We start from the raw sequence: 461,373 nt of genomic DNA, 5'->3' as shown, positions 1-461,373 counted from the left end.
GATTTTTCCGGGGAACTTTCTGAAATTAAGGAAGTCCATTCCCACAGTCATGCAATCGCGCAATGCCATCAATATATACATCAGCATCTATCAAGTGCGAACATAGGTTTCGCTGCCTCCACAGGGAAGGCTGCTGAAATGGTTAGTGAAGGGAATACTTCTATAGCAGCTATTGGGAATAAATTGGCTGCTCGTGAATATGGATTGAGAATAATACAGGAAAATGTGCATGATTATCCAAATAATCATACACGGTTTGTGGTGTTGACAAAAGATAAGGATAATTTAACCATCAATCATCCAGTTCAATCGGAAAAAACCACGCTTCTTATAACATTGCCAAGTGATCGTGCAGGTGCTCTTCATCAGGTGCTTTCAGCTTTCGCTTGGAGGAAAATGAATTTATCAAAAATTGAATCCAGACCAATGAAAACTGGACTTGGCAATTACTTTTTTATTGTTGATGTCGAACAACCATTTGATGATGTGCTTTTTCCTGGAGTGAAAGCTGAATTGGAAGCACTCGGATGTCAAGTGAATATATTGGGAACATATCCTGTTTTCCAGATGAATATTTAATTTTAAACCGTCGTTCTTCTTATGAAGTTCGGCGGTTTTCTAAAATTAAGGTTCAACATTTCTCAATTTCCTGCATATGTTGATATTAGTAATTAGCCCAGTTTGAGAAATGAGAGGAGTTTGGTTTGTTTTGAAAATACACATTGTCCAAAAAGGAGATACATTGTGGGAAATATCCAAGAGTTATGGCGTAGACTTTGAACAGGTTAAAGAACTCAATTCACAATTATCCAGTCCGGATATGATCATGCCAGGCATGAAAATAAAAATACCTAGTTCATCAAAGATGGTGAAAAAGGAGGATATGTCAGTTAAAGAGACGCATAAAGCGGAGCAACCATATAAAGATATTTCACCAAAGCCAATGCCGGTTATAAAAGAAGACGATAAAGAAAAACCAAAAGCAGTGAAACCACAAATGCCAGTGCAACCATTGCCAAAAATGCCGATACAGAAAGAGAAAGAAATGCCGATAGAGCCATTGCCAAAAATGCCAATACACAAAGAAAAACAAACGCCGATTAAGAAAGATAAAACAATGCCGATGTTAGAGCAGGACCATTATACAACTGTAAATTTTCCCAAAATACAACAACAATACACGGAAAAGAAAGAAAAAAAGCCCGAAAAAGATTATAAGCATATAAAACCACAGCCGCTACCTGAGCCACAAATGCAGCAGGTGCCGATGGTTCCAATGTGCTGTCATGTTGTGCATCCTTGTTATCCACCGGTACCATTTCCTGCAATGGGTGCCATGCCTGAAGGTTTCGGACCACCACAACCAATGCTACAACCTGATTTCCATCCGCAAATGGCTGGTGACATGATGCAACCAAATCAGGATTGCGGTTGCAGGCAAAACGCTCCATTTATGCAACCACAGCCGATGCCGCAATTTGGGAATGAATATCAGTCACAACCGATGCCGGAATATTATCAACATTTGAAACCACAATACGGAACCGAATTTAAGCATGAGCCTGAATTTAAAACCCACCAAATGCCGTCAAGTAATATGTACCCACCGTATTTTGGTAATGCTGGTTCAATGAAAAATCATCCGTACCCTGACCCACCTGCTTACCCGGATTTTTCATCATCCCATAGAGATAAAGAGGACGAAGATAAAGATGAATAGTTTTAAACAAGGAGACGAATTTAAATATCGTCTCTCTTCTTTTTTATCCCAAGAAGGTAAATTATTACCCCTTGATAGAATTTCTTTCATTAATTCTTCTGTTATTTTGATTCAAACTGTTGAGAAAGAAAAATTCGTATTAAAAAGGCATCAAAAGAAAGAAAATGTTAATCTGCAATGGGATTTCTTTGATGAACTTGATGAATCGAATGCGGTTCCTTTTAAAAGATATCCAAATGGGCGTAAAATAATAAGCAGGAATAATTATTACTGGACAATAACACCTTTTATTCAAGGGGAAAAATTAAATTATAATCTGGAAGCAGACAGACTGAATGCTGTCAAAGTATTAAAGGAATTTCACCATAAAGCGAAAAATATTCATATTTCTAGTGCTACACCAGAAGATTATTTATTCAGCCGGTGGTATCAACGACTTTTATTATTTAAAAAAACTGCCTCTATTTTTAAAGAATGTGGTTTTGAAAATTTATATAAGGATATAGTACAAACAACAGTAATTCAATTACGTCTGATAACAGAGTTTCCTTGGGAAAGTTATGAATTGGCTGCTAAAAAGAAAGGTGAGTGGATACATGGGGATGTTGCTTCACATAATTTTCTGCGAAGTAACCAAACTCATGTTATTGATTTTGATTTATTGAAGTGTACGACACAGCTGTATGATTATATTCAATTAGGTCAACGGTTTCTGCCTTATATAAACTGGAATCTTGATAAGCTGCTTGCATATCAAATGGTACAAGAAAAGGACGTTAAAGCTTGGGTTTATGCAATATGTATTCCAAGTGATGTCATGAGGGAATGGCTCCATTATTTGTATCGGAAACCAACATCAGGTAGACATCGCTATTTATCAGTTATGGAAGAAAAATGGATCAAACGAAGTAATTTTGTAAAGAATAGTAAATTAATGCTAAAATCGATATAAGGTTGTTAGAGGAGTGAAGAAAAATGGAAAAATATGTAGATGATATCGTGCAATGGTTACAACAGCAAGTGAAAAATGCAGGTGTGAAAGGATTACTGGTAGGCGTAAGTGGAGGTCTTGATTCTGCAGTAGTTGCTCATTTAATTAAAAGGGCGTTTCCTGATGATTCATTAGGTGTAATGTTGCCAATTCAAACAAAACCATCCGACATGAAGGACGCCCAAAACGTTATTAAAAGCTGCGGTATAGAAGCTATTACTGTCGATTTGTCCCAAACCCATGAGGATATGTACGGACAAATAACAGAACGATTAAATGAAAAGGACGAATTTAATGTAGATAATGATCAGCTAGCAGGCGCTAATCTTCGTGCAAGATTACGTATGAGTACATTATACGCATTAGCCACAAATTATAATTATTTAGTCGTAGGGACAGATAATGCTTCTGAACACTATACAGGCTATTTCACAAAATATGGAGACGGGGCGGCTGATATTATGCCACTTGTTGAATTTACGAAACAAGAGGTACGCGAATTGGCAGCATATCTTGGTGTCGCGGGAAAATTAGTTAGTAAGGAACCAAGTGCTGATTTATGGGAAGGCCAGACAGATGAAGACGAGATGGGAACAACCTATGACAAAATTGATGCCTATTTAAAAGGGGAGGAAATTCCTGAAAAAGATAAAGAAATCATCGAACGTATGCATGCGAATACAGCACATAAACGAGACCCATTACCTCAATTTAAAAAGTTAGCTAATTAATCTTCCTTATATTGACTCGTGTAAAAAAACCTCCCTTAACCAAACTAATCGTAAGGGAGGTTTTAAAATGTATAAAAAAATCTTATTTCCTTTACTGGCACTTACTATGTTATTGGTTGCTTGTACCAATACAGACACGAATGACGATACTCAAAATTCAAATGAAAATTCCACCTCACAGCCCATTCATTATGAAACAGAAGAGGAACAAAAAAACAGGTTAAATACAAGGGATCAAACAATTGGGGAACAAGGCGGATATCCGCAAAGTGATCAGGATGGGGTTAACTCCTCCAATTATAGTGGCGGCTATTCTGATGAATATACAAACGAAGAAACAGAAAAGCTTTCCAGGCAACTAAAAGACAGAAAAGATATTGTACAAGCCCAAGTTGCATCTACAGATGACCGGGTAATAGCAGCAGTTATCTTAAAAGAAAAGTATATTGATCATGATATAAAGGGTTCGATTGAATCAGAGGTAAGTGAAGCAATGCCCGATAAAGAAGTAATTGTATATACGGATGAAGCTTACTTTGATCAAATGAAAGATATGGATGCCAGGAGGGGTTCAGACAATAAAAATTATAATATAGAGGATTATATTAAAGATTTTTTCGAAAGGAATGATTAAGACCTTTACGCCGCTGTAAAGGTTTTTCTTTTATATACCTCTTTTTTTTGGTATAGTTAAAAAGGAAACAATCGGGAGAGGAGAATATCCGATGGCTGGTCATTCGAAGTGGAAGAATATACAGAGAAGAAAGAATGCACAAGATGCTAAAAAAGGAAAAGTTTTCATGCGTCATGCTAAAGAAATCTATGTAGCGGCTAAACAGGGCGGTGGGGATCCGGATACTAATCCCACGCTGAGAACTGCAATAGATAAAGCCAAATCAGACAACATGCCAAATGACAACATTAACCATAATATAAAGAAAGCAACTGGTGCCCTTGACGGTGCAAACTATGAAGAAATCACTTATGAAGGTTATGGGCCCGGCGGAGTTGCTGTTATTATAAATGTACTGACAGATAATAAAAACCGTACTGCATCTGAGGTCAGACATGCATTCAAAAAAAATAATGGTAACTTAGGCGAAAATGGTAGTGTATCATTTATGTTTGATCGAAGAGGGTACATCGTTATTTTAAATGAAGACGGCAAGATTGACGAGGATGAAATTACATTGGAAGCACTCGAAGCAGGTGCAGAAGATGTTGTTACAGATGATGGAGTGTATGAAATATACACAACTCCTGAGAACTTTCAGGAAGCTCTAGATCATCTATTGGACAGTGGCTATACGATTGAAGACAGTGAAGTCACACTCTTTCCTCAGACTTACAGCCGCTTAACTGAAGATGATGAAGAAAAAATGTTAAATCTGATTGAAGTACTGGAAGAAAACGAAGACGTGCAGGATATCCATCATAATTTAGAGGAATCAAGCTAAGTGAAAAAACTTCTATTCATTAAAAAGGAATAGAAGTTTTTTAAATGCTGGATAGGTATGGTAAAATGGAGGATGGAATGTAAAGGAGAAGGTTGAATGATTGCATACATAAAGGGAAATCTTACATATATACAAGAAGATTCAGTTGTTGTGGATGTCCATGGTATTGGTTATGAAATAGTTTGTGCCAATCCCTTTGTCTTCCAGTCATCATTAAATAAAGAAGTGCAGATTAATACATTTCATTACGTCAGGGAGGATATACAAGTACTATACGGCTTTAAAAGTGAAGATGAAAAACAGCTGTTTATAAAACTTATATCCGTATCCGGAATTGGTCCTAAAGGTGCGTTAGCCATATTAGGATCAGTTGATGTTGCTGGATTTATATCAGCAATTGAACGTGAAGACGATAAATTTTTAACAAGCTTTCCAGGTATCGGAAAAAAGACAGCAAGGCAGATTATACTTGATTTAAAAGGTAAATTGACGACGATGCTAGCAATTTCAGGTCATATGGACGCTGACGCAGGTGTTGATGAATCAAATGGGGCAGAAGGGTTAGTAGAAGCAGAGGAAGCATTAAAAGCGCTGGGCTATACAGAACGGGAAATAAAAACCGTTATTCCTGAGCTACGAAAAGAAAGTACAACTAATACGGATGAAATAATTCGAAAGGCACTGGCATTATTAATGAAACATTAATGAGGGGGGATAATGATGGAAGAGCGTATGGTTACAGGTGAGCTGCAAAACGATGAATCTACAGATGAGCTTAGTCTCCGGCCCACAACATTGAATCAATATATTGGCCAGCATAAAATAAAAGAAAATTTAACTGTCTTTATACAAGCGGCAAAAATGCGCGAAGAACCACTTGATCATGTTTTACTATACGGCCCTCCAGGTCTCGGGAAAACAACATTAGCAGCGATCATTGCGAATGAAATGGATGTGCATTTTCGTACTACATCTGGACCTGCCATCGAACGTGCTGGTGATTTAGCTGCGATCCTTTCTTCACTTGAACCTGGTGATGTGCTGTTCATCGACGAAGTTCATCGACTTCCACGGGCAGTGGAAGAAGTCTTGTATCCGGCAATGGAGGATTTTTTTCTTGATATTGTGATTGGTACCGGGCCTAGTGCCAGATCGGTTCGAATTGATTTGCCTCCATTTACGCTTGTTGGTGCTACAACGCGAGCAGGTCTCCTATCTGCTCCCCTACGTGATCGTTTCGGTGTCCTGAGCAGACTGGAATTTTACGAGCCTGATGATTTGCAGTTGATCGTGGAGCGAACCTCAACTATTTTTGAGACAACAATTACGAATGATGCAGCTGCTGAAGTAGCTCGCAGGTCCCGAGGGACGCCGCGTATTGCCAATAGGTTATTAAAAAGGATTCGTGACATATCACAGGTAAAAGGAGAAAGTGAAATTAGCTTAGACACGACTAATATTGCATTAGAGATGCTTCAGGTCGATGACGTTGGTTTGGATCATATGGACCATAAGCTTTTAAAAGGACTTATTGAAGGCTTTAAGGGTCGTCCGGTAGGATTAGATACGCTTGCAGCCACAATCGGCGAAGAATCGCAAACGATTGAAGATGTATATGAGCCATATTTGCTGCAAATTGGCTTTATGCAGCGCACACCTAGAGGCAGAATTGCAACACCTAAGGCTTATGAACACTTTGGAATAAAAATGGATGGTGGGCAATGAATATCGGCAAGCTGTTTATAATATTAGGTATTGCTCTTGTAATTATCGGTGTTATATGGACATTTATTGGAAGGTTGCCAGGTGATATTAGCTTCAGAAAAGGGGATTTCTCTTTTCATTTTCCGATTATGACCTCTATTGTTGTAAGTATTATTTTGACACTTACCTTTTTCATCATTGGAAGGTTTCGTTAAGTTGTAAAGGAGTTTCATCATCATGAATATAGAAGAATTTGATTTTGATTTACCAGAAGAATTAATTGCACAGACTCCCTTAAAGGACCGAGCAGCCTCACGTTTACTCGTTTTAAACAGGGATACAAATCAAATAAACCATGCGCATTTTACAGATATCAAAGGATATTTCAAACATGGGGATTGCCTTGTTCTAAATGATACCCGTGTCCTTCCTGCAAGGTTGTATGGCGTAAAAAATGATACGGGAGCGAATGTAGAGATATTGCTCCTACACCAAAATGAAAAAGACAGCTGGGAAGTCTTGGCTAAACCGGCAAAAAAAATAAAAATTGGCACCGAAATCACTTTCGGGGAAGGTAAACTAAAAGCACTCTGTACCGGGTTTAAAGAACACGGCGGCCGCATACTAGAATTTTCCTATGATGGAATTTTTTATGAAGTACTAGATGAGCTTGGTGAAATGCCACTGCCGCCATATATAAAAGAGAAGTTACCTGAACAAGAACGGTATCAGACCGTTTATGCAAAAGAAGAAGGTTCAGCAGCCGCTCCAACAGCTGGCTTGCATTTTACGGAAAAACTACTGGATGAAATAAAAGCCATGGGAGTAGAAATTGTCTTTATCACACTGCATGTGGGCCTGGGCACATTTCGACCGGTGAGTGCAGAGAATATTGATGATCATAAAATGCATGCTGAATTTTATCATATGTCGAAAGAAACCGCAGAAACCCTTAACAATGTGAAGGCAAACAATGGAAGAGTCATTTCTGTTGGGACGACATCAACGAGAACACTTGAAACCATTGCGCGTGACAATCAAGGCGTATTTGTGGAGTCAAGCGGCTGGACAGATATATTCATTTATCCACCATATGAATTTCAAGGAATTGATGGGTTAATTACAAATTTCCATCTGCCAAAGTCTTCACTAATTATGCTTGTCAGTGCTCTGTCCGATAAAGAAACGATACTCGCCGCATATAGACAAGCTGTTAAAGAACGATACCGATTTTTCAGCTTTGGAGATGCGATGTTAATTTTATAGCAGAGGAAATGAATAATATGACACCTATAACATATGAATTTATTAAGACATGTAAACAAACAGGAGCGAGGCTTGGACGCGTTCACACACCACATGGATCGTTTGATACACCTACATTTATGCCTGTTGGGACATTAGCGACTGTTAAAACGATGAGCCCGGAAGAATTGGAGGAAATGAACGCGAACATTATTCTTTCCAACACATATCATTTATGGCTGCGTCCTGGTGAGGATATCATACAGGAAGCAGGTGGTTTGCATCGGTTTATGAATTGGGATGGGGCGATTCTAACGGATTCAGGTGGCTTTCAGGTTTTTAGTTTAAGTGATATGCGCGAAATTAAGGAAGAAGGGGTTCATTTCCGTAACCATATAAACGGGGAGAAGCTGTTTTTATCACCCGAAAAAGCAATGCAAATACAAAACGCACTTGGATCTGATATTATGATGGCGTTTGATGAATGTCCTCCGTACCCGGCGACATATGATTATATGAAGGCCTCTGTAGAAAGAACATCCCGCTGGGCAGAAAGATCCCTTGAAGCCCACGGTCGCAAGCAAGATCAAGGTCTATTTGGCATTATTCAAGGTGGTGAGTATGAAGAACTAAGAAAGCAAAGCGCACGCGACCTATCTTCGTTGGACCTGCCGGGATATGCCATTGGAGGACTTTCCGTTGGTGAACCAAAAGATGTGATGAATCGAATGCTGGAGTTTACCACACCATTATTGCCTACAAATAAACCACGATACTTAATGGGAGTAGGCTCACCAGATTCATTGATAGACGGAGCTATCCGTGGTATTGATATGTTTGATTGTGTGCTGCCAACCAGAATTGCCCGGAATGGGACATGCATGACATCAAACGGAAGATTGGTCGTAAGGAATGCAAAATATGCACGAGATTTTGGTCCCATTGACGCAAATTGTGACTGTTATGCATGTAAAAATTATTCCCGTGCTTATATCCGTCATTTAATAAAATGTAATGAAACATTCGGATTCAGACTTACTACTTATCATAACTTGTATTTTCTGTTAAAATTAATGGAGCAAGTACGAATTGCGATAAGCGAGGATCGACTTGGTGACTTTAAAGAGGAATTCTTTGAACAATATGGTTTTAACCAGCCCGGTGCAAAGAATTTTTAGGAAGCAATGATTTGGAAGGGAGGGAAACGAAATGGAAATGCTAATATCATTATCACCGATTATTTTAATGTTCGTCATTTTTTACTTCCTGCTAATCCGTCCACAGCAAAAGAGGCAAAAGCAGGTTAGGCAAATGCAATCAGATCTTCAAAAAGGGGATTCTGTCATTACAATTGGTGGCTTTCATGGTGTAATTCATGCGATTGATGAGCAAACTGTAATTATCGCATCCAGTGACGGGATTAAACTTACATATGACCGTTCAGCAATTCGGGAAGTTAAATCATAAATAGGAAAAGAGGACAGCGCAATCAGCACTGTCCTCTTGTCATTTGCAGTTTTCTAAAAGATTCTTGCCGATATAAAAGACGACGCAATTACTATTTGCTATAATCGCCATTTGATATTTTGAATATTGATTACTAATGCAATTTAGCGTGAGTAATTGGAACACCAGCAGAATGTGTTTCCAGAGCGAATCCGTGCTCTCATCAAAAGTTTGAAAAAGAATTGTCACTGCGTCTTCTACTATATCAACGACGAAGATTTAAAAGTAACAATACTTACGAAAAGAGTTTCTCATTTATTCTTCTGCTGGTCCAGCGATATTTACGCCAATTACACCACCGAAAAGCGCTGCTATAATATAACCAATGTGATACATCAATTGTTCCAATGAAAACATTTGCTGATAACCTAAGTACTGTACTAAAAAGATGAAAAGTGTGAAGCCCAGACCGGTAACTCCTCCAATAATCCAACCTCTCACCTTTCCTTTAATACCCGCAACAATTCCACCAAGGAACAATGCTAGTAATCCGATTACCAATGTTACCCATGTTAAAGTTGGTTCATTAAACGTTGTGAAACTGAGAAAGAATGCCAGAATAACGCTTGCGATAAGAATGAAGCCCAATACGACAATCCAACCATACAATAATGCAATGAATTGATTTTTTCGCATGAAAATTCCCCCTACGTTTGTCCATTTACAACATTTTATTCATCAATTTATAAAATAGACGAAAAATATTTTGTTTTTTCTTGCATAGACATGATTATAGGATACTTTTAAATGAAGGTTGTTTTCTAAAAGATTGGGACTGCACCAAAGGTTCGTCCTACCGAAAACATTTGTTGCTTTTGACATAAAAGAAATAAACTACAACGTTATGTGCAATACTTGCCTTTAATTCACCCGTACTAGTGGCAGCAACAAAATTGTTTCGTTTTTATTATACAAATAATATATGGCGAGCCAATGCTAATGGGGGAAATACACCAACCATCCATTTCCTGCTAGTTGCAGTTTACATCAACTGTGAAGATTTAAAAGCAATAATATTTATGAAAAGAGCTTATATGAAAGAGGGTGTGTGATGGATATAATTCTTGCAACGACTATTTTCCTGGTCAGTTATTTTTTCATTATGACTGATAGGATAAATAGGGCCGTTGTGGCACTTTCAGGTGGAACGTTGCTATTACTTACAGGGATTTATACCGTAGATGATGTTTTTTTGAATTATATTGATTGGAATACAATTGCATTATTATTTTCTATGATGGTGTTGATTTCTATTACCGAGAAAACCGGGCTCTTCAGTTTTATTGCCATTCGTTTTGCGCAAAAGGTTCGAGGATCTCCCATACCATTACTGATTGGAGCGAGTGTGTTAACAGCGATTGGATCAGCATTATTAGATAATGTGACAACAGTTTTAATATTTGTTCCGATTATGTTAAAAATAACAAAAATGCTTCAATTACCATCATTCCCCTTTTTATTAGCCATTATTTTTAGTTCGAATATTGGCGGGACAGCTACATTAATTGGCGATCCACCAAATATTATGATTGGTCAAGCTGTGGAGCATCTGACATTTTCATCATTTTTAATTCATCTGGCGCCACTTGCACTGATTATGTTTACGGTGATGCTGGTAGTCATTTACTTTCTTTTCCGTAACTCATTACGTCATCTGGAAATAAATAGTGATGAATTAATGGCGATTAATGCCGAGGAACATCTGATCAAATCACCAATGCTTTACAAGTCGATAACTGTTTTAATCATGACGATAACTGGATTTCTCATGCACGCCTTTCTACATATCGAATTAACGGTAATTGCGTTGTCAGGTGCAATTTTGCTCTTATTATTAACAGAGCGTGAACTTTCGACGGAACATATCTTTGAAAAGGTAGAGTGGGTGACATTATTTTTCTTTATTGGTCTCTTTGTATTGGTAGGGGGACTGCAGGAAGTAGGAATTATTGATGAAATGGCAAGAGCGATTGTCCTCACCACAGATGGTGACTATTCGAATACGGCATTATTGATTTTATGGGTTTCGGGCCTATTTTCAGGTGTTGTCGATAATATACCATTTGTAGCTGCGATGATCCCGGTAGTTCAAGAGTTTGAAAGTTATGGAATGATGTATTTGGATCCGATTTGGTGGTCTTTGGCATTAGGCGCATGTCTTGGGGGGAATGCGACATTGGTAGGAGCATCCGCTAATGTTGTGGTGGCAGGACTTGCAGAAGGCGCAAAGCAGAAGATCTCCTTCATTCGGTTTATGCTGTATGGCGTACCTTTCGTTTTATTATCGCTTGTTATAGCTTCTATTTATGTTTATTTGCGTTATCTATTGCCATATATGGGACAAGCCTAAAAACGCGACACTTATTAAAAATATAAGTGTCGCGTTTTTTAAGTATCCTCTTTAAATTAATTTTTGAATAACAGGAATCTGTTTTAATTCTTCCTTTGTAATGAATTTTAATATAAAGAGAAATACAATATATATACATGTTAATATAATTAATAGGAAAAGAAAAATAACAATATGAGGTTCCAATTGTTCATATATGTTTTTAAGTAACGTTCCTGCCCCCCATGTCAGTAGAATTAGAGCAATCATTTTGCTGATATCTTTAAAAGGGATGGAGAATCCGATTGCTTTTTGCAGTGCGGCTAAATGTAATAATGTTACTAGTACCACACCTACTGACATTGCGATTGCTACACCCATAATGCCAAAGTTCGGGTTAGAGGCCAAGAAAACCAGCACAATAAATTTACATGCTGCACCAATTAAACTATTCCACATCGCAGGTCTAGCTAAATCAAGTGCTTGTAAGGCAGCTTGTAGTGGAGCTTGAATATATAATAATATAAAAAAGGGAGCCATTAATATCAAGAAATGACTTGCATTACCATTACCATACATATATGTTAAAATTGGCACAGAGAAAAGGGAAAGCACGATTGTAGCAATTGCTCCCGATGCAAACGAGATTCGAATTGATTGATGAATCCGGTAATGAATTAACTTTCTATCTGTATTTGCTGCCGCCTCGGAGATCGAAGGTACTAGCGCAATGGACAGGGATTGGGTTATGAATGTAGGTAAGAATAATAATGGAAGTACATAACCGGTCAGTTCCCCGTATTGTTTGGTTGCCATCGATGTCGAAATACCTGCAATGGCCAGACTTTGAGCAACCAATATCGGTTCCAGAAAATTGGAAATGGAGCTTATCAAACGACTCCCGGTACTGGGAAGTGCAATCGAGAATAATTCTTTTAATGTATGTTTACTCTTTTTTAAATACGCAAAGAAATGAGTGCGTATCTTGACTGTTTTCTTTCGCTTGAATCTGTGAATCATATATAGTAGAGAAGCGAATTCACCGAGTATAACGCTAAACATGGCACCAGCAGCAGCAAATTCAACTCCGTAAGGCAACAGTACTTTGATAAAAATCGCTACACATGTGATTCGAACAATTTGTTCAATCACTTGAGCATAACTTTGTGGTTTCATATTTTGTTTACCTTGAAAATAACCTCTCAGGACAGATGATATTGCTATAATTGGAACGATTGGACTTATAGCTAATAACGGGTATAATGTACGTTCATCCGTAAGCAATGTTGTGGCAATAAATGGTGCTGCAAAAATCATTGCTATTGTAAAAATCACACTAGATATCCCGGTTATAATTAAGGATACAATTAATATTTTTTTAATTTTTGCTTGATCATTTTTTGCTTCGGCTTCTGCGACACGTTTTGCTATAGCAACAGGCAATCCAAGTTGTGTGAGTGTCATGACCAAAATCAATGTTGGCAGTGCCATCATATACAGGCCAACACCTTCTTCACCCATCAGCCTGGCTACAACTAAACGGTTTATAAAGCCTAAGAACCTGGTAATCATACCAGCTAGTATTAGTATTAATGCACCTTGCAGGAAAGTTTGTTTGGCCATTATCTAGGACCTGCCTTCTCAAAAAATAAAATTTAATATACAATGATATATATGCAAGTGTTTGGGCCAAGCATGACAAGTTGGAAATATATACTCCGGATATAGGAGGGAAAAAAGTGGAAATCGTACAAACCGTAAATGAATGGAAAGACACAATAAAGCCTGCCTTGGACAGCAAAGTAGACGAATTTCGCTTAATGGGATATTCGAAGGCAAAGCCTGAAGATATTTGGAATTGTCTTGTCCAAAAAGTTTGGAAAGGTAATCCTGATAAACGATTACATGAAATCGTTCAGGATGTATTTCACTTAGGATCTAATGTTTATTTGAGCTATTTAACCGTAAATGCATACCAGGATGATGATTTAATGGCTTCAATTACTGCTTTAACAAGTGAAAGGTAAAAAATTACTACATAGTGTTTTACCCGTGTGATAAGGGAGGAATGGTTGATGAAAAATCGAGGCAGAATTGTTGCCTTTTTTCTAATCGTACTTGTTTTTGCTGGAACGATTGGATCAACGGTTACTGGAATAACAAAGAATATAAATTTAGGATTAGACTTGCAGGGTGGATTTGAAGTATTATACGAAGTCGAACCTGTAGATGAAGAACAAGATGTGTCTAGAGATTTATTAGAAGGTACGGTACAAACATTAAATGATCGTGTGAATCGTCTGGGCATTAGTGAAGCCAACATAGATATTGAAGGGGAGGACAGGATACGTGTCCAGCTGGCAGGAGTTGAAAATCAAGCCGAAGCCAGAGATATATTGTCAACCTCAGCAAGACTTTCCTTTCGTGATGTAAATGATAATGAACTGCTGGATGGGTCAGATGTAAGAGAGGGAAGTGCCGCGCAGGATTTTAGTCAACAAACAAATGCGCCAATCGTAACATTGCAATTAAAAGATGCTGAGAAATTTGGGGAAGTAACAACAGAAATAAGTCAAATGACACCACCGGACAATCGCCTGGTCATTTGGATGGACTACCAGGAGGGGGATTCTTTTCAGGAAGAGATGACGAAGGAAGACCCTAAATACGTCTCTGCACCAGCTGTGTCAGAACCATTAAACACAACGAATGTGCAAATTACCGGAAACTTTTCTGTGGAATCTGCACAACAGCTGGCGGATATCATTAACTCCGGCTCCTTACCAGTTAATATGACTGAATTATACTCTACTTCTGTAGGTGCACAATTCGGCGAACAAGCGTTAAATCAGACCGTTTTTGCCGCATTTGTAGGAATCGGTTTAATCTTTTTATTTATGATAGTTGTATATCGTTTCCCAGGTTTAATCGCAACTATTAATTTAAGTATTTACACTTATTTGGTTTTATTAGTATTTAATTTAATGAACGGTGTGCTGACATTGCCTGGACTAGCTGCCTTAATATTAGGTGTTGGTATGGCGGTTGATGCGAACGTTATTACGTTCGAGAGAATTAAAGAAGAATTACGATCAGGTAAATCGGTTATGTCTTCATTTAAAGCGGGAACAAAAAATTCATTATCAACTATTTTTGATGCTAATATTACAACCTTAATAGCTGCATCGGTATTATTTATATTTGGTACAAGCTCTGTACAAGGCTTTGCAACGATGTTAATCATCAGTATATTAATCAGTTTCCTTACAGCGGTATTTGGAACTAGACTTCTACTAGGGTTATGGATGAAGAATCGCTTTTTGGCTAGTCACAAAGGCTGGTTTGGGGTTAAAAAAGATGATATTAAAGATATCGCTGATAACAGTCAGGAAGAACCAAAAATCTTTAATCGTGAAGTTAATGTAGTAAAGCACCAGAAGAAGTTTTTTACGGTGTCAATTGCTATTGTCGTACTCGGAACAATATCTTTTGCATTGTTCCAGCTAAATCCGGGAGTTGACTTTACTAGTGGTTCGCGGGTTGAAGTGGTATCAGACAGTAGTTTAACAACAGAAGAAGTTGAAGAGGGATTGGATGCACTTGATCTAGAGGCAGAGTCAATCGTTCTTTCAGGTGATAATAATGATATCGCAGTAACAAGGTTTGGTACAGTGCTTTCAGAGGAAAAAGTAGCTGAAGTGCAACAGTTTTTCGGTGAAAGATATGGGACAGAGCCGAGCGTAAGTGTTGTATCGCCTATTGTAGGTCAAGAACTTGTTAAAAATGCGATATATGCTGTTGCAATTGCTTCAGTGGCGATGATTATCTACGTGGCGATTCGGTTTGAGTTGTTTTTTGCGATAACAGCGATTATTACCTTATTGCATAATGTATTTATCATGCTAGCAGTATTCAGCTTTACCCGAATCGAGTTTGATGTAACGATTGTCGCGGCTGTGCTGACGATTGTAGGTTATTCAATCAATGATACCATCGTAATATTTGATCGTATTAGAGAGAATCTGCGCAATAAGAAAAAGCAGGTTAAATCTACGAAAGAACTGGCAGCTATTGTAAACAGAAGTTTGGTACAATCATTTGCTAGAAGTATTAACACAACCATCACAACACTGACTGCTGTCTTAGCATTTTTATTCCTGGGAGCTCAATCGATTACAGGATTTGCTATTGCATTAGCAGTGGGATTGTTAGCGGGAGCCTATTCGTCATTATTCCTCGCATCACAACTATGGTTAGTATGGCGTGGAAAAATAATTAAGAAAAGACCTGTGGATTTTACAAAGAAAAAAAAGGTGGAAGGACCACAAGTTTAATAATAATAACCCTTGTTACGTATAGTGACAAGGGTTTACTTATGCTTAAGACATAAGTAAAAGGGGTAAGATAAATATAAAGCTTAGAGGGAGGGTTTTGATATTGTGAGAGGACAGTCATATGTTATTTTAGCTATTATTTTTGTGATAATTATCGCGGTGTTTGCGGTAACAAATGTGGATCCGGTGGAAGTGAATTATTTATTCTGGAGTGGTGAGTCCCCGCTTATATTAATTATATTATTTTCCGTACTGATGGGCGGTATAATTACGGCCGCAGTTGGTATGTTAAAAATGTTTAAGTTGCAACGGGAAGTAAAAAAATTACAAATGCAAAATAAAAATATGCGTCAAACACTTCAAGACAATGGTATCGCCGAAAAAGATGCTGAAGGACTATTAGAGGAAGATCATACAAATAAATAAACGAATTCTAATTGCTACCCCTGACGCAAGTATGTATAATAGATTAGTCAGGGGTGAAATTATGTTAAGTAGTAAGGCGAATTGGAAACTGAATACAATTCAGGACGATATAGAAGAATGGATGGATGATTCCATTGACTCATCTCCTGTTCTAAAAGAACTTTTACTGCAAAGAGGAATTACTACTCAAGCGCAAGTTTCTAAGTTTTTATCGCCTGATATAGGAGATTTACAAAGCCCAGTAGGACTGGATTCGATTGATAAAGCAACCCAGCGTGTACATACAGCAATAACAAATCAGGAAAAAATTCTTATATATGGTGATTATGATGCAGATGGCGTAAGCTCTACTACAATTCTTTTAAAAGCATTAATGGAGATGGGTGCAGATTGTGACTACTATATACCAAACCGGTTTACAGAAGGATACGGTCCAAATGAAGAAGCATTTACACAAGCATATAAAAATGGATTTCGCTTAATCATAACGGTTGATACCGGAATTGCTGCTGTCCATGAGGCTGATCTTGCTAAGCAATTGGGTCTTGATTTAATCATCACAGACCATCATGAAATGCATTCAGAGCTACCGGATGCCTATGCTATTATTCATCCGAAAACTTCACCGGATTATCGCTTCAACGACCTTGCCGGTGCCGGGGTAGCTTTTAAATTTGCAGAAAGCTTGCTTGGCTATTTTCCAAAACACCTTTTAGCATTTGTGGCAATTGGTACTATTGCTGATTTGGTTCCATTAGTAAATGAGAATAGAATTCTAGCATATTATGGTTTACGTTCGCTCACATCAACAACGAATCATGGTATAATAGCATTGAAACGTGTATGTAACATTGAAGGGAATGTTACCGAAGAGGATGTAGGATTTTCAATAGGCCCACGGATCAATGCTGTTGGCAGGCTCCAGGACGCTGATTTAGCAGTTCAGTTATTAATGACGGAAGACCAGGGTGAAGCGGAATATATTGCCCAAGAAGTGCAACAATTAAATCAGGAAAGACAGCAAATTGTTAAGGATATTGTTCAAGAAGCAGAACAAATGCTGGAAACCAGAGAGAAAAAAGATGTCATAGTGGTTGCAAAAGAAGGCTGGAATGAGGGTGTCCTCGGAATTGTTGCATCAAAACTGGTGCAGAAGTTTGATAGACCGGCCATTGTGCTTGCGATAAAACCTGACATCTCTCAAGTTAAAGGCTCTGCAAGAAGTATACCTGCCTTTGATCTCTTTCAAAACTGTATGGAAATTAGGGAATATTTCACAAGCTTTGGTGGGCATTCCCAGGCAGCAGGCATGACGTTTCCATTGGAAAATTTAACAACCATTCAAAATGCGTTACATTTACGAATTAACGAGCAACTTAACGCGGCGGATTTTAAGCAAATCATTGAAGTGAGTAAATCAATTACGATTCCGGAAATTAACGAAAAATTAATCCATGAAATTAATCAGCTTGCACCATTTGGAATGCACAATCCAAAGCCTGTTTTTCAATTGAAGGATATACCTGTTCGGGTCCGTCAAATTGGAAGCATGAAAAACCATCTTAAACTCCAATTTAAAAAAGAGGATGTGGCCGTTGAAGGTATTGGATTTGGCATGGGAGAGCTATATTCTCACATCTCGCCACATACACCAATTACCATTGCAGGGGAGCTTGGGATCAATGAATGGAATGGCAATAAAAAAGCACAGATCGTAATGCGGGACATGATGATCGAGGATTGGCAGTTATTCGATCATAGAGGCAGAAAGAATATGGATATCTCCCAGTATATAAAGAATAAGAATATTGCTATAAGTTATAATGCTGATCAACTTCCATCAATGGTAGATCCAATTACATATGAGACAGATGTAGGGACCTTGAGTGAAACAGATGTATTATATATATTTGATTTACCAACAGATTTGAGCCATTTAAAAGAAATTATCCAAGCAACTAAACCTGTCAACATACATGCATGCTACTTTGTAGAAGATAGTATCTATTTAAAGCCTTTTCCAACAAGAGAGGAATTTGTATGGTTTTATGCATTTATTCACAAAAGAAGGACACTGGATTTAAAGCAGGAATTGACGCGCATCATGGATGCTAAAGGTTGGAATAAAGATCATATACTATTTATAGCAAACGTGTTTTTTGAATTAGGATTTGTTAAAATAGATAATGAAGTTATTGAAATAAACGCTAATCCCATGAAAAAAGATTTGCAGGATTCTAAGCTATTTCAGGAGCGATTAATCCAAGCAGATATAGAAAAAACATTGTACTATTCAAATTACCAGGAGTTAAAACAGTGGTTCTCGAAGTCCATGGGTCATTTGGAGAATCATGAGGAGGAACGAACCGATGGATTATAAACAATATGTTAAAATAGTGGAAGACTGGCCAAAAGAAGGAGTTCGGTTTAAAGATATTACCCCACTAATGGATAATGGGAAAGCATTTAAATCTGCAGTGGATGAAATTGTTGCATTCGCTCGTGAGAAAGAAACGGATATTATTGTTGGTCCGGAGGCACGCGGTTTTATTATAGGGTGCCCGGTTTCTTACGCATTGGAAGTTGGTTTTGCACCAGTAAGAAAAGAAGGGAAATTACCTCGAGAAGTAATTAAAGTAGACTATGGATTAGAATATGGCAATAATGTTTTAACCATTCACAAGGATGCTATCAAACCAGGTCAGCGTGTATTAATTACAGATGACTTGCTTGCAACAGGTGGTACAATAGAAGCAACGATTCAGCTAGTAGAACAACTTGGCGGAATTGTAGTTGGTTGTGCGTTTATAATCGAACTTAGTTATCTTGATGGAATGGAAAAACTAAATGGATATGATGTTCTAAAATTAATGACCTATTAACCAGCAGGTCTGACGAAGTAGTGTGACTCGTCAGACCTATTCTTATACTTCATCAGGTGAAAAAGTAATAAATGGACACAGGAAGAAATAAGGCATATAATTAAAATATTTACCCCGTTAATGAACGTGAAATTTTCATTTTTACGGAGATTTACTTCCAGACGAATAAAGGTGATTAAATGGCAAAAGATGATATTTTAACAATAGAAGATATTTTAACGGAAGTTAGTCGGTTTCTACCAGAAGATGATACTACTTTTATTCGGCGTGCATATGAATTTGCAGCATATGCACATAGAGATCAATACCGGAAATCAGGAGAGCCATATATTAATCATCCTGTTCAAATTGCGGGTATCTTAGTTGAATTAGGAATGGATGCAGAAACAATAGCTGGCGGTCTGCTGCATGATGTCGTCGAAGATACGGATGTAACGCTTGAAGAACTGGAGGATGCGTTTAACAAGGAAGTAGCCATGCTTGTTGATGGGGTAACGAAACTTGGCAAAATTAAATATAAATCAAAAGAAGCCTTGCAGGCAGAAAACCACCGGAAAATGTTTGTTGCGATGGCAAAAGATATTCGCGTAATCCTGATTAAGCTTGCAGATCGCCTGCACAATATGCGTACATTGAAACATTTACGTCCGGACAAACAACGACGTATTTCCAATGAGACACTGGAAATTTTCTCGCCACTAGCACACCGTTTAGGTATTTCAACCATAAAATGGGAACTTGAAGATACAGCCTTACGATATTTAAACCCACAGCAATATTACCGCATTGTGCAATTAATGAGGCAGAAAAGGGAGCAGCGTGAATCGTATATCCAAGAAGTAATGGGGGAGGTCTCTAATCAGCTGAAGGATGTCAATATTGAAGCAGATATGTCCGGTAGACCAAAGCATTTATATAGTATTTATCGAAAAATGGTAAACCAAAATAAGCAGTTTAATGAAATTTATGATCTGCTGGCAGTGCGAATTATTGTAGGTAGTATAAAAGATTGTTATGCAGTATTAGGTATTATCCATACATGCTGGAAACCAATGCCGGGTAGATTTAAGGATTATATTGCGATGCCAAAACCCAACCTTTATCAATCCTTGCATACGACGGTAATTGGTCCTAAAGGTGATCCATTAGAAGTACAAATTCGAACAAAAGAAATGCACGAGATCGCAGAATACGGTATCGCAGCACATTGGGCTTATAAAGAAGGTCTTCAAGTCAACAAAAATGATAAGTCTTTTGAAGAGAAATTAACCTGGTTCAGGGAAATTTTGGAATGGCAAAATGAAGCACATGACGCAGAAGAATTTATCGAATCACTTAAAGTTGATCTATTTTCTGATACGGTCTATGTGTTCACACCAAAAGGCGATGTGATCGAGTTGCCTTCTGGATCGGTACCACTAGATTTTGCGTATAAAATCCATACAGAAGTAGGGAATAAAACAGTCGGTGCTAAAGTAAATGGGAAGATGGAGCCACTTGATTATGAATTGAAGAACGGGGACATTGTCGAAGTAATGACATCCAAGCATTCATATGGGCCTTCTCAAGATTGGCTAAATATCACCCAAACGTCTCAAGCGAAAAATAAGATTAGACAATTTTTCAAAAAGCAACGGCGCGATGAAAATGTTATTAAGGGAAAAGAAGCAGTTGAAAAGGAAATACGTGCGCTTTCCATTCAGCCAAAGGAAGTTTTGACACCTGATAATATGCAACGTGTTTATGAAAGGTTTAATTTTACGAATGAGGAAGATATGTATGCAGCGGTGGGGTATCAAGGTATAACAGCTGCATTAGTGGCAACACGCCTCACTGACAGAATTCGTCAGACGAAGCAAAAAGAAAAAAACCTGGAAGAAACACTTGAAGAAGTAAAAACAGAGGATAAGGATAAAAAAAGGTCAGATAAACGCGATTCCGGTGTTAAAGTTGAAGGTGTGGATAATTTACTTGTCCGTTTATCAAAATGCTGTAACCCGGTACCTGGAGATAAAATTGTTGGATATATAACAAAAGGCAGAGGTGTTTCCGTTCATCGAGCTGATTGTCCAAATGCCCAAACAGAAGAAGCGAAAGAACGCTATTTACCGGTGGAATGGGAAGAAAATCAGACAGCACGAAAACAATACCATGTCGATTTGGAAATTTCCGGATTTGATCGTAGAGGCTTGTTAAATGAAGTCTTGCAGGCAGTGAATGAAACAAAAACAAATATAACACAAGTAAATGGTCGTTCCGATAAAAACAAAATGGCTATTATTCAGATAACCATACTTATCCATAACACAAACCATTTACGGAAAATTGTGGAGCGTATCAAACAAATCAAAGAAGTCTATACAGTTACCCGCACAGTACATTAGTAAAGGGTGAGAATCAATGAAGGCAGTTGTACAACGTGCAAATAATGCGAGTGTTACTGTGAATGAAAAAACAGTTGGGGAAATAGAGTATGGGTTTGTTGTCCTTCTTGGTGTAACCCATGAGGATAGTGTAGAAGACGTGCAATTCCTTGTAAATAAAATTATCCATCTGCGCGTTTTTGAAGACGAAAACGGGAAAATGAATCTTTCGTTGAAGGATGTGGAAGGCAGTATATTGTCCATATCACAATTCACATTATACGGGGATACTCGTAAAGGAAGAAGACCCAATTTCCTCCAGGCAGCAAAACCGGACCAGGCAAGTGTACTATATCACCATTTTAATCAAATGCTTAGAGCTCAGGAAGTACATGTTGCGACTGGTGAATTCGGAGAAATGATGGATGTTCACTTGACGAACGCAGGGCCCATGACTTTTATTTTGGATAGTAAAGAAAAGTAGAAATGGGATAACACGGGCCATCCCATTTCTACTTATTCGTTTGCAAAATATTTTCCTAATCCGTTTACAATACCTGTTACTAATTTCTTCTGATATGCATTTGTTTCAAGGAGTGATTCTTTTTCTGCATTAGATATAAATCCTAACTCCAGCAGTAAAGATGGCTTCAAGCTTTGGCGGATGACAAATAAATTCTCATTTGTTGTACCGCGATTATCAGCTTCTGTTTCTTTAATAATTTCCTTTTGGACATATGAGGCTAATTCTTTATTTTGTTCATGATAATAATAGGTTTCCGCACCTGTGACCTCAGGTAATTCTGGTACACTATTGTAATGGAGGCTTAAAAAAACGTCGGTATCCATTGTATTTGCAAAGCTAACTCTACTTCCCAAGGAGATAAATTCATCTTCAGGTCTGGTTAGAAGCACTTCTGCTCCCAAGATGGTAAGTTCATGTGCTAATTCATGTGCTGTTAAGTACGCAATGTCCTTTTCGAATGCGCCAGATGCGCCGATTGCCCCTACATCACGTCCGCCATGTCCGGCGTCAATGACAATCGTTTTATTTTCAAAACCGGAGGATGAGGAGGGGGTTCCCTGGTTTTCATCAACAAGCTTTTTCAGAATAAAACCGGTAAAATTTTCGATTGCAACCTCATACCAATCACCCTCGTCAGCGATGACATTATAAGTATCGTCCTTATCCGCAAAATGAATGATGTCATAATCTGTAGAAGGACCATTGCGCAGTTGTGTATTGTCCTGTTGAATGGTTATCGTTTTTTCAGTGAAATCTTGCTGGTCGTTATTAATCGTTATGTATTCTGTTATAATCCAGCCTGTTCCTTCATCAAGCTCGATTTCTACCCAATCGTTCTGTCTGTCAATAACGGTGTATACTTCGTCCATATTAGCTTGTCCTATTTGTTCAAATTCTGTTCCCGGGCCATTTCGAATATTTAGATTATCTTCATTAATCACAGCTTGGTCTGCATGAACAGGAATTGATAGCAGAAGACTCGAGCAAAGCATGATGCACAAACCAATAATCATTTTCTTCAATTGTAAAAGCCCCCTCTTATACTGCTTCATTCTATTAGTATAATAAAAAACTTACATATAGGCAAAGCTAATACAATTAGGAGGGCTTTATATGCGATTACATGAAAAACAATGGAATATAAATAGTAATAAAGATATGCTGGGTGTTAACTTCCACCGCTTTATGGAATTGGAAGGACATGCTAATCATATGGAAATAGCTGAGGAATTAGGGGTATCATTAGGTGAAGTGAAAATGTTAAAGAAAAAGGTGAATCGTGCTTGACATTCGCACATGTAAAGATTAATATAATAGACATTCAAGTCAGTCCATAATTCAACATAATATAACATGAAAACCAAAGAAGGAAAAAGTAATTGAAACCCATATGAAAAGAGAGAAAATGCCATAGGCTGAGAGCATTTTTACATAATGATTCGATGAAAGACATTCCCAAGGCTTTATATCGAATAAAAAGTAGGTATAGACGTTTTGCAGGCGTTATCTGTGTAGAGCGGATGCATTAGCATCAATCAGGGTGGCAACGCGGGTAAACTCTCGTCCCTTATTTTTATAGGGGATGGGGGTTTTTTCTGTATAAAAAAGTAACCTAAGGAGGTAATTAGATGGATATGAAAGCGCCAAGAGGCACGGTAGATATTTTACCAGAAGATGCTTTGAAATGGCAGTATGTTGAAGATCACATTAAAAAGGTGAGTCACAGATTCCATTTTAATGAAATACGTACACCATTATTTGAACATACGGAAGTTTTTCAGCGTGGTGTAGGGGATTCAACGGATATCGTTCAAAAAGAGATGTATACATTTGAAGATCGGGGTGGAAGAAGTTTAACACTTAGACCAGAGGGGACGGCTTCGGTTGCGCGAGCTTTTGTACAAAATAAATTATTTGGTGATCCTAATCAGCCGGTGAAATTGTATTACTTTATGAATATGTTCCGTTATGAACGCCCGCAAAAAGGGAGAATGCGTCAGTTAAATCAATTCGGTGTGGAAGTATTAGGGAGTGCTGATCCGGCGATAGATGCTGAGGTCATTGACTTGGCAATGACAATTTATCAGGAGTTGGGGTTAGAAAACTTAAAATTAGTTATCAATTCATTGGGTGATAAAGAAAGCAGAAATAGTCACCGCAAGGCACTGGTAGATCACTTCACACCACATAAGCATGAACTTTGTAATGATTGTCAGATTCGATTGACGCAGAATCCATTGCGGATTTTAGATTGTAAAACCGATCAGGATCATCCTGCCATGAAAACCGCTCCTTCCGTTCTGGATTATTTGAATGAAGAGTCCAGTCGTTATTTTGAAGTGTTAAAGGATTATTTGACATTGATGGGGATTAGCTACGTTGTTGATCCAAATCTTGTTCGGGGATTAGACTATTATAATCACACAGCTTTTGAAATCATGAGTGAAGCAAAAGGATTTGGGGCGATTACTACCTTAGCAGGGGGCGGCAGATATGATGGACTTATTGAAGAATTTGACGGTCCTAGAACTCCCGGGATTGGCTTTGGCATGGGTCTTGAACGTCTGCTAATGGCCCTGGAAGCAGAGGGAAGGGAAATTCCTACTGATAAGCAATTGGATTGTTTCCTTGTAGCTGTAGGAGAACAACCTGAAAAGGAAGCCGTTCGACTTGTTCATGAATTACGAAAAAGTAACATTCAAGTAGATAAAGATTATCAGGGTCGTAAAATGAAGTCGCAATTTAAAGCTGCCGACCGATGGAAGGCAAAATATGTTTTGATTTTAGGTGAGGATGAGTTGGAGAAACAAATCGTCAATGTAAGATCAATGGACACTGGGGAACAAGAAGAGATCCCTATGTCACAGTTAGTTGAACGTATGCAGGAAAAGCTTCTAGGAGGAAAAATCAATGAGTGAACGTATATTAGCTGGAACATTACATGAGATGAATGTTGATCAAACGGTGCTATTAAAAGGATGGGTACAAACTCGTCGTGATTTAGGCGACCTTATTTTTATTGATCTGCGCGATAAATCCGGAACTGTTCAAACTGTCTTTAAGCCAGATGCATCAGCACAAGCTTTGGAAATAGCTGAATCGGTTCGCACGGAATACGTTGTTGAAATAAAAGGGGCGGTTCTAAAGCGTGATGAAACTACCATTAATCCAGCAATGAAAACCGGAACGATCGAAGTGATTGCAACAGATATTACGATTTTAAATAAATCAAAAACACCGCCATTTCTTATCGAGGATGATACAGATGTTTCTGAAGATTTACGCCTGAAATATCGCTACATTGATTTACGTAGAGATGCTCTGCAAGAAACGTTTAAGCTTCGTCATAAAACAACACAAGCAGTGCGCAACTTTCTAAATAATGACGGTTTTTTGGAAATGGAAACACCGATTTTAACAAAAAGTACACCAGAGGGAGCACGTGATTATCTCGTTCCCAGTCGTGTTCATCCTGGAGAGTTCTATGCATTACCGCAATCACCACAGCTTTTCAAACAGTTGATCATGATGGGTGGTTTTGAGAAATATTATCAAATTGCAAGATGTTTTCGAGATGAGGATTTACGTGCGGATCGCCAACCGGAATTTACGCAAATTGATATTGAAACATCTTTCCAAACAAGTGATGAAATAATGACAATGACCGAAGAAATGATGAAACATGCGCTAAGAGAAGCAAAGGGTATTGATATATCATTACCGTTGAAAAGAATGCCATATGATGAGGCGATGGAACGCTTTGGTTCAGACAAACCTGATACAAGATTCGGCCTGGAATTGATCCATGTAACCGATGTTCTCGCTAATTCTACCTTTAAGGTGTTTCAAGGTGCCATCGAATCGGGCGGGAAAGTTTGTTTGTTGAATATAAAAGGACAAGCAGAAAATTTTTCCCGCAAAGACATTGATAAGCTAACCGAATTTGTAAAAATATATGGTGCCAAGGGTCTCGCTTGGATAAAAGTGGAAGGGCAGGACTTGAAAGGGCCTATAGCTAAATTTCTGTCTGATGAGGAAAAGGCAGGTTTAATTTCTGCTTCTGATGCAAGTGATGGCGATTTATTACTCTTTGGCTCAGGTAAAACACAGGTTGTATATGACAGCCTCGGGGCCTTGCGTTTGAAGCTTGGAAAAGAGCTGAATCTAATTGATGAGTCGAAATTCAATTTCCTATGGGTAACAGATTGGCCTTTGCTGGAGTATGACGAGTCACTTGAGCGGTATTTCGCTGCCCACCATCCGTTTACATCACCAGTGGAAGAGGATATTGATAAATTAACTACAGATCCAGGAAACGTCCGTGCGAATGCTTACGACCTTGTATTAAATGGCTATGAATTGGGCGGAGGTTCTATTAGAATTCATAAAAAAGAACTGCAGAATCAACTATTTAAAGTCCTTGGATTTACGGAAGAAGAAGCAAGTGAGCAATTCGGTTTTTTACTTGAAGCATTGGAATACGGTGCGCCACCACATGGAGGGGTAGCACTGGGATTAGATCGAATAGTTATGCTACTGGCTGGCAGATCGAATTTACGTGATACCATTTTATTCCCGAAAACAGCCTCAGCATCTGACTTATTAACAGATGCACCAGGTGAGGTGGCAAATACACAGTTGGATGAATTGGGTATTAAGTTGAAACCGAAAAAATAACTGTATCTTATTGATAAAAAATCGGGTCTATGTTAAGATAAATTTACAAACTAATTGAAGATACTATTAATCCTGATGTGTTCGTTTATGATAAGTGTTTTGACCGAACACCTATATACTTGGGAGCTTGTTTAGTTTCTATGTTGCGTGCATGCCTTGTTTTACTTAATCCGAGGAAGCATAACAAACATAGAACAAAGCACCCACCTGCCTAAAGCGGGATCAAAACTTACAACTGGACGGCACGATCGGGATTAATAGTATACATAAATAAAAACGGACTACGTTGTTCTCCGCTATTTGAGCGTAACAACATAGTCCGTTTTTTAAAGTTAATTGGAACCTTGCGCCAATTGCTGCAAGTTCCCATTTTTGTCCATACGGAATGCCGGTGTTGGCATTGTTCCCTGATCATCAAGAACAGTCATTTTTCTGGCTCTTTCCATGATTTGAATAAATACTTGATAATCTTCCTGAATTGTAGACAGCTGTTTTTCCGTCTGTGCCAATTGTTTCTCCAGTGATTGTACTTGCTCTTTCAATTCCATATTCTCTTTTTGTGTGTGCTCAAGCGATGCTTTTGATTGATTGGAAGCATGATAGTCTTTTTTGACTTCCCGTAAAAATTTAATAACCATGTCCATGGTAATAGAAGGCTCTTCTATTACAGGAATTGTATGCGTATCTGCTTCTTCATCAATTGTGTCTTCCTCGTTATTTTGAGGAAGTGATACTCTTTTTCTTGATTGTTGTGTTGTTCCTAGCATAGCCCGTTTCTTCTCTTTACGCTGCCTTTTTGCAAGATCAATAGCATTATCGTATTTCATACGAACTTCTGCGTTCCAGCGAAATCCGCAAGCTGCTGATGTACGATTTAATTTGTCACCGACTTCTTCAAATGCATTTAACTGTGTGCTGCCTTCTCTAATGTGGCGCAGAACTGTTTCTGCCAATAATAGATCATCTTCATGTGACCAGGCATCCTGTCTGACTTTCACCAATATGTTCAACTCCTTTTTCTGATAACATAATTACATAGATTTGATATTTACTACGTATTATTACCATATGAAAAAGGAATTATACCTACTTGTTTTTATCATGCTGAATTTTTTCATAAACTTGTTTGATAGCTTTTTCAAATTTACTTGAATTTTTTGGGTGGTAATAGTGTTTATTTTTTATAGAATCAGGTAGATACTGTTGATTCACCCAGTTGTTCTCATAGTTATGCGGATATTGGTAGGTATTGCCCCTGCCGAGTACTTTGGCCCCTTGGTAATGTGAATCTTTTAAATGTGCTGGGACCTCCCCGCTTTTTCCACTATGAATATCAGCTAATGCCGCGTCAAGGGCTTTATAAGCTGTGTTTGATTTTGGTGATAGACATAATTCCACAATGGCTACAGCTAACGGAATTCTCGCCTCTGGAAAGCCTAATCGCTCTGCTGCCTGAACGGCCGCAACCGCGCGAGGACCGGCTTGTGGACTGGCAATACCGATATCTTCATATGCTGTTACGATCATACGGCGTGCAATAGACTCCAGATCTCCTGCTTCAATTAATCTGCCTAAGTAGTGGAGAGCTGCATCAACATCACTGCCGCGAATCGACTTTTGAAAAGCTGACAGAACATCATAGTGCGCATCTCCTCCTTTATCATGTGAAAAGCTTTTCTTTTGCATACATTCCTCGGCTGTGTCCAAATTAATCACAATTTGACCTTCCTGGTTTTTAGGTGTGGAAGAAACGGCTAATTCAAGTCCATTTAAGGCTGCACGTATATCCCCATTTGCACTACCGGCAAAATGATCCATTGCTTCATCTGTGATCATCAGGTTTTTATTTCCGTAACCGTCTGTTGTATCTTCCATCGCACGATTTACTGCAGTATGTATATGAGAAGCTTTTAATGGATGTAATTCAAAGAGATGACATCTGCTTCTGATTGCAGGATTAATTGAGTGATATGGATTACTTGTTGTACAGCCGATCAATGTAACTATATTACTTTCCAGGTGGGGGAGCAGGAAATCCTGTTTTGCCTTATCCAGTCGATGAACCTCATCTAAAACCAGAACAACCTGTCCCATCATTTTTGCTTCTTCAACAACAATCTCCATATCTTTCTTTTTATCAGCAACAGCATTAAGCATCTTTACTGGCATGTCCAGACTTTTTGCTAATGCTACTGCCATAGATGTCTTTCCAGTCCCGGGTGGGCCGAATAATATCATGGAGGCTAGGCGTTCTGCTTGTACCATACGATTTAAAATTTTACCTTCACCAACAAGATGTTCCTGACCGATAATATCTTCTATATGTGCAGGCCTCATAGCTAAGGCAAGTGGTGTTTGTTTCATTCATAACTTCCTTTATAAAAATAATAGTTTGTTCATTTAATACTGATAAAATGCAAGAAGTAGTGATTTCATGCTATAATATCATGTATTAAATGTCTACTGATAATGAAATGAATTGAATGAATAATAGAGGTGTATGTATTGAAAATTTCAACCAAAGGAAAATACGGTTTAACGATAATGATTGCTTTAGCAAAAAAACATGGAAATAGCCCGACATCACTTAAGTCGATTGCACATGAGAATAACCTGTCAGAACATTATTTAGAACAGCTTGCATCACCACTCCGTAACGCAGGCCTTGTCAAAAGTGTTCGCGGTGCATACGGGGGCTACGTATTAGCAAATGATCCAAAGGAAATTACGGCCGGAGATATTATTCGTGTGCTAGAAGGTCCTATCACACCAGTAGAAGGAATCGAAAATGAAGAGCCGGCAAAACAGGCACTGTGGATGCGAATCCGTGATGCAGTAAAAGACGTGCTTGATACGACAACCTTGGATGATTTAAGTCATCATAATGATGATAGACCACAGGAAGCATATATGTTTTATATTTAATATGCTGTTTTTAAAAGTTTTGTTGTGACACAAAAGATATAAACTGAGACATAACCCTTCGCTGACCCCGAACTGGTGGGGAGGTTATGTTTTGAATATTGATTACTAATGCAGTTTAAAGGCAGTAAACACAACATTAGCGGAGGAAATACATGGAGACTCCGGCGGGAGGAAAGGCCTCGGTGAGACTCCGCAGTGCGCCAGCACAAGGAGGCTCACCAGCCGCCCGCGGAAAGCGGAATGTATTTCTGTAGCGGGGTAAAAAGCATTAATCTTAATTTCAAGATACGTCACAGTTTATAAATTTTAAGCAACATTGCGTACGAAAAGAGCCATTTAATAAGAAAGTTAAAATCCCGGAAGAAATTGAGATTAGTGAAATCGGCTATTTCGCTGATTTCACTAATCTGACTTCCGGCATCTGACCTCTAGAAATAGGAAGGAAATGTAGTTATGGAACAAATCTATATGGATCATGCGGCAACAACCCCAATGGATAAAGCAGTGATTGATGCCATGTATCCGGTATACGCGGAAGTATTTGGTAACCCGTCCAGTGTTCATGCCTTTGGTCGAAAAGCAAGACAGCAATTGGATGTGGCAAGGCGTGTAATGGCTAGTAGCATCCATGCGAATGAAAAAGAAATCATTTTTACAAGTGGAGGAACAGAGGCTGATAACTTGGCACTTATTGGCACTGCAATGGGTAATAGGCATAAAGGGAACCACATTATTACAACCAGAATAGAACACCATGCAACACTGCACACAGTAGAAAACTTGGAAAAACAGGGTTTTGAAGTAACGTATTTACCTGTTTATGAAGATGGAAAAATAGCGTTAGCTGATCTAAAAGAAGCATTAACAGATAAGACGATACTTGTTTCAATCATGTTCGTAAATAATGAGACAGGGGTTGTTCAACCAATTGAAGAAATTGGCGAATTGCTGAATAGTCATCAAGCCTATTTTCACACAGATGGGGTACAAGCTTTTGGTCTGATGGATATAGATGTGAAGGCTATTGGAATAGATATGTTAACCGTGTCAGCTCATAAAATTAATGGCCCCAAGGGGATTGGTTTTCTATATGTAGCTGAAGATGTTAAATTAAATGCGCTGCAATTTGGTGGAGAACAGGAGAGAAAACGTCGGCCGGGGACCGAAAATGTAGTAGGAGCAACTGGTTTTAAAAAAGCGGTTGAACTGGCAATGGAGAACAAGGAAGAAAGAAGAGAAAATTATCAACGTTATAAGGATGCGTTTTTGGAAGAATTAAGAATAAATAACATTGACTTTGAAGTGAATGGTGACTATGATTCAACGATAGCTTCCATTGTGAATGTAAGTTTCCTGGGTATGAATGTGGAAACCCTATTAACTAATCTAGATCTGGAAGGAATTGCTGCATCTAGTGGAAGTGCATGCACTGCCGGTTCTGTAGAGCCATCTCATGTTCTGTCCGCGATGTTTGGTGAAAATAATGCATGTACAACGAATTCAATTCGTTTTAGCTTTGGTATATATAATACAACGGAAAATGTAAAAGAAGCAGCAAGAAGAGTTTCAAAAATTATAAAACGATTAAGTTCATAAAGGAAAGTGATTTAAATGAAAAGCAATAAAGATACAAGAGTTGTAGTTGGGATGAGCGGTGGCGTCGACTCATCCGTAGCTGCATTACTATTGAAAGAACAAGGGTATGATGTTGTTGGTATTTTCATGAAAAACTGGGATGATACCGATGAATTTGGCGTGTGTACAGCGACAGAGGATTTTGATGATGTTGTTCGGGTATGTAATCAACTGGATATTCCGTACTACGCAGTTAACTTTGAAAAACAGTATTGGGATAAAGTGTTTACGTACTTCTTAGATGAGTATAAAGCAGGCAGGACTCCAAATCCCGATGTAATTTGTAATAAGGAAATTAAATTTAAAGCGTTTCTCGATCATGCACTTTCCTTGGGAGCAGATTATTTAGCAACAGGACATTATGCACGTGTCCGAAATAATAACGGTCGCTATGAAATGCTACGCGGTGTTGACGATAATAAAGACCAAACATATTTCCTGAACCAACTCTCAGCAGATGTGTTGGAAAAAGTAATGTTTCCACTAGGGGAAATACCGAAATCAAGGGTTAGAGAAATTGCACTTGAATATGAACTCGTCACAGCTACCAAAAAAGATAGTACAGGAATCTGTTTTATCGGTGAACGTAATTTCAAAGATTTCTTAAAAGAATATATACCTGCTCAACCAGGCGAAATGAGAACAATGGATGGTGTTGTAAAGGGAAATCATGATGGTTTGATGTATTATACGTTAGGTCAGCGGCAAGGGCTTGGAATTGGCGGTTCTGGTGATCCATGGTTTGTTGTTGGAAAAAATCTCAAGGAAAATGTACTATATGTGGAACAAGGATTTGCTAATGATAAGTTATATTCAGATGGACTAATCGCTACAGATGTGAATTGGATCAACTCGGATATAATAAAAGACAACTTCACGTGTACGGCAAAATTCCGTTATCGTCAACAAGACAGTGATGTAAAAGTTACCTTGCTCGAAGATGGGAAGGTATATGTTGATTTTGCTGAGAGAGAACGTGCTGTTACACCAGGACAAGCAGTTGTATTTTATGATGGTGATATTTGTCTTGGCGGAGGAACAATAGATGAAATCTTGAAAGATAATAAATCACTTGATTATGTTGGGTAAATAAGGGGTTCTTTTCATGGATAAAAACGAACAGGCTATTAATTATATGAAGGAAAATAAATATGAAGAGGCTGCCGGTATCTTTTCAGAGATAATCGAAGAACATCCTGACGATCCGGTTGGCTATATTAATTTTGGTAATTTACTATTGCATGCGGGTGACCTGACTCGTGCACAGCGTTTTTTTGAAAAAGCGATCAGCTTAGATTCACATGCAGCTACAGCCTATTATGGACTTGGAAATCTTTATTTCGAAGAATCAATCTACCCAAAAGCACAGGAAAATTTCCAAAAGGCGATTGAATTAGGGCTTGAAGAAAGTGATGTGTATTACCTGCTGGGAATGACACTTCAACATCAAGAACACTATAAACTCGCTTTGCCATATCTTCTAAGAGCAACAGAACTGGATCCGGAAGATGAAGAAGTGAAATTTCAATATGGACTTGCACTTGCACAAAGTGATCACATTAAAGAGGCTGAACCCATTTTTAAGCAAGTGTTGAAAAAGAATCCGGAGCATAGTGACGCACATTATAATCTGGGGGTTATTGCTTTATTTAATGAAAACGTAAGTGAAGCATTAAGGCATTTTGATGAGGCGTTACGTATACAACCAGATCATTTGCTGGCAGCGAACGGAAAGAAAAATGTGGAAGAAGCAATGAAATAAGAAACGCGAGATTTGGGGTTGTTTTGATGGGATTAGACAGGCAATCTAATGAAGAAAAAGGATATATAAAAGGCGAGCTCCTCTATATGATTTTTCATAATGAAAAAGAGCATTTTTCTATTGCAAAAATCAATGTTCAGGATACGAATGAGGAGTATAAGGAAAAAGAAATTGTTGCCAAAGGGTACTTTTCTAATCTTCAAACACAAACAGCCTATTACTTCTATGGTGATTTCGAGCGACATCCCAAGTTCGGCCTGCAATATAAAGTCTTGTCCTATCAAACGTATATTCCGGATACGAAGGACGGGCTGATTGCCTATCTTTCCAGTGATTTATTTTATGGCGTTGGGAAAAAGACAGCTAGTCGAATTGTAAAACATTTGGGTGAGGGCGCGGTGTCCAAAATCCTAAACAATTCTGACGTACTAGCAGATGTCCCCGGTTTAAAACAGGAAACAGCAGACATATTGGCTAAGAGTCTCCAGGAAAATCAAGGCTTTGAGCAAATTGTTGTCTATTTATCCAAGTACGGTATAGGTTTAAAAATGGCCCAGAAAATATTTCAAGAATATAAAGAAGATGCAATCTCTATTTTGGAAGAGGATCCGTATCAGTATGTTTTCGATATTGAAGGGTTTGGGTTTCAAACTGCAGACGAGATAGCGAGACAAAACGGTCTTTCTCTGTCACATCCAAACCGCATTGGTGCCGGGTGTATTTATGTCCTGCAGAAAAGCATTCAGGATGGACATGTTTATTTACCACTAAAGCATTGTGTTAGACAAATGCTTGATTTGCTTTCGAATAATTCCTTATCCGAGGAATTAATCATTGATAGATTGAATGATTTAAATACAACGAAACGCATTATTATCCAGGATGAAAATATTTATCTGCCATCACTCTACTATGCTGAGGACGGATTTGCATCCCATTTAAATAGGGTTATCGATAAACCGATGGAAGAGAATGTTCCTTTAGCTGAATTAATGAAAATAATCGGTGATATAGAGGATAGCGAAGTATTAAGTTATGGGAAAGAACAGTTTGCGGCTATTAATCAAGCACTGCACTCTAAAGTTATGATTCTGACAGGAGGACCGGGGACAGGCAAAACAACGGTTATTAAAGGTATTCTTAATGCGTATGCGACCATTAATAGTCTCACGCTGGACCCTAGTGATTATGACAGTGAAACACCGTTCCCTTTTGTCTTAACAGCACCAACAGGACGTGCTGCAAAGCGTTTAACTGAATCCACAGGTCTTCCTGCTGTCACCATCCATCGTCTGCTAGGCTGGGATGGGAAGAATGGATTTGAAAAAAATCAAAATGAGCCGCTGTCAGGAAAGTTTTTAATTATTGATGAATTCTCCATGGTAGATATTTGGTTAGCCAATAATCTTTTCAAAGCAATACCGGATGACATGCAAGTCCTAATCGTTGGTGATGAAGACCAGCTTCCCTCGGTGGGGCCAGGTCAGGTTTTATCTGATTTATTAAAGAGTGAACGCATACCATTTGTTAGCCTTCATGAGGTATACCGTCAAAAAGAAGGTTCCAAAATCATTCATCTTGCGCATGAAATTAAAAATGATGCTGAAATAACATTGCAAAATGATAAAGATTTCAGCTTTATTCCATGTAATGAACAACAGATGCTTGACGTGATTATGACCATTTTTTCAAGAGCAATGGAAAAAGGAATTGACGTCAAAGATATTCAAGTGCTAGCACCAATGTATCGAACAAAAGCAGGGATTACAATGATCAATAAAGAGCTTCAGCAGTTGATTAATCCTAAGACATCCAGAAGAAGGGAAGTAAAATTTAACGAGGTCATCTACCGGGTTGGTGACAAAGTCTTGCAACTTGTTAATCAACCGGAACATGGGGTTTATAATGGAGATATCGGAGAAGTAGCTGCTATATTTGAGGAAGATGAAAATAAGGAAAACGTTGAACAAATAGTCATATTATTTGAAGATAAAGAAGTGGTTTATGAGCGTAAAGACTATGTGAATATCATGCATGCGTATTGTGTGTCGATTCATAAATCACAGGGCAGCGAATTCCCAATTGTTATTCTGCCGGTTGCTTCCACTTACAATCGCATGCTTCGTAAAAATCTACTCTATACAGCAATTACAAGAAGCAAAGAGTCACTGATTATTTGCGGACAAGAGCAAGCATTCCTGCGAGGCGTACGGACAATGGATACTAATAAGCGATATACAAATTTAAAAGAACAATTAACAGAAAGGATCGCGGGTCTTCCGCAAGCGTTGGTGGAGGAGTCAGAAACCGAAAAAGAAATTACGCCATACGATTTTATGTGATTTTCTATGATTAAATGTATATTTTATAAAAAAACGGGTTAGCATAACATAATAAATTTATTTAATAGAGGAGTTTATATGTATGATGCGTTGCCCGAATTGTAATGGGAAGGATATAGGCAAAATTGGTACACAAGACTATTATTGCTGGACGTGTTTTATTGAGATGTCTGTGATCAATAATGAATTAACAATCCATCAAGTAGAAGCGGATGGTTCCTTGAGTTCTCTTAATGATCTGTTTTCTGAAGAAGAAAGAAAAATGCAATGGTAACCTTTAGCTGCAAAAGCAAAATCACTTTTGTACTAAGGGGAGATTTATATGATCCAAAATAAAAAAGCAATACGTTTTCTTTACTGGCTTATCACCGGTATTTTTGTTTTTTTATTTATCTATTTACTTGTTAATCTGTTCCCATTATATGGAGCCTTTTTTTCATTTATATTGCGGTTGTTATCTCCATTTCTTGTTTCGCTGTTAATCGCCTATCTTCTTTACCCCGTCATAAAAAAATTGCATAACTACAATATACCAAGAGGATTAGCTATACTTTCCATTTATATATTATTTCTTGGTGGTTCAGCTTATTTAATTTACCGTGTTTATCCTGCTGTAATCCATCAGCTACAGGATTTAAATGAGCAATTGCCCGTTTTAATTGATATGTACGAAAATCTCATTTATCAGTTATATGAATACACATCATTTTTACCGGAGGCAGTTCATGATAAGATAGACGCATTGATCACAAGGGTTGAGACTGGGCTGGAAAATATATTGGATAAACTAGTCGGTGGCGTTACAAGGATTTTTGATGCGATTATATTTCTTACTGTCATCCCTGTACTCGTATTTTATTTCCTGAAGGATTATCATAAACTAAAGGATTACTTTAAGAAATTTATCCCGAGGAAATATCGGCCGCAGACAGGAGAACTAGTTTATGCTATTGATAAGAGCTTGGGAAATTATATACGTGGGCAATTACTTGTTTCGTTATTTGTTAGTCTAGCAACATGGATTGTTTTCCAGTTTTTAAACATAAATTATGCGCTGTTGTTAGCAATTATTATGGGGATTACTAATCTTATTCCTTATTTCGGACCAATTATAGGAGCCGTTCCAGTGGTGGCTATTGCGCTTACAACGTCCTGGGAATTAGTTATATTTGTGAGTATTGCGATATTAGTTATCCAGATTATTGAAGGGAATTTGTTATCACCATATATTGTCGGGAAAAGTATTAATATCCATCCAATCGCGATTATATTTGCTTTATTATTAGGTGGGGATTTGTTTGGGGTCATTGGGTTGATTGTCGCCGTACCTCTATTAACAATAGGTAAGGTGGTCACAGAACATATCCTAGCAATGAGACGCAGTATTGATTGACATTCGTCTAAAAGTTTCTTATACTATCGCTAAGATTATATAAGTTAATGCGCCCTGAAGGTTATGAGTACGTGGCGTTCGGTTTAAAGAGAGGGATTTTCATTTGGCTGGAAAAAATCCTAAATGCAGAGTCATGGAAAGCTAAACTGGAGTACGGTTAATACCCGTCGGTTTCATACCGTTAACATGACTGAGTGATGAATAATTTTTTATTGTTCATAATTAGGGTGGTACCGCGCTTGTCTCGTCCCTGTAGTGATACAGGGAGGGGATTTTTTATTTTGGCTCTTTTCGTAAGTATTGTTGCTTTTAATCTTCGCAGTTGCTAGAAACTGTAGCGTAAGTGTTGTTTGCTATAATCGCCGTTCGGGTGAGCGAAGTGTATTTCCGTAGCAGTGGATTACAGGCATATCAAGATACAAGGCAGTTTATATCCTTTGTGCAATAGCAACAAATGTTTTTGGTGGGCCGAACCTTTGGTGCAGTCCCAATCTTTTAGACAACATCTTTTATTTTCAATGTTTTATAAGGAGGGTAATAAATGAAACAGTTAACATCGGCTGAAGTAAGGCAAATGTTTATTGATTTTTTTAAAGAAAAAGGACATCGTGTTGAACCAAGTGCTTCATTGGTCCCTAAGGAAGATCCAACATTATTGTGGATAAACAGTGGGGTAGCAACTTTAAAGAAATACTTTGATGGTCGCATTATTCCGGATAATCCGCGTATTGTCAATGCACAAAAGGCAATTCGTACAAATGACATTGAAAATGTAGGGTATACGGCAAGACATCATACGTTTTTCGAAATGCTTGGGAATTTCTCCATCGGTGAGTATTTTAAAAAAGAGGCGATTGAATGGGCTTGGGAGTTTTTAACCAGTGAGAAATGGATAGGCTTTGATGATAAATTATTATCCGTGACAGTACATCCTGAGGACGATGAGGCCTATGATATTTGGTTAAATGATATCCAAATTCCAAAGGAACGTATTATACGCTTGGAAGAGAATTTTTGGGATATTGGTGAGGGGCCTAGTGGACCAAATACGGAAATATTCTATGACCGCGGAGAAAAATATGGGGATGATCCAAGTGATCCAGAGCTTTACCCTGGCGGAGAAAATGAACGCTATTTGGAAATATGGAACTTAGTGTTTTCCCAGTTTAATCATAATCCGGATCACACGTATACCCCACTTCCTAAGAAGAACATTGATACCGGTCTTGGTCTGGAACGAATGGTTTCCGTAATTCAGGACAAACCAACAAATTTTGAAACAGATTTATTCATGCCTATTATTCGCAAAACTCAAGTTTTAGCAGCAACTACGTATGGAAAGGGAGTAGAAAGTGATACGGCATTCAAGGTAATTGCAGATCATATTCGTACCGTAAGTTTTGCTATAGCTGATGGGGCAGTTCCATCAAATGAGGGACGAGGTTATGTGTTACGGCGATTGCTTCGAAGAGCTGTTCGTTTTGCAAAAGAAATCGGTATAGAGAAACCATTCATGCATGAGTTAGTCCAAACGGTTGGAGAAATTATGAAAGATTTCTATCCAGAGGTTTTAAAACAAAAAGAATTTGTTGAAAATATTGTAAGAGTGGAAGAAGAACGTTTTCATGAAACCCTAAATGATGGACTCGAAATATTAACATCTATTATAGAAAAAGAAAAAAGTAAAGGAAGTACTGTCTTTCCTGGTGTAGAAGTTTTTCGCTTGTATGATACGTATGGATTTCCTAAGGAATTAACCGAAGAATATGTCGAGCAGCAAGGCTTTACCATTGATGAAGAAGGTTTCAATACTGAAATGGAAAAGCAGCGTGAGCGGGCCAGAAATGCACGCCAGAAGGTTGATTCCATGCAAGTACAGGAAGGTATTTTAAGTGAAGTAGATGTAGATAGTACGTTTATCGGCTATGATTACCTAGAGATAGAAACCAGAATCGAAGCCATTATAAATGGAAAAGAAGAAGTAGAATCAGCTAATGCGGGCGATGATGTATTTATTTTTCTTAAGGAAACGCCGTTTTATGCTGAAAGCGGTGGTCAGATAGCCGATAAAGGCTGGATTTATGCAGATCATGCGTCTGCTTATATTGAAGATGTACAGAAATCTCCTAAGGGACAACATGTTCACCGTATGACTGTAAAGGACGGAGTGCCTTCTACGGGAGATCAGGTAAAGGCAATAGTTGATAGCAGATTCCGCACGTCTATTATTAAGCATCATACGGCAACACATCTCTTGCATCAAGCACTGAAGGATGTGCTCGGCGACCATGTTAATCAAGCGGGCTCACTCGTAACACCTGACAGATTACGCTTTGATTTCTCCCATTTCACTGCTGTGTCAAAAGAGGCTTTACAAGAAATTGAGCAAATTGTAAATGAAAAAATATGGAGCTCCCTATCACTTTTTATTGATAATAAAAAAATAGAAGAAGCAAAAGAGATGGGGGCAATGGCATTATTCGGAGAAAAATATGGAGATATCGTACGGGTTGTACAAATTGGGGATTACAGTATAGAATTATGTGGAGGCACACATGTTCAAAACACATCCGAAATCGGTTTGTTTAAAATTGTCTCTGAAGGTGGTATAGGTGCTGGGATAAGAAGAATTGAAGCTGTTACCAGTAAGCATGCCTATGAATTTTTAACAGATAAAGTAAACTTACTGCAGGACTCAGCACAATTAGTTAAAACGAATGAAGAAAATCTGCCGGAACGTATTGAAGGCCTGTTCCAGGAAATAAAGACCCTTCAAAAGGGAAATGAGTCATTGAGTGCCAAGCTCGCTAACGTAGAAGCTTCAGCTATATTGAATCAAGTGAAAAAAGCAGGTGATGTAAACTTACTCGCTACTCAGGTAAATGTAAAAGATATGAACCAGCTGAGGAACATGGTGGATGATTTAAAACAAAAGCTTGATTCAGGCATCATATTATTGGCTGCGGAAAATAATCAAAAGGTACAATTGGCTGCGGGTGTATCAAAGGATTTAATAGATCGTGGTTTCCATGCAGGTAACCTGATCAAACAGGCGGCCAGTATTTGCGGTGGCGGTGGTGGCGGACGCCCGGACATGGCCCAAGCTGGCGGAAAAGATCCAGAAAAAATAGACGCAGCACTCCGTTTTGTGGAGCAATATATAAGTGAAAATGTAAAATAAAAACAGTCTCTGTCATAATCAATAGAAAAAGATATAATAAATCCTGAAAACATGTTAAACTAGCTAGTGAAGGTAAAATTTGGTCGTTAAAAGATAAATTTTTAAGGGTTAAAAAGCTTTTGCCACTCACTATAAAAAGCTATTACTTAAGTTATTCTAAGAATGAGGTGTCACGATGAGCTCTATTGATAAAACGATGAAATTTAATTTTTCGGAAGAACCATTTGATCACGACATTAGAGAAATCGTCTTTACAGTGCATGAAGCACTTCAAGAAAAAGGGTATAACCCGATTAATCAAATTGTGGGTTATCTATTATCAGGTGACCCTGCATACATCCCAAGATATAAGGATGCTCGGAACTTAATTCGCAAAGTCGAACGTGATGAAGTTATTGAGGAACTGGTAAAATTTTATTTAGAACAACAAAAGGAAGAATAGATGAAAATCATCGGTTTAGATGTTGGTTCCAAAACCATTGGTATTGCTGTAAGTGATGCACTTGGGTGGACCGCTCAGGGCTTAACAACCCTTAAATGGGATGAAGCAGACATTAGTTCTGCAGACGCAGCATTGAAGGAAATAATAGCAGAGCATGAAATTGGAAAGGCTATAGTTGGCTTACCTAAAAACATGAATGGTACAATTGGTGAACGTGGACAGGCATCAGAGAGATACGCAAAGCATATAGAAGAAACCCACGGGATTCCTGCTGTACTATGGGATGAACGATTAACAACCGTTGCAGCTGAACGTGTGTTACTAAAAGCAGATGTAAGTAGAAAAAAGAGGAAAAAAGTTATAGACAAAGTGGCTGCAGTAATGATTCTGCAAGGATACCTCGATCAAAAGTAAAGGAGTGAAATAATGGCACTTGAAGAAAAGGAACGGATCATTATACCGGATGAAAACGGGGAAGAACATTTATTTGAGGTTCTTTTTACGTTTGATGTAGACCAAACAGAACATTCCTATATTGCTTTAATTCCGGTTGAAAGATCAGAAGATGAAGAAGTTGAGGTTTATGCTTTTCGTTATGAAGAAAAGACCAAAGATGATGATGATCTATCCTTATTTCCTATTGAATCAGATGAAGAATGGGAAATGGTTGAAGAAACATTGCATGCATTAACAGACGAAGAAAACGAAGGGTAATAACAGGGTTAATGGCTTTTTGAATAACCTAATTAGCTGATGTCTGGATTCGGACATCAGCTACTCTTTTATACTTAGATGATGATGGAATATCCCATTGATTTTTAGTATAATATAGCGGATGAAAGGGGGATATGTATGTCTAAGAAGAAAAAAATAGGCAGTTATAAAGACAATTTAATTTTGCGATTCGATGAAGCTACAACGGTTCGTAAAGTAGTTGCAATTATAATTATAGCACTCATTCTTATCCTTATTGCTGGCGGTATTTCGGGGTATTTGTACATTAACTCTGCACTTGCGCCAGTTGAGCCTGAGAGTGAGGAAGAAGTAGAAGTTGCTATTCCTATTGGATCCTCTTCATCTGCAATAGCAGAGATACTGGAGGAAAATGGTTTAATTAAAGACAGTCGCATCTTTCGTTTTTACGTACAATTTAATAACGAGTCTAACTTTCAGGCTGGGGAGTATACATTTTCCCCATCTATGACAATGGACGAGATTATTGACTCATTGAAAAATGGACGAATTATGGAAGAACCTATTCATACTATTACGATTCCAGAAGGACTAAATATTGACGAAATAGCAGAAATTTATGCAGAAAACCTGCATTTTAGTAAGGAAGATTTTCTCGATCAGGTAAATGATCCTGAATATATAGATGAGTTAATCGAAGCATATCCAACTATTCTAACAAGTGACATCATGGACCCATCTATCCGGACACCTTTGGAAGGGTATCTGTATGCTGCGACATATAACTTTTATACGGATGAACCAAGTGTGACTTCTATAGTAGAGAAAATGCTCGCACAAACAGAATCTGTGGTTGAGCCCTATATGGATGAAATCGCAGAACAGGATCTTAGTGTCCATGAAGCAATAACATTTGCGTCTATCATAGAAAAAGAGACAGGTATGGAAGATCAGCGTAATAAAATTTCCGGCGTATTTTATAATCGATTGGAAGAGGGAATGCCCCTGCAGACGGATCCAACTGTCTTATACGCATTAGGAGAGCATAAGGATACCGTTTTGCATGAGGATCTAGAAGTTGATTCTCCGTATAATACGTATCAGGTAGAGGCTTTGCCAATAGGTCCGATATCAAATTTTGCAGAGAGTGCATTGGAAGCAGTTGTTAATCCTGAGGAATCCGATTATTTATATTTCCTGCATGACGGTGAAGGAAGTATATATTACGCTGAAACCTATGAAGAACATTTAGAATACAGTGAAGAGCATATTGAATAAAGCTCGTTAATATAAGATCAAAAAGAGGTATAGCATGGAAGGACAGCTAGCAACTTATTTAACTAAATTATTGCCAATACAAGAAGACTGGGTAATGGAAATGGAAAAAGAAGCAAAAAAAGAAAATGTGCCAATAATGGATCCAGTTAGTATGGATTTTATCATGCTATTGATTAAATTAACTAAACCAAAGCGGATACTCGAAATTGGTACAGCAATCGGTTATTCTGCATTACGAATGGTTGAAGCATACCCGAAAGTATCCATTGTAACGATTGAAAGAGACAATGCGCGGTATGAAAAAGCAGTTCAACATATAAAACAGCAGAATAAAACAGGTAATATTACTGTTGTTCATGGAGATGCATTAGAAAAGATAGAAGCTATGGCAGCGAAAAAGGAATCATTTGATCTTATTTTCATTGATGCAGCAAAAGGGCAATACAAACGTTTTTTTGAGCTTGCCAGCCCGATGTTAGAAAATGGTGGCTTAATACTTTCCGATAATGTATTATTTAAGGGGTATGTAGTTCATCCTGAAGAAGCCCATTCCCGACATAAAAAAATGGTTGAGCGTATTCAAAACTACAATGATTGGCTCACGAAACATCCAGATTATACAACATCTATCGTTCCTATTGGTGATGGAGTTGCGATAAGTCTTAAAAATTGGTGAAGGGGATGAAATTAATAATGCAGGATAAACCTGTTGTTATCGGCGTAGCAGGCGGGAGTGGAAGTGGGAAAACTTCCGTAACAAATTCCATATGCGAACGATTTTCTGATAAAACAATCCTTGTTATTGAACAGGATTATTATTATAAAGATCAAAGTCATTTACCTTTAGAGGAAAGACTTAACACAAATTATGATCATCCACTTGCATTCGATAATGATTTATTAATTGATCATCTTCATAAGTTAATGAATCGAGAAGCAATTGAAAAACCAGTCTATGATTATAAAATTCATACGCGCTCTAACGAAGTGATTCCGGTCGAGCCTAAGGATGTCATAATATTGGAAGGCATCCTTATATTAGATGATCCACGATTGGTTGATTTAATGGATATTAAAGTGTTTGTTGATACAGATGCAGATCTAAGAATTATCAGGCGCCTTCTAAGAGATATAAAAGAACGTGGGAGAACATTGGATTCGGTCATTGAACAATATATAGACAATGTTCGACCATCACATCTACAATTCATAGAACCGACGAAGCGTTATGCAGATATCATTATCCCGGAAGGTGGGCAAAATCATGTGGCAATTGATATTATGGCCACAAAAATAGAAACAATTTTGTCGAAAAGTAGTTAAAAATACTTTTATAAAAGTATTGATAAATAAATTAAAATCTGCCATAGTAATATTTAATAAATTATATGTGTAACCCTTGAGCAACTGTGAAACATTGCTCATTTTGAATGTACCAGTGAATAGTAGAAGGAGTGTTTTTAATGGCAATAGAGAAAAGTTATTATATGACTCAAGAGGGTAAAGAGAAAATAGAAGAAGAGTTGCACGAGTTAAAAACAACGAAAAGACAAGAAGTAGTTGAACGTATAAAAGTTGCTCGGGACTTCGGTGACCTATCGGAGAACTCTGAATATGATGCGGCAAAAGATGAACAAGCATTTGTTGAATCACGCATTGCCCAAGTTGAAAAAATGATTCGTAATGCAGTTATTATTGAAAATGATAATGATAATCCGGATATCGTCTCATTAGGTAAATCGGTAACATTTAAAGAATTACCGGATGGAGAAGAAGAGACATACAGGATTGTAGGTAGTGCGGAAGCGGATCCATTCGAAGGGAAAATTTCAAATGATTCTCCAATGGCTAAAAGTCTTATTGGCCATGAAATCGGTACAGAGGTTGCTGTAGCAACACCTGGAGGAGATATTCAAGTGAAGATTGTAAAGGTAGAATAAAAACACGGATAAAAAGGGCAATAAAAGCGGAGCTTATATTTCCGCTTTTATTGCTGTTTGGTTTACATATAAGGTTTCTTTCAAAATATGATACTATGGTATAAATAGGGAGGGAAGATAAAATGGGGGACTCTGATAACCATTCACGTCTCAATAAATATGACAAACGGAGAAAAAACACAAAATTAATTTCCATTCTTCTTATACTTGGTGCGATTCTTGTGCTCATATTGATTGGCATGTGGATTTTTGGAGGCAATGGTGAGGAAGAATCGGACGAGCAAAATGAACAATCCGCTGAGACTACGGAGCAGGAAGAAAATACGGAAGCGGAAGATACAGAAGATGATGTCGTAATCGACGAGGGTAATGACTCCCAAAATGATGCTTCAGACGAAGGTGCAGAAGGAGAAAATGAAGACCAGGAAACAAATGAAGAAGCTAGTGAAGATGAAGATAATGATGAAGTAGAGACAGAACAAGTTGAGCCATCAGATGATAATGTTTCAGAAGCATATACAGGTAATTGGGATCCGGTGGGTACAGAACAAGAAGGCCCTCATACTACTGATTACAGCGATGGTTCCCAGGACCGTATTGAAATAGATCAAGCCGCTTCTGTAGCTACAGGCTTAGATCAAAGTAATATGGCAACATACTGGGTTGGTAACGATGGAGACCAACAAGTTATTGCGACAGTTGGAAATGCAGATCAAGAAGCGTATTACCGTGTTTTTCTATCCTGGGTAGATAATGAAGGGTGGCAGCCTACGAAAGTTGAAGTGTTAAACGAACTGGAGTATTAAGTTGTTTTTATTCGGCAACTTTTAAAACATGCACTTTTACAAAACTGGAGGACTTGTATATGACAATCGGGGTTATTGGCGCAATGGATGAAGAAGTTGCTTTATTAATGGACAATATGATTGATAAGGAAGAAAAAACGGTTGCAAATTGTTTATTTGTAAGTGGGATGCTTCTTGGCAGGGAAGTCGTTTTATTAAAATCCGGGATTGGAAAAGTAAATGCAGCGATGGCTACAACCATTATGCATGAACGTTTTTCCCCATCTTATATAATTAATACGGGATCTGCAGGTGGGTTCACTAAGAATCTTGAGGTAGGGGATGTTGTCATTTCAACAAGTGTTGTCCATCATGATGTGGACGCTACTGCCTTTGAATACGCATATGGCCAAGTTCCAGGCATGCCAGCAATGTATGCTGCAGATACCGGATTAATTACGAAGGCAATAACTGCTGTAAAAGAATTAGAAATTCAATATGAAGAAGGCATTATTGCTACAGGTGATTCATTCATGGATGATCCGAATAGGGTAGATTTTGCTCATGAAAAATTCCCTACCATGGTTGCAGCAGAAATGGAGGCTGCTGCTGTTGCACAAGTTTGTTATCAATATAATAAACCGTTTGTCATTGTTCGTGCCTTATCAGATATTGCCGGGAAACACTCGTCCATTACATTCGAAGCTTTTTTGGAAAAGGCAGCTAAGAATGCGGCAAATTTAATCATGTCAATGCTTAAAGAAATGGATTAAGAAAATGAACGCTATTTAAGCAATAGCGTTCATTTTCTTAGCCTCTTCGCTCATTTCGATAATATTCATGAAATACTTTCATTAGAGCTCTTTTTTCAATTCGTGATACATAGCTTCGTGATATATTTAACTTCTTGGCTATCTCACGCTGTGTCATTTCTTTGTAGTCATTTAATCCATAACGATAAACAATTACTTCCCTTTCTCGATTATCAAGAATGGTAAAATAATCCTGCATTTTTTCTATTTCCATATTTAATTGAATATATTCAATAACATCTTCATTCTCTGCCTCTAGAATATCAATTAAACTAATTTCATTCCCTTCTTTATCTTGCCCAATTGGGTCTTGAAGGGAAACATCTTTCTTTACTTTTTTCAGTGCCCGTAAATGCATAAGTATTTCGTTTTCAATGCATCGTGCAGCATATGTTGCGAGCTTTGTACCTTTATCGACGGAGAAGCTTTCGACTCCCTTAATTAAACCAATTGTTCCTATAGAAATTAAATCTTCCATATCCTCTCCGGTATTCTCAAATTTTTTGACGATGTGTGCTACTAAACGCAAATTATGTTCAATTAGCTTATTTCTAGCGTCTTCATCACCGTTTTGCATTGCTTTAATGTATTTCGCTTCTTCATCCGGTGGCAGGGGTTGAGGGAAGGCGTGGTTTTTTACATATGAAACGAAGAAAACAGCTTCTTTGATAAGTAGGGCAAGAACGCTTAAAATTCCGGACAAACGCGTGCACCTCCTAATGTTTATGGGTATTTGCCTATATAACATCTTTATGTAGGGTTTAGAGGATTCGTGTCTGTCCTTCTCATATAAACAAAAAAGGTGCCTGAGTTTTGCTCTAGACACCAATAATAATTATTTATATTTTAACAGCGACTCTGCTTCGGCAATTTTCACATCACTATGAGGATGCTTTTTGTCTTTGATAATTTGGGATTGTTCCTGTCCTTTACCGGCAAAAACAAGAATGTCTCCAGGCTCACTCATGGTAATGGCATGAGAAATAGCTTCTTTGCGATCTGAAATTAATGTATAATTATCGTGCAACATTCCCTTTTCCATGTCCGTTAAAATGCGTTGAGAATCTTCATACCTGGGATCATTTACGGTTAATATAACATAATCAGCAGCCGATGCTTTTTCAGCCATGAGGGGGCGTTTAGATTTATCTCTATCTCCCCCTGTTCCTATAACGAAAATAAGTCTGTTCTGCTTAAAAGGTAAGACAGATGCAATAGATTTTTCAATGGCGTCTGGTGTATGTGCGTAGTCCAGATACATTGAAACCGGTGCATGGAGGTCCAGTTTTTCCATTCTGCCATTGATTGGATTTAAATCCTTAATAAGGTTTACCAAATAGGCTACAGACATTCCTTTTGCAAATAAGGAAGCTATGGCTGCAAGTGCGTTATAAACATTGAATTCACCTACTAACTTTAGCTCTACAGCAAAAGTTCCTTCAGGTGAATGTAATGTAAATTGAGTTCTGTCCTGATAATATTTAATCGCTTCTGCTTTGAAGTGTGCTTCCTTTACAATACTGTAGGTAATGACTTCGACTGGTGTATGGGAATTATATACATCTGACCAAGGATCGTCTGAGTTGAGTACAACATACTTTTCTTTTGTTAAATCATTTCCCAACTGGGCAAACAGCAACCCTTTTACATAACCGTATTCTTCCATTGTCTTGTGATAATCCAGGTGGTCCTGCGTCAGATTCGTAAATGTGACAATATCAAAATCCACACCCCAAAGACGTCCTTGAGATAAGCCATGGGAAGACACCTCCATAACCATGTTACTCGCGTCGTGATCCAGCGCTTTTCGAATCGTTTGTTGATTTGTTAAACAATCAGAGGTGGTATTGTTACTGGGTACTAATTCATTTTCTAATTCTAATCCGATTGTACTTGAAAGGGCAGTCTTTTGATTATCTCTTTGTAACATTGCTTTTATCAAATTGGTTACAGTCGTTTTTCCATTTGTTCCCGTGACCCCAAACATTGACATTTTTAGTGAGGGATAGTTGTAAAATTTGTTCGCAAGTAAAGCCATTGCTTTATAAGTATCGTGTACAACTACTAAAGCGGCTTTGTCAAATTCAATATCTAGTTTCTCTTCAGCCAGAATCACTGTTGCACCATTTTTAATCGCATCTGAATAGTAATCATGTCCGTCTACTGTATAGCCGCGTAGACATATGAATAACGTATCATTCTCAACTTTTCTTGAATCATGATGGATAGATGCTATTTCACTTGGCAATGTTCCATATATATTTTTTAAACGTAAGCTGGATAGTAATTCAGTAGTAATCATCGTTGTATACCCCTCATATTTCATATTACTTATATATTTCCATTTAAAAATAATGCTATGTATGGCAGTTTTAAGGAAGAAAAAAAGCGACGTTGTAATTAGTCACTTTTTTCTTAGATCTTTTGATTTATTGTTGCTGTTGATTTTTTTCCTCTTCTTTTGCTTTTTGTAAATCATCATGAATACTGGTTTTGTCGAGAGGGACACCCGTATAGTGGGCCGAACGAGTAACCATTAAGGAAGACAATGGTGCCGTTAAGAAGACAAAAAGAATTGCCAGCAGTAACTTCGCATTAAATTCTCCAGTGGAAAGGAAGAACAAAAATGTTCCCAGTATAAGAAAGATAACTCCAAAAGTAGAACTTTTTCCTGCAGCATGCGCACGATTATATACATCCGGAAGGCGAATCAATCCGAAAGCACCCAAAAAACTAAAAAAAGCTCCAATAAGCAGGCAAATACTGATGATGATTTCAGTCACGCTCAATGATAGTCCCCCTTTCAATGAATTTAGATACTGTCACAGTACTTATAAATGCAAGTATACTAAGGACCAAGACGACATCAGAATAGGCAATGGTCTCTTGCAGAATCATAACTACACCGATAAATCCAATCAAATTAATACCAAATGAGTCTAGAGCCAATACACGATCAGGAGTGGTAGGACCGATGATTGTCCGGATAAAGCAAATAATTAGTGATATTGCCATAATAACCAAAGCAGTGTATTGAATGAAAAGAAACATTACTTCGTCACCTCCATAATTGCACGTACAAATGTCTCCTGAATTTGCTCGATTTCATCTTCCTTATTTTGAGCGTCAACGGCATGAATATAGATGGTTTTATTGTCATCAGAAAAATCCATTGAAATTGTCCCGGGTGTTAAGGAAATGAGACAAGCAAGTAAAGTGATTTCCCATTCAGTTTCAAGCTTTGTCGGTACGGCAATAATACCTGGTTTATTCTTAAGTTTAGGTGCCAGAACAATTTTCACCATATCAATATTGGCTAATATTAGTTGTTTTATAAAGAGAATAATTAGCTTGATAATGGCCCAGACACGCGTCATGTAAAAATCAAAGGTTAAAAAACGACGCAGGATAAGGAGAATTAATATACCTACAACATAACCGACTACAAAGCTGACAGCCGTATAGTTGTTTTGCAGGAACATCCATATAATCGCTATGAAAATATTGATTAAAATTTGAAAAGCCATCATTCACTACTCCTTAAGAACAGATTCTATATATATCGACGGATCCATGATTTGTTCAGCTGCTTGCATAGAATACTGGAAAATCGGTTCTGCTGCCAGTCCTAAAATAATGGTTAATGCAACTAACGGTATAGTAGGCAGAAGCATTTTTCCGGCAGGAATTTTTGCCTGTGCTTCTGTATGTTTTTGTTTTCCCCAGAAAGCATATTGAAAAATCTTAATCATGGAGAACAGTGTCAGAAAACCGACAAGAAGAGCAACTCCTGCAATCACATGTTGTCCTTCCCCAAAACCGGAAACAATGATTGGAAACTTACTGAAAAATCCACTTAGTGGAGGAATTCCAGCTAGAGATAGGGCAGTAATAAAGAACATCCATGCCAGATAGGGATGTGTTTTAAGTAAGCCACCCATTTGTTTTAAATCTGTCGTACCTGTAATCCGCTGCGTTGCCCCGGCAAATAGGAACAACGCAGATTTTACGATTATGTGATGGACGATGTAATAGATAGCACCAGCAACTGCGATAGGCGTATAAATTCCAAGCCCCATAACCATATATCCAACCTGACTGATAATATGATAAGAAAGGATACGCTTAAAGTCGAATTGCGAAACAGCTCCAAGAACACCCAATAACATCGTAAAGCCTGCTAAAACAGTAATGATTCCTTTATGCGTAAACGCAATGTCATGATTGAATATCAGTGTAAATGTCCGAATAATTGCATAAATACCAACCTTTGTCAATAACCCACCAAATAGTGCTGCGATGGCGGCAGGCGGACCGTAATAGGAACGTGGCAGCCAGAAATACAAAGGAAACAATGCACCTTTCACAGAGAAAACAATCAGTAGTAGAACTGCTATAACATTTAATACGCCGCTTTGTTCCAGCTCTGCAACTCTCTCTCCCAAATGGGCCATGTTAACCGTTCCTGTAACCGAGTAGAGATAGGCAATAGCTACTAAAAAAAGCGCTGATGAGAACATATTGATAATCACATATTTAAATGACTCGCGCAGTTGATATTTCGTTCCACCCATTACAATAAGGACATAAGAAGCAATCAGCATTACTTCGAAAAACACAAATAAGTTAAACAAATCACCTGTTAAAAATGCCCCGTTTACCCCTGTAAGTAAAAAGAAATAGAAAGGGTAGAAAAACGTTTTTTCTCGTTCTTTGGTAATGGTTTGGAAAGCAAAAAATAAACAAACAACGCCTACAATACTTGATAAAATCAGCATGATGGTTGCAAAAATATCAGCGACCATGACAATACCAAATGGTGCAGGCCAATTCCCTAGCTCCAGAACGACAATACCTTGCTGGTAGACATGATAGGCTAAATAAATGGCTAGAACCAGCATACCAACAGCACTAACACTACTAAGGAAGCGCTGTACACCAATCCTTTTGTAAAATAAGATTAAAATAGCTCCGGTAATGAATGGTAGCAACACCGGGAGTATAACTAGATTATTCATCTGCAGATCCCCTTAACTCGTCTAAATCATCTGTCTTATGTACCTTATAAATTCTGTAGGCTAACACAAGAATAAATGAGGTAACACCAAAACTAATAACTATTGCTGTTAAAACCATTGCTTGTGGCAGAGGGTCTGTATACCCACTGGCTTCAAGATTTAGCAGCGGCGGTGCGCCCCTTTGAAGACCTGCCATGGTTATGAGCAGCAGGTGCGCCCCATGAGACATCAGTAATGTGCCAAATATAACGCGGAGCAGACTTCTGGATAATAACAAATAGGTAGCAACAGTAAACAATACACCAATCATAATAGATATTACAATTTCCATTAAATATCATCCTCCGCAATCGTTAAAATAATCGTTAAAGCTGCTCCGACTACTACCAGATAGACCCCAACATCAAAAGGGATTGCAGTAGTCAATTCTGCTTCCCCTAGAAGAGGGATATGGAAATAGTCAAAAAACTGTGTTAGAAATGGATATCCGAATAGCATGCTTGCAATACCGGTTGCAACTGCAAGTAAAAGCCCAATTCCAATAACAGTAATGAAATTAATTGGTAATGATTTTTTTATTGACTTTATATCAAAAGAAAGATATAGAAGTACAATAGCGCTTGCCGTCATTAATCCTCCAATAAATCCTCCGCCGGGATGGTTATGACCGGCGAAGAGTAAATAGATGGAAAAGGATAAAATGATAAACACTAAGATTCTTGTTAGCGTCTGTAACATAACGTCGTTGCTTTTTATCGGCTTCATACGTCCTCACTCCCTTTAAGACGGAGTTTTATTAAGGTATATACACCTAGTGCTGCTATAGCCAGAACCAGAATTTCAAGCATTGTATCAAGTCCCCGGAAATCAACAAGTATGACATTAACCATATTGTATCCGCCCCCTAACACCTTAGAATTCTCGATAAAGTATTCGGCAATGGAAGGGAAATTAACATCATTTCTGAATGCAAACGCACTTAATGCGATAGTGGTGAAAACTCCACCAACCCCTAGAGATATGATAAGGTTAATAAGTTTAAACCGGGGGCGTGATTTTTCTTTTTTTAGCTTTGGCAAACGCTGGAACACCAACATAAATAATACAATTGTAACGGTCTCGACAAGGAGCTGCGTCAGAGCCAGATCCGGTGCTCTAAATTGTACAAAGAACAGTGCCAGTAAGAAACCAATAACCCCGATTACAATAACTGCTGTAATACGATTATTGATAAAAGGGACAGCAATTGTGGCTGCAGTAAAGACAATAACGAGGAGCCACATATATGGTGTTATTTCTGACACATTTGTCATATCAATGGCAAATGCATTATATCGAATCATCGTATAGCCAAGTATCATTACAATGAATATAGCCATGTATGCCATATAATCCCTTAACAATCCAGTCATCTGAATTCGCGTTACAGCCTGTGATCCCTTAATTAGACCATCATACCAATGATCATACAGCTGATTAAATGGATCACGCTCCCTTTGATAGAAGGCTGTTTGTGACCATTTTCTCATCATCATATAAAGCAAGACACCGAATACTACAACACCGATAGTCATGAACAATTCGGTGTTAAATCCATGCCAGTGTGATATATTCACATCAAATCCTTGTGCTTCAGGCAGAATGGCTGCCATTGCTGGTTCAATGATGGAAGATGAAAGCAGGTTTGGAAATAAACCGAAGATAATTACCAATGATCCAAGAATCATCGGGCTAATCAGCATTCCCCATGGTGCTTCGTGAACATGACCATCATAATTTTCCGGTTTAAATTTACCTGTAAAAGTTTTCATAAACAAAATAATACAATATAAAAAGGTAAATACACTGGCTATCCATGCAACAAGAGGGAACAAGATGCCCCATGTCTCCAGATTGAAAAAGTCAAATGAAGTTACATTCACAGTTCCCGTAAAGAACAGTTCTTTACTTAGGAATCCATTAAATGGGGGCAATCCGGCCATAGACGCGAGTCCGATAAGAGAAACCGTTGCAGTGATTGGCATAATGGTCATCAAGCCACCAAGTTTTCGGATATCCCTTGTACCGGTTTCGTGATCCACAATACCTGCTGTCATAAATAAGCTGCCTTTAAATGTAGCATGATTTATTAAATGGAATACTGCAGCCAGAATAGCTGTTGTATATAATGTGTCTTCCACTCCATTACCATAATAATAGGCGGCCGAACCCAGCCCTAATAGGGTCATAATGAGTCCAAGCTGACTTATCGTGGAAAAGGCCAGAATGGATTTTAAATCCTTTTGCCTTACTGCAGAGATCGAACCCCAGAATAAGGTAACAGTACCAACGATCGAGATAATCCAAAACCACTCTGCTGCACCTCCAAAAACAGGGGTAAATCTTGCAACTAAGTAAATTCCCGCTTTAACCATGGTTGCCGAATGAAGGTAAGCACTGACGGGAGTCGGCGCTTCCATCGCATCAGGGAGCCAGATATGGAACGGAAACTGGGCGGATTTCGTAAATGCTCCGAGCAGTACCAGCAGCATTGCAGGCAGAAACAGGCTACTCGTGGCAATCATGTCAGCATTTGCAATGAGTTCGCGAATACTGAATGTACCGCTGATAACATAAAGCAGAGAAAATCCACCAAGCATAGAGAGACCGCCAAAGACAGTGATCAGCATGGATTTAACTGCTCCATCTGTTGATTTTTTGCGGTAGAACCAATAACTGATTAATAGAGAAGAAGCAATGCTTGTGATTTCCCAGAATACATAGATAACGATAATGTTGTCAGATAAAACAATACCTAACATTGCACCCATAAACAACATCAAGTAGACATAGAAATTATTCAGTTTTTCGGTCTTTTTCGACAAATAAAAGATAGAATAAAGTACTACCAATGCGCCTATACCTGTTATCAGTAAAGCAAATAATAGACTTAAACCGTCTACATAGAGGTTGAAATTAATCCCTAGTGATGGGACCCAATTTAGTGTCTGACTAATGGCGTCTCCCGCAGAGGTTACAGGTAAATATGACAGAAAATAAATAAAAAGTACGAACGGAGCGATGAGTACAAACCATCCTGTATGTATGCGTTTTGTATATTTGTATAAAATCGGAATCAAAATGGCAAACAAAAAAGGGATATTGTTGCCCAATGCAATATCGTCAAGTAAAATACCTCCTTCAATTAATACATAAAATAATTCTTTTTTAATCACAATGTCCTATATGGTATCTACTACATCAGGTCGTACTTAAAAGTATAACACTAATTTTAAAATGCATGCACGTCTAACATCTTTAGGTCACAATCAATAATTAAATAGGTAGAAAAAAGTTTAAAAAGAGGAATAAAAGATTCATCATAACCATCAAAAATAGGGAGGAAAGGCCTTTCTAAAGGTAATGTGAACATTTAATGAAATTTTTAAGAGACTATTCTTATCCATATCTCAGCTTATACCAAAAAAGCTGACTGCCAAACGTGGTTATTATTAGTCGTTTGGAGTCAACTCTATTCATGATTTTTGGTGATTGATTTGGCTAGGCTTCATTTTCTATTATTTTATTGATGTGTACTGACCTGATCTTGTATTTCCTAATTTGTGAGTTAAATGTCTTCTATGAATTTCTTCTTCAATTAAGGCAAGAAAATCAGGGCTTAGATTTAATTCATTTGCTTTGTGATAGGATTCCAACAGTAGCGCGTCTGACAAATGCTCCATAAATACAGCCCTCCTAAAAAGGATCAATTCCAGTTATAAGCTAATAATAATTTACCATGATTCTATGATCTGGACAAGGTAAAAGTTATCTACAGAAGCCTGTAGATAACCTGTGCACAAGAAGTTATTATTCTTCATAAATACCTTGATGTCAACTTACTATTTGTGAACAAAGTTATCCACATTGCGAAGAATGAAGGAATTTGTCGAACGGTTTTTTAAAAAAGATGGCAGTTAAAACGCATTTTTTAAACTAGGATGATCATAAGTTATAAGTTTTCCTTTATTAATTGGTAAAGTTATTATAGGATTGGTATATAATGTATCTATTGCTTTGAAAGGAAATAATGAGGTGTAAGCAGTGTTTAAAAACTTTTTGCCTAATGAACATGTTAAACGTATATTTGATATTCAACCAGCGTTTTTAAAAGAAAAAGGGATAAAAGGGATTATTACAGATCTCGATAATACGCTCGTAGCTTGGGACGTTAAAGATGCTACCCCAGAAGTGATACAATGGTTTAAGCTTATGAAAGAGCATGATATTAAAGTCACAATCATTTCAAATAATAAGCAGGAAAGGGTAAAAATCTTCTCCGAACCATTAGGAACACCATTTGTGTATAGTGCCCGAAAACCATTAAGCCGGGCCTTTAAGACAGTAGCTAAACAAATGGAGTTAGAAAAGGAAGAAGTTTTAGTTATAGGAGATCAGGTATTAACAGATGTTCTTGGTGGGAACATTGCTGGTTTTTATACTATTTTAGTCATTCCGATTGTACAGTCAGATGGAAAATTAACAAGGGTGAACCGACAGATCGAGCGACGAATTCTAAATTATATGCGTAAAAAAGGTAAGATAAGCTGGGAGGAATAATTGTTGGAAACTATCTATTGTCAGGGATGCGGTGCTCAGATTCAAACTTCAAACCCGGATATGGGCGGCTACATACCGAACTCTTCACTTGCAAAGGAAAATGTATTATGTCAAAGATGCTTTCGACTGAAACATTATAATGAAGTGCAGGAGGTTTCGATCACAGACGATGATTTCCTGCAGATGGTTAGCAGTATCAGAAATACTGATGGTTTAGTTGTACATGTTATTGATATATTTGATGTGGATGGAAGTTTGGTTAAGAGCCTCCCCAGAATTATTGGTGATAATCCAATTGTATTAGTAGGAAATAAAGTTGATCTATTACCGAAATCCACCAATAAACGAAAACTTGCGCAATGGCTTAGATCTCAAGCAAAAGAAGCTGGCGTTACTGTGAGTGATGTTTTTTTGATATCCTCAACGCAAGGTCACGGGATAAAAGAATTAACGCATCAGCTTGAGGATTACCGTGAGAACAGGGATATCTATATTGTAGGTACGACCAATGTAGGAAAATCTACATTTATTAATCGATTAATTAAACAAACAAGTGGGGAAAATGACGTTATTACAACATCCTACTTCCCTGGAACAACACTTGGGTTTATCGAGATCCCATTGGATGATAAAACTTCCATAATCGATACTCCTGGTATCGTTAATAAACAACAGATGGCACATTATGTTTCAGACAAGGATTTAAAATTGATTACACCGAACAAAGAAATTAAGCCGAGGGTCTATCAATTAAATAGTTCCCAGACTTTATTCTTCGGCGGGTTGGCCAGGCTGGACTTTATCAAAGGGGACAGGGCGTCTTTTGTATGTTACTTTTCGAATCAGCTGCCAATACACCGGACGAAATTGGAGAATGCGGATGAGCTTTATGAGAATCATATTGGTGGTCTTTTGTCACCACCTAATGCGAAAACGCTCGAAAGCCTGCCACGTATGACTGAAAGCACCTTTCGTATTACAGGAGATAAAACAGATATTGTATTCCCGGGACTTGGCTGGGTAAGTATAGAGGGAAAAGACGTATCTGTTATTGCACATAGTCCAAAAGATGCTGCTATATCGGTTCGAAAATCATTGCTTTAGGAGGGGAGCTTATGGTATATCAGTTTGCACTTATTGGATATCCAATAAAACATTCACTTTCACCATGGATACATCAAAGCTTTCTGAACAAGGCTAACTTGGAAGGCATGTATTCGATTTATGAGATAACACCGGATGATTCTTTTTCTAGGAAGCTCAAGCGATTAATGGATGATCAGGTAGATGGGTTTAATGTTACGGTTCCCTATAAGGAAAAGATCATCTCGTTTTTGGATGACATTGACGAAGACGCTGCGAAAATTGGAGCAGTAAATACGGTTGTTAACCGTAATGGCAAGTGGATAGGCTATAATACAGACGGGGCAGGGTATTTACGATCATTAGAGAGTAAATTTCCGGACTTCCACTTGGATAAATCAAAACGAATTCTTCTAATTGGATCCGGTGGCGCAACACGAGGAATATATTATGCCCTAGTTCAAGCGGGATTTTTGCATATCGATATAACAAATCGAACCACAGAAAAGGCCGCCGAAATAGCAAAATTAAAAGGAAATTTTACAACAACTGCCGTTTTATCATTGGAACAGGCTGAGGAGATACTACAGGAGTATGATGTCATCATTCAAACAACATCGGTTGGAATGAAGCCAAATCATGAGAAGGTTATATTTCGACTAAACCAGCTTAAATCTCCAAGTATTGTCAGTGATATTATTTATCAGCCACTGGAGACCAAACTTTTAAAACAGGCGCGAGATGCAGGTGCTGGCTTGCACTTTGGGCATACAATGCTCCTGTATCAAGCACAATATGCTTTTGAAATATGGACAGGCAGGAAAGTGCCAATAGGAAATATGGATGAGCATCTACAACGACATTTGGAAGGAAGATAATATGTTAACAGGAAAGCAAAAGCGATTTTTGCGAGCAGAAGCTAATCAATTAAAGCCCATTTTTCAAGTTGGAAAATCGGGGGTAAATGAGAATATGGTAGAACAGATCAATGATGCCTTGGAAAAAAGAGAATTGATGAAGGTAAGTGTTCTGCAAAACAGCATGGATGATAAAGATATAGTTGCTGAACAATTGGCTGAAGGAACAGGAGCAGAAATTGTTCAAATTATCGGCAATAATATTGTATTGTATAAGGAATCAGCAGAGAACAAGCAAATTAAGCTCCCATAAAGATGATCCAAGTAAGGAGACCTAAGATGAAACGTGTCGGTATTTTAGGAGGAACATTTGATCCGCCTCACCTGGGGCATTTGATAATAGCGGAAGAAACACGGCTCGCACTTGATTTAGAGGAAGTCTGGTTTATCCCATCTTATACGCCTCCACATAAGACATCAGCAAAGTCGAGCGTGGAAGATCGAATTAATATGGTGAAAAGTGCTATAGAAGCAAATCCTTCTTTTACATGGAATGCAATTGAAGTGGAACGTTTAGGCAAATCCTATACGATTGATACAATGAAAGCATTAAGAGATGCGTATCCGTCGATTGATTTTTACTTTATAATTGGTGCAGATATGGTTGAATACCTGCCACAATGGGACCGGATTGATAAACTTATGAACCTGGTAACGTTCGTTGGTGTGAAAAGGCCAGGCTATCATCTAAAGACCCCCTATCCAATTGTGGAAGTGGATATACCAATGATTGATTTATCATCAACGTTTATAAGAAATCGGCTATGCAATAGAAAGTCGGTTCATTATTTACTACCAGAAACCGTTTATTCCTACATTAAGGAGAAGCAATTATATGAAAATAGATGAAGCAGTTACTCTCGTAAAACCTCATTTAACGAAGGAAAGATTTGACCATACCTTACGGGTAGCTGAGACTGCGGTCATTCTTGCAGATTTATACCATGAACCTGAGGAAGAAATAGAAATCGCAGCCATATTTCATGATTATGCGAAACAGCGCCCATTGGATGAATTAAAAAGGTGGATAGAAAGTACCCACTTGCAGAAGGATTTACTTCATTATCATCATGAATTATGGCATGGCCCTGTTGGTGCAATCCTTGTGGAGAAGGAATTTGGAATAAAAAATGCAGGAATACAGCGTGCTATTCATTATCATACGACCGGAAGAGCATACATGAGCAAAATAGAAATGATTATTTATTTAGCAGATTATATTGAACCAGGTAGAAGTTTCCCGGGAATTAATGAGGTAAGGGAATTGGCAAGAGAAGACTTAAGACATGCATGCTGGATGGCAATACGGAACTCGATTCATTATTTAATGCAAAAAAAGGCAACGATTTATCCAGACACATTTCATGCATATAATGATTTAACTAGACGTTTAGATGGAGGTAATTCGTAAATGGAAAATAAAGAAATTATTCAAGTTGCTGCAGAAGCTTGTGATGATGTGAGGGCAGAGGATATCATTGCCCTAGATATGAATCAGGTTTCACTTGTGGCAGATTATTTCCTGATTTGTCATGGTAATACAGAACGACAAGTACAGGCTATTGCCAGATCGATTAAAAATGCGATGGATGAAAGGAATTATACAATTAAGCGTATGGAAGGAATGGAGCATGGTAGATGGGTACTTGTCGATACCGGTGATGTAGTGTGTCATATTTTTCATAAGGACGAGCGAAGTTATTATAATTTGGAACGCCTATGGGGCGATGCCGCTAGAGTAGAATTAAACATTGGGCAAGAAGGCTAAATAATGGCATATAACCAAATGGCTTATGTGTATGACAAACTAATGGCACATGCCCCATACGATAAATGGGCTGAGTTCACAAGGGCAGCAGTAACACAATCCAGGAAACAAATTGAACACATCGCTGATTTAGGTTGTGGAACAGGAGAAATTACAACAAAACTGGCGGAGTTGGGATTCCGGATGACCGGACTGGATTACTCCACAGAGATGCTTACCTACGCTGAACATAAAGCAAGCGAAGAAGACTTAAGGATTCAATGGATGCGCCAGGATTTAAGGGAGATGCAGGGGCTCAATAATCTTGACGCAGCTATTAGTTATTGTGATGTCATTAATTATATTACGACGGAACAAGAATTGAGAAATGTTTTCAACAGGGTAGTGGATGCGTTGAAAGATGGGGGTTTATTTATTTTTGATGTTCATTCAATGTACCATGTAGAACATCATTTGATAAATCAAACATTTGCAGATGTCACCGAAGATGCTTCCTATATCTGGTTTTGCTCGGAAGGAGACATGCCTGGAGAAATGCATCATGATTTAACATTTTTTGCCTTAAATGGTGAAAAATATGAGAGATTTGACGAATATCATCATCAGCGTACGTATTCTATTTCATTTTTTCAGGAAATATTGTTGGATGCAGGGTTTGAAAATATAAAAATATATGCTGATTTCACCTTGAAAAATGAATTTATCGATGAAAAAGCAGAGAGAATTTTCTTTTTAGCTGAAAAAAGATCGGGATAATACAAAATTCCCGATCTTTATTTTTTTTAAAGGATTTATACAAAATCATGTCGAATTTAGTATATAATCGGATTAACCTCGCATTTGCTTCACGCCCCCGGTCGTGCTTTCCCATTCAATTTATCAAGAAGGATGTGACATGAATTGGTTGACTTACTTAAAAAAGGAGCATTTTTTATTGCGATTGCTGGAATAGTTGGCATTTTTCTTTTTCTCACTAGAGATGATAGTGTCGAAGAAAGCGAGACAGAATTTGATACTATTACTTCATCTCTGGACGTCGCAGCTGAACAAGATAATGCAGACGTCCAAAATGAAACGATAGCTATTGTTGATGTGAAAGGGGCTGTAACGACCCCGGGCGTTTATGAAATGGATAGCCAGTCGCGTGTCAATGATGTTATTCAAACAGCTGGAGGTTTTACGGAAGATGCAGACCAAACGCAAGTAAATCTTGCGCAAAAGGTTCAGGATGAAATGATTATTATCATTCCGAAAGAGGGAGAAGAGGCAAATGGCGGGGGTAGTGGAAGTTCTGAATCCGGGAAGGTAAAAATCAATCAAGCTACACAAGCGGAAATGGAAAGCCTAAATGGAATTGGCCCCTCTAAAGCACAGGCTATTATACAATATAGGGATGAACATGGATTATTCCAAACAGAAGAAGATTTACTTGAAATTTCCGGTATTGGGGAGAAAACGCTTGACAATTTTCGTGATGATATTCAAATTCCGTAGTATATTGACGGAAAATAACTCTGAATTTAAACTAGGATAAAATCGTTTGTTATGGACAAGTGTCCACGACACTAGTATGTAGAATGCTAAGTAGAACGTAAAGGAGGTTTTCGAAATGGAAAGAATAGCTTGGAATCAATATTTTATGGCACAAAGCCATCTGTTAGCACTACGGAGCACATGTCCAAGACTGATGGTAGGTGCCACCATTGTAAGAGAAAAACGAATAATAGCTGGAGGGTACAATGGAAGTGTTTCCGGCAGTGTTCACTGTATGGACGAGGGTTGTTATGTCATTGACGGCCACTGTGTTCGTACCGTACATGCCGAAGCTAACGCATTGCTGCAATGTGCAAAATTTGGTGTACCAACAGAAAACGCCGATCTATATGTAACCCACTTTCCTTGCCTGCAGTGCTGTAAACAGCTTATTCAAAGTGGGATAAACACCGTATATTATGCTGAAGATTATAAAAATCATTCCTATGCGATTGAACTGTTTCAAGAAGCAGGTGTTGAAACCAAAAAAGTGGAGTTGGATTATTTGGCAGTAGATACAACCTATCAGGAGAAAGCTGAACTTGTTAAAAAGCTGCTTGAGAAAATGGAAAGAGCAGCCGGTAGCAGTGATCAAGAGTTAGCTATGTTAAAGCATAGAGCAGAGGAGTTATTTAAAATTTAATATAAAGGTGACGAGATAAGTGAAAGGATATTGGCACTTTACCGCGATTTCAGTAGCAATAGGTATACTTACAATTGTATTCAATAATTATTGGTTTATAGCCGGTTTTCTCTTATGGTTATTTTATTTATATTACTATGAACGGTTAGGGAAAGTGCCAATCTTCATTTCCTTAACCTTTTTCCTCTTTTTTATCCTGTACATTCCCTCCATTGATGGGGTGAATGTAAAGCCACCCCCAGAATCAACTCAACATACAGGACAGATAATAGGTCCGGTAAACACCACAACGGAGAAAATTGATTTTCTATTTCAGGATTACGAATCTGAAAGTAAGACAATCATCGTTTATTTTCCAGAAAACAAGGATCAACCCCCCTCATTAGAAGAAAATTCAACGATAAAATATGGTGCAACATGTATCCTGCAAGGTAGTATGGAGATCCCTGAAGAGAGTAGGAATCCGGGGCAATTTGATTATCGTAATTATCTATTAACTAATGATATTTACTATCAGCTGATTGTTAACACATTAGATGATATACAATGTGAAGGATCGACATTTCTTCATCGGATATATACGCTCCGTGATAAATTGCTAAACCAAATAGATTCTAATTTAAGTATAGAAACCGCTGCTTGGCTAAGTGCATTGGTTTTAGGGGATGACAGTCGTATAAGTGAAGACACTGTTGAACTATTTCAAAGATGGAGCTTATCCCATATACTAGCAATTTCAGGTCTGCATGTAGGATTAGTTGTTGGTTTAATATATTTTATGCTCATTAAGCTGAATATTGTCACGAAAGAAAAGGCGCAGTGGATTATGATATTCTTCCTGCCGGTATACGCTTTAATTGCTGGAGGAGAACCATCTGTCTGGCGGGCAAGTACAATGGTTTTGATTTTCATTATTTTAAGTAAAACGAAATTAAAGTTTAGTGTTACAGATGTATTGAGTGTTGTATTCCTACTACTCATTTTATTTGATCCATATGTGGTGTATCATGTTGGATTTCAATTATCTTTTATCGTTACGTTTGGGTTGATTTTATCCAGGAAATGGATTTCTGATACGAGTACGCGCTATATGCAGATTTTTCAAATCGGATTTATTTCGCAAATGATGATTTTACCACTTTTGTTAGCCTACTTCTCAACTTTTCAACCATTATCCGTTCTTTTAAATTGGATTGTTGTTCCATATTTTTCTCTATTTGTAATACCTTTGATGTTTATATTATTACTGTTAACACCGTTGCCACCGGTTTTTACCGTGATTTTTGATGCTTTGTTTGTTTCTATTAACAAAATAGTGATCGGGTTTATTGAATTTGTGGACGCACACATGAGTTTCCCTTGGATTATTGGTGGATTGCCAATTGGTATTACTGTAATATATTACATTTTATTCTTTATCTTCATGAGAAATCTTCAACACAAAAAGTTAAAGCAAGCATTTATATATGGCTCCTGTATAACGATTTTAATTATGTGTGCTGCTATTCGACCATATGTTTCCCCAGTGGGAACGGTTACGATGCTCGATATTGGTCAAGGTGATGCCTTTGTTATTGAGTTGCCATATCGGCAAGGCGTTATTTTTATTGATGCAGGTGCCAGCTTCTCATTTGGAGATATGGAACCAACAGATAGTGTTTATAAACAAATCATTAAGCCGTATTTGCATTCAAGAGGAATCAATAAAATAGATGCTGTTTTTTTATCCCATGAGGACACAGACCATATTGGTAGTATTCCATTTATGATCGAGGAAATGGATGTTGAGAAAATAATAATTAGTAATTTTTATGAACTTAGTCAGGAAACAGCCGAAAGTTGGTATAATCATGGAGTTCAAATACAACAAGCCGGTCGTAATGAAATAATGGAGGTAAATGGAAAGGAATTCTATGTACTTGCACCATATAAAGATCATTTTTCAGCAAATGAAAATTCCCTTGTTTTATATACGGCATTTGGTGGTAAATACTGGCTCTTTGCTGGTGATATTGGAAAAAGTGAAGAAAAAGAAATCATACGAACGTATCAAAACTTGCCTGTCGATGTATTGAAGGTTGCTCATCATGGAAGCGACACATCTACAGATGAGGCATTTTTATCGCATATTAATGCTGATTATGCACTAATTTCTGTAGGAGAAAATAATTCCTATGGCCATCCGTCATTGGATGTATTGGAAACACTAAAAGAGGAAGGAGTAGATCTATTACGCACAGACATGGACGGAGCAGTCCAGTATCGATTCAAGGATAAGGAAGGAACATTTTTCAAGTATCTGCCATAGGTTATCATACGCAATACAAAAAGAGACTGTATGTATAAATTTATCCAGTCTCTTTGTTAGCATTAACATCTTCTGTTGTGGTGTTCATATCTTATTGCCCAACGACGCTTACAACAACACCTATAACAAAAATCAACATAAAGAAAATAAATGAGAAGGCAAATCCTTTAATCGAATCAGATACATCATGATTTTTGGACTGCGGATTTTGTTCAAATTCGTTCACATCGATCCCTCCTATATATAACACTAGTATAAATTAAATGCTAAGAAAAATCCACTTTTGGATGAAATTTGTTTTACGTTTTTCTTCTGGCATTTCTAGAAAGACTTAACATCTATACTTTTACTTAGACAGGATAATATAAATAACACAAACATCGTTTAACGTGTAGTTCCTAGGGCTATATTTTAAACGTTTATATAGATTTTAGAGGGAAATTGGGTCAAAATTTCCCTCTAAATATCCTTGCTATTCTTCAGGTTCCGTTTTAATATTGGTTATATACACAAATGGAGGGGATAATGTGACATATTTGGAAGTATTGCAACAAGTGAAAAAGAAGAATATATCCCCGGTTTTTTTACTATACGGATCTGAATCCTATTTCATACAGAATCTAAAAAAGCAACTTACTAAGGAAGTATTAGCCGGTGACCTGGATAATCAATCCACCTACGATCTGGAGGAAACACCCATACAGGAAGTTATTGCAGATGTAGAGACATATCCCTTATTCGGGGAGAGAAAATTGATTATTGCAAATAACCCGGGATTTTTAAAGTCGAAGCCGGATAAAGTTCCCTTCGAACATGATCTGGATACATTAAAGCATTACCTGGAATCGCCAGTTGATTATTCTATTCTGATAATAATTGCCCAATATGAAAAAATAGATGAGCGGAAAAAAATAAGTAAAGTCCTTAAAAAAAATGCAACTGTTGCGATATGTGAGCCTATTAAAGAATATGAAGTGGTAAAGTGGCTTAAAAATCTTGCCGGCCAGCTACATGTAACAATTGCAGATGATGCATATGAAATATTTGATACAGAATTATCAGCAAATCTGCATCTACTCGAAAGCGAATTAACAAAAATGGCTACCTTTGTTGGTGAAAATGGAACGATAACGAGAGAAATTGCTGAGGATTTAATTTCCCATACAACAAATGGATCTTCACTAAGACTTGCGGATGCTGTTATTGAACGCAATTTACATAAAGCGATGGCTGTTTACAAGGATCTTGAGAAAATGAAAGAAGAACCGATTGCATTGATTGGCCTGTTGGCGTTTCAGTTTCGAATAATGTTGCGTGTAAAGCTTTTGAAAGCAAAAGGCTATAGCCAACCGCAAATGGAAAAACAGCTTGGTGTACATCCATATGTTGTTAAAATTGCACTAAAAAGGGAAAAATATTTCACTGTTAGAAGATTGCAGGATATTATGGATAAGCTAGCGAATACGGATGCCGTGATGAAAAAAGGAGGAATGGAGAAAGAATTAGCATTTGAGTTATTATTATATGAATTGGTACAAGCATCTAAGCAATAAAAAAACGATCCAAATAACTGAGGTCACTGAAGAACTGTCTAATTTTATAAATTAGACTGATTCCACATTCAAAAAAGCAGCTGTTCCGGATTTATTTTTTCCGGAACAGCTGCTTTTTTGAAGCGAGGGGGCGTATTCAGTCTTCATTTTATTCGATCAGCTTCAGGATTCTTTTTAAGTTGACGGTGAAGATTGCCATCGCACCTTGTAAATACATGCCATCAAGACCCGAAGATGAGGAAACCTCATATCCGTGTCTATGTTTCAATTCGCTATTCTTTGCTTCAATCTTATAACGTTCTTTTGCTTTTTCCTTAAATTTCTCACTCTCTTGAAATTCCCTTTGTTTCTGATGCTCTTCTGATTTAATACTTACCGAATAGGTTTTTGATTTAGCACCAGGTTTATAGCATCCTTCTTGGAGAGGACAACGTTTACATTTCTCTACGTCAAAATAGTACGTTTGTGTTTGATTTTTGTTCTGTCCCTTTTTTCCAACACGCGCTTTTCTTGTAGCCATATGCCCTGCTGGACAAACATACATCCCCGCATCTTTATTGAATTCAAACGCATCATCTTTATCACGACTACCGTGCGATACATTTGGATTTAACTTGGCAACCAAGTCCAGCTCGTTTTTTATCGCGTATCTGATATTATCCTTATCTGAATAAGCTGCATCCCCAATAATCGTATCGATGGACATTCCCGTTTCCTCACTCTTTTCGATCAAGGTTTGAAGTTGCTTCCCATCGTTTTTCTCGCCAGTTGTCACTGTAGCTGCCGTAATAATACGCTCTTCACTCATGGCCAGGTGCGTTTTATATCCGAAAAAACTGGAATCCGCGGATTTGTGTGCTACACGTGCATCTGGGTCTTCAGAGTGCTGAAGAAAATTGACATCATCATCCATTGTTTCTTTGAGAAGGTTCAACGGTTCTTTCACTTTGGGATATTCTTGAAGCACCGGTTCCGCCTCAATGACATCGACTAGTTCTTGTGTGTAGGCAAGTTCATCCTCAATCGTATCGGATTGGGGTTTCTTGGGGAATTTTTCTTTCATGGACTCATCAATCGAGTAGATTTCTTTGCGTACCTTTTTCGAACGATTGCGAAGTATTTCCTGTGGTGTCAGTTGATTGTATTTTGACTTCGTATGTGTTGCATCTACAATGATTGCTTTTGATTGAATGATATCTTTTTCCACAGCGATTTCAACTGTTTTGCCAAGTAAGAGTTCAAGGAGGTTTTCGTCTCCCAAACGTTTACGGCGAAAATGCGTCAATAGGCTTGAATCAATAACCTCTTCTTCAGGAGCCATCTCCAGGAAATACTTAAAGGACATGTCCACGCGTGCGCGTTCTACTAAGTCAGTATCAGAAAGATTATAAATGGTTTTTAAAAGAAGATATTTAAACATACCAATCGGATGAACGGCATTCCGGCCGTTATCATGGCAATACTTGTCTTTTAACTCATCATAGATAAAGGTAAAGTCAACAAGTTCGTTGATTTCTCTTAGTAAATGATCCTTTGGAATAATGGCATCATATAATCCTGCATAGTTACTCAGATTCATCGACAGTTGACGTTCAATCATCCAATCCCTCATTTTTTATGTATTACTATTATTGTACAATAAATCAGCCCATCTTTCTTCAAAAATCGGAAGAAAGATGGGCTAATATTTAATACAATTGGACTTTTTCAGTGACCTCAAATAACTGGATCGTTTTTTTATTATGCGCTAACGCTATTCACCAAATTTGCTAGGCGGGATTTTTGACGATCTCCGTTATTTTGATGGATAACCCCTTTTTGAATAGCTTTATCAATGTGTTTTGTTGTTTCTTGTAATGCGAGTTTAGCGTTTTCTATATCATTCGCTGCAACTAATTTTTCTACATGTTTGATCTGTGTACGCATTTCTGATTTTTGTGCTTGGTTATTTTCGCGCTTTTTATTATTCGTATCAACACGCTTAATTGCTGATTTTATATTAGCCATGATTTCACCTCCTGATGAAAATAAATTCTTTCATAAGTTTATCATCCTTATTTATAATAATAACTTCTGAACAAGAGATATTTTACCAAAGGAAGGCCATGTTTTCAAGTAGCTTATGTTTCATATGATTTGTATGTTTTTGAACAAGATGTGAATTCTATTACTAAGGATTGGAAGAAAGGATGTTTAGTTATGATGGAAGATGAGAAAAAAATCCCTCAAGTTAGAACGGATTTAGCAATAGAAGCACGGGATATGTATGCAGAAACCGATAAAAAGGAAGAACAGGAAAAACAAATTAAAGGTGTAACAGTAAAAGAACGTAAGGAAGATAATATAAAAGTGTCTTATGTTGAAATTGACGAGGAGGGCGGCGAATTAATAAATAAGAAAGCCGGATCTTATATTACGATTTATGCAGATGGTGTTAAACGACAGGATACAGACAGACAGGAATCAGCAGCAAAAATCCTGGCGAAAGAGTTAGAACAATTAATGGAAAAAAATAATATACCTAAAGACAGCACAGGATTAATCGTCGGTCTTGGCAATTGGAATGTAACACCGGATGCATTAGGTCCGATGTCTGCAGAAAAGATACTTGTAACAAGTCATTTATTTCAAATGGAGCATGAAACGGTTTCTGAAGGATATCGTTCCGTGGCAGCTGTAACACCTGGTGTTATGGGGGTAACAGGGCTTGAAACAAGTGATATTATTTTCGGTATTGTGGAGAAATTCAACCCGGATTTTATTATTGCGATTGATGCACTTGCATCAAGATCCATTGAGCGCATTAATGAAACAATTCAGCTGTCTGATTCAGGTATACATCCAGGCTCAGGGGTCGGGAATAAGCGGAAAGAATTAAGTCAGGATACATTAGGAATACCAGTTATGGCAATAGGCGTCCCAACTGTTGTTGATGCTGTAACGATTACAAGTGATACGATAGACTTTCTGTTAAAACATTTTGGTAGGGAAATGAACGAAAAGGATAAACCTTCCAAATCATTAGCCCCAGCTAGTTTATCATTTGGACATAAGGAATTCAGTGAAGACGATCTGCCCGACGCGGAAAAACGAAAAACCTTCCTTGGGGTGCTAGGTGGTCTATCAGAGGAAGAAAAAAGGAAATTAATAGACGAAGTATTGACACCCATTGGGCATAATTTAATGGTCACACCAAAAGAAGTGGATGGTTTTATGAAGGACATGGCGGATGTAATTGCAAACGGAATTAATGCGGCATTACACGAGAAGGTGGATGTTGATAATTTTGCGAACTATACAAGATAAATGGTTGTAGTTCTCTATTGATTCTATAGAAATGCATATTTGGTTCTAGTTCCTGAAATTATATCATAGAGTTTATTGAAGAGTGATTAATCTTTTGATTTCAGGAAGGGTGGAACCATGCTTTTAGGAAGCAATAATCATCACGCTCGAAATCGAGTCAATCCTATTTATAAAAAAAGTGCGATGTATCTGATTAGTATTGTTGTTTTATTTATATTCATTGGTATATTGACAACGATTCAGCCTGCTTATCGCTTCTCGTCGAATACGATTACTGAGTGGACGAGTGATATAGATGGATCCATATTTTTATCTTTACTAGGAATGGAAAATAGGGCGTTTAATCAAGCTTATCCCAATAATGAGACGTTACCTGACATATCCACCACCCTTTTTCAAATAGCTACAAGCATCAAACCAAATGATCCGAGGAGTTTACTTGGAAATGAATTACCCGGATATTCGATTTTTGATAGCCAGATATTAATCGCCGGTGAAGGAACAAATTATACAAACCTCCCTGTAGAGTCCTCACCACCGTTAGAAGAAGTTTTAAGGGACAGGGAAGCGGTTATAGCAGAAGAATCAAATGATCCAGAGGATTCCGGTTCCGAAGAAGAGGATGAGACCACACCAAGCACTGGCGAACGAGATGTTGTTTTTCTTTATAATACACATAACCGTGAATCTTTTCTGCCCCATTTACCTGATGTAACAGAGCCTGACCAGGCATTTCACGATGAGGTGAACATAACGCAAGTGAGCGACCGATTAGCTGAGTCTTTAGAAGCGAAGGGTATTGGAACCAACGTTGATGATACGGATATCAGCAATGAACTTAGTGAAAAAGGAATGAGTTTTTCTCAGTCATATGAGGCTTCACGGGATGTAGTAGAAGAAGCATTTGCCACTAATGAAGAGATACAATATGTTTTCGATTTGCATCGTGATGCTGTATCCAGAGACATAACAACAAAAGAAATAAATGGAAAGTCATATGCCAGGATTATGATCGTTGTCGGTGCTGAACATGCTGAACATGAGAAGAACCTGGAATTTGCTACTGAACTGCATTATCTGTTGGAAGAAAAATACCCCGGTCTAAGCAGAGGGGTTTATCCGAAAGAAGGCTCTGCAACGAACGGTGTATTTAATCAGGATCTATCGGAAAATTCATTGGTACTGGAGTTCGGTGGAGTTGAAAACAATATGGAAGAATTAAACCGATCAGCTGATGCATTGGCAGAGGTATTTAGTGAGTTATATTGGGATGCAGAAGAAGTAGATACAGACTCATAGGAGGTATGATGTATGGCTCGCTCATTTATAGTTATTTTGTTACTTGCCGTTTTTTTTCTAACAGGTATGTTGTATGGGATGGATAACGATGATACCGCTATAAACGATGAATCAGAAGGATCCGATCAAGCGGTTGTGATTGAAGAAGAAGAGATAGAGACAATTGAATCCTCTTCTATAGATGTAATGGATAGGCAGGAACCAGTCCATTTCGTACAAAAGGCGGCTTCTTTTTTGGAGACATTCGTGAAAGGTTTTTATGAACTGGTTGTACAGGGTTTATATCAGGTCTCACAATTGTTTTTTTGATCCATGTTAAAGCCCTTATCAAAGAATGTTGATAAGGGCCTTTTTTTGTTTTTTTATTGAATCTAAGTGATTGCATTGCTATAATCAAAGCTAGTATTGCCGTGTGATAAATTTGAAGCTTTTATCTATAATGTGGTAAAAGGCATGTAGGAGTGAGGATCATTAATGGTGAAACAAGACAGAAATGTACGGAACTTTTCGATTATAGCACACATTGATCATGGTAAATCAACGCTGGCTGATCGGATTTTAGAAAATACGAAAGCATTAACACAACGTGAAATGAAAGAGCAATTCCTTGATGGAATGGATTTGGAACGTGAACGAGGAATTACGATAAAATTAAATGCAGTACAGCTGGAATATACAAGTAATAGCGGCGAGGAATTTATTTTTCATTTAATTGATACACCTGGACATGTCGATTTCACATATGAAGTTTCCAGAAGCCTTGCTGCGTGTGAAGGAGTCATATTAGTAGTAGATGCGGCACAGGGTATCGAAGCACAAACATTGGCAAACGTGTATCTTGCACTTGAAAATGAACTGGAAATAATTCCAGTTATTAATAAAATAGATCTTCCAAGCGCAGAACCGGAGCGTGTAAAAAAAGAATTGGAGGATATTGTCGGTATTGATGGAGATGATGTCATATTAGCTTCAGCAAAATCGAACATCGGGATTGAAGACATACTTGAGAGGGTAACGGAGGTTATTCCTGCGCCTAGTGGAAATGAAAATAATCCATTAAAAGCACTTATTTTTGATTCATTATACGATTCCTATCGCGGGGTCATCGCATATATTTCTATAAAAGATGGTTCTGTGAAAGTCGGCGATAAGATTAAAATGATGGCTACAGGAAAAGAATTTGAAGTTAACGAAGTTGGTGTGTTTTCACCACAACCAATTAAAAAGGAAGAGTTACTCGTTGGTGATGTTGGGTATTTAACAGCATCTATTAAAGACGTCGGTGATTCGCGTGTCGGCGATACGATTACCCATGTAAATAGAGAAGCAGAAGAAGCTCTACCGGGATATCGCAGGTTAAATCCAATGGTTTTCTGTGGTTTATATCCGGTTGATGCAAACAATTATAATGCTTTGCGAGAGGCTTTGGAAAGGCTGGAGTTAAACGATTCGTCACTCCAATATGAACCGGAATCCTCACAAGCATTAGGATTTGGGTATCGTTGTGGATTTTTAGGATTATTGCATATGGAAATCATTCAGGAGCGAATTGAACGCGAATTTAATATAAATTTAATCACTACTGCTCCTAGTGTTATCTATGAGGTTGAACTGACAGACGGAGAGTCCCTAGTAGTGGATAATCCATCAATGATGCCAGATCCGCAACAAGTACAGGAAATAAGTGAACCGTTTGTTAAAGCAACAATTACGGTACCAAGTGAATATGTAGGTCCTGTTATGGAAATAGCGCAGAAAAAGCGGGGACAATTTATCGATATGCAATACTTGGATGATATTCGGGTGAATGTTATTTATGATATTCCTTTATCCGAAATTGTTTACGACTTTTTTGATCAATTGAAGTCCCATACAAAAGGATATGCTTCGTTTGATTATGAATTAACCGGTTATCGAGATTCAAATCTTGTAAAAATGGATATTTTATTGAATGGAGATACAATCGATGCATTATCCTTTATCGTGCATCGGGATTTTGCACATGAACGTGGAAAACAAATTGTTGAAAAGCTAAAAAAACTTATTCCAAGACAACAATTTGAGGTCCCGGTTCAAGCAGCTATAGGAAATAAAATTGAAGCACGTTCCACCATTAAGGCTGTGAGGAAAGATGTAACTGCAAAATTATATGGTGGTGATGTTACACGTAAGCGTAAACTGCTGGAAAAACAAAAAGAGGGTAAGAAACGCATGAAAATGGTTGGATCTGTAGAAGTTCCACAAGAAGCGTTTATGGCTGTATTAAAAATGGATGATGATTAATAATAATGGAGGGGAAACTTAGAAGGCATCTTTTTGCTGAGGAGTTTCCCCTCTGTTTTTAGTAAACCTTTCACAAATATGAGCAATACATGTTTATTGACAAAGAAATAATGATTTGATAATTTATTAATAGCATTAGCACTCACTAACTAAGAGTGCTAACAGGGGTGATTATCATGTTGACAGAAAGGCAGTTATTGATTTTGCAAGTAATTATTGATGATTTCATTGAGTCGGCGTATCCGGTTGGCTCTCGTGCTATTTCTAAAAAAGATAATATACCTTATAGTGCTGCAACGATAAGAAATGAAATGGCAGATTTGGAAGAGATGGGTTTCCTGGAGAAAACACATTCCTCTTCAGGAAGGGTGCCTTCTGAACAGGGTTATCGTTATTATGTTGATAATTTGATAGCACCAATTTCCAATCAAACCAATACAAACGTAATTAAGGATTTTATTGCAGATGGTTTCTTTGAATTTGAGCAAATGGTTCAAATGTCGGCAGAAGTGTTATCCGAATTAACCAATTATACTTCAATAATCCTGGGTCCTGAATTATATGAAGCAAAATTAAAGCAACTGCAAATCGTCACACTCTCAAGGAACACGGCTGTTGCTATCCTAGTAACAAATACAGGCCATGTCGAGCATCGATCATTTTCGATACCAGTTGAAATTAACCCGCTGGATTTGGAAAAAATGGTGAATATCTTGAATGATCGACTGTTAGGAGTGCCAGTCGTACGCCTGCGGGAAATGTTTAATACGGAAATTACCTCTCTTATGAAGTTGTATGTGAATGACTTTGATAAATCATACGATTATTTAAAAGCAGCGTTCTTTAATGAATCTCCAGTTAAACTATATATTGGTGGGAAATCCAATATTTTGATGCAGCCTGAATTTGATGATGTAGATAAGATACGCTCTTTTTATTCCATGATTGAAAAGGAAGATGAAATAGCAAATCTTTTGAAGCGAACAAATGAGGGAATAAGGGTGACAATTGGAAATGAAAATAAGGTAGATGCTATTAAAGACTTCAGCTTAATTACGACGGCATATCAATCAGGTGATGGTCAAATGGGCACTATTGCTTTACTTGGACCAACAAGAATGGAGTACAGGAAGGTAATTTCATTGTTAAATATATTATCAAATGAGATGACAGACGCATTATACATGTGGTATAAAAACAATGAATAATAGATAATCTTTTTCAGGAGCGAGTGACCAGAGGACTTCCAGGTTTAATTCATATGTTATTCATGATATAGTCTTATTTGGTTATTTTTAAATAGGAGGTGTTACGGTGGAAAAGCATGATAAAGATACAATTACAAAAGATGACGTCAACCAAAAAGATGAATCAGAACAAATAGAAGTCATTGATTCAGAAGAAACAGAAGCAGGAACCTCCGAAGAAACGTCGGATTCCGAACAGAAAGAAATGGAAGCATTAAAACAGGAAAAAGAGGAACTACAAGATCGATTGCTTCGTTTGCAGGCGGAATTTGATAATTTCAAAAAGCGCTCGCAAAAGGAAAAAGAGGTAGATCGCAAGTATAAAGCCCAAGACCTGGTAAATGAGTTATTACCTGCAATAGATAATTTTGAAAGAGCTTTGCAAGTAGAAGTAACAGATGCGACTTCCAGCCTTATTGATGGCATCACAATGGTATATCAGCAATTGAAAGATGCACTCAAGTCTCAGGGTGTAGAAGAGATTGAAGCAGAAGGGAATGTATTTGATCCAAACCTGCACCATGCAGTGATGCAAGTAGAGGAAGAAGAAGTAGAATCAAATACAGTTGTAGAAGAATTACAAAAAGGGTATATTTTGAATGATCGTGTTATTAGACCTGCAATGGTAAAAGTAAATAAATAACTTTGTATGGAGCAGTTAAGGAGGAAAATAGGTATGAGTAAAATAATTGGTATTGATTTAGGAACAACAAACTCAGTTGTAGCAGTAATGGAAGGTGGTGAATCCGTCGTAATTCCTACTCCTGAAGGGAATCGCACAACACCATCTGTAGTTGCTTTTAAAAATGGTGAAAGACAGGTTGGAGAAGTAGCAAAGCGTCAAGCAATTACAAATCCGAATACTATTCAATCTGTTAAACGTCATATGGGCACAGATTATAAAATAACAATAGAAGATAAAGAATATACACCACAAGAGGTATCCGCAATTATCCTGCAGCATATTAAATCATACGCTGAAGAATACCTTGGGGAAACAGTTGAGAAAGCTGTCATTACTGTACCAGCTTATTTCAATGATGCAGAGCGTCAGGCTACAAAAGACGCAGGTAAAATCGCAGGACTAGAAGTAGAACGTATTATTAATGAGCCTACAGCTGCAGCACTTGCTTACGGTATAGACAAAGAAGATCAGGATCAAACGATTCTTGTATATGACCTTGGTGGAGGAACATTTGACGTATCTATCCTAGATATTGGTGACGGTACATTTGAGGTTATTTCCACAGCGGGAGACAACCGTTTGGGCGGTGACGACTTTGATGAACTTGTCATTGATTATATGGTACAGGAATTTAAAAAAGAAAACGGCATCGACTTATCCAAAGATAAAATGGCTACACAGCGTTTGAAAGATGCTGCTGAAAAAGCGAAAAAAGAGCTATCAGGCGTATCTCAAACACAAATATCACTGCCATTTATCACAGCAGGAGAAGCTGGACCGTTGCATATGGAAATGAATTTAACTCGTGCTAAGTTTGAAGAACTTACTTCAGAATTGGTAGAACGTACAATGGTTCCTGCACGAAAAGCATTATCTGATGCTAACTTAAGTGCAAATGAAATTGATAAAGTGATATTAGTTGGTGGTTCAACACGTATTCCTGCTGTTCAGGAGGCAATTAAGCGTGAAACAGGAAAAGATCCTTCCAAAGGAGTTAACCCTGATGAAGTTGTAGCATTAGGTGCAGCTATTCAAGGTGGTGTGCTTCAAGGTGATGTTAAAGATGTAGTCTTATTGGACGTTACACCACTTTCTTTAGGTATTGAAACAATGGGATCTGTTTCCACAAAATTGATTGAGCGTAATACAACAATTCCAACAAGTGAATCGCAAGTGTTCTCAACAGCTGCGGATAATCAGACTGCTGTAGATATTCATGTACTTCAGGGTGAACGTGAAATGGCGGCAGATAATAAAACATTGGGTCGTTTCCAATTAACAGATATCCCACCAGCGCCAAGAGGCGTTCCTCAAATCGAAGTGAAATTTGACATCGACTCAAATGGTATTGTGAATGTTAGCGCGAAAGATATGGGCACAAACAAAGAGCAATCCATTACGATCAAATCGTCATCAGGTCTTTCGGATGAGGAAGTTGAAAAAATGGTAAATGAAGCTGAAGAAAACGCAGAAGAAGATAAGAAACGCCGTGAAGAAGTAGATTTACGCAATGAGGCTGATCAACTTATTTTCACAACAGATAAAACAATCAAAGACCTCGGTGATAAAGTAACAGATGACGAAAAACAAAAAGCTGAAGATGCAAAAGAAGCATTGAAAACAGCGATCGAATCTGACGACATTGAACAGATTAGAGAGAAGAAAGATGCACTCCAGGAAGAAGTACAACAGCTTACTGTTAAACTTTATGAACAAGCCCAGCAAGACGCTCAAGCTGCGCAAGGATCAGAAGGACAAGGCAGCGAAGACGTAACAGAGGCGGATTATAAAGAAGTAGACGAAGAAGAAGATAAAAAAGAATAGAAATCAAATAAAAAAGGTCAAAGTCAGGATCCTCTTGGCTTTGACCTTTTTATCTAAAATGGATACTCTCTAAGCAGATTTGCTACGAGGGATCGAGTAATGATAAGATAATATTTATGCTAGTGTCGGGAGAGTGATCAACAAGTGAGTAAACGCGATTATTATGATGTACTAGGAGTCGGAAAGGATTCCTCAAAAGACGAAATTAAAAAAGCGTACCGGAAGTTAGCAAGAAAATATCATCCGGACGTGAATAAAGAAGAGGATGCAGCGGACAAATTTAAAGAAGCCAAAGAAGCATATGAAGTGCTAAGTGATGAACAAAAGCGCACGCAATACGATCAATTTGGGCATGCAGGCGCGCAAAACCAAGGCTTTGGCGGTTTTGGCGGTGGAGCACAGGACTTTGGCGGTTTTGGTGATATCTTTGACATGTTCTTTGGTGGCGGAGGCCGCAGAAGAGATCCAAATGCACCACAGCAAGGGGCAGATCTGCAATATACAATGACACTGGAATTTGAAGAGGCTATTTTTGGAAAAGAAACAGATATCCGTATTCCAAAAGAGGAAAATTGTGAAACATGTAATGGGTCTGGCGCAAAACCTGGAACAAAAGTCAATACATGTTCTCATTGTAATGGATCCGGTCAGTTAAATACGGAACAGAATACACCGTTTGGCAGGGTTGTTAATCGCCGTGTATGCCATCACTGTAATGGATCCGGAAAAATTATACCGGAAAAATGTACGACATGTGGCGGAGCTGGAAAAGTGAAAAAGCATAATAAAATTCATATCACCATCCCTGCAGGTATCGATGAAGGTCAACAAGTTCGTGTATCCGGAAAAGGAGAAGCTGGTGTAAACGGGGGACCTCCTGGTGATTTATATGTGCTTATTCAAATAAAACCGCATGATTTCTTTGAGCGTGAAGGAGATCATATTTATTGTGAAATACCATTAAACTATGCCCAGGGAGCATTAGGTGATGAAGTAGAAGTCCCTACTGTTCATGGTAAAGTTATGTTAAAAATACCTGCTGGGACTCAATCAGGAAAAACATTCCGCATGAAAGGAAAGGGTGCACCAAACGTTCGTGGATATGGTCATGGAGACCAACATATTATTGTGAAGATTGTTACACCTACGAAATTAACAGAGCGTCAAAAAGAACTATTACGTGAATTTAATGAAATTGGTGGTAACGAATCAACAAATGAGCAGGACAGCTCCCTTTTTCAACGTTTTAAAAATGCTTTTAAAAGTGAATAACGATGTGAGCTTCACATCGTTACATATAAGCGCTTTTCTATAGATGAAATGAGTGGATTGAAATGAAATGGTCAGAAATATGTATTCATACAACGAACGAAGCAATAGAACCAATTTCCAACATATTAGACGAAATTGGTGCAAGCGGGCTTGTAATTGAAGACCCACTGGATTTAGTCAAAGAACGGGATACATTTTTCGGTGAAGTTTATGAGTTGAACCCGAATGAATACCCACAGGAAGGTGTGTATATTAAAGCATACCTTCCTGCAGGCGATCGTTTAGATGAAGTTGTTGAGCGTATAAAACAAGACGTTACGAATTTGAAAAACTATGCCATCGATATTGGGAAAAACCATGTAACATCTAGAGAAATAAATGAGGAAGATTGGGCAAATGCCTGGAAAAAATATTATAAGCCAATTCATATTTCGGATAAAGTCACAATAATACCTACATGGGAAGAATATACACCAATTTCTAGTGACGAAATTATTATTGAACTTGATCCGGGAATGGCTTTTGGGACAGGAACACATCCAACTACAATTCTCAGTATACGAGCGCTAGAAAAGTATATAAAGAAAGCGGATGTCGTTATCGACGTTGGTTCTGGTTCCGGTGTATTAAGTATCGCTTCATCTCTGCTGGGCGCCGGCAATGTATATGCATATGACTTGGATGATGTGGCAGTAAAAAGCACGAAAGTAAATGCAGAACTTAATAAACTGGATAAACAAATCGAAGCGAAACAGAATAATTTACTTAATCAAGTCAATATGAAAGCAGATGTTATCGTATCAAATATTTTAGCTGAAATTATTATTCAGTTTGTTGATGATGCTTGGCAAACCCTAGAATTTGGTGGTTTATTCATTATGTCCGGTATTATTCAAACGAAAGAACAGATAGTAAAAGATAAATTGGAGCAGCAAGGGTTTGAAATTCTGGAAGTAAATATGTTGGAAGATTGGATTTCTATTACAGCCAGGAAAGTTTAAATAAAAAGTAGGTGCCTAATTTGCAACGATATTTTATTCCTTCTACAGATTGGCATGTGTCTGAGGTTATTATAAAGGGTGATGATGCCCACCATATAAGCCGTGTGATGCGCTATAAAGAGGGAGACAAAATCATTTGTAATCATACGGATGGGATTGCTGCAATTTGTGAAATTACTGCTATAGACCAAAGTATTCATGCAACAGTCCGGGAATGGCTGGATGAAGCAGTTGAACTTCCCATAACTGTAACTGTTGCTCAAGGTTTACCTAAAGGCGATAAGTTTGATTTAATTTTACAAAAGGGAACAGAGCTTGGTGCGCATTCATTCATCCCATTCCAGGCCGAACGTTCTATAGTTGTATGGGATGAAAAAAAGAAAGCCAAAAAAATGAATCGTTTTAGAAAAATTGTTAAGGAAGCAAGTGAGCAAAGTCATCGAAAACAAATCCCTGTAATTCATTCACCTATGACGCTGTCGGATTTAATTGAGGAAAGCACTACTTATGATATGAAAATTTTTCCATATGAAGAAGAAGCGAAAACCGAAAAACACCAATCATTTGGAAGCATCATGAAAAGGTTAGAACGTGATCACCGTTTATTTATCTGTATTGGACCTGAGGGCGGTTTTTCTGTAAAAGAAGCAGAAAAATTAAAGGAAAGCGGGTTTCATCCTGTTCGCCTGGGCCCCCGAATACTACGTACTGAAACGGCAGCTATATATGTGTTGTCAAGCATTTCTTATCAATTTGAAGAGTTATAAGTGTACTTATATTCAGAGAGGAAGTTAATGATGAATAAAGAACTAGCTAAGTATATTGATCACACTGCATTGAAACCAGATACTACAAAAGAAACAATCAAACAAATCGTCGATGAAGCGAGAGAGTATGAATTTGCTTCTGTTTGTGTGAACCCTTACTGGGTGCCATTTTGTTATGAAAATTTAAAAGATACATCCATAAAAATATGTACTGTTATTGGGTTTCCATTAGGCGCAACTTCTACAGCGTCAAAAGTGTTTGAAACAGAACAAGCAATTAAAGATGGTGCTACAGAAGTGGATATGGTTATTAATGTTGGCGAATTAAAATCTAAAAATGATGAAGCTGTACAAGCCGATATAAAATCAGTTGTTTCTGCGGCTAAGGATAGAGCACTCACAAAGGTTATTATTGAAACATCACTACTAAGCAATGATGAAAAAATTCGAGCATGTAAATTGGCAAAAGAAGCTGGAGCAGACTTTGTGAAAACATCAACCGGATTTTCCGGTGGAGGTGCAACAGTAGAAGATATTAAGTTAATGCGTCAAACAGTTGGTAGTGAAATGGGTATAAAAGCATCCGGAGGCGTCCGTGATAATAAATCAACAATAGAAATGATTGATGCAGGTGCAACCCGAATCGGAGCAAGTTCCGGAATTGAGATCGTTAAAGAAAATTAATGTGACAGGAAAAAATCCAAATCATCTAATAAAAATCTAGTTTTTTTGATCAGAGTGAATAATAACTAGTTGACCTATAAGCCTGAATATATTATACTTAATGAAGACATGTGGAGATTATACATATGTCTTTACAAACCTGTTTTTGCTTTGGAGGGAGGGAAATTAGCATGTCAAATACAACTCGCGTCCGTAAAAACGAGTCTCTTGAGGATGCTCTTCGTCGCTTCAAGCGCAGCGTGTCAAAAAGTGGTACACTACAAGAATATCGTAAACGTGAACATTATGAAAAACCTAGTGTAAAGCGTAAAAAGAAATCTGAAGCTGCTAGGAAGCGCAAATATTAAAGAGGGTTGGAGAGCATGACACTACTTGAACAGCTGAATCAAGATATGAAGCAAGCAATGAAGGAAAAAGATAAAGAAAAACTAAGCGTCATTCGCATGATAAAAGCTTCATTACAAAATGAATTGATAAATCTTGGTAAAGATAATCTGTCGGAAGATGAAGAGTTAACTATTCTTTCCAGAGAGTTGAAACAAAGAAAAGATTCCCTCCAAGAATTTAAAACAGCTGGACGTGATGACCTTGTTGAAAAACTTGACACTGAAGTCAATATTTTGCAGGAATATATGCCAAAACAGCTAACGGATGAAGAGCTGGAGGCAGTTGTACAGCAGGCAATTCAAGAAGTTAATGCAACATCCAAAAAAGATATGGGTAAAGTGATGAGTGCAATAATGCCTAAAGTTAAAGGAAAGGCAGACGGCACACAAATAAATAAACTTGTACAAAAACAATTAAGCTGATTAAATAAGGATCCTTGTCATATATATTGACAGGGATCTTTTTAGCAGTATCACTTACCGGGTTATTTATGATATTATTTAATCAGACGGTATATAAAATGAAACCAATTGCCTTAAAATTCGTATATGAGGTAGGCACCAAAAGGGGAGGTGAATATATTGCCAGGCAAAAAACGTTCCATATACATAATTTTATTATTCTCTATCTTTTTGGCAGTAGTAACGGATGCAGGTCAATCTGTTAAAGCGAATGAGAATGGTGCTGGAAAATTGGTTCATATTATACCGATTGAAAACGAGGTAGAACGCGGCCTGGAAGCTTTTTTATCCCGTGCAACACAAGAAGCTGTTGATGAGGGTGCAGATCATATCGTTTTCGAAATTAACACACCGGGTGGACGGGTGGATGCTGCAAGTGAAATTGCTGGAATGCTTCAGAATTTAGAGATACCAACAACTTCCTTTATTGTTAATCAAGCATTATCAGCAGGATCGTATATTGCACTCAACACGGATAATATTTATATGGAGCCACAAGCAACAATGGGAGCAAGTGGGATTATTACGCAAGACGGAAATGCTGCTGATCAAAAAGCGCAATCAGCTTGGCTCGCTTCCATGAGGAGTGCTGCTGAATCCAAAGGAAGGGATCCACTCTATGCTCAAGCAATGGCAGATCCCAGTATAGATCTTCCGGAATATGGTGCTCCTGAGGGAGAATACTTAACACTTGATCCGAATTCAGCAGTAGAGGTTGAATATGCACAAGGTATTGTTGATGACCGAGCCGAATTGTTGAATGAACTAGGTTTATCGAATGCAACTATTTTTGAAGCAGAAACTGCACTTGCTGAAGATGTTGCCAGGTTTTTAACAAACCCTGTTGTAATTCCAATTTTGCTGTCAATAGCAAGTCTAGGATTAATAGTGGAAATATTTTCACCAGGTTTCGGTATCCCGGGAATAATGGGAATTGTGGCATTATTATTATTCTTCTATGGTCACTTTATCGCTGGATTAGCAGGTACGGAGGCTATTGTGCTCCTTATCATAGGAATTGCTTTAATCATTGCTGAATTCTTTGTACCTGGTGGAATTGTTGGTGTACTCGGCGCTTTAGCAGTGGTTGGATCACTGTTAATGTCCGGCTATGATTTAGGGCATATGTCGATGAGTATTGGAATTGCCTTTTTAGTAGCAGTCATAGCTGCAGTCATACTATTTAGAAGAATTGGCATGGATAAAGGTGTCTTTCGTCATATTATCTTAAAGGATCAAACAACGACAGAACAAGGTTATGTGTCCTCCCAAAATCGTTTGGAATTAATCGGTATGGAGGGTATTGCAGTAACCCCCTTAAGGCCTTCCGGAGCGGGAGAGTTTGGTGACGAGCGTTTGGATGTCATATCAGAGGGGTCGTTTATCGACAAAGATAAGCAAATAAAAATTGTAAAAGTAGAAGGAGTTCGGATTGTCGTTATAGAATTATAATATAATGAAGAGAAAATACAAAAACAGGAGGAATTAGCATGGAAATATCAGAACTTATGCCGATTATTATAATCGCGTTAATCTTGATTGCTGTAGCTATATTATTCACATTTATTCCGGTTATGCTATGGATTAGTGCTCTAGCAGCTGGAGTTAAAGTGGGAATCTTTACATTAATAGGGATGCGCTTACGTCGAGTTGTGCCAAATAGAGTAATTAATCCTTTAATTAAGGCACATAAAGCAGGATTAAGCGTGCAAACCAACCAGCTTGAGAGTCATTACCTGGCTGGTGGTAATGTAGACAGAGTGGTAAATGCGCTTATCGCAGCACATAGAGCGAATATCGAGTTACCTTTTGAGCGTGGCGCAGCTATTGACCTAGCAGGTCGTGATGTACTTGAAGCGGTACAAATGAGTGTTAACCCTGAAGTTATTGAAACACCATTTATTGCTGGGATTGCGATGGATGGGATCGAAGTAAAAGCAAAAGCAAGAATTACGGTTCGTGCTAACATTGATCGTCTAGTCGGTGGTGCAGGGGAAGAAACAATTATTGCACGTGTCGGTGAAGGTGTTGTAAGTACAATTGGTAGTTCAGAAGCACATACAAAAGTATTAGAAAATCCCGACATGATTTCACAGACTGTGTTAAGTAAGGGACTTGACTCAGGAACTGCCTTTGAAATTCTATCGATCGATATTGCTGATGTTGACATCGGTAAAAACATTGGTGCTATTCTGCAAACAGATCAAGCTGAGGCAGATAAAAACATCGCACAAGCGAAAGCCGAAGAAAGACGCGCGATGGCTGTTGCGCAAGAACAAGAAATGCTCGCACGTGTACAAGAAATGCGCGCAAAAGTTGTGGAAGCTGAAGCTGATGTACCACTCGCACTTGCAGAAGCCCTTCGTTCAGGTAATTTAGGAGTAATGGATTATATGAGCTATAAAAATATCGATGCAGATACAGATATGCGTGATTCCATCGGTAAACTGACAGAAGAAGATAATGATGATAATAACCCGAAATAAGCTAATCGACACCGGTAAAGGAGGGTTATTGTGGAATCTCTTATACAATTGATTATGGATAACCTGTTTATAGTCATCATTATTATAGCTGGGATTATAGGGTTCGTGAGGAACAGTTCAGCGGAACAAGAACAGGAAAAAAGGCAAACGAATAGACCTAGACCTAGGCCAAATCCTTCTGGTGGAGGTAATCAACCACAACAACAGAGAAGGAATCATGAGAGTCAATCCAATCAGCCAGTTCCTACATCCATTGAAGAACAGCAAAGTGAACAGCTGGGACGTTTGGCGAACCAATTGCGAACCGAGACAAAAGACGCGATGGAAAAACTCCCTCATGATGGAATTATTGGAAATACGTTACGTGAGCCTAATAAGGAAAATTCCGGGAACCAAGAGAATTTAAAAAGGCAAATTAAACGTAACTTAGGAAAAACAGGATTAGTAAACGGTATTATTATGTCAGAGGTTTTAGGGTCACCAAGAGCAAAAAAACCTTACGAAATTAATCATGCAAAACGAAGAAAATAGTAATTAATCAAGAGTCATTAACAAGGTAGCTTCAGTAGCTCCATTGTTGATGGCTCTTTTTTCTTTATTGTTCTTATCTTTTCATCTCCGTCATAAACATGGTTATGAGAGGGGGATGCCCTAGTGAAAAAATGGCAACAGCATATCCGTCCTTGGTTAGTAAAATATCTTGCACTTCCTTCTGATGTGATGCTTGAATTACCACGAATAACGATAATCGGACAAATTCATGTCTATATTGAAAACCACCAAGGATTAGCAACCTATTCTGATACGGAACTTCGATTAAAAACAAATAAAGGTTTTATCCAAATTACGGGATCTTCCTTTGTATTAAAAATGATGTTACCAGAGGAAATTTTATTGGAAGGTACAATTACAGAAGTGAAATTTATTCCTGATTAATATTCGCTGATTTAAGGAGGACGAAATGAAGCATAAACAAGGTGCATTTATTACAGGATATGTAACAATTTTAATTAAAGGAGACAGGCCAGAGTTATTTTTCCAAAGATGTATGCAACAAGGTATTCCAGTATGGGATGTAAAAAAAACAGATGATGATACGTGTTCTGGCAATGTTAGACTGCGTGATGTAAAAGAAATAAAAGCAATAAAAAGAAAAACAGATTATAAATTAGCATTCACGGATAAGAAAGGATATCCATTTTTTATAAAACGTTTTATAAAGAAAAAACCACTGATGATTGGACTGATTATGAGTATTATGCTCGTCATATTTTTATCGAATATTATCTGGGAGGTTCAAATCACCGGGGTGCCAACGGAGATTGAAGAAAAAATCAGTGAACAGCTTGATGATTACGGTGTTCATTCCGGTGCATGGATTTTTACATTGGAGCAGCCAACTGCTATTCAAGATCAATTAATAAAAGATGTTCCTGAATTGTTATGGGTTGGTGTAGAACAAAAAGGGACAACCTTTTACCTTGAGGGTGTTGAAAAGTCAATTGTCGAAGAAGAAGAGCCTACGGGGCCGCAGCATTTGGTGGCAACGAAAAAGGGTGTTATTAAAAATATGTATGTCTCACAAGGACTACCTAAAGCGAGCGTTAATGATTATGTTGAGCCAGGAGATGTGCTGGTCTCAGGTATAATTAATGAAGAAGAAAACGAAGAGAATGAAGAGGATGAGGAGGATAGCGAGAGACAATTAGACCTCGTAGCTGCTGAAGGTGATATAACAGCAACTACATGGTATGAAGTATCCGTAAATGTTCCATTAGAAGGGAACTATGAAATGCTAAGCGGTGAACAGGAGAAAAAGTATTATTTAGGCATAGGAAACCTGCAATTACCAATATGGGGATTCAGAGATCCGGATTACGAAGACATCCATAGAGAAACGAATGAAAATTCAATCCGTTTCTTTAACTGGGAGTTACCCGTAAAATTTATTGATACTACTTTAAGTGAAAAGGTGTATAATACTGTTGAAAGAACAAAAGAAGAAGCAATAAATACAGGTATTCAGCAAGCGAAAAATGAATTGAAATTACAGCTGGGTCCAGAGTCGCAAATTATCTCTGAGAATGTTTTGCATGAAACAATAGAGAGTGGTAAAGTTAAATTAAACTTATATATCAGTGTAGAAGAAAATATCGCCAAAGCTGAACCAATTGAACCTATAAGTCAAGGAGATTGATTATGTCGGAAAACCTTACTGTTATAGACTTACAATTAACAAGTTCAAGCGAAGCATTAGCTTTGTTTGGAAACAATGATAAATATTTAAAACAACTGGAAGAACAATTAAATGTCTCTATTGTAACGCGAGGGGAAAAGATTAGTGTTTCAGGATCAGATGAAGATATATCACTTGTTCAGAGCGTTCTTTTAGCATTATTATCTGTTATCAGAAAAGGTCTATCGATCTCTGAACGTGATGTCATTTATGCTGTTGATTTAGCTAAAGCTGGAAAGATCAAACAGTTTGAAACCCTCTTTGAAGATGAGATAACGAAGAATGTAAAAGGAAAACCGATCCGGATTAAAACATTAGGCCAAAAGGAATACGTCGCTAATATCAGAGCATATGACTTATGTTTCGGAATTGGGCCTGCGGGTACTGGTAAAACATATTTAGCTGTTGTAATGGCAGTTCATGCGTTGAAAAACGGCCTGGTCAAAAAAATTATACTAACCCGGCCCGCTGTTGAAGCAGGAGAAAGTTTGGGATTTTTACCTGGTGATCTAAAGGAAAAGGTTGATCCTTACCTAAGGCCTTTATATGACGCATTACATGATGTGCTCGGTGCGGAACATACCTTGCGTTTACTTGAGAGAGAAACCATAGAAATTGCACCACTTGCATATATGCGTGGACGTACACTTGATGATGCATTTGTCATATTGGATGAAGCGCAGAATACAACACCTGAGCAGATCAAGATGTTCTTAACCCGTTTAGGATTTGGGTCGAAAATGATCGTCACTGGTGATGTAACACAAATAGATTTACCAAAAGGAGCGACGTCAGGCCTTAAAGTAGCAAGTAAACTCTTGTCTTCTGTCAAAGGGATAGCCTTTATACACCTTGACCAGACAGATGTAGTTAGACATCCATTAGTACAGCGAATTATTGATGCTTATGAAAAGGATAGTTAGTATTTTTATGTAGGCGTATAAGATAGAATTAGCTTATTTCTATACTATCAATTCGTAATACCGGATGAACAGATGAAAAAGAAAATGAAGGTTCATGTAAAGGCATTGTTCAAAACGAAGAACCAATGGATTTTTATAGTACTACCTGTATTTGCTATTTACCCACTAGCGCGCGGGAAGAAGGAAGAAAGCTGTTTATTTCCGCTTTAAGGGATGCCATGGAAAATGGGGTCCGGACAGAAAATAGTGAAACCGCAATTTCAAATGTGAAGCAACGTATTTGTTTTATTAGTTAAATAATTAATTAATGAACGACTTCCGATTATTCTTAGTACACTTTATGCTATTCTAGGCAGTATCATTTTTAGTGAAATACCAGTTTTGTTTAATGTTGAGGCAGGTGTCTAATTCTTTTTTTCCAACTAGCCGGAATTATGTTTTTAGTACATGTAAAAGATCGTTTAACAATTCTCAAAGCGGGTATTAGAATAATTGTGGTGCATGTTACAGTTGTATTATTATTTATATTTCTTTCATTTGAAAAATATGCTATCAGTGATCTATTTATACAATCCGGTTTCGGGGCAGCCTCTGCATTTCTTTCAGCAGTGTTGACACTTGGATTACTTCCTTTTTTTGAAACAGGATAAGGAATCCTGTCTGATTCAAAATTATTGCAGCTCTCGAATCCGAACTAGCCATTGCTTAAAAAGATATTAACAGAAGCATAAGGAAAGAGACAGCAACAAACAGCTGAACGAAAAAAATATCGGTATCCAGGGCCAAAGCCACAAACAAAAGAAGCAGCCATTATCTGTGTATGTGATCCGGTGGAAGCGACTGTTCGTTCATTAAAAGAACCCACAGAAAAAAATTGAAGAAATTGTCGCATCCATTGTGAATGATCCTATGCTGGATTGCCAACCCCCAATTACGCTAAGGTATTTTTCATTCGATAATTCAGTAACCTATGAAGGAGGCAAAATAATGTATATTGACTTTCATGATTCAACAAACTCTGTCCCTACCGATTATATTGATTTATTGCATCGATTACTCCTATTTTCAGCTGAGAAGGAAGGCATTTCCAATGAAGCTGAAATATCAGTGAATTTTGTGGATGATAAGGAAATCCAAGAGTTGAATCGTAATTACAGGCAACAGGACCGGCCTACAGATGTTATCTCCTTCGCATTGGAGGAAACGGTCGAAGGTGAACTGGATATTATCGGTGATGACATTCCATTAGTTTTGGGAGACATTGTTATCTCGGTTGATAAAGCGAAGGAACAGGCAGAGGAATATAACCACTCCTTGGAGAGGGAAATAGGGTTTTTAACCGTACATGGATTTCTTCATTTGCTGGGATATGATCATCAAGAAAAGCAAGAGGAAACGCTTATGTTTCAAAAACAGGAAGATATATTGAGGAAGTTTGGCATTGAGCGATAAAAAAACCCCGATCGGATTTGCCTTCGCCTGGAACGGGATACGTGAAGTCGCCAGGACAGAACGGAATTTTCGAATTCATCTTGCTGCTGCGCTACTGGTTGTAATATCAGGGTTTTTCTTTCCATTAACAAATGTAGAATGGGGTATTCTAATCCTGGTTATCGGTTTGGTATTGGTTACCGAAATAACAAATAGTGCTATTGAAAAAATGATGGATTACGTTAAACCGGATATGCATCCAGCCGCACAAGTGATTAAAGATGTTGCTGCAGGAGCTGTTTTAATGTCAGCGATTATTGCAGTCATTATAGGATTACTGATATTTCTTCCAAAGTTAGATATGCTGTTTTAGTTATACCCTGCCAGTCAGGGTTTTTTGTTTTTACATATTCTAAAAGATTGTAGCTTTTGATACAAAGGATATAGATTGCGACGTATCTTGATGTGATCGTTAATCCACCGCTCCGGTAATACACTTCGCTTTCCGCGGGCGGCTGATGAGCCTCCGCTCGCCCGAACGGCGATTATAGCAAATTGTAGTTACGTCGCATTTTATATCAACTCCGAAGATTTACAACTGACGAAAAGGGTATTATATAAAAATACGTAAATTATCAAGGATTGTGTCTAATTTTATAGAAGAAGAGAAACTTTTTAAAGGTTTTGTCGAATGGATGAAACCTGGCTACATTTGTAGTATTATAAAATATAAGAAACACGCATGGAGGATACAACATGACAACAAATTTTAAATCAGGATTTATTGCAATTATTGGCAGACCAAATGTCGGGAAATCAACATTTATGAATAAAGTTATTGGACAAAAGATCGCTATCATGAGTGACAAGCCACAGACGACAAGAAATAAAATCCAAGGTGTGTTGACTCAGAAAGATGCACAAATGGTTTTCATTGATACACCAGGTATTCATAAACCAAAGCATCGATTGGGTGATTTTATGGTGCGGATTGCAGAAAACACATTAAATGAAGTTGATGCTATTTTATTTATGATTGATGCAAAAGAAGGATATGGCAAAGGTGATCAATATATTCTGGATCGTCTGAATCAGGTTAAACGTCCCGTATATCTAATTATAAATAAAATAGATTTGATACATCCTGATGACCTATTTCCTTTAATAGAGCAGTACAGGGTAAAGTATAATTTTGAGGAAATCATTCCTATTTCTGCACTAAAAGGAAATAATGTAGAACCTTTACTTGATGTGCTAAAGGGACATTTGCCTGAAGGCCCCAGGTATTATCCGGAAGACCAAGTGACCGATCATCCAGAGCGTTTTATTATTAGTGAATTAATAAGGGAGAAGGTCCTGCAATTAACAAAAGAAGAAATACCACATTCCGTAACAGTACTCATTGAAAACATTGAAACAAGGGAATCAAATGCTATATTTATCCAAGCTACAATAATAACCGAGAGAAAAACACAAAAGGGAATATTAATCGGCAGGCAGGGAAGCATGCTGAAAAATATTGGAAAAAGCGCCCGTAAAGATATTGAAGCACTACTTGGTACAAAAGTGTATTTAGAACTATGGGTAAAGGTAAAGAAGGACTGGAGAAACAGACAAAGTCAGCTTAAAGAATACGGTTATCGTGATGACGATTATTAAACATGGTAAAATTTAATACTAATTGTTTCTGCAGGTGTGGAAATTCTAAGTAGTGAGTTACATTTTCAAACATGTTAAAAGAAAGGGTGGGGTTTCTTGTGATCGATATTACTTGGAAGCTGTTCAGTCAAACGGGAAACATTGAAACCTATTTATTAATGAAAGAGTTAGAAAATGATTCAAAGCCACATGAGGTCACACAGTCTGCAAATGTTGAAAATCGACCACTGGATACAAAAATATAAGTAAACAGCACTTTCGCTTTATTTACGGGGACACGCGCTCAGATTAACATGAAGCAAGATTGTTGCTTAATCTGAGAAGATAAGAGGTGAGATAAGTGCTCGAAAAAATGGATGGAATTATTATTAAGACACAAGATTATGGTGAGACACATAAAATCGTAACTATTTTTAGTAAAAAGCTGGGAAAGTTCTCTGCTATTGCCAGAGAAGCAAAAAAGCCTAAAAGCAGAATGGCTGCTGTAACGCAGCCATTCATATATGGTCAGTTTTTTGTTTATGTCAACAGCGGACTAAGTACAATCCAACAAGGAGAAGTGATATATTCATTTAGAGCAATTCGAGAAGATATTATCAAAACAGCCTACACAGCCTATATTACGGAATTAACAGATAAACTTACCGATTTCCAAACACCGGATATTTATATATATGAACAGTTATATCAAACGATGAATTGGATTGCTGAAAATGAGGATGTGGATATTCCAATCATGATGTACGAGTTAAAATTGTTTAAGAAGGGTGGGTTTGCACCAACTGTTGATAGATGCGTTAATTGTGGTAACAAGCAGGCGACCTCCGCCTTTTCGATTGCAGAAGGAGGGTTATTATGTAATCGCTGCAGGCACTTGGATCATGAAGCTATAGCCTTACCAGAATCTGTTGCTAAACTCCTCTATGTATTTGCAAGTATTGAACTTGAAAGAGTCGGCTCCGTTTCTATAAAAGTAAAAAACAGAAATTTATTAAGGAAAATTTTGGATGCTTATTATGATCAGTATGGAGGTTACTTTTTAAAATCACGTAAGGTTTTAAATCAATTGGATGCTTTAAGGTAATAGTAATAGCTTTTATTGACATATACGGATAGATACAGTATTATTTATACATATTTCAATAAAATGATACGTATTGCTGGGATGGAGAATAGTACTTACTTGACTATTTGTAGCGAGTCCAGATTAGTGTAAGCTGGATAATAGAACAGTAAGGAATGGCGCTCTGGAGCATACATAACAAGTGGCTCTTATTTTAATGAGCAAATAGGGTGGAACCACGGCTTAAAAACCCGTCCCTATGTCGATATTTAGACATAGGGACGGGTTTATTATGTGTATGAAGACTTGGAGGATAGTGATGATGAATATTCAGGAAATGATTTTAACACTTCAGAAACACTGGTCAGAACAGAATTGTATTATTATGCAGGCTTATGATGTAGAAAAAGGTGCGGGGACAATGTCACCAATGACATTGCTAAGAAGTTTGGGACCGGAACCTTGGAATGCGGCTTATGTGGAACCATCACGAAGACCTGCAGATGGGCGTTATGGAGACAACCCAAATCGGTTGTATCAGCATCATCAATTTCAAGTTGTTATGAAGCCATCTCCGGATAATATTCAGGAATTATATTTGGAGTCACTGAAACAGCTTGGTATTGATCCACTTCAACATGATATTCGTTTTGTGGAGGACAATTGGGAGAACCCAACCTTAGGTGCTGCTGGATTAGGATGGGAAGTGTGGCTTGATGGTATGGAAATTACACAATTTACCTATTTTCAACAAATAGGCGGACTGGAAGCAAGCCCCGTAACAGTAGAATTAACCTATGGTATTGAGCGTCTGGCTTCCTATATTCAAGACAAAGGAAATGTATTTGATCTGGAATGGACAGATGGGGTTACCGTTAGAGATATATTTTTCCAGCCTGAATACGAACATTCAACTTATACATTTGAAGAATCAAATACAGATATGCTGTTTCAGTTATTTTCCATGTATGAACAGGAAGCAAAAGTAACCATGGAAAAAGGGTTGGTTTTTCCATCTTATGATTATGTACTAAAATGTTCCCACACGTTTAACTTGCTTGACGCAAAAGGGGTTATCTCTGTAACAGAGAGGACCGGGTACATTACAAGAATTAGAAAACTAGCAAGACAAATTGCAAAGGCTTATGTTGCCGAAAGAGAACGGCTCGGATTCCCCATGCTAAAAAAGGAGGCGAAATAAATGGCGAAAGATGCTTTATTTGAAATAGGCCTTGAAGAATTGCCTGCACGATTTATAGATCATGCTGAGAATCAACTTGCTGAGAAGACAAAAATCTGGTTAAACGAAGAACGCGTTGGATATGGGAGTATAACGACGTTTTCCACACCTAGAAGACTTGCAGTACTAATCAAGGGCATGGAAGAGGAACAGACAACTATTGAAGAAGAAGCGAAAGGTCCGGCGGAAAAAATAGCAAAAGATGCAGAAGGTAATTGGTCAAAAGCAGCATTAGGCTTTACAAAAGGACAAGGTAAAACAGTAGAGGATATCTATACAAAGGAAATAAATGGAACGTCCTATATTTTCGTAAAAAAACATATTGAGGGAAAGAAAACGGCGGATATATTACCGGAATTTAAAGCAATCATCGAGTCCATCCAATTTGGGAAAAATATGCGTTGGGCTGAGGAAACCCTGAGGTATGCCCGCCCGATCCGTTGGCTTGTAGCGTTGTTCGATGAAGCTGTTATCCCTTTTGAAATTGCTCAGGTAAAAACAGGTAATGAAACATTTGGCCACCGATTTTTAGGAGATAAAATCGCGCTGGATAAACCTTCAGAATACCAATCTGCCTTACGCAAAAATTTTGTTTTAGTTGATGCTAGTGAACGTGAACAGTTAATTTTAGATGGGATTAGAAAACTGGAAACAAAAGGGGGTTTCCAGATTCCTGTTGATCAAGAATTACTGGATGAAGTTCGCAATTTAGTTGAGTATCCAACTGTATTTATTGGTTCATATGATCAAAAGTTCCTGCAGTTACCTTCAGAAGTACTAATCACATCCATGAAAGAGCATCAACGTTATTTTTCTGTGAAATCTAATGACGGTGTACTCCTACCTTATTTTGTTGGTGTGAGAAATGGGAATGACTATGAGCTTGATACTGTCAAAAAGGGTAATGAAAAAGTACTTCATGCACGATTATCGGATGCTCAGTTTTTCTATGAGGAAGACCAAAAGCATTCCATTGATTACTATTTAGAAAAATTAGAACGTGTCGTTTTCCAGGAGAAATTAGGAACAATCAGTGATAAGGTATCTCGTGTTGTTCACCTTACAACCAAACTGGGAAACTTATTAAATCTTGATGAAGATACAGCAGATATAGCTGTAAGGACTGCAGAGATCAGCAAATTTGATTTAATGACAAATATGGTCAGTGAATTTACCGAGCTGCAGGGCGTAATCGGAGAAAAATATGCATTAAATTATGGAGAAGATAAAGATGTAGCCAAAGCAATAAGGGAGCATTATTTACCAAAGCAAGCAAATGGTGAACTACCTGAATCGCTTGCAGGGTCGATTGTAAGTGTTGCTGATAAAATGGATACCATCGTTGGCTCTATTGCTGTCGGATTAACACCAACAGGCTCAGCAGATCCCTATGGTCTGCGCAGACAGGCTACAGGTGTACTTCGAATCATGAAGGACAATAAGTGGAATGTTTCACTGGAGACCCTTATAGAAGTCACACAAAATCTATATCAAACAATGGATATCGATCAAGAGGGTATCGAAAAAGTAAAACATAATCTGCATGGATTTTTCCAGCTTCGTGCTGCATATTTACTAAGGGAAATGAACATTGAACAAGACGTTGCTCGGGCAGTCTTGAACAGAGAAATTGGTATTGTACATTATACATTTGGAAAAGCGAATGTACTAACGGAAAAACGTAATGACGATCAGTTTAAATATATTCAAGAAGCTTTGGTGCGAGTCTTGAAGTTATCAACCAAAACAAATCACTCAGAAGTGGATCCGGCATATTTTGAAACAGATACAGAGCGGGCTTTATTTGAAGCCTATCAATCCGTATATAATAAATATAGGGAAGCTAAAAAGCAAATGGAAGCAGGTCGCACCCTAGCTGTACTTGGGGAACTAGCCGAACCTATTCATCATTTCTTTGAACATAACATGGTGATGGCAGAAGATGAGCAGCTTCAAGATAACCGACTTTCACTGGTAAATAGCATTGCTTATTTAATAAAAGACTATGCTGATTTGTCAGCTGTTGAGTGGAAACAACACTTTTAAACAATATAACGTATATTTCCTTTTCTCTCAAATTAGTATATAATACTTATGGATATAGTATGTCACAGTGTTTTTTAGGTGGTGAAAAGGTGGAATTATCAAATAGGCAAGAACAAATCATTGAAATTGTTAAAGAAAATGGGCCTATTACCGGTGAGAAAATTGCAGATCGTCTGCACCTGACAAGAGCTACATTGCGACCGGATTTAGCTATATTAACAATGGCTGGTTTTTTGGAAGCAAGACCACGTGTTGGCTATTTTTACACAGGTAAAACAGGTTCTGAATTACTTACTGAAAAAATCAAAGAATATAAAGTGCATGAATTCCAACATGTACCAATCGTAGTGAAAGAAAACACCTCGGTATATGATGCCATTTCCACAATGTTTTTGGAGGATGTCGGCACATTGTTTGTTGTGGATGATCATTCATGTATAACCGGTGTACTTTCAAGAAAGGACTTACTCAGGGCAAGTATCGGCAATCAGGATTTAAACGCTATTCCTGTTCATATTATTATGACCAGAATGCCTAATATAACCGTTTGCAGAAAAGAGGATCTATTAATCGATGTCGCACAGAAATTAATTAATAATCAAATCGATGGCGTCCCGGTTGTGAAAGATACTCAAGCCGGCCTGGAAGTGGTAGGACGTATTACAAAAACAACGATAACCAAAGTGTTTGTTGAGCTGATTAGACAAGACGATATATAAAGGTGGGAGTGAGCTTAATGGGTGCTAAACCAATTGTTTATGTGTTATCTGATTCTGTTGGGGAAACAGCTGAACTTGTTATTAAGGCTGGTTTAAGCCAATTTAATGACGGAGAGTTTAAAATACAACGGATACCATATGTTGAAGATATAGGAACAATTAATGAAGCTATCCAGTTAGCGAAGGAAAAAAATGGGATTATCGGATTCACATTGGTAGATCCCATATTAAGAGATTATTTAAATGATCAAGCCAAGCAAATGAACATAGAAGCTATTGATATTATGGGGCCAATGTTATCGGCTATGGAGCGCGTTTTTGACAGCCCCCCCAGATTGGAGTCGGGATTAGTTCATAAACTTGATGAGGACTATTTTAAACGTGTAGAAGCTATTGAATTTGCTGTAAAATATGATGATGGACGGGATTCAAGAGGAATTGCGAGAGCTGATATTATTTTAATTGGTGTATCACGTACCTCCAAAACACCCTTATCTCAATACTTGGCTCACAAACGATTAAAAGTCGCAAATGTACCGATTGTTCCGGAAGTGGATCCGCCAGAAGAGCTATTTGATGTAGATCCCAGAAAATGTGTCGGTTTAGCTATTAGTCCGGAAAAATTGAATGAAATAAGGAAAGAGCGCCTCAAAGCTTTGGGGTTAGGTGATCAAGCGACTTATGCCAATATAAAAAGAATCCACGAGGAGATCGATTATTTTAATAAAATTGTTGAAAGAATTGGATGTGAGGTTATTGACGTTTCCCATAAAGCTGTTGAAGAGACAGCAAACATGATTCGTCACACAATAAGAAAATAATGGTAGTTCAGTTAAATGCTAGAATATAAATAAGTCGAAAAAGCATTCCATAGACATCATGGCAATGTTTTTTCCTCTTTTTTTCTACTAAATTTAATAATTCATAGACTTTTTTATAGCAATTTTGTCTATACTGTATTATAATTAATTTTTGTGCAAAGATATATGTTAATAACCTATTGGTATTCTGAAAAGTAAAACATTCAAAATAAGGAAGGATAATCATACCCTCGAGTAGAATTATATAGGTAAGCCAGTATAAAAGAAAAGTATAAGAAGAAATATCCTTCAAAGTGCATAATATATATAGAAGGAAATTTTTTTCAAGTTAGAGAAAAAAATTGTCGAACGGTGAAGGATTTTCTCATATGCATCTCGAATATTAGATATAGAATGGTGATTTAAATGGCCAATCAGATACCTGATGAAGTGATAGAAGACATTCGTAAGGCTAATGACATTGTTGATGTAATTGGTGAATATGTACAATTAAAGAAACAAGGGAGAAGCTTTGTTGGCTTATGTCCATTTCATAGCGAAAAGACCCCTTCATTTTCAGTCACGCAGGAAAAACAAATTTTTCATTGCTTTGGTTGTGGAAAAGGTGGAAATGTAGTGACATTTTTAATGGAGATGGAGAACTACGCTTTTTATGAAGCATTACAATTTCTTTCCAATCGGAGTGGTATCGACCTTCCGGAAACAGGGATTAAGAAAGAATCGTCATTATCCAGTGAAAACCAAGGAATTCTATCCGCCAATGAATGGCTTATGAAACTTTATCATCATTTATTAAGATATACGAAAGATGGGAAAGAAGGATACAACTATTTTAAGGACAGAGGTCTTGATGACGAAACAATTGAGGTGTTTCAATTAGGATTTGCACCAAATGCAGGAGATTTCACCAGAGACTTCCTTGAAAAAAAGGGATTTCATCAACAACTACTAGTTAAAGCAGGTTTATTATCATTAAATGATGATAATAGTGTAACTGACCGTTTTAAAGGAAGAGTCATTTTTCCGATCCGTAATCATCTGGGAAAAACGATCGGATTTGGCGGCCGGACGATTACAGGGCAGGAACCAAAATATCTAAACAGCTCTGAAAGTGATTTGTTTCAAAAAGGCAAGCTTTTATTCAATTTTGATTTAGCCAAAAAGCATATTCGCAAGGAAAATGAAGTAATCTTATTTGAAGGGTATATGGACGTGATAGCAGCATACCAAGGCGGCGTTAAAAATAGTGTTGCCACACTGGGAACTGCATTATCACAAAATCAGGCAAAGCTCTTAAAACGCTATGTTGATACAGTTATTTTGTGCTATGATGCTGATGATGCTGGTCTTGCAGCGACGTATAAAGCAGCCAATTTATTGCGTCAGGTCGGCTGCCATGTTAAAGTTGCGAATTTGAAAGATAATATGGATCCGGATAATTTTATTAGCGAGTATGGTGCCCAGGCTTTTGAAAATGAAGTGATAAAAGCAAGTGATACGTTCATGAGTTTTTATATGCGGTATTTGAAAAAGGACTATAATTTAAGCCTTGAAGGAGATCGCATAAACTATATAGAAGATATTCTAAAACAGCTTGCAATGATTGAGAGTCCCGTTGAACGGGAATATTATATAAGAGAGTTGAGTAATAAATATAATATTTCTGTAGATACGTTAACGGATGAAATCCATACACATCGTCAAAAGATGGGAATTCCTAAGGATAAGAGAAAGAAGAACAGATATACTAATAGGAAAGCAAATGCTAATACTAAAAAATTATTGCCGGCTTTTCATAATGCTGAAAGACAGCTTATTTCATATATGTTGCAAGATATGCATATTACTGATAAAGTGCAAAAGGAATTAGGGGTAGCCTTTAACATAGATGAGCATAAAATTATCGCAACATATCTATATGCTTATTATGAAGAAGGTCATCCAGCTGACGTTAGCTTATTTATTGAAAAGCTAACAGACGAAAACATAAAACACTTAGTTATTGAAATAGCGATGACTCCAGTTCTTGAGGATATCAGTGATAAAGAAATCAATGACTATATTCACATCATTCGTTCCCAAACGAACGATATTGTCAGTATTAAATCACTTCAAGAACATCAGAAATTAGCTGAACAACAAAATGATCCACTGAAAGCTGCTGAAATTCTTCAGCAAATCATTGATATACAGAAGCAATTGAAGCATACAAATTGAATTACAATGTAGTCTGGAAGGAGGGGGACTCATGGCCGAAAATAAGCCTTCACAAACAAAGCAAAATGAAACAGAACAAACACTGGAACAAGCCAAAGAACAATTGGTAGAGGCTGGTAAAAAGCGCGGTGTTTTAGCTTATGAAGAAGTTGCAGATCGCTTGTCTAATTTCGCTATTGAATCAGACCAAATGGACGAATTTTATGAGCATCTTTCAGAACAAGGTGTAGAAGTAATCGGCGAGTCGGAAGATGATCCCAATATGCAACAAATAGCGAAAGAAGAAGAGTTTAACGTAAATGATTTAAGTGTCCCATTAGGCATAAAAATTAACGATCCTGTTCGTATGTATTTAAAAGAAATAGGTCGTGTTGATTTATTGTCAGCTGCTGAGGAAATTGATCTTGCCACCCGTATTGAAAAAGGTGATGAAGAAGCGAAGCGGCGCCTATCCGAAGCAAATTTACGCCTGGTTGTCAGTATTGCAAAGCGTTATGTTGGGCGAGGTATGCTATTTCTTGACCTTATTCAAGAAGGAAATATGGGTTTAATCAAAGCAGTGGAAAAATTTGATTACCGAAAAGGCTTTAAATTCAGCACATATGCAACGTGGTGGATCCGTCAGGCAATAACACGTGCTATCGCCGATCAGGCAAGAACGATCCGTATACCGGTTCACATGGTAGAAACCATTAACAAACTTATCCGCGTGCAACGGCAATTATTGCAAGATTTAGGACGTGAGCCGACACCGGAAGAAATCGGTGAAGAAATGGAGCTAACACCTGATAAGGTTCGTGATATTCTTAAAATAGCACAAGAACCTGTATCACTGGAAACTCCAATCGGTGAAGAAGATGATTCCCATTTAGGCGATTTCATCGAGGATCATGAAGCAGTCTCACCATCTGATCATGCTGCATACGAACTTCTAAAAGAGCAACTTGAAGATGTTCTTGATACACTTACTGATCGCGAAGAAAATGTCTTACGCCTACGTTTCGGTCTTGATGATGGCAGAACCAGAACCTTAGAAGAAGTTGGGAAAGTATTTGGTGTAACTAGAGAAAGAATTCGCCAAATAGAGGCAAAAGCACTTCGTAAACTAAGGCATCCAAGCAGAAGTAAACGACTAAAAGACTTTTTAGATTAATATGTTTAAGTCATTGGTCACCGATTATGTGAACAATGACTTAGCTATTATTCTTTTTTTCTGATTGTGTTATCGTTTTCAATTCTTTATAGTTATTTTACTCTAATTCTTTATGGATTGCAAATTCATATTAAAAATTATTTTCTTCGTGAATAATATGAACCATTTGGGAATTCTTTTATGTTTTTTATATCTTTTTAACAAATTTTCACATCGTATCTCTTTAAACTAATTGAAATATGGAGTAAAATATATATAGTCTTTTTCAATGTAGAAAAATATGGATTATACATAAGGAGGAAAATACAATGAAAAGAAATCCAGTCATCCCTTATGCTGTTATTGCTGTTTTAGGGATACTCACGGTCCTGGTTATTTCTATTATTGGTGTAGGACAACGTGAAGATATTCAACAAGCTGAAGAAGGCAATGGAGAAGAGCAGCAGGAAGAGTCACAAGGAGAAGAAGGATCCGGTGGAGAATCCCAAGGTGGAGAAACAACGGAAGATCCGTCCGAAGTTTTTGAAGCGAATTGTGCAAGCTGTCACGGTTCTGACTTATCCGGTGGAGCTGGTCCTGAATTAGCAGAGGTTGGCAACAGATTATCAGAAGAAGAAATTCAAGAAATTATTATTAATGGTACAGATGGCGGCATGCCTGGTGGCCTTGTTGGCGATGATCAAGCAGCAGCGATTGCAACATGGTTGGCAGAAGGTCAATAATAATGTAGTACGAAATATATATCAGGGAAGCTTTCTGCTATTATCAGAAAGCTTTTCTTTTTAGCTGGAAAGTGGAGATTTAATGAGGAATAGGATTAAGTTATCAAAACGGTTGAACAAAGTTGCATCTTATCTGCCTAAGGGTGCTTTTTTTGCCGATATTGGCTCAGATCATGCTTATCTACCCTGTTTTGTTTGTATGCATGATAGGACGGCAAGGGCTATCGCTGGTGAAATAAATAAGGGTCCAGCCCGTAGCGCAGCCGATAACGTGAGTTTATATGGGCTGTCAGATGTCGTTGAGGTTAGATTAGGTGACGGATTGCAAGTTTTAAAAACAGATGAAATTAGCCAGCTTGTTATTGCAGGTATGGGTGGAACACTGATTAGATCCATATTGGGAGAAGGTGCAGGAAAGCTGCATTCGGTGCAACGAATTATCGCCCAGCCCAATATAGATGCAAGAAGTATCCGCAGATGGTTTTTAGAGAACGCGTTTACGATTACAAATGAAGAAATAGTCGAAGATAGCGGGCATATTTACGAAATTATTGTTGCTGATAGGGGAGAAGTAAAGAGTCCATACGCAGACGATAGGAAAGAACAGCAATTACTCTTTGGTCCTTTATTATTAAAAAACAAAACAAAAGCATTTTACAAAAAATGGAAAATTGAATATGAGAAGTTGTACTTTGTCATTAACCAAATGAAGAAAGGGAAAGTACAGGATATAGAGAAAATAGAGCGATTTGAAACTGAATTAAGATGGATGAAGGAGGTTTTATGCGATGACTAAAATAAATTCGGATATTTTTAATTTAATTGAGCAGTGGGCGCCTAGCAGTCTTTCCTATGACTGGGATAATCCCGGCTTACAAATTGGGTCTTATAATAATACCGTAAAAAAAGTAATGGTCACGTTAGACGTACTCGAATCTGTTGTTGATGAAGCCATTGAAAATAAAGTTGATCTTATTATTGCACATCATCCACTTTTATTTAAACCTATGAAAAAAATTAATATTGATACGCCACAAGGTCGTATTGTTCAAAAGCTAATGCAACATAATATTTCCGTATATGCATCACATACTAGTTTAGATATAGCCACTGGTGGTGTAAATGATATGTTATGTGACGCTTTAGACATAAAATCGCGTGAAATACTTGCAGAAACAGACAGGCAAAAATTGTATAAAATTGCTGTCTATGTTCCCGGTTCACATATAAATGATGTGCGAGAGGCTTTTGATATTGGTGGAGCAGGACACATTGGAAATTATAGTCATTGCACATTTCAATCAGCAGGTCAAGGCACATTTAAACCACTCGAAGGAACAAACCCATATATCGGAAAGCAAAATGAATTGGAAAAGGTTGATGAGTTTAAAATAGAATCAATTGTACAAGTTGAAAAACTCACGCAGGTTATACGTGCTATAATAGACGCACATCCATATGAAGAGCCTGCCTATGATATTTTTCCACTAGATAACAAAGGGAAAGCTTTAGGAATTGGAAGGATTGGAACCCTTGATCAGCAAATGACGCTGGAAGCTTTTTGTGGACAAGTTAAAACCGCTTTTGGTATCACGCATCTTCGAGTTATTGGAGATTTATCGAAAGAAGTGAAACAGGTAGCGGTTTTGGGGGGCAGTGGGGAAAAATATATTGATATCGCTAAGGAAAAGGGAGCAGATGTATATATAACTGGTGATATGTCTTTCCATACAGCACAAGACGCCTGGCAACGTGGATTATCTGTAATCGACCCAGGACATTATATTGAAACAGTAATGAAAAAAGGTACAAAAGATTATTTAGATAACAAGCTTCAAAATGACAATGTAGAAGTTATCGTGTCACGAGTAAATACAGAACCATTTCAATTTATGTAAGAAATGATGAACACCATTCATCAAGAAGGAGTACTATTTATGGAAAACGAAAACAATAATTTCAATAGCTTTTCTTTTCATCCAGTGTTGTATAATGTTATCGAACGGTTGGAATTTTCACGTCCTACCGAAATACAGCAACAGGTTATTCCAGCAGTTTTAAAAGGAAAAAGTGTTATTGGTAAGTCTCGTACTGGTTCAGGAAAGACACATGCCTATTTGCTGCCATTGTTTAATCAGATCAATGTAAGTAAACGACAGGTGCAGTTTGTTATAACAGCACCTACAAGAGAGCTTGCAACCCAAATTTATAATGAAGTCAAAAAAATGATTCATTATGCGGATAAAGACGGCAGATGGATCGCAAAGCTTTTAGTAGGTGGAACAGATAAACAAAAGACGATAGAAAAGCTAAAAGAACCGCCGCATATTATTGTCGGAACACCTGGAAGGATTTTGGACTTAGTGAAAGAAGATGCTGTTTCCATTTTTTCTGCTACTTCATTTGTTATTGATGAAGCAGATTTAATGCTTGATCTAGGTTTTATTAAGGAAGTGGATCAATTATTAGTTCGCTCACGTGAAGATATTCAAATACTGGCCTTTTCAGCGACAATTCCACAACGATTACAGCACTTTTTTAACAAATATCTAGAAAATCCATTACATGTTAAGGTGGATGATCACTTTTCACCGGAGACGATGGAACATTATTTAATTGATGTAAAGCATCGGGACGAGGCTGACATCCTTATGGAGATATCCAATACAATTCAACCTTATTTGGCGATTATTTTCACAAATGGGAAAGACATTGCAGATAAACTAGCTGCTTCTCTACAGCAAAGAGGATTGGAAGCTGGCATTATCCATGGAGGACTCACCCCACGTGAACGTAAAAGGGTTCTTAAAGAAATTCAAAATCTAAAGTATCAATATATTGTTGCGACCGATTTAGCTGCAAGAGGAATCGATATTAAGGGTGTTAGTCACATTATCAATGCACAGCTTCCGAAAGAGGAGGACTTCTATATTCACCGTGTAGGCAGAACAGCAAGAGCCGGAATGGAAGGAACAGCGATAAGCCTTTACCGGGAAACCGATATTAAACTTATCGAAAAACTGGAGCAAAATGGGCTGACGTTTAATTATACTGATGTTAAAGGTGGCGAGTGGCAAAAGGTGAAGCCATGGAATGAGCGTAATTTACGAAATGAAAAAACAACAAATATAGATAAAGAAGCATGGAAACAGGTGCGTAAAACAAAGAAAGTAAAACCAGGCTATAAGAAAAAAATGAAACAGCAACAGTCCTCTATTAAAAAGCAATTAGCGAAGAATAAATACAAGAAATAGAAATAAAGGGAGAGGTGGACTAATTTGCTAAAAATTGGATCACATGTATCGATGAATGGAAAGAAAATGCTTTTGGGATCAAGTGAACAAGCGGCTTCATATGGAGCTAATACGTTTATGATCTATACAGGAGCGCCACAAAATACAAGACGGAAGCCGGTAGAAGAGTTAAATATTATGAACGGCAGAGAGCATATGGTAGAAAATGGTATTTCTGATATTGTCGTCCATGCCCCGTACATCATTAATATTGGTAATACGGTAAAGCCGGAAACATTTGATTTGGGTGTTAATTTTTTGCGTAATGAAGTTGATCGAACAGCAGCCATAGGTGCAAAACAAATCGTGCTTCATCCTGGTTCACATGTAGGAGCAGGTGCTGATGAAGGGATCAAGAAAGTCGTCGAGGGCTTAAACGAAGTCCTAGAGAAAGATAAAGACGTTCAAATAGCACTTGAAACGATGGCAGGTAAAGGTTCAGAAATAGGACGAACATTTGATGAACTGGCAAAAATTATTGATGGAGTAACAGAGAATGAGAAATTATCTGTATGTATGGATACATGTCATATACATGATGCAGGGTATAATGTTGTTCAAGATTTTGATGGGGTATTAAATCATTTCGATAAAATTATCGGTGTGGATCGTCTGAAAGTTGTACATGTGAACGACAGTAAGAATGATCGAGGAGCTCATAAAGATCGTCATGAGAATATTGGATTTGGGTATATTGGTTTCGATGCATTGGAATATGTCATTAAACATCCACAATTACAAGATCTTCCGAAAATATTGGAAACACCATTTGTTGGTGAGGATAAAAAGAATAAAAAAGCGCCATATAAATTTGAAATCGATATGATTAAAGAAGGAACCTTTGATAGTGAATTAAAAGATAAAATTGTTAATACTTGATAAAAGTGCGTGTTCAAAAAGGAGGATAAAAAGGACGAGAAGTTCGAGGCGGCGTAGTTTCAAGCAGACGATCTTGCACGCAGGCAAAGCGGTTTTCTTTTCCAAGGAGCGGAGAAACAAGCCAACGAGCTTCTCGCGTGTTGTGGTAACTTCTGCGTTGCCCACAGGACGTGGGCGGTTTTAGCAAAAGATCCCCTACGAAGTGTCATTTTTACCGGACTTTTTGGACACCTCTAAAAGAGGAATAACACTGCTCCTAATGGTGTTATTCCTTTTATTCTACTCTGTAAACAAATAGTCCACACCATACGATTTAATCAATTCATTAAATAAAAGACGTGCTTTTTTAGCGGTGTCTACATTCGTTATGCGGGCAAGCTCTTTAAACATCTTCTCTCGATCCTCTGCACGAAATGGATCAAACGACCCCGCTTTTAAATATGTTGTTATTTCCCGGGCTTCGGATTGACTTAGTGAAAAACCATATTGTTTCCCGTAATGAAATAATTCTTCAGGTGAAAGCTGTTTTAATTTTTTTCTTACTAATTCTTTAATAAAAATTGACATAATCATACTCCCTTAACAGATTCTATTCACTATATGCGGCATTCGTAAAAAGTTGCTAAGTTCTTGGCAAAATATAACATAGTTAAATGACGATAAATCCATAAACTATAGACGTACCTCAATCTAGAAATAAGGGAGGTCTTAGCTATGGATGAATTTAATAACCAACGGAATCAAAATGTCGGACCGAATCATGAAGGGCAACAAAAAAATAAGGATTATGTCCGCATAGAACCAGATAGTTCCAGGAATGAAGAATTTGCCAGCGAAGTAACAGCAGATGATCATACCAGAGATCGAAAACCTGTAGGTGAACAGAACTCACACTTGGATACAGAGGTAAATAGTACGTATGGTTGGATAGGAGTAGCCTTATCCATCATATCCTATTTTATGATGCCAATCATCTTAGGTGGTGCGGGGATTATTCTGGGATTCATTTCCAGAGCCCGTGGTGCAGATACCTTAGGTAATATCGCGATTGCCGCAGGGGCGATTTCGATTATCATTACACTTTTTATTCTTCCTTTCATGTAAATAAGGTAAGGGCTGAAATTGTTCAGCCCTTATTTTTATGGCGTATTATATAGAGGGAAATAATAATAAGTGTGAGGATCGAGGTTATGTGGATCAATTGATGGATTTATGGTGTTAAAATCTGTTAAAATTTGTGTGAGATCCATTTTTTCAAGATTCCTATTGTTGTTTATTCGCTCTACAATGGATAAAACAGTATCTCCGGGCTCCACTTTTATTTGAAGAACAGTAAAATTTATATCAGTGGCTGGCTGTTGGATACGATTTATTTTATTTTCTTGAGAATTCCCTAATGTTAAGTCGTTATATATACTAATACCAAGTAATATAATTAGTACAAATATAAAAGTTTTTTTAATGAAATCCATATTTTTACCCCTTTTTTATTGAAACAATTTATAATGGTAACACGTACAATTTAGTAGGAAGGAGGAAATATGTTGGATATATTTTCTTTAACATGGATAGGCCTTGTTATTACCGGATTGGGCACATTATTTTTAATTGGTGAAGTTTTAGTTAATATGCGCGGATTATTTGCATTATTAGGAGTCGGATTTATTACCGTATATTTTGGAGCATATGTAGAAACAGGCTCCTTTATCTTCATGCTTATTATTTATTTTGCAGGAATATTACTTATTATCATTGATGGAAAAGTGGTAAACGATGGGACGCTTGCTACGCTCGGCTTAGCTGCAATGTTAGCTTCAGTTGCCTTAGCTGCTCCGGATCTTACTTCGGGATTGTATGCGGTTATTGGAGTCCTACTAGGTGGAGGCGCTTCTTTCTTTTTCCTGAAAGTATTCAAACGAAGAGAAATGTGGACAAAGATTACGTTAAAAGATCAATTAACAAAGGAAGCTGGTTATAATTCCATGAACATGGAATATGAAGCTTTGGTTAACGAGGAAGGTATCACGTTAAATGATTTAAGACCGACGGGAACCATTCGGATCAATAAGAAAGATTATAGTGCCGTTTCAAATGGACAATGGGTTTCTAAGGATACGCCCGTTCGTGTTGTGCAGGTAGATGGTACGAAAATACTTGTTGAAAAGATAAAAGAATAATATTCAGAAGCAGTCTTCCATGGGTTTTCATGGGGGATTTTCTTTTTCACTTTCGAATAACACGTTTTCAAATGTAAACAATAATAAAAAGATAAAATAAGAGAAATGTTAAGTTATTGTAAATTATTTAAGAAGATCCTTTACAAATCCTTCATATTCATTTAATAATGGTAGAGGTATGTGACAAGATTCAACATGAATAAAGGGGCGATACAACAAGTGGATATCGATGTACAAACATTGTTATTTGAGTTCATTGGCGGATTAGGTATTTTTCTTATTGGTATAAAGTATATGGGGGAAGGCCTGCAAAAATCAGCTGGTGACCGATTAAGAGACATTCTGGATAAATTTACAAGCAATCCTTTTTTGGGAGTTTTAGCTGGTATCATTGTAACTATACTGATTCAAAGTAGTTCTGGTACAACAGTGTTAACAGTTGGACTTGTGAATGCTGGATTTATGACATTCAGACAAGCTATTGGTGTTATTATGGGTGCCAATATTGGTACAACGGTAACAGCGTTTATTATTGGTATCGACTTGGGCGCATATGCTTTACCAATTATTGCAGTAGGTGCTTTTCTATTATTCTTCTTTAAACATCAAAAAGTTACTGCAGTGGGACAAGCGATATTTGGCTTTGGTGCCTTGTTTTTTGGTTTGGAATTAATGAGTAGTGGAATGTCACCATTACGCAGTTTGGAGTCCTTTCAGGAACTGACGGTAAGCATGAGTGAAACGCCTATTTTAGGTGTCGTAATAGGGACAGTGTTTACACTGATTGTACAAAGTTCCAGTGCAACGATAGGAATATTACAAGGTTTATTTGCTCAAGGTGCCATCAGTTTGGAAGCAGCATTACCAGTGTTGTTCGGTGATAATATAGGGACAACAATTACTGCCGTACTGGCTTCTTTAGGGGCCTCTGTGGCAGCAAAAAGAGCGGCTTTTACACATGTTATTTTCAATGTATTAGGTGCAACAATTGGTATTTTATTGTTGGGTGTATTTACACAATACGTCATGTTTTTACAAGAACAGTTCGCTTTAAATGAAGAGATGACGATAGCATTTGCGCACGGAAGTTTTAATATCGCTAATACAATCATACAATTTCCATTTATTGGTGCACTCGCATGGCTTGTTACAAAGTTAGTTCCAGGTGAAGATACGATTATCGAATATAAGCCAAAACATTTGGATCCAATTTTTATTCAACAATCATCTGCATTAGCGCTGGATCAAGCAAAATCCGAGATTATTCGCATGGGGGAATACGCATCAAAAGGTTTAGAAGAAACAAACCTGTATTTGACAACGAATCAGCAAAAGCATTCTGAGATGGCTGTGCAGGTAGAAGGGGCTCTAAACAATTTAGATCAAAAAATAACCGAATATCTAATTAATATATCTGCAGGCACTCTATCAGAGGCCGATAGTGCAAAACACACAGCATTAATGGATTCAGTTCGTGATATTGAGCGGATTGGAGATCACTTTGAAAACATTCTTGAATTAATTGACTATAAAATATCGCACAAGGTTTATATAACACCTCAAGCGCAGGAAGATCTTAATAACATGTTCGATTTGACAATCATGACAGTGAAACAAGCCGTACAATCACTTGATCAAATGAGCAGAGAAGATGCACTTGCGGTCATTCAAAAAGAAGATCAAATAGATAAAATGGAACGGAATTATCGTAAAAAACACATTATACGAGTGAATGAAGGTCAATGCAGCGGATCTGCCGGCATTGTATTTGTTGATATTCTTAGCAATTTGGAAAGAATTGGCGATCATGCTGTAAATATTGCTGAGGAAGTTTTGGGAGAATAGATGACTAAGTGAGAAGGGGCTCTGGATCCCCTTCTCTATATTTTTGTATTAGAACTATAACTTTTTTAAATTTTTTCTTGAAATATATTATTGAAAGTGCTATAGTAAATAATGTTGTTTCAGATAACGACACTACATATACATGCGTTAATTTTTATTCTGTGAAAAAAAGATGTTGACATAACTTGTCGAACATGTTAAATTATATTTCGTCGCTGTTAATTAAATTTGTGAAAGAAATTATTCCACAGTAGCTCAGTGGTAGAGCTATCGGCTGTTAACCGATCGGTCGTAGGTTCGAATCCTACCTGTGGAGCCAAAATGGCGGTGTAGCTCAGCTGGCGAGAGCGTACGGTTCATACCCGTGAGGTCGTGGGTTCGATCCCCTCCACCGCTATCACCTGCACAAATCAAACGGCGGTCGTGGCGAAGTGGTTAACGCACCGGATTGTGGCTCCGGCATTCGTGGGTTCGATCCCCACCGGTCGCCCCATTAATACGTAATAAATAATTAGTTCGCAGATATGAAAGTATAAAATTTTTCTACTGCATAAGTGCAACTGTGGCACTCGCTACTAAAAGCTTAACAATGCCAAGTGTTTCTAATAATCCCGGACCCTTAGCTCAGTTGGTCAGAGCTATCGGCTCATAACCGATCGGTCGCAGGTTCGAATCCTGCAGGGTCCACCATATTAATGCTAGGAGGAATACCCAAGTCTGGTTGAAGGGATCGGTCTTGAAAACCGACAGGGGTGTAAAAGCCCGCGGGGGTTCGAATCCCTCTTCCTCCTCCATACATAATCAGATATCAGAAGTCTGAAATTGGACAAGGCTCGGTAGCTCAGTCGGTAGAGCAACGGACTGAAAATCCGTGTGTCGGCGGTTCGATTCCGTCCCGAGCCATCACACTGTTTTGAACAAGCTATTTAGCTTGTTTTTTATTTGAGAGTATTTGTTTTAATTTTCAAACTTAAAAATCACACAAAATATGTTTTAATAAATCATAAAAGGGAAGTACATATATAAAGCATATTTACTCATGCATAAAGTTTGCATATGGTATAAAGCTTTGATAACCTTAATTAAAAGGGTGAATTTTCAGGTCCTTTTATAATACAATAGAGGAGGAAGATTAAAAATGGCAAAATTTGAATTACCAGAACTACCTTATGCGTATGATGCATTAGAACCAACAATCGATAAAGAAACGATGAACATTCACCATACGAAGCATCATAATACGTATGTTACAAAATTGAACGGTGCTTTAGAAGGACACTCAGATCTTCAGGATAAATCACTTGAAGATTTATTAAGTAATCTGGATGCAGTACCGGAAAGTGCTCGTACTGCAGTCCGTAATAATGGTGGTGGACATGCCAACCATAGCTTGTTCTGGAAAATACTTTCACCTAATGGTGGTGGAGAACCATCCGGAGAATTATCTGATAAAATAAATGCCAAATTCGGTAGCTTTGACAAATTTAAAGAGGAATTTGGAAATGCTGCAACAGGTCGCTTTGGTTCAGGCTGGGCATGGCTTGTTGTTAATAACGGAGAACTTGAAATAACAAGCACTCCTAACCAGGATACTCCAGTAATGGAAGGGAAAACTCCAATTCTAGGCCTGGATGTTTGGGAGCATGCTTATTATCTTAAATATCAAAATAAACGTCCTGACTACGTTGCTGCATTCTGGAATGTAGTTAACTGGGATGAAGTTGCTAAAAACTATAATGAAGCAAAATAAATAATTTTATTTAGAAAACACGGGAAACTTTCCCGTGTTTTTCTATTTCGATTATTTTTTAAAGGCAGCCTTTCTGCATATCTGATACTCATTTGCTTAAACTATGACTAATAAAAAAAGGAGTATCAGTGATGCGAAAAAGTCTGCAGTATTATCAAGATAAATTAGATATAAATCGTGATTTATTACTCTTATTACTGGTTGGAGGTCTCTATTTTTTAGGGATTTTTCTCTCCAATACATTTGTTAATATTTACTTATGGAAGCAATCTGGTGATTACATTACCATTGCCGTGTATAATTTAGCCATATTTTTATTTCAACCAGCTACTTTCATTTTAGCAGGGAAACTGGCTAAAAAAGTAGATCGCGTTATTGTGTTAAGGCTAGGGGTAACATTTTTATCCCTTTTCTTTTTAAGTGTGTTAATAATCGGAGAGGATGCATCCACCTACAATTTCTTGCTCGGTAGTCTACTCGGAATCGGATATGGATTTTATTGGTTGGCATTCAATGTTTTAACATTTGAAATTACAGAACCAGAAACAAGGGATTTTTTCAATGGATTTTTAGGTGTCTTGCAATCGTTCGGTGGAATGATTGGGCCGTTATTAGCAGGGATAATTATTGCTAAAATGACTGCAAATCTTGGTTACAGGACAATCTTTACCATTTCGTTTATTTTATTTATTTGTGCAGTAGTATCAAGCTTCTTCCTAAACCGCCGCAAAGCGGAAGGAAGTTTTCACTTTAGGCGAATTCTTGAAGAAAGACGGCATAATAAAAATTGGAACCGAATTTTAAACGCCCATGTTGCCCAAGGGCTAAGAGAAGGGATGTTCGCGTTTGTTATTACGATTTGGGTCTATTTAATCACAAATAGCGAATTTGCTTTAGGTGTGTTTAATTTATCTTTGTCCGGGCTTTCGTTTATCTTTTATTTTTTAGCTACAAAATTTATCAAACCATCCATGAGAAAAAAGGCTATTTTAATTGGGGCACTTATTCTTTACTTTTCGATTTTTATTATTTTGTTTGAGATAAGTTATCTGCTAATGATTATTTATGCCGTATTTATAGGTATTGCCTACCCAATTATAAATGTCCCTTACAATTCAATGACCTATGATGTAATAGGGAAGGCTTGGAAAGCGAAAGATTTACGTGTCGAATATATTGTTGTTCGCGAGTTATTTGTCAATATAGGACGGGTTTTATCAATCAGTGTTTTTCTTATAGCTGTTTCTATTTTCCAAGCTGAGGAGATAATCCCGTGGCTATTGGTCATCTTTGGAATAGGACATCTATTCATTTATGTTTTTGTGAAAGATATCTACCTGAGTAGTCCAAATAACAAAGATATGATGATAAAAGATCAAATTACTGATGAAAAAAATCGTTGATCCTATTCGAATTTCATGAAATAAATGATATAATAAGGGGAGTGAGTTGCCACGCAGTAATTTATATGGGGGAGAATAAATGGTAAAAAGGAAAAATAAGAAAAAGGCGCAGCTTCCCTTCCGATTAAATATATTATTTTTCGTTGTATTTTTATCTTTTTCTGTATTAATTCTTCAGCTGGGTGTTGTGCAGATTTTAAATGGGGAGAGTTTTCAGGAAGAAATTGAACGAACGATAGAGGATACTTCGAAAGTTCCGGTTCCACGTGGGAAAATATATGATAGCAATCACGATGTTGTGGTAGACAATAAACCATTATACTCTATAACGTATACACCGGCCAAGGGTGTACAAGCAGAAGATCGGCTAGAGGTAGCTGAAAGACTAGCTGAATTCATTTCCATGGATACCGATGGGATCACCGAAAGAAACAGGAAGGAATACTGGTATCTGAAAAACAAGGATGAGGCAGAGAGTCGTGTATCGGATGAAGAGGCAGAGGAAATGAGTAATTCTGAATACTACGATATGGTTTTAGATCGTATTTCAGAAGAAGAGATCAGTAATTTTTCGGAAGAGGAAGAAGAGGTAATTGCAATTAAGAAAGAGTTAGACAAGGCACGTTCCTTAACACCTCATATTGTTAAAAATGAGGATGTAACTCCGGAAGAATATGCTCGTGTTGCAGAACATCTCGATGTCCTGCCAGGTGTTAATGCAACAACAGATTGGAATAGAGAATACCCTTATGACGATACTATACGTAACCTCCTTGGTTCCATTACAACACAGGAAGAAGGCATACCGAGTGATCAGGAAGAATATTATTTAACAAGAGGATACTCAAGAAATGACCGTGTTGGCAATACTGGCTTAGAGGAACAATATGAAGGTGTACTAAGGGGTACAAAGGAGCAAATTCAATACTCAACAGATAAGAGTGGAAATGTCGTTAATACGGAAACCGTTGTAGAAGGAGAGCGTGGCAAAGATCTAGTATTAACCATTGATATGGAATTCCAGGAACGTGTTGATGAAATAGTCCGCGAAGAGTTAGATAAAGCGATAAGTGAAGCTCCATACGAAAACCGGAATATGGAAGATGCGCTTGCTGTTGTTATGGATCCACAAACCGGTGAGTTATTAGCCGTATCCGGGCAGACTTATGACAGGGAAGAGGATGAGTTTAATAACACTGCATACAAAACGCTATATGATGCACACATACCAGGCTCGATAGTAAAAGGTGCAACGATGTTAGCCGGATATGAATCAGAAGTCGTTACACCAGGACAGACGTTTTATGATGCTCCAATTAAAATAGCTGGAACGGAAGAAAAAGCATCCTGGAGGAATTTAGGTTTAGTTAATGATTTGGATGCCTTACAGCAATCATCTAACATATACATGTTTCATATTGCAATGCGTATGGGCGGTGAATATAATTATCAACGAAACGAATCCGTTTCATTTGATCCGAGTGCTTGGCAGGAGATGCGTAACTATTTTAGGCAATTTGGACTAGGTTCGGAAACAGGCGTCGATTATCCATTTGAATCAACGGGTTATGAAGGATCTCAGGGTACTGCTGGTAACTTTATGGACCATGCGATCGGTCAATTTGATACCTATACTACCATGCAGATGGCACAATATGTATCTACAATTGCAAACGACGGGTACCGTGTTCGTCCACATTTCCTCAAAGAAATTCGAAATCCGGTTGCTTCAGAGGAAAATTTGGGGTCTGTTTATAAACATCATAACACAGACGTACTGAATAGAATTCAAATGGATCAAGACCATATAGAGCGGGTCCAGGAAGGATTCCGTCAAGTATTCCAAACCTCCGATGGTACGGGTTACAGCTATTTTGGGGATAAGGATTACAACCCTGCCGGTAAAACAGGCACGGCAGAAAATGAATTATATGAAGATGGAAGTTTAGAACAATATACAGAGAATCTCAGCTTAGTCGGGTACGCACCTTTTGATGAGCCGGAAATAGCTTTTGCGGTAGTTGTTCCACATACCGGGGAAGCTAGCGGAATCAATCATTATATCGGAGAAGGAATTTTGGATGCGTATTTTGATTTAAAAGAGGATAGAAGTGAGGGTAATGAAGACAACGAAGGAGAAGAAAACGAGGAATAAGCTCTTGCTCACATACGCTGACCAGATCTAAAATGGTCAGCGTATGTTCATTAAAAAAGCTATATTGCAGCATAATTCTGGTTGCTGCAATATAGCTTTTAATTTGCGATTAGTTCAGCTATCTCATAAAAACTCATATCACTTGATAATTCATGTTCTCCGATTTGTATATATACCCCGTATCCTTCTTCATTCAAGTATTGGCTAAATTCATCAGCGTCGTCTATTATATCGTTTTCCGCTAATAATGAACTAATGGTTGCAGAATCCATACCTTGTTCAATATTTAATGTGTACGATGTTTCCGAATCTTCATCCGTTGTATCATCTTCTTCTGATCCATCTTCCTGACTTTCTTCCGTGTTTTGGTCTTCCGATTCGTCATCTTCAGTTTCTCCCGTAGCGGTGCTTTCATCCGAATCACTTGACTCATTATTATTTCCATCATTTACCGACAGTGAAATGTATTCTGATTCAGTTAAAACATGATAACCTTCTTCCTCGAGTGCAGGAATCATCTCATCAGACGGCAATTGTTCGGCATCATTTGACGGTGTATCAAAAAAATAAACGCCAATTAGCATAATTATCCCGGCTGTAAATAAGCCTATTGAGAATGATCGTACTGGCTGTTTCATATTCTTCTCCTTCTTTTACCATTAGATTATGAATTGTTTCTCTCATTTTTAGAGAGTGTGTCCTGCATGATATCTTCTGGAAGTAATTCCTCTTCCAGGATTTTAATTTTTTTCTTCATCTGATATGTATCCTGCATTGTTGAGATGGAAAGCTGTTCTACTTGACTTTCCAAGTCTTCAAATTTATCATTCATAAAAAATGATAAGATGAATAAGACGACAGCAACAATTATGATGGCAATTCCTGCATAAATCATTCAACTACCTCCATTTCTTTTATAGTAACTATCTATTATGATACAATATTAGTTATAACATAGAAATAGAGATGTGAAAACTATAATTTTTTACAAGGAGTCCTTGATAATTTTTGAAACATCTGCTATTATAATTAGGTCTGACATGAACTAAGAGCAGTTTATAAGTAAGTTTATTACACTTAAGAAAAGTAAATTTCTAAGGATGAAATAGAAACGCGGACTTTCATCGCTTATTGGCAGTAGCTCTGCGTTTTTTCTAAAAGTTTGGAGGGAAAATCATGCGCGTAAATATTACTTTAGCCTGTACTGAAACAGGAGAGCGTAATTATATTTCATCAAAAAACAAGCGAACTAATCCGGAGCGTTTAGAGCTTATGAAATATTGCCCACGTTTAAAAAAACACACCTTGCATCGCGAAACAAAATAATTTGTAAAAGGATAAACTCTTATCAACTTCATTAATTGGTAAGAGTTTATTTTATAGGCTCTTTTCGTAAGTATTGTTACTTTTAAATATTCGCAGTTGATATAAAAGACGACATTGTGAAAATTCCCTTTCGAGAAGTCTCTCGTTCTAATAATGGTTGAATGCTTGGCTTCACTCCGTAAAAGACATTTCGCTTCCCGCGGAAAGCGACTGCCCGTAATGATCCCGGACGACGGCAATTATCGAACATAATGTCGTCTACTATATCTTTTGTGTCAAAAACAATATTCCTTTAGAAAACAGCCATTTTATAAGAGGTGATTCATTTGGATAAACTTCAACTACGAAAATCCGCAATCGAGAAACTAAAAAATATTCCTGAGAAGACTAAGCAAACAATAGAAAAACAACTAATAGACCATCTCGTAAATTCTACTCTTTGGAAAGAGGCAGATACAGTGGGTATTACAATGTCACAAGGATTTGAATGGGATACAACAGCTATCATTGAAGCTGCATGGAAGCAAAACAAAATCGTGTGTGTACCAAAATGCATCCCACAGGAAAAAAAGCTTACATTTTATCAACTAGACAGCTATGATCAATTAGAAGTGGTTTATTATAATTTAATGGAACCAAAACCCAATGAAACAAGGGAAATTGACAAAGCTGCCATTGATTTACTGATTGTACCAGGATTGCTATTCGATAAAGGTGGCTTTCGGATTGGATTTGGTGGCGGATATTATGACCGGTTTTTAATGGACTATCCTAACGAGACAGTTTCTTTATTACATGGAAGCCAATTAGTGGAAAAAATTCCTAGAGAAGAATTCGATCTCCCTGTCAAACATCTTATTACGGAAGATGGAATAGACGAGCTATAAGCCTATGACGTTTAATGTCATGCATAAATGTCAGTTGAATGGAAAATAACTAATAACACCACAATTAGAAAAGGGTGTTTACATGCGATTTATTATCATTATTGCAACTGCTATAACGGCAATTTCCATTCTTTATAAATGGCGGTATCGAGTGATGAACACAATACTGGCGGTAAGTTTCTTGCGGCGGGTTGCAGTTAGCCTATCGATGAATATGCCGACATTAAGAACAAAGGTCTTACCAGGTTTATTCAAGAGCCAATCGAGTCATTCATCTTATTGAAGAGAAAAAGAAGTTGTTATCTTAAGCAGCTTCTTTTTGCTTTTTTTAGGAAAAAGCATTACTGTTTTAATATGATGTACTGGGGAGAAGAAGTATATGTATCTTGATGAAAATTATACCATGTACAAAATGGCGTATCATTTGGTTGTTAATGATCATTTTGATGTACTGGAGATAAATGAGAAAGATGAAGAAGTTTGGTTGGAAAAGTATGAAAAAAATACATCAACTGTAGTTCGTATTATACATAAAGGATTTGATTGGAAAAATCATTTAAAAAAAGATATCGCACTGACATTTCAAAAAGCCAAAGCCATGAAGCGCCTGTTGGCTGGTAAACATGTGGCGTTGTATAATGTTTATGTGTCCTCACATGTTCCAGTGGACGACTGGGAAGTTTTAAGGAAACCAATGCAATTAAAAGAAAGAAATCCAGTAAAAATGAAAGTATATTATTTAGCTGAAGATGACTTAACAGAAGAAAAGAAAAGGCTCTTTACAGATCTTAATTCCTCTTCCACTTCAAGTCCAGATGCGCTTTCTGAAACTGCAAAAGAAGAAAAGGCCCAAAATTATAAACGATTTTTAACCAATGCTTTGCTCCGTCAAAGACAAGAAGCTGAAAATGTATTTTCGTTTGGCAAACCATTCCTTACTTATTTTCTACTGGTTATAAATATTATCCTATTTTTTATGCTTGAAAGCAACGGCAGCAGCACATCCATCGATAACTTGATCGAATTCGGTGCAAAGTATAATCCGGCAATCATTGAAGACGGGCAGTGGTGGCGTATTATAAGCTCCATGTTTCTGCATATTGGATTCTTGCACCTATTTATGAATATGCTGGCAGTATACTATTTAGGAACATTGGTAGAAAGGATTTACGGTTCATGGCGCTTTCTTATCATTTATTTTCTTGCAGGCATCAGTGGGGGACTTGCAAGCTTTGCATTTACTACAAATGTATCGGCCGGTGCATCCGGTGCACTATTTGGCTTATTCGGGGCAATAGTCTTTTTCGGTTTCATTTATAAAAAACTATTTTTTCAAACCATAGGTAGTGGTGTATTATTATTAATAGGAATTAATATTGTATTTGGTTTTACTATTCCACAAATTGACATGGGGGCCCATCTTGGCGGATTGATTGGAGGTTTTATTGCATCAGCTATTATTCATCTGCCGAAAAATAAAAGCTTGCGAATACAACTTTTAGCGTTTATCGTTTATCTGATTATGATTTCTGGATTGGTTGCATTTGGCGTGCAAAATAATGTGAACAGCCAATCCTATCAATTAATGAAGATGGAAGAATTGCTAATGGAAGACAACTACGAAGAAGTGGTAAATATCGCTACGCAGGCGCTGGAGTTATCAGGAGACCATGAAGCAGCCGTATTATTTCAACGTTCCTATGCTTACATTGAAATGAATCAAATTGACCAGGCAATAGAGGATTTAGAGAACAGCATCGAATATGATGATGCTTTGCCAGAAGCCTACTATAACTTGGCGCTCCTTTATTATAATACGGGAGAGTCGGATAAAGCAGAAGAAATGGTGGAAACGGCCTATGAAATGAACCCAGATGATGAGGATTTTATAGACTTATACGAGGAAATTACAGGCAAGAACGCCAGCTAAAAATAAACGTGCTCGGTGTCTGAGCACGTTTAAAATGAATAATTTTGTATAAGTCTCTCTTTTTTTCCGTTTAGTTCAAACAATACCAGTAAATGATCATTTTCCTTATCAAACAATACAATCGGAACATAGCTCTCCAGCTTATTATTTTCCGTACTAGTAGCTGGAATAATATAATTTTTGTATACACCTTCCCACAATTGTCCAATGATTTTATTCGTTTGTGCCTGTGTCATGGAAGGGAGCGATTCATTATTATAGCGGTATAAATTGGTAAGTGGAACAGCCAAATACGATTCATTGGAAATATTAAAATGTGTAAACAGTTGATGCCAATGATGCAGTAATTGTTGTTTCGTTGTACGATCGAGTAAATTCTTCCACTCTGTTTGATCATTGTTTTCAGGTGATTTAAAAGCTTCAAGTGACGTAGCTGGCGAATCTATTACATACAAGTGGTCACTCGACATCTGATGGATACTTTTAATTTCATCATTTGGATAATGTATTTCACCATGATGAAAGGAAATAACTTGGAAGTAACTACTATCCTCACTTAGAAGTGAGTCCTCTAAATAAATAGATTTTGTATCCTGTACCCATTTACTACGAACCCCTCTTAGCTTTCCTTTGTCAAATAACAGGGAGGCATCTTGACGTAGATACATTTCCTTATCACTTCTGGAATTGCTTGTCCAATCTATCTCATAAGAGTCGCTCCCTTTAGGAGTAGACAACTCCAGATTTGAGTTCGCATATGTAAAAGAAGTTTCTTCATCGATTGGAAAATATGTAATCGCAGGAGCATCATTCATTTTCACAAAGTAAACAATGCCAAATAATGCGATTGATAATAGTGCGATCGTTATGAATACCCAATTTTTCATGCTTGTCATCCTTTTGAATAACTCGACTTTCTTAAAAGGTATGTACAGATAAGATCATTTATGCTTTGTTTGATTGGTGTATAATATAGAGAACCTCGATTGTTCCAAACCTTTGGCTATTTTTACTATTTTCTTTTCAAGCATTTCCTGATATCTTTATAAGATCACCAATAAATAGAAATCATTTTCTTAAAACCACAAGAACCAGATCGTTAAAAGAAGATCTGGCTTCTGATGGATATATTTATTTCTAATTAGTAATGTGATTTGATATAATTATATTTAATGATTTTTAGCAATAAGAATCTGTAAAACTACTCCTGTGAAATACGTTACAATTACGTGGGGAAAAGGTGTGCAAACGATTGAATAAAATAATAATTGGTGTAGATATTGGTGGAACGACAGTTAAAATTGGTTTTATTAACGATAGCGGTGAAATTCTAAATAAATGGGAGATACCAACCAATAAATCGAATGCAGGAATGTCCATCATTGATGACATCTGGCAGTCGATTCGTCTTCAGTTAACAGAATTGAATTTGGATACAGACATGATATTAGGTATTGGTGTAGGTGCACCTGGTTTTATCGATGGTGACAATGGTTTTGTTTACGAAGCAGTAAATATTGGCTGGGAAAATTTTGAATTGGCAAAACAACTGAAAGATAAGTCCGAGGTGCCGGTATTTGTGGAAAATGATGCAAATATTGCTGTATTAGGTGAAAACTGGAAGGGCGCCGGTAATCAGGCAAGAAATGTAATTGCCATTACACTCGGCACTGGCGTTGGTGGTGGAATAATTGCGAATGGCGCGATACTAAATGGAGAAAACGGCATGGCAGGTGAGATTGGCCATACAACGATAGATCCAAAGGGTTATCTATGCAATTGTGGTCGCAAAGGCTGTTTGGAAACCATTGCTTCCGCTACAGGTATAGCACGTCAGGCTATGGATAAAGTCAAAAATAACCCGACAAGCACGTTAGCAGATCATTACCGGCAAACAGGGACTGTATCTGCAAAAGATGTATTTGATCTAGCCAAAAATGGAGACACTGACTGCAAACATATTATCCATGACACTGCAGATACACTAGGATTGTTCATTGCAAATATGGGGACAACTATTAATCCTTCTAAGGTTCTTATTGGTGGAGGTGTCTCCAAAGCAGGAGATCAATTACTACGTGAAATTAAAAATGCATTTCATAAATATGCCTTGCCTCGTGTAAGTAATATTTGTGAAATAAAGATAGCCCAACTAGGAAATGATGCCGGAATTATTGGCGGTGCATTTTTTGTCAAACAAAAATTATTAGATATAACATTTTAGCCTTTCTTTTTTTGCTGAAATATATTAGAATATATAACTATGTAATGTAAAATTCATTAATTTAGTGTAAAGCTTTTGTATTATTGTTTGATCAAAAATGGTTTCAAAACCGTCACATTGGGTATTAAAGTAAATAAGATAAAATGCATGTAGTAAAAATGGTAAGACTTAGTTAGAAAACATGGCTTATCGCAAAGATTGTTGCACTTAAGCAGAAAAGACCTATTTGCCAAGGAAAGGGTTTTAGGAGGAAGAATTTATGAATGCAAAGCGAACTAAAGTACCATTGTATATAATTGCAACATTTTTAGTTGGGTTAAAAATATATATCGCGTACCGGTTTATGTTTTCGATGGAAATAGAAAATCCAATGCAGGAATTAATTTTATTTGTCAATCCATTTGTTTCTGTTTTTCTTGTATTTGCTATAAGTGTATGGTTTAAAAAACAGTCCCGTCAAATGAAATTTATAAGATATACAGCGTTTATTCTAACGTTTATTTTGTTTGCTAATCTAGTATTCTATCGGTCATTTAATGATTTTATCACCATACCAACGCTATTTCAGGGAAGTAATATGGCTGATTTAGGATCAAGTATTTTAACTTTGATCCAACCGTATGATATTTTACTTTTTGTTGATGTTATCCTAATTTGGTATTTAAGTAAAAAGAAAGAGGATGTTCTGTCAGTTGGGTACCAGAGAAGCGGCAAAGTATTCGCACTTGCTATGTCATTTGTATTACTAGCAGGTAACTTTTTCTTAGCGGAGATGGAAAGACCACAGCTATTCACACGTGGATTTGACCGCGAGTATTTAGTTAAGAATATCGGATTGTTTAACTTTCACATCTATGATATTGTTATGCAATCAAAAACGGAATCACAACGTGTGTTTGCAGATGGTAATGAGTTGCCTGAAATTCAGAACTATATTGATGAGAATGTAAAAAGTGATGAAAAATCAGATTTGCATGGTATAGCTGAAGATAGGAACGTTATTTTTATTAGTGCTGAATCTATTCAAAGTTTTGTTATAAATAATGAGGTGAACGGTGAAGAAGTTACGCCATTTTTGAATAGCTTAACAGAAGATGAAGACACCTATTATTTTGAAAACTTTTATGAACAAACAGGGCAGGGGAACACCTCAGATTCTGAATTCCTTGTAGAAAATTCACTTTATCCTTTATCAAGGGGCGCTGTTTTCTTCACACATGGAGGAAATGAATATAATGGGCTTCCGGAAATATTGGGACAGGAGGGTTATCATACCTCTGTAATGCACGCGAATAATAAAAGTTTCTGGAACCGTGAGGGGATGTACAATAGTTTAGGTCTTGATAAGTTTTACGGTGAAGAAGCTTACGAAGTGTCTGAGGAAAACTCCATTGGATGGGGATTAAAGGATAAACCATTTTTTGAACAATCGATGAAGTATCTACAGTCACAGGAAGAACCGTTTTATACTAAGTTTATTACGTTAACAAATCACTTCCCGTTTAATTTAGATGAAGAAGATAGTTCCATTGAGCCCTTTGATTCTAATTCGAATACGCTGAATAACTACTTCCCGACAGTTAGATATACGGACGAGGCTATTGAAGACTTTTTCAATCAATTAAAAGAAAGTGACTTATATGAGGATTCGATATTTGTCATAATGGGTGACCATATCGGTATTAGTGCAAACCACAACAAAGCGATGAGTCAGTATTTAGATAAAGAAGAAATTACGCCATATGATCAGGTGCAATTACAACGTGTACCATTCTTCCTCCACATCCCTGGACATGGGGAAGGCGAAGTCAAATCTGAAGTTACAGGACAAATTGATGTGAAGCCTACGTTATTGAACCTATTGGGAGTTGAAGCTGAAAATGATCTTTATTTCGGTAATGATATGTTCTCAGATGATCGAAAAGGGTATATCGCATTAAGAAATGGCGACTTTATTAGCGATGAGTATATTTCTACGAGCGGCGTATGCTATGACAGGCAGACAGGGGAACCTATAGAAGCAGAAGAGGAAGAAGCGAATGCTAATAATGAGTCAGGTTCAACAAATGCATGTGCCCCAATAAGCGAACAGGTTGATAAAGAATTAGGATACTCAGATGACTTAATTTATGGTGACTTGTTACGATTTATGGACTTCGAGGAAGAGGAGTAAAAAATAAAAGCTGCTTCAGCAAATGTTGAAGCAGCTTTTATTATAGATGCAAAAAAGCCAACTTGGTAAAGTTAGCTTTTTTCTGTTAATCACATGTATTTTACTTTATGAACCAGAAATCTCTGAAATGATGGTGGCAATTGAGAAAAAACCAAATGCTAAAGTTGTGATTACTGAAAATCCTAATGCCAACATGTTTTTGTATTTAAGTTGACGAATGATGGATACAACAGATAGAAGAGCAACAAATAAAAATAGAATTGCCAATATGGTATGCATTTATTTTATCCTCCTTTATTACTTCCTAAATGATCATTATTGATATAGGAATTACATTTGTATTATTATGTAACTAAGTAAGTATATTATTTATTTTATAATAGAAATTTGGTTTTGTCGAGGTATATCCTAATGATTTAGGGATAAGTTTTGAATGGAGGTTTTTTAATGCATATAAAAAGTATGTCTTTAGGTCCACTGGGTACGAATTGTTATATAGTATATGATGATCGCAATGCTTTAATTATCGATCCAGGAGGGGAAGCGAATATAGTAATTGATTTTTTAAATAAAGAAAAGTTGTCTCCTCAAGCTATTTTATTAACTCATGCGCATTTTGATCATATAGGGGCAGTAGAGAATTTGCGTCTTTTTTATGGGTTGGACGTTTATTTACATAAAAATGAAGCATCCTGGTTGGAAGACCCACGTTTAAATGGTTCCATATCTTTCACAGGGGAAGAAATAAAAACAAAGCAGGCAGAATATATGATAGACCCCGGTGAAATGAAAATAGCCTCTTTTAATTTTGAGGCCGTTCATACACCAGGACATTCTCCGGGAAGTGTTAGTTTCATTTTTAAAGATGAAGGTTTTGTTATTGCCGGGGACGTATTATTTCAACAAGGAATTGGTCGAACTGACTTGCCGGGTGGGGATATGAAGCAATTAGAAGCCAGTATACGCAGGCGCCTTTATCAATTAGACAACAGATTTGTCGTTTATCCTGGACATGGACCAAGAACAACAATAGGTAACGAAAAAGTGAATAATCCGTTTGTAAGATAAAAGAGGCTTGATATAAAAATAAAGGCTGTTTTCTAAAAGATTGCTGCTTTTTGACATAAAAGTTATAAAAGACCTATCGAATACGAAGTTTTAAAAGCATCAATATTTACGAAAACACCCAAAAATAAAAAGAACCCAGCATATGTACGCGAGCGGGGTTCTTTTTATTTTTAGTGTCCGAAACCGGGTACAAGTATAAATTCGGAATACCATGTAAAGCCAACCATGAATACGGTAAGATAAGCCCCGAATAAATACATATACATGCGTTCGGATAATTTTAAGTAACTTAATGTAAGGAAAAACGCCGTTTGAATCAGGAATAATAGTGCTGTTTGTAGCATATCGCCAACATAAAACATTACTGTAAAAATACCCGTCCAAAAGGCAAGCACACGAAACATTCGATCCATGCTTTCCCCCTCCTTTTAGGTAACCTTATCATTGTTATTATAAACCAGGAAAGATGACTTGTAAACGAATCTTACTAAACAATTGAAAGTTTTGCTGTATACGTGCAATTTTCACAGCCCTGAAACATGTTATCTTCTTCCATTAGATCAATTTCTGTAAATAATGCTTCAAACATCCCTTTAAAAAAGAATGATGCATTTTACAAACCATTGTATGATTTTTTGAAGCAATTTCCTTAAACGGGCAATTAATAATTTGAAATGAAATACTATTCGTCTCCGGATGATGAACAAAATTAGGATACATTCCTAACATTGTTCCTGCGTTTTGTAAAATGTGTATTTTTTGATCAATATTGAGTTCTTGGGCTACGGCTGACGTATTGTAATGTTCAATTATTTTTGTTCCATATTTTTCTCCTGTGTTATACAATGCTTGTTTACCGGGGTCACCCAGTTCTGCAAATGACTCAAGCGCAATTGTAGAAAGTAGTTTATAGTCCTGGTGTGGAAAATTCAGTTCAACGACCTTATCTGATAAGCGATATAATCTACTTGGTCTTCCTCCTTTCCCGGTCTTTTGAGAATAGGAAACAACCATGTTAACATCTTCTAACTTCAATAAATGGAGTCGTGCTACATTTGGGTAAATATCAAATTCTCCAGCGATTTCTACTACACTAACCTCTTTATGGTGTTTAATTATATATTGGTAAATATTGTACCTCGTCGGATCACTTAGGACATTTGTAACCTTTAGTGTATTTTCCATTAATATTCACCTCACCATATTTATTACCTTTATTATAATAAATATTCTGTAGTAAATGGGCGTTTTATCGGCTTTGTTGGTAATTGTTCACGTTTATAACTTTAGAATCCTTATTATTCGGATCCTGTTGCCATGTATGTGTAATAGAATATACAGCATTTTTGTCTGTTGTAATATTAAAATACAATTCATACCTGTTCTCATCTGATGGGGCATATGTTATTTCAACAATGCCATAAGGGAATGCATAATACGTTTCACCGCTATCTATTTTTTTTGTTTCATTTTCCTCTGAAAATTTAGCGTGGGCCATTTGAAATAATGTTTCGATTTTAACTTGTTCCATGTGTTTCTCTGTTATTTTACCATCACTTGCATACATGGTAATGGTAGCGGTGATAAAAATAAATACAACTGCTGTTACAAGAAGTACATACGGAAAAAAGAAACCTGCACCATTATTCATAAAAGATAATTGTTTTTTCATAATGCTCTCCTTGCATTGAAGTGACTGTTGCATGTATACCATAAGGAAGTTCTGTGAAAGTTATATCTTCTACATCGCGTAAATATATTTCATGTCCTCCACGATTGGTTCTCCTCCGAATGTGCTCCCCGTACATTTCAATAGTAGCAGTTGTTTCATCATCAATTGTAAGCGTTAATGAAGATGATTCAATTGCAAAACTTGTTGCTTTAATGGCGTCGTCTCGTAAAAAATGAAAGAATTGTTGAGTGGATACTTCTTCATATTGGGAAGAACTACCCGTAATGGTATGGATTAAATAGCCTGTAAAAGGTAGGGTTATAGCTATAATGGAAATACTGAATAAGATAGAAACGAGTGTAAATCCCCGTTCATTTTTCCCTATAGCCATACAAGCATATAACTTCATTGTTGTTTTTGACATTTTGCCACTCTGCACATCCTTTGACTAATTCATTTACCATCTGAAATTCAAATGTGACTGTTTTATTGTGAATCGTTTCACTGTAATTTGTTGGCAATGCAGTTTCTTGCTGATGAAGATATGGCTGTAATTCATCATGTAAGTAGTAATTGAACGTGCGTCTATCACTTAAAAGTGATTGATGTTCTGTGATAAGCGAAATGATAGGCACAACGGTTGAGATAACCATCATGAGTACACTCGATGCTACTAAAACCTCAATTAGCGTAAATCCATTATTCTTCAACAACATAACCTCTTCCTTTCCCTAGTGGAAAGACAACGAAGTAGGTATCATGCTTTGAGGTCATTTTTATCCTGCCTGGTTGCCTTATCGTTCCAGTCGATTTGAAAGATAACTCTCCCATTGCCCGTGGATCCACTTCCCATCCATCGGGGTAGTATCTAGTCTCAAGTGTTTTTCTTTCAACTATAATTTCATAGCGGTCATTATGAAATCTGATGTATACTCTTTTATCATCAGTGGTTGTCGCTGCTAGATTTTGGATATACAAAACGTCATATTGAAATGTTTCCAAAAATTGCTTATCCTGGTGTTTTTGTAAACCGGAAATATTCAATGGAACACTTAGCAGTAATAGAATGGACAAGATGGACAGAACCAAAAGTAATTCGACCAATGTGAATCCGCTCTGTTTTTTCATGTTAATCTGCAGAAACAGTCCCATTGCTAATCGATAAAGGAGTTCCATTCGAACACTCTATTTGATCTAGGGTAATATATCCATCATCAACTAAAGCTTGTATGCTCCCAGGTTGTGATCCTTCCTCCAATTCATATAACTCAGCCTGACTTTGTACAAGACTTACAAGCGCGTCACATCCTGTACCATGAACATCGCCGCTTCTATCACTTAAATTAGGCACAAACAGGATAATCAGTACAGATATAACCATTAATACAATAAGCATTTCGATCAGTGTAAATCCTCGATTATTTTTAAACATATGTTTCTCTCCTTTAGATTGTTTGGATTAATTCGAACATTGGCCACATCAATGTCATATAAATAAAAATGATAAAACTGGCTAATACAATAAAAAATAATGGTTGAATTAACGTGAGTGCTTTCATTATTTTTCGCTGTATTTCCTCTGTAAGAATCTCTGCATACACATCCAGGTCCTTCTCTAACGCATGGGCATCCACATTTTTTTGGAAAATGGAAGCGAGCTGGTTTTCCAGAAAACGCATTTGTGAAAGCAGGCTTGCGATAGGCAACCCCCTCATTAATTCTTCTGTCATTAAATTTGAGTAATGTGCAATAATTGGTAATTTATTTTGGCTGGACATTTGCGTTAGAATTTCTTTGAAGGACATGCCTGTTTTCAAAAGGGTGCTAAAATGTGTTGCAAAAAGAAAGGAGGTTTGCAGTTTAAGAAATGTTCGGTAAATTGGTAAGCTATTATAAAAGTTGATTTGCTTTGTTATGGTAAGCCTGTGTTTGATAAAATTCCAAATAATGATCGCTATCAGAATCAGAGCAGTCAGCGCAATTACCATATTTCCTAATAAGTCAATAACTAAAATAGATAAGATGACCATGGAAGAGGCTTCTGTGCTTGTTTGAAAAAGATCTGCAAAGGATGGAAGAACATATTGTTTAATGAAATAGAGCAGTAAGGAGAAAATGAGTAACAGGATTAACGGATAACGCACGATTTGTTGAAATTTCTTCATATATTTCATTCGGTGTTCGTACATCTCAATACATTTGCCGATACTACCCTGCACGTCTCCGTTTACTCTGACAAAATATAAATATGTGGTAATCGTTTGATGAAATGCTGCTTGTTCGAACGCTTTATCAATAGGGTAGCCGTTTTTTACAGCATCCGTAATTTCTGTTGCTGGCGTAATTAACTGCTTGTCCCACTTGATTACTTCCAAGGCTTCAATTAATGGATACCCATTATGCAATAATCGATTCAGTCGCTTTAAAAAGCGTAATTGAATTTCACTGGAAATTTTTTCTTTACGAATTCTTATAAATCTCTTCAGATATATATCCATATGCATAAGCCTTCTTTCTTAAATGGTCAAAGGAATAAAATGCATTTTCAGTTTTGTCATCAACTCCTTGTATTGTTTTTTCCAATCGTTTGCCTTCTAATAGTTCCAGTATGGCAGCCCGTCTTTTTGTCGTTTCATTTATTTGAATAGGCAATAGTTGCAGTGCTGCCACTGCTATAAGTGATTGTTGCAAATCGGTTTGTTTTAACCCCATTTCCAGTAGACGATGAACCGTTCCTGAAGCATTTTTAGCATGCAAGGTACTTAGTACAAGATGTCCGGTTAGAGAAGCATCAAAAGCAAACTCTGCTGTAGCTTTATCACGAATCTCTCCAATCATGATAATATCGGGATCATGTCTGAGTGCAGCTTTTAACCCGCTTTGATAAGTAATGCCGGCTTTTTCGTTAATCTGTACTTGCAGAATATCATCCATCTCTTTTTCAATAGGGTCTTCCAATGTAATCGTCTGGTAAGACTTTTCACTTAGAATCGTTTGCAAGAGCGAATACATGGTTGTTGTTTTTCCACTTCCTGTTGGGCCGGTAAATAGTACTATGCCAGCTTGGTTCGTAATCCATTCCTTTAATTTATTCAGTTGATTTGGAAAAAGAAAAAGTTGGTCAAGAGAAAGGTTTTCTTCCTGTGGAAGGATTCGAATGGCTAAGCTTTCCATTAGGTTGACGGGAAGTGTTGATAATCTCAGGGAGTACATTTGATTTGATTCTTGATGTGTAATCGTGCCATTTTGCGGTTTTCTGATTTCACCTATATCCATTCCGGATGTAAATTTATAGTACGTTAATAATAGTTGATACTTAGCACTTATTAAACGCTTATAAAAGATCCGTTTCCCATGGATGCGGAAATAAACATTGGTATGATCTTGGAATGGGTAAAAGTGAATATCCGATGCTTGGGATTCGAAGGCAGCAGTGAGAAGATTATTCGATATTGCTGCAGCAGGATTCAAACAAATTCACCTCCTTTTTAAATTTGCAACAACTACTATATTCGACACGTTTTGATAAACTCCTTCTTTTTTGAAAAAATTTTTGAAAAAACTTTAAGGAATAATTTAGCCTGTAATGGTAAAGCTAAGACTACCAACAACTATCAAGAGGTGAGACTAATTTCCGGAAATGATTATGTAAAATTTATGACGGAACAAGTGGTGACATATATCGATTTACCTTCTGAGGAAAGAAAAAAACGCAAAGTAAAACAAAAAAATCCTCCTGCAACTTACAGCAGTCGCTGGCTGGGAATTTTGCCATTTGCGCTAAAAACAATTTGGAAAAAGGCTGAATAACAGGTGACCGCATCGGTGCGCACCTGTTATTTTTATATCTTTATACAAATGCATCCTCCGTAAAATAAAAAATACCACCATTAATTACTTCATAGGATATGTATGGTTCATAGCGTTCTTTCATTTCGTTCAATTCTTTTTGCTTTTGTTCGTTTACAGTTTCTGTTTCCCCTGTATAAAAATAATGAAGCATTTGAATTTCTTCATCTAATGTTTTCCATGATTCTTCTGCCCATTCATGTGTTTGATTTTCAATATAATTATCAATCACAGACTGGATACGAAGATAACCACTTTTTAGTTTAATAAGTGGTGAAATGGGATAACAGTAATCAGATATTGTCATTTGGAGTGATAACTGCTGCATCTGTTCCATCATTTCAACTTTCATCATACCATTTACTAAATGCAATCCGATTGAAAATACTTCATCTTTCTTTTGCTTGCCGACATAACTTATCTTTATATTTACCACCAACCAGGGGTATAACGGTGTATTTTGATTTGTTTCTACTTTCTGGAATAATTTAGTGACTTTTTCATTTTGTTTAAGCTGAGTAAGTATTTGCTGCAAGCGTGGACTGCCGAAATGAATCCATTCTCCCTTTTCTTCCCGCTTATCCGGGTTTGTGACGAGTGTAAGCTTCATTGGTTCACCAGCATATCCAGTACTCTTCACATAATGCCAATAAAATGGCCGATTCATTAATGCCCTATCCATTTCTTCTGTTAGTTGTACCGTTAATACACCATCTTCATTAAAGATAAGTTCACACTGATTGGCGGTAAAATAATCCTGCAAGAATTCGTTTAAATTAGTAATTGCCATATTGACGCTCCTCATTATCTACATTGGCATGTGTGTGTTTAATGATCGACGAGAGATTATTTAATTTAATTTTAGCTTCACCTGTAGATGTAGACTCTACATAAATATTTTCAATTTCAGTTTCAATATCCGTTATGTCAAGCTCAGCTAAAATATCATCCAAATGTCCAATAACTTGCTCAAATAGGTTGATTTTTTCATATAGCAGGCTCATAATATGTTCTTCGATTGTCTCCCTGATGGCAAAATTATATACATGGACGTCTTTTTCCTGACCATACCGATGAATTCGCCCAATTCGCTGTTCAAGCCGCATCGGATTCCAAGGCAGGTCATAGTTAATCATGTGATTACAAAATTGCAAGTTAATCCCTTCACCACCTGCCTCTGTAGCAATTAAAACCTGTGCATGGTCTCTAAACAGTTGCCGCATCCAGTCTTTTTTCCCTTTTTTAAAACCACCTCTAAAAGGGACGGAAGAAATTCCTTCTTGCTGAAGATACCATTGCAAGTAATATTGAGTTGCCCTGTATTCTGTGAAAATAATCACTTTTTCGTCCCCGATATTCTTAATTAATTCAACCACTTTTTCTGCTTTTACATGGTGAGGTAATTGTTCGATCTTTGACAATACCGGCTGAATAGATTCTTTATTGTCTTCTTCCATCGCTAATTTTTGAAGGGATAAATAACAAGCCTCGCGTGATGAGCATAATTCTCTTAAAAATGTAATCTTGGAAAATGAAGAAAAGGGCATTGTTATCTGATTAAGCGCTTCGTAAACCTCCAGTTGTTCCGGTTTGAAATCAACCCAAACGGTTTCAATATGACGCTTGGTATTATTTAATGTCGTATCTTTTCTGGTATTACGAATCATTACTTTTTGGATTAATTGCTTCAAATACATGTCCTGTTTAATTTTTTTGCGATCCTTCCCGTATTGATCGAGAAACGAATCATAATTTCCCAAATGTCCCGGCTTTAATATGGAAACCAAGTTAAATATTTCGATTAGCCGATTCTGAACAGGAGTAGCAGTTAATAATAAACAGTATTTCTTCTTTAGCAGGCGGACAAAGGAATAGTTTTTTGTTTTATGATTCTTTAGCTTATGGGCTTCATCAATCAATATGAAGTCATAATCTATATCCAATATATTTTCACGATGCGGGGAACGCTTTGCAGTATCCATTGATGATATAATAACGTCAAACTGGTCCCAGGCATAATTTTTCCTGTGGGCAACAGCCGGAATATAAAATTTTTCATTAAGTTCTTTTACCCACTGGTTTACCAGAGAAGCTGGGACCAGGATAAGTGCTTTTTTAACTAAACCCCTAATCATGTATTCTTTTAATATTAGGCCAGCTTCAATGGTTTTGCCGAGCCCAACCTCATCAGCTAATATAGCGCGGCCGTTCATGTCCTCGATTGCTTGCTTTGCCGTTTCGATCTGATGACTTAAAAATTCAACATGCGGCAGGTACTCTAATGCACGTAAACCGGAAAATTCAGGGGTGATCGTTGTAAGCTCAGCCTGATAGGTCATGGAGAAAAGGTCCCATGGTGAAAACTTGCTTTCCTTCTCAAAATCCGATTGCAGCTGGTCAATGAAAGTTGAATCTTTTTGTAAGTGAATAGACGTCATATGATACTTCCTTTTTCGTAATGGATTAAATGAAATTAAAATATATTCTATATATTCTCATGTGGTTGTGTGCTATAATTAACTTAGATTTTTCACGTGATACTTGTATTAGTATAACCAAATTAGCCATTTTCATAAAAGCGAATGAATACAAGGGGAGAGCTTACGTTTAACGTAACGCCGAAGGAGCAAGCAACTCGCGAATCTCTCAGGCAAAAAGACTCTTGTAGGACGCACCTCTGGAGAGTGTTTACAGGTACGTAGACCACCCACGAAGCAAGTATTTATAAGGAAATGTGAATCCGGTTTCTATATAAATACGCAACTTTCTGGTTTGAAGACAGAGATTTCCTGGTATCAGTGAAATCTCTGTTTTTGTGTTTTAGAATAGACTTCAAGTCACAAAACTTTTAAAAAAGGAGTGGATGGGTTGAGTGAGTTAAATCGGACACCGTTATTTCCGGAATATGAAAAATTTGGGGCAAAAACAGTCGATTTTGGCGGCTGGGATCTTCCAGTACAATTCTCTGGAATTAAACACGAACATGAGGTCACAAGAAATAAAGCAGGTTTATTTGACGTCTCACACATGGGAGAAATTGCTGTAAGTGGACAGAAAAGTTTGGATTTCCTGCAAAAAATGACAACAAATGATGTATCAAAATTAACTCCAGATCGTGCTCAATACACGTTCATGTGCTACGAAAACGGTGGCACTGTTGATGACTTCATTATTTATATGGTGGGAGAAAATGATTATTTATTGGTTGTTAATGCCGCTAACACAAAAAAAGATTATGAATGGCTAAAGGAAAACAATCATTACAGCTGGGAAGATGTCACCATTACAAATGTATCAAGTGATTATGTTCAATTAGCCTTACAAGGTCCGGCCGCACAAGAAGTATTACAAAGGCTAACGGAAACGGATTTAAGTGAAATTAAGTTCTTCCGTTTTGATAGTGAGGTTTATTTTTCATCCATAGACGTTCCTGCCATTGTCTCACGTACAGGTTATACGGGGGAAGATGGATTTGAAATTTATATTGCAAAAACTTATGGACGCATGTTATGGCAGTCAATATTGCAGGCTGGCGAAGATAAAGGCGTAGAACCTATTGGGCTGGGAGCAAGAGATACCTTGCGATTTGAAGCAAATTTAGCTCTTTACGGACAAGAGCTTTCCAAGGATATTACACCAGTAGAAGCAGGATTGAAATTTGCTGTAAAAGTTGATAAAGAAGCAGATTTTATTGGAAAAGAAAAGTTGAAAGAGCAAATTGAACAAGGCCCCCGAGAAAGCTTGTTGGGATTGAAATGATTGATAAAGGAATCCCTCGCCATGGGTATGAGGTATACAGCGGGGAGGAAGAAGTAGGTTTTGTTACTTCCGGTACACAATCTCCAACATTGAATAAAAATATCGGTTTAGCTTTAGTGAAAGCAGAAGTAGCGATAGAAGGAACAGAATTAGACGTCCAGGTTCGAAAGCGTAAGTTAAAAGCAGTAGTCGTAAAAACGCCATTTTACAAACGAGGGAAATAGGGAGGTACTGGCAATGGAATTTCGTTATTTACCGATGACTGAGACAGATAAGAAAGAGATGTTAGATACAATTGGAATAGAATCAACGGATGAATTATTTTCTGACATCCCAAGTAATATACGTTTTAAGGGCGAGCTTAATCTTAAAAAGGGTGCAAATGAAGCACAGCTAAAGAAAGAATTAACGAAGATGGCAAATAAAAATGCCAATTTAACAGAATATAGCTCCTTTTTAGGTGCAGGTGTTTATGATCATTTTATTCCATCTGTCGTAGATCATGTAATATCAAGATCGGAATTTTATACCGCGTATACACCGTATCAGCCGGAAATATCCCAAGGTGAACTTCAGGCCATCTTTGAATTCCAGACGATGATTACAGAATTAACAGGAATGAACGTAGCAAACTCATCAATGTATGATGGAGGAACTGCGCTTGCAGAGGCGGTAAACTTGAGTGCGGCACAAACGAAGAAGAAAAAAATTCTCGTTTCAAAGGCCATTCATCCTGAATCAAGGGATGTTATTGACACCTATGCAAAGGGGCCTAACCTGGAAATTGTAGAAATTGATCACAGCAATGGACTCACTGACATGGATCAGCTTGCAAGCGAATTAGATGAAAATACGGCGAGTGTTGTACTGCAGTATCCAAACTTTTTTGGACAGATTGAACCATTGGAAAAGGTGAATGAATTAATTAAACAACAAAAGAAAACCATGTTTATTGTTTCTAGTAACCCGCTAGCATTAGGTTATTTGACACCACCGGGAGAATTTGGTGCTGATATTGTTGTCGGAGACACGCAAGTATTTGGAATACCTACCCAGTTTGGAGGCCCTCATTGTGGATATTTTGCAACGACTAGTAAATTAATGCGCAAAGTTCCTGGCCGCTTGGTTGGACAGACGAAAGACGAAGACGGGATACGTGGCTTTGTATTAACGTTACAAGCAAGAGAACAGCATATCAGAAGGGACAAAGCGACTTCCAATATTTGTTCAAATCAAGCATTAAATGCATTAGCTAGTTCTGTTGCAATGAGCTCAATCGGAAAGCACGGATTGAAAAAAATGGCAAAATTAAATATGCAAAAAGCCCGGTACGCAAAACAAAAGTTGGAGCAATCAACTATTCCTGTTGTTACAGAAGGTGTGTTCTTCAATGAATTGGTTGTGAAACTTGCTGACTCTGTAAGTGAAATAAATAAAAAGTTGCTGGATAAAGGGATTATCGGTGGCTATGATCTAGGAAAATCGTATCCTGAACTTGAAGGGCATATGTTAATTGCTGTAACCGAAAACCGCACAAAAGAAGAGATCGACGCTTTTGTTAAAGAATTGGAGGATATCAATGGCTAATAAAGATTTTCCATTAATTTTTGAACGCAGTAAAGAAGGAAGAACGAGCTATAGTTTACCAGAAATGGATGTTCCGGAAGTGGATCTGGACGCTGAATTAGAAAGTTCTTATATTCGCACTTCTCCTCCTAATTTACCTGAAGTGAGCGAGTTGGATATCATGCGACATTATACCGGGCTTTCCAATCGAAATTATGGGGTTGATTCAGGCTTTTATCCGTTGGGATCCTGTACGATGAAGTACAATCCAAAAATAAATGAGGATGTTGCTCGTTTGAATGGCTTCAATCACATTCACCCACATCAAAGTACTGAAAGTGTCCAAGGTGCAATGGAGATGATGTATGACTTACAAACCTCATTACGGGAAATTACCGGAATGCATGAAGTATCACTTCAGTCTGCAGCAGGAGCTCAAGGAGAATGGACGTCATTAATGATGATTCGTGCGTTTCATGAAGCAAATGGTGATTTTGACCGTACAAAGGTTATCGTTCCTGATTCTGCACATGGAACCAATCCTTCTTCAGCAGCCGTTGCCGGATTTGATGCAGTCACTGTAAAAACGAATGAGCAAGGTTTAGTAGATATAGAAGATTTAAAAGGTATTGTTGGAAAAGATACAGCAGCATTAATGTTAACAAATCCGAATACATTAGGTTTATTTGAAACTGAAATTATAGAGATGGCAGAAATCGTTCATGGTGTTGGTGGAAAATTGTACTATGATGGGGCTAATTTGAATGCCATTATGGGTTATGCAAGGCCAGCAGATATGGGGTTTGATGCGGTACATTTAAACCTTCACAAAACATTTACAGGCCCACATGGTGGTGGAGGGCCTGGATCTGGTCCAGTAGGTGTATCCAAAGAACTCGAGCCATTTTTACCAAAGCCTGTAATCGTTAAAAAAGAGGGTCAATACGATTTTGATTATGATAGACCAAATTCAATTGGAAGAATAAAACCTTACTATGGAAACTTCGGAATTAACCTTCGTGCCTATACGTATATCCGTACAATGGGGGCAGAAGGGCTTAAAAAAGTTAGTGAATATGCTGTGTTAAACGCAAATTATATGATGCGCAAACTTGGAGAGGCGTATGAACTACCATATCAGCAGCATTGTAAACATGAATTTGTTTTATCAGGAAAAAGACAAAAGAAATTAGGTGTTCGTACATTGGATGTAGCTAAACGCCTGCTTGATTATGGCTACCATCCACCAACGATATACTTCCCATTAAATGTGGAAGAAGCAATGATGGTTGAGCCGACGGAAACAGAGTCCAAGGAGACCTTGGATGGGTTTATTGATTCTATGATTTCTATTGCCGAGGAAACAAAGAATGACCCTGAATTAGTTCAAGAGGCTCCGCATAATACGATTGTTAAACGGATGGATGAAACAACGGCAGCAAGAAAACCAATTTTAAGCTATAGTAAATAAAAAAAGAGGCTCAAGAGTGAATATTTCTTGAGCCTTAGCTTTATTTCGTCTTAATTTTTCCAGTCCATTTTTTAAATCCGCCTTTTAGTTGGCTAATATCCTGGTATCCCTTTTTATGCAGAAGTTGTGCTGCCCGCCCGGAGCGCGAACCACTTTGACAATAGAGATAAACCGGTTTGTCTTTCCGGATTTCTACTAATCGTTGTTTCATTTGTGTTACCGGAATATTTCTAGCGCCAAGAATATGTCCTTTATCAAATTCCTGTGGCTCTCTTACATCTATAAGTTGTGCTTTTCGATAACCTTCACGAAATTGATCCTGAGTTAAAACCTTTAAAAAATTACGTTGCCTGAAATATCGAAACACACCGAACGCAAGCAGTGCAACTATTGCTATTACTAAAAATTCCATCATATTTCCCCCGTATTTCACATTTGTACTACCTCTATTATATTGTGTTTAGACTATTTTTTCAAAGTTTTTTCTTTCCATTAGGATAAAACCTGGATTTAGACTGATGAATAGGTGATTTAAGTGAATTATGCAGCAATAAGTCTAAAAGAAAATATATTGCAAAGCCTGAAATTGTTGATATGTAGTAGAAAAAACCTTATTTGCTTCAAACAGCTTTTATTTACTGTCGAATTTAGCTTTTATTTATTGTTGACAAATTGCCTTTTATTTGCTTTAAACACAATATATAGTATTTTTTTATCTTTTCTTCTCAATATATTGTTTTAAATAAATGATATGTGGTATTGTATAGTTATAAAAGTTAATAAAGGAGCGATAACATGTCGATAGCTGTTGAAGAAAGACAAGGAATTGATGTGGAGATGCTTAATGGAGATATCAAATTGTTTCCACAGGTACATCCAATTACTGCGGATATGAAGCTTACCCATACTGGCGTTTCCCGCTTAGTAATGCTGGATCGATATGCTTTTAAGGATACACAGAAGAAAACATTAAAAGAAGGCGACTTTGTTGTCTTAACAGTCAAAGCAGATCCAAAATTTCCTGCCCGCGGACTAGGTATCGTAAAATCGATAGACTGGGCGAAGAACGAAGCAAACATTCAAGTAAATTCTGAGTTTGTATCTGTACTGGATGACGAAAATGAAGCAGAAACAGGAATAGTGCAGCGAAAATTAAGTGTTATTGATAAGCCACTGGAAATATATTATGAACAAATTGCAAAAAGAAATGCTACAGGACTTTCAAATGTGGAGCAAACAGAAGAAGCAAGACAAGAATGGTTTGCGAAATTCAATGATGAGTTGGCAAATATGAATTTCATACCAGCAGGAAGAGTATTATACGGGGCTGGTGCGGATACGGATGTAACGTATTTTAACTGTTACGTCATGCCATACATCAAAGATTCCCGTGAAGGCATATCCGATCACCGAAAACAAGTCATGGAAATTATGAGTAGAGGTGGGGGTGTCGGCACGAATGGATCTACCTTAAGACCTCGCAATACATTGGCAAGAGGTGTGAACGGAAAATCATCCGGATCGGTATCATGGCTCGATGATATTGCGAAACTTACGCATTTAGTTGAGCAAGGTGGTTCAAGACGTGGTAAATAGAAGTGCCTCGTCTCTAAATAAACCCCGTGAATTGCTGGAAACTCTTTAGATTTCAACGTGTAATTAATATCTAAGAAATAAGTTTTTTCTTGAGGTGAAGAACGTGAAATCCTATGATGCAAAACAACCACAAAAATGTAAGATTTGTGATTTTAACTTATCTCATAATAGACAAGGTCGGTTTACAACACATTTAAAGCAGCACGGTTTAACATTAGAAAATTATTTATGGATATTATTATTCATGCCAGGAATTAACATGTAATCGTGATTCATGCAATAATAAAGTAAAACTGACAAGAGGCGTTCCAAATAAATATTGTAGTGTTTCATGCCGTCAAAAAAACCACCATTAGTTTGTATAGTTTGTAATTCTTATTTTGAGGCAAAAAACAGAAAAACTAAAACATGTTCTAGTGAATGCTCCAAAATAAATAAATCACAAAAAATTAAACAATGGCATAATCAAATGAACAGTGACGAAAAACATAAACATTTTAAAACTATTATTACTAAAACAGCAACAACTAGACGCCAAAATAATACTCCATCTTGGAATAGTGGAAAAAAAGGTATATATAGTGAATCCACTATTAATAAGATTCGACAAGCTACATTAAAACAAATGGAAAAACAGGTCTTTCACAAAACAAATATTGAAAAGAAGCTAGAAAATTTCATTAGGATGAATAATATAAAAAATATATATTCATTTATCCTAGAGAAAAGACAATTTGATTTCTCACTTGTAGAATATAACACTATTATTGAATGCGATGGCGATTATTGGCATGCTAACCCAAAATTTTATCCAGTACCAATGGAATGGCAAAAGAAAAGAATTGAAATTGACCTATACAAAAATGAGATAACAAAGAAAAACGGATATAATATAATCCGTTTTTGGGAAGATGACATATTAAATAATTTTAAATATGTTGAAAGCATCATAGATGACTTGTTGGCTACAACGTAACTGGAAACGGTAGGCGTGAATGCTATAAAACAACAAGTGGATAAAGACAATCAGCAGCCAAGCTTCCGATGGGAAGAAGGTTCAACGACCATTGAAAGCACGTCTAAAGACGAAAGTGAGTAAAGTAGAAATCAAGTGATTTCGAAGTGCGGGGGCACATATTAAATGTGTAAGATATGGTCTGAACTCTAAGGTGACTTAGAGAGTTGATGTAACGAATCAACGTAACAATTTGGCTCAAATGATAATGTTAGTAGATTCTCATCCTGATATCATTGAATTCATCATTTCCAAAATGCAAAACCCAAGAATTTTGCGCTATTTGATTGAAAACACAGCGGATGAGCAAATTAAACAGCTCGCACAGGAGAAATTGAATTTTACACCATTTACAGAAACAGAAATGGATCTATATCAAGGAATTGTTAATTATAGATCAATGCCAGGTTTAGGTGGGTTTACACAAGCAGCGATACGCAAAGCGGAAGAAAAAGTCCAAACCGGCGGCACGTATTCTGTTCATAATCCGGAATTTTTAACAGGGGCAAATATTTCGGTTTGTTTAACAAAAGAATTTATGGAAGCAGTCGAAAATGATGATTATTACGATCTTCGCTTTCCGGATGTGGAAAATTATACGAAAGAAGAAATGGACGCATACAATGAAAATTGGCATGATGTCGGTGATGTTCGTAAATGGGAAGAAATGGGATATGGTGTGCGCACATACCGCCAAGTAAAAGCCAAAGAACTATGGAACTTAATCAATATTTGTGCAACATACGCAGCAGAACCAGGTATTTTCTTTATTGACAATGCGAACGACATGACAAATGCTCAAGCTTATGGAGATCAGGTCGTTGCGACAAATCCGTGTGGTAAAGTAGCTTAGTTTGCCTCACGTTAAACATTGCGGAATAAAGCGGGAAGGCTGAGATGCTAACCCGAACCGAAGGCTAAAATTAAAACGTTAGCCAGGGGCAACGCATAGACGGTGAACCTATACAACAGATTATAACCCGTCCACGAGGCCGCAACATGACACACGAAATAACATACAACAATGAAAAGTGTGTAATGAAAAGATATGCTGAACTTACAGGAAATTAAACTGTAAGAACTATTGGATAAAAAGCCGATAGGATAACAAAATTGGAACAACCACTAGCACCTTATTCTGTTTGTAATCTAGCAGCAGTGAACCTTGCTGAAATGGCAAATAAAGATACAAAAACAGTTGATTTTGAAAAATTAAAGCAAACGGTAAAAACCGGCGTTCGCATGCAGGATGATGTAATCGATGCGACACCATACTTTTTAGAGGAAAATAAAAAGCAAGCACTTGGTGAGCGCCGAGTCGGATTAGGCGTCATGGGCATGCATGATCTCTTAATCTATTGTGAAACAGAATATGGATCAAATGCAGGCAATGAATTGGTGGACAAGCTATTTGAAACCATTGCTACCACAGCTTATCGCCAGTCCATTGAGCTTGCCAAAGAAAAAGGAAGTTTCCCATTCTTAATTGGTAAAACAGATGAGGAAACAAAAGAATTACGAGAAGCATTTATCAATACGGGTTATATGAAAAAAATGCCAGAAGATATAAGAGTGGGAATACTAGAAAATGGTATACGCAACTCTCATCTACTGACTGTTGCACCTACGGGTAAAGTTATTGCCCCCTATATCTGTAAAGATGTAGCGTAAACTATGCTATATGCGGGAAACTCTCAGTATCCTTTCGTACTCGCGTTTTGCCAACGCATATTTAAGAGTAAAAATCGAAAGGTGGAGACAATCCGCAGGGAAGTCGTGGCTGACCCCTCAACGACTAAACGCAGAGCAACCATGTATATACACCTTAGATTTATATAAAACCTATAAATGAGGTGGCATGTTGGAAAAACAATGTCTAAATTGCGGAAAATTAATGAAAGTAAAACCAAGTCATTTTGATAGGAGAAAATATTGCTCTAGAAATTGTAAAGGTGAATATCAAAGTGAAAATCCAATTGCTTTTAAACATTTAAGTAAAAAGGTAAATGTTACGTGTTCTCATTGTGGTAACAAGATTTTGAGGAAACAATCAAAAATCAGTAAAAACAATTTTTGTAATAGAGAGTGTAACAATGGCTATTTAAGAGAAAATAACAAAAAAATAAATCAGCATTTGAAGCAACAAATTACAAAAACTTGTCTAACATGTGATGAGAACTTCAACGTAATTGTTTCGAGGAAAGAAACTGCAAAATATTGCTCTAAATCATGTTTAGGTAAAGCGAACGGCAAGAGAGGTGAAGTGCAATACAGGAAGCGAGTTAATATTTATTGCACAAATTGTTCTAAAACAATAGAGCGTAAACCCTCGATAATTAAAAATTGGAATTTTTGCGATGTTATTTGCATGGCAGAGTACTATTCAAAATCTGGAGCATTCTCAGGAGAAAATAACTTAGTCTGGCAAGGTGGGGACATTGATTATTATGGCCCTAATTGGAGATCTCAAAGAAGGAAAACAAGAATAAGAGATGAATTTACTTGTCAAGATTGTGGTTTAACAGAAAAGGAACTTGGTAAAGAATTATCTGTGCATCATCTAGTTCCTTTTAGAAAATTTAATGGAGACTGGGAGCAGGCAAATAAACTTTCAAATTTGATAAGTTTGTGTGAACACCCTTGTCACCGCAATAGGCATAGAAAGAAAATGGTTGATGATATAGTCTGATCCTCATGGCGACATGGGGAGCGGGTACTAATAATCCCGCCCTCTATTTAATGGAGAGTAACAAAAATGAGCACAGGTACAATGGTCGGCGTTAGCACAGGTTTAGAACCATATTTTTCCTTTTCATACTACAGAAGTGGAAGACTTGGTAAATTTATTGAAGTAAAAGCAAGTATTGTACAGGAATATCTAGACGAAAATCCGGACGCGGATCCAAATAATTTACCACATTGGTTTGTTGCTTCCATGGATTTAACTCCAGAAGCGCATGCTGATACACAATGTGTAATCCAGCGTTGGGTAGACAGTTCTATTTCCAAAACGGTAAACGCACCACGCGGATATACCGTTGATCAGGTAGAAAGTGTTTACCGCAGATTATACAATGGTGGAGCAAAAGGCGGAACTGTCTATGTAGACGGTAGCCGTGATTCACAAGTGCTGACACTAAAAGCGGAAGAGAATACTATCGGCGAGCAAACAGAGTTATTTCAAGAGACAGAAAAACCGAAAGTCGTATTAATGGACACCGTACAGGAACTGGAAAAAACGAATGTAACGATCGGTTCCGAAGTCGGGGACACATGTCCGGTTTGTCGGACAGGCAGTGTTGAAGATATAGGTGGTTGCAATACTTGTACAAGCTGTAACGCCCAACTGAAGTGCGGTTTATAAATTATTTACCCAATTAGAAAGAGCTAACGAAAACCGTTAGCTCTTCTTTGGCTTGTCTTACTTTCCGATTTACTGTATTCTCATAGTATAGAAACATTGTTGCAGTAACTAAAAATTATTCTTGAAATGAGGAGATTTTATGCCTACACCCAGTATGGAAGATTATATTGAACAAATATACAATTTAATTGAGACGAAAGGCTATGCGCGGGTAGCTGATATTGCAGAAGCATTAATGGTACATCCATCCTCTGTAACAAAGATGGTTCAGAAACTCGATAAAGACGAGTATTTGAACTATGAGAAGTATCGAGGACTTGTACTTACTGCCAGAGGGAAAAAAATTGGCGAAAGGTTGGTATTTCGACATGAATTATTGGAGGAATTTCTTGGTATAATTGGTGTCGATAAAGAAAAGATTTATGAGGATGTGGAAGGTATCGAACATCACCTTAGCTGGAATTCAATTGATCGGATTGGAGACTTAGTAAATTATTTCAAATCTGATAAAAACCGCGTATTGCAATTAAGGCAACTACATATGGAAAATGAAAAAGACTAAAAGTAATCATCCTTACCATATATTCGAATAATGAGTTCTATTTTCCCTCTCTTGTGCTTAAAAATATAAAAAGAAGAATAAGGGAGAGAACTCATGAAAATTGATGGTGTGTTTTCTGGTGGTGGAGTAAAAGCTTATGCGTTTGTAGGTGCACTCAAAAGCATAGAAACGAACACATTACAATTGGAACGTGTTGCGGGTACTTCTGCTGGAGCCATCGTAGCATCGTTTGTAGCTGCCGATTATTCAACGGATGAAATTAATGAAATGCTTGGTGAATTAGATTTAAAAGAACTTTTAGACCCTCCCTGGTTAAGTAAATTAATCCCTTTTAGTAAATGGTTTTTTTTATATTTTCAACTAGGCATATACAAAGGTGATAAGCTAGAACAATGGCTATACAGGCAGCTAGCTAAAAAAAATATTTATACATTTCATGACCTTCAGCCGGGATATCTTAAAGTTATTGTAAGTGACCTGTCATTAGGAAAATTAGTTGTCATACCGGATGATTTAAAACGGATATATAATATCGAACCAAATTATTTCCCCATCTCAAAAGCTGTGAGAATGAGTGCTGGGTTTCCCTATTTTTTTATGCCAAAAAAACTACCTGGAAAATCAAACAATAAAAGTATAATCGTTGACGGAGGATTATTAAGTAATTTTCCGTTATGGGTATTCGAAAATAGTAATAATAGAAGTGATCGGCCAATTTTAGGTGTGAAGTTAAGTGATACTGTCGAAAAACAGCATCCTCAAAAGGATATTAAAAACGCTTTTGATATGTTTCTAGCACTGTTTTCTACAATGAAGCAGGCACATGATACCAGGTATATTTCCAAATCGTATGATAATCATATTATCTTTATTCCTGTAGAAGATATCGGGACCACCGATTTTCAAATTAATGAGGAAACAAAGGGATTGTTAATGGAATCTGGAATGAAGAGTGCAGATCATTTTCTAAAGCATTGGCCAAAATAGGAAATCAATAGGAAGCAAAAGGAACCACCTCCATACTTCCTCAAAAAGAAAACCGAGCTGTCCTAAAAGGAAGCTCGGTCTTTTTTCTTATGTTTATTTCCATCAATCACCCGTAGGTGTGGTGCACGTTTATTTACTTTTCTCTTTATTTGCGTTTGTTGCTGTCTATTAGCTGTTGCTGTTTGGTGTGTTGCCTTAGGCTGCTTATATTTTGCTTTTGATTGTTTGACAGCTTTTTTGTATTTTTTCATGTCATTAGAAGGGGTTTTTTTTCTGAGAAATACAAAATAGAATACCGCAAAAATAGCTATACCAATCCCGAGTGTAATAAAAATACTGGTGAAGAAATTTGCTGTGTTTGTGAATAGTTGTGACACAATCCCTATCACTGCTAAGCCGATAAGTGTATAGATTAATACGGACATTTTATTGCGAGCCATCAGAAAGTCCTCCTTTCATATTTCTCATTTATTATCTGTATACCACAAATCAGATTTTTATATCATGATTTTCCCAAAAACCTGTAAAAAAAGATTTGTTATCCTAGATTCTTTCCTTATCAACTTAAAGTATTCAGCCAAAGTGAAATTTTTAACTACTTTCTAAACCGACTATTGTTAGTATCTCTATTTTACTAGAAAAAATACATAATAACTAGCCTTTATTTTTAAAAAGATTGCTTATGATAGGTTTTGGGGTAATTGGTCATAATACAGATGGAGGTGGATATAATGAGTGACGAAAATCAGCGATTAGAACTAAATAAAAATGAAGATTCCAGGACCATACTATCCCGTTCCTTACTAACAGGTTTCATTGGTGGGATGCTTTGGGGTTTTATTGGAGTAATTATGTATTATTTCAATTTTTCCGAAGTAAGCCTGAAAAGTTATTTGTTGCGTTCATGGACAACAGCAGCGTGGACGGATACCTGGTTAGGTGATGTTGTGTCTATCTTATTGATTAGTGTGATTTCTATAGTGACAGCTTTTATTTACCACGGGCTATTTAAAAAAATAAACTCCATGTGGATTGGAATCGCATATGGAATTATCCTTTGGGGTATTGTTTTTTATGTGCTCCAGCCCATTTTCCAAAACGTCCCACCAGTTGCTGATCTTAGTGCAAATACGATTGTATCAACCATTTCGTTATATATTCTATACGGAACTTTTGTTGGCTATTCTATATCGTATGACTTTCATGATACAAAATTAAAAGAATCCAAAAGGCAGGCCAATAACTAATATACTCTAGCACGCATTCCATACAATCATTATTCAAATGTATTCTTTTATGATACACTGAAGTCCGCAGTATATCGCTTTGTAAAAGAATTAGAAAGGGTTGAATACATTGGATAAACTTACAAAATTAAGAAATACACTGGAAGCTAACAATTTAGATGCCATTTTAATTACAAGTGCCATTAACAGACGCTACATTACGGGATTCACCGGGACTGCGGGGGCTGCCATTATCAGTAAGAATGAAACACGATTTATTACAGATTTCAGGTACACAGAACAGGCAACAGAGCAGGCAACAGGGTTTGACATAGTAGAACATAAACAAGCTATAGAATTAGAAATTAAAGACCAGGTAAAAAATATGAATGTTAAAAGGCTTGGTTTTGAAAAAGAGCACGTAACCTACAGCAAATACGAGGACTATAAACAGGTTATCGAAGCAGAATTCGTTCCAGTTAGTGGTCTAGTGGAAGATCTCCGTTTAATTAAAACGGCTAATGAACTATCCATTATGAAAGAGGCTGCGAAAATCGCGGATGATGCATTTGAACATATTCAATCCTATATTAAACCAGGGGTTAAGGAGATTGATATTTCAAATGAACTTGAATTCTTTATGAGAAGGCAAGGAGCTACGTCCTCGAGTTTTGATATAATCGTTGCATCAGGTAAACGCTCAGCGCTTCCGCATGGCGTTGCTTCAGACAAGGAAATCAAATCAGGAGAACTGGTTACATTAGATTATGGTGCCCTGTACAGGGGATATTGTTCCGATATAACCAGAACCTTTGCGGTCGGGGAAATAAATGATGAGCTAAAGACGATTTATAACACAGTATTAGAAGCAAATTTTCGAGGTGTTGATGGCATTAAACCGGGCATTACCGGTAAGCGAGCAGATGCATTAACAAGGGATTATATTAAGAAGCAAGGCTATGGTGATTATTTCGGCCATTCAACAGGGCATGGTTTAGGTCTCGAAGTGCATGAAGGACCAAGTCTATCCTTTAGAACAGATAAGAAGCTGGAAACAGGTATGGTGGTTACTGTTGAACCGGGGATTTATGTGCCAGGTGTTGGAGGGTGCAGAATAGAGGACGATATCGTTATTACAAAGACAGGAAATGAACGATTGACATTTGCTAATAAAGATCTCATTCAACTATAAGCTTTTGATTTAGGGTAAGGGAGGAAATAAACATGATTTCTGTAAATGATTTTAAGACAGGTTTAACGATTGAGGTGGACAATGATATATGGCAGGTCATGGAGTTTCAGCATGTAAAGCCTGGTAAAGGAGCAGCTTTTGTTCGATCAAAACTCCGTAATTTACGAAGCGGGAATATTCAGGAAAAAACATTCCGTGGTGGAGAAAAGGTAAGCAAAGCACATATCGAGAATAGCAAAATGCAATATTTATACGCTTCTGGTGATACCCACGCATTTATGGATACAAACACATATGAACAAGTTGAATTACAGACAAGTGATATTGAAGATGAACTAAAATTTATGAAAGAGAACATGGAAGTTCAAGTTATCACATATGAGGGGGAAATTCTAGGTGTAGAGCTGCCTAAGAATGTTGAGCTGGAGGTAACAGAGACAGAGCCCGGCATCAAAGGGGATACAGCAAGTGGTGGTTCAAAACCCGCAACACTAGAAACCGGTCATATTGTACAAGTCCCGTTTTTTGTTAACCAGGGAGAAGTCTTGGTCATTAGCACAACAGATGGAAAGTATGTATCAAGAGCTTAAAATTTAAAAGGCTAAAAACAGTCCGCTATTTATATGGCGGGCTGTTTTTTTATTCGTTTCTGCTAGCTTGTCATATTTTAATCCATTGTACATACATTTATTATAAAGCTACTACTAGAAGTGAGGACATGCTATGGAGGAAATTTTAAAGTTATTCCCTGCTGAAATGAGGCAAGCCATAAACGCTAAAATCACGGATAAATGGCAGTCATTACAGGAAATTCGTTTTCGCCTGCATCACCCTGTTGAACTAATTTTTGATAGGGGGACTGAGTGGGTGGCTGAGACGAGACCAACTAAACAGGACAGCATATTTATAGTGAATCAATTGAGTGAGTTTTCATTATACCGAATGGAAGACGAGCTTCGGGAAGGCTATATTACGATTGAGGGCGGCCATAGGGTTGGACTTGCCGGTAAAGTAAATACAATAAATGGAAATGTCAAAGCAATTCAATATATAACATTTTTTAACATTCGAATTGCCAAGGAAGAAATCGGAGCAGCGTTACCGGTTATTCCGTATATGCACCATAAAACTTATCTTAATACACTTTTCGTTGGACCGCCTCAAACTGGTAAAACAACGTTAATACGGGATGTTGCAAGGCTGATTGCTACAGGGTGGCGTAATATATCCCCACAAAAAGTTGGTGTAATTGATGAGCGATCTGAAATAGGTGCTTGTATAAAAGGTGTGCCACAACATGATTTAGGGCTTAGAACAGATGTTATGGATGCCTGCCCGAAAGCAGAAGGCATGATGATGATGATTCGATCAATGTCACCAGATGTACTTGTCATTGATGAAATAGGAAGTAGAAAAGATGTAGAGGCTTTAATGGAGGCAATAAATGCAGGGGTTATTGTTATTTGTACGATACATGGGGATACATTGGAAGATCTAAAGAAACGCCCATCCTTACAGCCCTTATTCGAGCAAAAGGTGTTCAGCCGAATAGTCCTATTAGAAAAACATAATCATCCAGGACATATTCGACAAATTTATAATAAAGAAGGAAAAAATATTTTACAGAAATCGGGGTGCTTACCGGGTGAAGTGGATTGGAGCACTTCTTTTCATAGGCACAACAACATGGGTAGGGTTTGAGTGGAGTCAGGCCCTGAGCAATAGACCAAAGCATATTCGACAGCTGAAAAATGCGCTGCAAATATTGGAAGCTGAAATCCTATATAGTCAATTACCTTTAAAAGATGCATTTACAACCATCGCGAATCAGATCCCTGATCCCACGAGATCATTCTTTCATGATTTAAGTACTAGTATGCAGGGGGACAAAATAGATTTGGTTGGCCTATGGGATAAACATGTGAACGCATTGCTGAAAGAGTCCGCTTTAGGCAGTAATGAAGGGGAAATTTTGAAACAATTCGGGCGAACCCTAGGGCAACATGATTTTCACCAACAACAAAAGCATATTCAATTAACGGTAAGTCACCTGAATCGAGAACTGGAGGAAGCAAGAGACCACCAGTTTAAATATAGCAAAATGGCTAAGAGCTTAGGAGTCTTATGCGGGCTATTCATCGTATTGCTGCTCATGTAGTATTAGCAGGAAAGGGGTACATCCATGCTTACAGATGCATCCATTTTATTTCAAATTGCTGGGATTGGAATTATTGTGGCATTAATTCATACCATTCTGAAACAAATGGGAAAAGAGGAAATTGCACAATTTGCCACACTGTTAGGGTTTATTATCGTTCTCGTCGTCGTTATAAACAGTCTATCTGATTTATTTCAACAGATTAGATCTGTATTTCTTTTCCAGGGGTAGAATACATGGATATCTTACAAATCGTAACACTCGGTATTATCGCTACCATTTTATATATCGTCTTAAAAGATTTACATGCTTCATTTGCTTTTTTTCTTATTTTAATTACTGCCATAATTATTTTCTTCGTTGTGGTTCAGCAAATTGGGACAATCATTCAATTGATTGATTCATTGGGGAAAAGAGCGAATATTGACGGGATGTACCTGGAAACCATTTTAAAAATTATTGGTATTGCTTATCTGGCTGAGATTGGATCAAGTATAACGAAGGATGCTGGTCTCCAGTCTGTTGCAGCAAATATTGAGCTTGCAGGAAAAGTGTTTATTTTATTACTTGCTATACCGATCATCACTGCATTAATAGAAGCTATTATAAGCTTCCTACCTGCTACATAATCAGCTTAAGTTTCTAAAGGGGAGAATTCAAGTGGATGAGACCTAATAAGTTATTCCTTATCATTTTCTTCACATTCATTTTATTCCCTGTTGGACTTTCCAATGTGTATGCAGAGGACCAACCAGAGCAGCAAACAGAGGACCTGGAAGATGCCATCCTTGAAGAAGTCTCCTTAGAAGGAGTAGAGGAGCATTGGAACTCACTAGTACATGAGTATGGTGGCTATTTACCTGAACTTGAGAAGACTAGTATCTATGATTTTATAAAAAATGACGGAGGATCATTTTCGCTGCAAAGTACATTAACAGGTATTGTTGAATATTTATTTCATGAGCTGATTCAAAATGGAAGATTACTTGGCCTATTATTGATACTCACCCTTTTTTCTGTCGTATTGCAAACCATGCACAATGCTTTTGAGCGCAGCGCAGTTAGTAAGGTTGCATATTTTGTAGTCTATATTGTACTTATATTTTTAGCATTGAATAGCTTTTATTCAGCTGTTTCATATGCGAAAGAAGCAATTGATACAATGAGCAGTTTTATGATTGCTCTATTACCACTTGTACTTGGATTGATGGCAACTTTCGGAAATGTTCTTGCAGTATCTTTCTTTCACCCCATTATTATTTTTTTAGTTAACGTAAGTGGTGTGCTTGTTTCCAATTTTATTTTGTCATTATTATTCCTTTCTGCTTTGTTATTAATTGTGAGCAGTTTAAGTGATGAATATAAAGTTACGCATTTAGCGGATTTATTTAAGACAGTTGGGATGGGAACACTTGGGGTGTTTTTTACTATATTTCTTGGTGTCATGTCCGTGCAGGGAGCTGTCAGTGCAGTTCAGGACGGCGTGGCTATGAAAACAGCAAAATTTGTGACGGGAAATTTCATCCCTGTTGTTGGGCGGACATTTACAGATGCAGCAGATACAATTTTAAGTGCAACTCTGTTACTGAAAAACGCTGTAGGCGTGGTTGGTGTTATTATTATCATCTTTGTTGCGCTGTTTCCTGCAATCAAGATATTTGCGATTGCAGTCATTTACAAAATAGCAGCTGCTGTATTACAACCAATTGGAGACGGGCCTGTGATTACGACTCTGAATACGATCAGCAAATATATTGTCTATGTATTTGCTTGTTTATTGGCAGTATCTTTTATGTTTTTCCTTGCCATTGTAATTATCGTTGCAGCCAGTAATATTACTTTACTCTTACGATAGGATGATTCACATGGACGCGCTTATACAATGGGTTACACAAATTATCATATTTTTACTATTAGCTGCGATAATCGACTTGCTAGTTCCTGCAACAAGTATGAAAAAATATATCAAGTTAGTTGTTGGATTAATTCTGATTTTAATATTATTACAGCCAATCTTCTATCTTTTTAACATCAATATTCAAAATGAGCTGGAGTCCTCATTCCGACAGCTTTCCGAGGGAAATTCCAGCAATGAATCAGTAGAAAATTTGATCGAATTGCAAAAAAATGAAATACAAGGCTCACAAGATGCATATATTTTAGAACAAATGGCTGTCCAATTAAAAGATTTAGCAGAAGATCCTTTACTGGAAGAACATCAAGCAGAAATTAGAGACATTCAATTTCTTTTTTCATCAGAAGAGGATCACACTTTTGAAAATCTGGAAGAAGTCATTGTTTATCTACGCGAAGCAGATGAAGAGGGTGAGGAGGGAGCAGTGGATTTAGTAGAGGATGTAGAAATTAATACGGATGATGAACCGGTCGTAGAGCAAGAAGAACAGGATAATGAAGAAATTAAAGCCTTATTACGTGAAGTCTGGGAATTGCGTGATAAAGAAGTGACCATTACATGGGAGGGAGGGACATCTTGATACCAAAATTTGAAAAATTCTTTCGATCAAAAAATAGTGATAACAGCACGAAATCTCCATCCAAGAAAAAAGGATATATAGTCGTACTTGCTTTAGTTGGGCTATTGCTGCTTCTTTTAGGCAATGTATTCACTTCACCATCAGACGAGTCTAATATGGATCCTGCCAATTTTGATGATAATGAAATGGCAGAAAACGATTCACAAGAGACAGGCTCAGAAGAAGTGTCTGCAACTATGGATGTAGAGGAACTGGAAGAGAGTTTTAAAAATGATTTGGAAGGTATGTTGAACAAAATACAAGGGGTGTCAGAAGCCGAAGTAATGGTTAATTTGGATTCAACAAACATTAAAGTTTATGAAAAAAATCTAATAAAAGGCATGCAGACTACAGATGAGAATGATACCAATGGTGGAACAAGGCAGGTAGAAGATAGTACAGAAGAATCGCAAGTGGTCCTAGTCAGGCAAGGGGATAAAGAAGTTCCTTTATTAACAACTACAGAGAAACCGGAAGTCAGAGGTGTATTTGTAGTAGCGAAAGGAGCAGATCACGCCAATGTAAAAAACTGGATGGTAGAATCGATATCTCGCGTACTCGATGTTCCAACACATAGGGTTTCTGTAATGCCAAAGAATTAAGGAGGAATAATTAATTATGTTAAAAAAACAAACGGTGTGGCTATTAACAATGTTGAGTTTAATGATTGTACTAAGTGTCTATTATATGACTTCGGATAGCGAGGATATAGCCTATATTGATGATGGACAAAGTGATCAGGGAGAAGCAGTGACAACTGACTCCGAAGCAGAAACAGAAGGAGAAGCTGGAGCAGAGGTAGAAGATATTAATAATGTTGGACAAGATGAATTGTTCACAACATTACGGATGGAGGTTCAGGACCAGAGAAGTATGGAAAAAGACCGTTTAACAGATGTTGTGGCTTCAAGCACAGCTTCTTCAGATGAGAAAGACCAAGCACTAAAAGATATTGATGTATTAGAAGAAGCAGCAACAAAAGAAACTATCCTAGAGGAGCAAATAATGGGGGCTGCTGCATATCAGGATGTATTAGTCCGTTCCGAAGATGACAAAGTACATGTTCATGTGAAAGTGGATAGCTTATCTGAATCAGAAGCTAATAACATTATGCAGATGGTGAGAGATGAGTTTGGCGAAGTAGTAGTAGATGTTAATTACCAGCCAACGGAAAGTGAAGGCGAAATGGAAAGCGAAGACGATATGGAAAGTGAAGGCGAAATGGAAAGCGAAACGGAAAGTGAAGGCGAATAATATATTAGCATAAATTCATCCGGGCGCTAAAGAGTCGTCCGGATTTTTGCTGTGCTTCAATAATTACAGATAATCACACTAGCAACTACACTATAATATTGTTATAATTAAACAAGTATTGATAATAATTTTCTAGATAAAAATGAAGGAGCGGGCGAAATGTTAAAAGTTCAGGAATTGAGGGAGATCATTAAATTAATCGACCAATCATCCATCAATGAATTTACATATGAAAACGATGGGACAACCATTACAATGAAAAAGTCAAATGGAGAGCAAAGGGACCCTGTACAGGAGAAACCGGTAGAACAATTAGAACAACAGGCACCGGAAGTAGCAATAAAAGAAGAAACTGTTAAGGTAACAGAAGAACAAGAGTCAGCTGAAGAATCCAAATCCCAACAAGAAAATAATACAGTATATGATTATGAAATTGTATCTCCAATGGTTGGTACACTGTATATAGCACCAACTCCCGAAAGTGATGCATATGTAACCAAAGGAACAATGGTGAAAGATGATACGGTTGTTTGTATTGTTGAAGCAATGAAATTATTCAACGAAATAGAGGCAGAAGTAACTGGTGAAATCGTAGAAATTATGGCTGAAGACGGCGAACTTGTAGAATATGGCCAGCCTTTATTCCGAGTAAAGAAGCAGTAAGGGGATGGAGAGATTGATTAAGAAATTGTTAATTGCCAACAGAGGTGAGATAGCAGTAAGAATTATCCGTGCGTGTAAAGAGATGGATATCGAAACGGTTGCCGTGTACTCTGAAGCAGATAAAGAGGCCTTGCACGTTCAATTAGCAGATGAGGCATATTGTATTGGGCCTGTTTTAAGTAAAGATAGCTATCTTAACTTTACGAATATCATGAGTGTAGCTACATCAACAGACGTTGATGCCGTTCATCCGGGCTACGGGTTTCTAGCTGAAAATGCTGATTTTGCGGAAATATGCAGGGCATGTAATATAAGTTTTGTCGGCCCAACTCCTGAGGCAATTCAAAAAATGGGAATAAAAGATGTAGCGAGAGACACAATGAAGGAAGCCAATGTCCCAATTGTTCCAGGTTCGGAAGGTGTAATTGATAGTGAGCAGCAGGGAATTGAAATTGCTAAAGCAATTGGTTATCCTGTAATTATAAAAGCGACTGCCGGAGGTGGTGGCAAAGGAATTCGAGTTGCTAAAACAGAGGAAGAGTTAATTAAAAGCATTCAAGTGACACAGAAGGAAGCTGAAACTGCATTTGGAAATCCTGGTGTATATATTGAAAAGTACATCGAAGACTTTCGCCATATCGAGATCCAAATTTTAGCAGATAAGCACGGAAATGTAGTACACTTAGGGGAAAGGGACTGCAGCATTCAAAGAAGGCTACAAAAATTAATTGAAGAAACTCCTTCTCCAGCAATAACACCTGAAATACGTAAAAAAATGGGTGAAGCAGCTGTCAAAGCTGCAGAAGCTGTAGCTTATGAGGGCGCTGGTACAATTGAATTTATTTTTGACAGAAGAAGTAAAGAATTCTATTTTATGGAAATGAATACAAGGATTCAAGTAGAGCATCCAGTTACAGAAATGGTTACAGGTATTGATTTAATAAAAGAGCAAATAAACATTGCGAACAATGAAAGATTATCTTTTAAACAAACAGATATAGATTTTGATGGCTGGGCAATTGAATGCAGAGTCAATGCCGAGAACCCATTTAAAGATTTCATGCCCTCAGCTGGTGAGATAGACATGTATCTCCCTCCTGGTGGGTTAGGTGTAAGAGTTGATTCTGCTGCATATCCTGGTTATAGGATACCTCCCTATTATGATTCCATGATTGCCAAATTGATAGCATACGGGTCAACTCGCGAAGAAGCTATTAAACGTATGAAACGTTCATTGGACGAATTTGTAGTTGAAGGGGTACATACAACGATTCCCTTTCATCGGTTAATTATGGAGCATGATGTTTTTGTGAAGGGAGATTTTAATACGAATTTTCTGGAGGATCATCCGATTTTAGAAGCGGATGAATAATTTGGATTTGTATTTTCAAAAAATACAAATACGAGGAGTGAGATAATGAGTGAACAACCATTGTTGAATGTTAGTGATGATTCAGGTCTAGGTACAGTTGAAATAGCTCCGGAAGTAATTGAGGTTATTGCAGGGTTAGCATCTACAGAAGTGGAAGGCCTTTTTGCGATGCGGGGTAATTTTGCTTCAGGTGTGGCAGAACGCCTTGGGAAAAAGGCCCATAGTAAAGGCGTTAAAGTTGAACTAACCGATAATGGAATTTTAATCGATCTTTATGTAATATTAAATTTTGGTGTCTCTATCCCACAAGTAGCACAAAACCTGCAATCAAGTATTAGACAGACATTAAAAGGCATGACAGCTTTGGAAATTGATGAAATAAACGTCCATGTTGTCGGTATCCAAATGGATAGTCAGACAGATACGTATGAATAAATGAATGAAGGTCAAAAGATTCTATCTTTTGACCTTCATTCTTTACCTTATTGTTTCTGGATTATATCTTATTATCGTGCTATTATTTGTAGAGGGTATAAGATACTTAAAAGGAGTTCTAAAATGAATCGACATACAGCGAGAGAAAAGGCATTTCAAATCCTTTTTCAATTAAATATAAATAACAATAGACCAGATCAGGCTATGGATGAACTTCTGGAAAATGAAGAAAGAGATGTGTTTTTAATAACACTTGTTGAAGGTGTTACGAACTCCGCTCCAGAAATTGATAAGATCATCGTAAATCACCTTGAAAATTGGTCACTGGAACGAATTGCCTTTGTGGAAAAAACGATACTCAGAATTGCTACATATGAAATACATTTTCTGGACGATATCCCGACAAATGTTTCGATAAATGAAGCTATTGAATTAGGGAATACGTACGGTGATGAGAAATCAGGTAAATTTATTAACGGTGTTCTATCGAAAATCATAGCGTGAGAGGAGATGTTGATTATGACTGCCACTATCATTAATGGTAAAGAATTGGCACATGAAATCAGAGGGAGTATGAAGGAGGAAGTTTCGCAGTTAATTATGAATGAAGGATTAACACCACACTTAACTGTAATTATTGTTGGAGACAATCCTGCATCAAAGTCTTATGTAAGAGGAAAGCAAAAGGCTTCTGATGAGACTGGTATTTCCTCTGATGTTATTGAACTTCCATCTTCTGTTACAGAAGAAAAGCTGCTACAAATGATTCAAGAGCTAAACAATGATCATGAGGTTCATGGCATTTTAGTTCAACTTCCACTTCCGGATCATATAAGAGAAGAAAACGTTATTGTCACGATCGATCCGGACAAGGATGTGGATGGTTTTCATCCCATAAATATAGGCAGAATGATGACAGGTGAAGATACATTTTTCCCTTGTACACCATACGGCATTATAACGATGTTAAAATCGAAAGACATTCAAATAGAAGGAAAGCATGCAGTCGTAATCGGTCGAAGCAACATCGTAGGCAAGCCGGTTGGCCAATTGTTACTTAATGAAAATGCGACTGTTACATACTGTCATTCAAGAACAGAAAATCTAAAGGAACATACGACTAGAGCTGACATCGTTATTGCAGCAATTGGAAAACCAAATGTGATAACCACGGATTATGTAAAACAAGGAGCTGCCGTTATCGATGTTGGTATTAATCGTTTAGAGGATGGCTCATTAACCGGCGATGTTGATTTTGATACTGTCAAACAAAAAGCTTCCTACCTAACACCAGTACCTAAGGGTGTTGGCCCAATGACAATAACAATGCTACTGAAAAACACGATCAAAGCCGCAAAAGGGCTGTCTAAACAGTGAAGGGTAATTATTTAACAGTTACTGCATTAACAAAATATATAAAAAGGAAGTTTGACACAGACCCTCACCTAAAAGATATTTGGCTTAAAGGTGAGATTTCAAACTTTAAGCACCATAGCAGAGGGCATATGTACTTAACAATTAAAGATGATCATACACGCATGCAAGCAGTAATGTTTGCTGGAAATAATCGATCGCTCAAATTTAAGCCTGAGAATGGCATGAATGTACTCATAAAAGGGAGTATAAGTGTTTTTGAGCCATATGGACAATACCAATTATATATTCAGCAAATGGAGCCTGATGGAATTGGCTCTCTATATTTAGCGTTTGAACAACTAAAAGAAAAGCTGCATAAACAAGGTTTTTTTGATCCCGTTCATAAAAGAGAAATTCCATTATACCCGGAACATATAGGTATTATAACATCTCCTACTGGTGCGGCAGTACGTGATATTATTACCACAATAAAGCGAAGATACCCGATTGTGAAAACGACAATATTACCAGTACTGGTACAGGGATCGAATGCAGCGTTATCGATTAAACAGGCAATTGAATCAGCAAATGAAAAAGCATTATTTGATGTACTAATCATTGGCCGTGGCGGAGGGTCGATCGAAGAATTATGGGGTTTTAATGAAGAATTAGTTGCTGAAGCTATATTTCATTCTGCGATCCCGACAATTTCTGCTGTAGGACATGAAACGGATGTTACCATCAGCGACTATATTGCCGATTTGCGCGCCCCAACACCGACAGGAGCAGCAGAACTTGCAGTGCCATCCCAAATTGAATTAAAAGACAGAATAAATGCAGGTGAGCGAGCTTTAACAAGAGAAATGAACGCAACCATTACAAAGCATAAAATTCATTTGCAGCGAATGAGGGGTTCATACGCATTTCGCTATCCGGAGCAGCTTTTAACACAAAAAGAGCAAGAACTTGATAAACATGTGGAAAGCCTGCAGCGGGCAGCAGTAAATCATAAAGATAAAAGTGATAAAGCATATAAGAATCTTTTGACACGTTTTGTCACGCAGCATCCAAAAAAACAGATTGAACAATCCCAAAAACAGTTGCATCAGTTAATAAGACAGCAAAACCAGCATATATCCCAAATTGTGGAACGAAATACATTGCAATTATCCAATACGATCGAAAAATTAACCTTATTAAATCCATTGGAAATAATGAAACGCGGCTTTGCTCTGCCTTATACTTCGAATGGAAATATAATTAAGTCAAGTAGACAAGTACAAATTGAAGATATTATTAAGGTCAATTTAAGTGATGGCAAGCTGGATGCAAAAGTTTTAGATGTAAAGGGGGAAGAAAAATGACTAAAGAAAGCGAAGAAGAGGTATCCTTTGAAGAGGCAATGAAACAACTGGAAGAAATAATAGCAAAACTAGAAGAAGGTGATGTCCCCTTGGAAAAGGCGATTAATTATTATCAGGAGGGGATGAATCTTACAAAGTTATGTAACGACAAACTAAAAAATGTTCAAGTTAAAATGACACAAATTATGAATGAGCAAGGAGAACTTGAGCAGTTTGAAATGCAGGAGGAAGAATAACGGTGGACGAAAACCTTACTGAATATTTAAGTTCAAATAAAACAATTATTCAGGTTGTGTTAAGGGATTATCTTCAAAAACTCGATATCCCCACCCAACTGAAAGAATCCATGCTTTATTCGGTTGAAGGGCGCGGAAAAAGGCTTCGACCTATTTTAGCACTGGCTAGTTATGAGGCATACAGTAAGGATGTTGTTACGAAAGTATATTCATCAGCAGTCGCTTTAGAAATGATTCATACCTATTCGCTTATTCATGATGACCTTCCAGCACTGGATAACGATGATTATAGGCGGGGTGAACTGACAAATCATAAAGTATTTGATGAGGCAACTGCCATTCTTGCTGGGGATGCGTTATTAACATATAGCTTTGAAATCATCTCGAATGACCCCCTCTTAAAAGATAATCAAAAAGTAGAACTCATTAAACGATTATCCCATTCCAGCGGACCTTCCGGAATGGTGGGTGGACAACTACTAGATTTAAGAGCAGAAAACAATCCGATCACATTAGAGGAGCTGGAAAATGTCCATGCACTGAAAACAGGGGAATTAGTAAATTTTGCGATCTTTGCAGGTGCTTTTCTTGGAAATGCTACAAAAGAGCAATTAAGCCACCTGAAACAATTTGCTTACTATTTAGGTTTAATTTTTCAAGTGCAGGATGATATTCTGGATGTAACAGGTGATCCCAAGAAGGTTGGAAGACCTGTTGGTAGTGATGTAGAAAACGAAAAAAGTACATTTCCAAAAATTCTCGGATTAGAAGGCGCTATTCAAAAAAAGAGCGAATATGTAAATATAGCGGAAGAAGCACTTAGAAAAGCAGATGCACAAGATTCTCAATTAATGGCTTTAACCCATCATTTTAGTCAAAGAGACCATTAATATTTAAGAACTTCTTGTATAGAATTTTTTTCAATATCATGTTATAATATAAGCATATAAGGAATGGTGCAGTATTCTAGTCAGTCCTCCGTTCCTGAAGGCGGGCCTAAAAATCCGCCAAAGGGCATATCGATGAAGTTCCTTGTGTTGGCTTGAGGCGCCCAGCCTTGGGTCGATGCTGGGAGTTAAGGTTTTCGGGCGATCCGCAAAGGCATGTGGGCGTTGACCCGATTACCGTGGAGGCCCATCTCTGTAGTGGTGACCTGAGCTAGGAGCCATTATGGAATGGGGTATGAACCTGCTGAACTGGAATTAGGGACGTCCAGTTTGCAGCGTAGCCTGCCTTGAGTGGTGATGAGGGGATTAGAGCCTACTATAACAATACAGGTGGCCACTGAATTGTTGTTTTTATCTCTATGAAATCAGCATTGCAAAAGAGGCTAGGGTTCGGTTAAAGACTGGTGAGGAAATCTCCTAGACTGTTTGAAGACTTTTAAAAGGGATTATAGTGTGGACTAAGTGGTAATCCAGTCGAACTTCCGGTGACGGAGTTCAGGTGAATTTAATGGGGAACCGCCCTAGATGGCAACATGGGGTAAGCACCGGGGAAAACCTACTGGACCTAAGCCGCAGTTTTAACCTTTTAGATGACCATTCCTTACTTACATAAAATTTTACTTTGAGGCTGATTATGGATATAAAAATAAAGAAATCGCTTAGATTTAGTTTAACTATCGCCGTTATCACATTTGTGTTAGCGGCTATTTTTTCAATGATATCTTCAGCTATCCTGAATGGAGTCGTATGGATCGTTGGTTTGATAATCGTATTAATCATCGTATTTATCGGAGTGATCTTTGATATGCTGGGAATTGCTTCTACGGCGGCAGATGAAAAACCGTTTCATGCAATGGCAGCAGAAAAGGTGAATGGTGCGAAGGAAGCTGTGGTTATTGTACGAAATGCAGACAAATTTGCTAGTTTCTGTAATGATGTTATCGGGGATATTTCCGGGATCGTAAGTGGTACAGCTACTGCCGTCGTTGTATTACAAATTTCTAATTTATTTGGTGGGGGAGAAGGCTCAACATCTCAGATCGTTTTATCTGTTGTCTTAACAAGTTTGGTTGCGGCACTTACTGTTGGAGGTAAAGCCGTTGGTAAAACGTTTGCTATTAACTCTTCCACTAGAATCATCTTTTTTGCCGGGAAAGTTGTTGCCATTTTAGAAAATAAATTTAAAATACGTATCTTTTCTGATGAAAATAAAAAGAACCCATCAGGACAAAAGGAATCATAAAATGAGTAAAAAACGTTTAGCTGAATTATTAGTAGATAGAAATTTAATTGAAACCAGCGAGAAGGCCAAGCGGGTTATTATGGCAGGTCTTGTATTTTCCGGACAAGTTCGCTTGGACAAGCCGGGGATGCAGGTTGATGATACAATTCCCATAACCGTTAAAGGTAAACAGATTCCATATGTAGGACGGGGCGGGTTAAAGCTTGAAAAGGCCTTGCATTATTTCTCAGTTTCTCTTGAGGGCAAAATCATGCTAGATATTGGATCTTCTACCGGCGGATTTACGGATTGTGCACTGCAAAATGGTGCGTTGCAAAGTTATGCGATTGATGTTGGCTACAACCAATTAGACTGGAAGTTAAGAAATGATAACAGAGTCATTGTAATGGAACGGACTAATTTTCGTTATGTAACACCGGATATGCTTGCATCCAGCACACCTGATTTCGCATCCATTGACGTGTCGTTTATTTCCTTAAAATTAATCTTTCCAGTTCTCAAACAGTTATTGGCTCAAAACAGTGATGTTATAGCACTCGTTAAACCACAATTTGAAGCTGATAGAGATCAGGTTGGTAAAAAGGGAGTTGTGCGTGATAGGTCAGTGCATCTAAATGTTTTAAAGAAAGTCATTGATTTTGCCCATAATGAAGCATTTGAACTGTATGATCTTACACACTCACCGATAACAGGCGGTGATGGTAATATTGAATTTTTGATATGGTTTGGCTGGAAAAAACGGGCGGAAGGATATACAATCACGGATGAAGAGCTGGAACAAGTAGTTGATGAAGCGCATCGTGAATTGAAATCCATTTAGTACAGCGTTACATTTTTCTAAGGTGGTGGTCTGCAAATGAGTAAGATACAGCGTCATATAAAGATTCGTGATTTAATTACGAATAACGAAATAGACACACAGGATGAACTTGTCGACCGGTTAAAAAATCTGGGGTATAATGTCACGCAGGCAACCGTTTCCCGGGATATAAAAGACCTGCATCTTGTAAAAGTTCCATCGACAAATGGACAATACAAATATAGCCTTCCTGCAGACCAACGATTTAACCCCTTGGACAAGTTAAAACGTTTAATCATGGATGCGTTTGTGAAAATTGATCATGCCAGCCATTTTATCGTTTTAAACACACTTCCGGGCAATGCGCATGCGGTAGGAGTATTAATCGATAATTTAGATTGGGAAGAAATTATGGGAACGATATGTGGAGATGATACTTGTTTAATTATTTGTAGAACAGAAGCGGATACGGAAATAATTAAAGATCGTTTTTTAAGTATGTTGTAAGTGTAAGTTCTTTTTTATAATGGGGTGTAATACATGTTAACAGAATTATCCATTCGTGATTTTGCAATAATTGATGAAGTATCCATTACATTTAATGACGGGCTTACTGTTTTATCCGGAGAAACCGGTGCAGGTAAATCAATTATTATTGATGCAGTTCAATTATTGGCAGGTGGACGTGGATCTGTAGAGTATGTAAGGCATGAAACAAAAAAAGCAGAAATAGAAGGGCTATTCACCATTGAAAATAAGAATCATCCGATCTACCAGCTTAGCAAGGAGTATGGAATAGAAATAGCGGATGCACAAATTGTCCTTCAACGAACAATAACAGCAAATGGAAAAAGTATATGTAGAGTTAACAGCAAGTTGGTGACCTTGGCTATTCTTAGGGAATTTGGAAAGACACTGATTGATATTCATAGTCAGCATGAAACACAATCCCTGATGAATCCGGAAACGCACATAGAATTACTTGACTCCTATGATCCTGTATCCATAGCAAAGGCAAAAGAAGAATATGCGGATTTATTTAAAAAATTATCTACCCTGAAATATCGATATGAAAAATTTAATGACAATGAACAAGAGATGGCTCACCGATTGGACTTATTGCAATTCCAAATGAAGGAACTGGAACAGGCTAACCTAGTCCCGGATGAAGACGAAGCTCTCGAGGAAGAAAGACTTTCCCTAGCTAATTTTGAAAAGATACATAATGCCCTTTTGGATGCGTACAATGCTTTATATGGTGAACAAAAAGGGCTGGAATGGTTAAGTATCGCTCACCAGTCATTACAGGATAATACCCATTATGATAATTTCATTGCAGAAAAATCGGAGGAAGTATCCAATAGTTATTTTACCCTTGAGGAATTAACTTATGATCTGCGCAATCATATTGAAAGTCTGCAATATAGTCCGGAACGCTTAAATGAAATCGAATCACGCCTAAGTGAAATAAACAGATTAAAGAAAAAGTATGGATCAACTGTAAACGATATACTCGCATATATGGCAAAAATCGAAGAGGAAATTGAGGAAATAACAAATAAGGATTCTCATCTTACAAATCTCGCTGAACAGATTAATGAAACGGCTAAAGATGCTTACCTGGAGGCATGTCAACTTCATAACATTCGAAGGAAAGCCGCTGATTCATTAATGAAGGCTGTTCACCAGGAATTAAAGGGCTTATACTTAGAAAAAGCGTCTTTCTCTATATCTTTTGACCATAAACAACATGAACGATTGATACAAAATAATGATTATACATCCATAGATCTGCATAAAAATGGGTTTGATCATGTCCGCTTTTTGATATCTACAAATACAGGCGAGCCTTTAAAATCATTAAATAAAGTAGCTTCCGGTGGTGAGCTTTCACGAATTATGCTTGTTCTTAAAAAAATATTTGCAAAACATCAGGGTGTAACAAGTGTTATATTTGATGAAGTGGATACTGGGGTAAGTGGACGTGTAGCACAAGCAATAGCCGAAAAAATATTTCAGATATCCAGTGAATCACAAGTTTTATGTATAACACATTTACCACAGGTAGCAGCAATGGCTGATGTTCATAAATTAATTGAGAAGCAAGAGATAGAAAATCGAACAGCAACGCTCGTTTGGGAATTAACAGCAGAAGAGAAAATAGAAGAATTAAGCAGAATGATGACCGGAACGAAATTAACAGAAACAGCAAAAGAACATGGCAAAGAACTACTTGATTTGGCATCTGCATTTAAAAATAAAAAATAGGCATAATATTGATTATAAAGTCAGAAGCTATACTATCTGGCTTTTTTAATTTGATATTTTTTAAACAATCACGTTTAAAAATTTCCGTGATTAGCAATAATCAACAGGTATTCATGCAATTATCTCTCCGTCATGCACTTATTCATATTTTCTCTTATTTATAAAAGGAAATGTTACACATCTTTCTTATGTTTCACCAGTTTAAAACAGGAGTTATTAGGTCAAATTAGAAGTACAGATATAAATAAATGGTATGGGTTAGGAATGAGGAGAGTGAAATGGAAATTGAAACAGTCAAATAAAATTAGAATTAGCGTAGGTGTATTACTCCTCATTGCTTTATTTGCAATTCCTTTTTTAAACCCAATGCAAAAATATCTTTCCATCCCAAATGATATTGTTACCTTTAACAACCAATCACCGATCGAAGTGCCAGGTTTAGGAGATAACGTTCAGGTGAGTGCATCTGACGATAACATTCAAGCGATCGACTCCTCACAATTTTACGCTGAGGAACCGGGAAGTAGCGAGCTGGTATATGATGTTGCCGGATTTCCGATTAAAAAGGTCGATTTATCTGTATTAGATGATATTAGAGTTATTCCGGGTGGCCAATCCATTGGAGTTAACCTTCATACACAGGGAGTGCTTGTTGTCGGTCACCATCAGGTAAATGGACAAAATGGGAATTTATCGCCAGGAGAGGAATCGGATATTAAGGTTGGTGATGTTATATTAGAAATCAATGGGGAATCGATCAATGAAATGGAAGAAGTTAAACCAATTGTTGAAGAAGCAGGAAAAAATAGCGAAAGTTTAGATGTAACGATTAAGAGAGCTGATGAAACCATTGAAACAAAACTGCAGCCAGTATTGGACGATAATGAATATAAAATCGGATTATATATTCGAGATTCTGCTGCAGGTATCGGGACGATGACATTCCATGAACCAGAGTCAGATAAATATGGTGCACTAGGGCATGTTATCTCTGATATGGATACGAAAAAGCCCATCGAAATCCATGATGGAACAATCGTGGAGTCCTCAGTTAGCTCCATTGAAAAAGGAAATAATGGTACACCAGGGGAAAAACAAGCCAGATTTTCCACAGAAGAAAATGAGATAGGAACCATAACGAAAAACAGTCCGTTTGGTATTTTCGGGGAATTAAATGATTCCTTAAACCATGGAAATTATGATGAACCTATGCCAGTTGCATTATCACACGAAGTAGAAGAAGGTCCTGCAAAAATTCTAACAGTTGTTGAAGATGAGGAAGTGGAAGAATTTGAGGTAGAAGTTGTAAGTAGTGTTCCACAGAAATTTCCTGCCACAAAAGGAATGGTTATTCAAATAACGGATCCTGAATTACTTGACGCGACAGGTGGTATCGTTCAAGGAATGAGCGGTAGTCCTATCATCCAGAATGGAAAAATAATTGGTGCTGTTACACATGTGTTTGTAAATGATCCTACTTCCGGTTATGGTGTTCATATTGAATGGATGCTGGAAGAGGCAGGTATAAATGTATCTAACGAAGAAGAACAAAAAGCTGGTTAAAATAAATGGCTCGTTATAACGAGCCATTTATTTTTGATTTCTTGATTTAAAATATTTTATGTATTATGATATATCTATAATTAAATATTTTTCGACAAAACATGTCATAAAACATCGAATTATATCGCATCTAGGCGAAATATTGAGTAAATCAAAGATATATTAAAAAAAACCAATGTTTTTCATATAAAAGAAGGATATTTAAAACTTTTGTAGAATAAGTAAAGGGAAGAAGGCTAAAGAGTCTAAATATATTACATAAAGGAGGAACTTTTTAGGTGAATAAGATATCGGTTGGCTTAGTGGATGATAATAAAGAATTGGTGCAGTTAATGGAGGAGTATTTCGAGGAACAGACAGATATTGAAGTTATTGGTACTGCACACAATGGCAGAGATTGTTTAAATATGCTGGAGGATATGGAACCTGATGTATTGGTATTAGATATTATTATGCCTCATATTGATGGACTAGCGGTTTTAAATAAAATAAGAGAGATGGAAAGAAAAAATAAACCTAATGTTATTATGCTGACAGCTTTTGGTCAGGAAGAAGTAATGAAAAAGGCTGTTGATTTAGGAGCATCCTATTTTATATTGAAACCATTTGATTTGGATAACTTAGCTGAACAAATACGCCAAGTAAATGGAAGCAATATTTTTATTCCTGATCCATTAAATAAAGTGTCTAAAAAAGAGCGCAAGAAACAGGATTTGGAAGCTAATATAACCAATATCATTCATGAAATTGGCGTACCGGCACATATTAAAGGATATATGTATTTACGTGAAGCAATTACGATGGTGTATAACGATATTGAACTTTTAGGATCTATAACAAAGGTACTTTACCCTGATATCGCCAAGAAATTTAATACAACAGCATCCCGTGTGGAAAGAGCAATCCGTCATGCGATAGAAGTAGCGTGGAGCAGAGGAAATATCGAATCTATTTCAGCATTATTCGGATACACTGTCAGCATCTCAAAAGCAAAACCAACGAATTCGGAATTTATTGCAATGGTCGCCGACAGGTTGAGACTAGAACATAAAGCGAGTTAATAACAAATAATAAAATCGTACTGTACCTCTTCGAGGTACAGTACGATTTTATTTGAAGTTTATTCAAAGCTCTTTTCGTAAGTATTGCCTTTAAACCTTCACAATTTATATAAACTGCGACGTAATTTCTTCGCAAACACTGGTTGAGAGCAAGGATACCGCTACGGAAATACATTCCGCTTTCCGCGGGCGGCTGTTGAGCCTCCTTGAGCTACGCTCTGCGGGGTCTCACCTAGGCCTCTGCTCCCGCAGGAGTCTCCATGTATTTCCTCCGCTGGTAGTCAGGTCACTAACGCTAAATTGTTCATAATTTATTAGAAACTTCAAACCACCATATCCAGTTCGGGTGAGCGAAGGGCGGGAATAGCACGTGTCTGAAGACCCCACAGCGGTGGTCTTCCGCGAGGAGGTTGAAGCCGTGCCCGCGGAAAGCATCCGCCCTTCGCTCACCCGAACGGCGATTATAGCAAACAGCAATTGTGTCGCAGTCTACATATTTTGTGTCAAAAGCTATAAATGTTTTCGGTGGGACGAACCTTTGGTGCAGTCCCAATCTTTTAGAAAACAGCCTTATTCAAAAAAGGCGGTGTATAAGGATTGAAGCGCCCGGTCCAGTCCTTCTTTTTCGATTCCGAACATTAAGGACACTTCCGAGGAACCTTGGTTAATCATGACAATATTTACATTCGCTTCAGCAAATGCTGCAGTTGCTTTTCCTGCAATACCTATCGTATTCATTAAACCCTCACCTACAACCATAATTACTGCTAAATCTTTTTGTATGTTTACCATATCGGGATTGAGTTCATTTTTAATTCGACTTATAATATTGTTTTCTTTTTCAGTTGTTAGTTTGCTCTGACGAATAATGACTGACAAATCATCAATCCCGGATGGGGCATGTTCAAATGAAACCCCTTCTTCCTCTATAATTTGCAATAGTTTACGACCAAATCCCACTTCCTGGTTCATTAAATATTTACTCACATATAAACTGCTGAACCCGGTATCACTCGCAATCCCGACTACACATTTCTCGTCTGTCCTTTTTTCCGCAACAATATTTGTGCCTGGAAGATCTGGATTATTGGTATTCTTAATACAGACTGGAATCTGTTCCTTAAAAGCAGGAATGAGTGCTTCATCATGGAATACAGAAAATCCGGCATAAGATAATTCGCGCATTTCTTTGTAGGTTAATGTTGTTATTTTTTTAGGATTACTGACAAAATTTGGATTAACTTTATAGACCGAATCTACATCGGTAAAATTCTCATATAACTCTGCTTTCACTCCTGCAGCAACAATTGATCCCGTTATGTCTGAGCCACCACGTGAAAAAGTCATCAGTCCTCCGCTTTTGGTATATCCAAAGAATCCAGGTATAACTAATATTCCGTCTTTTTTTCGCAGGGAATAAATTTCAGAAAAACTTTCCTGCAGTATATGTGCATTTCCTGGGTCGTTACTAACAATGATGCCAGCTTCCTGCGGGTTTATGTAACTGGCCCCCAGTCCAATTTTATTCAAATATGCACTTAGAATTTTAGCTGAACTATCTTCTCCAATAGCTTTCAGGGAATCGAGCTTTACTGCTGCTCCATCATCTTTTGTTAATACAGCATGTATAGATTGTTCGATATCCGTTACAATAGATTGCGGTAGCTTGAGTTCTTCAATGATTTCGCTAAAGCGATCAGTAATTATATTTACATATTCCGTGTAAGATTCATCATTTTTAAAAGCATTCCCAATCTGGATTAGCATATCGGTGATTTTAAAATCTTCTTTATGTCGTTTACCTGGAGCAGATACGACAATGAATTTTCGATTTGGATCTGTTTTAATGATATTACCTACTTTTTCTATCTGTGTTGCACTCGCAACAGAGCTTCCCCCAAATTTTGCTACTTTCATCTCTAAGAATTCCTCCCAAGTTGGTGATTTTTTATATGATAACATACATTTCCAGATCTGTTTAGGTGAAATTAGAAAACTTGGCTTTTATTATGAAAGCTTTCTGTACTTCCTTAGAAACCGTTATGCTATGGAGTGCAAGCTCTTAAGGTAAAAACCAAAGCCTGCACCTATGCAAATAAGAAAGTTTTATCCTTTTTTATCAATGAAAAAAGATGGAATAAATCTCCATCCTTAATCCGTCCGTTTATGTCGTTTTTGAACAAGATTTTTTTTCCTATCACGATGCACAAGAAAGCCACCTATAAATCCAATTCCTCCCACTAACAACAGGGCACCTACAAAAAATTGAATGCCCGCATGGAAAAAAATCGGATTAAATTCATTAAATAATGTATCACGCATGAGCTTTATCCCATAAGCCGCAAGAATGCCAGGAATGAATAATAATGATACAGCAATGATTCTAACCATTTTATTTCCCCTCTTATGTATATACTAGCGTTAGTATACCAAAAATTTTACGGAATAGAAATGAAATGCAATTTGCTAAAACATGCAAGATATCGTATGATAAAAGCATGCAAAAAAATGCAGGGTGGGATAAAATGAAACGTGTGCTTATTGTTGGGGCAGGCAAGGGCGGAACGTCACTTTTAAAGATCTTGTACGCTGCAAAGCGAATGAAGATCGTAGGTGTTATCGATCATAATAAAGATGCCAGCGGTTTTGGATTGGCGAAAGAATATCATATTCCAATTGATACGAATTGGAAAAACTGGATCGATCAAAATATTGATATTATCATTGAGGCAACAGGTGATGAACACGTTTTAGCGGAAATGATGAAATTAAGAAATAGACATACAGTTATTATTCCTGGAACAGTTGCATACATAATTTCCGAGCTTTTTGATGAAAAGGAAAGCTTATTAGAACGAATAAAGCTACAAATGAATAATCAGGAATTGATCCTAAATAATATCCGTGATGGAATGATTGTTATTAACAATCAAGAAATTGTTCAATTTGTTAATAAGAGCGCTGAAAGAATTGTTGGATATTCCAAGGAAAAGTCTGAAGGTCAGCATATAAAAGATGTTGTTCCTAACACAAGATTACCACAAATTCTACGTAGTCAACGAAAGGAAGTAAACCAGAAACTATTTCTGGAGAATGATAAAAAGGTCATTACTACCCGTATTCCAATAATCAATGCCGATGATCGTTTAATCGGTGCTTTCGCTATATTTAAGGACATAACAGAAGTTATGAATTTAGCGGAAGAAAATACGGATTTAAAAGAAATAAAAACAATGCTGGAAGCGATTATTCAATCGTCTGACGAGGCAATAAGTGTCGTTGATGAAAATGGTAAAGGGCTTATCATAAATCCAGCCTATACCCAAATCACAGGTATGAAAGAAGCGGATATTGTTGGGCATCCGGCAAGTGCTGATATATCTGAAGGTGAGAGCATGCATATGAAAGTACTAAAAACCAGACGTGCTGTCCGCGGTGTACGAATGAAGGTTGGTCCGGGAAAAAAGGAAGTACTGGTAAACGTAGCGCCAGTGATTGTCGATGGAAAATTAAAAGGAAGTGTCGGTGTGCTGCATGATGTTTCTGAAATACAATCATTAACATCGGAATTAAAACGAGCCAGGCAAATCATTCGAAACTTAGAGGCAAAGTACACATTCGATGATATTATCGGAACCTCTCCTGAAATGAGACTAGCATTGGAACAAGCCAAGGTAGGTGCCAAAACCCCTGCAACTGTTTTACTGCGGGGTGACTCAGGAACCGGGAAAGAACTTTTCGCACATGCGATCCATAATGAAAGTGACCGGAAACATAATAAATTTATTAGGGTTAATTGTGCCGCAATCGCTGAATCTATTTTGGAGAGTGAACTTTTTGGATACGAGGAAGGAGCCTTCTCAGGAGCAAAACATGGCGGTAAAAGAGGACTGTTTGAGGAAGCGAATTTAGGGAGCATTTTTCTGGACGAAATTGGGGAACTCTCCTTAAATATGCAAGCGAAGTTACTTCGAGTACTACAGGAAAATGAAATTGTTCGTGTAGGTGGAACGGAGCCAATATCCTTAAATGTACGAGTCATTGCTGCCACCAATATTAATCTGGAAAAGGCAATTATGAATCGATCCTTTCGAGAGGATTTATATTATCGGTTAAATCGCCTTCCTATTTTTATTCCATCTTTACGTGAAAGGATAACTGATTTACCGGAATTAGTTGATCATATTATACAAAAGATTAATGCGGATTATGGAAGAAATGTCCGCTCCATAGGTGAGCAAGCACTTGTTAATTTACAGAAATATCAGTGGCCAGGGAACATACGTGAGCTGGAAAATGTCATTGGTCGAGCTATCATTTACATGGATATGAATGAAGAGGTTATTAAACAGGGACATATCCCTGAATTAGAGGCTCCATCAGCTACGTCAACATATAGTGGGCCGCCGACCAACACTAACCAACCATTGCAAAGCGCTGTTGAAAACTATGAAAAAGAATTCATTTTTGAGGCTTATAAACGGAATAAGTTTAATAAGACGAAGACATCCAAAGATTTAAATATATCCATTCGAAATCTTTATTATAAGTTGGAGAAATACAAAATTGAAAAACCCAGCATGCAATAAACTGCATGTTTGCAAATAATTGCGTTGAGGTGGATCACATAAATGAAGCGCTTACAACATTGGGAAGTTGGCATGACTTTTGCAATAGGAGTAGTAGAGGCAGTGGTGAGGGGGGTAAGTATGAAAAGATCATTAGCATCATTGAAATGGAATATACAGCAAGAAACAAAACAAATTGTTTCTGTGGCAAATGCTGCAGATAAAGAAGTGCTTATAGCAGTAAAGACAGCTTTGAAAGAGGAGTTATGCTTTTTTCTATTGTTTGGAGATGAAACAAAAATCACCAATATTGCCGAGAGCATCCATTTAGACTTATCGACAGACGGGCTAGTTGTTCGACATGAAAGTACGAATTCAGATATTGCGCGTTCTGCCGTTATGGCTGTCCACCATAAAGAAGCACAGATTTTAATGAAAGGCAACCTCTCAACAAATGAAATATTAAAAGCAGTATTAAATAAAGAATATGGTCTTCGTACGGGAAATGTGCTGTCACATGTGGCGCTTTTTGAAATACCAAACCAGGATCGTCTTCTTTTTTTAACAGATGCTGCAATGAATATTACACCAAGTCTTCAGGAAAAAGTTGAGATCATAAATAATGCGGTTCAAGTGGCACACGGGGTCGGACTCGAGGAACCTAAAGTTGCCGCACTTGCACCAGTTGAAGTTATCAATCAAGCGATGCCGTCAACTGTAGATGCTGCAGTTTTAACACAAATGAATAATAGAGGACAGATAAAAGATTGTCTTATTGATGGCCCATTAGCATTCGATAATGCTGTATCGCTTGAAGCCGCAAGTCACAAGAACATTCATTCAGATGTTGGTGGAACAGCTGACATTTTAATGGTACCAACAATAGAAGTAGGAAACGCCTTATACAAATCATTTATATACTTTGCGAATGCTACAGTTGCAGCCATAATTAGTGGCGCAAAGGCTCCGATAATTTTAACATCACGTGCTGATTCAGCTGAAAGTAAAATACATTCGTTGACCTTAGCACTCGTATCATCTAAAACGTTTTAGGAGGATTATACATGGAAATATTTAGTTCGATGGAAGAGTATGATTATGAGCAATTGATTTTTTGTCAAGATAAAAATTCAGGATTAAAAGCAGTTATCGCCATCCATGATACGACGCTGGGACCTGCACTTGGTGGTACAAGAATGTGGACATATAACTCAGAAGCTGAAGCGGTTGAAGATGCACTGAGGTTAGCAAAAGGGATGACATATAAAAACGCTGCAGCCGGTTTAAATCTTGGTGGTGGGAAAACGGTTATTATTGGGGATCCTAAAACAGATAAAAATCCCGAAATGTTCCGTGCATTTGGACGCTATATCGAGGGATTAAATGGACGATATATTACAGCTGAAGATGTAGGAACCACGGAACAGGATATGGATTTAATTCATATGGAAACAGATTTTGTTACTGGAATTTCAAGATTTTCTGGCACTTCAGGAAACCCTTCACCAGTAACTGCCTATGGTGTATATAAAGGGATAAAAGCTGCAGCGAACGAGGCGTACGGTGATGAGTCATTAGAAGGGAGAACAATTGCTGTTCAAGGTGTTGGAAGTGTGGCCTATGCATTATGTGAGTACTTGCATAAAGAAGGAGCAACATTAATCGTAACAGATATTAATAAAGAAGCTGCAAGCCGCGCTGTTGAAGCTTTTGGAGCTAGTGCTGTTGAGCCGGAAGCTATTTATGATGTTGATTGTGATATTTATGCACCATGCGCACTTGGCGGGGTTATTAATGATGATACAATACCGAGATTAAAAGCAAAAGTAATTGCAGGGTCTGCAAATAATCAATTAAAAAAACCAGAACATGGTGATATTATCCATGAAAAAGGAATTGTTTTCGCGCCGGATTATGTAATCAATTCCGGTGGTGTGATAAATGTGGCGGATGAATTAAACGGGTATAATCAGGACAGAGCCATGAAAAAAGTAGAAACAATTTATGATAGCTTAAGTAAAGTATTTGAAATTTCCAGACGTGATAATATTCCTACATACGCTGCAGCAGATAGAATGGCAGAAGAAAGAATAAAATCATTAAGAAATTCAAGAAATCAATTTCTATTAAATGAACATCACGTATTAAGCAGAAGATAACGTTCGTAAGTTTGAAAATGGAGGTCAGATTTTTTGCAACCACTATACCGCGTTCTAATTATAAATCCAGGATCAACATCAACGAAAATCGGCGTTTTTGATGATGAAATTTGTATCGTTGAAAAAACGATCCGACATAACGTAGATGATATACGTTACTTCAATCGAATTATCGACCAATATAATTTTCGTAAAAACGTAATCCTGGAAACGCTGGATCATGAAGGAATCAATATATCAAAATTAAGTGCTGTTTGTGGCAGAGGTGGATTGTTAAGGCCAATAGAAGGTGGCACCTATGAAGTAAATAGCGCCATGCTGCAGGATTTACAAAGTGGTTTAAACGGGGAGCATGCTTCTAATCTTGGTGGTATCCTTGCACATGAAATAGCATCTGGATTAAATATCCCTGCATATATCGTTGATCCCGTTGTCGTAGATGAATTAGAAGAAATAGCCAGAATTTCAGGGGTGCCTGATATCCCGAGAAAAAGCATATTTCATGCGTTAAATCAAAAATCGGTAGCAAGAAAAGCCGCAATGGATCTAAATGAAAATTATAAAAGTATCAATATAATCGTCACACACATGGGCGGGGGGATAACCATAGGCGCCCATCAGAACGGAAAAGTCATCGATGTTAATAATGGACTGCATGGTGACGGACCATTTTCTCCTGAACGCGCGGGAACTGTCCCTGCTGGCGATTTAGTTTCTTTATGTTTTTCCGGGCAGTATTACCGGGATGAAGTAATGAAAAAAATTGTCGGTGAAGGTGGCTTAATGGCCTATTTACAAACAAATGACGCCGTTGAAATAGAAAAAAGAATTGAGAATGGGGATAGGGATGCAGAACTTATCTATGACGCCATGGCTTATCAAATTGCAAAAGAAATAGGTTCCATGAGTGCCGTATTGTACGGAAATGTAGATGCGATCGTCTTAACAGGCGGTCTAGCTTACGGCAAAAAATTTGTTGACATGATAACAAAACGTGTTAAATGGATAGCTGACACCATGATCTACCCTGGGGAAAATGAATTACAGGCATTAAATGAAGGTGTGCTAAGGATACTAAGAGAAGAAGAAAGTCCTAAAGTATATTCGAATATCTCAATACACTAGGGAGTGAAATATATGACGAAAGATTATGATTTGGTTGTACTTGGCGGAGGGACTGGTGGTTATGTTGCTGCAATACGAGCCTCTCAACTGGGTATGCAGGTAGCTATCGTGGAAAAGGGTGAACTTGGCGGAACTTGCCTGCATCGGGGATGTATCCCCTCCAAAGCATTATTACGCAGTGCGGAAGTATACAGACAAACGATTGAAGCAACTGAATATGGCATAGAAACAAATATACCTACATTAAACTTTACAAAAGTGCAGGAAAGAAAAAAGACTATTGTAAAAAAATTACATCAAGGTGTTCAAGGGTTAATGAAAAAAGGCAAAATTGATGTATATGAGGGTTTTGGCCGAATTTTAGGACCGAGTATTTTCTCGCCAATGCCTGGTACGATTTCTATTGAATATGAGAGCGGAGAAGAAAATACCATGATTGTCCCTAAAAATGTATTAATTGCAACCGGATCTACGCCTAAATCACTCCCTGGACTGGATATTGATGAGTCATTTGTCATGAGTTCTGATGAAGCATTAAATATGGAAGAGTTACCGGAATCTATTATTATTGTTGGGGGTGGAGTAATAGGAATTGAATGGGCATCCATGCTCAGAGACTTCGGCGTAGAAGTCACTGTTGTAGAATACTTAGATCAAATTCTTCCAACAGAAGATGAGACAATAGCAAATGAAGTCGAAAAGCTTTTGAAACAGAAAGGGATAACCTTTGTTAAAGGTGCCAACATTCTAACGGATACACTATCAAAAGACAGAGGCGTGTCCATAGATGCTGAAATAAAAGGAGAAAATAAAACCTTCAAGGCAGATAAAATGCTGGTATCTGTTGGTCGCAAGGCAAACACAACAAACATTGGCTTGGAAAATACGGACATTATGGTTGAAAAAGGTTTTGTTCAAACAAATAAGTATTTCCAAACAAAAGAGTCACACATCTATGCAATAGGTGATGTGATTGGAGGGATGCAATTAGCCCATGTGGCATCTCATGAAGGGAAAGTGGCTGTAGAACATATGGCAAGCCAAGATCCATTCCCAATCGAATATAATAATGTTCCATCCTGTATCTATTCAAGTCCGGAGGTTGCTAGTGTTGGATTAACAGAGAAACAAGCGAAATCAAAAGGGTTTGAAATTAAGATTGGAAAATTCCCATTCAACGCGATTGGCAAAGCACTTGTCCACGGGGACTCAGATGGTTTTGTGAAAATAATCGCCGACAAAAATACAGAGGACTTATTAGGTATCCATATGGTCGGACCACACGTTACGGACATGATTTCCGAAGCAGGACTTGCAAAAGTACTTGACGCAACACCTTGGGAAATAACACAAAGCATCCACCCACACCCAACCCTTTCAGAAGTAATGGAAGAAGGAGCATTAGCTGTTGAAGGAATACAAATTCATGGGTAAAACAAGGAGGTACGTGTAATGGCAACGAATCGTCATGAAGCATTAGGCTTAACGGATGACCAAGCACTGGAAATGTTTAAAACAATGTTATTAGCAAGGAAAGTTGATGAAAGAATGTGGCTGTTAAATCGCGCAGGGAAGATACCATTTGTGATTTCCTGCCAAGGTCAAGAAGCGGCGCAAGTAGGGGCGTCTTTTGCCCTGGATCGGGAGAATGATTATGTTGCCCCGTATTACCGGGACCTTGGTATTGTTCTGGCATTTGGGATGACTGCCAAAGATCTTATGTTATCGGGATTTGCTAAGGCAGAAGACCCTAACTCTGGTGGCAGACAGATGCCTGGGCATTTTGGTCAAAAGAAAAACAGAATTCTGACTGGATCCTCTCCTGTTACAACACAGCTTCCCCATGCAGTTGGCGTAGCATTGGCCACTAAAATGGAGAAAAAGGATGTCGTTTCGTTCACAACGTTAGGCGAAGGGTCGTCCAACCAAGGAGATTTTCATGAAGGTTTAAATTTTGCAGGAGTGCATAAATTACCTGTCATCACAATGGTTGAAAATAATAAATATGCCATTTCTGTACCGATTGAAAAACAACTGGCAACAGATAAGGTTTCTGACCGAGTGGTGGCATATGGCATGCCAGGGTATACAGTAGATGGAAATGATCCCTTGAAAGTGTATGAGGTCGTTAAAGCAGCAAGAGAGCGAGCAATAAAAGGCGAAGGTCCAACTTTAATAGAAGCAATCACTTATCGCTTTACAGCACACTCAAGTGATGATAATGACAGTTTATATCGTGACAAAGGAGAAATAGAAGAAGCGAAGAAAAATGACTCCATTATCACATTTGCTGCTTACTTAAAAGAATTGGATATTCTAACGGATAAGATAGAGGAAGAAATAAACGAAGAAATTAGCACGTTGGTTAATGAAGCAACAGATTACGCCGAAAACGCGCCATATGCAGCGCCTGAAACTGCTTTAGACTATGTATACGAACAGTAGGGAGGGAAATGTACGATGCCAGTAATGTCATATATTGAGGCAATAACGACTGCTTTAAAAGAAGAAATGCAGCGTGATGAAAACGTATTTATCTTAGGGGAAGATGTTGGGAAAAAAGGCGGTGTTTTTCGAGCCACAGACGGTTTATACGATGAATTCGGCGGGTCCCGCGTATTAGATACACCACTTGCCGAATCAGCGATCGCCGGGATAGGAATTGGAGCAGCCATGTATGGAAAGCGTCCCGTAGCTGAAATGCAATTTGCTGATTTTATTATGCCTGCTGTAAACCAGATCATTTCAGAAGCGGCCAAAATACGCTATCGCTCCAATAATGATTGGGACGCTCCGATAACCATTCGCGCACCATATGGTGGTGGCGTACATGGAGCATTATACCATTCTCAGTCGGTAGAGGCGATATTCGCCAATCAACCAGGCTTAAAGATCGTTATGCCATCGACACCTTATGATGTGAAGGGATTGTTGAAGGCTTCGATCCGTGATAATGATCCAGTGTTATTTTTTGAACATAAGCGTGCTTATCGCCTGCTTAAAGGAGAAGTACCGGACGATGATTACGTTCTTCCGATTGGTAAAGCGGATGTAAAACGCAAAGGATCGGATATTACAGTCATTACCTATGGTTTAAGTGTTCATTTTGCCCTTCAAGCCTCTGAAAAGTTGGCTGAAGAAGGAATTGATGCACATATTCTCGATTTAAGAACGATATACCCATTGGACAAAGAAGCAATCGTAGAAGCTGCGAAAAAGACAGGTAAAGTGTTACTGATCACAGAAGATAATAAGGAAGGGAGTATTATCGGTGAGGTAGCAGCAATCATTGCTGAGAACTGCTTGTTTGATCTGGATGCGCCTGTGCAGCGATTGGCTGGCCCGGATATACCTGCCATGCCATTTGCGCCAACCATGGAAAAGTATTTTATGATTAATCCTGAAAAAATAGAAAACGCAATGCGTGAACTAGCAGAATTTTAAAAAAAGGAGGGATAGTATGGCTGTAGAAAAAATAAATATGCCCCAATTAGGTGAAAGTGTAACAGAAGGAACAATTAGCTCCTGGCTAGTCAGTGCCGGAGATAAAGTGAATAAATATGATCCCATTGCCGAAGTGTTGACAGACAAAGTAAATGCTGAAGTCCCATCATCATTTACCGGCGTTATTAAAGAGCTTGTAGCACAAGAAGGGGATACGATTGCTGTTGGAGAATTGATGTGTTATGTCGATATAGAAGGTGGAGCTTCTGAGACCCAAGCAGATGAAAAAACTGATGAAAAGAGTGACACAGAACAAGAAGAATCAGCTTCAGAAGATCAATCGATGAAAAAGCGTTACTCCCCAGCAGTTCTAAGCATGGCGATTGAAAATGGTATCGAGTTGGAATCTATAAATGGAACTGGTCGTGGTGGTAGGATTACAAGGAAAGACATTGAAAAAGTAATCGAAACTGGCCAGAGTAAAAAACCGGCTACTTCTAATCCTGTACAGTCTGAAAAAGGAACAGCTAATGAGGCAAAAGAAACGCCTATAGCCAAGCAAACAGCACAAGATGGTGACATTGAAATTCCGGTGACCGGAGTGCGTAAAGCAATTGCGCAAAATATGGTGCGCTCTACTCAGGAAATTCCTCATGCCTGGATGACTGTAGAAGCTGATGTAACAGGTCTTGTCAATTACAGAAACCAGATAAAGAATGAATTCAAGCAAAAAGAAGGATTTAGCCTAACATTTTTTGCTTTCTTTGTAAAAGCGGTAGCTCAAGCGTTAAAAGAATTTCCTCAGCTTAATAGTAGGTGGGCAGATGATAAGATCATCCAGCGAAAAGACATTAACCTGTCTATCGCTGTTGCAAAAGATCAAGAACTTTTCGTACCAGTTATTAAGCATGCGGATGAAAAAAGCATTAAAGGTATCGCAAAAGATATTAATGATCTTGCTATGAAAGCGAGATCAAACGCGTTAACAGCAGATGATATGCAGGGTGGTACATTTACTGTTAATAATACAGGCTCATTTGGCTCGATTCATTCCATGGGGGTAATTAACCATCCACAAGCAGCTATCTTGCAAGTTGAGTCTATTGTCAAACGCCCTGTTATTATCAATGACATGTTTGCAGCAAGGGACATGGTCAACCTGTGTCTATCACTGGATCATCGTATTTTGGATGGGGTTGTTTCCGGACAGTTCCTTGCACGTGTTAAGGAGATTTTGGAAAATATCAATAAAGATACGACGAATGTATACTAAACTCTCCCGAGAATAAGCATTTAGAATTGAAATAATTGGATAAAATTGATAAGCTGGAAATATGCTTCACTATACTTAAATTCAAAAAGGGGATGGAAGTTCAGATGGATTTTAACCTATTCATGAACGATGTGGTAGATGCTGCTCGTAAAGATGTAAGAGAAGCAGGTTATCAAGAGCTCACAAGCACAGAAGATGTTGATAATGCCCTGACGAAGGATGGTACAACTTTAGTAATGGTCAATTCAACATGTGGTTGTGCTGGTGGGATTGCCCGTCCAGCTGCGGCGAATTCTGTTCATTATGATAAGCGCCCGGACAACCTAGTCACAGTATTTGCTGGGCAGGATCGTGAAGCAACGGAAAAAGCCCGTGAATATTTCGAAGGCTATCCACCATCTTCACCCTCATTTGCATTCTTAAAAGATGGTAAAATTGTTACAATGTTAGAGCGTCATGATATAGAAGGATTTAGCGCTGTTGATGTTGTTGGCAAGCTTCAAACTATCTTTGATGACCATTGTAAAGAGGTCTAGAAACTAGTCAAAATTCAAGATTTAAGCAGGGGCTTTTGCCTGTATTTGAAGAGTCCGTCGTTTTCTATACAACGCTAGAGAATCTAGTGACCATGAGACTGTCTCTATTTTAAGTGGGTCAGTCTCATTTTATTACAAATGATATTGGATGTTCTATAAAATAAGGGAGTTTTTACCGTGAAAATTGGCTATCGAACAATTAAGACCGCGATAGGGACCCCCATTGCAATTTCGATTGCTCAATTCTTAGACCTGACAAACTTTGTATCAGCAGGCATATTAACCATATTATGTATTCAGCCTTCAAGAAAAAAATCTTTCTTAAGTGCATGGCATCGTTTTTTTGCTTGTATTTTGGCAATTTTATTTTCATTTATCTTTTTTGAAACGATTGGTTATAATACAATTGCTGTAGCTTTAATGTTAATTGCATTTATTCCAACAACTGTTTTTCTAAAAATCACACCTGGAATAGCAACCAGTTCTGTTATCACGTTAAATTTGTATAGTTTTTCCAATATGTCATCTACATTTATTATTGAACAGCTTCTAATCATCATTATCGGGATAGGGACCGCTTTTCTTTTAAATTTATATATGCCCAGCTTGGATGTGGATTTAAAGAAACAACAAAACAAACTGGAAGCTAATTTTAAAATAATATTATATGAAATAGCACTGTACATAAGAAATAAAAATGTATCATGGGATGGCAAAGAAGTATCGGAAACGGAAGAAATTTTACAAGAAGCAGAGGATTTAGTAGAACGTGATCGGGAAAATCATCTATTGCGGAGTAAACATCCATACCATGAATATTTTAAGATGCGCACGCGGCAGTTTGAGCTATTACAACGAATGCTTCCACTCGTGACGAAATTACCGAATAAAGACTCCATCTCTGAAAAAATTGCCGTCTTTTTTGAAAATTTATCAGAATCTGTGCATCCCGAGAATACAGCAGCTTTATTCTTGGATGATTTGGAAGAATTGCGGAGCGAGTTTAATCAGGAAGATCTCCCGGAAACACAAGAAGAATTTGAAACAAGAGCGAATTTATTCCGCTTACTGCATGAAATTGAAGACTATTTAAATTTAAAAAGGAAATATAAAAAGAGTGATATCAAAAGAAAAAGTAGTGTAGAATAAAAAGACTGGAATCTAATGCATTCCAGTCGCACGTTTTATATAAACATTGCTAACCCAGCGGTAAGTGATGACAGAAGCATTGCGAGAATCATGATATAGATCAATACTTTTGCCCTGCGTTCGCGCTTTGATGGTTTTCTTTTGGTTTGTTGATTACGTTGTTTTGTAGCCATATAAAATCCTCCTTTATTCCTGTATCCTAGTTGTATTTTATCGTTAAAATCGATATTGGACAAGTATTAAAAAATAGTGAACAATAGAAATTATATGAAGTTTAATTTTCTAACTGAATGGGGGTATTCCTAAAATGAGTGATAAGAAGATGAACAATGGAAAAAAGAACTGGGAGAAATCTGTTGACGCAACAATAAAGCGCTTTCCTGAAAGAAAGAACCCTTTTACGACATCTTCAGGTATTGAAGTGGAACGATTATATACGTCAGAGTCTGATCACCTGGGGTTTCCAGGTCATTACCCATATACAAGAGGGATACAGCCAACTATGTACCGCAGTCGTTTTTGGACAATGCGCCAGTATGCAGGATTTGGATCTGCAGTTGAAACCAATAAGCGGTTTAGGTATTTATTGGAGCAAGGTCAAACAGGACTTTCAGTTGCGTTTGATTTACCAACACAAATTGGTTATGATTCAGATGATGTCATGGCTGAAGGGGAAGTAGGAAAAGTCGGAGTGGCAATCGATTCGCTAGAAGATATGGAGAAATTACTGGATCAAATCCCTCTAGATAAAGTAAGTACATCCATGACGATTAACGCACCGGCTTCTGTCTTACTATGTATGTATATTGCTGTTGGCCAAAAACAAGGAGTGCCGCTTGAAAAACTAACTGGAACGATTCAAAATGATATTTTAAAAGAATACATTGCTAGAGGAACTTACATATATCCACCTAAACCATCTATGCGATTAATTACGAATATATTTGAATACTGCCAAGAAAATGTTCCGAAATTTAATACGATTAGTATTTCCGGTTATCATATTCGTGAGGCAGGGTCAAACGCAGTTCAAGAAGCAGCATTTACCATCGCAAACGGAATGGCATATGTTGATGCAGCGATTGAGTCAGGGCTTGATGTGGACACCTTTGCCCCAAGACTAGCGTTTTTCTTTAATGCCCATAATAACTTCTTTGAAGAGGTAGCTAAATTCCGCGTGGCAAGAAGAATATGGGCCAAAATAATGAAAGAGCATTACAAGGCAAAAAATGAAAAAAGTTGGAAATTAAGGTTTCATACCCAAACAGGTGGATCAACATTAACTGCTCAACAGCCGGATAATAATATTGTCCGTGTTACATTGCAAGCGCTCGCCGCAGTTATGGGCGGAACACAAAGTCTCCATACGAATTCGCGGGATGAGGCGCTGTCGTTACCTACAGAAGAATCAGCTCGTATTGCACTAAGAACACAACAAATTATCGCAAATGAAAGCGGTATAGGTGATACGATTGATCCATTAGGAGGTTCCTATTATGTAGAAGAATTAACCGATCGCATGGAAAAAGAAGTTAATGCATATTTGGATCGGATTAAAGAAATAGGTGGCGCCGTTCAGGCAGTAGAAGAAGGGTATATGCAACGGGAAATTCAGCAAAATGCATATGAAATACAAAAAGGGATCGAAAAAGAAGAAGAGATTATTGTTGGCCTAAACAAATTTAAACTTGATGAAGAAATCAATCCGGATTTACTCAAAGTTAATGAAGAACTTGAACAAGCACAAATAAAATCAGTTGAAGAAATAAGAGGCCAGCGAAATAATGCAGATGTTTCACGGGCATTAGAAGCGATTCGGGTAGCTGCTAAAACGGAAGATGTAAACATAATACCATTCATTTTGGATGCAGTTAAGGTATATGCCACGATTGGGGAAATTTGCAATGTAATGCGTGATGAATTTGGAGAATATACAGGCATATAAAGGGGAGATACTATGGGAAAAATTCGTGTATTGGTTGCTAAACCTGGACTTGATGGGCATGACCGGGGAGCATTGGTGATATCTCAGGCGCTTCGTGACCATGGAATGGAAGTTATTTATACCGGACTGAGGCAAACTCCTGTACAAATAGCACAAGCAGCCGTTCAGGAAGACGTGGATGTCATTGGCCTGTCTTCCTTATCAGGAGCACATAAAACATTATTTCCAAAGATAATCGATGAATTAAAAAAAAGAGATGCTACTGATATTCCTGTTGTTGGCGGTGGGGTAATTCCAAGTGAAGATATACCATTTTTACTGGATAAAGGTATCAAAAGAATATTTACAAGTGGTTCTTCTACCGAGTCTTTAGCATCATATATTCAGGAATTGATTGAACCAATAGGCGCAGCTGTAGATAATCCTAAAAAAATTGCCCATGTTGGAATAGCGGTACGTAATATTGACGATACTCTTGCATTTTATACAGATTCATTAGGTATGGAATTAGAAGGCGTGGAAAAAGTAGATTCGGAAGGAGTAAAAATTGCTTTCTTAAAAATTGGCGAATCACGTTTCGAATTGCTGGAGCCACTAAATGATTCATCACCAATTCAAAAGTTCCTGGATAAAAAAGGAGAGGGGATCCATCATATTGCAGTAGAAGTTGATAATATCGAAGCTCGTTTAAACCAATTAAAATCAGAGGGTGTTCGATTAATCAATGAGAAGGCGAAATCAGGGGCACATAACAGCCAAATCGCTTTTATCCATCCAAAAGCAGCGAACGGTGTATTAGTAGAATTGGCTCAGCAGGCAGGCGAGGGAAGTGAAGAATAATGGATATATTTGATAAAATTAATGAGCTATACGATAAACGAAGAAGATCAGAACTTGGTGGTGGAGACGAGCGAATTGATAAACAACATGCAAAAGGGAAGATGACCGCCAGAGAACGTGTTGATTATTTACTTGATGAACATTCATTTGTAGAATTAAACCCTTTTATTGAACACCGATCATCCGATTTTGGGATGAATAACAACGATGCCAAGGGAGAAGGTGTTGTCACAGGATACGGGAAAATTAACGGCAAGCCGCTTTATTTGTTTGCACAGGATTTCACTGTATATGGTGGCGCCCTTGGTGAAATGCATGGAAAGAAAATTGCAGCAGTCATGGATTTAGCTGCTAAAAACGGTGTTCCATTTGTCGGATTAAATGATTCCGGGGGCGCACGCATTCAAGAAGGCGTATCTTCACTTGATGGATATGGGCAAGTTTTTTACCGTAATACTATTTATTCAGGTGTTATCCCACAAATATCTGTTATACTCGGTCCAAGCGCTGGTGGTGCTGTTTATTCACCGGCTATTACCGATTTTGTGATTATGGTTGAAAAGACATCCCAAATGTTTATTACAGGCCCTAAAGTTATTGAAACCGTAACTGGTGAGAAGATTTCTTCAGAAGATTTAGGTGGCGCCGATATTCATAATTCTAAAAGCGGGAATGCACATATTAAAACAACTAGTGAAGAAGAAGCATTGGATGCGGTTCGTGATTTAATTGCCTATCTACCAGCAAATAATCAGGAGAAAGCTGCTAGATTAGCAAGTAAAGACGAAAATAATCTGCGTCCGGATTTAGTAGACATCGTTCCATTTGATTCTAAAATTGCTTATGATGTTAAAAACGTAATTGACCAAATAGTTGATAAGAATAGCTTTTTTGAAATTCATCCCGATTTTGCGAAGAATATCGTTGTTGGTTTTGCACGTATAAAAGGGGAAACGATTGGCTTAGTCTGTAACCAGCCAAAATATATGGCAGGCGGGCTTGACATTGATTCCAGTGACAAGGCAGCCAGGTTTATCCGATTCTGTGATTCTTTTAATATTCCAATCATTACCTTTGAGGATGTAACCGGATTTTTCCCTGGTGTAAAACAGGAACATGGCGGTATTATTCGTCATGGGGCCAAAATTTTATATGCCTATTCAGAGGCAACTGTTCCAAAAATTACGGTGATTACAAGGAAGGCATATGGTGGAGCTTATGTCGCGCTAAATAGTAAATCCATCGGCGCAGATCTTGTTTATGCATGGCCAAATGCCGAGATTGCAGTTATGGGCCCTGAGGGTGCAGCTAATATTATCTTTGCTAAAGAAATTGCTGAAAGTGAAAACCCCGAAGAAACCCGGCAGGAAAAAATAAATACATACCGGGAGAAATTCGCAAATCCATATATTGCCGCTGGACTGGGCATGGTTGATGATGTGGTTGATCCAAGGGAAACACGTATCAATCTCATTCAGGCCTTGGAGATGTTATATAATAAGCAGGAGGAAAGACCGAAGAAAAAGCATGGCAACATCCCGTTGTAGACAGGGATTCAATGAGTAACAAACTTATTGTAAACGAACTTACGTTGGAGGATTTGTAAAAATGAGCTCAGTAAATCAGGAACGATTAGTTAATGAATTTTTTGAACTTGTAAAGATTGATTCAGAGACAGAACATGAAGCGGATATAGCTGAAGTATTAAAACGTAAATTTAAAGATTTAGGCCTGGAAGTTACAGAGGATGCAAGTAAAGAAAAAACAGGGCATGGTGCCGGTAATCTCATTTGTACGTTAAAAGGGAATAAAAAAGAAGCAGATCCAATTTATTTCACATCCCATATGGATACAGTTGTTCCTGGTAATGGGATTAAACCTTCTATACAAGACGGCTATATTATCTCAGATGGGACAACTATCTTGGGAGCAGATGATAAGGCAGGACTTGCCGCCATGCTGGAGGCGATCCGGATCATGGAGGAAAACGCTATAAAGCATGGAGATATTCAATTTGTTGTCACAGTGGGCGAAGAATCCGGATTAGTAGGAGCAAAAGCATTGGATTCTTCCTTATTAAACGCAAAATATGGCTACGCCGTTGACAGCAATGGAGCGGTAGGCGATATTATCATCGAAGCGCCTACACAAGCAAAGATTTCTGCTGTCATTAAGGGAAAAACAGCGCATGCCGGTGTAGCACCTGAGAAAGGCGTTTCTGCTATCACCATAGCAGCAAAAGCCATTTCCAACATGCCTCTTGGTCGAATCGATAAGGAGACAACAGCTAATATTGGGCGTTTTGAAGGTGGAACTAAAACTAATATCGTAGCAGACCATGTTGAAATTTTAGCAGAGGCTAGATCACTGATTCCGGGAAAAATGGAAGCACAAGTTACAAAAATGAAGGAAGCATTTGAAAAGACGGCTGAAGAACAAGGTGGCTCTGCTGATGTAACGGTTGATATAAAATATCCTGGATACAAGCAGCAAGAAGGCGATCAAGTTGTTGAAGTTGCCCGAAAAGCAGCTAGTGAAATTGGTCGCAGGAGCAAACTATTAGAAAGTGGTGGTGGCAGTGATGCGAATGTCATTGCCGGATTCGGAATTCCTACCGTTAATTTGGCTGTTGGGTACGAAGAAATCCATACAACAAATGAGCGAATTCCGGTTGAAGAATTAGTGAAAATCACCGAACTAATTACAGAAATTAGCAAACAGGCGGCAAAATAATGAGTATTTCGAGGACTTTTCAGGGCTAAGCCTTTCCTGCCTGGAGGGTCCTTTTATATGTTATAATAGACTAAAAGTATTAATTATGTTGTAAAGGATGGAGTCTATATGGAACAGCCGAGCGCAAGAAAAGGTCGGGTTATTTTTCATATTGATATGAATTGTTTTTATGCTTCTGTAGAAATGGCTCACGATCCAAAACTTAAAGGCAAACCCCTAGCAATTGCCGGGAATCCGGAAGAACGCAAGGGAATTGTAGTGACAAGCAGCTATGAAGCTAGGGCCAAAGGTGTTAAAACAACGATGCAATTACGTGAGGCGAAAAGGCTGTGTCCAGAGTTAATTATTATGCGTCCTAATTTTGATCGCTATCGAACAGCTTCTAAACAAATTTTCCAAATGCTTTCCGACATAACGCCTCATGTTCAACCGGTTTCCATTGATGAAGGATATATGGATGTTACCGACACAGAGCATGACGAGAGCCCGCTACGCATCGCAGAAAATCTGCAGAAAAAAATATTAGAAGAGCTCAGATTACCATGCAGTATTGGAATAGCCCCAAACAAATTTTTAGCAAAAATGGCATCAGACATCAAAAAACCACTTGGGATTACGATTTTGCGAAAAAGGGAATTATCACAAACCTTATGGCCGCTCCCAATAGAGGAAATGTATGGCGTTGGTGAAAAAACCTCAGAAAAGTTAAAAACCATCGACATTAAAACAATAGGTGATCTCGCAAAAAAAGATGTATATCAGCTTAAACAGATGTTGGGAATAAATGGCGAACGCTTAAAGCAACGAGCAAACGGGATGGACATGAGACCTGTTGACCCAAATGCTGTACATGATTTTAAAAGTATTGGAAGCTCACAAACATTATCCCATGACACCACAGATGAAAAAGAAATAAGGACCCTTATGCACCAGCTCGCAGACAATGTGGATCGCCGTGTGAAGCGAAAAAAGGCAGCAGGGCGAAGTGTACAGCTGATGATACGCTACCATGACCGAAGAACAATTACAAGAAGTAAAAAGCTACAATCCTACATTGAATCTAAAGATGATATTCTTCATGTTGCAAATGAATTATTGCAAAAGCACTGGAATTTAGAGCCTATTCGTCTTCTTGGAATTACCCTGCAGGATGTGGATGAAAAGGAACATATCGGTCAGCAGTTGGATTTGTTTACGTATGAAAAGCATGCCAGAAAAGAAAACCTGTACGTAGCGATTGATGCTCTTTCCGAAAAGTACGGTAAAAATCCGTTTAAGCAATTGGATGGCACGAGCAGCGTTGAGGATGATCAACCAAGGACAAGTTTTCAAAAAGATTTTCTGGATGATTATAAAAGAAAATAACAAGCTCACATCCAAATAAGAGGCTGTGAGCTTGTTTATTATTTCATGATTCTTTTTGTAACGGATTCTGCAAATTTGTTGCCCGGGTAACGGAAAGGAATATCAAATTTGGTAGATTGCTTTAAAATGCTTTTATCATGTGAAAATGTATCAAAACTATATTTACCATGGTATGAGCCCATTCCACTTGCACCGACACCCCCAAAAGGCAGATGAGGGTTGCTCAAGTGATATATCGTATCATTAATCGAGCCTCCGCCAAAGGATAAATACTGCATAATTTGTTCCTGCATTTTGCCATCTTCACTAAAATAGTAAAGTGCTAGTGGTTTTTCCTTAGCTCTGATGACTGCTGCAGCATCCTCTACATTGGTAAAAGATAAAATGGGGAGGATGGGACCAAATATTTCTTCCTGCATAATCGAATGGTTCCAGGTAATTTTATCAAGAATCGTTGGCTCTATTTTTAATGCGGCCGGATCGGTGTCACCACCATGCAACGGGGTTCCTTCAGATAGGAATTGGACCAATCTATTAAAGTGCTTTTCGTTGATGATACGTATGTAATCATCATTCTTCAATGGCTCCTTCCCATAAAAAGATTTAATTTGTTTTTTCATTGCTTTTAATAATTTAAATTTAACTTTTTCATGTACATATACGTAATCAGGTGCTACACATGTTTGCCCTGCATTCGTAAATTTCCCCCAGACGATTCGCTTGGCAGCCAGGTTTATATTTGCATCCTTATCAACAATTGCCGGGCTTTTACCACCTAATTCGAGTGTTACGGGAGTCAGATGTGTGCTAGCTTCTTTCATAATTACTTTCCCGACCTCTGTACTTCCTGTGAAGAATATATAATCAAATCGCTGCTTTAATAATTCCTCGCTTGTTTCCTTTCCTCCCTCCAGGACAGTGATATAAGAAGGATTAAAGGTATCTTGTATCATGTCTGCAAGCAGTGCTGAGGTAGCCTCTGTATGTTCGGATGGTTTTAACACAACACAATTCCCTGCAGCAATTGCACCAATAGCAGGGGCAAGTGCTAATTGCAGGGGGTAATTCCATGGAGACATTATCAGACTGACACCATAGGGTTCTTTTAAAATAAAGCTTTTGCTTCCTTTATGCGTGATAGGTGAACGAACTTTCGTTGGTTCCATCCAACCACTGAGATTTTTAATTGCAAAATCCAGTTCGGTGTATAAAAAGCCTAGTTCCGTTGTAAGGGTTTCATGCCTTGATTTATTTAAATCTTTTTTAAGCGCGTGATAAATCCCTCTTTCATTCGTTTTTAGCATTTCTTTTAATTTTTGTAATTGCTCTTTGCGAACGGCGTAGTCCAAAGTGTTTCCATTCAGAAAAAACGCGCGTTGATGGGCAACAACTTCCTCGATTTGCTTCATGTAAAATCTCTCCTCTACTTTTTGTCTATAGCCACGTGTTGAAAATCATTAGCAAGCACAGTGTTTGGGAAAATCTCCCTTGCTTCTGTTACTAACTCTCGGGTTTCTTCCTTTTGATAGCGAGAGGATATATGAGTTAATACTAATCTTTTAACATTACTCTGTTTGGCAAGTGTGGCTGCCTGTGTAGTCGTCGAATGAAAATACTGATGTGCCATTGTTTCTTTTTCTTTTCCAAATGTAGCTTCATGGATAAGTATATCTGAATCCTCAACAAATGAACGGTATTGGTAAGATGATCGTGTGTCCCCCAAAATACTTATGATGCGTCCTTTTTTATCAGGACCGATAAAATATTTCCGATGAATCACCTGTCCATCTGTTGTTTCCACAACGTCATTTTCCTTTATTTGCTTGTATATGGGCCCAGGCATAATACCGAAATCCTTTAACTTATTCACCAATAGTTCACCTGGTTTATCTTTTTCCACAATACGAAAACCATAGCTTGGTATGGCATGGTCCAGTTTTTCTGTATAAACCTGAAATAGTTCATCTTCAAAAAGCCTCCCCGCACTATATTCGATAATGGATAGTGGATAAGCTAGGTGCGTTGCGCTTGCTTGAAGACTTGTCTCAATGAAATTTTTAATCCCTGCAGGACCATACACGGTTAATAAATCGGATCCACCTTGAAAAGACCGGCTGCTGAGTAACCCAGGCAAACCAAATATATGATCTCCATGCATATGTGTAATAAAAATTTTATTGATTTTTCCTGGTTTAATATTTGTATGTAATATTTGATGCTGGGTAGATTCCCCGCAATCAAATAGCCATATACTGTTTTGTTCTTGCAGTAATGTCAGGATAATAGCTGATACATTCCGTTCTTTTGATGGAACGCCAGCACCAGTACCCAGAAAAGTCAGTTCCATAGCTAATCCTCCAACGTATTGTTTTAAAATCCTAGTCATTGCTCCTGTTTAAAATTCTCCTTAGTCATTACCTGAGCATTTGCCGGTATTGCAGAGCCTTATCTGGAACATCAGTAAAAATACCATTACAGCCTAAAGATAAACACTTTTTCACATGCGCGAATTTATTAACTGTAAATACGCGAATTGGCATATTTTCCTTGTGGGACTTTTCAACAAGGAATGGATCGAGTAAACGGTATCTTATATGTATTGCATTTGCACCAAGTTCACGAGCATATGATACAAGGTTTTTATTCTTTTTCAATGTTAAAAGGGCAATTTCGATATCTTTAAATTCCCTCAATCGTTTTAGACTGTTTGGATTAAATGTAGATAATATGGTACGATTTAGTAATTGATAGGAATCGATCATTTCATAAACGATTGCTTCCAGATTCTTATAATCTATTTTATTATTTTTAAGCTCAATATTTAAACATAAAGGCTTATCGTGTATCCATTGCAGGAATTCGTCAAGGGAAACGATTGTTGCATGACCAATTTCTTTCGAAAACCAAGAACCAGCATCAAACTGTTTTAGTTGATTAAATGTGAAATCCCTTACGTAACCGGTACTATTTGTTGTTCGTTTTACTTGTTCATCATGAATCAATACCGGAATGTCATCTTTCGTTAATTGAACGTCTGTTTCAATCCCTTCCGCACCCAGACAATAAGCAAGCTTGAATGCGGACATTGTATTTTCAGGAGCACGCCTGCTAGCACCCCGATGCGCAAAAATTTTTGGATTCAATACATTCACCTCACATTTATTGTGTTTTATTAACTGAAAAAAGTCAATTTACATAGGAGGAATTCATGTGCAAAACTGGCAAACGAAAGAAGAACTTACGAATTTATTAAGCTCTCTCGTTAATCAGCAAAGTATTACAGGCAGTACAGCAGAAATTGCTTTGCCTGAGTATCTCTATCACTTATTAGCCCAAAAAACGTATTTTCAAACAAACCCCACGTATTTAAATTTACATCCATTAAACGATGGCAGACATCTTTTAACAGCATTAGTAAAAGGAAAATCTAATAGAAAAGAAACAGTTATTCTCTTAAGCCATTTTGATGTCGTAGGAGTAGAGGATTATGGCTCATTAGAAAACCTTGCCTTTCACCCAAGGGAATTGACAAAAGAAATGGAACAAATCAGGAACGATCTACCTGAAGCCGTGCGTACCGAATTAGAAGACGGTGATTGGCTATTTGGCAGGGGAACGATGGATATGAAAGCTGGTCTCGCATTGCATCTATCAATGCTTGAAAAAGCCATCGCCGGGGAGTTTGACGGGAATATATTATTACTTACTGTACCGGATGAAGAGGTAAATTCTCAAGGGATGCTTACTGCCTTACCTGTTTTAAGACAATTGCAAAAGAGTGAAAATTTAACGTTTAATGCTTGTATGAACGGAGAACCAATGTTTACTAAATACCCAGGAGACCCCGCTAAATATATGTATACTGGTTCAATAGGAAAAGTATTACCAGGGTTTTATTGCTATGGGAAAGAATCACATGTTGGAGAGCCCTTTGCCGGAATAAACCCGAATTTGATGCTCAGTTTCTTATCACAGCAGATTGAATTAAATGAGTCGTTTATTGAAAGGATAGATGATGAGGTAACTCCCCCACCAGTAAGCTTAATGCAGCGCGACCTAAAAGAGGAATATTCGGTGCAGACACCACATGCCGCTATCGCTATGTACAATGTATTGTATTTAAAACAGCCTTTTGAAGAAATTAATGAAAAATTATTACAGGGCGCCGACAGGGCCGCTCGAGAAATCGAAGGATATATGTCACAAAAAGCGGCCAGATTCGCTGAGATTGCCTCTGACTTTTCTATGCCTGACTCAACGATAAATGTGCTGATGTACGAAGAGTTGTATGCTGAGGCTGTCAAACGGTATGGGAAAGAAGAAATAACACGCAGACAAAATTTACTCGTTAGCCAGCGGGAACAAGGGGATCGTGATTTTTCCACATTGCTCGTTCAGGATTTAGCATCGATGTGCAAGGAGTTGTCACCAATGATCGTCTTATTTTATAGCCCACCGTTCTATCCGGCTGTTTCATCACATGATGATCCGTTGGTTAAAAATGTCATGGATTATGTAAAGAAATATACAAAAAGAAACCATGATATTGACTTAACGGTATCGGAGTTCTTCACTGGTCTGTCTGATCTAAGCTTTATCGGACCTGCATCATCGAATAGTAAATTACAGCAATTAACAACAAACATGCCCTTGCAGAATAATGGGTTTATCTTTCCGGAGGATGTTATGGAACAATTAACGATGCCTATTTTAAATATTGGACCATTTGGAAAAGACCCACACCAATGGACCGAGCGGCTTGAGCTAACCTACAGCTTTGATTACCTGCCAGCGATTATCACAGAAGCTATTCATCAGCTCCTAGAGAAAAAAGAATAGATAAGGTGGCTTTTAGCTTAATGATAAAACAACAGAAGATGGTGTGCTATTATTATGCGATATAGACTGAAAAATAAGAAAATACTGATCACCGGTGCCTCGAGTGGGATCGGTGAAAGAATTGCCTGGTATATAGCTGAAAATGGTGGTATTCCGATTATGCTTGCACGCTCTATTGATAAATTGGAAAAGCAACAACAGCTGCTTGAACAGGAATTACGAGCCGTGAGCTTTATTTATCAAGTCGATTTACAAAATGAAACGGAATTAAATGCTGTCATGAATGATATATTGCTGGACCATAAACAAATTCATGGATTAATTAATAATGCTGGTGTTGGAAAATTCGCTTATGTAAAAGATATAACGTGGCAAGATGTAGATCATATGTATCAATTAAATGTATTTGCATTAATCAACATGACTAAACGAACACTTGTACATTTTTCACAATATCAGGAAGGTCATATCATCAACATTGCTTCACAGGCTGCTAAAATTTCCACACCAAAGTCAGCTGTTTATGCTTCAACAAAACATGCTGTGCTTGGATTCACCAATGCACTAAGACAAGAGATGACCGGTACAAAGATAAACGTCACCGCGGTCAATCTAGGGCCGGTACGAACGAACTTCTTCGCTCAAGCAGATCCTGAAGGAACCTATCAAAGAAGTGTTGAACGTTATATGCTGGATCCGGATAGGGTTGCTAAAAAAGTCGTCCAGCATTTATTCACCACAAAACGTGAAATCAATCTGCCATATTGGATGGAACTCGGGGGCAAAATATATCAGCTTTTTCCGGGTTTGCTAGAACGTGTTTTGAAAAGACAATTTAATAAGAAATGAAATTCAATCTTCTTTTGACTATAATCGTTTTTAAACAAGATAAGGTGGCATTGAATTAGGGATAATTTTTCTCTTTTTCTGCCACCTTTTTCATGTTTATTTCGATGGTAGTAATGAAATAAGCTACTTCACATTTAACGATGGTTTGTATAGGTAATCGGTTTTGTTATGGCTTGTAATGCCTTATACGTTTCGTCCGATAACGCTTTAGAATGATTCATGTTTACATTTTCTTTAACTTGCTCTTTGGAACTCGCTCCAAATACAGCACTCGCTACAGCCGGGTGCTTCAGGACATATTGTAGTGCGCTTATATTTAGCGTAGATTCCTTAGGGACAATTTTTATGAGATTCTGATGGATTTCATTAAGTTCATCATACGTATAGTCTAAAAAGCCATCTTGTCCTTTTTCTTCTATTTGTTTCGCTGCTTGATTACTTAACATGCCTTTTGCCAACGGACCGCGTGCAAGAACACTAATACGATTTTCATGTAATAAATCTAACAGTTCTTCCTCAGGCCTTCTATCCAACATGCTATATTGCATCATAACAGCATCAATACTGGAACGATTTACATATTCTTGAATCACATTTGGTCTTATAGAAGAGATTCCATATGCACGTATGAGTCCTTCTGCTTTTAATTCTTCAAATGCCTCAATCGATTCGCTAATCGGATCGTCAATGGTCCCACCGTGAAGCATATAAAAGTCGACATAGTCTAAATGCATTCGATAAAGGCTATCCTTTAAGCCGTTTTTTATATGTTCTTTTGATGGATCCCAGAACCAGTTATTTTTTTCCTTATTAAAATGATTGCCAACTTTGGTTGTTAGTATCAGTTTATCGCGTTTTCCTTTAATTGCTTCACCAACGATTTTTTCATTTTCACCAAAGTCGTATAAATCAGCCGTATCCAAATGGTTGATGCCAGCATCCAGAGCCTGATTGATAATTTCTGTTGCTTCTTTTGTGTTTGGTCCCAGGGACATGCAGCCGAGCGTTAATTCAGAGACATAAATATCTGATTTTCCTAATTGATTTTTCTTCATACTCAACCTCCAATTTTGTTTCTTATTCTATTGTACAATCAATTCGAGGTTGGATTCTAATATTTTATGCTAAAATGGGTGTTAGCATGTTGAAAGGTAAGGTGATAACAGTGAAAAAATTTGAAGAAAAAACGATTAAGACGGATGAAATATATAGTGGAAAAGTGGTTCAATTGCAGGTCGATGATGTTACATTACCAAATGGAGAAAACGCCAAACGAGAAATTATCAAGCATCCAGGCGCCGTAGCGGTTATTGCACTTACAAAAGATAATAAAATTGTTTTTGTAGAGCAATATCGGAAGCCATTGGAAAAGTCACTCATCGAAATTCCAGCAGGTAAATTAGAAGAAGGGGAGAGCCCAGAAATAACTGCAGTTCGTGAATTGGAAGAAGAAACGGGCTATACAACAAATGAACTTTCCTTTGTTACTTCTTTTTATACCTCACCAGGATTTGCAGATGAACTTATGTACATCTATATAACCGATCAACTCGAACTTGTAGAAGAGATAGTTAATGGCGATGATGATGAATTTGTTGAAATAGTAGAATTATCACTGGATGAAGCGAAGCAATACGTAGAAGAGGAACGTATACATGACGCAAAAACGAACTATGCGATTCTTTACCTTCATGCACTGGAGGCGAGCAGGACATAGAATCCCCTCATACATTATATGCGGGAGATTGAGCAAATAGAACCAATTAATGCGAATATATTCTAATTGTAATCTATGACATGTACTCTTAAATGAGCTGTAACCGCAGAAGTGTCCTTGCTATGGTACGATGACCTTGTCAATAATTATAAGGGGGACTACATAATGAAAAAGTTAGTAGCCGTATTAGCAGGGTTGATTATTGCAGGTATTTCTGCCATGAGTGTATCAGCAGCAGATTATGAAGTGAAAAAGGGAGATACGCTTTGGGATATAGCAAACGAAAATAATACAAACGTGGAAGTATTGATGAATATAAATGGATTAAGCGACTCTATGATTTATCCTAAACAGGAACTAAAACTTGAGGAAAAGCAGATTGAATATTATGATGTGGAAAAAGGGGATACCCTTCTCGCAATCAGCCGCGATCATGAGATATCAGTAAATGATCTTAAAACATGGAATAATCTTTCTTCCGATCTGATCATTACCGGGCAGCAATTGGCCGTAAACGAAGCGGATGCCGAGGAACAAGCGCGATTAAATGCATCCGAAGAAACAGCTGATATCGAAGCAGGTGCAACTGAAAATAACACACAGCAAGCTAAAGCAAAGGCTGAACCAAAAGAAGAGAAAAATAATACACAAGAGGCCGAAGTAAAGGCTGAATCGAAAGAAGATGAAAATAATACACAACAAGCCGAAGCAAAACCTGAACCAAAAGAAGAGGAAGAAGAACAACAGCCGAGTGGCAAAACACTTTCCGTAGAAGCTACAGCATATACTGCAGGCTGCGATGGATGTTCTGGGATTACTGCAACCGGAAAGAACTTGAATGAAGATCCATACGCAAAAGTGATTGCCGTTGATCCAAACGTTATTCCACTTGGAACAGAAGTCTATGTGGAAGGTTATGGCTATGCTGTTGCATCCGATGTCGGCGGAAGCATTAATGGACATAAAATAGATGTGCATGTTCCAACGAAAGATGAAGCATATAGCTGGGGAAGAAAGACAGTCGATATTACCATTCTGCAGTGAAGCATAGCAGGGAAGCATCTTACGAGATGCTTCCCTTTATTTATTTCTGTGAACAGAGCTTTGTCTGTGATATATTTAAAAGGATGTTTCTAAACTACAACGATAATGTTGTAGCATTTTTTTATTTAGCAGTTTTCTAAAAGATTTGGACTGCGCCAAAGGTTCGTCCCACCGAAAACATTTGTTGCACGTAATGTCGTCTTTTATATCAACTGCGAAGAATTAAAAGCAACAATACTGACGAAAAGAGCCTATTATATCTATGGGCAGATTTAAATAGAGGTGAAAGATGTTGAATAAAAATACTATAATGTCTGAGAATATAGGGACTATAGAAAATAATAAAACCTATTTCGCCGATATGCATATTCATATTGGTAGGGATATGTACGATAATCCTGTTAAAATAACTGGTGCAAAGCGTTTAACATTGACCAATATTTTAAAGGAATCCAGTCGTAATAAAGGCATCGACATGATTGGTGTGATCGATAGCCATGCTCCGGCTGTCCAGCAGGAGATAAAAAGGCTGATTGAAGCAGGTGAGGCCTATGAGTTGGCTGATGGCGGTGTACGTTTTGAAAAAGTCACCTTGCTATTAGGGTCAGAAATTGAGGTCTATGACGAACAGTGTAGGGGACCTATTCATGTGCTGTGTTATTTTCCCAGCCTGGATAAAATTGAATTTTTTTCGGAATGGTTAACAACAAAAATGAAGAATATAACACTTAGCTCTCAGAGATATTATGGAACAGCTAAAGAACTGCAATATAAAGTAAAGGAATTAGAGGGTATCTTTATTCCTGCTCATGTATTCACTCCTTTTAAGAGTTTATACGGTAAGGGTGTGAAAAACTCATTGCATGAAGTATTCGATTCGGATCTCATTGATGGGATCGAACTTGGGTTAAGTTCAGACACACAAATGGCCGACCAAATAAAAGAGCTGCATGACTACACATTTGTTTCCAACTCTGATGCACATTCATTAGCCAAAATAGCACGTGAATATCAGGAAATAGGCATGAAAGAGCCCTCGTTTAAAGAATTTTACCTGTCATTACATCAAGTAAACGATAGAGGAATAAGAAAAAATTTCGGCATGAATCCCCAGTTAGGAAAATACCATACCACTGTCTGCAGCAACTGTTTAGAACCGTTAACGCCAGACGCTATCGTGTGCAGGAATTGCGGTTCCAAGAAAATAATAAAAGGAGTGTTTGATCGAATTCAGGAACTGAAAAATACAAATGGAAATCTAGAGAAACGAACTCCTTATTTATACCAGGTTCCATTGGAATACTTGCCATCACTGGGAAAAAAGACATTTGAGAAGTTATTGTATCACTTTGATACGGAAATGAACGTCATACATTACGCAACATTAGAGCAATTAAAAGCAGTTGTTCCGGAAAAACTAGCAGAGTCAATTATCCAAATGCGAGAAGGTAAATTAGCTATAAAAGCAGGCGGGGGAGGTAGATACGGCAGCATAACTTCATCATAATATGCAATAATAAAATAAAAAAGATAGTTAATTTGGTATTTTTGTACGGAGTTCTTCATAGTTTTAATGATAGATACATCATTCGAATGGAGGATTCCGATGTACAAAAATAGGGCACTAATCATGAACCACGTAAAAGAGCATTCAACGATCTATCTATTCATGATTATTTTATTTCTAACAGGGATAATTTTTGGGGCAATTATTGTTAATAGCATGAATTTTGTCCAGAAACAAGATTTATTTTTTTATTTAGAACGTTTTTTTAGTCAAATTACAGATAACCAGCAGGTTGAAAATGGACAAATATTAAAAAGCAGTTTTTCGTACCATGCTAAATATTTATTACTTTTATTCCTTTTGGGGCTATCTGTTATTGGTCTTCCATTAGTTTGGATTTTATTGTTTATTAAAGGGTTGGTCGTCGGATTTTCTGTCGGTTTTATTGTTAACCAACTTGGTACAACGGGACTTTTTTTGGCTGCTTTATCCATCGCACCACAAAATATTCTTATCATACCAGTATATATTATTGCTGGAAGTTTATCGATGATATTCTCATTGACTTTATTAAGTAAGCTATTCACCCGGAAAATTTCGCAACCCGTTTTCCAGCCATTTGGCAGGTATGTTATGATTTTTTCCATATTACTGGCGATTTCCTTTATTGCTGCCCTTTTAGAGGCTTATGTTGCTAATGAAGCGATGGAATCATTGATCGAATCATTTTACCAATAATGAAACTTAGATTATAATTATTATTAATACAAAGTGATATAAAATATTTTGACACAGACTTCATTGGTGCATATAATAAAGATGGGAGATGAGGGAGGTTAACTTGCCATGGAACATCGAATTGAAGGAATTAAAAAACAGCTCCATGCACAGAGCTATAAGCTTACTCCACAACGAGAGGCAATCGTCCGTATATTGCTGGAAAGAGAAGAAGACCATTTAAGTGCCGAAGAAATTTACTTACTTGTAAAAGAAATTGCACCTGAAATTGGCTTAGCGACTGTTTACCGCACACTTGACTTACTCTCGGAATTAAAAATTGTTGATAAAATTAATTTTGGTGATGGCGTCTCTTCTTATGATCTTCGTAAGGAAGGTGCCAAACATTTTCATCATCACCTGGTTTGTACAGAATGTGGTTCTGTTGAGGAGATTATTGATGATCTATTAGAAGATGTTGAGCAAATTGTTCAAAATGATTGGGGATTCCAAGTGAAGGATCATCGCCTAACGTTTCATGGTATTTGTAAACAATGCCAGGAAGTAACAGTTAAAGCGACATAATACGAACATGAATCTGCCTTTTTCCACAGGAATAAAGGCTTTTTACTTTCTAAAAAAATTGTATACGGTAATTTACAATTGAATGCAAAAAGGGTACATTTGATTTGTAGAATTTTTTCTTTACTCTACTTTATTTCAACTTGTATGTATAATGTTAATCTTTTATGGCATATCTTTTAATAGGATTTGATTTTTAAAAGAAGGGACATGCCATATGAAACGAATCGTTTGGGATACATGCAAGGTTTTTGTATTATTTATCGCCTGTACGTTATTATTTTATTTTGGTTTGCGAACAATGCATGCGGAATATGAAGATTATCACAGGTACGATCCACCGGAAGGGCCGGCTGTAAAAGTATTTAATGAAGATCAGAGCTTTATCGATCGATTGAATTTATTTTTTCGATTAGGGGAGTAAGGAATATGCTGAAGTATGCTTTTGAGGATTTTTTTCACTTTCTCCAAGTAGAAAAAGGTTTATCTGATAATACACTGAAGTCCTATAAACGTGATCTAACAAATTATAAGCATTATATCGAGCGTGTCACACTGAAGTCGGAATGGGACACCGTGAGTCGAGGAGATATCAGTGGTTTTTTGTACATGTTAAAGGATAGTGGGAGATCTTCTGCAACGATTTCACGTCATATTGCATCTATCCGTTCATTTCATCAGTTTTTAATTCGCGAACAAATTGTAAATCAAGATGCTAGTTTACATATTGAAACGCCTAAAAAGGAGAGAAAACTGCCTGATGTTTTATCTGTAAAGGATGTTGAATCATTACTTATCATCAACGGAAATTCTCCCTTGAAGATAAGAAATAAAGCAATGCTTGAATTACTTTATGCGACCGGATTGCGTGTGAGTGAATTAATAACATTAAAAGTCAGCGATCTTCATCTGACAATGGGTTTTGTCCAGTGTATTGGTAAAGGTGACAAAGAAAGAATTGTTCCCCTTGGTAATGTTGCAAAAAAGGCTGTGGAGGAATACATAAATCGTGCAAGAGGGGTCTTAGTAAAACGACAGTTAGACGACAACGTTTTATTTGTGAATCAACATGGTAGACCCTTATCCCGGCAAGGATTTTGGAAAATACTTAAAACGGCTGCGAAAGAGGCAGGTATAAATAAGAGAATAACACCACATACACTGCGGCATTCCTTTGCTACACATTTGTTGGAAAATGGCGCAGATTTACGTATTGTACAAGAAATGCTGGGACATGAAGATATTTCAACGACACAAATTTATACACATGTGACAAAAGCTAGATTAACAGATATATATAAGACATATCATCCTAGGGCATAATTTTTAAGTATAGAGGTCTGACATCATACAACTTATTTTTTGAGACATACATAAGAGATAAATTGGGAATATAACTATAGGAGGTAATGTAAATGTCAAATTTTAAACGCGTTTTTTTAATTGTGATGGATTCTGTTGGAATCGGGGAAGCTCCAGATGCAGAAAAATTTAACGACAAAGGTGCGGACACACTAGGACATATTGCCAAACATATGAATGGTTTGCATATGCCCAATATGGGTGAATTGGGTCTTAGTAATATTAGAGAAATACAAGGAATAGGGGCAGCAGATGCTCCAAAAGCGCATTTTACGAAAATGCAGGAAGCCTCAAATGGCAAAGATACAATGACAGGTCACTGGGAGATTATGGGTCTCTATATCGAGCAGCCATTTCGCACATTTCCTGATGGGTTTCCCCCTGAATTAATAAATGAATTAGAAGAAAAAACGGGCAGAAAAATTATTGGAAATAAACCTGCTTCCGGTACCGCGATTTTAGAAGAACTCGGCAGGGAACATATGGACACTGGTTCTCTAATCGTCTATACATCTGCTGATTCCGTACTTCAAATTGCAGCACATGAAGATGTTGTACCTCTTAAGGAGCAATATCAAATTTGCGAAATTGCACGCGAGCTCACATTGGATGAGAAATATATGGTAGGACGCGTCATTGCTCGTCCTTTTGTAGGGGAGCCAGGGGCTTTTCAACGTACGTCAAACCGGCATGATTACGCCTTAAAACCATTCGGACGGACGGTAATGAATGAGCTAAAAGATGCAGACATTGATGTGATTGCATTAGGCAAGATCGATGATATTTATGATGGTGAAGGTGTGACAGAGGCAATTCGTACAACGGACAATGAAGATGGTATGACAAAACTTGTGGCGTCAATGGGTAAAGATTTTACAGGTCTCAGCTTTTTAAATTTGGTTGATTTTGATGCAAAATATGGACATCGCCGGGACCCTGAAGGTTATGGGAAAGCCTTGGAAGCTTATGATGCAAGACTGCCGGAAGTGTTTGGTCAACTTAAAGAAGATGATTTGTTAATTATTACTGCAGACCACGGAAATGATCCTGTTCATCATGGAACAGATCATACACGCGAATATGTACCATTGATCATTTACCATTCAGATATTACAGAAGGAAAGGAATTGCCATTAAGGGAAACGTTTGCGGATATTGGTGCAACCATAGCGGACAACTTTAATGTTACCATGCCGCAAAACGGTAAGAGCTTTTTAGATAAAATTTAAAAACGCTCTTTTCGTAAGTATTGTTGCTTTTAAATCTTCACATCTGGTGTAGACTACCACATAGCAGGAAATGATGGTTGATGTATTTACACCCGCTACGGAAATACACTACGCTTTCCGTGGGCGGCTGCCTGAGCCTCCTCGAGCTCCGCTCTGCGGGTCTCACCAGCCTTTAGCTCCCAAAGGGGTCTCCGTGTATTTCCTCCGCTAGCATTGGCTTACTAGATATTAATCGTGTAATAAACGATACAGGTTCGTTGCTACCACTAGTCCGGGTGAGTGGAGGGTAGTCGACTCCTGCTCAGAACAAATGTCTTCGGTGGGACGAGCATTTACGCGCAGGCCCAGCACGTGTCCGAAGACCCCGCAGAGTGGGTTTTCTCGAGGAGGCTGAGGCCGTGCCCTAAGGTCCGCGACTGCCCGGAACGATCCCGGATGGAGACGAGTATTGCACATAATGTCGCACTCTATATCTTTTGTGTCAAAAACAACAAATGCTTTCGGTGGGACGAACCTTTGGTGCAGTCCCAAACTTTTAAGAACGATGGCTTATAATAAGGCAATCAATAAATGTAAAGTTATAACTAAGGAGATGAACTGCAATGGATCAAAATGCGATCAACGAAGCAAGCGAATATATACAGAAAAAGATATCCGATAAACCGACAATCGGATTAATTTTAGGATCAGGACTTGGTGTGTTAGGAGAAGAAATTGACAACCCGGTAATCATTCCATATAACGATATTCCACATTTTCCTGTATCAACAGTAGCCGGACATAAGGGACAACTAGTAATTGGAACGCTCGAGGGGAAACAGGTACTAGCAATGCAAGGAAGGTTCCATTATTATGAAGGTTATTCCATGCAACAGGTAACATTTCCGGTTCGCGTTATGAAACAACTGGGAATCGACTCAATAATCGTGACAAACGCAGCTGGTGGTATAAATGTTGGCTTTGATCCTGGTGATTTAATGATAATAACAGATCATATCAATAATATGGGAGGAAACCCCTTGATCGGTAAGAATAACGATGAATTAGGTGTTCGCTTTCCTGATATGTCACAAGTATATGATAAAGAATATATACATCGGGCCCAGGCAGCTGCCAATGAGCTTGGAATTGAAGTGCAGAAGGGTGTATATGTTGGCAATACAGGGCCGACTTACGAAACACCAGCAGAGATTAAGATGCTTCGAACGCTTGGTGGAGATGCAGTAGGCATGTCTACAGTGCCGGAAGTTATGGCGGCTGGTCATGCAGGTTTACGTGTACTAGGCATATCCTGTATTTCCAATATGGCAGCAGGTATATTGGATCAACCGCTAACCCATACAGAGGTAATTGAAACCACGGAAAAAGTTAGACAGGACTTTTTACAATTTGTTAAAAAAATAATCAGTATACTACCAAGTTAAATGGTAAAAAGGAGGGGCACAATGCGAATATATGATGTCATCGAAAAAAAGAGAGACGGACAGCCATTAACAAAAGAAGAGATACAATTTTTTATTGATGGATATACAAATGATGATATACCGGATTATCAGGCGAGTGCTCTATTAATGGCCATTTACTTTCAGGATATGACAGAAGAAGAACGTGCTAATTTAACGACAGCAATGGTTGAATCCGGAGATAAGATCGATCTTTCTGCTATTTCCGGTATAAAAGTAGATAAACATTCCACTGGTGGTGTTGGCGATACAACAACATTAATCCTAGCGCCAATGGTAGCCTCACTGGGTGTAGCAATCGCTAAAATGAGCGGGCGAGGACTTGGGCACACAGGTGGAACGATTGATAAGCTCGAAGCAGTTCCCGGCTTTCATGCAGAAATTACCAATAGTGAATTCATTGATCTTGTCAATAAAAATAAAGTCGCAGTTGTTGGTCAATCCGGTAATTTAACACCTGCTGACAAAAAAATATACGGATTACGGGATGTGACAGCTACCGTTAATTCGATTCCATTAATCGCCAGTTCGATTATGAGTAAAAAGATCGCATCAGGAGCGGACGCGATTGTATTGGATGTAAAAACCGGAGCAGGCGCCTTTATGAAAGATATCAATGAGGCCAAAGAACTTGCAGGCGCTATGGTTTCAATCGGAAATCAGGTTGGAAGAAACACAATGGCAGTTATTTCTGATATGAGTCAACCGCTCGGTAATGCCATCGGAAACGCGCTGGAAGTAAAAGAGGCAATTGAGACATTACAAGGAAAAGGACCTGAGGATTTAACCGAATTGTGTCTGACATTAGGCAGCCAGATGGTTGTATTAGCGAATAAAGCGAACAGTTTAGAGGAAGCAAGAGTCAGCTTAAAAGAGAACCTCATGAATGGAAAAGCGTTCGAACAATTTAAAATTTTCCTTGCCTCACAAGGTGGAGAAGCAAATGTTGCCGATTCCCCTGAGTTATTACCACAAGCCGATCATAAAATTGAATTGTTATCCAAACAATCAGGAACAGTTGAAAAAATTATCGCAGATGATATTGGTACAGCCGCGATGATGCTTGGTGCAGGAAGAGCTACCAAAGATTCAGAAATTGATCTAGCTGTGGGTATTGTTCTCCATAAGAAAATAGGTGACGACGTAAAAGAAGGGGAGTCTTTACTAACGATACACTCCAGCCGTCAAGACGTGGAAGACGTGAAAGAAAAACTATATGCAAGCATTTCTATTTCGAATGCAGCAGTTAAAATCCCGAAGTTAGTACATGATACAATAACAAAATATTGAGGTGAAAAAGCACACATTTCAGTGTGCTTTTTTCATTAATGGCGGTATAAAAAATACTGATGATGGCAATCCTAAAATTATATAAATTGCTGGAGGTATAACAATGAAAAAGTGTGCTTTAATTGTCAGTATTATATTTTTGATGGTGTTTACTACAAGTATTCCAGTTTTTGCAGAAGAAGAAAATAATGAAAACGCTGATGATACATTAAGCCTTGCACCAAATTCAAAATCGGCTATATTAATTGAACGTGATACAGGGAAATTACTCTTTGATAAAAATGCCCATGAACAGCTTCCGCCAGCCAGTATGACCAAAGTCATGACACTGCTGTTAATTATGGAAGCGTTGGATCAAGGGGATTTAGAATATGATGAAGTGATACGTGTCAGTGAGCGAGCTGCTTCCATGGGAGGGTCACAAATATTTCTTGAAGCCGGTGAGGAAATGTCTGTCGAAGAACTACTAAAAGGGGTAGCAGTTGCATCCGGAAATGATGCTAGTGTAGCACTTGCAGAACGAATTGCAGGCAGTGAGGATGCTTTTGTTGAACAAATGAATGAAAAAGTAAAAGAACTGGATTTGGAAAACACGCATTTTCAAAACACCACTGGATTACCAGCAGATGACCATTACAGTACAGCCCATGATATGGCAATAATAGCCAAGGAGTTATTAAAATACGAAACGATAACAGATTATACATCTATTTATGAAGATTATTTAAGAAAAGGGGAAGAGAATGAATTTTGGTTAGTAAATACGAACAAATTGGTTCGTTTCTATAATGGAGTGGACGGATTAAAAACCGGATTTACGAATGATGCAAAATATTGTTTAACTGCAACAGCAAAAAAAGATGACATGCGTGTCGTTGCAGTAGTACTTGGAGCAGAAACACCAAAAGAGAGAAATGCGGATGTTACCCAAATGCTTGATTATGCGTTTAATCAGTTTGACACGAAAAAGTTATTTGATAAAGATCAGACGATAACAAACATGGAACTTTTAAAAGCAGAAAATAAAGATATAAATATTGTAGCATCTCAATCCATAAGTACTATTCATCCAAAAGGAGAATCTACAGAGAATCTGATCACAAAGGTGGATCTTAATGAGACGATAGAACTTCCATTAGAAAAAGGAGATCAAGTAGGAACTTTAACCGTGGAAAATGAAGGCGAAATCCTATCTAAAACGCCTTTAGTTGTAGATAGAGACATTGAAAAGGCCTCCTATTTCACGTTTTTAAAAAGATCGCTGCAGGAAATAGCGAAATCAGAATAAATTACTTCTAATTTCGTCGATTACCTTCTACTTTTGTCGTAAGGCAGGAATTTACCCACTTCATCAAGAAAAATAGTGTAACATGGTTTTTTGAAGGAGGAAGTTAAATGGGTCTAAATTCATTATTTGATATTAAACAAGATGTATTAATCGTAAGGCTATCCGGCGAGTTAGACCATCACGAGGCAGAAGCATTACGGGATAAATGGAAGAACATGATGCAAGAGAATGATGTGAAGCATGTGATATTAAATTTGGAATCCATGACATTTATGGACTCCTCCGGGCTGGGAGTAGTACTTGGTCGATATAAAGAAGTGCTGCAGATTGGTGGAGAAATGGTCGTATGTTCCATTTCACCACCTGTCAAGCGTTTATTCGAAATGTCAGGCTTGTTTAAAATTGTTCGTTTAGAGGAGAATGAAGCATTCGCTTTAGAAACGTTGGGGGTGGCATCATGAAAAATGAAATGTTTTTGGAATTTTCCAGTGTTAGCCAGAATGAATCATTTGCAAGAGTAACAGTCGGTGCATTTATCACCCAGTTGGATCCAACAATGGAAGAGTTAACAGAAATTAAAACGGTTGTCTCTGAAGCGGTAACGAATTCCATTATTCATGGGTATAACAACGAAGCGCATCATACCATTTCTATTTCTTGTCAGTTATTGGAAGGAGAAATTGAACTAACGATAAAAGATAATGGAATAGGAATTGGTGATGTTGATGAAGCCTTGCAACCATTATATACATCTAAACCTGAACTGGAAAGATCCGGAATGGGATTCACCATCATTGAGAACTTTATGGATACGGTGGAGGTCATATCACATCCTGGAGAAGGTACAACCGTTAACATGACAAAGCAATTAATGAATAGTAAAACGGTTAGTAAGTAGGGTTTTGCCTATGGATGTTAATGTTAAAAACAATAGTCGTAAAGAGGCACTAACGGATGAACAGGTGAAAGATTATATTTATAAGAGTCAGCAAGGTGACAAAGAGGCAAGAAACGTACTGGTAGAAAAAAATATACGTCTTGTGTGGTCTGTTGTGCAACGATTTATTAATAGGGGGTATGATCCTGACGATTTATTTCAAATCGGCAGTATCGGGTTAATTAAATCAATTGATAAATTTGATCTATCTTATGATGTTCGTTTTTCTACGTATGCTGTGCCAATGATAATTGGAGAAATCCAACGCTTTATCAGGGATGACGGCAGTGTGAAAGTGAGTCGATCTTTAAAGGAGATCGGGAATAAAATCCGTAAAAAGAAGGATGAATTAACGAAACTGTATGGAAGATCGCCGACTGTAAATGAAATCGCTAATGCACTTGAGATTTCAGCAGAAGAAGTAGTACATGCACAGGAAGCATCCAAGTCTCCACATTCTATTCATGAAACAGTATTTGAAAATGATGGAGACCCCATTACCTTACTAGACCAGATAGCTGATCAGGACACAAATTGGTTTGATAAACTCTCATTGCAGGAAGCGATCAGAGGGCTAAATGAACGAGAACGATTAATTGTGTACCTGCGCTATTATAAAGACCAAACACAGACAGAGGTTGCTGATAGACTTGGTATATCACAAGTGCAAGTTTCCCGTTTAGAAAAAAAGATATTACAGGATATGAGAATAAATATGGATTTATAAAATCACCACAGCTTGTGGTGATTTTTTTATGATAAAAATTGGACTTCTGGCAAATACTATTTTTATCGACACGCAGAGGATGATAGCTACATGGCGGAAATCGTTTATTTACGTTTAAAAAAAAGTATAGAATTATCCGTTATGCAACAGGTTCAGCTAAAAGATATCGCATATATATCCACTTCTTCACCCAAAAAGCGGAAACTGGAATATACACCTATTTATCGGATTACGAAAAAGGATAAAAACATTGTAATTATTGACAGCTTTATAATCATAGATCATTTAAATAACGTATACGATGATTTGGAATTTCAGCTTATAGGTCCAACACAAACCATTATTCGGATTAATAAAAGTAAGAAATCCCCATCTATCGTACTCGTATCCTGTGTCTGGCTCCTTTTGTTTATAGGCGCCGCAATGACGATTATGAATTTCCATTATGATGTCAGTATGCAAGAGGTTCAGCAAAGACTACATTATTTACTTACAGGCGAGAACAATGACTATCCACTATGGATTCAAATTCCGTACTCTTTTGGTCTGGGAATAGGAATGTTGTTATTTTTTAACCACTGGTTTAATAAACGATTTAATGAAGAGCCAAGCCCACTTGAAGTAGAGATATATAACTACCAGCAAGACCTTGATAATTATGTCAATCATCATGAAAATAAACTAAATGATACTAAGCCTCCTACTTAATTTCATTCAGATCATTATCGGGTTTGCTGGAGGTCTTGCTGTTGGGGGCGGATTTGTTGCCTTTTTAACTGTCCTTGGAATCATTCCGAGATTAATTCAACTAACGAAAACCGAAAAATTACTAAAAGTTTACGCAGCATGTGTGATTCTGGGTACATTATTTGGAACCTACTTGTCTTTTACAAATCTGACATGGAATCAACCAATTATTGTATTAATGCTTTGGGGTATATTTCAGGGCATATTTAATGGAATGCTTGCAGCTGCGCTAACGGAAATGTTAAATGTGTTCCCAATTATATCTAAAAGAATTGGGATAGAGAAATATATCCTGTGGTTACTCATGGCTTTTGTTTTTGGCAAAATCGCCGGATCATTATTTCAGTGGATGTATTTCGTTACGTAATACTTTCCTAAGAATGGAGGATATACATGAACAAAACAAACAATAAAAGTCCAATTTCCGCAAAATTACGTGATAATGAAGCATATATGAAGGAGAGGGTTGGGGTTGATGCTTCATTCGACCTTGGTTTTCGGGAAATCAGTGTGTTAAAAAGGAACGTACAGTTGTATTATTCAAACGGATTAGTCCATTCCTCTGTTGTGCAGGTATTAATAAAAGAGCTTGTTGAAATTAATGATTTTGAGAGTAATACGAAGAAGACTCCGGAAATTGTTAAAAATCGTCTTGTACATCACCAGTTCGAACAGGTAGAGACTATGGACGAAGCAGTGGATCAAATGCTATCGGGATTGATTAGCATTTTTGTTGATGGGATGAAATATGCCTTTATCGTTGATGTACGTAATTACCCTGGAAGAGCGCCGCAAGAACCTGACACAGAACGGGTGATTAGAGGTTCGAGAGATGGATATACCGAAAATATAATTGAAAATGCAGGCCTGACAAGAAGAAGAATACGTGATCCCAGACTTCGTCTTGAAATGGTAAGGGTTGGTGAACGCTCCAAAACGGATGTATGTGTTAGCTATTTGCAAGACGTAGCAGATGATGGCCTTGTCAGAAACATAAAAGAAAAGATTAAAGGCATTGAAGTTGATGGGATGACAATGGCAGATAAAGCGTTAGAAGAGTTTATTATGGAGCGAAAAACATCTCCATTTCCTTTAGTGAGATATACTGAAAGGCCGGATGTTGCAGCTAATCACATATTTGAAGGTCATGTGCAGATTATCGTTGATACTTCTCCAAGTACCATTATTCTGCCTACTACGTTTTTTGATCACCTGCAACATGCCGAGGAATTTCGACAAGCTCCTGTTATCGGAACCGTTGTTAGAATGGTACGATTTTTAGCCGTATTTGCTTCGATGTATCTCTTGCCATTATGGCTGTTATTTAGCCTTGAACCAACGTTGCTTCCTCAAGGGTTAACATTTATAGGACCAACTGACGTGGGAAATGTTCCTATAGCCATCCAGATAATCTTAGGACTTATCGGGATGGAATTCTTGCGGCTCGCGGCCATCCATACACCGACTGCGATTGCAACTTCAATGGGACTGATTGCAGCCGTTTTAATTGGGCAAATTGCGATTGATGTAGGGCTTTTTACTCCTGAAGTTATTTTATATGTGTCTATAAGCGCTGTAGGTTCTTATGTGACGCCAAGCTACGAATTAAGCATAGCCAATCAAATCGTAAATGTAATTTTAGTCATTTTAACAGGGCTCTTTGGATTAATAGGCTTTATGATTGGGTTTGTCATACATTTATTAATTTTAGTGCGTTTAAGGTCACTGAAAACCCCTTATTTATGGCCATTTATTCCATTTAATGCAGAAGGCATGTTATATGTCCTATTTCGCCTTCCAGTTCCATATTCGAACAAAAGACCGAGTATTGTTCATCCAAAGAATAATTATAGGCAACCTTTGAAAAAGAGCTAATCATAATGGTTAGCTCTTTTCATTTTTAATTTAATATGGTAAAGTTTTTCTTAACTTTAATTGTAAACAATGGAGGAAAATTATGATAATAGATAATCACCCATTCCAAACAAATCAAGACGGACATCTTCAGGTCGGTGGTATGGACACCATTGAACTAGCAGAAAAATACGGAACACCGTTATATGTTTACGATGTTTCCATGATTAGGGACAACTGCAGAGCTTTTGTAAACACATTTCGTGATTTAGATATAAAAGCGAAAGTAGCCTATGCAAGCAAAGCTTTTTCTTCTATCGCGATGCTTGAGGTCGTGAAAGAAGAAGGACTATGTTTGGATGTCGTTTCAGAAGGTGAATTATATACAGCATTACAGGCGGATTTTCCAACAGAAAGAATACATTTGCACGGAAATAATAAAAGTTTAAGCGAATTAGAGATGGCGATCACCCATGATATTGGCTGTATTGTCGTTGATAATTTTCTTGAAATAGAATTGATTAGTAGCTTACTTCAAAAACACAATAAAAAAGTAGATGTATTGATGCGGGTTACCCCTGGTATTGAATCCAAAACACATCAGTATATTATGACAGGAAATGAAGATTCAAAGTTCGGTTTCAACTTGAAAAATGGACAAGCAGATGAAGCGTTTCATCTCTTGCATCGTCACGAATCCATTCGTTTTAAAGGATTACATTGCCATATCGGTTCACAAATTTTTGAGACAGAACGGTTTTTGATGGCAACGAAAGTTTTATTTGAAAATATTAAGAAGTGGAATGATGACGTGGGGTATGTACCGGAGGTTTTAAACCTTGGTGGAGGTTTTGGAATCCGCTATACAGAAAAAGATTCACCCATACCTTTAACCACGTATGTTGAAGATCTTGTAGAGACCGTTCAAAGCCATTCGGAAGATTTAGGTATACACATGCCCGAAATATGGATTGAGCCAGGTCGGTCAATTGCAGGAAACGCAGGTATAACTTTATATACAGTTGGGGCAATGAAACATATACCTGGCGTCCGTCACTATATTTCTGTTGATGGCGGCATGACGGATAATTTGCGCCCTGCCTTATATGGAGCAGAATATGAAGCAGTAGTAGCAAATAAAGTCAATCATACGCCAGATAATACAGCTTCTATTGCCGGAAAATGTTGCGAATCCGGTGATATGCTAATTTGGGATTTGCCTGTACCTAATGTGGATGATGGAGACATACTTGCAGTGTTTTCCACAGGGGCGTATGGATATTCTATGGCTAATCACTATAATCGCTTTCCAAAAGCCGCAGTAGTATTCGTGGAAGATGGACAGGACAAACTCGTTGTTCGAAGAGAAACTTACGTGGATGTTGTCAAAAACGACTTATCTTATTACGAATGATCGACGTAAATATTTTCTTTTACTAAAATGAATGATAAAATGGAAAAGGTTTATATACTATTAAAGGGGATGTAAGCATGGATAAAAAAGGATATATCATAATGGAAAATGGTAATAAAATTGAATTTGAGCTTTACCCAAATGAAGCACCAAATACAGTAGATAATTTTGAAAGATTAGCAAATAGTAATTTTTACGATGGATTAACTTTTCATAGAGTAATAGATGGTTTCGTCAGTCAAGGTGGATGTCCGAACGGGAATGGGACAGGTAATGCGGGCTATACCATTAAATGTGAAACAGAAGGAAATCCTCATAAACATGTAGAGGGATCGTTATCAATGGCACATGCTGGGAAGGATACTGGAAGCTCTCAATTCTTTATCGTTCATGAAGAGCAGCCGCATCTAAATGGTGTTCATACTGTGTTTGGACAAGTTACGTCAGGTATTGAATATGCGAAAGCAATGAAAAACGGGGATGTAATGAAAGAGATGAAGGTGACTGGAGAATAATTCGTAGCGCTTTTCGATATACTGGGGTCTTCTGAGGAAGTTGTTTATGGATATTTACTTATTACTATACCTTGTATTTATAGTGGCACCACTTAGCAGTCTATTACATGAAGCCGGGCACGCTGCGGCAGCCCGAACAGTGGGTGCGGATCAGATAACATTGTCAATTGGTCTAGGAAAAAGAATTAACACAGTTATCTTTGCCAAAGTTCAAATCATCTTTCATGCTATTTTCTTTTTAGGAGGCTTAGCGAAGAGTGAAAGAGCAGTCCCTTATAAATCGTGGGAAATTGTATGGATTACCATAGTCGGCCCGATAACTAATGCCCTTTTTGCTCTTCTTTTTTATATACTGTATGTCATGTACCCGAATGACTATCTGCAATTACTTTTTTTATTTAATATATGGCTTGCTTTTGTAAATAGTATTCCATTCAAAATCAAAGAGAGGCGTTCAGATGGGTATCTAATCCTTCAAACCATTTCGAAAAAAAACACACCTTTCAAATTTAAACATAAATAGTAGTATGATTTTAACTTATCGTGTTAATGCTGTTTTAGAGAAATGTGGTTAGAATATGACTAGATAAATACGTGTAATTATGCAGAATGTATATACAAAAGTAAAAAGCCATGGTATAACAATGGTAATGGTTATAAATAGGTATTAATTGCCTTAGGGATATGGCGTTATGTAAAATAATGATCCGTTATTTTGTTAATGAGGGGTATCTATGTTAATTCGTTATAAAAAAAATATGGAAAAGATTGCAATGGGTTTACTATCTTTTATGCCGGAAGAGAAAAAAGACGTAAAAAAATTGCAGCAAACAATTAAGGAATACGAAACAAATCCGGACTGGCATCTTTTTTTGTGGAAAGAAGAGGAGGATGTATTAGGTGCGGTTGGATTAAGAATTGAAGATGAAATTAATGCCGTTATCCAACACGTTTCTGTGAATCCTTCACATCGCAATATTGGAATTGGCAAGAAGATGATTAATGAGTTGCACCGACTTTATCAACCTAAATATGCTGTATCAGCAAACGATGAAATACAGCAATTTCACAATAAATGTGATGAATCCGAGAAACAGGACGAACAGGATTAAAAGAAAAGCCAGCTCCTTTTCATTCAAAGGAGCTGGCTTTTTTATGAAAATCTGTTGTATTATTTTTTCAGTTAAATAAAAGTGATTGGATTCTTACATCCATGCAGCACCTACGATAATGAGAAGAATAAACAGTACTACAATTAACGCGAACCCTCCGCCATAATGACCACTCATAATGAAATCCTCCTTTTTCTTCTTTACATAAATGTTTTGTGGTAATATTTATCTTACGTTAATAATCTATGATAGAAACACTCATCCTGTATAGGCGTTTATGACAACACTTGCAATTTTCATTTTAAAGAAGGGAAGCTTATCTATGAATCAAGCTTATCACGTAAAATTAGATGCATTTGAAGGGCCGCTTGATTTATTATTACATTTAATTAATCAATATGAGATAGATATATATGACATCCCAATGGCTCAAATCACGGATCAATACATGAATTATATTCACACATTCCAGCACCTGGAATTAAATATCGCCAGTGAATATCTTGTAATGGCTTCAACACTGGTCGCTATTAAAAGTCAAATGTTATTACCAACAATTGAGACAATCGACGATTCAGATGAGTACATGGAGGATCCGAGAGAAGAATTAATGCAGCGGTTAATTGAGTACAGAAAATACAAAGAGGCTGCAGGAAAATTAAAAGAAAAAGAAATAGATGCACATCACATTTTTACCAGACCAGCAGTTGTGTTTGACGATGTGGACACCAGTGAGCGAATAGTGGAACAAGGTGATATTTCTGTGTATGATATGCTTGACGCCTTAGGGAAAGTCGTGGAACGCAGGAAATGGAATGAACCATTGGATACAAAAATAAAACAGGCTCAAATTACTATTGAGCAGAAAATGGAAGAAGTACTGCAGCTTGTAAAACAAGCAAAACATGGGATCGTATTTGATGAATTATTTTCGTATAAATCACGAACACATATCGTCGTTACCTTTATGGCATTACTGGAATTGATGAAGAAGAATGACGTGTATTGTAGGCAAACACAGCACTTGGAAGCAATACATGTGTTTTATATGGAGGAATAAACGTGGAAGCGAGTAAATTAAAGGGAATTGTAGAAGGTTTATTATTTGTAAGTGGTGATGAGGGAATCACGATAAAACAATTAGCTAAAATACTGGAAATTACGCAAGCATCTGTTGAAAATATACTGGAAGAACTAAAGTACGATTACGAACATACAGAACGTGGGATCATGATCATGCAGTCAAATCACATTTTTCACCTGACTACAATACCCGAACATAGCAGTTACCATAAAAAATTACTGGAAACTCCACAGACAACTAGAATGTCTCAAGCAGCCCTTGAGACACTTGCCATAATTGCCTACCAACAGCCTGTAACCAGAACAGAGATTGAAGAAATCAGAGGAGTAAAGAGCGATCGTCCTGTACAAACGCTTCTTTCAAGGCTATTAATAGAAGAGGTTGGGCGCAGGGACGGTATAGGCAGACCGATATTATTTGGTACAAGCAAGGATTTTTTAACCTACTTTGGTTTAACCTCACTGGATGAATTGCCAGCCTTACCGGAAAATGCAGATACAGAGGACATAGAACAGGAAGCGGATCTTTTTTTTGAACGATTTGAAGATGAATGAAAGTGGGAATAAAAATCCTTGTGTTGACTGATTAGTCAATACAAGGATTTTTTATGGAAGGCTGTTTTCTAAAAAAATTTTTGTTTTTGACACAAATATATTAGACTGCGAAACAGTGACAATTCTTTTGCAAACACTGGTCGAGAGGAGGGAACCGCTCCGGAAACACATTTCGCTTCCGCGGGCGGCTGGTGAGGCTCCTTGTGCTGGCGCACTGCGGAGTCTCACCTATGCCTTTCCTCCCGCAAGAGTCTTCATGTGTTTCCTCCGCTAATATCCCGTTTCCTACCGCTAAATTGCATTAGTAATCAATTCAAAATATAGAACCACTTCACCAGTTAGGGTCAGTGAAGGGCGGTGACTCCTGCTTTGAACAAATGTCTTCGGTGGGACGAGCATTTACGCGCAGTCCCAGCACGTGTCCGAAGAGCCCGCAGGACTATTCTAAGGAAGGCCGACTAAAACCGTCCTTTACGGACAACGTCGGCATACCCCCTTGCCGGGGCAAGGAGGCTGAGGCCGTGCCCTAAGGATGCGCATCCGCCCTTCGCTGACCCGAACGGCGATTATAGCAAATAGTAATTATGTCGCAGTTTAAATCAATTAGGATGAAGCGCAACAAAACTTACGAAAGAACTTATCAAAACATTTGAAGCACACAAGTTTTTCAATCACTGCATAGGCTACTGCGGGGTGATTATATGGATAATGATAAAAAATCGCATTTACAAAAACTTATAGAATGGGGAGATCATACAAAGGCTACTTTGAGTGACGCTAGTGCTGATACAACAGACGTAACAAAATGGAGAGAACAAATAGAAAATTGGCAGTTAGATATGGAAAGTAAATTGAACAGAAACAACGATATCTCAAATGAAGATATTGCATTATTACAAGAGGAAGGCGAACGAATCGCTTTTGATATGAAACATAAGGAAAAAAAGAAACAGGAATCATCATCCGTCGCTTATGGCAAACGTCAGTTACCACCATTACCTTATAGGTATGATGCGCTTGAACCATACATTAGTGAAGAAATCATGCGCTTACATCATGATGAGCACCACAAATCTTATGTTGACGGTTTAAACAAGGCAGAAATGGAATTATATACAAAAGATAAGGATAATAATATCATCAAACATTGGTTGAGAGCACAAGCTTTTAATGGCTCTGGACATCATTTGCATACCATTTTTTGGAATAATATGACACCTAACTCGAATAGAAAGCCATCTGGAGAAATACAAAGACGTATCGAGGAAGACTTTGGATCATGGAGTAATTTTAAGGAACTATTTTCAGATGTAGCAGCTTCTGTTGAAGGTGTTGGTTGGGCCGTATTACTATGGTCACCAAGAAGTGGAAGGCTTGCGGTGCAATCACTTGAAAAACATCAGTTATTTCATCTAGCAGATTCTATTCCTTTACTGGTACTTGATATGTGGGAGCATGCATATTATCTTCAGTATAAAACAGATAAGGAAACGTATATAAAAAATTGGTGGAATGTTGTGAACTGGGAGGATGTAAATCGTCGATATGTAGAGGCTAGAAAGGTGAAATGGCATTTGTATTAATTGTTTAATAGCTGGTCTCCTGCAGGCATATTTTATTCATATCACTTTATATCCTGCATAAACTAGTAGTACCAACCCTGTGGGAGGAAACCTGCTATGCGAATTGTTTTATGTATTGTACTTATTTTAATATTTACCTTGATGCATCCAATGAGTGGACAAGCTGCACCGACAGTTTCCGCAACTAATGCTATATTAATAGAACAATCGACTGGTAGGGTTTTATTTGAGAAAAATGCAAATGAAGAGCAGTTGATTGCCAGTATAACAAAATTAATGACGGCTATTATTGCCGTTGAATCCGGTAAAATGCAGGAAGAAGCTACAGCAAGCAGAGAAGCAATTTATACAGAAGGATCCTCTATTTATTTAGAACAGGGAGAAAAGATGTCAATTGAAGACCTTGTCTATGGGTTAATCCTACGATCGGGGAATGATGCAGCTGTTACGATAAGTGAGCATATCGGTGGCAGCATGGAAGGGTTTGTTTATTTAATGAATGAAAAAGCAAGGTGGTTGGGGATGACAAATTCCAGTTTTGAAAATCCACACGGGCTTGATTCGGACAATCATTATTCTACGGCATATGATATGGCAATGCTTATGAGATATGCGATGGATAACGACCAATTCAGAGAGATAGTCGGGACGAAAACATATAAATCTGACAGAAGATCATATAGTTGGCAAAATAAAAATAAATTGTTAACCCAATTATACGAAAATAGTACTGGTGGTAAAACAGGGTATACGAGAACCGCTGGAAGAACACTGGTATCTTCGGCAAACAAAAATGGAATGGATCTTATTGCTGTAACGATCAATGCTCCTGATGATTGGCAGGATCATATAAATTTGTTTGAATGGGGATTTGAAAATTATGATATGACATCAATCGCTGAAGAGGGGCAAGAGAAATACCGTCTTAAGGGATCAGATAAGGAAACAATTGGCTATTTACATCATAATGTTCTTTTCCCATTAACGGAAGGAGAAATGGCGGATGTTGATAAACAAACATATTTACTTAATGAAAATAGGGGAAGGACAGATGATATAATCGGCAAAACTATGTTTCATCTTGATGGGGAACAAATAGCGGAAACGCCTATTTTTAATGATCAATTGGACATACGGGGAAAAGGCTTTTTCTCTAATGTATTATCGACATACAAGAAAGTTACAGGGTTGGATTAAATATGGTTAATATTATATGGGCATGTATGGCTATCATCGGCATAGTTTATGCCATATTCAATGGAACAATGGATCAGGTGAATGAAGCTATATTTGAGAGCGCAGATGAAGCAGTTACACTGTCTATCGGATTAATCAGTGTATTGGTATTTTGGCTTGGTATTATGAAGGTTGCTGAAGAAGCAGGCATCCTGCATATGCTAAGCAAATTATTCAGACCATTAATTCGCAGGCTTTTCCCCGATATACCGAAAGATCATCCTGCAATGGGTTATATTTTATCGAATATCACGGCTAACATTTTTGGTTTGGGCAATGCGGCAACACCAATGGGAATAAAGGCAATGGAACAAATGAAGCAATTAAGCGGCGATAGTGATACTGCATCGCGTTCGATGATTACCTTTTTAGCATTAAATACGTCAAGTTTGACCATCATTCCAACAACTGTTATTGCAATTCGAATGCAGTATAACTCCGTGTCTCCAACAGAAATTGTAGGGACTACCATTATAGCTACGGTTATATCTTCCGTTAGTGCTGTTTTAATCGATCGTTTTTTCTATTATAAGAGTATTTGGAGGAAATAGAAATGGGGATTATCACTTCTGTTAGTACATGGCTTATACCTGTGTTTATATTGCTTGTACTTGTTGTTGCGACATGGAAACGGGTACCTGCATATGAAACGTTTGTGGAAGGAGGAAAGGAAGGTGTCAAAATGGCATTTACTTTACTTCCTTTTTTAGTAGGCATGATTGTTTCCATTTCAATACTGAGAAGTTCAGGAGCACTGGAAGCATTTATCAATCTAATTTCACCATTTTTAGTAGCTGTTGGTATTCCACCAGATATCATTCCACTCGCATTAGTAAGGCCTATCTCAGGTAATGCTGCACTTGGAATGACTACAGAATTAATTGACAGCCATGGCCCTGATTCATTTATTGGCAGATTGGCATCAACCATGCAGGGTAGTACAGATACAACATTGTATATTTTAACCGTATATTTCGGTGCCATTGGTATTAAAAAAATGAGATATGCACTAAAGGTTGGACTATTGGCCGATTTAATTGGTATACTTGCATCTATCATTGTTGTTACAATTGTATTTGGATAATGCGTTTAAGTAGCGTTAACATAAAGTTAACGCTATTATTATGTAAGAAAAAAATAAATTAAAATTTGGTGGTATACATGTCAAACACAGAAGAAAGACTGCAAAAGGTTATCGCACAAAGTGGGATTACGTCAAGAAGAAAAGCGGAACAGCTCATTGTTGATAGAAAAGTAAAGGTCAATGAAAGGGTCGTGACAGAATTAGGTACGAAAGTTTCAGCAAGTGACAAGATTGAAGTGGATGGTGTACCCTTAGAAAAAGAGGCACCTGTATACTATATGTTATATAAGCCTCGTGGCGTTATTTCAAGCGTTAAGGATGATAAGGGGAGAAAAGTAGTTACCGATCTCTTGGAAGGAGTCACGGAACGTATTTTTCCAATTGGAAGACTGGATTATGATACCTCAGGGATTTTATTATTAACAAATGACGGAGATTTTGCTAATCTGTTAATGCACCCGAAGTATGAAGTCGAAAAGGTATATGTGGCTAAAGTAAAAGGAATACCAAGCAAAATGGAATTAGGACAGCTGCGTAAAGGAATTAAAGATGAAAAAGATACCTTGAAAGCTTACTCGTATAACGTTTTATCTACAGATAAGAAAAAGAATACAATGATCTTGGAAATTACATTACATGAAGGTAAAAATAAACACATCAGACGAATGATGGAGCATCTGGGATATCCTGTAATGAAGCTGAAGCGGGAAAAATACGGGATGTTAACCTTAGATGGTCTCCAACCTGGTAACTATAGAGCCTTAACACCGAAAGAAATTAAACAAATGAAATACAGTAAATAAAATTGTTAAACAATAGACAAATTTAACGTGTTGCATGCATGCTATAATGAGCGGGGGTGGTCTCAGTTGAGTTTAAACCAAATCAAGAAAAAGAAAAAAGGCAAAAAAAGAAATCGGTTAATATTTAGATCGGCTGTTCTTGCAGTATTATTGGTTGCAGTAGTTTATGCATTAGTATCTAACTTCCAGCAAGATAGTACGATTTACAGTGCTGGTGATAAAGCACCTGATTTTAAATTACAGCAAATCAATGATAATAATGAATTGGAAACAGTGCAGCTGAGTGATCTGGAAGGAAAGGGTGTTATGCTTAATTTTTGGGGCACCTGGTGTGAACCTTGTAAGGATGAAATGCCATATATGCAAGAATTATACCCTGAATATAAAGATAAAGGGGTGGAAATAATTGCAGTCAGTTTAGATGCAACAACATTAGTTGTCGATCGGTTTATTGATACATTTGATCTTACCTTTCCAGTTCCGCATGATGCGAATGAGGAAGTAATGGACTTATACAAAGTTGGACCGATTCCAAGTACTTTCTTTATTAACCCAGATGGAGAAATTGAGGAAGTAGTAAACGGTGCTTTAACACTAGAGCGATTAGAAGGACACCTGCAGGATATTCAACCTGAATTATAAGTGTACACGCACTTTAAGAAAAAATCATTGTGAGGGATTTGAATGAAACAAATAAAATGTGAGTGCGGGCATGTTAATCCCGAGGGAACGGTTCTCTGTGAGGCTTGCGGCAAACCAGTAGAAGGGAATCAGCATATTGATGGAAACGAAGGGAAAAAGCTTCTAAATATGCGCTATGATGGTAGCGCGCGCAGATCACAAACCTATAATAAATCGATAATCGATAAAATATGGAGCTTTTTTTCTTCGGTAAAAGTTGGCGTGTGGCTGATTGTTATCACATTATTGGCTTCAGCGGTTGGTTCTATTCTACCACAGGAAATGTACATACCTGCAGATGCAGAGTCCCGTGACCCGGCAATTTTTTATGAAGACAGATATGGCCTGTTCGGTCTTATCTATTATCAATTAGGCCTACATAATTTGTACAGTTCATGGTGGTACATCATGTTAATCGCATTAATTGGTATTTCACTGGTGATTTGCAGTATCGACAGATTTGTTCCACTGTATAAAGCATTAAAGAATCAAAAAGCAAAGCGACATGAAACGTTTTTAAACAGACAGCGCTTGTATAGTGAAACAGAAACAGTTTCAGGTGAGGAGATCCAACACGTAAAAGAGAACTTAAAGAAAAAACGTTATAAAGTCAGAGACGAAAATGGACATATCCTCGCTGAAAAAGGCAGATTTTCCAGATGGGGTCCATATGTGAATCATATTGGATTAATAATCATCTTACTTGCAGCAATATTGCGTTTTACCCCTGCTTTATACATGGATGAATACGTATGGGTAAGAGAAGGCGAGGAAACAGTTATCCCCGGTACTGAAGGGGAGTACTATATAGAAAATAAGGAATTTATTTTCGAAACACATGATGAAAATGATGAACGATTCAGCGAAGCGATTGAGCAAGAGGGCATGGTAGCAAGTAATTATCAAACCAATGTTGTTATTTCCAAAGCAGAGGAAGGAGCTGTTACTGGAGCAGATCCTGAACTAAAACCAATTACAGAAGATGAAATTCGATTGAATCATCCCCTTAAATTTGATGGATATACATTATATCAGGCTGGGTACCAGTTAAATGAGTTCACAAATATGTCCTTTAAAATTCACGAAACAGATGATGAGAGCGAAGAAGCGCTAGACACATTTACGATTGATTTAACATCACCGGAGACGGAGTATGAATTGGAAAATGGATTCCATGTAGAGATAGGCCAGTACTATCCGGACTATTATTTGGATGATAATGGAGAACCTGCTTCCGAAACAAATTATCCGAGAAATCCGGCGTTTGTATTATACGTTACCCCTCCTGGTGGCGATACTGCTGAGGTAAGTTTCTTAGGAATAGGTAGAAATATTGATGCAACCGGAGAGAATCAATATAACGTAAGTATACAAGACTTTGAAATGCATGATGTAAGTGGATTAACAGTTCGACGCGATTATACGTTACCATTTTTCGGGTTAGGTGCAGCAATTTTCATGATTGGTGTCATTCAGGGAATGTACTGGTATCATAGAAGAATTTGGATTCATCCAAAAGGCGATGGATTATTGCTGGCTGCTCATACGAATAAAAACTGGTTTGGTATACAAAAAGACATTGAGAACGTAATTGAAGATACGAACATTAAAATGGTGGAAGATCAGAAGGAATTGGATGAATAGTATGAGGAGGGCCTGTACGAATGAGTAGTTTAGTAAGCATAAGCAGTACATTGCTTTATACAGCTTTTGTACTTTACTTAATCGCGACATTTTTCTTTAGCGTGACCATAAGGGATAAGCGTACAACAAAAAAAAGCAAAAAAAATACGGCAAGTAAAATTGGTATTACACTAACCATTATTGGTTTAATTTCACAACTCGGTTATTTTATCACCAGATGGATAGCAAGTGGACATGCTCCGGTAAGTAATTTATTTGAGTTTATGACATTTTTTGGTATGTGTATGGTATTGGCGTTTATCATTCTTTACTTTATATACAAACTTAATGTCTTAGGACTATTTGCATTACCGATAGCAATGATTATGATTGCATATGCGAGTATGTTTCCAACTGAAATTGCTCCGTTGGTGCCATCCCTGCAAAGCCATTGGTTGTACATACATGTAACAACCGTTGCTTTAGCACAGGGAATACTTGCTATTAGTTTTGTTGCTGGGTTGATTTATTTAATTAGACAAATTGACCAATCTGCAAGAAGTAAACGGACGACTTGGTTAGAGATTGTTCTATATACGTTATTCCTATTTGTCGGCTTTATTGTGATAACAACAGCCTTTAATTTAGCGGATTATAATGCAACATTTGAGTATACGGAACAAAACAGTACGGTGACAACAGATTATCAGCTGCCAGCAATTGCCGGGCCGAACGAAGGAACGTTAATTACAGAAGATGCAATGCAGCCATGGTTCGAAGCACCCGGGTGGATGCAGGGTGCAGATGCAGGCAGGAAATTTAATACAGTGATATGGTCCGTCATTACGGGATCCATCATATACGGATTGGTTCGATTAATTGTAAGAAAACGAATCGGAGCAGCCCTTCAGCCCATTCTTAAAAGCACAAAACCAGATCTTTTGGATGAAATTAATTATCGCGCAGTAGCAATTGGATTCCCGTTATTTACACTCGGTGGTTTAATATTTGCTTCTATATGGGCGCAAATCGCCTGGGACCGTTTCTGGGGATGGGATCCGAAAGAGGTTTGGGCATTAATCACATGGTTTTTCTATGCTGCATACTTGCATTTAAGACTTTCAAGAGGTTGGCATGGGGAGAGGTCCGCTTGGCTCGCTGTGATTGGATTTGCTATAATTATGTTTAACCTAATTGTTGTAAATCTAGTCTTAGCTGGTTTACATTCCTATGCTTAGATCATTTTTAGCAAGGTGTCATAGCGATGATGCCTTGCTTTTTCTTATACTTTTAACCGAGCTTGGTTTATACTTTAGATAAAGTCGAATAAGGGGGAATTTTTAATGGACACAGCCGGTAAAATATTAGTAGTAGATGATGAAGAGCGAATTCGACGATTAATCCGTATGTATTTAGAGAGAGACGAATATGAAATTGATGAAGCAGAAAATGGAGCGGATGCCCTCCAAAAAGCGCTAAAAAATGATTATAGTGTTATTTTATTGGATATTATGATGCCAAAAATGGATGGTATCGAAGTTTGCCGGGAATTAAGAAAAGAAAAAGAAACGCCGGTAATTATGCTGACAGCTAAAGGTGAAGAGAGTAATCGGGTACAGGGATTTGAAACGGGGGCTGATGATTATATCGTAAAGCCATTTAGTCCGAGAGAAGTCGTCCTACGTGTAAAAGCTTTACTACGAAGAGTATCCTCCTCCTCTTTTAAAGATGCAGATGTAGAGGCAAGAGATATCCTTGTTTTCCCTCATTTAACGATAGATCATGATGCACACCGGGTAACCGCTGATGGCAAAGAGGTAGCCTTAACACCGAAAGAATATGAATTACTTTGCTTCCTTGCAAAATCACCAGATAAGGTATTTCATCGCGAGGAATTGTTAAAAGAAGTTTGGCAATATGAATTTTTTGGTGACTTACGTACAGTTGATACACATGTGAAACGCCTGCGAGAAAAATTAAATAGTATTTCCCCAGAAGCTGCAAAGATGATTGTAACGGTATGGGGTGTCGGATATAAATTTGAGGTAGATGAAGTATAATGTTCTGGCGCAGTGTAGTTGGCAAACTGGCACTAACTATATTATTGCTGGTTTCCTTTGTCTTACTTATATTGACAATTTTATTATTGCAGTTTTTTGAGGAATTCCATATCGATGAAGCAGAGAAAGAAATGATGCAAACGGCTACTAAAGTTTCCGAGTTAGTTGAACAGCAACCGAATAGATCAACGGTTCTTGAAACAACGGAACGAATACAAGCCCCGGATAGTCGAATTGCAATCATATTCGATGATGGAGACATATGGGTTTCCGATAGTGCTAATGAAAACTTGGCAGAATTTGAAGCGGACTGGATAGAAAATGAAAATGACTTAACAGAAGTGTTAACAAATAACGAACGCATAAGACAACAAATTGTTTTACCAGGCACAGGGATTGAAGCAATGATTGTAGGAGAACCAATATTAACGAATGATGGTGCGGTATTTGTGTATCAATCCCTCGATGTTATTGAACAAACCAAAGCAGAAACGACCAGGATAATATTTCTGGCAGCTGGAATTGCCATTATTTTAACAACTTTTTTTGCGTTTTTCCTATCAACTCGAATAACATCTCCTCTAATCAAAATGAGGGAGGCAGTCTCTGATTTAACCAGAGGAGAATTTAACACGAAGGTTCCTGTTTTAACCCATGATGAAATCGGTGAATTGGCTATAGCGTTTAATCGAATGGGAAGGCAGCTTAAATTTCACATTAATGCATTACATCAGGAAAAAGAACAGTTTTCCAGTATCGTAAGTTCGATGGCTGATGGTGTTGTCACTCTAAATAGAAATGGTGATATGATTGTAACCAACCCTCCTGCTGAAAAATTTATTGAGGACTGGAATTTTGAACACAATATTGCAATAACTGGTGACACGCATAAATTGCCAAAAGAACTAAATCAGGTATTGCAAAAGGTGATTGACGGAGAGTCAGAATCTTTACATGAGATAAGTTTACAAGGGCGAAACTACGTGATGCTGATGACGCCATTATATGATCAGTCTCAAGTGCGTGGGGCGGTTGCCGTAATCCGTGATATGACAGAGGAAAGACGTTTGGACAAGTTTCGTAAAGACTTTATAGCAAATGTATCCCACGAGTTACGTACACCCATTTCCATGCTTCAAGGCTATAGTGAAGCAATTGTTGATGATGTTGCAGAAAGTAAATCAGAAAAAAATGAACTTGCACAAATCATTCATGAAGAATCACTGCGAATGGGGCGGCTAGTTAATGAATTACTGGATCTGGCTCGCATGGAAGCTGGAAATATCCAGCTGAATATGGAAACAGTAAATGTAGAAGCATACGTCGAGCGAGTCATGAAGAAATTTAATGGATTAGCAAATGATAATCAAATCGAATTATCACTTAGGAAAAATATAATCGAATCATCCGTCACAATTGATCCGGATAGGTTAGAACAGGTTTTCACAAATTTAATTGACAATGCAATTCGACATACGGGTGAATTTGGATTTGTTAAGGTGTTTATTGAGTCAAATTCGAATGAATTTCATGTATTTATTGAAGACAATGGGAGTGGTATTCCTGAAGAAGATTTACCATTTGTATTTGAACGTTTTTACAAAGCAGATAAAGCTAGAACAAAGAATAAATCGAAAAAAGGAACAGGACTAGGGCTAGCGATTGCGAAAAATATTATTGATTCACATCATGGCGTCATTACTGTAAACAGCAAAGTGAATCTGGGAACAACTTTTAGTTTTAGAATCCCGCAAACGAATAACAAGTGAAGTTTTAAACAGTACGTCAATAACTATTTTATATTCAAAATACCAGCTGAATTCAGTTGGTATTTTTCTTTTTTTATACTATAGTAGAGGTAGATATCATTGTAGGACGTTTAGGGGGAGTTGAAGTACCATTGTTATTCGAAGGGATCATTCTGTCATGTTTGCTGCGGATGAATGCAGAACGAACGGGGGCAGCTGTTTATTATTTATTAAGGGCTAAAAAATCCATCCAAACAGTTCAAGATGCACATATGTATAATCTTGAGCGATTCTATGGTGTATATCATCATTTAAATCAACAGCGATTTGAACATAAATTAAAAGAATTAATGCGTAGTGGACTGCTTCAAGAGAATACTTCTTCTCAGAGTTCCGGAACTATTTACATACCTACCAAAATAGGAGTAGAATGGATCAATCAACATCGAACAAATCTTTCGTTTGATTATTACAATGGGTTAAAATATCATGAAACTGGCCTTGTTTTTCTTGATCGTTTAACATTACTCATACAAACATTAACCAACAGTAAAATGAAGTCCTTTTCCTTTATTCCGGTAATTGATAAAACGCCGATTGAAAACTGGGTAAGATCATTTTATAAAAATATGAAGCCTCACGAAACTAAATTATTACCGGTACTGCATGATGAATTATCTAATCTCCTGCATTTTTTCCCGAATCATGAAGCAAGAATGTTTGTAGATCGATTAACTGGTTTTAAAAACTATGGCATGAGCGTGAATCAACTGGCAGATAAGTATAAGATGACATCGGATGATGTAACGTTATTGTCTACAGCAATAACGCATCGCATGTTACAGATAGTAGAAAAAGAACAAAGCCATTATCCGTTTATGCGTATGTTAACAAATGATCTATTGTATAAATCGCCTGTGACAGCTTCTGCAAATACGACTTATCAATTATTACAAAAAGATTATTCGATTGATAATATTTCTAAAATGAGACATTTAAAGCGTAACACTATCTATGATCACATTGTGGAAATCGCCTTATATAAAGCAGATTTTCCTATAGATGATTATGTGAGTAAAGAAAGCCAGCAGGATATTATGAACGCCTTTAACAAAATAAAGTCGACGAAATTAAAAAATATAAAGCTACTGGTCGATGCTGACATAAGTTATTTTCAGATACGTTTAGTTCTGGCCAAGACCAAAGATCTGATGAAATGAGGTGTACCATAAAATGAATTCCCAAATTATGCTGGAGGATAGCTTGAAAACCCATTTTAACTACACAGCTTTTCGTTTAGGGCAAAAACAAATTATAGAAGATATTATGAAAGGAAAAGATGTACTAGGGATTCTGCCCACCGGTTCTGGTAAATCGATTTGCTACCAATTGCCTGCCGCATTGTTAGATGGAACAGTGATTGTTGTCTCTCCCCTTATTTCGTTAATGGTAGATCAGGTGAAACAATTAAAAGCTGTGAATTTTAAAGAGGCTATCGCATTGAATAGTTTTATGCCACCACTAGAAAGAAAACGTGCATATGATCACTTACATAGGTATAAGTTAATCTATATTTCTCCTGAATTATTACAGAAGAATGAGATCATGGGGTATTTGCGCAACTTAAAGATACGTTTATTCGTTATCGATGAAGCACATTGTATATCCCAATGGGGGCATGAATTTCGGCCGGATTATCTGAAGCTTGCCTCTATTATACAATCACTTCATAATCCGCCTTTATTAGCATTAAGTGCAACAGCGACACCAGACGTACAGCAGGATATTATCTCTGCTTTAAATACGCCGAACATTACAAAACACATTTATCCGATGGACAGAGATAATATTGCCTTTAATATTGAGCAGGTTGCTGATGATACGGAGAAACAATCAATAATTACCAAGGTACTTTCAAACTACCAGGTTCCTGCATTAATTTATTTTTCAAGCAGAAAAATGGCGGAAAACACAGCCCGAATCCTCTCTGAACAGCTGCCTTTAAAGCGAATTGCATTTTACCATGGGGGAATGGAACAATATGACCGAATTACGATTCAGCAACAATTTATGAATGATCAATTGGACGTTATATGCTGTACAAGCGCATTCGGAATGGGGGTCAATAAAGATAATATTCGCCTAGTTATACATTTTCATCTACCTACGCAAATAGAAGCATACATTCAGGAGGTAGGCCGTGCCGGAAGAGATGGAGAGTCGAGTGTCAGTTTATTGTTATTCTCTAAGAAGGATGAATATCTTCCAAGAAAAATCATAAAAAATGAGCTCCCAACAGTGGATGATTTAGAATTGGTATTTAACCAATTATATGAGTTATATCAAGCTGGAGAATTACTTCCCAGCGATATGACGCAAGTAGAGAATTTATTCCAAATCAATGAAATACAATGGCGTTTTTTAACCTATCAATTTGGAAAGCATGGTATGATTGAGGGAAATAGAATTATTTATCAGCAGAAAAATTGGGAACAAGCATTTCAACAAATCAATAAGCATCGAATCGACCGTTCTTCACTAAAAGAGAACAAATTAAGGGAAATGCTCACGTGGATCCACGAAAAGGAATGTCTAAGAAAACATTTATATAAAAGCTTTCAATCCTCTTATAGCAATGCCAAATACCAATGTTGCAGCAATTGCGGATTTTCATTTGCAAATTGGAAACCAGTTGAAAAGCGTATACAGGAAACTCCTGCAACAACGTGGCAGGATAAACTAAAAAAATTACTATTAGTTGGGGCAACTGATGAAACAAAGTGAAATAATTAAGATGATATCAGATGAAGAGTTAAAAAAACAATTATTGCTATCACAGTTTATATTCCTATTTATTGGTTTCATACTCAGCATATTTTTATTCGATAATTTATCTGAATGGCTTATATACATTGAATGGGATGTACATGAAATTGTCTATTATGGAGTCATTCCAGGGCTCATTATTGTTTTTATCGATATACTGCTAATGGTAGTTTTCCCAAAACGCTATTATGATGATGGAGGAATTAATGAAAGGATATTTAAAAATCAGTCCATTGCTTATATATTTATTCTCTCTCTTGTAGTAGCTGTTTCGGAGGAAATCTTATTTAGAGGTGTCATTCAGACAACCTTTGGTTACGTGTTTACCAGTGTATTATTTGCACTCATTCACTTTCGTTATTTGAAAAAACCTGTCTTACTAATCTCCGTATTGTTTGTCAGTTTTTATATTGGGTACATGTTTGAAATAACAGGTAATTTACTTGTAACGATAACTGCTCATTTTACAGTTGATTTTTTATTAGGATTACTTATTCGTTTTCAAAAATGGGGTGCTTTATAGAATGAATAATAAATCAAGTAATCAAGAGGACCAGGCGGTAACGCTCATGTCCCTGTTGGATGAGGTGCAGCAGGGAGATACTCAAGACAAGACCCAGTCAACAGTAATAGATGAAACAGAAGCGCAAGAGCGGGAAGTTGATGTGTTAAATTTGCCTCCAAGAAAAGAAGTACATCGTAAAATTAAGCAACGTACACATATAAAAATGGGTATCCCGCTACTGCGTTTTTTAATTGTTTTTATTCTACTTTTAGGTGTATTGACAGGAGCCTATCTCCTGTGGGGAGAAGAACTGATTACGGTGATAAGCAATTTGTAGTTCCTGGATATTCACTTTTCACAGGATGAACGCAGTAATACAAATCAATGGCTTGGTGAAGGATAAGTAATAGGATAAAAAAGCGAATTTAAAAATATATGTTACGTTCAACAATTACGTAAAAGGCATATAGTGTATAAAGGATTAATTTTAGGTGAGATTTGCTTCTATAAATAGAAGAGGTAAATGATTTTTAACCCCATTTAAATTTATTTAAAACAGTTATACGAGGGAGGATACTGTATGCGTATTGAGCGGTTGACCGATAATCAATTTAGGATATTTCTAACATTTGATGACCTAATTGAACGTGGGTTTACAAGAGATGATTTGTGGCATGATGCGTCAAGTGTCCGTAATCTGTTTAGTGATATGATGTATGAAGCCAGTACAGAGTTGGGATTTGAACTAGAAGGAATGTTGCTTGTTCAAGTACATTTAATGCAAGCACAAGGCATGCATGTTATTGTTACACAAAATTTCGAAAGTAAGAGTTGGGATGAGGATTTCGTCGAGATGAAAGTCACATTGGATGAAAGTGAGGAATTACTATTTTCCTTTGAAGAATTTGAGAATGTGATCCAAGTAACATCTTATTTGTCAGCGCTCTCGGTAATGGGTGGGCAAGTATATTATATGGATAACCTTTATTATATGTTATTAGATGACAATGATCTAGAAGATAAAATCAAAGAAGACATCATCGCAATCATGTCTGAGTATGCGAACCCAAGTATTATTACGCATTATAAGTTAAAGGAATATGGAAAGGCTATTTATACATCGGATGCAGTTAAACAAATTGTCCAGGTCTTTTATTCATAACGTATGCAAACATGAAGAAAACACATACACAATTGTCAAAAGAGAAAAATACAGCATCAAATATACGAGATAAAAATGATTTTATTTTATTGCATATTTATCATGAAGGTGTATACTATTGTCTGAGTACAGCTATATCTAAAATATTTATGGATATTCTAGGAGGTAAATTCATGGTAGCCGAAAAAGCAGCAGATTCTACCAAAGAAGACGATAAAAATATGGATGTTTTAAGTTCAACACGAACTGTTGTAAAAACCGCGTTGGAAAAGTTGGGTTACCCTGATGAAGTTTTTGAGCTTTTAAAAGACCCAATCCGCATGATGACAGTAAGGATCCCTGTTCGTATGGATGATGGATCCATTAAAGTTTTTACGGGATATCGCGCGCAGCACAATGATGCGGTTGGCCCAACAAAAGGTGGGATCAGATTTCATCCCAATGTAACAGAAACAGAAGTTAAAGCATTGTCCATTTGGATGAGTTTAAAAGCCGGTATAGTAGATTTACCATATGGAGGTGGTAAAGGCGGGATCGTCTGTGATCCTAGAGAAATGTCCTTCCGTGAACTTGAGGGCTTAAGTCGTGGATATGTTCGTGCAATTAGTCAAATTGTAGGTCCTAATAAGGATATTCCAGCACCGGATGTATTTACAAATTCACAAATTATGGCTTGGATGATGGATGAATATAGTCGAATTGACGAATTTAACAGTCCCGGTTTTATTACTGGTAAACCGATCGCGCTTGGGGGATCACATGGAAGAGAATCTGCAACTGCAAAAGGTGTTACAATTTGTATTAATGAAGCTGCTAAGAAAAGAGGCTTAAATGTAAAAGGGTCAAGGATTGTTGTTCAAGGATTTGGAAACGCTGGCAGTTTCCTTGCGAAATTCTTGCATGACGCAGGAGCAAAAATAGTTGGAATTTCAGATGCTTATGGTGGATTGCATGATCCGGATGGGCTTGATATTGACTATCTTTTAGATAGAAGAGATAGTTTCGGAACGGTTACGAAGCTCTTCAATAGTACAATAACAAATAAAGAAGTACTTGAATTGGATTGTGACATTTTGGTTCCAGCAGCTGTAGAGAATCAAATTACAGAGGAGAACGCACATAATATTAAGGCAGATATTGTAGTGGAAGCAGCGAATGGACCTACAACGATGGGTGGTACAAAGATTCTATCTGATAGAGGAATTCTTTTGGTTCCAGATGTAATGGCTTCTTCCGGTGGAGTTACTGTCTCCTATTTTGAATGGGTACAAAACAATCAAGGCTACTATTGGACAGAAGAAGAAATAGACAAAAAGCTACATGAAATTATGATTAAATCATTTAATCAAATCTTTAATACGGCCAAAACCAGACGTGTCGATATGCGCCTGGCAGCATATATGGTTGGCGTCAGAAAGATGGCAGAAGCTTCGAGATTTCGTGGATGGGTTTAGCCATCTAATGATCAAACAATATGACGAAAAAACTCTTATCAGGTATAATTGGATAGGAGTTTTTTTAAGTGCGTATGTTAAGTAGGAATTCACATAAAGGAAGTGTATATCTTTGCAGGAAGAAAACGTTATTATTATTGGCGGTGGTCCATGTGGAATGTCTTGTGCCATTGAATTACAAAAGTATGGGATTAACCCGTTAATTATAGAAAAAGGAAACGTAGTAAACACAATTTATAATTTCCCGACACATCAAACATTTTTTAGCTCAAGTGATAAATTGGAAATTGGAGAAATGCCTTTTATTACGGAAAAACAAAAACCCGTCAGAAACCAGGCCTTAGCTTACTACCGAACAGTCGCCGACCGGAAATATTTGCGTATAAATACATATGAAAAAGTCGTCGGCGTTAAACTTGCTGAGAACGATTTTCAACTAAGTACAAAGAAAAATACAGGAGAAAGACAACAATATCGGGCGGTCCATGTAGTCATTGCTACCGGATATTATGATCAGCCCAATTACATGAATATTCCTGGTGAAAACTCAGACAAAGTCATGCATTATTTTAAGGAGGCACATCCTTTTTATAACAAGGATGTTGCAGTTATTGGCGGGAAAAATTCTGCAGTGGATGCGACATTGGAGCTTCACAAAGCCGGTGCTAATGTCACGGTATTTTATCGTGGAGAGGCGTATTCGAAGAGCATAAAACCTTGGATACTCCCGGAATTTGACTCTTTAATAAGAAAAGGCATTGTTCAAATGCATTTCAATTCAGAAGTTACAGCAATTGAAAAGAATCATATTCATTACACAACTGACGAGAAAACACATAAACTTAAAAATGACTTTGTATTTGCAATGACCGGCTATAAACCTGATTTACATTTTCTAAAAGATATAGGAATATCAATTGATGAGCAAAACGGGACCCCTCATTTTAATGAAAACACCTATGAAACAAATATACCCGGATTATATGTAGCTGGTGTTATAGCAGCTGGTTATAATAATAATAAAATATTTATAGAAAATGGACGTTTTCATGGAGAGCAGATTGCAAATGCGATTAATAAATAGAAAATATAAATGATAGCTGATTTTCCGTCAGCTATCATTTTATTAGTTTTTTGCAAAACTTTGTCTTAATATTTCACCATTCGTAGTGTTTTCTAGTTCAATTAATAATTTAATCCTGGCCTTGGGGCCTGTTAAGCTGTTTGCTAAAATCACCCCCATTTCTTTTAAGTGTTTTCCTCCTCCATCATAGCTATACGTTGGCTGTACAGTCCCTTGATAACATCTTGAAGTAAGAATCACCGGAATATGATCATCCATTATTTTTTTAAGTGTTTCCAATGTTTCTTTTGGTAAATTTCCCTGTCCAAGTCCTTCAATTACAATACCATCCGCCTTTGCCTGATATATCGCTTCAAGGAGCCGCGCATCCATTCCAGCATATGATTTTAGCAAAAATACATTTTTGGATATGTTATGAATTTTATTCGTATGTCTCGAAAGAATTGTATGATGAAATAAGATGGCGTCTTTTGTAATAATACCAATCGGCCCATATTGCGGACTTTGAAATGTAGCAATATTGCTTGTCGAAGTTTTTGTTACATGCTTAGCAGTATGTATTTCGTCATTCATTACTACCAAGACGCCCTTACGAGATGCTTCGTCCTCAACACTAACCCTTAAAGAGCTAATTAAATTATATAATGCGTCTGACCCGATTTCATTACTGGATCGCATTGCTCCGGTTAAAATAATCGGTTTTTCTGTCTCAAGAACTAAATCCAAAAAGTAAGCAGTTTCTTCTAATGTATCTGTACCATGTGTCACAACTATTCCATCATACATGGAGATCACTTGCTCAATTTTTTTGGCCAATTTAAGCATATGCTGTGGGGTTATTTGCGGTGATGGAAGATCAAATTCAATTATTTCATCAACATTCGCATATGCATGAAGATGATCAGATATAGCCGTTAATGGATGTTCCTCTGCAGTGGTAACTTCCCCCGTTTCTTTATTTTCCAGCATGGAAATTGTTCCACCTGTATGAATAAGTAAGATATTTTTCATATTGTTCACCTACTTCAACACTATTTGTTTTCACCCTATTTTTAATACTAACTTTGAAAAATATAAACAACAACCCTAAGATACTTTATACTCACTTGAAAGAGGTTTTAAAATTGCTTATCAAGAAGACCGACTTTAAGATATTCATCTATTTATGAATAAAAAGGAGATTAATTCAAAAAATAGGTATCACAATATAAAGCAGGAGGATAAACGATGGCCTATAAAAAAATGTCTCTTTTATTTGTAATTACATGTTTATTATTTATAGGACTGCTAGCATCACATTCACAAAAGCCTGTAGATGCTTTTAGTCCTCAAGTGATTCAGCAAGGTGCAACAGGGGACGATGTAATTGAATTACAATCCAGATTACAATATTTAGGTTTCTATAATGGAGATATTGATGGTGTCTTCGGTTGGGGTACGTACTGGGCCTTACGAAACTTTCAATATGAGTTCGGACTTGAGATAGATGGTTTAGCCGGACAGACTACAAAGAATAAGCTTGTAGAAGCAAGTAATTACGATGAGAGTTATGTGAAGGAACAAATTAATCAGGGAAACGATTTTACACATTATGGAGGTGACGATACTCAGAATCAGACCTCCTCAGGTGGAGGATCGGGTGGTGCGAACGCAGATGGTGGTGCCTCAGAAGGCCAATCAACAAGTACGGCAAGTGTAAATGTACCACAAGGATTTTCACAAAATGATATTCAATTGATGGCAAACGCAGTACACGGAGAAGCTAGAGGGGAGCCCTATGTAGGTAAGGTTGCAGTTGCGGCAGTTATCTTAAATCGGGTTGAAAGCCCCACATTTCCCAATACGGCCTCTGGAGTCATATTTGAACCAAGAGCTTTTACTGCCGTTGCCGACGGACAAATTTGGTTAACGCCTGACGAGACTGCAACAGAAGCTGTGCTTGATGCGATTAATGGCTGGGATCCATCAGGAAACGCAATCTATTATTTTAACCCTGACACAGCAACATCAGATTGGATCTGGACAAGGCAACAAATTAAAAAAATCGGCAAACACATATTTGCTATATAGAAAGGTGTGAGATATATGATTCGTTGGATTTTAATAGCAGTACTTACGATTGGAGTTGCTGGAACAGCTTTTTGGGGCTATCAAGAGCATCAGGAAAAGAATGCCGTACTTACCCAAGCAGAGAATACCTATCAACGTGCGTTTCATGAACTGTCCTATAATATGGATTTGTTAAATGACAAAATCGGTACAGCACTAGCCATGAACTCAACTCAAAGACTGTCCCCGCAATTAGTGGATATATGGCGCTTGACATCAGAGTCCTTATCAAATGTTGGTCAACTGCCATTAGGTTTGCTTCCCTTTAACAAAACGGAAGAATTTCTTTCCAATATCGGTGATTTTACGTATAAAACAGCAGTACGAAATTTAGAAGATGAGCCTCTTTCCGACGAGGAGACGAAGTCATTAGAAGATTTATATGCACAATCGACAGATATTAAAAATGAACTCAGGCGTGTTCAGCATGTAGCTTTAGATAATAATTTACGCTGGATGGATGTTCAACTTGCTTTAGCTAATGAAGATGAGCAAATGGACAATACGATCGTTGATGGTTTTAAAACAGTTGAAGACACCGTAGAAGGGTTTTCAGAGAGTAATGTTGATTCTCCTATAACGGGAACCTCCTCACAAGAACATAAATATAAATCGTTGGATGGAGATCAAATTAGTGAGGAGGAGGCGTTAAATTTAAGTAAAGAACATTTTAACGTCGATAATGAACAAAATATGACACTCACGCAAACTGGTGATGGAGCTGACATCCCTATGTACAGTATTTCCTATAAAAATGATGAAAAGAATGGCTATATGGACATGTCTGTGCAGGGAGGGCATCCAATAACGCTATTAATCGACAGACCAGTTAATGAAAAACAAATAAGCCTAAATGAAGGATTGAAAGAAGCAGAAGCATATATAGAAAACAATAACTTCGAAAATATGCAGGTGTACGAAAGTAATGAATACGACAACGTCGGTTTTTATTCATTTATCTATAATGATGACGGTGTCCGGGTATTCTCTGATGCAATAGAAGTTAAAGTTGGGTTAGATAATGGTGAAATACTAGGGATTACAGCAGAAAACTATTTTATGAATCACACCGAGAGGGACATACCTGAGCCCGAACTATCTGAATCTGAAGCGAAGGAAGCCGTGAATCCTAATGTGGACATACAGGAAGAATTTATGGCTGTCATTGATAATGATATGGGTGAGGAAGTATTTACCTATGAGTTTCTGGGTGTATTAGATAATGAAACATATCGAATATTTATTAATGCAATGAATGGAAGAGAAGAGAGAGTAGAGAAATTAGATGGCAAAGAAATAAATTATGCAGGAACTTTTTAAGGAAGGGCTTATGCCTTTCCTTTTTTCATTTATCTCTAAAAAGATGCGATAGCGTTTTTCATAACAGTTATGTTATTATTTAAACTAAGATGGTTAATAGTAACTTGGTACTTGCCAAGTTTTTTCTAATGGTTACTTAATCTTTTAGTGCGATGAGAGGGATGAATTTTTTCAGTGAATAATAAAACAATAGCAATTGCAATTGACGGGCCGGCGGCAGCTGGAAAAAGTACCGTAGCAAAAATCGTAGCAGAGAAACTTTCCTATATTTATATTGATACAGGAGCAATGTATCGTGCCCTAACACTTCAAGCAATGATTGAAAATATTGATTTGGATGATGAGGATCTTTTAGTTAACTTACTAAAACGTATAGATATTAAATTAAAACAAGGTGAAAGTGGTCAAATCATATCGGTAGATGGTACAGATGTTACATCCGAAATTCGCTCACAAAAGGTTACAAACAATGTCTCATTTGTTGCTAAACATGCCAATATTCGCAAAGAAATGGTTAATAGGCAACAGAATTTAGCTGCAAATCGTGGTGTTGTTATGGATGGCCGGGATATTGGGACGCATGTCCTTCCGAATGCAGAAGTAAAAATATTCTTAGTTGCAACAGTTGAAGAACGCGCGAAACGGCGATATGAAGAGAACCTAAAAAAAGGATTTCAATCTAATATAGAAGCGTTGAAAAGGGAAATTGAACAAAGAGATCTTATCGACTCCAAACGGGAAGCTGCTCCTTTAATTAAAGCAGATGATGCATTTGAAATAGATACGACTTCTTTATCAATTAATGACGTGGCGCAGCGTATTTTAGCGAAGGCCAAAAAGACTACTAATTAACTAAAAATCACGCTTAAAGGGGGAATGCATATGAGTTTATATAAAGTAGCAAAATATGTTGTAGCTAGTATTTTTTTCCCGCTTTTTCGAATCAACGTAATTGGTAAAGAAAATGTACCAAAAAAAGGGCCAGTCATTATCTGTTCTAATCATATATCGAATTTAGATCCACCTGTAGTTGGCATTACCTCTCCAAGGGATATATACTTTATGGCGAAAGGAGAATTATTCGAAAAGCGTATTTTGGGTAAATTATTAGTAGCTATCCATGCATTTCCAGTTAAACGGGGAATAAGTGATCGTAACGCATTAAGAAAGGGGCTTAAAATACTTGAAAATAACGAAACCCTGGGGCTATTTCCGGAAGGGACTAGAAGTAAAACAGGTGAACTTGGACAGCCGTTAGCAGGGGCCGGATTTTTTGCATTACGATCAAGTGCAGTAATCATTCCATGTGCTATTATTGGGCCATACAAAGGATGGAAGAGACTTACAGTTGTATATGGTAAGCCAATAGACATGGATCATTATCGTTCTACTAAAGCTTCTGCAAAAGAAGCTGCTGAAGCTATCATGGCAGAGATTAAAACACTTAAGGAAAATCATCAATAAGAAACTGCTTTACTTGACAAATAATTATAATTATTAGAAGTTATATAAAAGGGTTTTTTTATTAGTTTACTTTTAAACATTTACTAATATAAAATGTAGAATAAAAGGAAACTTGTATTGTCATCAAAATCACATGACAGTTCGAACTGCTTTAGGAGGCTATGGATATGAGTGAAACAAACAATGCATTAGAAGAAGTAGAAGTAGGTAATACATTGACAGGTACAGTTGTTAAAGTTGAAGAAAAACAAGTTCTTGTAGATATTGGGTATAAAACGGAAGGTATACTCCCAATTGGTGAACTATCAAATCTTCACGTAGAGTCAACGAGTGATGTTGCAGGAGAGGGGGAGGCCATTACCTTAAAAGTAATAAAAATAGATGATGACGAAATAATACTTTCCAAAAAAGCAATCGATGCTGATAAAGCCTGGGTTGATTTAGAAGAAAAGTATAATAACAAAGAAACATTTGAAACAGAAGTAAAAGAAATTGTAAAAGGTGGCCTGGTTGTTGACGTAGGCATTCGTGGTTTTATACCAGCATCGTTAGTTGAAACTTATTTTGTTGAGGACTTTTCAGGTTATAAGGATAAACGATTAACTGTAAAGATAGCGGATTTAAATAGAGAACAAAATCGTATCATATTATCCCATCGGGCAGTAGTCGAAGAAGAAGCTAATGTAGTCAAAAATGAACTATTACAGTCGTTAGAAGAAGGTCAAGTTCTGGAAGGAACTGTACAGCGTCTAACCCATTTTGGTGTTTTTGTCGATATTGGTGGCGTTGATGGTCTTGTTCATATATCCCAGTTAGCACATGAGCATGTAGATAAAGCATCTGATGTAGTTTCAGAGGGGGACAATATTAGCGTCGAAGTATTGTCCGTTGATCGTGATAATGAGCGTATTTCCCTATCACGAAAGAAAACATTGCCAGGACCATGGGCTAATATAGCAGATCGCGTTTCTCGAGGTGATGTATTGGAAGGAACCGTTAAGCGTCTTGTTAACTTTGGGGCATTTATTGAAGTACTACCCGGCGTAGAAGGGTTAGTTCACATTTCACAAATTGCAAATAGGCATATAGGTACACCACAAGAGGTTCTTGAGGTTGGCCAGCAGATCGAAGTCAAGGTACTCGATGTAAATGAAAAAGAAGAACGAATTTCACTAAGTATTAAAGAACTGGAGCAGGAACAGGAAGCTAAAGATTATCAGCAATACGAAAAAGATGAAGATCAATCCGGATTCCAAATTGGTGACTTCATTGGAGATAAGCTTAATAAATACAAGTAAATTTAATAAATAATATAAAAGGTTCTTTCCTTCGTTTGGAAAGAACTCTTTTTTGTATAGAATTTATAAATAATAGCCATAATGCCTAATGGGATGTGTTGTTTATGGCGAATGGTCTTTTATTTTATTGGTTTAGTTGGATTTTATGGATTATTGTTACATTTTTCATGATAAAAAGTAAAAAAAGAACGATTTTGGCCAGCTGGATCTTAGTAACGATTCTCAGTTCTAGCATCTACATCGGAACCCCCAATCAGCAAATCTCCGTGGCACTTTTACTAGTAATCGGAGGATCCTTTGTTTTATTAATACAGCTGCCGCGTGTGATATATCACTTATTTGCTTCATTTACGATTATGATTGGTTATGCAGCTATCCTTTTATGGGAAAAAGGCTCACCTGTATGGTTTATTTTACCAAGAGTGATTCTTATTTCATTTATTTTGGGTCTGCTTATAACCATATTGGCTAAAGGATTTTACAATCAATTATGTATTTGTTTATTAGGCTTATCATGTGGAGAGCTGATTTATGGGCTTATGTTATCGAGCTACGGATTCCGTGTATCCATAGGGGAAATGCAGTTTTTTGATGTTTTGTTATTTATTTTAGGAATACTTAAGTTACTAGACATACTACACACGGGAAAATATAAATTATATGCGGTGTTACAAAACAACCATAAGCAAACAGTGAAGTGGCAAAATGATTGAATAGCTTCAAAATCTTGAGTGAGCTTTTTATTATTGTGAAGCACTAAAATTAATTGTTAATGTCATCAACATTTGCTAGAATGAATGAAGTTAAAGCAAATTAGGGTATAGAGAAAGGATGTTCCTTTCATGAGGAAATCAGTTGTAGCTATTGTAGGAAGACCCAATGTTGGAAAATCAACTATATTTAATAGATTAGTTGGCGAAAGAATCTCTATCGTCGATGATGTTCCAGGAGTAACAAGAGACAGGGTATACGCACAAGGTGAGTGGCTATCCCAATATTTTAATATTATTGACACAGGAGGAATTGAAATTGGTGATGAGCCTTTACTTCAGCAGATGCGTTACCAAGCCGAAATAGCGATTGATGAAGCAGACGTTATTATTTTCCTCGTAAATGGCAAAGAAGGCATTACAGCAGCCGATGAAGAGGTTGCTAAGCTATTGTTTAAATCAAATAAGCCAATTGTTCTTGGAGTTAATAAAATTGATAATCCGGAAATGCGCGAAAATATTTATGAATTTTATTCACTAGGTTTTGGCATTCCTTATCCTATTTCAGGATCTCACGGTTTAGGTTTGGGCGATCTATTAGATGAAGTAGTCAGTCACTTCCCCCAAAATGAGGATGAAGAAGATAATGAAGATACGATCTATTTTAGTTTAATCGGGAGACCAAATGTCGGCAAATCATCCTTGGTCAATTCCATTTTAAATGAAGAACGTGTCATCGTAAGTGAAATAGAAGGTACAACAAGAGAGGCTACTGATACGTACTTAAATAAAGACGCGCAAGATTATGTCATCATTGATACAGCAGGCATGCGAAAGCGGGGGAAAGTTTATGAGACTACAGAAAAGTATAGTGTACTTCGAGCACTGAAGGCAATTGAGCGTTCAGATGTGGTATTAGTTTTAATTGATGCTGAAACAGGTATTAGAGAACAAGATAAAAAGATTGCTGGATATGCACACGATGCAGGACGTGCAATTGTTATTGTTGTAAATAAATGGGATACAGTAGAATCAAATGAAAAAACAATGAAAGAATATGAAACAAAAGTACGAAAGCAATTTCAGTTTTTAGATTATGCGCCAATTGTATTCTTATCTGCCAAGACAAAGAAAAGACTGCATACACTTATTCCATCAATAAAGGTAGCTAGCGAGAATCACGCGAAACGAGTACCTACCAACGTTTTAAATGATGTCATCATGGATGCATTGGCAATGAATCCAACGCCAACACTTAAAGGAAGGCGCCTGAAAGTACTTTATGCAACTCAAGTTGCTGTTAAACCACCCAGTTTTGTCGTATTTGTCAATGACCCTGAATTAATGCATTTTTCATATAAACGCTTTTTAGAAAATAAAATACGAGACGCATTTGGTTTTGTAGGTACACCAATTCAAATATTTGCAAGAAAAAGGCAATAAGGAGGGAAAACATATGGCTAGTGTTGCTGTATTGGGTGCGGGAAGTTGGGGTACCGCATTAAGTATCGTTTTAGCGGATAATGGGAATGACGTTCGCCTTTGGTCACATCGAAAGGATCAAGTTGAAAACATTAATAAGAAACACAAAAATGAAAAATATTTAGATGTGACTATACCTGAGCAAATAAAAGCAGTTCATAATCTAGAAGAAGCAGTTCATGACGTTACCTCGATTGTTATCGTCGTACCCACAAGTGCAATACGTGATGTGTGTAGGCAGCTGAATGAAGCACTTAAACATAAAGTTACCCTCATCCATGCGTCTAAAGGTATTGAACCAATTACATTGAAACGGGTTTCACAATTGATAAGTGAGGAAATGGATCACTACAGGGATGAAGATATTGTAGTGTTATCCGGCCCTAGTCATGCAGAAGAAGTTGCCCTAAGACAACCTACAACTGTAACAGTCTCTTCCATAACTAATGAGAATGCAGAACATGCACAGGATTTATTTATTAATGAATCTTTTCGTGTTTACACAAGTCCGGATGTTTTGGGAATAGAACTAGGAGGAGCATTGAAAAATATTATCGCCTTAGGTGCAGGTATTTCAGATGGCCTGGGATATGGAGATAATGCAAAAGCAGCCCTTATAACACGAGGATTAGCTGAAATTGCACGTTTAGGAACATCGCTTGGAGCTAATCCGCTCAGCTTTTTGGGGTTACCAGGTGTTGGCGATTTAATTGTTACCTGTACAAGTGTACATAGCCGTAACTGGCGTGCCGGGAATTTATTAGGTCAGGGGTATAAGTTAGATGACGTACTACAGCAAATGGGTATGGTAGTAGAAGGTGTAAGGACAGTGAAGGCTGCATATCAATTTGCTGAAGATCAACAAGTAGAAATGCCGATTACTACAGGCATTCATCAAATATTATTTGATGAAAAAGAGCCTAGAGATGTTGTAGAACAATTAATGAATAGAAATAAACGGGAAGAAATGGACGATTTAGCCAAATTGCTCACAGAACGCTATTCACAATAACAGTAATTATCCTCCCTGCATATAATATGTTGAATTAACTAAGCAAGGAGGAGAATGTGTGAATAACTTTCAAAAAGATCTTTTTGACAAAGTACAACAAAACGCAAATATTAACCCAGATGAAGTATATAAAGTCGCAAATTCTGTAAAAAATGCCGATTTTTCCGATGAAAAGACAGTAAGAAAATTAGTTCGTCATTTGTCAAAAATAGCTAATAAACCATTATCCAAGGAAAAAGAAGATAAAATCGTACATTCCATTACAAAAAATAATATGCCAATGGATGCGGAATCGTTAAATAAATTTTTTGGAAAATAACTGCACCTGGGCAAGTGAGGATGCAATAAAACCAATACTTGCATAAAATAAATCGCACAAGCATTCATGTATGGAGTTGCTGTGGATGTTATTTAGTCAAACCGGGATGGAATTGCCCCTTTCATCCCGGGTTTTTTTCTGGAAATGATAAAATTCTGTAGTTGTGATAGGTATTTAGCTCGTCCCAGCTGCCAAATACCGTATTTAAGATGCAGACAGTATGAATTATGTATCTTCCTGCTTTAATTCTCCTCTGTTATTTCAAATGTTTGCACCCATCTCCCTATCTCCGTAATAATCGAAGTTGTCATATTTATTGTTTGAACTAATTTGTAGATAGTTCCTCCAGTCCTGTAAAAAAAGATTTGCCATTGGAATTTTCACTGCATAACCGGGAATCCGGTAACCCAATCATAGACCATATCCAAAATGACAATAACGGCAATATATAAGAAGAATCAGTACAGGCAATATGCGTTTTTTCTATTTAAATTTACGCATTAGAAACCGGACGAACGGTTCAAAAATCAGGGCTAATAGAAATGCCAGCAAAATAGGTATAATTTGCGAGAAATAAAGATAGGTAATGATAAAGTACTAAAATTACAAGCAGCGCGGTAATTATTCATTTAAAAATTAAATTGGCAGACAAACGATTTCCTTCCTCCTTGAATATGTTCATTGATTATTTGAATTACAGATGGGTGATACTTTAGGCGAACACTTATAACAACTTTATACTTTATAAACCTCTATAAAATTAACTGTTTCATAATTGTTCTCATTTGTTTGTTCTTTGTATAGATTTATTTTGTTCACGAATAATTTGAAAAAAACATTTTAATACTTGTAATTGATGCCCTATGTTATAATACGTTTTGGAACGTTGAATTTCTTTATATTTTAGGAGTGAATTAAATGTCGTTAGCAATGCTTAAAATGTACATATCATTTGCAGGCATGATTTTTTTAATTTTAGCCATTGGTCTTATTTTACTTAGCAGGTACAAGCTAAAAGGCTTGTTGGCAGGAATTGTATCATTAATTGCATATTTATTCTTATTAGTAGGTGCTTTAATTATTTTTTATATTGTTTTTAGTGGCCCGACAAACTAGAATGGTGCAAAAGGAGGCTATTAAATGAAGTTTACATATATCCGTATATTCAGCTCCCTATTACTTGTAATGTTACTAAGTGGTTGTTTAGCTCCTGAAAGTGAATTAGCCAAAAACCAATCGCCTAATGAACAGCAACTGGAACAAGTCCAACATGCTGTCGAGACATATCAGGAGGAAACACAAGGGTTATTGCCTATTAAAACAAAACCGGATGATACACCCATTTTTCAAAAATATTTGATCGATTTTACCGCACTAAAGGATAGCAATGCGCTTTCTGAAATTCCTGGAACAGCATATGAAAACGGTGGAGTCTATCAGTATACATTAATAACACCAGAAGAAAACCCACGTGTAAAGCTAATTGATTTACAAATGACGGAAGCTATTCGAAGCGTAAATGTGCAGCTTGACATCTACCGAAACGAAAATATCTATCCTCCTTTTGGAGAGGAAATTGCTGAAGATATATATACGATTGATTATCAAAAATTAGGATTTGAAAGCCCTCCAAGTGTAGAAAGTCCTTATTCTAATGAAAACCTTCCTATCGTTATGGATGTAGAAGGCAAATTGCATGTGGATTATCGCATCGATCTTAAAAATGCCTTAAACGAATACCAACATGACTACAAAGAAGGAGATGACATTCGTAATATATTAGCGGAAAACACGCCGTTTGTTCCTGCATATTCAATACCATATACAATTAAGGACGGCGATCCAGTATTCTCCTCATTAGATAATTAAATAAATATAACATATTCATTCCCTTGTAACATATATTGTTGCAAGGGTTTATTGTTTTTCGTCTTTTTCTTCATTCTTTTACACATATTTAAGTCATATTATGATAGGACAACATCATAGACTTGTAATGACAATAATTCGTAGTTTGTTCATAATTCAAAAGTACGGAGATCGGGAGGGGATCTTTTGGAAAAAGTTGATATTTTTAAGGATATTTCAAAACGGACAAATGGAGATATTTATCTAGGAATCGTAGGAGCTGTCCGTACAGGTAAATCAACATTTATTAAGAAATTCATGGAATTAGTTGTGCTACCTAACATTGAAGAGGAAAGCGATCGCGCGAGGGCGCATGATGAATTGCCGCAAAGTGCTGCCGGCAAAACAATTATGACTACAGAACCCAAATTCATTCCTAATCAGGCTGTGTCGGTAAATGTAGAAGAAGGCCTTGATGTAAATGTTCGATTGGTAGATTGCGTGGGTTATGCCGTAGAGGGCGCTAAAGGATTTGAGGATGAGAACGGCCCAAGAATGGTTCATACACCATGGTATGAAGATGAAATACCTTTCCACGATGCAGCTGAAATTGGTACAAGAAAAGTAATCCAAGAGCATTCAACAATAGGTGTAGTTGTAACTACAGACGGAACAATAGGAGAAATCGAGCGAAATGATTATGCGGATGCAGAAGCTAAAGTGGTTGACGAGTTAAAAGAAGTTGGTAAACCTTTTATCATGGTTATTAATTCGACTAATCCGAGAAGTCAGGATACAGAATTATTGCGTCAGGACTTAACAGAAAAATATGATATACCAGTTCTATCCATGAGTATAGAATCAATGACAGAACATGATGTATATAATGTACTACGTGAAGCGCTTTACGAATTTCCGGTACTGGAAGTCAATGTTAATCTTCCAAGCTGGGTAATGGCTTTAAACGAAGATCATTGGTTAAGAGAAAACTATCAGGAATCTATTCAAACGACCGTTAAAAACATTAGGCGATTAAGAGATGTTGATCAAATTGTAGGTGATTTTTCAGAACATGACTATATTGATAAAGCAAACATAGCTGGGATGGAAATGGGCGAGGGTGTTGCAGAGATTGATTTACATGCACCGGATCATCTGTATGATCAGATTTTAAAAGAAATTGTTGGGGAAGAAATACGTGGCAAAGACCACTTACTGGAGTTAATGCAGGACTTTGCACATGCAAAAAGGGAATATGATCAAGTATCAGGTGCCCTGAAAATGGTTAAGCAAACAGGATATGGTATTGCAGCACCGACTTTAGAGGATATGATATTGGATGAGCCTGAAATAATCAGACAGGGGTCAAGATTTGGTGTGAGATTAAAGGCTGTAGCTCCGTCTATTCATATGATAAAGGTAGAGGTGGAATCGGAGTTTTCACCCATAATCGGTACAGAAAAACAAAGTGAAGAATTAGTAAGATATTTAATGCAAGATTTTGAAGAGGATCCATTATCGATATGGGAATCAGATATTTTTGGCAGGTCGCTTAGTTCCATTGTAAGAGAAGGAATTCAAGGGAAAATATCACTTATGCCAGAGAATGCAAGATATAAATTAAAAGATACATTAGAGCGGATCATCAATGAAGGATCAGGAGGACTAATAGCAATTATCTTATAGCAGCTTTTATTAGCTGCTTTTTTATTTTGGCTCTTTTCACAAGTATTGTTGCTTTTAAATCTTCACAGTTGATATAAACTGCGACGTAACTTGCAATTAAGATAGATGCTTTTACCCACCGCTACGGAAATACATTCCGCGCACCTTAGGGCGGCTGATGAGTCTCCATGTATTTCCTTCGCTGGTGTTGTGCCTATTAAAATCCAGCTACAGATATCCACTTTTGATAGTTGATTGGAGCGGAGGACCGTTGACTCCTGCTCAGAAAAACGTGTCTGAAGACCCCGCAGCGGTGGTCTTCAGCGAGGCAGGTTAAGTTCGCGACGTCCTGTCGCAACACCTGCACTAACACGTCCTGTGCGTCGAAGGCTGAAGCCGTGCCCTAAGGTGCGCAACGGTCCGGAGCGGAAATCAACAAGCACTTACGTCGCAATCTATATCTTTTGTGTCAAAAGCTACAAACTTTTAGAAAACAGCCTTATTTGTATAAAAAATTTTGCTGAACGGAAGGAATTTACCAAACAATGTCGTATATATGTAGTAAGGCGATAATTTCTATAGAAAGCTCCCGAGTTAAGCTAGTTCTTCACATTTGTACCTGTTTTTGCTGATTTTTTATATAAAATTAGGGGTTTTTGAGATAAAAACCGAAAAATTGGGTACTTATTGTTGAATTTTGTTGCAAACTCAGTTATTATAAGCCTTGTCATCTTATGCAGTAGGTGATATCGAAGTATAAAAGCTGGCAAATTGGTAAACAAATGATAATAGTTTTATTATCTGTTCCAATGTCTATTGAAACTACCCGGGAGGAGGTGAATGTCATGAACAAAACAGACTTAGTTAATGCTGTAGCAGAAAAAAGCGAACTTTCCAAAAAGGATGCTACAAAAGCAGTAGATGCCGTATTCGAATCTGTCATGGATTCACTTAAAGATGGTGAAAAGGTACAGTTAATCGGATTTGGTAACTTTGAAGTACGTGAGCGTTCTGCTCGTAAAGGCCGTAATCCGCAAACAGGAGAAGAGATCGAAATTCCTGCAAGCAAAGTTCCTGCGTTTAAACCAGGAAAGGCCCTTAAAGATAGTGTAAAATAATTTACATAGGGCAAAAAGGGTGCGTGTATACGTACCCTTTTTTAATTCGATATTGTGACATATTCAAATAATATTAGAAACAATGGAAAAGATAGATACTGGAAATTATCCACTAAACATGATAGCCTAGCAACCGAATTATTTATTATCGATTGGACTTAAATTATGCTATAATAACTACAGTGGTTACCCGAATGTATGAAAGGGCTGAGGTGATTTCGTTGAATACTTCCAGTACAGAAATTCGACATCTTAAGGCACTTGTTGAAGATAGAATTCAACATGCATATCTCAAAAAGCATATGCAAAAGCCCGTGATTGATGAAGAGAAGCTAACTATTTTAGCTGCAATTATAAATAATACTACATTATTAACCAAACAAAAAGAGCGATATATCATTACTACAATGCTTGTACAAGTAGCGCTTGATACGCATGAATTGGTGCCAAAGGGAAACGATCCGGATAAAAGTGAAGAAGTAAATGTATCAAAACAATTAAACGTTCTAGCAGGGGATTATTTCAGTGGCCTCTACTATTTACTTTTGGCAGAAATAGACGACTTTGACCTTATACATAATTTAGCATCCGCAATAAAAGAAATTAATGAATATAAAATGAAGCTTTATTATAATGAGGCGAATTCACTCCAAGCATATGTCGATATAGTAAAAGTTATTGAATCCACATTAATTCTTCAAGTGGCAGATTTTGTAGGCGATATTTCACTTAATTCTGTAGTAGGTGATTGGTTAGTAACAAGCAAGCTAATTAAAGAAAGAAATTTGAACAGTAACGAGTTTTCTCCACTTGTAAATGGTTGGTTAAATCATTCAACAAAGAGCACATACACGTCTGTATTAAATATGATTGACACTATTATACAACATAACCTGAAGCAAATAGAGCATTCTTTGTTGACGTTGCCAAAACATCACAACATGCTTAGACGTCATCTTCAATTAATGATAAATATGTATTTGTATAATAATACTTCATTTGTGGAAGAAGGGTAAGTTATGACACAACCATCGAAAGAAGAACGAGTACATCATGTTTTTGAAAATATCTATACAAAATATGATTCGATGAACTCAATCATTTCATTTCAAAGGCATAAAGCATGGCGCAAAGACGTCATGCGACGTATGAATGTTACTGAAGGATCTAAAGCACTGGATGTTTGCTGCGGAACCGGAGATTGGTCCATATCTTTAGCTGAGGCCACAGGGATGACCGGGGAAGTTGTCGGTATTGATTTCAGTCAAAATATGTTATCTATTGCTGAAGAAAAGAAAAACGATCGTGATCTTAAGCAACTAAGCTTGATACATGGGAATGCTATGGATTTGCCATTTGATGATAACTCATTTGATTATGTAACAATTGGCTTTGGTTTGCGTAATGTGCCAGATTATATGACTGTTTTAAAAGAGCTCAGGCGTGTTGTAAAGCCTGATGGTAAAGTTGTTTGTTTGGAAACTTCACAACCTACCTTGATTGGATTTAGGCAATTATATTATTTATACTTTCGTTTTGTTATGCCGCTAATAGGAAGAATGTTTGCAAAAAGTTATAAAGAGTATGCATGGTTACATGAATCAGCAAAAAGCTTTCCGGATAAAAAGGAATTGAAGCAAATGTTTCTGGAGGCTGGTTTTTCTTCTGTTCAGATGAAAAGTTATACAGGTGGAGTAGCAGCAATGCATATGGGATTTAAATGAAATATATTTTCTTAAAAATAAAAGGTGACACACATGAAAATAGCTAAAACATATGGATATTTAAAAAAAGACTTAGACATCATTGAGGAATCATTAAATAAGGTTATACAAGCTGAGCATCCCGTTTTACGTGATGCATCCACTGATTTATTAAAAGCTGGGGGAAAGCGAATTCGCCCTATTTTTGTCGTGTTATCTGGTCAGCTTGGAAATTTCAATATGGACCGGATTAAAACGGTTGCCGTTTCACTTGAGTTGATCCATATGGCAACACTTGTCCATGATGATGTTGTTGATGACGCAAAGCTGCGCAGGGGAAAACCAACGATAAAACATTTATATGATAATCGTGTTGCAATGTACACGGGTGATTACATATTAGCCCGTGCTTTAGAGGAGATTACAACAATTAAACAAGCAAATGTTCATCGTCTATTGGCAAAAACGATTGTTGAAGTTTGTGTTGGAGAAATAGAACAAATAAAGGATAAATATGACTTTGAACAAAACGTACGAGATTATCTGCGGCGAATTAAGAGGAAAACAGCCCTGTTAATAGCAACAAGCTGTAAGTTGGGGCCATTGTTAGTGATATTCCTGAAGAACAGGCAGATAAATTATATCAATATGGTTATTATATCGGTATGTCCTATCAAATAATAGATGACATTTTGGATTTTACTTCAACATCGAAAGAATTGGGAAAGCCTGCTGGGAATGATTTGCTTCAAGGAAATGTAACACTTCCTGTTCTTTATGCAATGAAAGAAAAATCGTTTCATACAATCATAAGAAAAAAATTCGAAAACCCTGAAACAGTAACAGAGGCAGAAATGAAAGAAATCTTAAACGAATTAAAAAAAACAAATGCAATCGATCAATCCTATAAATTAAGTGATTTATATTTACAGAAGGCATTAAAAGCATTAGATGGCCTGCCGGATCATACAGCAAAAGAAAAATTACAGGATATAGCAAAATTGATTGGAAGAAGAAGCTCTTAAACTGATTGCGATTTTTGCCAAAATTTGATAGAATTTTAGCGGTTACATAAATTATATAAATGGAAGAGGTGCCTCATGGAAAAGACATTTATCATGGTCAAACCAGATGGAGTACAACGTAATTTAGTCGGGGAAATTGTGAAGCGATTAGAGGCTAAAGGCTTTAAATTAGCAGGAGCTAAGCTTATGGTTATTTCCGACGATTTGGCAAAAACCCATTATGGGGAACATAAAGAAAAGCCTTTCTTCGTGGAATTAGTTGACTTCATTACTTCCGGACCAATTTTTGCAATGATCTGGGAAGGCGAAAATGTAATAAAAATCGCACGGGATATGATGGGAAAAACTAACCCGTCAGAAGCAGCCCCGGGTACAATACGTGGCGACTTCGGTGTTACAGTAGGTAAAAACGTTATCCATGGTTCTGACGCTCCAGAGAGTGCAGAAAAAGAAATGGCTTTATTCTTTTCTGAAAACGAAATTGTAGATTATAACAAACAGGATAGTGCATGGATTTATTAGTTTGAAAGGGCCTCCGTTTAAAATCGGAGGTTTTATACTTTATATAAGGATTTCGCCGCCCGCAAGTTTGGTCGTAAAACAAGTGAAAGAGCTGTAGTGGAATGACAAAAGAATACATAGACTTTATTTATAAAATCAAGTTAAAATTTGGTATTGATCTTCATTTATACAAAGAAGCCCAAATGAAGCGACGCATTACATCTTTAAAAAATAAAAGAGGCTTTTCTGACTTTACTTCATACTATAAAGCGCTTACCAGCGAAGATCTTTTACTAAAGGAATTTATGGATAGGCTAACCATCAACGTTTCTGAATTCTACCGAAACCCAAAACGTTGGGATGTTTTAAAGGCCTCTATTTTCCCTCTTTTAATGAAACAAAATCGAAAATTAACAATATGGAGTGCTGCATGTTCCTCAGGAGAAGAACCTTATAGTCTTGCTATTATGATTAGTGAACACTTTCCAAAAATAGCTATTGAAATTATAGCGACTGATATTGATGATAATGCCCTTCACAAAGCAAAACAGGGTGTTTATCAGAAACAAGCTTTAAAAGAGCTACCTTCATCCATGAAGCAGAAATATTTTACACAGAAGCAGGGCCTCTACTATATTAACGATGAGTTAAAACAGAAGGTTACGTTTAAAAAACATAATCTATTACATGATATTTATCCACGCTATATCGATTTGATCGTGTGCCGGAATGTTTTAATCTATTTTACAGATGAAGCAAAGGAACTTATATATCAAAATTTCAGTAACTCTCTCCATAAACATGGCGTTTTGTTTGTTGGTAGTACAGAACAAATTTTCAATGCAAACCATCATCGATTAAACCTTATTGATACATTTTTTTATCAAAAAATCTGATTTATTGGATAAATTCTTATCTTTCGGATGAGCGTTTTTTATAATTTTATAACTTTAAAGCAATCTTTTCTAAAATTTTCACCAAAAATAAAATTAGATATGATATAGTAATTAGAAAAACTTATCGAATTTATCTTATTTACCAAAAATACCACAAAAGGAGAATGCTATATGCGTTATTTAACAGCAGGAGAATCACACGGAAAACAACTAACAACAATTGTCGAAGGTGTACCGGCGAGAATGCCTTTGGTAAAAGACAATATCAATGAATCATTGCTACGCAGACAAAAAGGTCATGGACGTGGCAAAAGAATGCAAATAGAAAAAGACCTTGCAGAAATCACAAGTGGTGTGAGGCATGGCTATACATTAGGCTCTCCTATCTCACTTGTCATACATAACGATGATTTCAAGCACTGGGAGAATATTATGGGAGAAGATCCGATTGAAGAAGATACGAAGATTAAACGTGTTGTATCCAGACCGCGTCCGGGACATGCAGACTTAAATGGAGCTCTAAAGTACGGTCATCGTGATATGCGCAATGTACTGGAGAGATCATCTGCAAGAGAGACGGCAGCACGTGTTGCTGCAGGAGCTGTTGCCAAAACACTCCTAAAGCATTTAGGAATTGAAGTAAGTGGCTATGTCAAAGAGATAGCAGGCATTCGTGGTGAAGATAAACACTCATTTACTATTAAAGAACGTCAAAGAATATCAGAAGAATCTCCTGTACGCGTGTTAGATAAAGATGTGGAGCAGCAAATGATGGATGCAATTGATCAGGCTAAAAAAGAAGGTGACTCGATTGGTGGCGTTACAGAAGTTTATGTGGAAGGAATGCCTGCGGGAGTGGGTTCATATGTCCATTATGACCGAAAATTGGATAGTCGCATTGCGGGAAGCGTCATGAGCATCAATGCATTCAAAGGCGTAGAATTTGGCCTCGGTTTTGAAGCAGCAAGAAAAAACGGCAGTGAGGTACATGATGAAATCGCCTGGGATGAAGAAAATGGATATTACCGCACAACCAATCGGCTCGGAGGGTTTGAAGGTGGGATGACTACTGGAATGCCAATTGTTGTCAAAGGAGTCATGAAACCCATTCCCACTTTAATGCTTAAACCGCTCAAAAGTGTTGATATTGAAACCAAAGAACCTTTTAAAGCAACAGTTGAAAGGTCGGATGCATGCGCAGTCCCAGCAGCTTCTGTCGTAATGGAACATGTAGTAGCATTTGAATTAGCCAAAGCAATAACGGAACAGTTTCCCAGTGATCAATTACCTCAGCTTCAGGAGGCAGTGGATAAATATCGTGAAGAAATCAGGTGTTTCTAGTGGGGATATTCTGGTGAAAACAAGTACAAATTCGTATCCTATTTTCATTGGAGATAGGCTTCGTTTTCAGTTAAACCAATTAATCGAAAAAGATTATACTTCTATTTTAATTGTATCGGATGAAAAGGTTGCCGAATTGTACGTAACGGACATTCTGGGTAATTTTCCTGAAAAAAAGGTTTATCGATCAATCATTCCAGCCGGAGAGCAATCAAAAAGTGTCGACTTTTTCTATCAATTGCATACAGATGCTATTAAATTTGGTTTAGATCGTGCTTCATTAATTATTGCTTTAGGTGGCGGTGTGGTTGGTGATTTAGCTGGTTTTGTAGCTGCAACCTATATGCGTGGCATCGATTTTATTCAAGTACCGACAACCATTCTTGCACATGATAGTAGTGTGGGCGGGAAAGTTGCTATTAACCATCAACTCGGGAAGAATTTAATCGGAAGTTTTTATCCACCGGCAGCAGTGATTTATGATACCCAAACACTAAAAACATTAAGTGAAGAGGAGATGCGTTCAGGATATGCCGAATTGGTGAAAGAAGCCCTTATTGCGGATGAAGCTTTTTTTAATAAATTATTAAAAACAGACCTGAGGGATTTATCGAATGATCAACTAACAGAGCATTTAACGAATGGCATAAAAATAAAGGCATCCATCGTTGGAATTGACGAAAAAGAAGCAGGTATCCGGAAAAATTTAAACTTAGGCCATACGTTAGGGCACGCACTGGAGGCTGAAAAGGGATATGGAGCAATAACCCACGGGGAAGCAGTTGCAATAGGTTTGTTATTTTCATTGCATATTAGTGAAAGGCTTTTTTCCCGTAAACTGCCATATGAACCACTACTTCACTGGTTAAAGAATAATCAATACCCTTTAAATATCGGTGAATTAGATGAAGAATCATTAGTTAACAGAATGAAGACAGATAAAAAGGCACTAAACGCCACGATTCAAATGGTTCTATTAAAGCAAACAGGAGAAGTAGCCATACAAGAATTAAACGATCGAGACATACGAATGTATTTAAAATCATTTAGAAGAAGGCTGGTGGGAGAATGACACGCGGAGTAAGAGGAGCTACTACGGTACTTGAAAACAAGGAAAATCAACTTATTATGAATACAAAAATATTAATCGAAGAAATGGTTGCCAAAAACAATATTCAGCCATCTGATATTTCACATGTTTTTATTTCCGTTACGGAGGATTTAAATGCGGGTTTTCCATCTAAGGCCCTACGGAAAATTCCCGGATGGACGTATGTTCCGGTCATGTGCATGAGAGAAATTGATGTACCAGGCAGCCTGCAAGCATGTATTCGGGTTATGATGGTTGTGAATACGAATGAAGATCAGCAAAATATCCAACATATATATCATAATAAAGCAACAAAACTGCGACCGGATTTACTATCAAAACGAGGTGAATAAAAATGGAAGGAAAATTAATTCTTAATCAATTAACGCCATATCAACAGGGGAAACAAATTAAAGATATTAAAGAAGCATATGGATTGGAGCGGATTGTCAAATTGGCTTCAAACGAAAATCCGTATGGATACTCTACCCATGTGAAAAATTATTTTTTGAATAATGAATCTGCCTTTGAAATATATCCTGATGGTTATACGGCTGAATTACGTTCAGCAGTTGCCTCTAAGTTACATGTCAATGAAAAACAATTATTATTTGGCAGTGGATCAGAAGAAATTGTCCAAATGATTTGTCGTGCATTTTTATATCCAGGGGTAAACACGGTAATGCCGACCCCAACATTCCCTCAATACAAGCATAATGCATTAATTGAAGGAGCTGATATCAAAGAAATTCCAACAATAGATGGATTTCATGATCTTGAAAAAATGCTCGAATCCATTGATGAAAAAACATCTGTTGTATGGTTATGTTCACCGAATAACCCTTCAGGAGTCAGCATTCCAAAAAAGTCACTCTATTCATTTCTGGATAGCTGTCCTAAGGATGTATTGGTTGTATTAGATGAGGCTTATTATGAATATATGGAAGCAGATCAAGATCCGAATGCTATTGGAAATCTAGCCACATACGAAAACCTTGTTATATTACGCACTTTTTCAAAAGCGTATGGATTAGCAGGGTTACGGATAGGATACGCCATCGCAAACCAAGATCTAATCACGAAACTGGATGTTGTCAGGGGACCATTTAATACTACATCAATGGCACAAAAAGCTGCCTTAATTGCACTTGAGGACACAGCGTTTATTGAAGAAACACGATTAAAGAACAACACTGTAAAACAAACCTTCACACAGTTTCTGGATACCATTGGATGGACGTATTATGACTCCCAAACAAACTTCTTACTGGTTTCTACCCCTGTAAGCGGGAATGAGGTATTTCAGTATTTAATCGAAAAAGGGTTCATCGTACGCCCAGGAGAAGCTCTAGGTTGTCCCAATACAATTAGGGTCACACTTGGAAACGAAAAAGACATGAAGCAACTACAGGATGTATTATATGCGCTACATCAACAAACTAGTAAGGAGATTTAAATGTGAAACAGACGATAGTAATTGTTGGACTTGGTCTAATCGGTGGGTCACTAGCCAAAAGCATCTACGAGTTAAATCAAAACTATATTATTGGATATGATGTTAATTCTGAAACATTGGAATATGCACAGGTAAATGAAATCATTCACGAAGCATCAACCGATTTTACACAGGTAGCCAGGAAGGCAGATTTTATTATTTTCGCAGCACCCATATCTGAAACAATTCACTTGATGCAGAAGTTAGACACTATAGAATTGGATCGTGATATTATTGTGTCAGATGTATCTTCTGTAAAAAGTTCTATTTTAGAAACAGCAAACAACCTATCAAATAAACATATAACGTTTATAGGCGGGCATCCAATGGCGGGTTCCCATAAAAAGGGGATTACGGCAGCCAAAGGACATTTGTTTGAAAATGCCATCTATGTACTGACACCATCGATTAGAAGTACACAGTCAAAAGTAGAAGCACTTAAAGAAGTACTAAAAAACACCAAAAGTAATTTTATTATTCTCGATCCAAATGATCATGATGAAATGACAGGTGTTGTCTCCCATTTCCCGCACTTAATCGCATCATCACTCGTCCATCAGGCAAAAAAATGGGAAGATAAACATGCCTTTTTACCAACACTTGCCGCAGGGGGGTTCCGGGATGTTACAAGAATTGCATCCAGTAATCCGGAAATGTGGCAGGATATTTTTTATCATAATCGATTTAAGATGTCCAGGCTATTGGAAGAATGGATCACAGAGATGGCATCACTAAAAGAATTAGTAGATAATAATGAAAAAGCAAATATGATCACTTATTTGAAAAACGCAAAAGTATATCGGGATGGTTTAGGTAAATTGGAAAGAGGGGCAATCCCTTCTTTTTACGATTTATATGTAGATATACAAGACCAACCAGGTGCGCTGGCATCTGTTGTACAACTATTGGCCGATGAAAAAATAAGTATTCAAAATATACAAATCCTAGAAATACGTGAAGGCATTACCGGCGCTCTAAGGCTAAGCTTTCCTTCACAAAAATTACAAAAGCAAAGCCATACCCTTTTGCAAACCCATGGGTATGAAGTAATGATTCAGAAATAAAGGAGTGCGAGCTATTGAATGAATTAAAATTACATCCATATCCCAAAGCATTATCAGGAGAAATAGAGGTACCTGGGGATAAATCCATTTCCCATCGAGCTGTAATAATAGGGTCTTTAGCTTATGGAAAAACAAAGGTTTCCCACTTTTTGGACGGAGAAGATTGCATGCGTACTGTACAAGCATTCAAGTCTATGGGTGTCTCCATTGAAAAAACAGAATCGACGTTGATCATTGAGGGAAGAGGTGCGGCGGCACTGGAAGAACCTAAAGAGCCAGTTTACTTTGGGAACTCGGGTACTACTGCAAGATTGATGATCGGTTTACTGGCTGGTTTACCCTTTTTTACTACGGTATACGGGGATCCACATTTATCCAATCGCCCAATGGATCGCGTTGTTAATCCTCTGAAACAAATGGAGGCAACTATTGATGGCAGAAGAGATGGAAGCTATTTACCGCTGGCTGTCAAAGGAAAAAAATTAAAAGGAATACACTATACATTACCAGTAAAAAGTGCACAGGTGAAGTCTGCGGTGTTGCTCGCTGGAATACATGCTGAAGGTGAAACAAAAGTCAGTGAACTAACAGCTACAAGAAATCATACAGAAAACATGCTTAAGGCTTTTAATGCGGATATAACCATTGATGGAAGGCATACAACTATCACCAATAAACAACCATTAAAAGCTACGGATATTTATGTTCCGGGGGATATTTCTTCTGCCGCATTCTTTCTTGCAGCCGCAGCTATTGTTCCAGGTAGTAGTGTACGGTTGAAAAATGTAGGTTTAAATCAAACAAGAACCGGCATCATCGATGTACTAAAATCAATGGGAGCAACGATCGAAATTAATAATCAGCAATCTATCAGTGGTGAACTACTTGGAGATCTAACGGTTACACATGGTGCAATCCACAGTACTACCATTGAAGGGGACATTATTCCAAGGTTAATTGATGAAATTCCTGTGATTGCATTGCTGGCTACACAAGCAGATGGAACAACTATTATTCGAAATGCAGAAGAGCTACGTGTAAAAGAAACAGACAGAATTGCTGCCGTTGTTGATGTTTTATCCACTTTAGGCGCAAATTTGGAGGCTACTGCAGATGGGATTATTATTTATGGTAAAACAGCTTTAAGGGGTGGTAATGTTTCCGCTTATAATGATCACCGTATTGCTATGATGGCTGTGATTGCTTCGCTGGTTGCAAGAGAAGAAGTTGTTCTAGATGATGCTTCTTCCATTGCTATTTCTTATCCTACATTTTTCAGTGACTTACGAACAATAATGAACTAGAATACAAGCTATAATTAAGGACCCTTTTCTTTTGATTATAAATGAGCTTTTCGTTATGATAAAACGGACATATTGTTAATGTATGTATGTTTTATAGAAAGGATGTTCGTCGTGGACACCATAATGAAAGCAGTAAATTTAATGGAAAGTAATCAATCAGATGAGGCTGTTGAACTATTAGAAAATTACTTGCCGACAGCTGATGAAGAAGAACGACATACCATTGCAGAATTATATATTCAGTGGGGGTTCCTGCAAGAAGCAAGTGATATTTTAAATGATTTATTACAGCGATATCCGAATGAAAGTGAAATAAAGGTAATGCTTGCTGATATATATATAGAATTGGAAGATGATGAAACGGCGATAAATTTATTAAATGAAATTAGGGAGGACGACCCAGCATATACCCAATCGTTAATTCAGTTAGCAGATCTTTATCAAGCACAGGGCTTATTTGAAGTTGCAGAACAGAAACTACTAGCTGCTAAACAGTATGAACCGAACGAAGTTATCATTGATTTTGCGCTGGGCGAGTTATTATTTTCAATTGGTGAATACAGAAAGGCTATTACCTATTACGAAAAAATCGTGCCAAAAATGAAGGAAATCGCAAATGTATCGATTAATGATCGCCTGGGGGAAGCTCATGCTGCCTCAGGTGATTACGAATTGGCATTATCATTTTTTCAGGATGTAGAGAGTGAACATCCGGATTCATTATTTAAATATGGTCTCACGGCTTACCAGGCCGATCGTAAGGATATTGCCATTAAAGCCTGGGAACAGGTAGTTGAGATTGATACCTACTACCATACAGTATATTACCAGTTAGCTAACGCTTATGATGAAGAGGGAATGCCAAAAGAGGCCTATAAAACAGCTGTGAATGGGCTGAAAATAGATGAATTCAATAAAGAGCTGTATTTTTTAGCAGGGTCTCTTGCACATCAACTAAATGATGAGGCTGAGAGTGAAAAATGGGTTAGAGAAGCAATCGCCCTTGACCCGGATTATAAAGAAGCGGTTTTATTTTTAATTGAACAGTTTAAAGCGACGGAAAGATTTTCAGAAATTGTGGATCTTATTGTTGAAATCAAACAAATGGGTGCAGATGATTCACTTTATGAATGGGAGCTCGCTCGTGCATATAATGAAATTGAATCATATGATAATGCATTAAACCACTATAGGGAAGCATATAATAGACTTAACCAAGATAGTGATTTCATGAAAGAATATGGATATTTTCTCACAGAAGAAGGGAGGACAACAGAAGCTATTCCGGTTTTTGAAGCGTATTTAATAATGCAGCCATCGGATGTAGAAATAGAAGAATTTCGAGATCGCCTGAAACAAAGTAAGGATAATGAATGAAGAAAAATGGATGATTAAGGAGGAACGTATACGTATGCAAACTCCTATTTCCGTACAAGACAAGAAAAGTTTTATTCAATGGTTCTTAAACCATTATCAACTTAAAAAGCGCGAGAGTGTTTGGATTTTAAACTATTTAGTTAATCATAATGAAATTTTGGCGAATGTACATTTTGTAAGAGAAGTGAAATTTTGTCCAAGGGGAATAATCATGACAAGCCATTGTTCCGAGGAATCGCCTTTTCGTTTTTATAAAAATCATCTAGTTACAACAGATGCTGAAAAGTCCTTTCATGATATTCGACTAAATCAGCATGAACCATTATATATACAACTTAATTTCAAAAATGCAAAGCAAAATGCATTCTATGTAGCTGTATTAGAGGAGAACCCATATATTCCTGATGAATATTTTATCACCAAAAAAGACCAGGATCTTGCAAGGCAGTTGTTGGAAAAATCCCTTTATGAATATAAAAGAGATGCACTTATGAAGGAAATTGACTACTCCTTGGATGAAATGGATCAAAAGAAGTTTTTGAGATTAGTGGATCAGCTACATAGACTGGAATCGTCTCATGCTAATCAACCTAAATTGCTGAAGCAATAGGTTGATTTTTTTTGTGTAAATGATATATGATCTAGTTAATGTGTTATATTATATATCACTTTGTTGAATAATAGAGAAGGAAGGCATGATAAAAGCATGAAATGGACGAAGACGGATATCAAGAAATATATCGATGCCAAGAAATATGTAGACACAATTTTAGTACCTTTAATACCTTTTCATTTATCAAATGATAATGATTTAGAAAAAAGCACATTTCAGGGTGAGGTTTTGTCTGTTTTTTCAAATGAAATTGAAAAGGAACTAACCGGTAGGGTGTTGTTAACACCGAAATATCATTATCTAAAGTCTGCAAGAAAAGAGGATGAGGTAGGACGGATAAATACATGGATTGAAGATATACATAAACAACCCGTTACCCACCTGTTTTTTATAACATTTGATTCCGGTTGGAAAAAAAGTGAACAAGCACTGAATGGAAATCTAATATGGTTGCCGGGCATCCATTCCGGTGATTTACATTCAAAAGAAATGCGTGCAATAATACGTGATCAGGTTGAACAAGTAGTAGATCTTATTAGATCATACTGGAATGATTGTAAATAAATGGAATCTGATCACAAATTGAATTATTTATCAAAAACTTTTTATGGACAAGAGTGAATATTTATTGACCATGTAATTAGTTTGCGCTATCATAGTATTGTCCTAGTAATCTGATTAAATAATGATTGTCCGTGATCAATGTAAAGAGGGGGGAAAATCATGAGCGAAAAAAAGCAACAAGTATCCCGTAGACAGTTTTTAAATTATACGCTTACCGGTCTGGGCGGGTTTATGGCAGCTGGTATGCTTGCTCCTATGTTACGAATGGCGGTCGACCCTGTTTTGCAGGAGTCAAGCGCTGGCGAATTGGCTAATGTCGGATTATCTGTAGATGATATTACGAACGAGCCACAACGTGTTGATTGGAATGTTACCCAAGTTGATGGCTGGTATGAATCCGAGGTGAGCAAAACAGCATGGGTTTTCATGGATGAAAACGACGAAATCCAAGCCTTTTCTCCAACTTGTAAGCATCTTGGTTGTTTTGTTTCATGGGAAGGAAGCGATGAGTTTCCGAACGAATTTTTCTGCCCATGTCATAATGGCCGCTATTACAAAGATGGTACCAATGTGCCAGGCACACCGCCGTTAGCACCATTGGATGTTTATGAGCAAGAAGTGGAAAATGGAATGTTATTCCTTGGTGATCCAATTCCAAGAGAGGGGGCGTAATAATTTATGCTACAGAAAATATATGACTGGATCGACGAGCGTGTAGATGTTACGCCTATATGGCGTGACATTGCGGATCATGAGGTTCCGGAACATGTTAATCCTGCACACCATTTCTCAGCTTTTGTTTATTGTTTTGGGGGATTAACCTTTTTCGTTGTTGTTATACAGATCCTTTCCGGAATGTTCCTAACGATGTACTATGTTCCGGATATTGAGAACGCTTGGAGATCTGTTTATTACCTGCAAACTGAAGTAGCTCATGGCCAAATTGTACGCGGAATGCATCATTGGGGCGCTAGTGTTGTCGTCGTAATGCTTTTATTACATACCTTGCGTGTCTTTTTCCAAGGGGCATATAAGAAACCGCGTGAGCTTAACTGGATGGTAGGTGTATTAATTTTCTTTATTGTGCTTGGCCTTGGCTTTACTGGTTATTTATTACCATGGGATAATAAAGCATTTTTTGCGACCCAAGTGGGGCTTGATATTGCACAACAGGTTCCATTTATCGGTGAGCAATTAAAAACACTGTTAGCTGGTGACCCATCCATTGTTGGTGCTCAAACACTGACAAGATTCTTTGCGATACATGTATTCTTCCTGCCAGCTGCGTTGTTTGCATTATTAGCGATACACTTTATCTTAATCCGTAAACAAGGTATTGCCGGACCGCTATAAAAAGGAGGGGAAAGTTGTGAAAAAGGGGAAAGGAATGAAGTTTGTCGGAGATTCGAGAATCTCTGCCGAAAGCAACCCACATATACCGAAAGATTATTCTGAATATCCCGGAAGAACGGAAGCTTTTTGGCCCAACTTTTTATTAAAAGAATGGTTGGTAGGTTCTGTGTTCCTTATTGGCTTCCTGTGCTTAACATTAGCTCATCCAGCGCCTTTGGAAGGTGTAGCGGACCCAACTGATGCAGCCTATACACCCTTACCAGATTGGTATTTCCTATTCTTATATGAATTGTTGAAATATGAATTTGCAAGTGGGCCTTGGACGATTATGGGTATATTGGTTCTTCCAGGTATTGCATTTGGGGCACTTTTCCTTGCGCCATTTTTAGACAAGGGCCCTGGGCGCAGACCAAATAAACGGCCAGTAGCTGTTGGTATGATGCTTATTGCTTTAGCGTCCGTCATATTCTTAACATGGTCAGCATCATCAGTAGTAGACTGGGAAGCTAAAGCTGAGAATAATAAGCCTGTGCCTACATCTGACGTTGAAATTGATCAAGAAGACCCTGGTTACGCAATATATGAGAATAGCTGTATGACGTGTCACGGGGAAGATTTATCAGGTGGAGCATCCGGACCAAGCTTAGTTGGAACGGAGTATTCAGCTGAAGAAATTGCAACAATTGCTACAGATGGAATTGGAGAAATGCCTGCAGATCAATTCAGTGGTTCTGATGAAGAACTGGATCAACTGGTCGAGTTTATCATGTCTGTAAATGAACAGGCAGAATAGATGACATATTTAAATAAAGCACCTTTGCCATAACAACTGGTGAAGGTGCTTTTTGATGATATAGACTATACCAGAGAAGGGATTTCTATAATGATAAAATACATATTGCTTGATCGGTTCTTTTTAATTTGTTTGTTTTTCATTAACTTGTTCGGCTCGATTTATGGCTTTATATGGTATGAAAGCCAGTTGTCCATCACGCCGGATAAATTTCTTATCTTTGTTCCGGACAGTCCAACAGCAAGTTTATTTTTTACTGTGTTCCTCTTGTTCTTTATCTTTAAGAAAAATGTTCCTTATATTGAAGCGCTCGCTATGATTACGCTCTTTAAATATGGAATATGGGGGGTGGGTATGAACCTGCTGACACTGATTGTAGAAGGCTCTTTGGGCTGGCAGGGTTATATGCTTATGGCTTCACATGGTGCGATGGCTATTCAAGGATTACTCTATGCTCCATTTTATAAAATTAAATTAAGACATATCACTGTTGCTGCAGTTTGGGTATTACATAATGACATTATCGACTATGTTTTTGAAATGATGCCGATATATTCTTCATTAACCCAATATATGAGTGAAATTGGCTATTTTACATTTTGGCTAAGTATTTTATCCATTTTCATCGCATATCAGCTTACAATGAAGCCTGAGAAGAAACTGTAGTTATATAAGATAAGCTCACAACATATAATAATGGAGAAGATGTATGTGAGGTGATCTCTATGGTAAAAAGAGAAAAAGCATATATCCTATTGTTAACCATACTGGCCATAGGGATTATGATACATGTCCAATCTGAGTTTATTGAAGCAGGTTCGCATGTTCCGGAATCCACAGAAAAATCTGCAGACGATAAGGCTGAGGGAATACCTTTTTATTGGATTGCCGGAATTATTGGAGGATGTATCGTGATTACATTATCCTATGTTAGTTTCAGAAAATATAAAGGTGAAAAGAAAAAACAAAAAGACGAAGACAAAACAGTTGACTGAGAGCCTTTTTTTGACTAAAATTGACCTTAAGAAAGTATTTAAAATTTATGGAGGAATGCAGATGTTTGGAGGTCTAGGCGGCTATATTATTTATATTGTCCTATTGATGGCTATCCCACTATGGGCCCAATCAAAAGTGAAAAATACGTACAAAAAGTATTCTAAAAAAGCAACATCCTCCTTGATGACCGGGGAAGAGGTTGCGCGCAAAATTCTGAATGACAATGGAATATATGATGTAAATGTGGAAGAAACGAAAGGAACACTTACCGATCATTATGATCCCAGAAAAAAAGTGGTCAGGCTCTCCAGCGGTAATTTCCACGGGCAGTCAATGGCATCTTCAGCCATTGCAGCACACGAAGTAGGACATGCAATCCAGGATGCAGAAGAGTACGCATTTCTGAAATTCAGAAGTGCACTTGTACCAGCAGCAAGCTTTGGATCGAACATTTCTTTCTTTTTCATCATTGCTGGTATCCTTTTCAGTATGGGAAACTTATTCCTACTAGGAATTATCTTCATGTCAGCGGCTGTACTATTTCAATTAGTCACATTACCTGTTGAATTTGATGCTTCCAATCGTGCAATGGGGCAATTAGTATCAACTGGTGTTATACGAAATAATGAAGAGCGGCCAACGAAGAAAGTGCTTAATGCCGCTGCATTAACCTATGTAGCCGCTGCATTGGTAGCTGTTTTAGAATTAGTTAGATTTATCATGATGTATCTTGCTTCGAATGAATAGCAATAAAAAGGATGGTAGTAATTTGCCATCCTTTTTATTATTTAATCATTAATCGGATTTTTATTCTCATCCAATGTAAACCCTTCACCAATAACATCATGCACCGTGCTTACAGCCACAAAAGCATGTGGATCAATTCCATTAATGATATTTTTCAAACGGACGATTTCATTACGTGCTACTACACAATAAAGAACATCCCGTTTTTCCTCAGAAAAACTTCCCCTACCGTCAAGTACCGTTACTCCGCGATCCATATCCTGTAAAATTTGTTTAGCTATTTGATTACTATAGCTTGAAATAATTGTTGCTCCTCTAGCTGAATATGCTCCTTCTTGAATAAAATCGATAACTCTAGCTCCGATGTAAACAGCTACGAGCGTATACATCCCTTCAATTAATTCCAGACTGGTAAATACGGAAGTTGTTATGACAACAAAATCAAATAAAAACATCGTCCTTCCTATACTCCAGCCAATGTATGTATTAACGAGTCTTGCTATTATATCAACACCGCCAGTTGTACCCCCGTATCGAAAAATTATTCCGAGGCCTACACCTATAAACACACCTGCAAAAAGAGCTGCTAATGTCATGTCAGATTGCAAATAGGTAGGAAGCGGGTTAATTTGAAATACACTTAAAAATAGCGATACAGCAAATGTTCCTATTATAGTGTAAATGAATGTATTCCGACTAAGATATTTCCACCCAACAAAAAACACAGGTATATTTAATACGATATTGCTTATAGCAGGATCCCACCCCCATAAGAAATAAAATAGTAGCGTAATTCCGGTGAATCCGCCTTCACCAAGATTATTTTGCATATTGAAATGAACAATACCAAAAGAGAAAATAGCTGAACCTATAAGGATGAAGAATATATTTTTAATTTTTAAACCAAATAGCATTTATGTACCCTCCTTTTCCATTTTATTAATATACTATATTTATTTTTTCTTGTTTAAAAATAAATAATTTGTCAAAATAGACCCTATTAGCTAACATAAACGTAGATGAATATAAATAAAAGGAGTCCTTACCAATTAATACACCTATATATAACACAAATCAAATTCAAAAACGAGTAGATGACTATATTTCACAATACAAAGAAGGTTATTTCTCTCCACTTAGCTTAATGGCAAGACTATCAGAAGAAGTTGGGGAACTCGCACGTGAAGTAAATCATTATCATGGGGAAAAACCAAAAAAAGCAGAGGAAAAAGAAAAAACAGTTGAAGAAGAACTTGGAGACATCCTATTCGTGCTCTCCTGTTTCGCTAATTCACTCGATATTGATATGTCCGAAGCCTTTGATATAGCTATAAACAAAATAGAAACACGAGATAAAGACCGTTGGACATTTAAAGGTTAAAAGTTCAGTAAATGTTGAAAACACACTAGGAGGCATACAGCAATGAATATAAGAATAATCGTAGCAGGGCCAAGGGGAAAAATGGGTTCTGAAGCAATTCAAATGATCAATAGCGAAGATAATTTTCAGTTAGTTGGTTGTATAGATCGTAAACATAATGGGAACTACACAGAAAATTTACCGGATGTGCCTATTTTTGAAGATGCAGAAGAATGTTTTACAAACATAGATGCTGATATTTTTGTCGATCTCACTGTCCCTGATGTGGGATATGAACATACCAAGGCTGCATTGGAACAAAATATACGTCCTGTAATCGGTACGACAGGATTTACGGACGAACAATTAAGTGAACTTTCTACACTGTCATGGGAAAAGAAACTGGGCTGTATCATTGCGCCAAATTTTGCGATTGGGGCAGTGTTAATGATGCAGTTTTCCAAAATGGCTGCCAAGTATTTCCCGGATGTTGATATTGTAGAAAAACATCATGATAAAAAATTAGATGCTCCTTCAGGTTCATCTATAAAAACAGCAGAACTTATGAAAGAGACACGAGGTTTTAAAAACCAGGGTCATCCAAATGAAAAAGAAACCTTGACAGGAGCTAGAGGTGCGGAATTTGATGGAATGAGAATTCATAGTATACGGCTTCCAGGACTTGTCGCCCACCAGGAAGTGTTATTTGGCGGGGCAGGACAAACATTATCCATTAAACATGATTCTTATAATCGAGATTCATTTATGGAGGGTATCAAGCTGGCGATTGACGAAGTTATGAATTTACAAGAGCTTGTATACGGATTGGAAAATATTTTATAAGGGTATGTTTAGGAGCCCGGTAAAAATGATGCCGGGTTGTTTTGAACACGTACTATTAAAAAGTTACTTATGTCAAAAGGAAAAAGGAAACATTCAAATGAAGAAAATTGGTATTACATGCTATCCTACTGTTGGTGGTTCAGGTATTATTGCCACTGAATTAGGAAAGCTTCTTGCAGAACAAGGAAATGAAATACATTTTATTACATCCGGTTTACCTTTTCGCTTAAATCACGTTTATCCAAAAATATATTTTCACGAAGTAGAACTGAATCACTACCCGGTTTTTCAATATCCGCCATATGATCTTGCACTTGCAACTAAAATGGCAGAAGTGATCGATCAGGAGAAGCTGGATATACTTCACGTACACTACGCTATGCCGCATGCTATTTGTGCTTTATTAGCCAGAGATATTGCAGAACATGATGTGAAAATTGTTACTACACTACATGGAACGGATATTACAGTACTGGGAATAGACCATACGTTTAAAAAAATGATTAAATATGGGATAGAAAGTTCTGATGCTGTTACTGCTGTTTCCAATAGCCTGGTGAACCAAACCACAGATATGCTCGAAGTTAATAAAGAAATAAACGTCATTTATAATTTTGTCAATGAACAGGAGTATTTCAAAAAAGATTTATCTTTCATCAAACAGCAATATGGCATTCAATCAGATGAAAAAGTAATAATCCATATATCCAATTTTCGTAAAGTTAAACGTACAGATGATGTGATCCGTACCTTTTATAAAATCAGGAAGAAAATAAAAAGCAAATTAATTTTAGTTGGTGACGGTCCCGAATATGCAGACGCTAATGAACTGGTTCATAAACTGGGGCTTACGGATAGTGTTTTGTTTCTAGGAAAACAAAAGAATATTAGTGATTTACTATCGATATCTGATTTAAAATTATTGTTATCCGATAAGGAAAGCTTCGGACTGGTCCTGCTGGAGGCAATGAGTTGTGAAGTTCCGTGTATAGGAACCAATGTTGGGGGTATCCCGGAAGTAATCAGACACAATGAAACAGGATATATTATTGAACTAGGGGATTTAGAAAGTGCTGCTGATCACGCTGTTCAGTTATTAAGCGATCAAGATTTATTAGAACAATTTTCCAAAAATGCATTACATCATGCCAGAAATAACTTTCACTCTGAAAAAATAGTTAAACAGTATTCAAACTTATATGATAAGATATTAACAAATCAAAAATAGAAGCTCTTTTCGTAAGTATTGTTGCTTTTAAATCTTCGTAGTTGATTAAAAGACGACATAATTATTATTACTATAATCGCCGTTCGGGTGAGGTGGTTCGATGTTTTAGATACTAATTACTAATGCAATTTAGCGGCAGTAACCCGGAGCAAATCCCTACTCTCAACCAACATTTGCAAAAGAATTGTCACTGCGTCGTCTTTTATATCTTTTGTATCAAAAGCAACACTTTTTTAGAAAACAGCCAAAATGGAAAATGGTGATAACAATGCTTATGGAGCCTTTTCAATTAGCCAAACCTGTTTTAGACAGAATAGAAGAATATAATCACCAGGCTTTTTTTGTTGGCGGTTGTGTTCGAGATTTTCTGTTAAAGCGCCCCATCGGAGACATTGATATAGCAACATCCGCACAACCTGGGTTAGTTCAACAGATTTTTGATAAGGTTATTCCGGTTGGTATTAAGCACGGAACCGTTATTGTACGCCATCAGCATCAATCCTTTGAAGTAACTACATTTAGGATAGACGGTACTTATACAGATAAACGTCATCCGGATGCCGTAACATTTATTGATAAAATTGATAAGGATCTAGAGCGAAGAGACTTTACAATAAATGCATTGGCAATGGATAAAAATGGAAAAATCATCGACTTATTTAGCGGAAAGGAAGATTTGCAGAATAAAATTATCCGTACGGTAGGAGATGGATACGAACGATTTACAGAGGATCCATTACGTATTATTCGCGCAATAAGATTTTCCAGTCAATTAGGCTTTACCATCGACCACCAAACAGTAGATAACATGAAAAAAGTCAAACAGAATATTGAAGGTCTTGCCATAGAACGGATAGCAAATGAGTTTACGAAACTGTTTGCCGGCGATTATGTCCATAATGGCCTGTCGTATTTAAAAGCTACAGATATATATAAACATTTGCCAATTATGATAGAATACCCTTATATCATCCATTTACTTCCCAAGCGATTAGACGCCCTATATTCCTTTGGTGAAGTGATCGCCCTATTTCATATTACGGAGCCAAAGGTAAGTGTTATACGATGGATAAATGCATGGAAGTGTTCCAATAGAACAAAGCACGAAGCAAATCAGTTGGTTGAGGCTCTTTACTATTTCAAAAACAATGGATTGGATCAATGGTTGGTCTATCAGCTATCTTCTGATTTCTATAAGGGTTTTACAAGATTAAGTAATATCGTTTATCCTTCTAAAACCGTTTCATATCAGGAATTAGTAGAGACCGAAGAAAGCCTTCCGATTAAATCAAAAAAAGATTTAGCAATAAAAGGGGATGATCTAATTGGATTATTCCCACATGCAAAAAGGGGCCCCTGGCTGCAGAAAATACTTAACAGACTAGAACAAGAAGTTGTGACAGGCGGACTTAAAAATACTGAACTTGACTTAAAGGAGTGGGTAAAATGGAATCCACCCGAAATAAACTAATCAAACTCTTAGCTGCTAATCAGGATCACTATATTTCCGGTCAGCTTCTATCTGAGAGATTAAACATATCACGTAATGCGATCTGGAAACATATGAAAGAACTCGAAAAGGACGGATACGTCGTTGAAGGGAAATCAAAAAAAGGGTACCGGATTACGGGTTTTCCTGATAAATTAAGTGAGAACACCATTCAGTGGGGGTTAAACACAAGATGGGCTGGTAAGACAATTATCCATAAGGAGACAACACCTTCTACGCAGATTATTGCCCATCAAGCTGCAAGTGACGGTGCTAAACATGGTACAGTCATTATTGCGGATCAACAGACTAAAGGCAGAGGCAGGATGGAACGAGAGTGGCACTCGGCAAAAAACAAAGGGATTTGGTTAAGCATTATTCTGAGACCTGCTATATTACCATATCTTGCACCACAATTAACATTATTAACTGCAACTGTAATGGCAGATGTCCTATATAAACATGCATTTACACAGTCATCAATCAAATGGCCGAATGATATTCTAATAAATAATAAAAAGGCTGTAGGCATTTTAACAGAAATGCATGCAGAACAAGATCAAATCCAATATATTGTAATTGGGATCGGGATGAATGTAAACCAACAGATCGACGAATTGCCAGAAGGCCTTCAAACAATAGCAACATCCTTACAAATCGAAACAAATAAGAACTGGTCGATTAAAGAACTTATCCAAGATATTTTACTAACGTTTGAAGATGCCTATGATACGTTTATCGAAAAAGGGTTTTCAGAGGTGAAGCGAAAATGGGAAAATTACGGTTTCAGAATGGGGGAGTATATTTCCATTAAAACATTAAGAGAACAATGGGGCGGCACGTTCTCAGGAATTGCTGAGGACGGGGCACTGATTGTAAAAACAAGCGGTGGTGAAACGAAAAAACTGTATTCCGGAGAAATAGAATGGTTTAGGGACGGAGAAAATGATGTTAAGCAGACTGGATCTGAAACAAATAAATGTAAGTAATGATACGATAACGATGATTACCGCATGTTGCCCTCAGCGAAATGGTTAAGGGAGCTGGAATTTGCTGTGATGGTCAAGTGTTGGTTTATCATGATATAGTATAGTATTATGGTGTAGACCAATTTCCTAAATTTTTTAGATCCTACGCAATTTGACCCAAACGAGGATTATGAATATCATCCCTGCAATGCATTACTTGCAAAATAAGCAGGGATTCATATTTAGTTTCCCAAGTACTTGAAATGTGTCCGAATAAAAAGCTTAGAGCAAAAGAAAGTCAGGTGGAAGTATGGATAAATATGTTGTAATTGACCTTGAAACTACTGGGAACTCGCCGGTAAAAGGGGATAAGATCATCGAGGTTGGTATTGTTGTAATTGAAGATGATAAAATAACCGATCATTACTCCACCTTGCTTCATCCAAACAAAGCCATTCCTCCATTTATTTCTAATTTAACCGGAATATTCGACGAGGATATTTCTGAGGCTCCAACTTTTGAAGAAAAAGCAGAAGAAATTACTGCTATATTTCGTGGTGGATATTTAATTGCCCATAATGTTCCTTTTGATTTAGGCTTTTTAAATAAAGAACTTGAAAATAATGGGATAGAGAAGTTAACAAATCCTGTTTTAGATACAGTAGAGCTTTCACGTATTTTATATCCAAGAGCACCAAGTTATAAGCTATGGCAATTAACAAGGTACCTTGGTATTTACCACGAGGATCCTCATCGTGCTTTATCAGATGCCTATGTTACTGCAAAATTATTCATAAAACTAAAAGAGAAACTGCATTCACTACCATATGAAACCATAGACCATTTATTAAAAATGGAGAAAATGCTTAAGTCTGATGTAAACCAATTATTAACGAAAAGACATGAAGAATTAACGTTTTCTGTAAATGATGACGGGGATATTGCCACGTACAGGGGACTTGCATTTAAAAATACAGAAACTGAAAAAGTAACGCGTCTTGCACCTACAACCTCATTCGGTGATTATTTAGATGCTATTTATGAGAAGAACGGCACAATGCAACAATTCATGGAAAAATATGAAAAAAGGGACGGGCAGCGTAACATGTCCGAAACGATTTTTGATGCATTTCAACTACATAATAATACGTTAATTGAAGCAGAAACAGGGACCGGAAAGTCACTGGCATATTTAATTCCTGCTATTTATGAGGCAGTCCACTCTAAAAAGCGTATCGTCATCAGTACACAAACAACGCAATTACAAACGCAATTATTGGAAGAGGAAATACCGCTAATCCGAAAGTTAATCGACTTTCCATTTAACGTAAGTTTATTAAAAGGAAAGAGTCATTATATCAGTTTGGAAAAGTTTGAGAAGGAATTAGATTCAGATCAACATGACAATTATGACATTGTACTAACAAAAGCAATGATCCTGGTTTGGTTAACAGAAACAGACACCGGAGATATCGATGAAATTCATCTGCCTTCCAGCGGTTATTTATTTTATAAAAAAATATCAACGGAAGCAGAGGGTTATACGGACCCTTATTCACCGTGGTTTTCTAGGTCCTATTATCAAAAGGCGCGTAAAAAAGCGACTCAAGCTGATATTATTATTACCAATCACGCGTTACTATGTACAGATATATTTAATGACTATCAATTTTTGCCGAGCTATGACAAGGTTATTGTTGACGAAGCCCATCATTTAGAGGAAACTGCTTCACGTCATTATGGGTTGAAATTGGATTATATCAAACTGCATTACACACTAAATCAACTTGGATTAACGGATGAATCAAAATTGCTCAATAACTTACTGCAAAAGTATTCGTTTGATCCAGAAGATTTACCGTTAAAAAAATGGGACGAGATTTTTAGCCAGGCAACATACGAAATTGATGATTTGTTTCGGTCACTATTTCAATATGTCGTTGACCAACAAAGAAATAACAAATCAGTGAGTGATATTGGAAGAACACAATATCGCTTTGAAAATGAAATTGAAGATCCAAAAAAATGGAATGCAATTAAAGAAATGGCAACAAGGTTAACTTTTTTTATGAGAGATTTAATTCATATCCTCACACTAATTGAGCAATACTTTATTAAAGTGAATGTTCTTGATTCCAATGATAAAGATGAGATAAATGGGATGAAGCAAGTATTGCAGTCATTTATTGATCGTATTGAGCAATTATTTTTAGTAGAAGACGCAACTGATCAAGTTAAATGGATGGAAATAGACAAATATGGCGCGAAAAACGCTGTTTATCTATATAGTGAGCCTGCGGATATATCCACTTTATTAGCGAAGGACTTTTTTGATAAAAAGCAAAGTGTTATATTAACAAGTGCTACATTAACAATGAAGAATTCATTTTCATTTATCCAGAATAGGCTTGGTTTACCAACTGAACGACTAATTACTAAAAAAGTCAATTCACCATTCGCTTATCAGGAACAGGTACAGCTTATGGTTCCAAATGATTTTCCGGATATTAGACACGGAAATATGGATGATTTTATCTATGCTACAAGTGAAGCCATTATCTCTTTAGCTGAAATAACAGATGGAAGAATGCTCGTTTTATTTACATCGTATGATATGCTTAGAAAAACGCATGCCATACTAACAGAAACCATTGATGTAAATAAATATGTTATTATTGCACAAGGTGTATCAAGTGGGAGTCGCAGCAGATTAAAGAAAAATTTCCAATCATTTGATCAGGCCATTTTACTCGGGACAAGTTCATTCTGGGAAGGGGTAGATATACCAGGAGAAGATTTATCCTGTTTAATAATTGTACGCTTACCATTTCAACCACCGGATCATCCAGTGTATGAAGCAAAAGCAGAGCTTCTTAAAGAAGAAAAGAGAAATCCATTCTTTGAATTAGCATTACCAAATGCCGTAATTCGTTTTAAACAAGGGTTTGGAAGATTGATACGTTCAACAAGTGACCGAGGAATTGTTTTCGTTTGTGACGCCCGAATCACCAAAGCCCGCTATGGTAAGTATTTTACAGAGTCAATTCCGGATGTGCCAACGACCATTGATTCGACCCATAAACTAATGCAAAAAGCCGAAGAGTGGTTTTAATAAAAAGATATACTGATGTTTGTAACGAACATCAGTATATAATAGTATGGTATGGGCAGGAAAATATTTGTCGAATTAATTAAAAACAAAACACATTTTCAGTAATGCTTGTTATACTATAAATATGCTTGTGTCTAATTTATATCAACCTTACCAATAGTGTTTGCAGGCGCGCTTCAACTATGAGTAGCAAATTTTGATAATAGAAGAAGCATTTATATTTGGAGGAAAGATGAATAATAAAATTAAGGATGGTTTAAGAAAAGCTTTATGATTGGATGAGAATAATGAATAATCGAAATGCAGTCTTTCTTGGACGAAGTTGGCTATTTTGGAGCTTACTTATATTTATTCTTCTGTTCGTTTCCTTTTTACTTTATGCCGTTTTCTTATACCTGGACATTATGGAAAGCAAAACTGCAGGTGTTGAGGAAACAGAAGAGCAAATAACGCAGGCTACCTCAGTGACAGAAATAAATAAAATTGAACAATTTAATGGTGCTAAAAGCTACCATGTTGTATTTGGTCAAAATGAGGATAATGAAGAAAAAATCATCTTCTATCCTTTAGAAGGGAATGAAAAAACCTTAACGACAATTGATAAATCTGAAATTGTTACAGAGGAAAGTATAATAAATCAATGGAGAAATGAATGTAATGGCTGTGATTTATTAAATATCGTACCTGCATTGGTTGATGATACGCCATTATGGGAGATCACATACAATGATTCTTCAAACCGATATATACTGGATTATTTGTCCATTTATGATGGCTCAAGATATGAACAATATCGTTTAAATCGAATGTTTCAATAGAAAGGTGATTTTACAATGGAATTAGCAAACAGAGTACAAAATGTAACACCATCATCGACATTAGCAATATCTGCAAAAGCAAAAGAACTAAAATCTCAAGGATATGATGTCATAGGTTTGGGTGTTGGAGAACCGGATTTTAACACACCGACATACATTCTAGATGCTGCCAAAAAAGCGATGGATGATGGAATGACGAAATATACACCAGCTGGCGGTATCCCAGAACTAAAACAGGCGATCGCGAACAAATTTAAAGTAGATAATGACCTAGAATATTCCACAGATCAAGTAATCATCACAACAGGCGCTAAACACGCTTTATATACTTTATTTCAAGTTTTATTAAATAACGGGGATGAAGTAATCGTTCCTTCACCTTATTGGGTAAGTTATCCGGAACAAGTTAAATTGGCTGGTGGTAAGCCGGTATATGTAAATGCCTTAGAAGAAAATGATTTCAAGGTAACACCTGAGGAATTAGAAGCTGCAATAACAAGTAAAACAAAAGCAGTAATCATTAATTCACCAAGTAATCCTACTGGTATGATGTACAATAAGCAAGAGTTGAAAAAACTTGGTGAAATTTGCTTAAAGCATGATATTTTAATTGTATCTGATGAGATTTATGAAAAATTAATCTATACAGAGGATGTACATGTTTCCATTGGTGCTTTATCCAATGCATTAAAAGAGCAAACAATCGTCATTAATGGCGTGTCAAAATCTCACGCTATGACAGGATGGAGAATTGGGTATGCAGCTGGCCCGGCGTATATAATAAAAGCAATGTCAACTCTTGCTTCCCATTCAACATCCAACCCAACATCTATTGCCCAGTACGCAGCACTCGCAGCGTATGACACAGAAGAAGAAGACACTAGTGAAGCGATGAAAAAGGCATTTGCGGAAAGACTTGACGCATTATATGATTTAATTATTGATATACCGGGAATTACATGTGTTAAACCAAAAGGTGCATTTTATCTATTTCCAAATGTAGAGGAAGCAACAGCTATGAATGGATTCGAAAATACAGATGAGTGGGTAACAGCATTACTTGAAGAAGAAAAGGTTGCGCTTGTACCTGGTTCAGGCTTTGGTTCACCAGGTAATGTACGTATATCCTATGCTGTATCGATCGAAACATTAAAAGAGGCTGCCAAACGAATAAAACGGTTTGTAGTAAATCATCAATCTTAGTTTTACGGAGGTAATTTTATTGAAAACAACTATATCACAAGCATCAAATCATGAGGATCAAACCGTGACGATCGGAGTATGGCTCGCCAACAAACGTTCTAGCGGAAAAATCGCATTTTTGCAATTGCGAGATGGAACAGGGTTCATGCAAGGGGTCGTTGCTAAAGGTGATGTCAGTGAGAAAACTTTTGAACTTGCCAAAAACATGAATCAAGAATCTTCTATGTACATAACTGGTAAAATCGTAGAGGATACAAGGTCACCTTTTGGCTATGAAATGCAGGTTAGTGCGATTGAATTAATACATGAAGCAACTGATTATCCAATAACACCAAAAGAGCATGGTACAGAGTTTTTGATGGATCACCGCCATTTATGGTTACGTTCCAAAAGACAACATGCGGTTATGAAAATCCGTAATGAAATCATTCGCGCGACCTATCAATTTTTTAATGTCAACGGCTATGTTAAAATTGATCCGCCAATCTTGACTGGATCGTCTGCAGAGGGAACAACAGAATTATTCCATACGAAATACTTCGATGAAGAGGCTTATCTTTCACAAAGCGGTCAATTATATATGGAAGCTGCTGCAATGGCCTTTGGAAAAGTATTCTCTTTCGGTCCGACATTTCGTGCTGAAAAATCAAAAACGCGTAGACATTTAATCGAATTCTGGATGATCGAGCCTGAAATGGCGTTTGTGGATCATGAAGAAAGCTTGGAAATTCAAGAACAATATGTGAGTTCTATCGTACAATCTGTATTAGAAAACTGTAAACTGGAACTAAATGTTCTTGAGCGTGACATAACGCAATTAGAAAAAATACAAACACCATTTCCAAGGATTTCATATGATGATGCTGTAGAATTCCTGAAAGAAAAGGGATTCACTGATATCGAATGGGGAGAGGATTTTGGAGCGCCTCACGAAACAGCCATTGCAGAAAGCTTTGATAAGCCTGTATTTATTACCAATTATCCAGCTGAAATTAAGGCATTTTACATGAAGCCGCATCCTACACAATCCGATGTTGTTTTATGTGCAGATTTAATTGCACCGGAGGGTTACGGAGAGATTATTGGTGGCTCACAGCGAATTGATGACTTGGCTCTTATGCAGAAACGATATGAACAACATAATCTAACAGGACCTGCCTACGAGTGGTATCTCGAACTTCGTAAATACGGAAGCGTACCACATTCAGGTTTTGGTCTCGGGTTGGAAAGAACAGTGGCATGGTTGTCCGGCGTTGACCATGTTAGAGAAACAATACCATTTCCAAGATTGTTAAATCGTCTGTATCCGTAAGTCATTTTCTGTAGTAGTAAATAAATGAGAAAAATCCCTTGCAAATTTTTTAAGCAAGGGATTTTATAATCCGAATAAATAGTTAGCATATTCATGCTATACTATGAGTTGAGGTGTTATTGTCATGACAAAATCCGTTCCTTTTCAAGAAATATTATCAGATCAATTGCCCGTACCATTAAAATTACTATCAACCTATACTTCATTAGACTTAAATGAAAAAGAAGTGATAATTATATTACAATTATATCGTTTTTTACAAGAAAATGAGGCGTTTCCCACACCATATGAGATTTCATCCTATTTAACAATAGACGAAAAAGAATGTGCCAATATATTACGAAAGCTCATTCAGAAAAATTTACTATCCATTAATCAGCAGAGAAATGAACAAAATCAGTTAAGTGAAGCTTATTCTCTGGAGCCGCTATGGGAAAGGCTTTATACAAACGAAAAACCGAAAGAAGAAAAGATAGATGGAACCATTTTCATTTTATTTGAACAGGAATTCGGCCGACCATTATCACCATTTGAAATTGAAACAATCAATGCATGGCTCGATCAAGATGAAATAGCACCATCATTAATCAAGGCTGGCTTAAGAGAATCCGTTTTAATGGGAAAATTAAATTTTAAATATATTGATCGAATACTTAGGGATTGGAAAAAGAAGGGGATTCATTCGGTCGAACAAGCACGGGATGCAAGTAAAAATTTTCACAATAAGCAAGCGGTAAAACAGGAAAATAAAACGAAGAGAGATACATCATTTTATTATAATTGGTTAGAAGGGGAAGACTAAGATATGCTAAATAAGAGTCAAATAAGGTATTGTTTAGATATGATGAAAGAAATGTTTCCTCACGCAAAAGCTGAATTAAATCATCAAAATCCGTTTGAGTTAATTATTGCTGTGCTGCTGTCTGCCCAGTGTACGGATGCACTTGTAAACAGAGTTACAGCTACTTTGTTCGAAAAATATAAATCCCCAACTGACTATTTATCTGTCTCACTAGAGGAATTGCAACAGGATATTAGATCTATTGGTTTATATCGTAACAAAGCGAAAAACATACGCAAACTTTGCCAAGCATTAATTGATGATTATGACGGGGAGGTACCACGCTCGAAAACGGAGCTAGTGAAATTGGCAGGTGTAGGCAGGAAGACAGCTAACGTAGTAGCTTCTGTAGCTTTTAATGAGCCTGCTATAGCAGTAGATACCCATGTTGAACGTGTATCTAAGCGATTAGCTATTTGCCGTTGGAAAGATTCTGTACTTGAAGTTGAAGAAACCCTCATGCGTAAAGTGCCAAAGAAAGAATGGAGCCAAACACACCATCTAATGATTTTCTTTGGCAGATATCACTGCAAATCCAGAAATCCAAATTGTCCGGAATGTCCATTACTTGAGTTATGCAGGGAAGGGCAGAAGCGTATGAAAAAGGAAAATTCACTGTAAATATAAAGAAGGTAGCTCCTGATATCAGGAGCTACCTTCTTTTTGATGAAAAGTTCAATTAATCTTTAGGATATTTTTTTAGCCATTTTTATTTGGTGTTCATGCTTCAGATCCATCGCCTGATTCATTTCCATTTCCGTTTCCATCTCCATCATCATTCTCTTCCTCTTCATTTGTGTTTTCTGAATCAGTATTCTCACCGTTCTCCTCATTCTCTTGGCCCTCTTCATTTCCTTGGTTTCCTTCATTTTCTTCATTATCCGGGTTCTCTTCATTCTCTTCATTCTCTTGATTCTCTTGGTTTTCTTCATTATTTTGGTTCTCATCTTCGTTTTCTGCTGCTTCAGGTACTGACACCTCAGTACTAACGGGTTCACCACTATCTCCGTTTTCCCCAATTGGCGTGACGTTTATCGTATATGTTTGACCAGGAGAAGCACCAGTTATTTCCAGGCCATTTGATTCAACCGTTTGTGTTTGTCCGTTTACATCGACTTCAAATGTTGCAGGTGGACCATTATATTGCCAGGAGACGTCGATAATGGCATTTTCTTCACTGTAGGAAGCATTTAACCCAGTTACGGACGGGATTTCAATTTCTTCATTTTCTTCTTGTTCTTCCCCTTCTCCTGGTACCGAAACAGTTGTTGAATTAGCCTCACTCGTACTATCACCGTCAACTGCAACAACCTGTATTTCATATTCTACACCAGACTCTACATCAGAAATCTCAAGTGATGTATCTTCGGTTGAAGAAAGACCTTGCATTTGACCTCCATTTTGACTGGCACTTACTTCAAATGAAATATCTTCACCTGTATCATAGTCCCATTCAACTGTAATGGAATTCGAATCCTCATTATACCCGGCACTTAAACCACTAACAGGATCTAGCTGATCAAACCTTTCAGATGTACTAGTTGGTTCACTTCCTCTTACAAATAACTCTGTAATAATCTCAGAGGATGGTGTATGATCACTAGGAAGTGCTGCAGGATTTGAGCCTTCTTCCACATCAACTTCTACAACAGACTCTGGCTGAGTAAAGTCGGCTGTTTCAATGTCACTGGAAATCTCCTCCATCGTGTTTTTAAATAACGCATGTGGGATCTGTGTATCTTCAAGTCCTTGCTCATAATTTGAGTACCCGGTCCACGCTGATATTGTATAGTTTGTTGAATATCCATTAAACCAGGAGTCAGCTGCACCTTCGACCCCATCTCTATTCGTTGTTCCTGTCTTACCTGCAACCGGCATTCCCGGGATATTTGCATTTGTTCCCGTTCCTTCCGTAATTGCAGTTTTAAGCATATCTGTAATCATGTAAGCCGTATGATCGGACATAGCTGCTTCTGGTTCAGGCTGTAATTCAACTGTCCGGCCATCCGGGAATTCGACGCTTGTAACAGCATATGGTTCGTTATAGATGCCTTCGTTAGCAAAAGCACGATAAGCACCAGCCATTTGAAGCGGATTAACAGTAGTTCCACTTCCTCCAATAGCATCACGTAGTCCTATACTATCATTAGCAAATTCAATGCCTAATCCCTCAGCAAATTCTTGAGCATTCCCGTACCCGGTTTCTTCCAATAACTTAACAGCTGGGACATTTAATGATTCACTTAAAGCCTGACGTGCTGTTACCCAACCTGCATAGGTGCGGGTGAAATTTCGTATTGGACTTGACCCCTGAACCTCATATGGCGCATCATCGTTTATTTGGTGATAAGTGGACATTTGATTATATTCAATAGCGGGTGCATATGGAACGATCGGTTTAATAGAAGAGCCAGCTTGGCGTTCCAAATCAGTTGCATAGTTAAACCCATCAATTCCCTGATTATTCCGGCTGCCGCCAATTGCTCGAATGGCACCATTATTTGTATCTAAAACCACCATTCCGGCCTGCATCTCATCATCATAGTAAGGAATAGGATTTTCTTCACTATCTGTTAATAAAAATTCCACATGGTCCTGTATATTAGTATCCAATGTTGTATGAATTTTTAATCCATCTGTATAAATATCTGCACCGTCAACTTTCTCGCTAACTTCATCCCTAACTTGTTGTAGGAAGGCTTCATATGGTGTTGCATCTGGTCGTGTACCACTTAACAGGGATTCGATGTCAACTTCTCTCGCTTCATCGGCTTCTTCCTGGGATATTTTGTCATGTCTCACCATAAGGGATAAAACAGTATCCATTCTTTCTTTTGTCAAATCCGGGCTTTCATACGGATTATAAGCTGTTGGCCGTTGTGGTAACCCAGCTAAAATAGCAGCTTCTGGTAATGTAAGTTCACTCAAATCGGTTTTCCCAAAGTATGTTTCTGCCGCTTTACCTACTCCATAAGCCCCACTGCCATAATAGATCTTGTTTAAATACATTTCCAATATTTCTTCTTTTGAATATTCACGCTCCAGCTGTAGTGCCAGCCATTGTTCCTGGACTTTTATGCTAAGTTTTTTATCTGGTGATAATAATGATTGTTCCACTACTTGCTGGGTGATTGTACTCGCACCTTCCGAGCCAAAACCTTGTGTAATGTTAGCAATGATCGCTCCACCGATCCGGCGTAAATCGATACCGGGATGCTCAAAGAAACGCGCGTCTTCTGTAGCAGTGACAGCATCAATTAATACTGGGGGTAAGTCTTCATATTCTACTCTGGTTCGCTGTTCAGATCCCAAATCCGCAAATTCATTTCCATCCTTATCATAAATGGTAGATGAAAAAGGAATGGCTAATTCAGATGCCTCTAGCTCTGGTGCTGTAGCAATCCAATACGTAAATATGCCTCCAACGCCAATTCCAATTGCTAAAATGATAATAAGTACTGTAAATATTATTTTTTTCCATAGTGGTTTCTTTTTTGCTTTTTTTTGTTTTCTTCTTGCTGTACGAGATTGGCTATTATTTGCCATAGCTCCATACCTCCGTCTCTAAAAATAAAGCTTATCGATAATTGTTAAATAATCAACCCTTGCCTGATATTGAAAGGGGATAAGATAACCTTTCTGTTTTATTATTTCATAAGGAATCGATTTTCTGCCTCCATTTAACTTTTCATGCCAGTATGGAAATAGTATTTTTGTGTCCATAAAATATGTTTCATCAAAGCTTGAAAATCGGATGATTAAAAAACAAATCCCCCCATGATGTATAATCGACTCCATGTGCCTGATTTGATGGTCATGTATGTTTGCCAGCGGCAATAAGGTTTTATTCTTCGTTTCCTTGGCCTCAAAATCAATATACTTATGTCGATATATACCATTATAATCAGTCGTGGAAGCTTGTTTAAAATAGCCTTCTGTAATAACCGCAGCACTTCTTTTCGGATAATTCACCTTAACAATTTGTACTGGTGTAGGCTTTTTGTGAATATTTGCCTTTCCTATATCCAAGTAATAGCTATTTGTTGTATTAATATCTTCCTCTAATGTCATACCGCGATTACTGTACTTTTGATTTGATTGGGGTGACTTTTGCTTTCCTTGTTTGTTTTTTTTCCCATTTGGATAATTCATCTGATAATCCCCCTTGCATATTACCGTATCATATCAAAAAAATCATTACTTGATAACTATAAACACTGCGTAAACTCAAATAACTTACAGATAGTTAAATAAAGAAAAATGAAAGCAGGTTTATCCATGTACAGTGAACGGGAGAAAATCTATATCTATTATATAACAAATCTTAGAAAAGCGCATAATAACAACAATATAACAGCCAGGATTTCCATCTATTATATCATTTCCCTCAATTTACAATTGACGAGTGGTAGCATTTTTGGAAAACGGATCAATATAGGCTAATGACAGCACTCATCATAAATGAGCAAATGCTACTCAGACTTCAGTTATTAAACAATCCTTTTTCAAGTATCACGTATTTCATGAATTTCCATACCTCATGCAGGATTATTTATTTATGAATGCGGTTATTTTACCAACACAAACATGACTCCTTTGTACATGACTTCACAAATGTAACAAATTGGATTGAATTAGGGAAAGCAAATGGCCGTAATTTTATATAACTCTGAGATACATACCACATTATTAAATTTTGCTTTAAAGACTGAGCATACTGGATCCAAACATGATTATGAAAACTTTTTGAACATTAATTTGCCAACTGGACCATTGCTGCGTTTGGTTTATCCAGCAATTACCCATCAAAATAAAATTCGAAATGATTGGTATAAATCGGGGGGTATTAAAGAAAAATGGTTTAAGAACCATGAGGCAGTAGAAGAAATGGAGATAGGATCGATCATCTTTCTATAGAATGAAAATATGTTTATGTAGAAAAAGGATTCGCAAATCCTTTTTCTTTTTTCTAATGTTAGGTTGAAGGTCTGTTTGGGCCGTTTAATTTTTTGTCACCTGTTTTAAGTGATTTTGATCTTTGATTATTGCCCTTTTTCTGCTCTGTTTTTTTATGCTTCATTGTAAAACCTCCTTCCGTGAATTAGTATGTCTAATTTCAAGAAAAAGATAAGTAATATCACTAGTTTTGTGTCTTTTCTTCTAGTTTTGTCGAACAGGAAGGAGACATCCCTGTCTTAGCGAATATGATAGTAAATCAATTTTAAAAGAGGTGATAGTATGTCATTACCAGCCAGGAAGTTAGAACCGATAGAATATGATACCAACAAAAAGGAATTTGAATCATCTATAGAACAAATAGCAGATCAAGCACGTCTGATTGATCAGAAGATGACAATGACAATCGAGAAAGAGATATCGCAAGGATTTGAAAACAGACAGAAGAAAGTTAATGAAACAAAATTCTTTGTTAAAAAGATGTCATCTTTATCCAAAAATGATACAGTATAAGTAGAACTGTATGAAATTTAGTAATAAGGATGAACTTTACAATGGAATTAAAGGAACAAACAGAAGCGTTAAAAATACAGCTAAACCGCCTAAATGATAAATATGAGAACAATGCACCGCCCGAAAATAAAAAAGATAGACAATTATTTCAAAAGGTGAAAGAGGAGACCTTACCGATTTATGAACTCTTGTCTACATGGGAAGAAGACGCCTTAAAATTGATTAAAGAAAGAAAAATTAATGTACATCCACAGCAAATCACTTCAACTAGAGAAAATATGGAGCTGCTTTTGATGCACAGTTATTATATAGATGTAAAACGTAAACGGTTTATGGAACTTAACAATTCCATTCATTATATTTTTGATCAATTATTAAGGGAAATAGAATAGAGTGTGAAAATGCCATGCAGTTTTGGGTTTTATCTCGTATGATTATCTTCTAGGTATTCTGAAAGGGGGAAGAATGGTGACTACAAATAATTTACTTGAAGAGGCAATTAACATAAGAAATAAAGCATATGTCCCGTACTCTGAATTTCCGGTTGGAGCAGCTTTACTGACTAAATCCGGAAAGGTCTATACTGGTTGTAATATTGAAAATGCATCCTATCCTGTGTCTTGTTGTGCAGAACGTGTTGCGATTTTTAAAGCTATCTCTGAAGGAGAAACGGATTTTGTAGAAATGGCTGTTGCAGCTGATACAGCTAGACCTGTTCCACCTTGTGGGTCCTGCCGACAAGTGATGAGTGAATTTTTCGCCAGTACAATGAATATTCATTTAACGAACCTAAACAAGGAAACAAAGACAATATCTACAGAAGAATTATTACCTTTTTCTTTCCAGCCGGATGATTTACCTTGATAAATAATTCTTGTTATATATAAGCGTATAGAAGCGATAAAAGAGACTGATTTTATCAGGATCTTTTTTTATGATATACTAGTTTTTAAGAATTAGTCATAAAAAGGACAAAACCATAATAAACTTAAAATTGGCATTGTGTTAAGTTTTGTAAGAGAAATAAATAGGTGGAAACGACGAGGTGATGATAAAAATGAGTTCAATCCGAGTACAGCTAAATGGTAAGGATATTCTTGAAAAAGAGTTTAAAACAACAATGCGAGGCTATAATCAAGAGGAAGTAGATGAATTTCTGGATACCGTCATTCAGGATTATGATGTATTCAAACAAGAAATTGAAAGATTGCAGACTGAAAATGAGCGACTCAAGAAAAGTTCTGCAGACCAAAGTAGAACACGTTCTTCGCAACCAGCCCAACAAGTTAATTATGATGTACTGAAACGATTATCGAATTTAGAAAAAGAAGTATTCGGAAAAAAGTATTCGGGATCTGATGATGTAGAAGATACGATAACGTAAATTTCAGTCATTAGGAAATTCCAATTTTTGTAAGACCCTTGAATCATTGGCTAATTCGTGATAGGATTAGTCTAGCATAAAGTTAGATACTCAGGTAATCGCTGTATAATATACAGAGGAAAGTCCATACTCACACAGACTGAGATGTTTGTAGTGTTCATGCTTGACGAAATAATAAGTCAAGGTAACCCTAGCGGTTAACGGCAGGAAATATTCCTAAGTCATTTAGATATGGGATACTATCCTTGAAAGTGCCACAGTGACGTAGCTGAAGTGGAAACACTTCAGGTGGAACGAGGTAAACCCCATGAGTGAGCAACCCAAATGAAGGTAGGGGCATCCTTTAGTAGGAAATTCAACCGAATAAGGGACAAGTGTTACTTGTAGATAGATGATTACAACCAACGTACGAGGCTGACCACCATTTGCAGTACAATGGAACAGAACATGGCTTATCGAGTATTTAACGGTCTATATATAAACAAACCTTGCTTATGGCAACCTTGCTATTTGGAAGGTTTTTTATATGGTAATTTTTTTAAATTGATATGTTTTCAATTTAAAGGATAGGATATGATAAACTAGAGCTAATTTAACTTAGCAGTGAAAGGAAAATTCTATGCCATACGTAACACTAATCGCTACAGCAGCTATGGGGCTTGAATCCGTAGTTGCTAATGAAGTAAAACAATTAGGGTATGATTGTAATGTCGAAAATGGAAAAGTGGTTTTTGAGGCACCTGTATCAGCAATCCCACGCTGTAATTTATGGCTTCGGACTGCAGATCGCCTCAGAATACTTGTTGGGACATTCAAGGCAACTACGTTTGATGAACTATTTGAATCCACAAAAGCACTTCCTTGGGAGAACTTCATTGCAGAAGATGGGCAGTTTCCCGTTAGTGGAAAATCCGTAGACTCCACATTATACAGCGTTCCGGACTGTCAGGCAATTGTTAAAAAAGCAACCGCTGAACGACTAAAGCTTAAATATGGTCTTGCTTTTAAAATGCCGGAAAACGGGGCATTATATAAAGTAGAAGTTGCCTTACGTAAAGATATTGCAACCCTAACGATCGATACATCTGGAGCTGGTTTACATAAAAGAGGATATCGTATCGGGCAGGGGGACGCGCCTTTAAAAGAAACAATGGCAGCAGCGTTAGTTATGCTTACAAATTGGAAGCCTGATTATCCGTTGATTGATCCCTTTTGTGGTTCTGGTACGATTGCGATCGAAGCAGCAATGATTGGGCAAAATATCGCGCCCGGCTTCAACCGTGAATTTGCTTGTGAAGAATGGTCACTTATTAAAAACAAACTTTGGGATGAAGCCTTTGAAGAAGTAGAGGATCTGGCAAATTATGATCAGGATCTCAATATTATCGGTTCCGATATTGCCCACAATATGGTGAAAATAGCAAATGAAAATGCTATCGAAGCAGGATTAGGGGATCTTATCAATTGGAAGCAAATGCAAGTGAAGGACTTGTCTATTCACAGTGAAAATGGATATCTAATAGGAAACCCTCCTTATGGACAACGAATAGGGGACAGAGAAGATGCCGCAAAAATATATAAAGATTTAGGCAGTGTTATGAAAGGTCATCCAAGTTGGAGTGTCTATATATTAACAGCATTTGAAAACTTTGAGAAACAATACGGCCAAAAGGCAACAAAGAAACGTAAATTGTTTAATGGCTTTATTCGAACAGACTATTATCAATATTTCGGACGTAAAACCTTTGATGAAAACGTGTAAAAATAGTATTTAAAAGGGTGACTTTATGACTTTCATCAGTTCAGTTGGCGTTGGTATCCCTGAATATGATCTATCACAGACAGAAGTAAAAGAGTTAGTAAAAGAGGTTTTCCCCTATTCTAACAAACAAATGGAGCATATACTCCCAGTGTTTGACAATGCAGCAGTCAACAATCGTCAGTTTGTTGTAGAAAAGGAGTGGTTAAGACAAAATCACACATTTCAAGAACGAAATGAGCTATACCTAACATTTGCAAAGAAGCATATGCTGCAAGCGGTTGATCATTGTTTAACAAATGGGGAATTTCTAACAAGAGACATGCCATATGAAGCGATTGATATGATCATATTTGTATCAAGTACTGGAATTGCAACACCATCGATGGAAGTACATTTACTTAATGAACGCCCTTTTCGTGAAAGCACGAATCGTATGCCACTATGGGGACTTGGTTGCGTGGGAGGGGCAATCGGATTATCACGCGCATTTGATTGGATTTCTGCTCATCCGGAAAAAACGGCATTAATTGTATCCTGCGAATTATGTAGCTTAACTTTTCAAAAGGATGATAATAAAAAAAGTAATTTAGTCGGAAGTGCCCTTTTTGGTGACGGTGTTAGTGCAGTATTAGCTATGGGGGATAAATCACCATATCTTACTTATCAGCGCAAGAGCACCCCAAGAATAGTACGTACGAGTTCACTAACAAAAAAAGACAGCACTTCCGTTATGGGGTGGCATGTTACGAATAGTGGATTAGAGGTCATTTTCTCCAAAAGTATACCGGCACTAGTCAACTCCTTTTGGGATGGGCATATAAATACATTTCTGCATGAGGAAGGATTAAATGAGCAAATGATTCACTCATTTATCGCACATCCGGGAGGTAAAAAAGTCTTAACCGCAATGGAAAATGTTTTACAAAGTTCAAGCAAGAAGTTCACACATTCCTATAATGTGTTGCTAAATCACGGTAATATGTCTTCTGCGACCGTTTTTTATGTACTTTATGAAGCAATGAAAGAAGGCGTTGGCCGACAGAAAAAAAGTATATTATCTGCTTTAGGACCAGGTTTTAGTTCAGAACTGCTGTTATTGGAGTGGAATTAACAATGCCAATCTTCATGTGGATCTTACTAATTATCATTATTTCTCAACGTTTAATCGAATTGATAATTGCTAGAAGGAATGAAAGATGGATGAAAGAAAGAGGCGGAATTGAAAGAGGGGGCAAGCATTATAAATTTTTCGTCATTCTTCATACTGTGTTTTTCATTTCTATCCTTCTGGAGGTTACGTTTCGCGATGTTTCAAATGTAAAACTTAATTACATTTTATTGGCTTTGTTTATTTTCACCCAAGGTATTAGAATTTGGTGCATTCGAACTCTAGGAAGATTCTGGAACACGAAAATCATTGTCTCTCCCCAATTTTCAGTGGTAAACGAGGGACCTTACAAATATGTGAAACATCCAAATTATATTATTGTCGGGATTGAATTATTGATAATCCCATTATTGTTTGGTGTATATATAACAGCTATTGTGTTTCCAATATTACATATTCTGTTATTAACGATCCGGATTCCAACTGAAGAAAAGGCCTTAGCAGAAAATTTTTCGGATTAAGAGTTAGTGATGGGGAGGACAAAACAACGATCTGTCCTCCTACTTTTAAGAGTTGCCAATCGGCTCATCAAATGGTGGTGAATTTTGAATAATATCAACAAATGGTATGGTATATACAAACAGGATTAATGCTATTGTAATAACGATCCAAAGTCTCCAATTCTCAAGGCACTCAGGAGTTGGTTCTGCATTTTCCTCCTCTTCGGCAGTCGGAAATTCCTCTTTCTCTGGAAGGTGTCTAAATAAGCCACTAAGTCTTTTACCTCGACCAGCAATTCATATTAGCAAATTATATTCTTGTCTTAACTGCCAAGGAACAAAGGCGCTGGAGCCGGACGGGACTTATTTGGCTACTGAATTATCCACAACCTCAATATTTTATAATTTCCTAGACTACAAAAAAGCGGTAATCGATTACGATTACCGCTTATCATATATTGCTATAATGGCTGCATTATTTTTTATTTACATTTGCAGCTTGAGGGCCACGATCGCCTTCAACGATTTCAAAGGATACTTCTTGTCCTTCTTCCAACGTTTTGAAGCCTTCTTCTTGGATAGCTGAATAATGTACAAATACATCATTTCCTTCTTCCAATTGGATGAAGCCATAACCCTTTTCTGCGTTGAACCATTTTACTACTCCGTTTTCCATGTAAATAATCCTCCTAAAACCTTTCACGTAATACGTGTTAATACAAAGTCGACAGATGAAACGTCAAAAAAGGCAACACCTATAGAAGCGTAGGATCACTATTACATCCACTTCTATAGAAGCTGCCTGTTGCTAATGATTCCATACATCTTCTTTGCTTGACCCTAATATAGCTTATTTACCTATTTCAGTCAAGAATTTGACATCATATTTTTTAATCAATCCTTATTTTTATCACCTTTTTAAAAATAATGTCTTTCGTAACTATGAAATTAAGTGAAAAATCACAATCAAAAAGGTACACTGATAGTAGATGTTTAAGAAGGGAGTGCAGGTATATGAAAACAGATATTGAAATTGCTCAGGAATCAAGTCTTAAACCGATTAAGGAGATTGCAGCGGGACTTCACTTAACTGAGGAGGACTTTGAGCCATATGGTCATACGAAAGCAAAGTTGTCTGACAACCTATTAGACAAGCTAAAAGATAAACCAAATGGAAAAGTTGTATTAGTAACATCAATTAACCCCACTACTGCAGGGGAAGGGAAGTCTACGGTAACCGTCGGGTTGGGACAAGCATTAAATAAAATTGGCAAGAAAGCGGTTATTGCACTACGAGAGCCATCTTTGGGCCCTGTAATGGGTATGAAAGGAGGGGCAGCTGGAGGAGGTTATTCCCAAGTGCTTCCAATGGAAGATATTAACTTACATTTTACCGGAGACCTACATGCAATAACAAGTGCTAATAATGCCTTGTCTGCAATGATAGATAATCATATCCATCGTGGAAATAAACTAAATATTGATCCCAGGAGAATGGAATGGAAAAGAGTAATGGATATGAATGACCGTGCATTAAGGCAAATAGTCGTCGGACTAGGAGGGCCACTAAGAGGGGTCCCCAGAGAAGATGGATTTAACATCACCGTTGCATCTGAGATAATGGCTGTATTATGCTTAGCAACAAGTCTTGAAGATTTAAAAGCAAGAATTGCCCGGATCGTGATTGGATACACATACGACAAATTACCTGTCACTGTTAAAGATTTAAAAGTAGAAGGAGCATTGACGTTACTGCTGAAAGATGCAATGAAACCTAACTTGGTCCAAACAACTGAGAATACACCCGCAATTATTCACGGTGGCCCTTTTGCCAATATCGCACATGGTTGTAATAGTATAATGGCAACCAAAACAGCTGCCAAATTAGGCGATTATGTGGTAACAGAAGCAGGATTTGGGGCGGATTTGGGTGCTGAGAAATTTCTGAATATCAAATCCCGTGCTGGTGAAATTGATACAGATGCAGTTGTAATTGTCGCTACAGTTCGGGCATTAAAAATGCATGGGGGATTAGCGAAAGATAATTTAAAAGAGGAAAATATTGATGCTTTAAAAGCTGGAATGGAAAATTTAAAGAAGCATATGGAAACCATTGAACTTTTTGGATTGCCATATGTTGTCTCAATTAATAAGTTTCCAACAGATACATCAGCGGAAGTAAGTTTTATTGAATCATGGTGTGAATCAAGAAATATTGAAGTAGCATTAACAGATGTTTGGGAAAATGGAGGGGAGGGTGGCATTCGTTTAGCTGAGAAAATTATTGCAAAAATAGAATCAGCGGACAAGAACTTTACCCCACTATATGAATTAGACGAAACGCTGGAGGCAAAAATCAGAACAATAGCGCAAAAAGTATACGGTGCGGATGATATCGAACTATCACCTAAGGCAAGAGCACAAATCATGTTTTATGAGCAACAGGGTTGGGGCAAGCTATCTGTTTGCATGGCAAAAACGCAATATTCTTTATCAGATGATCCGACAAAAATAGGAAGACCAAAAGAGTTTTCAATAACCATTAGAGAATTGAGGCCATCTATTGGTGCAGGATTTATTGTTGCTCTAACCGGTGATGTAATGACAATGCCGGGGTTACCTGAAAAACCTGCCGCTTTTAATATGGACGTCACAGAAGAGGGTAAAGTACTCGGGTTATTTTAATGGAAAAAGAGAAATGTTTACAGGCGATAAGAAACTATGTACACACACTTTTTCATAGTGACGCCACAGGCCATGACTTTTTTCATATGAAACGAGTTGCACGAATAGCAAAAGAGATCGCTGAACAAGAAAAAGCAGATTTATTTATTACTGAAGTTTCCGCATGGCTTCATGATATTGGAGACGAGAAACTTTTCTCTGATTCGGTAAAAGCGACAAAAGATATGATAACCTTTCTTGAATCCATTGGTTTATCCAATGCTGAAATCATTGAGATTAAAAAGGCAATTAGAGATGTCTCTTTTCGAAAAGAGGGTGTTCCTGCAACACTTGAGGGAAAAATTGTGCAAGATGCAGATAGAATAGATGCCATAGGTGCTGTTGGAATTGCCAGGACCTTTGCATATGGTGGAGCAAAGAAACAACTGATTTATCATAGAGACTTTCATGATACATCTATCCAGCATTTTTACAATAAACTATTAACATTAAAAGATTTATTACACACCACCACTGCATCAGAGATTGCTCAGGAAAGACATGTTTTTATGGAGAAGTTTTTAGAACAATTTTATAAAGAGTGGTAAAAAGAGACTCAGGCAAAAATTTTCCTGCCTGAGTCTCTTTTAAGCCTCTAAGCATTATTTTACCCAAATACTTAGTATCCCAATAGGCACTTTTTAACTCGAGTGGTTTTTATGAGTTATGTTATAATGAACGCAATAAGCTATAAACGAATATCAGTTACAAATGGGGGAGATTTTATGGTAAATGGTGAACAGACGTACTTACAATTATGTGATCACATTTTAAAAAAAGGGGTAAAGAAGGAAGACAGAACTGGTACCGGTACCTATTCTGTGTTTGGTCATCAAATGCGATTTGATCTAAGTGATGGCTTCCCATTACTAACAACAAAGAAAGTCCCATTTCGACTGATTGCCAGTGAGCTACTTTGGTTTATTAAAGGGGACACAAACATTCGCTATTTACTGGAAAACAATAATAATATATGGAATGAATGGGCGTTTGAAAAGTGGGTGAAAAGTGAAAAATACAAAGGACCAGATATGACGAATTTCGGAAATCGAAGTCAGCAAGATCCAGTGTTCAGAGAACAATATAAGAAAGAAATGGAAAGTTTCAAGAAAAAAATCCTCCATGATGATGATTTTGCTAGTGAGTTTGGTGATCTTGGTTCTGTTTACGGGAAGCAGTGGAGAGAATGGGAAACTTCCAAAAATGGTACCATTGATCAGTTGAAAGACGTAATCAGATCACTCCAAACCAACCCTGATTCTCGCAGGCATATTGTGTCTGCATGGAATCCAGAAGATGTACCTAATATGGCATTGCCTCCGTGTCATACACTGTTTCAGTTCTATGTTGCTGACGGAAAATTGTCATGTCAGCTATATCAACGCAGTGCTGATGTTTTCTTAGGCGTTCCTTTTAATATTGCGAGTTATGCATTGTTAACACACTTAATCGCACATGAAACAAATTTGGAAGTGGGAGAATTCGTGCATACATTAGGCGATGCTCATATTTATGCAAATCATGTGGAACAGATAAATACACAGCTTAATCGTGAAGTGAGGACTTTTCCTAAACTAAAAATTAATAAAGATAAGAACTCTATTTTTGATTTTGAGCTTACTGATTTTGAATTAATAGAGTATAATCCACATCCTGCAATTAAAGCACCAATAGCTGTTTAATAATAAATAGAAGGAGGAATTATCTATGATTTCATTTATGCTAGCGATGGATCGCAATCGTGTCATTGGCCTAAATAATGATTTACCTTGGCATCTGCCAAAAGATTTTCGTTTTTTTAAAGAAAGAACATCTGGGCACACCGTTATAATGGGAAGAAAAACATATGATTCGTTAGATGGAGCATTACCAAATCGGAAAAATGTTGTCGTTACTCGAAAAAACACGACGTTTCCAGAAGAAGTAGAGGTAATTACTGATTTGAAAAAAATACAGGAATGGAATAAAGCGAATGCGGATGAGGAATTCTTCGTTATTGGCGGTGGGGACATTTTCAAACAGGTGTTACCATATGCTGACCGCATGTACATTACATTCATTGATGAGTCCTTTGAGGGTGACGCCTATTTTCCAGAGTTTATTGAAGATGAATGGAATTTAACATCTAAGGAAAAAGGGGAAAAGGATGATAAAAACCCTTATGACTACTACTTTTTACAATATGACCGAAAATAATTGCAGTGTGAGAGATAAACTATTTTAGTATAACTTGTTTAATATTAGACAAACATGTTAAACTATAGACGAATTGGAATTTCGAACGCTTAATAGTGCTCTAATTATAAAGTCAATTTTGTAAAGAAGGTGTAATGATGTTTGCAAATATAGGATTTCCAGGTTTAATTTTAATATTGGTTATCGCATTAGTCATTTTCGGACCAAAAAAGTTGCCTGAAATTGGTAAAGCTGCTGGACAAACCTTGCGTGAATTTAAGAACTCCACAAAAGATTTAACGAGTGATGTTACGGATGAAATAAATGAAACAAAAGAAATCGTTAAGGGAAAAGAAAACAAATAGAAAATATTTGGAGTGATTTCAAATGTTCAGCAATATTGGTATCCCAGGGTTAATACTGATTCTTGTCATAGCATTAATTGTTTTCGGCCCTTCCAAGTTACCTGAAATAGGTAAAGCTGTTGGAAGTTCATTAAAAGAATTTAAAAATGCTACCAAGGATATTATATCAGATCACGATACGCCTAAAAAAGGCAATAATCATACATCAACAAAAGGTGATGAGTAAAAGGTGTAAGGTATATAACCTTGCACCTTCTTTTTTGTTACCCTAGGAGTGTGAAATAATGGTTGATGACAACAAACATGCAAGCGATAAAGATATGAATCTCACAGGGCACTTATCAGAGTTACGAAACAGACTGATTGTTACAGCTGTTTTCTTTGTTTTATTTTTTATTGTCGGTTTTATTTTTGTTCAGGATATCTATTGGTTCTTTGTAAATGATTTGGATTTCGAATTAGTTGTAATTAGTCCAGGGGAAATTATATGGATTTATTTTTCAATGGCTGGGATGATTGCAGTTATTGGAACGATCCCAATCTTGTCCTTTCAAATTTGGGCCTTTATACAACCAGGGTTAACTACTACTGAACGAAGAGCATCCTTAGCCTATATCCCTGCTATATTTCTTTTATTTATTGGTGGCTTGGTTTTTGGATACTTTATGTTTATACAGCTGATTTTACCTTTTTTACTATCGTTAAATGAAGGTATGTTTAATGAAATGTTTACTGTTGACCGATATTTCAAATTTTTACTTCGTATCACATTGCCCTTTGCGGTGCTTTTTGAAATACCAATTATTGCAATGTTTTTAACGACTATTGGAGTCTTAACACCGGAATTCATGCGAAAAAACAGAAAATATGCATACCTTATATTAGTTATTGTTGGAACAATCGTGACACCACCAGATTTCATTCTACAAATTGTCGTTGCAGTTCCATTAATTATTTTATATGAAATCAGTATTTACTTATCAAAAATCGTTTACCGTAAGAAACAGCGTAAACATGAGGAGTTTATGGAAAATGGATAATCACATGGATTAGGGGGGTTGGATCTGAGATCATTTTATCAATTTTTAATGACATTCCGTGGGAAAAAGCCGCCGGATGATCAAAGTCGTCTAGCTGATTGGGTATTTTTTGATCATGATTTTCCGAAACACTCGAGCGACTATGATGAAATTAGCAATTATTTAGAATGGAATAGTCCTTTTCCAGCCGCATTGGCTGTGTTTGATGAGCTTTGGGATAAATATAAATTAAAAGAAGATAATTAAATGGCTCTGGATTTCCAGAGCCATTTAATTATGAAGAATTATTTGATAATTGATCAAACGTTTGTTCAAATTATGGATTCCTTGTAAAACTGCAAATTATCATGATTCAACTAATTTCGTCATAGCTCGCAGGATATTGTTGCTTCCTGCGGTTGCCCGGGAAATAACTTTAATGATTTAACCTATAAAACAGCACCTTTATAAACCACAACAGCCTACACGCTTTATTATTGCTGACGTACAATAACCTATAATGAGTCAACAATAAAAGGGGCTAAGCAGATGGTGTTTCCATTGCAACAACCTAGAAATCCTTATCCAGACCATAGAGCTCACGCAGTAAATAATCCACTATTACCAAAACAACGTTTAAATGCACCTGCAAATAGCAATAATATAAAGAGCTTACTGCAAAACCAATCTACTGCAGGATTAGTGAACAAGGGAATAGGTGGTCTTTCAGGTGCATTAAATAATGTCCAACACGTGTTAAATGTTGTTCAATCTACAGCTCCAATCGTACAAGAATATGGACCAATGGTTAAAAATCTTCCTGCGATGTATAGAATGATGAAAGCATTTAAAGAAGTTGATAGTTCGGATGATGTAGAAAAAGAGCAGAACCATTCCAATGAAAAGGAAAACGTAGCAAACAATGATAAAAATTATGATGAAATCAAACAGCCAACGAGCGATAATAAATATTCCGAAACTAAAAAAGATAATGGGCTGTCTACACCGAAATTATTTATTTAAATATAGGCAGAGAACTTGATTTTTTTTGTTATAAACGAAAAAATAGAAGTAAGATAAAAAGTACTGGAGGTATTATATGAGTTCCAATAAAGAAATTGCGACATTCGCTGGTGGATGCTTTTGGTGTATGGTAGAACCGTTTGATGAGCGCCCAGGTATAATAGACGTGGTTTCCGGTTATACAGGCGGGAAGCTAGAGAATCCTACCTATGAACAGGTTAGCTCGAACAAAACGGGGCACGTGGAAGCTGTACAAATCACATTTGATCCAACTATCATGCCATATGAACGACTTGTTACGACGTTTTGGCAACAAATTGATCCTACAGATCCCAATGGTCAGTTTAATGATCGGGGAGAGTCGTATCAAACAGCAATTTTTTACCATAATGAAGAGCAAAAACAAATAGCCGAAAAATCGAAACAGGATTTAGAAGCTAGCGGGAAGTTTTCCAAGCCAATTGTAACAGAAATTGTTCCTGCTAAACCATTTTACGTAGCCGAGGATGCACACCAGGATTATTATAAAAAACAATCCTTTCATTATCGTTTATATAAAAAGGGATCAGGCAGAGAAGACTTTATAAAAAGTAATTGGCAGCAAAACGTAGATAAAACAAACTTGAAAGCAAAACTGACACCATTACAATACAATGTTACACAAGAGAACGGAACAGAAGCACCGTTCCAAAACGAATATTGGGATAATGAAGAAGAAGGAATCTATATTGATATTGTTTCAGGGGATGTCTTATTTTCTTCAAAAGAAAAATTTAATTCGGCCTGTGGTTGGCCAAGCTTTACAAAACCGCTCGACAGCTACCAAGTTACAGAAAAAACTGACAAGACGCATGGTATGATACGAACCGAAGTTAGAAGTAGGGGAGCAGATTCGCATCTAGGGCATGTTTTTGAGGATGGCCCGAAAGAAGCTGGAGGCCTGCGTTATTGTATGAATTCAGCCGCCATGCATTTCATTCCAAAAGATAAAATGGCCGAAGAAGGATATGATAACTATTTATATCTGTTCAAATAAATAGATAAATTTACAATAACTATTTTATGTCAACTCGATAAAAAGGGGCATCATAATGATCCATCTAGACTGGGAAAAAAGAGAGACATTAAAAGAAATTCAGTGTATACATGCAAATGCTGAAAAATTTATGGTGAATAATAAATTAACACCAGGGAAAAAGTACGAGGTAAAAAATGAAACAGACGAATTTTATTTCATCATTGACAACAGTAATCGAATAGGGGGATTCCTTAAAGAATATTTTAAGGAAATAAAATAACAGGGTGTTGAAGAGACCCTGTTATTTTTTATAGATAACTATTTCCTCTTATGTCGATTAATGTTATAATTTATTTACTATTTGGAAATAAGGATCAGAGCTAACTAAATAACAAAAAGGGAATGAACTGAAATGAAAAATATTTATTTTATTCGTCATTGTTCTGCTGATGGTCAACACAAGGATTCACCATTGACAACGATTGGTATGAGGCAAGCTCACCTTATTTCAAATTTTTTTAGTGATCAAGATATTAAGATTGATAAAATAATCTCAAGTCCTTATTTACGTGCTATCGAAAGCATTAAGCCCTTTTCGGAAAAAACACTTACTGAAATTGAAATCGATGAACGATTAAAAGAACGCATCCTAAGTGTAGAGCCGATTGATGATTGGATAGAGGTGTTGGAGCAGTCCTTTAATGATCAACATTTCGCATTACCTGGTGGCGAATCAGCTTTAGATGCCGTTCAACGTGTAAATAAGGTGTTTGAGTCAATTTATGGAAATGATAATGTGAAAAACGCTGTCATCGTAAGTCATGGGAATTTAATGGCTTTATTTTTACGACAATACGATAGAGATTTTGGTTTTAAAAAATGGAAAGAACTGCAAAGTCCGGATATATACTTAATTAAATATGAAAAGGGCTATTTTTCCACGGAGTGTGTATGGAATAATTGTTAGTTTGGGGTTTGTAAAAATATGCAAGCTAATTCTATCATGAATCTTTTATTTTTATGCAAGTATGCGTTATAATAAAAGCATGGATCATTTTAGGAAGCGTATGAAGGAGGATTTTAATTGGCTTTTGTTATTACATCACCTTGTATAGGAGAAAAATCAGGAGAGTGTGTTGAAGTTTGTCCTGTTGATTGTATAGAAGAAGGAGAGGACATGTTTTATATTGATCCGGATATTTGTATTGATTGTGGAGCATGTGAAGCAGTCTGTCCTGTTGAGGCTATATATATGGAAGATGAAGTACCAGAACAAGAAAGCAAATATATTGAATTAAATCGTAAATTTTTTGAAGAATAGGTTACGTAAAGCCGCTGCTGGGCGCGGCTTTTTTAAATTTGCTATTTAACAGCAAAATCATCATATCCTTTTTCTTGTTGAGAGGTTATCTCAATATTATCTACTTGGATAAATCGGTTGAAGCCGTTTTTCAGCTCATCCATATATAAATTGATTTGATTACCGTCGCCTTCAACCTCCAACTCAACTGTCCCGTTCTCTTTATTCCGCACCCAACCATTCAATTTGAATTCCTTTGCCTTTTGCATGGCAGAATATCGAAATCCGACACCCTGAACATGACCGCTTATAACTAAGTGTTTATTCAAACTAATCACCTCTAATTATTATATTTTCCCTTTCCCTTATAATTTTAAACGCTAAACAATTACATAAGTGAACGCAAACAATTTGCTGAAAAACACTGATACTTCAGTTAGAAAATTCGTCCGAATAAACGCTGATATTGCAAAGCATATAATCAAAGGAAAACTGGAATACACGAAAAACAACATTGAGGAACTTCCCAAAGATGAGAGTACGGCGACACTGATTAATGGTAAACGTACTGGGCTATACTGAAATTAGAACAATAAACATCACATGATTGATATGACTTGCACATATACGGGATATGAATTTGCTTGGAATTCCCGGGACCGAACTTGGGATTGCACGTGTCATGAATCATGATTTTCCTATACTGGTGAAATTATTGAAGAGCCGGCTTAAAACCCTTTAGCAAAAATTGATAATGAAAAATAAACAACTATAATACGTTCGGATAATTCAAGTTATCTATAACGTGATTTTTTAATAATATCTCACTATCAAAAGTATACTTTAATATTGAGATATTATTTTTGTTTTTAATTATAACTTCCCATAATAAATATTATGTAAACCCGGTATAAATTTTAAGGTCTGAGAAATAAACATTAAGATCCACCCTCTTCAAAATATATTAATGTATAAAGTTTTCGATGGATTGTTCTTAGACAACTTTACGCTTTAATATAACTAATTAAGACAAGGAGGAATTGCTATGAAAAATCTTGATTGGCAACTGATATTATTTGTAGGCTCTTCTCTAATACATGAATTTTGGATATATAAAGGGCTTCCATCAATTTACTACTGGGAAGCTAAGAGAGAACATCTAAAACGTTTTAAACAATAGCATTTATGCCATCCAAATCAAATCCTACCTATTTTACATACATTCCTATGATTGATTTTGTATTTTTTCCTATCATGAAACAACTTATCACGGTTATCTTTACAATATAAACTAAAGAGGTGTTAATGAATAGCTCATCAACACCCTTTCCCGAACAATTTTTAATCCTTTTCATCAAATAAATTCATACTTAGATATCGCTCACCTGAATCAGGTGCGATACATACGACCTGTTTACCTTTTCCTAACTGTTTTGCAACTTTCATTGCAGCAAAGACGGATGCTGCTCCTGAAGGGCCAACAAAAATACCCTCTGTTTGTGCAAGTTTCCTTAACATCTCAACAGCTTCCCCGTCTTGTATTTGTATAATTTCATCGTAAACTTCTGTGTTGAGAATATCAGGAATAAATCCTGGACTTGTGCCTACCAGCTTGTGTTTACCTGGGTTACCTCCCGACAAGACAGGTGACCCCTCTGGTTCCACAACTGCTGTATAGATACTGGGAACTTTCTCCTTTAATACTTCGCCAGTTCCTGTAACTGTTCCTCCAGTCCCGGCAGTGCATACAAACGCATCCAGATTCCCGTTCATCTGTTCATAAATTTCAAGTGCTGTAGTTGTACGGTGAATATCCGGATTTGCTTTATTTTCAAATTGTTGTGGAATAAAGCTCCCTGGAATTTCTCTTTGAAGTTCCAAAGCTTTATTGATTGCACCAGGCATTTTTTCATCACTTGGTGTTAACACAACCTTTGCCCCATAGGCTTTTAAAATATTTCTTCTTTCCATCGTACTATTGTCAGGCATAACCAAGATTGCCCTGTATCCTTTTGCTGCAGCAATCATGGCTAACCCTATACCGGTGTTCCCGCTTGTTGGCTCAATAATTGTATCCCCGGGTTTTATCAATCCCCTATCCTCTGCTACTTTAACCATGTTATATGCGGCACGGTCTTTGACACTCTTACTTGGATTAAATGATTCGAGTTTAACAAAAACATCGGCCGCATTCTCGGGCACAATTTCTTTTAATTTAACCAGTGGTGTATCTCCGATTAATTCCGTTATATTTTGGACAACTTTCATCGTATAAACAACCTACTTTCCTGTTTTGAAAACAATTTATTTTCTAAACTTTATTCTACTATCCAATTTTATTTTATTGTTAATTTCCAGGATTTGTTTTATAAATTCTTCCTGGTCTTCCGGCGAAACGGAAAGAACATCAAATCGGCCGGAAACTAATTCCAACTTATCTGTAGACAAGGCTGGTGCTGTAAACGGATTTTTCCGCTTTTTAATAATTTGTATATTATTAATTGGTACTTTCATTTTAATTGGACCATAACTTACTGTAATAATCTCATCTTCTATCTTATAGCCTGTCCGAAACCAAAACCATAATAAGAGTAATGACAATGGCAACATAATTAAGAACCCGATCATTTCACCATTCATAGCAGGTATGGTTACCCCTGTTAATGCTATACCCCATAGCACCATTGTCATCCATAGATCTCTTTTTGAAGGGAAATACATTTTTCCATTCCTCCTGTTTGGTATAACCACAGTTTTCCGATACTATTTCCTTCTCTTATTATAGCTTTTACGATGCTATTTTCAAAGCAAATGAATATAACCGAATGCAAAAGACCTGCATCCTTTTAAGATACAGGTTTTTTAACCTTAATTTCATGTGGAATTTAAACCAAAAAAGACTTCCCTTTCTCGTAAAATTGCTTCATATCAAATTCAGGGACTAAGTCGCCTCCTGTTGACCAAGCAATATGTGTGGCGTTATCTGTATTAATATTATATTTCTCTGTATACACTGATTCTAATACATGTTTTGGTCCTATAAGACCTGCAGTTGCGGATGGTTCCACATAAATATTCTCGTTATCAGCAAGCATTGTAAGCATTTTATATAATTCATCATCTTCCACCGTATAAATGCCACTTATTAGGTGTTCACTGATTGATGTCGCAAAACTGGATGGTCGGCCAACAGCCAGTCCATCTGCCTCTGTAAGATTATCTATCCCGAAATCTTGTACACTTATCCGATCCTTTTCCCCCGTCAACAATCCAATTAAAACAGACGGAGAATGGGTAGGTTCAACAAAGAAACAATGAACATGATCGCCAAATAACTGTTTCATTCCAAACGTAATTCCGCCCGGGGATCCGCCAACTCCGCAGGGCAAATAAAGAAATAACGGGTTATCTGCATCCACTTTAATATCCATTTCTTCCAGTTGTTTTTCTAGTCTTAGAGCTGCTACACTATAGCCTAAAAATAAATGCTTGGAGCTTTCATCATCTACGAAATAGCCTTTTGGATCCGCAATTGTTTCTTGTCTGCCTGCATAGATAGCTTCACTGAAATCTCCGGAATACTCATACACATTTGCCCCTTTTTCCCGAAGTAAGTCTTTTTTCCATTGTTTAGCATCTGCCGACATATAAACAGCTACATTAAAACCAAGTGTCGCACTCATTGTTCCTATACTTAAACCCAAATTCCCGGTTGAGCCAACACCTATGGAGTACTGCTGGAAGAAAGATCTGAATTCCTCACTTAAAAAAGCTTCGTAATTTCCGTCATACGTAATTAACCCATTTTCTATTGCCAATTTTTCCGCATAATGAAGTACTTCATAGAATCCTCCTCTTGCTTTAATCGATCCAGCAATCGGAAGCTCATTATCACTTTTCAAATACAGATTTCCATCTATATTAAAGTCATAATAATCCTCAAGGACTGGCTTTAATTTACCAATACTTTTTAAAGGGGATTCAATATATCCATTCGTTATTTCCAATTCGGGAAAAGCCTTCTTAAAAAATGGAGCAAATCGCTTCCATAATTTTTCCGCTTCGTACATGTCTTTTTTTGTCAAAGGTAATTCAGGGATATATTGCTCTTCTTTTAAATTTGGGTTTAGCCATAGGGTTGGTTCTAAATTTGTAATTGGTTCTAACAGTGGATATTTTTGTTTCCATGATTTTTTTTCATTTTCCGAAAGTTCCATTCGCATCACCTGCTTTTTATTAATGTTTGTTCCACATACAGTATACCCTAATTACCACCTGCAAAAAATAGGAGGAACTTAAATTATTAACTTCCTCCCTTTTCATTCTATCATTCATTCTCTAACTTTTTTAATTCCTCTACTGCTGGGCCTTCAATCACTTCACCAATAGCATTAAATCTCGATCCATGACAAGGGCAATCCCATGTCTTATCACCATCATTCCACTCAACCCCACAGCCTAGATGTGTACAGGATAGATCAAGGTAGTGGATGTTCCCCTCATTGTCTTTATATGCTCCAACATTTTCATCTTTTATCTCCACAATTGTTCCTTGATTGATTTTGAGTTCTTCTGCCGTTTGAACGATCGCTGATTTAGCATAGTTCTCTTCCGCTTCCTTGGTTGGCTCCACATGTTCCATCAAACTCATATCACGTTGTGGTGAAAATAAATTCTTATATGGATTATCTTTTCCTACTATTAGATCTTTTACTAGGCTACCACCAACTGTAGCATTGGCTAAGCCCCATTTACTAAAACCTGTTAGGCTGTATATGTTATCTTCTTTCGGATTAAGCTTCCCGATGAATGGTAATCTATCTGTTGATATAAGGTCGTGTGATGACCAACGATAAACAACATCCGTTGCGTCAAAGATTTTTTCTGCATATTCCGCAAGCTCTTTATATCGCTGCTCAACTGATAAGCCGTCACCTGTTGGGTGACTTTCTCCACCAACTAAAATATAATCTTCGCCTTCTGCACTCATGCGTCTAAAAGTTCGCTTTGATGTGTCGGTATTAATATACATACCGTCTGGAAACTCTTTGTTTTCTTTAACGGCTAACGCATATGAATTTTCAGGATCTAAATTTTTAGAATAAAATTTATCAGATTCATGTGTAGGAAAATGAGTAGCAAAAACCAGGTCATGACATGTAACTGTATAATCTGTATCCGTTTTGCAAGTAATCTCATTTTTATTATCGATATCCATTACTTTGGTATGTTCATATATTTCTCCACCCATATTTTCGATTTCCTTCAGCAGCCCATTCACAAATTTCACAGGATGAAACTGAGCTTGATTACGCATCATTACTGCACCTTCAATATCTATATCGAGTGGTAAATCTTCAATAAATCCGCCTTCAATACCTAATTTCTCATACGCTTCTGCTTCTTTTAGCAGTTTATTCCTATTTTGTTTATTTTCTGTAAAAACAAAAGCGTCCTGTTCTTCCAAATCACAATCTATCTTATGTTGTTTTGCTATCTCTTTTATTAAGCCGATCCCTTCCATATTGGCTTGATAATACAATTTAGCGTTCGCTTGACCATAACGATTGATTAACTCATCGTATATTAAATTATGTTGTGCAGTAATTTTTGCTGTTGTAAAGCCTGTCGTTCCACTTAAGAGCTCACGCGCTTCCAGCAAAGCGACTTTTTTCCCTTCTTTTGCCAATAAATACGCTGTAGTGACACCTGCGATTCCACCACCGGCTATAGCAACATCTACTTCAGTGTTTTCTGCTAATTTTTTATATTTAAATGCTTTCTCTGTTTGTCTCCAAAATGATTTTACTTCTTTAGGTAAAGTTGAATCAATCTGTTTTTCCATGAAAATAACCTCCTGCAAGATAGTGAGTTCATTTCTTTTAATTATAAATACCCTTATACGAGTTGCGTAAACCAATTATTCAAACTGAAAACAGGAGGATGATAAGGTATATACACATACCCCTACTTGTATATCCGTATACCCCTATACTATATAGATATACACCTGGGTGTATGCAAAATAACATTAAAAAATGCAGTTATTAAACTGCATTTTTTAATGTTATTTTAACGATAATTTTAATGTTTTATCTACAAAATCGGCTACGTACTCTCTCCTGTCTTTCTGTTATATAACAGTACTCTGCAAGGTTTTGCAACAATGTTATAATATTTGTCTGTACAAGAAAAAATGATAATCTCAATACATTTACAAACGATAATAGATTGAAAAAGCACAGTGATCAAGGAAATTATAATAATTTGGCCAGATTTTTAAATTCCAGCTCATCAAATTTCTCTTCAATCTTCGTTCTATCGTATTTCCATAATGCACTATCCAACTGACAGGTGATTGGAACATCACATTTTATTTCTGCAAGGTTTCTTGACAAGTGAAGCATATCGATATTTGCATTTATTTTTGTTTGAACACCTTTTGGCAGTCTATCTATATTCTCAAGTAAATGATCAATTGTTTCATATTCTTGAAGTAGTTTCAGCGCTGTTTTTTCACCTATTCCTTTGACTCCAGGATAATTGTCTGAAGTATCACCCATTAACCCCTTTAAATCAATGATTTGATTTGGTGTTATCCCCTTTTTTTCATAAAAGTTCATGTGATCAAAAACTTCATAATTACCCTGTCCTTTTCTCATAATCGCAACACGTATTCCTTTATCAACAAGTTGAAGGATATCTTGGTCACCGGTCAGAATGATCACGTCATTATCCATTCCGTACGCTTTTGCTAATGTACCTATACAATCATCCGCTTCAAAGTTTTCAAGACCGATATTAGGCATATTAAACGCCTCGACAACTTCTTTAACGAGATCAAATTGCGGAATCAGTTCTTCCGGTGGATCCTGTCTGTTTGCTTTATATCCATCATATAACTCCGAGCGAAATGTTTTACTTCCCATATCCCAGCAACAGATAATATGAGTAGGCTGAAATGTATCAGTCGCATCTAAGAAATACCGGAGAAACTGATATACCCCATTTGTTGGTATTCCTTTACTGGTCTTCATAAAGTTTCCACGAAAAGCCGTTGCGAAGAATCCGCGAAACAATAAAGCCATACCATCAACCAATAATATTTTTTGTTTTTCCAATTACTGCACATCCCCTATAGCATGCTGATCTATTATGCGATCCAAAACATGAAGTTTTTCTGTTAGACGTTCCATATCAACCGATGATTCCATGATTTCTAAATAATTGTTAATCTGCGCGTCTATATTTTCTATTGCTTCTTGTTTTATGTTTTCGATTATTTTATCCCATTGCTCCAAATACGTTTTGTTCATAATCAATTTGTTTTCATCGATATACTGTTTTTCATATGGCTCCAGTACTGTATAGAGCTGTTCTTTCATTACTGCCTTTTCATTTTTCACAAAGAAAGCCTTTGTTCCATTATACATTGCAAATACGTTATCAAATTCTGAAAATACTATTTCCTGAAGAGCTCTTTTATAGGGCGGCGTTACCAGTTCTACTTGGTCAAAATTCGGTAAACTAAATGTTTCTTCAACTTCTTTGCTGCTGTCAACTAATTTACCGTATACTTCAGCAACATGTGATTGAATGGTCGCCTCCACCCTTAAAGAAACAGCTTGAACCTCTTGTAATAGCTCAAAACCAACATAATCAATTAAGTTTTGTAATGCATTTCTTAACTGATACTGGGCTTTTCTTCCTGATTCCGTTATCGTTGTCGGATTAAACGATTCTTTGAATATATCATGATACCGGATGGCCAGCCTCTCGAGTACATAAAACAACTGCTTCTCTATTTTTTGTGCTATCTGATCTTTATAAATGTCTGTGTTAAGCTTTGTGAGCTTTTGTGTGAATGTATCTTTTTTTGATAACAAATCGTGTTTCCGATTGTTTTTTTCCTTTTGATCAAGATGCAATGACTCCATATAATGTTTTAGTGTTTGATAGACACGTTTAATATCCCATAACGTAGCCTCTACAGTCAGTAGGCTCAAATCATTATGAATGAAGTGATAGAAACTGTCTTCAAATTGCTGCATCTGTTCATTGAGATCCTGCTTGCTTTGTTTACTTTTTAAAGCCAGCTTGCTTGATAACGGGTAAACTCTAGGCAAACGAATGCCCAGTTCAATCAACTGTTCCTGGACATACTGTGTAACTAATGTCAGTTCCTCGTCATCTACTGCTAAATCAGCAGCATTCACTACAAAAAACATTTTATCTAACTGGAATGCTTCCTTCACACGTCCCAATTGCATGAGAAAATCTTTATCCGCACGTGATAACGCATGGTTATAATAGGTTACATATAAAATTGCATCAGCATGTTTGATATAGTTAAAGGCTACATTGGTATGACGGGCGTTTACAGAATCTGCGCCAGGCGTATCAACCAATGTTATTCCCTGACGAGTTAAAGAGCAATCATAATAGAGATCGATTAACTCAATATAACATGCCTTTGTTTCATCCGTTACATATTTCGTGAACTCACTTACCGTAATTGTAACCGTCTTTCCTATAGAGTTCTTATTTTCAGGGAAACCCGAAATCAATGCCTGTAAATACGATTGATACATTTTATTTAACTGGGGATTTTGATGAATACCCTTATCTTGAACCCACTGCAATAATGCTTCAACATCCATATCCGGTGGAGAAAAATTCTTCGTAACTGATAAAATATCTTTCCTTAACACATCTCGATCCTTCAACCTAACGTCTACAGTACCATGCTTATTCCGGCTTGTTATAGGGCAAATCCGATTTACAGCGGCGGTTGTCGGATTTGGTGAAACTGGCAATACACTTTCCCCAAGTAATGCATTCGCAAAAGAGGATTTACCCGCACTAAATGCACCAAAAAGCGCAATGGTATACGTGCGATTTGTTAACCGATGCTGTTTGTCTTTCAGGTCACTCATTAATGTTTGAAATCCTGGCAGATCTCCGATTACCTCTAGTGTCTCACTAACACTCTCAAGAACAGGCTCTATTGATTGTATACTTTTCACTTTTGTTTCTACTTCTGCTGGTTCGTCGTTCATATTAACGGTAATATTTTGATTCTGCTTTGGCGTATCTATTCGTGAAATAGGTTGTTTCTGTTTAGATTTTCTCTCATTTTGAATGATGCGCCAGGCTTCTTCATCACAATCAGGGGCACGAAACTGTTTGTCTATATGACTGTATTTCACTTTTAATTCTGCTTGAAGCATGTCCTGTTCGATTTTCAATGCTTGCGCTTCCTGTAACTGTGTGAACCTTTCCTCATACGCTGAAATTACTTCCTCATTTTTATTTGTTAAGACTTGATGAATGAATTCCCACAGGGAGCGTGCACTTTTCCTAAATTGTTGTTTAATATCAGCAGCCACATCACTTGTATAGTTCAATATATAATCCCCATTTACTTTTGCACCGGATTTTATGAGTCTCATAAGATCCTCATGTGTGTAAGTAATAGACAAGTCCTGAATAAACTTTTGAAGTTGCTGATCGTTCATATCATAACTTTTTACCAATTGTATAAATTTATCTTGAAGTTTCCACTGAACAGATGCCTCTATGTTTTCTTGCAATGATGCTAAAAAAGCATCCGATCTTTTCTTTTTTTCTTCAGCAGTCTTCTTTTTAGTAGCAAGTAAACCTACTTTAAAATCTTTCTGCTGTGACTGTAGAAAGACTTTAGCTTTATCTCGAATACTAGCAGGCATTAAGTATGCATTATTTAATGTATTTTGTAATTCATGTTGAAAATCTTTTTCCAATTTCGCCGATTCATTTTTCAACTGCGTTAGTTTTGCTTCTATTGCACCCATTTCCTCGACATTATTTTCAGGTTCATTTGTAACATCAATAAGATCATCATATTGTGTTTTCAAAAAATGTTTGTGATCCTTCATTATTTGTTGAACAGCATTATCATTATTTAAAAATGCTTCCTTATTCTTACTCATCATTGAAAAAAGTATCTGTTTTATTTCTTCAAACTGATTATATTTTGATGAGGAATACACTAATGAGGAATAAAAGATGTTTTTCGGAAATAACCCCCACTGATCAAACGTTTGTTTAATACTTTCTGCAAATGCTTCAAATCGGATTTCTTCTTCATCATGTTTATCAATTTGATTAATAATTACGTAAAATGGAATACGCTTTTGTTGCAACGACTTTAAAAAATGTAAATTAACCTCAGATTGGACATGATTATAATCCATCACATAAAATAATACATCTACAAGGTGTAATGAAGCCTCCGTCATTAATCGATCAGCATCATTTGCAGCATCAATTCCCGGTGTGTCTATGATTGCAGCGTCTTCAGGAACAACCCTTTTTCCAGTGCTTATTTCGATTTTCTCAATTGAATCCTTCTCCATGGAATATGCTTTAATCCGATCCATATCATAAGGTTCCGTATATTCGACAGGTTGACTATGTTTAAAAAATACGCGTGCTACTCCTTCGCCAGAATTAATTTTAACGACATTGGCACTCGTTGGGATCGGACTTTTCGGTAAAATGTCTTCCCCTAAAAGGGCGTTTATCATCGATGATTTTCCAGCAGAAAAATGCCCAGCAAAACTAATCGCTAGTTCACCTTTTTCAATTTTTTCATAAATATCCATCATTTTTGCAGCATTTAATTTATCGTTGTTGTTAATCATAACTTTATGAAGGGCTACTATGTGCTGTAATCTGACATGTGTTTGCATTACATTTAGCATCTAGCTGTTCAAGTCCTTTCTCATATACCTACTAGGATCTATTATACGAGATTAAACCGTATTTTTCTACATTATTTCTTATTAAATTATAGTTTACATAATAATATTATTGTGAATTAAATAATACAGTCTACGTTATTATATGTATTTCACAGCATTGTGATATAAAAAAGCTTTGATATTATAAAATACCAAAGCTTTAACAATTAAACTGGATATACACCATGCTTTCTCTCCGTAAAAGAAACGTTTTTTGCTTCATATATCGTGAACCTGCGTGTCAATTCATCTCTCAATTTATCCGGCTCAACGACTGCATCAATTACCATTTCAGATGCTAAGCGATAAATATCGATATTGTCTTTATATTCATCCTGTTTCTCCTTAATAAAAGCAGGGCGCTCTTCTTCCGGCAATTCTGCAATCTTATTTGCGTAAACAGCATTCACTGCTGCTTCTGGCCCCATTACCGCAATTTGTGCACTTGGTAAAGCTATACAACAATCCGGCTCAAAGGCTGGGCCCGCCATTGCGTATAACCCTGCACCATAAGCTTTTCTGACAATAACAGAAATTTTTGGAACCGTTGCCTCGCTCATTGTTGCCAACATTTTAGCTCCATGACGAATAATCCCTGCCTGCTCTACCTTTGTACCAATCATAAACCCTGGTACATCTGCCAGGAATAGCAATGAAATGTTAAACGCGTCACACAACTGAATAAATTTTGCTGCTTTATCTGCGGAATCCGGAAAAAGAACTCCACCTTTCATACGTGGCTGATTAGCGATGATCCCAACCGATTTCCCATTAATCCTTGCTAATCCGGTAATTAACTCTGGTGCAAATTTCTTTTTAATTTCACAAAAGCTATCCTCATCAATAAGTCGTTTAATCAAATCATACATATTAAAAGCAGCATTTTGATTTTCTGGAATTAAATCAGTGATTGACTTCTCAAAAGATTTAGCTGTCTTTGCTTCTGCCTCACTTGCTCTTTTTCTGAAATTAGCGGGAAAATAACTTAAATAATTGCGAGCGTATTTGATAGCTTCTTCCTCCGATTTAACCAAAACATCACCAACACCGGATATAGAAGCATGCATTTTTGCTCCACCCATTTCTTCAAGACTCACTTTTTCCCCGATTACTTTCTCCGCCATTCGAGGTGAACCAAGATACATGGATGCATTGCCGTCCACCATAATAACAATGTCACAAAATGCTGGGATATATGCTCCGCCTGCAGCAGATGGCCCAAATAACAGACAGACTTGCGGCACCCGTCCTGATAGTTTAATCTGGTTATGGAAAATTCGGCCTGCACCACGACGGCCCGGGAACATTTCAATTTGGTCTGTAATTCTTGCTCCAGCTGAATCGACTAAATATAACATAGGTACTTCTAATTTTTCAGCTGTTTCCTGGATACGAATAATTTTTTCTACTGTTCTTTTTCCCCAAGAACCAGCCTTTACAGTAGAGTCATTTGCCATAACACAAACATGTTGCCCGTTTATTTTTCCAATCCCTGTAACTACACCATCTGATGGAAGTGAATCATCCATATTATTTGCAAAAAAAGCATCCTCTATATCGATACCAGCATCAAATAATAATTCTAATCGTTTTCGAACAAAGTGTTTTCCTTTTTCTTCATTTTTTTGATGGTATTTTTCATGGCCTCCTTTTTTTATGTTCTCCACCCTATTTTGCAGATCTTCTACATCAGACATTATGTAACCTCCTACGTCTAATTTCCTTTATACTCAGGCTTTCTTTTTTCTTTAAAAGCTGCTAAGCCTTCTATTCGATCGTTTGTTGGTATTGTTTCTTTATAGCTTAAATGCTCTAATGCTAAACCTGTAGAAACATCTGTTTGCATACCCTTGTCAATCGCTATTTTAGCCTGTCGTAACGCTAGCGGACCATTCATTGCTATTGTTTTTGCCAGCTGAATCGCCTCATTCAACAAGTCATCTGCTTGGACAACTTCTTCAACTAATCCAATGGTTAATGCTTCGTCAGCCTGAAGGGGTTTGGCGGTATAAATTAAGCGTTTTGCCTGCCCTAAACCAATTAAGCGAGGCAGGCGCTGCGTACCACCGGCTCCTGGAATAATTGCAAGTGACGTTTCTGTCAATCCCACTTTTGCATGATCAGCAGCTATTCGAAGGTCACATGCTAAAGCCAGTTCAAGCCCGCCACCAAAAGCTACCCCATTTAGTGCAGCAATTACAGGCATACGCATCTTTTCAATAGCGGAAATCGTACTACCTATATACTGTACAGCTTCTATTACTTGATCATCTGCCATTCCTCTACGCTCTTTTAAATCTGCACCAGCACTGAAAGCCTTTTTGCTAGAGCCGGTAATAATTGTGCAGTAAACGGATTTGTCCTGCTCTACCTTACTAATCGTTTGATTAAGCTCATCGAGTAAAGCCTTAGACATGGCGTTTGCAGCTTCCGGTCTATTTAATGTAATAACCGCAATATGATCTTCAATTATTTTTAAATCTACAAGCCCCATTGTTAGCCTCCTCACGCGGACTATATCTCACCCTAATGACGATTAGTCGCTTATAATCGCAATAACATCATCCTCATTGACAAAATCGCCTTCAGCTATCTTTAATTCCTTAACTGTTCCAGCTTCTTCTGCAGTAATTGGAATTTCCATTTTCATAGACTCTAAAATTACAATATCTTGATCTTCTTCGACACTGTCTCCCTCATTCACCATAATTTTCCAAACGTTTCCTGCCATACTCGCTTTAACTTCCTGCATAAATAGTTCCTCCCTATTTTGATTTTACTAATGGTAAATAGTGATCCTGTACAAACGACGTGGTCGTATTTCCAGCTTTAAATTGCGGACTATCTGCGACCTTTAATAACATTGGTATGTTCGTTTTAATTCCCTCAATTTTATAGTTATTAAGTGCATCTTTAAATTTCAAAATTGCTTCTTCTCTATTTGCACCTTTAACAATTAGCTTACCAATCATCGGATCATAAAACGGGGTGACTTCATCATTGTTTCCCACAGCAATTTCATTACGTATAAAATCTCCTGAAGGGACTTTAAATTCCGTTATTTTCCCTGGTGATGGAAAGAATGTAACTGGATCTTCTGCATAAATGCGTGCTTCTATCGCATGTCCATCAATCGTTAGATCCTCTTGGGTTAATTTTAATTTTTCGCCATTAGCAATGTTTATTTGTTCTTCAACGATATCTAATCCAGTAATTTCTTCCGTAACCGGATGCTCAACTTGGATTCTAGTATTCATTTCAAGGAAATAGAAATTTTCCTTCTCATCTACTAAAAATTCAATCGTACCCGCACTTGTATAACCAAGTGCTTTTGCAGCGTTAACAGCAGCATCCCCCATTGCGTCACGAGTTCTTTCAGATACAAATTGGGAGGGGGCCTCTTCAATCACCTTTTGATTACGCCGCTGAATAGAGCATTCCCGTTCGAATAAATGTACAGCATTTCCATGATGATCTGCTAAAAGCTGAATTTCAATATGGCGAGCGTTCTCTAACTTTTTTTCTACAAACATAGCTCCATCACCAAAAAATGATAATGCCCGCTTCGAATTACTCTCATATGCTTTTATTAATTCCGTATCAGATTGTACCACTTGCATACCTATTCCCCCACCACCGGCAGAAGCTTTTAACATGATTGGATAGCCTATTTCCCGGGCTGCCTCTATCGCTTCCTCAACAGATATTACTCCTCCGTCTGTTCCAGGTACTACTGGTACACCAGCTTCCTGCATTGCTTTTCTTGCAGCAATCTTACTTCCCATCTTTTTCATTACATCAGCTTTGGGGCCAATAAAGATCATACCTTCTGCCCTGCATCTCTTTGCAAAGGTGTCACTTTCACTTAAAAAGCCATAGCCGGGATGAATCGCATCAACTGCGGCTTCTTTGGCAACAGCCATTATTTTGTCCACATTTAAATAACTTTCATTTACACGTGAGGGACCAATTAAATAACTCTCATCAGCCAACGTAACATGTGAAGCTTTTTGATCTGCTTCTGAATATACTGCAACTGTTTGAATAGCAAGCTTTTTACATCCTCGTATGATTCTTGCAGCAATTTCTCCGCGATTTGCTATAAGCACTTTTTTAATCATAAAACTTCTCCCCTATTGTTTTAGATTTCTAGCAGCCTAGTTGTCTCGCAATAACTACACGCTGAATCTCAGACGTACCTTCTCCAATCTCCAAAAGCTTTGCATCACGTAAATATCTTTCCACTTCATATTCACGCATATATCCATATCCACCGTGAATTTGAACAGCCTCATTTGCTGAACGAAAAGCGGTTTCCGTTGCATAAAGTTTTGCATACGCTGCTTCTTTCCCAAAAGGTTTCCCATTATCTTTTAACCATGCTGCCTTATGTACTATATTTCTGGCGAGTTCAACTTCCATAGACATGTCGGCAAGTTTAAATTGTATTGCCTGGAAGCTGGAAATTGGTTTTTTAAACTGGGTTCTTTCTTTTGCATAGCTTAACGCCCTGTCCAGTGACCCTTGAGCAATCCCAAGTCCAAGTGCTGCGATGGATATTCTCCCCCCATCCAATGTATGCAGGAATTGATTAAATCCTTTTTGGGAATCCCCGAGAAGATTTTTTTTGGAAACGCGTACATTTTCAAGCACAATCTCTGCTGTATCTGATCCACGAACGCCCATTTTGTCGTAATTACTTGTAATGGTCATGCCTTCTGTATCTGTCGGAACAATAATAGCTGAAATAATGTTTTTGCCTTTTTCATTCTTCCCTGTAACAGCCGTAACGATTACAGTCTTTGCAAAACTCGCATTCGTAATAAAGGATTTTTCTCCATTAATAATATAGTCTTCTCCATCTTCCACAGCAGTTGTTTGTGTACCACCAGCATCTGATCCGGCATTCGGTTCGGTTAATCCAAACGAACCTAAAGCTTTTCCTTCAGCTAATGGTGTTAGAAATTTTTCCTTCTGTTCATCAGTTCCAAAAGCATAAATTGGGCTTGCCCCGAGAGAAACTGCCGCAGCATAGCTTAAACCGGTGCTTCCACATACACGGCCAATTTCCTCAACTGCTAATATATAGGAAAGTGTATCACCACCGGATCCACCATATTCTTCTGGAAATGGGATTCCTAATAACCCCAGCTCACCCATTTGATCGAAGGTATCGACAGGGAATTTAGCTTCTTTATCAATCTCAATCGCTCTTGGTTGAATAACCTCATCTGCAAATTCCTTAACCATTTTTTTAACCATACGTTGTTCTTTTGTTAATTCAAAATTCATGATCATCCCCCTGTATTTTAGCGGTAAGACCAATTGGTTGGTCTCATTGATTGCTTCTACCTTATCATATTCTTCAGAAAACAGGAAGTATTTTTCATGCCCATAGCAAAGAAAATCATGGTATAACCAGGCAGTTTATACTGCCTGTAGCTTATTCCATGGATTCACCAAATGGTTTTCGATACTTTTCTTCCCTCCAGACCTCTGTTACTTCGCCTTGATTATCCGCATCTAAAATAAACGAGCCATTGCTAGTTCTACTACTAGTGGATAGTTCAAGCGGGAAAATGCTGTGGGTTTCCCCATTTGTTGTTTGAAAATATAATGTGTCTTTTTCTTCTACAATGAAAAAACCTTTGACTCGATGTGGCTTTTTCTTTAATTCTTTTAACAAGGCTTGACCTCGTTTAGCTCGGCTAGTCTTTTCGAATTCCTTCAGCTTCATCCGTTTGCATGCTCCGCGTTGTGTCAGAACAACTATTGAAGGATCTTGAGACGCATCAAGCACCTGTCCGCTTACAACATATTCATCATCTTTTAATTGCATTGCTTTAACGCCCGCAGCTCGCTGACCAACAAGTGAAACTTCTGATTCGTTGTACCATAAGCCATATCCTTTATTTGAAACAAGAAATACATCTGACTGACCATTTGTTTGGTAAACATTGACAAGCTCATCATCTTTCTTGAGGTTTAACGCGATTAATGCTTTTGCATATCTTTGGGCATCATATAGTTTAAATTCGCTTCGTTTTATCATACCGTTTTTAGTAAAGAAAATGAGGGTGTTACCTTCTTCAAATTCACGAACAGGAATACACTGAATAATATGCTCATCTTTTGCTATCGAAACAATATTCGATATATGCTGACCAATATCCTTCCAACGTATATCCGATAAGTGGTGTACTGGGAGGAGTATGTAATGTCCTTTGCTTGTGAAAAGCAATATTTTATCTGTCGTATTTAACTCCATCAGTCCTACTAGGTGATCCTTATCTTTAATGGCCATGTCGTCACCATTTGATGCTCCGTAGGATCTCAAACTAGTTCGTTTGAGATATCCATCTCTTGTAATCGAAACAAGCACATCTTCACTTGCAACGGTCACTTCAATATTAAACGTTAACTCCTCGATTTTATCTTCAATACTTGTTCTTCGTTTATCCGAAAATGTTTTCTTGATTTGCTTTAAATCTTTTTTGATTGTTTGATAAAGTCTTTTTTCACTTGCCAAAATAGCTTCCAGTTCTGTTATTTTGTTTCGTAATTCTTCAGCTTCTTTTTCAAGCAATGTAATATCTGTATTTGTTAAACGGTATAGTTGCAGCATGACAATAGCTTCTGCCTGTGCTTCGGTAAAATCATATTTAGCTATAATCCGCTTTTTGGCGTCTTGTTTATCTTTAGATTCACGAATTGTAACGATCAGTTCATCCAATATGGAGATGGCCTTAATCAGTCCTTCTACAATATGAGAACGGTTTTTTGCTTTTTTTAAATCAAACGTTGTCTGCCTTGTTACAACTTCCTTCTGATGGTTAATATATGCATCAAGTATTTGTGGTAAAGACAATAATGTAGGTGTCTTATCCTTTATAGCCACTAAATTGAAATTATATGTTACCTGCAAATCAGTGTTTTTATATAAATAATTTAAAACACCTTCACTATCTGCATCTTTTTTCAATTCAATAACAATTTGCAGACCTGTTCGATCGGTTTCATCCCGAACTTCGGCAATTCCTTCTACTTTACGATCAATTCGAAGCTCATCAATTTTTTTAACCATAGTTGCTTTATTTACTTCATAAGGCACTTCTTCAATAACGATTTGCTGACGGTTCCCGCGTACTTCTTCAACTTTCGCCCTGCTTCGATTTATCACTTTGCCACGACCAGTTTCATAGGCTTTCTTTATTCCATCCACACCCTGAATAATGCCACCTGTAGGAAAATCAGGTCCTTGAATTACTTCCATCAAGTCATCAACAGTAACATCGGGTTTATCCATCTTCATAATAACTGCATCGATTACTTCAGCTAAATTGTGTGGGGGGATATCCGTTGCATATCCTGCAGAGATTCCTGTTGATCCATTAACCAACAAATTGGGGAATTTAGCAGGTAATACAACTGGTTCTTCGCTTGTTTCGTCAAAATTAGGAAAGAAATCAACTGTTTCTTTATCAATATCTTTCAACAGTTCTGAAGCAATACGCCCAAGCCGCGCTTCCGTATACCGCATAGCTGCTGCTGAATCCCCGTCAATACTTCCATTGTTTCCATGCATCTCAATTAATACGTTTCTAATCTTCCAATCTTGGCTCAGGCGGACCATCGCTTCATAAACGGAAGAATCACCGTGTGGATGGTAATTACCAATAACTGTGCCAACCGTTTTGGCAGACTTTCGAAAGTGTTTATCATGTGTATTTTTTTCTTCATGCATCGCATATAAGATTCTGCGCTGAACAGGTTTTAGACCATCCCTCGCGTCCGGTAATGCTCTATCTTGAATAATGTATTTACTGTATCTTCCAAACCTGTCCCCAATAACTTCTTCTAATGGAAGGTCCATAAATTTTTCAGGCTGTGCCAAACCAACCCCCCTTAATCCGTATGAATTTTCTCGTTTTCTAATATGTTGGCATCTTCATCCATATCAAATTCAACATTGCTTTCGATCCACTTTCTTCTTGGTTCTACTTTATCGCCCATTAATGTGGTTACTCTTCTTTCCGCTCTGGCAAGGTCTTCTATTGTAACACGAATCAGTGTACGACTTTCGGGATTCATGGTCGTTTCCCAAAGCTGATCCGCATTCATTTCACCTAGCCCTTTATAGCGCTGAATGATATAACCATTCTTAAATTCCTTTGTTGCTTCTTTCATCTTTTCCTCATCCCATGTGTAAACCGTTTTCTCATTTTTTCCCTTGCCTTTAGAAATTTTAAATAGAGGAGGAAGAGCGATGAAAATTTTACCTGCTTCGACAAGTGAACGCATATAGCGGTAGAAGAACGTTAATAATAAGACTTGAATATGAGCGCCGTCGGTATCAGCATCTGTCATAATTATAATTTTATCGTATTGGACATCCTCTAAATCAAAGTCGCCCCCCACTCCTGCGCCTATTGTATGAATGATAGTGGATATTTCCTCATTTTTAAAAACATCCTGAAGGTTGGCTTTTTCTGTGTTAATAACTTTTCCGCGCAAAGGAAGAATGGCTTGAAATTTTCTATCCCTACCTTGCTTTGCAGAACCCCCTGCAGAATCCCCTTCTACTAAATAGAGTTCATTTTTTTTCGCATTTCTGGATTGTGCCGGTGTAAGCTTTCCGCTTAAAAGCGTGTCCTTTTTGCGTTTTTTCTTGCCTGTTCTTGCATCTTCACGAGCTTTACGTGCTGCTTCACGAGCCTCTTTCGCTTTCATTGATTTTTTTATTAACGATCCGGAAATGTCAGGATTCTCTTCCAGAAAATAGGAAAGTTTTTCGGATACAACAGCATCCACGATTGATCTCGCTTCCGTTGTACCAAGTTTCCCTTTCGTTTGACCTTCGAATTGCAGCTTTTCTTCAGGAATACGAATAGAAATAATGGCTGTTAACCCTTCGCGTATATCAGTTCCTTCTAAATTCTTGTCTTTCTCTTTCAATAAAGCGACTTTTCTTGCGTAATCATTAAATGTTCTTGTAATTGCCGTTCTAGCTCCGGATTCATGCGTTCCTCCATCCTTTGTACGAACATGGTTTACAAAGGAAAGCATACTTTCCGCATACCCGTCATTAAATTGAAAAGCAAAGTCGACTTCGAATCCCTGCTGATTCCCTTCAAACGAAACCACCTGATGTAAGGTATCTTTTTCTTCATTTAAGTAATCCACAAATGATTTAAGCCCATCAGGATATTGATATGTTTCTTCTTCATCTGTTCGACTATCAATTAATTGAATCTCTAAACCTTTTAATAAAAAGGCTGATTCCCGTAACCTCTCTGATAATGTTTCAAAGTCAAAATCAACCGCAGATAAAATCGTTGGATCTGGCTTAAAATGAATAATGGTACCAGTCTTCTTTGTAGGGCCTTTTTTCTTAAGTGATCCAACTGGTTTGCCGCCATTTTCAAACCGTTGTTCATACGTATATCCTTCGCGGAAGATTGTCACCTCAAGCCATTCAGACAATGCATTTACAACAGAACCGCCGACACCATGTAACCCCCCACTCGTTTTGTAGCCACCTTGTCCAAACTTACCTCCAGCGTGAAGAACGGTGAAAATCACTTCGATTGTTGGCTTACCAGAACGGTGCATGCCTGTTGGGACCCCTCGCCCGCTATCTTCAATAGAGATACTATTGTCATTATGTATCTGTACCTTAATAAAATTTCCGTAACCTGCCAATGCCTCGTCTACGGCATTATCAACAATCTCAAATACTAAATGATGCAGACCCCGTATATCAGTACTGCCTATATACATTCCGGGCCTTTTTCTAACAGCATCAAGTCCTTCTAAAACTTGGATGGAATCATCTGTATATTGTGTTGGATTAGCCAAATCACCTTCGACTCCTTTCCCCCTAATAAGAAATATCATAGGTATACTATATCATATAATAGAACAAATGTTTTTTAATGTAAAATGATTGTATAGTTAACTTATACTAACCTAAATCCGATAATAAGTATACTATAATTAAATTCCACTTGCATTTTTTTTTGTAATAAGAGAAAGGATGACGTTTTCAGTCATCCTTTCCTTTCTCAGGTTATTTCTGCACTAGAACACTGTGTACTACTTTGATACATAAATCCATCATTACGATGAAATCTCGTTCTTTCAAATAATTATAAGCCTCTTCGTTTACGATGCCTTGTTGTGCCCAAAATACGCGGCAATCCGTTTGGGCGGCTTCTTTCGCAATAGCAGGCAAATGTTCCGGTCTTCTGAAAACATTTATAATATCCACTTTTTCAGGTATATCTGTTAGCTTCGAATAAGCCTCTTCTCCCAGTACTTCTTCAACAGTTGGATTAACCGGGATGATCCTGTATCCTTTTTCCTGCATTATTTTTGATATTTGATATGATGTTCTGTCAGGATTATCAGAAAGTCCTACAACTGCAATTGTTTTCGCTGATTCTAATACTTTCTTCATTGTTTCGTTTTCCGGATTTTCCCAAGACATATTTTCACGCCCTCTTTTCGTTTTAAAGTAAGCCTTCACTTTGTAGGAATTCTCTTGCTACTTCACTTGGAGATCTGTCTTCATAATCAACTTCATAATTCATTTCGCGCATCTCCTCATCTGTTATTTTACCACCAAGTTGATTTAATACCCCTTCTAATTCCGGATGATCATTCAATGTTTCCGATCTAAGAAGTGGGGCTCCTTGATATGGCGGGAACAGATTTTCAGGATCGTCTAATGTTACTAAGTCCAATTCTACCATATAACTGTCTGTAGCGTAAGCGTCAATGATGTCTACTTCTCCATTAGCTAAGGCGTCCTGCCGTATACCAGGATCCATTGTACTGATATTGGCTATGTCAAGATTATAAACATCCTGCATACCAACATATCCATCATATCTATCCCTAAATTCCAATGTAAAGCCTGCCGTAATTTCATCTTCTATTTTTTTTATGTCGCCAATCTCTTCTAAATTGTGTTCTTCTGCGATTTCCTGTGTCGTAGCGACAGTATACGTATTATTAAATTCCATAGGTTGCAGAAATTCCATGTTATATTCTTCTTTCATTCCCTGTTTTGCTTGTTCATATACTTCTTGCGCATCGTTACTTTGCGGCTCTTCTTCTAAATGGGTAACAATAGCTGTCCCGGTGAATTCAGGGAATATATCAATACTTCCCTCTTGCAATGCAGTAAATACGAAGGCTGTTTTTCCAAGCCCGGGTTCCAGTTCCACTTCTAAATCTGTTTCTTCTTCAATTAATAGCTTGTACATATTTATTAAAATTGCAGGTTCAGATCCCAATTTTCCTCCGATTACTAAATCCGCAGTTTTGGAGGTGTTAATGAAAAACGGCGTGGTAACGATAAGGACAGCAATTACTAACATAGCAATAAACGATTTAAATCCAGCCTTTTTTGAAATACGTTCAAATCCCCGTAAAATAAAATCAAGTGCAATCGCTAGTAATGCTGCAGGTATGGCTCCAAGTAATATGAGATTAACATCAGCGCCTCGATCAATCCCTAACAGGATTAACTCACCTAAACCGCCAGCCCCAATAAGAGCTGCTATTGTGGTCGTCCCAACAATTAGAACCATCGAAGTCCGAATACCTGCCATCATCACAGGCATTGCAATCGGTAATTCAACTTTGGTTAACCTTTTTACTGAATTCATGCCCATACCTGTTGCTGCTTCTTTTAAAGCTGGGTTAACTTCTTTAATCCCTGTATACGTATTTCTTAAAATGGGTAGAAGGCCGTATATAGTGAGTGCAACAATTGCAGGTGTTGTGCCAATCCCGAAAAAGGGAATTAAAAAAGCTAATACCGCTAGACTTGGTATTGTTTGCATGACTGCTGATAAGCCTATTACCGGCTCAGCTACACGTGGGTATCTTGTTAAAATTAAGCCTAAGGGGACTGCAATAATAACGGCAATAACCAATGATATAAGTGATATTTGTAAATGTTCCCAAATTACCTCCAGCAACATATCCTGCCTTTCTTGAAATACGGAAATAAATTCACTCATGAACGAATCACCCCGTTTTCAGTCCTTGTTTTCCTTTTTAAAAAGGAAACAATATCCTTATAATTGATAACTCCAACAATTCTTTGGTCTTTTAAAACAGGAAATAATGGCTGATCCTTTAACTCTATTATCTCTGTAGCTTTAAAAAGGGGTATATCATTATTTAGTGTAGTTGCCTCTATTAAATCTCCATCATTGACTGCCCCGACATACGTGTTGTTTTCATCAACTATAATGTACATGCCTGTTTTGGAGTAATTTCCATTATCAAATTCTTCTTGTGAAATAAAATGTATCTGCGATTGATCTGCAATTACATCTACAGCAGTTTGCCATGGCGATTTTCGCTCCCCAATAAAATCTTTTACGAATTGGGTCTTAGGCTGCAAAATCAATTGTTGAGGTGTGTCAACTTGTACCGCTTCACCGTCCCTCATCAGACAAACCTTATCACCTAAAGCCATTGCTTCGTCCATATCATGTGTAACAAAGACAATGGTTTTCTTAATTTCTTCTTGTAATTGCCGAATATCCTGTTGTAATTGCTCTCTGCTTATAGGATCCAATGCACTAAAAGGCTCGTCCATTAAAATAATGTCAGGATCTGCAGCCAAGGCTCGTATTACCCCTACACGCTGCTGCTGACCACCGGATAGCTCCCGCGGCATTCTATGCTTGTATGTAGAAGGATCGAGTCCAACCATATCCAATAGTTCTTCACTTCGGGATCGTATTTCGTTGCGCTTCCATTTCTTCATTTCCGGAACTACTGAAATATTCTCGGCAATAGTCATGTGAGGGAACAAGGCAATTTCCTGCAGAACGTAGCCAATATTCCAGCGTAATTCATGAATGTTATAATCATTTATATCTTTATCATTTATGTATATCATTCCAGCGGTAGGTTCAATAAGGCGATTTATCATTTTCAAACTTGTTGTTTTTCCACAGCCGCTTGGTCCTATCAGTGTTACGATTTCTCCGCTATTTACCTTTAAGGAAAAGTCTTTTAAAGCACGCGTCCCATCGGCGTATGCTTTATCTACATTTTTAAACTCTATCATATAATCATTCTTCCTTTTTCCTGAATTTAAAATCAATAAAATTAACATACTTCCATCTTTAATTACCCTTTTCAAGTAAGTCAAAAACATAATTTTCGTTTATATTTATCGAAAATGTAGCATATAATTCGATTTAAGGTTCTTTCAAACATCACTTCATGCTAAAATAAAGAACATAACCCTTTTTCTATATTACAAAGAGAGTAGGATGGATGATGGAATATTTATTATTTGGTATTATAGCATATTTATTAGGTTCTATACCTTCTGCACTTATTGTCGGCAAGATTGGGTATAATATGGACATACGGGAACATGGCAGCGGAAATATGGGAGCAACAAATACATTTAGGGTATTAGGTTTTAAGGCGGGTAGTATCGTTATTTCAGCAGATATATTAAAAGGAACTGCTGCTACATTAGTTCCTTTGTTATTTGACGGGGATGTATACCGATTGGCTATTGGTTTATTTGCTGTTGTTGGGCACACATATCCCATTTTTGCTAAGTTTAAAGGCGGAAAAGCGGTAGCGACATCTGGTGGTATAATTTTGGGGATTAACCCATTATTATTTATAATCATGATTACAAGCTTTCTTTTGACACTTTATTTATCGAAATATGTTTCCCTTTCTTCTATAGTTACAGGGGTTGTTGCTGTGATTGCTTCCATCATATTTCAAGAAATTGGACTTACTATTGTAACTGCTTTATTAACGGCATTTGTTTTTTATAGACATACGGAGAATATCAAGCGAATCAAGAATAAGACCGAGCCGAAAATCACCTGGATGTAAACACGATCTTAACTAGTCTCGGCAAACCAATAAATTGAATAGAGTCGGTATTTTTTAGTATACTTGTATTTAGTCATAATTAGAAAGGATGTTATGTTATGGACAAAACTACAACATTCCCAATAAAACAATTACCAAATAAAGCTGAGCGTCATAAATTATTCGGTTCTGTAGAGCCACTTCCAAAATCAAAACCTGTCGAAAAAAGTAAAATGGCAGATTTACAGAACACAAAAAAAGATTTTCTTTTTGATCTTGACGCTGTTGGAATAGCAAATGTAAAACATCCCATTACTGTATTTAGTAATTTAAAACCAACTACGCAAACGAGTATTGGAACAATAGAATTTACCTCAAGCTTAAAAAACACGAGTAAAGGGACTAATATGAGCCGCTTCACACAGCAGTTAAATAGTTATCATGAACAAGGTCTTTCTGTAGATTTAGCTACACTTAAAAAATTTACTAGTGAATTAGCTGAACGACTGGATCAAAATGACGCTATGATAAAAGTAGCATTTCCTTGGTTTTTTGAAAGAAAAGCACCAGAGTCCGGCCTAACTGGGATGAATCATGCAAATGCTGTCATTTATGTTGCTTATGATAAAGAAAAAGGGCATACAATTAGTGCATCGCTATCAGGTTTAATTACAACGTTATGTCCATGTTCCAAGGAAATAAGTGAATATAGTGCACATAATCAACGCGGTGAAATTACAATGGAAATTTCGCTAACAGAAGACTTTGACGAGACAAGCCTTGATTGGAAAGAAAACCTTTTGGAAGCGGCTGAAAGTAACGCTAGTGCCAGGCTACATCCAGTCTTAAAAAGACCTGATGAGAAAATGGTAACAGAACAAGCCTATGAGAACCCGCGTTTCGTTGAAGATATGGCTCGTCTTGTAGCTGCAGATTTATATGAAATGCCTTTTGTAACTAAATTTAACGTTTCATGCCGGAACGAAGAATCAATCCATTTGCATGATGCAATTGCTTCAGTCAGTTATGATAAACGCAATACGGAATTTAGCTGAAAAGGGTAATTCGTATGAAATATATTTTTATAGGATTAATTAAATTTTATCGTAAAGCAATTAGTCCTTTTAAGCCCCCATCTTGTCGTTTTTATCCCACATGCTCTGAATATGGACTTGAAGCTTTTCACCGTTTTGGTGCTATTAAGGGTGGGTGTTTAACAATAAAAAGGATTAGTAAGTGTCATCCTTTTCATCCAGGTGGTGTTGATTTAGTTCCCGAAAAAAAGGGTAAACAATCCTAGATGGAAAATGGCATTTGACGCTATAAGGAGCTGACTTCATTGAAATTACAAATAAGTAAAGAAGTTGCCAAATGGTATAAGAAAGAATTGGACATAAAAGATTCTTCGCAGTTACGATTCTATGTAAGATACGGTGGCATTGGTGGCAATGTTCCAGGATTCTCATTAGGTATTACAAAAGATGAACCAGAGGATGTACACACATCTGAAGAGGTAGAAAATATTATTTTTTTTATAGAGAAAAAAGATGCCTGGTATTTTGAAGAGAAGGATCTAAAAATTAATTTAAACCGAAAAATAATGGAACCCAAGTTTAACTATATTGATAAAAAGTAATAGAAAAAAGGCGTTGTTTAACCCAACGCCTTTTTCTTTATAACTTAAATTTATCTATATGATCCCACTTATTCTCCTGCTGCAATATATCCTTTTGATGTTCGCCAAATAAATCAAAATGCGGGTATCGCTCATCTTTATGGATCCACTTTTCTAAAAGTCCATATTGTTTTCCCCAGTCCTTTAACTTTTCTATATCACTACAGCCGACCTTTGTAACAGTAGTACAACCAGGAAATCGGTCATCAATCCAAAAATGTGTTAAAAAAGCGATATTTCCGTTCTCAACATTTTTCTTCCATGTATTTAATTCTTCTCTTTTCACACCAAATGCCATGATTATTCTCCTTCAATTTGCTGTATGTAAGCTTGATGCCATTCGGGGAAGGCCTTTCGAAGTGATAAAGGTCGAAAGTTTTCTTTCTTCACAATTACATGCTGAGTAGTTCCGCTCACCGCAATATTCTCTTCTTCATCCATTATATTATAGCCATATACTGTTCGTATTCCATCATATTTTTCCAACCATGTCTCAACTACAGCCTGCCTCCCGTATCGAATAGGTTTTTTAAAAGAGACTTGTGCATCTGTAACGGGTGACACAATATTATGTTTCTCCATATCTGAATAATTAAATCCCAACATTTCAATATATTTGGTTCGCCCTATTTCAAACCACACTAAATAATTAGCATGATAAACAACACCCATCTGATCTGTTTCCTGATACCTTACATCAATCGGTGTACGTATTTTATTCAATGTGTTTCCCCCTCTACTTATATTCCAATTTCTAGCATATCATAAATTTAATTAACACAATGGATTTTAGCATAACCAGTAAAAAACCCCAAATCTCAAGGAATTGGGGCCATTAGCTATTTTTGTTGATTATCATTATATTCATCTTTGATCTCTTCACGCATGCCTTCAATTGCTTCCTCACGACGCGCATTTTTAGCTTTTATTTTCTCCTTATCTTCTCCGGAGGAAAATTCCATTGTGTCATGGGCCTCTTCCAAATTTTGGATTGTATCTTGGACCATACCTTGAAGTTTCTCTACATTATCACTACGATCATCCGGTTTAGGCTGATTATTTTTATCTGTCATCATGATTCTCCTTTCTCTTAAAAAGCTATTAGAGGATGTTCAAAAAGTCCGATAAAGTGACACTTCGAATTTCTTCGTTTGCTTGCTTTTTTCGTTCCTCACGTATTAACTACATACGTTCCGGTACTCGGGAGCTACGCTGCCTCGAACTTTCGCGGCACAGGACGTGCTAGTGCCGGTGTTGCGGCAGGAGGTCGCGAACTTAATCGGTCGGTCCTTTTTATCATCCCTTTTTTAACACACACTATTATTTTTTCATGAAATAACATTACTATACATGAAAAGTTTGCCTTTCAAGAAAAAGGCCATTTTCTGTGTGTTTCATAAAAATGCACAGAAAATGGCTTCAAATTATGATGGTTCTTTTTGTTTTACGGATTGATGCATTTTCTTTTCCAAATTTTCCTCAATTTTTTCCATTAATAAATGATCCTTCAAAATTTGTTGGCGATTTTCCCGGACTAGTTCATCAAATGCAAGTCTTTTCTTTAAAGACATAGCAGCTCACTCCTTTTAGACAGAAGTATTGCCACTATATTCAAATATTATAACATTTAATTGATGGAATTTATTGTTTCCTCCATAAAATCATATGTCATCGGCCCAACCTTTCTTGGTGCTTGAATGGTCCCATCTGTACCTATAAAGTAAGTAGTTGGAACAGTGATAGCCCTATATTCATCACTCACAGCTGAATCGGTGTCAAGGGGGATTGTATAGGTATAACCATATTCATTGATATAGTCAACAACATCTTGTTTCCTAGTTTCGGTATCTGTTAAATTAACAGCAAGGATTTCTACTTCATCACCATATTCCTCATGAAATTCTTGCATTTCCGGCATTTCTTCACGACAAGGAGGACACCATGTTGCCCAAAAATTTAGAATAACTTTTTTTCCTTGTAATTCAGAAAGTGCTATTTTCTCTCCATCAAGGGTTTCCATTTCAAATTCCGGAGCAGGTTCTCCTGGCTCAATCCCAGTACTTTCAGGAGGGACTATCGCGGTGCCTTCTGCATTTGTATCCCCGCTAACATTATATTCATTAGGGGTATTTTCCGTTTGTGTTTCGTTATTTTGTTGTACGAAATTGAATAATACGATTCCAGCTAATGCCAGAATACCAACAGTACCAAGTATTTTTTTATACATGAGTTTGACTTTCCCCCTCCGCTTATCTAATATCCATAAAATAACGATCTACATTACTATATTCTATACTTTAAATGGTATGTCTATATCGATCATTTGTAAAGAAAATGCCACCATTGTTCAGAAAAAGTTCATTTATGCCAAATAAATAGCCCTCACATGAAGTATGTAAGGGCTGGATTAATTCATTTATCTATTTTAGTTTACCGCGACTTTTAATTTATCACGTAACACCATTGGTAATATACCACCATGACGGTAATAATCGACTTCCACATCACTATCAAAACGGGCGACAGCTTTAAATTCAGTTGTTTTCCCATTTTCATCAACGGCAGTGACGTTTACTAAGTCATTTGAGCTAACCGACTCGTCAATTTCAACATCAAAGGTCTCTTTACCGGTTAAGCCTAATTTCTCCGCGCTTTCTCCTTTTTCAAACTGTAATGGGAGTATCCCCATCATTACCAGGTTTGAACGATGAATACGTTCGAAACTTTCAGCAATAACTGTTTTAATACCTAACAGATTTGTACCTTTAGCTGCCCAATCACGTGATGAGCCCATTCCGTAATCTTTGCCACCCATAACGAGTAATCCGGTACCCTCCTGTTGGTATTTCATTGCAGCATCATAAATTGGCATTATCTCTTCCGTAGGCCAATATGTTGTATAACCGCCTTCTGTTCCTGGTGCCAATAAGTTACGAATACGTATATTAGCAAATGTACCACGCATCATAATTTCATGATTACCACGACGTGAACCATAAGAGTTGAAGTTTCGAGGTGAAACTCCCTTTTCCTGCAGATGCTGACCTGCCGGCATATCTTTTGCAATTGCCCCTGCAGGAGAAATATGGTCTGTTGTTACTGAATCACCAAATTTCCCGATCGCACGCAGGTTGTTCAGGGCGTTAACAGAGCCTGGTTCTTCTGATAATTCCTCGAAAAATGGCGGATTTTGAATATAGGTTGATTCGCTATCCCATTCAAATAAAGGCTCATCTGTTGTGTCAATTTCATTCCATCTTTGATTGGAATCAAAAACATTTTCATATTCTTTTCGGAAGATTTCCGGCTTAACAACACTGTTTACCTGTTCTTTAATTTCTTCCATTGTAGGCCAAATATCCTGCATATAAACAGCATTTCCATCTTTATCTGTACCAAGCGCCTCTTTGGTTAAATCAACATCAACGGTACCTGCCAAAGCATATGCAACAACGAGTGGTGGAGAAGCTAAGTAGTTAGCTTTCACTAATGGGTGAATACGACCCTCAAAGTTACGGTTACCGGACAATACAGATGAAACTGTCAAATCATTATCAACAATGGCCTTTTCTATTTCAGGTCTTAGTGGTCCAGAGTTACCGATACATGTTGTACAACCATAGCCTACTAGGTTAAATCCTAATTGATTGAGGTATGGCATTAATCCGGAATCTTCTAAGTAACGTGTAACGACTTTGGAACCTGGAGCTAAGGATGTTTTTACATAGTCTGGAACTTCCAATCCTTTTGCGATAGCATTTTTGGCAAGTAATCCGGCACCCAACATAACATAAGGATTGGATGTGTTCGTACAAGACGTAATTGCTGCAATCGCAAGTGCACCTGTTTTCATCACAGAAGTATTCTTGTTTGGATGTTCAACTGTTACCTCTTTGTCAAACTCGGATTTATCCATACCGAAGCCTTGATTACCTTCTGGTGCAGTAATCGATTTATTGAATTCTTTTTTCATATCGGAAAGAGCAATTAAATCTTGTGGACGTTTCGGTCCGGAAAGATTTGGTTCTAGTTCCGAAAGATTTATTTCTACCACCTCTGAGTATTCAGGATCTGCTTGCTCCGGTGAATACCAAAGATCATTTAGTTTACAGTATTGTTCTACTAAATCAATTTGCTCTTGATTACGGCCTGTTAAGTGAAGGTAATTCAATGATTCTTGGTCCACAGGGAAAAATCCGCAAGTCGCTCCATATTCAGGTGCCATGTTTGAAATGGTGGCACGGTCCGCAAGTGGCATATCCTGCAGGCCCGGGCCGAAGTATTCCACAAATTTACCAACAACATTCTTTTCACGCAGGACTTGAGTTACTTTTAACGCTAAATCAGTAGCTGTTGTTCCATTTGGGAAACTCCCTGTAAATTTGACACCAATTACTTCAGGTGCAGGGAAAAAGGATGGCTGGCCAAGCATTCCTGCTTCCGCTTCTATACCACCAACACCCCAACCTAGTACGCCAAGACCATTGATCATCGTCGTATGAGAGTCTGTTCCCATAAGTGTGTCAGGGTATGCATCATACTCTCCATCTTCGTTCTCTATACCATGGACAACGTTTGCAATGTATTCCAGATTTACCTGGTGCACAATACCTGTTGCCGGTGGTACGGCACGATAGTTATCAAACGCCTTTTGCGCCCAGTTTAGAAATTCATAACGCTCCGCATTTCGCTCAAATTCCAAATCCATATTTGCCTGAAGTGCATTAGGCGTTCCATATTGATCCACTTGTACAGAATGATCGATTACTAAATCAACCGGTACTTCGGGATTTATTTTATCAGGTTCACCGCCCATATCCACCATAGCCTTACGTAATGATGCAAGGTCAACTACTGCAGGAACTCCAGTAAAATCCTGTAAAATAACACGTGAAGGTTTAAATGGAACATCTGAATCCTTGCCTTCTTTTGTACCCCATTTTGATAATCCTTGTACATGCTCGTCTTTAATTTGATGACCGTCATGCTGGCGAACTAGCGATTCTAAAAGGACACGAACAGAAAATGGCAACCGTGACACTTTACCCAAGCCAGCTTCTTCCAGCGCTTTTAATTCATAATAGTTATACGTTTTTCCATGTAAGTCAAATTGTCTTTTAGCATTGAACGCATTACTCATATGGTTTAATCCCCTCTCCATCGTATTTTTGCTCCATTACCCCAATTCATATTTTTCTATGAAACTGGTAACAAATAGCAAAAGGTTTTTCATTCTAAATTTCATATCTTTATTATGAAAGAATACAAAAAATATTTCTACTCTATATATCTTAAATCAATTTGTCGGATAAAACAATTGATTTAAGTAAGTTAACCTATACAAAAAACTTATTTGTAGTAATAAGTTAAGGTTATATTAAAAACTATAACTAAAAATGGTTAGTTATATTAAGCTATGGAGAAACTGATTCGAAAGGTGCTCCCCTTATGTCTGTTTTGTTCTATTCCTAATGTTGCATCATGATGTTTTAATATTTGTTTTGATATCATGAGCCCTAACCCTGTTCCATTTTCCTTCGTCGTAAAGAATGGCTCACCCAATTTGTGAATTATTTCATCCGGTATACCTGAACCCTCATCACTAATACTTAATATAACCTGCGTCTGAGTATATGTTGTTGCCAGTCGAATAGTTCCACTATAATCCATCGATTCAATCGCATTTTTAACTAAATTAATTAAAACCTGTTTTATTTGTGAGCGGTCACAATGAATAAAACCTTTATATGTATCTTCGTATTCAATGTTGATGTTCTTTACATTTGCTTGTGCCCTCAGTAATACGATAACATCATTGATCATTTCATCCATAGATTCACTTTTCATTGTTTCTGTTAGCGGTTTTGATATAAATAGTAATTCAGAGGTAATCGATTCCATTTTCTCTATTTCATCCAACATAATTTTATAGTATTGCTCATTTCCCTTCACTCCTGCTTGCATTAATTGCAGGAAACCTTTTAAGGACGTGAGCGGATTTCGAATTTCATGTGCTATCCCTGCAGCAAGTTGTCCTGCTATAGACATTTTCTCGGAACGTATCATCATTTCTTCTGCTTCTTTTTTATCCGTAATATCTTTAACTGTGGCAATATAACATATTCTATCATTTTCCTCATCTGGCATCTTTGCAATCGTACACTCTGACCAAATATACTTTCCTTGCTTATTTAAAATATTAATAGTAAAGGTTTGAGGCGTAACTATATGTTGATTAAAATTTCGTATTATGTATGTAACATCTTCCGGTGAGATTTTTTCATGCCATACTAAATCTTCCAAATCAGTCGAATTGTATCCTAACAATCTTTCAATTGATTTGGAAATATAAAGCACCTTTCCATATTGATCCCATACGGTTATAATTTCATTTTTATTATGTTCAATCCATGAGAGCATATTAGAAGGCAGTGTTGATAAATCAGAAAAAATGTCACCATCTTGTTTCTGATTTAAAATGTTAGACGTTTGTTTGTTTTTTCTATCAATCGGATTATAATCTTCAAATTCCAACATGTCTCCCCCTCGTATCATATATTTAGACATCCTATCTGCATTTTCTCTGTTAAAAATGTATTCATGTTTAACAATAGATTTTTCTCTTTTTGATTATATGATAAATTATACAGTAATATGACGCTTGTTTGTACGTGATAGTCCTATTATAATAATAAATAGTAGATTGTTTATTACATTAACACCTAATTATTAGTAATAGTACTATAAAGACGATGAAAAATAAATTGCTTTGAGTGTTAAATTTAAAAAAAGCTAATATATCATTCCTCGATAAATAAGAAATAGGGGGTGTCAGAAATGGTCGACTATTTAATTGTATTATGGGGATTTATTATGATAGCGCTGATGGGAATTGGCGGTTTCTTCATGTTTCGTAAGTTCTTAAAAAAGCTGCCAAAAGAAGATGGTAAATCCAATATGGACTGGGAAGAATATTACATGGAACAAACAAGACATATGTGGGAGGAAAATGAAAAAACACTACTGGAAGAACTAATTTCCCCCGTCCCAGAATTGTTTAGGGATGTGGCAAGACATAAAATTGCAAGTAAAATAGGTGAAGTAGCATTAAAGAAACAACAGGGTAAAATTACACAGGATATATTGATTGAAGGATATATTATAGCCACTCCAAAAAGAGATCATAAATTTCTAAGAAAAAAGCTCAAACAAAAAAATATTGATGTGACTCCATATGAACCCTTTTTTGAACAGTCACAGTCCGATTACTCCACCAATTGGCGGGAACGTTACTATAAGAAATAAACGAATGCGCCTAAACCAAACGGTCCAGGCGCATTATTATGTATTAATAATTTAGATTCTTTTCAAGTTGTACAAACTTATACAACATTGACAGTCGCCATGTAACAATCATACCGAAAGCAAGAATAAAGAACATCCCACTAGTCTGTCCCAGAGATATTGTGCTTCCGATAGCCAACTTGAAAATGATTCTAAAAAGTAATAGACCAACCAGTATAAAGGCAAAAGCCTTAGATGGAATTAAATAAATATCCTGATCACGGATTTCAAATTTAGATGTTTTAATGAGAAAGATGGAGCAAATAATTCCCACAGCCAAAGCTTCTAGAACCTGTACCCATCTAATCTGGAACACTGGAAAAATAAACATGAAGGCTCCGGTACTCATAAACAATGGTGGCAAGATAATTTTTTTTATGGATGCTGGCTTTTTTGCAGCTTTTAACCGCATCACTATCATAGCACCAGCCATAAATGCTGCCACTACGGTACTTGCAACTAACCAAAACATACGGATCACACTCTCCCTAAACCAGCTGCATATAATCAATTTAATCATAGTACAAGACAGTTTAAAAGTCCATTAAAAGCCCATAAATCCAAACCATCCTGCTAAATAGGCGGTTAATTTTGTCATCCAGTCAAAGAATAGTGCAATTCCCATAAATATCATAATATAGCCACCGATTTTTACTAATCGAGCACTATGTTTCCGAATCCATTTTAACTTTCCAACAAAGAAAGATAATACGAGGAATGGAATGGAAAACCCTAATATGTAACTAACCATCATAATCATACCAATGTCAGGATTAGTCGCAGCTAATGAGAGTACGATAGCAAGAATAGGTCCCATACATGGCGTCCATCCCAAGGAAAAGGCCATACCAATAAAGAAAGAACCCACAAACCCTGCTGGACGATTTTTAAATGTAATCTTTCTGTCCTTCATTAGAAATTCAAAATTGAAAACCCCAACGATAACAAGACCAAAGAAAATAATGACAATCGCACCTATTTGCCTGATAACATCCTGGTATGTTATTAAAAACTCTGAGATAAAAGATGTAGTAAAACCAAGCATAATAAAAATACTTGAAAACCCGATCAGGAAGAAAATTGTATGCATTAAAGCTTTTTTATTCACTTTCCTATTATCTTCTTTTAATTCGTTTACACTCATACCTGTTATATAGGATAAAAAGGCAGGATAAAGAGGTAATACACACGGTGATATAAATGATAAAAATCCCGCGCCAAAGGCAATGAAGATATTAATTTCGGACATTTAAATCCCCCCTAACATTTGCTTCTTTTATTTTACCAGAAGAGAACTTAAAAAAAGCGAATGTTTTTGACAATTACCTGACTCTTGTAAAAACGTCTAATGAACAAAGACCCCCTTTACTATTTCCGAAACAGCAAAGGGGCTATTGTGCAAATTTATTAGAAAACTCGGCTTTGCCAAGCTTTTACGGCGAAGTCAAAGCCCGCAATATGCAGATAAGAAAGTTTTATACTTTCTTATCTACCAAATAGTGTATAATTGCGCTACTTTTTACCGGATTGATTCTGATTCTCCATGGAACGCATCATTTGGTTAATTTTTTTCTGAGATGGCTTTTGTCCCATTTGCATCATTAATGTACGAAGCATTTGCTCATTAATTGGCGGATTCTTTTTTAGGTAGTTCATCATATATTTTCTGGCAATAAAAAATCCAAGAGCAACACCAGCGATTAATGCTGCTATAGCTATAAGTACAACCCATATTGTGTTCATGTCAAGCTTTCCTCCTTCGTGTTGTCCCTCATATAGTATAGTAAATTCGAGTTAAGAATACAACACTTGTTCACTATAATAGTTTCCACTATATGGGATCGGTGAAATCCAACCATAATTTTCTATGTTATTACCTATTATAAAAAGAATGGGTTGAAATTGCCTTAGCATAGGAAATAGAAACTCCTCTGCATCCTCTAATGTTTCACATCGAAATTTTAAATGTTTTTCACTGATATGTAAAGAAATTAACTGTTTGTTTTTATGTAACTGAATGTGTGATCTTTCCAATTGAAATACAATATAATTTTCACGACAATATCTTTTAATATGAGAGATCAATATATTTTTAGGAAAACGATTGATAATATAGTCATGTTGTATTTTCAGATCTGCCCTATTCTGATTTTTTTGATAGTCTCTCATAAAACGATATAAAATGCCACTTTTATAAAAATAGTGTTTGGCAACATCTTCTTTTATCCAAAAAATAGAATACTCATACATTGTAGATTCCCCCTTTTACAACCTATTATACGTATTCTACTCCTAAATAGTGTCATTTTATGGTGCTGTTTTACACTAGTTTTGTCGAATAAATAAAAGATGGCTCCGTTGACTGGAGCCATCTGACTAATTTTATTTGATTAATGATTCTACATACTGAATGACATTATCTACTGTGAAACCATATTCTTCAACAACTTTATCTCCATTTGCAGAAGCGCCAAATGTATCAATACCTAGTATCTTACCATGATCACCAACATAGCGTTCCCAGCCAAATGGGGAAGCCATTTCAATTGCTAAGCGACTTTTTATATGAGGTGGTATCACCTCGTTTTTATATGCTTCAGCCTGAGCATTAAAGCGATCCCATGAAGGCATACTGACAACTCTTACATCAATATTTTTTTCCTTCAGTGCTTTTTGTGACGCTACAGCTAATTGAACTTCTGATCCGGTTGCCAGTAATAGTGCATCCGGAGTTTCTTTTTCAGAATCGCTTATTACGTATGCACCTTTTTTAACACCTTCATAAGCTTTTTCCTTAGTTCCTTCTAAAGTGGGAAGATTTTGTCTGGTTAACACTAATCCGGTTGGCTGATCTTTGGATTCCAAAGATAATCTCCAAGCTGCCTGTGTTTCATTTGCATCTGCCGGCCGAATAAGTGAAAAACCAGGAATTGCACGTAAGGCTGCCAAATGCTCAATCGGTTCGTGTGTCGGACCATCTTCACCGACTGCGATCGAATCATGTGTAAAAACATAAGTAACGGGTGCATTCATAATGGATGATAGGCGTAGTGATGGTTTTAAATAGTCACTAAATACAAAGAAAGTACCCGCATAAACATTTAATCCACCATGTAAGGCCATACCATTCAACGCTGCAGCCATACCATGTTCGCGAACACCAAACCATATATTTCTGCCTGCATGGTTCTTGCGCGTGAAATCATCTTCATCATTAATGGTTGTCTTATTAGAACCAGCTAAATCTGCACTCCCTCCAAATAAATTCGGGATTGTTTTAGCTATTGCATTTAAAACTTTACCAGAAGATGCTCTCGTCGCGAGCGTATCTTTTTCAGGTTCAAACACTGGTAATTCCTTCTCCCAATCTGCAGGGAGCTCACCTTTTATGGCTAGTTCCAGGTCACCTGCAAGTTCAGGATAATCTGACTCATATTTTGCTAAAAGTGTATTCCAGTTTTGCTCTGCCTCTGCACCCTGGTTACCGATTTTTTCATTGAAATCAGAATATACTTCTTCAGGTACATGGAAATCATCATGTGTCCATTTGTAATACTCTTTTGTTAATTTTACTTCATCTTCACCAAGTGGTGCTCCATGTGACGCGGCAGAAGCTGATTTATTCGGTGATCCGTACCCAATAACTGTTTTAACCTCAATTAATGTAGGTTGATCCGTATTTTCTTGTGCTGACTTTATTGCATTTCTTATATCATTTATATTGTTACCATCTTCTACACGAATGACCTGCCAGCCATATGCTTTAAAACGTTGTTCGGTATTATCGGAAAATGAACGATCTAAATCACCATCTAGTGAAATATCATTTGAATCGTATAGTGCAATTAATTTACCTAAACCGAGATGCCCTGCTAAAGATGCAGCTTCATGAGAAATTCCTTCCATTAAATCACCATCACTCACGATAGCGTATGTATGATGATCAACAATAGATATATCTTCTTTATTAAATTTGGCTGCAAGATGTGCTTCAGCCATCGCCATGCCAACTGACATGCCAATCCCCTGACCAAGTGGTCCAGTTGTAGCTTCTACGCCATCTGTGTGATGCACTTCCGGATGTCCAGGAGTTTTAGAACCCCACTGACGAAAACCTTTTAAATCATCGATAGTAACATCATAGCCGGATAAGTGAAGTAAACTGTATAAAAGCATTGAGCCATGACCTGCTGAAAGAACAAACCGATCTCTATTAAACCATTTGGAGTTCTTTGGATTGTGATTCATAAAATCCGTCCATAACGTATAAGCCATTGGTGCAGCTCCCATAGGGAGGCCAGGGTGACCTGAACTCGCGTTTTCTATTGCATCAATAGATAATGTGCGGATTGTGTTGATTGATTGTTGTTCGATGTTATTCGACATATTGTATACTCCTTTCACATTTAAAGGCAAATAAGTCTTCTACCCATCCTTTATTCTATAACTAAATAAATCTCCTCACAAGTAAAACGAAGACGTATTTGCAAACATGTTAAAAATCAGCTAATGTTTTTTGTTTCTTTCTTGTAGATCCCTTGCTTTCTCAGGCGTAACGTCTTTACCCTCTGGATCTATTACCTTCATGCTTTTAAGTTGATTTTTAAATGAACCACGAACACTTTGCAGGTATTCTTTGCGAAGTGCTGTTTGTTCCTCTTTTTCTTTATCAGTTAAACCTTCCATTTTTGATTTTTTCGATAGTTGATTTATACGGTCTATTTTTTCTTTTGACAGCATTTGGAATTACCTCCATTACATCTATATCAACAAGGCAGAATTATATATTATTCCTGCGTTCTTTATATTACTATTCCTGCATATGGTTATCAAGTTTTATGAAACTCTTGATATCTTCGGTGTACAGTGGCCTTAGATACAGAATATCCCATGCCATTAAGCGTACTTGCAATTTCTTCAAATGTTAAGTTATTACGCCTTAAACGCACCACTTCTTCAATTGGAAAAGGAATTCTTTCTCTTCCCGGCGCTTTATCGTAATTAGACAGATTACGTCTCGGATCATACCCTTCCTTGATTGCTTTTCTCATTCCTCTTTTGATTTTTGTATTATGAATCTTACGTTGGTATTCTTCCACAACGCCAACGATCTGTAATACCATTGAGTCTGATTCAGATACTTCCAGCTCTCCATCATGAATAACGGTATAGATAGAAATATTTAATTTTTGCAGCTGATGAAATAATGCGATTTTTGTATTACCGCGGCCTAATCTTGTTTCATCTTGTATCAATAGGCAATCTGCTGCTCCTGTGGAAAAATAATCAAGCATTTGAAAAATACCATCTCGATCAATCTCATATCCGCTCATCTGTTCTTCTATACATTTTATGATAGGAAAGTTGTAGCGCTTTGCCAGATTTGTTAGTTCCTGCTTTTGTCTGGCTAACGATGTTTCCTGTTCTGTTTTATTTGTACTAACACGACAATATATAATAGCTTTCACGTTGATTACCCCTTAATTTGAAATTATCCACTTGTTACCATTGCAAAATATAAAAATGCTAAAGTCAATCCAAAAGCAACTAAGTAAAATACATCTGTTTTTGTGATTTTTTCAAACATATTATAATGCCTCCCCATTAATTTTAGGAACTTTTGTTCGTCGTTATATACAGTATTACACGAACACATGGTCCTGTCAAGAAATTTCGAACGAACGTTTGCGTTTTTTAAAATATAGTGATAAACTATCATTAATAAATATTATGTGAGAGGTGTTAGCTGGATGACTAAATTATCCAAAAGGCAACAAATGATACTCGATTACATTAAAAATGAGGTAAGTAAAAAGGGTTATCCGCCATCTGTACGCGAAATAGCTGTTGCAGTTGGACTTGCTTCAAGCTCTACAGTGCACGGCCATCTTGCTAGAATAGAAGAAAAAGGCTATATTAGAAGAGATCCGACAAAACCTAGAGCAATTGAAGTGCTAAATCTATCAGAAGATAGTTCTATTCCAAGAGAGGAAGCACGGTATGCTCCATTGATTGGTAAAGTAACTGCAGGACTTCCTATCACAGCGGTCGAGAATATTGAAGAATTCATTCCATTACCAAGTTCAAGCGCTGGGCCGGATGATAATTTATTTGTACTTGTTATTGATGGCGAAAGCATGATTGAAGCGGGAATTTTAGATGGCGACATGGTAATTGTTAAACAACAAAACACCGCACAAAACAGTGATATTGTTGTTGCGATGACCGAAGAAAATGAAGCAACCGTAAAACGTTTCTTTAAAGAAACGGACCATATACGCTTACAACCGGAAAACGCAACCATGGATCCATTAATCTATGAAAATGTAACAATCCTAGGTAAAGTTATTGGGTTGTACCGTAATATTCATTAGATCGTTAAGCCGAAGCACATAATATGCAGAAAAATAAGCTACCTGTGTTAGCAGGTAGCTTATTTTTATAATCTATATACTAGCTTTTAATAAGTCGTTAAATACTGTTCTCTCTCCCATGGATGCACAGTAGACCTGAACATGTCCCATTCAATTTCTTTTGCTTCCACAAAGTGTTCAAATAAATGTTCACCTAAAGCATCTACAATTACGTTGCTTTCTTGTAATTCATTCAAAGCACCCATCAATGTAGCAGGCAAATCCTTAATGCCATTTTCTTCACGTTCCTCCTTCGTCATTACATAAATATTGCGATCAACAGAACTTGGTGGTGTTAATTTATTTTTCACTCCATCCAACCCGGCGGTAAGTAATACTGCCATAGCCATATAAGGATTAGCGGAAGGATCTACACTTCGTACTTCAATTCTGGTGCTTACACCTCGTGAGTATGGTACACGAACTAATGGGCTTCGATTAGCTGCAGACCATGCTACATAAGACGGTGCTTCATAACCAGGAACTAATCTTTTATATGAATTTACCGTCGGATTGGTAACAGCTGTAAAGTTTGTAGCATGTTTAATAACACCAGCAGTAAATTGATATGCCACATCACTTAATTGCAACTCGCCATCTGTATCATAAAATGCATTTTCACCATCTTTGAACAAGGACATATTTACATGCATTCCTGATCCATTCACACCAAACAAGGGCTTAGGCATAAATGTTGCATGTAGATTATGTTTTCTGGCTATTGTTCGTACAACTAATTTAAACGTTTGAATATCATCAGCATGTTTAACAGCATCAGCATATTTAAAATCAATCTCATGTTGACCAGGTGCTACCTCATGGTGGGATGCTTCAATTTCAAAACCCATTTCTTCCAATTCGAGCACGATATCCCTGCGGCAGTTTTCCCCTAAGTCAGTTGGTGCTAAATCAAAATAACCACCATGATCATTAAGCTCTAATGAAGGAGCTCCGTTTTCATCTAACTTAAATAAAAAGAATTCCGGCTCTGTTCCAATGTTAAATGCATCAAATCCTAACTCTTCCATTTTTTTAATATTTCTTTTTAAATTATACCGCGGGCAACCAGCAAATGGAGTCCCATCAGGGTTATAAATATCACAAATAAACCGTGCTACTTTCCCCTTCTCCGATGTCCATGGAAATACCACAAAAGTTTCTAAATCGGGGTATAAATACATATCTGATTCTTCGATACGAACAAATCCTTCAATAGAAGATCCGTCAAACATCATTTTATTGTCCAGCGCTTTATCCAATTGACTTAACGGAATCTCCACATTTTTGATGGTCCCAAGCATGTCAGTAAATTGCAAGCGAATAAACCGTACGTTCTCCTCCTCGATTTGCTTCATAATTTCATTCTTTGAAAGTTTCTTTCCCATTCATTCTCCTCCTATTAATTTTATTTAAAGTATGTATTTAGAGAAACAAAGCTTTTATTAATGGCCAAGTTTCGCCTATACTTTTTAATGTTTAACAAAAAAACGTGATAACTCGCCCTGTCTTAAGCTTGCTTTTCCATGTCTTCCAGCTCCAATTAAATCATTTTTTAGTATCTTTCTAAGTTTCTTATCAGATAGATCAGAATTATGCGGCTGTTCGACTTCCTGTTCCTTCCCTGTTTTCAAAAGAAGTTTAATCCCCGCTATATTAAGGCCTTTATCTAATAAATCCTTAATCTCCAGGAGCCGATCAACATCATTAAACGAAAATAATCGCTGATTTCCTGATGTTCGTTCAGGATGAATTAACTGATGCTCTTCATAATATCTTATTTGTCTGGCTGTCAGTTCAGTGAGTTTTCTAACAATGCTTATTCCAAACAAAGGCATCGAACGACGATCTTGATCATTCAATTAATGAGCCCCCAAACCTTTTATAATTATAAGTATATTGTACGTAAGATAACATGTCAAGTAAATGTTAGAATTCCTTACATCAATATCTTAATAGTTGTCTTACAGATTCAATTAAGGCGATTTTTACATGTGCATATGTAAGGCCACCTTGAACAAAGGCAGTATAAGGCTCTCTAACAGGTCCATCAGCTGATAACTCGATACTTGACCCTTGTATAAATGTCCCTGCCGCCATAATAACATCATCCTTGTAGCCCGGCATTTCACTTGGATATGGTGTTACAAAAGAGTTTATTGGAGAATTTTGCTGAATCGCCTGACAGAATGCTATCATTTCTTCTGGATTTGTGAATGTAACAGATTGAATCAGATCCGTCCGCTTTGCCCCGAAATCCGGTGTAGTTGTATAACCAATCAATTCCAAAAAGCGTGATGTAAATACGGCACCTTTTAGTGCTTCACCCACTATGTGAGGTGCTAAAAAGAATCCCTGATACATCTCTTGAAGCGAATTTAATGTTGCACCGGTTTCCTTTCCCAAACCAGGGGCAGTTAATCTGTTGGCACATTGAAGAACAAGATCTGCTTGTCCAACAATATAACCCCCTGCCCGAACAATGCCCCCGCCCGGGTTTTTAATTAGGGAGCCTGCAATAATATCTGCACCAACATGCAAGGGCTCATTCACTTCAACAAATTCACCATAACAGTTGTCTACAAATACAATCACATCTTCGTTTATCTCTTTGATAAATTTAACCATTTGTTCAATTTCATCTATTAAAAATGATGGTCGAGCTTCATACCCTTTTGACCGTTGAATGCCAATGACCTTTGTTTTATTGGAAATGGCTTTTTTAACAGCATCGAAATTAACGGTACCATCCTCCTTTAAACTAACTTCATTGTATGTAATATTAAAATCCTTCAAAGAACCTGCATTATTCCCTCTTTTTCCTATGACTTCTTCTAATGTGTCATAGGGCTTTCCAGTAATATAAAGTAATTCGTCTCCTGGTCGTAGTAGACCAAATAAGGTTGTGGCTATGGCGTGTGTTCCAGAAACTAACTGCGGTCTTACTAATGCATCTTCTCCGCCAAACACATCCGCATAAACCGCCTCTAAACCCTCACGCCCCAGATCATCATAGCCATATCCTGTTGTTGAATTAAAATGGCTATCACTGATGAGATTCTTTTTAAACGAATCGAGTACGCGTTGTTGATTTATTTCTACAATCGAATTAATTTCTTTATGCTGCAAGTTGCAATCATCTTCTGCTTGGTTTATCAATTGTTCAATCACTGCTGCATTTCTCCCTTAAAGTCTATTCAATGGATGTTCTTCTCTCATAAATCCTTTTACAATAAATTGATTAGCTTCCTCATCGAAATATTTCTCTGTTACAATTGACTCCTGATCCAGACGATGAAGTATTTTGCCCTCGTCTGGGTCTAAATTTAGTGTATATCTATCCCATTGTTCCTTTAAAATAGCTTCTATCTTCTCATAAAGCAAATTCAAATCGGTTGGTTCATATGCACTTATAAAAATATATGGATGGTTCAAAGGTATAAAACCATCCTTGACTAAATCTTTTTTATTATAGACTGTAAGCATGGGTATACTTCCGGCATCCAATTCCTCTAGTTGTTTATTGACAATGTCCTGTTGTTTTTCCTGATCCGGATGCGCGGCATCTACAACATGAATTAAGAAATCTGCTTCTGCTACTTCCTCTAAGGTTGATCGAAAGGATGCGATCAGCGATGTAGGCAAATCCTGAAGAAATCCAACTGTATCTGTAATTAAGGTGTGGAAGCCAGAAGGTAGCTGTATCTCCCGTGTTAATGGATCAAGCGTCGCAAATAACTGATTTTCCTCCAATGAACGACTGTTGGTCATCCTGTTAAACAGCGTGGACTTTCCCGCGTTTGTATAACCTACAATAGCAATTTGAAAGACATCATTTGTCTTTCTTCTTTGGCGGTATTGGTGCCGTTGTCTGACAACTAATTTCAACCGGCGTTTTAGATCGTATATTCTACGCCTGATATGACGTTGATCTGTTTCCAGTTTTGTTTCCCCCGGCCCTCTAGTACCAATCCCTGCACCGAGGCGGGACATAGCGCGACCTTGACCGTGAAGCCTTGGGAGCATATATTCTAATTGAGCAAGTTCTACTTGAAGTTTCCCTTCTTTTGTCCGGGCTCGTTGTGCAAAAATATCTAAAATTAGTTGACTTCGATCAATTAATCGAACTTCAAAGCGATCACTTAAATTTCGTAATTGGCCAGGCGTTAATTCGTCATTGGATATAACTAAATCAATATCCAGTTCATCTATCTCCTGTTTAATTTCATCTATTTTACCTTCACCTAAATATGTTTTAGAGTGAATACGGCTACGATTTTGCGTAATAACTTTTTTAACCTCACCACCCGCTGTATTACTCAATGATATCAATTCTTCCAGTGAATAGTGGAATCGTAAATCATTTTGTTCCTTATTTTTAACAGCTATAATCAGTACTTTCTCTCCAGACATGTATGCCAACCTCTTTCTGTAATGCACTAGTAAAAACAGTATACCTTTAATTACATATTTTTATCATATCAAATAATGAAAAATTAGTACAAAATCCATTGGCTCTTTAAGGATTTTTAAAAGTCATCTGAATATAAGTCCTTATCCGTTAACAGTATTAAATCTTCAGTAGAGATTTGTTCTTTCGTCAATAATCTAACTGCATGTTTTCTGATGGCGTTTTCGATTACGTTACGTACATAACGCGCATTTGAAAAATTCCGTTTCATTTCTGCTGTCTTTTTATATAACTGGGTTTTTAATTCCCATTCCGCTTTCTTTGTAAACTTGTATTCTCTCTCTGAAGCCATTTGCTTTGCGATATCCATTAATTGGTCGACCTCATAATTCTGAAAATCCAATATAAATGGAAACCTGGATCTGAGCCCGGGATTTAAGGTTAAAAACCGTTCCATTTCATTTGGGTACCCTGCTAATATTAAAACAAAATCATTATGGTTATCTTCCATATGTTTCACCAATGTATCAATGGCTTCTTTACCAAAATCTTTTTCCCCACCACGGGCTAGTGAATACGCTTCATCGATAAATAATATCCCGCCCATTGATTTTTGAATAATAGCACGTGTTTTCTGTGCCGTTTGACCGATATACTCACCTACCAAATCAGCTCTTTCTGCTTCGATAAAATGTCCTTTTGACAATAGATTCATCTCAAAGTATATTTTTGCAAGCTTTCTTGCAACTGTTGTTTTACCTGTACCGGGATTTCCTTTAAAAAGCATGTGAAGCACTTGTTTTGTTCCTGTAAGTCCTACTTGTTTACGTTTCTCATTAATAATGATAGTGGCATAAATTTCCTTGACCGTTCGTTTTAATTCATTCATCGCGACAAATGATGAGAATTCTTGGTCGATATGCGTAAACGGGCTATTATCAATATAGTGAACATGATCGTTATTTTCGATTTTTACTTCTTTTTTATCATGTAATACGATATTAATTTGCCCGTTTCTATTCCTTATCATTTGTGTCTCCATGCCATCACTCCTTATTCAAAACAGTATACGCTGCAAATAAAAAGTTGTGACAAACGCCTAGTTAAGAAACACATTGGCCGCGTTTTCTAGGGTGCCAGAAATAAGAGGTCAGATTAGTAGAAATTGACAAAAACAGAAGACTTCATTATGAAAAAACGGGCGCTTGATGAGCGACCGCTTTTGACTTACTTATTCTTTTTCAAGGGAAACATTTTTGACAGGTGAAAATGTGGAAATCGCATGTTTATAAATTAGTTGTTGCTTCCCATCCGTCTCCAATACGACAGTAAAATTGTCAAATGCTTTAACAATTCCTCGTAATTGGAATCCGTTTGTGAGAAATAAGGTAACTGGGATATGGTTTTTCCTCAGTTGATTTAAATATTGATCTTGAACATTCGCCGTTTGAGCCATGGCACTTCCTCCTCTTTTCTATCTATATTATATATAATTCTATCTATTTTTTAAAATTCCTGCTAAATCGTTTAAAATCATTTGATATCTTTCATCAATTGTATCTGGCGTTATTCTATACCATCTAATATCCATTTTATTTTTAAACCAAGTATATTGACGTTTGGCATATCTTCTAGAATTACGTTTTAATAATTCAATGGAACGTTCAAGACTTTGCTCTTCTTTTATGTATGGTACAAACTCTTTATAACCAATTGCCTTCATAGATGGGCAGTCTATAAAGCCTTGGTTATATAAACGATTTACTTCGTCTACTAGCCCATTCGCTATCATTGCATCAATACGATGATTAATTCGATCATATAGCATCTTTCTATCCATCTCTAGTCCTATTAAAATTAGGTTGTATGGTGACTCAAGCTTTTGCTCCTGCTGATACTCCGTCTTTGTTAATCCAGTCATTTCATAGATTTCCAATGCCCGAATAACTCGTCGATGGTTATTCGGATGAATTTTAGCAGCCTCTTTTGGGTCAATTTCTTTTAAACGATTGTATAGTGGCATGACCCCATCATTTTCCATCTCGTTTTCTAACCGTTTGGTTATAACATCATTTCTTCTCTGCTTGGAGAAATTATAATTGTATAATGCGGCCTGAATATATAAGCCACTACCTCCAACAATAACTGGAACTTTGTTATGGGAGGAAACTTCGTCTATATACGATTGAACATAATATTGAAAATCCGCTGCAGAAAAATCTTCATCCGGATCCTTTATATCTATCATATAGTGAGGAGTTCCCTGCATTTCATCCTCGGATATCTTTGCGGTACCAATATCCAAACCTCTATACACCTGCATGGAATCACCACTGATAATTTCACCATTAAATCGTTTTGCAATTTCAATACTTAATTTGGTTTTACCTACTGCAGTTGGTCCAACGATCGCAATTACAGTTTTTTTCATCAGTATTCCCCTTGATCATTCTTTTATTCATATGCGCGATATGCTTTAAGCATCCAAATATATTTTTCAAGTTTTGCCTGCAGTGAAATTAGCATATCAACAGTTGGTTCATCTTTCCCTTCTTCTGCAAGGCTCATTCCATCTTTGATTTCTGAAATGATTTGTTCATAGTCCTGAGTCAATTGGGCAATCATTTCATCTTCTTTATCATCTGCGTTCGCTTCTTTTAATGTCGTCTCTTTCAAAAATTTACTCATTGTTGCCAGTGGTTTTCCATCAATCATTAAAATTCGTTCTGCAATTTCATCAAGATCAGCTGCAAACGTTTGATACATTTCTTCAAACGTTTCATGTAATTGAAAGAAATGTCTTCCTTGAACAAACCAGTGATATCGATGTAATTTCACATACATGACAAAGTAATTTGATACTTGTTGATTCAGAAAGTTAATGACCTTTTGATTATCCATAAGACACCTCTTTTTGCATTTTTAATAGCTTTAACGAGGTACAGATAATTTATACGCCATTACATCACACGTTTGAACATTTTTTCAAGATCATAAGAAGAAAAATGGATAATTATGGGCCTGCCATGCGGACATGTAAATGGATCAACTGATTTTCTTAAATCTTCCAATAATCGAAACATATCATCCTGATTCAAATAATGATTCGCTTTAATGGAGCGTTTGCAGGACATTAAAATCGCTGCATCTTCCCTTATATTTTCTACGTTAACTTTTTCATCCTGCATAATCTGTTCAATCATTTCCCGGATGACCTCTTCTTCAAAACCTTTTGGAAACCAGCTCGGATGTGAACGGATTACATAGGTTTGGTGGCCAAAAGATTCCAAGAATAACCCTGCTTTTTCAAATTCATTTTTATATTGCTCAATAAAAATAGATTCCTGCTTGGAAAATTCAAATGTTAGTGGAAGTAGCAATTCCTGTAACTCATTATTTGTTTCACCCAATTTTTTCTTGAAAAATTCATATTTAATTCTTTCCTGGGCAGCATGCTGATCAATCATATATAGACCATTTTCATTTTGAGCTATAATATAGGTTCCCTGGGCTTGGCCAATTGGATACATTGCAGGAATACGTTGTTTATTTACCTTCTCCTCTTGATTGTTTGTTACTTCTTGTGGGGGTGGTGTGTCGTCAACCACCTTACTGGCAGAGCTAGATTCCCTGGTTGGCATTTCAAAATCACGTTGCTCTTTACTAGCTAATTCAGGTTGTGGTTCATGAATTTGTGTCCCTAAACTCCATTGTACCGGTTTAGTTGTCTCCTCAAATTGCATTGTATGCTGCTCAGACTTTTCCCGCTTTACTGGCTTTTGTTGTATATCCGGAATTAAAGTATTCTCACGAAATTTTCTTTTAATCATCTCTTCAACTGCTGCAAATAATTCTTTTTCTTTACTAAAACGCACCTCGAGTTTTGTCGGGTGTACATTAACATCTACTAATACAGGATCCATCCGAATAGCAAGTACGACAATCGGCGAACGCCCGATTGGCAATAAGGTGTGATACCCCTGCATAATTGCTTTGGTTAATGGGATGCTTTTTATATACCGACCATTAATAATGGTAGAAATATAGGATCGTGATGCTCTTGTCACTTCCGGTTTACCGATATAACCGTCGATGGAAAAATCAAGTGTTTCCTGATTAACTGGCAACATTTTTCTCGCTGTATTCATTCCGTAAACCTGTGAAATAACCTGCAGGACATCACCGGTACCTGCCGTTTTAAATAAACCCTTGCCGTTATGTGTTGCTTCAAATCTGATATCAGGATGAGCTAATGCTAATCGATTAAGAAGATCTGTAATGTGTCCAAGCTCTGTATGAATACTTTTCATATATTTTAAACGTGCAGGTGTATTATAAAATAGATCTTCAACCATAATCTCAGAACCTTTACGAGCGTCACTCTTTGCTTTTTCTATAATACTTCCACCTTCCAGGTATAACAACGTACCAGCGCCGTCCCCTTGGGAGGTTCTGATAGTCAATCGGCTAACAGAGGCAATACTTGCAAGTGCTTCTCCGCGAAAACCCAGTGTTTTTACATGAAATAAGTCGTTCTCATCTTTTATTTTACTCGTAGCATGTGGTAAAAACGCTCTTTCACCATCTTGTTCAGACATGCCGTTTCCGTCATCCGTTATTTTAATTTGCTCTAGCCCCGCTTCAGAAATTTCAACTTTAATCCATGTACTGTTTGCATCAATACTGTTTTCAACTAATTCTTTCACAACGGATGCAGGTCTCTCAACTACTTCACCAGCTGCTATTTTATTAGCTAACTTATCAGGCATTTGTACAATTTCCATGCAAACAATCCTTTCTTATAAGACTTTTTGAACTTCCACTAAAACTACTTTTTAACCTCTTTTTGTAGCTTATACAATGTATTCATTGCTTCTAATGGTGTCATTTCAAATAAATTCAACTGGTTTAAATTATTTATGACTTTTTCATTGGGAGAAGATAGTTTTTCCTTCTTAGTAGGCTTCTTTTCCTCAACAAAAAAGGAAAGTTGACCAGACTCTATTTTTTCAGTCTCAGGTTTAGGCTTATCATTGCTTTCGAATTGCTGCAAAATGGAACTAGCTCTCTCAATTAACACTTGCGGTAGATCTGCCAGTTTCGCTACATGAATACCATAACTTTCATCTGCAGCACCTTCTTTAATTTGATGTAAGAACACCACATTCCCTTCATGTTCCTCTGCACGGACATGAATATTCTTCAAATTCGATAAGGTTTCTTCCAGTGCCGTTAACTCATGATAATGCGTAGAAAAAAGCGTTTTGGCATGGATGTTATTGTGAATATATTCTACAATTGCTTGAGCCAGCGCCATCCCATCATACGTGCTTGTCCCACGTCCGATTTCATCAAGTAAAATTAAGCTCCTGTCTGTCGCATTAGCAATCGCATGATTTGCCTCAAGCATTTCTACCATAAATGTGCTTTGCCCTGAAACCAGGTCATCCGCAGCCCCAATTCTTGTAAAAATTTGATCAAATATAATGAGTTCTGCCTCGTCGCTTGGTACAAAGCAGCCGACTTGTCCCATAATCACTGTTAATGCTAGCTGACGCATGTATGTGCTTTTTCCTGACATATTCGGGCCGGTTATTAACAATATATTTTTGTCGTTATTCAAGGAAATATCGTTTGGAACAAATGACTCTTCTTTCATAACCTGTTCAATCACTGGATGACGGCCATTCTTAATGGATAATTCATTATTTACAAATGTAGGGCGCTTATAATTATTCGCCTCACTTACGGTTGCAAATGCCTGTAATACGTCGATTGCACTGACTGCATCCGCCAGATGTTGGAGGCTGGGAATATGTTCCTTCATTTGTTCACGGATTTCGATAAATAGGTTGTATTCCAGGTCTACACTCTTTTCCTCCGCTTCTAATATAAGCTGTTCTTTTTCCTTTAACTCGGAGGTAATATAACGTTCCGCATTTGTTAATGTCTGTTTTCGATCATATCTTCCTTCAGGCAAAAGATGCAAATTTGCCTTTGTTACTTCAATATAGTAACCAAACACACGATTATAACCTATTTTAAGTGACTTAATACCTGTTTCCTGCTTCTCCTTTTGTTCCAGCTGAGCAATCCATTGTTTTCCATTTCTCGAAGCATCTCGATACGTATCGAGCTTCTCGTTATAGCCATCCTTCATAAGCGAACCTTCTTTAATGGATGCGGGAGGTTCATCTACTAAGCTTTCATGCAATAGATCTACTATATGTTCGGGAACATGGAGATCTTCAGCTAGAAGATTGATTTCATCATTGCCAAATTGTGTCAATATTGATTTTAATTCAGGAATTCGTTGAAGCGATTGTTTTAATTGGATAAGATCACGTGCATTCACATTCCCAAAAGCAATTCGACCTGCAAGACGCTCCAGATCATAGACTGATTTTAATGTTTCCCGTAACTCATCCCGCTCCATGAAACCTTGATAAAATCCTTCCACAATTTCAAGTCGTTGTTCGATCTGATCTTGGTTCAATAAAGGGCGTTCCAGCCACTTTTTAAGCATTCGAGCCCCCATAGCTGTAACTGTTTTATCAAGCACCCATAATAAACTGCCATGCTTACCCTTCTTACGTATCGTTTCTGTTAATTCAAGATTGCGCTTGGAATACATATCAAGCGACAAGTAATCGTTTAATTCAATTACTTCTGCTTGCTGCAGGTGATCAAGCGACCTTTTTTGAGTGTGTTGTATATAGTTCAACAAGCGGCTAAATGCTTGCATTAAGCGTTCATCATTTAAATTTTCACTTATAGTGCGAAACTCCGCACTGAATGTAACCTCATCCTGATAGGATAACGTTACTTGTATTCGATCACGTAATTGCTCCTGTAAATTTTGAGGTAAGTTGGAAGAAATAACTATTTCTCTGATCGGTTGATTGTATAATTCATGTATAACCCCGTCCCAGCCATTTGTAATAAGGGCAATGCGATTCTCCCCTGTAGATAAATCATTGTAGACAATGACGTAGGAGCCATCGTTAAAATGAGAAAGACTAGCGATGTAATTATTTTCACCATCACTTAGCATATTACTTTCCATAACCGTTCCGGGCGTAATCAGCTGCACGACTTCTCTTTTCACGACACCTTTTACTTCCTTTGGATCTTCTACCTGTTCACATATAGCTACTTTATAGCCTTTTTCTATTAAAATTTTTATGTAATTTTTTGCTGAATGATAAGGCACCCCACACATTGGAATCGGCTCCTTTTGTCCGGGATCCCGTTGTGTAAGTGTGATTTCCAGTTCCCTTGCAGCTATTATTGCATCATCAAAGAACATTTCATAAAAATCACCTAAGCGAAAAAACAGGAAGGTATCCTTATGTTCTGCTTTAATTTTCAAATATTGCTCCATCATTGGTGTATGTTTTGCCATAATTAACCCTCCATAAAGCCAATATATACTCATATAATTATACCATACACCAAACAGGATAATCGAGAAAGAAAAATTACGAGGAAGTTTCTCCCTCGTAATCTAGTTAATCTTTTTTATTTAGAAAATCAGGTTCCACATCACTTAATTCATCATCGGTTAATTCGAAATCCCAACCGTCATCATCTTCACCGTCTTTATCCCACTTTGGATTAACCTTAACACTTATCTTCGTTTCGCCGAGGACTTGCACGACAAATTCCCTTTCAATTTCAACGGAAATTTTCTGTCCTTTATTGGCAATTTTGCACTCCAGGCAATTTGGTTGTTGAATTACTTTGGCGATAACATCATATTCATCATTGATGCAGTTATCATCCATGACAGAAAGTGGAATAATATCACTATAGGTCACTCTTTCTGTAACTACCTCTGTTTTCGTATTGTCATTATACGAATACCAAATATTTATGTCATAGCTGCCATTGATTTCCACTTTATCTTCTGATTTTTTCTTGGCATTATATAAATGATTGATCACCCAGCACCCCAAAATACTTGATGGCCGATGTGATGGTGCGATGGAATGGCTGGCTTGCGTAAACTTCCGTCCCTTGCCACAAACAGCTTTTGTAATGATTTCTCTATAGTCTTTTTCAAGAAAAGTCATAACTACTTTTACCTCCTCTTTTTTCATTGTCATTTTATGCAAGACAAATACCTAAAGTGCATAGCTAATTTTTAAAAGCATGGAAAGGTAAAATTTTAGAGCTTAGGTTACGTAAAAAAACCAGGTAAGAAAAGATATATCTTCCTACCTGGTTATACTATTCTAATGGGCGCTTGGTGTGCTGTTTTTTGCTTTGGAACCTGTTTCACCTGCAAGAATATCGCCGCCAGTTGACTCAATTACATTATTGGTAACTTCTCTGGCGATCGTGCCGGATACTAATTGTAATACATCATTTACGACAACCTGTGTTTCCTTAAATTCCTGTACCACTGGAATACCATCAATTTCTTCTTGAAGCCGATCAATTTCAGCCTCTACTTTTTTCAATGCTTCTTTTTTTTCATATGCTTGAAAGTTTACCGCTTGTTTTTGCAGTGTCTTTATTTTTTTAATTAATTGCTGCACTTTTTTATTATCATTTATCTTAGCTTCCACTTGTTTAAAGCGATCGATTTCTTCTGTACTTGCAAGCATATCTGCTAATTTTTTAGCCTCTTCCAGTACTTGGGCTCTTGTATATTCGGCCATATTAGTTCACCTCTGCTGTAGTTTCTACCATTATACCATTTAATGACCATGTTTTGGACTCTGTAATTTTAACATCAACAATTTTTCCAATCGATGATTTAGGTCCTTTGAAGTTTACAAGTTTATTCTTTGACGTATATCCTGCAAGAACATCAGGATTCTTTTTACTTTCTCCTTCGACAAGCACTTGAACGACCGCTTCATTATACGTTTTCATGGACGTCGCAGATTGTTTGTTCACAAGTTCATTCAAACGGTACAGACGCTGTTTCTTCACATCTTCAGGCACATCATCTTTTTTTCGTGCAGCCGGTGTACCATCACGCGGTGAATAAATGAATGTAAAGGCTGCCTCAAAGCCAACTTCCTCCACCAATGTCATCGTCTCCTCAAATTGTTCTTCTGTTTCGTTTGGGAACCCAACGATGATGTCTGTTGTGAGCGTTGCATTTGGAATGGCTTTACGAATTTTGCGGACTAATTCTAAATAGTCTTCCCGTGTATATTTACGATTCATACGTTTAAGCACTTCACTACTTCCTGACTGTACCGGCAAGTGGATATGGTCAAGGAGATTGCCGCCTTGAGCTAATACTTCAATTAAACGATCATCAAAGTCCCTTGGATGTGATGTTGTAAAACGAACTCTTGGTATATCGATTTTGTGAATATCATCCATTAAATCACCCAGACCATAAGTCATCTCTTCAAAGTCTTTTCCATATGCATTCACATTCTGTCCAAGTAATGTAACCTCTTGATAGCCTTGTGCAGCCAAATGGCGGATCTCCTGGATAATATCCTCCGGTTTGCGGCTACGCTCTTTCCCTCGTGTCATTGGCACGATACAGTAGGTACAGAATTTGTCACAGCCATACATAATATTAACCCATGCCTTAATTTTGCCTTTGCGGGCTTTTGGAAGGTTTTCAATAATATCTCCCTCTTTGGACCACACCTCAACAATCTTCTCTTTGCCAAACATAGCTTCCTTTACTAAATGCGGCAGACGGTGAATATTATGCGTTCCAAAAATAAGATCAACATGCTGGTGCTTCTCCAAAATTTTATTTACGACAGATTCTTCTTGTGACATACAGCCGCAAACACCTAAAATTAAATCCGGGTTTTCTAGCTTTAGCGGTTTTAAGTGGCCGATTTCGCCGAACACTTTATTTTCCGCATTTTCTCTGATCGCACATGTGTTTAATAAAATAATGTCCGCTTCATTGGTATCGAAAGTTGCCTCATAACCCATTTCCGTTAGAATACCAGCCATCACTTCTGTATCATGTTCATTCATTTGACAGCCATATGTACGTATTAAGAACTTTTTCCCTTTACCTATGTTTTCCATATCTTCAGGAATCCCAAAGTCGTAGTGAACATTTACCTTATCCCGACCGCGTTTACGTGCTTTATTTAAATTCGGTGGTTCATAGGTTGTCTCGAAATACTTCGCAAAATCCGCGCTTGTTTTCTCATTTAGTGGCTTATCCTGGCCGGATTTTATGTCCGCGGAATTTACCTGCTTTATTTGCGACTGTTCTTTTCGCTGTTGTTCATTCATAACGAATTTCCTTTCTTTTTATAGAAATTAACATATACCCGACTCATTCAGTATAAAGGCTATATATAAATTAAACAATACATCCTAAGTAAGCGCAAATAAAAAATCTCCCACATATAAACAGGAAGATTAAAAAATAGTGCTACGCGCTAAGCGTAACACTAGTTATTCCATTTACATTTATCTAGGTTCTACAATTAACTTAATCGCTGTTCTTTCTTCATTATCGATCATAATATCGGTAAATGCCGGTATACAAATTAAATCGACTCCACTTGGTGCTACAAACCCTCTCGCTATAGCTACCGCCTTAACGGACTGGTTTAATGCACCAGCACCAATCGCCTGCATCTCCGCTGAACCATTTTCACGTAATACATTTGCAAGTGCGCCTGCTACTGAATTTGGATTTGATTTAGCTGAAACCTTTAATACGTCCATTACTAGTACCTCCTTCATTTACTAATGTAGTTCTATTGCTACTATATTCCTGGAGATGTTAGCTTATTCCCTATTACGCCTCAATAATTCGAAAGATTCAATTAATCAACCAAAGAATGGGTGATCCTCATTAATTAAAATTCGTTCTACTTTCGTTGCCTTTCCGCTGTTTTTATCAATGGAAACGATAAAGCCATTTAATTGTGTTCTACCCTTTTTATTAATTTCAAAACGTACAGGTAAAGACGTTAAGAAGCCTTTCAACACTGCCTCTCTCTCCATACCCAATATGCCGTCATAGGAGCCCGTCATCCCCACATCTGAAATATATGCAGTTCCTTCCGGTAAAATGCGTTCATCCGCTGTTTGAGTGTGTGTATGTGTACCGACAACTGCACTCACTCTTCCATTTGTATACCAGCCCATCGCCTGTTTTTCACTTGTTGCCTCTCCATGAAAATCAACAAAAATAATATTTGTACGTTTTTTTGCTTCATCGATCAGTTCATCCACTTTGCGAAATGGATCATCGATAGCTGGAAGAAATGTGCGTCCCTGTAAATTAATAACGGCTATTTCTATCCCATTAATGTTTACAAATACCAACCCTTTTCCAGGGGTGCCCTTAGGGAAATTTGCTGGCCTAATCATATATGGTGCATTCTCAATAAACTCGAAGATTTCCTTCTTATCCCATGTGTGATTTCCCATCGTAATCACTTGAGCACCTGACTCCAAAAATTGCTTATAGATTTTTTCTGTAATTCCTTTTCCCGAAGCTGCATTTTCTCCGTTAATAATTGTCATGTGTGGGCGGTACTTCTCTTTTAATTTTGGTAAATAGTCCCGTACCATATCTCGTCCCGGGGAACCCACAACGTCTCCAATAAATAAAATTTTCATTGGTTAGATCATCCTTATCTTTTTATAATACTATTAGTTTTTCATAACGCTTATGTATTGTCAAAAAATTAATTGATTAGAAAACTTGGCCATTCAGCAACCATAAGGTGAATTGATAAAAATAAAAGCGATCAAAAATGATCGCTTTTATTTCGCATATTCAACTGATCGTGTTTCTCTAATAACGGTTACTTTAATGTGACCTGGATAATCAAGTTCTCCTTCAATCCGCTTTCGAATATCTCGAGCGATACTTACAGATTCAATATCATCGATTTCATCAGGTTTAACCATGATCCGGATTTCTCTTCCGGCTTGGATTGCAAAGGATTTCTCTACCCCTGCAAAGGACTCCGAAATTTCTTCAAGTTTTTCCAAACGTTTAACATAATTTTCCAATGTTTCACTTCTTGCACCAGGGCGTGCAGCAGATAATGCGTCTGCGGCAGCTACCAATACAGAAATGACGGAAGTTGCTTCTTCATCACCGTGATGAGAAGCGATAGAATTAATAACTACCTCATGCTCTTTGTACTTTATTCCAAGTTCCTTACCGATTTCAACATGGCTACCTTCAACTTCATGATCTATTGCTTTTCCAATGTCATGAAGTAAGCCGGCTCTTCTTGCTAACGTTACATCTTCACCTAATTCAGCAGCCAGTAAACCAGAGAGGTAGGCAACCTCTGTTGAGTGCTTCAGGACATTTTGGCCATAACTTGTACGATATTTTAGACGACCGAGTATTTTAATTAAGTCTGGATGCAGACCATGTATTCCAACCTCGAATGTTGTTTCTTCTCCAGTTTCCCGTATATATTCATCAACCTCACGTCTGGCTTTATCCACCATTTCTTCAATTCTTGCTGGGTGAATTCTGCCATCTTGTACCAGTTTTTCTAATGCCATACGAGCAGTTTCCCGTCGTATCGGATCAAAACCGGATAAAATTACCGCTTCCGGTGTATCATCAATAATTAAATCAATACCAGTTAAGGTTTCCAGGGTTCGTATATTACGTCCTTCACGTCCGATGATACGTCCTTTCATCTCATCGTTAGGAAGGTTTACTACAGATACTGTTGTTTCAGCGACGTGGTCTGCAGCACAACGTTGTAAGGCTAGCGAAAGAATGTCTTTTGCTTTTTTATCAGCATCTTCTTTTGCACGGTTTTCAGCTTCCTTTACCATTAATGCTGACTCATGTGTCACTTCTTTTTCGATCCGCTCTAAAATAATTTGTTTCGCTTGGTCCGTCGTATATCCTGAAATGCGCTCAAGCTCAGTTTGCTGCTCTTGTTTCATAGCTTCCACTTTGCTTTCCATTTCTTCAATTTGTTGTTGTTTTTCTGTTAGTGACTGTTCTTTTCTTTCTAACAAGAGCTCACGCTCGTCCAGTGTTTCACTTTTTCTGTCCAGATTTTCTTCTTTTTGCATCAGACGATTTTCTTGCTTTTGTACTTCTGAACGTCTTTCACGTAATTCTTCTTCTGTCTGCTGGCGAAGTTTATGATTTTCATCTTTCGCCTCAAGAAGTGCCTCCTTTTTAGAGGTATCTGCGTTTCGATGTGCCTCATCAACTATTTGTTTAGCTAAATTTTCCGCACTGGAAATTTTAGCCTCTGCAATAGATTTACGAATCAGATAACCAACAACAATACCGACGATTAGGATTAGAGCAAGCAAAATGGAGATGATTAAGGGATTTTCCATGATTTCACCTCCTATTGCTATAAAGTTGTACAATTCATTATTTGTCGGCATGTACCATGTTCAATGCATAAATAATAATATATCTTATAATAGAAATTATAAAATTATACATGTTAATTTTAATTGTCTATATGACTATTGTCAAGGAAACGTCACAAGTAATCTTACAAGAGTTATTTAAAAAACCAAAAAATCCTATACCGGATACCAGTAAAGGATTTTTTGATCACTTCGAAACTATTATATATCCATACGTTTTTGTCCTTCTTCTTGTTCATTTGCTTCTTGTTTTTCTTCTTGTTTTTCTGCTGTACCATCCAAATCATAGTGCTTACGGATTGCTTCATGGATCTCTTCCATCATAGCTTTATTGTCTTTAAAAACTTGTTTAGAATTTTCTCGACCTTGACCGAGTCTTTCTCCATTATATGAATACCATGCACCGCTTTTTGTGACAATATCCAGATCTGAGCCGATATCAAGAATTTCACCTTCTTTTGAAATTCCTTGTCCATACATGATATCCACTTCCGCTTGCTTGAATGGTGGTGCTACTTTATTTTTAACGACTTTTATTCTAGCTCTATTTCCCATAATTTCGTTGCCCTGTTTTAATGTTTCCGCACGACGAACTTCCAAACGAACAGAAGCATAGAATTTAAGTGCACGTCCACCTGGCGTTGTCTCCGGATTCCCAAACATGACACCTACTTTTTCACGAATTTGATTGATGAACACAGCTGTCGTATGGGATTTATTAATTGACCCCGAAAGCTTCCTTAGCGCTTGGGACATAAGACGTGCTTGTAAGCCTACATGCGCATCCCCCATGTCCCCTTCAATTTCCGCTTTAGGAACTAATGCCGCAACAGAGTCCACAACCACAATATCAACTGCACCACTTCGTACAAGTGCCTCAGCAATTTCCAGTGCTTGTTCGCCTGTATCAGGTTGTGACAGGAGCAATTCTTCGATATCTACACCAAGTGCCCTTGCATATGTCGGATCAAGCGCATGTTCGGCATCAATAAAAGCTGCCTGTCCACCTTTTCGCTGTGCTTCTGCAATGGCATGTAAAGCTACCGTCGTCTTACCTGATGATTCAGGCCCGTATATTTCTACTACTCTACCTCTGGGATATCCGCCTATTCCCAGTGCTACATCAAGTGCTAGTGATCCACTTGGAATTGTTGCTATTTTTTGTGCAGCCTGCTCCCCAAGTTTCATAATCGAACCTTTGCCGAATTGTTTTTCTATTTGTTTTAGCGCCATATCTAATGCCTGTTTTTTATCACTCAACGTATTTGCCTCCTTTTAGTATCTATTTACATCATACATTGTTTTTAAAGATTTGCCAAGAAAAATCGAATAAATGTTCTCTGATTTTAGCAATGTTTTTCTCTGAAAAATAGAATTATAGAATAGACTGCACACCGTAAAAATGAATTTTAATGAAAAAAAGTCTCTAGTTTTATCATTTTAAGTATTTAAAAAGAATTTCAAGTCCCTTTAGTGTAGCTCTCCGTCTAACCGAATTACGTGTACCCTGAAAGGTGAACTTTTCAACAGATTGTTCTCCGCTATCTTGACAAATAGCAATGTAAACTGTCCCTGCCGGTTTACCTTCCACTTCACTCGGTCCAGCTACCCCAGTAAAGCTTATTCCAATAGCAGCATCCAGTTTCCTGCGTACATTGTCAGCCATTTCCAAGGCACAGTCTGGACTAACCACACCTTTACTTTGTATGACATCATTAGAAACACCAAGCACATCCTGTTTTACTTTTGTGTCATAACAGACTATACCGCCACGACAAACAGAAGAAGCGCCTTCCACTGAAATAAGCTTATCTGTAAACATACCACCTGTTAAGCTCTCAGCAGCAGCAATACGCTTGTTCTGCTCCTTTAAAAGAGAGATTACCTGATTTTCTAATTTTTCCTCATCAACACCATAAAAGTGAGAACCAACTTTTGCTAAAATTTGCTGCTTCGTATCCTCGAGTAAATCATTTACCTTTACCTTGGATCTTTCTTTTGCAGTGAGACGAATGACCACACCTTCATCTTGAGCCAATGGAGCGATGGTTGGATTACTTTGATGTTGAATGATATCACTTAATTCATGCTCTAAAGCTGATTCACCAATGCCGATGAATTTTAGAACTGTTGATTTAATAATCTCTTCATTCCCGGTTAATTTTTGGAGATGAGGAAGTACATCATTTGTAACAAGTTGCTTCATTTCTCTCGGAACACCAGGTAGGAAGATCCAAGTCTTATTATCATGTGTTACAATCATTCCAGGTGCCATCCCGACTTTATTATCAAGTACATATGCGTTTTTAAAAACTCGTGCTTGCTTCCGATTATTCGGTGTCATCACCGAATTTTGCTTCTCAAAAAATGCTTCTATTTTTTTCATGGAAGGTGGATGCTCAACAATGTCCAAATGACTTATACGCTGAAAAGCTTCACGGGTTAAGTCATCTTCGGTTGGTCCAAGTCCTCCTGTAACTATTACAATATCTGATCGATGGTGAGCCTGGGAAAAGGCATCTTCCACCCGCTGCAGGTTGTCACCCACTACTGTATGGTTGTAAATATTAATCCCGTATAATGCGAGTTGCTTAGACAGCCATTGTGCATTTGTATTTGCAATTTGTCCTAATAATAACTCTGTGCCTACCGCGATAATTTCTGCCTTCACATTTTTCATTATTTAGAACTCCTCATAACATGCCAATTTTTTACAAAATAATCATAACCAGAATATACTGTAAAGAATAATGCGATATATAGCATTACCTGCGCGAATGGAAATCCGATATAAGATAATGGAAAGTTATGGAGCAGTAGAGCTGCTACTGCAACAATTTGTGTAACTGTTTTTAATTTCCCCATACTGCTTGCCGCAAGTACGATTCCCTCACCAGCAGCAACTAATCTGAGTCCTGTTACAGCAAACTCTCTGCTTATAATAAGAATAACAACCCAAGCAGGTGCTAATCCCATTTCCACTAATAAAATTAATGCTGCCGCAACGAGTAATTTATCTGCCAATGGATCCAGAAACTTCCCTAAATTAGTTACAAGATTATACTTCCTGGCGTAATAACCATCGATCCAATCCGTTGTCGAGGCAATGATAAAAAGTAAACCTGCTACAAAATGGGAAACAGGCAACTGCCTGTCGCCAATATTCCATTCTCCCCAATCAAAGGGAACACTTAATAAAATAATAAATATAGGGATTAAAAAAATACGTGAAAGGGTTATCTTATTTGGTATATTCATTACTCCGCTTTTCCTCCTAGTATCAAGTCAGGTACAAAACCCTTCCACATCACATAAAGGGAAGGGTCTATACAGATTATTTACGTTTCGCTATTCGTATTGATCCATATTTTTTGGAATACTTCTTCATTCGGATCAATAGGATATTCTAATTCTGTCCCATTAATCGATATCGTTAGATCAGGCGCATTCCCAATGCTTAAATAAATTCTTTCCTCACCAGACATATCAAACTCCAATGGTGATTCATCTTCAGGAAATTCCTGGCTGTAAAAAGATTCACCATCTCCATTTTGAACGTCAAGCCACGTATTGCCACTGGATTCTAGCGTAAGAGTGATTTCTTCGCCGGCATTCGTTAAATCAAACGTAGACTCGGGTGGACTACCGGCCCCTTCTTCAACTAAAGAAAATTCGACTTCTGACTGTTCTTCTTCCTCTTCTTCTGATTCTGATGTGGAGTCCTCTGTATCCTCTGCCTCTTCCGTTGATTCTTTCGCTTCACCTTCATTGTTATTTTGGTTATCATCATCCGGGTTATTAATTATAATTTCCTCATTATCATTTTGCTCTTCCTGAGGATTTGCATCACCACCCCCGGAAGTTGCTTGCGTATAGAAAAACCAAGCTGCTAAAATAATACCAATCACCAATAGTACAACAATTATCGTAGGCATAAGTGAAAATATAGCTGGACTTTTTTCTGCATTGCTTTCTTTTCGGGTACGCTGTATTCGGGTATATGGCGCATCGTTTTCATCTTCCGTTTTAGGGACCTCTTCTTTGTATTCTTCCAGCAATTCATTGGGATCTAACCCTACAGCATTAGCATATTCTTTAATAAAGGCTCTTGCATAGAATTTACCTGGAAGGATATGGAAATTACCCTCTTCAATTGCAACTAAATACCTTTTTTGTATCTTTGTTGTTTCCTGTAAACTGTCCAAGGATATACTTTTTGTTTCTCTAGCCTCTCTTAGCCTTTCTCCTATTTCCATAAATAACACCATCCATTTCAAAAATCAAACATAGAAAACCCATCATTCTTTCTGAATTGCTGCCTCTCGATTGGTTCATATGTAATCTCCTCATCTTCATGACTACGCAACTCGATAATATAATCAAAATCATCAATCGTATATTCTGTTGTCTGTACAAAAACATCTGGATGCTCTACTATTTTTATAGAGGGAAGTTGCATAATTTCCCGAATAAGTTGCCAATGTTTTTCATCTTCCATACGTCTATTTGAAACAACGCCGTCAATAATATAGATATTTTCCGGGTTGTATTCACCTTCAATCAATTGGCTGCGTACTGTTTGTTTCAGAAGCGTACTAGAAACAAATAACCAACGTTTATTTGCAGAAACGCTTGCAGCAACGATCGATTCTGTTTTGCCAACTCGAGGCATTCCGCGAATACCGATTAATTTATGTCCTTCTTTTTTACATAATTCTGCCATGAAGTCCACTAATATTCCTAATTCATCACGCACGAAACGAACTGTTTTCCGATCGCTGGTATCTCTGTGTATATATTTTCCATGCCGTACAGCTAATTTATCCCGAAGTTTTGGCTTGCGTATTTTCATTACTTTAATTGTATCCATTGTATCTAATATTGATCTTAAACGTGTAATATTTTCATTGTATTGGGAAAGAATTAATATCCCTCTTCTGGAATCCTCTATTCCGTTAATGGTTATAATATTAATGGATAACATCCCTAATAAAGAGGATATATCACCAAGTAGTCCAGGACGGTTATATTGAATTTCGTATTCAAGGTACCATTCTGTTTTTTCCATAATTAGCTCCTTTAGTTGCATACTCTATTCATAATAACATATAAAAGCAATTGATATGACTATATAATAAATGATTTTGGTGTAAGTGAAAAGAGGTTCACTAAATAAAAGCTTTTTTTAAATAAGAAAGAAGCTGTATATATAAATTATACAGCTTCTTTACCAATCATGCAGCTTTAATTTGTATTCCCTTGATTTTTAACCATCTTAATCATGGTGTTTGCAATTGCCTTTTGTTCATCTTCAGAAGCGGCATTCCATAGATCTCTTAACACTGCTTCTTCTTCATTTTTTGCTTCCACATTGCTAGCAAGATAATCTCCAACCTCGTCAGCTACATTGGTCATTGTTTGCTGGCTCATTCCTTGTTGCTCAGCCTGCTGAAGTCTGCTGGCCAAAAAACCTTTCCATGAATCAAAATTATCTAGAACTGACATACATATGCCTCCTTCCATTTTTCATGTATAGTATTTGAATTTTTTCTTCGTTTATACATGATGGAAGGGATCAACCTTTTACTTCCAGGCACCATTCACATTAATGATCTCACCTTGGATATAATTCGATTGCTTATCCAATAGGAAACTTACTGTATGGGCAATTTCACTAGGTAAACCAGCACGATTGATAGGGATTTCGGCAATAAGCGCTGCTTTCTCATCTTCACCTAAATAGTTATTCATTTTCGTTTCAATATAACCCGGGCTAATAGCATTTACGGAAACCTCACTAGGTGCAACCTCTTTGGCTAAAGCCTTAACAAAGCTGTTTTGTGCCCCTTTTACCGAGGAATAAACAACTTCATTACTTGCACCAATATCTCCCCATAGGGATGTTATGAAAATAATTTTACCGGATTTTTGTTGAATCATCGCTGGCAATAAGTGATGTGTAATCATCCAAGGTGCCTTTACATGTAATGTGAGCATATCATTCATTATTTGTTCTGTTATATCCTGAAATAATCCGAAATGCGCTGCTCCGCCGGCAAAGATAATATAATCCACCGGGAATACAAGCTTATTTAGAAACTCTTTTATCATTATGTCATTTTTTAAATCTGCTTGTATGACAGTGAGCAGACATTCTTTATCAAGTTTTTCACTAAATTCATCAATCTTTTTTCTATTTTTATTATAATGCAGCAATAATTGATATCCATCGTTTGCCAACCGTTCAGCGATAGCAACACCAATATCTCCACTGGCCCCTATAATTAATACATTCCCCTCCATGACATCTCCTTACTCCGCAGCTATTGTACATACAGACATACGATCTTCTTTGATCCAATCCTGTACGAAATCATTCACTTCTTGAAGTGTTATGGACTGTAGTGTAGGAATCACTTCAAATAGATCAATATCAAGCGTATGGTAATGAATATACTGGTTTGCAATAAATTCCAAAGAGTTCATTGCTCGTAATAATTGACCGATTTGTTTTTTCTTCATTCGCTCAAATTCTTCGGTTGTAATTGATGCGGTGTTTGTTGACAGTAATAATTCCTTCACTTTAGCTGCGAATTTATCCGGTCGGTCTGTATTACTGCCAACTATAGAATATCCAAAATTCTTCTCTAAATTGGTCTCGAAAAAGAAACTGCCGTCAATAAGCTCTTCATTATATAACTCCTGATAGAATGTTCCGCCTTTTGAAAAGTAATGATCTATAATCATACCTTGCAGTAAATCCTTTTTCAAAAATGCCTCACCCTTTAATTCATCGGATGATTCCTTAATTCCAATTGTACATTTTGGTATAGATACCGGCATAACAATTTTGTTTTCTTTCACAGCAACTTCTGCTGATTCATCCGGAAATTCCCTTTCTATTTGATCCATCGTCTTAAAATCTTTTGCTTGCTGATTGGATTGAATTAAATTCATCATGCTATTTTCATCAAAATTACCAGCAATAAATAATGTCATATTCTCCGGATGATAAAAGGTATTGTAACATGTATATAAATCGTCTTTAGTAATGGTGTTAATTGATTCGACCGTACCTGCTATATCTATATTTACAGGATGATTTTGAAACAGAGATTTAATCGTTCCCATAAATAATTGTGAATCCGGCTGATCATCATACATCTTAATTTCCTGTGCAATAATTCCTTTTTCCTTTTCAACTGATTCCTCTGAAAAATAGGGATCCTGAACGAAATCAATCAGCGTTTCTACATTTTTTTCGATGTGATTTGTTGCAGCGAATAAATAAGCCGTTTTCGTAAACGATGTATAAGCATTAGGAGAAGCGGCCTGTTTTCCAAAATCCGCAAAAACATCCCGGTCCTCTTTTTCAAATAATTTATGCTCCAAAAAATGAGCGACCCCTTCTGGAACTGTGATTTTTTCGCTCTCTCCAATCGGTGTAAACGTTTGATCAATCGATCCGTAATTTGTTGAGAACACGCCGTACGTTTTAGCCATTTCTCGTTTTAGCAGTAAATAAACGGATAAGCCATTATCAAGCTTCGCTGAATATAAGGTTTCAGAAATATCGCTGTAGATTTGTTTATTCACCAGACTTTCCTCCCTCGCTTGTTAATAAATAAACCGTATCTTCTTCTATTTTATTCGCAACTGAGATTACATTGTCTTTCGTTACTTTTTTTATATTAGTAATTAACTCTTCAGGGTCTAATTCTTTATCTGCCAACACTTGTTGATAGAGAAGTTCGATTAAGCCTTGTGGATTATCCATTGTTTCCAATAACTGATTAATAATTAATTCTTTCGTTTCATTTAATTCCGTTTCCGTAAAGTTCCCATCTTTCATTTCCTTCATCTGTAGTTTTATAATATCTCTGGCTTTTTCAAAATCGCCTGGAGCAATACCGCTTAAAACAAATAATAGACCTTTATGACTTTCAAATCGGGACGCCGCATAGTAAGCCAGACTGTTCTTTTCTCTCACATTGATAAATAGCTTTGAACTGGGAAACCCGCCAAAAATGCCATTAAAAACTTGAAGCGCAAAATAACCTTCATCACGGAATATCGTGTTTGTCCGGTAACCTATATGCAATTTTGCCTGTTGAATCTTTTGTTCTTCAATAATTTCTTTTGGCTGTGTACTATTTTTATTTACTACGCTTTTTTGCTGTGATTTTAAATCTTTCGTATTTCGTTTCATGGATCCTGTGATTTTTTCCTTTACTTCTGCTTCGTCAAAATCACCCAGTACGTAGATATCCAGCTGATCCTCTGTAAGCATCGCTTGGTAATAGTCATATAATGATTCTTTCGTTATATCATTTAGGTCCTCTTCATAACCGTGTACATGCAGCTGGTAGGGTTCGCCTTCGCACATTTCGTCGATTAAACGCATATTTGCATAGCTCATTTTATTATCTTTAATCGCATTCATTTTTTGTCTTAATGTGTCTTTTTCCCGATTAAAGGTTTTCTCATCAAAGGAATTATTAGAAGCATTCGGATGAAATAAAAGTTCACTCATTAATGAAATTCCCTCATCAATAATAGATGATTCTTCTGGGATGAATTTTTCATTTGCAAGCTCCAGACGAATGCTGATCACGTGATTTTCTCCTTTTTTAGCTCGATCAATGGAAAGTACTGCTCCATATAATTCATCTAATTTCAGCTGGAGTTCCTTTCTGCTCGGATAGCTTTTCGTTCCTTGTTTTAAAATATAAGGAAGTAGTGCTCGATTGGTTATTGTCTCACGCGTTAGTGGGGCTTTTAACTTAACCACAACATTCATTGTTTTATACTTTTTACTTTGAATGAAATGGAGATTCAGCCCATTTTCATTGACTTTCTTTTCTTCAACTTTATTCATTAAACATCCTCCAATGCTATAATCACCTTTATTCTGCACATTTTTACCATTCGTCATCCATTATAAACAAAAAAAGACTGACTTGCTATTGATTGGATAACAAGTCAGTTCACGATTCATTATCTACTTCCTTTAATATACGGTTCCCCGTTTGCTCTTGGGGCTTCAGCACGACCGATAAACCCTGCTAAAGCAAGAATAGTCAGAACGTATGGGGCAATTAACAAGAATACCTGTGGCACATCTGCAAGAAGTGGAATACCTCCACCGATAACACTTAGACTTTGGGCAAAACCAAAGAACAATGCTGCGCCCATTGCTCCCAGTGGGTGCCACTTCCCAAAAATAACTGCTGCCAGTGCCATGAATCCCTGACCGACAATCGTAGCATGGGAAAAGTTTAGGGCGATTGTAAGCGCAAAAACAGATCCGCCTAACCCTCCCATTGCACCTGAAACAATAACAGCTATATAGCGCATTTTGGAAACATTAATGCCATTTGTATCTGCAGCCATTGGATGCTCTCCGACAGCACGTAAACGTAAGCCAAATGGAGTCTTATAAAGTATAAACCATGCCACAAATGCGAGTATAATTGCAAGATAGGATGATACATATATATTTTGGAACAATATGGGGCCTATGATTGGGATATTAGCCAATATAGGGATATCTGTCGTATAAAATGGTTGGGAGACCATATCCGTCTGTCCTTTTCCAAACCATTGCTTTGTCAAGAATACACCTAAACCTAATGCTAAAAAGTTTATTGCTACACCGCTAACTACTTGATTTGCCCTGAAGGAAACAGAAGCAACCGCATGGATAATTGAAAATATCGCAGAAATAATTGTCGCAATAATAATGGATATCCATGGTGTCCAAACACCAAAAACGTCAGCAAATGTTAGGTTAAATACAATCCCCACAAAGGCTCCCATTACCATTAAACCTTCTAAACCAATGTTTACTACGCCGGATCTTTCACTAAATACGCCTCCTAGTGCCGTAAATATCAGAGGGGCTGAAAAGAAAAGTGCTGGTGGAATAATCGATTGTAATAGCTCAACGAATCCCATTTATTTTCCCTCCTTTTTAAAGCGAAGTATAAGCAGGCGAATAATATAACTTGATGCAATAGAGAAAATAATTAGCGCAATGATGATATCTACTAATTCAGTAGGTACCCCAGCTTCTGTTGGCATGTTTAAAGCACCAACCTTTAGTGCGCCAAATAAAAAAGCTGCCAGGACCACACCTATAGCGGTATTTGCCCCTAACAAAGCAACAGCTATCCCATCAAATCCTAAGTTTGTAAAACCATTTTGGACAGTTATATGTTGAAACGTTCCCAAACCTTCCATAGAACCTGCTAACCCAGCAAAAGCTCCCGAAATAACCATAGCAAGTATAATATTTCTTTTAACACTCATACCAGCATATTTTGATGCATGTTGGTTAAAGCCAACAGATTTAAGTTCGTACCCGATTGTCGTCCTTTCAATAATAAACCACATCAATATCGCTATAAGTAAAGCAATCAAAATCCCGTAATGTATACGTGAAAAATACGTTAATCCTTGCAGCCATTCCGATGCGAGTGAAGCAGAAGCAGCAACATTCTCTGTTTTATCCTCATTATCCGATAGCACACTTCTTACGATAGCATTTGAACTATACAATGCTACATAATTCAACATAATAGTTACAATAACCTCATGTACGCCTAAGCTTGCTTTCAGGAGCCCAGGTATAAACCCCCAAAGGGCACCTGCAAGTGCTGCAGCAATTATAGCTATTGGTAAGTGAATATAGATTGGTGCGTCCATAGAGATGCCAATCCAAACCGCTGCCAGCCACCCGACAATCACTTGTCCTTCTGCACCAATATTAAATAACCCTGCTCGAAAGGCAAACGCTACGGCAAGACCAGTTAATAGTAGTGGTGTTACTTGTCGGACTGTTTCTCCAATAAAGTACAGGTCCCCAAAGGCGCCTTGCCATAACGCTACATAACCATCAATCGGATTATAACCGAAGATAAGCATGATAATAGCGCCAGCAAAAAGACCAATAAATACAGAAATAAGCGGAACGAGTATGTTAAACATTTTATTGGACGTCATCAGTCCCCACCCGCCTTTTCCTTCTTACTTCCGGCCATTAATAATCCTAACTCCCGCTCATTTGTTTCCTCCGGTTTCAGATCAGCCACAATTTTCCCATCAAAAACCACTGCGATACGATCACTTACATCCAATATCTCATCTAACTCGAAAGAGACTAATAAAATAGCTCTACCTTTATCTCGTTCTTCAATCAGTTTTTTATGAATAAATTCGATGGCTCCAACATCCAATCCTCTTGTTGGTTGTGAAGCAATTAATAAATCAGGTGAGCGATCTATTTCACGACCAATAATCGCCTTTTGTTGATTACCGCCTGATAGAGACCTGGCAGGTGTATATGTACTTGGTGTCCGAATATCATATTCTTCAACAAGCTTGCTTGCTTTTTTATCTATATTTTTATAATTAAGTACACTATTTTTGGAAAATGGTTCCTGATAGTACGTTTGCAGGACCATATTCTCACCAATTGGAAAATCAAGTATCAGTCCAAACTTATGACGGTCTTGTGGAATATGAGCAACACCACTTTCTGTTATTTTACGTGGCGGGAAATTCTTTATATTTTTATTATTTAATTGGATGGATCCTGATTCTGATTTTGTTAACCCGGTTATTGCTTCAACTAATTCCGATTGTCCATTCCCATCAACTCCAGCTATTCCTACTATTTCACCGGCACGTACTTCCAGATTCAGTCCCTTTAACATATCTACCTTTCTGGAATCTTTCACAACTAGTTTATCAACCTTAAGAACTTCCTCTTTCGGATTAGCAGGTTTCTTTTCCAATTGAAAACTAACTTCGCGACCAACCATAAGAGATGACAGTTCAGTCACTGTAGTGTTTGCTACATCCAGCGTGTCGACCCCTTTCCCTTTACGGATAACTGTACAGCGATCACATATCCGCATAATCTCCTTGAGTTTATGTGTAATTAAAATAATTGACTTATCTTCTGCGATTAATGATTTCATTATTTCCATTAATTCAGTGATTTCCTGTGGCGTTAAAACAGCTGTTGGTTCATCAAGAATTAATATGTCTGCACCACGATAAAGTGTTTTAAGAATTTCTACACGCTGTTGCATTCCTACAGAAATATCACTGATCTTTGCACCTGCATTAACCTTAAGTCCATACTTATCCGACAGGGCTTGTACTTCTTTTTCTGCTTTTTTAATATTAATCTTCCCATTTTTAGTAGGTTCACTTCCAAGGATGATATTTTGCGTTACAGTAAATGGCTCTACTAACATGAAATGCTGATGTACCATTCCAATTCCAAGGTCATTTGCCACATTTGGATCGGTAATATTCACCTTCTCCCCTTTTATTCGGATTTCACCTCTATCAGGTTGGTATAAACCAAAAAGTACATTCATTAATGTAGATTTACCAGCACCATTTTCACCTAGCAAGGCATGAATTTCGCCTTTTTTTAATTGTATTGTTATGTCATCATTAGCAACAACACCAGGGAATTCTTTACGTATGTTTAGCATTTCAATCACGTGATCCACCATTGTTCACTCCTTTAATGAAAAGCGTCGTGTTCAGTAGAACCTTTGGTAGCAAAAATAGTCGTAAAGGGATGAAAAAGGCCGGCTCATCCAGCCTTTTTCTGTACATTTACAATGTCTCTAAATATGATTCCAATTCATCATGCGTTTGCGGAACTTCTACATCGCCATTCTTAATTCTCTCTTCCCAATCCTCTACCTCAGTTAAAATATCATCAGTAAGTGCTTCTTCATTTGTAGTTGCGATACTTACACCCTCGTCTTCTAATCCGAACTCGAGCACCTCTCCACCAGGGAATTCACCATTAAGTCCCAGATTACTAACTTGCTGCACAGAGGTGTCAACACGTTTAACCATAGAGGTAAACGTTACATTATGATCCCCGATTGCACCTTCTTCATGCTGGTCACGATCAACCCCGATCACCCATATTTCACGCTCCGGATCGTTTTGTTTAAGATCTTTTGCCTGTGCAAACACGCCATTACCTGCAGCACCAGCAGAATGATAAATAATGTCAGCACCATCATTATACATACGCGTTGCAATTAATTTCCCATCATCTGAGGAGCTAAAATCACCCACGTATTGTGCATCCACTTCAATATCCGGATTGATAGATTTGACGCCAGCGATAAAGCCTGTTTCAAATTTATTTATTAAATCTGAATCGACACCACCGACAAATCCTATCCGATCGGTATTTGTTTTCAATGCTGCAGCAACACCTGCCAGAAAGGATCCTTCATGCTCAGCAAACGTAATGCTTGCTACATTCGGTGCATCAACCACAGTGTCAACGATTGCAAAGTCTGTATCAGGATTTTGTTCAGCTATTTGGCTAACCGCATCCTCCAACAAGAAACCGATTCCAAAAACTAGATCGAAGTCATTGCGAACCAGACGTGTCAAGTTTGGTAAGTAATCGGAAGCTTCATTGGATTGTGCATAATCATACCCTTCACCTTCAGCAAGACCATGCTCTTCTCCCCATGCTTGTAATCCTTCCCATGATGATTGGTTAAATGATTTATCATCAACTCCACCTTCATCTGTAACCAAAGCTGCAGTATAATCAGATGATTCACCTTCAGTAGCTTCGCTTTCATCCGTATCATCTCCGGAGCTCGCAGCATCTTCATCAGCTCCTCCACATGCACCTAAAACAATAGCTAGACTTAAGATTAAAGCAAATATTAAAATAAATTTACGGTTGTTCATTCGATATACCCCCTAATTTTTTTACTGATAAAATGGACAACATAAATGCAGATAATACATACGCTTAGTTTTGCTGCTGACCACCTCCCTAGTTAATATGAAAACCTTTACAACCATTTCCTTAAAACATAGAAGCTATATACATCGGGCCGACAAAATACAACTGGTTCATTGTCTGCGCTTCTAATTCGTTCAATATTTTAAATATTTTGTATATATTTCAGAGAGAACTTTACTTGGTCATCTTCTGTCGGTTCAAGAATTTCTGTTGTTAGATATTAGGACCCAGCTCTTCTTCCTGACTGCTCTATCATGTAAATGACACTATTTAGTTGTTGTTCGATTCCTAAAGAGAAAATTAAAAGAGAATCGACCTCTGACGTATGACTCTATCTCCGTCATAATTATACCATTTTTCAAAAAATAATAAATAGATTTAGGAAAAAATTATTATGTTTCAACATAATTTGATAAAATCAGCTTAGGTATAAAAACTCGCTAAAAAGACAGTATAAACCAAATTTATTTTGGCTGTATACTGTCTTTTATGCAGTTACTTATCTATTTATGAAGATCTTTCTTCAGCGTTGTCCTCGGAAACCAATACGGTTCTCGGTTTACTTCCTTCATAAGGTCCTACAATTCCTCGATCCTCCATAGCATCGATTAAACGAGCCGCCCTTGTATAACCGATTCGAAATCTTCGTTGTAGCATGGAGACACTGGCACTTTGCATTTCTATTATAAGTTGAACGGCATCATCATATATTTCATCATCGACTTCCTCGGAAACTTGACTTGTTTCCTCGGGTATCATTTCTTCCTGATACGCAGCTTTTTGCTGATCAATACAGTGGTCAACGACCCGTTCTACTTCCGTATCCGATAAAAATGCTCCTTGTACCCTGAGTGGTTTGGAGGCACCAACCGGATGGAATAACATATCCCCACGGCCTAATAGCTTGTCAGCTCCGCCTGCATCCAAAATGGTACGTGAATCTATTGCAGAAGAAACACTAAAGGCAATTCGTGATGGTATATTTGCTTTAATAACACCAGTAATAACGTCAACAGATGGACGCTGTGTCGCAATGATTAAATGAATACCAGCAGCACGTGCCATTTGTGCAAGTCTAGTAATTGAGTCTTCTACATCGCTTGACGCTACCATCATTAAATCTGCTAGTTCATCTACTAATACAACAATATATGGTAGATTTGGTTGTGCTTCTGTCTCATCAACTGTTTGATTATATTTTCGGATATGCTCATTATAACCTTCAATATTACGTGTTCCGGTATCGGAAAATAAGTCATATCTTCTTTCCATTTCAGAAACAACTTTTTTCAATGCTCTTGATGCCTTTTTCGGGTCTGTAACTACAGGCGCAAGCAAATGTGGTATACCATTATATACATTTAACTCCACTTTTTTCGGATCAATCATCATCATTTTAACCTCATGTGGCTTAGTTCGCATTAAAATGGTTGTTATTATACCGTTTACACACACACTTTTACCACTTCCTGTTGCACCTGCTATTAGTAAGTGAGGCATTTTATTTAATTCGGATACAATAGCATCTCCCGAAATATCACGACCTAATGCGAATAACAGTTTGGAATCTTGATTATTCATTCTGTTATCCAATACTTCACGAAGCGATACCATGGCAATCTCAGAATTTGGAACCTCAATTCCTACAGCAGATTTACCTGGGATCGGTGCTTCTATCCGAATGTCTTTTGCAGCTAACGCAAGGGCCAGGTCATCATGCAAACTAACGATTTTACTGACTTTCACCCCTGCCTCCGGGTACACCTCATACTTCGTCACTGCAGGACCTACATGGACTTTGGTAATTCTAGCTTTCACACCGAAACTAGTAAACGTACGTTCCAGTTTCCGTACGGTTGCCTGGATCTGCGATTTTTCTTGCTGCTGTGAATTATGAGCCGGTTCAGCTAGTAAAGATGGTGACGGTAATTCGTATTCATGGTTTTCTGATTCGGTCATCGCCATGTTCGTAATCGTTTCATCTGCACCCTCTTCTTCGTTTTCATTCATCACAGATTTATTAGGTTCTGGATCGGGCGAAGAATAAGCTATGTCTGTAAAGTCTTGGATTAATGGTTCTTCATGGGCAACATCGTTCTTCGTCTTCTCAGCAGATTCTGTTTCAAATTGTTTTTCATCTTTGCGCGTATTCTTTTCCATTCTAGCATTCTTCCATCTTGACCAATAATCGCTAAGTAAGGCCTTTATCTTTTTCCACACGTTAGAGAAAAAGTCCCCCAAAGATAATTCAGTCATAAAAATAACACCTATAATGATAGAAAACGCGGCAACAATTTGTGCACCTGTTGAGGAAAATAAATAGTAACTAAATGTAAAAAGAAGTCCACCAACCATACCACCACCTGTTTGCACAGCTGTACCCTGCCCATTTATATAGGAAATGAAATTATCCCATGTTGCTGCGAGGATGGAAGTATCTCCAACGGTTACAAGTAGACTTTCCATTGTTTGAATATGTGTTAACAATAATATCCCTGCAAATAGAATATAAAAACCGATGATTTTCTTATTTGTAAAATCGGGGAAACGTCTTTTAATTAATAAAATGATTCCTGTAACAAGTAAGAATATGGATGCCACAAAATACCAGACACCTAAAAATAGTCGAAAGATTTGCTCCAGTCCACCAGGGATTGCTCCATCGCTGATAGCACTTGCTCCACTCCCAAATATAGCGAGAAATACAAATAATAATCCTAACAATTCCAATTTTACTTGTTTTTTTAGTTTGTTATTTCTTCGCTTTTTTCTTTTCTTAGCCATTTTTTCACCTCTATTATTAATAGGCTATATATAATGAATAGTAAACCCCTGCCTAAAAAATGGCAAGGGTTATAATCATTATATCATAAAAACACTAATTAATAGGGTAAGATTTTTCCAGGCGTATATTTCTCATCCAAAAAATCTTGAGGATTTGTCGACATTAACTGCAGTAGTTGATAAGACCCGTCATTCGTCTCCTCTACATATAATGATCTTCCTTCATGGGAAATCACATGCCTGCTTGAGAATGAATCAGCTGATTGCGGGAAAATCTCTGCTTCTGACATAGGGGTATATAATATCATTGTATCACCTGGTCCTGTGTATCTTTATTTTCATCGATTAGTTCATTCACCTTTTTCATTGCTTCATTTACACCGCCAACACCATCAATCAATCCATATTCAACTGCATCTGTTCCAATCACGTTTGTACCAATATCTCTCGTTAAATTCCCCTTAGCAAACATCAGTTCTTTGAATTTTTCCTCTTTTATATTGGAATGATTTGTGACAAAATCAATCACTCTATCCTGCATTTTATCTAGGTATTCAAAGGTCTGCGGAACCCCAATCACTAGACCATTTAAGCGAACTGGGTGGATCGTCATAGTTGCTGTTGGTACAATATAGGAATAATCAGTTGCTACAGCAATCGGAACTCCTATGGAATGCCCTCCGCCTAATACAATAGACACAGTTGGTTTGGAAATGGAAGAAATCATTTCTGACAATGCTAATCCCGCTTCAACGTCCCCACCTACTGTATTCAGCAAAATAACCAGACCTTCAATTTTAGGGTTTTGCTCAATTGCAATTAGTTGAGGGAGTAAATGCTCATATTTGGTTGTTTTATTTTGTGGTGGTAATTGTACGTGACCTTCCACTTGCCCAATGATTGTAAGGACATGAACATTGGTATCCGGAACTTGCGGTACATTTGACTGTCCTAATTGTTGAATTTTTTGTACCAATGCTGAATTATTTTTTTCTTCTTCATTTTGATCCTCTTTTTTTCCTGGTTCCTTATCCATTTTCGAACACTCCTTCTTGAATTTAATCATTCTATAGGTAGTATGAACGTAAATAGACAGTTACATGCGAAATAAAAAATATCGGCCAATTACAGCCGATATCTTCTTAATTATCCATTATTTCTTTTAACACTTTTTCTTCTGCTTCAGAAAGGGGAAGCAGTGGCAAGCGTACATTTCCTGTATCAATGCCTTTCATTTGCAATGCTGCTTTTACCGGGGCGGGAGATGGTACGTTGAATAACCCTCTCATAAGCGGAAGCATTTTTCGATGGTTGGAGGCCGCTTCTTCCGTTTTACCCACGCGATAGCTCTTTATCATGTCTTGTATTTCGTTACCTGAAATATGGGAGGCAACTGAAATAACACCGTCAGCACCTATTGCAAGTAGCGGCAATGTTAACGCATCCTCTCCGCTGTATACGGTGAAATCATCACTCGTACCCTCAATTACCTCTGCAGCCAGATCCAAGTCCCCAGATGCCTCTTTTAACGAAACAATATTATCAATCCTACTTAATTCTATAATGGTTTCTGCATTTATTGTTACAACAGATCGTCCTGGAATATTATATAACATCACAGGCAGTGTGGTTGCCTCAGCAATTGTTTTAAAATGTTCATACATACCACGTTGAGATGGTTTATTATAATATGGTGCTACAATCATCACTGCATCGACGCCCGAATCTTGCGCCTCTTTTGTCAAAGCGATGGATGCAAATGTATCATTGCTACTGGTGCCAGCTATTACTGGAACACGCCTATTTACAACCTTAACAACATGTTTAAACAAGTTGATTTTTTCCTCTATTGACAGCGTTGGTGATTCACCAGTAGTACCATTGATCACAAGCCCTTCTGTACCATTATCAAGTAAATACTCAATAAGTATCGAAGTTTGCTCATAATCAATGCCACCTTCTTTGCTAAATGGTGTTACCATCGCCGTCAATACACGACCAAAATTCATTTTATATCAACTCTCTTTTATATAAATTGGTTTACTACTTAATCCAAACACATCGTGCAAGGCATTTACAGCCGATTTTAAATTTTCACCATGAACAAGTATCCATATTGTCGTATGGCTATCTGCTGATTGTAATATCTGTACACCAGCATTGGTAAGTGCCTGCACAATGCTTGAGACAACTCCTGGGATCCCTGTCATACCGGCACCAACCGCAGAAACTTTAGCACATCCTTCTGTAATCTCCGGATGAAAACCAAGCATTTCTAAAATATGGACCGCTTTTTTTGTGAAAGCTTCCGGAACTGTATAAATGACACCACTTGGTGAAATATTGATAAAGTCGACTGAAATTCCGGCTTCAGCCATTGCTTTAAATACCTCTGACTGCATACGATGTGGTTTCTCCTTTGTTTGGAGTTTTATTTGTGTAATGGATGTCATATGAGCGATACCTGTTACCTTTTGGTCAGTAATATCCGTACCTGTTTTGGAAGAGGTAACTAATGTCCCTGTATCTTGTAAGTAAGTCGGCCTTATCCGCATCGGGATACCAGCCTGCATGGCAATTTCTACTGCACGTGGATGAATCACTTTTGCTCCCTGATATGCCAAGTTACAAATTTCAGTATACGTAACAACATCCAGTTGCCGTGCGGAATCTACAACACGCGGATCTGCAGTCATAATACCATTTACATCCGTAAATATTTCGATACGCTCTGCAAGTAATGCAGTACCAAGTGCTGCTGCGCTCGTATCACTACCTCCACGACCAATTGTCGTTATCTCACCTGTTTCGGTTTGTCCTTGAAACCCCGCAACAACGACAACATCATTATTTGCCAATTCATTTAGAATACGAGCCTGGTTTATTTTTTTAATTTTCGCCCGGTTAAAATCATCTGTAGTCAAAAATCCTGCTTGTGCTCCAGTTAATGCTGTTGCAGTTATATGATGTTTTTTCAATTCATTTGATAGAACTACTGCAGAAATGGTCTCCCCGCATGACATAAGCAAATCAAGCTCGCGACTTGAGCTATAATTTGAAGGGAAATCAACTAAACCTAATAATGTATCTGTTGCATAAGGATCAGGCTTTTTCCCAAGCGCCGATACGACAACAACGAGTTTATAATCCATCATTAATGCTTCCTTGATATGTTTGACTACATGCCCTCTGTTTTCCTTGGATCCTACAGAAGTTCCACCAAATTTTTGAACCAATATCTGCATTATAACACTACCTTACAGCCATTTATTTTGAATTAAACTTTCCGCTATTTGTATGGTATTCCAAGCAGCACCTTTCAGAAGATTATCGGAAACAACCCACATATGGAATCCTTTATCATTATCTAGGTCTTTTCTCACACGACCAACGAAAACAGCTTCTTTATCTGCTGCACTTAAAGGTGTAGGATAAGTTTGTGTTGTAGGGTCATCTTCCAATACAATACCATCAGCATTATTTAAGACCTTCCAAAGATCAGTAACGGGCAAACCTTCCTTTTCTACCTCTATATATATACTTTCTGCATGGGACCTAAAGATAGGCAACCGAACACAAGTGGCAGCAACCGGAAGTTCGGGTGTATGCATAATTTTCTTTGTTTCATTAATCATTTTCATTTCTTCAAACGTATACCCGTTTTCCTGAAACACATCGATTTGTGGAAGTGCATTAAATGCAATCGGATAATGCCTTTCACCATCTTTTACAGGTAGTAAATCTGCTTTCATTTCTTCATTAGCTGTGTACTGTTTGATTTGTGTATCCAATTCCCCGTTCGCTTTTTCCCCGGCACCTGATACTGCCTGATACGTTGATACAATTACGCGCTCAATGCCATAAGCATCCTGCAGTGGTTTTAATGCTGCTACCATCTGAATAGTAGAACAATTCGGATTAGCGATTATCCCTTGATGGTTTTGAATATCTGATTGATTAACTTCTGGTACAACGAGCGGTACATCTTTATCCATTCGGTATGCACTTGTATTATCAACAACGACAGCACCATGTTTTACTGCTTCAGGAACCAATTGCTTCGAGACAGATCCACCAGCTGAAAATAAAGCAATATCCACTCCGGCAAAACTATTAGGAACCGCCGCTTCTATTGTTATCTCTTTTCCCTTAAACTGTATCTTCTTTCCTGCTGACCTTTCCGAAGATAAAAACTTTAATTCGTTTATTGGGAAGTCCTTATTTTCTAAGATTTGTATTATTTTCTGTCCCACTGCACCGGTTGCTCCTACAACTGCTATATTGTATGCTGTTTTTTCTGTCATTTATATGACTCCCTTCACCAATAGTAAAATTAGTAATATTCCCTTTAAGATCTTATTCTATCATAATTAATCGATATGAGGAATAATAACTGGTTGGATTTGTGAAGAATGCAGTGCAGATTCTACGGCAGGAATTAAATAATCCATATTAGATACCAAAGAATTAGGCTTTTTGTATGGATTATCCTGACCATATGGAATAAAATAAATATATTTTGTCGCCATTAGCCGCATTAAATTTACCCCGTTTAATCCCAGTGCATCATTTGTGGAAATACCTAAAACGACAGGACTTTGGTTTCGTATTGTTGATTTTGCAGCCATTAACACAGGTGAATCTGTAACCGCATTGGCAAACTTGCTTAAAGAATTCCCTGTTAAAGGTGCAATGACCATACAATCTAATGGATTTTTTGGACCTAGGGGCTCAGCTTCCGGAATTGTTGAGATAACTTTCTTCCCAGTAATCGATTCTATTTTTTCAATATGCTCCTTTGCTTTCCCATGTTTCGTATCTGTATTTTTCACAGTATAGGAAACAATTGGAACAACTTCCGCACCCTCAACCATCAATTTCTCCATTTGCGGAAAAACTTTTTCATACATATGATGCGAACCTGTTAAACCAATACCAATTCTTTTTCCTACTAGGCTCATTTTAATCTCCTTTCATCACTGATTGTTTAATAACATCTGCTAAAATCTTCCCGGCAGTTTTAGGGGCTACAATACCTGGCAGACTCCTTGATAAGATTGCAGTAATTCCTCTTTGCTTCGCGTAATCAAAATCTGTACCACCAGGATTTGAAGCAAGATCTAATATTAACGCATGTGGTGGAAGATTTTGGATGGATTCTTTTTTTACAACTGGTGCAGGAATCGTATTTATTAATAAGTCACATTCACTTGTATATGCAGAAAAGCTAGATAACGGAACAGCCGTTAAACCCATCTCGGTAATTCTGGCCAAATCTTTGATACTACTGGCAGTTACAGATACTTTGGCACCAAGGGCTGCAAACTTATTTGCTACGGTATTTCCAACTCTGCCAAAACCAACCACATTAACACGGGAAGCATGAATCGTATAATCTGTATGTTCTATTGCCATCATGATTGCCCCTTCTGCTGTTGGTATGGAGTTATAAATGGCAACATCATCTCGGTCTAATAAAGGGATCAATGAGATATTAGCTTCTGTTGTTGCAGTTGACAGATAGTCATTGGTAATCCCAGTAAAGATGAAGGCAGATTTCTTCAATTGGTTAAACCATTGCTTTGATAATTGAATGGGCTGATCTGAAAAAACGGTTTCAACCCCTCCTTCTGCGTCTGTTCCAGTAATTGGCAGAACAACTGCATCTAATTTTGCTAACTCTAACTCTCCTACTTCCATTTGCGTTAGCCCCATAAAGCCCTGCTCCAAGTTATCAAACCCTACAAGAATAATGGTTGTGTCTGGCAGCATGTTAAGCTGCCGAATTAACTCCAAGTAGCGCTCGTCGCCACCTATTACAGCGATTAATCGATTCATTACGATAAATAACCTCCAGACTACATTTCCTAAAATCATTTCCTTATAGCTTATGCCCCCCGCTCCTGATAGTGATAGTACTTTTAAAAATAAAAACAAAAAAACTGGTATCACAAAAGCAATACCAGCGCGAGAGAAATGGATGCTTATTCATCAAGTTCAATCATAATCATATCTTCACCAATTGTTTTAATGGAACTCCACCGAATTTTCTGCTCCTCCCCTTCTTTTTTCAGGCCAAACCATTTATAATTTGGAATAATAAAAGATTCAATTTGTCCGGACTTCTCATCGATTTCCAAATCAGTTTGCCCTAATATTCCCAGCCTTGCTCCTTGATTAACATTAACGATTTCCTTTCCGCTAATATCTTTATAACGCATTTTAACCCCCCTTAAGTTAAGCTTATACATATATATGCCAAAAAAAATAGCCTATGTATGAGACATAGGCTATCCGGACGTATCAGGTGCAATTAATGCTGTGGAAGATGATTGGTTAAATAGTTTTTCAATTACTTTTTGTATGGAATCATGACTAACTGCATCAATTTCACTAATCATTTCATCAAGTGTACGATGACGATTAAGGAGCATTTCATTTCTCCCGTTACGGCTCATTCGGCTATTTGTACTTTCAAGGCTCAACATTAAGTTTCCTTTCAATTGTTCTTTGCTATTGGTTAACTCTTTATCCGTTAATCCACTTTTAATCAGTGTTTCTACCGTTTTGTCAATTGTATCTCTTAATAAAGGTAATTGGTCTTTTCCCGTACCTGCATAAATGGTTAATAGCCCATTATCCAAAAAGGATGAGTGGTAAGAGAAGACGGAATAAGCCAATCCCTGTTTTTCTCGTACTTCCTGAAATAATCTTGAACTCATACTTCCACCAAGTACGTTATTCATTATAATTAAACTATACGTATTTTCATGTCCTACAGGCAACCCATCATAACCTAAGCATAAATGCGCTTGTTCTGTATCTTTATTTCGTTCAATTGTATTTGCTAAAAAGGTTGGCCTCACGATGTTTGAAGGTTTATATTCAGCGTTGTAAGATCCGAAATAATTTTCTATTTTACCAATAAACGAATCATCGGTATTCCCTGCTACAGATATGACTACATTTTCCGGTATGTATTGTTCTTTCATATAATTTCGTAATGTGTCGGCGTTAAATCCTTTTAGATGTTCTTCTGTACCCAGAATTGGATATCCTAGTGGATGCCCGCCATAGGAGGCTTGCGCCAACAAATCATGAACAATATCATCCGGTGTGTCTTCATACATTTTTATTTCTTCATAAATCACTTTTTTCTCCCGTTCCATCTCCAGTTCATCAAATGAGGAATGAAAGAACATATCTGCTAGAATTTCGAGTGCATACTCTTTATGTGTATCCAGCACCTTAGCAAACAAACAAGTATATTCTTTAGATGTAAATGCATTTACCTGTCCGCCAATGGAATCAAACTCTTCTGCAATATCCTGTGGTGACCTAGTATTTGTACCTTTAAAAAACATATGCTCTAAAAAGTGAGAGATTCCATTATTTAAATTTGTTTCATTTCGTGATCCGGTTAGTATCCAGATCCCAATTGTTACAGAACGGACTGCTGGAATATTTTCCAGTACAATACGAAGCCCATTATTACTTGTGTGTTTCTCTATCATACTTTTCCTCCTGTCGTTCCCAATGTTGATGTATATTACCTTTCTTCACTTAACAATTTATCTAGCGTCCCAATTCGGTAACCATTTTCTTTAATGTTTCTAATTAAAGGATCAAGTCCTTCTGTAATTGATTCTGTCGGGTGCATTAAAATGGTTGCACCAGGATGAAGTTTGCTATTTACTCGATTTATCATAACAGAAACGGACGGATTCTTCCAATCAATCGTATCTACCGTCCAAAGAATCGTTTCCATTTGCAGGTCATGAGCAGCTTGAACAACCTGATCTGTATAATCTCCGCTCGGCGGTGCGAACCATTTTGGAGTATCACCGGTGATTGCTTTAATTATTTCATTCGTTTGACTAATTTGCCTTGTATTTTCCTGCGGGGATAACCTGGCCATATTTGGATGATTATATGCATGATTACCTACAGTGTGGCCTTGTTCATCAATCATTTCCACGAATTCAGCATTTTCCTGTGCCCACTGTCCTTCAAGAAAAAATGTTGCTTTTACATTATTATCTTTTAGTATGTTCAATATATCCGGAATATGCTCCGTCCCCCAAGATACATTCACTAAAAATGCAACCATATCTTTTTCCGGATGTCCCCGGTATATAGGGGACACGGCTAAGTCCTCTAATGTTATTTCCGGAGGTGTTTGTTCATACACAAGTAAAGATTCATCAAATGTACCTTCTTTTTTCATTTTTTCATATGAGGCATCGATATTAACCTCAACACCATTTCTACCAGGTGTTTTATTCCAAACACTGTCAATATATGCATTTTGAGGAGGTAGTGAATAGTCGGAACCTTTCTCCTGTATTTCCTGATATAGGGCATCCTCAGTTTTTACTACCTCAAACGTGCTAACTTCCGCTATAAAAAAAGGATTATTATCCGGATTAAAAGCTAAAACAACGATAAGAATAAATATACAAAAGTTAACAGCTCTCTTGTAGCGATACATTCAAATCCCCCCTGCCCTCAATTATATGAATGAAAAGGACAAGGTATGATAAACGAACAATATGTATTATCCTTGTAAATAAAAAAGAAACTGGTTTTCCAGCTTCTTGTTTCATTAAAACTTATTATTTAGCTTCTTGTTGTTTTTCCTTTTCTTCCTTTAGAACTGCTTTTCGCGAAAGGTTGATACGTCCTTGATTATCGATTTCTTTTACCTTGACCATTATTTCGTCCCCGATGGAAACAACATCTTCCACTTTGTTTGTTCGTTCTTCTTGCAATTCGGAAATATGCACAAGACCGTCTTTTCCTTTAAACAATTCTACAAACGCTCCGAATTTTTCAATCCGTTTTACAGTACCTAAATACATTTCACCAACTTCAACTTCTCTAACAAGATCATCAATAATCTTTTTCGCTTTCTTATTCATAGAGGCATCTGTTGATGAAATAAAGACACCGCCGTCTTGTTCAATATCAATTTTAACTCCGGTTTCTTCAATGATTTTATTAATCTGTTTACCACTTGGCCCAATAACGGATCGGATTTTATCCGGATTAATGTTCATGGTTAAAATTTTAGGTGCATACTCAGACAGTTCCTCTTTAGGTTGTTCAATTGTAGCCAGCATGGAATCTAAAATATGCATGCGTCCAATTTTAGCCTGATGTAATGCCTCTTTTAAAATCTCTTTGGACAGGCCGTCAATTTTAATATCCATTTGTAATGCCGTAACACCCTTTTCAGTTCCGGCAACTTTAAAGTCCATATCTCCTAAAGCGTCTTCCATGCCTTGAATATCCGATAATATGGAATAATCATCCCCGGATTTAACTAGCCCCATAGCAATTCCGGCAACTGGTGCTTTAATAGGTACCCCTGCATCCATCATAGCAAGCGTACTTGCACAGATACTCGCCTGTGATGTAGAACCATTGGATTCCAACACTTCTGATACTAAGCGAATGGTATATGGAAATTCCTTATCTGAAGGGACAACTTTTTCAAGTGCTCTTTCTCCCAATGCCCCATGTCCAATCTCACGGCGGCCTGGGCCTCTAATAGGTCCTGTTTCACCAACACTGTATTGTGGGAAATTATAATGATGCATGAATCGCTTCGACTCTTCCAGATCAAGCCCATCCAATATTTGAACATCCCCTAAGGCTCCAAGCGTACAGATACTTAGTGCCTGGGTTTGTCCACGTGTAAAGAGACCGGATCCATGTGTTCTCGGAAATACATTAATTCGTGATGATAATGAACGAATCTCATCAACCTTACGACCATCCGGGCGTATCTTTTCTTTTGTAATTAGGCGACGTACCTCTTCTTTAACTATTTTATCGAGAGCAGATTTCACTTGTGTAATAATCTCAGGTTCTTCTTCCTCATATGCCTCAAGAACTTCATCTTTTACCACATCAATTGCTTCTTCTCTTGCATGTTTCTCAGTAACTTGAATTGCTGCAACCATTTTTTCTTTTGCTTGTTCCTCTACTTTGGCAACTATTTCTTCATCTGATTCAAATAGGGAGACCTCTGATTTCAGGGCACCTACAGCTTGTACAATATCTTCTTGAAATGCAACCAGTCGCTGAATTTCTTCATGGCCAAACATAATAGCTTCAAGCATTGTTTCTTCAGGGACTTCCTCTGCTCCGGCTTCCACCATATTGATTGCGTCTTTTGTGCCGGCTACCGTTAAATCAATATCACTTTTTGCTTCCTGCTCAACACCTGGATTGATGATAAACTCCCCGTCAACTCGTCCGATTTTAACACCAGCAATTGGTTCGGCGAATGGGATATCAGAAACACTTAAAGCAATAGATGAGCCAATCATTGCTGCCATTTCAGATGAACAATCCTGATCAACACTCATTACCGTTGAAATAACTTGAACTTCATTTCTAAAGCCATCCGGAAATAATGGACGAATAGGGCGGTCAATTAAGCGTGAAGTTAAGGTTGCCTTCTCACTTGGTCTACCCTCACGTTTGATAAAGCCCCCGGGAATTTTGCCCACTGCATATAAACGTTCTTCATAGTTTACAGTTAATGGGAAAAACGGAAGATCCTTTGGTTGTTTTGATGCTGTAGCTGCAGTTAATACTGAAGTGTCTCCATAGTGAATCATACATGCGCCATTAGCCTGTTTAGCGAGTTCACCTATTTCGACAGTAAACGGTTTACCTGCAATCTCTGTTGAAAAAACCTGTTTTTCTTCTGACATTAGTTATGCCACTCCTTTCATTTAAAGCATTCTTCTTTATTTTATAGTTTATAAGCAGGAATGTAAATTTTATGTAGTAAAAATATAAAAAAAGCAGGATTTCTCCTGCTTTTGTAACTATTATCGACGTAATCCAAGATTTTTAATTAAATCACGATAACGAGTAATGTCTTTATTACGCAGATAGTTTAGTAAATTACGACGTTTACCAACCATTTTCAAAAGACCGCGACGTGAATGGTGATCTTTTTTATGAACACGTAAATGTTCGTTTAATTTGGTAATTTCTTCAGTAAGTACTGCAATTTGTACTTCTGGAGAACCAGTGTCATTATCATGAACTTTATATTCACTAATAATTTCATTCTTGCGTTCTTGTGTGATAGCCATCTGGCTCACCTCCTAATCATAAGTTATATCCCCAGTTCCCTAGCAAACGCCGGAGTTACGATTTGCCAAGCAATGGTTTTACGTTGTTAATCATAACGCTTTTGGGTAGAAATTGCAAGTGAAAATAAGATAATTTTAGCCTTTCTCTGAAAAGAAGGCCCGTATGTTTTTTTCATCAGTAGCAATCTGATTAATTAGAGGCTCGGCACCATCAAATTTCTCTTCATCTCGGAAATACTTATGCCATTCGATTAGTAATTCTTCACCATAAAGATCATTGTTATAATCAAATATATTTACCTCTACAGACAAATCCTTTCGATCTGAGGTAAAGGTTGGATTTGTTCCAATACTAGCCATCCCCTCATAAACCTCATTCTTATAACGAATTTTCACTGCATATACGCCTATTTTTGGCAATAATACATCCGTGTTAATCTGTAAGTTAGCAGTAGGATATCCGATCTCCCGCCCCGCTGATCCCCTTTTATGACGGTACCGTAAAACGCTAAAGGTCGCCCTAGCAGCATACCTACCTCCTGCACGTTCCCGGCTTTAAGAAGTTCTCTTATTTTGGTGGAACTGATTTTCTCTTCATCCAACGTTACTTTATCTATTGCAGTGTGCGTAAACGCATCTCTAGTGTGTTCATGAATGACATCCATATTCCCGCGTCCTTTGTAGCCATAGGAATAGTCGAATCCCGCAACTAAATGCTTAATATTTAATCCTATAATAAAATGATCGATAAACTCCTGGGGTGACAAGGAAGACAATTCCTTATTAAATTCTATAATATATAGTCGATCAACATGTAGCTTTTGCAGAACCTCTTTCTTTTCTCGTATAGGTGTAATGTATTTCACATGTTGTGTACCTTTTTTCAATACAACAGAGGGATGTGGATGAAATGTAATTACTGCACTTTCCATATTCTTTCGTTTTGCTTCTTCGACTGCTGTTTCGATTACTTTTTGATGACCTTTATGCACACCATCGAAAAATCCTATTGCACTAACCGTATGGGGTAGTTCATCCGATCCCAATGTATGGGGATATGTTAGCTGATTCGTTCTCACAAGTATTCACCTACGCTTTTTTCTCACCCATGAAAGACGCGAACTGGTTTCATTTGTTCTGGCTTTTGGGGATGTATTTGATAGATTGCTAATAATTGCTGATCATGCATAACGACAAATGGATCCGTTTTTATTATTTTTTTCGGTTTCGAAATCTTTTGACCATGATGAACTTTGCGCTTTGTTTCTTCATCTACATATAGAATGTCCAAGTGATCCAGTCCTTTAATCATAGGAATTAATAATTGATCCTGGTGGTTATGTTTTGCCGCTTCTTCAATAATGGCAAATGTTACTGTATTCTCTTTCGTAAATGAAGCAGATTTCGTTCTTACTAAGTCTGACATATGTGCAGGATATCCTAATCGCTTCCCAATATCAACACATAATGTTCGTATATAGGTACCTTTGGAACAAATGATTTCCATGCTAAAGCGATCGGTTCCTTCATTTGCTTTTAGAGGTAATCGTTTTAAGTCGTGAATGGTGGCCTCTCTTACAGGACGTTTGACCTCTTCACCTGCTCTTGCATATTCATATAATTTCTTTCCATTTATTTTTACCGCAGAATACATTGGCGGAACTTGTTTGATTGTTCCTCTAAATGATTGTAGCACATTTTCTATTCTTTTTTCAGAAGGGAGTTCAGCTACTGATTTTTCCTCGACCACAGTTCCATGTCTATCTTCTGTATCTGTCGCTTGGCCCAATTTCACTTGCGCAATATAGCCTTTCTCTGTTTCTGTTAAATAAGGTACAATTTTGGTTGCCTCACCAATACACATAGGAAGTACACCTTCAACTTCAGGATCAAGGGTACCGGTATGACCGACTTTTTTAGTTTTAAAAATTTTTCGTATCTGTATAACACAATCATGTGACGTCATACCCTTTGGCTTCCATAATGGCAATATACCATTCATTTGCTAAAACCTCCATATGTAGTTATGTGTATGGTATGTAAAAAATCTGACTCACTTAAGTCTGAGTCAGATTTTAGACAGTGACTATTTGTTTAGCTCACGCAGAATTGTTTCTATACGATTACCATAATCAAAAGCTTCATCAAACTCAAACATTAATTCAGGTGTTTTGCGTAAACGGATTCGCTGTCCGATTTCCGAACGGATAAATCCTTTCGCCTTTGTGAGACCTAAAAGTGTATCATGTTTTTGCTGTTCGTCACCAAGCACAGATATAAATATTGTTGCTTGCTGGAGATCACCTGTTACTTCTACATCCATGACTGTAACAAAGCCTATTCGCGGATCTTTTAATTTTTGGGTGAAAATTTCACCTAACTCTTTCTTCATCTGCTCTGCTACACGATTTGCACGTACATCTGACATTTCATTCACCTCGTCTAAGGAAAGCTTTTATCGGTAGAGCACCTGAAATTACATGCGCTCTACATCTGTAATGGTACGCTCAAGTTCTGAATACGTATCAATTACGCGCAGTACCTCTTGCATGATCTGTTCGGCATGAGAAACGCTAGTAGAGATCGTAACGATACCGAGTTTTGTTCGTTGCCATAAATCATGATAATCCAATTCTACAACAGCTACATTGAAATTGTTGCGTAATTTAGCCAATAATCGTTTTATAATTGATCGTTTCGACTTAAGCGAATGGCCATCATACATCATGCACTCTACTTCTGCATAGATAATCATTTTCGTTCAATTTCTTCCATAACATAAGCTTCCATAACATCGCCTTCTTTAATGTCATTGAAATTTTTAATGGTAATCCCGCATTCATAGTTTTTGGCTACTTCCCTGACGTCATCTTTAAAGCGTTTTAATGCAGCAATTTCTCCTTCAAATTGAACAACACCATCACGGATGACTCTTATACCGGAATCTCTTGTAACTTTACCATCAGTTACATAGCTACCCGCTATTGTCCCGATTTTGGAAACCTTGAATATTTCACGAACTTCTATTTGTCCGATTACTTTTTCTTCATATTCCGGATCGAGCATACCTTTCATAGCTGCTTCAATTTCTTCAATAGCAGTATATATAACACGATGGAGACGTACATCCACTTTTTCTGAGTCAGCAGCTTTCTTTGCGTTAACATCAGGGCGAACATTAAACCCGATTACAATTGCGTTTGAAGCTGACGCTAAAATAATATCTGATTCCGTAATCGCTCCTACGCCGGTATGAATAATTTTGATATTTACACCTTCAACTTCTATTTTTCCAAGAGAGCCTGCCAGTGCTTCAGCAGATCCCTGAACATCTGCTTTAATAATAATATTGATTTCCTTCATTTCTCCTTGTTTGATTTGCTCAAACAAGTCATCAAGGCTAACTTTTGATTGTTCACTACGATTTTCAACGATATATTTTTGTTCACGTGCTTCACCAATTTGGCGCGCCTTTTTCTCATCAGCAAATACCATAAATTGATCTCCAGCTTGAGGCACATGGTTTAAACCGGTGATTTCCACAGGTGTTGATGGCCCGGCTTTTTTAACACGCGCTCCAACATCGTTAACCATTGCTCTTACACGACCATACGTATTACCCACGACGATCGAATCACCAATATTTAATTGTCCATTCTGAATGAGTAATGTCGCTACAGACCCACGGCCTTTATCCAGCTCGGCATCGATTACTGTACCGGAGGCACTTGTATTAGGATTTGCTTTTAATTCTTCAACCTCGGAGACAAGTAATATCATTTCCAGTAGATCGTCGATACCTTCAGCCTTTGTCGCTGTTACATTAACGAAAATCGTACTGCCACCCCATGCTTCTGGAATAAGTTCATATTCCGTTAATTCCTGCATGACACGATCCGGGTTAGCACCTTCTTTGTCCATTTTGTTTACGGCTACTATAATTGGTACTTCAGCAGCTTTCGCATGGTTGATAGCTTCTACCGTTTGTGGCATTACCCCATCATCAGCAGCGACAACTAAAATAGCAATATCAGTTACCTGTGCCCCGCGGGATCGCATACTTGTAAATGCAGCATGCCCTGGTGTATCAAGGAATGTAACTTTTTTCCCTTGATCTTCTACTTGATATGCACCGATATGTTGGGTGATCCCTCCAGCTTCTCCAGCAGTTACTTTCGTATGACGAATGGAATCAAGCAACGTTGTCTTACCATGGTCGACATGTCCCATAATGGTAACCACGGCAGGTCTTTCAATAAGATCAGATTCATTTTCTTCTACTCTATATTTATCAAAGTCCGTATCATCCAATATGATTTCTTTTTCAACTTCTACATTAAATTCAGCACAAAGTAACTCTACCGTATCATCATCAAGATCTTGATTTTTCGTTGCCATTACGCCTAAGTTCATTAGTTTTTTAATTATTTCTGCTGTTTGCATATGAAGCTTACTTGCAAGCTCACTAACGGTTAGCGTATCGCTGTACGTAATACGCTCAAGGATTTTCTTCACTGCAGGCTGTTTATTTGGTGCAAATTTATTCTCTCTTCCTTTTTTACCTTTTTGGTTTCTGTTTTGCTTATTATTCTGTTTGTTCTGCTGTGGATTTTTTTTCTGTTCGGCTTTATTGGTCTTTCCTTTATTTACGTTTTTATTCACTGGTTGCTTATTTTGACTGGATGATGTTTCGTTTTTTTGTTGTTTTGTATTACTAGTGGAACTAGCTTTAGCGTTAAACTTACCATCCAATTTTGTTGCTGTATCAGTTGAAATTGTTGACATATGATTGGAAACCTCTATATTGAGGTTATTTAAATGATTAATTACATCTTTACTTGTTACATTATTTTGTTTTGCATATTCATATACACGCATTTTACTCATACGTTCACCCCCGAATTTAATTACCCGAGTAGCGATTTAATCTTAGCAGCAAATCCTGCATCTAAAATGGCAATAGCTACCCTATGGGATTTTCCAATAGCGTTTGACATTGTTTCTCTGTCATCGACTATCCGAAATGGAATTTCATACGTTTTACATTTATTCGTTAATTTCTTATATGTCTGTGGACCGATATCATTTGCCAGAAGTACTAACATTGCTCTATTTTTCTGAATGTCTTTCACGATTGTTTCTTCCCCTAAAGAACATTTTCCAGCACGAAATGCAAGCCCCAATATATTTAAATAGCTATTTTTCATTGTCATTACCATCAATGAATTGTTTTAGTTCATCATAAATTGCCGCATCTACTTCTGCATTGAATTGACGGTTTAATATATTCGTTTCTTCAGCTTTTGTAATGACATCATGATCACGGGATAAATAGGCACCTCGGCCGTTCTTTTTACCGGTCGGATCAACAAAAACTTCTCCTTCTTTATTCCTTACAACACGGATCAGTTCTTTTTTTGGTTTCATTTCATTTGTTACAATACATTTACGTTGTGGTATCTTCTTTTTCTTTTGTGCCACCGGATTCCCTCCTTATTGGAACAAATCATCATCACTGTCTGGGTCATCTTCATCGTAATCATCTGCATCTGTTAAAAGACCTTCAGCTCTTGCATCTGTTTCGCTCTTAATATCGATTTTCCAACCTGTTAACTTAGCCGCCAACCTTGCATTTTGACCACGTTTTCCAATAGCCAGCGATAATTGATAGTCTGGAACGATTACAGTAGTTGCTTTCTCTTCCTCATTCACTAATACCTCAATCACTTTTGACGGACTGAGCGCATTTGTTACATATACAACCGGGTCCTCGGACCATTCTACAATATCTATTTTTTCCCCTTTTAATTCGTTAACAATTGCCTGCACGCGCTGTCCTTTTTGTCCAACGCATGAACCAACAGGGTCAATTTCCGGATCAGGAGCATGAACAGATATTTTAGACCGATCTCCTGCTTCTCTTGAAACAGATTTAATTTCAACAATTCCATCATAGATTTCTGGAACTTCCATTTCAAACAATCTTTTCAGGAGGCCGGGGTGGGATCTGGAAATAAAAATCTGTGGCCCCTTACTCGTATTTTCTACTTTCGTAACAAATACTTTTAAACGGTCATGAACATAGTAATCTTCTGTAGGCATTTGTTCAGCTTCAGCTAGCTTCGCCTCAACCTTACCTAAATGGACATAAACAAAACGTGAGTCCGTGCGCTGAATAATCCCTGTCATTACATCTTCTTCACGATCTTGATATTCACTGAATATAACACCTCGCTCAGCCTCTCTCACACGTTGTGTAACAACCTGCTTGGCTGCTTGAGCTGCTATTCGGCCAAAGTCTTTTGGTGTTACTTCCACCTCAATTACATCTTCTAATTCATAATTCGGATCTAATTCCTTGGCTTCTTCCAGTGATATTTCCTGTTGCATATCTTCTATTTCTTCAACCACAGTTTTTCGTGAAAAGACTCCCATTTTACCTGTTTCTTCATTAAGTTCTACTCGCACATTTGACGCAGATTTAAAATTCTTCTTATAGGCTGATATTAAAGCCGCTTCCAACGCTTCCAGCAGAATATTCTTATCGATTCCTTTTTCCTTTGCCAAATAATCAATCGCATCAAACAACTGACTGCTCACTTTTTCTTTTCCCCCTTTTAAAACATTACAGCAAGTCTTGCTTTTGCTATTTTGTCATATGGAATTTCCACCTGTTTTTTTTGCGTTTTTACTTTGTACTCTATCGTTACTATATCATTTGTGAAATCCTTCAAAATACCCTCGTGTTCCTTCGATCCATCGATTGGTTCATACAGTTTCAAATAAACGTTCTTATGCAAATTATTTTCAACGTCTTCCTTTGTTTTTAATGGTCGCTCAACACCTGGTGATGAGACTTCCAGAAAGTATGCTTCTTTAATTGGATCTGTTTCATCTAGTTTTTCACTTAACTCTTCTGAAACATCTCCACACTCTGAAATATCCACTCCACCAGCTTTGTCAATATATATCCGAAGAAACCAATTTTTACCTTCTTTTTCATAGTTAATATCAACCAATTCCAAATTTCTTTTCTCTAAAATAGGCTGCAGTAATTGCTCGGTTGTTTTTACTACTTGAGAACTCAAGCTTCCATCCTCCTTTATTCAGTTGTCATTATTCCTTATTATGGACAAACATACCAATTTTCATTTAAGGACCTTCGATTCAATATAAAACCCCTGCCTAAAAGACGTGGCAAGGGAAAGCATAACTTAAAATAGAATAGAAGTATGAAGAAAGAGTGGGTGTTTACCCACTCTTTTAACCGTTCATATCAGTACTTACCAAAAATAGTATATCACAAGGATAATGATGATGCAAGCGGAGGAAAAGCATCAATCTTCATTTCAAGTTACATCGCATTTTATATCTTTGTATCAAAAGCAACAATTGTGTTCGGCGGGACGAACCTTTGGGTGCAGTCCCAACCTTTTAAAAACATCCTTTAAAATAAAGATAGCTGATTTTTCTCTTCCATTCCATCTAAACATCCATGATTATCCAGATATTCCAAAACAGTCTTGGAAACCCTGCTCCGCTCACGAAGATCCTCCTTGGATAAAAACTCACCTTCTTCACGTGCTTTTACGATATTAAGGGCTGCGTTCGTCCCTAATCCATCAACAGCATTAAATGGCGGTATGAGCGTATTATCATCAACAATAAATTCCTTTGCATTGGATTTATAAAGATCCACCTTCTTAAATGAAAAACCACGTTCGCACATTTCCAGTGATACTTCCAATACAGTTAACAAGCTTTTTTCTTTCGGCGGGGCGTCATTTCCTTTTGCTGTTATATTATCGATCCGCTGTCTGATTGCCTGAGAACCTTTAACCATTGTATCTAATTCAAAGTCACCAGCTCTTACGGTAAAGTATGCCGCGTAAAATAAAATGGGATAATGTACTTTGAAATAAGCGATCCTCACTGCCATTAATACATAGGCAGCAGCATGAGCTTTTGGGAACATGTATTTAATCTTCTTACAGGATTCAATATACCAGTCCGGTACATCATGCTTTTTCATTTCAACAATCCAGTCATCCTCGAGTCCTTTTCCTTTACGAACAAATTCCATAATTTTAAAGGCAAGGGAAGCTTCCAAACCCTTGTGCATCAAGTAAACCATAATATCATCACGACAGCCGATAACATCAGGCAGTTCACATATACCATCATTAATTAACTCTTGTGCATTCCCTAACCAAACATCCGTACCATGTGAGAGTCCTGAGATAATGAGAAGTTCTGAGAATGTTGATGGTTTCGTATCCTCAAGCATCTGTCTTACAAAATTTGTTCCAAATTCAGGGACACCTAATGTACCGGTTTTACAATTAATTTGCTCTGGTGTAACTCCAATTGCCTCCGTACCTGAAAATATTTTCATTACTTCAGCATCATCGGTTGGGATGGTCTTTGGATCAATACCACTTAAGTCCTGGAGCATACGGATGACGGTTGGGTCATCATGTCCCAGTATATCCAATTTTAATAAATTACTGTCAATGGAATGGAAATCAAAATGGGTAGTTTTCCACTCGCTATTTCGATCATCTGCAGGGTATTGAATTGGTGTGAAATCATAAATTTCCTTATCCTCAGGAACAACAACGATTCCACCAGGATGCTGGCCGGTATTTCGTTTCACGCCTTGACTGCCCTGTACAAGCCGATCCACTTCGGCATTTTTTAAGACCAGTTGTTTATCCGATGCGTATCCTTTCACATATCCGTAAGCTGTCTTCTCTGCTACTGTCCCAATTGTCCCAGCACGATAGACATTGTCCTCACCAAATATTTCTTTTGTAAAGTTATGTGCTACAGGTTGATAATCTCCTGAGAAATTCAAATCAATATCAGGAACCTTATCACCTTTAAACCCTAGAAAAGTCTCGAATGGTATATCCTGTCCATCTTTCGTTAACAGTGTATTGCAACTTGGACAATTTTTATCAGGTAAATCAAATCCGCTTCCAGCAGTACCATCTGTAATAAATTCACTGTGATGACAGTGCGGACAAACATAATGCGGTGGCAGTGGATTCACCTCAGAAATCTCCGTCATTGTGGCTACAAAGGAGGAGCCGACTGAACCACGCGATCCTACTAAATAGCCATCTGTCAATGATTTTTTAACCAGTTTCTGTGAAATTAAATAGATAACCGCAAATCCATTTCCAATAATACTCTCCAATTCTTTTTCCAGTCGATCTGTAACGATTTCCGGAACTTTTTCGCCGTATAACTGTTTTGCACGATTATAACAAAGATCTCGAATTTCCTGTTCAGCACCTTCTATCTTTGGTGTAAACAGTCCATCACGGACCGGAGAAACGTCTTCCATTTCATCTGCTAAAGCATTGGTATTCGCAATGATAATTTCACGCGCTTTTTCTTCGCCTAAAAAGCTAAAGCATTCTATCATTTCATTTGTTGTACGAAACGGCGTGTCTGGTAAAGTTTGCCGGCTCAAGGGATTACCGGCTTGGGAAGCAATCAGAATTTGACGATATAATTTCTCATGCTTTTCGATATAATGTACATTACCTGTAGCAACTACTCTTTTATTCATACGTTTACCCATTTCCACCAGTTTTGTGATAATATCAAGGATTTGGGCTTCATTCTGAACAAGATCTTTTTCAATCAAATGAGCATAGTTGGCAGGGGGTTGAACTTCGATATAGTCATAAAACTCAGCTACTTTTTCTGCCTCTTCCGCTGATTTTTGCATCATAGTTTCAAAGACTTCTCCCTTATCACAACCTGATCCAACAAGAATACCATTCCTTAACTTTTGCAGTAAAGAACGTGGAATACGCGGCACACGATAAAAATAGTTAACATGTGCATACGAAACCAATTTGTATAAATTCTTTAGGCCTTCCTGCGTTTTCGCGAGTAATATACAGTGATATGGACGTGAACGCTGATATGCATTTCCTTCACCCATATGATTGTTTAATTGATTATGATTCGTGATTTCCTCTTTCAACAGGCCTTGAACCAATTTCCAAAGTAAATACCCTGTAGCCTCAGCATCATAAATGGCTCTGTGATGTTGTGTTAGCTCAATATCCAAATACTTACACAATGTATTTAGCCGATGGTTTTTTAACTCAGGGAACAAAAATCTGGCAAGTTCTAATGTATCTATAACAGGGTTTGTTGCCTTCTCATAATCTATTTTTTTTAAACCTTGGTTCAAAAAGCCCATATCAAAGCTGGCGTTGTGTGCTACTAGGATACTGTCTTCCATCCACTCATAAAAATCTTTTAATACATCATCAATCTCTGGTGCGTTTTTTACCATATCATCAGTTATGCCTGTCAAGTCAGTCGTCGTTTGTGAGAGGGCATGATGGGGATTTGCAAAAGATTCAAATCGGTCAACAATCTCTCCATCCTGAATTTTAACACCGGCAAGCTCAATGATAGTGTCATAAACTGCTGATAATCCGGTAGTTTCAACATCAAAAACCACATAGCTAGCTGTTTTCAAATCAACATTCGATTCGTTGTAGGCGATTGGCACACCGTCATCAACTAAATTGGCTTCAACACCGTACAATACTTTAATATCGTTCTTTTGACTTGCTGTATGTGCATCCGGAAATCCTTGTACTCCGGCATGATCTGTAATAGCGACAGCCTTATGCCCCCATTTTGCAGCTTGTTCAACAAGGGCAGACGGAGAAACAACCGCATCCATTTGACTCATTGTTGTATGCGCATGAAGTTCAACCCTTTTATCCTCATCAGGAAACCAGTCCGTACGTGCTTCTACTTTCACTTCATGAATATCATTTGCCATCATGGCTAATTCATTTGTATACATATCTGTTTGTATACTTCCTCTTGCTTTCACCCACATGCCTTCTTTGACGGATTCGAATTTCGCAGCATCCTCATCACCTTTGGAGAACATTTTAATTTGCAGGGAATCCGTATAATCTGTAGCTTTAATAATTAACAAACTTCTTCCGGAACGTAATTGACGGATATCTACTGCAAATATATATCCTTGCACGGTTACGCGACGTTCTTCCTCTTGAATTTCTTCCATTTGCATAACTTCATCTTGAATTTTATACCCAATCATAAATGGTTTATTTGCAGGTTGTGATTTCTCTTTATCACGTTTTTCTTTTTCCTGAACCGTTTTTAAGACAACCTGCTGATCCTCTAAGGCAGTTTGTTGTTTGAATTTTTGAATAGCCTCTGCTTCCGTTTTTACATTAATCTCCATCGAATAACTCATAGCACCGATTTTCCTGCAATACATTTGAAAACTATCTTCCAAACGTTTCTTTAAAGCTGTTGCCTCAGCTTCGTTTCTAGCAGTCAATATAATCTTATTATTGTTTACTTGAGGAATTTGAGTTTGAATTAAATCTTTATAAGCAGGTGATAGGTTGGTTAAATTTTGTATAAAGTTTTTCCAGTAATCACTAATGATGGAAGAATCACAGCTTTTTTCTTCCGTGTGAATCGTTACATCCAAGTTGGCGAATTGTTGAAATGTCTCTTGTAGTTTCGTTGTTAATAATAAATAGATATGTAATGGCAGAACTCGCTTCACATGGACATGAAAATGCCAAGTACGTGTCTGTTTATACACTTCTAACTTGTCTAAATAGCTTTCAAAAAAATAATCATTACTGTATTCTTCTGGCATTTGTAGCTGACTAAGTAATAAATTCATTTTTTCTTTTTTTGATATATCCATTTATTCTCCTCCTTATACAGCTGACAAAAGAGCTATAATCATGGAAACCCTTGCCGAAAGTAAAGACAAGGGTTTTCCATTCATGTTAAATCATAATCTAATATTACAAGAAGAGCCGTTGTATATCATTCCATGTAACGACAATCATTAACAGCATTAATAATGCAAAACCGACAAAATGGAAGATCCCTTCTTTTTCAGGAGCAATTGGTTTGCCACGTAGTGCTTCTATTCCAACAAACATTAATCGCCCACCGTCAAGTGCAGGAAGCGGAACTAGATTTACAATACCTAAGTTGACACTTAAAATAGCAGTCCACATCACAAAATTCATAAAGCCTGTCTGAACAATTTGATCTGTCGCATCATATATACCAACAGGGCCGGACAATAATTCAATGGAAACCTGTCCGGTAATCAACATACCTAAATTCGTCAAAATCGTTCTGGTTGTTTCATATGTCTGGGTAAACCCATATTCAAAAGTACCTAAGAATGATTTTTCAAAAGCCCTTTGAACCCCAACTTGTCCAATTGACATTCCCTCTACCTGTGTTTCAACTTCGTCTGGAACTACCGTAACAGTTTCCTCTTCCCCATTACGATCAATAGTCATATCCAGTTCCTCAGCTGGGTTATCTTGTACAATGGCAGTAAATTCTTCCCATGTGGCTATAGAATTTCCTTCAATTTCTATAATTTCATCATTCGCCTGTAACCCTGCTTCCTCTGCTGGACTTCCTTCTACAATCTCACTCATTTTTGCTTCATCAACAGGGACACCCTGAACCATTCCTAAGATAAGAAAAAGTACAATCGCCAGTACAAAGTTCATCATGGGACCGGCAAACAGTTGCATCGCCCTTTTTCCTGGACTCTTAGAAGCAAACTGGCGGTCATATGGCGCGATTTGCGTTTCTCGCTCGTCCATGATAAAGAATGCCTTAGGATCTACGTCAAAGCGTAACTTTTCTTCTTCATCTATCTCATAGCCTTCTATTACTAATTCATGATCCAGATCTGCATGTTCCACTTCAATAACTCGAGCATTTGGATGCTTTGATTTATTATTAACAATTATTTTATCAATTTTCCCTCCATCATTAAATTCGAGTCCGATATGATGACCTGGTTTTAAATCAATAATCTCGGGATCTTCACCGGCAACACGTACATATCCGCCAGCTGGAATTAAACGTATCGTATATAATGTTTCGTTTCTGGTAAATGAAAAAACCTTTGGTCCGAAGCCAATTGCAAATTCACGGGCTAGCATTCCTGCGCGTTTTGCAAAGATTAAATGACCCCACTCATGAATAAACACCAGTAATCCAAACATGAATATAAAAGCTACAACTGTTGTCAAAAAAAGCACCTTCCTTTGGTCGGGTAAATCCACACCTGTATGATAGTGGTAATCATAACAAAGATTGATGGAGCTATGATAATTTTACACCTTAAATGTTCAGCAACTTATGCACTATAAGTATATTTATATAAACCCTATAAAATGCAACAATGGTAAAACAAAAAGCAAACTATCGAAACGGTCTAATATCCCACCATGTCCAGGCAAAATGTTACCTGAATCTTTTACATTATAATGTCGTTTAAACGCTGATTCAACTAAATCACCAATTTGTCCAAAAACAGACGCCACTATTGTAGCACCTACAACAATAAGCATAGAAAAAGCAAATGGGTAAATAAGCTGGAATACTACTGCAACAACACAAGCAAGGAACACCCCGCCTAATGCTCCTTCTATCGTTTTTTTTGGACTTATTTTGGGCCAAAGCTTTCTCTTGCCGAAATAGCGCCCAAATAAATATGCACCTGTATCCGTAGCCCAGACGATGAATAAAGCATATAAAATATAGTTAAGACCTGCGTTGCGTGTTTCAATTAAATAAAAGAATCCCATTCCTACATATATAATCGCTAATAAAATAAAGCCGGTGTCATCAAAAGTGAATTTATTTTTCACTAAGACGGTGTAAGAGAGCAACAACAATACAAAAATCATTACTACTTCCGTTTGCGTTAGGTCTGTTATCCCAATATATCCAGAGGAATCATGCATGGGAAATAAAATCACCCATAAAAATCCAATTGCCAGTATAGACGGCACTGAATATATGACTATCTTATGCATTTTCATAAGTTCGATTAATCCAATTGTAGCTATTACATATACAAAAAGTGTAAAAGGCCAATCTCCATAGATGACAAATGGAAGAAATACAATCATTGATAAAATTGCTGTTAGAGTTCGTTGCTTCATATCCTAATCATCACCCTATATACCTCCATATCGCCTTTTCCGCTGTTGATATTCATGGAGAGCCTGCTTAAAAGTTTCTTCATTAAAATCCGGCCATAATACGTCTGTAAACCAAAATTCAGTATAGGCCAATTGCCATAGTAAAAAGTTACTTAACCGCTGTTCTCCACTGGTACGTATTAATAAATCTGGATCCCTAATTCCTTGCGTATATAAGTATTTTGAAAAAATTTCTTCATCCACTGCTTCTACAGATAGTTTTGCCCCATCTATGTCTGCCATTATTTGTTTAATTGCCTGCATAATTTCGAATCTACTACCATAGTTTAAAGCAAAATTTAATAATAATCCATTATTATTCTTTGTTTTATCTTTCGCATATTGGATTACTTCTTTTGTATCTTTAGGTAATGCTTCAACTTCACCAATTGTTTCAAGTCTTACATTGTTTTCGATCAATTCCGGTAAGTAAACATCCAGAAATTCTTTTGGAAGTTTCATGATGAAATCAACCTCTGATTTTGGTCGCTTCCAGTTTTCAGTAGAAAATGTGTAAAGTGTAAGTATTTGTACGTTATGCTTCGAAGCTGTCTTCACAATGTTCTTAACAACTTTTACTCCTTCTCTATGACCCGCAATACGTGGAAGGCCACGTTTCTTTGCCCATCTACCATTACCATCCATAATAATTGCCACATGGTCCGGGATGTTTTCTAAATCAGTTTGTTCATTTTCCTTTTTCTGTTTATTATTTATAAAAGGAAGTTTCATTGACATAGTTTTGTCCTCCAAATACTGTTGATTATCCATTTACAATCCTTTAACTATAATCAATATGAAGGAAAAAGAATTATAATACTAGTCCGTAAGGATGAATCATCATTATATCATTAAAATCGATGTTTATTATAGTGTATATGTAAAAAGAATACGAAAGCCCCCTTAAACAAGAGGGCCGTCTGCATCTTATTTTACACTTAATCGAAGCAATAATAAAGATTTCAAGTAATAAAATTTTAGAAAGACTACACTTCCATAATATCATTTTCTTTGTCTTTAGAAATTTGATCAATTTTAGCGGTTTGAGTGTCCGTTTCTTTTTGCACCTTGTCTTGCAGGCCACGTAAATCATCTTCTGTGAGATCATTATTCTTTTCTGCTTTTTTCAACTGATCATTTGCCTCACGACGAATATTTCGTACTTGGACGCGTGCTTCTTCTGCATACTTACCAACAACTTTCACTAAATCTTTCCGTCTTTCTTCCGTTAAAGGCGGCATGTTTATTCGGATAACATTTCCATCATTTGTTGGTGACACACCAAGATCAGCTTTTTGAATTGCTTTTTCAACATCAGAAAGTGATGATTTATCATATGGTGAAATGACAAGTAATCTTGCCTCTGGTACGGAAATAGAGGATAGCTGATTCAATGGTGTTGTTGCACCGTAATAATCTACATAAACATTATCCAGTAAGCTCGCACTTGCCCTACCCGCTCTTACAGTTGCCAGTGTTTTCGAGAATGCTTGTACAGCTTGTGACATTTTTGTCTGCATCTCTTTTACGATCTTTTCCGACATGATTATTTCCCCCTTATAGTTGTTCCAATTGTTTCACCAGCAACAACTCGTTTTATGTTGCCTTCTTCCATAATGGAAAATACAATTAATTGAATATCATTATCCATACATAAGGATGATGCTGTTGAATCCATAACACCCAGATCTGCGTTTAACATTTCCAAAAACGTTAAACTTTCATACTTCTGGGCAGATTTATTGATTTTTGGATCATCCGTGTATACACCATCTACATTATTTTTGGCCATGAGAATTACTTCCGCCTCAATCTCTGCAGCTCGTAATGCTGCAGTTGTATCTGTAGAAAAGTAAGGATTTCCTGTACCTGCAGCGAAGATAACAACCCGTTTCTTTTCTAAGTGACGAATTGCTTTTCTTCTAATATAAGGCTCAGCTACCTGGCGCATTTCGATTGATGTTTGTACACGAGTTGGAATATCAATGGTTTCCAGAGCATCCTGGAGTGCAAGAGAATTCATTATTGTTGCTAACATTCCCATATAATCAGCTGTTGCGCGATCCATTCCCATTTCGCTGCCGACTTTTCCACGCCATATATTTCCTCCACCTACAACGACGGCGATTTCAACTCCAAGTTCTGCCACTTCTTTTACTTGACTTGCGATGGATTGAATCACTTTAGGTTCAATGCCATATCCATGTTCACCACTTAAAGCTTCTCCACTTAATTTGAGTACAATTCTACGGTAACAAGCAGTTGTCATAAATACCTCCATAGATGAACTGATCTCCTGGGTAGGGAACTTGTTTAGTTCCCTACATCAGGTTAACTTATTTTTTAATCTGATTCATAACTTCTTCGGCAAAGTTCTCTTCACGTTTCTCCATACCTTCGCCTACTTCATAGCGAACAAACGAATTGACGCTCGCACCTTTATCAGCTACATATTTTTTAACTTTTTGATCGGGATCTTTAACAAAGTCTTGTTCCAATAAACAAATTTCTCCAAAGAACTTCCCAAGACGTCCTTCGACCATTTTTTGAACAATATTCTCCGGTTTCCCCTCATTTAAAGCTTGTGTTTTCAACACTTCACGCTCTTGATTAACCTCTTCTTCTGGAACCTCATCACGCGACACATAACGAGGATTAGATGCTGCAATATGCATGGCTATATCTTTGGCAAGCTGTTCGTCCCCAGTACCTTCAACAAGTGACAGTACACCAATATTGCCACCCATATGTAGGTAGGTCCCAAATGCATCATTATCTGTCTTATTTATTAACGCAAATCGACGGAGTGAAATTTTTTCACCAATTTTTGCAACTGCTGCATTGATATAGGCTTCTACTGTCTCACCATTTCCATGTAACGCTTGCTTCATAGCTTCTTCAATGTTAGCCGGCTGTTGTTTTACAATATGCTTTCCGAGTTCTGATAATAATTGTTGGAACTGATCGTTTTTTGTCACAAAGTCAGTTTCACAATTCACTTCTAATAGAACTGCGGAATTACCATCTGTTTCAATGTAAGTAGCACCTTCTGCTGCAATACGATCAGCTTTTTTAGCAGCTTTTGAGATTCCTTTCTCACGCAAGTAATTAATTGCTTTATCCATATCTCCGTCTGTTTCTTGTAGTGCTTTTTTGCAATCCATCATACCAGCACCAGTTTTTTCACGTAGTTCTTTTACCATTTTAGCAGTAACATTCATTTTATATCCTCCTTTGAATATTCTTTCTAAAAAAGGTGATAAAAGGCTCTTATCCTCTTATCACCTCACCTTTTCTACTATTAATTACACTTGTTTTGATTCAGCATTCGTTTCAGTTTTAACTTCAGCGTCAGCGTCTGTTTCTTCTGTAGCTGTTTCTTCTTTTACTTCTGCCTGCACATTTTCTGGTACCTCTTCTGTTTCTTCACCTTGTTTCACTTCCAGAATAGCGTCAGCAATTTTCGAAGTCAATAGTTTCACCGCACGAATGGCGTCATCATTTGCTGGGATAACATAATCAATTTCATCCGGGTCACAGTTTGTGTCCACCATTGCGATGATTGGGATGTTTAATTTATGTGCTTCAGCTATCGCAATACGTTCTTTACGTGGATCAATAACGAACATAGCATCCGGTAATTTATTCATGTCCTTAATCCCGCCCAAGAACTTCATTAAGCGATCTTTTTCTTTTAATAAATCAACAACTTCTTTTTTCGGCAGTACTTCAAATGTTCCATCCTCTTCCATACGTTCAATGTCTTTTAGACGAGTAATACGTTTACGAATCGTTTGGAAGTTTGTAAGTGTACCGCCTAACCAGCGCTGGTTAATATAGAACATCCCTGAACGTGTTGCTTCATCACGAACAGACTCTTGTGCTTGCTTTTTCGTACCAACGAAAAGAATTGAACCACCATTTGATGCGATTTCTTTTACATATTTGTACGCTTCATCAACCTTTTTAACTGTTTTTTGAAGGTCAATGATGTAAATGCCGTTACGCTCTGTGAAGATATATTTCTTCATCTTTGGATTCCAACGGCGGGTCTGATGTCCAAAATGTACACCAGCTTCTAATAATTGTTTCATTGAAATTGTTGCCATAAAAAATTCCTCCTAATTGGTTTTTCCTCCGCTTAGATCATTTTTGGATAAAGACCAGAATTTAACTGGCACCTTCTATACAAATTACTAAACGTGTGTTTTGAAACTTGCTCATCGTATGAACATAGTATTTACACCAAAAATTAATATATCATATAGGGTGCAGGTAATCAAGTGTTAAGTTATTTTTTTATGCATGTAATTTAATAATAAGTGCCGCTTCTGTTTTACCGCAGTTTAACTTCCGGGCAATTTCGGCTTCTTGGAATCCTTCATTATGAAGCTTGAGGATTCTTGCTTGCAGTGAGGTTTCTACACGATCATTGGCTTGCATTTCAGTAGGTAGATATTCATTGGTAGGCTCTTCTTCTGTCTTCCTTGCTGTTTGTATTACCTCAGGAGGTTCCCCCTCTTTAGCTTTAGATGATAATTCTTCTTGCAGAAGCCTATTCTCATCTTTTATTTCTTGAAGGTACACGTCCAATAGTTCGATGATCTCACCGGAATTCGTTTGTTTTAACTGCTGAATTTGCTTAAAGAGTTGATAAATAGCTAAAAATGATACGATGTGTAATAAAAAACTTATGATCAGTACGAATGATATCATTAAAACGCTCCTTCTACTATCGTTTTCCAAAATAAGAATGATTCTTACATTCATCGCCCCGTCTTGGTATCTATTCTTATATTTTTTCTTATTTATGATAAAGCCTGTATTTTTTTAAGTGCCTTTCTTAATTTAAAAATTGCTTTTTTATGTATTTGTGAAATTCTTGATGTAGTTAATCCGAGTACGTTGCCAATCTCTGTCAATGTTAATTCATCATGATAAAATAAACTAATCACCATTTGTTCATTGTCATTTAATAATTTAATACCCTCTGCAAGTTCTTTCTTCACCTCAATTGCAAGCATATTCTCTTCAGGTGAAATAGTCGCCTCATCAGCTATTGTATATCCTAAACCTTCTTTTAGTTCACTTCTTCCATCCCTTGGTTTTTCTTCAATTGATAATACATGTGCAAAAAGTGAATCCTTTATAATTTCCTCAACCTCTTTGGTTAACATGCCTGTTCTTTTAGCTATTTCTTCGGCTGTTGGCAATCGTTGATAGGTTTGTTCCAACTCCCCCGTAACTTGTTCAATTTTTTTCGTTTTTTCTCTTAATGATCTAGGAAGCCAATCTTCTTTTCTTAATCCATCAATAATCGCCCCACGTACACGAAACGCGGCATATGTATCAAATTTCAGATCCCGGGCAGGCTCAAATTTCTTCAAGGCATCATACAACCCCATCAAGCCAAAGCTTTTCATATCATCTTTACTTACATTATTTGGTAAGTGACTGGAAATTCTATCCACATGGAAACTTACTAAGTATATATAATTTTGTATGAGGTCATTTGCTGTATCCCTATCTTTCGTAAGTATCCACTTGTCCCATAACTTTTGTTCAAGAGGAGATTTATTAGTTGTCATGAGAATCGCTCCTCCTTCATTAAATAAATATTTCCTTCTTATTTACTTTGCTTATTTTCAACTCACAGGAATCAGGATCAAATTCAATTGTTCTACCGCACAGTGCCGCCTAAATCAAAACGGTAACGTGTAACGCACGTAGTTCTTGGAGTCATTGCTGTTTATTTTTGGATCTATAATAATTACATAATCTGTTACGTGCTACAATTCAACTGATCCTGCTGTTAAAATAGCTCCGGCCCTATCCAGACTGAAATATGAATGGATGGCTTCATATCGATGTTGCCAATTTCCCTCAACACATCCTTCTGTAAGGTTGTAAGATTCATATCCTCACGTCTACCCTTCCACTGTTTTTGTAACATTTATTTCCTCAGGTATTAACACTTTTGGTAAATCGAGTAAAATAAGTAAACGGCTCTCAAGCTTAACTACACCTTCTATATAGTTAGTGTCTACAGCCCCAACTACTTCCAGAGCGGGTTCAATCGCATTTCTTTGGATGTCGATCACATCAGTAGCCGCATCGACAATCAGACCTACCTCTTTTTCCTCAACATTTACGATAATGATTCGTGTTGCTTCATTTGGCTCGGTCTTCTTGATACCAAAGCGAGCACTTAAATCAATGATCGGGATTATTACACCACGTAAATTAATAACTCCTTTAACAAAATCAGCTGTTTGCGGAACTCTCGTAATTGGCTGCATACGTTTAATTGATCCAATTTGTTGTACAGAAACCGCGTATTCTTCATCTTTTAATTGAAAAACGATTACTTTACCCATTATTGTTTCATTTTCCAATCCAATTCCTCCCTTGGTTACCTCCCCGCCAGTAACTGTTTTAATTTTTGGACAAAAGAGGTGGATTCTATTTTGTTTACTCCCGACGTATTTGTTGTATAGTTACGCACCAGTTGTTTGGTTGCTTTTGATATGGTTGATTGCTCATTTAATAGGACATATGGAATTTGCCTTCTGACAGCGGTAAAAACAGTTTTATCCTCCGGTATAATTCCAAGCATTTTAATATCAATATGTAAAAAATGATCGACTACATTTTTGAACCTTTCCAAGGATATCTTTCCATCACTTGTTGTGGAACGATTCATTACTACATATATTGGTATATCAGGTTGACTGCTCGCGACGTGTTTTACCATACTATAAGCATCTGTAATAGATGTGGGCTCTGGTGTTGTGATAACCATACATTCATCTGATGCAAGAATAAAGAAAATACTATCCTTTGTAGCTCCTGCCCCCATATCAAAGAGAATGTAGTCATAGAACTCAGTCAATTCCTGATACTGCACAAAAAAATAATCTCTATTTCCCTGATTCATGGTAAAGAAATCACTCAATCCGGAGCCTCCTGCAATATATGCTAATCCACCTGGGCCTTTTTCTATGATTTCATGAATGGATAACTTTTCATTAAACATGTCGATAATTGTCTTTTCAGCATGTAATCCTAGCAAGATATCAATATTTCCCATCCCTACATCTAAATCAAATAAAAGCACCTTTTTCTGCTGACGTATTAATTCCAGGGAAAAATTCAAAGCAATATTCGACTTCCCGACACCACCTTTTCCGCTTATGATAGCCAGTGTTTTTGCCTCTTTTGAATGGACCTGACGTCGCAAACTTGATGCTTGATCATACATTATTTTCACCCACTATATAGTTCGTAATGATACCTGGCGTTATGTGAACAAGGTCATCTGGTACATCTTGTCCGTTTGTAATATAAGCAATGCTTATTTGTTTTTGCAGTACAATGTTTAATAGTGTGCCATACTGTCTTGTTTCATCAATTTTGGTGAAAATAACTTCTTTGATGGGTATTGACGAAAACTGATCATATATTTCAGTAATATCCTTTGTCTTTGCAGTCAATGACAGAACGAGATATGTATCCATATCCATACTTACATCAATTGTATTTTGTAATTCTTCTACATAGTATTTATCACGGAAATTTCTACCTGCTGTATCAACAAGTATTAAATCATAGCTTCCAAATGATTCAATAGCGCTTTTGTAATCTTCTATCGTATAGGCAACTTCTATTGGGACATCCAGAATTCGCGCGTATGTCCTCAATTGTTCTATTGCTGCTATCCGATACGTGTCTGTGGTAATAAAAGCAACCTTTTTGTTATCTTTTAGTATGCTTTTTGCTGCTATTTTTGCCAGCGTTGTTGTTTTTCCAACTCCTGTTGGGCCCACAAACTGTGCAATTCTCTTATCATACGCAATTCCTTTAAAAGAGAAATCCTTTAATCTATTTTTTATCTCTTTTGCTATTTCTTCTTTAATCATGTCAAGACTTGGGGTGGTTTTTGTTTCTGTGTACTGTTTAACCACCTTACTCACGAGCTCTTTGGCCAGCTCAGGACCTACCTCTTGTTCCAGCAATTGTTGATAGACAATTTGATAATCAGCCGGGTAATTATTTTCATTTGACATCGACTGATACATGAGAGCTTTTTTCAACTGTTTCAGTTCATACAGTACTTCCGTGTTGCTATTTTTCATTTGAGAAACATTTCCATTGTTATCACGTGGGTTATGTCTTATAGATTTGTTTGTTTTCCTTTCTGCCGGCTCAGGATCAAGTGCTGCTATTACTTCAATGCTTACCTTTTTAAATAACCCTAAAAATCCGCCTTTACTGATTTCCTTTGAGTTCAATATAACCGCATCTGGGCCCAGTTCTTTGCGGATTTGATTCATAGCTTCAGGCATCGTTGGTGCTACGAATTTCTTTACCTTCATGCTACATTCACCACCCCTACACTTTGCACTTGTACATTTGGCTCCAGTTCATTATAGGACAATACAGCTACTTGCGGTAAGTAACGATCCATTAATTGTTTTAGATACATTCGAATGGCCGGTGAGCAAAGCACCACAGAGATCTCTTCCTGTAAAGCTAATTTTTCAACCTCTTCATGAATTGTTTTCATAATAAGCTGTTGTGACTCCGGTTCTAAAGCTAAATAATTACCGTGTTCCGTCTGTTGAATATTTTCGGCAATCATTTTCTCCACTTTGCCTGATACTGTTATCACTTTTAATGACAAATCTTCATGAGCAAATTGTTTCGTGATTTGTGAAGATAAAGCTTGCCTGGAATATTCGCCTAATAACTCTGTATCATTTGTCATTCTGGAAAAGTCGGCCAATGTTTCAAAAATGATGGGTAAGTTACGTATGGAAATATTCTCTTTAAGTAGCTTTGCCAAGACCTTTTGAATATCCCCAATTTGCAATGGGTCTGGTGTAACTTCCTCCACTAATATTGGATGGCTTTCTTTCAAATGATCAATTAATTGCTTTGTTTCCTCTCTGCCAAGTAATGTGTGGGCATGCTGCTTTATAACCTCGGTAATATGTGTGGAGGCGACCGATGGTGGATCAACTACTGTATAACCGGACAACTCAGCTTCGTCTTTATTATCCTCCGTAATCCACTTTGCCGGTAATCCAAATGCAGGTTCCAATGCATCAATACCATCAATAGAATCATCATCTAGGTCAGGTGCCATAGCCAAATAATGATCAAGTAATAATTCGCCTGTAGCTACTTCGTTTCCTTTTATTTTCAACCGGTATTCATTGGGACCGAGCTGTATGTTATCGCGTATTCGAACAACCGGAATTACAACCCCCAACTCTATTGCCAATTGCCTGCGAATCATGATGATACGATCCAATAAATCGCCACCCTGATTTGCATCTGCCAAAGGTATGAGAGCATAGCCAAATTCAAATTCAATTGGATCCATATTTAATAAACTGACCACATTTTCAGGCAATTTCATGGCCGAACTTTCCGATTGATCTTCTTCCTCTATATCCGGTACTTCGGGCTCACTTGTTTGTTTCAATAATAAGTAGCCGCTAAGTGCTAATATCCCTGCAAGGACAGAGGTCAAGAAAAAATTAATCGGTGTAAATCCAAGCAAAAAAATGGTACCGGCAGCAATGAATAATAATTTCGGATATTGGAGTAATTGGCCTGTAACTTCTGTGCCTAAATTTCCTTCGGTTGTAGTCCTGGTTACCACAATTCCTGTTGCTGTTGCGATTAATAGTGCTGGAATTTGACTTACTAGACCATCACCAACTGTTAAACGCGTAAAGGTATTGATAGCTTCCTGGAAAGACATATCCATTTGAACCATACCGATAATAATCCCGAATATAATATTGATTAAAACAATGATGATTCCTGCGATCGCATCACCTTTAACAAATTTACTTGCACCATCCATTGACCCATGGAAGTCTGCTTCGTTCTCAACCTTCCCGCGTCTTTCTTTTGCCTGTTGCTCTGTTATTAATCCAGCATTTAAATCTGCATCAATACTCATTTGTTTCCCTGGCATCGCGTCCAACGTAAAACGAGCTGCAACTTCTGATACACGTTCGGAGCCTTTTGTAATAACTAAAAATTGAATAATAACTAAAATAATAAATACAACAAATCCAACCAGCGGATTACCTCCAATAACAAATGACCCAAACGTGTCAACAACCCCACCGGCATCTGCTTCTGATAGTATCGATCGTGTTGTCGATACATTTAACCCTAGTCGAAATAAAGTTAACAGCAATAAGAGAGTTGGAAAAACGGAAAATTGTAAAGCTTCCTGTGTGTTCATGGAGACTAGGATAACAACAAGTGCTATTGTAATATTACATAAAATGAGTACACTTAATAGCCACCCAGGTAGTGGAATAACTAACATAATAATGATTAATATAACGCCTAAAAGTACGGATAAATCACGTGCTTTCATGATTTTCTCTCCTCATGCTAAACTTTTTTCTCTATTCGATACACATAGGCCAATATCTCAGCGACGGCCTGATAGAATTCTTCTGGAATCATATCATCAATATCCAAAACACTATGTATGGAACGTGCCAATTGTCTATTTTCTACTGTTACAACGTCGTTCGCTTTGGCAATTTCTTTGATTCGTAAAGCCATTTGATCCACTCCTTTTGCCACAATGTACGGAGCTACTGCTTTGGTTTCATCATACTTGATGGCTACCGCAAAATGAGTAGGATTTGTAATGACAACATCTGCTGATGGCACCTCGCTCATCATCCGTTGACGAGCGAAGTGCCTTTGCTTTTCCTTTATTTTGGATTTTATTAGAGGATCACCCTCCATGTTCTTATGCTCATCTTTTACATCCTGCTTTGACATTTTTAAGTTTTTTTCAAAATCATACCGTTGATATACATAATCAAAAATGGATAGGAATAACAAAGCAATCGTTGCTGATATACCCATAACAATGGTTACTCTCCCAAAAAAGGCAAGCGCATCTTCTGCACTTTTAAAGGCAAGCATCATCATTTCATCTTTATAAATCCAAATCGCCATAAATGTAATAACACCTATAAAGACAATTTTCAGGAATGATTTTACTAATTCCACTAAAGCACGTATGGAGAATATCCTTTTGGCACCTTGAATGGGATCAATTTTTTTCAAATCCATTTTCAACGGTTTGGCAGTAAACAAAAATCCAATTTGCGTAAGATTGGAAGCAAATCCCGCAATAATGGCAGCAAGCATAATTGGCGCAAGTATTTTTGCTATTTCAATCGTTGCTCCGGAAAATAGCTGATGAACGGAGTTTTGTGTTACCTCCCAATGGATAAACTCTGTAAATGAGTGCTCATATAAAGTTGTCATACTGTTTCTCATGGCGTTGCCAAAAACAAATAATATAATAAATGTAAATAATAATAGAATAGCTGTATTTACATCCTGGCTTTTTGCTACCTTTCCTTTTTGCCTTTCATCATGTTTTTTCTTCGGGGTAGCTTTTTCTGTTTTTTCACCTGCAAAAAATTGTAAATCCATCCTCAAATGCAAGTTAAGCACCTCCGAACAATTGCAACAGCCCCCGCATTGCATCAAACATAATCTCGAATAAATTTCTTGCAAGCGCAATATAGAGGCTTAGAAAAAATAAGATGACAATAAAGCTCACTAAAATTTTCAACGGCAACCCAACGACAAAAACATTTAACTGCGGTACTGCCCTTGCGATAATCCCTAAAGCAACATCAACTAAAAACAGGCAACCAACGATCGGTATAGCCATTTGAAATGCAATAATAAACATTTGATTAAACGTTTCGATTACAAAATCAGCAATTGATCTATCCTGAAATGGGATAAAGGCATCAATCGGTATGAAATGATAACTATTAAAAATTCCATCTATTAATAAATGGTGACCATTAACCGATAATAAGAATAGGAGTGCAAAGATATACAGATACTGACCGGTTAAGGGGCTTTGTGCACCTGTTTGCGGGTCCATTACATTTGCGATAGCAAAACCCATTTGAAAATCAATAAAACCACCGGCAACCTGAATTGCTGATAGAATAATAAATGCGATTAAACCAATTAACAGTCCGACAAGCGCTTCTTTAACAAGCAGAAATATATACATTTCATCAATATTTATGGCAGAAGCATCAACAGTATAAAACATAATAAACGCGAGAAAGAAACTAAATCCAATTTTAAATGGTAATGGCACTGTCCGGTATGAGAACAATGGTAATGTAACAAAAAAGGCCAATACACGAACCAAAATAAGTAAAAATACTGGGATACTATTTATATTAATGATGTCCGTCATAACTTACCCTACAAACTGATTTAGATTATGAAATAAATCGGTAGTAAACTCTATCATTATAGTAAGCATCCAAGGCCCAAAGAAAACCAGTCCTACTAATACAGCCACTATTTTTGGAATAAAGGCCAGGGTTTGTTCCTGAATTTGGGTTGTTGCTTGAAAAATACTTACTAAAAGTCCTACTGCCAATGCCAAAATAAGCAGTGGACCAGTAACGAGTAATGTCGTATAAATGCCTCTTTCTGCCAAAGCTAAAACAAATTCACTAGTCACTTTCTAAAGCCCCTCTCCTCCTTAAACCAAGCAACATTAAAAGCCATCCAATAATGAATGTGTAATTAAATGCCACCCATCAACTAAAACGAATAATAAAATTTTAAATGGTAATGAAATCATAACCGGAGGCAGCATCATCATTCCCATTGACATTAAAACACTGGCGACTGCCATATCAATAATTAAAAAAGGAACAAAAATCATAAAGCCCATTTGAAAGGCTGTTTTTAATTCACTGATGGCAAACGCTGGTACAAGCATCGTTAATGGAATATCCGATACACTTTCAGGGCCTCCATTTCAGCATAACTTACAAATAATGCCAAATCTGCTTGTCTGGTGTGTCTTGCCATAAAATCTTTCATTGGTTCACTTGCTCGTGCGTAGGCCTCATCAAGCGTAATATCCTCCTCAAATAATGGCTGCAAAGCTTCATCATAAACCTGACTAAATGTTGGAGCCATAATAAAAAAGGTTAGAAATAATGCAAGCCCTATTAAAACCTGATTTGGAGGCATTTGCTGTGTTGCGAGTGACGTCCGAACAAATGACAGAACAATAATAATACGAGCAAAGCTTGTCATTAGAATTAAAATACCCGGCGCCAAGGATAAAACAGTTAATAGTAATAGTAATTTAACTGATGTTGACACAGCTGAAGGATCAGAACCGGAAAACATATCTATAAATTCATTCATGCTTATCTTCCTTCTGATTTTGCCATTTGATTATATTTTTTCTGTTTGTCTTCAATTTCTCCAGTTCATTTGAAAACAGCTGTTTAAATTCATGTTTTGATTGATTCGCTTCATAACTATCCCCATCTGATTTTGGCTGCAGGAATGATTTGAATAATGCTCCTGCGGAAAAATCCTTATCTTCATTTGACTCTATATGTAATAAATCTTTTTTTATTTCATCATCAGTGATCTCTTGTAGCATTTCTACATTCTCGCCGACACCAATCAAATAAACCTTTGTTCCTATTCGAACAAGTTGAATCGACTTGTTCTGTCCAACCGATATACCCCCCAAATTTTCCAATGCTTTTACTTGATGAAATAATTTATTGCGTTTACCTAAAAATTTGATCAATAAATAAATAAGTGCAAGGACTAATAGTAAAGCAAAAAACATTTTCACTAAATCGAATAACAACAATCCGTTATTTTCAGTGCCCCCTGTTGATTCATCCTGTTCTGTTTCAGATTCATTGGTAGGTGTTGGCTCTAACTCATCTTCGCACTCAGTATTACCATCCAGGCAATCGGATACCTTGTTACTCGCTTCAACAAGACCTGAAAAAGCAGTACAAAAGAGAAGGATCATAAGACCGATGGCAATCAATAGTTTTTTTATCAACATACTCACTCGTTTCTTAATTTAAGGCCTTTTGTATTGCTTCAATTACCCGGTCAGATTGAAATGGTTTAACAATAAAATCCTTAGCCCCAGCTTGAATAGCATCAATTACCATTGCTTGCTGTCCCATTGCTGAACACATAATTATCTTTGCTCCACTGTTTACTTCTAAGATTTGTTTTAATGCTGTTATCCCGTCCATTTCAGGCATTGTAATATCCATGGTTACAAGATCAGGCGTAAGTTCTTTATATTTCTCCACCGCTTCTAAACCATCTTCTGCTTCCCCAACTACATGGAATCCATTTTTAATAAGAATATCTTTAATCATCATTCGCATAAATGCTGCATCATCTACAATTAAAATACGATCTGCCATTGATTAATCCCCTTCATTCATGTTTATTTCAGTTTCATCAAACGATCGGTTTGGCTGATTACATCCGATACGCGGACACCAAAATTCTCATCAATGACAACAACTTCTCCTCTAGCCACTAACTTTTCATTGACTAGAATATCTACAGGTTCCCCTGCCAATTTATCAAGTTCAACAATGGAACCCGGTGCTAAATCCAATATATCCTTAATATTTCGTTTTGTGCGTCCAAGTTCAACAGTAACCTTCAATGGTATATCTAAAAGCATATCTAAATTCCGTTGTTCTGTTTTATTTAATTCCACTTGGTTAAACTCAGAGAATGTTGCCTCTTGAATCGTTGCATTATTTTGATCCATGGCATTTCCTAAATATTGCACAGACGTATTGTTTTCCTCGATTGGTTGATCACGCTGCATGCCAGATTCGTTTTGTTTTTCTGGCGATTCGATTTTGACTTCTGTTTCGTTCTCTGTTTCCTGATTCAGTACTTGATCCACAAGTTCTTTAGCAAAGTGAAAAGGAATCAATTGCATGATTCTGGAATCTATTAAGTTGCCAACCCTTAATTGGAAAGAAACCTTGACATAAGCCTCTTCTTCAATAAAAGATGCAGCATTTTCTTTATTTGTAATGGATGGTGGGGTTATATCGACCTTTTTATTAAAAACAGTCGACATGCTTGTTGCTGCTGCTCCCATCATTTGATTCATTGCTTCCTGAATAGCACTTAAATGAATGTCATTTAGCTCATTCTCAGGAGATGTGCCATCGCCACCCAACAGAATATCAGAAATTACCGCGGCATCCTCTTTCTTCATAATAAATACATTTTTGCCGATAAGTCCTTTTGTATAATGAACAAGTATACGTACAGATTCAAATGTATGTTCCTGCTCCACTTCTTTTTTCTGAACAATGGATACATGTGGTGTTGTAATTTCAACTTTTTGGTTAAGCAACATCGAAAGTGTCGTAGCAGAACTGCCAAATGAGATATTTCCGATTTCACCCAGTGTATCCTCTTCCAAACTCGATAGATCGTATATATCACCGACATTTTCTTCTGCACTTACTTTCAAGAGCGCATCTATTTCATCTTGTGAAAGCATCCCGTCATTCGTCAATCTCATTCACCCCTTTAATTTCTTCCAATACTTGCATCGCCATTTTATTTTTAGATTTACCAGGCTGGACATAAAACTTATGCTTATTATTAATTGCCAATGTAAGTGGATCTTCAATTGGTTGATTTAAAGCTATTACATCATCTTTGTTCAAATTTAAAAATTGTTGAATCGTAATATCCGTCTCACCCAGACTGGCTTTAGCCTCGATTTTTGCATACTGGAGATTTTTGGTCATTTTTTCATATGCATCCAAATCTCTATTTTTCGTCGTTGTTTGCATCCAGTAATGAACAGATAGCTTGGAAATGATAGGTTCTAGTATAATATGCGGAATACATATATTAATCATCCCACTGGTTTCTCCAATTGTTGTATTTAGGGAGACAACAACTACCGTTTCATTTGGAGATACCATCTGAAGGAATTGCGGATTCATTTCAAATTCTTCAAGAATGGGATCAATTTCCACGATTGAGGCCCAAGCCTCTTGGAGATTAACAACTGCTTTCTCAAAAAGCTGTGACAATAGTATTGTTTCAATTTCTGTTAAACTATCAATCTTATGTACGCTGCTTCCTTTTCCTCCAAGTATGCGATCAAGCATTGCATAAGCAATATTGGGGTTTACCTCCATAATTAACCTCCCATCAAGCGGAGAAACACTATATATATTTAATACAGTTAATTTAGGGATGGAGCGGATAAATTCTTCGTATGGCACTTGATCTACAGAAGCAACGGAAATATTCACATATGTTCTTAACTGTGCCGAGAAAAAAGTTGTCAATAAACGAGCGTAATTTTCGTGGATTCTCGATATACTCCGAATTTGATCTTTTGAAAAGCGCAATGCCCGTTTGAAATCATAAACACGAACCTTTCTTTCCTGTTCTTCTTTTTTCAATTCTTCTGCATCCATTTCACCTGTAGTTATTGCAGACAAAAGTGCATCAATTTCATTTTGCGAAAGTACCTCATCCATTTAAAATACTCACCTCCATAATGGAGTAGTTAGCTTGCATAATTGTTTCTATTGCAGGATTTTGTTTATTGTATAGACATCTGTTACAGCGCCTTCTATCAAGACTTCATTCAGCTTTGACTTTACAACATCTTCCAATTCAGCTAACCCTGACTTGAAATCATCCTTGTTCATTTTTGCGAGCTCTTTAATTAAAATGTTACTTATTTGAAAGTCTCTTTTGCTAATTTCTTCTTTTGCCGCTTCTCCATCTGTTAAGATTTGGAATTGTATACGTACGAAGCTGCCATCCTGGAGGTCAGTGGTTATTTCAGGAGACTCATAGGAATGCTCCACAATAGTATCGATTGATTCGGATTCTCCAGCATTTGTATCATTTGTCGTATACAACACTACTACTAATGTTATAGTAGCCCCTACGAATATTGTTGCTAAGGAGGTTAGCATTACCTTGACCAATCTATTCACTTGTCTCACCCGCCTCTTTAAGCGTTCCTTCTATACCAATTTTTCGGTAATAATCCGTGATTAACGCAATTACTTCAGACTCCGAATTTTTCACAACAATCTTCTTGCCGCTTGTTAACGTAATCGTTGTATCCGGTAGTGTTTGAATTTGTTCAATCATAATAGCGTTTAGTGTAAATGGTTCTGAATTTAAACGAGTTAATTGAATCATCGTTATTCGGGTGCTTAAATTTTTAGGTAAGCACTTCCTTCCCCTTATTACCGTTTTAGATTAACGAGCTCCTGTAGAATTTCATCTGATGTTGTGATGATTCTGGTGTTGGCCTGAAAACCACGTTGTGCCGTAATCATTTCTGTGAATTCTTCAGCAAGGTCAACATTGGACATTTCCAAAGCTCCACTGACGATTGTCGCGGCGCCATCCACTTCGGGTTCCATTATGCCAACTAATCCGGCATTATTTGTATTTGTATAAACATTACCGCCATCTTTTTCAAGACCTTCAGGATTGGAAAAAATAGCAATACCGATTTGCCCAGCTTCCTGCGGTTCATTATTACCGTCAACAAACGTAATGGTACCATCCTGTTCAACACTGATGCTTGTCGCCCCTTCATCAATAGTTATTGGAGCGTCCCCGTCAACGTCTACTAAATAATTCCCATCAGAATCGACGATATTATCATCCGCATCCAGATAAAAATTTCCCGCGCGCGTGTACGCTTGCCCATCCGGAGTTTCAAGGATGAACATCCCATCCCCTTGTAATTGAAGATCGAGCGGGTTGTTCGTCGTTTGACTAAACCCCTGTGTATGGATATTATCGATGGAACCTAATTGCGACCCCAATCCAACCTGAGCAGGATTGACGCCACCACGGTTACCCGTTGGGCCTGATGCACCTGATGTCGTTTGACTCATCATATCCTGAAATGTCACACGGCCTTTCTTAAAGCCTGATGTATTCACATTGGCAATATTATTACCGATAACATCCAATTTTGTTTGAAAACCTTTCATTCCTGATATACCTGCATACATGGAACGTAACATAATATATTCTTCCCTTCATGGTTTAGTAGATTTAGCTGTATCATTCATCAACAGCTTATTGGCCTCCCACTCGGGGCCGGCCTATTCATTAATTACAATCGCTCCGTTAATATTGGTGAAAATTCTACTTGTAGCTTCTTCACGATTCAATGCTGTTACTATGGTGTTATTTTTTGTGCTTACTAATAATGCAGCATCGTTTGTAAGTACCAATGAATCCGTTACACCTTTCCCTTTTGCTTCATCCATTTTTTCTGTAATAGCGCTCCACTGACTTTCATTTAGATAAATATTTCGCTCATTCATACGCTGTTGTGCATGCTTACTGATTTTTAGATTTTGTTTATCAGCTAAAATTTCTCGAAAGTAAATGTCTGACGATTGCCCCGCACTTTGTTTTTTTACCGTAGGCATTTGTACTTTATGGTGTTGCTGTAGCTGGTGAATAGGGTGATCCATATCATTCACTTCCTTTAGGAAGAGGATCTATTACATTATCATCCCTACCCTCAGCAGTTGGTTTATTAATTTGTAAAACTGCATCGGCATAGATACCCTCACCATTATCCAGCTCTAATACAGCGTGACCTTCATACTGACTGACTGCAACTACACTACTACTTTCAATATCCAGTTTATCGCCTGTTTCCTTATCATAAGCTTGATAAGAAACCTCTTTATCTATCATATGGCTGTTTTGGATTACTGGAGATATAAATTGATTTTGCACAAGTTGTTCAATTGAATTTGCCATATTCATACTTTGTTCCAATTGAGAAAATGTGGCCAATTGAGATATGAATTCCGTATCGTCCATTGGCTTTGTCGGATCTTGATTTTGTAGCTGCGTCATCAATATTTGCAAAAATTCATTCTTCCCAAGTTCTGCACTTGGAGTGCGGGTTGTTGCCTGATTATGCAAGTATAAACTTGGATCGATCGTTGTCATTGTAAACACCTACACTTTCTCACTCATTAATAATTCCTGAAACTGTGTCTTAAAGTCTTCCCCGGAATGCTGCTTATCCCCTTGATCTGAATCCTGTGATTGTCTCTGTTCCTGGTCTGTCAGCTGTTCTTCTTGCTCGTCCTTATTTAAATCTTGTTCTTGCTGTGCAGTTAATTCCTGTTTTTCAATAACGACCTGTGTGGGTGAAAACATATTCCTTAATTGACCTATGTTGGATTCAAGTATTTCTTTTGCTGCTTGAGAGCTGACAAGAATCTTCGCAGTCATTTCCCCATTAACCTGCACGAGACGCACCATTATTTCCCCTAAATTATCAGGCCGAAATACCATGGATAATTGCTTCGTTCCATTTGGCATCACTGAAAATTTACTTGATTGCGTAATCTTTTGAAACTGTTCTATCAATTGTTTATCAACCGGTTGCCAAGCTTTGGTTTGATTAACATGGATCACATATTGTTCAAGTCTGGTAACAGGCATGTTCGTAATACTAGCTGTTGAAAAGCTTTGTTGTCCTGCTGGTCTATCACTTGTAACTTGATTTTCCAAGGCACTGCCAATCCACTTTGCCACATCTGTGCTCGTTACTTTAGCATTATTATTATATTGATGTTTAGCCGCTATTTGGTCCCATTTTTGAAAGGATTGTACTAATTCTCTCCATACTGCTAACGCTTTTGTTCCCTCACTTTTCAGTGAAGATAAAGCACTCAAATCACCACTCGTCTTTTTTTCAAAAGTTGTCCAGTGCTCTAGCAGTTCGAGTATTTTAGGTGCTACTTTTTTTATATCCTGCTTATTTTCAATTTGAGATATAAGTGTTTCAAACTTACTAAAAAGTTCGATATCCACTTTCTCAATAGCTGTTATGACCTCAGGCCCTATTTGCTCGGTATTCACACTGCCTAAGGTGGTCCACTGCTCTAGAATCATATTTTTAATATCTACTTCATTTCCAATTTTCTTCGAGAGGCTTACATTTTCCGATTCATTTGTTCCAGCTATCATATTGTAAATGCTTGCAGAGGCGTTTTCCATATTTATCCGTTGCTCATCTGTTTGGTTGTTTCGTAAAACGTGATCCATAATGGATAATGGTGTGGTTTTTTCATCTTTTAATAATGCTTGAAATGATGATGTATTTTCTTCTGTTTTAATCTGCTTCGAACCGACTTGAATTGTTTTAGGTGCTTCTATTTGTTGAAAAGGCATTCCGATTGCATTCATTTTCTCACCCCCTTTTTAGTATAAATATCAATTATCACTATCGATCAATAATTGTGTTAATGATGCTGCAGTTTCAGGTTCCATTTCCTCCAAAATTTCCCCTCGAACTTCGTCAGATACTTCTTGTAAAATAGATATGGCTGTTTCCTCCTCCAAGTCTGCCACAATTAAAGCAGCTTGTTCTTTATCCATATCTGTAAAGGAATTGGAAACTGTTTTAACTGTATCCCTTTCTCCTTCTGGTGCTTCTTGCTCATTTTCCTCGTTGGAATCAACGTTTGTGTTGTTTTCCAATTTAACTATTTCCTGTTCCATTTGTTCTATCGTAGATTCCAGGTCATTAACAGTCTGATTTAATTCCTCAATTTCTGTATCTTTACGTTCTATTTCTGCTTGCACTTGTTCACTTTCGCGTTGTATATTTTCCTCCTCCGGTGTTGTAATGAAAGAAGATATAACAGGAATAGCACTCCCTTTTTCCTTCGCCCAATCCATAACATTTACACCGGCAGCAGCAAATATAATAATTGCGAGTGTTACCGCCACTATGATTGGAATCACAACGGCGAAAAGAAACCCCAAAATCGGGTTCATTTTCTTCCTTTCTTCCCTCTTCTGTTTTACCATTTGCTTCACCTGTTTTTATGGCTTAAGAATTGTTGAATTGAAATCTCATCCATCGAAGCTTTTTCTCGCTTGGCTTCCACTTCTTTCTCCGACTTTATACGGGTATCGATGATTTTTTCGTATTTTTTAACTTCTACGTGCGCATCTGTTAATTTTAATTGCTTTGAGTGCATATCTGATCTTGCATGCTGTACTTGTTGCTGTAATCTCAGAATTTGATGATTAAGTCGTTCAATATAGGCAACTTGTCCTTTGATTTTCTCGAGTGGTACCGTGATTGGAAGACTATTATCATATAATGTTTCTGCATCTTCTTTTTTTCTTAGTAATGTATAAAGTTGTGTTGCTATGTCCTCAAAAAAAGCTAGAGCATGGTGATATGCTCTTTGTGCATCTTTTCTTTCATTTTCATAGACATGTAATAGTTTGGATAAGGTAATTGTCTCAGCCATTATTTTGTACCTCCATGAAGCAGCGCCTTCATCATTTCTATCGTTTCAACAAACGTTCTATATTCGAAAACATCCTGTCTTAAAAATGCTTGGATTTTTGGGTGGTAAGCAATAGCCTTATCTATTTCCTTATCAGTACCGCGCTTATATGCTCCTATGTTAATCAATTCACTGTGTTCCTCATATGTAGCCATTAGGGAACGAATCCCGGTAGCAATTTTCTGATGCTCGCTGCCTGTTATCTGATTCATCACTCGACTGATGGACTTTAACACATTTATAGCAGGATATTGGCCTTGCTCTGCTAATTTTCGATCCATTACAAAATGACCATCTAAAATCCCTCGAACCGTATCAGCTATTGGTTCATTCATATCATCACCATCAACCAATACCGTATAAAACGCGGTGATGGCACCATGTTCATTGGTACCCGTACGCTCCAGTAATTTAGGCAAAGCAGCAAAGACAGATGGTGTGTAGCCTTTTGTTGTTGGAGGTTCACCTGTTGCAAGACCTACTTCTCTTTGTGCCATCGCAACCCTTGTTACCGAATCCATCATTAAATTTACATGGTATCCCAAATCACGAAAATATTCACTAATTGCAGTTGCAGTGTAAGCACCTTTTATACGCATCAAGGCAGGCTGATCGGAAGTAGCAACAACAACGATTGATTTTTTCAATCCTTCTTCGCCAAGATCTTTCTCGATGAATTCCCTGACTTCCCTGCCGCGTTCGCCAATTAATGCAATAACATGAATATCAGCATTACTATTTCGGGCAATCATACCAAGTAAGGTGCTTTTTCCAACACCGCTCCCTGCAAAAATTCCGATCCGTTGGCCTTTTCCAACTGTTAACATGGAATCAATTGCCTTTACACCTACTTGTATCGCCTCGGAAATACGGGGACGCAACATGGGATTAGGCGGTGCGATTTCAGTTAAATGATTTGATAGCCCTGTTGGTAATAATGATTGATCAAGGCTACTCCCTAACGAATCTACTACTTTACCTATTAAGCCTCGTCCAATTTTAACTGTTAACGCCTTGCCGGTAGATTCCACCAAACAGCCCGATCCTATTTCCGCCACTTCCCCGTAAGGCATGAGTAAAAGTTTCTCATTATTAAAACCGACAACCTCTGAGAGTATTGGAGCTCTATTCGTTGATGATGCATGGATATAGCATACCTCTCCAATGTTTGCTACGGGACCAAGGGATTCAATCATTAGCCCTACCACTCTTAGTACTTTCCCGTACCGCTTATATGTATCTGCCTGTTCAATTGCAGCATGATAATGTGTTGTATCCATTATTTCGTCTCCGTTGTTATTTCATGTAATACGTTGCGAATCTGCTTGAGCTGTGTATCAATACCAGCATCTATTTGGCCATAAGGATATTTGATTAGGCAGCCATTCTCTTGGATGTCTTCATTTACATAAATCGCTAGTTTTATTTCATTTTCCAAAATGATTACTAATTCATCCTTTTGCTTAAGAACATATTCATAGTTCGTTGGATGTAAGTAGATAGAGATAACAGATTGATCTTTCAATTCTTTAATAGCAGCTTTTACTATTGATAAAAAGGAATTGGGCTCGTCTGTTAGCTTTTGTTTCATAATGTTTTCTGCTATATGTATGGCTAAATCCAAAATGGCCTCTTCACTTTTGTCAATCGTAGAATGATAATCTCTGATCGCTTCATCTGTCATCGTATTGGCCTTGTCTACTATATGCTGATATTTCGCCAGACTCGCTTCTTCACCTTGTAAAAACCCTGCTTTATAACCTTCTTCCTTTGACCTTTCGATATATTGCTGCTTTTCGTCTTCCCAATCTCTTTTTTCTTTTTCAATCTGTACTTTTGTTTCATGTAGAAGCAACTCTTTTTGATCGTATAGGCTTTGAAGTTGGTCTTTTGCTTTATTTATCTCATCCTGCAGGTTATTTTCTTGTTTCAGGCATTCATCTCGTGTTTTTTTCGAAAATTGGATCGGCTTGATTTCGATTACTCTATGTTCGTTTAGATGACTAGACAATAATATCATCACCTCCACCACGGGCTATAATTATTTCTCCAACATCTTCAAGCCTACGTATTACTGCAACAATTCTGGTCTGAGCTTCTTCGACATCCCTTAGTCTGACAGGACCCATGTATTCCATTTCTTCTTTAAATGTTTCAACCATACGACTAGACATATTTTTAAAAACAATATCTTTCACTTCATCACTAGCAACTTTGAGTGACAGTCTTAGATCTTCGTGATCCACATCTCGAATAACACGCTGTATGGCCCGGTTATCCAATATGACGATATCCTCGAAAACAAACATGCGTTTCTTAATCTCCTCAGCCAGTTCAGGGTCTTGTGTTTCTAAATCATCCAGTATTGTCCGCTCTGTACCTCGATCCACACCATTTAACACCTCAACAACCGCTTGAATGCCACCAGTTTGTGTATAATCCTCTGTTAAAGATGATGAAATATTTCGTTCCAAGACCTGCTCTACCTGACTAATAATTTCCGGCGAAGTAGAGTCCATCGTTGCAATACGTTTTGCAACATCTGCTTGCATTTTCTGGGGTAATTCGGATAATATTTGACCGGATTGTTCCGCATCGAGATAGGATAAAATCAGTGCAATTGTTTGCGGATGTTCACTTTGAATGAAATTAAATACCTGTTGTGGATCGGCTTTTCTAGCAAAGTCGAACGGCCTTACTTGCAGGGAGGATGTAAGGCGATTGATAATGGTTTCGGCTTCCTCCGTGCCGAATGCTTTTTCCAGTACTGTTTTCGCATAACCAATCCCGCCTTGTGAAATATAATCTTGAGCAAGAGCGATTTGATGAAACTGATCAAGAACATCGTCTTTCAAATGCGAGTTCACTTTTTTAACAGAAGAAATCTCTAAACTTAATTTTTCAATTTCTTCTTCTGTTAAATGCTTATACACTTGCGCAGATACATCAGGACCTAGGGAGATTAATAGAATAGCTGCCTTTTGTTTGCCTGATAATGTTTCTTTTTGTTTTGCCATTTCATCTTCCTCCTAATCTTCCCCGATCCAGCTTCTTAAAAGTTTAGCGAAATCTTCCGGCTTATCCTTCGCCATTTTCTCCAGATCCCTCCTGCGCATGACTGATTCTGAGTCCTGTTGTTCACTCTTTTCCGGAACTTCCATAGTAGGACTCGATTCTGTTGTAAAGGGTTCTTCAACATACGTTTCTTCTTCTTTTCGCCTACGCAATAATAAAAAAGCTAAAATGATAATGACCGCTAGTAATATTGCGCCTGTGACATAAAGCCATGTTGGAATTATAGCTGTCGTCTCTGGCATTGTTTCATTTCCAGTGAATTCCTGAAATACAATGGATAAATTTTCCCCGCCCATTTCTTCACTGTATTCTTCATTTATCGATGTACTAACGATCGAATCTAATATGGAAGAAATCCCATCCTCTACCGAATTCGCTTCCTGTTGTGTTAAGTATTGAACCTCGTCTTCATTTGAACCTGCTACACTATTAACAGCCACTTGAATACCTAAATCACGAATCTTATACGGGCTTTCTACAATGTCTTTTCGAATACGGTTAAATTCATTATTGATAGTTTCTCTTTCCAGTTCGTATTCCCCGTCCTCCCCTTCTACTTCCTGATAGGTTCCGGCAGTATCTTCCTCGCCTGTTCCAGTAGTACCTCCCACAGGTGGGTTTCCCGAGTATGCCTCCTGGATCGTTTCGATACTTACAGGGAGACCTTCCATGTTCTCAATATCTACAGGCTCTACTAGTTCTTCTGTACGATTTTCCTGTGTGAAATCAATGTCTGCCGTAACAGAGACGATAACATTTTCTGTACCGACCATTGTACCAAGCATCTGCTGTAATCTTCGTTGAATATCACGTTCTACATCCTGTTTAACGGTTTGTTGGTATGTATGTACGTCTTGACTACCGTTAGCGTTCCTGGAATTTCGATCGAAATATTCGAAGTATTGATTCATAATAGCAATATTATCCTCTGGTAAATTGGGAACAGCCTTAGAAACTAAGTGATAGAGTGCATTGATCTGATTTCCCTCAAATTGATAGCCTGGCTGCGTATTTAAAACAATGGAAGCACTACCCTCTTGCGTGGTTTCGCTTGCGAATACAGGCTCGTCAGGCAAATTAATCATAACCTCGGCACTTTCTATCCCTTCAATGCCTTGCATTAAATTTGCAAGCTCTGTTTGCATTGCATCAAGCCGCATAACATCAAACTCATTATCGGTGATTCCCCAAGAGGAATTCTCGCTAAAAAATGAATAATCGATATTTCCACTATTTGGGATGCCTTGACCCGCAAGATCTACCAATAGTGAGTCTACCTGTTCTCCGGGGACATTGATTGTTGTACCGCCATCCTCTAATTCATAAGGAACTCCTCTTGAATCTAATTCGGTCTTAATTTGTCCAGATTCTTGCAGTGATAAATTATTATATAATGGAACAAAATTAGAATTTGTAGTAAAAAAGGTTATACCTGCAATCAGCATGATAACGATCAATACGGATCCTATAAAGATCCCTCTTTGACTTTTCGATCGCTCCCGCCAAAAAGTTGAAGCTGAATCCTTCCATTTATTCATTTTTTCTTTCATATATTCCCCCACCAAATTGCATAAACATTATCAAACCTGCATCCGCATAATTTCGTTATATGCATCGATAACTTTTCGCTGAACCTGTACTGTAGTCTCCAATGTGATACTGGATTTTTGGGAAGCAATCATCACGTCATGCAGATCATCTACCTTACCTTGAGCCAGTGCTTCTGTTTTTTTATCTGACGCAATTTGGGCATTATTAACACCTTCAATAGCTGATTTTAAGTTGTCTGCAAAGTTTGCATGTGCTTCTCCCGGTGAAATGGAAAGTTTCGAATTTGCTGATTCGGGAATTGATGTCTGTGGTATGTTATTTATCAATAAATTATTCATAATATCACGCTCACTATTTATTTTCCGATTTCTAATGCTTTCATTAACATGCTTTTACTGGCATTTAATGACGTTATATTTGCTTCATAAGATCTGGTTGCACTCATTAGATCAACCATCTCTTTTAACGGATCTACATTTGGCAATTCGATAAAACCCGCTTCATTTGCATCTGGATGTTCCGGATTGTATTCAAGTTTAAAAGGTGTTTCATCCTCGATTATGTTTGTCACTTCAACACCTGAGGGATTTGAATTAGCATTTTGTGCTTTATGTAAAAAAGATTGAAAACTATTATCCTGTGGTGCTGTTACCACCAATTTTCTGCGATACGGTTCATACTCCCCATTTTCATTCGTGGTTGCACGTGTGTTTTGAGCATTTGCAATATTAGAAGAAACCACATCCATACGAAGCCGCCCTGCTGTTAGACCACTTGTACTGGCATTTATAGCATTAAATATGGACACTGTTAATTTCCTCCTCTTACAACTGATTGCAGACTGCCAAACTTACCATTAATTCTATCTATTAATGCGTTGTAATAGATTTGGTTTTTTGCAAGTTCAGCCATTTCCTTATCAAGGTCTACATTATTACCATTATGGTTATACGAGGTATTACCTTTTGTTATGACTTGATAAGATGACTGAACTTCTTGATCAAATGGGATATGTTTTTCATCTGTACGATTCGCTTCTATTGTTTGAGATGCGTTGTTTAGAACATCTTTAAAAGCTACATCTTTTGCCTTGTAATTCGGTGTGTCAATATTTGAGATGTTGCTAGATACGGCCTGGTTTTTGGCTGATGCAAAATCAAGTGAACCCTCAAGTGTACGAATTGTTCCACCAAATAAATCCATTCAATTCCTCCTTTTTCCATTTTAAAACAACGGACATAAAAAAATTACCATATACGAATATTGTAATTTATAAACGCTATAAAGTCCATCATTTTTCGACATTTTTCGCCTTAACTTTATGAAATTAAAATAGTGATAAAGGTTCTAATATTTCCCTTTTCTTTTAATTTTCACGATAATTTTTAATACCTTATAGTGAAAATCGAATTTTGCATTATAAAGTAATGGAAAATTTTAATTTTACTACTCGTAAAAAAGCCGCGATATCGTTTGAAAATTAATTTGACCTATAAAAGACAAACAAAAAAAGCTAGATCACTCTAGCTTTTTCGTCTATCTATTTTCCCATTATCTTGAACGTAACTTTTCCAGTTCTACAAGGAATTTACTATTTAGTACTTTAATAAATGTTCCTTTCATTCCTAGAGAACGTGACTCAATAACTCCTGCACTTTCAAGTTTTCTTAATGCATTTACAATCACAGATCTTGTAATACCAACTCTATCTGCAATTTTACTTGCTACGAGCAGTCCTTCTGTTCCATTTAATTCTTCAAAAATGTGATCAATTGCCTCTAGTTCACTGTATGACAATGAGCTAATAGCCATTTGCACAACTGCTTTACTTCTAGCTTCTACCTCTATTTCTTCCGTTTTTTCCTGTAAGATCTCCATCCCTACAACAGTAGCTCCATACTCTGCAAGCAACAGATCATCATCATTAAAGCTCTCTGTTAGTCTTCCTAAGATAAGGGTACCAAGTCGGTCTCCTCCACCAATAATAGGTACAATCGTTGTTAAACCATTTTGGAATAATTCCCGGTTTTCAACAGGGAACACAGTAAGCTGGTTATCAATATCAATATTCGCTGTCGTTTCACGGATGCTGAATAGCCCTTCTGTGTATTCTTCTGGAAATTGTTTTTCTTCCAGCATGCTTTTCATTCGTTCATTCTCAATCTCCTGATTAATAGCAAATCCAAGTAATTTACCTCTTCTACTCAGGATAAATACATTCCCTTTGATAGCATCCCTTAGCGTTGCAGACATATCGTTGAAATTCACCGATTTTCCTGTAGATTTTTGTAACATGGCATTAATTTTTCTTGCGCGATCTAATAGTTCCATAATTATTATCCTCCTTCAATTCATTTAAATTTTATAGTATAAACCGGCTCAAATCTTTATTTTTTACAATAGTACTTAATTTTTCATTAACATAAGCAGGAGTGATTTCCACTGTTTCCATATTTATATCTGTTGCTTCGTACGAGAGGTCCTCAAGCAATTTCTCTAATATGGTATGCAGCCTTCTTGCTCCAATATTATCTGTGTCCTGATTCACTTCAAATGCTACTTCTGCCAGTCTTGTAATAGCTTCGTCAGTAAAAATAACATTTATACCTTCTGTTTTTAATAAAGCCTGATATTGCTTTAATAAAGCATTTGATGGTTCATTTAAGATTCGTTTGAAATCTTCAACTGTTAATTTTTCCAATTCTACTCGTATAGGAAATCTGCCTTGCAGTTCTGGGATCAAATCCGATGGCTTTGCCATGTGAAACGCTCCAGCAGCTATAAAAAGCATATGATCTGTTTTTACCGGGCCGTGTTTCGTAATAACTGTCGATCCTTCTACGATAGGAAGAATATCTCTTTGGACACCTTCTCTTGAAACATTTGCTGAATTATCCTGTTTGACAGCAACCTTATCGATTTCATCAATAAACAAGATCCCGGATTGTTCTGCAAGCTGAATTGCCTCTTGTGCAACTTCTTCCATATCTACAAGCTTTCCAGCTTCCTGTTGTGTTAATACTTTTCTCGCTTCAGAAACAGGCAACTTTCGAGTCTTTTTCTTTTTGGGCATAAATTGACCAAATGCATCTTGCATATTCATCCCCATCTGTTCCATTCCCGATCCTTGCAGCATATCAAACATGGATGGCGGTGTTTCTTCTATTTCTACTGTAACCATATTATCTTCTAGCTCACCTAAAGCTAATTTATGTTCGGTACGTTTCCGTTTATTTTTAATTTCCTCGTCTTTTTCACTTTCATTACTTTCATCCTCACCATCTGATTGGCCGGAAAAAAGCATTTCTAATGGGTTTTTCATATTATTTTGTTTTTTAGCTTGAGGAACTAGCAAGTTAACCAATTTTTTATTAGCTTCAACTTCAGCTTTACCCATTACTTCATTCATTTTTTCTTCCTTAACCATTCGTATGGACATTTCCACAAGATCACGAACCATGGACTCTACATCGCGTCCAACATATCCGACCTCTGTATATTTTGTCGCTTCTACTTTTACGAATGGAGCACCAACTAGCTTAGCTAATCTCCTTGCTATTTCAGTTTTACCTACACCTGTTGGACCAATCATTAAAATATTCTTAGGAACAATTTCATCCTTGATTGATTCATCAAGTCGCATCCGTCGATAACGATTTCTGAGCGCAACTGCTACTGATTTTTTTGCTTGTTGCTGTCCTATTATATATTTATCTAATTGACCTACAATTTGCTTTGGAGTGTAATCTATTCCCATGCTTTTTAGAAAGCCTCCTTTTATTCAAGCACCTCTAAGGTAATATGATCATTCGTATATATACATATTTCACCAGCAATCTCCAGTGCACTGCGCGCTATTTCTTTGGCGGATAACTGCCCGGAATGCCTTGTCAATGCTCTGCCTGCACTAAGTGCATAGTTCCCACCAGAGCCTATAGCCAGTAGTCCATCATCAGGTTCAATTACTTCTCCTGTTCCTGATACTAAAAACATTTTCTCTTTGTTCATGACAATAAGCATTGCTTCTAATTTACGTAATACTTTGTCACTGCGCCATTCCTTCGCTAACTCAACAGAAGCACGGGAAAGATTCCCATCAAAGGCTTCCAGCTTCTCTTCAAACTTTTCGAACAATGTAAATGCGTCAGCAACAGATCCTGCAAAGCCCGCTAAAACATTTCCTTTAAATAAAGTTCTCACTTTCTTTGCTTTATGTTTCATGACGACAGCATTGCCTAATGTAACTTGACCATCTCCGCTCATCGCACATTGACCATTGTGTCTAACCGCAAAAATAGTTGTGGCATGCATTTCATTTCCCACAATTCATCACCTCTGTTTCAATTATTGATCATTAGCTCGGGATGGCTGTTCATATAAACATCACGTAAATGATTTTTTGTTACATGTGTATATATTTGTGTAGAGGATAAATTTTCATGTCCCAGTAGCTCCTGCACACTGCGCAGATCAGCACCTTCATTTAGCATATGTGTAGCAAATGTGTGGCGCAGTTTATGTGGGTGAACGTGAATAGTTAAAGCAGCGCGATCAACCATTTTATTAAGTATTAGCCGCATTCCTCTTACAGTTAACGGTGACCCCCGGGCATTCAAAAAGACTGAATCAGATGTCGTTTTAGCTTTTTCCAATAACTCATTCCTACCTTCATTTATGTAAGTTTCCAAGGCAATCTCCGCAAATCTTCCAAATGGGATATATCGTTCTTTTCTGCCTTTCCCAGTAACAAGCATTGTTCCAATTGAAAAATCAATAGCGCTTAGCGTAAGCCCTTGGCACTCACTGATCCTCATGCCAGTCGCATAAAGCACCTCAAGCAGCGCTTGGTCACGCTGTCCAAGAGGATCGGTTAAATCACTTACATCGAAAAGCTTTTCTAATTCTTCCATATATAGAAAGCCAGGTATTGGTTTATTGGTTTTTGGTAAAGTCATACGCATGAATGGATTAGCCGAAATAGAGTGTTCCCTCTCCAAAAATTTATAAAAACCTCTTAATGCGGAAACCTTTCGCGACACAGACCTTCTGCTTAATTGCTGATCATATAGTTTAGTCAAAAATAGGCGCGCAACAGATTGATCAACCTTGCTTAAATCGTCTATACCTTCTCCTGTTAAGAAGTCAAAGAACGTTTCCAGATCATTCAGATAATATTCTACAGTATACGGGGAAGCGTTCTTTTCTATTTGTAGGTACTCTACAAAATCCTTACAATCAGCCCTAAAATGATGCAAGTTCTCATCCCCTAAATCACAGCGCATAAATCATATCACACTAAATCTTGTATTGCAATAAACTTAACACAATTGCAACAAAATTCTGAAACGACTTTTGTCTTAGTATATCATAATTTTCGAATTGGATCATTCATATTGTCCAAATTTTCTACTATAGCTGTAAAAATCGTTTAATGATCGTTTAGTGTCAAGTAAATATCCTTACCAAGGGATAATTATATCTTTTTCAAATTAAATAGTCAACAATCAACAATTCAATTAATTTATAGAAATGCGATTCTGTGAAAAATGTGTGAATAACTGTCTCGCTCTTGGTATAACCAATTTTTTAATTAATTATTCCTAATTCTTTTATTTTTGATTTGGTCTCATCTGTACCTAGGTCATATAACCGTTGATAAATTTTCATCAAATGAGCGTCATATATTTCTCTTTCGTCATCTGCCCCCCACTCATCAAATGGTTTCCCAATATATTTAGTAGCATTTTCTGCTTCTTTGTTTTTCTTCATAAATATTTCTTCTATTTCTTCTACCTCATCATGGGTTGCAATAATTTCATATTCGATTTCATTACCCGGGATTGATACTTCTCGAATGTCTTCTGTATCTAGAGTTACAAAATAGTTTTTTCTGTCTGCCAATTTTACAACCTCCTTATTTGAAATATTCCCCTTTTCCTCCGATATGAAACACGCACAAATAAAGCTGCTCCTAATAAGAGCAGCCGATCGTTAACTTTGAATTTTTTCTTCTTTGTACTCACAATTTGTGCATTGGATTTGTACATCTTTCTTACTTTTCTTTTCAACAAGTAAGGATTCACATTTTGGACATGGTCTAGCTATCGGTTTATCCCATGATACAAAATCACAATCGGGAAAGCGATCACAACCATAAAAAGTTCGGCGTTTCTTTGATTTTCTTTCCACGACATCGCCTTCTTTACATTTCGGGCAGGTGACACCAATTTTCTTTAAAATAGGTTTCGTATTTCGGCATTCCGGAAAGTTTGAGCACGCTAGAAACTTTCCATAGCGTCCCATCTTGTAAACCATCTCATGTCCGCAATTTTCACATGTAATACCAGCAGGCTCATCCCGGATTTCAATTTTTTCCATTTCTTCTTCTGCTACTTCCAAGCGTTTGTGGAAATCTTGATAAAAATCGTCGATAACTTTTACCCATTCTGTTTTCCCTTCTTCAATGGAGTCTAAATCATTTTCCATTTTGGCAGTAAATTCAACATTGATGATTTCAGGGAAAAACTCTTCCACTAGCTCATGAATAATCGTCCCAAGCTCTGTTGGTATAAAACGTTTACTGTCAATACTGACATATCCCCTGCGTTGAATTGTATCCAATGTGGGTGCATAGGTGGAAGGACGTCCAATACCTAACTCTTCCATTGTTCGCACAAGTCTGGCTTCTGTAAATCTTGGAGGTGGTTGGGTGAAATGTTGATTTGGTGTAATCTCTTTTGCATCAACTTCCATCCCTTTCGTTAAATCCGGTAAAGTCTTATTTTCATCCTTTTTACTATCATCCGTACCTTCTATATATACTTTCATAAAGCCTTTGAACTTAACTTTCGAACCGTTTGCACGAAATTCCACACCATTATTTAATAGATGTACCGTCATTGTATCCATCACTGCCGGCGCCATCTGGCTAGCTAAAAATCGTTCCCAGATCAGTTTATACAGGCGATACTGATCTCTTGATAAAACAGCTTTTAATGATTTTGGATCCCTCAGAGCAGATGTAGGACGAACAGCTTCATGGGCATCTTGCGCACCTTCTTTTTTCTTGCTCTCTTTATTATTTCCTAGGAATTCCTTGCCATATTTTTCTTCAATATACGATGCTGCGTCCTGTTTCGCTGTATCAGAAATCCGTGTTGAATCTGTACGCATATACGTAACCAAACCTGTAATACCCCCGGATTTTTTACCTAGGTCAATACCTTCATATAATTGCTGTGCTACCATCATCGTTTTCTTCGCCCGGAAATTTAGCTTTCTGGCTGCCTCCTGTTGCAGGGAAGATGTAATAAAGGGCTTAGCGGGGTTTCGTTTACGCTCACGCTTATTAACTTTATCAACTGTAAATTTCTTTTCCTTTAATGTGCTTAAAATCCTTTTTACATCATCTTCTGATTTCAATTCCTGTTTTTTTCCTTCAACACCATAAAAGGCTCCTTCAAATATTTCTTTATCTCTTTGGAATTCGCCTTCAATTGACCAGTACTCTTCAGGTTTAAAGTTTTCGATCTCTTTTTCCCTGTCAACTATCATTTTTAATGCTACGGATTGTACACGGCCTGCACTTAATCCCTTTTTCACTTTTTTCCATAATAGTGGACTGATGTTGTATCCAACTAACCGATCCAAAATCCGTCTAGCTTGCTGTGCATCAACTAAATCGATATCAATCTTCCGTGGATTTTTAAATGCCTCTTTAATTGCGTCTTTCGTAATTTCATTAAAAACAACACGACATTCGGAATTTTCATCTACATCCAGAATATGTGCCAGATGCCAGGCAATAGCCTCCCCTTCTCTATCGGGGTCGGCAGCAAGAAAGACTTTCTTTGCTTTCTTTGCGGCTTTCCTTAGATCTTTTAATATATCACCTTTTCCGCGTATTGTAATATATTTTGGTTTATAATTATTCTCCGTATCAACAGCCATCTGGCTTTTTGGTAAATCACGTATATGGCCCATGGATGCTTTTACTTTATATTTTTTTCCTAAATAACGTTCAATCGTTTTCGCTTTTGCCGGCGATTCTACGATTACTAGATAATCTGACATGGTATTTCCTCCCAAATGAGGTTACAATAAATAATTTAGAAATCTTTACTAATACTAAATACATCGTATAAATTTGTCAAACAAACTGTGACAAAAGCTTTGTAAACCTTAAGTGCTACGTAAGCGCTACCTTGACTTTTATGAGTAAAATAAATTTCTCCCTATGCTTTCCCAGTCTTCCAGTATATTGTCTGGATCGATAGCCAACTTGGCACCGTCTTGAATCATCCGGTGACAGCCTTTGGTTTGTGGAATAAGCGGTGACCCTGGTACTGCATATACTTCTCTACCCTGATCAAGTGCTTGATCCACTGTTATCAATGTACCACTTCTTTCCGTGGCTTCAATAACTAATGTTCCAAAACTTAAACCGCTTATAATACGGTTTCTCTCGGGAAAATGATGTTTTTTCGGAGGAATGTCCGGTGGGTATTCAGATAATACCAGGCCTTTCTCCGCTATTTGCTTAAACAACGATGTATTCTGCTTTGGATAAATATGATGAAAGCCACCGCCTAACACAGCGATGGTCCTACCCTGATTTTTCAAGGCAAGTATATGTGCGTAACTATCTATCCCTTTTGCCATACCACTTACGATTAACCAACCTTTATCCAGTAAAGGCTTCGTTAGGTATTTTATTTTTGCCATTGCTTCATTGGAGGGATTTCTTGTACCAATCACACTTAAAGCCGGTGTGTGAGATAATAAAGAAGTATTTCCAATAGCATATAAAACGATTGGCGGATCTTTTATAGTTTTTAACACAGGCGGATAGTTTTCGTCAACTATTGTGATGATGCTGTATTGATGACTATCATATTTTATTTGTTCTGTAAGATAATTATTATGAAGGTCTTTATAAAATAATGCAGCATTTTTCATTGGGAGTTTGTATAACTGACTTAACTGGGCGGAGGATAATAAATAAAGTTGATGAAACTTCGGGTCATGGATTAGGATCTTTCGAATGGTTCTCCTTGTAATACCCCGGCATCGGTGTAAATGAATCAATTGATCTTGAATTGACTGCAACTAATCACGTCCTCATTTATGGTGGTGGCCCCGCACCATTACATTACTCCGGTGGCGGGGTCCCCACTTTTTTAGCTTAATGTGTTTTACATTTTTCTTGCAGGTTATTTTCTTTTAAAACATTTATCATTGTTTCACCAATTACTGCAGGCGTTTCAGCAACTTTTATGCCGGACTCTGTCATAACACGATTTTTTTCTTCTGCTGTTCCTTTACCACCGGAAACAATAGCTCCAGCATGTCCCATGCGTTTACCTGGAGGCGCAGTTGCTCCGCCAATAAATCCAACAACAGGCTTCGTCATGTTTGCTTTTACCCATTCCGAAGCTTCTTCTTCTGCTGTTCCACCTATTTCACCAATCATGACTACAGCTTCCGTCTCGGGGTCTTCATTGAATGCTGTAAGAACATCAATGAAATCCGTACCATTAACAGGATCTCCGCCAATACCTACAGCTGTTGTTTGACCATACCCTGCTTCTGACAATTGATGAACGGCTTCATATGTTAATGTGCCAGAACGTGATACGACTCCAATATGTCCTTTTTTATGAATATACCCTGGCATAATTCCGATTTTACTTTCATCTGCTGTAATTACTCCCGGACAGTTCGGTCCTACTAAACGGGTTTTCTTACCTTCCATATAGCGCTTAACTTTAACCATATCCATTACAGGGATATGCTCTGTAATACAAATAGCAAGATCGAGTTCTGCATCCACTGCCTCAATAATTGCATCTGCAGCAAAAGGAGCAGGTACATAAATAACAGAGGCATTGGCACCTGTTTGGTTAACTGCCTCCTGTAAGGTATTGAATACAGGAACACCTTCTACTTCTGTACCGCCTTTTTTCGGTGTGACACCACCAACGATTTTCGTTCCATATTCAAGCATTTGTTTTGTGTGGAATCTAGCCGTACCGCCAGTAATTCCCTGAACAATTACTTTCGTATCTTTATTAACATATACACTCATTTTCGTCCGTCCTTTCTACAATAATAATCGATTATTAGTAAAAGCAAATTAGTTAACCATGGAAACGATTTTCTCTGCGCCATTTGCCATTGAACTAGCTGATGTAATATTTAATCCGGACTCATCCAGAATTTTTTTACCTAAATCTACATTTGTACCTTCTAGACGTACAACCAATGGAATTTCCAATCCTACTTCTTTCGTCGCTTCCACAACACCTTCAGCGATAACATCACACTTCATAATTCCACCAAAAATGTTAACAAAAATACCTTTTACATTCGAATCGGACAAGATGATCTTAAATGCCGCGGTTACTTTTTCAGCAGTTGCACCGCCCCCAACATCAAGGAAGTTAGCGGGATCGCCGCCATAATGCTTAATAATATCCATTGTAGACATAGCTAGTCCAGCACCATTAACCATACAACCAATATTTCCATCAAGGGAAATATAGCTTAGATCGTATTTTGATGCTTCGATTTCTTTTTCATCTTCTTCATCTAAATCACGTAATTCCTGAACATCTTTTTGTCGAAATAATGCATTATCATCAAAGTTTAATTTCGCATCTAATGCTAATACCTCACCATCGCCAGTCGTAACTAATGGATTAATTTCCGCTGTAGAGCAGTCTTTTTCAATAAATACATTATAAAGACTAGTCATGAATTTAACTGCTTTTCCTACTAATTCATCAGGAATATTAATGTTAAAAGCTAGTCTACGAGCTTGATAAGGTGACAGGCCGATAACTGGGTCGATTACTTCCTGGAAAATTTTCTCTGGGTTATCTTTAGCTACTTCTTCTATTTCCGTACCACCTTCTTCAGATGCCATTATGACAACACGTGAGGTTGTACGATCAAGAACAACACCTACATAATATTCTTTTTGAATATCGCTACCCTCTTCAATAAGTAAGCGTTTAACTTCTTTACCTTCAGGACCTGTTTGATGCGTTACTAATGTTTTGCCAAGAATTTCGTTTGCGTATGTACGCACTTCTTCTTTACTTTTTGCAATTTTCACTCCACCGGCTTTCCCTCGGCCTCCAGCGTGGATCTGCGCCTTAACTACGGTTACAGCACTTCCCAATTTTTCTGCAGCTTCAACAGCTTCATCTGCTGTGTATGCTACATGTCCATCAGGAACTTTTACACCAAATTCACGTAAAAGATCTTTGCCTTGATATTCATGAATATTCATTCTTCATCCTCCCATCAAAATTCACTGCATTTCCATTGTATTAAAAAACTACAAATTTCACAAGAATAAGCGAATTTTAGCAATGTGATTATATCTTATGTTATTTATTTCACCCTTTCAATGCTTTTATCTGCCTTATATACGAAAGCAAATACTTCTGCAACAGCTTGATATAATTCATCCGGAATCGTTTCATTTATATTTAATTCGGCTAAAACCTCAATTAAAGAGGGATCCTCCACGATAGGTACATTATTTTCCTTTGCTTTTTCAATTATGTTATTAGCTGTTAGCCCTTTTCCGGCTGCAGCAACAACAGGGGCGCTCTCAAGCTCGTGATCATAACGAAGTGCGGCAGCCTTTTTCCTTTTTTCTGTCATATTCGGTAATCAACTCCTTGATTAAAGGGTTCGGCATAAGTGTGAGATGCGCTCCTTTTTGGTTCATCTAACTGTTGTAAGGCTTTGAATGAGATGCTAGAAAGGTGATAATCCAACTTTCCTAACCCATCTATTAACATTGGCTTTAAGGACACGAAATGCTCTTGTATTGTCTCAAAATCATTAAATATCGTGACAGCAACTGACCTTTTTTGTATGTTCATATCAATAATAGTTTTATTCAAATTGGAAAGATCTAAATAAAATAGTATTCGACAATAATCTGGGTTTATTTCACCACTTTCTGTTTTTCCGCCTTCAAAATCCAGTTCTAAATCATTTGCTATGCCAAGTCTAGCGCCGGGTATCACCAAGTGTGCCTTGAGATAATTATGAAACTCATTCACAGATTGCAGCTGCATGCCATTAATGAAATGAAGTAGCTGCTGGGGGCGACCATGCAAAGCTCCATCACCTTCATGTAATAATTGCATTAACATTGCCTTTATCGTAACAGATTGCTGCTGTATATTAGCATTTAATAGCTGATTCTCATATGTTAATCCTGTAAAAAGCAATGTCTGATTAATAGTTGTTAACAATTGATCACGTGGAGAAGCCAGCATAAACGCTTTATCTTGATTGCTTAAGAGATGCTCAACCATCTGGTTTAATCGATTCTTGAGTTGGGTTTGATTTGTATCCTGTTGTAAGGCTTGTAATAACGCCTTCATTTGTTCTGAAAAACCATAAGTATTTTTCATCGATAGTGCTTGTTTGATGGAATCTGTAATTGGTAGTTTATCAGCAATCATATTTTTTAAAATTTCCTGCGTGTGTTCTTTATTTTGCGAACTATTTAAAAGTTGAAATGCCTGCAATAACTGGTTTTTATCAAAAGGAATATTCTCATGAATAAGTGTCTGGACAAAAGCTGTATTGGCCTTAGATACTTTTAATCCCAGTTGGTGCAAGAGTTGTGTGACATTCTCCTGGGTTCGATTTTTCAACTGCTCTCCTAATACTTTCAGATGAATAGCGTTGTCTTTTGTTCGTACTTGAAAATGATACTTTTCACCTGTTGATAAAGCGGCTTCCAATTGTGCGACCATTCTTTGTGAACCTAGCTGTAGTTGTGCTTTATTATCAGGATAAAGTTTCACAATCTTACCTTGTATAATTTGTCCAGACCGAAGTACTTGTTGTGTATGATTCATGTTAGTGGAACGATTTAGGGCAACCTGATGAACACTCATATAGACCCCCCGTACTAGTGGTAAGTTGCGTTACGTACTGGTGAAAATGATTTTCTGTGATATGGCGTAACCCCGCATGTCATTAAATTATCTATGTGATATTTCGTGCCATACCCCATATTCGATTCAAATCCGTACATAGGATATTCATTATGTATTTTCTTCATAATTCGATCACGGCTAACCTTTGCTAACACGCTTGCTGCAGCAATGGAAATACTTTTCATATCTCCTTTGGTAATAGCTTCAGAGGTACACGTGAGACCCTTAAGATTCACTGCATCAATTAATATGTGATTTGGTTTTGGACTTAGCTGATTTATCGCATCATGCATAGCCAATTTGGTGGCTTCAAATATATTGATTTCGTCTATTTTTTGGCTGCTGATAATCGACACACCATAACTAATTGCTTGCTCTTTAATAATGCGGAAGAAATGATTTCTTGCCTGTTCACTTAACTGCTTCGAATCATTTAAACCAAGCAATTTAAAGTCCCTTGGTAAAATAACAGCTGCTGCAACAACCGGCCCTGCAAGTGGACCTCTACCAGCTTCATCAATACCCGCTATGTATTCATGACCATTTGCGTAGGCGCGAGATTCAAATACTGACATTTCAATAAATGTTTTTTCTGCCATTTCTTCTTTATATTTCTTTTTTTCGTAAGATTTAATTAACTGCTGTACACCTTTTCGGTCATCCGTTTTTAAATGACTGATTAATTCCTCACTTATTTCTCCTGATTCGAATAACTGCTTTAAAGCGGTAATTGATTTTTTATCCATCGTGACACCTGTCTCTCTATCTATATCGACTTATATATACTTTTTGTTAACATAGGAAGCAGCTGATTGTTACGGGGATTCAAGTGTGATTGCACCTAGTCTACCTGTACGGAGATCACCCAGCACAATATCAGAAACTTTTTCAAAATTTACTTCTCCACCACTTTCCAATGCTCCCCGCTGTTTCCCAATAGCTGTAAATATCTCCCACATATCTTCCATATCTCGATTAATAGCATAACGCTCTTCAACCAAATCGGGGTATTGTTCCTGCATATATTGAATGACAAATGCTGTAATATCCTGGAGGGAAAGGAGCTTATCCTTTATCGTACCGATTGCAGCTAATCGATACCCCACCATTTCGTCTTCAAATTTAGGCCATAGAATTCCTGGTGTATCAAGCAGTTCAAAATCCTTCTTCACTTTAATCCAGAGTTGCTGTTTTGTAACACCAGGTATGTCCCCTGTTTTCGCAATTTTTTTGTTCGCGAGACGATTAATCAATGTGGACTTTCCAACATTCGGAATGCCAATAATCATCGCCCGAGAAGGCCGAGGGTTAATCCCCTTTTTTTTCAGTTTTTCCATTTTTTCCTGGCCCAGTTCTTTCGCTAATTGAATAATACGATTTATATCTGCTTTATCATTTACATCTATAGCAAGGGTTCTAACATCATTCTCCTTGAAATGCTTTATCCACTTTTCAGTTTCCCGGTCATCTGCTAAATCTTTCTTCATTAATACAATCATTTTTGGTTTGTTTTGCAGGACTTGCTGAAGCATTGGATTTTGTGATGATAATGGCGCCCTTGCATCAACCAATTCCATGACAAAATCTACAAGCTTTAACTTTTCTTCTACTTCCCGCCTTGCTTTTGCCATATGTCCCGGAAACCACTGTATTGTCATATTCATCCTACTCTCCTACGATTTGTATTCGATCCAATGGCCAATAAATTAAATTTGTCTTACCAACAATTTCATCCATGGAAATAACACCTAGCATACGACTATCCGTTGAATTCCTTCGATTATCGCCTAAAACAAGCACATATCCTTCTGGTATACGCCCGTAACCACCTGGGAGATTTTCTAATACAAAATCGTTTGTATGCTGCTGATATAAGCCATTTTGTTTTGTTATAAATGGTTCTTCAACTGCTTCTCCATTAATGTACAGGACATTATTTTCATATGCAACATGCTCACCAGGCAAACCAATAATCCGTTTTATAAAATCCCTTTGTGTAGAAGCATGAAAAACAACGATATCAAATCGCTCTGGTTCTTTGATTTGATAAATAAACTTATTCACAATCATTTGATCCTTATCCTGCAATGTTGGCAGCATGGATGGACCATCAACAACAATTGGTGCAAAAAAGAACATTCGAATAATAAAAGCAAGCGCAAAAGCAATCAATAACGCTTTTATCCAATCGAACCATTCACTTTTTTGTTTAGCCATGAACTCCCCTCCGACAACATCACTATGTATCTATAGTATTATTGTAAGCTTCATTTATTATAACATTCCTTTTTTGGCAGATAAGAAAGAATAAAATACTTTCTTACTGCATAAGTGCTGGCTTTGGTTGTCAACCAAAAGCTTGGTGAGTTTTCTAATACTGGTAATGTGAATTAAAAAAGGAGCTAGTGCGCATTGCCAAGCTCCTTTTAAAAAATACTCTTATCCAGTTTTGAAAATGCATAGGTATGCTAAATAGATACATTCCATTTTCATTATCTGCGTTCTTTAATACGTGCTGCTTTACCGCGTAAATTACGAAGATAATATAACTTCGCACGACGTACAATACCACGACGGGAAACTTCGATTTTATCGATTCGTGGTGAATGTAATGGGAAAGTACGTTCAACACCTACACCGTAAGAAATCTTTCTTACTGTAAATGTTTCACTGATTCCACCATTTTGGCGTTTAATTACAACACCTTCGAACACCTGAATACGCTCACGACTTCCCTCAACAACCTTCACGTGAACTTTTAGCGTGTCACCTGGGCGGAAATCAGGATGATCAGTGCGTAGCTGATCTTTTGTGATGTCTGCAATAAGTTTTTGCATCCTGCTTCACTCCTTCCAAACCAATGCTCATGTCTCGCTAAGGAGCAGCGGAACATCGTTTATACGACTTAAATATTAATTTAAGCACAACAGTTAATATACCATAAGACATAAGAGAGTTCAACTGTATTTTTAAGGCAATCTATAATTTTTCATTATTTTTAATAGCATTTATTATATTTTCCTCTGTTTCTGATAATGCACCGTTATCTATTAAATCACTTCGTCGCTCGTAAGTTCTTTTAAGCGATTCACGCTTTCGCCACATGGCAATATTCGCATGATTACCGGATAGCAACACCTCCGGGACAGTCATTCCACGAAAGTCAGCTGGCCTGGTGTAATGTGGATGCTCTAATAATCCAGTTGAAAAGGAGTCATCCGGTGCTGATTCCGTATTTCCTAGAACATCCGGCAGCAGGCGAACAACACTATCAACAACCACCATCGCACCAAGCTCCCCACCTGTTAAGACATAATCTCCGATAGATATTTCATCTGTAGCAAGATGTTCTCTGATTCGCTCATCATAGCCTTCATAATGTCCACAAATAAATACGAGGTGCTCAATGCGGGCTAATTCTTCCGCTTTTTGTTGCGTATACGGCTCGCCTTGTGGGCTCATGAGAACAATCCGAGGAGGGGGCTCTTTTTCTTTTGTTACAGCTTCTACTGCATCAAAGATAGGTTGTGGGGTCAATACCATACCAGCTCCTCCGCCATATGGATAATCATCCACTTTCTGATGCTTATTTTCACTGTAGTCTCGAAAATTAACCAGATTATAGCTGAACTTTTCTTTATCCCGGGCTTTTTTAAGCATAGAGGAATTGAAGACACCTGTAATCATTTCCGGAAATAAGGTTAATATATCAATATGCATTAGTCCAGCAATCCTTCCATTGGTTCAATAACAACTTTTTTGGCATCTATATCAATTTCAGTCACGACTTCGCTTATATAAGGTATTAATATATCCTTACCCTTTGGCTGCTTTACCACCCATACATCATTGGCGCCAGGGGACAAAATCTCTTTAATTTTCCCCAATTTTTCTCCGCTATCTGTATAAATATCACAACCGATTATTTCATGGTAATAAAATTCACCCTCGTCCAAATCAGTCAACTGATCTTCTGTGATTTTTAACTGTGCTCCCTTTAAATGCTCTACATCATTAATGTTATCAAAACCTTCAAAAATGATTAGATCAAATCCCTTATGTATGCGATGTGCAGCAATAACCAATTCGATCAATTTTTCATCTTCTTTAACAGCATACACTGTTTCCCCAACAGCAAACCGTTCTTCAAAATCAGTGATACGCATTACTTTGACTTCTCCACGCGTTCCATGTGTATTTATGATTTTTCCAATATTAAACATGTTCTCGGTCATTTTACCACCTGCTAATTATCAACTCGAATTACGATATCGTCTTTGATGACAATCGCTCTTTCTCCCATAATTTCGTCCCAATGTGATCCAACACCCACTTCAACAAGAGCTTCAACTTCTTTTTCAATAATTTCACTACCCAGTTCTAGCATGTCTAGCTGCTCGATTTTAAAATCAGCTAATTTGATTTTCTCTTTTCTATTATTGATTTCCTGCTGAAAACGATGAGCGATATCCTGTTTGGAGACACCTGCTTTATGTTCCAGTTTCCGTTGTTCAAAGCGCAATTGTTGACACTCTTGTTCAAGCCGCATTTTAGATTCATGAAAACTTTTCTGTAATTTTTCTTTACTTTTCTCTGTGACAATTTGTTTGATTAGGACATTCTTTATTATTTTCACTATTTTCCCCTCACTCTCACAAATGCCTTAAAATTTGCCTTCCTTGATGTTTATGTATAAAAGGGAAGAGGTGAGGCCTCTTCCCCTTACATAATATCTAAATAAATTCGCTTTTCTGCATCCGTTTTTGCCGCATATACGACTGTGCGCATTGCTTTTGCAATACGTCCATTTTTACCAATCACCTTACCAACATCGTCTTGATTCACAGTAAGATGATATATGATCTTCGTATCTTCCTCTGTTTCGGTCACGACGATGTCTTGGGGTGATCAACTAAAGACGTAACAATAGATTCAATTAGGGCTTTCATGATATCACACCACTTTACGATTGATTTTTTCGATCGTGAAATTTCTTCATGATGCCTTCTTTTGAGAAAAGATTTCGTACAGTATCGCTTGGTTTTGCACCATTTGCCATCCAATCAAGAGCTTTTTCTTCATCTATTTTAACTTCAATTGGATTAACTACAGGGTTATATGTTCCAATTTGTTCAATAGAACGTCCATCACGAGGAGAACGTGAATCAGCTACAATAATACGATAAAATGGATTCCTTTTGGATCCCATACGTTTCAAACGAATTTTAACAGCCATTTCTTACACCTCCAATAAAAATGTATTACACAATTTTAGATTCTAACAGAAAACAAATAGTCTGTAAAGGGTTTTTCCATTACATGCTATGAAGTATATAAACATGGCTACATACCTTTAATTACAGAATTAGCCACGTCCAGCTCCAGCGCCCAGCGACTAATGAACTTCCCTCACCTCCGTCCGATAAAGAGGACTTGCCGATTGGCTTTGCCAGAGGCTTAGTCGCGCTTATACCCTTGCGGTGAAAGTCAACATCGATTCGCTAGACTTAAGGAAGGCCGACTAAATACGGCCTCCCGCGCAAACGTCGGCATACCCCTTTTTACAGGGGCATGTTCCCTTTATCTCCTACGGCAGTGGAAGTTCAACTAAAAACGCCACTTTGCGTGGCAACGTTGAACCACCTGCGATGCGCGGGCGCAGTCCATACGTCGCTAACCGGGCGCTTCCGCTTTTGTCTATTACATGAATGGAAGGTTCATTCCCTTGCCTTTTTTCCCTTTTTTCTGCGTGTTGGTCATTTGCTTCATCATTTTCTTCATTTCTTCAAATTGTTTTAACAATCGATTCACCTGCGAAACAGAAGTTCCTGAACCTTTCGCAATACGCTTTTTGCGGCTTGCGTTCATAATGCCTGGTTCTTGTCGTTCTTTCTTAGTCATCGATTGAATAATAGCCTCTACATGTACGAGCTGCTTTTCATCAAATTGTGCATTTTTTAATCCTTTCATTTTACCGGATCCAGGGATCATGGCCATTAAATCATCTAATGGCCCCATGTTTTTCACTTGTCCCATTTGTTCCAGAAAATCATCAAAGGTAAACGACATGTTGCGCATTTTGCCTTCCAATTCTTTTGCTTGCTTTTCATCGACATTCGTCTCGGCTTTTTCAATTAGCGAAAGAACGTCACCCATACCAAGAATTCTGGACGCCATACGATCCGGATGGAAAGCTTCGAGCTCATCCAATTTTTCACCCATACCAGCAAATTTAATCGGCTTATCTGTAACAGCTTTAATGGACAGGGCTGCACCACCGCGTGTATCACCATCAAGTTTCGTTAATACAACACCGGAAATATCCAATTGTTCGTTGAAACTCTCTGCAACATTTATTGCATCCTGACCTGTCATCGAATCAACTACTAATAAAATTTCATCCGGATTTACATTGGATTTAATCTGCTGCAATTCATCCATCAGTTCATTATCAACATGCAAGCGTCCTGCAGTATCAATGATTACATAATCATTATGTTCCGCTTTTGCTTGTTCAATTGCCTGATTTGCAATATCAACCGGCTTAGCATCCGTCCCCATTGAAAAAACAGGCATATCAATTTGTTCACCCAGTGTTTCTAATTGGTCAATCGCTGCAGGTCGATATATATCACCAGCGACAAGTAATGGCGAGCGATTATGTTTTTTTCGCAAATGATTAGCCAACTTGCCTGTCGTTGTCGTTTTACCCGCACCCTGCAGGCCAACCATCATAATAACGGTTGGCGAACGATCAGCGACGGCAATTTTGCTTTGCTCTCCGCCCATAAGCGTGGTTAATTCTTCTCTTACAACTTTGATAACTTGCTGGCCAGGCGTGAGACTTTCCATTACTTCCTGTCCAACAGCGCGTTCCTTTATGCGATTAATTAAATCTTTTACCACTTTAAAGTTAACATCAGCTTCAAGTAAGGCAAGACGAACTTCACGCGCCATTTCTTTTACGTCCTGTTCACTAACCTTCCCCTTACCCGTTATTTTTTTAATCGTACCTTGTAGGCGATCAGCTAGTCCTTCAAATGCCATAGAAGGTGTCCTCCTAATCTAATTCTTTTAGTTGGTTTATCATATTCAACAAGTTGTTCTCGTTCTCAGGAACTGATTGCTCCATTTTTTCAATAAGGGTAGCACGTTGTATGAATTTCTCGTATAAATGCAATTTCTCTTCATAGGATTCAAGCATTTTTTCTGTTCTTCTAATATTATCATATACCGCTTGTCGTGAAACTAGAGACAAATCGGAAATTTCACCCAGTGAATAATCCTCTACAAAATACATTTCCATATAATCACGCTGTTTGGGTGTCAGCAAGCTTTGGTAAAAGTCAAATAAATAATTAATGCGCGTGGTTTTCTCCAGCAATCCATCCACCCCTTGTTAAGTGAAAATCCTTTACAATAAATAATAACGGGGAAACACCCCCATTGTCAAGGAGTATTCTACTCTTGTTCTTCTAAGATATCGGCAAATAACCCATATACAAAGGCATGTGCATTAAATTCCTGCAAATCCTCTACTTGCTCGCCAAGTCCGACGAATTTCACCGGGATTTTTAATTCATTTCGAATTGCCAATACAATTCCGCCTTTGGCAGTTCCATCTAATTTTGTCAAAATTATCCCTGAGACATTTGTAGCATCAGAAAATGTTTTTGCCTGACTTAATGCGTTTTGTCCTGTTGTTGCGTCGAGTACAAGTAACACTTCATGCGGCGCACCTGGTATTTCTCGTTCAATAACGCGTTTCACTTTAGAAAGTTCATTCATTAAATTGACTTTGTTCTGCAATCTGCCTGCCGTATCACAAATGAGTACATCTGCATTTCGTGATTTAGCAGCCTTTATCCCGTCAAATATTACTGCTGCAGGATCACTGCCGGCATTTTGCTTAATTACGTCAACATCTGCACGCCCGCCCCATATTTCAAGTTGTTCAATAGCCCCTGCCCGGAATGTATCACCTGCAGCCAACACAACTCGCTTTCCTTCTTGTTTCAATTGATGTGCCAGTTTCCCTATAGAGGTCGTTTTTCCTACACCATTAACACCAACAACCAATATAACAGATAATTCCTTTTCCTGAATGTTTAGTTCCTCTATTTGTTCATCATCACCACCATAATAGATATCAACCAGTTTTTCCGAGATTACATCCTTAACCTCTTTGGTTTCTTTTATGTTTTGACGTTTAACTTCCATTTTTAATTCCTCAATTAAATCCATAACAGTAGTAACACCAACATCAGCAGATATCAGTACTTCCTCCAGCTCTTCAAAAAAATCCTCGTCAACTTTACGATAACGTGCAATCAAATCATTGATTTTTCCTGAAAATGAATTCCGGCTTTTTTTCATGCCTTCTTTATATTTTTTGGAGACTTTCTCAGCCTCCTCATTTTGTTTAAATTTGTTTTTAAATTTCTTCATGAAACTCATTGTACGAAAACTCCCTTCTTAGGATTGGATTAACTCTTTTGTTTCTTCCAAACGAACAGAAACCAATCGTGATACTCCTGCTTCCTGCATGGTAACACCATATAAAACGTCCGCTTCTTCCATTGTGCCTTTTCGATGGGTAATCACAATAAACTGGGTTTTTTCACTATGCATTCTAACATATTTGGCAAATCGGCTAATATTCGCTTCATCAAGCGCTGATTCTACTTCATCCAGCACACAAAAGGGTACAGGACGGACACGTAGTATTGAAAATAATAAAGCTATCGCTGTTAAAGCCCGTTCCCCACCAGAAAGTAAACCTAAATGCTGCAGTTTTTTTCCGGGTGGTTGTGCAACAATATCCACACCAGTATCCAAAAGGTTCTTGGGATCGGTTAATTGTAAATCAGCATGTCCTCCGCCAAATAATTGTTGAAACACGACTTGAAATTCTTCTTTTATTTGAGTGAAGGTTACATCGAATAGTTTTTGCATCTCATCATCCATTTCAGCAATAACAGTATATAGCGTTTCTTTTGCTTGAATGAGGTCGTTTTTTTGTTCATTTAAAAAGGTATAACGTTCTAAAACACGTTCATATTCATCAATTGCACCTAAATTAATGGCTCCCAGTTGATCGATGCTTTGTTTCAGCTGTTTGACGATGGTCCTTGTTTCTTCCATATTATCCGTTTTATCATACGTTTGTTTTGCCTTTTCATAAGTAATGGTGTATTCAGTTTGCAAGTGAGACAAATGATTTTCGAGCTCAACATCAAGCCGATTGGCGTTGACTTCCTTTTGTTGAATGGATTGCACAAATTCTTGATGTTTCCTGTTTTCTTCCTTTAATTCTCTTTCCTGATCCTGCGTGAATTGTGTAAGTTCCAATCGCTTAGAGCGTTTCGCTTGAATGGTGTTGGTTGCCTTTGTTTTCTCCTCTGTTTTAGACAGAATGTTATGTTCAATCTCCTCTTCTGTTTCTTCCGTTTCATTAACTTCTATAAGCTGATTTAAGTCAGAAGTATAGCTCTTGTGTTTCATCTCTAGTTCTGTCAATTGGTTTTGAAGCGTATTTGTTTTTTCGCTTTGATTTTTCACGCGTTCTTCCTGTTCAGCCAGGATAACTTGATGGCGATGTAAATCGTTTTGCAGCAGTTCCTGATTTTCTTTAAATGTCGCTTCCTCATTTGTTAACGTATCGATTTCTTCTTTTATTAAAAGTAACTTTTGATTGATGCCCCTTAAATCCTGATCCAACTGCTCATCTCGGAACTTTATTTCTTCTATATCTTGATCATATTGCCGATTTTCCTGATCATATATTCCGAGATTATCATTCAGTGATTCCTTTTTCATTTCCAATTCTTTAGATTTTGATCGTAATTCCTCCAAACTGCGCTGTACGGAAATAATCGTTTGCTCTTCTGTTTCCAATCTTTTTTCCTTTTCAGCAATTTGATGTTTCTGATCATCCACCTTAGATTCAACTATTGTAGTTTTTTTCATAAATGCGTTAAGCTTTTCCGTTATTTCTTGTAAATCCTTTTCCCTTGTAAACAAGGATTGATTTGTTTTCTTTTGTGCACCACCGGACATTGCCCCACCTGGGTTTACAACATCTCCTTCGAGTGTCACTATTCGGTATCGCCTCATGGCAAGTTTTGCAATTTCATTTGCATCCTTCAATGTACCTGCAATCACTACATGACCCATTAAATGATTTACAGCTGTCTGATAGTTTGCTTCTGTTCGCACTAAATCTGCAGCAATACCAATAAAGCCTTGATGATTTTGTATTTTATTTAAAATATCTTTGGTTATAAATCGTTCTTTAATTGATCGAAGTGGCAAAAACGTTGCACGGCCATTATTTGTTTTCTTTAAGTACGAAATTGCGGCCCGTGCCGCGGTATCATCGTTGACGATGATATGCTGTGCCTGTCCGCCTAAGACAGTTTCAATAGCGGTAATATAATTTTTAGGGACATCAATTAATTCAATTACCGCACCATGGATATGAGATAAATCCTTTTCTTCCCGTGCCTTCAGCACTGCTTTTACCCCTTGGAAAAAGCCTTGGAAATCCTCTTTCATTTCCTCTAGCATTTCTTTTTTGGATCTTAACTTTTCAATGTGCTGATAGCCTTGATACAGCTTCGTCTGGGATTCCTGAAAAGATTCTCGTTCCTGTTCTAAATCTTTTTTTAATTGCTTGATTAGAGTGTCTTTTTCATTATATCGCTTTTCCTGTGTAGTAAAATCAGCCTTCGTTTTAGTTAAGAATTCATTTAATTTGCTCCGTGTCGCAACAAGATCTTGAAATTTGGTTTCCTGATTTTCCTTTTTATTGGTTATTTGCTGTAATTGCTGCTGGATTGATTGTTTCTCATTTCGCTTAGCCGCCTGGCTATTTAAGTATTCAATATATTCGGATCTCATTTCTTCGATTTTTTCGATAATATTTTCTTTGTCGATGCTAAGCTTTTCTTCTACCTGCTTTGCATGCTGCTTCGTTTTTTGTTTCATCGCTTGCAACTCGTGCAGCTGTTTTTTTTCCTTGGATAGTTCTTCTTTTAATTCATCCATTTGGGTTATTGTTTCATGCTTTTGTGCCTCAAGTTTTTGTTTGTTTTCTGTAAAATGCTTTGTTCGTTCATGTAGCAGTTGTTTCTTTCCTTCAAATTGTTCGAGTTCCTGTGTTATTGTTAATAAACTTGCCTGTAATCCCTCAATGGCCTCGTCTATTTTCTGTATTTCCTGACGCTCTTTTTCTAATTCTGCTTGCTTTTGTTGAATAAACGTCTTCAGATTAATTTCATTCTCTTTTTCTTTCTCTAATTTCTTCAAAACATGTTGCCATTGATTATAGAGTTCTTCAATTTCAGTTATAAGAAGTGTTATTTCATTTTGCTTCAATTTTTCTTTTAGGTCGTTATATTTTTTTGCCGTTTCTGCCTGTTGTTCCAATGGATCAATTTGCTGCTGTATTTCATGGATAATATCTTCCACTCGATTTAAATTTTCCTGTGTTTCTTCAAGTTTATGTTCCGATTTCTTTTTTCGTTGTTTATATTTTAAAACGCCAGCTGCCTCTTCAAAAATCGTGCGCCTTTCCTCTGCTTTTGAACTTAAAATTTCTTCCACTTTCCCCTGGCTGATAATAGAAAAGGCTTCACGGCCGAGTCCTGAATCCATAAATAAATCTACAATATCCTTTAATCTACATAGTTGTTTATTAATATAAAATTCACTATCTCCTGAACGATAAACGCGTCTGGTTACACTCACTTCTTCATAATCCAGTGCCAGTGTCTGATCCTGATTATCAAGCACTAAGGTAACCTCTGCTACATTTAACGGCTTTCTAGTATCACTGCCCTGGAATATAATATCTTCCATTTTCGCGCCACGTAATGACTTTATGGATTGTTCGCCAAGCACCCAACGGATGGCATCCGTTATATTACTCTTACCACTGCCATTTGGGCCTACAACTGCTGTAACACCTGGAACAAATTCCACATTAATTCTATGAGCAAATGATTTGAAACCCACACTTTCCAGCCGTTTTAAAAACATATACATTCTCCTATTAGAAAAGAACTGACAATATGTACGTTCTCTTTTAAATTTAAGTAAAAAATCATTTAAAAATCATTGGTTTTTTATCGCATTTATTTTATCATAAAGAGAGGAACAAAAGAAGAGGAGAACCGTTACAATACAATCTGATTCAGTGCATTCATAAAAAATAAAGAGGTGAAAACATGAATTTAGAGTATCCATCAGAGGAAAATTTAAAGTATTTACTTGATGCATTAGCTGATCATTTAGGGGTTGTTAACCGTAAGATTATGGATCCGGATGACTATGATTTAGATAAATACGATGATTTGAAGCTTATGTATGATATGGTTACACAAAAAGCCAACCTAAGTGCAGCTGAAAAACAAGCATTTATAGAGGAATTGCGATCCGTTAGAAAAAGTTGAAATGCTACATATAATAAGGCTGTGCATGCACAGCCTTATACTCATGAAAATTTATCAAGCGCTGCCTTTGCTGCGCGTTGTTCTGCTTCTTTTTTAGTTCGCCCTACACCGGATCCGGCAATGTCACCTTTAATGATTACTTGAATAACGAACTCCTTATCATGGGAGGGACCTTTTTCTTCAACAATTTTATATTCAATGGTCTGATTTTTATATTGCTGAACTAATTCCTGCAGCTGACTTTTATAATCCATCGCATGCGAAAAAGCACCTGTGGTTATTTTCGGAATAACATGTTCTTCTATAAAAGCTAAAACTTTATCAAATCCATGCTCTAAATATAATGCTCCCAGAAATGCTTCAAATACATCTGCCAGTAAAGCGGGGCGATCACGTCCGCCTGTTTGTTCTTCCCCTTTTCCGAGCAAAATATAATCACCAAACTGTAGATCACGTGCAAAATTAACCAGGGATGGCTCACAAACAATCGATGCACGTAATTTCGTCATTTCTCCTTCAGGCATATTTTTATTTTCTCGATATAAATACTGGGAAATACCTAATTCCAATACAGCGTCACCTAAAAACTCCAATCGCTCATTATCCGAAAATGATTCTCCACGATGCTCATTCACATAAGATGAATGTGTAAAAGCTTGCCTTAACAAATTCTTATCACTAAATGTGATGTCGAGTTGTTTTTCTAACTCCGTAACATTCATACCGAACTTTCACCTCTATTTCGGGGATATACTGAAAGCCCCGCAAACGCGGGACTTTCTATTTCGCTAGGATTGTAAACTATTTATGTAGTTTACAGCATCACCAACAGTATTTATTTTTTCAGCTTCTTCATCTGCAATTTCCATATCAAATTCATCTTCAAATTCCATGACAAGCTCCACCACATCTAAAGAATCTGCCTCAAGGTCATCTTTAAAAGATGCTTCCATGGTTACTTTAGAATCATCTACATCAAGATTATCAATGATAATAGCTTTTACACGATCAAACACATCTGCCACTGACTTCACCTCCTTTCATGTAATATAAGTGCGGGTTTAACTTAGAATTACATCACCATACCACCATCTATATGAATGGTTTGTCCTGTGATGTAATTTGCGTCTTCAGATGCCAGAAACCGTACAACATTCGCTACATCTTCAGCTGTTCCCAATCTTTCCAAGGGGATCATCGCCAGCATGCTTGCTCTTTGTTCTTCTGTTAATTCATCCGTCATATCTGTTGTTATAAAGCCTGGTGCTACAGCATTAACAAGAATATTACGCGTGGCTAATTCTTTCGCGGTCGTCTTCGTCAATCCAATAACACCTGCTTTGGCAGCCACATAATTTGCCTGTCCCGCATTACCACTAACCCCGACAATAGATGCGACATTTATAATTCTGCCATTCTTTTGTCTCATCATTTGTCTTGTTACTGCTTTTGTACAGACAAAGGCACCTTTAAGATTCGTGTTTATAACTTGGTCAAATTCTTCTTCTTTCATGCGCATTAATAAATTATCTTTATTAACTCCAGCATTATTTACTAAAATATCCAGACTCCCGAACTGACTGACTACTTCCTTCACCATCGATTTGACATTTGTTTCATTTGCAACATCTGCCTGGACTTTAAATGCCTTCACTCCAATTGATTCAAGCTCTTCTACAACACCTTTTGCTTTTGCTTCACTTCCAGCATAGTTCACCGCTACATTTGCTCCCTGTTTGGCTAATTCTATAGCAATTGCCCTGCCAATTCCACGTGATGCACCTGTAACTAAAGCGTTTTTACCTTTTAGCATTACGATCCCTCCCTGTACCATGAAATAAAGTCATTCATTGATTCTATATCCTGTACTGCGAATGTAGGTGTCCTGCGATTTATTTTTCTTACAAGACCGCTCAGTACTTTTCCATTACCAACTTCAACAAAAGCGTCAATGCCTTGATCAATCATGTGTCGAATCGATTCTTCAAATCGTACAGGAGAATACAATTGTTTAATGAGAAGGTCTTTTATCTCTTCACTTTCTGTTACTGGTGCTGCTGAAACATTAGCATAAACAGGAATGCTGGCAGTTTTTATTTCAGTTTCATTTAAATATGCTGTAAATTCAGCATTAGCAGCTTTCATCAATTTAGAATGAAATGGCCCGCTGACATTTAACGGAAGGATACGTTTTGCACCATTTTCTTTTAAAATAGCTGACGCCTGTTCGATCCCTTCTTTTGACCCGGAAATAACGATTTGTCCTGGAGAATTTAAATTCGCAATATCAACAACGTTATCTTCACTTACCTCCTTCAGGGAGTTTTCTATTTCTTTTTCAGAAAGGCCAAGCACCGCTGCCATTGTTCCTCGGCCTTTTGGAAATGCTTCTTCCATTAATTTACCACGAGTGGCTACAAGGGGTAAAGCCCTGTCCAAAGGAATCGACCCTGCTGCGACTAAAGCACTGTATTCTCCAAGACTGTGCCCAACCGTCATAACTGGTTGAATTTGTTCTTTTAACAGTAATGTATGTATGGCAATACTAGATAATAATAAGGCAGGTTGTGCATTTTCTGTTTCTGTTAACTCCTCTTTTGGTCCCTCAAACATAATCTTAGTAATATCTCTATTTAATGCCTGATTCGCTTCCTGGTATAGCTCTTTAATGTCCGGATAACTGTCATAGAATACCTTCCCCATACCAACCGCTTGTGAACCTTGTCCTGGAAACATAAAAGCTACTCTCTTCACTGAGATCCCTCCTCTTTATCCAATTTAATGGATTCGACAGTTGTTTTAATCGTATCAGTCACATTGTACTCAACCATGTGGCAAGCTTGTTTAATCGCATTATAAATTGCTCTTTGATTTGATGATCCATGTGCTTTAATGACAGGTGATGCTAAACCAAACAGGCCGGCGCCACCATATTCCGAATAATCCAGTTTCGTTTTCAACCCTTTTAAATCACTTTTTACCATACCGGCTGCCATTTTTGTTTTCATGGAAGACATGAACGTTTCCTTTAACATCGAAAACATCGTCATTGCTGTACCTTCAATTGTTTTTAGAGCGATGTTTCCACTAAATCCATCTGTAACGACAACATCGGCCGCCCCGCTTAATATGTCTCTAGCTTCCACGTTTCCAATGAAATTAATGGGGGCATCTTTCATTAAAGCAAACGCCTTTTTGGTAAGGTCATTTCCTTTTCCTTCTTCTGTTCCGACATTCAATAGGCCTACTGTCGGATTTTTTAGCGAACGCACTTTCTCTGTATAAATGGATCCCATCACCGCATATTGAACAAGATGATCAGGCTTTGCATCAACATTTGCCCCTACATCTAATAATAGAAATCCCTTCCCGTCAATAGTAGGAAGTGTCGGACTAAGCGCAGGTCGGTCAATCCCGGGAATCCTGCCAACAACAAACAGACCTGCACTCATTAATGCGCCCGTGTTCCCTGCCGAGATACAAGCATCTGCTCGCCCTTCGTTAACTTCTTTTGCCATTAGTACAAGTGAGGCGCCTCTTTTACGACGAACAGCACGTACAGGCTCATCTTCACTTGTTATAACTTCTTCGGTATGTATAACTTCAATATTCTTTGTATTTGATAAATGTTCGTTAATCTTATTTTCATCACCTATTAGGGTGATATGCAGGTCTCCTATCTGGGAAATTGCATCCATTGCACCCAGCACAATTTCTTTTGGTGCATGGTCGCCTCCCATGGCATCAATTGCTAACCTCACCTAAGCGATCCCCTTTCTGTTCATTTGATTGATACATGTAAAATAGTCCTGACAATACGTTCTCATTTTCTACAAAACTATCTACTTTAACAATCGTTAAACCTTTATCATTTTTTCCATCCATGGTTGCTTTGGCGATAACACGCTCGCCTTCCTTTACTTGTCTTGTAAATTTAATTTCTGTTTTTGCAGTGAGTGCTAACTCATCGTTTATGACCGCAACAGCAAGTGAATTGGCTTGTGCAAACAAATGATGGCCGCGCGCTATCTTATTACGGGAAAATACATGTTCCGATTTAATATCCAAAATGGAAATCGCCCGCTTATCCAATTCCAAATCAATAACTTCCCCAATCACTTCTTCCATTGGCAATGCTTTAACCTGATTATTCGCAACAGATTTAATACGTTCCCGAAGTTCTGGAATGGAGAGCTCCATGCGATCAAGACGTATCGTTTGAATACTGACTGAAAACATTTGTGCAAGTTGCTCATCATTTATAAACGGTGTTTCTTCAATAGTTGCTTTTAAATCTTGTTGACGATCTGCTTTCGTTCTTTTCATATCTGGCACCATCCAACGTAATCCACATTTTATGACTTGGTACTAATAGTAATATATAATACTACAGTTAATTATGCAAGATGTTAATGTTAATCTAATTTATCGGCAAAAAAGGAACTATTCTCCAAATATTCCCTTAGTTGATAAAATGCCTCATCTTCTTCGAGCAGATTTGTTTCAATAATTTCCTGTGCATCCTTACGCGCTGTCTCTAGCGCCCGGTAATCATGGATCATATCAGCAACTTTAAAATCCGGTACACCACTTTGTTTTTTTCCAAAAAAATCCCCGGGGCCCCTTAATTTTAAATCCTGCTCGGACAACTCAAATCCATTTGTGGTTTCCGTCATGACCCGCATTCTTTCCTTTCCAACCTCTCCTTTTGGATCAGCGATTAAAATGCAATAGCTCTGCTTATCTCCTCTGCCAACCCTCCCTCTTAACTGATGGAGTTGTGACAAACCAAAACGCTCGGCATCATAAATGACCATAATCGTCGCGTTTGGAACATCAACCCCAACCTCTACGACAGTTGTGGAAACAAGTATTTGAATTTCATTGGCAGCAAATTGTTTCATAGCACTATCTTTTTCTTCTGCAGGAAGTCTGCCATGCATTAGACCAATTTCTACCTCCCTTGGATAATAATCTTGTAATTGGTGATAAAGGTCAACCGCATCTTGAATATCCAATTTATCGGACTCCTCGATAAGTGGGCAAATGACATATGCCTGCTCACCAACAGAAATCTGTTTTTCAATGAAACCCAATACTCTTTCAAATGTATTCCCTTTTGTCCAATAAGTTTCTATCGCTTTTCTGCCCTGAGGCATTTCATCAATTACAGAAACATCCATATCCCCAAACGCGGTAATAGCTAGTGTACGTGGAATTGGTGTTGCAGTCATGAATAAAACATCAGGACTTAGCCCTTTGTCCCGTAGAGCTCGCCTTTGATTGACGCCAAAGCGGTGCTGCTCGTCCACAATAACAAATCCTAAATCACCGAAAATAACATCATCTTGTATAAGGGCATGTGTTCCGATTACAATATTTACTTCATGATCTCCAATAGCATCTACAATTTCTTTTCGTTTTTTCCCTTTTACAGCCCCTGTTAATAGCACAATATTTGCTTTTTCTCCAAATAAATTCGTTAACGATTGATAATGCTGTTCTGCAAGGATTTCAGTTGGAACCATTAACGCCCCTTGCTTTCCTGCAGTAATCGACGCATATAGACATATCGCAGCTACAGCAGTTTTACCTGATCCTACATCACCTTGCAGAAGTCTATTCATCCTGTATGGTGATTTCATATCAGATAAAATCTGATTCAACGATTTTTGTTGTGCTTTTGTCAAATCAAATGGGAAGACATCTTTAAACTCCTGTATTTTAACAGGATCATAGTGCTGCGCATTACCTTGGGTAGCTTCTCGCTTTAATCTTCTTAAGAGCTGCATTTTAAGTTGAAATAACAGAAATTCTTCATATATAAATCGTCGTCTCGCATGTTTAAGTGCTACTCTACTTGTTGGGAAATGCATGGTTCTTAGCGCTTTTTTTCGGTCAGGCAGCTTATATGCATCCAAGAAACTCAAAGGCAGGAGCTCTGTCGTTTCATGTACATGATCCTTTAATGCCTGTCCGATCGTTTTCTTTAGTCTCCCACTCGATATGTCACCTTTTATCGAATATATCGAGTGGATGGTTGCCTCTTCCTCAGCAACACCTTTTTTATAATTGCTGACAGTGATTTGCAGACGATGAGCATCCCACTTCCCTGTTAATGTTAAGATATCTCCCGGATTGATCTGTTTTTTGGCAAAAGCTCGATTAAACATCACCGCTTTTATAGCTATATTCTCCACCTGTACAGTAAAGGTGAGCCTAGATTTATTTTTTCCATAAAAAGCGAGGGAGGGGTCATGAACCACTCTGCCCTCAATGGTAACTTTATCCTCGTGAATCAACTCGCCAAGTGGTTTAATTTCAAATACATCATACCGATAAGGAAAATAATGCAATAAGTCTTCTACTGTATATATATGTAATGTTGCTAGGTCCTCAGCAAACTTTTCACCTACTCCATTAATGTGTGTTACGGGCTCACTCAGCATGGTTCATCACTCTCTCTATATCATTTCGTATGTATTTCTCTTTATTGTAAATTATAACAAAAACGTCTATAATAATCATTCGTGGGTTATTTTTATAATCGGGCGGGAGAGGGACAGTTTAATTATGAGGGAAATTTATGCCTTATAAACAGGAGTCAAAATTGCCACATGAGCGAAATTTCCGCACTCAATTTCTTGCAGGATTAACCGGTTATCTGACAACTGTATACATTGTGGTTGTCAATGGATCTATACTTAGTGAAACCGGGATTTCTTTAGAAAGCGGTATGATTGCCACTATTCTGGCTAGTTTCGTTGGGACATTATTGATGGGTTTATTTGCCAAATTACCGTTAATACTTATTCCCGGCATGGGAATAAACGCCCTATTCGCCTATTCCATTGTGGAAGGAACTGGGCTTACATTCCAGGAGGGTCTAGCAGCCGTATTATTAGCTGCTCTCATCTTTTTAATCACAGCTTTTACGAAGTTAGGGCTTTTATTAAAAGAAGCTGTACCTGGATCATTAAAACATGGCATTACGGCAGGTTTAGGCTTATTCCTTATTTTAATCGGCTTGGAGAAAAGCGGTCTTGTTGTAAATGGAGATAATAGTGTAGTTGCAATTGGAGACTTTACATCACCACCTGTAATCGTTAGCTTATTAACATTATTCTTGGCGATATTTTTATTTGTAAAAAATATCCCTGCCAATTTTTTGATTACAATAATATGTGGAACTATCCTCGCCTATTTCTTCGGTGTTATTGATACTTCGGAGGGAAGCGCTGTAGCATTAAATGAGCAACAATTACTCTTTATTCCTTCATTTTCTGCGATTGGAGAGCTATCATTTTGGTTGGCAGTGTTCCCACTGGCGATGGTCCTCATTTTCGAGAATATGGGCTTAATTAATGGACAGCTTGATATGCTGGATCGAGAAGAAAGCTACAGTAAGGCCTATCAGGCAACAGCCTTTTCAACGTTGACATGTGCCTTCTTTGGTACATCTCCTACTGTTTCGTCGGCTGAAAATGCCGCCGTAATCGCATCAGGCGGAAAAACGGGCAAAGCAGCTATAACAGCAAGCCTGCTGTTCCTGGGGACCCTTTTTATCATTCCATGGATAACGATGATTCCTGATACCGCTATTAGCCCTATTTTAATCCTTGTTGGGATGATCATGGCTCAAAATATTCGTCAGATTCCATTAGACAATTTGGCTGAAGCTATGCCAGCACTTTTAATCATTGTTATGATTCCATTCACATATAGTATTGCTGATGGGATGGCATTTGGATTTATTGCATATCCAATCGTAAAATTGGCACAGGGAAAGCAAAAAGAATTATCGGTAGCTTTACTTATTATTTCATTCCTTTTCCTGTTAGATTTCATAATGAAAGTCATTGGGATATAAAAAACTCGCCTTTTTTACAAGGCGAGTTTTTTATCTTTTGCTTTACTCCACGGACAGTATATAAGAATACACCGGCTGGTTCCCCTTATGAACTTCAACCTCGATATCTTCATACGCCTCGCTCATGTAGGAAACAAGCGTTTCAACTTCTTTATCCTCTGTATCCTCACCTTGTAAGATAGTAAGGATCTCATCATCTTCCGAAATCATTTCATTTATTAATAATTTCACGACTTCCATTTTATCTTGATGTGATGCTTTAATTTTACCGTTCGCTATTCCCATGAAGTTACCATTCTCGATCGTCATACCATCAATCTGCGTATCACGCACTGCATATGTAACTTGTCCGGTTTTGACAAGCTTTCTGGCTTCATCCATTGTTTCTTTATTCGTCGTGATGTCAGATTGGGGATGAAATGCTAACATCGCACTTATCCCTTGTGGAATCGTACTTGTTGGCACAACTTCTACATTTTCTTCTGCTAATTTTGCAGCTTGATCTGCTGCCATAATAATGTTTTTGTTATTTGGTAAAATTAAAATGTTATTTGCATTGGCTTGTTTAATAGCATCGGTAATGTCCTGTGTGCTGGGATTCATTGTTTGTCCACCTTCAATCACAACAGAAGCACCAAGACTTTCCAGCAACGTTTTTAAACCACTTCCTATAGCAACAGTCACAATCGCATATTCCGTTTTTTCTTTGGGTGTTTCTTTATTACTTTTATCTCCTACAAGAGCCGTATGCTGTTCACGCATGTTTTCTATTTTCATATTAATCAAACTACCATATCGCTGACCAAGTGTCATAACCGTTCCTGGATATTCCGCATGTACATGAACTTTTACAATATCATCATCGGAAACAACCAATAAGGAATCACCATGTTCACTTAACTCATTCCGAAAATCTTCTTCATTAAAAGGATTTTTAGCTATTTTCTCCTTTTCAAATTTAACCATGAATTCCGTGCAATAACCAAATTCAATATCAGCTGTATCCATGAAATCCTGTGTGATTTTATGATGTTCTGCATTTACCATATCATCCATATCTATATCAGAGTCATTTTCCGGAAGTTCTTCTCCTTTTAACGCAGCTAAAAAGCCTTCATAAATTGTAACCAGGCCTTGTCCACCTGAATCAACAACACCGACTTCTTTTAAAACGGGTAATAAATCAGGTGTACGTTTCAATGATGCTTTCGCTTCCGTTATTACATGTTCCATTAAAGCGATTACATCGGTTTCCTTTTTTGCTTGTTTGACAGCTTCTTTTGCAGCATCTTTTGCAACCGTTAAAATGGTTCCTTCTACTGGTTTCATAACAGCTTTATATGCTGTTGCAACACCACTATCAAAAGCATTTGCTAAATCTCCGGCTGTAAGGGTTTGTTTTTTATCCATTCCTTTTGAAAAACCACGGAAAATCTGCGATAGAATAACACCGGAGTTCCCTCTGGCTCCCATTAATAACCCTTTAGCAAAAGCATTCGCCACTTCAGAGACATCATTACTGTCCAGTTCCTTAACTTCGCTCGCTCCGGAAGTCATCGATAAATTCATATTTGTTCCAGTATCACCATCTGGTACTGGAAATACATTCAATGCATCTATTTTTTTGGCATTGTCTGCTAAATGGTATGCTCCAGATTGTACCATTTGCGCAAAAGTAACGCCATCCAACTTTTGTACCGTCACTATACTTCCTCCTCTAAAAAAAACAAATAAGCAAGGTTTAGTCCATCGCTACACGGACTCCTTGAATATATATATTTACTGAATCAATGGACAATCCCAATGATTGGTTTAATGTGTATTTAACTTGTGATTGGACATTGTGCGCCACTTCAGAGATCTTCGTTCCGTAGCTTACGATAATGTACATATCAATATGCAAGTGACTATCTTCCTGGCGTACAACAACACCCCTGGAGAAGTTTTCCCTTCTAAGCATTTCAGCAATCCCGTCTCTAATTTGGCTTTTAGAAGCCATGCCTACAATGCCATAACATTCTACTGCAGCGCCACCTGCAATTGTGGCAATAACCTCATTTGTGATTGTTACGTGACCATCATTTGTATTAAGTTCTATAGACATATTAATCCTCCTTAACCAACCGCTCATATAAGAGGATGTTCGAAAAGTCCGGTAAAAATGACACTTCGCAGGAGACCTTCTGCTAAAATCGCCGACGTCCTGTGGAAGCTCGTTGGCTTGTTTCTCCGCCTCGAACTTTCGACGCACAGGACGTGCTAGTGTCGGTGTTGCCACAGGACGTGGCGAACTTAACCGACGCGGTCCTTTTTATCCCTTCTTTTTGAACACACACTATAAGCATATTCTACTACATTAAAAACAAATTTAAAAGCAGATATTAACTTTATATAAATTTTATACCTTATTACAATGGACGATTTAGTTTATTGTGTCAAGCTGTTTATCTTTATCACGTTAAAATATGGATAACCTTAAATTCACGGTAAAAAATATTTTCTGAGACAAACAATACCTCGTGAAAGATTGCATTCTGTTACGACTTGTGATAAATTAAGTAAGTATAAAAATGACATATGTTAGATTAGGAGGGATACCATGGCTAGAAAATGTGTTGTTACTGGACGGAAAACTCGCAGTGGAAACCAACGTTCTCACGCTATGAATTCCAACAAGCGTAATTGGAAAGCTAATGTGCAAAAAGTACGTATTATGGTAGACGGCAAACCTAAACGTGTTTATGTTTCTGCACGCGCGCTTAAATCAGGTAAAGTAGAGCGTGTATAATATACTAAAATAAAGTACAGAAAGCACGCGTAATTCCTAAAAAGCACCGATGTGATACTATCGTATACATCGGTGCTTTTTTAGTATCTCTACGAACAATGTTTTCTAGAAAATATTGTTTTCGTTTCAAAAAATAAGCTTCTGCCAAGTCTGCCTGACAAAAGCTAGTCTCCATTATTTATCTTTTTTAAAAGCACCAATACAAACCCTGACAAATCCGCCAATAAATCTTGGGAGTTTAATCGTATAAAATTTCATGAGTTCGCCCTCCTCTAAAAACTACACTGGAATCATGTCACAACTCTTTACTAGTAATAATATGCCTTCTTTGTACGAAAAAGTACCATTATTTAAAAGAAGCCTGTTTGAAATACATAGTGTTGAGCCCCAGGAAATCGTTTGATCAACCAATGAATATTTAAACTCAGATAAACTCAAGCCCCGCACATGTTGCGTAAAAGGGATAAAAGAGATAGTTGGATAATTGTCATCATGTTGGACGATGTGCTCTCCCGGGAGGGTTAATTCTATAAAATTTGATTTATCTACCATAATGCCTCGAATACCTTTCGTAATAATCGAATGCAGAAGTTGTATATTTACCAGTTCATGATCAAGCCTGCCACCGGTGACACCAAATAAATATATTTTATCCGGGTGTAATTCATACCCTTTTCGAAGCGCTAGCTCTAAATCAGTTTCATTCTTTTCAGGAGGATATTCTTCAAAAAAATTTGTGTTTTTTTGAATGGCGCCTTTTTCTTCCTCGTTTATGGAATCGAAATCTCCTACTGCGTATTCTATTGGAATCTGATTTTTTGTTAACGTTAATGAACCACGATCTGCACCTATCCAGATATCAACTTCACTCATAAACTGCTTGAAATCAGGATGTAGCTCTACAGGACCATTTCCTACAATTGCTACAGATATCATAGGTTCTACTTCCCGTCCGCGGCATCTACAATATTTTTCATTGCTTCCTGTCTATCGGTGTGGTTAAATACAGCACTCCCAGCAACCAATACATCCGCCCCGGCATCTACACATTTTTTTGCAGTTTGATTATTTACCCCACCATCTACTTCAATTTCAAAAGATAAGTTCATTTCTTTTCGCCATGTGGCAACTTGTTCTATTTTTTGGAGCGTATTATCAATAAATGACTGGCCGCCATACCCTGGATTTACAGTCATTATTAAAATTAAATCCACATCCGGTAATATGGGGAGTAAGGTTTCCGCTGATGTTGCAGGATTAATAACAACACCTGCTTTCACACCATTCTCTCTAATCTGCTGAACCGTTCGATGCAGGTGGGGGCATGCTTCCTGATGCACGGTAATGATAGAAGCACCTGATGCAGCAAACATAGCGATATAGTCATCCGGATTTTCAATCATTAAGTGAACATCCAAAGGAAGTGATGTAATTGGCTTTATTGCATCTACAACCAAAGGGCCTATTGTAATATTTGGAACAAAGTGGCCATCCATTACATCCACATGAATATAATCTGCCCCGCCACGCTCGACGTCTTTAATTTCATTACCTAGATTTGAAAAGTCTGCTGATAATATCGATGGTGCAATTTTAGTCATTATTAGTACCTCGGCTTTCGTGATTGAATTTCTTTTAAAAAACGCAAATAATTCTTATATCTATATGCTGTAATTTCTCCTAGTTCTACAGCCTGCTTTACCGCACACTTTGGTTCTTTATTATGCATACAGCCACGGAATTTACAATCTGCTTTGATTTCTCTCATCTCAGGAAAACAATCTGTTAGTTCTTCTGAATCTATTTCACGTAAATCCAATGAACTAAACCCGGGAGTATCTGCTACAAGCCCGTGATGAACCTGCTGGAGTTCTACATGTTTGGTCGTATGCTTTCCCCTTCCCAGGCTTTTGGAGATCTCGGCAGTTTTAAGCAGAAGAGATGGATTTAACGCATTAAGCAGCGATGATTTTCCCACACCTGACTGCCCGGCAAAAACAGTTACATTACGACTAAAGTAATGATCTAAATCGGGTAATTGAACTGGTTCCTTTGTTGAAAGTAATTCTACGGCATATCCAATTTCCTGATATTCTTTTTGATAGCTTATCATTTTGGATATCTCTGCCTCCGAGGCAAGATCCATTTTCGTGATAAAAATGACTGGCTTGATATCCTTGGCTTCAATCAATACAAGAAACTGGTCCAGCAACACTGTACTAAAAACAGGTTCGACGGCAGAGCTGACGATAATAGCCTGATTAATATTTGCTATTGGTGGACGTATGAGTTCGTTTTCCCTTTGCTTAATCTCCATAATATATCCTTCATTAGGATTGCTTATATCAAAGGTAACAAAATCACCTACCAGAGGTGTTATCTTCTTATTACGAAAAAGACCTCTCCCTCTGCATTGATATATACGTTCATCTGCTTTTACATAATAAAATCCACTTAAAGCCTTTATTATTCTGCCCTCTGCCATTTATTCACCTTCTTCATCTTCGTACGAAACTGTCTCTTCTGTAAGTACCTCATCATCACGCATAATTCTATATGCAGCATCAGTGTCTGGGGCGATGGTTAATGTAAATGTATACTCTGTATCCTCGGTAATTGTCTCTTCTTGATATACTTCATCTATATCATTGTTCATGTCATCGATATAGATTCGAACAGTTTGCTGTTCCGGTTCTTCTTCATTTCCCTCGCCTTCTTCATCTTCCTCACCATCAGAGCTGTATGGTACCGTATAGGTTATGGAATGAGAGGCAGGGGGCTGTTCCTCAGGTCCGGATGACACATATACATTTACCGTAGAACCTTCTTCTAATTCGGTGTTAGCTTCGGGTTCCTGACGGATAACTTCTCCTTCTGGTGTGCTATCAGAATTCTCTTCAACTTGATTCATGGTTAAATTTTGATTGTCTAAATAATCACTTGCCGCCTCTTCTGTCATCCCTGTTAGATCATTTAAACTGACTAATTCCGGGCCAATACTAACTTCAAATATAACGCTGGTTTCACTTGGCACAACTTCACTATCCGGATTTGGTTGAATCTGAGTTACGATTTCCCCAACCGGCCGATCGGAGTGTGTGTCATAAGTAATTATTTCATCATAATCTTCTTCAAGTATTCGTTCAACTTGACTATAATCCCTTCCAACATAATCATCAAAAGCTACCGTTTCTTGCCCTTGACTAACAAATAGCGTTATCATTGACCCTTCCTTTACTGTTCTTCCGGGTTGCGGATCTGTTCTTACTACAAATCCTTCTTCTATTTCTTCAGAATAAATTAATTCCTGTTCCGTAATTAGGTTAAGACTTTCCAATTCATCTTCTGCTTCACCGGATTCCATTTCGCCTACATTTGGTACAGTAACATCATTAGGTTGCAGGAGAAAAAATGCAGCCATTCCAGACGCAAGTAAAATAAATAAGATCACACCTATTATTATGCCCTTTTTCTTGCGCTTGTTCTTTGGCTTTTTATTTTTCTTTTTCTTTTTTAAATCCTTTTTTGACTTCTTGTTATTTTTTCCACCAGGTGGATAGTCTTTTGTGCTTCCCGTTGTTTGATGGACCAACGTATCCTGATCCGGGTTCTGTTCTGTCTGGTTATCTGTAATAATTGGAATAGCTTTCGTTTCTTCTCCAGCTTCCACAGGTGGTGAATAAACTTCTTCGTTTATTTTACTCGGATCTAAAGCAGTTTCTATAGCATCCTCAACATCATAAACCGTGTCGTAACGGTGGAAGGGATCTTTAGCAGTAGCTTTCAACACAATATTCTCAACGCTTTGGGGGACATCTTGATTAAACCTTCTCACAGATGGCGTATCACTTTGTAAATGTTTTAAGGCAATCGATACAGGGGATTGGCCGGAAAATGGCAGCCTTCCTGTTAAAAGCTCAAAAAGAACAATTCCAATCGAATAAACGTCTGACTTCTTCGTTGCCGTGCCGCCCCTTGCCTGTTCCGGTGATAAATAATGAACAGACCCTAAAATGGAATTCGTTTGTGTTAAAGATGTTGCGCTTAATGCGATGGCAATTCCGAAATCAGTTACTTTAGCCTGTCCATATGTATCAATTAAAATATTTTGCGGTTTTATGTCTCTATGCACAATATCATTAGCATGTGCATGTGCAATTGCAGAAGTTAATTGCTTCATAATATCCAAGGCTTCTTGGACGTCTATAGGGCCATGCGTTTGTATGTATTCCTTAAGAGTCATCCCATCCACATATTCCATTACCATATATAAAATTTGGTCTTCTTCACCTACATCATAAATATTTACGATATTGGGGTGAGAAAGACTTGTGGCTGATTGTGCTTCCCGGTCAAATCGTGCGATAAATTCTTCGTCATTGGCATATTCCAATCTTAGTACCTTAATGGCGACATCGCGATTTAAAATCGTGTCTCTCGCTAAATAAACATTTGCCATGCCGCCTCCGCCAATTGTTTCTTTAATTTGATAGCGATCATTTAACAGGCGGCCGTTCAGCATGAAGTTTCACCTTCTTTCAAAGCAGGATCGTGACATACGATAAGGAGTGAAATATTATCTTCTCCTCCCCGTTCATTTGCCAGCTCTACCATTTGTTTTCCTGTCTCTTTTATATCACTGCTTGAATTCATAAATGAAGCGAGTTCCTCATCTGAAACCTTATTTGTTAATCCGTCAGAGCAAAGTAGTAATTTGTCCCCAAAGACCCACTCAATAGATTGTGTCTCAGCAATTGCATTTTCTTCTGTTCCAAGAGCTCGCAGAAGCACATTTTTTCTTGGATGTTGTTCTGCATCGTCTTTGGAGATTTGCCCTGAACGAACAAGTTCATTAACCAATGAATGATCCTCTGTGATTTGGTTAAGAACACTTTCACTAAACAGATAACACCGACTGTCCCCAATATGCGAAATTGTAATAAATTCATCTGTACAAATGGATGCTACAACAGTTGTTCCCATTCCTTCATATTCCGTCTTTTGAAGTGCATGTGTATAAATGGATTCATTTACCTCTATTATAGCTTGGGAGATCCATTGTTCTGCTTCCTCTGCTGAATCTAATTGATGGCCATTCTCCCATTTTTCCTCTATTAAAGATATCGCCATTTGACTCGCAACATCTCCCGCTTGGTGACCACCCATCCCATCAGCAATAATAGCTAATAACTGTCCAAATGAATTATAAAATACGCCCCCAGCATCTTCATTATAGTTTCTAACCTTGCCTCGATCAGTCAGAAATTGTCCCTTCATCCTATCACCCCTTTGTAAAAGAACAACACATAGTATATATAAAGTATTACACAAATCTGGACATAAAAGAACATAAATATTTAATTTTTTATTTAACTTTTTTTAATCTGGTAATAAAGAACCCATCTGTTTGAAAGGTTTGTGGAAATAATTGTAAACCGTATTCCGTAATTCCTTGTGAACCCTGTACATCTTCTGGTAATTCTTCAAAGAAATCTGTATCAATTATATAATCCGTATTTCTTTTTAAAAACTTGCTTACTACATCTTGGTTTTCTTCTACATCCACTGTACACGTGCTGTAAATTAATATGCCTCGTTTTTTCAATAAAGGGGAGACACTCTCCAATATGTTTAACTGAATGGTTGCCAATCTACTGATGTCCACTTCTTGTTTATCGTATTTTATCTCCGGTTTCCCTCTGATAACACCCAA

At 37.4% G+C, this 461,373-nt stretch carries 473 protein-coding genes, 6 tRNA genes, 2 other RNA genes, 10 pseudogenes, 1 riboswitch and 2 other annotated features (2 of these 494 cut by a window edge); of the genes and pseudogenes, 279 read left to right on the top strand and 212 right to left on the bottom strand.

Annotated elements, in window-relative coordinates:
• From pheA to yajC, 12 genes are all read left to right on the top strand, one after another.
• A protein-coding gene (pheA, locus tag KFZ58_RS11040; RefSeq protein ID WP_235791367.1) for a prephenate dehydratase crosses the window boundary here: on the top strand, positions 1–579 show its 3' portion. Its footprint begins 273 nt before the window's first position; the window shows 579 of its 852 coding nt (coding positions 274–852); its start codon lies beyond the left edge, outside the window; its stop codon occupies positions 577–579.
• 130 nt (positions 580–709) lie between these two features.
• Positions 710–1,720 (top strand): SafA/ExsA family spore coat assembly protein, encoded by a 1,011-nt coding sequence (safA, locus tag KFZ58_RS11035; RefSeq protein ID WP_235791366.1) that lies wholly within the window; start codon positions 710–712, stop codon positions 1,718–1,720.
• Positions 1,713–2,672: a phosphotransferase gene (locus tag KFZ58_RS11030; RefSeq protein ID WP_235791365.1), complete on the top strand. Its 960-nt coding sequence runs from the start codon at positions 1,713–1,715 to the stop codon at positions 2,670–2,672. Before safA ends, KFZ58_RS11030 begins: the two co-directional genes overlap by 8 nt.
• A 23-nt stretch (positions 2,673–2,695) precedes the next feature.
• Positions 2,696–3,442 (top strand): NAD(+) synthase, encoded by a 747-nt coding sequence (gene nadE / locus KFZ58_RS11025; RefSeq protein ID WP_235791364.1) that lies wholly within the window; start codon positions 2,696–2,698, stop codon positions 3,440–3,442.
• 67 nt (positions 3,443–3,509) lie between these two features.
• Complete coding sequence (locus KFZ58_RS11020) at positions 3,510–4,076, top strand: YhcN/YlaJ family sporulation lipoprotein (protein WP_235791363.1); 567 nt, start codon at positions 3,510–3,512, stop codon at positions 4,074–4,076.
• A 91-nt stretch (positions 4,077–4,167) separates the two neighbouring features.
• A complete protein-coding gene (locus KFZ58_RS11015; protein WP_235791362.1) occupies positions 4,168–4,899 on the top strand; it encodes a YebC/PmpR family DNA-binding transcriptional regulator in 732 nt (243 codons plus the stop codon).
• A gap of 96 nt (positions 4,900–4,995) precedes the next feature.
• Positions 4,996–5,604 carry a Holliday junction branch migration protein RuvA gene (ruvA, locus tag KFZ58_RS11010; protein ID WP_235791361.1) on the top strand — a complete coding sequence of 203 codons (609 nt, stop codon included), beginning with the start codon at positions 4,996–4,998 and terminating at the stop codon, positions 5,602–5,604.
• A gap of 15 nt (positions 5,605–5,619) precedes the next feature.
• Entirely contained in the window at positions 5,620–6,624 is a 1,005-nt protein-coding gene (gene ruvB, locus KFZ58_RS11005; protein WP_235791360.1) for a Holliday junction branch migration DNA helicase RuvB, read from the top strand.
• Positions 6,621–6,818, top strand: a complete 198-nt coding sequence (locus tag KFZ58_RS11000; RefSeq protein ID WP_235791359.1) for a DUF2905 domain-containing protein — start codon at positions 6,621–6,623, stop codon at positions 6,816–6,818. The genes ruvB and KFZ58_RS11000 overlap by 4 nt, the downstream gene beginning before the upstream one ends.
• Positions 6,819–6,840: 22 nt before the next feature.
• A complete protein-coding gene (gene queA, locus KFZ58_RS10995) occupies positions 6,841–7,869 on the top strand; it encodes a tRNA preQ1(34) S-adenosylmethionine ribosyltransferase-isomerase QueA (RefSeq protein WP_235791358.1) in 1,029 nt (342 codons plus the stop codon).
• Positions 7,870–7,886: 17 nt separating this feature from the next.
• Positions 7,887–9,026, top strand: coding sequence for a tRNA guanosine(34) transglycosylase Tgt (tgt, locus tag KFZ58_RS10990; protein ID WP_235791357.1), 1,140 nt, complete (start codon positions 7,887–7,889; stop codon positions 9,024–9,026).
• Positions 9,027–9,057: 31 nt separating this feature from the next.
• A complete protein-coding gene (gene yajC / locus KFZ58_RS10985; protein WP_235791356.1) occupies positions 9,058–9,315 on the top strand; it encodes a preprotein translocase subunit YajC in 258 nt (85 codons plus the stop codon).
• A gap of 294 nt (positions 9,316–9,609) precedes the next feature.
• On the opposite strand, the gene KFZ58_RS10980 is transcribed toward yajC, so the two are convergent.
• Positions 9,610–9,990, bottom strand: coding sequence for a TIGR04086 family membrane protein (locus tag KFZ58_RS10980; RefSeq protein ID WP_235791355.1), 381 nt, complete (start codon positions 9,988–9,990; stop codon positions 9,610–9,612).
• Positions 9,991–10,232: 242 nt separating this feature from the next.
• Between KFZ58_RS10980 and KFZ58_RS10975 the strand changes: the two genes are divergently transcribed.
• Complete coding sequence (locus KFZ58_RS10975; protein WP_235791354.1) at positions 10,233–10,406, top strand: hypothetical protein; 174 nt, start codon at positions 10,233–10,235, stop codon at positions 10,404–10,406.
• The gene (locus tag KFZ58_RS10970; protein ID WP_235791353.1) at positions 10,406–11,704 is read left to right on the top strand and encodes an ArsB/NhaD family transporter; all 1,299 of its coding nucleotides are present in this window, start codon (positions 10,406–10,408) and stop codon (positions 11,702–11,704) included. Before KFZ58_RS10975 ends, KFZ58_RS10970 begins: the two co-directional genes overlap by 1 nt.
• A 51-nt stretch (positions 11,705–11,755) precedes the next feature.
• On the opposite strand, the gene spoVB is transcribed toward KFZ58_RS10970, so the two are convergent.
• Complete coding sequence (spoVB, locus tag KFZ58_RS10965) at positions 11,756–13,306, bottom strand: stage V sporulation protein B (RefSeq protein WP_235791352.1); 1,551 nt, start codon at positions 13,304–13,306, stop codon at positions 11,756–11,758.
• A 116-nt stretch (positions 13,307–13,422) separates the two neighbouring features.
• On the opposite strand from spoVB, the gene KFZ58_RS10960 reads away from it, so the two are divergent.
• The 7 genes from KFZ58_RS10960 to dtd all read left to right on the top strand — a co-directional run bounded on the left by KFZ58_RS10960 (position 13,423) and on the right by dtd (position 22,172).
• Entirely contained in the window at positions 13,423–13,710 is a 288-nt protein-coding gene (locus tag KFZ58_RS10960) for a post-transcriptional regulator (protein ID WP_235791351.1), read from the top strand.
• Between the two features lie 48 nt (positions 13,711–13,758).
• Positions 13,759–16,017, top strand: coding sequence for a protein translocase subunit SecDF (secDF, locus tag KFZ58_RS10955; RefSeq protein ID WP_235791350.1), 2,259 nt, complete (start codon positions 13,759–13,761; stop codon positions 16,015–16,017).
• 105 nt (positions 16,018–16,122) lie between these two features.
• Positions 16,123–16,443: a LapA family protein gene (locus KFZ58_RS10950; protein ID WP_235791349.1), complete on the top strand. Its 321-nt coding sequence runs from the start codon at positions 16,123–16,125 to the stop codon at positions 16,441–16,443.
• A gap of 61 nt (positions 16,444–16,504) precedes the next feature.
• Complete coding sequence (recJ, locus tag KFZ58_RS10945; RefSeq protein WP_235791348.1) at positions 16,505–18,823, top strand: single-stranded-DNA-specific exonuclease RecJ; 2,319 nt, start codon at positions 16,505–16,507, stop codon at positions 18,821–18,823.
• Positions 18,813–19,325, top strand: coding sequence for an adenine phosphoribosyltransferase (locus KFZ58_RS10940; RefSeq protein ID WP_235791347.1), 513 nt, complete (start codon positions 18,813–18,815; stop codon positions 19,323–19,325). The genes recJ and KFZ58_RS10940 overlap by 11 nt, the downstream gene beginning before the upstream one ends.
• Before the next feature lie 179 nt (positions 19,326–19,504).
• Entirely contained in the window at positions 19,505–21,709 is a 2,205-nt protein-coding gene (locus KFZ58_RS10935; protein ID WP_235791346.1) for a RelA/SpoT family protein, read from the top strand.
• 16 nt (positions 21,710–21,725) lie between these two features.
• Complete coding sequence (dtd, locus tag KFZ58_RS10930) at positions 21,726–22,172, top strand: D-aminoacyl-tRNA deacylase (protein ID WP_235791345.1); 447 nt, start codon at positions 21,726–21,728, stop codon at positions 22,170–22,172.
• A gap of 32 nt (positions 22,173–22,204) precedes the next feature.
• On the opposite strand, the gene KFZ58_RS10925 is transcribed toward dtd, so the two are convergent.
• Positions 22,205–23,227, bottom strand: coding sequence for an N-acetylmuramoyl-L-alanine amidase family protein (locus tag KFZ58_RS10925; protein WP_235794729.1), 1,023 nt, complete (start codon positions 23,225–23,227; stop codon positions 22,205–22,207).
• A 100-nt stretch (positions 23,228–23,327) separates the two neighbouring features.
• Here KFZ58_RS10925 and KFZ58_RS10920 point away from each other — a divergent pair, with 100 nt between their 5' ends.
• The 4 genes from KFZ58_RS10920 to ssrS all read left to right on the top strand — a co-directional run bounded on the left by KFZ58_RS10920 (position 23,328) and on the right by ssrS (position 27,150).
• Positions 23,328–23,501 carry a hypothetical protein gene (locus KFZ58_RS10920; RefSeq protein ID WP_235791344.1) on the top strand — a complete coding sequence of 58 codons (174 nt, stop codon included), beginning with the start codon at positions 23,328–23,330 and terminating at the stop codon, positions 23,499–23,501.
• A gap of 67 nt (positions 23,502–23,568) precedes the next feature.
• Positions 23,569–23,785 (top strand) — a binding site (T-box leader).
• A gap of 57 nt (positions 23,786–23,842) precedes the next feature.
• Entirely contained in the window at positions 23,843–25,132 is a 1,290-nt protein-coding gene (gene hisS / locus KFZ58_RS10915; protein WP_235791343.1) for a histidine--tRNA ligase, read from the top strand.
• Entirely contained in the window at positions 25,125–26,891 is a 1,767-nt protein-coding gene (aspS, locus tag KFZ58_RS10910) for an aspartate--tRNA ligase (protein WP_235791342.1), read from the top strand. The genes hisS and aspS overlap by 8 nt, the downstream gene beginning before the upstream one ends.
• Positions 26,892–26,957: 66 nt before the next feature.
• Positions 26,958–27,150: non-coding RNA, 6S RNA (gene ssrS, locus KFZ58_RS10905), on the top strand.
• A 73-nt stretch (positions 27,151–27,223) separates the two neighbouring features.
• On the opposite strand, the gene KFZ58_RS10900 is transcribed toward ssrS, so the two are convergent.
• A complete protein-coding gene (locus KFZ58_RS10900; protein ID WP_235791341.1) occupies positions 27,224–27,892 on the bottom strand; it encodes an RsfA family transcriptional regulator in 669 nt (222 codons plus the stop codon).
• An 85-nt stretch (positions 27,893–27,977) separates the two neighbouring features.
• Complete coding sequence (locus tag KFZ58_RS10895) at positions 27,978–29,255, bottom strand: replication-associated recombination protein A (RefSeq protein ID WP_235791340.1); 1,278 nt, start codon at positions 29,253–29,255, stop codon at positions 27,978–27,980.
• A gap of 141 nt (positions 29,256–29,396) precedes the next feature.
• Between KFZ58_RS10895 and cymR the strand changes: the two genes are divergently transcribed.
• The 17 genes from cymR (at position 29,397) to mtnN (ending at position 46,040) form a co-directional block, all read left to right on the top strand.
• Positions 29,397–29,816, top strand: coding sequence for a cysteine metabolism transcriptional regulator CymR (gene cymR, locus KFZ58_RS10890; protein WP_235791339.1), 420 nt, complete (start codon positions 29,397–29,399; stop codon positions 29,814–29,816).
• Positions 29,817–30,269: 453 nt separating this feature from the next.
• Positions 30,270–31,412 carry a cysteine desulfurase family protein gene (locus tag KFZ58_RS10885; protein ID WP_235791338.1) on the top strand — a complete coding sequence of 381 codons (1,143 nt, stop codon included), beginning with the start codon at positions 30,270–30,272 and terminating at the stop codon, positions 31,410–31,412.
• Between the two features lie 15 nt (positions 31,413–31,427).
• Positions 31,428–32,540 (top strand): tRNA 2-thiouridine(34) synthase MnmA, encoded by a 1,113-nt coding sequence (mnmA, locus tag KFZ58_RS10880; protein ID WP_235791337.1) that lies wholly within the window; start codon positions 31,428–31,430, stop codon positions 32,538–32,540.
• A gap of 16 nt (positions 32,541–32,556) precedes the next feature.
• The gene (locus KFZ58_RS10875) at positions 32,557–33,213 is read left to right on the top strand and encodes a tetratricopeptide repeat protein (RefSeq protein WP_235791336.1); all 657 of its coding nucleotides are present in this window, start codon (positions 32,557–32,559) and stop codon (positions 33,211–33,213) included.
• Positions 33,214–33,239: 26 nt separating this feature from the next.
• On the top strand, positions 33,240–35,555 hold the full coding sequence (recD2, locus tag KFZ58_RS10870; RefSeq protein WP_235791335.1) for an SF1B family DNA helicase RecD2: 2,316 nt from the start codon (positions 33,240–33,242) through the stop codon (positions 35,553–35,555).
• 82 nt (positions 35,556–35,637) lie between these two features.
• A complete protein-coding gene (locus tag KFZ58_RS10865; RefSeq protein ID WP_235791334.1) occupies positions 35,638–35,829 on the top strand; it encodes a YrzR-like zinc ribbon domain in 192 nt (63 codons plus the stop codon).
• Between the two features lie 48 nt (positions 35,830–35,877).
• Positions 35,878–36,948 (top strand): AI-2E family transporter, encoded by a 1,071-nt coding sequence (locus KFZ58_RS10860; RefSeq protein ID WP_235791333.1) that lies wholly within the window; start codon positions 35,878–35,880, stop codon positions 36,946–36,948.
• Positions 36,949–36,993: 45 nt separating this feature from the next.
• Positions 36,994–37,203, top strand: a binding site (T-box leader).
• Positions 37,204–37,489: 286 nt separating this feature from the next.
• The gene (alaS, locus tag KFZ58_RS10855) at positions 37,490–40,129 is read left to right on the top strand and encodes an alanine--tRNA ligase (RefSeq protein ID WP_235791332.1); all 2,640 of its coding nucleotides are present in this window, start codon (positions 37,490–37,492) and stop codon (positions 40,127–40,129) included.
• 175 nt (positions 40,130–40,304) lie between these two features.
• Positions 40,305–40,571 carry an IreB family regulatory phosphoprotein gene (locus KFZ58_RS10850; RefSeq protein WP_235791331.1) on the top strand — a complete coding sequence of 89 codons (267 nt, stop codon included), beginning with the start codon at positions 40,305–40,307 and terminating at the stop codon, positions 40,569–40,571.
• Entirely contained in the window at positions 40,572–40,985 is a 414-nt protein-coding gene (gene ruvX, locus KFZ58_RS10845) for a Holliday junction resolvase RuvX (RefSeq protein WP_235791330.1), read from the top strand. It begins immediately after the preceding gene.
• Between the two features lie 12 nt (positions 40,986–40,997).
• Positions 40,998–41,285 (top strand): DUF1292 domain-containing protein, encoded by a 288-nt coding sequence (locus KFZ58_RS10840; RefSeq protein WP_235791329.1) that lies wholly within the window; start codon positions 40,998–41,000, stop codon positions 41,283–41,285.
• A gap of 138 nt (positions 41,286–41,423) precedes the next feature.
• Positions 41,424–42,542, top strand: coding sequence for an endolytic transglycosylase MltG (gene mltG / locus KFZ58_RS10835; RefSeq protein WP_235791328.1), 1,119 nt, complete (start codon positions 41,424–41,426; stop codon positions 42,540–42,542).
• Between the two features lie 34 nt (positions 42,543–42,576).
• Entirely contained in the window at positions 42,577–43,218 is a 642-nt protein-coding gene (locus tag KFZ58_RS10830; protein ID WP_235791327.1) for an O-methyltransferase, read from the top strand.
• 17 nt (positions 43,219–43,235) lie between these two features.
• Positions 43,236–43,865, top strand: coding sequence for a uridine kinase (udk, locus tag KFZ58_RS10825; RefSeq protein ID WP_235794728.1), 630 nt, complete (start codon positions 43,236–43,238; stop codon positions 43,863–43,865).
• A 140-nt stretch (positions 43,866–44,005) separates the two neighbouring features.
• Complete coding sequence (greA, locus tag KFZ58_RS10820) at positions 44,006–44,482, top strand: transcription elongation factor GreA (protein WP_235791326.1); 477 nt, start codon at positions 44,006–44,008, stop codon at positions 44,480–44,482.
• A gap of 122 nt (positions 44,483–44,604) precedes the next feature.
• A complete protein-coding gene (locus tag KFZ58_RS10815; protein WP_235791325.1) occupies positions 44,605–45,288 on the top strand; it encodes a YrrS family protein in 684 nt (227 codons plus the stop codon).
• A 59-nt stretch (positions 45,289–45,347) separates the two neighbouring features.
• The gene (mtnN, locus tag KFZ58_RS10810; protein ID WP_235791324.1) at positions 45,348–46,040 is read left to right on the top strand and encodes a 5'-methylthioadenosine/S-adenosylhomocysteine nucleosidase; all 693 of its coding nucleotides are present in this window, start codon (positions 45,348–45,350) and stop codon (positions 46,038–46,040) included.
• A 37-nt stretch (positions 46,041–46,077) separates the two neighbouring features.
• On the opposite strand, the gene sigK is transcribed toward mtnN, so the two are convergent.
• The 10 genes and pseudogenes from sigK to KFZ58_RS10760 form a co-directional block, all read right to left on the bottom strand.
• A complete protein-coding gene (sigK, locus tag KFZ58_RS10805) occupies positions 46,078–46,782 on the bottom strand; it encodes an RNA polymerase sporulation sigma factor SigK (protein WP_235791323.1) in 705 nt (234 codons plus the stop codon).
• 132 nt (positions 46,783–46,914) lie between these two features.
• Positions 46,915–48,381 carry a UDP-N-acetylmuramoyl-L-alanyl-D-glutamate--2,6-diaminopimelate ligase gene (locus KFZ58_RS10800; protein ID WP_235791322.1) on the bottom strand — a complete coding sequence of 489 codons (1,467 nt, stop codon included), beginning with the start codon at positions 48,379–48,381 and terminating at the stop codon, positions 46,915–46,917.
• Positions 48,382–48,508: 127 nt separating this feature from the next.
• Positions 48,509–48,862: a monovalent cation/H(+) antiporter subunit G gene (mnhG, locus tag KFZ58_RS10795; RefSeq protein ID WP_370642502.1), complete on the bottom strand. Its 354-nt coding sequence runs from the start codon at positions 48,860–48,862 to the stop codon at positions 48,509–48,511.
• Positions 48,855–49,130, bottom strand: a complete 276-nt coding sequence (locus KFZ58_RS10790) for a Na(+)/H(+) antiporter subunit F1 (RefSeq protein WP_235791320.1) — start codon at positions 49,128–49,130, stop codon at positions 48,855–48,857. The genes mnhG and KFZ58_RS10790 overlap by 8 nt, the downstream gene beginning before the upstream one ends.
• Positions 49,130–49,606, bottom strand: a complete 477-nt coding sequence (locus KFZ58_RS10785) for a Na+/H+ antiporter subunit E (RefSeq protein ID WP_235791319.1) — start codon at positions 49,604–49,606, stop codon at positions 49,130–49,132. Before KFZ58_RS10785 ends, KFZ58_RS10790 begins: the two co-directional genes overlap by 1 nt.
• Before the next feature lie 6 nt (positions 49,607–49,612).
• On the bottom strand, positions 49,613–51,097 hold the full coding sequence (locus tag KFZ58_RS10780) for a Na+/H+ antiporter subunit D (protein WP_235791318.1): 1,485 nt from the start codon (positions 51,095–51,097) through the stop codon (positions 49,613–49,615).
• Positions 51,090–51,428, bottom strand: coding sequence for a Na(+)/H(+) antiporter subunit C (locus tag KFZ58_RS10775; RefSeq protein ID WP_235791317.1), 339 nt, complete (start codon positions 51,426–51,428; stop codon positions 51,090–51,092). Before KFZ58_RS10775 ends, KFZ58_RS10780 begins: the two co-directional genes overlap by 8 nt.
• On the bottom strand, positions 51,428–51,862 hold the full coding sequence (locus KFZ58_RS10770) for a Na(+)/H(+) antiporter subunit B (protein WP_235791316.1): 435 nt from the start codon (positions 51,860–51,862) through the stop codon (positions 51,428–51,430). The genes KFZ58_RS10775 and KFZ58_RS10770 overlap by 1 nt, the downstream gene beginning before the upstream one ends.
• Positions 51,859–54,263: pseudogene (locus tag KFZ58_RS10765) on the bottom strand (Na+/H+ antiporter subunit A). Before KFZ58_RS10765 ends, KFZ58_RS10770 begins: the two are co-directional and overlap by 4 nt.
• Positions 54,264–54,654: 391 nt before the next feature.
• A complete protein-coding gene (locus tag KFZ58_RS10760; RefSeq protein ID WP_235791314.1) occupies positions 54,655–54,819 on the bottom strand; it encodes a sporulation histidine kinase inhibitor Sda in 165 nt (54 codons plus the stop codon).
• A gap of 361 nt (positions 54,820–55,180) precedes the next feature.
• Between KFZ58_RS10760 and KFZ58_RS10755 the strand changes: the two genes are divergently transcribed.
• The 11 genes from KFZ58_RS10755 to KFZ58_RS10705 all read left to right on the top strand — a co-directional run bounded on the left by KFZ58_RS10755 (position 55,181) and on the right by KFZ58_RS10705 (position 63,948).
• The gene (locus tag KFZ58_RS10755; RefSeq protein WP_235791313.1) at positions 55,181–55,696 is read left to right on the top strand and encodes a YqeG family HAD IIIA-type phosphatase; all 516 of its coding nucleotides are present in this window, start codon (positions 55,181–55,183) and stop codon (positions 55,694–55,696) included.
• Between the two features lie 3 nt (positions 55,697–55,699).
• Positions 55,700–56,800 (top strand): ribosome biogenesis GTPase YqeH, encoded by a 1,101-nt coding sequence (gene yqeH, locus KFZ58_RS10750; protein WP_235791312.1) that lies wholly within the window; start codon positions 55,700–55,702, stop codon positions 56,798–56,800.
• Positions 56,801–56,811: 11 nt separating this feature from the next.
• Complete coding sequence (gene aroE, locus KFZ58_RS10745; protein ID WP_235791311.1) at positions 56,812–57,657, top strand: shikimate dehydrogenase; 846 nt, start codon at positions 56,812–56,814, stop codon at positions 57,655–57,657.
• A 1-nt stretch (position 57,658) separates the two neighbouring features.
• A complete protein-coding gene (gene yhbY / locus KFZ58_RS10740; protein ID WP_235791310.1) occupies positions 57,659–57,949 on the top strand; it encodes a ribosome assembly RNA-binding protein YhbY in 291 nt (96 codons plus the stop codon).
• Positions 57,950–57,975: 26 nt separating this feature from the next.
• Positions 57,976–58,545 carry a nicotinate-nucleotide adenylyltransferase gene (locus KFZ58_RS10735; protein WP_235791309.1) on the top strand — a complete coding sequence of 190 codons (570 nt, stop codon included), beginning with the start codon at positions 57,976–57,978 and terminating at the stop codon, positions 58,543–58,545.
• The gene (yqeK, locus tag KFZ58_RS10730; RefSeq protein ID WP_235791308.1) at positions 58,532–59,107 is read left to right on the top strand and encodes a bis(5'-nucleosyl)-tetraphosphatase (symmetrical) YqeK; all 576 of its coding nucleotides are present in this window, start codon (positions 58,532–58,534) and stop codon (positions 59,105–59,107) included. The genes KFZ58_RS10735 and yqeK overlap by 14 nt, the downstream gene beginning before the upstream one ends.
• Positions 59,108–59,464, top strand: coding sequence for a ribosome silencing factor (gene rsfS / locus KFZ58_RS10725; protein ID WP_235791307.1), 357 nt, complete (start codon positions 59,108–59,110; stop codon positions 59,462–59,464).
• A gap of 3 nt (positions 59,465–59,467) precedes the next feature.
• The gene (locus KFZ58_RS10720; protein WP_235791306.1) at positions 59,468–60,220 is read left to right on the top strand and encodes a class I SAM-dependent DNA methyltransferase; all 753 of its coding nucleotides are present in this window, start codon (positions 59,468–59,470) and stop codon (positions 60,218–60,220) included.
• A 144-nt stretch (positions 60,221–60,364) separates the two neighbouring features.
• Entirely contained in the window at positions 60,365–60,958 is a 594-nt protein-coding gene (locus KFZ58_RS10715; RefSeq protein WP_235791305.1) for a helix-hairpin-helix domain-containing protein, read from the top strand.
• Between the two features lie 115 nt (positions 60,959–61,073).
• Entirely contained in the window at positions 61,074–61,640 is a 567-nt protein-coding gene (locus KFZ58_RS10710; protein ID WP_235791304.1) for a ComE operon protein 2, read from the top strand.
• A 19-nt stretch (positions 61,641–61,659) separates the two neighbouring features.
• On the top strand, positions 61,660–63,948 hold the full coding sequence (locus tag KFZ58_RS10705) for a DNA internalization-related competence protein ComEC/Rec2 (RefSeq protein ID WP_235791303.1): 2,289 nt from the start codon (positions 61,660–61,662) through the stop codon (positions 63,946–63,948).
• Positions 63,949–64,039: 91 nt separating this feature from the next.
• On the opposite strand, the gene KFZ58_RS10700 is transcribed toward KFZ58_RS10705, so the two are convergent.
• Positions 64,040–64,174 carry a YqzM family protein gene (locus KFZ58_RS10700; protein ID WP_235791302.1) on the bottom strand — a complete coding sequence of 45 codons (135 nt, stop codon included), beginning with the start codon at positions 64,172–64,174 and terminating at the stop codon, positions 64,040–64,042.
• A 301-nt stretch (positions 64,175–64,475) separates the two neighbouring features.
• Between KFZ58_RS10700 and holA the strand changes: the two genes are divergently transcribed.
• Positions 64,476–65,501 (top strand): DNA polymerase III subunit delta, encoded by a 1,026-nt coding sequence (gene holA / locus KFZ58_RS10695; protein WP_235791301.1) that lies wholly within the window; start codon positions 64,476–64,478, stop codon positions 65,499–65,501.
• A 148-nt stretch (positions 65,502–65,649) separates the two neighbouring features.
• Here holA and KFZ58_RS10690 read toward each other — a convergent pair whose 3' ends face one another.
• A complete protein-coding gene (locus tag KFZ58_RS10690) occupies positions 65,650–67,101 on the bottom strand; it encodes an IS1182 family transposase (protein ID WP_235791300.1) in 1,452 nt (483 codons plus the stop codon).
• Between the two features lie 140 nt (positions 67,102–67,241).
• Positions 67,242–67,508 (bottom strand): 30S ribosomal protein S20, encoded by a 267-nt coding sequence (gene rpsT, locus KFZ58_RS10685; RefSeq protein ID WP_235791299.1) that lies wholly within the window; start codon positions 67,506–67,508, stop codon positions 67,242–67,244.
• 195 nt (positions 67,509–67,703) lie between these two features.
• On the opposite strand from rpsT, the gene gpr reads away from it, so the two are divergent.
• From gpr to KFZ58_RS10505, 36 genes are all read left to right on the top strand, one after another.
• Positions 67,704–68,807, top strand: coding sequence for a GPR endopeptidase (gpr, locus tag KFZ58_RS10680; RefSeq protein WP_235794727.1), 1,104 nt, complete (start codon positions 67,704–67,706; stop codon positions 68,805–68,807).
• A 117-nt stretch (positions 68,808–68,924) separates the two neighbouring features.
• A complete protein-coding gene (gene spoIIP / locus KFZ58_RS10675) occupies positions 68,925–70,106 on the top strand; it encodes a stage II sporulation protein P (protein ID WP_235791298.1) in 1,182 nt (393 codons plus the stop codon).
• Between the two features lie 12 nt (positions 70,107–70,118).
• Positions 70,119–70,415, top strand: coding sequence for a hypothetical protein (locus KFZ58_RS10670; protein WP_235791297.1), 297 nt, complete (start codon positions 70,119–70,121; stop codon positions 70,413–70,415).
• Positions 70,416–70,580: 165 nt separating this feature from the next.
• Positions 70,581–72,389, top strand: coding sequence for a translation elongation factor 4 (lepA, locus tag KFZ58_RS10665; RefSeq protein WP_235791296.1), 1,809 nt, complete (start codon positions 70,581–70,583; stop codon positions 72,387–72,389).
• 176 nt (positions 72,390–72,565) lie between these two features.
• Positions 72,566–73,597, top strand: a complete 1,032-nt coding sequence (gene hrcA / locus KFZ58_RS10660; RefSeq protein WP_235791295.1) for a heat-inducible transcriptional repressor HrcA — start codon at positions 72,566–72,568, stop codon at positions 73,595–73,597.
• 106 nt (positions 73,598–73,703) lie between these two features.
• Positions 73,704–74,279 carry a nucleotide exchange factor GrpE gene (gene grpE, locus KFZ58_RS10655; protein ID WP_304956793.1) on the top strand — a complete coding sequence of 192 codons (576 nt, stop codon included), beginning with the start codon at positions 73,704–73,706 and terminating at the stop codon, positions 74,277–74,279.
• 33 nt (positions 74,280–74,312) lie between these two features.
• On the top strand, positions 74,313–76,145 hold the full coding sequence (dnaK, locus tag KFZ58_RS10650) for a molecular chaperone DnaK (protein ID WP_235791294.1): 1,833 nt from the start codon (positions 74,313–74,315) through the stop codon (positions 76,143–76,145).
• A gap of 144 nt (positions 76,146–76,289) precedes the next feature.
• Entirely contained in the window at positions 76,290–77,417 is a 1,128-nt protein-coding gene (gene dnaJ, locus KFZ58_RS10645) for a molecular chaperone DnaJ (protein WP_235791293.1), read from the top strand.
• A 62-nt stretch (positions 77,418–77,479) separates the two neighbouring features.
• Positions 77,480–78,418, top strand: a complete 939-nt coding sequence (gene prmA / locus KFZ58_RS10640) for a 50S ribosomal protein L11 methyltransferase (protein ID WP_235791292.1) — start codon at positions 77,480–77,482, stop codon at positions 78,416–78,418.
• Positions 78,419–78,438: 20 nt separating this feature from the next.
• The gene (locus tag KFZ58_RS10635) at positions 78,439–79,185 is read left to right on the top strand and encodes a 16S rRNA (uracil(1498)-N(3))-methyltransferase (protein WP_235791291.1); all 747 of its coding nucleotides are present in this window, start codon (positions 78,439–78,441) and stop codon (positions 79,183–79,185) included.
• A 30-nt stretch (positions 79,186–79,215) separates the two neighbouring features.
• A complete protein-coding gene (gene deoC, locus KFZ58_RS10630) occupies positions 79,216–79,869 on the top strand; it encodes a deoxyribose-phosphate aldolase (RefSeq protein ID WP_235791290.1) in 654 nt (217 codons plus the stop codon).
• A gap of 170 nt (positions 79,870–80,039) precedes the next feature.
• Complete coding sequence (gene rpsU, locus KFZ58_RS10625; protein WP_156291110.1) at positions 80,040–80,216, top strand: 30S ribosomal protein S21; 177 nt, start codon at positions 80,040–80,042, stop codon at positions 80,214–80,216.
• 15 nt (positions 80,217–80,231) lie between these two features.
• Positions 80,232–80,678 (top strand): GatB/YqeY domain-containing protein, encoded by a 447-nt coding sequence (locus KFZ58_RS10620; RefSeq protein WP_235791289.1) that lies wholly within the window; start codon positions 80,232–80,234, stop codon positions 80,676–80,678.
• 159 nt (positions 80,679–80,837) lie between these two features.
• A complete protein-coding gene (locus tag KFZ58_RS10615) occupies positions 80,838–82,169 on the top strand; it encodes an NfeD family protein (RefSeq protein WP_370642266.1) in 1,332 nt (443 codons plus the stop codon).
• A gap of 38 nt (positions 82,170–82,207) precedes the next feature.
• The gene (gene floA / locus KFZ58_RS10610; protein WP_235791288.1) at positions 82,208–83,203 is read left to right on the top strand and encodes a flotillin-like protein FloA; all 996 of its coding nucleotides are present in this window, start codon (positions 82,208–82,210) and stop codon (positions 83,201–83,203) included.
• A gap of 30 nt (positions 83,204–83,233) precedes the next feature.
• Positions 83,234–83,734, top strand: a complete 501-nt coding sequence (locus KFZ58_RS10605) for a YqfB family membrane protein (protein WP_235791287.1) — start codon at positions 83,234–83,236, stop codon at positions 83,732–83,734.
• Positions 83,735–83,857: 123 nt separating this feature from the next.
• Positions 83,858–84,139 (top strand): sporulation protein YqfC, encoded by a 282-nt coding sequence (gene yqfC, locus KFZ58_RS10600; protein ID WP_235791286.1) that lies wholly within the window; start codon positions 83,858–83,860, stop codon positions 84,137–84,139.
• Positions 84,140–84,164: 25 nt separating this feature from the next.
• Positions 84,165–85,400, top strand: a complete 1,236-nt coding sequence (gene yqfD / locus KFZ58_RS10595) for a sporulation protein YqfD (protein WP_235791285.1) — start codon at positions 84,165–84,167, stop codon at positions 85,398–85,400.
• A 2-nt stretch (positions 85,401–85,402) separates the two neighbouring features.
• On the top strand, positions 85,403–86,362 hold the full coding sequence (locus KFZ58_RS10590) for a PhoH family protein (RefSeq protein WP_235791284.1): 960 nt from the start codon (positions 85,403–85,405) through the stop codon (positions 86,360–86,362).
• A 434-nt stretch (positions 86,363–86,796) separates the two neighbouring features.
• Positions 86,797–87,012, top strand: a complete 216-nt coding sequence (locus KFZ58_RS10585) for a hypothetical protein (RefSeq protein WP_235791283.1) — start codon at positions 86,797–86,799, stop codon at positions 87,010–87,012.
• 337 nt (positions 87,013–87,349) lie between these two features.
• On the top strand, positions 87,350–87,814 hold the full coding sequence (ybeY, locus tag KFZ58_RS10580) for an rRNA maturation RNase YbeY (RefSeq protein ID WP_235791282.1): 465 nt from the start codon (positions 87,350–87,352) through the stop codon (positions 87,812–87,814).
• Positions 87,804–88,166 carry a diacylglycerol kinase family protein gene (locus KFZ58_RS10575; RefSeq protein ID WP_235791281.1) on the top strand — a complete coding sequence of 121 codons (363 nt, stop codon included), beginning with the start codon at positions 87,804–87,806 and terminating at the stop codon, positions 88,164–88,166. The genes ybeY and KFZ58_RS10575 overlap by 11 nt, the downstream gene beginning before the upstream one ends.
• 383 nt (positions 88,167–88,549) lie before the next feature.
• Complete coding sequence (gene era, locus KFZ58_RS10570; RefSeq protein WP_235791280.1) at positions 88,550–89,452, top strand: GTPase Era; 903 nt, start codon at positions 88,550–88,552, stop codon at positions 89,450–89,452.
• A gap of 98 nt (positions 89,453–89,550) precedes the next feature.
• Positions 89,551–89,697, top strand: coding sequence for a YqzL family protein (locus tag KFZ58_RS10565; protein WP_235791279.1), 147 nt, complete (start codon positions 89,551–89,553; stop codon positions 89,695–89,697).
• Positions 89,698–89,792: 95 nt separating this feature from the next.
• Entirely contained in the window at positions 89,793–90,536 is a 744-nt protein-coding gene (recO, locus tag KFZ58_RS10560) for a DNA repair protein RecO (protein WP_235791278.1), read from the top strand.
• 301 nt (positions 90,537–90,837) lie between these two features.
• Positions 90,838–91,716, top strand: coding sequence for a glycine--tRNA ligase subunit alpha (gene glyQ, locus KFZ58_RS10555; RefSeq protein WP_235794724.1), 879 nt, complete (start codon positions 90,838–90,840; stop codon positions 91,714–91,716).
• Positions 91,717–93,801 (top strand): glycine--tRNA ligase subunit beta, encoded by a 2,085-nt coding sequence (glyS, locus tag KFZ58_RS10550; protein ID WP_235791277.1) that lies wholly within the window; start codon positions 91,717–91,719, stop codon positions 93,799–93,801. It abuts the gene before it with no gap.
• 59 nt (positions 93,802–93,860) lie between these two features.
• On the top strand, positions 93,861–94,520 hold the full coding sequence (gene ccpN / locus KFZ58_RS10545; RefSeq protein ID WP_235791276.1) for a transcriptional regulator CcpN: 660 nt from the start codon (positions 93,861–93,863) through the stop codon (positions 94,518–94,520).
• 17 nt (positions 94,521–94,537) lie between these two features.
• Positions 94,538–95,341, top strand: a complete 804-nt coding sequence (locus KFZ58_RS10540) for a pyruvate, water dikinase regulatory protein (RefSeq protein ID WP_235791275.1) — start codon at positions 94,538–94,540, stop codon at positions 95,339–95,341.
• Positions 95,342–95,746: 405 nt separating this feature from the next.
• The gene (dnaG, locus tag KFZ58_RS10535; RefSeq protein ID WP_235791274.1) at positions 95,747–97,558 is read left to right on the top strand and encodes a DNA primase; all 1,812 of its coding nucleotides are present in this window, start codon (positions 95,747–95,749) and stop codon (positions 97,556–97,558) included.
• 31 nt (positions 97,559–97,589) lie between these two features.
• A complete protein-coding gene (rpoD, locus tag KFZ58_RS10530) occupies positions 97,590–98,711 on the top strand; it encodes an RNA polymerase sigma factor RpoD (protein WP_235791273.1) in 1,122 nt (373 codons plus the stop codon).
• Positions 98,712–99,019: 308 nt separating this feature from the next.
• Positions 99,020–99,433, top strand: a complete 414-nt coding sequence (locus tag KFZ58_RS10525; RefSeq protein WP_235791272.1) for a c-type cytochrome — start codon at positions 99,020–99,022, stop codon at positions 99,431–99,433.
• An 82-nt stretch (positions 99,434–99,515) separates the two neighbouring features.
• Positions 99,516–100,229: a tRNA (adenine(22)-N(1))-methyltransferase gene (locus KFZ58_RS10520; RefSeq protein WP_235791271.1), complete on the top strand. Its 714-nt coding sequence runs from the start codon at positions 99,516–99,518 to the stop codon at positions 100,227–100,229.
• Complete coding sequence (locus KFZ58_RS10515) at positions 100,222–101,331, top strand: Nif3-like dinuclear metal center hexameric protein (protein ID WP_235791270.1); 1,110 nt, start codon at positions 100,222–100,224, stop codon at positions 101,329–101,331. Before KFZ58_RS10520 ends, KFZ58_RS10515 begins: the two co-directional genes overlap by 8 nt.
• A 39-nt stretch (positions 101,332–101,370) precedes the next feature.
• Positions 101,371–102,687 (top strand): DEAD/DEAH box helicase, encoded by a 1,317-nt coding sequence (locus KFZ58_RS10510; protein ID WP_235791269.1) that lies wholly within the window; start codon positions 101,371–101,373, stop codon positions 102,685–102,687.
• 24 nt (positions 102,688–102,711) lie between these two features.
• On the top strand, positions 102,712–103,605 hold the full coding sequence (locus KFZ58_RS10505) for a deoxyribonuclease IV (protein WP_235791268.1): 894 nt from the start codon (positions 102,712–102,714) through the stop codon (positions 103,603–103,605).
• Between the two features lie 279 nt (positions 103,606–103,884).
• Here the strand turns inward: KFZ58_RS10505 and KFZ58_RS10500 are convergent, their stop codons facing one another.
• Entirely contained in the window at positions 103,885–104,172 is a 288-nt protein-coding gene (locus KFZ58_RS10500; RefSeq protein ID WP_235791267.1) for a DUF2624 domain-containing protein, read from the bottom strand.
• A gap of 147 nt (positions 104,173–104,319) precedes the next feature.
• Here KFZ58_RS10500 and KFZ58_RS10495 point away from each other — a divergent pair, with 147 nt between their 5' ends.
• Positions 104,320–104,709, top strand: a complete 390-nt coding sequence (locus KFZ58_RS10495; RefSeq protein WP_235791266.1) for a hypothetical protein — start codon at positions 104,320–104,322, stop codon at positions 104,707–104,709.
• A gap of 35 nt (positions 104,710–104,744) precedes the next feature.
• Here the strand turns inward: KFZ58_RS10495 and yqfZ are convergent, their stop codons facing one another.
• Complete coding sequence (gene yqfZ / locus KFZ58_RS10490; RefSeq protein WP_235791265.1) at positions 104,745–105,077, bottom strand: protein YqfZ; 333 nt, start codon at positions 105,075–105,077, stop codon at positions 104,745–104,747.
• 72 nt (positions 105,078–105,149) lie between these two features.
• Between yqfZ and KFZ58_RS10485 the strand changes: the two genes are divergently transcribed.
• The 11 genes from KFZ58_RS10485 to KFZ58_RS10435 all read left to right on the top strand — a co-directional run bounded on the left by KFZ58_RS10485 (position 105,150) and on the right by KFZ58_RS10435 (position 112,935).
• On the top strand, positions 105,150–105,782 hold the full coding sequence (locus tag KFZ58_RS10485; protein ID WP_235791264.1) for an NfeD family protein: 633 nt from the start codon (positions 105,150–105,152) through the stop codon (positions 105,780–105,782).
• A 219-nt stretch (positions 105,783–106,001) separates the two neighbouring features.
• Positions 106,002–107,627: a Na/Pi cotransporter family protein gene (locus tag KFZ58_RS10480; RefSeq protein ID WP_235794723.1), complete on the top strand. Its 1,626-nt coding sequence runs from the start codon at positions 106,002–106,004 to the stop codon at positions 107,625–107,627.
• Positions 107,628–107,871: 244 nt separating this feature from the next.
• A tRNA-Asn gene (locus tag KFZ58_RS10475) sits at positions 107,872–107,946 on the top strand.
• 4 nt (positions 107,947–107,950) lie between these two features.
• Positions 107,951–108,024, top strand: a tRNA-Met gene (locus KFZ58_RS10470).
• Positions 108,025–108,044: 20 nt separating this feature from the next.
• A tRNA-His gene (locus KFZ58_RS10465) sits at positions 108,045–108,120 on the top strand.
• Between the two features lie 120 nt (positions 108,121–108,240).
• A tRNA-Ile gene (locus KFZ58_RS10460) sits at positions 108,241–108,317 on the top strand.
• Between the two features lie 11 nt (positions 108,318–108,328).
• Positions 108,329–108,421 (top strand) — tRNA-Ser (locus tag KFZ58_RS10455).
• A 36-nt stretch (positions 108,422–108,457) separates the two neighbouring features.
• A tRNA-Phe gene (locus KFZ58_RS10450) sits at positions 108,458–108,530 on the top strand.
• Positions 108,531–108,765: 235 nt separating this feature from the next.
• Positions 108,766–109,377, top strand: coding sequence for a superoxide dismutase (locus KFZ58_RS10445; protein ID WP_235791263.1), 612 nt, complete (start codon positions 108,766–108,768; stop codon positions 109,375–109,377).
• Positions 109,378–109,508: 131 nt separating this feature from the next.
• Complete coding sequence (locus tag KFZ58_RS10440; protein ID WP_235791262.1) at positions 109,509–110,780, top strand: MFS transporter; 1,272 nt, start codon at positions 109,509–109,511, stop codon at positions 110,778–110,780.
• A 79-nt stretch (positions 110,781–110,859) separates the two neighbouring features.
• Positions 110,860–112,935 carry a peptidoglycan D,D-transpeptidase FtsI family protein gene (locus KFZ58_RS10435; RefSeq protein ID WP_235791261.1) on the top strand — a complete coding sequence of 692 codons (2,076 nt, stop codon included), beginning with the start codon at positions 110,860–110,862 and terminating at the stop codon, positions 112,933–112,935.
• A 98-nt stretch (positions 112,936–113,033) separates the two neighbouring features.
• Here KFZ58_RS10435 and KFZ58_RS10430 read toward each other — a convergent pair whose 3' ends face one another.
• A complete protein-coding gene (locus KFZ58_RS10430; protein WP_235791260.1) occupies positions 113,034–113,573 on the bottom strand; it encodes a hypothetical protein in 540 nt (179 codons plus the stop codon).
• A 26-nt stretch (positions 113,574–113,599) separates the two neighbouring features.
• Positions 113,600–113,830, bottom strand: a complete 231-nt coding sequence (locus KFZ58_RS10425) for a hypothetical protein (protein WP_235791259.1) — start codon at positions 113,828–113,830, stop codon at positions 113,600–113,602.
• Positions 113,831–114,111: 281 nt separating this feature from the next.
• On the opposite strand from KFZ58_RS10425, the gene rpmG reads away from it, so the two are divergent.
• From rpmG to KFZ58_RS10405, 4 genes are all read left to right on the top strand, one after another.
• Positions 114,112–114,261, top strand: coding sequence for a 50S ribosomal protein L33 (gene rpmG, locus KFZ58_RS10420; protein WP_235791258.1), 150 nt, complete (start codon positions 114,112–114,114; stop codon positions 114,259–114,261).
• 317 nt (positions 114,262–114,578) lie between these two features.
• The gene (locus KFZ58_RS10415) at positions 114,579–115,148 is read left to right on the top strand and encodes a 5-formyltetrahydrofolate cyclo-ligase (protein ID WP_370642262.1); all 570 of its coding nucleotides are present in this window, start codon (positions 114,579–114,581) and stop codon (positions 115,146–115,148) included.
• An 82-nt stretch (positions 115,149–115,230) separates the two neighbouring features.
• Entirely contained in the window at positions 115,231–115,431 is a 201-nt protein-coding gene (gene yqgO, locus KFZ58_RS10410; protein WP_235791256.1) for a protein YqgO, read from the top strand.
• A gap of 96 nt (positions 115,432–115,527) precedes the next feature.
• Positions 115,528–117,078: a rhomboid family intramembrane serine protease gene (locus KFZ58_RS10405; RefSeq protein ID WP_235791255.1), complete on the top strand. Its 1,551-nt coding sequence runs from the start codon at positions 115,528–115,530 to the stop codon at positions 117,076–117,078.
• 29 nt (positions 117,079–117,107) lie between these two features.
• Here the strand turns inward: KFZ58_RS10405 and KFZ58_RS10400 are convergent, their stop codons facing one another.
• Positions 117,108–117,965: a hypothetical protein gene (locus tag KFZ58_RS10400; RefSeq protein ID WP_235791254.1), complete on the bottom strand. Its 858-nt coding sequence runs from the start codon at positions 117,963–117,965 to the stop codon at positions 117,108–117,110.
• Positions 117,966–118,330: 365 nt separating this feature from the next.
• Between KFZ58_RS10400 and KFZ58_RS10395 the strand changes: the two genes are divergently transcribed.
• Both KFZ58_RS10395 and KFZ58_RS10390 read left to right on the top strand, forming a co-directional pair.
• Entirely contained in the window at positions 118,331–119,302 is a 972-nt protein-coding gene (locus KFZ58_RS10395; RefSeq protein ID WP_235791253.1) for an ROK family glucokinase, read from the top strand.
• A gap of 259 nt (positions 119,303–119,561) precedes the next feature.
• Positions 119,562–121,475 carry an LTA synthase family protein gene (locus KFZ58_RS10390; RefSeq protein ID WP_235791252.1) on the top strand — a complete coding sequence of 638 codons (1,914 nt, stop codon included), beginning with the start codon at positions 119,562–119,564 and terminating at the stop codon, positions 121,473–121,475.
• 105 nt (positions 121,476–121,580) lie between these two features.
• Here the strand turns inward: KFZ58_RS10390 and KFZ58_RS10385 are convergent, their stop codons facing one another.
• Positions 121,581–121,754: a DUF2759 family protein gene (locus tag KFZ58_RS10385; RefSeq protein WP_235791251.1), complete on the bottom strand. Its 174-nt coding sequence runs from the start codon at positions 121,752–121,754 to the stop codon at positions 121,581–121,583.
• 168 nt (positions 121,755–121,922) lie between these two features.
• Here KFZ58_RS10385 and KFZ58_RS10380 point away from each other — a divergent pair, with 168 nt between their 5' ends.
• On the top strand, positions 121,923–122,543 hold the full coding sequence (locus tag KFZ58_RS10380) for an MBL fold metallo-hydrolase (protein WP_235791250.1): 621 nt from the start codon (positions 121,923–121,925) through the stop codon (positions 122,541–122,543).
• A gap of 170 nt (positions 122,544–122,713) precedes the next feature.
• Here the strand turns inward: KFZ58_RS10380 and KFZ58_RS10375 are convergent, their stop codons facing one another.
• The 9 genes from KFZ58_RS10375 to comGA form a co-directional block, all read right to left on the bottom strand.
• Positions 122,714–122,956: a DUF2626 domain-containing protein gene (locus KFZ58_RS10375; protein ID WP_235791249.1), complete on the bottom strand. Its 243-nt coding sequence runs from the start codon at positions 122,954–122,956 to the stop codon at positions 122,714–122,716.
• 142 nt (positions 122,957–123,098) lie between these two features.
• Positions 123,099–123,728, bottom strand: a complete 630-nt coding sequence (locus KFZ58_RS10370) for a helix-turn-helix transcriptional regulator (RefSeq protein ID WP_370642261.1) — start codon at positions 123,726–123,728, stop codon at positions 123,099–123,101.
• Between the two features lie 64 nt (positions 123,729–123,792).
• The gene (locus KFZ58_RS10365) at positions 123,793–124,215 is read right to left on the bottom strand and encodes a hypothetical protein (protein WP_235791248.1); all 423 of its coding nucleotides are present in this window, start codon (positions 124,213–124,215) and stop codon (positions 123,793–123,795) included.
• Complete coding sequence (locus KFZ58_RS10360) at positions 124,187–124,639, bottom strand: competence type IV pilus minor pilin ComGF (protein ID WP_235791247.1); 453 nt, start codon at positions 124,637–124,639, stop codon at positions 124,187–124,189. Before KFZ58_RS10360 ends, KFZ58_RS10365 begins: the two co-directional genes overlap by 29 nt.
• Positions 124,587–124,925, bottom strand: coding sequence for a type II secretion system protein (locus KFZ58_RS10355; protein ID WP_235791246.1), 339 nt, complete (start codon positions 124,923–124,925; stop codon positions 124,587–124,589). Before KFZ58_RS10355 ends, KFZ58_RS10360 begins: the two co-directional genes overlap by 53 nt.
• On the bottom strand, positions 124,915–125,343 hold the full coding sequence (comGD, locus tag KFZ58_RS10350) for a competence type IV pilus minor pilin ComGD (RefSeq protein ID WP_235791245.1): 429 nt from the start codon (positions 125,341–125,343) through the stop codon (positions 124,915–124,917). Before comGD ends, KFZ58_RS10355 begins: the two co-directional genes overlap by 11 nt.
• Before the next feature lies 1 nt (position 125,344).
• The gene (comGC, locus tag KFZ58_RS10345; protein ID WP_235791244.1) at positions 125,345–125,647 is read right to left on the bottom strand and encodes a competence type IV pilus major pilin ComGC; all 303 of its coding nucleotides are present in this window, start codon (positions 125,645–125,647) and stop codon (positions 125,345–125,347) included.
• 13 nt (positions 125,648–125,660) lie between these two features.
• A complete protein-coding gene (gene comGB / locus KFZ58_RS10340; protein ID WP_235791243.1) occupies positions 125,661–126,713 on the bottom strand; it encodes a competence type IV pilus assembly protein ComGB in 1,053 nt (350 codons plus the stop codon).
• Positions 126,676–127,686, bottom strand: coding sequence for a competence type IV pilus ATPase ComGA (comGA, locus tag KFZ58_RS10335; RefSeq protein ID WP_235791242.1), 1,011 nt, complete (start codon positions 127,684–127,686; stop codon positions 126,676–126,678). Before comGA ends, comGB begins: the two co-directional genes overlap by 38 nt.
• 150 nt (positions 127,687–127,836) lie before the next feature.
• On the opposite strand from comGA, the gene KFZ58_RS10330 reads away from it, so the two are divergent.
• The gene (locus KFZ58_RS10330; protein WP_370642501.1) at positions 127,837–128,025 is read left to right on the top strand and encodes a YqzE family protein; all 189 of its coding nucleotides are present in this window, start codon (positions 127,837–127,839) and stop codon (positions 128,023–128,025) included.
• Between the two features lie 40 nt (positions 128,026–128,065).
• Here the strand turns inward: KFZ58_RS10330 and KFZ58_RS10325 are convergent, their stop codons facing one another.
• A complete protein-coding gene (locus tag KFZ58_RS10325) occupies positions 128,066–128,854 on the bottom strand; it encodes a YqhG family protein (RefSeq protein WP_235791241.1) in 789 nt (262 codons plus the stop codon).
• The gene (locus KFZ58_RS10320; RefSeq protein ID WP_235791240.1) at positions 128,841–130,502 is read right to left on the bottom strand and encodes a DEAD/DEAH box helicase; all 1,662 of its coding nucleotides are present in this window, start codon (positions 130,500–130,502) and stop codon (positions 128,841–128,843) included. Before KFZ58_RS10320 ends, KFZ58_RS10325 begins: the two co-directional genes overlap by 14 nt.
• A 144-nt stretch (positions 130,503–130,646) precedes the next feature.
• A riboswitch (glycine riboswitch) is annotated at positions 130,647–130,736 on the top strand.
• Between the two features lie 196 nt (positions 130,737–130,932).
• On the opposite strand from KFZ58_RS10320, the pseudogene gcvT reads away from it, so the two are divergent.
• From gcvT to gcvPB, 3 genes and pseudogenes are all read left to right on the top strand, one after another.
• Positions 130,933–132,047 (top strand): annotated as a pseudogene (gene gcvT / locus KFZ58_RS10315) (glycine cleavage system aminomethyltransferase GcvT).
• A gap of 13 nt (positions 132,048–132,060) precedes the next feature.
• On the top strand, positions 132,061–133,410 hold the full coding sequence (gcvPA, locus tag KFZ58_RS10310; RefSeq protein WP_235791239.1) for an aminomethyl-transferring glycine dehydrogenase subunit GcvPA: 1,350 nt from the start codon (positions 132,061–132,063) through the stop codon (positions 133,408–133,410).
• Positions 133,403–134,860: an aminomethyl-transferring glycine dehydrogenase subunit GcvPB gene (gene gcvPB, locus KFZ58_RS10305; protein WP_235791238.1), complete on the top strand. Its 1,458-nt coding sequence runs from the start codon at positions 133,403–133,405 to the stop codon at positions 134,858–134,860. The genes gcvPA and gcvPB overlap by 8 nt, the downstream gene beginning before the upstream one ends.
• 40 nt (positions 134,861–134,900) lie before the next feature.
• Here the strand turns inward: gcvPB and KFZ58_RS10300 are convergent, their stop codons facing one another.
• The gene (locus KFZ58_RS10300) at positions 134,901–135,272 is read right to left on the bottom strand and encodes a rhodanese-like domain-containing protein (RefSeq protein WP_235791237.1); all 372 of its coding nucleotides are present in this window, start codon (positions 135,270–135,272) and stop codon (positions 134,901–134,903) included.
• A 383-nt stretch (positions 135,273–135,655) separates the two neighbouring features.
• Between KFZ58_RS10300 and KFZ58_RS10295 the strand changes: the two are divergent.
• From KFZ58_RS10295 to KFZ58_RS10260, 8 genes and pseudogenes are all read left to right on the top strand, one after another.
• Positions 135,656–136,450, top strand: a pseudogene (locus KFZ58_RS10295) (ribonucleotide reductase barrel domain-containing protein); the annotation flags it as partial.
• 337 nt (positions 136,451–136,787) lie between these two features.
• Complete coding sequence (locus KFZ58_RS10290) at positions 136,788–137,432, top strand: DUF559 domain-containing protein (protein WP_235791236.1); 645 nt, start codon at positions 136,788–136,790, stop codon at positions 137,430–137,432.
• A 232-nt stretch (positions 137,433–137,664) separates the two neighbouring features.
• Positions 137,665–138,315 (top strand): annotated as a pseudogene (locus tag KFZ58_RS10285) (ribonucleotide reductase barrel domain-containing protein); the annotation flags it as partial.
• A 272-nt stretch (positions 138,316–138,587) separates the two neighbouring features.
• Positions 138,588–139,142, top strand: a pseudogene (locus KFZ58_RS10280) (ribonucleotide reductase barrel domain-containing protein); the annotation flags it as partial.
• 190 nt (positions 139,143–139,332) lie between these two features.
• Complete coding sequence (locus KFZ58_RS10275) at positions 139,333–140,160, top strand: HNH endonuclease (protein ID WP_235791235.1); 828 nt, start codon at positions 139,333–139,335, stop codon at positions 140,158–140,160.
• Between the two features lie 69 nt (positions 140,161–140,229).
• A pseudogene (locus KFZ58_RS10270) lies at positions 140,230–140,835 on the top strand (ribonucleotide reductase barrel domain-containing protein); the annotation flags it as partial.
• A gap of 139 nt (positions 140,836–140,974) precedes the next feature.
• Positions 140,975–141,397, top strand: coding sequence for a transcriptional regulator MntR (mntR, locus tag KFZ58_RS10265; protein ID WP_235791234.1), 423 nt, complete (start codon positions 140,975–140,977; stop codon positions 141,395–141,397).
• Positions 141,398–141,490: 93 nt separating this feature from the next.
• Positions 141,491–142,384: a patatin-like phospholipase family protein gene (locus KFZ58_RS10260; protein ID WP_235791233.1), complete on the top strand. Its 894-nt coding sequence runs from the start codon at positions 141,491–141,493 to the stop codon at positions 142,382–142,384.
• 62 nt (positions 142,385–142,446) lie between these two features.
• Here KFZ58_RS10260 and KFZ58_RS10255 read toward each other — a convergent pair whose 3' ends face one another.
• Complete coding sequence (locus KFZ58_RS10255) at positions 142,447–142,824, bottom strand: SA1362 family protein (protein ID WP_235791232.1); 378 nt, start codon at positions 142,822–142,824, stop codon at positions 142,447–142,449.
• Positions 142,825–143,115: 291 nt separating this feature from the next.
• Between KFZ58_RS10255 and KFZ58_RS10250 the strand changes: the two genes are divergently transcribed.
• The 25 genes from KFZ58_RS10250 to spo0A all read left to right on the top strand — a co-directional run bounded on the left by KFZ58_RS10250 (position 143,116) and on the right by spo0A (position 164,055).
• Positions 143,116–143,631: a YqhR family membrane protein gene (locus KFZ58_RS10250; RefSeq protein WP_235791231.1), complete on the top strand. Its 516-nt coding sequence runs from the start codon at positions 143,116–143,118 to the stop codon at positions 143,629–143,631.
• A 109-nt stretch (positions 143,632–143,740) separates the two neighbouring features.
• A complete protein-coding gene (locus KFZ58_RS10245; RefSeq protein WP_235791230.1) occupies positions 143,741–144,802 on the top strand; it encodes a M24 family metallopeptidase in 1,062 nt (353 codons plus the stop codon).
• Positions 144,803–144,834: 32 nt separating this feature from the next.
• On the top strand, positions 144,835–145,392 hold the full coding sequence (efp, locus tag KFZ58_RS10240) for an elongation factor P (protein WP_235791229.1): 558 nt from the start codon (positions 144,835–144,837) through the stop codon (positions 145,390–145,392).
• 133 nt (positions 145,393–145,525) lie between these two features.
• On the top strand, positions 145,526–146,503 hold the full coding sequence (gene spoIIIAA, locus KFZ58_RS10235; RefSeq protein ID WP_235791228.1) for a stage III sporulation protein AA: 978 nt from the start codon (positions 145,526–145,528) through the stop codon (positions 146,501–146,503).
• A complete protein-coding gene (spoIIIAB, locus tag KFZ58_RS10230) occupies positions 146,448–146,960 on the top strand; it encodes a stage III sporulation protein SpoIIIAB (RefSeq protein ID WP_235791227.1) in 513 nt (170 codons plus the stop codon). The genes spoIIIAA and spoIIIAB overlap by 56 nt, the downstream gene beginning before the upstream one ends.
• Before the next feature lie 24 nt (positions 146,961–146,984).
• Positions 146,985–147,191 carry a stage III sporulation protein AC gene (gene spoIIIAC / locus KFZ58_RS10225; protein WP_235791226.1) on the top strand — a complete coding sequence of 69 codons (207 nt, stop codon included), beginning with the start codon at positions 146,985–146,987 and terminating at the stop codon, positions 147,189–147,191.
• A 5-nt stretch (positions 147,192–147,196) separates the two neighbouring features.
• The gene (gene spoIIIAD / locus KFZ58_RS10220) at positions 147,197–147,589 is read left to right on the top strand and encodes a stage III sporulation protein AD (RefSeq protein ID WP_235791225.1); all 393 of its coding nucleotides are present in this window, start codon (positions 147,197–147,199) and stop codon (positions 147,587–147,589) included.
• 35 nt (positions 147,590–147,624) lie between these two features.
• Entirely contained in the window at positions 147,625–148,815 is a 1,191-nt protein-coding gene (gene spoIIIAE, locus KFZ58_RS10215; RefSeq protein ID WP_235791224.1) for a stage III sporulation protein AE, read from the top strand.
• A gap of 10 nt (positions 148,816–148,825) precedes the next feature.
• Complete coding sequence (gene spoIIIAF, locus KFZ58_RS10210) at positions 148,826–149,455, top strand: stage III sporulation protein AF (RefSeq protein WP_235791223.1); 630 nt, start codon at positions 148,826–148,828, stop codon at positions 149,453–149,455.
• Entirely contained in the window at positions 149,452–150,096 is a 645-nt protein-coding gene (spoIIIAG, locus tag KFZ58_RS10205) for a stage III sporulation protein AG (protein ID WP_235791222.1), read from the top strand. Before spoIIIAF ends, spoIIIAG begins: the two co-directional genes overlap by 4 nt.
• Positions 150,097–150,112: 16 nt before the next feature.
• On the top strand, positions 150,113–150,748 hold the full coding sequence (locus KFZ58_RS10200) for a SpoIIIAH-like family protein (protein WP_235791221.1): 636 nt from the start codon (positions 150,113–150,115) through the stop codon (positions 150,746–150,748).
• Positions 150,749–150,907: 159 nt separating this feature from the next.
• Positions 150,908–151,411 (top strand): acetyl-CoA carboxylase biotin carboxyl carrier protein, encoded by a 504-nt coding sequence (accB, locus tag KFZ58_RS10195; protein ID WP_235791220.1) that lies wholly within the window; start codon positions 150,908–150,910, stop codon positions 151,409–151,411.
• 13 nt (positions 151,412–151,424) lie between these two features.
• Positions 151,425–152,783 carry an acetyl-CoA carboxylase biotin carboxylase subunit gene (gene accC / locus KFZ58_RS10190; protein ID WP_235791219.1) on the top strand — a complete coding sequence of 453 codons (1,359 nt, stop codon included), beginning with the start codon at positions 151,425–151,427 and terminating at the stop codon, positions 152,781–152,783.
• 45 nt (positions 152,784–152,828) lie between these two features.
• A complete protein-coding gene (locus tag KFZ58_RS10185; RefSeq protein WP_235791218.1) occupies positions 152,829–153,218 on the top strand; it encodes an Asp23/Gls24 family envelope stress response protein in 390 nt (129 codons plus the stop codon).
• 123 nt (positions 153,219–153,341) lie between these two features.
• The gene (gene nusB / locus KFZ58_RS10180; RefSeq protein ID WP_235791217.1) at positions 153,342–153,722 is read left to right on the top strand and encodes a transcription antitermination factor NusB; all 381 of its coding nucleotides are present in this window, start codon (positions 153,342–153,344) and stop codon (positions 153,720–153,722) included.
• A gap of 15 nt (positions 153,723–153,737) precedes the next feature.
• Entirely contained in the window at positions 153,738–154,595 is an 858-nt protein-coding gene (folD, locus tag KFZ58_RS10175) for a bifunctional methylenetetrahydrofolate dehydrogenase/methenyltetrahydrofolate cyclohydrolase FolD (protein WP_235791216.1), read from the top strand.
• On the top strand, positions 154,592–155,938 hold the full coding sequence (gene xseA / locus KFZ58_RS10170) for an exodeoxyribonuclease VII large subunit (protein WP_235791215.1): 1,347 nt from the start codon (positions 154,592–154,594) through the stop codon (positions 155,936–155,938). Before folD ends, xseA begins: the two co-directional genes overlap by 4 nt.
• Positions 155,935–156,174, top strand: a complete 240-nt coding sequence (locus tag KFZ58_RS10165) for an exodeoxyribonuclease VII small subunit (RefSeq protein ID WP_235791214.1) — start codon at positions 155,935–155,937, stop codon at positions 156,172–156,174. The genes xseA and KFZ58_RS10165 overlap by 4 nt, the downstream gene beginning before the upstream one ends.
• 2 nt (positions 156,175–156,176) lie before the next feature.
• On the top strand, positions 156,177–157,064 hold the full coding sequence (locus KFZ58_RS10160) for a polyprenyl synthetase family protein (RefSeq protein ID WP_235791213.1): 888 nt from the start codon (positions 156,177–156,179) through the stop codon (positions 157,062–157,064).
• A 691-nt stretch (positions 157,065–157,755) separates the two neighbouring features.
• Positions 157,756–158,364, top strand: coding sequence for a hypothetical protein (locus tag KFZ58_RS10155; protein ID WP_235791212.1), 609 nt, complete (start codon positions 157,756–157,758; stop codon positions 158,362–158,364).
• 1 nt (position 158,365) lies between these two features.
• On the top strand, positions 158,366–159,184 hold the full coding sequence (locus KFZ58_RS10150) for a TlyA family RNA methyltransferase (protein WP_235791211.1): 819 nt from the start codon (positions 158,366–158,368) through the stop codon (positions 159,182–159,184).
• Positions 159,185–159,220: 36 nt separating this feature from the next.
• Entirely contained in the window at positions 159,221–159,670 is a 450-nt protein-coding gene (gene ahrC / locus KFZ58_RS10145) for a transcriptional regulator AhrC/ArgR (RefSeq protein WP_235791210.1), read from the top strand.
• Between the two features lie 33 nt (positions 159,671–159,703).
• Positions 159,704–161,431, top strand: a complete 1,728-nt coding sequence (gene recN, locus KFZ58_RS10140; RefSeq protein WP_235791209.1) for a DNA repair protein RecN — start codon at positions 159,704–159,706, stop codon at positions 161,429–161,431.
• A 273-nt stretch (positions 161,432–161,704) separates the two neighbouring features.
• The gene (gene spoIVB / locus KFZ58_RS10135) at positions 161,705–162,994 is read left to right on the top strand and encodes a SpoIVB peptidase (RefSeq protein WP_370642259.1); all 1,290 of its coding nucleotides are present in this window, start codon (positions 161,705–161,707) and stop codon (positions 162,992–162,994) included.
• Between the two features lie 278 nt (positions 162,995–163,272).
• Entirely contained in the window at positions 163,273–164,055 is a 783-nt protein-coding gene (spo0A, locus tag KFZ58_RS10130) for a sporulation transcription factor Spo0A (RefSeq protein ID WP_235791207.1), read from the top strand.
• A 570-nt stretch (positions 164,056–164,625) separates the two neighbouring features.
• On the opposite strand, the gene KFZ58_RS10125 is transcribed toward spo0A, so the two are convergent.
• Positions 164,626–165,972 carry an aspartate kinase gene (locus KFZ58_RS10125; RefSeq protein ID WP_235791206.1) on the bottom strand — a complete coding sequence of 449 codons (1,347 nt, stop codon included), beginning with the start codon at positions 165,970–165,972 and terminating at the stop codon, positions 164,626–164,628.
• A 234-nt stretch (positions 165,973–166,206) separates the two neighbouring features.
• Positions 166,207–166,446 carry a DUF2627 family protein gene (locus KFZ58_RS10120; protein ID WP_235791205.1) on the bottom strand — a complete coding sequence of 80 codons (240 nt, stop codon included), beginning with the start codon at positions 166,444–166,446 and terminating at the stop codon, positions 166,207–166,209.
• Between the two features lie 134 nt (positions 166,447–166,580).
• Between KFZ58_RS10120 and KFZ58_RS10115 the strand changes: the two genes are divergently transcribed.
• The 10 genes from KFZ58_RS10115 to KFZ58_RS10070 all read left to right on the top strand — a co-directional run bounded on the left by KFZ58_RS10115 (position 166,581) and on the right by KFZ58_RS10070 (position 178,309).
• Entirely contained in the window at positions 166,581–168,644 is a 2,064-nt protein-coding gene (locus tag KFZ58_RS10115) for a sigma 54-interacting transcriptional regulator (RefSeq protein WP_235791204.1), read from the top strand.
• Positions 168,645–168,764: 120 nt separating this feature from the next.
• Positions 168,765–169,676, top strand: coding sequence for a phosphate butyryltransferase (gene yqiS, locus KFZ58_RS10110; protein ID WP_235794721.1), 912 nt, complete (start codon positions 168,765–168,767; stop codon positions 169,674–169,676).
• 11 nt (positions 169,677–169,687) lie between these two features.
• Complete coding sequence (locus KFZ58_RS10105) at positions 169,688–170,782, top strand: Leu/Phe/Val dehydrogenase (protein WP_235791203.1); 1,095 nt, start codon at positions 169,688–169,690, stop codon at positions 170,780–170,782.
• A gap of 33 nt (positions 170,783–170,815) precedes the next feature.
• Entirely contained in the window at positions 170,816–171,907 is a 1,092-nt protein-coding gene (gene buk / locus KFZ58_RS10100) for a butyrate kinase (protein ID WP_235791202.1), read from the top strand.
• 12 nt (positions 171,908–171,919) lie between these two features.
• Entirely contained in the window at positions 171,920–173,341 is a 1,422-nt protein-coding gene (lpdA, locus tag KFZ58_RS10095; RefSeq protein WP_235791201.1) for a dihydrolipoyl dehydrogenase, read from the top strand.
• Between the two features lie 18 nt (positions 173,342–173,359).
• Positions 173,360–174,352, top strand: a complete 993-nt coding sequence (locus KFZ58_RS10090; protein ID WP_235791200.1) for a thiamine pyrophosphate-dependent dehydrogenase E1 component subunit alpha — start codon at positions 173,360–173,362, stop codon at positions 174,350–174,352.
• Between the two features lie 15 nt (positions 174,353–174,367).
• Complete coding sequence (locus tag KFZ58_RS10085; RefSeq protein ID WP_235791199.1) at positions 174,368–175,351, top strand: alpha-ketoacid dehydrogenase subunit beta; 984 nt, start codon at positions 174,368–174,370, stop codon at positions 175,349–175,351.
• 16 nt (positions 175,352–175,367) lie between these two features.
• Positions 175,368–176,624: a dihydrolipoamide acetyltransferase family protein gene (locus tag KFZ58_RS10080; RefSeq protein ID WP_235791198.1), complete on the top strand. Its 1,257-nt coding sequence runs from the start codon at positions 175,368–175,370 to the stop codon at positions 176,622–176,624.
• 104 nt (positions 176,625–176,728) lie between these two features.
• Positions 176,729–177,160 carry a BrxA/BrxB family bacilliredoxin gene (locus KFZ58_RS10075; RefSeq protein ID WP_235791197.1) on the top strand — a complete coding sequence of 144 codons (432 nt, stop codon included), beginning with the start codon at positions 176,729–176,731 and terminating at the stop codon, positions 177,158–177,160.
• 177 nt (positions 177,161–177,337) lie between these two features.
• A complete protein-coding gene (locus KFZ58_RS10070) occupies positions 177,338–178,309 on the top strand; it encodes an aromatic acid exporter family protein (RefSeq protein WP_235791196.1) in 972 nt (323 codons plus the stop codon).
• Positions 178,310–178,344: 35 nt separating this feature from the next.
• On the opposite strand, the gene prli42 is transcribed toward KFZ58_RS10070, so the two are convergent.
• Positions 178,345–178,482, bottom strand: a complete 138-nt coding sequence (gene prli42, locus KFZ58_RS10065) for a stressosome-associated protein Prli42 (protein WP_235791195.1) — start codon at positions 178,480–178,482, stop codon at positions 178,345–178,347.
• 134 nt (positions 178,483–178,616) lie between these two features.
• Between prli42 and KFZ58_RS10060 the strand changes: the two genes are divergently transcribed.
• The 5 genes from KFZ58_RS10060 to KFZ58_RS10040 all read left to right on the top strand — a co-directional run bounded on the left by KFZ58_RS10060 (position 178,617) and on the right by KFZ58_RS10040 (position 185,192).
• Complete coding sequence (locus tag KFZ58_RS10060) at positions 178,617–180,254, top strand: acyl-CoA mutase large subunit family protein (protein ID WP_235791194.1); 1,638 nt, start codon at positions 178,617–178,619, stop codon at positions 180,252–180,254.
• Positions 180,255–180,266: 12 nt separating this feature from the next.
• Positions 180,267–181,094: a methylmalonyl-CoA epimerase gene (gene mce / locus KFZ58_RS10055; protein ID WP_235791193.1), complete on the top strand. Its 828-nt coding sequence runs from the start codon at positions 180,267–180,269 to the stop codon at positions 181,092–181,094.
• A complete protein-coding gene (locus tag KFZ58_RS10050) occupies positions 181,094–182,641 on the top strand; it encodes an acyl-CoA carboxylase subunit beta (protein ID WP_235791192.1) in 1,548 nt (515 codons plus the stop codon). Before mce ends, KFZ58_RS10050 begins: the two co-directional genes overlap by 1 nt.
• A 61-nt stretch (positions 182,642–182,702) precedes the next feature.
• Entirely contained in the window at positions 182,703–183,827 is a 1,125-nt protein-coding gene (locus KFZ58_RS10045; protein ID WP_235791191.1) for a M20/M25/M40 family metallo-hydrolase, read from the top strand.
• Between the two features lie 108 nt (positions 183,828–183,935).
• Positions 183,936–185,192 (top strand): DNA polymerase IV, encoded by a 1,257-nt coding sequence (locus KFZ58_RS10040; protein ID WP_235791190.1) that lies wholly within the window; start codon positions 183,936–183,938, stop codon positions 185,190–185,192.
• 38 nt (positions 185,193–185,230) lie between these two features.
• On the opposite strand, the gene KFZ58_RS10035 is transcribed toward KFZ58_RS10040, so the two are convergent.
• The 3 genes from KFZ58_RS10035 to KFZ58_RS10025 all read right to left on the bottom strand — a co-directional run bounded on the left by KFZ58_RS10035 (position 185,231) and on the right by KFZ58_RS10025 (position 188,335).
• Positions 185,231–186,601, bottom strand: a complete 1,371-nt coding sequence (locus tag KFZ58_RS10035) for an aldehyde dehydrogenase (protein WP_235791189.1) — start codon at positions 186,599–186,601, stop codon at positions 185,231–185,233.
• 14 nt (positions 186,602–186,615) lie between these two features.
• Positions 186,616–187,539 carry a ribonuclease Z gene (gene rnz, locus KFZ58_RS10030; protein WP_235791188.1) on the bottom strand — a complete coding sequence of 308 codons (924 nt, stop codon included), beginning with the start codon at positions 187,537–187,539 and terminating at the stop codon, positions 186,616–186,618.
• 67 nt (positions 187,540–187,606) lie between these two features.
• Entirely contained in the window at positions 187,607–188,335 is a 729-nt protein-coding gene (locus KFZ58_RS10025; RefSeq protein ID WP_235791187.1) for a glycerophosphodiester phosphodiesterase, read from the bottom strand.
• A gap of 67 nt (positions 188,336–188,402) precedes the next feature.
• On the opposite strand from KFZ58_RS10025, the gene KFZ58_RS10020 reads away from it, so the two are divergent.
• Both KFZ58_RS10020 and KFZ58_RS10015 read left to right on the top strand, forming a co-directional pair.
• Positions 188,403–190,031, top strand: a complete 1,629-nt coding sequence (locus tag KFZ58_RS10020; RefSeq protein WP_235791186.1) for a M20/M25/M40 family metallo-hydrolase — start codon at positions 188,403–188,405, stop codon at positions 190,029–190,031.
• 54 nt (positions 190,032–190,085) lie between these two features.
• Positions 190,086–190,880 carry an SDR family NAD(P)-dependent oxidoreductase gene (locus tag KFZ58_RS10015; protein WP_235791185.1) on the top strand — a complete coding sequence of 265 codons (795 nt, stop codon included), beginning with the start codon at positions 190,086–190,088 and terminating at the stop codon, positions 190,878–190,880.
• Positions 190,881–191,014: 134 nt separating this feature from the next.
• Here the strand turns inward: KFZ58_RS10015 and KFZ58_RS10010 are convergent, their stop codons facing one another.
• The gene (locus tag KFZ58_RS10010) at positions 191,015–191,935 is read right to left on the bottom strand and encodes an aldo/keto reductase (RefSeq protein WP_235791184.1); all 921 of its coding nucleotides are present in this window, start codon (positions 191,933–191,935) and stop codon (positions 191,015–191,017) included.
• A 110-nt stretch (positions 191,936–192,045) separates the two neighbouring features.
• Between KFZ58_RS10010 and KFZ58_RS10005 the strand changes: the two genes are divergently transcribed.
• From KFZ58_RS10005 to KFZ58_RS09905, 21 genes are all read left to right on the top strand, one after another.
• Entirely contained in the window at positions 192,046–192,597 is a 552-nt protein-coding gene (locus tag KFZ58_RS10005) for an NUDIX hydrolase (RefSeq protein ID WP_235794720.1), read from the top strand.
• A 165-nt stretch (positions 192,598–192,762) separates the two neighbouring features.
• Positions 192,763–193,641 (top strand): 3D domain-containing protein, encoded by an 879-nt coding sequence (locus tag KFZ58_RS10000; RefSeq protein ID WP_235791183.1) that lies wholly within the window; start codon positions 192,763–192,765, stop codon positions 193,639–193,641.
• 310 nt (positions 193,642–193,951) lie between these two features.
• Positions 193,952–195,148 carry an endonuclease Q family protein gene (locus tag KFZ58_RS09995; protein WP_235791182.1) on the top strand — a complete coding sequence of 399 codons (1,197 nt, stop codon included), beginning with the start codon at positions 193,952–193,954 and terminating at the stop codon, positions 195,146–195,148.
• A 99-nt stretch (positions 195,149–195,247) separates the two neighbouring features.
• The gene (gene spoIIM, locus KFZ58_RS09990; protein WP_235791181.1) at positions 195,248–195,886 is read left to right on the top strand and encodes a stage II sporulation protein M; all 639 of its coding nucleotides are present in this window, start codon (positions 195,248–195,250) and stop codon (positions 195,884–195,886) included.
• Positions 195,887–195,994: 108 nt separating this feature from the next.
• The gene (gene fur / locus KFZ58_RS09985; protein WP_235791180.1) at positions 195,995–196,450 is read left to right on the top strand and encodes a ferric iron uptake transcriptional regulator; all 456 of its coding nucleotides are present in this window, start codon (positions 195,995–195,997) and stop codon (positions 196,448–196,450) included.
• Positions 196,451–196,664: 214 nt separating this feature from the next.
• Positions 196,665–196,871: a YqzK family protein gene (locus KFZ58_RS09980; protein WP_235791179.1), complete on the top strand. Its 207-nt coding sequence runs from the start codon at positions 196,665–196,667 to the stop codon at positions 196,869–196,871.
• Positions 196,872–196,876: 5 nt separating this feature from the next.
• On the top strand, positions 196,877–197,770 hold the full coding sequence (xerD, locus tag KFZ58_RS09975; protein WP_235791178.1) for a site-specific tyrosine recombinase XerD: 894 nt from the start codon (positions 196,877–196,879) through the stop codon (positions 197,768–197,770).
• Positions 197,771–197,862: 92 nt separating this feature from the next.
• Positions 197,863–199,038, top strand: a complete 1,176-nt coding sequence (deoB, locus tag KFZ58_RS09970) for a phosphopentomutase (RefSeq protein ID WP_235791177.1) — start codon at positions 197,863–197,865, stop codon at positions 199,036–199,038.
• A 602-nt stretch (positions 199,039–199,640) separates the two neighbouring features.
• Entirely contained in the window at positions 199,641–200,462 is an 822-nt protein-coding gene (locus tag KFZ58_RS09965) for a purine-nucleoside phosphorylase (protein ID WP_235791176.1), read from the top strand.
• A 21-nt stretch (positions 200,463–200,483) separates the two neighbouring features.
• The gene (locus KFZ58_RS09960) at positions 200,484–201,791 is read left to right on the top strand and encodes a pyrimidine-nucleoside phosphorylase (RefSeq protein WP_235791175.1); all 1,308 of its coding nucleotides are present in this window, start codon (positions 200,484–200,486) and stop codon (positions 201,789–201,791) included.
• Positions 201,792–201,894: 103 nt separating this feature from the next.
• The gene (locus KFZ58_RS09955; protein WP_235791174.1) at positions 201,895–203,079 is read left to right on the top strand and encodes a D-alanyl-D-alanine carboxypeptidase family protein; all 1,185 of its coding nucleotides are present in this window, start codon (positions 201,895–201,897) and stop codon (positions 203,077–203,079) included.
• A 107-nt stretch (positions 203,080–203,186) separates the two neighbouring features.
• On the top strand, positions 203,187–203,540 hold the full coding sequence (spoIIAA, locus tag KFZ58_RS09950; protein WP_235791173.1) for an anti-sigma F factor antagonist: 354 nt from the start codon (positions 203,187–203,189) through the stop codon (positions 203,538–203,540).
• A complete protein-coding gene (gene spoIIAB / locus KFZ58_RS09945) occupies positions 203,537–203,977 on the top strand; it encodes an anti-sigma F factor (protein ID WP_235791172.1) in 441 nt (146 codons plus the stop codon). The genes spoIIAA and spoIIAB overlap by 4 nt, the downstream gene beginning before the upstream one ends.
• Positions 203,978–203,987: 10 nt before the next feature.
• Complete coding sequence (gene sigF / locus KFZ58_RS09940) at positions 203,988–204,743, top strand: RNA polymerase sporulation sigma factor SigF (RefSeq protein ID WP_235791171.1); 756 nt, start codon at positions 203,988–203,990, stop codon at positions 204,741–204,743.
• Between the two features lie 90 nt (positions 204,744–204,833).
• Positions 204,834–205,451 carry a stage V sporulation protein AA gene (locus KFZ58_RS09935; protein WP_235791170.1) on the top strand — a complete coding sequence of 206 codons (618 nt, stop codon included), beginning with the start codon at positions 204,834–204,836 and terminating at the stop codon, positions 205,449–205,451.
• Positions 205,429–205,857 carry a stage V sporulation protein AB gene (locus KFZ58_RS09930; RefSeq protein ID WP_235791169.1) on the top strand — a complete coding sequence of 143 codons (429 nt, stop codon included), beginning with the start codon at positions 205,429–205,431 and terminating at the stop codon, positions 205,855–205,857. The genes KFZ58_RS09935 and KFZ58_RS09930 overlap by 23 nt, the downstream gene beginning before the upstream one ends.
• Positions 205,858–205,883: 26 nt before the next feature.
• Entirely contained in the window at positions 205,884–207,365 is a 1,482-nt protein-coding gene (locus KFZ58_RS09925) for a spore germination protein (protein WP_235791168.1), read from the top strand.
• 82 nt (positions 207,366–207,447) lie between these two features.
• Positions 207,448–208,758 carry a diaminopimelate decarboxylase gene (gene lysA, locus KFZ58_RS09920; protein ID WP_235791167.1) on the top strand — a complete coding sequence of 437 codons (1,311 nt, stop codon included), beginning with the start codon at positions 207,448–207,450 and terminating at the stop codon, positions 208,756–208,758.
• 77 nt (positions 208,759–208,835) lie between these two features.
• Positions 208,836–209,273 (top strand): peptidylprolyl isomerase, encoded by a 438-nt coding sequence (locus KFZ58_RS09915; protein ID WP_235791166.1) that lies wholly within the window; start codon positions 208,836–208,838, stop codon positions 209,271–209,273.
• 46 nt (positions 209,274–209,319) lie between these two features.
• Complete coding sequence (locus KFZ58_RS09910) at positions 209,320–209,796, top strand: site-2 protease family protein (RefSeq protein ID WP_235791165.1); 477 nt, start codon at positions 209,320–209,322, stop codon at positions 209,794–209,796.
• A 211-nt stretch (positions 209,797–210,007) separates the two neighbouring features.
• Positions 210,008–210,385 (top strand): GNAT family N-acetyltransferase, encoded by a 378-nt coding sequence (locus KFZ58_RS09905; RefSeq protein WP_235791164.1) that lies wholly within the window; start codon positions 210,008–210,010, stop codon positions 210,383–210,385.
• A 93-nt stretch (positions 210,386–210,478) separates the two neighbouring features.
• Here KFZ58_RS09905 and KFZ58_RS09900 read toward each other — a convergent pair whose 3' ends face one another.
• A complete protein-coding gene (locus KFZ58_RS09900) occupies positions 210,479–210,562 on the bottom strand; it encodes a YjcZ family sporulation protein (protein WP_235794719.1) in 84 nt (27 codons plus the stop codon).
• 145 nt (positions 210,563–210,707) lie between these two features.
• Between KFZ58_RS09900 and KFZ58_RS09895 the strand changes: the two genes are divergently transcribed.
• From KFZ58_RS09895 to KFZ58_RS09805, 19 genes are all read left to right on the top strand, one after another.
• Positions 210,708–211,445: a segregation/condensation protein A gene (locus KFZ58_RS09895; protein ID WP_235791163.1), complete on the top strand. Its 738-nt coding sequence runs from the start codon at positions 210,708–210,710 to the stop codon at positions 211,443–211,445.
• Positions 211,446–211,447: 2 nt separating this feature from the next.
• On the top strand, positions 211,448–212,023 hold the full coding sequence (gene scpB / locus KFZ58_RS09890; protein WP_235791162.1) for an SMC-Scp complex subunit ScpB: 576 nt from the start codon (positions 211,448–211,450) through the stop codon (positions 212,021–212,023).
• A 701-nt stretch (positions 212,024–212,724) separates the two neighbouring features.
• Positions 212,725–213,606: a superoxide dismutase gene (locus tag KFZ58_RS09885; protein ID WP_235791161.1), complete on the top strand. Its 882-nt coding sequence runs from the start codon at positions 212,725–212,727 to the stop codon at positions 213,604–213,606.
• 96 nt (positions 213,607–213,702) lie between these two features.
• Positions 213,703–214,803 (top strand): D-alanyl-D-alanine carboxypeptidase family protein, encoded by a 1,101-nt coding sequence (locus tag KFZ58_RS09880; RefSeq protein WP_235791160.1) that lies wholly within the window; start codon positions 213,703–213,705, stop codon positions 214,801–214,803.
• A 2-nt stretch (positions 214,804–214,805) separates the two neighbouring features.
• On the top strand, positions 214,806–215,393 hold the full coding sequence (locus KFZ58_RS09875; RefSeq protein WP_235791159.1) for a nucleoside recognition domain-containing protein: 588 nt from the start codon (positions 214,806–214,808) through the stop codon (positions 215,391–215,393).
• A gap of 2 nt (positions 215,394–215,395) precedes the next feature.
• Positions 215,396–215,926 carry a spore maturation protein gene (locus tag KFZ58_RS09870; RefSeq protein WP_235791158.1) on the top strand — a complete coding sequence of 177 codons (531 nt, stop codon included), beginning with the start codon at positions 215,396–215,398 and terminating at the stop codon, positions 215,924–215,926.
• A gap of 77 nt (positions 215,927–216,003) precedes the next feature.
• Positions 216,004–216,729, top strand: coding sequence for a pseudouridine synthase (locus KFZ58_RS09865; protein WP_235791157.1), 726 nt, complete (start codon positions 216,004–216,006; stop codon positions 216,727–216,729).
• Between the two features lie 66 nt (positions 216,730–216,795).
• A complete protein-coding gene (gene resA, locus KFZ58_RS09860) occupies positions 216,796–217,371 on the top strand; it encodes a thiol-disulfide oxidoreductase ResA (RefSeq protein WP_235791156.1) in 576 nt (191 codons plus the stop codon).
• Between the two features lie 42 nt (positions 217,372–217,413).
• On the top strand, positions 217,414–219,054 hold the full coding sequence (resB, locus tag KFZ58_RS09855; RefSeq protein WP_235794621.1) for a cytochrome c biogenesis protein ResB: 1,641 nt from the start codon (positions 217,414–217,416) through the stop codon (positions 219,052–219,054).
• Positions 219,055–219,074: 20 nt separating this feature from the next.
• A complete protein-coding gene (gene ccsB / locus KFZ58_RS09850; protein ID WP_235794620.1) occupies positions 219,075–220,271 on the top strand; it encodes a c-type cytochrome biogenesis protein CcsB in 1,197 nt (398 codons plus the stop codon).
• 105 nt (positions 220,272–220,376) lie between these two features.
• Positions 220,377–221,093: a response regulator transcription factor gene (locus tag KFZ58_RS09845; protein WP_235794619.1), complete on the top strand. Its 717-nt coding sequence runs from the start codon at positions 220,377–220,379 to the stop codon at positions 221,091–221,093.
• Positions 221,093–222,862, top strand: a complete 1,770-nt coding sequence (locus KFZ58_RS09840; RefSeq protein ID WP_235794618.1) for an ATP-binding protein — start codon at positions 221,093–221,095, stop codon at positions 222,860–222,862. The genes KFZ58_RS09845 and KFZ58_RS09840 overlap by 1 nt, the downstream gene beginning before the upstream one ends.
• Before the next feature lie 56 nt (positions 222,863–222,918).
• Positions 222,919–224,061, top strand: a complete 1,143-nt coding sequence (locus tag KFZ58_RS09835; protein ID WP_235794617.1) for a YpbB family protein — start codon at positions 222,919–222,921, stop codon at positions 224,059–224,061.
• Between the two features lie 13 nt (positions 224,062–224,074).
• Complete coding sequence (locus tag KFZ58_RS09830; protein WP_235794616.1) at positions 224,075–225,625, top strand: RecQ family ATP-dependent DNA helicase; 1,551 nt, start codon at positions 224,075–224,077, stop codon at positions 225,623–225,625.
• Positions 225,612–226,190 carry a CPBP family intramembrane glutamic endopeptidase gene (locus KFZ58_RS09825; RefSeq protein WP_235794615.1) on the top strand — a complete coding sequence of 193 codons (579 nt, stop codon included), beginning with the start codon at positions 225,612–225,614 and terminating at the stop codon, positions 226,188–226,190. Before KFZ58_RS09830 ends, KFZ58_RS09825 begins: the two co-directional genes overlap by 14 nt.
• Position 226,191: 1 nt before the next feature.
• Positions 226,192–226,509: a hypothetical protein gene (locus tag KFZ58_RS09820; RefSeq protein ID WP_235794614.1), complete on the top strand. Its 318-nt coding sequence runs from the start codon at positions 226,192–226,194 to the stop codon at positions 226,507–226,509.
• 243 nt (positions 226,510–226,752) lie between these two features.
• Positions 226,753–227,334, top strand: a complete 582-nt coding sequence (locus KFZ58_RS09815) for a genetic competence negative regulator (RefSeq protein WP_235794613.1) — start codon at positions 226,753–226,755, stop codon at positions 227,332–227,334.
• A gap of 173 nt (positions 227,335–227,507) precedes the next feature.
• The gene (locus KFZ58_RS09810; RefSeq protein ID WP_235794612.1) at positions 227,508–228,788 is read left to right on the top strand and encodes a Glu/Leu/Phe/Val family dehydrogenase; all 1,281 of its coding nucleotides are present in this window, start codon (positions 227,508–227,510) and stop codon (positions 228,786–228,788) included.
• 112 nt (positions 228,789–228,900) lie between these two features.
• Positions 228,901–229,872, top strand: coding sequence for a YpdA family putative bacillithiol disulfide reductase (locus KFZ58_RS09805; protein ID WP_235794611.1), 972 nt, complete (start codon positions 228,901–228,903; stop codon positions 229,870–229,872).
• Between the two features lie 42 nt (positions 229,873–229,914).
• Here KFZ58_RS09805 and KFZ58_RS09800 read toward each other — a convergent pair whose 3' ends face one another.
• A complete protein-coding gene (locus tag KFZ58_RS09800; RefSeq protein WP_235794610.1) occupies positions 229,915–230,883 on the bottom strand; it encodes an asparaginase in 969 nt (322 codons plus the stop codon).
• Positions 230,884–231,099: 216 nt separating this feature from the next.
• Here KFZ58_RS09800 and sleB point away from each other — a divergent pair, with 216 nt between their 5' ends.
• From sleB to KFZ58_RS09635, 33 genes and pseudogenes are all read left to right on the top strand, one after another.
• Positions 231,100–231,942, top strand: coding sequence for a spore cortex-lytic enzyme (gene sleB, locus KFZ58_RS09795; protein WP_235794609.1), 843 nt, complete (start codon positions 231,100–231,102; stop codon positions 231,940–231,942).
• Between the two features lie 15 nt (positions 231,943–231,957).
• On the top strand, positions 231,958–233,301 hold the full coding sequence (ypeB, locus tag KFZ58_RS09790) for a germination protein YpeB (protein ID WP_235794608.1): 1,344 nt from the start codon (positions 231,958–231,960) through the stop codon (positions 233,299–233,301).
• 174 nt (positions 233,302–233,475) lie between these two features.
• Positions 233,476–234,153 (top strand): (d)CMP kinase, encoded by a 678-nt coding sequence (gene cmk, locus KFZ58_RS09785; protein WP_235794607.1) that lies wholly within the window; start codon positions 233,476–233,478, stop codon positions 234,151–234,153.
• A 30-nt stretch (positions 234,154–234,183) separates the two neighbouring features.
• The gene (locus KFZ58_RS09780; RefSeq protein ID WP_235794606.1) at positions 234,184–234,765 is read left to right on the top strand and encodes a lysophospholipid acyltransferase family protein; all 582 of its coding nucleotides are present in this window, start codon (positions 234,184–234,186) and stop codon (positions 234,763–234,765) included.
• 167 nt (positions 234,766–234,932) lie between these two features.
• Positions 234,933–236,063, top strand: coding sequence for a 30S ribosomal protein S1 (gene rpsA, locus KFZ58_RS09775; RefSeq protein WP_235794605.1), 1,131 nt, complete (start codon positions 234,933–234,935; stop codon positions 236,061–236,063).
• A gap of 104 nt (positions 236,064–236,167) precedes the next feature.
• Entirely contained in the window at positions 236,168–236,776 is a 609-nt protein-coding gene (locus KFZ58_RS09770; RefSeq protein WP_235794604.1) for a YphA family membrane protein, read from the top strand.
• A gap of 129 nt (positions 236,777–236,905) precedes the next feature.
• Positions 236,906–238,216, top strand: coding sequence for a ribosome biogenesis GTPase Der (gene der / locus KFZ58_RS09765; protein ID WP_235794603.1), 1,311 nt, complete (start codon positions 236,906–236,908; stop codon positions 238,214–238,216).
• 13 nt (positions 238,217–238,229) lie between these two features.
• Complete coding sequence (locus KFZ58_RS09760) at positions 238,230–239,267, top strand: NAD(P)H-dependent glycerol-3-phosphate dehydrogenase (protein WP_235794602.1); 1,038 nt, start codon at positions 238,230–238,232, stop codon at positions 239,265–239,267.
• A 58-nt stretch (positions 239,268–239,325) separates the two neighbouring features.
• The gene (locus KFZ58_RS09755) at positions 239,326–239,586 is read left to right on the top strand and encodes a stage VI sporulation protein F (protein ID WP_235794601.1); all 261 of its coding nucleotides are present in this window, start codon (positions 239,326–239,328) and stop codon (positions 239,584–239,586) included.
• A 918-nt stretch (positions 239,587–240,504) separates the two neighbouring features.
• Positions 240,505–240,702 carry a DUF2768 domain-containing protein gene (locus tag KFZ58_RS09750; protein ID WP_235794600.1) on the top strand — a complete coding sequence of 66 codons (198 nt, stop codon included), beginning with the start codon at positions 240,505–240,507 and terminating at the stop codon, positions 240,700–240,702.
• 24 nt (positions 240,703–240,726) lie between these two features.
• Positions 240,727–241,455: a YphF family lipoprotein gene (locus tag KFZ58_RS09745; protein ID WP_235794599.1), complete on the top strand. Its 729-nt coding sequence runs from the start codon at positions 240,727–240,729 to the stop codon at positions 241,453–241,455.
• A gap of 186 nt (positions 241,456–241,641) precedes the next feature.
• The gene (gene spoIVA, locus KFZ58_RS09740) at positions 241,642–243,120 is read left to right on the top strand and encodes a stage IV sporulation protein A (protein WP_235794598.1); all 1,479 of its coding nucleotides are present in this window, start codon (positions 241,642–241,644) and stop codon (positions 243,118–243,120) included.
• An 824-nt stretch (positions 243,121–243,944) separates the two neighbouring features.
• Positions 243,945–244,217, top strand: a complete 273-nt coding sequence (gene hbs, locus KFZ58_RS09735) for a non-specific DNA-binding protein Hbs (protein WP_235794597.1) — start codon at positions 243,945–243,947, stop codon at positions 244,215–244,217.
• A gap of 221 nt (positions 244,218–244,438) precedes the next feature.
• Complete coding sequence (locus tag KFZ58_RS09730; protein ID WP_235794596.1) at positions 244,439–245,233, top strand: heptaprenyl diphosphate synthase component 1; 795 nt, start codon at positions 244,439–244,441, stop codon at positions 245,231–245,233.
• 3 nt (positions 245,234–245,236) lie between these two features.
• Positions 245,237–245,941: a demethylmenaquinone methyltransferase gene (menG, locus tag KFZ58_RS09725; protein WP_235794595.1), complete on the top strand. Its 705-nt coding sequence runs from the start codon at positions 245,237–245,239 to the stop codon at positions 245,939–245,941.
• Between the two features lie 33 nt (positions 245,942–245,974).
• Positions 245,975–246,945 (top strand): annotated as a pseudogene (hepT, locus tag KFZ58_RS09720) (heptaprenyl diphosphate synthase component II).
• A 75-nt stretch (positions 246,946–247,020) separates the two neighbouring features.
• Positions 247,021–247,467 carry a nucleoside-diphosphate kinase gene (gene ndk, locus KFZ58_RS09715; protein WP_235794594.1) on the top strand — a complete coding sequence of 149 codons (447 nt, stop codon included), beginning with the start codon at positions 247,021–247,023 and terminating at the stop codon, positions 247,465–247,467.
• 101 nt (positions 247,468–247,568) lie between these two features.
• The gene (locus KFZ58_RS09710; RefSeq protein WP_235794593.1) at positions 247,569–248,342 is read left to right on the top strand and encodes a CheR family methyltransferase; all 774 of its coding nucleotides are present in this window, start codon (positions 247,569–247,571) and stop codon (positions 248,340–248,342) included.
• A 171-nt stretch (positions 248,343–248,513) separates the two neighbouring features.
• Positions 248,514–249,683: a chorismate synthase gene (aroC, locus tag KFZ58_RS09705; protein ID WP_235794592.1), complete on the top strand. Its 1,170-nt coding sequence runs from the start codon at positions 248,514–248,516 to the stop codon at positions 249,681–249,683.
• Positions 249,684–249,696: 13 nt separating this feature from the next.
• The gene (gene aroB / locus KFZ58_RS09700; RefSeq protein ID WP_370642482.1) at positions 249,697–250,755 is read left to right on the top strand and encodes a 3-dehydroquinate synthase; all 1,059 of its coding nucleotides are present in this window, start codon (positions 249,697–249,699) and stop codon (positions 250,753–250,755) included.
• Positions 250,752–251,126, top strand: coding sequence for a chorismate mutase (gene aroH / locus KFZ58_RS09695; RefSeq protein ID WP_235794591.1), 375 nt, complete (start codon positions 250,752–250,754; stop codon positions 251,124–251,126). The genes aroB and aroH overlap by 4 nt, the downstream gene beginning before the upstream one ends.
• Before the next feature lie 2 nt (positions 251,127–251,128).
• Positions 251,129–252,229: a histidinol-phosphate transaminase gene (gene hisC / locus KFZ58_RS09690; protein WP_235794590.1), complete on the top strand. Its 1,101-nt coding sequence runs from the start codon at positions 251,129–251,131 to the stop codon at positions 252,227–252,229.
• 2 nt (positions 252,230–252,231) lie between these two features.
• The gene (locus tag KFZ58_RS09685) at positions 252,232–253,332 is read left to right on the top strand and encodes a prephenate dehydrogenase (RefSeq protein WP_235794589.1); all 1,101 of its coding nucleotides are present in this window, start codon (positions 252,232–252,234) and stop codon (positions 253,330–253,332) included.
• A gap of 14 nt (positions 253,333–253,346) precedes the next feature.
• On the top strand, positions 253,347–254,636 hold the full coding sequence (gene aroA, locus KFZ58_RS09680) for a 3-phosphoshikimate 1-carboxyvinyltransferase (protein ID WP_235794588.1): 1,290 nt from the start codon (positions 253,347–253,349) through the stop codon (positions 254,634–254,636).
• Between the two features lie 111 nt (positions 254,637–254,747).
• On the top strand, positions 254,748–256,013 hold the full coding sequence (locus tag KFZ58_RS09675; protein ID WP_235794587.1) for a tetratricopeptide repeat protein: 1,266 nt from the start codon (positions 254,748–254,750) through the stop codon (positions 256,011–256,013).
• Positions 256,014–256,047: 34 nt separating this feature from the next.
• Entirely contained in the window at positions 256,048–256,623 is a 576-nt protein-coding gene (locus KFZ58_RS09670) for a ReoY family proteolytic degradation factor (RefSeq protein ID WP_235794586.1), read from the top strand.
• A gap of 96 nt (positions 256,624–256,719) precedes the next feature.
• Positions 256,720–257,190, top strand: a complete 471-nt coding sequence (locus KFZ58_RS09665; protein ID WP_235794585.1) for a YpiF family protein — start codon at positions 256,720–256,722, stop codon at positions 257,188–257,190.
• Positions 257,191–257,349: 159 nt separating this feature from the next.
• A complete protein-coding gene (locus tag KFZ58_RS09660; RefSeq protein WP_235794584.1) occupies positions 257,350–257,862 on the top strand; it encodes a QcrA and Rieske domain-containing protein in 513 nt (170 codons plus the stop codon).
• 6 nt (positions 257,863–257,868) lie between these two features.
• A complete protein-coding gene (qcrB, locus tag KFZ58_RS09655) occupies positions 257,869–258,543 on the top strand; it encodes a menaquinol-cytochrome c reductase cytochrome b subunit (protein WP_235794583.1) in 675 nt (224 codons plus the stop codon).
• A gap of 16 nt (positions 258,544–258,559) precedes the next feature.
• Positions 258,560–259,336, top strand: a complete 777-nt coding sequence (locus KFZ58_RS09650; protein ID WP_235794582.1) for a menaquinol-cytochrome c reductase cytochrome b/c subunit — start codon at positions 258,560–258,562, stop codon at positions 259,334–259,336.
• Between the two features lie 90 nt (positions 259,337–259,426).
• On the top strand, positions 259,427–260,002 hold the full coding sequence (gene lhaT, locus KFZ58_RS09645) for a lipoprotein heptaprenylglyceryl N-acetyltransferase LhaT (protein ID WP_235794581.1): 576 nt from the start codon (positions 259,427–259,429) through the stop codon (positions 260,000–260,002).
• A 59-nt stretch (positions 260,003–260,061) separates the two neighbouring features.
• Positions 260,062–260,331, top strand: coding sequence for a sporulation protein YpjB (locus tag KFZ58_RS09640; RefSeq protein WP_235794580.1), 270 nt, complete (start codon positions 260,062–260,064; stop codon positions 260,329–260,331).
• 61 nt (positions 260,332–260,392) lie between these two features.
• Positions 260,393–261,079, top strand: coding sequence for a zinc metallopeptidase (locus KFZ58_RS09635; protein ID WP_235794579.1), 687 nt, complete (start codon positions 260,393–260,395; stop codon positions 261,077–261,079).
• 41 nt (positions 261,080–261,120) lie between these two features.
• Here the strand turns inward: KFZ58_RS09635 and KFZ58_RS09630 are convergent, their stop codons facing one another.
• Positions 261,121–261,993: a YitT family protein gene (locus tag KFZ58_RS09630; protein WP_235794578.1), complete on the bottom strand. Its 873-nt coding sequence runs from the start codon at positions 261,991–261,993 to the stop codon at positions 261,121–261,123.
• Between the two features lie 134 nt (positions 261,994–262,127).
• Here KFZ58_RS09630 and KFZ58_RS09625 point away from each other — a divergent pair, with 134 nt between their 5' ends.
• From KFZ58_RS09625 to nth, 11 genes are all read left to right on the top strand, one after another.
• Positions 262,128–262,460 (top strand): nucleotide pyrophosphohydrolase, encoded by a 333-nt coding sequence (locus KFZ58_RS09625; protein WP_370642500.1) that lies wholly within the window; start codon positions 262,128–262,130, stop codon positions 262,458–262,460.
• A gap of 42 nt (positions 262,461–262,502) precedes the next feature.
• Complete coding sequence (gene dapB, locus KFZ58_RS09620) at positions 262,503–263,282, top strand: 4-hydroxy-tetrahydrodipicolinate reductase (RefSeq protein WP_235794576.1); 780 nt, start codon at positions 262,503–262,505, stop codon at positions 263,280–263,282.
• A 97-nt stretch (positions 263,283–263,379) separates the two neighbouring features.
• A complete protein-coding gene (bshA, locus tag KFZ58_RS09615) occupies positions 263,380–264,510 on the top strand; it encodes an N-acetyl-alpha-D-glucosaminyl L-malate synthase BshA (protein ID WP_235794575.1) in 1,131 nt (376 codons plus the stop codon).
• A 184-nt stretch (positions 264,511–264,694) separates the two neighbouring features.
• Positions 264,695–265,981: a CCA tRNA nucleotidyltransferase gene (locus tag KFZ58_RS09610; RefSeq protein ID WP_235794574.1), complete on the top strand. Its 1,287-nt coding sequence runs from the start codon at positions 264,695–264,697 to the stop codon at positions 265,979–265,981.
• Positions 265,957–266,988 carry a biotin--[acetyl-CoA-carboxylase] ligase gene (locus tag KFZ58_RS09605; protein WP_235794573.1) on the top strand — a complete coding sequence of 344 codons (1,032 nt, stop codon included), beginning with the start codon at positions 265,957–265,959 and terminating at the stop codon, positions 266,986–266,988. The genes KFZ58_RS09610 and KFZ58_RS09605 overlap by 25 nt, the downstream gene beginning before the upstream one ends.
• 289 nt (positions 266,989–267,277) lie before the next feature.
• Positions 267,278–270,079 (top strand): ATP-dependent DNA helicase DinG, encoded by a 2,802-nt coding sequence (gene dinG, locus KFZ58_RS09600; RefSeq protein WP_235794572.1) that lies wholly within the window; start codon positions 267,278–267,280, stop codon positions 270,077–270,079.
• Positions 270,080–270,366: 287 nt separating this feature from the next.
• Positions 270,367–270,897: a cell wall elongation regulator TseB-like domain-containing protein gene (locus tag KFZ58_RS09595; protein ID WP_235794571.1), complete on the top strand. Its 531-nt coding sequence runs from the start codon at positions 270,367–270,369 to the stop codon at positions 270,895–270,897.
• Between the two features lie 15 nt (positions 270,898–270,912).
• Positions 270,913–272,100, top strand: coding sequence for a pyridoxal phosphate-dependent aminotransferase (locus KFZ58_RS09590; RefSeq protein WP_235794570.1), 1,188 nt, complete (start codon positions 270,913–270,915; stop codon positions 272,098–272,100).
• A 19-nt stretch (positions 272,101–272,119) separates the two neighbouring features.
• A complete protein-coding gene (asnS, locus tag KFZ58_RS09585; RefSeq protein WP_235794569.1) occupies positions 272,120–273,412 on the top strand; it encodes an asparagine--tRNA ligase in 1,293 nt (430 codons plus the stop codon).
• A 124-nt stretch (positions 273,413–273,536) separates the two neighbouring features.
• The gene (locus KFZ58_RS09580; protein WP_235794568.1) at positions 273,537–274,214 is read left to right on the top strand and encodes a DnaD domain-containing protein; all 678 of its coding nucleotides are present in this window, start codon (positions 273,537–273,539) and stop codon (positions 274,212–274,214) included.
• A 3-nt stretch (positions 274,215–274,217) separates the two neighbouring features.
• Positions 274,218–274,874 carry an endonuclease III gene (gene nth / locus KFZ58_RS09575; RefSeq protein WP_235794567.1) on the top strand — a complete coding sequence of 219 codons (657 nt, stop codon included), beginning with the start codon at positions 274,218–274,220 and terminating at the stop codon, positions 274,872–274,874.
• Between the two features lie 99 nt (positions 274,875–274,973).
• Here nth and KFZ58_RS09570 read toward each other — a convergent pair whose 3' ends face one another.
• Together KFZ58_RS09570 and recU are read right to left on the bottom strand one after the other, a co-directional pair.
• Positions 274,974–277,799, bottom strand: a complete 2,826-nt coding sequence (locus tag KFZ58_RS09570) for a penicillin-binding protein 1A (RefSeq protein ID WP_235794566.1) — start codon at positions 277,797–277,799, stop codon at positions 274,974–274,976.
• A gap of 18 nt (positions 277,800–277,817) precedes the next feature.
• The gene (gene recU, locus KFZ58_RS09565) at positions 277,818–278,405 is read right to left on the bottom strand and encodes a Holliday junction resolvase RecU (protein WP_235794565.1); all 588 of its coding nucleotides are present in this window, start codon (positions 278,403–278,405) and stop codon (positions 277,818–277,820) included.
• Positions 278,406–278,900: 495 nt separating this feature from the next.
• Here recU and KFZ58_RS19175 point away from each other — a divergent pair, with 495 nt between their 5' ends.
• Complete coding sequence (locus KFZ58_RS19175) at positions 278,901–279,170, top strand: DUF2515 family protein (RefSeq protein WP_255695109.1); 270 nt, start codon at positions 278,901–278,903, stop codon at positions 279,168–279,170.
• Between the two features lie 58 nt (positions 279,171–279,228).
• On the opposite strand, the gene KFZ58_RS09555 is transcribed toward KFZ58_RS19175, so the two are convergent.
• Positions 279,229–279,333 (bottom strand): spore protein, encoded by a 105-nt coding sequence (locus tag KFZ58_RS09555; protein ID WP_235794564.1) that lies wholly within the window; start codon positions 279,331–279,333, stop codon positions 279,229–279,231.
• Between the two features lie 158 nt (positions 279,334–279,491).
• Between KFZ58_RS09555 and KFZ58_RS09550 the strand changes: the two genes are divergently transcribed.
• The 8 genes from KFZ58_RS09550 (at position 279,492) to KFZ58_RS09515 (ending at position 284,497) form a co-directional block, all read left to right on the top strand.
• Positions 279,492–279,722 (top strand): hypothetical protein, encoded by a 231-nt coding sequence (locus KFZ58_RS09550; protein WP_235794563.1) that lies wholly within the window; start codon positions 279,492–279,494, stop codon positions 279,720–279,722.
• A gap of 41 nt (positions 279,723–279,763) precedes the next feature.
• Entirely contained in the window at positions 279,764–280,114 is a 351-nt protein-coding gene (locus KFZ58_RS09545) for a DUF1798 family protein (protein WP_235794562.1), read from the top strand.
• A gap of 73 nt (positions 280,115–280,187) precedes the next feature.
• Positions 280,188–280,586 carry a cytidine deaminase gene (locus KFZ58_RS09540; protein ID WP_235794561.1) on the top strand — a complete coding sequence of 133 codons (399 nt, stop codon included), beginning with the start codon at positions 280,188–280,190 and terminating at the stop codon, positions 280,584–280,586.
• Positions 280,587–280,779: 193 nt separating this feature from the next.
• Positions 280,780–281,106: a cell division regulator GpsB gene (gene gpsB, locus KFZ58_RS09535; RefSeq protein WP_235794560.1), complete on the top strand. Its 327-nt coding sequence runs from the start codon at positions 280,780–280,782 to the stop codon at positions 281,104–281,106.
• 86 nt (positions 281,107–281,192) lie between these two features.
• An RNA gene (gene rnpB, locus KFZ58_RS09530) (RNase P RNA component class B) lies at positions 281,193–281,566 on the top strand.
• Between the two features lie 159 nt (positions 281,567–281,725).
• Positions 281,726–282,868 carry a THUMP domain-containing class I SAM-dependent RNA methyltransferase gene (locus tag KFZ58_RS09525; protein WP_235794559.1) on the top strand — a complete coding sequence of 381 codons (1,143 nt, stop codon included), beginning with the start codon at positions 281,726–281,728 and terminating at the stop codon, positions 282,866–282,868.
• A 25-nt stretch (positions 282,869–282,893) separates the two neighbouring features.
• On the top strand, positions 282,894–283,979 hold the full coding sequence (locus KFZ58_RS09520; RefSeq protein WP_235794558.1) for a type III polyketide synthase: 1,086 nt from the start codon (positions 282,894–282,896) through the stop codon (positions 283,977–283,979).
• Positions 283,970–284,497, top strand: coding sequence for an isoprenylcysteine carboxyl methyltransferase family protein (locus tag KFZ58_RS09515; protein WP_370642481.1), 528 nt, complete (start codon positions 283,970–283,972; stop codon positions 284,495–284,497). The genes KFZ58_RS09520 and KFZ58_RS09515 overlap by 10 nt, the downstream gene beginning before the upstream one ends.
• Positions 284,498–284,542: 45 nt before the next feature.
• On the opposite strand, the pseudogene KFZ58_RS09510 reads toward KFZ58_RS09515, so the two are convergent.
• Positions 284,543–284,719: pseudogene (locus KFZ58_RS09510) on the bottom strand (cytochrome C); the annotation flags it as partial.
• Between the two features lie 232 nt (positions 284,720–284,951).
• The gene (locus tag KFZ58_RS09505; RefSeq protein WP_235794557.1) at positions 284,952–285,152 is read right to left on the bottom strand and encodes a cold-shock protein; all 201 of its coding nucleotides are present in this window, start codon (positions 285,150–285,152) and stop codon (positions 284,952–284,954) included.
• A gap of 338 nt (positions 285,153–285,490) precedes the next feature.
• Here KFZ58_RS09505 and KFZ58_RS09500 point away from each other — a divergent pair, with 338 nt between their 5' ends.
• The 13 genes from KFZ58_RS09500 (at position 285,491) to fdxA (ending at position 294,121) form a co-directional block, all read left to right on the top strand.
• Positions 285,491–287,161: a formate--tetrahydrofolate ligase gene (locus KFZ58_RS09500; protein ID WP_235794556.1), complete on the top strand. Its 1,671-nt coding sequence runs from the start codon at positions 285,491–285,493 to the stop codon at positions 287,159–287,161.
• On the top strand, positions 287,161–287,748 hold the full coding sequence (locus KFZ58_RS09495) for an HD domain-containing protein (RefSeq protein ID WP_235794555.1): 588 nt from the start codon (positions 287,161–287,163) through the stop codon (positions 287,746–287,748). Before KFZ58_RS09500 ends, KFZ58_RS09495 begins: the two co-directional genes overlap by 1 nt.
• A gap of 177 nt (positions 287,749–287,925) precedes the next feature.
• On the top strand, positions 287,926–288,882 hold the full coding sequence (locus tag KFZ58_RS09490; RefSeq protein ID WP_235794554.1) for a thymidylate synthase: 957 nt from the start codon (positions 287,926–287,928) through the stop codon (positions 288,880–288,882).
• A 25-nt stretch (positions 288,883–288,907) separates the two neighbouring features.
• Positions 288,908–289,396 carry a dihydrofolate reductase gene (locus KFZ58_RS09485; RefSeq protein WP_235794553.1) on the top strand — a complete coding sequence of 163 codons (489 nt, stop codon included), beginning with the start codon at positions 288,908–288,910 and terminating at the stop codon, positions 289,394–289,396.
• 137 nt (positions 289,397–289,533) lie between these two features.
• Positions 289,534–289,740, top strand: coding sequence for a twin-arginine translocase TatA/TatE family subunit (locus KFZ58_RS09480; protein ID WP_235794552.1), 207 nt, complete (start codon positions 289,534–289,536; stop codon positions 289,738–289,740).
• Between the two features lie 22 nt (positions 289,741–289,762).
• Positions 289,763–289,966 carry a twin-arginine translocase TatA/TatE family subunit gene (locus KFZ58_RS09475; protein ID WP_235794551.1) on the top strand — a complete coding sequence of 68 codons (204 nt, stop codon included), beginning with the start codon at positions 289,763–289,765 and terminating at the stop codon, positions 289,964–289,966.
• Positions 289,967–290,024: 58 nt separating this feature from the next.
• Entirely contained in the window at positions 290,025–290,780 is a 756-nt protein-coding gene (gene tatC / locus KFZ58_RS09470; protein ID WP_235794550.1) for a twin-arginine translocase subunit TatC, read from the top strand.
• 24 nt (positions 290,781–290,804) lie between these two features.
• Complete coding sequence (locus KFZ58_RS09465; protein WP_235794716.1) at positions 290,805–291,026, top strand: YozE family protein; 222 nt, start codon at positions 290,805–290,807, stop codon at positions 291,024–291,026.
• 282 nt (positions 291,027–291,308) lie between these two features.
• On the top strand, positions 291,309–291,782 hold the full coding sequence (gene vrrA, locus KFZ58_RS09460) for a VrrA/YqfQ family protein (RefSeq protein WP_235794549.1): 474 nt from the start codon (positions 291,309–291,311) through the stop codon (positions 291,780–291,782).
• 76 nt (positions 291,783–291,858) lie between these two features.
• Positions 291,859–292,818, top strand: a complete 960-nt coding sequence (gene msrA, locus KFZ58_RS09455) for a peptide-methionine (S)-S-oxide reductase MsrA (RefSeq protein WP_235794548.1) — start codon at positions 291,859–291,861, stop codon at positions 292,816–292,818.
• 55 nt (positions 292,819–292,873) lie between these two features.
• Complete coding sequence (locus KFZ58_RS09450) at positions 292,874–293,080, top strand: DUF6501 family protein (protein ID WP_235794547.1); 207 nt, start codon at positions 292,874–292,876, stop codon at positions 293,078–293,080.
• 132 nt (positions 293,081–293,212) lie between these two features.
• Positions 293,213–293,767 carry a histidine phosphatase family protein gene (locus KFZ58_RS09445; RefSeq protein ID WP_235794546.1) on the top strand — a complete coding sequence of 185 codons (555 nt, stop codon included), beginning with the start codon at positions 293,213–293,215 and terminating at the stop codon, positions 293,765–293,767.
• Between the two features lie 117 nt (positions 293,768–293,884).
• Positions 293,885–294,121: a 4Fe-4S ferredoxin gene (fdxA, locus tag KFZ58_RS09440; RefSeq protein ID WP_235794545.1), complete on the top strand. Its 237-nt coding sequence runs from the start codon at positions 293,885–293,887 to the stop codon at positions 294,119–294,121.
• A 41-nt stretch (positions 294,122–294,162) separates the two neighbouring features.
• Here the strand turns inward: fdxA and KFZ58_RS09435 are convergent, their stop codons facing one another.
• Positions 294,163–294,429, bottom strand: coding sequence for an acylphosphatase (locus tag KFZ58_RS09435; protein WP_370642480.1), 267 nt, complete (start codon positions 294,427–294,429; stop codon positions 294,163–294,165).
• 716 nt (positions 294,430–295,145) lie between these two features.
• On the opposite strand from KFZ58_RS09435, the gene KFZ58_RS19170 reads away from it, so the two are divergent.
• Positions 295,146–295,280, top strand: coding sequence for a hypothetical protein (locus tag KFZ58_RS19170; protein ID WP_255695105.1), 135 nt, complete (start codon positions 295,146–295,148; stop codon positions 295,278–295,280).
• 161 nt (positions 295,281–295,441) lie between these two features.
• Here the strand turns inward: KFZ58_RS19170 and cysK are convergent, their stop codons facing one another.
• The 16 genes from cysK to KFZ58_RS09355 form a co-directional block, all read right to left on the bottom strand.
• On the bottom strand, positions 295,442–296,368 hold the full coding sequence (gene cysK / locus KFZ58_RS09430; RefSeq protein ID WP_235794543.1) for a cysteine synthase A: 927 nt from the start codon (positions 296,366–296,368) through the stop codon (positions 295,442–295,444).
• 36 nt (positions 296,369–296,404) lie between these two features.
• Positions 296,405–296,821, bottom strand: a complete 417-nt coding sequence (locus tag KFZ58_RS09425) for a PH domain-containing protein (protein ID WP_235794542.1) — start codon at positions 296,819–296,821, stop codon at positions 296,405–296,407.
• 164 nt (positions 296,822–296,985) lie between these two features.
• On the bottom strand, positions 296,986–298,317 hold the full coding sequence (gene dsdA, locus KFZ58_RS09420; protein ID WP_235794541.1) for a D-serine ammonia-lyase: 1,332 nt from the start codon (positions 298,315–298,317) through the stop codon (positions 296,986–296,988).
• Between the two features lie 110 nt (positions 298,318–298,427).
• Positions 298,428–299,945 carry an FAD-dependent oxidoreductase gene (locus tag KFZ58_RS09415; RefSeq protein WP_235794540.1) on the bottom strand — a complete coding sequence of 506 codons (1,518 nt, stop codon included), beginning with the start codon at positions 299,943–299,945 and terminating at the stop codon, positions 298,428–298,430.
• A 412-nt stretch (positions 299,946–300,357) separates the two neighbouring features.
• Entirely contained in the window at positions 300,358–301,221 is an 864-nt protein-coding gene (locus tag KFZ58_RS09410) for a 5'-3' exonuclease (protein ID WP_235794539.1), read from the bottom strand.
• The gene (locus KFZ58_RS09405) at positions 301,222–304,845 is read right to left on the bottom strand and encodes a dynamin family protein (protein ID WP_235794538.1); all 3,624 of its coding nucleotides are present in this window, start codon (positions 304,843–304,845) and stop codon (positions 301,222–301,224) included. It abuts the gene before it with no gap.
• 206 nt (positions 304,846–305,051) lie between these two features.
• Positions 305,052–306,581: an acyl-CoA carboxylase subunit beta gene (locus tag KFZ58_RS09400; protein WP_235794537.1), complete on the bottom strand. Its 1,530-nt coding sequence runs from the start codon at positions 306,579–306,581 to the stop codon at positions 305,052–305,054.
• Between the two features lie 17 nt (positions 306,582–306,598).
• On the bottom strand, positions 306,599–307,378 hold the full coding sequence (locus KFZ58_RS09395; RefSeq protein ID WP_235794536.1) for an enoyl-CoA hydratase: 780 nt from the start codon (positions 307,376–307,378) through the stop codon (positions 306,599–306,601).
• Between the two features lie 42 nt (positions 307,379–307,420).
• Complete coding sequence (locus tag KFZ58_RS09390) at positions 307,421–307,636, bottom strand: acetyl-CoA carboxylase biotin carboxyl carrier protein subunit (protein ID WP_235794535.1); 216 nt, start codon at positions 307,634–307,636, stop codon at positions 307,421–307,423.
• A 13-nt stretch (positions 307,637–307,649) separates the two neighbouring features.
• On the bottom strand, positions 307,650–309,005 hold the full coding sequence (locus tag KFZ58_RS09385) for an acetyl-CoA carboxylase biotin carboxylase subunit (protein WP_235794534.1): 1,356 nt from the start codon (positions 309,003–309,005) through the stop codon (positions 307,650–307,652).
• Between the two features lie 28 nt (positions 309,006–309,033).
• Entirely contained in the window at positions 309,034–310,176 is a 1,143-nt protein-coding gene (locus KFZ58_RS09380) for an acyl-CoA dehydrogenase family protein (RefSeq protein WP_235794533.1), read from the bottom strand.
• Positions 310,177–310,327: 151 nt separating this feature from the next.
• Positions 310,328–312,778: a DNA topoisomerase IV subunit A gene (gene parC, locus KFZ58_RS09375; RefSeq protein ID WP_235794532.1), complete on the bottom strand. Its 2,451-nt coding sequence runs from the start codon at positions 312,776–312,778 to the stop codon at positions 310,328–310,330.
• Between the two features lie 11 nt (positions 312,779–312,789).
• Complete coding sequence (gene parE, locus KFZ58_RS09370; RefSeq protein ID WP_370642479.1) at positions 312,790–314,781, bottom strand: DNA topoisomerase IV subunit B; 1,992 nt, start codon at positions 314,779–314,781, stop codon at positions 312,790–312,792.
• Between the two features lie 172 nt (positions 314,782–314,953).
• The gene (locus KFZ58_RS09365; RefSeq protein WP_235794530.1) at positions 314,954–315,373 is read right to left on the bottom strand and encodes a CoA-binding protein; all 420 of its coding nucleotides are present in this window, start codon (positions 315,371–315,373) and stop codon (positions 314,954–314,956) included.
• Positions 315,374–315,395: 22 nt separating this feature from the next.
• Positions 315,396–316,916, bottom strand: coding sequence for an ABC transporter permease/substrate-binding protein (locus KFZ58_RS09360; RefSeq protein ID WP_235794529.1), 1,521 nt, complete (start codon positions 316,914–316,916; stop codon positions 315,396–315,398).
• Positions 316,913–317,980: an ABC transporter ATP-binding protein gene (locus tag KFZ58_RS09355; RefSeq protein WP_235794528.1), complete on the bottom strand. Its 1,068-nt coding sequence runs from the start codon at positions 317,978–317,980 to the stop codon at positions 316,913–316,915. Before KFZ58_RS09355 ends, KFZ58_RS09360 begins: the two co-directional genes overlap by 4 nt.
• A gap of 215 nt (positions 317,981–318,195) precedes the next feature.
• On the opposite strand from KFZ58_RS09355, the gene plsY reads away from it, so the two are divergent.
• The 4 genes from plsY (at position 318,196) to KFZ58_RS09335 (ending at position 320,392) form a co-directional block, all read left to right on the top strand.
• On the top strand, positions 318,196–318,777 hold the full coding sequence (gene plsY / locus KFZ58_RS09350) for a glycerol-3-phosphate 1-O-acyltransferase PlsY (protein ID WP_235794715.1): 582 nt from the start codon (positions 318,196–318,198) through the stop codon (positions 318,775–318,777).
• 98 nt (positions 318,778–318,875) lie between these two features.
• Entirely contained in the window at positions 318,876–319,811 is a 936-nt protein-coding gene (folE2, locus tag KFZ58_RS09345) for a GTP cyclohydrolase FolE2 (RefSeq protein ID WP_235794527.1), read from the top strand.
• A 14-nt stretch (positions 319,812–319,825) separates the two neighbouring features.
• On the top strand, positions 319,826–320,056 hold the full coding sequence (yidD, locus tag KFZ58_RS09340) for a membrane protein insertion efficiency factor YidD (RefSeq protein WP_235794526.1): 231 nt from the start codon (positions 319,826–319,828) through the stop codon (positions 320,054–320,056).
• 39 nt (positions 320,057–320,095) lie between these two features.
• The gene (locus tag KFZ58_RS09335; RefSeq protein ID WP_235794525.1) at positions 320,096–320,392 is read left to right on the top strand and encodes a HesB/YadR/YfhF family protein; all 297 of its coding nucleotides are present in this window, start codon (positions 320,096–320,098) and stop codon (positions 320,390–320,392) included.
• 37 nt (positions 320,393–320,429) lie between these two features.
• On the opposite strand, the gene KFZ58_RS09330 is transcribed toward KFZ58_RS09335, so the two are convergent.
• The 7 genes from KFZ58_RS09330 to KFZ58_RS09300 all read right to left on the bottom strand — a co-directional run bounded on the left by KFZ58_RS09330 (position 320,430) and on the right by KFZ58_RS09300 (position 326,965).
• On the bottom strand, positions 320,430–320,729 hold the full coding sequence (locus tag KFZ58_RS09330; protein ID WP_235794524.1) for a hypothetical protein: 300 nt from the start codon (positions 320,727–320,729) through the stop codon (positions 320,430–320,432).
• Positions 320,730–320,731: 2 nt separating this feature from the next.
• The gene (locus KFZ58_RS09325; RefSeq protein ID WP_235794523.1) at positions 320,732–321,154 is read right to left on the bottom strand and encodes an acyl-CoA thioesterase; all 423 of its coding nucleotides are present in this window, start codon (positions 321,152–321,154) and stop codon (positions 320,732–320,734) included.
• A 116-nt stretch (positions 321,155–321,270) separates the two neighbouring features.
• Complete coding sequence (tlp, locus tag KFZ58_RS09320; RefSeq protein WP_235794522.1) at positions 321,271–321,504, bottom strand: small acid-soluble spore protein Tlp; 234 nt, start codon at positions 321,502–321,504, stop codon at positions 321,271–321,273.
• A 351-nt stretch (positions 321,505–321,855) separates the two neighbouring features.
• Positions 321,856–322,002, bottom strand: a complete 147-nt coding sequence (locus tag KFZ58_RS09315) for an FbpB family small basic protein (protein ID WP_235794521.1) — start codon at positions 322,000–322,002, stop codon at positions 321,856–321,858.
• A 56-nt stretch (positions 322,003–322,058) separates the two neighbouring features.
• Positions 322,059–322,658 (bottom strand): TlpA family protein disulfide reductase, encoded by a 600-nt coding sequence (locus KFZ58_RS09310; RefSeq protein WP_235794520.1) that lies wholly within the window; start codon positions 322,656–322,658, stop codon positions 322,059–322,061.
• 198 nt (positions 322,659–322,856) lie between these two features.
• The gene (gene acnA / locus KFZ58_RS09305) at positions 322,857–325,571 is read right to left on the bottom strand and encodes an aconitate hydratase AcnA (RefSeq protein ID WP_235794519.1); all 2,715 of its coding nucleotides are present in this window, start codon (positions 325,569–325,571) and stop codon (positions 322,857–322,859) included.
• Between the two features lie 269 nt (positions 325,572–325,840).
• On the bottom strand, positions 325,841–326,965 hold the full coding sequence (locus KFZ58_RS09300) for an ATP-binding protein (protein WP_235794518.1): 1,125 nt from the start codon (positions 326,963–326,965) through the stop codon (positions 325,841–325,843).
• A gap of 303 nt (positions 326,966–327,268) precedes the next feature.
• On the opposite strand from KFZ58_RS09300, the gene KFZ58_RS09295 reads away from it, so the two are divergent.
• On the top strand, positions 327,269–327,736 hold the full coding sequence (locus KFZ58_RS09295) for a DUF2621 family protein (protein ID WP_235794517.1): 468 nt from the start codon (positions 327,269–327,271) through the stop codon (positions 327,734–327,736).
• A gap of 43 nt (positions 327,737–327,779) precedes the next feature.
• Here the strand turns inward: KFZ58_RS09295 and KFZ58_RS09290 are convergent, their stop codons facing one another.
• The 7 genes from KFZ58_RS09290 to KFZ58_RS09260 all read right to left on the bottom strand — a co-directional run bounded on the left by KFZ58_RS09290 (position 327,780) and on the right by KFZ58_RS09260 (position 333,243).
• On the bottom strand, positions 327,780–328,247 hold the full coding sequence (locus KFZ58_RS09290) for a CcdC family protein (protein ID WP_235794516.1): 468 nt from the start codon (positions 328,245–328,247) through the stop codon (positions 327,780–327,782).
• A gap of 72 nt (positions 328,248–328,319) precedes the next feature.
• Positions 328,320–329,024, bottom strand: coding sequence for a cytochrome c biogenesis CcdA family protein (locus KFZ58_RS09285; protein ID WP_235794515.1), 705 nt, complete (start codon positions 329,022–329,024; stop codon positions 328,320–328,322).
• A gap of 263 nt (positions 329,025–329,287) precedes the next feature.
• Positions 329,288–329,518 carry a YneF family protein gene (locus tag KFZ58_RS09280; RefSeq protein WP_235794514.1) on the bottom strand — a complete coding sequence of 77 codons (231 nt, stop codon included), beginning with the start codon at positions 329,516–329,518 and terminating at the stop codon, positions 329,288–329,290.
• Positions 329,519–329,569: 51 nt separating this feature from the next.
• Positions 329,570–330,025: a sporulation inhibitor of replication protein SirA gene (sirA, locus tag KFZ58_RS09275; protein ID WP_235794513.1), complete on the bottom strand. Its 456-nt coding sequence runs from the start codon at positions 330,023–330,025 to the stop codon at positions 329,570–329,572.
• A gap of 132 nt (positions 330,026–330,157) precedes the next feature.
• Positions 330,158–332,161, bottom strand: coding sequence for a transketolase (gene tkt / locus KFZ58_RS09270; RefSeq protein WP_235794512.1), 2,004 nt, complete (start codon positions 332,159–332,161; stop codon positions 330,158–330,160).
• A gap of 120 nt (positions 332,162–332,281) precedes the next feature.
• The gene (locus KFZ58_RS09265) at positions 332,282–332,515 is read right to left on the bottom strand and encodes a DUF896 domain-containing protein (RefSeq protein ID WP_235794511.1); all 234 of its coding nucleotides are present in this window, start codon (positions 332,513–332,515) and stop codon (positions 332,282–332,284) included.
• Positions 332,516–332,604: 89 nt separating this feature from the next.
• Positions 332,605–333,243: a YneB family resolvase-like protein gene (locus KFZ58_RS09260; protein ID WP_235794510.1), complete on the bottom strand. Its 639-nt coding sequence runs from the start codon at positions 333,241–333,243 to the stop codon at positions 332,605–332,607.
• Positions 333,244–333,525: 282 nt separating this feature from the next.
• Here KFZ58_RS09260 and lexA point away from each other — a divergent pair, with 282 nt between their 5' ends.
• On the top strand, positions 333,526–334,149 hold the full coding sequence (gene lexA, locus KFZ58_RS09255; RefSeq protein ID WP_235794509.1) for a transcriptional repressor LexA: 624 nt from the start codon (positions 333,526–333,528) through the stop codon (positions 334,147–334,149).
• An 86-nt stretch (positions 334,150–334,235) separates the two neighbouring features.
• Here lexA and glnA read toward each other — a convergent pair whose 3' ends face one another.
• The 113 genes and pseudogenes from glnA to smc form a co-directional block, all read right to left on the bottom strand.
• Positions 334,236–335,573, bottom strand: a complete 1,338-nt coding sequence (gene glnA, locus KFZ58_RS09250) for a type I glutamate--ammonia ligase (RefSeq protein WP_235794508.1) — start codon at positions 335,571–335,573, stop codon at positions 334,236–334,238.
• Positions 335,574–335,657: 84 nt separating this feature from the next.
• Positions 335,658–336,047: a MerR family transcriptional regulator gene (locus tag KFZ58_RS09245; protein WP_235794507.1), complete on the bottom strand. Its 390-nt coding sequence runs from the start codon at positions 336,045–336,047 to the stop codon at positions 335,658–335,660.
• Between the two features lie 82 nt (positions 336,048–336,129).
• The gene (locus tag KFZ58_RS09240; protein ID WP_235794506.1) at positions 336,130–337,356 is read right to left on the bottom strand and encodes a methionine gamma-lyase family protein; all 1,227 of its coding nucleotides are present in this window, start codon (positions 337,354–337,356) and stop codon (positions 336,130–336,132) included.
• A gap of 15 nt (positions 337,357–337,371) precedes the next feature.
• Positions 337,372–338,598 carry a GTPase HflX gene (gene hflX, locus KFZ58_RS09235; protein WP_235794505.1) on the bottom strand — a complete coding sequence of 409 codons (1,227 nt, stop codon included), beginning with the start codon at positions 338,596–338,598 and terminating at the stop codon, positions 337,372–337,374.
• 116 nt (positions 338,599–338,714) lie between these two features.
• Positions 338,715–339,638, bottom strand: coding sequence for a stage V sporulation protein K (gene spoVK / locus KFZ58_RS09230; protein WP_235794504.1), 924 nt, complete (start codon positions 339,636–339,638; stop codon positions 338,715–338,717).
• 189 nt (positions 339,639–339,827) lie between these two features.
• Positions 339,828–340,052, bottom strand: coding sequence for an RNA chaperone Hfq (hfq, locus tag KFZ58_RS09225; RefSeq protein WP_222642001.1), 225 nt, complete (start codon positions 340,050–340,052; stop codon positions 339,828–339,830).
• Positions 340,053–340,091: 39 nt separating this feature from the next.
• A complete protein-coding gene (gene miaA / locus KFZ58_RS09220) occupies positions 340,092–341,027 on the bottom strand; it encodes a tRNA (adenosine(37)-N6)-dimethylallyltransferase MiaA (protein ID WP_304956827.1) in 936 nt (311 codons plus the stop codon).
• A 23-nt stretch (positions 341,028–341,050) separates the two neighbouring features.
• Positions 341,051–341,497 carry a Dps family protein gene (locus KFZ58_RS09215; protein WP_235794503.1) on the bottom strand — a complete coding sequence of 149 codons (447 nt, stop codon included), beginning with the start codon at positions 341,495–341,497 and terminating at the stop codon, positions 341,051–341,053.
• A 59-nt stretch (positions 341,498–341,556) separates the two neighbouring features.
• A complete protein-coding gene (gene mutL, locus KFZ58_RS09210) occupies positions 341,557–343,380 on the bottom strand; it encodes a DNA mismatch repair endonuclease MutL (protein ID WP_235794502.1) in 1,824 nt (607 codons plus the stop codon).
• A gap of 44 nt (positions 343,381–343,424) precedes the next feature.
• Entirely contained in the window at positions 343,425–346,001 is a 2,577-nt protein-coding gene (mutS, locus tag KFZ58_RS09205) for a DNA mismatch repair protein MutS (protein WP_235794501.1), read from the bottom strand.
• 106 nt (positions 346,002–346,107) lie between these two features.
• Positions 346,108–346,671, bottom strand: a complete 564-nt coding sequence (cotE, locus tag KFZ58_RS09200; RefSeq protein WP_235794500.1) for an outer spore coat protein CotE — start codon at positions 346,669–346,671, stop codon at positions 346,108–346,110.
• Positions 346,672–346,833: 162 nt separating this feature from the next.
• Positions 346,834–347,262, bottom strand: coding sequence for a YlbF/YmcA family competence regulator (locus KFZ58_RS09195; protein WP_235794499.1), 429 nt, complete (start codon positions 347,260–347,262; stop codon positions 346,834–346,836).
• 1 nt (position 347,263) lies between these two features.
• The gene (gene miaB, locus KFZ58_RS09190) at positions 347,264–348,832 is read right to left on the bottom strand and encodes a tRNA (N6-isopentenyl adenosine(37)-C2)-methylthiotransferase MiaB (protein WP_235794498.1); all 1,569 of its coding nucleotides are present in this window, start codon (positions 348,830–348,832) and stop codon (positions 347,264–347,266) included.
• A 180-nt stretch (positions 348,833–349,012) separates the two neighbouring features.
• Positions 349,013–349,273, bottom strand: a complete 261-nt coding sequence (locus tag KFZ58_RS09185) for a stage V sporulation protein S (protein WP_222642009.1) — start codon at positions 349,271–349,273, stop codon at positions 349,013–349,015.
• A gap of 105 nt (positions 349,274–349,378) precedes the next feature.
• On the bottom strand, positions 349,379–350,176 hold the full coding sequence (ymdB, locus tag KFZ58_RS09180; RefSeq protein WP_235794497.1) for a 2',3'-cyclic-nucleotide 2'-phosphodiesterase: 798 nt from the start codon (positions 350,174–350,176) through the stop codon (positions 349,379–349,381).
• Between the two features lie 147 nt (positions 350,177–350,323).
• On the bottom strand, positions 350,324–351,889 hold the full coding sequence (gene rny / locus KFZ58_RS09175; RefSeq protein ID WP_235794496.1) for a ribonuclease Y: 1,566 nt from the start codon (positions 351,887–351,889) through the stop codon (positions 350,324–350,326).
• Positions 351,890–352,129: 240 nt separating this feature from the next.
• Positions 352,130–353,188, bottom strand: a complete 1,059-nt coding sequence (recA, locus tag KFZ58_RS09170; RefSeq protein ID WP_255695102.1) for a recombinase RecA — start codon at positions 353,186–353,188, stop codon at positions 352,130–352,132.
• Between the two features lie 175 nt (positions 353,189–353,363).
• Positions 353,364–354,608 (bottom strand): competence/damage-inducible protein A, encoded by a 1,245-nt coding sequence (locus KFZ58_RS09165; protein WP_235794495.1) that lies wholly within the window; start codon positions 354,606–354,608, stop codon positions 353,364–353,366.
• Positions 354,608–355,186 carry a CDP-diacylglycerol--glycerol-3-phosphate 3-phosphatidyltransferase gene (pgsA, locus tag KFZ58_RS09160; protein ID WP_235794494.1) on the bottom strand — a complete coding sequence of 193 codons (579 nt, stop codon included), beginning with the start codon at positions 355,184–355,186 and terminating at the stop codon, positions 354,608–354,610. The genes KFZ58_RS09165 and pgsA overlap by 1 nt, the downstream gene beginning before the upstream one ends.
• Positions 355,187–355,266: 80 nt before the next feature.
• Complete coding sequence (locus KFZ58_RS09155) at positions 355,267–356,184, bottom strand: helix-turn-helix domain-containing protein (RefSeq protein ID WP_235794493.1); 918 nt, start codon at positions 356,182–356,184, stop codon at positions 355,267–355,269.
• A 17-nt stretch (positions 356,185–356,201) separates the two neighbouring features.
• Positions 356,202–356,996, bottom strand: coding sequence for a YmfK family protein (locus KFZ58_RS09150; protein WP_235794492.1), 795 nt, complete (start codon positions 356,994–356,996; stop codon positions 356,202–356,204).
• A 176-nt stretch (positions 356,997–357,172) separates the two neighbouring features.
• Positions 357,173–357,433: a DUF3243 domain-containing protein gene (locus KFZ58_RS09145; RefSeq protein WP_235794491.1), complete on the bottom strand. Its 261-nt coding sequence runs from the start codon at positions 357,431–357,433 to the stop codon at positions 357,173–357,175.
• 78 nt (positions 357,434–357,511) lie between these two features.
• Positions 357,512–358,231: an elongation factor P 5-aminopentanone reductase gene (gene ymfI, locus KFZ58_RS09140; RefSeq protein ID WP_235794490.1), complete on the bottom strand. Its 720-nt coding sequence runs from the start codon at positions 358,229–358,231 to the stop codon at positions 357,512–357,514.
• Positions 358,232–358,240: 9 nt separating this feature from the next.
• Positions 358,241–359,524, bottom strand: a complete 1,284-nt coding sequence (gene yfmH, locus KFZ58_RS09135; RefSeq protein WP_235794489.1) for an EF-P 5-aminopentanol modification-associated protein YfmH — start codon at positions 359,522–359,524, stop codon at positions 358,241–358,243.
• On the bottom strand, positions 359,517–360,806 hold the full coding sequence (gene yfmF, locus KFZ58_RS09130) for an EF-P 5-aminopentanol modification-associated protein YfmF (RefSeq protein WP_235794488.1): 1,290 nt from the start codon (positions 360,804–360,806) through the stop codon (positions 359,517–359,519). The genes yfmH and yfmF overlap by 8 nt, the downstream gene beginning before the upstream one ends.
• A 119-nt stretch (positions 360,807–360,925) precedes the next feature.
• Positions 360,926–361,885 (bottom strand): ABC transporter permease, encoded by a 960-nt coding sequence (locus tag KFZ58_RS09125; protein ID WP_235794487.1) that lies wholly within the window; start codon positions 361,883–361,885, stop codon positions 360,926–360,928.
• The gene (locus KFZ58_RS09120; RefSeq protein WP_235794486.1) at positions 361,886–362,932 is read right to left on the bottom strand and encodes an ABC transporter permease; all 1,047 of its coding nucleotides are present in this window, start codon (positions 362,930–362,932) and stop codon (positions 361,886–361,888) included.
• Positions 362,932–364,458 (bottom strand): ABC transporter ATP-binding protein, encoded by a 1,527-nt coding sequence (locus tag KFZ58_RS09115; RefSeq protein ID WP_235794485.1) that lies wholly within the window; start codon positions 364,456–364,458, stop codon positions 362,932–362,934. The genes KFZ58_RS09120 and KFZ58_RS09115 overlap by 1 nt, the downstream gene beginning before the upstream one ends.
• 109 nt (positions 364,459–364,567) lie before the next feature.
• Entirely contained in the window at positions 364,568–365,680 is a 1,113-nt protein-coding gene (locus KFZ58_RS09110) for a BMP family lipoprotein (RefSeq protein WP_235794484.1), read from the bottom strand.
• A gap of 565 nt (positions 365,681–366,245) precedes the next feature.
• Entirely contained in the window at positions 366,246–368,522 is a 2,277-nt protein-coding gene (locus KFZ58_RS09105) for an FtsK/SpoIIIE family DNA translocase (RefSeq protein ID WP_235794483.1), read from the bottom strand.
• Positions 368,523–368,620: 98 nt separating this feature from the next.
• Positions 368,621–368,812: a YlzJ-like family protein gene (locus tag KFZ58_RS09100; RefSeq protein WP_235794482.1), complete on the bottom strand. Its 192-nt coding sequence runs from the start codon at positions 368,810–368,812 to the stop codon at positions 368,621–368,623.
• Positions 368,813–368,826: 14 nt separating this feature from the next.
• Positions 368,827–369,558 carry a ClpP family protease gene (locus KFZ58_RS09095; protein ID WP_235794481.1) on the bottom strand — a complete coding sequence of 244 codons (732 nt, stop codon included), beginning with the start codon at positions 369,556–369,558 and terminating at the stop codon, positions 368,827–368,829.
• Between the two features lie 106 nt (positions 369,559–369,664).
• Positions 369,665–370,531, bottom strand: coding sequence for a 4-hydroxy-tetrahydrodipicolinate synthase (gene dapA, locus KFZ58_RS09090; protein ID WP_235794480.1), 867 nt, complete (start codon positions 370,529–370,531; stop codon positions 369,665–369,667).
• A gap of 6 nt (positions 370,532–370,537) precedes the next feature.
• Complete coding sequence (dapG, locus tag KFZ58_RS09085) at positions 370,538–371,767, bottom strand: aspartate kinase (RefSeq protein ID WP_235794479.1); 1,230 nt, start codon at positions 371,765–371,767, stop codon at positions 370,538–370,540.
• A gap of 12 nt (positions 371,768–371,779) precedes the next feature.
• Entirely contained in the window at positions 371,780–372,826 is a 1,047-nt protein-coding gene (gene asd / locus KFZ58_RS09080; protein WP_235794478.1) for an aspartate-semialdehyde dehydrogenase, read from the bottom strand.
• A gap of 66 nt (positions 372,827–372,892) precedes the next feature.
• Positions 372,893–373,483: a dipicolinate synthase subunit B gene (dpaB, locus tag KFZ58_RS09075; protein WP_235794477.1), complete on the bottom strand. Its 591-nt coding sequence runs from the start codon at positions 373,481–373,483 to the stop codon at positions 372,893–372,895.
• A gap of 1 nt (position 373,484) precedes the next feature.
• Positions 373,485–374,360: a dipicolinic acid synthetase subunit A gene (gene dpaA / locus KFZ58_RS09070; RefSeq protein WP_235794476.1), complete on the bottom strand. Its 876-nt coding sequence runs from the start codon at positions 374,358–374,360 to the stop codon at positions 373,485–373,487.
• 146 nt (positions 374,361–374,506) lie between these two features.
• Positions 374,507–374,743, bottom strand: a complete 237-nt coding sequence (locus KFZ58_RS09065; protein WP_235794475.1) for a YlmC/YmxH family sporulation protein — start codon at positions 374,741–374,743, stop codon at positions 374,507–374,509.
• A 69-nt stretch (positions 374,744–374,812) separates the two neighbouring features.
• A complete protein-coding gene (locus tag KFZ58_RS09060; RefSeq protein ID WP_235794474.1) occupies positions 374,813–376,036 on the bottom strand; it encodes a M16 family metallopeptidase in 1,224 nt (407 codons plus the stop codon).
• Positions 376,037–376,071: 35 nt separating this feature from the next.
• Positions 376,072–377,013: a polysaccharide deacetylase family protein gene (locus tag KFZ58_RS09055; RefSeq protein ID WP_235794473.1), complete on the bottom strand. Its 942-nt coding sequence runs from the start codon at positions 377,011–377,013 to the stop codon at positions 376,072–376,074.
• A gap of 124 nt (positions 377,014–377,137) precedes the next feature.
• The gene (pnp, locus tag KFZ58_RS09050) at positions 377,138–379,249 is read right to left on the bottom strand and encodes a polyribonucleotide nucleotidyltransferase (RefSeq protein WP_235794472.1); all 2,112 of its coding nucleotides are present in this window, start codon (positions 379,247–379,249) and stop codon (positions 377,138–377,140) included.
• Positions 379,250–379,369: 120 nt separating this feature from the next.
• A complete protein-coding gene (gene rpsO, locus KFZ58_RS09045) occupies positions 379,370–379,639 on the bottom strand; it encodes a 30S ribosomal protein S15 (RefSeq protein ID WP_235794471.1) in 270 nt (89 codons plus the stop codon).
• 135 nt (positions 379,640–379,774) lie between these two features.
• On the bottom strand, positions 379,775–380,059 hold the full coding sequence (locus tag KFZ58_RS19360; protein WP_370642478.1) for a riboflavin kinase: 285 nt from the start codon (positions 380,057–380,059) through the stop codon (positions 379,775–379,777).
• Complete coding sequence (locus KFZ58_RS09040; protein ID WP_370642477.1) at positions 380,047–380,718, bottom strand: hypothetical protein; 672 nt, start codon at positions 380,716–380,718, stop codon at positions 380,047–380,049. Before KFZ58_RS09040 ends, KFZ58_RS19360 begins: the two co-directional genes overlap by 13 nt.
• A 23-nt stretch (positions 380,719–380,741) precedes the next feature.
• Positions 380,742–381,641, bottom strand: a complete 900-nt coding sequence (gene truB / locus KFZ58_RS09035; RefSeq protein ID WP_235794470.1) for a tRNA pseudouridine(55) synthase TruB — start codon at positions 381,639–381,641, stop codon at positions 380,742–380,744.
• 84 nt (positions 381,642–381,725) lie between these two features.
• Positions 381,726–382,067, bottom strand: a complete 342-nt coding sequence (gene rbfA / locus KFZ58_RS09030) for a 30S ribosome-binding factor RbfA (protein ID WP_235794469.1) — start codon at positions 382,065–382,067, stop codon at positions 381,726–381,728.
• Between the two features lie 48 nt (positions 382,068–382,115).
• Positions 382,116–382,394 (bottom strand): DUF503 domain-containing protein, encoded by a 279-nt coding sequence (locus KFZ58_RS09025; RefSeq protein ID WP_235794468.1) that lies wholly within the window; start codon positions 382,392–382,394, stop codon positions 382,116–382,118.
• Positions 382,391–384,526: a translation initiation factor IF-2 gene (gene infB, locus KFZ58_RS09020; protein WP_235794467.1), complete on the bottom strand. Its 2,136-nt coding sequence runs from the start codon at positions 384,524–384,526 to the stop codon at positions 382,391–382,393. The genes KFZ58_RS09025 and infB overlap by 4 nt, the downstream gene beginning before the upstream one ends.
• A 20-nt stretch (positions 384,527–384,546) precedes the next feature.
• Complete coding sequence (locus tag KFZ58_RS09015; RefSeq protein WP_235794712.1) at positions 384,547–384,846, bottom strand: L7Ae/L30e/S12e/Gadd45 family ribosomal protein; 300 nt, start codon at positions 384,844–384,846, stop codon at positions 384,547–384,549.
• Complete coding sequence (gene rnpM, locus KFZ58_RS09010; RefSeq protein WP_255695100.1) at positions 384,836–385,120, bottom strand: RNase P modulator RnpM; 285 nt, start codon at positions 385,118–385,120, stop codon at positions 384,836–384,838. Before rnpM ends, KFZ58_RS09015 begins: the two co-directional genes overlap by 11 nt.
• 12 nt (positions 385,121–385,132) lie before the next feature.
• The gene (gene nusA, locus KFZ58_RS09005) at positions 385,133–386,239 is read right to left on the bottom strand and encodes a transcription termination factor NusA (protein WP_235794466.1); all 1,107 of its coding nucleotides are present in this window, start codon (positions 386,237–386,239) and stop codon (positions 385,133–385,135) included.
• A 17-nt stretch (positions 386,240–386,256) separates the two neighbouring features.
• Positions 386,257–386,727: a ribosome maturation factor RimP gene (gene rimP / locus KFZ58_RS09000; protein WP_235794465.1), complete on the bottom strand. Its 471-nt coding sequence runs from the start codon at positions 386,725–386,727 to the stop codon at positions 386,257–386,259.
• 359 nt (positions 386,728–387,086) lie between these two features.
• Positions 387,087–391,376 carry a PolC-type DNA polymerase III gene (locus KFZ58_RS08995; RefSeq protein WP_235794464.1) on the bottom strand — a complete coding sequence of 1,430 codons (4,290 nt, stop codon included), beginning with the start codon at positions 391,374–391,376 and terminating at the stop codon, positions 387,087–387,089.
• A gap of 103 nt (positions 391,377–391,479) precedes the next feature.
• Complete coding sequence (gene rseP, locus KFZ58_RS08990) at positions 391,480–392,742, bottom strand: RIP metalloprotease RseP (RefSeq protein ID WP_235794463.1); 1,263 nt, start codon at positions 392,740–392,742, stop codon at positions 391,480–391,482.
• A 126-nt stretch (positions 392,743–392,868) separates the two neighbouring features.
• Complete coding sequence (locus KFZ58_RS08985; RefSeq protein WP_235794462.1) at positions 392,869–393,660, bottom strand: phosphatidate cytidylyltransferase; 792 nt, start codon at positions 393,658–393,660, stop codon at positions 392,869–392,871.
• A gap of 15 nt (positions 393,661–393,675) precedes the next feature.
• The gene (gene uppS, locus KFZ58_RS08980) at positions 393,676–394,437 is read right to left on the bottom strand and encodes an undecaprenyl pyrophosphate synthase (RefSeq protein ID WP_235794461.1); all 762 of its coding nucleotides are present in this window, start codon (positions 394,435–394,437) and stop codon (positions 393,676–393,678) included.
• A gap of 248 nt (positions 394,438–394,685) precedes the next feature.
• The gene (frr, locus tag KFZ58_RS08975) at positions 394,686–395,243 is read right to left on the bottom strand and encodes a ribosome recycling factor (protein WP_235794460.1); all 558 of its coding nucleotides are present in this window, start codon (positions 395,241–395,243) and stop codon (positions 394,686–394,688) included.
• Positions 395,244–395,245: 2 nt separating this feature from the next.
• Positions 395,246–395,968, bottom strand: a complete 723-nt coding sequence (gene pyrH / locus KFZ58_RS08970) for a UMP kinase (protein ID WP_235794710.1) — start codon at positions 395,966–395,968, stop codon at positions 395,246–395,248.
• 67 nt (positions 395,969–396,035) lie between these two features.
• Complete coding sequence (tsf, locus tag KFZ58_RS08965; RefSeq protein ID WP_235794459.1) at positions 396,036–396,920, bottom strand: translation elongation factor Ts; 885 nt, start codon at positions 396,918–396,920, stop codon at positions 396,036–396,038.
• A gap of 84 nt (positions 396,921–397,004) precedes the next feature.
• The gene (gene rpsB, locus KFZ58_RS08960; protein ID WP_235794458.1) at positions 397,005–397,808 is read right to left on the bottom strand and encodes a 30S ribosomal protein S2; all 804 of its coding nucleotides are present in this window, start codon (positions 397,806–397,808) and stop codon (positions 397,005–397,007) included.
• 190 nt (positions 397,809–397,998) lie between these two features.
• Positions 397,999–398,415, bottom strand: a complete 417-nt coding sequence (locus KFZ58_RS08955; protein WP_235794457.1) for a DUF6115 domain-containing protein — start codon at positions 398,413–398,415, stop codon at positions 397,999–398,001.
• Between the two features lie 92 nt (positions 398,416–398,507).
• Complete coding sequence (locus tag KFZ58_RS08950; protein ID WP_235794456.1) at positions 398,508–399,287, bottom strand: FliA/WhiG family RNA polymerase sigma factor; 780 nt, start codon at positions 399,285–399,287, stop codon at positions 398,508–398,510.
• 339 nt (positions 399,288–399,626) lie between these two features.
• The gene (locus KFZ58_RS08945; RefSeq protein ID WP_370642476.1) at positions 399,627–400,094 is read right to left on the bottom strand and encodes a chemotaxis protein CheW; all 468 of its coding nucleotides are present in this window, start codon (positions 400,092–400,094) and stop codon (positions 399,627–399,629) included.
• A gap of 17 nt (positions 400,095–400,111) precedes the next feature.
• Positions 400,112–400,960: a MinD/ParA family protein gene (locus KFZ58_RS08940; RefSeq protein WP_235794455.1), complete on the bottom strand. Its 849-nt coding sequence runs from the start codon at positions 400,958–400,960 to the stop codon at positions 400,112–400,114.
• Entirely contained in the window at positions 400,953–402,074 is a 1,122-nt protein-coding gene (gene flhF, locus KFZ58_RS08935) for a flagellar biosynthesis GTPase FlhF (RefSeq protein ID WP_235794454.1), read from the bottom strand. Before flhF ends, KFZ58_RS08940 begins: the two co-directional genes overlap by 8 nt.
• The gene (gene flhA / locus KFZ58_RS08930; RefSeq protein ID WP_235794453.1) at positions 402,071–404,104 is read right to left on the bottom strand and encodes a flagellar biosynthesis protein FlhA; all 2,034 of its coding nucleotides are present in this window, start codon (positions 404,102–404,104) and stop codon (positions 402,071–402,073) included. The genes flhF and flhA overlap by 4 nt, the downstream gene beginning before the upstream one ends.
• 17 nt (positions 404,105–404,121) lie before the next feature.
• Positions 404,122–405,201, bottom strand: coding sequence for a flagellar biosynthesis protein FlhB (gene flhB, locus KFZ58_RS08925; protein ID WP_235794452.1), 1,080 nt, complete (start codon positions 405,199–405,201; stop codon positions 404,122–404,124).
• A 1-nt stretch (position 405,202) separates the two neighbouring features.
• A complete protein-coding gene (gene fliR, locus KFZ58_RS08920) occupies positions 405,203–405,982 on the bottom strand; it encodes a flagellar biosynthetic protein FliR (RefSeq protein WP_235794451.1) in 780 nt (259 codons plus the stop codon).
• A 3-nt stretch (positions 405,983–405,985) separates the two neighbouring features.
• Positions 405,986–406,255 (bottom strand): flagellar biosynthesis protein FliQ, encoded by a 270-nt coding sequence (gene fliQ / locus KFZ58_RS08915; RefSeq protein ID WP_235794450.1) that lies wholly within the window; start codon positions 406,253–406,255, stop codon positions 405,986–405,988.
• A gap of 36 nt (positions 406,256–406,291) precedes the next feature.
• Positions 406,292–406,956: pseudogene (fliP, locus tag KFZ58_RS08910) on the bottom strand (flagellar type III secretion system pore protein FliP).
• Positions 406,949–407,623, bottom strand: a complete 675-nt coding sequence (locus KFZ58_RS08905) for a flagellar biosynthetic protein FliO (protein ID WP_235794449.1) — start codon at positions 407,621–407,623, stop codon at positions 406,949–406,951. The pseudogene fliP and the gene KFZ58_RS08905 overlap by 8 nt, the downstream one beginning before the upstream one ends.
• A gap of 13 nt (positions 407,624–407,636) precedes the next feature.
• Positions 407,637–407,999, bottom strand: coding sequence for a response regulator (locus tag KFZ58_RS08900; RefSeq protein ID WP_235794448.1), 363 nt, complete (start codon positions 407,997–407,999; stop codon positions 407,637–407,639).
• Between the two features lie 23 nt (positions 408,000–408,022).
• Positions 408,023–409,126 carry a flagellar motor switch phosphatase FliY gene (fliY, locus tag KFZ58_RS08895; RefSeq protein WP_235794447.1) on the bottom strand — a complete coding sequence of 368 codons (1,104 nt, stop codon included), beginning with the start codon at positions 409,124–409,126 and terminating at the stop codon, positions 408,023–408,025.
• Positions 409,116–410,111, bottom strand: a complete 996-nt coding sequence (gene fliM, locus KFZ58_RS08890; protein WP_235794446.1) for a flagellar motor switch protein FliM — start codon at positions 410,109–410,111, stop codon at positions 409,116–409,118. The genes fliY and fliM overlap by 11 nt, the downstream gene beginning before the upstream one ends.
• Positions 410,112–410,159: 48 nt before the next feature.
• On the bottom strand, positions 410,160–410,579 hold the full coding sequence (fliL, locus tag KFZ58_RS08885) for a flagellar basal body-associated protein FliL (RefSeq protein WP_235794445.1): 420 nt from the start codon (positions 410,577–410,579) through the stop codon (positions 410,160–410,162).
• Positions 410,572–410,790: a flagellar FlbD family protein gene (locus KFZ58_RS08880; RefSeq protein WP_235794444.1), complete on the bottom strand. Its 219-nt coding sequence runs from the start codon at positions 410,788–410,790 to the stop codon at positions 410,572–410,574. Before KFZ58_RS08880 ends, fliL begins: the two co-directional genes overlap by 8 nt.
• Before the next feature lie 47 nt (positions 410,791–410,837).
• Positions 410,838–411,632, bottom strand: a complete 795-nt coding sequence (flgG, locus tag KFZ58_RS08875; protein ID WP_235794443.1) for a flagellar basal body rod protein FlgG — start codon at positions 411,630–411,632, stop codon at positions 410,838–410,840.
• A gap of 81 nt (positions 411,633–411,713) precedes the next feature.
• Positions 411,714–412,091, bottom strand: coding sequence for a TIGR02530 family flagellar biosynthesis protein (locus KFZ58_RS08870; protein WP_235794442.1), 378 nt, complete (start codon positions 412,089–412,091; stop codon positions 411,714–411,716).
• Between the two features lies 1 nt (position 412,092).
• Positions 412,093–412,581 carry a flagellar hook assembly protein FlgD gene (gene flgD / locus KFZ58_RS08865; protein WP_235794441.1) on the bottom strand — a complete coding sequence of 163 codons (489 nt, stop codon included), beginning with the start codon at positions 412,579–412,581 and terminating at the stop codon, positions 412,093–412,095.
• 9 nt (positions 412,582–412,590) lie between these two features.
• The gene (locus KFZ58_RS08860; protein WP_235794440.1) at positions 412,591–413,829 is read right to left on the bottom strand and encodes a flagellar hook-length control protein FliK; all 1,239 of its coding nucleotides are present in this window, start codon (positions 413,827–413,829) and stop codon (positions 412,591–412,593) included.
• A 27-nt stretch (positions 413,830–413,856) separates the two neighbouring features.
• On the bottom strand, positions 413,857–414,456 hold the full coding sequence (locus KFZ58_RS08855) for a magnesium transporter MgtE N-terminal domain-containing protein (RefSeq protein ID WP_235794439.1): 600 nt from the start codon (positions 414,454–414,456) through the stop codon (positions 413,857–413,859).
• A 5-nt stretch (positions 414,457–414,461) separates the two neighbouring features.
• Positions 414,462–414,908, bottom strand: coding sequence for a flagellar export protein FliJ (gene fliJ, locus KFZ58_RS08850; protein WP_235794438.1), 447 nt, complete (start codon positions 414,906–414,908; stop codon positions 414,462–414,464).
• Complete coding sequence (gene fliI / locus KFZ58_RS08845) at positions 414,908–416,227, bottom strand: flagellar protein export ATPase FliI (RefSeq protein WP_235794437.1); 1,320 nt, start codon at positions 416,225–416,227, stop codon at positions 414,908–414,910. Before fliI ends, fliJ begins: the two co-directional genes overlap by 1 nt.
• Positions 416,227–416,958, bottom strand: a complete 732-nt coding sequence (gene fliH / locus KFZ58_RS08840) for a flagellar assembly protein FliH (RefSeq protein ID WP_235794436.1) — start codon at positions 416,956–416,958, stop codon at positions 416,227–416,229. The genes fliI and fliH overlap by 1 nt, the downstream gene beginning before the upstream one ends.
• Positions 416,951–417,964, bottom strand: coding sequence for a flagellar motor switch protein FliG (gene fliG, locus KFZ58_RS08835; RefSeq protein WP_235794435.1), 1,014 nt, complete (start codon positions 417,962–417,964; stop codon positions 416,951–416,953). Before fliG ends, fliH begins: the two co-directional genes overlap by 8 nt.
• 12 nt (positions 417,965–417,976) lie before the next feature.
• Entirely contained in the window at positions 417,977–419,572 is a 1,596-nt protein-coding gene (fliF, locus tag KFZ58_RS08830) for a flagellar basal-body MS-ring/collar protein FliF (RefSeq protein WP_235794434.1), read from the bottom strand.
• A gap of 30 nt (positions 419,573–419,602) precedes the next feature.
• Positions 419,603–419,911, bottom strand: coding sequence for a flagellar hook-basal body complex protein FliE (gene fliE / locus KFZ58_RS08825; RefSeq protein ID WP_235794433.1), 309 nt, complete (start codon positions 419,909–419,911; stop codon positions 419,603–419,605).
• Positions 419,912–419,928: 17 nt separating this feature from the next.
• Positions 419,929–420,381: a flagellar basal body rod protein FlgC gene (gene flgC, locus KFZ58_RS08820; protein WP_235794432.1), complete on the bottom strand. Its 453-nt coding sequence runs from the start codon at positions 420,379–420,381 to the stop codon at positions 419,929–419,931.
• 2 nt (positions 420,382–420,383) lie between these two features.
• A complete protein-coding gene (flgB, locus tag KFZ58_RS08815; RefSeq protein ID WP_235794431.1) occupies positions 420,384–420,776 on the bottom strand; it encodes a flagellar basal body rod protein FlgB in 393 nt (130 codons plus the stop codon).
• Between the two features lie 348 nt (positions 420,777–421,124).
• On the bottom strand, positions 421,125–421,904 hold the full coding sequence (gene codY / locus KFZ58_RS08810) for a GTP-sensing pleiotropic transcriptional regulator CodY (protein WP_235794430.1): 780 nt from the start codon (positions 421,902–421,904) through the stop codon (positions 421,125–421,127).
• A 31-nt stretch (positions 421,905–421,935) separates the two neighbouring features.
• The gene (gene hslU / locus KFZ58_RS08805; protein ID WP_235794429.1) at positions 421,936–423,330 is read right to left on the bottom strand and encodes an ATP-dependent protease ATPase subunit HslU; all 1,395 of its coding nucleotides are present in this window, start codon (positions 423,328–423,330) and stop codon (positions 421,936–421,938) included.
• A 20-nt stretch (positions 423,331–423,350) separates the two neighbouring features.
• Positions 423,351–423,896, bottom strand: coding sequence for an ATP-dependent protease subunit HslV (hslV, locus tag KFZ58_RS08800; RefSeq protein ID WP_235794428.1), 546 nt, complete (start codon positions 423,894–423,896; stop codon positions 423,351–423,353).
• Positions 423,897–423,913: 17 nt separating this feature from the next.
• Positions 423,914–424,828, bottom strand: coding sequence for a tyrosine recombinase XerC (gene xerC / locus KFZ58_RS08795; protein WP_235794427.1), 915 nt, complete (start codon positions 424,826–424,828; stop codon positions 423,914–423,916).
• Between the two features lie 331 nt (positions 424,829–425,159).
• Complete coding sequence (locus KFZ58_RS08790) at positions 425,160–425,474, bottom strand: hypothetical protein (RefSeq protein WP_235794426.1); 315 nt, start codon at positions 425,472–425,474, stop codon at positions 425,160–425,162.
• A gap of 90 nt (positions 425,475–425,564) precedes the next feature.
• Positions 425,565–427,646: a type I DNA topoisomerase gene (topA, locus tag KFZ58_RS08785; protein WP_235794425.1), complete on the bottom strand. Its 2,082-nt coding sequence runs from the start codon at positions 427,644–427,646 to the stop codon at positions 425,565–425,567.
• Positions 427,647–427,784: 138 nt separating this feature from the next.
• Positions 427,785–428,681, bottom strand: a complete 897-nt coding sequence (gene dprA, locus KFZ58_RS08780; RefSeq protein WP_235794424.1) for a DNA-processing protein DprA — start codon at positions 428,679–428,681, stop codon at positions 427,785–427,787.
• Positions 428,682–428,757: 76 nt separating this feature from the next.
• Positions 428,758–429,660: a succinate--CoA ligase subunit alpha gene (gene sucD, locus KFZ58_RS08775; protein WP_235794423.1), complete on the bottom strand. Its 903-nt coding sequence runs from the start codon at positions 429,658–429,660 to the stop codon at positions 428,758–428,760.
• 48 nt (positions 429,661–429,708) lie between these two features.
• Positions 429,709–430,869, bottom strand: a complete 1,161-nt coding sequence (sucC, locus tag KFZ58_RS08770) for an ADP-forming succinate--CoA ligase subunit beta (RefSeq protein WP_235794422.1) — start codon at positions 430,867–430,869, stop codon at positions 429,709–429,711.
• A 104-nt stretch (positions 430,870–430,973) separates the two neighbouring features.
• Entirely contained in the window at positions 430,974–431,249 is a 276-nt protein-coding gene (locus KFZ58_RS08765; RefSeq protein WP_235794421.1) for an EscU/YscU/HrcU family type III secretion system export apparatus switch protein, read from the bottom strand.
• Positions 431,246–432,505, bottom strand: a complete 1,260-nt coding sequence (locus KFZ58_RS08760) for a TP0910 N-terminal domain-containing protein (RefSeq protein ID WP_235794420.1) — start codon at positions 432,503–432,505, stop codon at positions 431,246–431,248. The genes KFZ58_RS08765 and KFZ58_RS08760 overlap by 4 nt, the downstream gene beginning before the upstream one ends.
• A 14-nt stretch (positions 432,506–432,519) precedes the next feature.
• Complete coding sequence (gene rnhB / locus KFZ58_RS08755; protein WP_235794419.1) at positions 432,520–433,293, bottom strand: ribonuclease HII; 774 nt, start codon at positions 433,291–433,293, stop codon at positions 432,520–432,522.
• A gap of 69 nt (positions 433,294–433,362) precedes the next feature.
• Positions 433,363–434,205, bottom strand: coding sequence for a ribosome biogenesis GTPase YlqF (gene ylqF / locus KFZ58_RS08750; protein ID WP_235794708.1), 843 nt, complete (start codon positions 434,203–434,205; stop codon positions 433,363–433,365).
• A gap of 7 nt (positions 434,206–434,212) precedes the next feature.
• Complete coding sequence (gene lepB, locus KFZ58_RS08745; RefSeq protein WP_235794418.1) at positions 434,213–434,764, bottom strand: signal peptidase I; 552 nt, start codon at positions 434,762–434,764, stop codon at positions 434,213–434,215.
• Between the two features lie 275 nt (positions 434,765–435,039).
• Complete coding sequence (rplS, locus tag KFZ58_RS08740; protein WP_222642063.1) at positions 435,040–435,384, bottom strand: 50S ribosomal protein L19; 345 nt, start codon at positions 435,382–435,384, stop codon at positions 435,040–435,042.
• Between the two features lie 142 nt (positions 435,385–435,526).
• A complete protein-coding gene (gene trmD / locus KFZ58_RS08735) occupies positions 435,527–436,267 on the bottom strand; it encodes a tRNA (guanosine(37)-N1)-methyltransferase TrmD (protein WP_235794417.1) in 741 nt (246 codons plus the stop codon).
• A complete protein-coding gene (gene rimM, locus KFZ58_RS08730) occupies positions 436,267–436,782 on the bottom strand; it encodes a ribosome maturation factor RimM (protein ID WP_235794416.1) in 516 nt (171 codons plus the stop codon). Before rimM ends, trmD begins: the two co-directional genes overlap by 1 nt.
• An 11-nt stretch (positions 436,783–436,793) precedes the next feature.
• Positions 436,794–437,183 (bottom strand): YlqD family protein, encoded by a 390-nt coding sequence (locus KFZ58_RS08725; RefSeq protein ID WP_235794415.1) that lies wholly within the window; start codon positions 437,181–437,183, stop codon positions 436,794–436,796.
• An 86-nt stretch (positions 437,184–437,269) separates the two neighbouring features.
• Positions 437,270–437,496: pseudogene (locus KFZ58_RS08720) on the bottom strand (KH domain-containing protein).
• Positions 437,497–437,510: 14 nt separating this feature from the next.
• Positions 437,511–437,783: a 30S ribosomal protein S16 gene (gene rpsP, locus KFZ58_RS08715; protein ID WP_235794414.1), complete on the bottom strand. Its 273-nt coding sequence runs from the start codon at positions 437,781–437,783 to the stop codon at positions 437,511–437,513.
• A 464-nt stretch (positions 437,784–438,247) separates the two neighbouring features.
• Positions 438,248–439,594, bottom strand: a complete 1,347-nt coding sequence (ffh, locus tag KFZ58_RS08710; protein ID WP_235794413.1) for a signal recognition particle protein — start codon at positions 439,592–439,594, stop codon at positions 438,248–438,250.
• A 13-nt stretch (positions 439,595–439,607) separates the two neighbouring features.
• Positions 439,608–439,931: a putative DNA-binding protein gene (locus tag KFZ58_RS08705; protein WP_235794412.1), complete on the bottom strand. Its 324-nt coding sequence runs from the start codon at positions 439,929–439,931 to the stop codon at positions 439,608–439,610.
• A gap of 77 nt (positions 439,932–440,008) precedes the next feature.
• A complete protein-coding gene (gene ftsY / locus KFZ58_RS08700; protein WP_235794411.1) occupies positions 440,009–441,004 on the bottom strand; it encodes a signal recognition particle-docking protein FtsY in 996 nt (331 codons plus the stop codon).
• A gap of 18 nt (positions 441,005–441,022) precedes the next feature.
• Entirely contained in the window at positions 441,023–444,589 is a 3,567-nt protein-coding gene (gene smc / locus KFZ58_RS08695) for a chromosome segregation protein SMC (protein ID WP_235794410.1), read from the bottom strand.
• Positions 444,590–444,777: 188 nt separating this feature from the next.
• On the opposite strand from smc, the gene KFZ58_RS08690 reads away from it, so the two are divergent.
• Positions 444,778–445,002, top strand: coding sequence for a DUF1128 family protein (locus KFZ58_RS08690; protein ID WP_235794409.1), 225 nt, complete (start codon positions 444,778–444,780; stop codon positions 445,000–445,002).
• 41 nt (positions 445,003–445,043) lie between these two features.
• Here KFZ58_RS08690 and rnc read toward each other — a convergent pair whose 3' ends face one another.
• From rnc to recG, 7 genes are all read right to left on the bottom strand, one after another.
• The gene (gene rnc, locus KFZ58_RS08685; protein ID WP_235794408.1) at positions 445,044–445,724 is read right to left on the bottom strand and encodes a ribonuclease III; all 681 of its coding nucleotides are present in this window, start codon (positions 445,722–445,724) and stop codon (positions 445,044–445,046) included.
• A 66-nt stretch (positions 445,725–445,790) separates the two neighbouring features.
• Positions 445,791–446,027, bottom strand: a complete 237-nt coding sequence (locus KFZ58_RS08680) for an acyl carrier protein (protein ID WP_235794407.1) — start codon at positions 446,025–446,027, stop codon at positions 445,791–445,793.
• A gap of 47 nt (positions 446,028–446,074) precedes the next feature.
• Entirely contained in the window at positions 446,075–446,815 is a 741-nt protein-coding gene (fabG, locus tag KFZ58_RS08675; protein WP_235794406.1) for a 3-oxoacyl-[acyl-carrier-protein] reductase, read from the bottom strand.
• Positions 446,815–447,756: an ACP S-malonyltransferase gene (fabD, locus tag KFZ58_RS08670; RefSeq protein WP_235794405.1), complete on the bottom strand. Its 942-nt coding sequence runs from the start codon at positions 447,754–447,756 to the stop codon at positions 446,815–446,817. The genes fabG and fabD overlap by 1 nt, the downstream gene beginning before the upstream one ends.
• Complete coding sequence (gene plsX, locus KFZ58_RS08665) at positions 447,753–448,763, bottom strand: phosphate acyltransferase PlsX (RefSeq protein WP_235794404.1); 1,011 nt, start codon at positions 448,761–448,763, stop codon at positions 447,753–447,755. The genes fabD and plsX overlap by 4 nt, the downstream gene beginning before the upstream one ends.
• Positions 448,747–449,328, bottom strand: a complete 582-nt coding sequence (gene fapR, locus KFZ58_RS08660; RefSeq protein WP_235794403.1) for a transcription factor FapR — start codon at positions 449,326–449,328, stop codon at positions 448,747–448,749. Before fapR ends, plsX begins: the two co-directional genes overlap by 17 nt.
• An 89-nt stretch (positions 449,329–449,417) precedes the next feature.
• Positions 449,418–451,451: an ATP-dependent DNA helicase RecG gene (gene recG / locus KFZ58_RS08655; protein WP_235794402.1), complete on the bottom strand. Its 2,034-nt coding sequence runs from the start codon at positions 451,449–451,451 to the stop codon at positions 449,418–449,420.
• A gap of 137 nt (positions 451,452–451,588) precedes the next feature.
• Between recG and KFZ58_RS08650 the strand changes: the two genes are divergently transcribed.
• Positions 451,589–452,872: an NCS2 family permease gene (locus KFZ58_RS08650; RefSeq protein ID WP_235794401.1), complete on the top strand. Its 1,284-nt coding sequence runs from the start codon at positions 451,589–451,591 to the stop codon at positions 452,870–452,872.
• A gap of 42 nt (positions 452,873–452,914) precedes the next feature.
• On the opposite strand, the gene KFZ58_RS08645 is transcribed toward KFZ58_RS08650, so the two are convergent.
• Both KFZ58_RS08645 and KFZ58_RS08640 read right to left on the bottom strand, forming a co-directional pair.
• On the bottom strand, positions 452,915–454,576 hold the full coding sequence (locus KFZ58_RS08645) for a DAK2 domain-containing protein (RefSeq protein WP_235794400.1): 1,662 nt from the start codon (positions 454,574–454,576) through the stop codon (positions 452,915–452,917).
• A gap of 37 nt (positions 454,577–454,613) precedes the next feature.
• A complete protein-coding gene (locus KFZ58_RS08640) occupies positions 454,614–454,976 on the bottom strand; it encodes an Asp23/Gls24 family envelope stress response protein (RefSeq protein ID WP_235794399.1) in 363 nt (120 codons plus the stop codon).
• 495 nt (positions 454,977–455,471) lie between these two features.
• On the opposite strand from KFZ58_RS08640, the gene rpmB reads away from it, so the two are divergent.
• Entirely contained in the window at positions 455,472–455,660 is a 189-nt protein-coding gene (gene rpmB, locus KFZ58_RS08635; RefSeq protein WP_072886868.1) for a 50S ribosomal protein L28, read from the top strand.
• A 174-nt stretch (positions 455,661–455,834) separates the two neighbouring features.
• Here rpmB and spoVM read toward each other — a convergent pair whose 3' ends face one another.
• The 7 genes from spoVM to rsmB form a co-directional block, all read right to left on the bottom strand.
• The gene (gene spoVM, locus KFZ58_RS08630) at positions 455,835–455,918 is read right to left on the bottom strand and encodes a stage V sporulation protein SpoVM (protein ID WP_209461542.1); all 84 of its coding nucleotides are present in this window, start codon (positions 455,916–455,918) and stop codon (positions 455,835–455,837) included.
• Positions 455,919–455,939: 21 nt separating this feature from the next.
• Complete coding sequence (locus KFZ58_RS08625; RefSeq protein WP_235794398.1) at positions 455,940–456,596, bottom strand: thiamine diphosphokinase; 657 nt, start codon at positions 456,594–456,596, stop codon at positions 455,940–455,942.
• Positions 456,597–456,601: 5 nt separating this feature from the next.
• Complete coding sequence (gene rpe / locus KFZ58_RS08620) at positions 456,602–457,261, bottom strand: ribulose-phosphate 3-epimerase (RefSeq protein ID WP_235794397.1); 660 nt, start codon at positions 457,259–457,261, stop codon at positions 456,602–456,604.
• Between the two features lie 2 nt (positions 457,262–457,263).
• Complete coding sequence (gene rsgA / locus KFZ58_RS08615; RefSeq protein WP_235794396.1) at positions 457,264–458,145, bottom strand: ribosome small subunit-dependent GTPase A; 882 nt, start codon at positions 458,143–458,145, stop codon at positions 457,264–457,266.
• A complete protein-coding gene (gene pknB / locus KFZ58_RS08610) occupies positions 458,146–460,182 on the bottom strand; it encodes a Stk1 family PASTA domain-containing Ser/Thr kinase (protein ID WP_235794395.1) in 2,037 nt (678 codons plus the stop codon).
• Positions 460,176–460,937, bottom strand: coding sequence for a Stp1/IreP family PP2C-type Ser/Thr phosphatase (locus KFZ58_RS08605; RefSeq protein WP_235794394.1), 762 nt, complete (start codon positions 460,935–460,937; stop codon positions 460,176–460,178). Before KFZ58_RS08605 ends, pknB begins: the two co-directional genes overlap by 7 nt.
• Positions 460,938–461,025: 88 nt before the next feature.
• On the bottom strand, positions 461,026–461,373 hold the final stretch of the coding sequence (gene rsmB / locus KFZ58_RS08600; RefSeq protein ID WP_235794393.1) for a 16S rRNA (cytosine(967)-C(5))-methyltransferase RsmB. The gene runs 1,002 nt beyond the window's last position; the window shows 348 of its 1,350 coding nt (coding positions 1,003–1,350); its start codon lies beyond the right edge, outside the window — the gene reads right to left on this strand; its stop codon occupies positions 461,026–461,028.

Origin of the sequence: Virgibacillus sp. NKC19-16 (assembly GCF_021560035.1) — a bacterium.
Lineage (GTDB): Bacteria > Bacillota > Bacilli > Bacillales > Amphibacillaceae > Virgibacillus_L > Virgibacillus_L salidurans.
This window is presented reverse-complemented; position numbering and strand designations above follow the sequence as displayed.

What these genes read in the sequence shown, in the direction of transcription:
- KFZ58_RS10435 (WP_235791261.1), top strand. Translation starts at nt 110,860, where the DNA reads ATGGTAAAAAGGAAAAATAAGAAAAAGGCGCAGCTTCCCTTCCGATTA.
- KFZ58_RS09545 (WP_235794562.1), top strand. Translation starts at nt 279,764, where the DNA reads ATGGAATTAAAGGAACAAACAGAAGCGTTAAAAATACAGCTAAACCGC.
- KFZ58_RS09095 (WP_235794481.1), bottom strand. Translation starts at nt 369,558, where the DNA reads ATGGATAAGGAACCAGGAAAAAAAGAGGATCAAAATGAAGAAGAAAAA.
- glyS (WP_235791277.1), top strand. Translation starts at nt 91,717, where the DNA reads ATGGCGAAAGATGCTTTATTTGAAATAGGCCTTGAAGAATTGCCTGCA.
- recJ (WP_235791348.1), top strand. Translation starts at nt 16,505, where the DNA reads ATGTTAAGTAGTAAGGCGAATTGGAAACTGAATACAATTCAGGACGAT.
- flhA (WP_235794453.1), bottom strand. Translation starts at nt 404,104, where the DNA reads ATGAAAGCACGTGATTTATCCGTACTTTTAGGCGTTATATTAATCATT.
- KFZ58_RS09595 (WP_235794571.1), top strand. Translation starts at nt 270,367, where the DNA reads ATGAATAATCGAAATGCAGTCTTTCTTGGACGAAGTTGGCTATTTTGG.
- KFZ58_RS09495 (WP_235794555.1), top strand. Translation starts at nt 287,161, where the DNA reads ATGGAAAAAGAGAAATGTTTACAGGCGATAAGAAACTATGTACACACA.
- KFZ58_RS10935 (WP_235791346.1), top strand. Translation starts at nt 19,505, where the DNA reads ATGGCAAAAGATGATATTTTAACAATAGAAGATATTTTAACGGAAGTT.
- KFZ58_RS10785 (WP_235791319.1), bottom strand. Translation starts at nt 49,606, where the DNA reads ATGGCTTTTCAAATTTTAATCAATATTTTCATAGCGATTATATGGATG.
- KFZ58_RS09780 (WP_235794606.1), top strand. Translation starts at nt 234,184, where the DNA reads ATGAGTTTATATAAAGTAGCAAAATATGTTGTAGCTAGTATTTTTTTC.
- aroE (WP_235791311.1), top strand. Translation starts at nt 56,812, where the DNA reads ATGGTATATCAGTTTGCACTTATTGGATATCCAATAAAACATTCACTT.
- rpsB (WP_235794458.1), bottom strand. Translation starts at nt 397,808, where the DNA reads ATGGCAACAATTTCAATGAAACAATTATTAGAAGCTGGTGTACATTTT.
- KFZ58_RS09930 (WP_235791169.1), top strand. Translation starts at nt 205,429, where the DNA reads ATGATACTAAGCCTCCTACTTAATTTCATTCAGATCATTATCGGGTTT.
- flgB (WP_235794431.1), bottom strand. Translation starts at nt 420,776, where the DNA reads ATGGATTTATTTGGTGGAACAATTCGTACACTTGAGGGTTCACTTGAT.
- KFZ58_RS10670 (WP_235791297.1), top strand. Translation starts at nt 70,119, where the DNA reads ATGGCTCGCTCATTTATAGTTATTTTGTTACTTGCCGTTTTTTTTCTA.
- KFZ58_RS08870 (WP_235794442.1), bottom strand. Translation starts at nt 412,091, where the DNA reads ATGGATCACCCTATTCACCAGCTACAGCAACACCATAAAGTACAAATG.
- lexA (WP_235794509.1), top strand. Translation starts at nt 333,526, where the DNA reads ATGACTAAATTATCCAAAAGGCAACAAATGATACTCGATTACATTAAA.
- KFZ58_RS10815 (WP_235791325.1), top strand. Translation starts at nt 44,605, where the DNA reads ATGGGGGACTCTGATAACCATTCACGTCTCAATAAATATGACAAACGG.
- yidD (WP_235794526.1), top strand. Translation starts at nt 319,826, where the DNA reads ATGAAATATATTTTTATAGGATTAATTAAATTTTATCGTAAAGCAATT.
- KFZ58_RS09660 (WP_235794584.1), top strand. Translation starts at nt 257,350, where the DNA reads ATGAGCGAAAAAAAGCAACAAGTATCCCGTAGACAGTTTTTAAATTAT.
- KFZ58_RS10920 (WP_235791344.1), top strand. Translation starts at nt 23,328, where the DNA reads ATGCGATTACATGAAAAACAATGGAATATAAATAGTAATAAAGATATG.
- spoIIM (WP_235791181.1), top strand. Translation starts at nt 195,248, where the DNA reads ATGTACAAAAATAGGGCACTAATCATGAACCACGTAAAAGAGCATTCA.
- KFZ58_RS09480 (WP_235794552.1), top strand. Translation starts at nt 289,534, where the DNA reads ATGTTTGCAAATATAGGATTTCCAGGTTTAATTTTAATATTGGTTATC.
- tlp (WP_235794522.1), bottom strand. Translation starts at nt 321,504, where the DNA reads ATGACAGATAAAAATAATCAGCCTAAACCGGATGATCGTAGTGATAAT.
- KFZ58_RS09540 (WP_235794561.1), top strand. Translation starts at nt 280,188, where the DNA reads ATGGTGACTACAAATAATTTACTTGAAGAGGCAATTAACATAAGAAAT.
- rny (WP_235794496.1), bottom strand. Translation starts at nt 351,889, where the DNA reads ATGGAAAATCCCTTAATCATCTCCATTTTGCTTGCTCTAATCCTAATC.
- hrcA (WP_235791295.1), top strand. Translation starts at nt 72,566, where the DNA reads ATGTTGACAGAAAGGCAGTTATTGATTTTGCAAGTAATTATTGATGAT.
- KFZ58_RS09810 (WP_235794612.1), top strand. Translation starts at nt 227,508, where the DNA reads ATGGTAGCCGAAAAAGCAGCAGATTCTACCAAAGAAGACGATAAAAAT.
- KFZ58_RS10830 (WP_235791327.1), top strand. Translation starts at nt 42,577, where the DNA reads ATGGAAGGACAGCTAGCAACTTATTTAACTAAATTATTGCCAATACAA.
- KFZ58_RS09840 (WP_235794618.1), top strand. Translation starts at nt 221,093, where the DNA reads ATGTTCTGGCGCAGTGTAGTTGGCAAACTGGCACTAACTATATTATTG.
- KFZ58_RS10320 (WP_235791240.1), bottom strand. Translation starts at nt 130,502, where the DNA reads ATGACGTCTATTCACTTACAAAAAGATTCAACTTTCATTGACCAGCTG.
- KFZ58_RS10200 (WP_235791221.1), top strand. Translation starts at nt 150,113, where the DNA reads ATGTTAAAAAAACAAACGGTGTGGCTATTAACAATGTTGAGTTTAATG.
- KFZ58_RS09385 (WP_235794534.1), bottom strand. Translation starts at nt 309,005, where the DNA reads ATGATTAAAAAAGTGCTTATAGCAAATCGCGGAGAAATTGCTGCAAGA.
- KFZ58_RS09285 (WP_235794515.1), bottom strand. Translation starts at nt 329,024, where the DNA reads ATGTCCGAAATTAATATCTTCATTGCCTTTGGCGCGGGATTTTTATCA.
- KFZ58_RS10510 (WP_235791269.1), top strand. Translation starts at nt 101,371, where the DNA reads ATGGAAAACGAAAACAATAATTTCAATAGCTTTTCTTTTCATCCAGTG.
- KFZ58_RS09100 (WP_235794482.1), bottom strand. Translation starts at nt 368,812, where the DNA reads ATGTCAGAAGCAGAGATTTTCCCGCAATCAGCTGATTCATTCTCAAGC.
- KFZ58_RS10865 (WP_235791334.1), top strand. Translation starts at nt 35,638, where the DNA reads ATGATGCGTTGCCCGAATTGTAATGGGAAGGATATAGGCAAAATTGGT.
- KFZ58_RS09355 (WP_235794528.1), bottom strand. Translation starts at nt 317,980, where the DNA reads ATGATAGAGTTTAAAAATGTAGATAAAGCATACGCCGATGGGACGCGT.
- rsfS (WP_235791307.1), top strand. Translation starts at nt 59,108, where the DNA reads ATGGAAAATAAAGAAATTATTCAAGTTGCTGCAGAAGCTTGTGATGAT.
- KFZ58_RS09665 (WP_235794585.1), top strand. Translation starts at nt 256,720, where the DNA reads ATGAAATGGACGAAGACGGATATCAAGAAATATATCGATGCCAAGAAA.
- vrrA (WP_235794549.1), top strand. Translation starts at nt 291,309, where the DNA reads ATGGTGTTTCCATTGCAACAACCTAGAAATCCTTATCCAGACCATAGA.
- sleB (WP_235794609.1), top strand. Translation starts at nt 231,100, where the DNA reads ATGGCCTATAAAAAAATGTCTCTTTTATTTGTAATTACATGTTTATTA.
- yajC (WP_235791356.1), top strand. Translation starts at nt 9,058, where the DNA reads ATGGAAATGCTAATATCATTATCACCGATTATTTTAATGTTCGTCATT.
- KFZ58_RS09955 (WP_235791174.1), top strand. Translation starts at nt 201,895, where the DNA reads ATGAAAAAGTGTGCTTTAATTGTCAGTATTATATTTTTGATGGTGTTT.
- KFZ58_RS10525 (WP_235791272.1), top strand. Translation starts at nt 99,020, where the DNA reads ATGAAAAGAAATCCAGTCATCCCTTATGCTGTTATTGCTGTTTTAGGG.
- rpsP (WP_235794414.1), bottom strand. Translation starts at nt 437,783, where the DNA reads ATGGCTGTTAAAATTCGTTTGAAACGTATGGGATCCAAAAGGAATCCA.
- KFZ58_RS09315 (WP_235794521.1), bottom strand. Translation starts at nt 322,002, where the DNA reads ATGTCTTTAAAGAAAAGACTTGCATTTGATGAACTAGTCCGGGAAAAT.
- KFZ58_RS10390 (WP_235791252.1), top strand. Translation starts at nt 119,562, where the DNA reads ATGAATGCAAAGCGAACTAAAGTACCATTGTATATAATTGCAACATTT.
- spoIIAA (WP_235791173.1), top strand. Translation starts at nt 203,187, where the DNA reads ATGGGTCTAAATTCATTATTTGATATTAAACAAGATGTATTAATCGTA.
- pnp (WP_235794472.1), bottom strand. Translation starts at nt 379,249, where the DNA reads ATGTCAGAAGAAAAACAGGTTTTTTCAACAGAGATTGCAGGTAAACCG.
- ruvX (WP_235791330.1), top strand. Translation starts at nt 40,572, where the DNA reads ATGAAAATCATCGGTTTAGATGTTGGTTCCAAAACCATTGGTATTGCT.
- KFZ58_RS09150 (WP_235794492.1), bottom strand. Translation starts at nt 356,996, where the DNA reads ATGGAAAAAACAGAATGGTACCTTGAATACGAAATTCAATATAACCGT.
- KFZ58_RS08605 (WP_235794394.1), bottom strand. Translation starts at nt 460,937, where the DNA reads ATGAAGGGACAATTTCTGACTGATCGAGGCAAGGTTAGAAACTATAAT.
- KFZ58_RS19175 (WP_255695109.1), top strand. Translation starts at nt 278,901, where the DNA reads ATGGCCGTAATTTTATATAACTCTGAGATACATACCACATTATTAAAT.
- prli42 (WP_235791195.1), bottom strand. Translation starts at nt 178,482, where the DNA reads ATGGCTACAAAACAACGTAATCAACAAACCAAAAGAAAACCATCAAAG.
- dpaB (WP_235794477.1), bottom strand. Translation starts at nt 373,483, where the DNA reads ATGAGCCTAGTAGGAAAAAGAATTGGTATTGGTTTAACAGGTTCGCAT.
- KFZ58_RS09425 (WP_235794542.1), bottom strand. Translation starts at nt 296,821, where the DNA reads ATGTATTTCCCTTCAAAAAGAGATCTATGGATGACAATGGTGCTATGG.
- yqfZ (WP_235791265.1), bottom strand. Translation starts at nt 105,077, where the DNA reads ATGGATTTCATTAAAAAAACTTTTATATTTGTACTAATTATATTACTT.
- KFZ58_RS10040 (WP_235791190.1), top strand. Translation starts at nt 183,936, where the DNA reads ATGGAACAGCCGAGCGCAAGAAAAGGTCGGGTTATTTTTCATATTGAT.
- KFZ58_RS09605 (WP_235794573.1), top strand. Translation starts at nt 265,957, where the DNA reads ATGGAATCCACCCGAAATAAACTAATCAAACTCTTAGCTGCTAATCAG.
- mutL (WP_235794502.1), bottom strand. Translation starts at nt 343,380, where the DNA reads ATGGAAATTGTACAAATGCCTGATAAGTTAGCTAATAAAATAGCAGCT.
- KFZ58_RS09640 (WP_235794580.1), top strand. Translation starts at nt 260,062, where the DNA reads ATGGTAAAAAGAGAAAAAGCATATATCCTATTGTTAACCATACTGGCC.
- spoVM (WP_209461542.1), bottom strand. Translation starts at nt 455,918, where the DNA reads ATGAAATTTTATACGATTAAACTCCCAAGATTTATTGGCGGATTTGTC.
- KFZ58_RS09060 (WP_235794474.1), bottom strand. Translation starts at nt 376,036, where the DNA reads ATGATAGAGAAACACACAAGTAATAATGGGCTTCGTATTGTACTGGAA.
- KFZ58_RS09500 (WP_235794556.1), top strand. Translation starts at nt 285,491, where the DNA reads ATGAAAACAGATATTGAAATTGCTCAGGAATCAAGTCTTAAACCGATT.
- cotE (WP_235794500.1), bottom strand. Translation starts at nt 346,671, where the DNA reads ATGACTTTTCTTGAAAAAGACTATAGAGAAATCATTACAAAAGCTGTT.
- rpmB (WP_072886868.1), top strand. Translation starts at nt 455,472, where the DNA reads ATGGCTAGAAAATGTGTTGTTACTGGACGGAAAACTCGCAGTGGAAAC.
- KFZ58_RS10440 (WP_235791262.1), top strand. Translation starts at nt 109,509, where the DNA reads ATGCGAAAAAGTCTGCAGTATTATCAAGATAAATTAGATATAAATCGT.
- KFZ58_RS10165 (WP_235791214.1), top strand. Translation starts at nt 155,935, where the DNA reads ATGACTAAAGAAAGCGAAGAAGAGGTATCCTTTGAAGAGGCAATGAAA.
- KFZ58_RS10940 (WP_235791347.1), top strand. Translation starts at nt 18,813, where the DNA reads ATGGATTATAAACAATATGTTAAAATAGTGGAAGACTGGCCAAAAGAA.
- KFZ58_RS10840 (WP_235791329.1), top strand. Translation starts at nt 40,998, where the DNA reads ATGGCACTTGAAGAAAAGGAACGGATCATTATACCGGATGAAAACGGG.
- KFZ58_RS10080 (WP_235791198.1), top strand. Translation starts at nt 175,368, where the DNA reads ATGGCTGTAGAAAAAATAAATATGCCCCAATTAGGTGAAAGTGTAACA.
- yhbY (WP_235791310.1), top strand. Translation starts at nt 57,659, where the DNA reads ATGTTAACAGGAAAGCAAAAGCGATTTTTGCGAGCAGAAGCTAATCAA.
- folE2 (WP_235794527.1), top strand. Translation starts at nt 318,876, where the DNA reads ATGGACAAAACTACAACATTCCCAATAAAACAATTACCAAATAAAGCT.
- KFZ58_RS09015 (WP_235794712.1), bottom strand. Translation starts at nt 384,846, where the DNA reads ATGAAAAATAGCTATTTAAATATATTGGGGCTTGCATTTCGTGCTGGA.
- KFZ58_RS09065 (WP_235794475.1), bottom strand. Translation starts at nt 374,743, where the DNA reads ATGCGTTATAAAGATATTAGCGGAAAGGAAATCGTTAATGTTAATCAA.
- fliF (WP_235794434.1), bottom strand. Translation starts at nt 419,572, where the DNA reads ATGAAAGAAAAAATGAATAAATGGAAGGATTCAGCTTCAACTTTTTGG.
- ffh (WP_235794413.1), bottom strand. Translation starts at nt 439,594, where the DNA reads ATGGCATTTGAAGGACTAGCTGATCGCCTACAAGGTACGATTAAAAAA.
- KFZ58_RS09760 (WP_235794602.1), top strand. Translation starts at nt 238,230, where the DNA reads ATGGCTAGTGTTGCTGTATTGGGTGCGGGAAGTTGGGGTACCGCATTA.
- KFZ58_RS08995 (WP_235794464.1), bottom strand. Translation starts at nt 391,376, where the DNA reads ATGGATATATCAAAAAAAGAAAAAATGAATTTATTACTTAGTCAGCTA.
- KFZ58_RS09505 (WP_235794557.1), bottom strand. Translation starts at nt 285,152, where the DNA reads ATGGAAAACGGAGTAGTAAAATGGTTCAACGCAGAAAAGGGTTATGGC.
- KFZ58_RS10690 (WP_235791300.1), bottom strand. Translation starts at nt 67,101, where the DNA reads ATGATTGAACGTCAACTGTCGATGAATCTGAGTAACTATGCAGGATTA.
- KFZ58_RS08765 (WP_235794421.1), bottom strand. Translation starts at nt 431,249, where the DNA reads ATGACAGAAAAAAGGAAAAAGGCTGCCGCACTTCGTTATGATCACGAG.
- prmA (WP_235791292.1), top strand. Translation starts at nt 77,480, where the DNA reads ATGAAATGGTCAGAAATATGTATTCATACAACGAACGAAGCAATAGAA.
- KFZ58_RS09555 (WP_235794564.1), bottom strand. Translation starts at nt 279,333, where the DNA reads ATGAAGCATAAAAAAACAGAGCAGAAAAAGGGCAATAATCAAAGATCA.
- fliM (WP_235794446.1), bottom strand. Translation starts at nt 410,111, where the DNA reads ATGGATGAGGTACTTTCGCAAAATGAAATTGATGCACTTTTGTCTGCA.
- KFZ58_RS09145 (WP_235794491.1), bottom strand. Translation starts at nt 357,433, where the DNA reads ATGTCAGTTCTAGATAATTTTGATTCATGGAAAGGTTTTTTGGCCAGC.
- ruvA (WP_235791361.1), top strand. Translation starts at nt 4,996, where the DNA reads ATGATTGCATACATAAAGGGAAATCTTACATATATACAAGAAGATTCA.
- recN (WP_235791209.1), top strand. Translation starts at nt 159,704, where the DNA reads ATGTTAACAGAATTATCCATTCGTGATTTTGCAATAATTGATGAAGTA.
- KFZ58_RS10045 (WP_235791191.1), top strand. Translation starts at nt 182,703, where the DNA reads ATGAGCTCAGTAAATCAGGAACGATTAGTTAATGAATTTTTTGAACTT.
- yfmF (WP_235794488.1), bottom strand. Translation starts at nt 360,806, where the DNA reads ATGAATAAAGTTGAAGAAAAGAAAGTCAATGAAAATGGGCTGAATCTC.
- ahrC (WP_235791210.1), top strand. Translation starts at nt 159,221, where the DNA reads ATGAGTAAGATACAGCGTCATATAAAGATTCGTGATTTAATTACGAAT.
- sigF (WP_235791171.1), top strand. Translation starts at nt 203,988, where the DNA reads ATGGATGTTAATGTTAAAAACAATAGTCGTAAAGAGGCACTAACGGAT.
- KFZ58_RS09750 (WP_235794600.1), top strand. Translation starts at nt 240,505, where the DNA reads ATGTCGTTAGCAATGCTTAAAATGTACATATCATTTGCAGGCATGATT.
- rnhB (WP_235794419.1), bottom strand. Translation starts at nt 433,293, where the DNA reads ATGGATAAAAAATCAATTACCGCTTTAAAGCAGTTATTCGAATCAGGA.
- spoIIIAD (WP_235791225.1), top strand. Translation starts at nt 147,197, where the DNA reads ATGGATATCTTACAAATCGTAACACTCGGTATTATCGCTACCATTTTA.
- dnaG (WP_235791274.1), top strand. Translation starts at nt 95,747, where the DNA reads ATGGCCAATCAGATACCTGATGAAGTGATAGAAGACATTCGTAAGGCT.
- truB (WP_235794470.1), bottom strand. Translation starts at nt 381,641, where the DNA reads ATGAATGGTATATTGCCATTATGGAAGCCAAAGGGTATGACGTCACAT.
- KFZ58_RS10540 (WP_235791275.1), top strand. Translation starts at nt 94,538, where the DNA reads ATGGGTGCTAAACCAATTGTTTATGTGTTATCTGATTCTGTTGGGGAA.
- KFZ58_RS09290 (WP_235794516.1), bottom strand. Translation starts at nt 328,247, where the DNA reads ATGTTTTGGTTAGTTGCAAGTACCGTAGTGGCAGCATTTATGGCTGGT.
- plsY (WP_235794715.1), top strand. Translation starts at nt 318,196, where the DNA reads ATGGAATATTTATTATTTGGTATTATAGCATATTTATTAGGTTCTATA.
- era (WP_235791280.1), top strand. Translation starts at nt 88,550, where the DNA reads ATGACAACAAATTTTAAATCAGGATTTATTGCAATTATTGGCAGACCA.
- KFZ58_RS09635 (WP_235794579.1), top strand. Translation starts at nt 260,393, where the DNA reads ATGTTTGGAGGTCTAGGCGGCTATATTATTTATATTGTCCTATTGATG.
- fliE (WP_235794433.1), bottom strand. Translation starts at nt 419,911, where the DNA reads ATGAATAATTTATTGATAAATAACATACCACAGACATCAATTCCCGAA.
- KFZ58_RS09265 (WP_235794511.1), bottom strand. Translation starts at nt 332,515, where the DNA reads ATGCTGTCAAAAGAAAAAATAGACCGTATAAATCAACTATCGAAAAAA.
- ftsY (WP_235794411.1), bottom strand. Translation starts at nt 441,004, where the DNA reads ATGAGTTTCATGAAGAAATTTAAAAACAAATTTAAACAAAATGAGGAG.
- KFZ58_RS09550 (WP_235794563.1), top strand. Translation starts at nt 279,492, where the DNA reads ATGTCATTACCAGCCAGGAAGTTAGAACCGATAGAATATGATACCAAC.
- comGD (WP_235791245.1), bottom strand. Translation starts at nt 125,343, where the DNA reads ATGAAAAAACAGAGCGGATTCACATTGGTCGAATTACTTTTGGTTCTG.
- KFZ58_RS10360 (WP_235791247.1), bottom strand. Translation starts at nt 124,639, where the DNA reads ATGTCAAAAACAACAATGAAGTTATATGCTTGTATGGCTATAGGGAAA.
- KFZ58_RS09120 (WP_235794486.1), bottom strand. Translation starts at nt 362,932, where the DNA reads ATGACGTCCAATAAAATGTTTAACATACTCGTTCCGCTTATTTCTGTA.
- KFZ58_RS09365 (WP_235794530.1), bottom strand. Translation starts at nt 315,373, where the DNA reads ATGTCTTGGGAAAATCCGGAAAACGAAACAATGAAGAAAGTATTAGAA.
- KFZ58_RS10980 (WP_235791355.1), bottom strand. Translation starts at nt 9,990, where the DNA reads ATGCGAAAAAATCAATTCATTGCATTATTGTATGGTTGGATTGTCGTA.
- rnc (WP_235794408.1), bottom strand. Translation starts at nt 445,724, where the DNA reads ATGAATGTTACGGAGTTAGAAAAACAACTCGACATCACATTTAGTGAT.
- KFZ58_RS08900 (WP_235794448.1), bottom strand. Translation starts at nt 407,999, where the DNA reads ATGGCAGATCGTATTTTAATTGTAGATGATGCAGCATTTATGCGAATG.
- KFZ58_RS09485 (WP_235794553.1), top strand. Translation starts at nt 288,908, where the DNA reads ATGATTTCATTTATGCTAGCGATGGATCGCAATCGTGTCATTGGCCTA.
- mntR (WP_235791234.1), top strand. Translation starts at nt 140,975, where the DNA reads ATGCCTACACCCAGTATGGAAGATTATATTGAACAAATATACAATTTA.
- rpoD (WP_235791273.1), top strand. Translation starts at nt 97,590, where the DNA reads ATGGCCGAAAATAAGCCTTCACAAACAAAGCAAAATGAAACAGAACAA.
- KFZ58_RS09885 (WP_235791161.1), top strand. Translation starts at nt 212,725, where the DNA reads ATGGATAATGATAAAAAATCGCATTTACAAAAACTTATAGAATGGGGA.
- fliJ (WP_235794438.1), bottom strand. Translation starts at nt 414,908, where the DNA reads ATGGCTGAGACAATTACCTTATCCAAACTATTACATGTCTATGAAAAT.
- KFZ58_RS09870 (WP_235791158.1), top strand. Translation starts at nt 215,396, where the DNA reads ATGGGGATTATCACTTCTGTTAGTACATGGCTTATACCTGTGTTTATA.
- accB (WP_235791220.1), top strand. Translation starts at nt 150,908, where the DNA reads ATGTTAAAAGTTCAGGAATTGAGGGAGATCATTAAATTAATCGACCAA.
- yqfD (WP_235791285.1), top strand. Translation starts at nt 84,165, where the DNA reads ATGAAGCATAAACAAGGTGCATTTATTACAGGATATGTAACAATTTTA.
- KFZ58_RS08855 (WP_235794439.1), bottom strand. Translation starts at nt 414,456, where the DNA reads ATGGTAAAACAGAAGAGGGAAGAAAGGAAGAAAATGAACCCGATTTTG.
- dapB (WP_235794576.1), top strand. Translation starts at nt 262,503, where the DNA reads ATGAATATAAGAATAATCGTAGCAGGGCCAAGGGGAAAAATGGGTTCT.
- KFZ58_RS10875 (WP_235791336.1), top strand. Translation starts at nt 32,557, where the DNA reads ATGGATAAAAACGAACAGGCTATTAATTATATGAAGGAAAATAAATAT.
- hslU (WP_235794429.1), bottom strand. Translation starts at nt 423,330, where the DNA reads ATGGGAATAGATTACACTCCAAAGCAAATTGTAGGTCAATTAGATAAA.
- KFZ58_RS09925 (WP_235791168.1), top strand. Translation starts at nt 205,884, where the DNA reads ATGAACAAAACAAACAATAAAAGTCCAATTTCCGCAAAATTACGTGAT.
- flhF (WP_235794454.1), bottom strand. Translation starts at nt 402,074, where the DNA reads ATGAAGGTAAAGAAATTCGTAGCACCAACGATGCCTGAAGCTATGAAT.
- KFZ58_RS09745 (WP_235794599.1), top strand. Translation starts at nt 240,727, where the DNA reads ATGAAGTTTACATATATCCGTATATTCAGCTCCCTATTACTTGTAATG.
- pknB (WP_235794395.1), bottom strand. Translation starts at nt 460,182, where the DNA reads ATGCTGAACGGCCGCCTGTTAAATGATCGCTATCAAATTAAAGAAACA.
- KFZ58_RS09490 (WP_235794554.1), top strand. Translation starts at nt 287,926, where the DNA reads ATGGTAAATGGTGAACAGACGTACTTACAATTATGTGATCACATTTTA.
- gpsB (WP_235794560.1), top strand. Translation starts at nt 280,780, where the DNA reads ATGAGTTCAATCCGAGTACAGCTAAATGGTAAGGATATTCTTGAAAAA.
- KFZ58_RS10620 (WP_235791289.1), top strand. Translation starts at nt 80,232, where the DNA reads ATGACACTACTTGAACAGCTGAATCAAGATATGAAGCAAGCAATGAAG.
- spoIIIAF (WP_235791223.1), top strand. Translation starts at nt 148,826, where the DNA reads ATGGACGCGCTTATACAATGGGTTACACAAATTATCATATTTTTACTA.
- cysK (WP_235794543.1), bottom strand. Translation starts at nt 296,368, where the DNA reads ATGAAAGTTGTCCAAAATATAACGGAATTAATCGGAGATACACCACTG.
- KFZ58_RS08650 (WP_235794401.1), top strand. Translation starts at nt 451,589, where the DNA reads ATGCCTTATAAACAGGAGTCAAAATTGCCACATGAGCGAAATTTCCGC.
- floA (WP_235791288.1), top strand. Translation starts at nt 82,208, where the DNA reads ATGGAAATATCAGAACTTATGCCGATTATTATAATCGCGTTAATCTTG.
- KFZ58_RS11020 (WP_235791363.1), top strand. Translation starts at nt 3,510, where the DNA reads ATGTATAAAAAAATCTTATTTCCTTTACTGGCACTTACTATGTTATTG.
- KFZ58_RS10735 (WP_235791309.1), top strand. Translation starts at nt 57,976, where the DNA reads ATGAAACGTGTCGGTATTTTAGGAGGAACATTTGATCCGCCTCACCTG.
- spoIIAB (WP_235791172.1), top strand. Translation starts at nt 203,537, where the DNA reads ATGAAAAATGAAATGTTTTTGGAATTTTCCAGTGTTAGCCAGAATGAA.
- KFZ58_RS10365 (WP_235791248.1), bottom strand. Translation starts at nt 124,215, where the DNA reads ATGAAAAAACAATTATCTTTTATGAATAATGGTGCAGGTTTCTTTTTT.
- dnaK (WP_235791294.1), top strand. Translation starts at nt 74,313, where the DNA reads ATGAGTAAAATAATTGGTATTGATTTAGGAACAACAAACTCAGTTGTA.
- tkt (WP_235794512.1), bottom strand. Translation starts at nt 332,161, where the DNA reads ATGTCGAATAACATCGAACAACAATCAATCAACACAATCCGCACATTA.
- KFZ58_RS10710 (WP_235791304.1), top strand. Translation starts at nt 61,074, where the DNA reads ATGGAAAGAATAGCTTGGAATCAATATTTTATGGCACAAAGCCATCTG.
- lepB (WP_235794418.1), bottom strand. Translation starts at nt 434,764, where the DNA reads ATGGCTAAACAAAAAAGTGAATGGTTCGATTGGATAAAAGCGTTATTG.
- rbfA (WP_235794469.1), bottom strand. Translation starts at nt 382,067, where the DNA reads ATGTCAGATGTACGTGCAAATCGTGTAGCAGAGCAGATGAAGAAAGAG.
- ybeY (WP_235791282.1), top strand. Translation starts at nt 87,350, where the DNA reads ATGTATATTGACTTTCATGATTCAACAAACTCTGTCCCTACCGATTAT.
- dtd (WP_235791345.1), top strand. Translation starts at nt 21,726, where the DNA reads ATGAAGGCAGTTGTACAACGTGCAAATAATGCGAGTGTTACTGTGAAT.
- comGC (WP_235791244.1), bottom strand. Translation starts at nt 125,647, where the DNA reads ATGTTTAAAAATAATCGAGGATTTACACTGATCGAAATGCTTATTGTA.
- KFZ58_RS09580 (WP_235794568.1), top strand. Translation starts at nt 273,537, where the DNA reads ATGACAAAATCCGTTCCTTTTCAAGAAATATTATCAGATCAATTGCCC.
- KFZ58_RS09445 (WP_235794546.1), top strand. Translation starts at nt 293,213, where the DNA reads ATGAAAAATATTTATTTTATTCGTCATTGTTCTGCTGATGGTCAACAC.
- fliR (WP_235794451.1), bottom strand. Translation starts at nt 405,982, where the DNA reads ATGACGGACATCATTAATATAAATAGTATCCCAGTATTTTTACTTATT.
- KFZ58_RS11015 (WP_235791362.1), top strand. Translation starts at nt 4,168, where the DNA reads ATGGCTGGTCATTCGAAGTGGAAGAATATACAGAGAAGAAAGAATGCA.
- KFZ58_RS09880 (WP_235791160.1), top strand. Translation starts at nt 213,703, where the DNA reads ATGCGAATTGTTTTATGTATTGTACTTATTTTAATATTTACCTTGATG.
- spoVB (WP_235791352.1), bottom strand. Translation starts at nt 13,306, where the DNA reads ATGGCCAAACAAACTTTCCTGCAAGGTGCATTAATACTAATACTAGCT.
- KFZ58_RS09965 (WP_235791176.1), top strand. Translation starts at nt 199,641, where the DNA reads ATGGATCAAAATGCGATCAACGAAGCAAGCGAATATATACAGAAAAAG.
- KFZ58_RS10085 (WP_235791199.1), top strand. Translation starts at nt 174,368, where the DNA reads ATGCCAGTAATGTCATATATTGAGGCAATAACGACTGCTTTAAAAGAA.
- KFZ58_RS09525 (WP_235794559.1), top strand. Translation starts at nt 281,726, where the DNA reads ATGCCATACGTAACACTAATCGCTACAGCAGCTATGGGGCTTGAATCC.
- KFZ58_RS10590 (WP_235791284.1), top strand. Translation starts at nt 85,403, where the DNA reads ATGTCGGAAAACCTTACTGTTATAGACTTACAATTAACAAGTTCAAGC.
- KFZ58_RS09475 (WP_235794551.1), top strand. Translation starts at nt 289,763, where the DNA reads ATGTTCAGCAATATTGGTATCCCAGGGTTAATACTGATTCTTGTCATA.
- recD2 (WP_235791335.1), top strand. Translation starts at nt 33,240, where the DNA reads ATGGGATTAGACAGGCAATCTAATGAAGAAAAAGGATATATAAAAGGC.
- uppS (WP_235794461.1), bottom strand. Translation starts at nt 394,437, where the DNA reads ATGTCAATGAAACTTCCTTTTATAAATAATAAACAGAAAAAGGAAAAT.
- KFZ58_RS09935 (WP_235791170.1), top strand. Translation starts at nt 204,834, where the DNA reads ATGGCGGAAATCGTTTATTTACGTTTAAAAAAAAGTATAGAATTATCC.
- fabG (WP_235794406.1), bottom strand. Translation starts at nt 446,815, where the DNA reads ATGCTAAAAGGTAAAAACGCTTTAGTTACAGGTGCATCACGTGGAATT.
- KFZ58_RS09025 (WP_235794468.1), bottom strand. Translation starts at nt 382,394, where the DNA reads ATGATTATCTATGCAGAAGTAGAGTGCATGATGTATGATGGCCATTCG.
- KFZ58_RS10075 (WP_235791197.1), top strand. Translation starts at nt 176,729, where the DNA reads ATGGATTTTAACCTATTCATGAACGATGTGGTAGATGCTGCTCGTAAA.
- der (WP_235794603.1), top strand. Translation starts at nt 236,906, where the DNA reads ATGAGGAAATCAGTTGTAGCTATTGTAGGAAGACCCAATGTTGGAAAA.
- mtnN (WP_235791324.1), top strand. Translation starts at nt 45,348, where the DNA reads ATGACAATCGGGGTTATTGGCGCAATGGATGAAGAAGTTGCTTTATTA.
- secDF (WP_235791350.1), top strand. Translation starts at nt 13,759, where the DNA reads ATGAAAAATCGAGGCAGAATTGTTGCCTTTTTTCTAATCGTACTTGTT.
- pgsA (WP_235794494.1), bottom strand. Translation starts at nt 355,186, where the DNA reads ATGAATATACCAAATAAGATAACCCTTTCACGTATTTTTTTAATCCCT.
- gcvPA (WP_235791239.1), top strand. Translation starts at nt 132,061, where the DNA reads ATGGAATTTCGTTATTTACCGATGACTGAGACAGATAAGAAAGAGATG.
- KFZ58_RS09905 (WP_235791164.1), top strand. Translation starts at nt 210,008, where the DNA reads ATGTTAATTCGTTATAAAAAAAATATGGAAAAGATTGCAATGGGTTTA.
- KFZ58_RS10850 (WP_235791331.1), top strand. Translation starts at nt 40,305, where the DNA reads ATGAGCTCTATTGATAAAACGATGAAATTTAATTTTTCGGAAGAACCA.
- KFZ58_RS10760 (WP_235791314.1), bottom strand. Translation starts at nt 54,819, where the DNA reads ATGGAGCATTTGTCAGACGCGCTACTGTTGGAATCCTATCACAAAGCA.
- KFZ58_RS10250 (WP_235791231.1), top strand. Translation starts at nt 143,116, where the DNA reads ATGAGTGACGAAAATCAGCGATTAGAACTAAATAAAAATGAAGATTCC.
- spoIIIAA (WP_235791228.1), top strand. Translation starts at nt 145,526, where the DNA reads ATGGAGGAAATTTTAAAGTTATTCCCTGCTGAAATGAGGCAAGCCATA.
- KFZ58_RS10770 (WP_235791316.1), bottom strand. Translation starts at nt 51,862, where the DNA reads ATGAAGCCGATAAAAAGCAACGACGTTATGTTACAGACGCTAACAAGA.
- mce (WP_235791193.1), top strand. Translation starts at nt 180,267, where the DNA reads ATGGGAAAAATTCGTGTATTGGTTGCTAAACCTGGACTTGATGGGCAT.
- yqgO (WP_235791256.1), top strand. Translation starts at nt 115,231, where the DNA reads ATGCGATTTATTATCATTATTGCAACTGCTATAACGGCAATTTCCATT.
- KFZ58_RS09155 (WP_235794493.1), bottom strand. Translation starts at nt 356,184, where the DNA reads ATGGAAATAGGAGAAAGGCTAAGAGAGGCTAGAGAAACAAAAAGTATA.
- yqeK (WP_235791308.1), top strand. Translation starts at nt 58,532, where the DNA reads ATGAAAATAGATGAAGCAGTTACTCTCGTAAAACCTCATTTAACGAAG.
- sucD (WP_235794423.1), bottom strand. Translation starts at nt 429,660, where the DNA reads ATGAGTGTATATGTTAATAAAGATACGAAAGTAATTGTTCAGGGAATT.
- alaS (WP_235791332.1), top strand. Translation starts at nt 37,490, where the DNA reads ATGAAACAGTTAACATCGGCTGAAGTAAGGCAAATGTTTATTGATTTT.
- KFZ58_RS09815 (WP_235794613.1), top strand. Translation starts at nt 226,753, where the DNA reads ATGCGTATTGAGCGGTTGACCGATAATCAATTTAGGATATTTCTAACA.
- deoC (WP_235791290.1), top strand. Translation starts at nt 79,216, where the DNA reads ATGAATAAAGAACTAGCTAAGTATATTGATCACACTGCATTGAAACCA.
- spoIIIAC (WP_235791226.1), top strand. Translation starts at nt 146,985, where the DNA reads ATGCTTACAGATGCATCCATTTTATTTCAAATTGCTGGGATTGGAATT.
- ylqF (WP_235794708.1), bottom strand. Translation starts at nt 434,205, where the DNA reads ATGACAATACAGTGGTTTCCGGGACATATGGCAAAAGCAAGGCGGGAA.
- KFZ58_RS10885 (WP_235791338.1), top strand. Translation starts at nt 30,270, where the DNA reads ATGGAACAAATCTATATGGATCATGCGGCAACAACCCCAATGGATAAA.
- KFZ58_RS09520 (WP_235794558.1), top strand. Translation starts at nt 282,894, where the DNA reads ATGACTTTCATCAGTTCAGTTGGCGTTGGTATCCCTGAATATGATCTA.
- KFZ58_RS09915 (WP_235791166.1), top strand. Translation starts at nt 208,836, where the DNA reads ATGGATAAAAAAGGATATATCATAATGGAAAATGGTAATAAAATTGAA.
- mltG (WP_235791328.1), top strand. Translation starts at nt 41,424, where the DNA reads ATGTCTAAGAAGAAAAAAATAGGCAGTTATAAAGACAATTTAATTTTG.
- lysA (WP_235791167.1), top strand. Translation starts at nt 207,448, where the DNA reads ATGATAATAGATAATCACCCATTCCAAACAAATCAAGACGGACATCTT.
- KFZ58_RS10015 (WP_235791185.1), top strand. Translation starts at nt 190,086, where the DNA reads ATGCGATATAGACTGAAAAATAAGAAAATACTGATCACCGGTGCCTCG.
- KFZ58_RS09845 (WP_235794619.1), top strand. Translation starts at nt 220,377, where the DNA reads ATGGACACAGCCGGTAAAATATTAGTAGTAGATGATGAAGAGCGAATT.
- flgD (WP_235794441.1), bottom strand. Translation starts at nt 412,581, where the DNA reads ATGACAACGATCGATCCAAGTTTATACTTGCATAATCAGGCAACAACC.
- KFZ58_RS08985 (WP_235794462.1), bottom strand. Translation starts at nt 393,660, where the DNA reads ATGAAGCAACGAACTCTAACAGCAATTTTATCAATGATTGTATTTCTT.
- qcrB (WP_235794583.1), top strand. Translation starts at nt 257,869, where the DNA reads ATGCTACAGAAAATATATGACTGGATCGACGAGCGTGTAGATGTTACG.
- nadE (WP_235791364.1), top strand. Translation starts at nt 2,696, where the DNA reads ATGGAAAAATATGTAGATGATATCGTGCAATGGTTACAACAGCAAGTG.
- dinG (WP_235794572.1), top strand. Translation starts at nt 267,278, where the DNA reads ATGGATAAATATGTTGTAATTGACCTTGAAACTACTGGGAACTCGCCG.
- KFZ58_RS11000 (WP_235791359.1), top strand. Translation starts at nt 6,621, where the DNA reads ATGAATATCGGCAAGCTGTTTATAATATTAGGTATTGCTCTTGTAATT.
- KFZ58_RS10125 (WP_235791206.1), bottom strand. Translation starts at nt 165,972, where the DNA reads ATGAAAGTAGCAAAATTTGGGGGAAGCTCTGTTGCGAGTGCAACACAG.
- infB (WP_235794467.1), bottom strand. Translation starts at nt 384,526, where the DNA reads ATGAGTAAAATGCGTGTATATGAATATGCAAAACAAAATAATGTAACA.
- KFZ58_RS09215 (WP_235794503.1), bottom strand. Translation starts at nt 341,497, where the DNA reads ATGGATAATCAAAAGGTCATTAACTTTCTGAATCAACAAGTATCAAAT.
- KFZ58_RS10430 (WP_235791260.1), bottom strand. Translation starts at nt 113,573, where the DNA reads ATGAAACAGCCAGTACGATCATTCTCAATAGGCTTATTTACAGCCGGG.
- KFZ58_RS09125 (WP_235794487.1), bottom strand. Translation starts at nt 361,885, where the DNA reads ATGGGATTCGTTGAGCTATTACAATCGATTATTCCACCAGCACTTTTC.
- KFZ58_RS10325 (WP_235791241.1), bottom strand. Translation starts at nt 128,854, where the DNA reads ATGGCAATTACTAATTTAAACGAATTCTTGCAGGATTATTTTACCGCC.
- rpsO (WP_235794471.1), bottom strand. Translation starts at nt 379,639, where the DNA reads ATGGCTATCACACAAGAACGCAAGAATGAAATTATTAGTGAATATAAA.
- KFZ58_RS10300 (WP_235791237.1), bottom strand. Translation starts at nt 135,272, where the DNA reads ATGGAATTTTTAGTAATAGCAATAGTTGCACTGCTTGCGTTCGGTGTG.
- KFZ58_RS10185 (WP_235791218.1), top strand. Translation starts at nt 152,829, where the DNA reads ATGAGTGAACAACCATTGTTGAATGTTAGTGATGATTCAGGTCTAGGT.
- KFZ58_RS08640 (WP_235794399.1), bottom strand. Translation starts at nt 454,976, where the DNA reads ATGTCTATAGAACTTAATACAAATGATGGTCACGTAACAATCACAAAT.
- spoIIIAE (WP_235791224.1), top strand. Translation starts at nt 147,625, where the DNA reads ATGAGACCTAATAAGTTATTCCTTATCATTTTCTTCACATTCATTTTA.
- KFZ58_RS10290 (WP_235791236.1), top strand. Translation starts at nt 136,788, where the DNA reads ATGCCGTCAAAAAAACCACCATTAGTTTGTATAGTTTGTAATTCTTAT.
- efp (WP_235791229.1), top strand. Translation starts at nt 144,835, where the DNA reads ATGATTTCTGTAAATGATTTTAAGACAGGTTTAACGATTGAGGTGGAC.
- fliG (WP_235794435.1), bottom strand. Translation starts at nt 417,964, where the DNA reads ATGGCAAAACAAAAAGAAACATTATCAGGCAAACAAAAGGCAGCTATT.
- fliI (WP_235794437.1), bottom strand. Translation starts at nt 416,227, where the DNA reads ATGGATACAACACATTATCATGCTGCAATTGAACAGGCAGATACATAT.
- KFZ58_RS09380 (WP_235794533.1), bottom strand. Translation starts at nt 310,176, where the DNA reads ATGAATTTTGAATTAACAAAAGAACAACGTATGGTTAAAAAAATGGTT.
- aroH (WP_235794591.1), top strand. Translation starts at nt 250,752, where the DNA reads ATGACACGCGGAGTAAGAGGAGCTACTACGGTACTTGAAAACAAGGAA.
- KFZ58_RS08880 (WP_235794444.1), bottom strand. Translation starts at nt 410,790, where the DNA reads ATGATTCAATTAACTCGTTTAAATTCAGAACCATTTACACTAAACGCT.
- KFZ58_RS09875 (WP_235791159.1), top strand. Translation starts at nt 214,806, where the DNA reads ATGGTTAATATTATATGGGCATGTATGGCTATCATCGGCATAGTTTAT.
- KFZ58_RS08940 (WP_235794455.1), bottom strand. Translation starts at nt 400,960, where the DNA reads ATGTATGATCAAGCATCAAGTTTGCGACGTCAGGTCCATTCAAAAGAG.
- KFZ58_RS19170 (WP_255695105.1), top strand. Translation starts at nt 295,146, where the DNA reads ATGAAAAATCTTGATTGGCAACTGATATTATTTGTAGGCTCTTCTCTA.
- smc (WP_235794410.1), bottom strand. Translation starts at nt 444,589, where the DNA reads ATGTTTTTAAAACGGCTGGAAAGTGTGGGTTTCAAATCATTTGCTCAT.
- KFZ58_RS10260 (WP_235791233.1), top strand. Translation starts at nt 141,491, where the DNA reads ATGAAAATTGATGGTGTGTTTTCTGGTGGTGGAGTAAAAGCTTATGCG.
- KFZ58_RS09820 (WP_235794614.1), top strand. Translation starts at nt 226,192, where the DNA reads ATGAATAATAAATCAAGTAATCAAGAGGACCAGGCGGTAACGCTCATG.
- KFZ58_RS10860 (WP_235791333.1), top strand. Translation starts at nt 35,878, where the DNA reads ATGATCCAAAATAAAAAAGCAATACGTTTTCTTTACTGGCTTATCACC.
- KFZ58_RS08955 (WP_235794457.1), bottom strand. Translation starts at nt 398,415, where the DNA reads ATGATATCATTCGTACTGATCATAAGTTTTTTATTACACATCGTATCA.
- KFZ58_RS10925 (WP_235794729.1), bottom strand. Translation starts at nt 23,227, where the DNA reads ATGATTATTGGTTTGTGCATCATGCTTTGCTCGAGTCTTCTGCTATCA.
- hbs (WP_235794597.1), top strand. Translation starts at nt 243,945, where the DNA reads ATGAACAAAACAGACTTAGTTAATGCTGTAGCAGAAAAAAGCGAACTT.
- KFZ58_RS09295 (WP_235794517.1), top strand. Translation starts at nt 327,269, where the DNA reads ATGGTCGACTATTTAATTGTATTATGGGGATTTATTATGATAGCGCTG.
- udk (WP_235794728.1), top strand. Translation starts at nt 43,236, where the DNA reads ATGCAGGATAAACCTGTTGTTATCGGCGTAGCAGGCGGGAGTGGAAGT.
- greA (WP_235791326.1), top strand. Translation starts at nt 44,006, where the DNA reads ATGGCAATAGAGAAAAGTTATTATATGACTCAAGAGGGTAAAGAGAAA.
- KFZ58_RS10010 (WP_235791184.1), bottom strand. Translation starts at nt 191,935, where the DNA reads ATGAAGAAAAATCAATTAGGAAAATCAGATATTTATGTCTCTGAATTA.
- KFZ58_RS10515 (WP_235791270.1), top strand. Translation starts at nt 100,222, where the DNA reads ATGACTAAAATAAATTCGGATATTTTTAATTTAATTGAGCAGTGGGCG.
- spoIIP (WP_235791298.1), top strand. Translation starts at nt 68,925, where the DNA reads ATGCTTTTAGGAAGCAATAATCATCACGCTCGAAATCGAGTCAATCCT.
- deoB (WP_235791177.1), top strand. Translation starts at nt 197,863, where the DNA reads ATGTCAAATTTTAAACGCGTTTTTTTAATTGTGATGGATTCTGTTGGA.
- KFZ58_RS09450 (WP_235794547.1), top strand. Translation starts at nt 292,874, where the DNA reads ATGATCCATCTAGACTGGGAAAAAAGAGAGACATTAAAAGAAATTCAG.
- KFZ58_RS10405 (WP_235791255.1), top strand. Translation starts at nt 115,528, where the DNA reads ATGTATCTTGATGAAAATTATACCATGTACAAAATGGCGTATCATTTG.
- KFZ58_RS09590 (WP_235794570.1), top strand. Translation starts at nt 270,913, where the DNA reads ATGGAATTAGCAAACAGAGTACAAAATGTAACACCATCATCGACATTA.
- acnA (WP_235794519.1), bottom strand. Translation starts at nt 325,571, where the DNA reads ATGAGTAATGCGTTCAATGCTAAAAGACAATTTGACTTACATGGAAAA.
- KFZ58_RS10400 (WP_235791254.1), bottom strand. Translation starts at nt 117,965, where the DNA reads ATGAAAAATTGGGTATTCATAACGATCGCACTATTATCAATCGCATTA.
- mnmA (WP_235791337.1), top strand. Translation starts at nt 31,428, where the DNA reads ATGAAAAGCAATAAAGATACAAGAGTTGTAGTTGGGATGAGCGGTGGC.
- rpsU (WP_156291110.1), top strand. Translation starts at nt 80,040, where the DNA reads ATGTCAAATACAACTCGCGTCCGTAAAAACGAGTCTCTTGAGGATGCT.
- ndk (WP_235794594.1), top strand. Translation starts at nt 247,021, where the DNA reads ATGGAAAAGACATTTATCATGGTCAAACCAGATGGAGTACAACGTAAT.
- KFZ58_RS09395 (WP_235794536.1), bottom strand. Translation starts at nt 307,378, where the DNA reads ATGGGGCTTGTAGATTTAAAAATAATTGAAGATCATATTGCGGTTATT.
- KFZ58_RS10035 (WP_235791189.1), bottom strand. Translation starts at nt 186,601, where the DNA reads ATGAAGCAAATCGAGGAAGTTGTTGCCCATCAACGCGCGTTTTTTCTG.
- ypeB (WP_235794608.1), top strand. Translation starts at nt 231,958, where the DNA reads ATGATTCGTTGGATTTTAATAGCAGTACTTACGATTGGAGTTGCTGGA.
- ruvB (WP_235791360.1), top strand. Translation starts at nt 5,620, where the DNA reads ATGGAAGAGCGTATGGTTACAGGTGAGCTGCAAAACGATGAATCTACA.
- KFZ58_RS08625 (WP_235794398.1), bottom strand. Translation starts at nt 456,596, where the DNA reads ATGATATCTGTAGCAATTGTAGGAAATGGTCCTGTAGAGCTACATCCT.
- KFZ58_RS10775 (WP_235791317.1), bottom strand. Translation starts at nt 51,428, where the DNA reads ATGGAAATTGTAATATCTATTATGATTGGTGTATTGTTTACTGTTGCT.
- glyQ (WP_235794724.1), top strand. Translation starts at nt 90,838, where the DNA reads ATGAATATTCAGGAAATGATTTTAACACTTCAGAAACACTGGTCAGAA.
- hisS (WP_235791343.1), top strand. Translation starts at nt 23,843, where the DNA reads ATGGATATGAAAGCGCCAAGAGGCACGGTAGATATTTTACCAGAAGAT.
- KFZ58_RS09960 (WP_235791175.1), top strand. Translation starts at nt 200,484, where the DNA reads ATGCGAATATATGATGTCATCGAAAAAAAGAGAGACGGACAGCCATTA.
- KFZ58_RS10800 (WP_235791322.1), bottom strand. Translation starts at nt 48,381, where the DNA reads ATGATTACTACTGAATTACTATCCAGCTTACGTTTAAAAAATATATAT.
- ymdB (WP_235794497.1), bottom strand. Translation starts at nt 350,176, where the DNA reads ATGAAAATTTTATTTATTGGAGACGTTGTGGGTTCCCCGGGACGAGAT.
- KFZ58_RS09900 (WP_235794719.1), bottom strand. Translation starts at nt 210,562, where the DNA reads ATGAGTGGTCATTATGGCGGAGGGTTCGCGTTAATTGTAGTACTGTTT.
- rpsA (WP_235794605.1), top strand. Translation starts at nt 234,933, where the DNA reads ATGAGTGAAACAAACAATGCATTAGAAGAAGTAGAAGTAGGTAATACA.
- KFZ58_RS09310 (WP_235794520.1), bottom strand. Translation starts at nt 322,658, where the DNA reads ATGTATAAAAAAATACTTGGTACTGTTGGTATTCTGGCATTAGCTGGA.
- folD (WP_235791216.1), top strand. Translation starts at nt 153,738, where the DNA reads ATGACTGCCACTATCATTAATGGTAAAGAATTGGCACATGAAATCAGA.
- recG (WP_235794402.1), bottom strand. Translation starts at nt 451,451, where the DNA reads ATGCTGAGTGAGCCCGTAACACACATTAATGGAGTAGGTGAAAAGTTT.
- KFZ58_RS09055 (WP_235794473.1), bottom strand. Translation starts at nt 377,013, where the DNA reads ATGTATCGCTACAAGAGAGCTGTTAACTTTTGTATATTTATTCTTATC.
- KFZ58_RS09330 (WP_235794524.1), bottom strand. Translation starts at nt 320,729, where the DNA reads ATGGCATTTGGTGTGAAAAGAGAAGAATTAAATACATGGAAGAAAAAT.
- KFZ58_RS10720 (WP_235791306.1), top strand. Translation starts at nt 59,468, where the DNA reads ATGGCATATAACCAAATGGCTTATGTGTATGACAAACTAATGGCACAT.
- fur (WP_235791180.1), top strand. Translation starts at nt 195,995, where the DNA reads ATGGAACATCGAATTGAAGGAATTAAAAAACAGCTCCATGCACAGAGC.
- aspS (WP_235791342.1), top strand. Translation starts at nt 25,125, where the DNA reads ATGAGTGAACGTATATTAGCTGGAACATTACATGAGATGAATGTTGAT.
- KFZ58_RS11030 (WP_235791365.1), top strand. Translation starts at nt 1,713, where the DNA reads ATGAATAGTTTTAAACAAGGAGACGAATTTAAATATCGTCTCTCTTCT.
- glnA (WP_235794508.1), bottom strand. Translation starts at nt 335,573, where the DNA reads ATGGGAAAGAAACTTTCAAAGAATGAAATTATGAAGCAAATCGAGGAG.
- KFZ58_RS09670 (WP_235794586.1), top strand. Translation starts at nt 256,048, where the DNA reads ATGCAAACTCCTATTTCCGTACAAGACAAGAAAAGTTTTATTCAATGG.
- frr (WP_235794460.1), bottom strand. Translation starts at nt 395,243, where the DNA reads ATGTCGGAAAAGATCGTAAAAGAGATGCAGACAAAAATGTCACAAGCT.
- KFZ58_RS09830 (WP_235794616.1), top strand. Translation starts at nt 224,075, where the DNA reads ATGAATTCCCAAATTATGCTGGAGGATAGCTTGAAAACCCATTTTAAC.
- KFZ58_RS10115 (WP_235791204.1), top strand. Translation starts at nt 166,581, where the DNA reads ATGAAACGTGTGCTTATTGTTGGGGCAGGCAAGGGCGGAACGTCACTT.
- aroC (WP_235794592.1), top strand. Translation starts at nt 248,514, where the DNA reads ATGCGTTATTTAACAGCAGGAGAATCACACGGAAAACAACTAACAACA.
- rpe (WP_235794397.1), bottom strand. Translation starts at nt 457,261, where the DNA reads ATGACTAAAATTGCACCATCGATATTATCAGCAGACTTTTCAAATCTA.
- KFZ58_RS10375 (WP_235791249.1), bottom strand. Translation starts at nt 122,956, where the DNA reads ATGGATCGAATGTTTCGTGTGCTTGCCTTTTGGACGGGTATTTTTACA.
- KFZ58_RS09710 (WP_235794593.1), top strand. Translation starts at nt 247,569, where the DNA reads ATGACAAAAGAATACATAGACTTTATTTATAAAATCAAGTTAAAATTT.
- trmD (WP_235794417.1), bottom strand. Translation starts at nt 436,267, where the DNA reads ATGCATATTGATATATTAACCTTATTTCCGGAAATGATTACAGGTGTC.
- KFZ58_RS10385 (WP_235791251.1), bottom strand. Translation starts at nt 121,754, where the DNA reads ATGCATACCATATTGGCAATTCTATTTTTATTTGTTGCTCTTCTATCT.
- KFZ58_RS10790 (WP_235791320.1), bottom strand. Translation starts at nt 49,130, where the DNA reads ATGTTTCTTTTCATTCAATACACTGCTTTGGTTATTATGGCAATATCA.
- xerD (WP_235791178.1), top strand. Translation starts at nt 196,877, where the DNA reads ATGCTGAAGTATGCTTTTGAGGATTTTTTTCACTTTCTCCAAGTAGAA.
- rpmG (WP_235791258.1), top strand. Translation starts at nt 114,112, where the DNA reads ATGCGCGTAAATATTACTTTAGCCTGTACTGAAACAGGAGAGCGTAAT.
- sirA (WP_235794513.1), bottom strand. Translation starts at nt 330,025, where the DNA reads ATGTATGAGTATTCTATTTTTTGGATAAAAGAAGATGTTGCCAAACAC.
- rpsT (WP_235791299.1), bottom strand. Translation starts at nt 67,508, where the DNA reads ATGGCTAATATAAAATCAGCAATTAAGCGTGTTGATACGAATAATAAA.
- KFZ58_RS09910 (WP_235791165.1), top strand. Translation starts at nt 209,320, where the DNA reads ATGGATATTTACTTATTACTATACCTTGTATTTATAGTGGCACCACTT.
- KFZ58_RS09415 (WP_235794540.1), bottom strand. Translation starts at nt 299,945, where the DNA reads ATGGAAAAACAGATTGATTCAACTTTACCTAAAGAAGTAAAATCATTT.
- hfq (WP_222642001.1), bottom strand. Translation starts at nt 340,052, where the DNA reads ATGGCTCAAACGGCGAATGTTCAAGATCAATATTTAAATCAACTGAGG.
- asd (WP_235794478.1), bottom strand. Translation starts at nt 372,826, where the DNA reads ATGACAGAAAAAACAGCATACAATATAGCAGTTGTAGGAGCAACCGGT.
- KFZ58_RS09865 (WP_235791157.1), top strand. Translation starts at nt 216,004, where the DNA reads ATGTCAAACACAGAAGAAAGACTGCAAAAGGTTATCGCACAAAGTGGG.
- KFZ58_RS09895 (WP_235791163.1), top strand. Translation starts at nt 210,708, where the DNA reads ATGAATCAAGCTTATCACGTAAAATTAGATGCATTTGAAGGGCCGCTT.
- menG (WP_235794595.1), top strand. Translation starts at nt 245,237, where the DNA reads ATGACACAACCATCGAAAGAAGAACGAGTACATCATGTTTTTGAAAAT.
- KFZ58_RS10425 (WP_235791259.1), bottom strand. Translation starts at nt 113,830, where the DNA reads ATGATTTATGCAGGAATTGCCATCATAATTGTTGCTGTCGTCTTATTC.
- KFZ58_RS09280 (WP_235794514.1), bottom strand. Translation starts at nt 329,518, where the DNA reads ATGAACACAATATGGGTTGTACTTATAGCTATAGCAGCATTAATCGCT.
- dsdA (WP_235794541.1), bottom strand. Translation starts at nt 298,317, where the DNA reads ATGGAACTTTCGGAAAATGAAAAAAAATCATGGAAACAAAAATATCCA.
- KFZ58_RS10585 (WP_235791283.1), top strand. Translation starts at nt 86,797, where the DNA reads ATGTTTTTAGTACATGTAAAAGATCGTTTAACAATTCTCAAAGCGGGT.
- KFZ58_RS10970 (WP_235791353.1), top strand. Translation starts at nt 10,406, where the DNA reads ATGGATATAATTCTTGCAACGACTATTTTCCTGGTCAGTTATTTTTTC.
- KFZ58_RS10370 (WP_370642261.1), bottom strand. Translation starts at nt 123,728, where the DNA reads ATGGAAAATACACTAAAGGTTACAAATGTCCTAAGTGATCCGACGAGG.
- recU (WP_235794565.1), bottom strand. Translation starts at nt 278,405, where the DNA reads ATGAATTATCCAAATGGGAAAAAAAACAAACAAGGAAAGCAAAAGTCA.
- dpaA (WP_235794476.1), bottom strand. Translation starts at nt 374,360, where the DNA reads ATGAATCGATTAATCGCTGTAATAGGTGGCGACGAGCGCTACTTGGAG.
- KFZ58_RS10780 (WP_235791318.1), bottom strand. Translation starts at nt 51,097, where the DNA reads ATGAATAATCTAGTTATACTCCCGGTGTTGCTACCATTCATTACCGGA.
- sucC (WP_235794422.1), bottom strand. Translation starts at nt 430,869, where the DNA reads ATGAATATTCATGAATATCAAGGCAAAGATCTTTTACGTGAATTTGGT.
- KFZ58_RS09825 (WP_235794615.1), top strand. Translation starts at nt 225,612, where the DNA reads ATGAAACAAAGTGAAATAATTAAGATGATATCAGATGAAGAGTTAAAA.
- rsgA (WP_235794396.1), bottom strand. Translation starts at nt 458,145, where the DNA reads ATGGCAGAGGGCAGAATAATAAAGGCTTTAAGTGGATTTTATTATGTA.
- KFZ58_RS09800 (WP_235794610.1), bottom strand. Translation starts at nt 230,883, where the DNA reads ATGAAAAATATCTTACTTATTCATACAGGTGGAACAATTTCCATGCTG.
- spoVK (WP_235794504.1), bottom strand. Translation starts at nt 339,638, where the DNA reads ATGGAGACACAAATGATAAGGAATAGAAACGGGCAAATTAATATCGTA.
- tsf (WP_235794459.1), bottom strand. Translation starts at nt 396,920, where the DNA reads ATGAATGTTACTGCTAAAATGGTAAAAGAACTACGTGAAAAAACTGGT.
- msrA (WP_235794548.1), top strand. Translation starts at nt 291,859, where the DNA reads ATGAGTTCCAATAAAGAAATTGCGACATTCGCTGGTGGATGCTTTTGG.
- mutS (WP_235794501.1), bottom strand. Translation starts at nt 346,001, where the DNA reads ATGGCAAAACATACACCAATGATGGAGCAATATTTGAAAATTAAAGCA.
- parE (WP_370642479.1), bottom strand. Translation starts at nt 314,781, where the DNA reads ATGATATTTCTTATTAGGGGGAAAGGAGTCGAAGGTGATTTGGCTAAT.
- comGB (WP_235791243.1), bottom strand. Translation starts at nt 126,713, where the DNA reads ATGGATATATATCTGAAGAGATTTATAAGAATTCGTAAAGAAAAAATT.
- KFZ58_RS10050 (WP_235791192.1), top strand. Translation starts at nt 181,094, where the DNA reads ATGGATATATTTGATAAAATTAATGAGCTATACGATAAACGAAGAAGA.
- KFZ58_RS10445 (WP_235791263.1), top strand. Translation starts at nt 108,766, where the DNA reads ATGGCAAAATTTGAATTACCAGAACTACCTTATGCGTATGATGCATTA.
- ccpN (WP_235791276.1), top strand. Translation starts at nt 93,861, where the DNA reads ATGTCACAGTGTTTTTTAGGTGGTGAAAAGGTGGAATTATCAAATAGG.
- nusB (WP_235791217.1), top strand. Translation starts at nt 153,342, where the DNA reads ATGAATCGACATACAGCGAGAGAAAAGGCATTTCAAATCCTTTTTCAA.
- rimM (WP_235794416.1), bottom strand. Translation starts at nt 436,782, where the DNA reads ATGACCGAGAACATGTTTAATATTGGAAAAATCATAAATACACATGGA.
- KFZ58_RS10495 (WP_235791266.1), top strand. Translation starts at nt 104,320, where the DNA reads ATGGATGAATTTAATAACCAACGGAATCAAAATGTCGGACCGAATCAT.
- KFZ58_RS09405 (WP_235794538.1), bottom strand. Translation starts at nt 304,845, where the DNA reads ATGCTAAATGTAATGCAAACACATGTCAGATTACAGCACATAGTAGCC.
- ymfI (WP_235794490.1), bottom strand. Translation starts at nt 358,231, where the DNA reads ATGGAGGGGAATGTATTAATTATAGGGGCCAGTGGAGATATTGGTGTT.
- queA (WP_235791358.1), top strand. Translation starts at nt 6,841, where the DNA reads ATGAATATAGAAGAATTTGATTTTGATTTACCAGAAGAATTAATTGCA.
- dapA (WP_235794480.1), bottom strand. Translation starts at nt 370,531, where the DNA reads ATGAATTTTGGTCGTGTATTGACGGCGATGGTAACACCATTTAGCAAA.
- KFZ58_RS09390 (WP_235794535.1), bottom strand. Translation starts at nt 307,636, where the DNA reads ATGCAGGAAGTTAAAGCGAGTATGGCAGGAAACGTTTGGAAAATTATG.
- KFZ58_RS09165 (WP_235794495.1), bottom strand. Translation starts at nt 354,608, where the DNA reads ATGAAAAATGTGAAGGCAGAAATTATCGCGGTAGGCACAGAGTTATTA.
- KFZ58_RS10060 (WP_235791194.1), top strand. Translation starts at nt 178,617, where the DNA reads ATGAGTGATAAGAAGATGAACAATGGAAAAAAGAACTGGGAGAAATCT.
- KFZ58_RS10500 (WP_235791267.1), bottom strand. Translation starts at nt 104,172, where the DNA reads ATGTCAATTTTTATTAAAGAATTAGTAAGAAAAAAATTAAAACAGCTT.
- KFZ58_RS10255 (WP_235791232.1), bottom strand. Translation starts at nt 142,824, where the DNA reads ATGGCTCGCAATAAAATGTCCGTATTAATCTATACACTTATCGGCTTA.
- KFZ58_RS08860 (WP_235794440.1), bottom strand. Translation starts at nt 413,829, where the DNA reads ATGAATGCAATCGGAATGCCTTTTCAACAAATAGAAGCACCTAAAACA.
- lhaT (WP_235794581.1), top strand. Translation starts at nt 259,427, where the DNA reads ATGATAAAATACATATTGCTTGATCGGTTCTTTTTAATTTGTTTGTTT.
- hflX (WP_235794505.1), bottom strand. Translation starts at nt 338,598, where the DNA reads ATGTCTGGAGAGAAAGTACTGATTATAGCTGTTAAAAATAAGGAACAA.
- rnz (WP_235791188.1), bottom strand. Translation starts at nt 187,539, where the DNA reads ATGGAACTGACTTTTCTGGGTACTGGTGCTGGCGTTCCATCAAAAGAA.
- KFZ58_RS09360 (WP_235794529.1), bottom strand. Translation starts at nt 316,916, where the DNA reads ATGAGTGAATTTATTTCCGTATTTCAAGAAAGGCAGGATATGTTGCTG.
- KFZ58_RS08760 (WP_235794420.1), bottom strand. Translation starts at nt 432,505, where the DNA reads ATGAGTGTTCATCAGGTTGCCCTAAATCGTTCCACTAACATGAATCAT.
- KFZ58_RS09980 (WP_235791179.1), top strand. Translation starts at nt 196,665, where the DNA reads ATGAAACGAATCGTTTGGGATACATGCAAGGTTTTTGTATTATTTATC.
- KFZ58_RS09185 (WP_222642009.1), bottom strand. Translation starts at nt 349,273, where the DNA reads ATGGACGTATTAAAGGTTTCAGCTAAATCAAATCCAAATTCAGTAGCA.
- hisC (WP_235794590.1), top strand. Translation starts at nt 251,129, where the DNA reads ATGGAAGGAAAATTAATTCTTAATCAATTAACGCCATATCAACAGGGG.
- KFZ58_RS10895 (WP_235791340.1), bottom strand. Translation starts at nt 29,255, where the DNA reads ATGAAACAAACACCACTTGCCTTAGCTATGAGGCCTGCACATATAGAA.
- gcvPB (WP_235791238.1), top strand. Translation starts at nt 133,403, where the DNA reads ATGGCTAATAAAGATTTTCCATTAATTTTTGAACGCAGTAAAGAAGGA.
- KFZ58_RS10520 (WP_235791271.1), top strand. Translation starts at nt 99,516, where the DNA reads ATGAGGAATAGGATTAAGTTATCAAAACGGTTGAACAAAGTTGCATCT.
- bshA (WP_235794575.1), top strand. Translation starts at nt 263,380, where the DNA reads ATGAAGAAAATTGGTATTACATGCTATCCTACTGTTGGTGGTTCAGGT.
- rplS (WP_222642063.1), bottom strand. Translation starts at nt 435,384, where the DNA reads ATGCAAAAACTTATTGCAGACATCACAAAAGATCAGCTACGCACTGAT.
- yqiS (WP_235794721.1), top strand. Translation starts at nt 168,765, where the DNA reads ATGAAAAGATCATTAGCATCATTGAAATGGAATATACAGCAAGAAACA.
- KFZ58_RS08950 (WP_235794456.1), bottom strand. Translation starts at nt 399,287, where the DNA reads ATGACAACTAATAAATCTCCTCTTGAACAAAAGTTATGGGACAAGTGG.
- resB (WP_235794621.1), top strand. Translation starts at nt 217,414, where the DNA reads ATGAAACAAATAAAATGTGAGTGCGGGCATGTTAATCCCGAGGGAACG.
- KFZ58_RS10120 (WP_235791205.1), bottom strand. Translation starts at nt 166,446, where the DNA reads ATGGTTAGAATCATTGCTGTATCATTATTATTCATTCCTGGCATTCTT.
- miaA (WP_304956827.1), bottom strand. Translation starts at nt 341,027, where the DNA reads ATGAAAAAAACTGTAATTGCGATCGTTGGACCAACTGCAGTAGGTAAA.
- gpr (WP_235794727.1), top strand. Translation starts at nt 67,704, where the DNA reads ATGGAAGATGAGAAAAAAATCCCTCAAGTTAGAACGGATTTAGCAATA.
- KFZ58_RS09770 (WP_235794604.1), top strand. Translation starts at nt 236,168, where the DNA reads ATGGCGAATGGTCTTTTATTTTATTGGTTTAGTTGGATTTTATGGATT.
- dapG (WP_235794479.1), bottom strand. Translation starts at nt 371,767, where the DNA reads ATGCAGATATTGGTTCAAAAATTTGGTGGAACTTCTGTAGGATCCAAG.
- KFZ58_RS10150 (WP_235791211.1), top strand. Translation starts at nt 158,366, where the DNA reads ATGAGTAAAAAACGTTTAGCTGAATTATTAGTAGATAGAAATTTAATT.
- topA (WP_235794425.1), bottom strand. Translation starts at nt 427,646, where the DNA reads ATGTCAGATTATCTAGTAATCGTAGAATCGCCGGCAAAAGCGAAAACG.
- KFZ58_RS10090 (WP_235791200.1), top strand. Translation starts at nt 173,360, where the DNA reads ATGGCAACGAATCGTCATGAAGCATTAGGCTTAACGGATGACCAAGCA.
- KFZ58_RS10380 (WP_235791250.1), top strand. Translation starts at nt 121,923, where the DNA reads ATGCATATAAAAAGTATGTCTTTAGGTCCACTGGGTACGAATTGTTAT.
- KFZ58_RS09570 (WP_235794566.1), bottom strand. Translation starts at nt 277,799, where the DNA reads ATGGCAAATAATAGCCAATCTCGTACAGCAAGAAGAAAACAAAAAAAA.
- KFZ58_RS09995 (WP_235791182.1), top strand. Translation starts at nt 193,952, where the DNA reads ATGTCTGAGAATATAGGGACTATAGAAAATAATAAAACCTATTTCGCC.
- KFZ58_RS08905 (WP_235794449.1), bottom strand. Translation starts at nt 407,623, where the DNA reads ATGTTGATAAAAAAACTATTGATTGCCATCGGTCTTATGATCCTTCTC.
- KFZ58_RS10000 (WP_235791183.1), top strand. Translation starts at nt 192,763, where the DNA reads ATGAAAAAGTTAGTAGCCGTATTAGCAGGGTTGATTATTGCAGGTATT.
- KFZ58_RS10105 (WP_235791203.1), top strand. Translation starts at nt 169,688, where the DNA reads ATGGAAATATTTAGTTCGATGGAAGAGTATGATTATGAGCAATTGATT.
- KFZ58_RS08690 (WP_235794409.1), top strand. Translation starts at nt 444,778, where the DNA reads ATGAATTTAGAGTATCCATCAGAGGAAAATTTAAAGTATTTACTTGAT.
- pyrH (WP_235794710.1), bottom strand. Translation starts at nt 395,968, where the DNA reads ATGACAACTGCTTGTTACCGTAGAATTGTACTCAAATTAAGTGGAGAA.
- KFZ58_RS09195 (WP_235794499.1), bottom strand. Translation starts at nt 347,262, where the DNA reads ATGGCCGAATATACAAGAGCCCAAGTACTGGAAGAGGCTAAAAAATTA.
- miaB (WP_235794498.1), bottom strand. Translation starts at nt 348,832, where the DNA reads ATGAATGAACAACAGCGAAAAGAACAGTCGCAAATAAAGCAGGTAAAT.
- tgt (WP_235791357.1), top strand. Translation starts at nt 7,887, where the DNA reads ATGACACCTATAACATATGAATTTATTAAGACATGTAAACAAACAGGA.
- ccsB (WP_235794620.1), top strand. Translation starts at nt 219,075, where the DNA reads ATGAGTAGTTTAGTAAGCATAAGCAGTACATTGCTTTATACAGCTTTT.
- KFZ58_RS09110 (WP_235794484.1), bottom strand. Translation starts at nt 365,680, where the DNA reads ATGAACAACCGTAAATTTATTTTAATATTTGCTTTAATCTTAAGTCTA.
- KFZ58_RS09400 (WP_235794537.1), bottom strand. Translation starts at nt 306,581, where the DNA reads ATGTCTGATGTAGAAGATCTGCAAAATAGGGTGGAGAACATAAAAAAA.
- KFZ58_RS10155 (WP_235791212.1), top strand. Translation starts at nt 157,756, where the DNA reads ATGGATATAAAAATAAAGAAATCGCTTAGATTTAGTTTAACTATCGCC.
- lepA (WP_235791296.1), top strand. Translation starts at nt 70,581, where the DNA reads ATGGTGAAACAAGACAGAAATGTACGGAACTTTTCGATTATAGCACAC.
- fapR (WP_235794403.1), bottom strand. Translation starts at nt 449,328, where the DNA reads ATGAAAAGAACGAAAGCAGATCGTCAACAAGATTTAAAAGCAACTATT.
- KFZ58_RS09105 (WP_235794483.1), bottom strand. Translation starts at nt 368,522, where the DNA reads ATGGCTAAGAAAAGAAAAAAGCGAAGAAATAACAAACTAAAAAAACAA.
- lpdA (WP_235791201.1), top strand. Translation starts at nt 171,920, where the DNA reads ATGACGAAAGATTATGATTTGGTTGTACTTGGCGGAGGGACTGGTGGT.
- KFZ58_RS09630 (WP_235794578.1), bottom strand. Translation starts at nt 261,993, where the DNA reads ATGCTATTTGGTTTAAAAATTAAAAATATATTCTTCATCCTTATAGGT.
- tatC (WP_235794550.1), top strand. Translation starts at nt 290,025, where the DNA reads ATGGTTGATGACAACAAACATGCAAGCGATAAAGATATGAATCTCACA.
- flgG (WP_235794443.1), bottom strand. Translation starts at nt 411,632, where the DNA reads ATGTTACGTTCCATGTATGCAGGTATATCAGGAATGAAAGGTTTTCAA.
- codY (WP_235794430.1), bottom strand. Translation starts at nt 421,904, where the DNA reads ATGGAACTATTAGATCGCGCAAGAAAAATTAATGCCATGTTACAAAAA.
- nth (WP_235794567.1), top strand. Translation starts at nt 274,218, where the DNA reads ATGCTAAATAAGAGTCAAATAAGGTATTGTTTAGATATGATGAAAGAA.